The organism is Streptomyces sp. NPDC024555 (assembly GCF_055559335.1).
The window spans coordinates 56,496-431,819 of the sequence record NZ_JBVHKV010000006.1 but is presented as its reverse complement, the minus strand read 5'-3'; the positions used below and the strand labels follow the sequence as shown (position 1 = coordinate 431,819).

The following is a 375,324-nucleotide window of genomic DNA, read 5'->3' as shown; positions in this document are numbered from 1 at the left end:
GCAAGGCGGAGGGTCGCCCCGATACTGGATGTATCGGGGCGACCCGACAACGCGGCGAGCGTGCGTGCCAGGCGTCGCCGAGCAGGCGGGACTTTACGGACACGCCCTAGAGCAGGCCCGGACCGCGCAGCTCCTGCGTACAGCACTTCACGCTGCCGCCGCCCTTGAGCAGCTCGCCCAGATCCATCGGCACCGGCGCGAAACCGCGCTCCCGCAACGGGTCGAACAGGCCCGTCGCGGCCTGCGGCAGCAGCACGTGGAGCCCGTCGCTCACCGCGTTCAGCCCGAAGGCGGCCGCGTCCGCCCCGGTGGCGAGCAGCGCGTCCGGGAAGAGCCGGGCCAGCACGGACCGGCTGCCCGGCGAGAACGCGTCCGGGTAGTACATGATCTCGTCGCTCCCGTCGTCCAGCACGCACAGTGCCGTATCGAGGTGGTAGTAGCGCGGATCGACCAGATCGAGACCGATCACCGGCCGCCCGAAGAACTCCTGCGCCTCGTCGTGGGCCAGCGGACTCGACCGGAATCCGCGCCCCGCCAGGACGTACGAGGAGGTCACCGCGAAATCGCCCTCGCCCTCGTTGACGTGTTCCGGCTCATGGATCTCGGCGAAACCGTGCTCCCGGAACCAGTCCCGGTGGGCGGCGGCCTCGGGGAACCGCTCCTGGTAGGCGAAGCGCGCCCCGAGCACCCGGCCGTCGATCACGGTGGCCCCGTTGGCCGCGAAGACCATGTCGGGGAGGTCCGGGCGGGGTGTGAGCAGTTCCACGGTGTGGCCGAGCGCACGGTAGCGGTCGCGCAGGTCCTCCCACTGGGTCCGGGCCAGCGGCAGGTCGACGGGTTTACTGGGGTCCATCCACGGATTGATGGAATACGTCACCCGGAAGTGCGCCGGGGCGCACATCAGATAGCGGCGGGGTCGGGCTGAACGAGGCAACGGGGCCTCCTCACGGATCGTCGCGCGGCAATGGTGGCCGCTGCGGCCGGTGCGTCGCACGGGTGTGTGCGTGAGCCCATGGTGCGCCCGTTCCGGGGCCCCGCACAGTGAACCGATCGGGTGGTCCCTGACCGCCCATTCCCTGACAAATGTGAGGCCAACGGTCATGGCGGGGCAGGAGGCGGCGTACCCCGCTTCGGAACTCTGGCCACCCGAGGCGCAGGATGGTGGGACCATGGGCAGGGGCAACGTAGAGGTAAGGGGATAGATGGGCGCCGATTTCAGTCGCGGTCGCGGCTCGGAGAGCAGGTTTTCCCAGTGGCTGCGCCGACGGCCCAAACCGCCCGCGAGCGATGTCGACGGGACCGCACGGGTGGCACTGCTCCTGGCCGTCGCCGAGGCCGGGATGCCGATCGCGCCCGCCGCCCATCCGGTCGGCTACCGATGTTCGTGCGAACGCATCGGCTGCCCCACCCCCGCCCGGCATCCGGTCTCCTTCGCCTGGCAGACCCAGTCCACCACCGACCGGGCACAGATCGAGCGCTGGGCCCGCAATCAGCCGCAGGCCAACTTCATCACCGCGACCGGCATGATCCACGACGTCCTGGACGTCCCGCTGGACGCCGGCGCCCAGGCCCTGGAGAACCTGCTGGCCGCCGGCATCGAGGTCGGCCCCGTGGCCCGCTCCGGCGACGACCGGATGCTCTTCTTCACCGCGACCCGCGGCACGCCCGAGGACGAGGACGAGTGGTGGCCGTGCGAGCTGGACTGCCACCCCGAGACGATGGACGAGCACCCCGGACTGCGCTGGCACTGCCGCGGCAGCTACGTGCTCCTGCCGCCGGCCACGCTCCCCGGTGAGCTGGACGTCCAGTGGCTGCGCGGCCCCGAGCACCCGCTGCCGGACCCGCTGACCCTGCTGGAGACCCTGACGGAGGCCTGCGCCCGCTTCGTGGGATCCGCCGGGCAGAGCGACGTCGACCACGAATCGGTGGCCTGGCCGCTGAGCCGCTGACCCGCACACCGTGCGCGTGAGGGCCCGCCCGGACGGGCCCTCACGGCATTCAGGAACCCTTGGCCGCGATCAGGCCCGCCAGCCGGTTCAGCATGACGACCTTGCCGTCACCGGCGCCCTTCTTCGGTATGTAGACCAGCTGGCTGGAGACCCGCTCCTTGGTGAGCGTGCTCTTCACCTCGCCGGTCAGCAGCGCCGAGACGTCCGGGCTGACCTCCGGACGCAGGCCCTGCGCGGCGGTCTGCCGCTCGAAGTGCTTGCTGGTGAAGAAGACCAGCGCGCCGCCGTCCTTCGTCTTCAGGCCCAGCGGCGCGTACGTCCCGCTGTCCAGCGCCTGGTCGCGGAACTGGAAGGAGAACCCGGCCCGCCGGGTGTTCAGCCGTGCGGCGCGCCAGGCCGAGGTCGAGGTGCCCGGGGCGAAGACGTCCGGGGCGCCCTCCTGGAGGTACCCGGTGTACTTCGTGCCCAGGTCCCGCGGGGCGACGGCGAGACCGGCGCCGTCCGCCGCGACCGGCGTGGCCCTGCCGTCGCCGTCCTTCGCCGCCTCCGGGATCCGGGACGGGGCGACGACCGCCAGATAGGCGGCCTTCCACCCCTGGCGGGGGCCGGACTTGACGAAGGCGATCAGCCAGCGCGTGTCCTGGGCCCCCTCGTCCCGGTCCCGGTTGGAATCGGTGTCCGCGAGGAACCACCGGGGCCAGCCCGCCTTCTGCGGAATGACGTAGCGGGCGTCGGTCAGCTCCAGCGGACGGTGGTTCGCGTTGCCGTCCGGATTGTTCTTGTGCCGGGCCGTCAGCCCGGCCTGGTTGATCGCACCGAGGGCGCCGGTGACCTGTTTCTCGTCCCGTGCGGGGTCGTAGGCCTTGTCCGCCGCGTTGTACGCGGTGGTGAAGGCCTTCAGGGCCTGCGCGGCCTCAGACCGCGTCGCCGCCGGAACGACTTCCAGCTCGCCGTGCACCGTCACGCACCCGCTCGCCGTCATGCACAGCACTATCGCCGCCGCGAGCCCCGTTGCCGGCCGAACCGGCCTCAGGCTTCTCATCCGTTGACTTCCGCGCCTTCTGATCCGTCGCCCCCACAGCAGGGCTCCCTGACCGTCCGAACCCTACCGGGGCGAGGAACAGCGCGAGGGTGGGGACCAGATACAGCGCCCACACCGTGATCTGGAGAACGGTGGGATCCGGCTGGAAGTTGAACGTCCCCTTCAGCAGCGTGCCGTACCAGCTGTCCGGCGGGACCGCCCCGCTGATGTCGAACGCCCGGTTCTGCAGACCGCCCAGGAACTCGGCCTCCTGGAGGTCGTGCACGCCGTACGCCAGCACACCCGCGGCGACCACGACCAGCATGCCGCCGGTCCAGGTGAAGAACTTCGACAGATTGATCCGCAGCGCGCCCCGGTAGAACAGCCACCCCAGCACCACGGCCGCGAGAATGCCCAGCAGCGCCCCGATCATCGGATGCCAGCCGTCGTCCGCCGCGTGCACCGCGCGCCACACGAACAGCGAGGTCTCCAGCCCCTCGCGGCCCACCGCGAGCAGCGCCGTGGCGACCAGTGCCCCGGTCCCCATCGCGAGGGCCGCGTCCAGCTTGCCGTGCAGCTCCGTCTTCAGGTGCCGCGCGGTGCGCCGCATCCAGAAGACCATCCAGGTGACCAGGCCCACCGAGACGATGGACAGCGAACCGCCCAGCGCCTCCTGCGCCTTGAACGTCATCTCCTGCGAGCCGAACTCCAGCCCCGCGCCGAACGCCAGGCTGACCACGACCGCGATGGACACACCGATCCAGATGGGTGCCAGCTTGTCGCGGTGGCCCGTCTTCACCAGGTAGGCGATGAGGATGCAGACGACGAGGCTGGCCTCCAGCCCCTCGCGCAGTCCGATCAGGAAGTTACTGAACACGTCTCGGTTCCCTTTCCGCTTCGAGTCCCGTTACGAGAACAGCGCCCGGCCCCACCAGTCGTCCGTGTCGCGGACGCCCGGCGGGACGGCGAAGTGCGCCGAACCCACGTGCTGGATGTACTCGTTGAGCGCGTCGTGCGCGGCCAGCCGCCGTTGCAGCGGGACGAACGCCTTGCGGGTGTCGCGCTGGTAGGCGAGGAAGAACAGTCCGGCGTCGAGCCGGCCGAGGCCGTCCGTGCCGTCGGTGAAGGAGTAGCCGCGCCGCAGGATCTCGGCACCGCCGTTGCTGTCGGGGTGCGCCAGGCGTACGTGCGCGGTCGGCAGCATCGCCTTGAGGAACGGCTCGTCGCGCTCCTTCGCCTTCCCGACCGGGGCGCCCTCGCCCTTGTCGCGGCCGAACACGTCCTCCTGCTCCTGGAGTCCGGCCCGGTCCCAGGTCTCGATGTGCATCCGGATCCGGCGGGCCACCAGATAGGAACCGCCGGTCATCCAGTCGGCGCCGTCCTTCGCGCCGACCCACACATGGCGGTCCAGGGCGGCGGTGTCGGTGCCGGAGATGTTCCGGGTGCCGTCCTTGAAGCCCATCATGTTGCGCGGGGTCTGGGCGTCGGGCGTCGTGGACGAGGTCTTGCCGAAGCCCAGCTGCGACCAGCGGATCGCGGTGCGGCCCATGCCGATCCTGGCCAGGTTGCGGATCGCGTGCACCGCCACCTGCGGGTCGTCCGCACAGGCCTGGACACACAGATCGCCGCCGCTGCGCGCCGCGTCCAGATTGTCGCCCGGGAACTTCGGCAGGTCCACGAGCGCGTCCGGCCGCCGGTCCTCCAGCCCGAACCGGCCCCTGGCGAACAGCGAGGGGCCGAAGCCGATCGTCAGCGTCAGCCGGGACGGCTTGAGCCCCAGCGCCTCGCCCGTGTCGTCCGGCGGCGCCTCGGGCAGTCCGCCGAAGGCGCCGTCCCCGACCGCGTGGCCGGCCGTCATCCGCTCCGCCGCCCGCGTCCACTCCTTGAGCAGCGCGATCAGGTCGGCGCGGTCCTTCGTCGTCACGTCGAACGCGGCGAAGTGCAGCCGGTCCTGGACGGCCGTGGCGATGCCGGCCTGGTGCGGCCCGTGGAAGGGCACCGCCGCCCCGCTCTCCGCGGCGGCGACGGGAGTGTCGTCGGAGCGCACCGCGGCCACGGCGGTGCCCGCCACGGCGGCGCCGAGCGCCAGCCCCGCACCGCCCCAGCCGAGCACGGCCCGGCGTGACGGAGCGGTGGACGCGGCGGAGTTCTCCTCGGCCTGACCGGTCATCCCGGGCCCCCTCTTCCGGTCCGCTTTACTTCGTCACCGCGGCGGCGAGCCGGGACAGCGGCTCGGCCAGGGCGTTGACCGCGTCGGACAGCTTCTTGCGGTCGGCCTTGCCGACCTTGTCGTAGGAGGTGAACTCGTACGACGTCTTGTCCGCGCGGAAGGTGTCGAGCAGCGTGTTCAGCTCCGCGAACCGCTTGTCCAGGGTGGCGGTCAGCTCCGCGTCGTTCTTCGCGGCGATGGCCTTGAGCAGCTGGTAGGACTGCTCGGCGCCCTCGACGTTGGCCTTGAAGTCGGCCAGGTCGGTGTGGCTGTAGCGCTCCTCCTCACCGGTCACCTTGCCGGTGGCGACCTCGTCGAGGAGTTCCTTGGCGCCGTTGGCCATGGAGGTCGGGGTGATGTCCGCGGTGCCGACGCGCTTCTGCCAGTCGACCAGGTCCTTGTAGAGGGCGGGGGCGAGGGCCTTCTCCTCGGCGCCCAGCTTCTTGTCGTGCCACAGCGCCTTCTCCAGGCGGTGCCAGCCGGTCCACTTCTGGCCGTCCTCCAGGCCGTCCTCGCGGACGTCGACCTTCGGGTCGATGTCACCGAAGGACTCGGCGACCGGCTCGGTGCGCTCCCAGCCGATACGGGAGTCGGCGTACGCCTTCTTCGCGGCCTCGATGTCCCCGGCGGCGACGGCGTCCGTGAAGACCTTGGCCTTCGGCAGCGTCTGGTCGGCCTGGGCCTGGACATAGGTGCGGTACGCGGCCACCGCCCGGTCCATCTCGGGGCTGCGCTTGGCCGCCTTGCCGCCGCTGACCTCGATCTTCTGCCGGATGCCGTGGCCCTTCATCCCGGGCTTGCAGGCGATCTCGTACGAACCGGCCTTGATCTCGGCGGTGATGGTGGCCTTGGTGCCCGGACCGATGTTCTCGCGCTCGGCGACGATGCGGTCGTCCGGGAAGAGGACGTAGACCTCGGTGACCTTGGAACCCTTGTTCTCCACGGCCAGTTCGACATGGCCGGCCGGCAGCTTCGTCTTCGACACCTCGCAGGCGTCGTCCTTGGCGACGACCTGGACGGCCCCCTCGCCCTTGCCGTCGCTCTTCGCGGAGCAGCCCGTGACGGCGGTCAGGGCCGCCGCCGTGACGGCGGCGGTGGCGACGGAGAGACGAACGGCTCGCATGCGAACTCCACAGGGGGGACGAAGGGAGGAACGGCGGGTCGGACAAAGGCGGGTGAGGCGGACCTAACTTAACCGAGGCTTACCTGACTGATACCCCCCTCCGCAGTGATTCAGCTCTCACTGGAGACCCACAGGAACGGCGGGATCACGGTCGACCCATGAGCGAGCCCGCAAAAGGTCAAGCGATGGTCAAGAGGCCCGTTCCGGTACGACGAGCGGCACCCCGGTCCGGGGGTGCGGGAACACCTCCACCGGCTGCCGGTAGACCGCGCCGAGCAGCTCCCCGCTGAACACCTCGGCGGGCGGGCCCGCCACCGCGATCCGGCCGTCGTGCAGCACCGCGGCCCGGTCCGCGTACGCCGCCGCGAGACCCAGATCGTGCAGCACCACCACCACCGCGTCCCCGGCGGCGGCACGCTCCCGGCAGATCCGCAGCACCAGTTCCTGATGGCGCAGATCGAGCGCGGCGGTCGGCTCGTCGAGCAGCAGCAGCGGGGCGCGCTGCGCCAGCACCCGGGCCAGCGCCACCCGGGCCCGCTCACCGCCGGAGAGCGCGGAGAACGGGCGGTCCGCGAAGGCGGTCACCTCGGTGGCCGCCATCGCCGCGCGGACCGCCGGATCGTCCTCGTCGGCCCGGTCCGTCCCGGCCCAGGGCGCCCGCCCCATCCGGACGACGTCCTCCACCGGGAACGGGAAGGAGAGCGCGGCGGACTGCGGCAGCACCGCCCGGCGCAGGGCCAGTTCGGGTGCGGACCAGTCGGTGACGGGGCGGCCGTCGACGTGCACCGTGCCGGCCTCGGCGGGCAGATCGGCGGCGAGCGCGGCCAGCAGCGTCGACTTCCCGGCCCCGTTCGGACCGACCAGCGCCAGCACCTCGCCCGCACGGGCCGTCAGATCGATGGAGTCCAGCACCGGCCGGCCGCCGAGCCGGACCCGCAGCCCGCGCGCCTCGGCCACCGCCGCCCCGGGGGAGGCCGGGGCGGGCAGCCGCCGGGGGCGCGCCGTGAAGGGGTTCCGCAGCGTTCTCATGCCCAACCACCTTGTTTGCGACGGGTCCTGCGCAGCAGCCAGAAGAAGAACGGGCTGCCGAGGAGTGCGGTCAGTACGCCGAGCGGCAGCTCGGCCGGGTCGGCGACGGTCCGGGCCGCGAGGTCCCCGGCCACCAGCACCAGCGCGCCGCCCAGCGCGCTGCCCGGGACCAGGAAGCGGTGCCCCGGGCCGTTCGCCATCCGCAGCAGATGCGGCACCAGCAGCCCGACGAACGAGATGATCCCCGCGACCGCGACGGCGGCGGCGGTCAGCAGCGCCACCACCAGCACCAGCACCACGCGGAGCCGTTCGACGTCGACCCCGAGGTGCCGGGCGGGCCGTTCGCCGAGCGCCAGCAGATCCAGCCGGCGGGCGTGGAACGGCGCGACGGCGAGCCCCAGCACCGCGCACGGCAGCACCGCCAGGACCTTCGGCCAGGTGGCCTGGGCCAGCGAACCGAGCTGCCAGAACGTGATCTGGGAGATCTGCGCGTTGTCCGCGAAGAAGATGAACAGCCCGATCAGCGCCCCCGCGAAGGCGTTGACGGCGATGCCGGTGAGGATCAGCGTGACCACCTCGGTCCGGCCGCCGGACCGCGACAGCGCGTACACCAGCAGGACGGTGAACAGTCCGGCGACGAACGCGCAGACGGTCACGGTCCAGTTGCCGAAGAAGCTGAGCCCGAGCGCGATCGAGGCGACCGCGCCGACCGCCGCGCCCGAGGAGATCCCGATCACCCCCGGCTCGGCGAGCGGATTGCCGAACACGCCCTGCATCAGGGCCCCGGCGCAGCCGAGCGAGGCACCGACCAGCAGGGCGAGGACGACACGGGGCAGCCGTACGTTCCACAGGACGCTCTCGCCGACCCGGTCCAGGGCGTGGCCGCCGAGCCCGATCCGGTGCTGGACGGAGGCGAGGACGTCCCCGAGCGGAATGCTGTACGCGCCGAGCCCGGCGGAGAGCAGACAGCACACCAGCAGTGCGGCGACGAGGGCGGCGGTGAGCGGGACGGCCGTGGAGCGCCGGGCCCGGGGCGCTTCGCCGGCCGGTACGGGGTCCGGTGCGGCGTCCTTGGCGAGGGGGGCTTCGCAGGGGGCGGTCATCGGGCCGCTCCCTTCTCCGGGTAGAGCTGGGCGATCAGTTCGCGCAGTACGCGGTCGGTGCGCGGCCCGTAGTTAAGCAGCACCCCGTCGTCGACGGAGACGATCCGCCGGTCCATTCCGGCGGGGGTCTCCGCGACGCCCGGGATCTTCACCAGCCCGTCGGTCCCGCCGACGGATTCGAGCCCCTTGGTCATGACGAGGATCGCGTCGGGGGCGGCCTTGGCCAGCGCCTCGCTGGTGATCGCGGTGAAGTCCTTCTTCAGCCCGGAGGCCTTGCCCGCGTCGACGGCGCCGGCCGCCTCCAGCAGCGAACTCGCCCCGGACTCCCGGCCGCCCAGCAGATACACGGAGGCGGATCCGCGCAGATAGAGGAACGCGACCCGGGGCTTCGCCGCCCCGTCGGCCGGCGCGGGCACGGTGTCGCGCACGGCGTCGATGCGCTCCTCGGTGCGCCGCTCCAGCGCCGTGCCGGCGTCCGGGACGCCGAGGGCGGCGGCCACGGCGGTGATCCGGCTCCCCACGTCCGAGAGGTCCTTCGCGGGGTCGATCACGACGAGCGGGATCCCGGCGTCCCGGATCTGGCCGATGGCCTCGGCCGGTCCGGTCGTGGTCTCGGCGAGCACGACGGTGGGGCGCAGCGACAGCACGCTCTCCGCCGATACGTCATGGGCCCGTGTCACCACGGGGAGCTTCGCGGCCTGTTCGAAGGTGGCGGTGACGTCCCGGGCCACCACCCGCTCGCCGAGCCCGAGGGTGAACACGATCTCGCTCAGTCCGCCGGTCAGCGGCACGATCCGGTCGGCCGAGGCCACGGTGGTCCGCTTGCCGTCCGCGGAGTCGACGGTGACCGGGAGCCGGGGCTCGGGGGTGGCGTCCAGCGGTTCGACCCGGTCGGCCGCGGCGCTCGCGGAGGCCCCGGCGCCCGCCGTCCGCGCCGAGGAGGCCCCGGTGCCCCCGCACCCGGCCAGCACCAGCACGGCCGCCGCGGCGAGCGCGGCGGCGCGGGCGGCACCGCGTACGCGTCCCGGTGGGGCGAAGTCCTGCGAGAAGCGCACGGGGCACCGTCCTGTCGTTCCATGGCGTGCAGTTGGCAGTGGTTTGCGAGGAATGTGCTGGAAGGGGGTACCAGCACAGGATGTCCATACCTTAGGTTAGCCTTACCTGACTTTCTAGCCCTCGGAGGGGTCCCCATGCCGTCGTTCCGTGCTGTCCGCGCCCTGGTGGTCGCGCTCGTGGGGGTTGTCGCCGGGGCCCTGCTCCCGGCCACGACCGCGCAGGCCGCGGCCCGTACGGTGCAGGGCGGGCGGCTGGACTGGGGCATCAAGTCCTCGTTCCAGAGCTATGTCACGGGCCCCATCGCGCAGGGCAGTTGGAGCCTGACGGGCGGGGCCGCCACGGTCGGCGCCGGCCAGTTCCGCTTCCACTCGGCGACCGGTTCCTACGATCCGGCGAGCGGCGCGTTCCGCTCCGGCTTCTCGGGCGGCGTCCACTTCACGGGCCACCGCAAGCCGGACGGCTCGTACGAACTCGACCTCACGATCAGCCGCCCCACCGTCCGCATCCAGGGCGGCGGCGGCACGATCTACGCCGACATGACGAGCAGGGACCGGGGGAGCGGGCGGGTCACCTCCGCCGCCCAGGTCCCGCTCGCCACCCTCTCCCTGGGCGGCATCGACATGCGGGGCGGCTCCACTCCCGTCGCCCTCACCCACGTTCCGGCGACGCTGACCGCGCGGGGCGCCCAGGCCTTCGCCGGCTACTACACGGCCGGGACGCCGCTGGACCCGGTCAGCCTCTCGGTGGACACCACGGGCCCGGCCGCGAAGCCGTCCCCGTCCTCCTCACCGTCCGGGAAGGGCGCGAGCGCCGCGCCGAAGAAGACCGCCGCGGCCGGCCGTATCGAGGACGCCGCCGTCGACTGGGGCGTGCGCCGCACCTACCGCGAGTACGTCACCGGCTCGATCGGACAGGGGAAGTGGACGCTGTCCGGCGGTGCCCAGGACGGCGGCGCGCTCTTCCGCTTCCCGAAGGGCACCGGTACGTACGACCCCGCGAGGGGGACCCTGGCGGCGGACTTCGCGGGCAGCGTCCGCTTCACCGGGGCGGGCGGCCTCGATCTGACGCTGTCCCGGTTCACGGTCGCCGTGAAGGCGGGCCGGGGCACGCTGAGCGCGGACGTCCGCACCGACGACGCCACCAGCAGGGCCGTCCCGCTGGTCACCTTCACCGCCGAGGACTTCGTCCCGAAGAACGGGCTCGCCGTCCTCACCGAGGCCCCGGCCACCCTGACCTCCGGCGGGGCCAAGGCCTTCGGCTCGCTCTACACGGCGGGCACTGCCATGGACCCGGTCTCCCTGGCCGTGGCCGTCGAGGCCTCGGCGAAGCTGCCCGCCCTCCCCGACCTGGGCAGCGAGCCGGCCCCCTCGGCCGAGCCCGGCACCGCGGCCCCCGCGAGCACCGCCCCGGCCGCGGCCGCCGCGCCCGACGAGGGCTCCCGCACCGGGCTGTACGCGGTCCTCGGCGGCGCCGGAGTCCTGGCCGCCGTCGCGGCCGGGGTGCTCGTCCTGGTCCGCCGCAACCGCCCCACCACAGACCCCACGCCCCCCACACCCCCCGGTTCCTGACCCCCTCCGTATCCGTAACCCCGTCACATCCCCGTACACCGTCCCCACCCCCACCCCCATCCCCATCCCGATCCCCCTTCCCCCGATACCTGTTCCACCCCTGAGGAGACCCCCGACCATGGCAGCCACCCGCCGCCCCATCGCCCTTGCCGCAGCCGTCGCGACCGCCGCCACCCTCGGCGCCGTCTTCGCCCTGCCGGCGCTCGCCGCCCCGTCCACGCAGGAGGCCGCGGCCGCCTCCACGATGGAACTGAAGGACGGCACGCTGGACTGGGGCTTCAAGGAGTCCTTCCGCAAGTACATCGGCGCCGCCGGCACCATCACGGTCAAGGACGGCGCCACCCAGGCCGCCTCCAACGGCGTCTTCACCTTCGGCAACGGCAAGGGCACCTACGACCTCACCACCCACGGCACCGACACCGCCTTCGACGGCAGCGTCAACTTCTCGGCCCACGGCGGCGTCCTCGACATCACGCTCTCCGACCTCAAGCTCTCCACCAGCGGCACCGGCGGCGCGATCACCGCCGATGTGGCGACCCCGCAGGGCACCGCGAACGACGTGGCCGTCGCCGACCTCGACCTCTCGGCCGTCCGGCCGGGCCAGGGCACGGGCGGGGCGATGGTCTTCAAGGACATCCCCGCCACGCTCACCAAGGCGGGCTCCGAGGCCTTCAACGGCCAGTACAAGGAAGGGGAGGTGCTCGACCCCGCCACGCTCACCGTCACGGCGGTCAAGGCCCCGACCGAGCCGACGGAGAAGCCGACCACGAAGCCCACCGATCCGACCACGAAGCCCACCACGAAGCCGACGGAGAAGCCCACCACCGAGCCGACCGGGTCCACCCCGAAGCCCACCCCGACGAGCACCGCCACGGCCACCGGCCGCCCCGCCTCCCAGGGCGAGATCGTCGACGGTACCCTGGACTGGGGTGTGAAGTCCTCCTTCCGCTCGTACGTCACGGGCCCCATCGCGCACGGCCGCGTCGAGACGACCGCCGGAGCCACCGCGACCGGACAGGGCTACCGCTTCCCCGACGCCACCGGTCGGTTCGACGCCGGGAAGCAGACCCTCACGGCCTCCTTCGACGGAAAGGTCCGCTTCCTCGGCCACGAGGAGAACGGCAGCTACGCCCTCGACCTCGCGCTGACCGGACTGGAGATCCGGGCCGAGGGCACCAAGGGCCGCCTCGTCGCCGATGTCACGGCGAAGGACCGGGCCACCGGCAAGACGTCCACGTACACCGCGCTGACCGTCGCCGACCTCAGGCTGCCCGCCGGCGGACTCACCGCGAAGAACGGCGTGGTGACCCTCTCGGCCGTGCCCGCCACCCTCACCGCCGACGGCGCGGCCAAGGTGTTCGGCGGGATGTACAAGGCGGGCGAGCAGCTCGACGCGCTGACCGTCGCGGTCGCCCTCGACAAGGACGCGACCCTGCCGTCCACCGGCGGCTCCACGGGCGGGACGACCACGAACTCCGGTTCGTCCACCGGCGGCACCGTGGGCGGCACCGTGGGCGGCGCGGGCACGGTCGGCGGCTCCGGGGCCCTCGCCTCCACCGGCTCCGACCTCCCGGCCGGCGCCCTGTTCGCCGCCTCGGGCGTCATCGTGGCGGCCGGTGCCGGAGCGGTCGTCGTCGCGCGCCGCCGTCGCACCGTCTGACCCGTCCGGCCCGTCTCCCCACGCGGAGCGACCCGTCCGGGCACCGGTCCTCAGGAGGAACCGGTGCCCGGACGGGTGCTTGAATGCGGACGTGAACCACTACGACGTACCCGCCGGCACCGATGTGCTGCGCGTGTTCTGCGGCCCCGACGGACGGCACGGCAACGCCCTCGGCGTCGTGCGCGACGGGCGCGGCTACCCCGACCAGGCCTCCCGGCAGCAGCTCGCCCGGCAACTCGGCTTCAGCGAGACGGTGTTCGTGGACGACCCGGAACGCGGCGATCTGGACATCTACACCCCAGGTCTCCGGCTGCCGTTCGCCGGACATCCCGTGGTGGGAGCGGCCTGGCTGCTCGATCTGGAGATCCTGGAGCTGGGGGTGGGGGAGGTGTTCGCCCGCCACGACGGGGAGTTCACCTGGATCACCGCCCGCCCCGAGTGGGCACCCCCGCGCCGGCTGGAGCGGTACGCCTCGGCCGCCGAGGTCGACGCGCTGCCGGCCCCGCCGCCGGGCGAGGGCTGGCTGTACGCCTGGGCGTGGGAGGACGAGGCGGCGGGCCGGGTGCGGGCTCGGGCGTTCCCCCGTAGGGATGACGGAATCGCGGAGGACGAAGCGACGGGAGCCGCGGCCCTGTTGCTGAGCGCGGAACTCGGTCGCGCGCTCAACATCGCACAGGGCCGCGGCTCCCAGATCCTCACCGCACCGGCGCCGGACGGCACGGTGGAGATCGGCGGCAGGGTGGTACTGGCCCACCACGGCTGATCGATCGGGACCCGGTCCGGGCGGTCCGGACCGGGACCCGGCCTAGGCGGCGCGGAAGGCCTCGCCCAGCTCCCGGAACACGGCGGTGTTCAGCGCGAACGCGCGCTTGCACTCGTCCACGATCCGCTGCTTCTCCAGATCGTCCGCGTCGACCGCGTCCAGCAGTTCGCGGTAGTCGCGCTTGAAGGCGGCGGGGTTGGCTATCTCCTCGAACACGTAGAACCGCACCCCGTCGCCCTTGCGCGCGAAGCCCCAGGTCCGTTCCGCCTTGTCCCGGATGATCTGACCGCCCGACAGGTCGCCCAGGTAGCGGGTGTAGTGGTGGGCTATGTACCCGGCCGGCCAGGTGCGCGCGCACTCGGCGACCCGGGCGGCGTACGCGGCGGTGGCCGGCAGCGGCTCCAGGCCCTCGCGCCAGTCCGCGCCCCGCAGATGGGCGAGGTCGCGCTCCAGCTCGGCGGTGCGCATCAGCTCCGGCCGGACGAAGGGCCCGGCGACCGGGTCACCGGCCAGCTCCTGGGCCCCCTCCTCCAGCGCCCGGTACACGAACCACAGTTGCTCGGTGTAGCGGGTGTACGCGTCCACCCCGAGCCGCCCGCCGAGCAGATCGCCCATGAAGGTCGTGGTCTCCGCCTCGGTGTGCTGCTCGTGCGACGCGGTGCGGATCAGCGTCGAGAAGGGCGTGGCGGTAGCGGTTGCGTCCAAGGCGGGCCTCCGGGGCCGAAGGGGACGGGAAGTCCAGAAAGAGTGGGATATGTCGGCCCGTCGCGCGGGACTGCCGCGACGCCTGCCGGTGCGTCGATCTTCCTACTTAGGCTTACCTAAGTCAACCGCTTGCCGACGTGCTGTCGGGAAAAATGGACGTGCGGCTGCGCGGCCCTTCCGTCTGTTCCGCCTCGTTGGGTGGTGGAGTCGGGCGCTCGTGCCGGGTGGTGGTGGTGCGGGTTCTGCTGTCGGGTGGTCTCGACGGGCGTCGGCGTCTGTCGTGGGGCGTCAGGCGGTCTCGTCGGGGGTGGTCGAGATGCGGTCGAGCAGTTCGGTGAGCAGGGCGCGTTCGCCGGCGGTCAGTGCGCCGGTCCGGGGGAGGAGGGCGTGCAGGGCGACGGCCGCGGCGGCGGGTCCGGGGGGAGGGGAGGCGGGGGCCTCGGTGGTGATCGCGGCGATGACGGCCTCCCTGGCCAGATGGGACACGCTCAGGTCCCGGTCGTCCTCGGGGGTGGCGATGAGGGAGAGGGTGGTGCCGCCACCCACGGCGTGCACCAGGTGGGTGGCGCGCGCCTCGTCGATCCGCAGGCGTCCGGCCTCGGCGATCCGGTGGATGTGGGCGCCGAGGATCTCCAGCGCGGCCGTGGAGGCGGTGGAGGGGGTGCCGGGGCTGGGCTGGGCGTACATCAGGGTGTACAGGGCCGGATTGGCCAGCCCGAACTCGGTGTTGAAGTCCCACCCTCTGCGCAGGTCCTCCACCGGATCGCCGGTGGTTTCCATGGCGGCCTTCTCGTCGACATGGCTCGCGAAGCCGTGGGCGGCGACGGCGTCGAGCAGGCCCTGCTTGTCACCGAAGAGCCGGTAGATGGTGGGCGCCTGGACGCCCGCCGCGGCGCTGACGGCGCGCGTCGACACCGCCTCGCGTCCCTCCTCCGCCAGCAGTCGGGTGGCGGAGGCGATGATCCGTTGGCGGTTGCTCTCGGCGGGGGCGGGGCGCTCGGTCTCCATGGTTTCCGATGATAACGGAACGCTGTTAGCGCCTTGTGGTATCGGTGTTAGCGTGAAATCGTTAACGGTGGAAACGGCGGATCGTCGGCGACGACGGGCGGGCCGTTCCGCACCGCAGCCCTGCGCATTTCGGAGGCACCCGTGATCGTTCTTACCGCTCCCACCGGCCGGATCGGCCGCCAGGTGCTCGGCCTGCTGCTCGACGAGGGCCGGAAGGTGCGGGTGATCGTCCGTGATCCCGCCCGTCTCGACCCGGAGGCGCGTGAGCGCGTGGAGATCGTCCGGGGCTCCCACCGCGATCCGGCGGTGCTGGGGGAGGCGTTCGAGGGTGCCGGCAGTGTGCTCTGGCTGGTCCCGCCGGACCCGGGCGCCGGCGACATCCGGGAGCACTACCTCGGCTTCACCCGCCCGGCCTGCGCGGCTCTGACGGACCGGGGGGTCCGGCGCGTCGTCGGGGTCAGCAGCCTGGGCCGGGGATACGGGGCGCCCGCCGGGCAGTTGTCGGCCGCGTTCGCGATGGACGAGGCGATCGAGGCGACCGGGGTGGACTACCGGTCCCTGGCCATGCCGTTCTTCATGGAGAACCTGCTCCACCAGGCGGACGCGCTCAGGACGCGGGGCGTGCTCTCCCTGCCGGTCGCCGCCGACCGGGCGCTGCCGCTCGTCGCCACCCGCGACATCGCCGCGGCGGCCGCCCGCCTTCTCGCCGACGCTTCCTGGAGCGGGCAGGAGACGGTCCCGCTGATAGGCCCGGACTCCCTCACCCCCGACGGCATGGCGGAGGTGCTGTCGGAGGTCCTGGAGCGCCCGGTCCGCTTCGAGCGGCCGGACGCCGAGGAGTACCGCGCGACGCTGACGCGGTACGGGATGAACCCCGCCTGGGCCCAGGGGCTGCTCGACATGGCGGCCGCACAGGACGACGGCATCTACGCGCCCGAATGGCGGGCCCTGACCGTCCCGGCCCCCACCGGCTTCCGCCAGTGGTGCCGGGAGGTGCTGACAGCCGCGTCGGCGCCGCGGCCGTGATCGGGCGGTCGGGGTCCTACGGAAGCGTGAGGATGTCCGCGCCCGTCTCGGTCACCACGAGGGTGTGCTCGAACTGGGCGGTGCGCTTGCGGTCCTTCGTCACCACGGTCCAGCCGTCGTCCCACATGTCGTAGTCGTGCGTCCCGAGCGTCAGCATCGGCTCGATGGTGAACGTCATGCCGGGCCGCATCACGGTGGTGGCGTGCGGGCTGTCGTAGTGCGGGATGATCAGCCCGGAGTGGAACGAGGAGTTGATCCCGTGCCCGGTGAAGTCCCGCACCACGCCGTAGCCGAAGCGCTTCGCGTACGACTCGATGACACGGCCGATCACATTGACCTGCCGGCCCGGACGCACCGCCTTGATCGCCCGGTTCAGCGCCTCCTCGGTGCGCTCCACGAGCAGCCGCGACTCCTCGTCGACGTCGCCGCAGAGATAGGTGGCGTTGTTGTCGCCGTGCACCCCGTTCAGGTACGCGGTCACGTCGAGGTTCACGATGTCCCCGTCGCGCAGCACCGTGGAGTCCGGGATCCCGTGGCAGATCACCTCGTTGACCGAGGTGCACAGCGACTTGGGGAAGCCCCGGTAGCCCAGGGTCGACGGGTACGCCCCGTGGTCGCACATGAACTCGTGGGCGACGCGGTCGAGTTCGTCCGTCGTGACACCCGGGGCGATGTGCTTGGCCGCCTCGGCCATGGCCTGGGCGGCGATCCGCCCGGCGACGCGCATGCGCTCGACGGTGTCGGCGTCCTGGACCTCGGGGCCGGTGTACGGCGTCGGGGCCGGCTTGCCCACATACTCGGGGCGCCGGATGTTTCCGGGCACGGAACGGACGGGAGTGAGCTCCCCCGGCACAAGCAGCGACTGACCAGACATGCCAGCGAGTCTAACCAGCGCGCCTGGGGCAGCATGGCACAGAGGAAAGGAGCACGGGATGGCCCTGTTCAAGAAGCGCACGGTCGGCAAGCCGGGCGAGTGGTTCTACTGCCTGGAGCACAAGAAGGTCGAGGAGGGCCCGGAGTGCCCCGCCAAGGACCGCTTCGGCCCGTACGCCACCCGCGAGGAGGCCCAGCACGCCATGGACATCGCCCGGGAGCGGAACCTGGAGTGGGAGAACGACCCCAAGTGGCACGACCGCCAGGGCCCGGACGAGGACGCGGCCGGCTGAGCCCCCGCGCCGGGACCGCGGGCCCGGGGCCGGCGCCCCGGGCTCAGCCCGCCGCCGCACCCGCCCCGCCCGCTCAGGCCGTGCTCGCGCCCGCCCCGCCCGCTCAGGCCGTGCCTGCTCCGGCGCTCCTGCCGTGCCTGCTCCGGCAAGTTCAGGCCGCTCCGGCCGCGCCCGCTCCGGCCGTACCCAGGGCCTCCTGGCTCCGCGCCCGTCGGCGGAGCGCGTCCTCGTCCGTCTCCGCGTCGTAGGTCAGGAGCTTCGGCAGGGTGGCCGCCAGGAGGGCCACCGAGGCGACACAGGCCACGCCCCCGCTCCAGATCGCGGCCCGGGTCCCCGTCCAGCCCGCCATGGCCCCGGCCCGGACCTGGCCCAGCTGCGGGCCGACGCTGTACGACAGCACCTCGATGCCCGCGAGCCGCCCCCGCAGCTCCTCCGGGATCGTCTGGTTCCAGATCGTGGACCGGCCCAGCCCGCTGAGCATGTCCCCCGCCCCGGCCACGGCCAGGCAGACCAGCACCAGCCAGACGTTGCCGAACCAGCCCGCCGCCGCGATCGCCAGCCCCCAGACGGCCGCGCCGAACAGCACGAAGAGCCCGTGCCTGCGCACCCGGGCCGTCCAGCCGCTGGTCAGGCCCAGCAGCAGCGAGCCCACCGAGCCCGCCGCGTACATCAGTCCGAGCGACCAGTCCGCGTCCAGGTCGTCGGCGAGGAACGGGAAGATCGTGTTCGGGAACGCGAAGAACATCGCCGCCATGTCGATCGCGTACGTCCCCAGCAGCACCGGCCTGCTCCAGGCGTAGCGGGCCCCTTCGGCTATCCCGCGCAGGGAGGGCTTCGTGCCCTTCTCGGCGGGCGGCGCGGGCGCGAGCCGCCGGCACATCAGGACGGAGACGGCGAAGGTGGTCACGGTCACCGCGTACGCCGTGGCGTGCCCCGCGTAGGCCACCACCAGACCGGCCAGCGCCGGGCCCATGATCGCGCCGGCCTGCCAGCGCAGCGAGTTCAGCGCGGCGGCGGCGCCCAGCTGGTCGTGCGGCACGATGCGGGCCATCAGCGAGTCGAGCGCGGGCCGCTGGAGCCCGGCGAGGGCCGAGACGCCGCCGGCCACGACGTAGAGCGGCCACAGCAGCGGATCCGGCAGACAGGCGTTGACCAGCAGGATCAGCGCCAGCAGCCCCAGTCCCGCCTCGGTGGCCAGGATGACCTTGCGCCGGTCCACCGCGTCCGCGAGCGCCCCGCCGTACAGCCCGAAGACGACCAGCGGCACCAGTTCGACCGCGCCCATCGCCCCGACGGCCAGCGGGGAGCCGGTCAGCTCCTTGATCTGGAGCGGCAGTGCGATCAGCGCCATGAAGCTGCCGAAGTAGGTGACGAGCCCCTGTACCCACAGGAGGCGGAAGTCCGCCGACGAACGCCACGGCGAGAGATCGGGCAGCAGCGCGGTGAGCCGGGCCGCCAGGGACGGACGGGCGGCGGGGGAGGTACGGGAGGTCACGAGGAGACATGGTCCGTCCCGGTGCGTGTCCTGTGCAAACACATATCGGCCGGGGTGGTGGGAGCGGCCGGGGCAGACATCTATCGGCCGGGACGGCCGGGGGCGAACATGTATCGGCCGGGGTGGCCGGGGAAGGCTGCCGCCGCTCACCACCGGTCCGGCGGTGGTGCGGTCAGCTGGTCGGCCAGCCGGGACAGCCGGTCCCGGAAGCGGCGCCGGCCGCGCGGCACCGGCACCCCGTTCTCCCCGGCCGCCGCGCTCACCAGATGCTGCACCGTGTCCAGGTCCACGTCGTCGCCGTCCGCCACGGACAGCGCCTCGTGGGCGAGCCCGCGCACCTCCGGATCGCCGTTGTCCAGCGAGAGCACCGTCGCCCCGGCCCGGCGGGCGTCGTGCACCCGCTCCAGCAGCCCCGCCCCCGGCCGCTCCGGCACCACCACGAGCAGCGTCTCGCCGCGCCCGGCCGCCTCGATCCGGCCGAGCCCCACGGACAGATGCGCCGGGTCCCCGGGCTCCACCCGGTGGCGCACCAGCGTCGGCGTCAGCTCCGGCAGCCCGGACCAGGTCGACTCGTCGACCAGATGGGCGGCCAGATGCCAGGGCTCGTACTCCTCGGTCCCCACCAGCAGCAGCCCGCCGCCGTGCGGCACCACGCAGGACCGCAGCGTCCCCCCGAACCGCCGGGTGGCCGCCGGCCACTGGGTCCCCGCCAGCACCTCGCGCAGCAGCGCCACTCGTACGGCATCCATGGCCCGGCATCATGCAGTGCCGCCGCGCCCGGCACCGGCGAACGCCACCGGATCACCCGAACGGGTCCATGGGGCACCCCGTCCCACTGGACGGCCGGGGCCGCCGCCCGGTCCGGTACCTGGCAGTAGTGTCGGGGCCATGACTACGAATGACAGCGGCAGCGCCCCCAAGCCCCCCGCCAAGGACCCCTGGGACCTCCCCGACGTCTCCGGCCTGACGGTCGGCGTGCTCGGCGGCACCGGGCCGCAGGGCCGGGGGCTCGCCTACCGGTTCGCCCGCGCCGGACAGCGCGTGATCATCGGCTCCCGCGCCGCCGACCGGGCCGAGGCCGCCGCCGCCGAACTGGGCCACGGGGTGCGCGGCACCGACAACGCCTCCTGCGCCCGGGAGAGCGACATCGTGATCGTCGCCGTGCCCTGGGACGGCCACGCCAAGACGCTGGAGTCCCTGCGCGAGGAGCTGGCCGGCAAGCTCGTCGTCGACTGCGTCAACCCGCTCGGCTTCGACAAGAAGGGCGCCTACGCCCTCAAGCCCGAGGAGGGCAGCGCCGCCGAGCAGGCCGCCGCCCTGCTGCCCGACTCCCGCGTCACCGCCGCCTTCCACCATCTGTCCGCGGTGCTCCTGCAGGACGAGTCGATCGAGGAGATCGACACCGACGTCCTGGTCCTCGGCGAGGTCCGCGCCGACACCGACACCGTCCAGGCCCTGGCCGCCCGCATCCCCGGGATGCGCGGCATCTTCGCCGGCCGGCTGCGCAACGCCCACCAGGTCGAATCGCTGGTCGCCAACCTGATCTCGGTCAACCGCCGCTACAAGGCCCACGCCGGGCTGCGCACCACCGACGTCTGAGCCGGCCCCGCACCCCGCTCACGGCGTCCGGGGGCATGGGGGACACTGGACGGGACCGCGCAGCACCCCCGACAGGAGCCACCCCATGCCCCGCCTCGCCCTCTACGCACTCGCCGTCTGCGTCCTCGCCGTCGTCGCGGCCGTGATCGCCTTCGTCCAGGGCAGCTGGCTCCTCGGCGTCGTCTGGGTGCTCCTCGTCGGGCTCTCGTCCAACATGGCCTGGTACTACGTGCGCCGCCGGAACACCGCCCAGGACGCCTGACCGCCGTCCGGCGCGGGGCTCAGCCGCCCACCGCGCACCCCGGATCGCCCGTCTGCCAGAACCGGTAGGCGTCCAGACCGCAGTACGTCTCAGTGCCGCTGACGCCCAGCCCCCGCAGGATCGCGTCGACCGCGTCGAAGAAGGCCGCGTTGACCTCGGGGACCCACAGCAGGCCGAAGACCGCGATCAGCCCGTACGGGGCGAACGGCTCCACCGAGCGGCGCAGCCGGTGCGACAGCCACGGCTCGACCACCCCGTAGCCGTCCAGCCCCGGCACCGGGACCGAGTTCAGGATCGCCGCCGTCACCTGGAGCAGTGCCAGGAAGCCCAGCGCGTACCGGAACGGGCGCGGCACCCCGTCCAGCGCGTCCAGCCAGAACGGCGCCGTGCACACCACCGCGAACAGCGCATTGGTCAGCGGACCCGCCGCCGAGATCAGACTGTGCCGCCAGCGGCCCCGGATCCGGCCCCGCTCGATGAAGACCGCCCCGCCCGGCAGCCCGATCCCGCCCATGATCACGAAGAGCACCGGCAGGACGATGCTCAGCAGGGCGTGCGTGTACTTCAGCGGGTTCAGCGTCAGATAGCCCTTCGCCCCGATGGAGACGTCCCCGCTGTGCAGCGCCGTCCTGGCGTGCGCGTACTCGTGCAGACAGAGCGAGACCACCCATGCCCCGGTGACGAACAGGAAGGTCGCGAAGCCCGGCTGCTCGGCGAAGTCCGTCCACACCGCCCAGCCGGAGACCGCCGTCACGGCGGCGATACCGAGGAAGACCGGGCTGACGCGCCGGTCGCTGCGGGCTGTCGTGGAGGTCATCGGCAGGCTCCCGGGGGCGGTGGGACGGTCCGGCGGTCGGGCGGCGCGCCCCGACCGTACAGGCGACACGCGGAAAACGTCTCGCGCCGGGCGGGGAGTTCCATGAAGGGTGGGGGCATGACGGGCAGCACACGGGGCGGGGCGGGCGGGGTCGGCCGGGCGGCTGTGGATGACCCACCACCCGTCACGGACAATGGGCGGATGCGTTACGGCATTCTCGGCACCACCCAGGCCTTCCGCGACGACGGCACGCCCGTCGCCGTCGGCGGGGCGCGGCTGCGCGCCCTGCTGGCCGTGCTGGCGCTGCGCGCCGGGCGGACCGTCTCCACGGCCGTCCTCGTCGACGAGGTGTGGGACGGGGAGCCGCCCGCCGACGCGCCCGGCGCCCTCCAGGCACTCGTCGGCCGGCTCCGCCGCGCCGTGGGCCACGACGCCGTCGCCTCCGCCGCCAACGGCTACCGGCTCACCGCCGACCCCGACCGCGTCGACCTCCACCGCTTCGACCGGCTGACCGGCGAAGGGGCGCGGGCCCTCGCCGGGGGCGATCCGGCCAAGGCCCTCGGCCTCCTCGACGAGGCACTCGCCCTGTGGCGCGGACCGGTCCTCGCCGATCTGCCCGACCGCGCCTCCGACGCCGCGCGCTGGTCCCTGCGCCGGCTCGACGCCCGCCGCGCCCGGATCGCCGCCGCGCTCGCACTCGGCCGCGCCGACGAGGTGCTCCCGGAGCTGACCGCGCTCTGCGGCGAGCACCCCCTGGACGAACCGCTCCAGGCGCTGCGGCTGCGCGCCCTGCGCGACGCCGGCCGCACCGCCCAGGCGCTCGCCGCCTACGACGAGGTCCGCACCGTGCTCGCCGAACGGCTCGGCACCGACCCCGGACCCGAACTCACCGCGCTCCACACCGCACTGCTCCACCAGGAACCGGCGCCCGCACCCCCGCCCGCCGCCCCCGCGCCCGCCACCCCCGAGGCCGCACCGGCCGTGCCCGCCGTGCCCGCCGTCCGGCAGGGCAACCTCCGCGCCCGGCTCACCAGTTTCGTCGGCCGGGAACAGGACATGGAGGCGCTGCGCGGCGACCTCTCCCGCGCCCGGCTCGTCACGCTCCTCGGCCCCGGCGGGGCCGGCAAGACCCGGCTCTCCCAGGAGACCGCCGAATCCTTCGACCCCGGCCACTGGCCCGACGGCGTCTGGCTCGCCGAACTCGCCCCGGTCGACGACCCCGAGGCCGTCCCCGAGGCGGTGCTCGGCGCGCTCGGCGCCCGGGAGACCGTGCTGCGCGGGGCGGGCGCCGAGGAGCTCCGGGCCGCCGAACGCGGCGCCGGTGAGCCGCTCGCCCGCCTCACCGAGCACTGCGCGAGCCGCCGCATGCTGCTGCTCCTGGACAACTGCGAGCATCTGGTCGAGGCCGCCGCCGGTCTCGCCGACCATCTCCTGGCCCGCTGCCCCGGACTGACCGTCCTCGCCACCAGCCGCGAACCCCTCGGCGTCCCCGGCGAGTTCCTCCGCCCCGTGGAACCCCTGCCCGACCCGACGGCGATGCGCCTGCTGGCCGAGCGCGGGGCCGCCGCCCGGCCCGGCTTCCGGACCGACGCCGACCCCGCCACGGCCGAGGCCACCGCCGAGATCTGCCGCAGGCTGGACGGACTGCCGCTCGCCATCGAACTGGCCGCCGCCCGGCTGCGGATGCTCACCCCGCGCCAGATCGCCGACCGCCTCGACGACCGCTTCCGCCTGCTGACCAGCGGCAGCCGCACCGTCCTCCCGCGCCAGCAGACCCTGCGCGCCGTCGTCGACTGGTCCTGGGACCTGCTGGCCGAGGACGAACGGGCCGTGCTGCGCCGGCTCTCGGCCTTCGCCGGGGGCTGCACCCTGGAGGCCGCCGAGGCGGTCTGCGCCCACGACCCCGACCGGGCCCACGAGATCGCCGCGATCCTCGGCTCCCTCGTCGACAAGTCCCTCGTCGTGGCCGCGCCCGCCGCCGACGGCGCCATGCGCTACCGGCTCCTGGAGACCGTCGGCGAGTACGCGGCGCGGCGGCTCGCGGAATCCGGTGAGCGGGAAGCCGTCGAACGCCGCCATCTCGTGTACTTCCGGGAGCTGGCCCGTACCACCGATCCGCTGCTGCGCGGCTCCGGGCAGCACGCCGCCGTCGCCGTCCTCCAGCAGGAGTACGAGAACCTGCGCACCGCGCTGCGGCACGCCGTCGCCGCCCGCGACGAGCAGGAGGCGCTGTGCCTGGTGCTCTCGCTCTCCTGGTACTGGCAGATCCGCAATCTGCGCGGGGACGCGCTGCACTGGGCCGACGCGACCGCCGCGCTCGGACCCGATCCGTTCGCCGAGCCCGTGCGCCCGGCGCCCTCGATCCACGAGCGCTGCACGGACGCGCCCCCGCCGATGCGGCCCGAACTGCTCGAAGAGGCGCGCCGCGAGGTGATCCTGGTCCAGCTGGTCAGCATGGACCACGCGATGGACGAGTGGAAGAACGAGTCGAGCCTGCGGCGGCTGCGGGCCATCGCCGCCACCTACCGGGCCGGTCAGCCGCAGACCTGCCGCAGCCCCGGCTCGCTCTGGTTCTTCGCCGTGATGCTCACCGGAGGCGTCGGCGACCTGCGCCGTCTGCTGGACGAGACGGTGCGCGCCTCGCGGGAGTTCGGCTTCGAGTGGGAGCTGGCCGCCGCCCTCCAGATGCGGGCCAACGTCCTGGCCAACCGGCCCGAGTGGTCGGGCGCCGCCCATGAGGACGCCGACGAGAGCCTGGAGATCTTCCGCCGGCTCGGCGACGACTGGGGCATGGCCGAGGCGCTGTCCTCGCGCGGCGAGGCCAACGAGAAGACCGGCGCCTTCGCACAGGCCGCCGAGGACTATCTGGAGGCCGTCCGGTACGCGGAGAAGCTCGGCGCGCTGGCCCAGGTCTCGGTGCTCCGGACGCGGTACGCCTTCGCGCTGACCGAGCTGGACCGGGCCGGCGAGGGCGAGGCCATCCTCCGCGAGGTGCTGGCCGACGAGCGCCACACCGGCCACGAGGCGAAACCCGCCGCCCGGCTCTTCCTCGCCCTGCTGCTGGGCCGCTCGGGCCGTACCGACGAGGCCCGCGAGCAGTTCGAAGCGCTGCTGGAGCAGTTCAAGTCCCAGACGATGGCGATATTCGAGGGCTTCGTGGTGGGCGGCCTGGCCTGGCTGGACAACCAGGACGGGGCGTACGAACGAGGGCTGGAGCAGGCGCGCTACTCGCTGACGCGGCTGGGAGATCCGCTCACGCAGATGGTGGCGCCGCAGATGAGGATCATCAATCTGGTGGTGGTGGCCTGGGCGCTGGCCGGGCTCGGCGGGGAGGACAGGGGCGCCCTCGCCGCGCGGCTGCTGGCCTGCGCCCAGGTGCTGCTGCCCCCGGGGCATTTCAAGACCGCGATGGAACGCGACAGCTTCACCCGCGCGGAGGCGCTGGCCCGCGCCGCCGCGGGCGACGAGGCCTTCGAGACCGCGTACGCCGAGGGCGGCAGCCTCTCCCTGGAGGAGGCCACCGCCCTCGTCGACGCGTACGTGGACTGAACCCGCGGGAGGGGTCAGGCCTTCTTGCGGAACTTGGACACCGCGAGCGGTGCCATGACCGCGGTGATGACCACGGTCCAGCCGAGGGTCACCCAGACCGAGTGGGCGAGCGGGCCGCCCATCATCAGCCCGCGGGCGGAGTCGGCCAGGTTGGACAGCGGGTTGTAGTCGGTGAACGACTGGAGCCAGCCGGGCATCGTCTGGGTCGGGGCGAAGATCGAGGAACCGAACTGGAGCGGCATCATCACCAGCATCCCCATGCCCTGGACGGCCTGAGGGGTCTTCATGGACAGACCGAGCAGGATGAAGATCCACATGATGGCGGCGCCGAAGGCGGCCGACAGACCGACCGCCGCGATCAGACCGAGCACCGACTCCTGGAGCTCCATGCCGAGGGCGAAGCCCATGGCGAGCAGGATGACGGTCGCGACCAGCATCCGGCCGAGCTCGACCACGATCTTGGCGATCAGGACGGAGGAGCGGGCGATCGGCATGGTCCGGAACCGGTCCATGATGCCCTTGCGGAAGTCGTCGTTGACTCCGGAGCCGACGGCCATGGCGATGTTCATGCCCATCATCGCCATCAGACCGGGGATCAGGTAGTTCAGATACTCCTGCCGGCCGCCGCCCATGCTGCTGCCGACCGATCCGCCGAAGACGTAGACGAACAGCAGCGTGAAGATGACGGGCATCAGCAGCGCGTCGAACATGGACTCCGGATCCTTCTTGATCTGGAGCATGTTGCGCCGTACGAGCGCGCCGATGTGGCGCAGGTTGTTCCGCAGCCCGATCGAGCCCTCGTCGTGGAGCTTGCCGGCCGGGGCGGCGGAGGCGGTGTCGATGGGCGTGGGCGTCAGGGTCGTCGTGCTCATGCCGCGACCTCCTCGGGAGTCGTGTCGGTGACGGTGGCCTTGTCGCCGGTGATGGCGAGGAAGACCTCGTCCAGGCTGGGCAGCGCGGTGGCGACGTGCGCCAGCGGGAAGCCCCGGGTGCCGAGCAGGCCGATGACGGCGGTGAGCTGCTCGTCGCTGAGGATCGGTACGTACAGCAGGCCCTCGTCCGGGACCGCCTGGGCACCGGCCACCCCGTCGAGTCCGGCCTCCCGGACGGCCTGGGCCATCGCGGCCAGGTCCGCCGGGTCGGCGGGGCGGATCTGCAGGGTGCGGCCGCCGACCTTGGCCTTCAGCTCGTCGATCCCGCCGCGGGCGACGATCTTCCCGCGGTCGATGACCGTCAGCTCACTGGCCAGCTGCTCGGCCTCTTCCATGTACTGGGTGGTGAGCAGCACGGTCGCGCCCTCCGCGACCATCCGCTGCACCTCGTCCCAGACCTCGTTGCGGGTCCGGGGGTCGAGCCCCGTGGTGGGCTCGTCGAGATAGAGCACGGCCGGGTTGCCGATCATGGAGGCGGCCAGGTCGAGCCGGCGCCGCATGCCGCCGGAGTACTCCATCGCGGCCTTCTTCGCGGCCTCGGTGAGCGAGAAGCGCTCCAGCAGTTCGTCGGCGCGCGAGCGGGCCTTCTTGCGCGGGAGGTCGAGCAGCCGCCCGATCATGTAGAGGTTCTCCCAGCCGGAGAGCTTCTCGTCGACCGAGGCGTACTGCCCGGTCAGGCCGATGGTGCGGCGCAGCGCGCGGGGCTGGCGCACCACGTCGAAGCCCGCCACGACCGCGTGTCCGGCGTCGGGCCGGATCAGGGTGGAGAGGACTCGGACGAGCGTGGTCTTGCCGGCGCCGTTGGGGCCGAGCACTCCGAGGACGGTGCCCTCGCGCACATCGAGGTCCACGCCGTCCAGAGCCTTGGTCTCGCCGTAGTGCTTGACCAGTCCCCGCACCTCTACGGCGTTCGTGCCGCTCCTGCCGTTTCCGGGGTTCTTGTCGATTCGCGTCATGTCCACCATCAGACCAGCCGCCACCGACAGCGCGCCGACAGTCCGCCGACAGCAGCGCGACAGCCCGCCGATGGGGGAAGTCGGCGGGCTGTCGGTGGTGCGGCGGTGGTCGTTCGGGTCCTGCCTGCGGACCCTAGTGGAAGGTGTGCTCCGGCGCGGGGAAGGTGCCGCCGACGACCTCGTCCGCGTACGCCTTCGCGGCGTCGCCGAGGATCTGCCGCAGGTCGGCGTACTGCTTGGTGAAGCGCGGCACCTTGCCGCCGGTCAGACCCACCATGTCGGTGTAGACGAGGACCTGGGCGTCGGTCTCCGGGCCCGCGCCGATGCCGATGGTCGGGATGTGCAGGGTGCGGGTGACCTCGGCGGCCAGCTCGGCCGGTACGAGTTCCAGGACGACGGCGAACGCGCCCGCGTCCTGGACGGCCTTGGCGTCGCGCAGCATCTGCTGGGCGGCCTCCTCGCCGCGGCCCTGCACCCGGTAGCCCATGGCGTTGACGGACTGCGGGGTCAGGCCGATGTGGGCCATGACCGGGATGCCGGCGTCCACGAGCAGCTTGATCTGCTCGTGGCTGCGCTCGCCGCCCTCCAGCTTGACGGCGCCGACCCCGGACTCCTTGATCAGCCGGGTGGCGTTGCGCAGGGCCTGGACCGGGCTCTCCTGGTACGAGCCGAAGGGCAGGTCGGCGACGATCAGGGCGCGCCTGGTGCCCCGGACGACGGCGGCGGACAGGATGGCGATCTCGTCCATCGTGACGGGCACGGTGGTGTCGTAGCCGAGGTGACAGTTGCCCATGGAGTCGCCGACGAGCATGACCGGGATGCCGGCCTCGTCGAAGACGGACGCGGTCATGGCGTCGTAGGCGGTGAGCATGGGCCACTTCTCACCGCGCGCGGTGGCGGCGGCGATGTCGTGGACGGTGACCCGGCGGTTGCTCTTGCCGCCGTACAGCGCCTTGCTGCTGTCGGCGGGAGCACCCGAGGGGGGTGTGGGGGGCTGGTTCTGCGCAGCCTGAAGCGACATGGGAGACGGCTCCTTCGTCATCTCGAGGCGCCCTGACGGCGTCCCCGGATCCCTTCCATGGTGGCATCCCCGGGCGGTTCGCGGGAAGTGGGCCCGCGCACAGAACGGCACTCCGTGCCACGGGACCGGTAAAGACTTTCCAATACGAGACGGTCTCGTATCGAAATGAGGTTAGGCTCTCGTCCATGTCCATACCGTCCGGCGCACCCGCCGCCGTGCCCCACGTCCCCGAGGCGGTCCACCGCCGCCGGTGGGCGATTCTCGCCGTACTCATGTTCAGCCTGCTCATCGTGGTGCTGGACAACTCGATCCTGAACGTCGCGGTCAAGACGATCGCCTCGCCCGCGCCCACCGGTCTGGGAGCCACCCAGAGCGAGCTGGAGTGGGCCATCAACTCCTACACGCTCGTCTTCGCCGGACTGCTGTTCACCGCCGGACTGCTCGGCGACCGCATCGGCCGCAAGAAGGTCCTCCTCTTCGGCATCGTCCTGTTCGGCCTGGGCTCGGCCCTCGCCGCCATGTCCGGCTCGCCCGCCGAACTGATCACCTGGCGCGCGGTGATGGGCTTCGGCGCCGCCTTCGTGATGCCGGCCACCCTGGCCGTCCTGATGAACGTCTTCGAGCGCGACGAGCAGCCCAAGGCCATCGGCATCTGGGCCGGCAGCGTCGGCCTCGGCATCGCGATCGGCCCGATCACCGGCGGACTGCTCCTCGAACACTTCTGGTGGGGCTCGATCTTCCTGGTCAACGTGCCCGTCGTGGTGATCGCGGTGATCGCCATGGCGGTGCTGGTGCCGGAGTCCAAGGACCCCCGGCCCGGCCGGCTCGACCCGGTCGGCGTGGTGCTCTCCGTCATCGGCCTGGTGCTGCTGGTCTACGGCATCATCCGCGGCGGCGAACTCGCCGACTTCACCGATGTCTCCGTGCTCCTGCCGGTCCTCGGCGGCCTCGCCGTCCTCGTGGTCTTCGTCCTGCACGAGAAGCGCAGCAGCAGCCCCGCCATCGACATCACGTACTTCCGCAAGCCCGCCTTCTCCGCGGCCGTCGCCGCGATCGCGCTGGTCTTCTTCGCACTGATGGGCGTGACCTTCTTCTCCGCCTTCTACATGCAGAGCGTGCGCGGCTGGAGCGCCCTCCAGTCCGGGCTGCTGATCCTGCCCCTGGCCGTGGCGCAGATGGTCTTCGCCCCCCGGGCCCGGCACGTCGTCGCACGCTTCGGCGCCCGCGCCGTGTGCACCGTCGGCATGCTGGCGGTCGCCGCCGGCCTCGCGGCCTTCGCGCTGTTCGACGCCGACACGCCGGTCTGGGTGATGTGCGTGGTCTTCTTCGTCCAGGGCACCGGCATGGCCCACGTCATGCCGCCCGTCACCGTCGCCGTCATGCAGGCCCTGCCCCGGGAGAAGGCCGGCTCCGGCTCGGCCGTCAACAACACCTTCCGCCAGGTCGGCGGCGCCCTCGGCATCGCCGTCCTCGGCTCGGTGCTCTCCACCGTCTACCGGGGCGACATCGAGGACCACCTGGGCGCGGTTCCGGCCGCCGTACGGGACGTGGCGGGCGAGTCGATCGAGGCGACCCTCGGCGTCGCCGAGAAGATGGGACCCGCGGGCACCCCGCTGGTCGCCGCCGCGAACGACGCCTTCATGAGCGCCATGCACGTCACCGCCGTCTGCTCGGCGGGCGTCGCCGCGCTCGGCGCCCTCGTGGTCGCCCTCTTCCTGCCGGGCAAGCCCTCCGGCGGCGACCCGGCCGCCCGGGACGAGAAGGCGGTGCCCGCGGGCGCCGGACGGTGAGGGAGCGGCGGCACCCGTCCGGCCACGGGTGCCGCCCGCTTCGGCGAGAATCGGGGCGGCGAAAGGTGGTTTCACGTGCAGGCTCAGGCAGCGGACCCGGGCGGGGCCCCCGGCGGGCAGGACCGGCGGATCCCCGGCGACGACGGCCCACCGGCCCCCGGGCCGTGCCCGGACCAGCCACCGGGCGACGACCAGGAGCCCCGCCGGGGCCGGCCCCGCAGCGCCGCCGCCGAACGCTCCATCCTGGACGCGGTCGCCGCCCTCCTCGAAGCCGGTGAACCCCTCGCCGGACTCTCCATCGAGCGCATCGCCCGCACCGCCGGCGTCGGCAAGGCCACCATCTACCGCCGCTGGGCCGACAAGGAGGCCCTCTTCGTCGACGTCCTGCGCGATATCGAACCCCCCGAACCGGAGGTCTCCGGCACCGGCGGCCTGGCCGATCTGCGCATCCTCCTGGAATCCATGCGCACCCGGGGCCTCGCCCAGCGCTCCTCGGTCTTCCTGCACAACGTCTTCGCCCAGATGAAGTCCCACCCCAAGCTCTGGGCCGAGTACCAGGGCACCGTGATCGCACCCCGCCGGGCCGCGATGCTCGCCGCCGTCGGCCGGGCCGTCGAGGCCGGCGAACTGCGCGACGACACGGACGTGGAGCTGATGGACGACCTCTTCCTCGGCCCCATGATCGTCCGCACCATCCACCGCCTGGAGGCCCCGCTCCCCGAGGACCTCGCCGACCGGATCATCCGCCTGCTCCTCCAGGGCCTCGGCCCGGAAGCGGCGGACCGGGACGGAGCGGGCCGGGGCTGACCCGCCGAGTCCGGACGCGTATGCGCGTTCTGTCACAAGCCCGCCCCGGCGGCCGCCCGCCGGAACCCGCCGGCGGGCCCCGGTCGTCCTCGTCTCCGTACGGCCGTCGTCGACGGCGGCGAAAGCGCCGCGCAGCACCGAGGGCTCGGCGGCCGAGGCGCGCCGAGGCACTAGGGTCGTGGTCGCGGCGATGTTCAGGGCAAGGCAGTGAGGACGGCGCAATGGTGCAGGCGTACAGGACGGACACCGGGAGCGACGGCACGGAGCCGCACGGCTCCGGATCCCGCCTCCGGGACCTGCGCGACAGAATCACCCGGAATCCGGGCATCTGGCGCCGGGGCATCGTCCTCGCCTGCTGCTCGGTCCTGCTGACCCTGGTGATGCTGCTCCACGCCCAGATCCCCAACACCATCGGCAACCTGGGCAGCCTCACCGAGACCTTCCTGCCCTGGTGCGCGGTCTTCGTGCCGCTGCTGCTGATCCTCGGCCTGGTCCGCCGCTCCGCGACCGCGCTGATCGCCCTGCTGCTCCCCGTCGCCGTCTGGTTCAACCTCTTCGGCGGGCTGCTCACCGACAAGCAGAGCGGCGGCGGCGACCTCACCGTCGCCACCCACAACGTCAACGCGGACAACCCCGACCCGGCCGGCACCGCCCAGCAGGTCGCCGGCTCGGGCGCGGACGTCGTCGCCCTCCAGGAACTGCCCACCGGCAAGGTCGCCGCGTACGAGTCCGCGCTCCGCGCCCGCTTCCCGTACCACTCCGTCCAGGGCACCGTCGGACTGTGGAGCAAGTACCCCATCGGCGACACCCGCCCCGTGGACATCAAGATGGGCTGGGTCCGCGCCATGCGGACCACCGTCACCGCCCCCGAGGGCAAGGTCGCCGTCTACGTCGCGCACCTGCCCTCGGTCCGGGTCAAGCTGCACGCCGGATTCACCGCCGACCAGCGCGACCAGAGCGCCGACGCGCTCGGCGAGGCGATCTCCCACGAGCCGCTGGAACGCGTCGTCCTGCTCGGCGACCTCAACGGCACCATGAACGACCGCTCGCTCACCGCCGTGACCTCCCAGATGCGCTCCACCCAGGGCGCCGCCGGCAGCGGCTTCGGCTTCAGCTGGCCCGCCTCGTTCCCGATGGCGCGCATCGACCAGATCATGGTCAAGGGCATCGAGCCGGTCTCCTCCTGGACCCTCCCGGCCACCGACAGCGACCATCTGCCGATCGCCGCCCGCGTCAGCTTCTGACACGGACGGCGACCGGCGGAGGAGACGGAACGCCCGCTCTCAGCCGGACTCGCGCCACCGGTTGGTGATCGGCAGCCGGCGGTCCTTGCCGAAGCCCTTGGGCGAGATCTTCGTCCCCGGCGGGTACTGCCGCCGCTTGTACTCGGCGGTGTCCACCATCCGCAGCGTCCTCGCCACCAGCTCCGGATCGAAGCCGGCCGCCACGATCGCGTCCAGCCCCTGGTCCCGGTCGACGTACAGCTCCAGGATCCGGTCGAGGACGTCGTAGTCGGGCAGCGAGTCCGTGTCGACCTGGCCCGGACGCAGCTCCGCGCTCGGCGGCTTGGTGATCGAGGCCTCCGGGATCGGCGGGGTCTGCCCGCGCTCCTCGGCGGCCCGGTTGCGCCACTTCGCCAGCCGGAAGACCGACGTCTTGTAGACGTCCTTGATCGGCCCGTACGCGCCGACCGAGTCGCCGTACAGCGTCGAGTAGCCGACCGCCAGCTCCGACTTGTTGCCCGGCGCCAGGACGATCTGCCCCTCCTGGTTGGAGACGGCCATCAGCATCGTGCCGCGCAGCCGGGACTGGAGGTTCTCCTCCGCGAGACCGGTCAGGCCCAGCGCCCCCATATAGGCGTCGAACATCGGCTCGATCGGCACGGTCCGGAAGTTCAGCCCGGTCCGGCGCGCCAGCTCGGCCGCGTCGCCCTTGGAGTGGTCCGAGGAGTACTTCGACGGCATCGAGATGCCGTACACGTTCGCCGCGCCCAGCGCGTCGCACGCGATCGCGGCGACCAGCGCCGAGTCGATCCCGCCGGACAGCCCGATCAGCACACTGCCGAAGCCGTTCTTCGCGGCGTACGCCCGCAGGCCCACGACCAGCGCCGAGTACAGCTCCTCGTCGTCGTCGAGCCGCTCGGCGTACCCGCCGGTCAGCTCGGGCTCGTAGGCCGGCAGCGGCTCCTCGGAGAGGACCACGTGGTCGATCCGCAGCCCGTCGTTCACCACCCCCGACGGCGCCTCGGCCGCGGCGGCCGGCAGCTCCAGGTCCAGGATCACGCTGCCCTCGGCGAACTGCGGGGCACGGGCGATCACCTCGCCGTTCCGGTCGACGACGATCGAGTCGCCGTCGAAGACCAGCTCGTCCTGGCCGCCGATCATCGCGAGGTAGGCGGTGGTGCAGCCGGCCTCCTGGGCCCGCTTGCGGACCAGTTCCAGCCGGGTGTCGTCCTTGTCCCGCTCGTACGGCGAGGCGTTGACCGACAGCAGCAGCCCGGCCCCGGCGGCCCGCGCGGCCGGCACCCGGCCGCCGTCCTGCCAGAGGTCCTCGCAGATCGCGAGCGCCACATCGATGCCGTGCACCCGCACCACCGGCATCGAGTCGCCCGGCACGAAGTACCGGAACTCGTCGAAGACGCCGTAGTTGGGCAGATGGTGCTTGGCGAAGTTCAGCGCGACCCGGCCGCGGTGCAGCACCGCGGCGGCGTTGCGCGGGGAGCCCGCGGGCTGCCCGTAGCGGGGCGCCGCCGACTCCGAGCGGTCGAGATAGCCGACGACGACCGGCAGCTCCCCGAAGCCCTCCGCGTCCAGCCGCGCGGCCAGCGCGCGCAGCGCGCTCCGCGACGCCTCGACGAAGGACGACCGCAGGGCCAGGTCCTCGACGGGGTAGCCGGTCAGCGCCATCTCGGGGAACGCCACGAGGTGGGCGCCCTGCTCGGCGGCGTGCCGGGTCCAGTGGACGATCGACTCGCTGTTGCCGGCGAGGTCACCGACGGTCGAGTCGATCTGATTCAGTGCGAGGCGTAGTTGAGGCACGCCGCCCAGTGTAATCGTCTGACTGACGCGATGTCCCGGCGGGCCGTGCGAAAGACGCCGCGGCCCGCCGGGACCCCGGGGGCGGACCGGCCGTCAGCGGCGGTAGCCGAGGACCGTCATCATGCCCGCCTCCGCGTGGTACACGTTGTGGCAGTGGAGCATCCACAGCCCCGGATTGTCCGCGTCGAAGTCGACGGTCAGCGAGCGCCGGGGGAGCACGACCGCGGTGTCCTTGCGCGCCCCCTTCGCGCCTCCGGCCAGCGCGAAGGTGTGCCCGTGCAGATGCACCGGGTGCCACATCTCCGTGTCGTTGCGCACCACCAGCCGCACCCGCTCCCCGGCCCGCACCGGATGCCGCTGGTCCGCCCGGTACGGCTTCCCGTCGAAGGCCCAGTCGTACGCCGCCATCGAACCGGTCAGCCGCAGCCGCACCGTCCGGTCCGGCCGCCGGGGCGCGAGCACCGCCGACGCGTCCGGCACCAGCCGCTCCGCCGTCACCAGCTCCCCGTCCAGCTCCTTCGGCCGTACGGACGCGCCGGGCGCGGCGCCGCCCCCGGTCCGCAGCAGCGCCCGCGCCACGGCGTTCTTGCCCTCGGCCAGCGCGGTCAGCGGGAACACCCCGTCCTCGGCGGTGACCAGCACGTCGTACCGCTCGCCCATCCCGAGCAGCAGCGCGTCCGCCGCCGTGTGCCGGACCGGGAAGCCGTCGGTGTGCGTCACCGTCATCCGGTGGCCGCCGAGCGCGACCCGGAAGGCGGTGTCGCCGCCCGCGTTGATGATCCGCAGCCGGATCCGGTCGCCCGGCCGCGCGGTGAAGGCGGCCGGGTCCCCGGCGGTGCGCCCGTTGACCAGATAGGCCGGATAGCCGACGTCCCCGGCGTCGCCGCCCAGCAGCTCGCTGGTGGCCCCCATGAGCATGCGGGAGGGGCCGCTGCCCTGTCCGCCGCCCTTCCCGGCGCCCGGAGAGGCGGCCGTTCCGCCCCCGGACATCCCCTCCATCCCGTCCATTCCCTCCATGTCGTCCATGGAGTGCCCGCCGTGCCCGCCGTGCCCGCCGCCGGTCAGCTCGCGGAGCACCGCGTCCGGCGTGGACCCGTCCACCCCGTCGACCCAGTCGTCGAGCACGAGGACCCACTCCTTGTCGTACGCCAGGGGCTCCTTCGGGTCCTCGACGATCAGCGGCGCGTACAGCCCCCGGTCCTGCTGGACACCGGAGTGCGGATGGAACCAGTACGTCCCGGGGTGCGGCACCGCGAACCGGTACGTGAACCGCGCGCCCGGCGCGACGGCCCGCTGGGTCAGCCCCGGCACCCCGTCCATGTCGTTGCGCAGGGCGAGGCCGTGCCAGTGCAGGGAGGTGGGCTGCGGCAGATGGTTGGCGAGGGTCAGCGCGAGGGTGTCGCCCGCGGTGACCCGGACCTCCTTGCCCGGGAGCCGGTCCCCGTACGCCCAGGAGCGGACGGTGCGTCCGCTGCCCAGGTCGAGCCGGGCGGGGGTGGCGGTCAGCGAGACGGCGCGCTCGGGGCCGGCGCCCCGGCGCTTCTCGGCGGCGGCGGCCTCGGGGCCGTCGGGGGCGACATAGCCGTCCGGGGCGGCGCTCCCCGAGGGGGCGCCGTGGTTCATGGAGGAGTGGTCGGGGCCGGCGTCGGAGCCGGAGCAGGCGGTGAGGACGCCGGTACCGGCGACGGCGATCGCCGCGCCGAGCAGGGTGCGGCGGGTGGGCTGTGCGGACATGACGGAGTGCACCTCAAGGATGGTGTCGGGGCATGCGGAAGGGGCGGACGGGCGCGGGGCGCCGGGTCCGCCTATATCCGCAGGACCGACAGATCGGTGAGGAGTGCCGTGCCGGGCCGGCGCGGGGGAGGGGGCCGGGGCAGCCGGGAGGAACCGGCCCCGGCGGCCCGGGGCATCCGCCCGGCGGCGCGGCGGGTCACCAGCAGGGTGACGAGCAGGGCCAGCCCCCAGACCCCGAGCACCGCGAGACAGACGGACATCGGGTCCATACCGTGTGCAGGCGCGGGGTCGGGGGCCGGACGGTGGGCCCCGGGGCCGTGGACCGTATACGGAGCGGGGGCGGCCGGAAGGGCTTCCGGCGCGGCGGCGAGGGCGGCGGCCGGGGCCGTCGCGTGGGCGGCCGGCGCCATGGACGCCGCGCCGGTGTGCTCGGCCGGGTGCCCGACGGTGTGCATCGTGACGATGCCGAGGAGCAGCGCGGCGAACAGCAGCAGCCGTCCGTACGTCGCACGCCTCGTCACCGACATGGCGTCACCCTACCCCTCCCGGGTATCCGGGCCGCCGTGGGGCGGTCGAGGGGCGGTGAGGGGCACGGCGACGACCCTCCACCCGGGCGGTGCGGGCCGACGGGTCGGGTATCCGGGCCGTCGGGGGCCGCCGTGGGGCTCGGCGACGACCCGCCACCCGGGCGGTGCGGGCCGACGGGCCGCGGCGGAGGTGTGCGTACGTGAGCGGCGGGCGGCCCCGGTCAGCCCCGGGCGTAGACCTGTTCCGCCCAGGCGGCGATCTGCTCGTCCTCAAGGTGCTGGGCGAGGTCCGCCTCGCTGATCATGCCGATCAGCATCTTGTTCTCGACGACGGGAAGCCGGCGGATCCGGTGGGTCTGCATCTCCTCCAGCACGGCCTCGACCCCGGCCTCCGCGTCGATCCAGCGCGGGGTGCCCTGGGCGAGGTCGCCGGCGGTCATCTTCGACGGGTCGTGGCCGGCGGCGATGCACCCGACCACGATGTCGCGGTCCGTGAGGATGCCGACCATCCGGTCCTGGTGGCCGTTCTCCGAGATGGGCAGCGCACCCACGTGGTGGTCGCGCATGAGCTGGGCGGCGCGGTCGAGGGTCTCGTGCGCCGGGATCCAGGTGGCGCCGTTGTGCATGATGTCCTTGGCGGTGGTCATGGGGATTCCTCCTGGTGCCGTGAGGCACAGCCGTCACACCCCGAGCCCTTCCATCGTCGGGTGACCCGTTCGGAGTACGCGACCGCTATCACCCATTCGGGTGCATCCGGCGTGGAACGGGAACCGGGGCGGCGTGCGGATGTGCGGGCGCGCCGCCCCGTTCCTCAGCCGCGCGGAGCGGCCCCGCGCTCCTTGAGCATGGCGGCCATCGCGTCCAGTTCGGACTGCTGGGCGTCGACCATGCCCTGGGCGAGCCGCTTCTCCGCCTTCACGGCGCAGAGCCGGACGCAGCCCCGGGCCATGGCGATGCCGCCCTTGTGGTGGTCGGTCATGAGCTGGAGGTACAGCACCTCGGCCCGCTTGCCGCCCGCCCGTCGCAGGGCGTCGAGTTCGGTGCGGGTGGCCATGCCGGGCATGAGCGAGCCGTCGTGGGGCTCGTACCCGCCGTCCGGGGCGTCCCCGCTTCCGTCGCCCATGTCCATGCCGGGCATCGACGCCATGTCGTGACCGTCGTGGCCGTCGTGGCCGTCGGCGGAGGGCTCCCGCATCCAGGCCATCGGCTCCTGCCCCGCGGAGATCTTCGGCAGCTCCCACAGGTCGAGCCAGCCCAGGAGCATGCCGCGCTGGTTGGCCTGGGTGTTGGCGATGTCGTAGGCGAACCGGCGCACGTCCTCGTCCTGGGTGCGGTCGCGGACGATGAAGGACATCTCCACGGCCTGCTGGTGGTGGACGGCCATGTCCTGGGCGAACCCGGCGTCCGCGGAACCGGCGTCCGGGACCGCCGGGGCGGTGGCCGCCGGGTGGTCCCCGTCGTCCCCGCCCGCGGAGGCGACCGTCGCCGCCCCCGCGAACAGCACCGCCAGCGCGACGGCGGAACCGGCGACCCAGCGCACGCGCCGGGTGCCCTCGCTCACGGTCACGGAGCCCCCAGCCCGCCGGTGCACGCCGCACCCGGCTCGGGCGTCTGCGGGCCCTGCACGTACTTGGCGAAGAACGTCGCCACCCGGGGGTCGTCGGCACTGTCCACGGTGACCTGCTTGCCCCAGGCGCTGAGCATGAGCGCGCCCTCCTGGTCCGGATAGGGGCTCATCAGGGAGTACGGGGTCTTCCCGACCCGCTCCGCGAGCTTGTCCACATCGGCGGCCGGGGCCTTGTCGGTGTACGTCACCCAGACCGAACCGTGCTCCAGGGCGTGCACGGCGTTCATGTCGGGGATGGCCTTCTTGTACACCTCGCCGTCGCAGTTCATCCAGACCGGACTGTGGTCGCCGCCGACCGGGGGCTTCATCGGGTAGCTGACGGTCTTGGTGACGTGGTTGCGGGTCAGCTTCTTCGGGTCCCAGGACTGTTCGCCCTCGACGTCGCCCTTGGCCAGCTCCTTCTTCTCCGCCTCGGCCTGCTTCGACTCCTTCACGTCGGCGGCCTTCTGGTCGGCGTTCGCCTCCGACCGGTCGATCAGGGTGTACGCGCCGAAGGTGACGAGCCCCGCGACGACGACGGCGCTCACGCCGATGACCAGCACGCGGTTGCGGCGGTCGCGCGCCCGGTCGGCGTTGCGCATCTGCTCTATGCGGGTCCTGCGGTCGAAGCTCATGTCATGGTCCTTCGGCGAAGGGTCGATGAGGGGGCTGAACGGTCGCGCGAGCGGTGTGCGCGGGGCCGCTGCGAGGCCGTCGCGGCCCTCGTACACCACGGCGGACGATCGTAGTGGGTGGCCACGTGCTCCATCTCACGCCGGGTGCGTAATCTGGGGGAAATCCGGGGTCGTGATACTGGTGCCTCACCCCTTCCCCGGGCGGTGGTGCACAGACCGTCTGAACTGCAAGGATGTGGCTCATGGACAAGCAGCAGGAATTCGTCCTCAGGACACTTGAGGAGCGCGACATCCGGTTCGTACGGCTGTGGTTCACCGACGTGCTCGGTTACCTCAAGTCCGTGGCCGTGGCCCCTGCCGAGCTGGAACAGGCGTTTGACGAGGGCATCGGCTTCGACGGCTCGGCCATCGAGGGCTTCGCCCGTGTATACGAATCGGACATGATCGCCAAGCCGGACCCCGGCACCTTCCAGATCCTGCCCTGGCGGGCGGAGGCGCCCGGCACCGCGCGCATGTTCTGCGACATCCTGATGCCGGACGGCTCGCCGTCCTTCGCCGATCCGCGCTACGTCCTCAAGCGGATCCTGGCCAAGACGTCCGATCTGGGCTTCACGTTCTACACGCACCCCGAGATCGAGTTCTTCCTGCTGAAGGACAAGCCGGTCGACGGCAGCCGCCCGACCCCCGCCGACAGCTCCGGCTACTTCGACCACACCCCGCAGAACGTCGGCATGGACTTCCGCCGCCAGGCCATCACCATGCTCGAATCCATGGGCATCTCGGTCGAGTTCAGCCACCACGAGGGCGCCCCCGGCCAGCAGGAGATCGACCTGCGGTACGCGGACGCGCTCTCCACCGCCGACAACATCATGACCTTCCGCCTCGTCATGAAGCAGGTCGCGCTGGAGCAGGGCGTCCAGGCCACGTTCATGCCCAAGCCGTTCTCCGAGTACCCCGGCTCGGGCATGCACACCCACCTCTCCCTCTTCGAGGGCGACCGCAACGCGTTCTACGAGTCCGGCGCCGAGTACCAGCTGTCCAAGGTCGGCCGCTCCTTCATCGCCGGCCTCCTCCGCCACGCCGCGGAGATCTCCGCCGTCACCAACCAGTGGGTCAACTCCTACAAGCGCATCTGGGGCGGCTCCACCCGCGCCGCGGGCGCCGGCGGCGAGGCCCCCTCGTACATCTGCTGGGGCCACAACAACCGCTCCGCCCTCATCCGCGTCCCCATGTACAAGCCCGGCAAGACCGGCTCCGCCCGCGTCGAGGTCCGCTCCATCGACTCCGGCGCCAACCCCTACCTCACCTACGCCGTCCTCCTCGCCGCCGGCCTCAAGGGCATCGAGGAGGGCTACGAACTCCCCGCCGGCGCCGACGACGACGTCTGGGCCCTCTCCGACTCGGAACGCCGCGCGATGGGCATCGAGCCCCTCCCGCAGAACCTCGGCGAGGCCATCTCCCTCATGGAGAAGAGCGAACTCGTCGCCGAAACCCTCGGCGAGCACGTCTTCGACTTCTTCCTCCGCAACAAGAAGCAGGAGTGGGAGGAGTACCGCAGCGAGGTCACGGCCTTCGAGCTGAAGGCGCTGCTGCCGGTGCTGTAGGCGCGTCGCGCACGCGAGACCCGGGGCCGACGACGCAGCCCGTCGGCCCCGGGCGCACTGTGAGCGGGTGCTGTCAGGGACGGGTCAGTGAGGACCGCATGGCGGTCATGAGCTTCTGGCGAGCCTCCCGGAAGTCTCTCCGTGCCCGGGTGCACGCGGCATCCTCGCGCAGATGCCCGTCGGCCACCGCATCGCGGTAGAGCAGCAGCTGGTGGGCGGCCTCCCGGGCGAGCCGGGCCACCACCGGGTCGGCCAGCAGCTCCAATTGGTACTGCTTCGCGTGCACGTTGTGGGTCAGGATGCTGGAGCGGGCCCGCTCGGCCCGTTCCGCGGCGGGCGCGTCCGCCGATCCGCTGGCATCGCTTATGGCGTCACGGGCCCCGGTCAGGGCTTCCAGGAACTGCGCGGACACCGTGCGGACGGTTTCTCGGTCGCGTTCGCGTGCGTCCCGTCGCCAGCGCACCCGGTCTGTGGCGAGTGTGCTGCCCACGCCGATGACCGCGCCCACCAACGTGGCGATCAGTGCTGTCCAGTCCATGGCCCGGACCCTACGAGGCGGCGGAGTCCGGCACCAGAACCCCTCCGGGGGCATCGAAGGGCACCCCAGCCCTGTTCCGGTCGGGCGGCGGATGCCATCGGAGGAGCAGACCCCGACCGGCCCGCGTCGACAGGCGCTCGCGCGGCGGCGGATACTGACGGCCGTTCCGCTGTCGTGCCGGCCCCCGGGGGACCACGTGAACTCACCTGAAGCGCACGCCTCCTGGGAGCTGGGCTCGACCGTCGACGGCCGGTACCGGGTGCTCGGGGAGCTGGGGCGCGGGGGGATGGGGGTCGTGCACCGGGTGCGGCATCTGGTGTGGGGCACCGATATGGCGGTGAAGAGTCCGAGGCCGGAGGCGGTGCGGGACCCGGGGGACGAGGAGCTGTTCGTCCGGGAGGCGGAGACCTGGGTGTCGCTGGGGCTGCATCCGAACGTCTGCGCCTGCCACTACGTGCGCGTGATCGACGGATTGCCCCGGGTGTTCGCGGAGTACGTGGACGGGGGGAGCCTCGCCGCGTGGATACGGGACGGGCGCCTGTACGCGGGAGGCGCGGACGAGGCGTTGCGGCGGGTGCTGGACATCGCGGTGCAGATGGCGTGGGGGCTCGGACACGCCCACCGGACGGGGCTGGTGCACCAGGACGTGAAACCGGCGAACGTACTGCTGGACCGGGCGGGGACGGCGAAGATCACCGACTTCGGGCTGGCCCGGTCCAAGTACGGGATGCCCACGGCGGGGAACCGGGTGCTGGGCTGGGAGCCCGAGTCCAGTGTGCTGGTGCCGACGGGCGGGATGACGCTCGCGTACGCCTCGCCGGAGCAGCTGGCCGGACAGTCCGTGGGGCGCCGCAGCGATGTGCACAGTTTCGCGGTCTCGGTGCTGGAGATGGTGACGGGCGGGGTGCGCTGGCAGTTCGGGTCGGTCGCCGCGTTCGCCCTGGACGACTTCCTGGCCGCATCCGGCAACCCGGTCTCCGCGCCCCCGGAACTCGCCCATCTGCTGCGGCGCTGTCTGCGCCCGCAGGCCGCCGGGCGGCCGCCGTCGATGGCGGACATCGCCGATGTGCTCACCGACATCTACGAGGTGTGCGCCGGCTCCCCGTATCCCCGGCCCCTGCCCGTGGCGGCGGAACTGCGGGCCGACGAGCTCAACAACCGCGCGCTGTCGCTCCTCGACCTGGGCCGCGCCGACGATGCGGCGGAGGCGTTCGCGGCGGCCCTGGACGCCGACCCGCGCCACGTACCGGCCCTCTACAACGACGAGTTGCTGCGCTGGCGGCGCGGCCGGCGCACCGACGAGGAGGCGATCACGCGGATCGAACGCGTCCGCCGGGACACCGGCGACACGGTGGAGACGCGTCGGCTCCTCGCCCAGGTGCAGCTGGAGCGGGGCGAACTGGACGGTGCCCGCGCACTGCTGGAGGAGACGGCCCGCGCGCGGCCGGAGGACCGGGAGACCGAAGCGGCACTCGACGCCGCCCGGACCGGGACCGCCGCGCACGCCACGCTCACCGGACGATGGGAACTGCCGCTGCCGCGCGGCCCGCTGGACATCCTGCCCGGACTCGGAACGAAGCGGCCCTGGAAGCAGGAGTCGCTGCCGCTGGCGCTCGCCCGCGACGCCCGGATCGCGCTCACCGGCTGCCCGGACGGCGCGCTGCGCCTGTGGGACGTGCACCGGGAGCGGTGCGTGAAGACGCTCTGGGGGCACCGCCGCGAGGTGGAGGGGGTCGCCCTCACCCCGGACGGCCGGCACGCGCTGTCGCTGGCGGCCGACGGGGTGGTCCGCTTCTGGAACCTGTCCCGGGGCTTTCCGGCCCGGCCGGTCCTCGGCACCCCCCTGTTCCGGGGCGAGCCCAGGATCCTGGACACGGCCAGGCCGCCGCGCATTCCGCGTGATCCGGCCCGGCGCTCCGTCGCCCTCACCCCGGACGGGCGTACTGCCGTGGCCGTGGACGGGCGGGGCACGGTCCGGGTCTGGGACACGCGTGACGGGCGGCTTCGGGGCGTCTTCCCCGGCCATCTGGACGGCGGGGGAGTGGCGGTGACCGCCGACGGGAACCGGGTGATCGCCACGCACTGGGACAAGGAGAAGGGCCATGTCCCCGTGGAGGCGGGTGACTTCGCCGCCCATGTCTGGGACGTCCCCTCGGGCCGGTGCCTGCACGAGCTGGCCGGGCACGCGAACATGCCGGACGTCCTGCACCTCTCGGCGGACGGCCGCCGCGCCGCGACGAGTACGGTCCACACGCTGGTGATGTGGGACGCGGAGACCGGACGCCGTCTGCGGACCCTCACCGGCTTTTCGGGCGACCGGGCCGTCGCCTTCTCGCCGGACGGCCGGCTGCTGGCCTCGGCCGGGCGCGCGTACGACGGTGTCCGGCTCTGGGAGACGGAGACCGGGCGCTGTCTGCGGACCTATCGCGGGCACGAACGCGACGTCACCGCCCTGACGTTCACCGACGGCGGCCGGACCCTGGTCTCCGCCTCCGCCGACCGCACGGTCCGCGCCTGGTCGCTGCCGGGCGGCTACACCGCCCCGCCCCGGCTGAGCGAACCGCGCCGCCACGCGGAGGTGAGCCGGCTCGGGGACCGCGTGGACACGCTGCTCGGCGAGGCGGAGGAGGCGCGGACCTCGGGGCGGTACGACGTCGCCCTCGCCCGGCTCGAAGCCGTGCGGGCCACCACGGGGTACGAACGGGCCCCCCGGGTGATGGCCGCCTGGGGCGACCTCGCCCGGCACATCCGCCGAGGCCGCCTGCGGGGCGCCTGGCCCGTACGCGAGTTCACCCACCCCGGCTCCACGAGCGGGCCCGTGATCCTGTCCGCCGACGGGCGGCTGCTCGTCACCGGCAGCTGGGACGAGACGGTGCGGCTGTGGGACGTCGGCACCGGGGTGCTGATACGGGAGTTCGCCGGCCACACCCGACATGTGCTCGAAGTCGACCTGAGCGAGGAGCACGGCCGGCTGCTGACCGCCGACAGCGCCGGGACGGTGCGCCTGTGGCGGACCGACACGGGGAAGTGCCTGCGCACGCTGGCGTCCGGGATGCCCGACTACCTGGGCGAACACCAGCCCGTCGGAGCCTGTCTGCTCCCCGGCGGCCGCCACGCGGTCGTCGTCGCGCCGCACGCCGTGCGGTGGTGGAACCTGCGCGACGGACGGATCGACCGGACCGTGGAGACGCCGAGGGGCCAGCGGCAGAGGACCGTCGCGGCCGCCCCCGACGGCCGCACGATCGCCGTCGCCGACGAGCGCGGTGTCGACCTGCTCGACGCCGTCGACGGCACCGTCCTGCACACCCTGACCGATGCACGGGCCCACCGGAACCTCCAGCGCTGGAACCCGGCGCGGCTGCGCTTCGCGGACGGGGGCAGGCAGCTGTTCGTCGCGGGCGGCATGGGCGTGAACTACGACACCGTCCAGGTCTGGGACGTCGCCACCGGGACCGCGGTCCGCGCGTTCGGTGAGGACCGGTCCTGCGGAGAGCTCGCCGTCACGGCCGAGGGCGACTTCGCCCTCTCCGGCGACATCGGCACCCACGTGCTGGCCTGGGACGTGACCACCGGCCGCCGTCTGCGCGCCTTCGACTCCCACGCCGGTACCTCCGGCCTGTCCGACCTGACGATGACCCCGGACGCCCGGCTCGCGGTCGCGCGCACCATGGACGGCGTCCTGCGGGTGTGGCAGCTCGACTGGGAACTCGTGGTCCCGGACGCACCCGAGGACGCCCCGGCCGACACCCTCTAGGGTGACCGGATGCCGGAGACAGAGATACGCCCGACGCGGGTCGCGCTGCCCGCCCACACCATCGAGACCGGGGACGGACCGCTGGACGTCCCCGCCCGGAACTCCCTGGGCGGCCACCCCTTCCTCGACCCCGGGCAGGAATGGCCCGCCTGCTTCTGCGGCGAACGGCTGGCGCTCTTCTTCCAGCTCGACGTGCCCGAGGACATCGCCCACTTCGGCGGCGACCACCTCCTGGTCTTCCACTGCCGGGACCACAACGAGGCCACCGACGCCTCCTACGAGGGCCGACGCCTGGTGCCCCGCTACTGGGACGCCCCGCAGGACCCCTACCCCGGCCCGTTCTGGCGCGTCCTGCTCCAGCGCGACGCCTCCCACCCCACCGAGGAGCGTGAGCCCTCCGTGCGGGCCAGACGGCTCACGCTCCGCCCGTACACGGAGACCCCGAGCGCCCGGGGCCTCGGAGAGCAGACCTTCAAGGTCGGCGGCACCCCGTCCTGGGCACAGGACCCCGAGGAGCACACCTGCGCCTGCGGGGCCGGTCTGGTCTACCTGTGCCAGGTCCCCGAGGACATGGAGTTCGAGGTCCACCCCGGCCTTCCCGAGCAGCCGTACAGCGTCGGCGCCGACACGTACAACCTGTTCCTCGGCAACGAGGTCTATCTGCTGGCCTGTCCGGACCACTGCGATCCGGCGGCGGTGTGGCCGGTGAACCAGAACTGAGGCGTGCCGGATCCGTCACGCGGTGGCGCGCACGATCGCGTCCCCCTCGTCGCGGATCCGGCGCAGCGCGATGTCGTAGGCCCAGGCATGGGTGGAGACCTTCTTCTCGATGGAGAAGTGCCGCCCGGTCGCCGTGTCGAGCACCCGGTGGAACTCGTCCATCAGCTCCGACCAGTCCGCCGCCCGCAGGTCGTCCTCCTTCCAGCCGTAGAGCGACCTCAGCTCCTCCTTCACCGCGGAGAAGAACGACAGCGGCTCACGGGGCTCCCGGTCCACGCGGACGTGGTGCGTGCGCAGGAACTCCTTGAGCTCCTCGGGGGCGGCGCTCCACTTGGCCGGGCTGTCCCGCAGCTCCGCGTAGTCCACCCAGGCCCAGAAGCTCTCGGCGTCCGCCACATCGGGCGCCTCCGCGTGGTGGTCGGGGCAGAGCAGGGCGAAATTCCGGACGTCCATCGAGCCGCCCAGGGCCTTCGGCACCACATGCGCACGCTCCACGGTCCTGCTCCAGCAGACCAGACAGCACGCCTCCTCCATCCCGAGGTAGCGGGCGATGGCCCGCACCGTGGGCGGCGTCCTGCGCTCGGCCGGGCGCGTCTCGCGGGGTCTGATGCCGAGCGCGTTGCCGTCGTATCCGAACGGCGAGCCGTCGGTGGGGTGGTTGATCCCCAGGACGTGCGGGACGTCGTCGCGCTGCGGCTCCGGATTGCGCACGGAGAGCAGCGGGGTGTGCACCTCCGTGAGGTAGGGGAGCAGGAAACCCATCGCGTAGTCCCGCATCAGCTCGTGCGCGTCGTGATCGAAGCCGTCCGCCTCGTTGCGGTGGCCCTGGATGTCGATGTAGAGGAAGCGCGGGGCACCAGGCGACGTCTCCTGCGCCTGCCGGACGCACGCGAAGATCCGCTGGGCGGAGCGCTCGAAGTTCTCGTACACCTTCATGTCGTGGTAGATCGCGAGACCCTTGCCGCCCCCGGTCCGCTTCCGTCCACGCGCCTGCTGGCGTGTGCGCCTGGCCATGTGCCCCCCTCGGCCACGGTGGTGATGTGCACGGACGAGCCTGACAGACGGCACTGACAACCGGACCCCGGCGGCCCCGCGACAGCGTCCCCGACGGCCCGGCCACGACGCCCCCGGCGGTTCCGCGACGACGCCCCTCGACGGCCCCGCACGGTTGCTGACTATTCGTCAGATCCATGTCATGCTGCGCGCCATGGTGACCGGACCGGAAACGGCAGACGGGAACGACCGCGCGGTGCCGGACGTGCTCGCGCCCGCCCGGCTCGGGCCGCTGCGGCTGCGGAACCGGGTGCTGAAGGCGGCGACCTTCGAGGGGGCCACGCCGGACGCGCTGGTGACGCCGGAGCTGATCGACTACCACCTGCGGCCCGCGGCGGGCGGGGTCGCGATGACGACGGTGGCGTACTGCGCGGTGGCGCCCGAGGGACGGACCGAGCGGCGGCAGCTGTGGATGCGGCCCGAGGCGCTTCCGGGGCTCCGGCGGCTGACGGAGGCCGTGCACGGGACCGGGGCCGCCGTCTGCGCCCAGCTCGGGCACGCCGGACCCGTCGCCGACGGGCGGTCCAACGGCGCGCCCTCGCTCGCCCCCATGGCCGGGTTCAACGCGCTGAGCATGCGCCGCAACCGGGCCGCCACCGCCGAGGACATCGACCGGGTCGTGCGCGCCCACGCCGAGGCGGCGCTGCTCGCGGCCGAGGCCGGGTTCGACGCGGTGGAGATCCACCTCGGCCACAACTACCTCGCCGGTGCCTTCCTCAGCCCCCGGCTCAACCACCGCACCGACGCCTTCGGCGGTTCCCCGCGCGCCCGCGCCACCGTCGCGCTCCGGGTGACCAGGGCCGTGCGCGAGGCACTCGGCGACCGGCTGGCCATCACCGCCAAACTGAACATGAAGGACGGCGTACGCGGCGGACTCGCCCTGGAGGAGAGCCTTCAGGTGGCCCGCTGGCTGGAGGAGGACGGCAGCGTCGACGCCCTCGAACTGACCGCCGGAAGCTCCCTGCTCAACCCGATGTACCTCTTCCGGGGCGACGCCCCCGTCCGCGAGTTCGCCGCCAACTTCCCACTGCCCCAGCGGCTCGCCATCCGGGCCTCGGGGAACCGGTTCTTCCGCACCTACCCCTACCGGCCGCTGTATCTCCTCGACGACGCACGGCAGTTCCGGGCCGCCCTCGGACTCCCGCTGATCCTCCTCGGCGGCGTCACCGACCGCACCGGCATGGACCACGCCATGGCCGAGGGCTTCGAGTTCGTCGCGATGGCCCGCGCCCTGCTGCGCGAACCCGATCTGCTGCACCGGATCCGCCGCGACGCCGCCACCCGCTCGCAGTGCATCCACTGCAACCGCTGCATGCCCACCATCTACACCCGGACCCACTGCCCGGAGATCACGCGGAACCCCGGTCCCGCCGCCCCCTGACCCGTCACCCGAAGGCGCGGCCCATCTCCTCCAGGACCTCGTCGATCACCTCGGCCGGCTCCCGGGCCAGATCCTCCTCGATCCAGATCCGCATCGCGATCCGCAGCGCGGCCAGGAACGCCGCCGCGAGCACCAGCGGGCGCACCGGCGCGCCCGTACCGCTGCCCCGCCCCGCCACGGCGTCCGCGAGATCCCGCTCCATCGCGGCGTGATTGGCCAGCTGACGGGCGAGCAGCGAGGGATGCCCCATCGCCAGCCGGGTGCGCACCGCCCACTCCCGCTCCGGGGGCGGGACCCGCTCCGCGAAGAGGGCCACCGCCGCGCGCAGCGCCGGCCACGCGTCCTCCTCCCGCGGCCGCTCGCGCACCGCCCGCACCAGCTCCCGGATCTGCTGCTCCTCGCCGTGCAGCAGCGCGTCCTCCTTGCCGGCGAAGTAGTTGGAGAACGTCCGGCGGGAGATCCCGGCCGCGTCCGCGACGGCCTCCACCGTGACCTGGTCGAAGCCCAGTTCCACGGTCAGCCTCAGGGCCGCCTCGTGCACGGCTTGCCGGGTGGCTTGCTTCTTGCGTTCCCGCAGTCCCACAGCGCGCTCCATGGCCCCATTATCCGCTGGTCGGCCAGGGCCCCCCTCGCGTCCGAGCAGTGGACTCCTGGACCGCGATCAAGGAGAATGGCCGTACGGCCGCCGCGTCGGAGCGTGCCGTGAACGGGGGACGGCCGATGACTGACGTACTTGTCGTGCTCGGAATTCTGCTCGCCACGATCGTCTTCCTGATCGTGCGGGTGTCGCTCAAGCACCGCCGCCGTACGGAGAACTTCGACGGCCAGCAGATCGAGCGGCAGCACAGCGCCGACATCCGCGAGATCAAGGCGGCCAACAAGTCGATCGCCGTGCACAACCGCCTCATCGACGGCGGCAACGACTGGACACCCCGCAAACGTTGAACCCCGTATTACGGCGGCCCCGGCTGCGGTAGTGTTTCGCATCCCCGGAAACCGGGGGTGACGCCGTCCCCGCACGGGGCGTACCGAAGGAGGTGGGACCCATCACCGCTGTATCAGCGCGGGTGCTCCCCTCCCACGAGCGCGCGGCCGGCCCTCTCTAGGGCGTGTCCGGCCCGGAGCACCCCTCGGCGTTCTCCGAAAGGCACCGCTCCATGCCGGTCCCCCTGTCCCCGCACGACCTCTCCGCCCTCGTCACCACGCTGCGCTCGGCCGGCTGCGTGTTCGCCGAGGAGGAGGCCTCGCTCCTGGCCGCCACCGCCGCCGCCCCCGCCGAACTCGGCACCATGACCCGGCGCCGCGTCGCCGGACACCCCCTCGAACACGTCCTCGGCTGGGCCGAGTTCGGCGGACTCCGGATCGCCGTCGACCCCGGCGTCTTCGTACCCCGCCGCCGCACCGAATTCCTGGTCCGCCAAGCCGTCGACCTCGCCCCCGACGCCGCCGTCGTGGTCGACCTCTGCTGCGGTACGGGCGCCCTCGGCGCGGCCCTCGCCGCCCAGCGGAGCGACATCGAACTGCACGCCGCCGACGTCGAGCCCGCCGCCGTCCGCTGCGCCCGGCGCAACCTCGGCCCCCGCGGCCGGGTCTACGAGGGCGACCTCTTCGCCCCCCTGCCCCGCTCCCTGCGCGGACGCGTCGACGTGCTCCTCGCCAACGTGCCGTACGTCCCCACGGACGACGTCCCCCTCCTGCCCGCCGAGGCCCGCGACCACGAACCGCTCGTCGCCCTCGACGGCGGCGGCGACGGCCTCGACGTGCTGCGCCGCGTCGCCGCCGAGGCGCCCCGGTGGCTGGCCCCCGGCGGCAGCCTGCTCGTCGAGACCAGCGAACGCCAGGCCGCACGCGCCGAGGAGACCGTTGGCGCCGGCGGGCTCGTCCCGCGCGTGGTCACCTCCGAGGAGTGGTACGCGACTGTTGTTATCGGGACGCGGTAGCGGGGGCGTCCTGGGGTGCCTAAGTGGGTGCGCCTATGTCCGGTGGGTGGGGGCGGGGTCCCTCCGGGGTGACTCCTCAGAAATGGCGTGTTCACCCGGGTACGTAAAGGACTCGGGTCGTACGCCATTTCCTGCGGGGACACCCCTGCACGCCCCCACCCGGGCCGGTTTTGCGTCTTTCCGCCGGTGAATCACGCGGTCGCAGACGCGCGACGGCCGGGTTCGGGGGCGTGCAGGGGAGTCCCCGCAGAACGACGAACACAGACCGGGGTACGTATGCGTCGGGCCCGCACGTTCGTCGTTTGAGGAGTCTCCCCGGAGGGACCCCGGACCCCCACCCACCGAGCAGAGGCGCACCCCCGCGGGGAACCCGCACACACCAGCCCGTCCGGCGATTGAGGACGGAACCCCTCGCCCCGGACCGGGGCAAGGAAAACGGACCGCGCACCCCGCGAGAGCATCCGCACCCGGCTAGGCTCGGAAGGCTGGAAGGTGATCGGGCGGCGAGCAGGAGAGCACGGAATGACGACGTTGCCGGGGCGCAGGAGCAGCACGTTCACCCGATTGCTGCGGCACGGATTCACCGACCCGTCCGCCGCCGAGCGGCTGCTCGAACTGCCCGACCTCTCCTCCGTACGCTCCGACCCCGTCCTGCTCGAAGCGCTCGGCGCCACCGCCGACCCCGATCTGGCGCTGCGCGGCCTCGTCCGGCTCGTCGAGGCCGAGGAGCCCGCCGAACGGCAGGTCCTGCTGGACACGCTCGTCACGGCCAAACCCCTGCGGGACCGGCTGCTGGGTGTGCTCGGGGCGTCCGAGGCGCTCGGGGACCACTTGGCGCGCCACCCGCGCGACTGGCAGGCGCTCGTCACGTACGAGGCGGCCGATCTGCACCCCGGCGTCCTCGAGTTCGAACGGGAGCTGGCCGACGCCGCCGACCCCGACGCGCTGCGCGTCGCCTACCGCAGGTGCCTGCTGGCCATAGCGGCCCGCGATGTGTGCGGCACGACGGACGTCGCCCAGACCGCGGCCGAGCTGGCCGATCTGGCCACCGCCACACTCCGCGCCGCCCTCGCCATCGCCCGCACGGCGGAGCCCGCCGACGCCGCGCGCTGCCGGCTCGCGGTCATCGCGATGGGCAAGTGCGGCGGCCACGAGCTGAACTACGTCTCCGACGTGGACGTCATCTTCGTCGGCGAACCGGCCGGGGACGCCGACGAGAGCTCCGCGATGCAGGCAGCCACCCGCCTCGCCGCCCACATGATGCGGATCTGCTCCGACACCACGGTCGAGGGCACCATCTGGCCCGTGGACGCCAACCTCCGCCCCGAGGGCCGCAACGGGCCCCTGGTGCGCACGCTCTCCTCGCATCTGGCCTACTACCAGCGCTGGGCGAAGACCTGGGAGTTCCAGGCGCTCCTCAAGGCCCGGCCGGTGGCCGGGGACCCCGAGCTGGGCGCCGAGTACGTGGAGGCGGTCTCCCCGCTGGTCTGGCAGGCCGCCGAACGCGAGAACTTCGTCTCCGACGTGCAGAAGATGCGGCGCCGCGTCGTGGACACCATCCCCGCCGACCGGGTCGACCGCGAGCTCAAGCTCGGGCCCGGCGGACTGCGCGACGTCGAGTTCGCCGTCCAGCTCCTCCAGCTCGTGCACGGCCGCAGCGACGCCACCCTGCGCAGCGGATCGACGCTGGAGGCGCTGCGGGCGCTCGCGGCGGGCGGCTACGTGGGTCGGGTGGACGCCGCCCAGCTCGACGACGCCTACCGCTTCCTGCGCGCCCTGGAGCACCGCATCCAGCTCTACCGGCTGCGCCGCACCCACCTCGTCCCCGAGGACGAACCGGACCTGCGCCGGATCGGCCGTTCGCTGGGGCTGCGCACCGACCCCGTCACCGAGCTGAACCAGGCCTGGCGGCGGCACGCCTCCGCGGTCCGCCGGCTCCACGAGAAGCTCTTCTACCGTCCGCTGCTCGACGCCGTGGCCCAGCTGGCACCGGGGGAGTCCCGGCTCAGCACCGAGGCCGCCGCGCACCGTCTGGAAGCGCTCGGCTACGAGGACCCGGCGGCCGCCCTGCGCCATCTGGAGGCCCTGTCCTCCGGCGTCTCGCGCAAGGCCGCCATCCAGCGCACCCTGCTGCCGGTGCTGCTCGGCTGGTTCGCGGACTCCGCCGACCCGGACGCCGGGCTCCTCGGCTTCCGCCAGGTGTCCGACGCCCTCGGCAAGACCCCGTGGTACCTGCGGCTGCTGCGCGACGAGGGCGCGGCGGCGGAGAACCTGGCCCGGGTCCTGTCGGCCGGCCGGCTCGCCCCGGATCTGCTGATGCGGGCCCCCGAGGCCGTCGCGCTCCTCGGCGACCCGCAGGGGCTGACGCCCCGCAGCCGGGAGAACCTGGAACAGGAGGTGCTGGCCGCCGTCGGGCGCGCGGACGACGCCGAATCGGCGGTCGCCGTGGTCCGCGGGGTGCGCCGGCGCGAGCTGTTCCGCACCACCGCCGCCGACCTCATCGGCTCCTACGGCACCGAGGAGAACCCGGCCGAACCCGACCCGGGGGCGCTCGTCGACCGGGTCGGCGGCGCCGTCACCGATCTGAACGCGGTGACGATCGCCGGGGCGCTGCGCGCCGCCGTCCGCGCGGAGTGGGGCGACACCCTGCCGACCCGCTTCGCCGTGATCGGCATGGGCCGCTTCGGCGGCCAGGAGCTGGGCTACGGCTCCGACGCCGACGTGCTCTTCGTCCACGCGCCCCGGGAGGGCGTCGACGAGCAGGAGGCCGGCCGGGCCGCGAACCGGGTGGTCGCCGAGATGCGCCGGCTCCTCCAGCTGCCCACCGCGGACCCGCCGCTGCTCATCGACGCCGATCTGCGCCCCGAGGGCAAGAACGGGCCGCTGGTGCGGACCCTGAAGTCGTACGAGGCGTACTACCGGCGCTGGTCGCTGGTGTGGGAGAGCCAGGCGCTGCTGCGCGCCCAGCCGGTGGCGGGCGACGCGGACCTGGGCCGCGACTTCGTCGACCTGATCGATCCGCTGCGGTATCCGGCGGAGGGGCTGGGCGAGGATGCCGTCCGGGAGATCCGCCGGCTCAAGGCCCGCATGGAGTCCGAGCGGCTGCCGCGCGGCGCCGACCCGACCCTGCACACCAAGCTGGGGCGCGGCGGGCTGAGCGATGTGGAGTGGACGGTGCAGCTGCTCCAGATGCGGCACGGCTGGGCCGAGCCGGGGCTGCGCACCACCCGCACCCGCGAGGCGCTGGCCGCGGCCTGCGCGGCCGGGCTGATCTCCGGCGAGGACGCCCGGACGCTGGACGAGGCATGGGTGCTGGCGACCCGGGTGCGCAACGCCGTGATGCTGGTCCGGGGCCGGCCCGGCGACACCTTCCCGTCCGTGCCGAGGGAGCTGACCGCCGTGGGCCGCTACCTCGGCTACGAGGCCGGGCACGTCGGGGACATGCTCGACGACTACCGCCGGATCACGCGCCGGGCGCGCGCCGTGGTGGAGGAGATGTTCTACGGGGCGGCCTGAGCGCCCCGGCGCCGGGGCGCGTCCCGCAGGGGCCGGGGAGGCCTGCGCACCGCCGTCAGCCGTGGACGCCGGGCGGGTTTCGGCGCGATCCGCTTCGGCAGGTGGTGCGGCAGCGCCCCGTACCAGGCGTACGACACCGCGTAACCGAAGGCCAGGCAGGCCATGCCGCCCACGGCGTCCAGCCAGAAGTGGTTGGCCGTGGACACGATCACCATCAGGGTCACGGCCGGGTAGACCAGGGCCAGGATCCGCGCCCACGGGGCGGACGCCAGGGCGAACACCGTCAGCCCGCACCACAGCGACCACCCGATGTGCATGGACGGCATCGCGGCGTACTGGTTCGACATCTGCTTGAAGTTGCCCGAGGCCATCGATCCCCAGGTCTGGTGGATCATGACCGTGTCGATGAAGTGGCTGCCGTTCATCAGCCGGGGCGGGGCCAGCGGGTACAGGTAGTAGCCGAGCAGGGCCACCGCGGTCGTCGCGAACAGCGCCAGCCGGGCGGGGGCGTAGCGGCCGGGGTGGCGGCGGAACAGCCAGACGAGCACCCCGATGGTCACGACGAAGTGCAGCGTCGCGTAGTAGTAGTTCATCGACACGATCAGCCATGTCACCGAGTTGACCGCGTGGTTGACGGACTGCTCGACCGCGATGCCCAGGAAGCGCTCGGCCGACCAGATCCAGTCGGCGTTGGCGAGGGCCGCCGTCTTCTGCTCCGGGACGGCGTTGCGCACCAGCGAGTACAGCCAGTAACTGACCGCGATGAGCAGGATTTCGAACCAGAGCCGTGGCCGCCTGGGGGAGTGCGGGCCGCTCAGCCCGGACCTGAGCCGGGCGGGAAGTCTGCCGATCCGGGCCGCGTACGCGGTGCGCTCGGGTTTCGCCTCGTCAGCCGCCTCGTTCACGATGGGTGACGGGGTGGCCTTCGACCGGCCTTCCTGTGGTTTCACGCTCAATTCACCCATAGGCACAGAGTCTGCCAGATTTGCCCCCTTCGCCTGATGATCCTCCGGCGGGGGGCGGCCCGCACGTCCTGCGGGGGGTGAACGCGCGTGGGATCGACGCGCGTGGGATCAGCGCGCGTGGGATCCTGGAACGGCCGGGGCGCCGGAGCTGCCGGGTCCGGCACCGGGTCCCGCGGCGGTCGAGCCGCGCACCACCAGCTCGGGCATGAAGACGAATTCGCTGTGCGGGGCGGGCGTGCCGCCGATCTCCTCCAGGAGCGTGCGCACCGCGGCCTGGCCCATGGCCGTCACCGGCTGCCGGATCGTGGTCAGCGGCGGATCCGTGAACGCTATGAGCGGTGAGTCGTCGTATCCGACCACCGACAGTTCGCGCGGCACCTCGCGGGAGAGCCTGCGGGCGGCGCGGATCGCGCCCAGGGCCATCATGTCGCTCGCGCAGACGACCGCCGTGCAGCCCCGCTCCATCAGCGCCGAGGCGGCCGCCTGGCCGCCCTCCAGCGTGTACAGGGAGTGCTGGATCAGCTCCTCCACGTCGTCCGCCGCGAGGTTCAACTGCTCGCGCATCGTGGCGTGGAAGCCCTCGATCTTGCGGAGCACCGGGACGAAGCGCTTGGGGCCGACCGCCAGCCCGATCCGGGTGTGGCCGAGCGAGACGAGATGGGTCACCGCCAGCCGCATCGCGGCCCGGTCGTCCGGCGAGATGAACGGTGCCTGCACCTTGGGCGAGAAACCGTTGACCAGGACGAAGGGCACGCCCTGGGCGCGCAGTTGTTCGTAGCGCCCCATGTCGGCGGAGGTGTCGGCGTGCAGTCCGGAGACGAAGATGATGCCGGAGACGCCCCGGTCGACCAGCATCTCGGTCAGCTCGTCCTCGGTGGAGCCGCCGGGGGTCTGGGTGGCCAGCACGGGGGTGTAGCCCTGGCGCGTCAGTGCCTGGCCGATGACCTGGGCGAGCGCCGGGAAGATCGGGTTCTCCAGCTCGGGCGTGATCAGGCCGACGAGACCGGCGCTGCGCCGGCGCAGCCGCACGGGCCGCTCGTAGCCGAGGACGTCGAGCGCCGCGAGGACGGATTCACGGGTGGCAGCGGCGACACCGGGCTTGCCGTTCAACACGCGGCTGACCGTCGCTTCGCTGACCCCCGCCTGAGTGGCGATATCGGCAAGCCGTGCGGTCATGGCACTGGACTGTACCGGGAGCGGGTCGGATTGCCCACCATGCACGGGATTCGGGCGGCGGTGCCCGCGCCCTCGGCTCCGGGCGGCCGTCGCGGCGGCGCCGCTCGGGCCCCTTGCGGTGGACTCCGGCGGGCCGTCGGCAACGTCTTGCAAGCTCTTGCGGGCCCTCTCTGCTGTCTGCGGTCGGATCGTCGCACTGCGGAATCACCCGGGGTAGGGCGCTTCTGCCAGGGGGTAGCCGGTTCCGTCAAGAGGCTTGACGGCAACCGTGAGGACACGCGAATGTAACGATCACCGGAGCTTGCAGAAATCTTCCGCAAACTCTTTCGGTCGTCTTTCATCCTTGTTACGTTCACGTCGACCCGGCGCCGCGACGGAGCGGTACGGCAGTTGAAGGAGTTCAGATGCGACGTGGCATAACGGCCACCGCCCTGGTCGCGGCCCTGGCGCTCGCGGCGACCGCCTGCGGCAGCGATGACGACAGTTCGAACGGCACCTCGAAGAGCTCCGGCGAGCTCTCCGGCACCGTCACGTGGTGGGACACCTCCACGGCGGGCAGCGAGGACAAGGTCTTCAAGAAGATCGCCGAGGGTTTCGAGAAGCTGCACCCGAAGGTCGACGTCAAGTACGTCAACGTCCCCTTCGGTGACGCGCAGAACAAGTTCAAGAACGCCGCGCAGTCCGGTTCCGGCGCCCCCGACGTGATCCGCTCCGAGGTCGCCTGGACGCCCGAGTTCGCGGACCTCGGCTACCTGGCCCCGCTCGACGGCACCACCGCGCTCCAGAAGCCCGAGGACTTCCTGAAGCAGGCCGCCGCCTCCACCAAGTACAACGGCAAGACGTACGCGGTGCCGCAGGTCATCGACTCCATGGGCATCTTCTACAACAAGAAGATCTTCAAGGAGGCCGGCGTCGAGGTTCCGAAGTCGGTCGAGGAACTGAAGACCGTCTCGAAGAAGATCAAGGACAAGACCGGCAAGACCGGCCTCTACCTGCGCGGCGACGACGCGTACTGGTTCCTCTCCTTCCTGTACGGCGAGGGCGGCGACATGGTCAACGCCGCCGACAAGTCCGTCACCATCGACAACGCCGCCGGCGTCAAGGCGATGAAGGTCGTCAAGGACCTGGTCGACTCGGGTGCCGCCAAGACGGACGCCACGGACGGCTGGGAGAACATGCAGGCGTCGTTCAAGAACGGCGACGTCGCGATGATGATCAACGGCCCGTGGGCCGTCGCCGACACCTACGCCGGCAAGGAGTTCAAGGACAAGGCCAACCTGGGCGTCGCCCCGGTCCCGGCCGGCTCCGCCGCCCAGGGCGCCCCGCAGGGCGGCCACAACCTGGCCGTCTACGCCGGTTCCAAGAACCTCGACGCCTCCTACGCCTTCGTCGACTACATGACCTCCGTCAAGACGCAGGCCCAGGTCACCAAGGAGCTCAACCTCCTGCCGACCCGCACCTCCGCCTACGCCGAGGAGTCGGTCGTCGACAACGAGATCGTCGGCTTCTTCAAGCCCGTCGTCGAGAGCGCGGTCGAGCGCCCCTGGATCCCGGAGACCGGCAGCCTCTTCGCGCCGCTGGTGACCGAGTACACCAAGGTCCTCACCGGTCAGACGACCCCGGAGAAGGCGGTCAAGACGACCGGTGACTCCTACCGCAAGCTCCTCAAGGGCTGGAAGTAACTCAGGAAGGCAGGCCGACTGATGGCTGTCCACACCAGCCAGTCGGTGGTGAAGGCCGCGGGCGACGAGAGCGCCCGCGGCCGGAGCCGCGGTACTGGTAACCCCCCGCCGCCGGGACGGCTCCGGCGGGCCCTGTCGACGCACTGGTACGCCTGGGCGATGGTGGCCCCGGTCGTCCTCGTGATCGGCGTGATCATCGGGTACCCGCTGGTCCGCGGTATCTACCTGTCGCTGACCGACGCCAACGAGCGCAACGTCGCGCGGTCCATCGGTGTCAACCACATGCCCGCCACGTACAAGTTCGTGGGCCTGGACAACTACACCGACGCGCTCACCGGTCAGCAGTTCCTCGGCACGCTCTGGTGGACCCTGGTGTGGACGGTCTCCTGCGTCACCATCACCTTCGCCCTCGGCCTGGCACTCGCCAACATCCTGAACCGGAGGATCGCCGGGCGCTCCGCCTACCGGATGGCGCTGATCCTTCCCTGGGCCATCCCCGGCTTCGTCTCGGTCTTCGCCTGGCGCTTCCTCTACAACGAGGACCGCGGGCTGCTCAACAAGATTCTCTCCGGCGGCGGCATCGGCGGGATCGACTGGCTCGGTGACCCCACCCTGGCCAAGGTCTCCGTCATCATCGTCAACGTCTGGCTCGGTGTGCCGTTCATGATGGTCGCGCTCCTCGGTGGCCTCCAGTCGATCCCCAGCGAGCAGTACGAGGCCGCGGAGATGGACGGCGCCAGCCCGTGGCAGCGCTTCCGCCACGTCACCATGCCCGGACTGCGCCCGGTCTCCACGACCGTGGTCCTGCTCTCCACCATCTGGACCTTCAACATGTTCCCGGTGATCTTCCTGCTGACCGGCGGAGGGCCCGGCGAGGCCACGCAGATCCTGGTCACCCAGGCGTACAAGTTCTCCTTCGAGATCAGCCCGCGCGACTTCGCGCAGTCCTCCACCTGGGGCGTGCTGATCCTCGTCCTTCTGATGGTCTTCGCCGCGATCTACCGGCGAGTCCTCCGCACGCAGGGAGACGACTGGTGACCACCGCACCCACCTCCACCGCGCGGCATTCCGCCCCGCGCCCCGCCAAGGTCCGGCTGCGCGGCGAGCGTTCGCCGCTGGCCTCCACGGCACTGCACCTGACGCTGATCGTCGCGTCCGTGATCGCGGTGTTCCCCGTGCTGTGGGTCCTGCTCACCTCGCTGAAGCCCGCCGAGTTCGCCACCACCACGGACTTCTTCAAGGACACGACGTTCGAGAACTACACGAACCTCATCAAGAACACGAAGTTCCTGACCTGGTTCGGCAACTCGCTGATCGTCGCGGGCCTCACCACGCTGGCCGGCGTGATCATCTCGGCCTCCACCGGCTACGCCGTGAGCCGCTTCCGCTTCCCCGGGAAGCGCGGCCTGATGTGGACGCTGCTGATCACTCAGATGTTCCCGGTCGCCGTCCTCATCGTGCCGATCTACAACATCATGGCGAGCATGGGACTGCTCAACAAGCCGTCCGGTCTCGTCATCACCTACCTCACCATCTCGGTGCCGTTCTGCGCCTGGATGATGAAGGGCTTCTTCGACACCATCCCGCGCGAGATCGACGAGTCCGGACAGGTCGACGGCCTCACCCCGTTCGGCACCTTCTGGCGGCTCATCCTGCCGCTGGCCAAGCCCGGCATCGCCGTCACCGCGTTCTACTCCTTCATCACCGCCTGGGGCGAGGTCGCGTACGCCTCCGCCTTCCTGGTCGGCGAGGACAACCTGACCCTCGCGGGCGGCCTCCAGCTGTTCGTCAACCGGTACGGCGCCCAGTGGGGCCCGATGACCGCCGCGTCCGTGCTCATCGCGATACCCGCGGCCCTGGTCTTCCTGTTCGCGCAGAAGCACCTGGTCACCGGCATGTCCGCCGGTGCCGTCAAGGGCTGAGCCGCACAGCACGGCCGTACGACCCCACGCACCGTCACGGTGGCGCCGGCATCCCGACCCGGTCCCGGCGCCACCCCCACCCAGACACCCCAGGGACGACATGACCCAGCACCTCGCTGCCCCCTCCACCGGCACGTCCGACGACGCCCCGGGCCACCGCACCGGCTGGTGGCAGGACGCGGTGATCTACCAGGTCTATCCGCGCAGCTTCGCCGACGGCAACGGCGACGGCATGGGCGACCTCGCCGGCGTCACCGCCCGCCTCCCGTACCTCAAGGACCTCGGCGTCGACGCGGTGTGGCTCAGCCCCTTCTACGCCTCCCCGCAGGCCGACGCCGGCTACGACGTCGCCGACTACCGGGCCATCGACCCGATGTTCGGCAACCTGCTGGACGCCGACGCGCTGATCCGCGACGCCCACGACCTGGGCCTGCGGATCATCGTCGACCTGGTGCCCAACCACTCCTCCGACCAGCACGAGTGGTTCAAGCGCGCCCTCGCCGAGGGCCCCGGCTCCGCCCTGCGCGAGCGCTACCACTTCCGCCCCGGCAAGGGCGCGAACGGCGAACTCCCGCCCAACGACTGGGAGTCCATCTTCGGCGGCCCGGCCTGGACCCGCACCACCGACCCGGACGGCACCCCCGGCGAGTGGTACCTCCACCTCTTCGCCCCCGAGCAGCCCGACTTCAACTGGGAGCACCCGGCCGTCGCCGACGAGTTCCGCTCGATCCTGCGCTTCTGGCTCGACATGGGCGTCGACGGCTTCCGCGTCGACGTGGCGCACGGCCTGGTCAAGGCCGAGGGCCTGCCCGACCTCGGCACCCACGACCAGCTGAAGCTGCTCGGCAACGACGTCATGCCGTTCTTCGACCAGGACGGGGTGCACGAGATCTACCGCAGCTGGCGCACCATCCTGGACGAGTACCCCGGCGACAGGATCGCCGTCGCCGAGGCGTGGACGCCGACCGTCGAGCGCACCGCCAACTACGTGCGCCCCGACGAGATGCACCAGGCGTTCAACTTCCAGTACCTGGCCACCGCCTGGGACGCCGCCGCGCTGCGCGAGGTCATCGACACCTCGCTCGACGCGATGCGCCCGGTCGGCGCGCCCACCACCTGGGTGCTCTCCAACCACGACGTCACCCGGCACGCCACCCGCTTCGCCAACCCGGCGGGCCTCGGCACCCAGATCCGCACCGCAGGCGACCGCGAGCTGGGCCTGCGCCGGGCCCGCGCGGCCACCCTGCTGATGCTGGCGCTGCCCGGCTCCGCCTACGTCTACCAGGGCGAGGAGCTGGGCCTTCCCGACGTCACCGACCTGCCCGACGAGGCCCGCCAGGACCCCTCGTTCTTCCGCGCCGAGGGCCAGGACGGCTACCGCGACGGCTGCCGCGTCCCGATCCCGTGGACCCGCGAGGGCAGCAGCTACGGCTTCGGTGCGGGCGGCAGCTGGCTCCCGCAGCCGGCCGGCTGGGGCGAGCTGAGCGTCGAGGCCCAGACCGGCACGCCCGGCTCCACCCTGGAGCTGTACCGGGCCGCGATCGCCGCCCGCCGCGCCCACCCCGGCCTCGGCGCCGGAACGGACGTGGAGTGGCTGGACGCCCCCGAGGGCGTCCTCGTCCTCGCCCGCCCCGGTTTCGTCTGCACCGTCAACACGACCGGCGCCCCGGTCCGGATCCCCGCGTACGGCACCCCGCTGCTGTCCAGCGCCCCGGTCGAGGCCGACGGCCCCGAGGTCGAGCTGCCCGCCGACACCACGGTGTGGTGGACGGTGTGACCGTCCCCCCGCCCAGGGCCGGTTCCGCGCTCAGGCTCTCCGACATCGCCGGCCAGGCGGCCGTCAGCGAGGCGACGGTCAGCCGCGTCCTCAACGGCAAGCCGGGCGTCGCGGACACCACGCGTCAGCGGGTGCTCGCGGCGCTCGACATCCTGGGGTACGAACGGCCCGTACGGCTGCGGCAGCGCAGCGCCGGGCTGATCGGACTGGTGACGCCCGAGCTCACCAACCCGATCTTCCCGGCGTTCGCGCAGTCCGTGGAGCAGGTCCTGGCCGGGCACGGCTACACCCCGGTGCTCTGCACCCAGCTGCCCGGCGGCGCCACCGAGGACGAACTCGTCGAACAGCTCGTCGAACGCGGCGTCGGCGGCATCGTGTTCCTCTCCGGACTGCACGCCGACACCTCGGCCGACCCGGCGCGCTATGCCGCGCTGACCGAGCGCGGCGTGCCGTTCGTCCTGATCAACGGCTACAACGAGCGCATCAGCGCCCCGTTCGTCTCGCCCGACGACGCCGCGGCCGTGCGGATGGCCGTGAGCCATCTCGCCGAACTCGGCCACCGCAGGGTCGGCCTCGCCATAGGTCCGCAGCGCTACGTGCCCTCCCGCCGCAAGCGCGACGGTTTCGTGGACGCGGCGGTCTCGGTGCTGGGCCTGGACCGCTCGGAGGCCGAACTCCTCGTCTGCTCAACGCTGTTCAGCGTCGAGGGCGGCCAGGTGGCGGCCGGCGCCCTGCTGGACCGGGGCTGCACCGGCATCGTCTGCGGCAGCGACCTGATGGCCCTGGGCGTGGTCCGCGCGGCCCGCGACCGCGGTCTCGACGTCCCGCGCGACGTCTCCGTCGTCGGCTTCGACGACTCCCAGCTCATCGCCTTCACCGACCCGCCGCTGACCACGGTCCGCCAGCCCGTCCAGGCGATGGCGGCGGCCGCGGTGGGCGCGCTGCTGGAGGAGATAGGCGGCAGCCCCGTGCAGCGCACGGAGTACGTCTTCCAGCCCGAGCTGGTCGTACGGGGGTCGACCGCGGCGCTGCGGGGAGCGTGAGGCGGAAGGGAAGGAGGGCCGGGTCCGGTGGGGGCCCGGCCCTCTTGTCGTCACGCGGCCGGGGCGGCGGCCCTCCGCTGCCGGCGCAGCATCACCACGAGCCCGGTCGCGACCGCCACGCCCACGGCGGCGAGCGCCGCGCCCTTGACCACGGGGCCGTGCCAGCCGTAGTCGGCGGGGTAGGCGGCTCCGGCGTCCTCGGCGAGCCGGACGTCGTCGATGCGGGCGGGGGCGGGGTCGCTCCGGCGGACCCGGGCGGCGCCGCGGAGTTCGACGTCGTGTGCGAGGACGCTGCCGTCGGCGGCGGTGAAGGTGCCGGTCCAGGCGCAGGATTCCTTGCCGCAGTCGCGGTCGGTGGGGGTGAGGGCGCCGACGGGGCCCGAGCGCAGGGCGGTCCGGCCCTCCAGGCCCTCGGCGGCCAGGCCGAGTCCGCCGCCGAGCGAGACGAGCAGCACGAAGACGACGGCGACGCGGACGACGACGCGTCCGCGGGGGGTCAGGGGCCGGCCGGTGGACATGGCACATGAGCGTAGGCCGGAAGTGGCGTGGGGGCGACGGCGGGGTGTCGTACACGGGGAGAGGCACCGGAAGTCGGCCCGGACGGGCCGGCGGGGAGTGTGACCTCCGGTGCACCCCCTGTGTGACCGGCCCGGCCGGCCGGGCGCGTGGGGCCCGGGGTAACGGGACCCCCGGCCGGCCGGACCGGAGTCGGGAGCAACGTAACAGTGCTGCAATGTCTTGCGTAAGACCTTGCAGAAAGAAATCTGCACTATTTCGCGGATGTGAGCAGCTCATGTCCAAAGGGTTGACCGCGCACTGACGGGCTCGTACGGTCTGCTCGCGGCAAGGTTTGCATTCTTGCAGCAAGAACCTTCATGAGCCTTGAGGGCAGGGCGCGTTGCCGTATGAGGCTGCACCGTCACCCGCGTTTCCCCCACAGCAGGAGGAAAGACATGGCCCGCAGACCCCTGTCTGCCGCGCTCGCCCTCGTCGCGGGAGCCGCCGCCCTCGTGGCCCCCGCCACGACGGCCGAGGCATCCGCCCCGGGCACCAAGGACGTCACCGCCGTCCTCTTCGAGTGGAAGTTCGACTCCGTCGCCAAGGCGTGCACCGACACGCTCGGCCCGGCCGGTTACGGCTTCGTCCAGGTCTCGCCGCCGCAGGAGCACATCCAGGGCGGCCAGTGGTGGACCTCCTACCAGCCGGTCAGCTACAAGATCGCCGGCCGGCTCGGCGACCGCGCGTCCTTCGCGAACATGGTCAACACCTGCCACGGCGCCGGCGTGAAGGTCGTCGCCGACTCGGTCATCAACCACATGTCCTCGGGCTCGGGCACCGGCACCGGCGGCTCCTCGTACACGAAGTACGACTACCCCGGCCTGTACTCGGTCAACGACATGAACGACTGCCAGTCGCAGATCACCAACTACGGCGACCGGGCCAACGTCCAGAACTGCGAACTCGTCGGGCTGGCCGACCTGGACACCGGTGAGGACTACGTCCGGGGCAGGATCGCCGGCTACCTCAACGACCTGCTCTCGCTCGGCGTCGACGGCTTCCGCATCGACGCCGCCAAGCACATGCCCGCCGCCGACCTGGCCAACATCAAGTCGCGGCTGAGCAACCCGAACGCCTACTGGAAGCAGGAGGCGATCTACGGCGCCGGCGAGGCGGTCTCGCCCGACGAGTACGCCGGCACCGGTGACGTCCAGGAGTTCCGGTACGCCCGGAGCCTCAAGCAGGTCTTCAACGACCAGAACCTCGCCTACCTGAAGAACTTCGGCGAGGGCTGGGGCTTCATGCCGTCGTCGCGGGCCGCGGTCTTCGTCGACAACCACGACACCGAGCGCAACGGCGAGACGCTGAACTACAAGTACGGCGCGTCCTACACGCTCGCCAGCGTGTTCATGCTGGCCTGGCCCTACGGCTCGCCCGACGTCCACTCCGGCTACGAGTGGTCCGACAAGGACGCCGGCCCGCCGAGCGGCGGCACGGTGAACGCCTGCTACAGCGACGGCTGGAAGTGCCAGCACGCCTGGCGCGAGATCTCCTCCATGGTCGGCTTCCGCAACACCGCGCGCGGCGAGGCCGTCACCAACTGGTGGGACAACGGCGGCGACCAGATCGCCTTCGGCCGCGGCTCCAAGGCGTACGTGGCGATCAACCACGAGGGCTCCTCGCTGACCCGGACCTTCCAGACCTCGCTGCCCGCCGGCGACTACTGCGACGTCCAGTCCGGCAAGGGCGTCACCGTCAACGGCTCCGGACAGTTCACCGCCACCCTCGGCGCCGACACCGCCCTCGCGCTGCACACCGGCGCCCGCACCTGCGGCGGCGGCTCCACCGACCCCGGCACCGACCCCGGTACGGGCACGGGCACGTCCGGCGCCTCCTTCGGCGTCAACGCCACCACCCAGCTCGGCCAGAACATCTACGTCACCGGCAACCAGTCCGCCCTCGGCAACTGGAACACCGGCAGCGCCCTGAAGCTGGACCCGGCCACGTACCCGGTCTGGAAGCTCGACGTGGACATGCCCGCGGGCACCGCGTTCGAGTACAAGTACATCCGCAAGGACGCGAACGGCAACGTCACCTGGGAGAGCGGTGCCAACCGCACGGGCACGGTGCCCTCCTCCGGCAAGGTCACGCTGACCGCCGACGTCTGGCGGAGCTGACCTCCCCCCTCGCCGGACGGGCCGTCTCCCTGCGGCCCGTCCGGCCCCGCACATCCCGTACCCCTCCGAGGAGAACCCGAGTGATACGTCCGTCCCTGCGCGTGCCCGCGCGAAGAACGGCGCCCGCCGTCGTCGCGGCCGCCCTGTGCGCGGCCCTGGTGCCCGCACTGCCCGCCGCCGCGGCCAGGCCGCCCGCCGCGCCGTCGGACGCCAAGCTGGCCGCACAGCCCGCCCGGCACGATCTGACCCGTGAGCAGTTCTACTTCGTGATGCCCGACCGATTCGCCAACGGCGACACCGGCAACGACCGGGGCGGGCTGACCGGTTCGCGCCTGGAGACGGGCTACGACCCCACCGACAAGGGCTTCTACCAGGGCGGCGACCTCCAGGGGCTGACCAGCAGGCTCGACTACATCAAGGGGCTCGGCACCACCGCGATCTGGCTCGCCCCGATCTTCAAGAACCGGCCCGTCCAGGGCACCGGCAAGGACGCGTCGGCCGGCTACCACGGCTACTGGATCACGGACTTCACCCAGGTCGACCCGCACTTCGGCACCAACGCCGACCTCACGAAGCTGATCGACAAGGCCCACGCCAAGGGCATGAAGGTCTTCTTCGACGTCATCACCAACCACACCGCCGACACCGTCGACTACGCCGAGAAGACCTACGGCTACAAGTCCAAGGGCGCCTACCCCTACCTCGACCGCGACGGCCGCCCCTTCGACGACGCGGCGGGCATGGCGAAGGTGGACGCCGACTCCTTCCCGTACAAGCCGGTGAGCGGCGGGGGCAAGACGCCGTCCTGGCTCAACGACCCGACGATGTACCACAACCGGGGCGACTCGACGTACGCCGGCGAGTCCACCACCTACGGCGACTTCTCCGGGCTCGACGACCTGTGGACCGAGCGGCCCGAGGTCGTCTCCGGCATGGAGAAGATCTACGAGAAGTGGGTCCGCGACTTCGACATCGACGGGTTCCGGATCGACACCGTCAAACACGTCGACCTGGACTTCTGGACCCAGTGGGCCACCGCGCTCGACGCGTACGCGGCCAAGCACGGGCGCAAGGACTTCTTCATGTTCGGCGAGGTCTACTCGTCCGACACCGCGATCACCTCCCCGTACGTCACCCAGGGGCGGCTCGACGCCACGCTCGACTTCCCGTTCCAGGAGGCGGCCCGCCAGTACGCCTCGCAGGGCGCCCCGGCCTCGAAGCTCGCCGCCGTCTTCGGCGACGACTACCGGTACACCACCGACAAGGCCAACGCCTACGAGCAGGTCACCTTCCTCGGCAACCACGACATGGGCCGCATCGGGACGTTCCTCAAGCAGGACAACCCGGAGGCCGGTGACGCGGAGCTGGTCAAGCGCGCGGAGCTGGCCAACGAGCTGATGTTCCTCAGCCGCGGCAACCCCGTCGTCTACTACGGCGACGAACAGGGCTTCACCGGCGCCGGCGGCGACAAGGACGCCCGCCAGACGATGTTCGCCTCGAAGACCGCCGACTACCTCGACGACGACGAGCTGGGCACCGACCGCACCCACGCCTCCGACGCGTACGACACGGCCCACCCGCTCTACCGCTCCATCGCCGCCCTCTCGAAGCTGACCCGGGACAACCCGGCGCTGCGCGACGGTGTGCAGACCGAGCGGTACGCCGAGGGCTCCGTCTACGCCTTCTCCCGTACGGACGCGGCGCGCGGCACCGAGTACGTCGTCGCCACCAACAACGGCACCTCCGCGAAGACCGTCGAGCTGCCCACCGGATCCGCCCGGATGGACTTCCGCACCCTGTACGGCGGTTCCGGCACGGTCCGCAGCGGCGCCGACCAGAAGATCACGGTCACCGTCCCGGCCCTGTCGAGCCTGGTGCTCCGCGCCTCCGGACCGCTCGCGGCCCCGGCCGCCAAGCCCTCCGTCACCCTGAAGGCCCCGGCGGCCGGCGCCACCGGCACCGTCGAGATCACCGCCGACGTGGACGGCGGCTCCCTCAACCGGGTCGTCTTCGCCGCCCAGACCGGCAACGGGAAGTGGACCACCCTCGGCACCGCCGACCACGCCCCGTACAAGGTCACCCAGACCATCGACGCCACGACCGCCGCCGGAACGCCCCTGCGCTACAAGGCCGTCGTCGTCGACCGCACCGGCCGCACCGCGAGCGCCACCGCCTCCTCCGCCGCCGGCCAGGCACCCGCCCCCGCCAAGCCCGTCGCCGTCGAGCGCGACTTCGCCGTCGTCCACTACAAGCGTGCCGACGGTGACTACGACGGCTGGCAGCTGAGGTCCGGCGAGACGACCGCCGCCTTCACCGGGCGCGACGCGTACGGCGCGTTCGCCTGGGTCGAGGTGCCCGAGGGTGCCGCCACCGTCCCGTACACCGTCGAGAAGTCCGGAACCGCCGACGGGCCCGAGCGCACCGTGGACCTGGCGAAGACCGGCGAGGTCTGGATCGCGCAGGGCGAGGACGGCCAGGCCGGCACCGCGCCCGACGGCGCCTACCCGGCACAGGACACCACCAAGGCCGTCCTGCACTACTACCGCGCCGACGGCGACTACGACGGCTGGGGCCTGCACACCTGGACCGGCGCCAAGGAGCCCACCGACTGGGCCAAGCCGCTCCAGCCCGTGAAGAAGGACGCCTCCGGGCTCACCTTCGAGGTCCCGCTCGCCGACGGCGCCACCGCGCTCAGCTACATCCTGCACCGGGGCGACGAGAAGGACCTGCCCAGCGACCAGTCCCTCGACCTCGCCACGTACGGCCACGAGGTGTGGCTGCTCGGCGGCCGGGCCGGCTATCTGCTCCCGCAGGCCGGCGGCGTCCCGGCGCCCGACCTCACCAAGGCCGAGGCGCAGTGGATCGACGCGGACACCGTCGTCTGGAAGGTCAAGGCCACCGAGGCCACCAGCCAGCAGCTCGTCTACGCGAGGAACGGCGGCATCTCCGTCGTCGACGGCGCCCTGAGCGACGAGGGCCAGTGGCTGCGGCTCACCCCGTCCGCGCTCACCGACGCCCAGAAGGCGACGTACCCGCACCTCAAGGACTACCCCGCCTTCACCGTCGACGCCCGGGACCGCGACCGCGTCCGCGAGGCCCTGCGCGGCCAGATCGTCGCCACCCAGCGCGCCGCCAACGGCGCCCTGCTCGCCGCCACCGGGGTGCAGAGCGCCGGTGTGCTCGACGACCTCTACGGCGAGAGGGCGAGCGGCGCCGCCCTCGGCCCGGTCTTCCGTCACGGCACCCCCACCCTGTCGGTGTGGGCGCCCACCGCCCGTACCGTCGCCCTCGAACTCGACGGGAAGACCGTCCCCATGCGGCGCGACGACCGCACCGGCGTCTGGTCCGTCACCGGCAAGAAGAACTGGAAGGGCAAGCCCTACCGGTACGTCGTGGACGTCTGGGCGCCCACCGTCCAGAAGCGCGTCACCAACAAGGTCACCGACCCCTACTCCACCGCCCTGACCGCCGACTCCGCCCGCAGCCTCGTCGTCGACCTGGAGGACCGCTCCCTCGCCCCCAAGGGCTGGGACACCCTCCGCAAGCCCGCCGCCGCACCGCTGCGCGACGCCCAGATCCAGGAGCTGCAGATCCGCGACTTCTCCATCGCGGACCCCACCTCGAAGCACCCCGGTGAGTACCTGGCGTTCACCGACACCCGCTCCGACGGGATGAAGCACCTCAAGCGGCTCGCCGACTCCGGCACCGGCTACGTCCACCTGCTGCCCGCCTTCGACATCGGGACCATCCCCGAGAAGAGGAAGGACCAGCAGAAGCCGGCCTGCGAGCTGTCCGTCTACGCCCCCGACTCCGCCGAACAGCAGGCCTGCGTGGCGAAGGCCGCCGCGAAGGACGGCTTCAACTGGGGCTACGACCCGCTGCACTACACCGTCCCCGAGGGCAGCTACGCCTCCGACCCGGACGGCACGAAGCGCACCGTCGAGTTCCGGCAGATGGTCCAGGGCCTCAACGGCGCCGGACTGCGCACCGTCATGGACGTCGTCTACAACCACACCGTCGCCGCCGGCCAGGACGAGAAGTCCGTCCTCGACCGGATCGTGCCCGGCTACTACCAGCGGCTCCTGGAGGACGGCACCGTCGCCACCTCCACCTGCTGCGCCAACACCGCCCCCGAGAACACCATGATGGGCAAGCTCGTCGTGGACTCGGTCGTCACCTGGGCCAAGGAGTACAAGGTCGACGGCTTCCGCTTCGACCTGATGGGCCACCACCCCAAGGCCAACATCCTGGCCGTCCGCAAGGCCCTCGACGCGCTGACCGTTGCCAAGGACGGCGTCGACGGCAAGAAGATCATCCTGTACGGCGAGGGCTGGAACTTCGGCGAGATCGCCGACGACGCCCGCTTCGTCCAGGCCACCCAGAAGAACATGGCCGGCACCGGCATCGCCACCTTCTCCGACCGGGCCCGCGACGCCGTGCGCGGCGGCTCCCCGTTCGACGAGGACCCCGGCGTCCAGGGCTTCGCCACCGGCCTCTACACCGACCCCAACACCTCCACCGCCAACGGCACGAAGGCCGAACAGAAGGCCCGCCTCCTGCACTACCAGGACCTGATCAAGGTCGGCCTCACCGGCAACCTCGCCGGCTACACCTTCACCGACACCTCCGGGAACACCGTCAAGGGCTCCGACGTCGACTACAACGGCGCCCCGGCCGGCTACGCCGCCGTGCCCGGCGACGCCCTCGCCTACGCCGACGCCCACGACAACGAGTCCCTGTACGACGCGCTCGCGTTCAAGCTCCCGGCGGGCACCTCCGCCGCCGACCGGGCCAGGATGCAGGTCCTGGCCATGGCGACGGCGACCCTCTCGCAGGGCCCGGCGCTCTCCCAGGCCGGCACCGACCTGCTCCGCTCCAAGTCGCTGGACCGCAACTCCTTCGACAGCGGCGACTGGTTCAACGCCCTGCACTGGGACTGCCGGGACGGCAACGGCTTCGGGCGCGGACTGCCGCCGGCCGCCGACAACGAGGCCAAGTGGCCGTACGCCGAGCCGCTGCTGTCGAATCCGGCGCTCACCCCGGGCTGCGCGGAGATCAACGGCACCTCGGCCGCGTACCGGGACCTGCTCACCATCCGCGCCACGGAGAAGGACTTCGGTCTGGCCACCGCCGCGCAGGTGCAGGACCGGCTCTCGTTCCCGCTCTCCGGCGCCGGTGAGACCCCCGGCGTGATCACCATGCGGCTCGGCTCGCTCGTGGTCGTCTTCAACGCCGCGCCCGGCACCACCACCCAGAAGGTCACCGCCCTGGCCGGAAAGGACTACGCGCTCCACCCCGTCCAGGCGGCGGGCGCGGATCTTACCGTCAAGAAGGCCTCGTACGAGCGGAGTTCGGGAAGCTTCACCGTTCCGGGACGTACGGTGGCGGTCTTCGCCCTGCGCTGACCGCGACGGGACTACCGTAGGGGCAGCCCGTCGGGGAGAGCCCCACCAGCGCACTCCCCGACGCGCCCCTCCTACTCCACCGGCCGGTTCCGGCCCCGGCACCCGCACCCGCCTCCACGGGCGCGCGGGCCCCGGGGGCCGGGACCGGCCGATCCAGCTGTGCAGCGACGGTGACCATGGCGAGCAACATCCCCGAGGAGACCAACAGCTTCGTCGGACGGGAGGCGGAGCTCGAACTGATCGGCCACGCCCTCTCCGCCGGCCGGCTGACCACGCTCACCGGACCCGGCGGAGTCGGCAAGACCCGGCTCGCCGTCCGCGCGGCCACCCGCGTGGAATCCCTCTACCGCGACGGCGTCCACTGGGCCGGCCTCGCCCCCCTGCACGACGACGAACTCCTCCTGGCCACCGTCTCCGACGCCGTCGGCCTCAGCGACCACACCCTGCGCACCCCCATCGACGTGCTCTGCGAATGGCTCGCCGACAAACAGCTGCTGCTCGTCCTGGACTCCTGCGAACATCTGCGCCCCTCCTGCGCGCACCTCCTGGGCGAGATCCTCACCACCTCGCCCGGCCTCACCGTCCTCGCCACCAGCCGGCGCCCCCTGGACATCAGGGGCGAACAGCGCGTCGACGTGGAACCGCTGCCCGTGGACGGGGCCGGGGCCGCCGCCCTCGCCCTCTTCCGCGACCGCGCGGCCGCCGCAGCCCCCGACACCCCCCACGACCCCGGGGCCGCCGCCGAGATCTGCCGGCGGCTCGAAGGCATCCCCCTCGCCATCGAACTCGCCGCCGCGGCCGTCGGACGCCAGAGCCCCGGCGAGGTCGCCACCCGGCTCGGCTCCCGCCTCGACGTCTTCGCCGACACCACTCTGCTGCCCCGGCGCCACCGCACCCTGCGGACCACGATCGGCTGGTCCCACGAACTGTGCACCCCCGCCCAGCGCCTGCTCTGGGCCCGGCTCACCGTGCTGCGCGGAGACTTCGACGAGGACACCGCCGTCGCCGTCTGCGCCGGCGGGCCCCTCACCCCGGAAGCCGTCCGGGGCGCCCTGCGCGCCCTGGTCGCCCAGTCGGTCGTCGCCCGCGACCGCGACGGCGTACGCCACCGCATGCTCGACAGCATCCGCGAGTACGGCCGGATGTGGCTCACCGAACTCGGCGAGGAGCGCGCCGCCGCCGACCGGCACGCCGCCTGCTTCCTCCGGCTGGCCCGCAGCGCCCACGCCGGCTGGACCGGCGACGACCAGATCCACTGGTACCACCGCATCGCCGAATCCCACGCCGACCTCTGCGCCGCCCTCGACCACCTGCTCGACCACGATCCGGAGGCCGCCCAGGAGATGGCCGGCCGCATCGGCTTCTTCTGGTGCTGCTGCGGCCACCTCCCGCAGACCCGCGGCTACGCCCAGCGCGCCCTGGAACGCGGCCCCGCCGACGGCCCCCACCGCACCCGCGTCCTGTGGGTGCTCGGCATCTGCCAGATGCTCCAGGGCGACTACCAGGCCGCCGAACGCGTCGGCGAGCAGTGCCTGCGGGCGGCCGCCGAGGACGGCACCGACGAGGGCATCCTCGCCGCCGCCTATCTGCGCGGCCTCACCCATCTGATGACCGGCGAACCGCAGAAGGGGCTGCGCGAGGCGGACCGGGTCCTCAGCACCACCGGCGCCGGCACCCCCCTGGAGACCGCCTACCGGCTGCGCTGCCACATGATCACCGTCTTCGCCCTGATCGGCCTCGGCCGGCTCGACGAGGCCGCCGAGGCCGCCGTCGTGCTCCGCGCCGCCTGCGAGGCCAGGGACGAGGGATGGACCCTCAGCTACGTCGACTACCAACTCGCCCTGATCGCGCTCCTCCAGGACCGCGCCGACGCCGCCGCCGCCCACGCCCGCTCCATGATCGCGGGCAAGCACCGCCTCCGTGACCGCTTCGGCATCGCCCTCGGCCTGGACATCCTGGCCGCCGCCATCGCCGCCCAGGGCGAGGGCGCCGAGGCCGCCCGCGTCTACGGAACCGGACAGATCTACTGGGGCATGGTCGGCCACCCCCAGCGCGGCACCCCCGAACTGGGCCCCCTCCGCGAGGCCTGCGAACGCCGCGCCCGCGCCGCCATCGGCGACGCCGCGTACCGCCGCGCCTTCGAACGGGGCCGCTCCGACACCGCGGAGGCGGGACTGGCGCTGGCCCTCCAGGGGCAGTTGCTCTCGTAGCGGGCTTCCACGTGGTGGATCGCGCTTGTGCGGGCCGCCGTCCACGGGGAAGGGTGGGGCGGTCGCATTTCCGCGTCCCATGTTCCGACCAGGAGCCCGCCATGCCGCAGATCACCGTCGACTACTCCGCCGAGCTCGACGACACCTTCGACCGTTCCGGCTTCGCCGGCGCCCTGCACCCCCTGATCGCGGAGACCGTCACCACGAAGACCGCCGCCTGCAAGACCCGGTTCCGCCGGGTCGAGGAGACCGTCGTCGGAGACGCCCCCGAGGGCGACGCGATCGTGCACGTCGACATCGCCCTGCTGCCCGGCCGCACCCCGGAGGTCCTGGCCCGCCTCACCCAGGCCGTACTGGACCTGCTGACCGCCCACATCCGGCCCGCCGAGGGGCTCGCCCTCCACCTCTCGGCGGAGACCCGCGACCTGGACGCGTCGTACCGGAAGCTCTGAGCGGCGAAGGTCCCCGCACGCCGCAACCCGGCGGCGGGGCCGGGGCACTTACCGGGTGAGACCGTCTCCGGAAGGAACCACCCGTGCAGAAACCCAGCCGTCGCGCCGTCGTGGCCGCGGCCGCTCTGATCGCCGCCCTGTCCGCCCCGCTGCCCGCGACCGCGGCGGGCGGGAGGGGTACGCCCGCTCCCGCCTGGGCGAGCGAGGCGGTGCCGTTCACCGACACCACCCTCATGGACGTCGTGCCGATGGGAGGGGGGAGGACCTGGGCGGCCGGATTCACCGTGCGCCAGGAGGGCAAGGTGACCCGGTTCGGACCGGTGGTGGCCGAGCGCTCCGAGCCGGGCGCCGCCTGGACCCCGGTCGCTCAGGCAGCCACCGCCGCCGGGGAGATCAGCAGTCGCGTCAACGCCATGGACGCGAACGGCTCCCGCGATGTGTGGCTCGTCGGCGACGACACCTCGGTCCTCGACGGCCGGGTCTACACGCAGCACTTCGACGGCAAGGGGTGGCAGGTAGTCGCGGCGGACCTCCCGGAGAAGGCCGAGGCCGGCTCCCTGCTCGACGTGGACGCCCGGCCGGGCGGCGCCTGGGCCGTGGGCCTCGCGCAGATCGAGGTGTCGCGTACGTGGAACGAGGCGAAGGGCGGCTGGGTCATCGAGTCCCGGACCGCAGGGATCGCCCGGCACTTCGACGGGACGGCCTGGCGCGACGTCCCGCTCCCCGCACTGCCCGGCGACTACTGGTACCTGAACGCGGTACGGGCCGTCTCCGACCACGACGTCTGGGCGACCGGGTACGACGGCTCCGGCGGAACCCCGCTGCTGCTGCACTACGACGGGGTCTCCTGGGAGCGGGCCGGCGTTCCCGGCGTCACCGACCTTCCCGGCCAGGCCCAGAGCCTCGCGGTGACCGACGAGGGCGATGTGTGGCTGGTCGGCGAGGACTGGTCGCCGGAGGACGGCACGACCCGCGCCCTGGCCGCCCGTCACGACGGCACCGGCTGGCACCGGGTCGCCGTGCCGGACGTGTCCGCGCGGCTCTTCGGCCTGACCGCCCGTCCGGGAGGCGGGATCACCGTCGTGGGCCAGACCCTCGGGGACCGGCGCTCCGCGCTCGCCTGGTCCTGGACGCCGTTCGACCCGGACGCCACCGGCGCGGCCGGTGCCCGGGGACGGTGGAAGGACCTCGCGCCGGCCCAGCCCGCGGGGACGGATCCCTCGGCGCCCCCGGAGAACGCGGCGAACGGGGTGACCGGCGGTCCGGGCGGTCTGACGGTGGTCGGCACCTCGACCGAGGCGGGCGCGGAGCCCCAGCCGTTCGTCTCGGTGCGGCGCGCCGCGAGGTGAGGTCCGCCGGGCCCCGGGCGTTCTCGCGCCGGGGCCCGGCGCACCTCAGGAGCCCTGGCGCGGCACCCGTCGCGCCGGGACGGCCGGGACGGCCGGGACGGCGGGTGCCAGGGCGGAGAGGCGGGTCAGCAGTTCGCCGAAGGGGCCGTCGGCGGGTTCCTGGGAGAGGACGCGGAGCACGATGCCGGCCATCTCCTCGTTGTACGCGGCGCTCACGGCGGCCAGCGCGGCGAAGTCGTGCACGAGCTGGGTCTCCAGCTCCGCGCGCGGAACGCGCCGGCCGTCCAGCCAGATCAGCGCGGTGGACTCGGCGAGCGAGACCCAGGAGCGGACGACCAGCTCCAGCCGTGCGGGCGGGTTCTCGACGCCGAGGTGGGCGAGGATCTGCTCGCAGGCCGCCCGGCGCACCCCGTCGATCATGGCGTTCGCCGTGGAGGAGCCGGCGGCGGGGCCGCCCCGCATGAGTGCGGCGAAGCCGGGGCCGTGCTCGTCGACGAAGTCGAAGAACCGCCCCATCACCCGCAACAACCGGGCGCCCAGGGGGCCTTCGTGCGGTTCCAGGAAGCGGGCCGCCAGTTCGTCGGCGGCCCGCCGCAGCGCCGCCTCGTACAGGCTCTGCTTGCCGGGGAAGTAGTGGTAGACCAGCGGCCGGGAGATCCCGGCGGCGGCCGCGATCTCGTCGATCGACACCTCGTCCGGGGCCCGGCGGCTGAACAACTCCAGCGCCACGCCGATCAGCTGCTGCCGGCGCTCCTCGACGCCCATCCTGCGCTTCACCCGGGTCGTCGTCATGGTCACCAGCGTACGACCCGCTCCCGGCGCCCCCGCTACAGGTCCAGCACCAGCCGCTCGCCCCGGCACCGGGACACGCAGATCAGCATGGAGGCGCGCCGCTCCTCGTCGTTGAGCAGTTCGTCGCGGTGGTCTACCTCGCCCTCCAGGACGCGCTGTTGGCACGTTCCGCAGAAGCCCTGTTCGCAGGAGTACGCCACGTACGGCACTTCCGCGCGGACGGCGGCCAGCACCGACTGGCCGGCGGCGACCGGCACCGTGCGGCCGGTGCGGCGCAGTTCGACCTCGAAGGGCGACTGGTCCGCCGCGTCGCCGTCGCGTGCCGAGAAGCGCTCCAGGTGCAGGGTGCAGCCGGGCGGCAGCGCGGCGGCGACGGCCTCCATGAGCGGTTCCGGGCCGCAGCAGTGGACGGCGGTGCCCTCGGCCGCGTCCGCGAGGGCGGCCTTCAGGTCGGGGTGGCCGGACTCGTCCTGCGGGACGACGGTCACCCGGCCGCCGCCCGCGTCCAGCCGCTCCAGCTCGTCGAGGAAGGGCATCGTGGCCCGGCTGCGGCCCCCGTACACCAGTCGCCAGTCCGCTCCGGCGGCGGCCAGCGCGCGGACCATCGGCAGGACCGGGGTGATGCCGATGCCGCCCGCGACGAGGAGATGGGCCGGGGCCCCGGCCAGCGCGAAACGGTTGCGCGGGCCGTGCACCTCGATCTCCAGGCCCTCCCGGAGCGCGGTGTGCACCTCACGGGAGCCGCCGCGGCCGTCCTCGACCAGCCGGACCGCCACGGTGTACGCCCCGGTGTCGGCCGGGTCGCCGCAGAGGGAGTACTGACGGACCAGGCCGGAGGGCAGCACCAGGTCCAGATGCGCGCCCGGCTCCCAGGCGGGCAGGTCCGGTCCCTCCAGGCGCAGTTGGACGACGCCGTCGGCCGGAGCCGTCCGCGCGGTGATCAGCAGCCGCCGGCCGGCGGTGGAGCGGCGCCGCCGGGCGTGGCCGGATATCGGTTCGTCCAGCGCGGGGAGCGGCCAGAGCGGGGAGCGGGCGATGCGCCGCCGCAGGGCCCGCCGGGTGAGCAGCGCGGCACCGGCCACCGCGGCGACGGTCCGCAGCCGGGGGAGGGGCAGGGAGGTGCGGTTCATCGTCAGGGCGCTTCCGTCGTACGGGCCTCGGCCGCGACCGCGGCGGGCGAGCGGGCGAGGTAGGCGGCGGCCTGGGCCGTGCTTCCCTCCTGCGAGGGGTGGTACGAACGGCTCAGATAGCGGGGTATGGAGCGCAGCATCGCCGGGGTGCTGGGCAGGGTGCCCCGCCGGCCGCTGCGGTAGAACTGTCCGAAGGACGCCTTGCCGTCCAGCAGGCTCGGGTCGTTCTCCATGAAGAAGCGGGCACCGCGCTGCCAGAGGAAGAGCAGGGCGGAGAAGGCCGTCGCCCAGGTCCGCACCCGTCGCCGGTAGCCGCCGTCGACGTGCATGAAGACGTCGAAGGCGACCGAGCGGTGCTCGACCTCCTCGGCGCCGTGCCAGCGCAGCAGGTCCAGCATGGTGGGGTCGGCGCCCCGCCGGTCCAGTTCGTCGGCGTTGAGTATCCAGTCGCCGAGGAACGCGGTGTAGTGCTCGATCGCCGCGATGATCGCCACCCGCTCCATCAGCCACCACCGGCGGGAGCGGCCGGGCGGCAGCGTCCGGTCGCCGAGCAGCTTCTCGAAGAACCAGTCGATCTGCGCGGTGTACGGGGTGGGGTCCAGGCCGAGTTCGCGCAGGTGCGGCAGCACGTCGTCGTGGGCCTGGGAGTGCACCGCCTCCTGGCCGATGAAGCCGATGACGTCCTGTCGCAGCCGCTCGTCGTGGATGTACGGCAGCACCTGGCGGTAGACGTGGATGAACCAGCGCTCCCCGGCCGGGAGGAGCAGATGGAGCACATTGATGGTGTGCGTGGTGAACGGATCGCCGGGCACCCAGTGCAGGGGGGTCCGGTCCCAGGCGAAGGAGACCTGGCGGGCCTTGAGCGCGATCCGCTCCGACGCGACCGCCGCAGGCTGCGTGTTAGACATGTTGTCAATGTACTGAGGGGTAAGCCGGGAGGACAGAGGTCTGCGGCGACTTCCTCGGCCCGCGGGTCCGGCGGACCCGCCCGGCCGCCGGCCGGAGACCGGGGCAACCGCGTGGCGCATCGTTCCGGCCAGTGGCAAGATCACATGCGCACGGTACGGACGGCGGGGGAGGCCGGATGCGTTTCCGTATCCTCGGTGCCCTCGAAATATTCGACGGCACCCGCTGGCGGGGGATCTCCGCCGCGAAACCGCGCGCCCTGCTCGCCGCCCTGCTGGTGCGGCGCGACACCCCCGTACCGACGGACCGGCTGGGGACGGAGCTGTGGGGCGAGCGCGAACCCAGGGCCGCCGCCAACCTCATCCAGCAGTACGTGCTGCGGCTGCGCCGTGAACTCGGGGACCGGGAGGGCCGGTTACTCGTCACCCGGCCGCCGGGCTACCAGGTGGTGCCCGACGGCGAGGACGATCTGGACGCCGCCGTCTTCGCCCGGCTTGGCGCGTCCGGCCGCGCCGCGCTGGCCGCCGGCGAGCCGGAACGCGCGGCGGGCCTGCTCGCGGAGGCGCTCGCGCTCTGGCGCGGCCCCGCGCTCGCCGACGTACCGGCCGGACCGGTCGTGGCGGCGGAGGCGGCCCGGCTGGACGAGCAGCGGCTCGACGTCCTCCAGGCCCGCATCGAGGCCGACCTGGCCTGCGGGCGGCACCGCGCGCTCGTGCCGGAGCTGCGGCAGTCGGTGCGCGAACACCCGCTCCGCGAAGGGCTGTGGGAGCAGCTGATGCTCGCGCTGCACCGGTCGGGGCGGCAGGCGGAGGCGCTCGACGCCTACCGGGAGGTGCACCGGCTGCTCGCCGCCGAGCTGAGCGTCGAACCCTCCGCCCCGCTGCGCGCGCTGCAACAGCGCATGCTCCGCGGCGATCCGGGGCTCGCCGCCCCCGGGCCCGTCCCCCGGCCACCGGAGGGGGCCGCCCGCACCGGACGGGGCCCGGCGCCCCCGCGCCAGCTCCCCGCCGCGGTCAGCGGGTTCACCGGCCGCCGGGCCGAACTGCGGCTGCTGGACGGGGCGTCCGGCGGCGCGGAGCCGGGGGCGGGCCCCGCCGTACGCGTGATCACCGGCACGGCCGGTGCCGGGAAGACCGCGCTGGCCCTGCACTGGGCGCACCGCGCGGCGCGGGACTTCCCCGACGGGCAGCTCTACGTGAATCTGCGCGGCTTCGACTCCACCGCCGGTCCCGTGCCGTCCGGCGAGGCGGTCCGCGGCTTCCTGGAGGCCCTGTCGGTGCCGCCGGAGCGCATCCCCGATCCGCTGGAGGCGCGGGCGGCGCTGCTGCGCACCGAGACCGCGGGCCGCCGTCTGCTGTTCGTCCTCGACAACGCCACCGACGCCGCCCAGGTGCGCCCGCTGCTGCCGGGCGGGGCCGGCTGCGCCGTGGTCGTCACCGGACGCGGCCGGCTGGCCGGTCTCGCCGTCACCGACGGCGCCCGGCTGGTCCGCCTCGACGTGCTGCCGCGCGAGGAGGCGCACGAACTGCTGGTCGCCCGGCTCGGCGCGGACCGCATCGCCGCGGAACCGGAGGCGGCCGCCGAGCTGATCGACCTCTGCGCCCGGCTGCCGCTGGCGCTCGCCGTGACCGCCGCCCGCGCCGTCGGCCGGCCCGGCTTCGCCCTGAGCGCGGTCGCGGCGGAACTGCGCGACACCCGGGGCCGGCTGGACGTGCTGGACACCGGCGAGGGGGCGAGTAGCGTACGCACGGTCTTCTCGTGGTCGTACCTCCGGCTGGACGCCCGCACGGCCCGGGTCTTCCGGCTGCTCGGGCTGTACCCCGGCCGGGACGCCTCCGCGCCCGCGGTGGCCGCGCTGGCCGGGCTGACCGTCCAGGAGGCCGCGGCGGCGCTGACCGCGCTGGCCCACGTCCATCTGATCGACGAGCACCACCCCGGCCGGTACTCCTTCCACGATCTGCTGCGCGTCTACGCGGCGGGGCTGGCGGCGGCCGAGGAGTCCGCGGCGGAACGCACCGAGGCGCTGCACCGCCTCTTCGACCACTTCCTGCACACCGCGCACCTCGCGGGCCGGCGGCTCGCCCCGGTCCGCCGCGCACTGCCGCTGTCGCCCCCGGTGCCCGGCTCCGCGCCCCGCAGCCCCGAGGGGTACGACGAGGCGATGGAGTGGTTCGAGGCGGAGCACGCCGCCCTGCTCGCGGTCGTCGACGCGGCGGGCCCGGCGGGATTCGACGGCCATGCCTGGCAACTCCCGCTCGTCATGGGGGACTTCCTCCATCTCAGCGGCCGCTGGCACGACTGGGCGGCCACCCAGCGCACGGCCGTCGACGCGGCCCGGCGCCAGGAGGACCGGCCCGGGACGGCCCTGTGCCACTGCGAGTCGGGCCGGGCCGCGATCCGGCTGGGACGGCACGAGGAGGCCCGGGACGCGCTGTCACGGGCGCTGGAACTGCAGCGCGAGCTGAACGACCTGGCCGCGCAGGCCCACACCCTGCGCACGCTCGGCTGGTCCTACGAGCAGCAGGGCGACTACCGCGCCACGCTGCGCTGCGTCGAGCAGATCCTCGAACTGGAGCGCGCGGCCGGCAACCGGGCCGGGTGGGGCGGCGCGCTGAACAACATCGGCTGGTGCCACACCCATCTGGGCGACCACGAGAAGGCGCTGGCCTGCTGCGACGAGGCGCTGCGGCTGCACCGGGCGGAGGGCAACCGGCTCGGTGAGGCGTACACCTGGCAGACCCTCGGCGTCATCCGCCGCGCCATGGGCCAGTACACCGAGGCCCTCGACTGCTGCCGCCGGTGCCAGGAGGGCTTCCGCCGGCTCGGCAACCGCTACGGCGAGGCGGTCGCGCTGCGCGACCTCGGCGAGGTCCTGAACACCGTCGGCGACCTCGCGGGCGCGCGCGAGGCGTGGCGGACCTCCCTCGCGCTCTTCGACGAACTCGACCACCCGGACGCGGACGCCGTGCGCGCGCTGCTCAGGGCGGCGGACTGAGCCACCGGGCGCGCCCGGGGCCGTACCGGCCGGCCTGCGGCGGCGGCCCAAAGCGGCGTCAAAGCGGAAGTTCAGCCCGGGGTCGCAGAGTTGCGGCCGTGCCCCGGTGGGTCCGGGGCCCGCTGAGGCCGAAAGCGAGTGGGTTGATGCGTGTCGCGCTCAAGGAGTGCTCCTGGCGGACGGTGGGGGAGGAGCTGATCGTCGTCTTCGACCCCCGTGAGTCGATCACTCTGGAGGACCCCGACGGGAAGGTCGAGGCGCTCCTCTCCGTGCTCGGGGAAGGGCCCCGGAGCGCCCCGCAACTGCGTGACGCGCTCGCCGCCCGGGGCGTCGAGGTCACCGCCGGGGAACTCGACGGGGGACTGGCGGGACTGGCCGGCCTGGGGCTGGTCGAACGCGAGGAGGGCCGGTTCACCGGCGATCCGGCCGTGGACGAGCGGCACTTCTCCAACCTGGCGTTCTTCGGCACCTTCGCGGACCTCGACCGGCACCGCACCGACTTCCTGCGCCGGGTGCGCGACGCGCACGTCCTGGTGCTCGGTGTCGGAGGCGGCGGCTCCTCGCTGGTGCAGTGCCTGGCGGGACTGGGCGTCGGCCGGCTGACGCTGCTGGACCACGACCGCGTCGAGACCCGCAACTTCGCCCGGCAGTTCCTCTACCGGCACGAGGACGTCGGCCGCTCCAAGGTCGAGCGCGCCGCGGCCTGGGTGCGCGCCTACGACCCCGACATCGAGGTGCGCACCGTCGACCGCTGGGTCGCGGGCCCCGAGGACCTCGCCGACCTCACCGACGGGACCGATCTGATCGTGGGCGGCCTGGACGGCCACCCCGACGCGGGCCTGTGGGTGAACGAGGCCGCCGTCCGTGCCGGTGTGCCGCTGGTCGTCGGCGGCGCGACCCGCACGCTGCTCTCGTACATGTCCGTCGATCCGGGCCGGAGCGCCTGCCTGGCGTGCGAGTTCGCGCGGGGGCCGGAGGAGGGCACCGGCGCGGCGGCCGCGGAGGACCTCGTGCACGGGATGCGGACCACGAACCCGCTCATCGGCCCGGTGGCCATGCAGATCGGCTCACTGATCGCGCTGGAGGGCCTGCGCCATCTGACCGGGTTCCAGGAGCCGGTGGCCGCGGGGGCCAGGATCCGGCTCGATCTGCGCGAGGGACTGGCGGCCGAACGGGTGCCGTTCCCCGACGTGCCGGACTGCCCGGTCTGCGCGCTGGCTCCCGTACGGGTGGCCGCGGGATGAGCGGGGCGGACGGATCCCCGGGGACGACCGTGCGGCTGCGCCCGCTGAGCGTGGTGCCCGAGGGGGAGGACGAGGTCCTGGTCGGCGACCCGGAAACGGGGCGGTTCGTCGCCATTCCGAAGGTCGGGGGCGTGGTCGTCGAGGCGCTGACGCGCGGGGCGACGATCGCGGAGGCCGCCGCCGAGGCCGAGGAGTTCGCCGGACAGCCCGTGGACGTGCCGTCCTTCGTCGGGGTCCTGCGCGAGCTCGGATTCCTCGACGAGGGGCAGGAGAGCACACCGGTCCGCTCGGCGCCCGTCCAGGGCGGACGGTGGCTGGACGGGGTCCGGCAGGAGGTCGCGCGGCCCTTCTTCGGCCCGGTGGCCTGGAGCTGCTACGCCGCGTGCGCGGTGTTCGCGCTCGCCGTGTTCGTGTTCCGGCCCGGCCTCTTCCCCGATCCGGCCACCGACGCGTTCGTCGTCGACGACATCGGCCTCGGCAGCCTGATCCTCGTGCCGCTCGCCACGGCCGCCACGGCGGTGCACGAGCTGGGCCACTGGTTCGCGGCCCGCGCGCTCGGCCTGGGGGCCCGGTTCGGCATGGACCGGCGGATGGGCTTCCTGCTGGTCTTCGAGACCGATCTGACCCAGCTGTGGACCGTGCCGCGACGCAAGCGGTACGGGCCGCTGCTGGCCGGCCTCGCCCTCGACGCGGTGCTGCTCGCCGTACCGCTGGCGGCGCGGCTGCTGATCGACACCGGGACCTGGGCGGCTTCGGACGGACTCGACACGGTCCTCGCCACCTGGATCTACGTGAAGCTCACCGCGATGCTCTGGCAGTGCATGGTCTTCCTGCGGACGGACCTGTACGCGGTGCTGGTCAACGCGCTGGGCTGCCGCAATCTGTGGCAGGTCACCACCCTGATGCTCCGGCGCTCCGCCGGCCGGCTGGACGCCGCGGGCGCGGCCGAACTGGCCGACGCGCATCCGGTCGACGTCCGGGCCGGGCGCTGGTTCCGCTGGGTGCGGCTCTCCGGAGCCGTGCTGACCCTGGTCTGGGCGGCGCTCTTCCTGGCGCCCTTCGCCCGGGAGGTGCTGCGCTGGGCCGCCGGCCGGCTCGGCACGGGCCCGGCCACCGGACCGTTCTGGTGGGCGCTGCTGTGCACCGCGGTCTGTCTGACCCCCTTCGTTCTTCCCGCGGCCCTCGCGGTCCGTGAGCGCGTACGACGGCTCACGGCGAGGAGCTGAGACCCCCGCGGGTACCGGTCCACCCCGGCCCGGCGCACCGCCGGCCCGGGGGACGTCATCCAGTCACGAGGAGGTGAATCGCATGGAGATCAAGGTCCGCAAGGTCGAGGACGTGAAGGCCACGGGGCTCCAGGTCTGAACGGCCCGCGGCGGCCCTGCCGCCGCACGCTCCTGATCCGCCGGAGCGCGGTGCGGGAGCGGAACACCCGCCGGGGAAGGGGAGGAACGCCGGTTCCTCCCCTTCCCCCGTGCCCGCGCTAGCGCAGCACCCCGACCCGGCTGCCGTCCGCCAGTTCGCCGTCGAGCCGGGCCCGGTCGCCCGCGCGGGCCGGCACCGCGAGCAGCCGGCCGCGCGCCCGTGCGCTCACCCCGCCCGAGGCGGTCAGCGAGGCGAACTGCTCGCTGCCCGCGGCCAGGACGTACCACCGCCCGGTGCGCGATTTCCACAGCACACCGGCCAGCGCCCGGGGCGTACGCGTCCCGCAGGCGGGCGAGTCCTCGGCGCGGGCCGCGACCGCACCCGGCGGCGGGGCCGCGCCCGGACCGGTGGGCAGCGGCTGGAACAGGGCGAGGACCCGGCTCCCGGTGCCCCGCCAGGTCTCCGCCCGGGTGCACAGCCACTGGGCCGAACCGCTGCCCTCGGGGAGCCGCTGGCGGGCGTACACCCAGGAGTTGACCGCCCGGACCCCGTGCGAGCTCACCGCCGGAAGCAGACAGGCGGTCCGCGCCCAGCTCTCGTGCTCCGCGCGCCCGGAGACGTCGTGGGGGTGCGCGGGCGGGCCGGAGGTCAGCCGGGCCGGGGCGAGTTCGCCGAGATCCGTCACCAGCCGCACCGCCCCCGGCCCGGCCAGCTCCAGCGCGGACCAGGACGTGCAGCCGGAGGCGTTCACCGGGCTCGGCAGCGCGTCCGTGACCCCGTCGGCGGTGCGGTGCAGGCCCCGGGGCGCCCGGTCCGGGGCGAGCAGGTCCCGCACCCGCACCCCGCGCACCCAGGGCGCGGTCAGATACCGGACCCCGCCGCGCCCCCGGTCCACGACCAGCGCGCCCGAGGCCGCCGCGTCGGCCCCGTCGACCCGGGCGAAGTCGAGCGCGGCGCCCGCGGAGCCGGCCGCGCGCGGCTCCGCGTACCGCACCACCCGCAGCCCGTCGTGGAACAGCACCACACGGGAGGCGCCGACCTCGCCCGCGTAGAGCAGTTGCGGCGGTCCCATCGGCGGGCCCTCGGGGGTGCGCGGGGTCGCCGAGGTCCGCACCCCCTCGCCCGGACGCGCCCAGACCGCGAGCGCCCGCCGCAGGAGCGCGGTGTCGTCGGCGCGGTCGCCGCGCGTGGGCCAGGCGGTGAAGTCCGTACGGGCCGAACGCCGCCAGAAGTCCGCCGGGACCCGGAGCAGCGCCGCCGGGTCCAGGGCCTTCTCGGCGGCGGGGTTGCGCGCGTACGGCGGCGCGGCCGGGGCGCTGTGGCCCCAGCCGTCGCCGGGCAGCCCGAGCAGCGCCCCGCAGACCAGCAGCGCGGCGAGCGCCACCAGACCGGCGCGGGCGTACCGCCGGCGGCGCGGCAGATCGGGCGGGCGGGCCTGGAGCGAGCAGGCGTCGAAGCCCGGGGAGGCCAGCAGCGCCGCCGGCGAGGCCACCCCGTCCGCCTCGGTCAGCGCCGCGTGCGGGTCCGCCACGCCGGCGTCGGCCAGCTCCCGGCGGATCTCCCCGTCCGCGAGACCCTCCAGACCGCGCAGCGCGAACGCCGCGCGCGCGGCCCGGCTGACCTCCGACAGCTCCTGCTCCAGGGCCAGTTGGCCGGCCCCTCCGGCGTGGGGGAGGAGCCGCAGACCCCAGGCCAGGGGCAGGACGGGCGGCAGCGGGACGAGCCGGGGGCGGTGGCCCGGCCCCTCGCCGCGTCCGGCCGCAAGGGCGCCCCGCACCACCCGGCTCCGCACGTACGCGTACCCCGGATCGGCCGGTGCGGACCGGCCGGGGCGGCGCGGCGGCGGCAGCACCCCGCCGTGCGCCGGACCGGCGCGCAGCGCCGCCTGGAGGGACCGCTGGGCCAGGGCGTGGGCGGTGAGCACCCGCCGGTCGCGGTCGGGTGCCTGGGGCAGGATGAGATAGCCGAGCCGGACCAGGCGCGGATAGTGCTCGACGAGCGCGGCCCCCGGCCGCTCCGCGCCGGCTGAGGATGGCTCTGGCTGTGGGCGCACATTCAGCAGAACGAGCGAATCGTGCGATGGTCACCCCGGGCGGCGGGTCCGGGAGAGGACAATCCTCAGGCGAAGGCGGCGAGTTGGGGGTCGACGGGGGCGCCCGTCATCCGGTTGGCCAGGGTCGAGACGGTGTACGCGCCGATGCCGAGGGTCACCTCCAGGGCGTTGCGCGGGGTGTAGCCGTGGGACAGGAACGCCGCGAGCGCGGCGTCGTCCACGGCGCCGGTCGTCTCGATGACGGCCAGGGTGAACGTCCGTGCGGCTTCGAGCCGTTCGTCCGGGAGCGGGTGGCCCTCGCGCAGGGCGGCGACGAGTGCGGCGTCGGCCTCCAGCGCCGCGAGCCGGGCGGTGTGCATCGCCACGCAGAGGTGGCAGCCGTTGCGGGCGGCCACCGTCATGATCAGGACCTCGCGGGAGAGCGGGTCCAGGGTCGTCGACTCGAAGAGGGCGCTGAGCCTGAGGAAGCCGTTCAGCGTCTCGGGCGAGGTGGCGAGCCGGGCGACCCCGACGGGCAGGTAGCCCTGCTTCTCCGTCACGGAGGTCATGGTCGGACGGGCGGCGGGCGGGGCGGTTTCGGGCGTGTGGTCGGGAAAGCGGGTCGCGGACATGGGTGTCCCCTCTCGCGGTAAACTCGACAACGTGATTGACGAAAAAGTAAACCAGGTTGTCGAGTTTCGCAATGGCTGAGCCCGCCGGAGGGACGTCCGGCGCGGACCCGGCCGGCTTCGAGCTGCCCCTGCTGCTGTTCGCCGGCTTCCGGTCGGTCATCGACGCCCTCCACGCCGAACTGGCCGAGGAGGGGCACGCCGGCCTCAGCCCCGCGCACGGCTACGCGCTCCAGGCGGTGGGCCTCGCCGGATCGACCGCCGGGGAGATCGGCCGCCGGCTCGGCGTCTCCAAACAGGCCGCCGGCAAGACCGTCGAGAAGCTCGAAGCCCTCGGATACGTCGAACGCCTCGACGACCCCCACGACGGCCGCCGCAAACTGGTCCGGCTCTCCCCGCACGGCATCGACATGCTGACCCGGTCCGCCGAGGGCTTCGACCGGCTCCGCGCCGCCTGGGTGCGCACCCTCGGAGCCGACCGCGTCCGCGCCCTGGAGGACGATCTGCGCACCATGGCCGGCGCGGACGCCCACCGGCTCGACATGGCCGCCTGGTTCAACGGGTGACGCGGTGGCGCGGAGCGGGGCCTACGCCTTGCCCCGGTCCAGATAGGCGAGCACCGCGAGGACGCGGCGGTTGTCGTCGTCGGAGGGCGGCAGACCGAGCTTCCCGAAGATGTTCGAGGTGTGCTTGGCCACCGCCCGCTCCGTGATCACCATCTGCGAGGCGATCGCCGCGTTCGACCGGCCCTGCGCCATCAGCTCCATGACCTCCCGCTCGCGCGGCGTCAGCCCGCCCATCGGCTCGTCCTGCGCCCGCCGGCTCAGCAGCTGGGAGATGACCTGCGGATCCATCGCCGTGCCGCCCGCCGCGACCCGGCGGACCGCGTCGATGAACTGGTCCGCGTCGAAGACCCGGTCCTTGAGCAGATAGCCGATCGCCCCGTTGCCGTCCGCCAGCAGCTCGCGCGCGTACAACTGCTCCACGTGCTGGGACAGGACGAGCACCGGGAGCCCCGGCCGCGCCCGCCGGGCGGCCAGCGCGCACTGCAGCCCCTCGTCCGTGTGGGACGGCGGGAGCCGGACGTCGACCACGGCGACGTCCGGCTGCAACTCCGCGAGCGCCCGGGTCAGTTCGGGCCCGGTCTCGACGGCGGCCGCGATCTCGAAGTCGTACGCCTCCAGCAGGCGGACCAGGCCGTCGCGCAGCAGGAAGAGATCTTCGGCTAGGACAACTCGCAAGGGATCTCCATGGTCACCATGGTGGGACCGCCCGCGGGACTGCTGACGGCCATGACGCCGTCGAATGTACCGAGTCGCCGTTCGATTCCGCTCAGCCCGGAACCCGCCCCGGCCTCGGCCCCGCCCCTCCCGTTGTCGGTCACCGAGATCCGCAGCATCCCCTCCGCGTGGTGCATGTCCACCCAGACCCGGTCCGCGCCCGAATGCTTCGCCGCGTTGGTCAGCACCTCGCTCACCGCGAAGTAGGCCGCCGACTCCACCGGGGCCTCGGCCCGGCCCGCCAGCTCCACGTCCACCTCGGTCGTCAGCGGCAGCCTCAGCGCCAACGCCCGCACCGCGTCCCCGAGTCCGCGCTCGGCCAGCACCGGAGGGTGGATGCCCCGCACCAGATCGCGCAGCTCGGTGAGCGCCTCGGCCGAGGACTCCCGGGCCATCGCCAGCAGCTTCTTCGCCTGCGCCGGGTCCTTCTCGACCAACGCCTCGATGGCCCCGAGGTTCATGCCCATGGCGACCAGCCGGGCCTGCGCCCCGTCGTGCAGATCCCGCTCGATGCGCCGCAGCTCCGAGGCGGCCGTGTCCACGGCCTCGTGCCGCGTCTCGGTCAGCCGGTCGACGCGCAGAGCCAGTTCCTGCTCCTGGGTGGGGGCGAGCACCGAACGGGCGAGCACGAAGTGGGCCCGCAGCAGCGGTCGGCTCAGCGCCACCCCGACCGCGAACAGCACCACTCCGAGCCCGGCGGCCATCAGCCCCGTCGCCTGGCTGTCGACCGGCACGAACGCGTACCAGTACCGGTCGTCCGTGAACACCCGCCACAGACCGGCCGCCAGGACGAAACCCTCCACCGGGTAGGCCATCAGCACCGCCGCCAGCAGCGCCACCACCGCGCCCGCCGTCATGTCCACCAGCATCCAGCGCATGTCCCGCCAGGTCGCCGGGTCCTTCATCAGCAGCGTCGTGCGCTCCACGTACCCGGTGAACCCGCTCCGCAGATCCTTCGGGAACGGCCGGTACGGCACGGGGATCCGCACGTCCGACCAGGTGATCGCCAGCAGCCGCCGCTGATTGGCGTGCCTGCGCACCGCCGCGACCAGGTACGGAGTGGTCACCAGGCCGATGCCCAGCGGAATGAGCGAGATGGACACCAGCGTCACCGTGAACAGCGTGACGGAACCCGCGAGGGCGGTGAACGACAGCACCAGTCCGCGCCACGCGGCCAGCAGCGCCGCCCGTATCCGTCCTCCGATGGCGTTCATGAACCACTCGCTTCCCCTCGTCGGGCCGCCGTGCCGGCCCGGTGCGCACCCAGTCTGACCCGGGCCCCGCCCCCGGCGTCAGCCGGTCCGCCACCCGGGCGGGGTGTACCCAGCACCACCCCCCGGACCTCGCCCTACGGCACGGGCGGGTGGGGGCCCCGGCGGCTGGGGCGGCGGACCGGCGATTCCTAGATTCGAGGAGTCAGGTCCGACGTACTACTTCAGGGGGCGACACCGCCATGAGGCGAAACCTCGCGGCACGTATCGGTGTGTGGAGCGCACACCATCGCAAGACGGCCGTTCTCGGCTGGCTGCTCTTCGTGGTTCTGGCCGCGGGTCTCGGCGGCGCGTCCGGCATGGTCGAGATGACCGACGCCGAGAACGGGGCCGGGGACTCCGCCCGAGCCGAGAAGATCCTCGCCGACGCGGGCCTCGGCCACCGGGCCGGCGAACTGGTCATGGTGTCGTCCGACCGCCCCGACGGCTGGCGGAAGGCCGCCGCCGACCTGGCCACCGCCCTCGACCGCACCGGCGAGGTCACCGACCTCGCCCCGCCCGTCGCCTCCGGGAACGGCAAGGACGGGCTGATCACCTTCTCGATGAAGGGCGACCCGGACACCGCCGCCGACCGGGTCCAGCCGGTCCTGGACGCCGTCGCCGGCGTTGCGGAGGAGCGGAACGACGTCACCGTCCGCCAGTTCGGCGACGCCAGCGCCGGCAAGTGGCTCGGCGACCTGCTCTCCGACGACTTCAAGAAGGCCGAGTTCACCGCCGTGCCCCTCGCGCTCGGCATCCTGCTCGTCGCCTTCGGCGCCGTCGTCGCGGCCCTGCTCCCCGTCGGCCTCGCCCTCACCGCCTGCATGGCCGCCTTCGGCCTGCTCTCGCTCGCCAGCCACCAGCTGCACCTCTTCCAGACCACGTACTCCGTGATGTTCCTGATGGGCTTCGCCGTCGGCGTCGACTACTGCCTGTTCTACCTGCGCCGCGAACGCGACGAGCGGGCCGCCGGGCACGACGCCGAGACGGCGCTGCACATCGCCGCCGCGACCAGCGGCCGCGCCGTGCTCGTCTCCGGGCTGACCGTCATGGTCGCCATGGCCGGGATGTTCCTGTCCGGGCTGATGCTGTTCAAGGGCTTCGCACTCGCTACGATCCTCGTCGTCCTCATCGCGATGCTCGGCTCCGTGACCGTGCTGCCCGCCCTGATGTCCTGGCTCGGCGACCGCGTCGAGGCGGGCCGGATCCCGCTGCTCAACCGCCGTGCCCGGCGCGGCCGCAAGGAGAGCGGCCGGGTGGCCGGACGGCTGCTGCGCCCGGTGCTGAACCGGCCGAAGCTCTTCGCCGTGGCCTCCGTCGCCGTCCTGCTCGCCCTCGCCGCGCCCGCCGTCGGCATGAAGACCGAATCACTCGGCCTGGAGAAGCAGTTCGGCTCCGACTCCACGCTCTCCGTCGCCTACCGGGAGATCAGCGAGACCTTCCCCGGCGGCCCCGCCCCGGCCCAGGTGGTCGTCGAGGCCGACGACATCGCGGCACCCGCCGTCCGCACGGCACTGGCCGGATTCCACGGAGTGACCGTCCACCGCGCCGAGAACGTCGCCGAGTTCGAGGTCCCCCTGCCCGACGGCGAGGACGGACTGCGCGAACTGCGCGAGAAGCGGCTGCCGGCCGCCTTCGACGGCACCGGGGCGCACGCCTACGTCACCGGCGAGACGGCCGGGTCCGTGGACTTCAACGACCAGCTCGGACGCGGCATCGTGCCGGTGTTCCTCTTCATCGCCGCGGTGACCTTGCTGCTCATGCTGTTCTGCTTCCGCAGCTACGTCGTCGCGGTCACCTCGATCGTCCTCAACCTGCTCTCCGTGGCCGCCGCCTACGGGGTGATGACCGCGGTCTTCCAGCACGGCTGGGGCGCCTCGCTGATCGGCTCCGAGGGGGTCGGCGCGATCGAGTCCTGGATGCCGCTGTTCGTCCTCGTCGTCCTGTTCGGACTCTCCATGGACTACCACGTCTTCGTCGTCTCCCGGATCCGCGAGGCCCGACTGCGCGGCCTGTCCACCCGCGAGGCCATCGACGAGGGCATCCGGCGCACCGCGGGCGCCGTCACCGGCGCGGCCGTGATCATGGTGGCGGTGTTCTCCGTCTTCGGCACGCTCTCCATGCAGGACATGCAGCAGATGGGCGTCGGCCTGGCCGTCGCCGTCCTGCTCGACGCCACGGTCGTCCGCATGGTCCTGCTGCCCTCGGTGATGGCGCTCCTCGGCGAACGCAACTGGCGCACCCCGCGCGCCCTGACCCGCCTCCCCGCCCCCGACCACGGCGAACCGGCCGTCGCCGCGCCCGCCCCGTCGGTGCGCGTCTGACCCCTCCCGCCCCCCCGGACGGCGAAGGGGCCCGGTTCCGGACACTCCGGAACCGGGCCCCTCCTTCGTGCGTCAGGGCGCGTACTTGTATCCGACGCGCCGCACCGTCTGGATCGACCGGCGGTGCTCGGCCCCCAGCTTGCGGCGCAGCCGGGCGATGTGGACGTCGACGGTCCGCCCGTCGCCCACATGCCCGTAGCCCCACACGGTGGTCACCAACTGGTCGCGGGTGTGCACCCGGTGGGGGTGCGCCACCAGATGGGCGAGCAGCTCGAACTCCAGATACGTGAGATCGAGCACCGCTCCGTTCACGGAGGCGGAACGCTGGACGGAATCGATGGTCACCGGCCCCGCCGGCGCCGGAGCCGGCACCTCCGGCAGCACGTACTGCGCGGCGGCCGCCGCGAGCGCCGGCTGCTGGTCCGCCGGGACCAGCACCAGATAGCCGACCATCGGAGGCCGCCCCGGCAGCGCGGGCAGGGTGTGCTGGGGCGCCGGCAGCCAGGTCGCCCCCGGCGTCAGCAGCGCGGAGACATCGGCCGGCCGGACGGTCTCGTCCGGTGCCACGGCGCGCAGCCGGTGCCGGGCGGCGGACGGGGGAGGAGCGGTGGAGGCGGCAGCGGCGGAGAAGGTACGGGTGTTCGCCATGAGGGTCAGCTCTTTCGCGCGAGGAGTCGTCTGTGGAGGGACGTGCTTCGTGCGCGCGGGCCGAAGACCGGGGTGAGCGGCTTTAGAGGGCCGGCGCGTTCCACGCGCGGCAACACACCCGGTCGAAGTCGTGGTGCTGACGGGACGGCCAGAACGGTTCGAGGTCGCTGCGACCGGTCGAGACGTACGGGATGCTGGCCATGCCCCCATTGAACCAGAGAACGCCCGCCGGCAGCAGACCTCTCTCGGCCGTCGATACGGACCCTTGGCGTTACGTACCTCACGCCACGCCGAAGGGGCGCCCACCGGTCTCCGGTGAACGCCCCCTCGGCGTATGCGTGTGCGGTGCGGATCAGGCCTGGCCGGCCTTCTCCAGCGCGGTGCAGCAGGTGTCGACGATCAGCCGGGTGACGACGTAGGGGTCGACGTTGGCGTTCGGGCGGCGGTCCTCGATGTAGCCCTTGCGGTCCTGCTCGACCTGCCAGGGGATGCGGACGGAGGCGCCGCGGTCCGAGACGCCGTAGCTGTACTCGTTCCAGGGGGCGGTCTCGTGGAGGCCCGTCAGACGGTCGTCGATGCCGGCGCCGTAGTTCTTCACGTGGTCCATGGGCTTGGAGCCCTCGCCGAGGGACTCGCAGGCGGTGATGATCGCGTCGTAGCCCTCGCGCATCGCCCGGGTGGAGAAGTTGGTGTGCGCGCCCGCGCCGTTCCAGTCGCCCTTGACCGGCTTGGGGTCGAGGGTCGCGGAGACGTTGAAGTCCTCGGCGGTGCGGTAGAGCAGCCAACGGGCCACCCACAGCTGGTCGGAGACCTCCAGCGGGGAGAGCGGGCCCACCTGGAACTCCCACTGGCCGGGCATGACCTCGGCGTTGATGCCGGAGATGCCCAGGCCCGCCTTGAGACAGTTGTCGAGGTGCTTCTCGACGATCTCGCGGCCGAAGATCTCGTCCGCGCCGACGCCGCAGTAGTAGCCGCCCTGCGCGGCCGGGAAGCCGCCCTCGGGGAAGCCGAGCGGACGGTGGCCGTCGAAGAAGGTGTACTCCTGCTCGATGCCGAAGATCGCCTCCTGCCCGGCGAACTGCTCGGCGACCGGACGCAGCAGCGCCCGCGTGTTCGACGCGTGCGGGGTCATGTCGATGTCGAAGACCTCGCACAGGACCAGGACGTCGTCGCCGCCGCGGATCGGGTCCGGGCAGGTGAAGACCGGCTTCAGCACCCGGTCGGAGGCGTGGCCCTCGGCCTGGCCGGTGCTCGAACCGTCGAAGCCCCAGACGGGCAGCGCGGCCACGTCGGACGACGGGGCGCCCGGCATGATCTTGGTCTTGGAACGGAGCTTGGCGGTCGGCTCGGTGCCGTCGATCCAGATGTACTCAGCCTTGAACGTCACGGAAGCCATCCTTCGGGGGTGCTGCGGGTCTCTGCAGCGCAGCTTCGCAAGGCGCGATTTCCCGACCGTTGCCCTCGTGTGAACCCCGTGTTACCGGGGTTTCCGGCATGCGACGCACCCTCGGTGCGGGGGAGCGGACCCCGCGACCGGGGCCGCGCTCACCGCCCCCGGTCGCGCAGCAGCGACGCGAAACCGGCCGCCCGGATCCGCCGCACCAGCTCCTCGGGACTCGTCCCCAGCGCCCGCGCCGTGTTCCCGAGATGCCAGTCCTCGGCGGCCAGCCGCCGCAGCAGATACCCGCGCCGGATCTGCGCCTCGGAGAGCCGGAACGTCTTCAGGTACGCGACCCGGCCCTTGTGGTCGGTGATCGTCTCCCCGATGTGCTGCCCCGTCCCGTCGCGGACGAACGGCGGCAGGAACCGCCAGAGCGTGAACGCCCCCATCCGGTGCACCCGGTCGAAGGCGTACGAACCGTCCAGCAGCTCCCCGGCGAACAGCGTGTCGTGCCCCGTGCTCCACGCCCGCTCCTGGACCCGCGCCGCGGCCCGCAGGTCCGCGAGCGTCCGCAGATGCGGGCCGTCCGCGATCCGCGCCGCGAAATCGGCCACCGGGGCGCCGTACATCGCGTACTGGTGGACCAGCTCCCCGTACAGGTCCTGGACCAGCGTGGCGTGCAGCAGCCGGTAGTCCTCCGGGTGCGGCACCACGAACGCGGCGGCGAGCGCGTCCGAGGCGTACACCATCACCCCGCACTGGCCCGGATGGATCTCGAAGACCCGCAGCGCCTCGCCGAGCCCCCGCACCGACCACCCCAGGTACGTGTCCTCCGCGCGCGGCGACAGCCCGTTCCGCAGCGCCGAGCGCGACCACTCCTCCCAGGCCGTCGAGGGACCGCCGAAGTGCAGGGCCAGATAGCCCTCCAGCGCCAGATGCAGCGGCAGGAAGCGCAGCCGGTCGCCCGGCCGCCGCTTGGCGAGCCGGTGGTGGCGCAGCCGGGGCAGCCGCACGGCCTCGGGCCGCGTGCCGTCGCCGTTCCCACCGGACAGCTGGGTGCCGTACGCCGCCGACCCGGCCCCCTCGCCCGACCAGTCCGCGACGAACCCGTGCGGGATGTACGAGGTGTACGCCGCACGCGGGCCCAGTTCCACGACACCGGCCCCGTACCCCTCGTACACCTCCCGGTGCAGCCGCAGCCCCTCCACCGGGGCCTCGCGCAGCAGCGGCACCAGCCGGATGCCGCCCCACACCTGCGCCGGGCCCGTCGTGAGCCCGGCCGTCTCGATCCCGGTCACCGCTCCGCTCCTTCCGGACCGGCCCCGGTGAACCGGGCGACCTGCCGGTCCAGGTACGCGTACAGCTCGGCGGGCCCGGTACGCCCCTCGGAGAACTGCGCCAGCTCCACCAGCGCCGGCAGGTCCTCCGCGTCGCGGATCCCGGCCGTCGGCACGGCGGGCGACAGCCGTCGCACGTCGAAGCCCTCCGCGTCGTATACAGGGTTCACATGGACCGCCGAGGTGCGCCGCTCCGGGTCGATCCGCGCCCGCCACACCCGCAGCACCTCACCCGCCAGCTCCGGCGGGGCGTTGTCCCAGCCGTCCGAGACGACGACCAGCCGGTCCGGACCGTGCTCCAGCGCGTCCAGGACCCGCAGGCCCAGCGGCGTCGGCCCCCACGGCACGACCAGCAGCGGATCCCTCGCGCCGGAGGTCCACAGCCCGGTGTACGCGCCGGGCGCGGCGAGCGCCTCCAGCAGATGGTGGCAGGCCAGCGCCACGGCCAGCGGGCGGCGCCGCTTCACGCCCGAACCGGACGAGGAGTAGCTGTCGTCGAGCACCGCGGCGACCCGCCCCCAGCTCCCGGCGTGCGGCCCGGCGGCCCGGCGGCCGGCCGTGCGCAGCGCCCCGGTCAGCTCCGCGCGCCGCCGCCCGCGCTCCTCCCGGTCCAGCGCCAGCACGTACAGCGCGAGACGGGTCAGCGGCATCACCGCCAGATCGACGTCCGGGGGCGGTCCGGGGCGCCCGTCCGCCCGCTCCTGCCGCGTGCGCAGCCGCTCCAGCCGGGTCATCCGGGGCGCCATCCGCTCCAGGAACGCCTCGCGCTCCATGCCGCGCCGGGCGGCGAAGCCCTCCGCGACGGTGAACGGCAGCTCCCCGACGGCGCCCTGCTCGTAGTGGGCCCGGCGCCAGGCGTCCAGCAGGGGGTGCCGGTAGCGCGGCAGCGTGCCCGGCCGGAACAGGAACGCCCCCAGCTCGCCGTCCGTTGCGCGGCCCGTGGCAGCGGCCGGTGCGCCGTCGAGCCGGAGATGGGCGTGGCGGGCCGCGGCCTTCAGGCCCGCGCGGTACTTCACGGCGTCGTGCCCGAGGTCCGGCCGGGCGGCCAGCCAGTCGCGCACGATCGCACGGGTGCGCCGGTTGTTGACCCCGGCCGTGCGCAGCCCCCGGAACAGCCGGTAGACCCGCTGCGGCGCCATCCGCGCCAGCCGGGCCGCGATCAGCCGGCCCTCGGCGCGCCTCTGCTCGGCGGTGGCGTCGGCGGCGTGGACCAGCAGGCCGTGCACGATCTGCGCGGCGTTGTGGTCGTTGATGCCCAGGGCGAGCGCGGCGGCGTACACCCGGCGGTAGTTGACGCGTACGTACGCGTGCAGGAAGTCCAGCGAGAGCCGCTGCTCGTCCGCGTCCGAGCGGAATTCGCGCTGCCCGGTCGCGGTGATCGCCGCGTTGACGAAGAGCAGGACGTCCTCGGCCGCGACGAGGTCGGCCAGGGTCTCGGTCGTCTCGGTCGTCATGGTCGGTGCCCCCCCGTGGTGTTCCGCGAGGCGTGCGCGCACACGGAAGCCGGCCGGGGAATGGGGGCGCGAACAGCGAAATATTTGCTTCAAAGGCAAGTCCCGGAAGTCGCACCGGAGTCCCGCGGCCGGCCCGGCCAACGTATCCGTACGCCCGTCCGCCCCGCCACCCCATTCGGACGCGCACCGCGCCCCACCGGGCACACTGGACCCATGACGCCTCCCGAGAACCCCCTGCGTATCGGCCTGGTCGGTACGGGCCCGTGGGCCCGCGCCACCCAGGCACCCGCCCTCGCCGCCCACCCCGGTGCCGTGCTGAGCGGGGTGTGGGGCCGCCGCGAGGAGGCCGCCCGCGCGCTGGCCGGGGAGCACGGAACCGAGGCGTACAGCGGGGACGCGGGGCTCGACGAACTGTTCGCCGCCAGTGACGCCGTCGCCTTCGCGCTGCCGCCGGACGTCCAGGCCCCGCTGGCCGTGCGGGCCGCGGCGGCCGGATGCCATCTGCTCATGGACAAGCCGGTGGCCACCACCGTCGGGGCCGCCCGCGCGGTCGCCGAGGCGGCCGAGCAGGCCAGGGTCGCCTCGATCGTGTTCTGCACCCTGCGCTTCGCGCCGGAGACCGCCGCCTGGATCGAGGAACAGCGCGCGAGGGGCGACTGGTTCACCGCACGGGCCGAGTGGATCGGCGCGCTGTGGGCCCCGGGCACCGACAGCGCCTACGCCGCGTCCCCGTGGCGCCGGGAGAAGGGCGGCCTCTGGGACGTCGGCCCGCACGCCCTCTCCGTCCTGATCCCGGTCCTCGGCGACGTCACCGCCCTGACCGCCGCCCGGGGCCCGGCGGACCTCCACCACCTGGTGCTCCGTCACACCTCCGGCGCCTCCAGCACCGTGACCCTCGCCCTCGGCGCCCCGGTCGCCGCCGCCGGCGTCGGCGTCGAACTGCGGGGCGAGCACGGCATCGCCGCACTGCCCGGCTGGAACGGCGCCGTGGACGCCTTCCGCGCCGCCGTGGACGCCCTCACCGACTCCGTCCGTACGGGAGAACCGCACCCCTGCGACGTCCGCTTCGGCCTCCGGCTGACCGAACTGCTCGCGGAGGCCGAGGCGGTGGCGGGCTGAACGGCGGGGGCGGTCCGCTCACCGCCCCAGCGCGTCCCGGACCGCCTCGTCGGTGCGGGCCACCACGGCCGTGCCGTCGTCCGCCGTGATGATCGGCCGCTGGATCAGCTTCGGATGCTCGGCGAGGGCGGTGATCCAGCGGTCCCGGGCGTCCGCGTCGCGCGGCCAGTCCGCGAGGCCCAGCTCCCCGGCCGCGGCCTCCCCGGTGCGGGTGATGTCCCACGGCTCCAGTCCGAGACGGCCGAGCACGGTTCGGATCTCGTCGGGCGAGGGCACGTCCTCCAGATAGCGGCGGACGGTGTAGTCGGCCCCCTCCGCATCGAGCAGACTCACCGCGGAACGGCACTTGGAACAGGCGGGATTGATCCAGATCTCCATGGGGCCAAAGGTACGGGATGGATCCCCGAAAACCCCTCTGGCCAGGGGCGATTGTCAGTGGGGGGCAGTAAAATGGGGGTAGTTCGTGAGGGTTCCGCAGAGTCACGCCACCGCGCCAGGAGGTTGCCCATGACCGTTGCCGCAGTCACGACCCCGCCCGTCCACAAGCCCCTGAGGAAGAAGCGCCTTCCCGCCGGCCGTCCGCGCGAGTGGTACGTCGCGCACAACCGCCGGCTGAAGGCGATGCGCCTGGCGATCGCGCTGCTCGACACGGGCGTCCACCACCCGTCGACCGCGAGCAACGCCCGGATACGCACGACCGCCGAGCGCATCGGCATCCACCCGCCGTCCGACACCACCTGCCGCATGGTCCGCGCCCTCATCCGCTACGGCCGCTGACCCGCCCGCACACGCCCCGCCCCCGTCCGGACCTCTCCGGGCGGGGGCGGGGCGCGGTGGTCCGCCGCTCAGGATCAGAAGCCGTCGCACGAGGCCGTGGCGAAGGGCCCCGAGGCGGTGGCGGTCCGCCGGGTGCCGTCGTCCACGGTCACCGCGCAGGCCACACGGCCCCCGGACCTGCCGAGCGTGACGGTGAACGAACCGCCGTCCATGAACCCCTTCGTGTCCACCTCCCCGGCCCACGGCAGCCGGCGCAGCGTCAGCCGCCCGGTCGACAGTTCGTCGTCCCGCCAGGTGCTGTAGGTGAGGGTCACGTCCTCGGCCGCCCCGGTCACCTCGTAGCGGACGTGCAGGGTCCTGGCCCCCGCGCTGTGCGCCTCCCGCGCCAGTACGGCGGAGACCGCGCCGGCCCCCAGGGCCAGCAGCACCAGGATCATCACGAGCACCCACGGCCACAGCCGTCGCCGGGGCCCGGACCCGGGCGCGGGTTCCGGAGCGGGGCTCGGGGATGCGGCCGGCTCGTCCATCCCTCCACCCTCGGTGCTCCGGCCCGGTCCCGCGACCCCGCCGCCCGTCCGGCCCAACCACCGCCCGCCCCGGGTGCGCCCGCACCCGCCGCCCCGTTGACTGGCTCCGACACGGCGAGTGCTGGGAGGCACCATGGCGAGGCGAGGCGTACGGGGCGCGGGCGCGGTGCTGGTGGCGGCGGTGATCGCCGCGACGGCCACGGCCTGCTCCGACGACGGGGGCACCGCGTCGAGCACGGTCTCCAAGGCGGCCTCCGCGGCTTCGTCCGCCGCCTCCAAGGGGGCCGACGCCGTCGCCTCCGCCACGGCCGCCGCCGGGGACAAGCTCAATGACATCAAGGACGGCGTGAACGCGAGCGGCGACGTCAAGGCGGCCGCCGCCACCATCGACGGCCACGGCCGGGCCACCTCGAAGATCACCGTGACGAACAGCACCGACAGCACGCAGTCCTACGCCGTCCAGGTCGACTTCGAGGACGCGAGCGGCAATCTCCTCGACACCGTCGTGGTCACGGTCGACGACGTGGCGGCCAAGGCCACCGAGGACGCCACGGCCCGCAGCAACCGCACGCTCGAAGGAGACGTGAAGGCCGAGGTGGGCAAGGCCCTGCGCCACTGAGCCGCCCTCACCGCACCGACCCGGAGAACCCCATGCGCATCCATCTGACCAGCGTCTTCGTCGACGACCAGGACAAGGCCCTGCGCTTCTACACGGAGGTGCTGGGCTTCGTGAAGAAGCACGAGGTGCCCGTGGGCGCGGACCGCTGGCTGACCGTGGTGTCGCCCGAGGCTCCCGACGGGACCGAACTGCTGCTGGAGCCCGACGGCCACCCCGCCGTGAAGCCGTACAAGGCGGCCCTGGTCGAGGACGGCATCCCCGCCGCGGCCTTCGCCGTGGACGACGTGCCCGCCGAGTACGCCCGGCTGAGCGCGCTCGGGGTCCGGTTCACCCAGAAGCCCCTGGAGATGGGGCCGGTGACGGTGGCGGTCCTGGACGACACCTGCGGCAATCTCATCCAGATCGTGCACGACGCCGGCGCCTGAACGGGCGCGGCGACGGCGTTGTCGGTGCCGGATGACACCATCCGGCCATGAGTGAAGGTTCTTTCGACTGGCAGACATTCCTGGGGCGTTGGCAGGACGAGTGGGTCCCCTCCGAGGACGGGGCCGACGAGGAGGCGGACGAGGACCCGGGGGAGGGGCCGCACCGGCTCGGCGTGCCGGGGGCGTCCGAGTCCGCGATCGCCGCCGCCGAGGCCCGGCTCGGACGGCGGCTGCCGCCCTCGTACCGGGGCTTCCTGGCCGCGAGCAACGGATGGCAGGTCGACCAGACCGCCGGGATCTACCGGCTCGGCGGCGCCGAGGACATCGACTGGTTCGGGGACCCGTACGGCATGACCCCGATGTACGAGGAGAACCTGGGCGACGACCCGCACCCCGAGGCCGTCCGGATGGCCGGGATGTGGACCCGCGCGCTGCGCCTGGAGACCGACTCCGACATGTCGTACGCCCTCCTGGACCCGGGTGACACGGACGAGGACGGCGAATGGGCCCTGTACGTCTACAAGGGCTGGGGCGGTGAGTACCCGGAGCGCTACGCCTCGTTCCACGCGTACATGGAGGACATGTACCGCGGCTTCCACGGCGACCGCGCCGCACAGCCCGGCTTCGTCAACGCGACCACGCGCACCCAGGACGCCCGGGTCGAGGAGGCCCGGCGGCTGGCCCTGCGCGGACGGTACGAGGAGGCCGTGCCGCTGCTGGAGGACGCGCGGTCCTTCGGCCGGCCGCACAGCCATGTGCTGCTCCAGCAGATCCGGCAGTTCCTCGCGCCGAACGGCCGCCAGGACTACGGCATGCTCGTCGGCGACCCCCGCTATCTGTCCGAGTTCCTGCCCGTGCAGGCCCTGGATCCCGGCCGCGACACCTGGCGGCTGGGCGGGGACGACCACTGGCTCGGGATGATCACCGCACGGGGCGTCCCCCGGGAGACCGCCGAGGCCGTCCTCGGCGCGGTCCGGGACGGCACCCACCGCTACGCGCCCGAGGGTGCCTGGGGCCGGGCCGTCGCCCGCGCCCGGGACGAGGCCCGCTGGGGCGCGACGGACGCCGCCTGGCGCACGCTGCGCGCCGGCCTTCCGCACTGGGAGACGTCCGGCCCCGCGCTGATCGCCCCGGCCGGCCTGCTCGCCGACCCCTGCCTCGGCCCGCTGATCACCCCGGAGCGCGGCGCCGAACTCCTCGCCACCCCCCGCTCCGGCGAGCACGGCCCGGCCCCCGCCCCCGTGCCCGACCTCGACCCGCCCGGCCTCGTCTGGCTCACCGAGCCCGACGGCTACCAGCCGTCCTTCTCCGGCTACCGCTGCGTCTGGGTGGAGGACGCGTCCCCGGACCGGCTGCCCGCACTGCTGGGCGGGGAGGGTGCCACTCTGGGCGCCCCCGTGAACCTGCGCATGACCCCCCACCACCGGCGTGACCGACGCGGTCTCGACGACGCCGAGCCGTGGGAGGACCGGGCCACGGTGAGCGTCGGCCGCACCGCCGAGGGCTGGGCCTTCGCCTTCGACGGCGAGTCCCACCTGGTGGGCGACCGCCTCGCTCCCCCCGCCGCGGCGGCCTCCGCCACCGGCCGCGCGGTCGTGGTCTGGAACAACCCCCGACGCGACACCCCCGACCCCGATCCCGACCGCTCCGCCTTCCACCTCTCCGTCGCCGAACAGGGCCGCGAACTCTACGCGTTCACCGTCCGGGGCACCGAGATCCAGCGCTCCGGACCGATACCCGAGGCCCTGGACCCGGACCGGCTCTTCCGCCCCGACGACACCCCCCTCGCGGGCGAACGCCGCTTCCTGACCGCCCTCCACACCGAACTGAACCTCTCCCTCCCCCGCTTCGCCCTCGCCCGCGGCGCCCTCCCCACCTTCCCCACCCGCTCCTGGACCCGCGCCCCGCGCGCGGGGGAGAGCTACGCGTACATCGGCTTCCGCCGGCACCGGGGCTGAGCCGCCGGGCCCGCACGGAAACGGGCCGGGCCCGCCCCTCCGTCGAGGAGGAGCGGGCCCGGCCCGTGCGTGTACGCGATCCGCGATCTAGAGGTCGAAGTACAGCTCGAACTCGTGCGGGTGCGGGCGCAGCTGGATCGGGGCGATCTCGTGGGTGCGCTTGTAGTCGATCCACGTCTCGATCAGGTCGGACGTGAAGACGCCGCCGGCCTGGAGGTACTCGTTGTCCGCCTCCAGGGCGTCCAGGACGGCCGGGAGGGAGGTCGGGACCTGCTGAACGTTGGCGTGCTCCTCGGGAGCCAGCTCGTAGAGGTCCTTGTCGATCGGCTCGGCGGGCTCGATCTTGTTCTTGATGCCGTCGAGGCCGGCCATCAGGAGGGCGGAGAAGGCCAGGTACGGGTTGGACGACGGGTCCGGGGCGCGGAACTCGACGCGCTTGGCCTTCGGGTTGGAGCCGGTGATCGGGATGCGCATCGCGGCGGAGCGGTTGCGCTGCGAGTACACCATGTTGACCGGGGCCTCGAAGCCGGGCACCAGGCGGTGGTAGGAGTTCACCGTCGGGTTGGTGAAGGCCAGCAGCGACGGGGCGTGCTTGAGGATGCCGCCGATGTAGTAGCGGGCGGTGTCCGAGAGGCCCGCGTAGCCCTGCTCGTCGTAGAAGAGCGGGTCGCCGCCGGCCCACAGGGACTGGTGGACGTGCATGCCCGAGCCGTTGTCGCCGAAGATCGGCTTCGGCATGAAGGTCGCGGTCTTGCCGTTGCGCCAGGCGACGTTCTTCACGATGTACTTGAAGAGCATCAGGTCGTCGGCCGCGGCGAGCAGCGTGTTGAACTTGTAGTTGATCTCCGCCTGGCCGCCGGTGCCGACCTCGTGGTGCTGGCGCTCGATCTCCAGGCCGCTGTTCTGCAGCTCCAGGGACATCTCGGCGCGCAGGTCGGCGAAGTGGTCGACCGGCGAGACCGGGAAGTAACCGCCCTTGTAGCGGACCTTGTAGCCGCGGTTGTTCTCGACCGCACCGGTGTTCCAGGCGCCGGCCTCGGAGTCGATGTGGTAGAAGCTCTCGTTCGCCGACGTCTGGAAGCGGACGTTGTCGAAGACGTAGAACTCGGCCTCGGGGCCGAAGTACGCCGTGTCGGCGATGCCGGTGGAGGCGAGGTAGGCCTCCGCCTTCTTGGCCACGTTCCGCGGGTCACGGCTGTACTGCTCGCCGGTGATCGGGTCGTGGATGAAGAAGTTGATGTTGACGGTCTTGTCGCGGCGGAAGGGGTCGACCCGGGCGGTCGACAGGTCCGCGCGCAGCGACATGTCGGACTCGTGGATGGCCTGGAAGCCGCGGATCGACGAGCCGTCGAAGGCAAGCTCGTCGGCCGGGTTGAAGGTCGCCGCCGGGACCGTGACGTGCTGCATCACACCGGGCAGGTCGCAGAACCGGACATCGATGAACTTGACGTCGTTGTCGGCGATGAACTTCTTCGCGTCGTCGGCGTTCTGGAACATCCAACTCCTCCTACTCCCGTCCGGAGAGGAACGGGGTGGTAGCTCGTGGTGCGGCCAGTGCGGTGGCCCACGCTGGACCCGACCATAGGCAGACCGGATTTCTCAAGCATGACCCATTTGTTTCGCCGAAGTTAACCGGGGCGGGTGTGACCGGCGCCTCCCCGGTCTGCTCCGGAGCCGTTCCGGCGGCGTTCCGGCCCTGTTCCGGACGTGTGTCACGGCCCTGGCCCGCCCCCGCCGGGCGGGGCCGCGGCAGGGGCGCAGTACCGTGGTCGGGTGGACAACAGGCAAGCAATCGGATCGTGGCTCTCCGGGCCGCGTGCGGCCGCCGAGGAGATGGGCGCCGACTTCGGGTACCGGGGCAAGCGGCTCGGGCTTCCCGAGCAGGGACCCGGGGCCATGGCGCCCCTAGGGCGGCGCTTCGGCGCGCTCTTCATCGACTGGGCCCTGTGCATGCTGATCGCATACGGGCTGTTCGCTCGCGGTGACCAGCAGGCCGCGGGCAACTGGGCGCTCGGGATCTTCTTCGTCCTCAGCGTGCTCACCGTCGGTACCATCGGCTGCACTCCGGGCAAGCGTCTGACGGGCATCCGGGTCGTCTCGGAGAACGGCGGACCGCTGGGGTTCGGGCGGGCGCTGGTGCGCAGCCTGCTGCTCTGCCTGGTGATCCCGGCCCTGGTCTGGGACCGCGACGGGCGGGGCGTCCACGACCGGCTGGGCCGCGCCGTCCAGGTGCGCATCTGAGGGCTGCGGCGGGCCGGACCGCGGGAGACGGGAAGAGGGCGGGCGCGAACCGAACCGGTTCGCGCCCGCCCTCTTCGTCCGTCCGTGGCGGGTCAGCGCATCTTTCCGCCGCGCGGCATCCGCATGCCCTTCGGCATGGGGCCCTTCGGCAGCGGCATGTTGCTCATCAGGTCGCCCATGGCGCGCAGCCGGTCGTTGGCGGCCGTCACCTGCGGGCCGGTCAGCACGCGCGGCAGCTTCAGCATCTTGGTGCGCACCTTCTTGAGCGGCACCTGACCCTCGCCGTTGCCGACGATGATGTCGTGCACGGGCACGTCGACCACGATGCGGGCCATCTTCTTCTTCTCGGCGGCGAGCAGGCTCTTCACCCGGTTCGGGTTGCCCTCCGCCACCAGCACGATGCCCGCCTTGCCCACGGCCCGGTGGACGACGTCCTGGTTGCGGTTCATCGCGACCGCCGGCGTCGTGGTCCAGCCCCGGCCGACGCGGTCGAGCACCGCGGCCGCCGCACCCGGCTGGCCCTCCATCTGGCCGAAGGCCGCCCGCTCGGCGCGCCGTCCGAAGACGATCGCCATCGCGAGGAGAGCGAGCACGAAGCCCAGGATGCCCAGGTAGATCGGGTGATCGATCAAGAAACCGATCGCGAGGAGGACACCGAAGGTGACGATTCCCACACCCGCGACAACAAGACCGATCTTGGGGTCGGTCCGCCTGGTCATCTTGTAGGTCAGGGCGATCTGCTTGAGCCGCCCCGCGTTCTCGGCGCTGTCCGCGCCTTCAGTGGTGTTTGCCTTCCTCGCCATGCAATGAAGTTTACGTGGCCTTCGAACGGTGGTCCGCCACGGCCTCCAGTACGTGCGCGGACGCGACGCGGTCCTCGGCCCGGCGGCGGTCCTCCAGGACGGCCGTCCAGGCGTTGCGGCGGGCGGTGCGCTGGCCGCCGGCCAGGAGCAGCGACTCGACGGCGCGGAGGGCGCCCGTGACGGACGGGAGGGCGGTGGCGCGTACCGGCACGGCCTGCATCGTGGAAGTCCCCTCGGAACGGATGCGCGCACCGGGCGGGCCCGGCGGGCGGGATGTGCTGCGCGGACGGAGTGACGGGAACGAGCGTTGCACCCAGGGTCGCGGCTCGGTGTTACCAGCGCGTGGCCGGTCGGTCACACACCAATGAAACCCCGATGAGCGCGCCGCGCACGCCGAAGCGGCCCATACGCGCCCCCGGCCTGCGAGGAGCGTACGAGCCGCTTCGGTCCGGCGGTGACCGCCGGGGCGGTGCCTGTGCCGGGATTCACACGGGTGACGTCACGCGGTCGGCGCCCCGGCCGCGGCCGTCGCCCCGCGCCGGTCCATCGCCTGCTGGAAGAGCCGGCCGGCCCGGTACGAGGAGCGGACCAGCGGCCCGGACATCACACCGGAGTAGCCGATCGCGTCGGCCTCGTCCTTCAGCTCCACGAACTCGTGCGGCTTCACCCAGCGCTCCACCGGGTGGTGGCGCACCGACGGGCGCAGGTACTGGGTGATCGTGATCAGCTCGCAGCCCGCCTCGTACAGGTCGCGCAGCGCCTCGCTGACCTCCTCGCGGGTCTCGCCCATGCCCAGGATCAGATTGGACTTGGTCACCAGACCGGCCTCGCGGGCCCGGGTGATGACCTCCAGGGAGCGCTCGTAGCGGAAGCCGGGGCGGATGCGCTTGAAGATGCGCGGCACCGTCTCCACGTTGTGCGCCAGCACCTCGGGGCGCGAGGAGAAGACCTCGGCGAGCTGGGCGGGCTCCGCGTTGAAGTCGGGGATCAGCAGCTCGACCTTGGTGCGGCCGGCCTCCCGCTCCGCGGTCAGCGCGTGGATCTGGCGCACGGTCTCCGCGTACAGCCAGGCACCGCCGTCCTCCAGGTCGTCGCGGGCGACGCCGGTGATGGTGGCGTAGTTCAGGTCCATCGTGACGACCGACTCGCCGACGCGGCGGGGTTCGTCCCGGTCCAGCGCCTGCGGCTTGCCGGTGTCGATCTGACAGAAGTCACAGCGCCGGGTGCACTGGTCACCGCCGATGAGGAACGTGGCCTCGCGGTCCTCCCAGCACTCGAAGATGTTGGGGCAGCCGGCCTCCTGGCACACCGTGTGCAGACCCTCGCTCTTCACGAGCTTCTGCAGCTGGTTGTACTCGGGGCCCATCTTCGCCCGGGTCTTGATCCACTCGGGCTTGCGCTCGATGGGGGTCTGGCTGTTCCGGACCTCCAGGCGCAGCATCTTGCGCCCGTCGGGTGCGACAGACACTCCGGCACTCCCCTTTGCTTTCACTGCATTGGATTCTTCGGCGAACACCAGGGTACGCCCGTGGTTCGTTCGGCTTTACGTCTGCCCAACCTGGGGCCGACAGGTCCTATTCCCGGACCGGTGTTCCGTGGGTCACGCCGTGGCCATGGCGTCGTCGTCGCGCGCGATCGTGCGCGGGGCGAGTTCGGCGTTCTCCAGGACGTCCCGCAGATGCTTCTCGACGACCGGGAGCACCTCGGCGATGGTGATGTCGCGGCCCAGCTCGTAGGCGAGCGAGGTGACGCCCGCGTCCCGGATGCCGCACGGCACGATCCGGTCGAACCAGGTGTTGTCCGGGTTCACGTTGAACGAGAAGCCGTGCATGGTCACGCCCTTGGCCACCCGGATCCCGATGGCGGCCAGCTTGCGGTCCTCGCGGCGCTGGCCGGCGTTGGACGGGGCGTACTCCGGGCCGTTGAGCCGGGCGTCGAACTCCTCGTCCTGGAGCCGGGGGTCGAAGTCCAGCGAGAGGCCGCCGAGCGCCGGGCGCTGCTCGACCGGGTCGCCGAGGACCCAGACGCCGCTGCGGCCCTCGACCCGGGAGGTCTCCACCCCGAATTCGGCGGCCGTACGGATCAGCGCCTCCTCCAGCCGGCGCACGTGCGCCACGACGTCGACCGGGCGGGGCAGCTTCTGGATCGGGTAGCCGACCAGCTGGCCGGGGCCGTGCCAGGTGATCTTGCCGCCGCGGTCCACGTCGATGACCGGGGTGCCGTCGAGCGGGCGCTCGCTGTCGGCCGTGCGGCGGCCCGCGGTGTAGACGGGCGGGTGCTCCAGCAGCAGGCAGGTGTCGGGGACGGTGTCCTCGAACCGCGCCGCGTGCACCTCGCGCTGCTTCTGCCAGGCCTCCTGATAGTCGACCGCCTGCTCGCCGAATCCCAGACGGACGAACCGGAGCTCGGTCACGGCTGCTGCCTCTCTTCCTGCGGTGCCGTGGGTGCGGGGGGTGTCCCCGTACTGCCACGCCGCGTCGTATCGCGCCTCAGTCACTGTACGACCGGGGCCGGAACGGGGGCCCGGCAGGTGTTCCCGTCAGCGCCGCCCCCAATCCTCACACGATCGGATGAAAGTGAAGCGATGGCCGCTGAGGCCGTCCCGGAGGCCGTTAAATTCACGCCGTTCCCCAGGGCCCGTCCGGAGGCCTGTCCCTGACCCGAAGGCAGGAGACCGTACAGCTGATGTCGGAACGACCTCCGCAGCGCACCCCCAACCGCCGGCTCGCCTCGCTCATCACCGAGGCCGGGTTCTCCAACGCCGGGCTCGCCCGCCGGGTGGACCAGCTCGGCCTGGAGCACGGCCTCGATCTGCGGTACGACAAGACCTCCGTGACCCGCTGGCTCCGCGGCCAGCAGCCCCGGGGCACCACACCGGCGCTGATCGCCGAGGTCTTCACCCGCCGGCTCGGACGCCGGCTCTCCGCGCAGGACCTGGGGCTGGACGCCTGCGCACCGGTCTACGCCGGGCTGGAGTTCGCCGCCACCCCCGCCGAGGCCGTCGACATCGTCAGCGGACTCTGGCGCAAGGACTCCGGCAGCCACGCCGAACTGCGGAAGATCGCCTTCACCCCGGCGGGGCTGGTCGTGCCCAGCCGGGACTGGCTGATCGGGCGCGCCGACGAGTGGGTGGCGCGCGGCGGACCGGGCGAGGCCCCGGCGGGCCCCGGCCGGCCCCCTCAGGGCCCCCGCCCCGGGCCCGGCGCCCCCGGACCGCACGCAGGCTCCGTGCCCGAGCAGGGCGCCCGGCACGGACTGCGCGCTCCCGCCCCCGCCCGGCCCGGCGGCCCGCAGGCCCCGGCCGGAGCACCGCCCGGCGTCCCCCGGCAGCGGCAGACCGAACGCGGCTCCGGCCAGCGGGTCGGCAGCGGGGACGTGGCGGCGCTCCGCTCGGTCGCCGAACTCTTCCGCACCCTGGACAACGCCTACGGCGGCGGCCACGCCCGCCAGGCGCTCGTGCGCTATCTGGAGCACGAGACCGAGCCGATGCTGCGCGGCACCTACGGCGAGGCCACCGGCCGCCGGCTCTTCGCGGCCGCCGCCGACCTCACCCGGCTCGCCGGCTGGACCTCGTACGACATCGCCGCCCACGGCCTCGCCCAGCGCTACTTCGTCCAGGCGCTGCGGCTCGCCCAGGCCGCCGGCGACCGGGCCTACGGCAGCTTCGTGCTGATCACCATGAGCCGCCAGGCGGTCTACCTCGGACACGGCCGGGAGGCGGTGCAGCTGGCCCGGGTGGCCCAGCAGGGCGTCGGCTCGGCCGCGCCCCAGTCCGTCCTCGCCCTGCTCCACGCGGTCGAGGCGCGCGGTCACGGGGTGCTCGGCGACGCCAAGGCGTGCACGGCCTCGCTGACCCGGGCGGAACGCGCGCTGGAGACCTCCCGCCCCGGCGACGAGGTGCCGTACTGGGCGCGCTTCTTCGACGAGGCGCAGCTCGCCGACGAGTTCGGCCACTGCCACCGCGACCTCCAGCAGTACCGGATCGCCGCCCAGTACGCCGAGCGCTCCCTCCAGCTGCGCGCGCCCGCGTACGCGCGCAGCCGGCTCTTCTGCCGGGTGGTGCTGGCCTCCGCCCGGCTCGGGCTCGGCGAGCTGGACCAGGCCTGCCGGCTCGGCGCGGAGGCCGCCCAGCAGGCCGCCGAGATGCGCTCGGTCCGGGCCACCGAGTACGTACGCGACTTCGAACGGCGGCTGGAGCCCTTCCGGGACGCCGCCGCCGTCCGCGGCTACCGCGAGCGGGTCGCCGCCCTGGGCTGACTGACCCCGCCACCGCCCGCCCGTGTGGCTGCTACGCGGCCTCGGGGAGCGCTCCCGCGCCGCGGTCCGCGTGCCGTACGCCGAGGTCGTCCAGGATCGCAGCGGCGGCCCGGCGCGCGGAGGACAGGGCGCCCTGGACGGTGCCGGTGTCGCGGTGGTCGCCGCACACGTACAGCCCCGCGAGCACCCGCACCGGGCGCTGCGGGTCGTGCGGCGGCTCCATCGCGGGCACGGCCTCCGGATCGTGGTGGACGGCCAGCAGCTCCCAGTCGTCCGTGCGCACGCCGTACAGGGCCGCCAGATGCGCGCGTACGGTCCGGTCCAGATCGGCCGGACGGGTGCCGAGCACCGTCGAGCTGATCAGCGCCCGGCCCTCCGGCGCCCGCGAGGGGTCCACCTCGCTCATCACCGCGGTGTGCGCCACCGGGCCCGACCGGTCGGCGTCCAGCAGCAGCGAGGCCCCGGTCGGCGGGGCGGCGGGCGCGGTGTGGTGGACCACCGTGACCGGGCGGAAGGGCGGCACCCGCAGCCCCGGCAGCAGCTCGGCGGCGGCGCTCGCGTTGGTCGCCAGGAGCAGTGAACGGCAGCCCAGTTCGCCGTGCTCCTTGGTGCGCACCGAGGTGATGTCGGCCGCCGTGACGTGCACACCGGTGCGCACGGTGCCGGGCGGCAGCGCCGCCGCGAGCAGTTCGGGCAGCGCCGACGAACCGCCCTCCGGCACACAGAGCCGGCCGCTCGCGTAGCCGCGCAGGGCGAGATCGGCGCAGCGGCTCGACGTCGTGAGCCCGGGATCGCTGAGCAGCGCGGTCAGCAGCGGGCGGACGAAGCCGTTGAGCGTACGGGCGGACAGCCCGCGCCCCGACAGGGCGTCGAGCGCGGCCCGTTCGGGCCGGGCCAGGACGCGGGAGCGGGGCGTGGCCGCGAGCCGGGCCAGCGCCACCCCCAGCCGGGCCTGGTCGATCGCCCCGCCCATGGCCCCGGTGAGTGCCCCGCCCAGCGGCGCCCGGGGAGCGTGCGCGAGGGCGCGTGCGGCCCTGAGCGCGCCCCGTGCGCTGCGGGAGCCCCGGGGCCCCGGCACCTCGCCGGTCCGGTGGCGGTGACCCGAGCTGTGCACGAGGACGCCGGGGTCGAAGGTCCGCAGCACGAGATCTTCGAGCCCGGGTGTCCCGTACAGCTCCGGATACGAGGTGGTGAGCAGCGGTCCGATGTGGTCGAGCCGGAATCCGTCCACCTCGTCGGTGGCCATCCGGCCGCCGATCCGGGGGCCGGCCTCCAGGACGCTGACGCTGACTCCCGCACTGATCAGCCGGTGGGCCGCTGACAGGCCGGCGATCCCGGCCCCGATGATGACGACGTCCGCGTGGTGTGCCGTGCTGAGCACGTGCCCTCCCCGAGTCGGCGCAACAAGTGGGGGGCTCTTTCCCTCAACCGGCCACCGGAATGCGCGAGTTCGCCCACGAGGGTAGGGACATGGCGGAATCGTGCGCAGTCGCGCGCGGCCCGGGGCACCGGTGCACGGGGTCGCACACCCGTACGGGTCCGGTCGGGAGAGGCGTCAGCGCAGGGCCGCGCGGATCGCGGCGTCGATGCCCGGAAAGGCGAAGGCGAACCCGGAGTCCAGCAGCCGGCCCGGCAGCACCCGCTGGCTGCCGAGCACGTCCTCGGCGAAGTCGCCCAGCGCCAGCCGCAGCGCGGGGGCCGGCGCGGTGAACAGGGTGGGACGGCGCAGCACCCGCCCCATCGCCGCCGTCACCTCGCCGTTGGTCACCGGGGCGGGCCCGGTCAGATTGACCGGACCGGACAGCTCCGGGGTGTCCACGAGATGGCGCAGCGCCGCGACCTCGTCGTGCAGCGCGATGAAGCTCCAGTACTGCCGCCCGTTGCCCATCCGGCCGCCGAGCCCCGCCCGGAACAGCGGGAAGAGCCGGCCCCAGGCACCGCCCTCCCGGGCGACGACCAGCCCGGTGCGGGCGTGCACGGTCCGGATCCCGGCCTCCTCGGCGGCGGCCGTGGCCTCCTCCCACTCCACGCACACCGACGGCAGGAAACCGTCGCCGGGCGGCGCGCCCTCGTCGACCGCCCGGTCCCCGGTGTCGCCGTAGAAACCGATCGCGGACCCGGAGACCAGCACCTTCGGCGGAACGTCCAGCGAGGCGACGGCCTCGGCGATCGCGGCCGTGCCCAGCACCCGGCTGTCCCGGATCTCCCGCTTGTACGCCTCGCTCCAGCGGTGGTCGCCGACCCCGGCCCCGGCGAGATGGACGACCGCGTCGCACCCCACCAGACCGGCCGCGTCCACGAAACCGCGCTGCGGATCCCACTCCACCTCGTCACCGGCCCGCGCGGGGCGGCGGACCAGCCGGACCACCTCGTTCCCGTCGGCCCGCAGCGAGCGCACCAGCGCCGCTCCGATGAGTCCGGTCGATCCGGTGACGGCGATACGGGAGTGAGCCATGGGCCCATCCTGCCCCATCGCCCGCCCGCCGGACGCGACCCCGGCCCGCCGCACCGGGCCTGCCGTGCCCCGCCCGCCGCGTCCGTGCCACAGTGGCCGCCATGTCCGAAGCCCTGAACCACCCCGCCCCCTCGATCCGCCCCGCCGCCGCGGAGGACGGCCCCGCGCTCGGCGCACTCGACCGGGGCGCCTGGTCCACGCTGCACGAGGTGCAGCCCCGCCCGCAGCCGCCGTACGCGCCCTTCTTCGACGAACGCCACCGGCCGCAGGACATGCTGGTCGCGGAGGCCGTGACGGAGACGGGGGAGCGCGCCCTGGCCGGCTACATCCGGGCGGTGCCGCCCACCCCGCTGGCCTGCAACACGCACGTCCGGCAGATACAGGGCTTCGCCGTCGCCGGCTGGGCGCGCGGCCGGGGCATCGGCCGCGCCCTGATCCGGGCCTGCTGCGCGACGGCCCGCGAGGCCGGGGCCAGCCGTATGACCCTCCGGGTCCTCGGCCACAACACCCCCGCCCGCGCGCTCTACGCCTCCGAGGGCTTCGCCGTCGAGGGGGTGCTGCCCGGTGAGTTCTTCCTGAACGGGCGGTACGTGGACGACGTCCTGATGGGACGCGCGCTCACGCCGTGAGCGCGCCGAACCGCTCCCACAGCGCGGGCAGCCGCGCCGCCAGCACCGCGTCCTCGTCCAGGGCGAGCGGGGTGCCCTCCGGCTCGGCGGCCTGCGGCGGCAGCCCGAGGTCCGGGGCGACCACCCCGGTCAGCTGCTCGTACGCCTCGTCGGCGGCGTAGCCCAGCTCCTCCCCGTCGCCGTCCAGCTCCGGATCGAAGTCCCCCAGCAGACCGGCCAGGGCGTCCGGATCGTGCACCGCGCCCTCGAAGACGTCCCGGCCCCGGCCGATCAGCCAGCAGCGGAAGGCGTCGAAGGCCTCGTCGTCCGCCGCGCCGGTGAGCAGTACGGCGGCACCCCACAGGTCCCAGCGGTAGGCCCGGTTGAAACGGGCCTCGAAGTGCCGGGCGAAGTCCAGCACGGAGTCCGGATCGAGCCGCACCAGCCGCTCGACCATCAGATCGGCCTGCTCCTCGGGGTCGCCGCCGGCGGCCTCGCGGGCGCGGTCCACGATCTCCCAGAACTCCGTCTCGTCCATCACGCGTCCAGGATCCGTCCGGGCGGCGGCCCCCGCACGCGGAAGCACGCTCAGCCGCCGCCCCCGTACAGCCGGTGCAGGGCCCTCGCGGCCCCGGCGAACCGGGCGCGCAGCGCGGCCGGGGCCAGCACCTCCAACTCCGGGCCCAGCGCCAGCAGCTGACCGTACGCGACCTCGGGCGACTCGACCGCCAGAGTGACGGTCACCCACCCGTCGGCGTCCGGCGGTCCCGCCGCGGCCAGCGCCTCCCCGGCGGCGGCCCGGTCCGTGGCGTGCCCCAGCCGCTCCGCGGCGTCCGGGGAGAGCCGCAGCACCACCTCGGAGCGCAGGATCGACCGGGCGAAGTCGGCCGCGCGGGCCTCCCAGAACGCGGCGAGATCGAAGTCCTCGTCCCGCGCGAACCGCTCCTCGCAGACGTCGACGGCCGTGAAGCGGTCGATCCGGTACACCCGGAAACCCTCCTCCGCGCGGGCGCACAGGTACCAGACCCCGGCCTTGAGGACGAGCCCGTACGGGGCGAGCGCGCGCTCCGTGTCACCGTCCCGGCCGGGCCGCCGGTAGCGCGTGAGGATCCGCCGGTCGTCCCAGACGGCCCCGGCCACGGCGGGCAGCAGGGCGGGGGTGACCGGTTCCCGGTACCAGCCGGGCGCGTCCAGATGGAAGCGCCGCGCGGCACCGGCCGGCGCGTCCCGGAGCGAGGGCAGCAGCGCCGCCGACACCTTCAGCCGGGCGGTGGACGCGGCGTCGGCCAGCCCCATCGCGCGCAGCGCGGAGGGCAGCCCGGAGAGGAACAGCGCCTCCGCCTCGTCCCGGGCCAGACCGGTCAGCCCGGTCCGGTAGCCGCCGACGAGCCGGTAGCCGCCCGCCCGGCCGCGCTCCGCGTAGACCGGGACCCCGGCCTCGGACAGCGCCTGGGCGTCCCGGGTGACGGTCCGCTCCGAGACCCCCAGCTCCCGGGCGAGTTCGGCGGCCCCCATCCCGGGGCGGGACTGGAGGAGCAGCACCATTCTGATGAGCCGGGCAGCACGCATACGGCCATTGTGGCCGCGGGGCGGGGCCCCGAGCGTGCTGCCCGGCTCATCGGAGGGGGAGCGGCGGCCGTCAGAGGCCGTAGCGCTCGCGGGCCTCCTTGACCGTGGAGGCGTCGACCTCGCCGCGGCGGGCCAGCTGGGCCAGGGCCGCGACGACGACCGACTGCGCGTCGACGCCGAAGTGGCGGCGGGCCGCGTCCCGGGTGTCGGAGAGGCCGAAGCCGTCCGTGCCGAGCGAGGTCCAGTCCTGCTCCACCCACTGGCTGATCTGGTCCGGCACCTGGCGCATCCAGTCGCTGACCGCGACGACCGGGCCCGGTGCGCCCTCCAGCGCCTGGGTCACGTACGGCACCCGCAGCTCGCCGCGGAGCAGCGCCTCGTCGCACTCCAGCGCGTCCCGGCGCAGCTCGCCCCACGAGGTGGCGGACCAGACGTCGGCCGTGACGCCCCAGTCGGCGGCCAGCAGCTCCTGGGCCTCCAGGGCCCAGTGGATCGCCGTGCCCGAGGCCAGCAGCTGGGCGCGCGGCCCGTTCGCCTTGGCGGGCGTGCCCTCCTTGAAGCGGTACAGGCCCTTGAGGATGCCCTCCTCGACGCCCTCCGGCATCGCGGGCTGCTGCTTGGGCTCGTTGTAGACCGTCAGGTAGTAGAAGACGTTCTCGGCCTCGGGGCCGTACATCCGCCGCAGACCGTCCTTGACGATGACCGCGATCTCGTACGCGAACGCCGGGTCGTAGTTGAGCGACGCCGGGTTCGTGGCCGCGATCAGGTGCGAGTGGCCGTCCGCGTGCTGGAGGCCCTCGCCCGTCAGGGTCGTACGGCCGGCGGTGGCACCGACGATGAAGCCCTTGCCGAGCTGGTCGGCGAGCTGCCACATCTGGTCGCCGGTCCGCTGCCAGCCGAACATCGAGTAGAAGATGTAGAACGGGATCATCGTCTCGCCGTGCGTCGCGTACGACGTGGAGGCGGCGATGAAGTCGGCCATGGCCCCGGCCTCGGTGATCCCCTCGTTGAGGATCTGGCCGTCCGTGGCCTCCTTGTAGTACATCAGCTGGTCGCGGTCGACCGGCTCGTACGTCTGGCCCAGCGGCGAGTAGATGCCGGCGGACGGGAAGAGCGACTCCATGCCGAAGGTGCGGGCCTCGTCCGGGACGATCGGCACCCAGCGCTTACCGGTCTGCTTGTCCCGCATCAGGTCCTTGACCAGGCGGACGAAGGCCATCGTGGTGGCCATCTCCTGCTTGCCGGAGCCCTTCTTGAGGGCGGCGAACGCGCGCTCCTCGGGCTCGGGCAGCGCGACGGCGTGGACGCGGCGGGCCGGGGCGGGGCCGCCGAGCGCGGCGCGGCGCTCCTGGAGGTAGCGGACCTCGGGGGAGTCGGCGCCCGGGTGGCCGTAGGGCACCAGGCCGTCGGCGAAGGCGCTGTCCGGGATCGGGAGGCCGAGCAGCTCGCGCATGCTCTTGAACTCGTCGATCGACAGCTTCTTCATCTGGTGGTTGGCGTTCTTGGACTCGAAGCCCTTGCCGAGCGTGTAGCCCTTCACCGTCTGGGCGAGGATCACGGTCGGCGCGCCCTTGTGCTCGACGGCCGCGCGGTAGGCCGCGTACACCTTGCGGGCCTCGTGGCCGCCGCGGGAGGTGTAGAAACACTCGGCGATCTTCGCGTCGGTGAGCAGTTTCGCCAGCTCGGCCAGCGCGGGCTCGGCACCGAAGAAGTGCTCGCGGATGTACGCGACGTCACGGGTGGCGTACGTCTGGAACTGCGCGTCCGGGACCTCGCGCAGCCGGCGGACCAGCGCGCCCGTGGTGTCGAGCTGGAACAGCTCGTCCCAGGCGTTGCCCCAGAGCGTCTTGACGACGTTCCAGCCGGCGCCGCGGAAGGCGCCCTCCAGCTCCTGCACGACGCGGAAGTTGGCGCGGACCGGACCGTCGAGGCGCTGCAGGTTGCAGTTGATGACGAAGGTCAGGTTGTCGAGCTTCTCGCGGGCCGCCAGCGCGAGGGCCGCGGTCGACTCGGGCTCGTCCATCTCGCCGTCGCCCAGGAAGGCCCAGACGTGCGAGTTCGAGGTGTCCTTGATGCCCCGGCCGGACAGGTAGCGGTTGAAGCGCGCCTGGTAGATCGCCGAGAGCGGGCCGAGGCCCATGGAGACCGTGGGGAACTCCCACAGCCAGGGCAGCCGCCGCGGGTGCGGGTAGGAGGGCAGGCCGTCGCCGCCCGCCTCCTGGCGGAAGTTGTCGAGCTGCTGCTCGCTGAGCCGGCCGTCGAGGAAGGCGCGGGCGTAGATGCCGGGGGAGGCGTGGCCCTGCACGTACAGCTGGTCGCCGGAGCCGTCCCCCTCCTTGCCGCGGAAGAAGTGGTTGAAGCCGGTCTCGTACAGCCAGGCCGCCGAGGCGAAGGTGGCGATGTGGCCGCCGACGCCGTAGCGGGCGCCGCGGGTGACCATCGCGGCCGCGTTCCAGCGGTTCCAGGCGGTGATCCGGGACTCCATCTCCAGGTCGCCGTCGAACGCGGGCTCGGCGGCGGTGGGGATGGAGTTGACGTAGTCGGTCTCCAGCAGCTTGGGCAGCGCGAGACCGGCGCCCTCGGCGTGCTGGAGCGAGCGGCGCATCAGGTACGCGGCACGGTGCGGGCCCGCCGCCTTGGTGACGGCGTCCAGGGAGGCCGCCCATTCAGCGGTCTCCTCCGGGTCGCGGTCCGGGAGCTGGTCGAGCTCGCTCGGAAGCTTTCCTACGGGGTCGGTCATGATCGCCGCCTTCCGGTGAGGAGGGGGGTGGAGAAGTCCCTGACTGGCAGGACAGGGCGATGGGGCCGGTGGGCCCGCGGAGTGAACTGTAAGGCGCCGATCGATGATCGATCAAAGGATGAAAGGCAAAACTTCTCGATATGAAGAAATTGGCATGCGGTGCCGCGAAATGGGGCACGGAGTGACGGGATTTAACGGTCAAAAGGGGTGCTCGTCTGCACAGGAGAGCGCCCGTGGTGACACATGCGCATCACCCTTCGCGCCGGTCCCGGCGGCATCCGGAGCGCGGGCGGCGCTCAGGCGCGCGGCGCGCAGCCGAGCACATGGGCCTTCACGAGCACCCCGATGTCCGGGTCCTTGCGCAGGAACGCCTCGATGAGCGCCTCGTGCTCCTCGGCGTAGGACTTCTGCACCGTGCCCAGCCAGCGGATCGAGAGCGCCGTGAACACCTCGATGCCCAGCCCCTCCCAGGTGTGCAGCAGGACCGCGTTGCCGGCCGCCCGGACCATCTCCCGGTGGAAGCCGACCGTGTGGCGCACCTGGGCCTCCCCGTCGGCCAGCCGGTCCGCCTCGTACAGCGCCGCCACGTGCGGGGCCAGCAGCGAGCAGTCCTCGCCGAGCCCGGGGGCCGCCAGCTCGGCGGCGATCTGCTCCAGACCGGCCCGGACCGGATAGCTCTCCTCCAGATCGGCGGCGGTGAGGTTGCGGACCCGGACGCCCTTGTTGGGCGCCGACTCGATCAGCCGCAGCGTCTCCAGCTCGCGCAGCGCCTCGCGCACCGGCGTCTGGCTGACCTCCAGCTCGGTGGCGATCCGCCGCTCCACGATCCGCTCGCCCGGCTTCCAGCGCCCGCTGACGATCCCCTCCACGATGTGCTCGCGGATCTGTTCGCGCAGCGAGTGGACGACGGGCGGGGTCATGAGGGGCTCCTTCGGGGCAAACCGGTGCTGCCTGCACCAACTCGGCGGCCGGAGCGACCGGTGGTGTCTAGACAATACGGCGGCGCCCCCGCCCGGGAGTGTTCCGGACGGGGGCGCCGCTGGTGAGGCTGGTTACAGCCGGGGTGCTCAGAGGCCGAGCTCGACCTCGAACTCACCGGCCTCCAGGATCGCCTTGACCGCGGTCAGGTAGCGGGCGGCGTCCGCGCCGTCCACCAGACGGTGGTCGTAGGAGAGCGAGAGGTACGTCATGTCGCGGACGCCGATGACGGTGCCCTCGGCGGTCTCGATGACGGCCGGACGCTTCACGGTGGCGCCGATGCCCAGGATGGCGGCCTGGTTCGGCGGCACGATGACGGTGTCGAACAGCGCACCGCGCGAACCGGTGTTGCTGATGGTGAAGGTGGCACCGGACATGTCGTCCGGCGTCAGACCGCCACCGCGGGCCTTGCCGGCCAGCTCGGCGGTCTTCTTCGAGATACCGGCGATGTTGAGGTCGCCCGCGCCCTTGATGACCGGGGTCATCAGGCCCTTCTCGGCGTCCACGGCGATGCCGATGTTCTCCGAGTCGAAGTACGTGATGGTGCCTTCGTCCTCGTTGATCCGGGCGTTGATGACCGGGTGGGCCTTCAGCGCCTGGGCGGCGGCCTTCACGTAGAACGGCATCGGGGAGAGCTTGACGCCCTCACGGGCCGCGAAGCCGTCCTTCGCCTTGGCGCGCAGCTTCATCAGCTTGGTGACGTCGACCTCGACGACCGAGGTCAGCTGGGCCTGCGAGTGCAGCGCCTTCATCATGTTGTCGCCGATGACCTTGCGCATGCGGGTCATCTTGACCGTCTGACCGCGCAGCGGGCTGGCCTCCAGCTTCGGCGCCTTGGAGGCGGCGGCCGGAGCGGCGGCGGGTGCCGGGGCAGCGGCGGCGGCCTTGGCGGCCTCCGCGGCGGCGACGACATCCTGCTTGCGGATACGGCCACCGACGCCGGTGCCCTTGACCGCGCCCAGGTCGACGCCGTTCTCGGCGGCGAGCTTGCGGACCAGCGGCGTGACGTACGCGCCGTCGTCACCGGAGGTCGCGGCCGGGGCGGCCGGAGCCGGAGCGGCGACCGGAGCCGGGGCGGCGGGAGCGGGGGCCGGAGCGGCCGGAGCCGGGGCCGGAGCGGCCGGGGCCGCGGGTGCCACCGGAGCCGGCGCCGGGGCGGCCGGAGCGGGGGCGGGAGCGGCCGGAGCCGGAGCTGCGGCGGGGGCCGGGGCCGGGGCGGCGGGAGCGGGGGCCGCGGCCGGAGCGGCACCGGCCGCACCGATGACGGCCAGCTTGGCGCCGACCTCGGCGGTCTCGTCCTCGCCGACGACGATCTCCAGCAGCACGCCGGAGACCGGGGCCGGGATCTCGGTGTCGACCTTGTCCGTGGAGACCTCCAGCAGAGGCTCGTCCTCGGTGACCTCCTCGCCGACCTCCTTCAGCCAGCGGGTGACGGTGCCCTCGGTGACGCTCTCGCCGAGCGCCGGAAGGGTGACGTCGGTGCCGGAGGCACCACCGGCCGGCGCGGCGGCCGGAGCCTCGGCCGCGGGGGCCGGAGCGGCGGGGGCCTCGGCGGCGGGCGCCGGGGCCGGAGCGGCCGGGGCCTCGGCGGCCGGAGCCGCGGCGGGGGCCGGCGCGCCCGTGCCGTCGTCGATGACGGCCAGCTCGGCGCCGACCTCGACGGTCTCGTCCTCGGCGACCTTGATCGAGGCCAGGATGCCGGAGGCGGGGGCCGGGATCTCGGTGTCGACCTTGTCGGTCGACACTTCGAGAAGCGGCTCGTCGGCCTCGACGCGCTCGCCCTCGGCCTTCAGCCAGCGGGTGACAGTGCCCTCGGTGACGCTCTCGCCGAGCGCCGGAAGGGTTACGGAAACCGACATGGTTTCAGTTGCTCCTAACGAAAATGCGGAAGTGGTCGGTCGTCGCGCCCGGGTCGACCGTCAGTCGTGGGAGTGCAGGGGCTTGCCGGCCAGGGCCAGGTGGGCCTCGCCGAGCGCCTCGCTCTGGGTCGGGTGGGCGTGGATGAGCTGCGCGACCTCGGCCGGCAGCGCCTCCCAGTTGTAGATCAGCTGGGCTTCGCCGACCTGCTCGCCCATGCGGTCACCGACCATGTGGACGCCGACCACGGCACCGTCCTTGACCTGGACGAGCTTGATCTCGCCCGCGGTCTTGAGGATCTTGCTCTTTCCGTTGCCCGCGAGGTTGTACTTCAGCGCCACGACCTTGTCCGCGCCGTAGAGCTCCTTGGCCTTGGCCTCGGTGATGCCGACGGAGGCGACCTCGGGGTGGCAGTACGTGACCCGGGGGACACCGTCGTAGTCGACCGGGACGGTCTTCAGACCGGCCAGCCGCTCCGCCACGAGGATGCCCTCGGCGAAGCCGACGTGCGCCAGCTGGAGCGTCGGGACCAGGTCGCCGACGGCCGAGATCGTCTCGACGTTGGTCCGCATGTACTCGTCGACCAGGACGTAGCCGCGGTCCATGGCGACCCCGGCCTCCTCGTAGCCCAGGCCCTGCGAGACCGGGCCGCGGCCGATCGCGACCAGCAGCACCTCCGCCTCGAAGGTCTTGCCGTCGGCGAGGGTCACGCGGACGCCGTCCTGCGTGTACTCGGCGCTCTGGAAGAACGTGCCGAGGTTGAACTTGATGCCGCGCTTGCGGAAGGCGCGCTCAAGAAGCTTGGAGCTGTTCTCGTCCTCGACCGGCACGAGGTGCTTCAGACCCTCGATGATCGTGACGTCGGTGCCGAAGGACGTCCACGCCGAGGCGAACTCGACGCCGATGACGCCGCCGCCCAGCACGATCGCGGACTTCGGGACGCGGTCCAGCTTCAGCGCGTGGTCCGAGGAGATGATCCGGTTGCCGTCGATCTCCAGGCCCGGGAGCGACTTCGGCACGGAGCCGGTCGCCAGGAGCACGTGGCGGCCCTGGATGCGCTGGCCGTTCACATCCACCGAGGTGGGGGAGGAGAGCCGGCCCTCACCCTCGATGTAGTGCACCTTGCGGGAGGCGACGAGACCCTGCAGGCCCTTGTACAGGCCCGAGATCACGTCGTCCTTGTACTTGTGGACGGCCGCCATGTCGATGCCCTCGAAGGTGGCCTTGACGCCGAACTGGTCGGCCTCGCGCGCCTGGTCGGCGACCTCGCCGGCGTGCAGCAGCGCCTTCGTCGGGATGCAGCCGTTGTGCAGGCAGGTGCCGCCGACCTTGCCCTTCTCGATCAGAGCGACGTCCAGGCCCAGCTGCGCTCCGCGCAGGGCCGCGGCGTACCCGCCGCTACCACCGCCGAGGATCACTAGGTCGAAAACGGTGCTGGCGTCGTTCGCCACGTCACGTCCTCCATGCATGTGCGCCGTACGCCGGGCCCCGTCCTCGGGGTGTTACCGGCCGGTCGGCTGGTGTTCGGCCGCTTTGTCTTCGGCCCTGTGGTGGGGGCCCTGTCCTGCCGAGAACCCATCTTCGCACTTGTTGACGGTGAGCGGGACGCGGGGCCCGTGTCCGGGACGGATGATCGTCCGTCCCGGACGGTCGCCGCTGCGTGGGGGCGGGCCGCTCCGGCCGGGTTTCGTCGAGAGCGAAACCGCCCGCGCCCCGCAGGGGAGCCATGGGGGGAACACCAGCGGCCCCGGACCTATGCCCGGGGCCGCTGACGACGGGAGCCGGAACCTCAGCCGAGGTCGCCGTCGGCGGTGCGCTCGGCCAGCCGGACCAGGGTCCGGACGGAGGAGCCGGTGCCGCCCTTGGGCGTGTAGCCGTACGGCGCGCCCTCGTGGAAGGCCGGGCCGGCGATGTCCAGGTGCGCCCAGGCGATGCCCTCGCCCACGAACTCCTTGAGGAAGAGTCCGGCCACCAGGCCGCCGCCCATGCGCTCGCCCATGTTGGCGATGTCGGCGGTCGGCGAGTCCATGCCCTTGCGCAGGTCCGCCGGGAGCGGCATCGGCCAGGCGGCCTCGCCGGCCTCGTCGGCGATCTCGTGGATCGAGGTGCGGAAGGCGTCGTCGTTCGCCATGATCCCGAAGGTGCGGTTGCCCAGGGCCAGCACCATCGCGCCGGTCAGGGTCGCCACGTCGACGATCGCGTCCGGCTTCTCCTCGGAGGCGCGGGTCAGCGCGTCGGCCAGGACCAGCCGGCCCTCGGCGTCCGTGTTGAGGACCTCGACGGTCTTGCCGCTGTACATGCGCAGCACGTCGCCCGGACGGGTGGCGCTGCCCGACGGCATGTTCTCGGCGAGCGCCAGCCAGCCGGTGACATTGACCTTCAGGCCCAGGCGCGCGGCCGTGACGACGGTGGCGAACACGGCGGCGGCACCGGCCATGTCGCACTTCATCGTCTCGTTGTGACCGGCCGGCTTCAGCGAGATGCCGCCCGAGTCGTAGGTGATGCCCTTGCCGACCAGGGCCAGGGTCTTCTCCGCCTTCGGGTGCGTGTAGGCGAGCTTGACCAGGCGCGGGCCGTGCGTCGAGCCCTGGCCGACGCCGAGGATGCCGCCGAAGCCGCCCTTGACGAGCGCCTTCTCGTCGAGGACCTGCACCTTGACGCCGTGCTCCTTGCCCGCGGCGGTGGCCACGGCGGCGAAGGACTCGGGGTACAGGTCGTTCGGCGGGGTGTTCACCAGGTCGCGGGCGCGGTTGATCTCCTCGGCCAGCGCGATCGCGCGCTCGGCGGCGGCCTTGAACGCCTTGTCGCGGGGCTTGGCGCCCAGCAGGGCGATCTCGGCCAGGGGCAGCTTGGCGGCGGGCTTGTCGCCCTTGGGGGCGAGCTTGTTCTCGCCGGCCTGGTAGGCGGTGAAGGCGTACGCGCCCAGCAGCGCGCCCTCGGCGACGGCGGCGGCGTCCTCGACGGTCGCGGCGGGCAGCGCGAAGCCGGCCTTCTTGGCACCGGCGAGCGAGCGGGCGGCGGAGCCGGCGGCCCGGCGCAGCGCCTCGGCCTCGTAACCGGCGTCCTTCTCCGGGGCCCGGCCGAGACCGGCCGCGACGACGACCGGGGCCTTCAGCCCGTCGGGGGCGGGGAGCTTGGTCAGCTCGCCCTCCGCACCCGTGGCGCCCAGGGTCTGCAGGACGGTGGCGAGCTTCCCGCCGAACGCCTTGTCCACGGCCTCGGCGCCCGGTGCGAGGACCAGGTCTCCGGGCTTGGAGCCCTTGGCGACGCCGACGACGAGCGCGTCGGCGCGCAGCGTCGCCGCACCGGCAGTGCTGAGAGTGAGAGCAGTCACGGTGGTGAAATCTCGCTTCCGTTTGAGTTCTGTGTCGGTCAGTGCAGGTCGACGGGGTGGGCGACCGTGCCCGGCGCATCGTAGACGCCCCCGGATGTGCCGGGAATGAGCCTACGCGCGCCTTTGCTGCCCGATTACGGCGCGGTGGGTCCGTGCCCGGCGGGGGCCGTACGGTGGTCGTCCCCGGGCCGTCCGTCCCGGGCGGGACGACCGGCGGCCGGGCCTCGGCGGCGGTCGGACGACGAGGGGGAACGATGCACGACCGGGTGACCGCACCCCGGACCGGCGGGACCGTACGGTCCGCCACCGTACTGATTCTTCTGGCGATGCTGGCCGGTTGCACGGCGGCGCCCCGGACCGCCCCGCCGCCCGACCCGTCCGGAGGCCCCGCCTCCGCGCGCTGGAGGCCCGAGCCGGGCACCGACTGGCAGTGGCAGCTCTCCGGCCGGCTGGACGCCTCCGTGGACGTGCCGGTGTACGACGTCGACGGCTTCGACCGCGACGCCTCCGAGGTGGCGGCGCTGCACCGGGCGGGCCGCAAGGTCATCTGCTACCTGTCGACCGGCGCCTGGGAGGAGTTCCGCCCGGACGCGGCCCGGTTCCCCACCGCGCTCCTGGGCCGGGGCAACGGCTGGGAGGGCGAGCGCTGGCTCGACATCCGGCGGGTGGACGTCCTGGAGCCGCTGATGGAGAGCCGGATCGCCATGTGCGCGAAGAAGGGCTTCGACGCGGTCGAGCCGGACAACATGGACGGCTACCGCAATCCGACCGGCTTCCCGCTGACCGCCGCCGACCAGCTGCGCTACAACCGGCTGGTCGCCCGCATCGCCCACCGCCACGGCCTCGCCGTCGGCCTGAAGAACGATCTGCCGCAGATCCCCGAACTGGTCGGGGACTTCGACTTCGCGGTCAACGAGCAGTGCGCCCAGTACGACGAGTGCGAGAAGCTCACCCCGTTCGTGAAGGCGGGCAAACCGGTCTACCACGTCGAGTACGAACTGCCGGCGGCCCGGTTCTGCGAGCGCTCCCGGGAACTGGGGCTCAGCTCGCTGCGCAAACGGTACGAGCTGGACGCCTGGCGCGAGAGCTGCGCGGCCGGGGCCTGACGGGGGAGGGCTCAGCCCAGGGCCAGTCCCACCAGCGTCACCGTCGCCGCCGTCTCCGCCAGCGCGCCGAACACATCGCCGGTCACCCCGCCGAACCGCCGCACGCAGTGCCGCAGCAGCACCTGCGCCGCCACGAGGCCCGCCAGCGCGGCCAGGGCGTGGTGCGGTGCCCCGGACCCGCCGAGGAGGGCGCCCGTCCCGGCGCAGGCGGCCACGACGGCAAGGGCGCAGAGCGCGGCGGACCCGGGCGGGACGGTGCCGGCGACGGCGGCGCCCAGTCCCTCGGGGCGGGCCGCGGGCACCCCGCGCCGGGAGGCGAGGGTGAGGGCGAGCCGGGCGGCGACCGCCGCGACCACGGCAGCCGCCGCGCCCTCGGCCCAGCCCCGGGCGTACAGCTGCTGGAGGACCGCCACCTGGGCGAGCAGCACGAACAGCAGGGTGATCACGCCGAAGGGCCCGATGTCCGACTGCTTCATGATCCGCAGGGCGTCCTCGGCCGGCCGGCCGCTGCCCAGTCCGTCGGCGGTGTCGGCGAGTCCGTCGAGGTGGAGGCCCCGGGTGAGGGCCGCCGGGAGCGCGGCCGAGGCGACGGCGGCCAGGAGCGGGCCCGCACCGCAGAGCAGCAGCAGACAGCCGGGCAGCGCCGCGAGCACCCCGACGACGAGGCCGGCCAGCGGGGCGCAGAGCATGCCGGTGCGCGCGGTGTCCCGGTCCCAGCGGGTCACGCGGACGGGCAGCACGGTGAGGGTGCCGAAGGCGAAGCGCAGCCCGTGGCTGTTCAGGGAGGTCACGGCCCGCAGGCTAATCGGCGGCCCCGCCCGCTAGATTGGGGCGAAGCCGTGCGTATGCGGGCATATGTGGTTGATCGGGAGTGGGTGGGATGGGTCACTGGTTCGCCCGCAACATCGTCGAGCCGGGGAAGCTCCCGCTGCTCCTGGCCCTGGCCGCGTTCGTGCTGACCTTCGCGGTCACCCGGGTCATCACCCGGATGATCCGGGCCGGGAAGGGACCCTTCCGCAACATCACGCCCGGCGGGGTGCACATCCACCATGTGGTGCCGGGGGTGGTGCTCAGCGTGGTCGGCGGATTCGGCGCGGTCGCCAGCGGACAGCACGGCGTCGCGGCGGGGATCTGCGCGGTCCTGTTCGGGGTGGGCGCGGGGCTGGTGCTGGACGAGTTCGCCCTGATCCTGCACCTGGACGACGTGTACTGGACGGAGGAGGGCCGGCAGAGCGTGGAGATGGTGGTCCTCACCGCCGCGCTCGTCCTGCTGGTCCTCGGCGGCTTCTCGCCGCTCGGGGTGGACGATCTCAGCGACACCCAGCAGCAGAACCGGCTCGGCGCCGTCCTCACCCTCGTCGTCAACTTCGGCTTCGTGCTGATCACCCTGTTCAAGGGCAAGGCGCGGATGGCGGTGGTCGGCACCCTCGTCCCGTTCGTCGCCGTCGTCGGGGCGGTCCGGCTGGCCCGGCCCACCTCGCCGTGGGCCCGGCGCTTCTACCGCCACCGCCACCGCGCCCGCTCCCGCGCGGTGCTGCGCGCCTACCACCACGACGTCCGCTGGGCCGGCCCCCGCCGCCGCTTCCAGGACCTGATCGGCGGAGCCCCCGACCGCGTCCCCGCCCCCTCGTCCAAGCCCTGACGGCGCCGCGGAGGCCGCCGCACCCGCAGCGCCGGGACCGCGCAGAGGGCCAGCGCCGCCACGATGGCCGCCAGATGCTCCTTGCCCGCCAGGTTGTCCTTGACGACGACCTCCGCCACCATCGCGGCGATCACCAGGGCCCCGGTGAACCGGGCCCGGTAGGCGCAGCAGACACAGACCGCCAGGGCGACGACGGCGGCGGAGGGGCCGGTGTCGACGATCCGGGCGTCACTGCCGGGCAGGCCCAGGAAGGCGTCCGGGCCGAGGGCCACGCCGATCCGCGCGTACAGCGTTCCGGCCAGCGTGGCGACGTACGCGATCAGCAGCGTCCGCCAGCGGCCCAGGCAGATCTCGGCCGTCCCGAAGACCAGCAGGATCTGGACCAGCGCGCCCCACACCGGCAGGTCCAGGGCGGGCACGAAGAGCGACAGGGGCGTGCGCAGCAGGGCCGCCCAGAGCGGGTCCTCGGCGCGCACCGCCCCCAGGGTCTGCACCGGCCCGTAGCCCCAGGAGCGGTTCTGCACGATCTGGACCAGCCCGGTCAGACCGACCGCGCCCAGCGTCATCGGCACGGCCCGCAGCCGCCGCTCGGCCAGTGCCGCCCGTACGGTCGCCCACAGCGGCCCCCATTCGGCCCGCGCCGCCCGGCCGAGGACCGCCGGCACGGTCACTCGCGCGGTCCGAGCTGCGAGCGGTGCAGCCACTTGGGCAGTCCGGGCGCCTCCAGGAAGCCTTCCGCGCGGCCCGCGGAGACGCCGATGCGCAGCAGGTCGGCGCTCCGCTCGAAGAGCATGTAGCGCGGTTCCCAGATCGGCCGGTACTTGGCGTTGGCGCGGTACAGCGACTCGATCTGCCACCAGCGCGAGAAGAAGCTCAGCAGCGAGCGCCAGAGCCGCAGCACCGGTCCGGCGCCGAGCCGCGAGCCGCGTTCGAAGACCGAGCGGAACATCGCGAAGTTCAGCGACACCTGGGTGACCCCGATCGTCCCGGCCCGTTGCAGGAGTTCGATCACCATGAACTCCATCAGCCCGTTCTCGGCGTCCCGGTCACGGCGCATCAGATCCAGGGAGAGGCCGGCCGGGCCCCAGGGCACGAAGCTCAGCAGGGCGCGCAGTTCGCCGGGGCGCCCGTCCTCGCCCGCGTCCCGGCACTCCAGCATCACGCACTGTCCGTCGGCCGGGTCGCCGAGCCGTCCCAGCGCCATCGAGAAGCCGCGTTCGGTCGCGCCGTCGCGCCAGTCGTCGGCGCGGCGCACCAGTTCGGCCATCTCGGCCGCCGGAATGTCCGCGTGCCGGCGCACCGTCACCTCGTAACCGGCCCGTCCGACCCGGTTGTACGCCTGGCGGACCGTGCGCATCGCCCGCCCCTCCAGGGTGAAGTCGGCGGTCTCCACGATCGCCTCGTCACCCAGCTCCAGGGCGTCCATGCCGTGCCGGGCGTAGACCGTGCCGCCCTCCTCGCTCGCCCCCATCACCGCGGGGATCCAGCCGTGCTCGCGGGCCTCGGCCAGCCAGGGGGCGATCGCCCCGGGCCAGGCCTCCGGGTCCCCGAGGGGATCGCCGGAGGCCAGCGAGACCCCGCCGACCACCCGGTAGACGACCGCGGCCTTCCCGGTCGGCGACCAGATCGCGCTCTTCTCGCGGCGCAGCGCGAAGTAGCCGAGCGAGTCCCGGTCGCCGTGCCTGTCGAGCAGGGCGCGCAGCGCCGCCTCGTCCTCGGGGGTGAGCGGGTCGACCGCGCGCCGGGCGCGGAACGCCGCGTAGACGACGGCGATCAGCAGCAGCGTGGACAGGATGTTGATGGCGACGTTCACCCAGCCCGGGGCGGTGATGCCGGGGAAGCGGGAGTCGTCGGAGGCCACCGAGATCAGCCGCAGCGTGCCGTAGCGCCAGCGGTCCAGGAACGTCGAACGGTACTCGTCGTGCGCCCGGTTGGTGACGGTGACCAGAGCGGCCGCGATCAGCGAGGTGACCAGCAGTCCGCCGACCGCCACCAGCGCGGCCAGCTTCGGGTTGGAGCGGTCGCCCTTCGCGTAGAACTCCCGCCGCCCGAGCGCGAGGGCGAGGACGAAGGCGGCGGTCAGCGCCAGGGAGATCCAGTTCTGCGGATAGCGGCGGATCTCCGGGAAGCCGATCACCGCGGCGAAGAGCAGCAGGGTGAGGCCGCTCAGCACCATGTTGACGATCCACGCGGCGCGCTTGCGCCGCCGCATCGTCACGGCGAGGAACAGCGCGACGACCCCCGAGGAGAACCCGGCCGTCAGCAGATACGGCGTGAAGTAGTTCTCGGTGTTGTGGCGGCGCAGGTCCTGGCCGAAGGTGACCCAGACGGCGCTGAGGAAATTGAGGAACGACACGACGCGCAGATACCAGAGGGCGAACGCCGCGCCCCGGCGCGAGCGTTCGGTGCTCGGCGGCCGGGCCGCGGCGTGCGTGGATTCCTCGGTGGCCATACGGACCTCTCCCATGAAAAGCGATCATATGGGGCGTATCGCTTCGTCCGGGGGTACGCGTCACCGCTCGCCGTCGCCCTTCGTGCCGACGGCCCGGGTCCTGTCTCAGGCCTCCGGCTCTTCGTCGTCCCCGGATTCCTCGTCGCCCTCCGGCGCGCGCTCGGGCAGTTCCGCCGCCAGCGCGGCCGCGGCCTGCACCAGCGGCAGCGCGAGCAGCGCGCCGCTTCCCTCGCCGACGATGACGCCGTGGTCCAGCAGCGGGTTGAGCGCCATCCGGTCCAGCGCCTTGGCCTGGGCCGGCTCACCGCTCAGCTGGCCCGCCAGCCACCAGTCGGGCGCCCGGAACGCGGCCCTCTGACCGACCAGCGCACAGGCGGCGGAGACCACACCGTCCAGGATCACCGGGAGCCGGCGCACCGCGCACTGGAGCAGGAAGCCCGTCATCGCCGCGAGGTCCGCCCCGCCGACCGTCGCCAGCAGCTCCAGCTGGTCGCCCAGGACCGGCCGGGCCCGGCGCAGCGCGTCACGGATCGCCGCGCACTTGCGCATCCAGGCCAGATCGTCGATGCCCGCGCCGCCGCGTCCGGTGACGACCGAGGCGTCGGTGCCGCAGAGCGCCGCGACCAGGGTCGCCGCGGCCGTGGTGCCGCCGACGCTCAGATCGCCCAGCACCACCAGATCGGTGCCCGAGTCCGCCTCCTCGTCGGCGATCGCCATGCCGAGCCGGACCGCCGCCTCGGCCTCCTCGACCGTCAGCGCGTCCTCGATGTCGATCCGGCCGCTGCCCCGCCGCACCCGGGTCCGCACCACGGACTCCGGCAGCAGCTCCGGATCGCAGTCCAGACCCGCGTCGACGATCCGCACGGGCACGGAGAACCGGCGGGCCAGCACGGCGAGCGGCGTCGTGCCGTCCAGCGTGGCCCGCACCAGCTCGTGCGCCGTCCCGGCCGCACGCCCCGACACGTCCAGCTCCGCCACCCCGTGGTCGCCCGCGAACAGCACCACCCGGGCCTGCTCCACCGGCCGGACCGGCACGGCCTGCTGGGCGGCGGACAGCCACTCGCCCAGTTCGTCGAGACGGCCGAGCGCACCGGGCGGCACGAGGAACCGCTCCCGGCGTTCCTCGGCGTCACGCCGTACACCCCCGTCGGGGCGTTCGATCAGGTCGGAGAAGTCGTCCAGATTCACGGGGGTCTGCCTCGCGGGTCGATACGGGGTGGGGGCCGGGGCCCGCCGACGGGAACGGAGGCTCCCGGGCGATCCCGGACCGCGCGGCCACGCGAGAACCTCACTGCGGAACAGTACCCGCCGCGTTTTCCGCCCCTCCGCCGTGCGCCCGCCGCCGCCCGCACCGCAGTTGACGGGGACCTCCGCCCCCGCCCCTCAGCCGCGCAGCACCAGCGCCTGCCCGGCCACCACCAGCAGCACCTGCTCGCACTGCTCGGCCACGGCGGCGTTCAGCCGGCCCAGCTCGTCCCGGAAGCGCCGCCCGGCCGCCGTCGCCGGGACCACCCCGGACCCGGTCTCGTTGGTCACCAGCACGACGGTGCGCCGGGTGGCGCGGACGGCGGCGACCAGCTCGGCCGTCCGCTTCCGCAGCGCGCTCTCGCCGCCCCCCGCCCACGCCGTGTCGTCCCAGGCGTCCACCCGGTCCATCGCGTCCGTCAGCCACAGCGACAGGCAGTCGACGAGCAGCGGCGGCCCGTCGGACGTCAGCAGCTCCGCCAGCTCGCAGGTCTCCTCGGTGCGCCAGGCGGCGGGCCTGCGCTCCCGGTGCAGCCCGATCCGCGCCGCCCACTCCGCGTCGCCGTCCCGGCCGCCGCCGGTCGCCACGTACACGACCTCCGGATACGTCTCCAGCCGGCGCTCGGCCTCCAGCGACTTGCCGGAGCGGGCGCCCCCGGTGACCAGGGTGCGCCGGGGCGGCTCCGGCACCGCCCGGAAACCGCCGACGGGCAGCGTCGTCCCGTCCGGGACGGCCCGCGCGCCCGCCGCGGCCAGCCGGCGCTCCAGCTCGGGGCCGGGCGGGGCGTCGTGGTCGAGATGGACGGCGACGACCTCGGTGGCCGGGCCGACCGCCTCGACGGCCCGCAGCCGGGCCAGCGCGTCGGGCCGCCCCACGAGATCGCCGACGACCGTGTCGTACGGCTGGGCCGCCCGCTCGGTCAGCCCGGCGGGGGCGCCGCCCGGCGGCAGGTAGAGCAGCCGCTCCCCGTCCGGCGAGACGACCTCGTACCCGGTGCCCGGCGCGTCCATCGGCACGGCCCGCACCCGGTGACCGCTGATCAGCGTCAGCACCCGCCCGTCGGGGACCCGGCCCGCCGGGGGCAGCCCGGCCGGCAGCTCGACGGCCGGTCCGTCGTGCGGGTGGGTGAGCAGCACCTGCCGTACGCCGGTCAGGGAGCGTCCGGCGCGGGCGGCGGCGAACACGGCCCCGGGGGTCAGGTCGAGCAGCAGCGCGTCGTCGATCAGCAGGGCGGTCGCGGCGCGCGCACCCGTCCCCAGGGCGGCGGCGCAGGCGGCGCAGGGGCAGTCGGGCCGGGGCAGCCCGTCGGGGGCGCCGGTGCCGAGCAGTGTCAGTTCCACGCCCCGATCCTCCCGCGTCCCCGCACCGGCTGCGCGATGTGGGGGGTGAACGGAGTCGCGGGGGCCCGTCCGGGGCAGGACCCACGCACGGGGTCTGTCGGCGTGATCCGTACGGAAGGCCCTAGGCTGCGGACTTGAGCAGAGACGTGATCCAGGAGGCGGACATGGCGTGGACGTGGCGGTTCGAGAAGTCCGACGGAACGGAGACGGAGCCGGCCCTTCAGCCGGAGGAGTTCACGACGCAGGGCGACGCGGAGTCCTGGGTCGGTGAGTACTGGAAGGAACTCGCCGACGGCGGCGCGGACCAGGTGACCCTGTTCGACGACGGGACGAAGATCTACGGCCCGATGAGCCTCCACGCCGACCAGGGCTGACCCGTACGGCGCGGCGGGCGGACCCTCCCGGGCCCGCCCGCCGTGCTGTCGGCCCCACCCGGGGTCCGGGGTCTACACCTCGCCGAGTGTCACCTCGGCCGTCTTCTCCGCCCCGTTGCGCAGATAGGTCACGGTGACCTTCTCGCCGGGCCTGTCGGAGGCCAGCGCCTCCGACAGGGAGGTGATCGTGGTGATCGGGGTGTCACCGACCTTGGTGATGATGTCGCCGGACCGGAGCCCGGCCTTCTGCGCCGCGCCGCCGCTCGTGGCGCTGACGATCGCGACCCCGGCGGGCTGGTAGCTGCTGTTGACGACCGTGCGGCCGGTGATGTTCAGCGCCGCGCGGCCGGAGTCGGTGACCTTGCCGCTCTTGATGATCTGGTCCGCGACCGTCTTCACCATCGAGACCGGGATCGCGAAGCCGATCCCGGGTGCCGCGCTGTCACCCATCTGGGGGTCGGTGGCCGCCAGCGTGGGGATGCCGATGACCTCGCTGTCGAGGTTCACCAGCGCGCCGCCGCTGTTGCCCGGGTTGATCGCCGCCGAGGTCTGCACCATGTTGGCGATCGTCGCGCCCGTGCCGCCGCCCGCCCGGCTCTCGCTCACGGTCCGGCCCAGGGCCGAGACGATGCCCTGGGTGACGCTGCTGGAGAGCCCCAGCGGCGAGCCCATGGCCAGCACGATCTGGCCGACCTCGACCTTCTCCGAGTCGCCGAACCTCGCGGGCTTCAGCCCCTCCGGGACGCTGTCGAGCTTGATGACCGCCAGGTCCTGCTCGGGATAGGCGGCGACCAGCGAGGCCTTCAGCACCTTCTCGCCGGTGGCCACGGTGACCTTGAAGGTCTTCTCGCTGCCCACCACATGGGCGTTGGTGACGATATGGCCCTTGTCGTCGTAGACGATGCCGGAGCCCAGGCTCTCGGAGGCGTCGATCTGCACCACCGACGGCAGGACGTTCTCGATGACGGTCTGGTACTCGCTCTGCAGGTCACCGCTGGCCTTCGAGGCCGAGCCCTGCTGGGCCGCCCCGGACTTCGTCGGGGTGGTCCCGGAGGAGCTGGAGTCCGCGTCGGAACAACCGCTCACCAGCGCGATCGCGCAGACACCGGCGGACAGGGGCATCAGCAGCCGGCGCACACGGCTGCGGGCATGAATGGCATCCATGTCCGGATTATTACTATTAACCCCATTGGCGGCCCGTCGAGCGCACCCGCCCGGGGACCCGCCCCGGGCGTCGTCGCCTCAGCCGCGCACCCCGCACAGATGCAGCAGCGCCGCGACGCCCCGGTACGGATCGGTCCGCCCCGCCCGGTCCTCCGCCGCGAGCACCCGCTCCAGCTCGGCGGCCGGCGGCAGCTCGACGTCGTTGCTCACGTTGTCCGTGAAGATCCGCACCCCGTACCAGGCGTGCAGCGGCGCGGCGATCCCGGCCAGCGTCGCGGTCAGATCGGCGAGCCGGTCCGCGCGCACGGAGAGCCCGAGGCGGTTGGTGTAGCGGTCGGTGTCGAACGCGGCCAGCGCCGCGTCCCAGTCCCCGGCCATGCCGGGCCGCATCGCCAGCGCGTCCGCGTTCCGCACGAGCAGCGAGAGCAGCCCGCCCGGCGCCAGCATCCTGGCCAGCCCGGCCACCATGGCGTCGGACTCCTGGACGTACATCAGCACCCCGTGGCACAGCACCACGTCGAAGCTGCCCGGCAGGAAGTGCACACCGGTGTCCTGGCCGTTGCCCTCGATGAGCCGGACCCGCTCACGGATCCCGGCCGGTTCACCGGCCAGCGACTCGCGCGCCATCCGCAGCATCTCGGGATCGGACTCCAGCCCCGTGACGCTGTGACCGGCGCGGGCCAGCCGCAGGGCCTGGGTGCCCTGGCCCATGCCGACGTCCAGGATCCGCAGCCGCTGCCCGACCGGGAACCGGGCTCCGATCTGCTCGTCCAGCTGCCGGGCCACCAGCTCCTGGCGCACGGTGTTCCGCAGCCCGCCGAGCCCCTTCAGCCAGTCCGGAGCCGCCCCGGTGAACCCGGAGACCACGGCGTCCGTCCGCCCGCGGGGCGCCCCGCCGGCCGGTCCGGAGGGGTCCGCGCTCAGGGTCGCTCCCCGCGCTTGACCTGCGGCTTCGGCAGCCGCAGCCGACGCATCTGGAGCGTGCGCATCAGACCGTAGGCGACCGCGCCGCGCTTGGGCGTGTCCGGGAAGCGCTCGTTCAGCTGCTTGCGCAGCCGGAAGGCGAGCCCGATCGAGTCGACGACGATCAGCACGATCACACCGAGCCACAGGAGCAGCGAGATGTTCTGGATCCCGCGCACCTGGATCACGCTGAGGATCAGGATGACCACGGCCAGCGGCAGGAAGTACTCGGCGATGCAGAAACGGGAGTCCACGAAGTCGCGGACGAAGCGCCGCACCGGACCCTTGTCACGGGCCGGCAGATACCGCTCGTCCCCGTTGGCCAGGGCCTCGCGCTGCTTGGCCAGGTCGACCCGGCGTGCCTCTCGCTGGCGCTTCACCGCCTCCTTGCGGTCGAGCGGCGCGCTGCTGGAGGCGCGACGGCGCTGCGACTGGGCGTCGCTGCGCTTCGGGGTGGGGCGACCCTTGGGTGCCTCAGGGTCACGGGGCGTCTTGGAGAGGTCCGCCGTCACCTTGCCGGTGGGGGCCTTCTCTTCCTTGGAGCGGCTACCAAACACAAGGCCCAAGGGTACGGGGTCGAAGGCCACGACCCCAGGCCGGCCGGGAACGATCCGGCAACGGACGGCGTCCTTGCCGGTGTCCGGACCGCACGGTACGGGCTTCATCACCGGGTTTCCCCGGCCGTCGTCTACTCCCTGGGCCGGAGCCGTCACCGACGGCACTCGTCCTTGGGGAGGACCCCATCCGTGCTCGAACAGTGCGGTAATAGAGACAGGGCCCGTACTGTGGGTTCTGTCGGACTGCTGGAAGACCGGTTGAGTCAGAAGGGGGCGCGCGAAGCCCATGAGCGGTGTCATGAAGCGTATGGGGATGATCTTCCGCGCGAAGGCGAACAAGGCCCTTGACCGGGCCGAGGACCCGCGCGAAACCCTCGATTACTCGTACCAGAAGCAGCTGGAGCTGCTTCAGAAGGTGCGCCGCGGCGTCGCCGACGTGGCGACCTCCCGCAAGCGCCTGGAGCTGCAGCTGAACCAGCTGCAGGGCCAGACGTCCAAGCTGGAGGACCAGGGCCGCAAGGCGCTCGCGCTCGGCCGCGAGGACCTGGCCCGCGAGGCGCTCTCCCGCCGCGCCGCCCTCCAGCAGCAGGTGACCGACCTGGAGACGCAGCACACCACGCTCCAGGGCGAGGAGGAGAAGCTCACCCTGGCGGCCCAGCGCCTCCAGGCCAAGGTCGACGCCTTCCGTACGAAGAAGGAGACCATCAAGGCCACCTACACGGCGGCCCAGGCGCAGACCCGGATCGGCGAGGCCTTCTCGGGCATCTCCGAGGAGATGGGCGACGTCGGCCTGGCGATCCAGCGGGCCGAGGACAAGACCCAGCAGCTCCAGGCACGGGCCGGCGCCATCGACGAACTGCTCGCCTCGGGCGCCCTGGACGACCCGACCGGCACGGCGAAGGACGACATCGCCGCCGAGCTGGACCGCATCTCGGGTGGTACGGATGTGGAGCTGGAACTGCAGCGCATGAAGGCCGAGCTGGCCGGAGGCCCCTCCGCCCAGCAGCAGGCCATCGAGGGCGGCCCGCAGGACGCCGTCCCGCAGGACCGGACCACCCACAAGTTCGACAAGAATTAAGGCAGCGTCATGATCGTACGGATCATGGGGGAGGGCCAGGCAGTCCTGGCCGACAGTCATCTCGCCGAGCTCGACAAGCTCGACGACAACCTGCTCGCCGAGATGGAGCGGGGCGACGGACCGGGGTTCCGCGCCACGCTCCACGCGCTCCTGGCCCGGGTGCGCGAGCTCGGCACACCCTTGCCGGACGACTCCCTGGAGCCGTCCGAGCTGATCCTCCCGTCGCCCGACGCCACGCTCGAAGAGGTACGGGCGATGCTCCGCGACGACGGCCTGATCCCCGGCTGAGCACACCTGGGCGGACCCCCGTCCCCCGGCAGTCCCGACCGTGCCCCGTGAACCGGCAGCCCCGCCGGACACGGGGCACCGCCGTACGCACCGCAGGGTCCGGCTTTCCTCCGCGCCGGGACGATTCCGGTGCGACACGCCGTAACGTAGCTTGACGTGACCACCCTCGGAACCGGGCTCCTGCGCATCCGGAACTGGCTGCGCGACCATCCCCTCGCGCTGGACGGCGCCCTCGCCCTGGCCGTGTTCGTGGCCATGTTCATCGGGTCCTTCGCCGACCCGAACGCCCACAACGGACCCACCTTCGGCACCCGCACCCCCGCCGCCGGAAGCGTGTTCCTGATGGGACTCGGCGCCCTCGCGCTCGTCTGGCGCAGGCGCAGTCCCATGTGCGTGCTCGGCGCCACCGGGGTGCTCACCGTCGTGGAGCTGGTGACCGCCGACCCGCCGTCGCCCGTGGTGATGAGCGCCGTCATCGCCCTCTACACCGTCGCCGCCCGCACCGACCGGCCGACGACCTGGCGGGTCGGCCTGCTCACCATGGCGGCGCTCACCGCCGCCGCGATGTGCTTCGGCACGGCCCCCTGGTACAGCCAGGAGAACCTCGGCGTCTTCGCCTGGACCGGGATGGCGGGCGCGGCCGGGGACGCGGTCCGCTCCCGGCGCGCCTTCGTCGACGCGATCAGGGAACGCGCCGAACGGGCCGAGCGGACCCGGGAGGAGGAGGCCCGGCGCCGGGTCGCCGAGGAGCGGCTGCGCATCGCCCGCGACCTCCACGACGTCGTCGCCCACCACATCGCCCTGGTCAACGTGCAGGCCGGGGTCGCCGCCCACGTCATGGACCGCCGCCCCGACCAGGCCAAGGAGGCGCTGGCCCACGTCCGCGAGGCCAGCCGCTCCGCGCTCAACGAACTGCGCGCCACCGTGGGGCTGCTGCGCCAGTCCGGCGACCCGGCCGCCCCGACCGAACCGGCCCCCGGCCTCGCCGTCCTCGACGCACTGGTGGAGACCGTCCGCCGGGCCGGGCTGCCCGTCGAGGTGGCCTGCGCGGCGAAGGAGGGCCCGCCGCTGCCCGCCGCCGTGGACCTGGCCGCGTACCGGGTGATCCAGGAGGCGCTGACCAACGTCCGCAAGCACGCGGGCGCCGGGGCGAAGGCCGAGATCAGCGTCGTACGGGTCGGCGCGACGGCCGAGATCATGGTCCTGGACAACGGCGGCGGCACCCCCTTCGCCCCCGGCGCCGCCCCCACCGGCGGCGGCCACGGACTGCTCGGCATGCGCGAACGCGTCACCGCCCTGGGCGGCACCCTCACCGCCGGACCCCGTTACGGAGGCGGCTTCCGGGTCCATGCGATCCTGCCCCTCGAAGCCCGCGCACAGGAGCCGGAGCGGCCGGACGCGGCGGGCCGTACGGGGGGACACACATGACCGACGACGCCATCAGGGTGCTGCTCGTCGACGACCAGGCGCTGCTGCGCAGCGCGTTCCGGGTGCTGGTGGACTCGGAGCCGGACATGCGGGTGGTCGGCGAGGCGTCGGACGGGGCGCAGGCCGTGGAACTGGCCCGCACGACCGGCGCCGACGTGGTGCTGATGGACATCCGGATGCCCGGCACCGACGGACTGACCGCGACCCGGATGATCAGCGCCGACCCGGAGCTGTCCGAGGTGCGCGTGGTCATGCTGACCACCTTCGAGGTCGACGAGTACGTGGTGCAGTCGCTGCGCGCCGGTGCCTCGGGCTTCCTCGGCAAGGGCGCCGAACCGGAGGAACTGCTCAACGCCATCCGGATCGCCGCCGCCGGGGAAGCACTGCTCTCGCCCGCCGCGACCAAGGGGCTGATCGCCACCTTCCTGGCGCAGGGCGGCAGTCCGGACGAGGCGGGGCCGGGCGCCGCGGCGTACTCCGCGCGCCTGGAGGCCCTCACCACCCGGGAGCGCGAGGTGCTGGTCCTCGTCGCCGGCGGGCTCTCCAACGACGAGATCGCCGAACGGCTGGTCGTCAGCCCCCTCACCGTCAAGACCCATGTGAACCGCGCGATGGCGAAGCTCGGCGCCCGCGACCGGGCCCAATTGGTGGTCATAGCGTACGAATCGGGCCTGGTGCGCCCACGGGTGGAGTGAGGGGTGCACCCCGGCGTACTCCAGCTGCGGTATGCGCGGTGTGAGATATCGGCCTGGGGTCGCCCCTTCCGGCTCCGGGAGTGAGCGATCGTATAGAGGGGCCGGGCCTGTCCCCAGGTTGCCCGCCCGCCTGCCGCGTACGCCACAGAAAGAGACCCCACCCATGTCCTGGCTGTCCAGATTCAGCCTCGCGCAAAGGGCCCTGATCGGGCTGATGTCGGTCGTCGCGCTCGTCTTCGGCGCGATCGCGATCCCGCAGCTCAAGCAGCAGCTGCTGCCCACGATCGAGCTCCCGATGGTGTCGGTGCTCGCCCCCTACCAGGGCGCGTCCCCCGACGTGGTCGAGAAGCAGGTCGTCGAACCGCTCGAGAACTCGATCAAGGCCGTCGACGGGGTCACCGGCATCACCTCGACCGCCAGCGAGGGCAACGCCGTCATCATGGCGTCCTTCGACTTCGGCGACGAGGGCACCAAGCAGCTCGTCGCGGACATCCAGCAGGCGGTGAACCGCGCCCGCGTCCAGCTGCCCGACGACGTGGACCCGCAGGTCATCGCGGGCTCCACCGACGACATCCCGACCGTCGTCCTCGCGGTCACCTCCGACAAGGACCAGCAGGCGCTCGCCGACCAGCTGGACCGCACCGTCGTCCCCGCCCTGGAGGACATCGACGGGGTCGGCCAGGTCGCCGTCGACGGTGTCCGGGACCTCCAGGTCTCGATCACCCCCGACGACAAGAAGCTCGCGGCGGCCGGCCTCAACGCGGCCTCGCTCGCCCAGGCGCTCCAGGCCGGCGGCGCCACCGTCCCGGCCGGCTCCTTCTCCGAGTCCGGCAAGAGCCGCACCGTCCAGGTCGGCGGCGCCTTCACCTCGCTGAAGCAGATCGAGGACCTGCGGGTCACCGCCCAGGACCCGGCGACGGGCAAGGCCGGCAAGCCGGTCCGCGTCGGCGACATCGCCACGGTGAAGCAGGAGCCCGCCACCGCGGTCTCCCTCACCCGGACCAACGGCAAGCCGAGCCTCGCCGTGATGGCCACGATGGACAAGGACGGCAGCGCCGTCGCCATCTCGGACGCCGTCAAGGACAAGCTCCCGAAGCTCCGTCAGGACCTCGGTTCCGGCGCCGAGCTGACCATCGTCTCCGACCAGGGCCCGGCCGTCTCCAAGGCCATCTCCGGTCTGACCACCGAGGGCGCGCTCGGCCTCGTCTTCGCGGTCATCGTGATCCTGGTCTTCCTGGCCTCGATCCGCTCCACCCTGGTCACCGCGGTCTCCATCCCGCTCTCGGTCGTCCTCGCGCTGATCGTGCTCTGGACGCGCGACCTCTCGCTCAACATGCTCACCCTGGGCGCGCTGACCATCGCGATCGGCCGGGTCGTCGACGACTCGATCGTCGTCCTGGAGAACATCAAGCGGCACCTCGGCTACGGCGAGGAGCGCCAGTCCGCGATCATCACCGCGGTGAAGGAGGTGGCCGGAGCGGTCACCGCCTCGACCCTCACCACCGTCGCCGTCTTCCTGCCCATCGGCCTGGTCGGCGGCATGGTCGGCGAGCTGTTCGGCTCCTTCTCGCTCACCGTCACGGCCGCCCTGCTGGCCTCCCTGCTGGTCTCGCTGACCGTGGTCCCGGTGCTCTCGTTCTGGTTCCTGCGCGCCCCCAAGGGCAGCGCCGAGGACCCGGACAAGGCCCGCCGCGAGGCCGAGGAGAAGGAAGCCCGCAGCCGCCTCCAGCGGATCTACCTGCCGGTGCTGCGCTTCGCCACCCGGCGCCGCATCACCAGCGTCGTCATCGCCGTCGCCATCCTCATCGGCACCTTCGGCATGGCCCCGCTCCTGAAGACCAACTTCTTCGACCAGGGCGAGCAGGAGGTCCTCTCCATCAAGCAGGAGCTGGCCCCCGGCACCAGCCTGGCCGCCTCCGACGAGGCCGCGAAGAAGATCGAGAAGCTCCTCGCGGACGACAAGGACGTCAAGGACTACCAGGTCACCGTCGGCTCCTCGGGCTTCATGGCGGCCTTCGGCGGCGGTACGGGCTCCAACCAGGCCTCGTACCAGGTCACGCTGAAGGACTCCAAGCACTTCGAGGCCGCGCAGGACCGCATCGAGCAGGGCCTGGCCAAGCTCGACGGCATCGGCGAGACCACCATCTCCGCCGGTGACGGCTTCGGCTCCCAGGACCTCAGCGTCGTGGTCAAGGCCGCCGACGCGGACACCCTGAAGAAGGCCTCCGAGCAGGTCCGCGCCGAGGTCGCCAAGCTCAAGGACGTCACCGACGTCCAGAGCGACCTGGCCCAGAGCATCCCGCGGATCTCGGTCACGGCCAACGCCAAGGCCGCCGACGCCGGCTTCAACCAGGCCGCCCTGGGAGCGGTCGTCGCCGGAGCGGTGCGCGGCACCCCGGCCGGCAAGGCGATCATGGACGACACCGAGCGCGATGTGCTCATCACGTCCGCCCACCCGGCCACCACGATGCAGCAGCTGAAGGACCTCCCGCTCGGTCCGGTCAAGCTCGGTCAGATCGCCGATGTGAAGCTGGTCCCCGGACCGGTCTCCATGACCCGTATCGACGGCCAGCGCGCCGCCACGGTCACGGCCCGGCCCACCGGTGACAACACCGGCGCCGTGGGCACCGACCTCCAGGCCAAGCTCAAGGCCCTGGACCTGCCCGAGGGCGCCACCGCCACCATCGGCGGCGTCACCGAGGACCAGGACGACGCGTTCCTGAAGCTGGGCCTGGCCATGCTGGCGGCGATCGCGATCGTCTTCATGCTGCTGGTCGCCACGTTCCGCTCGCTGATCCAGCCGCTGATCCTGCTGGTCTCCATCCCGTTCGCGGCCACCGGAGCCATCGGCCTGCTCGTCATCACCGGCACCCCGATGGGCGTCGCCTCGATGATCGGCATGCTGATGCTCATCGGCATCGTGGTCACCAACGCGATCGTCCTGATCGACCTGATCAACCAGTACCGCGCCCAGGGCCTCGGCGTCGTCGAGGCGGTCGTCGAGGGCGGACGCCACCGTCTGCGCCCGATCCTCATGACCGCCCTGGCGACCATCTTCGCCCTGCTCCCGATGGCACTCGGCGTCACCGGCGAGGGCGGCTTCATCTCCCAGCCGCTCGCCGTCGTCGTCATCGGCGGCCTGGTCACCTCGACGCTGCTCACGCTGCTCCTGGTGCCCACGCTGTACACGATGGTGGAGCTCTTCAAGGAGCGCCGCCGCAAGAAGAAGGCCGCCAAGCGCGCCAGGAAGGCGGGCATCCCGGCCCCGGCCGAGTCCGAGGAGAGCACGTCGTCCTCCGCCTCCCCGGACTCCTCCGACGAGCCGGAGCCGGCGAAGGCCTGATCCGCCCGGCAGGACGGAAGGGGCCCGGCCCGCACGACATCGTGCGGGCCGGGCCCCTTCCCGTTCCGGTCTCAGGCCCCGCTGAGCGCCTGGACCATACGGAGCCACAGCTCCCCGTGCGGCTGCGCGTGCCGGACGCTGAGACCGGCGATCTCCCGCAGCAGCCGCACCCGGATCTCCTCGCGCGCACGGGGGATCAGCGTGGTCAGCTCGTCCGGTTCGACGCCCTCCACCGCACCGGCCAGCACCATGCCCGCCTGCGCATGGGTGAGGGAGGACAGCTTGTCGTCGAAGACCTGCCCCTCGATGGCCGCCGCGTGCATCAGCGCGGTGCCGTCCCCGGCGGCCATCGACCGCTCCACATAGGCATGAAGGGCCTCGCGGTCCTCCACGAGGCGATAGGCGGCGTCCAAGCCCTCCGCGCGGCCGATGTCGAGGAGCGCCACATGCGAGAGCGGGGTGTCCGGGGACGGCCGGACCTGGAGGAGACGCGGATGGTCCTGGAGGTACGCCCGCGACTCGGCCCAGGATCCGCACCCCACCCACGCGGCCAGCTGCTCCGACAGGATCAGCGGATCGTAGGCGGCGGTCACACCGTGGGCGAGCACCAGCTCGCGGAGCGCGGTGTGCCGGCGCGCGGTCACGGGATCCAGGAGCGCCAGCTCGTCGAGCGCCGTCGCCGCCTCCGCGCCGCCGAGCGCGTCGGCGTGCCGGGACCACAGATCGCGCGACGCGGGCCAGTCGGGCGCGAACATCCAGGTGCCGACCAGCTCCAGCGTTCCGGCCGACAGCGACAGCCAGTCGGGCGCCGGCCCCGAGGTCTCCGCCTCCCACGCGGCCCGTACCGCCTGCGGGTCGCCATGGGCGCGCAGCGCCCGCCGGGCCCGTACGGTCACCCGGTCCGGGCCGCCGTCCGGTTCGGTGCCGGCGTCCCGCGCCAGGAACGAGACGAGCGCGCGTACGCCCTCCGAGGGGAGGGGACCGGGACAGTCCAGCAGGAGGGCGCCCCGCTCGACGTCGAGGAGCCGCAGGGTCGCGGGGTCGGTGGCGGCGAAGTCCGCCGCGCACTCCTCGTACGCCTCGACCGCCGAGGCGTGGTCGCCGGTGCGGGCGAGCGCGCGGGCCAGGTCGCCGAGCGTGCGCGCCAGATCGTCCGCGAAGGCGCGCGGATTCTCCAGGGCCAGGGTGCGGTAGGCGGTGACGGCTTCCCGCGCCGTGCTGACGGCCCCTTCGAGGTCCTCGTTCATCCCGCGCAGTCTGCCGAGGTTCCGCAGGGCGAGCGCCAGATCGGGAAGGTGGGCGCCGGTGTGCTCCGCCACGAGCCGGTGCCAGAGGACGACGCCTTCCCGGGCCGCCGTCAGGGCTTCCTCCGGACTGCCGGTGTCGGCGAGGTTCTGGGCCAGGGTGCCGAGGGCCCCCGCGAACGAGGAGCGCAGGACGGGTGCGTCGGGGACGAGTTCACGCAGCAGCGTCACGGCCTCGGTCGCGGCGGCCAGCCCTTCGCCGGACTCGCCGGCCCGGTTCAGATGGGCGGCGAGGTTGGCGAGTGCCGTGGCCAGTTCGGGCCGGAAGACGGCGGGCCGCCGCACGGCGAGTTCCCGGCGGAGGGCGACCGCTTCCCGTCCCGCGGTGAGCGCCCCGGACAGATCGCCCAGGTTCGCGCGGTGGTTGCCGACGTTGTTGAGGGTCACCGCGTAGTCCGGGAGGAACGCCTCGCGGTCCTCGGCGGCGAGGCGCCCGTAGAGCGCGGCGGCCTCCTCGGCGTGGGGGAGGGCCTCCGCGAGCTCGCCGTCGGCGGCCAGGTGCGTGGCGAGGTTGTTGAGCATCCCCGCCAGTCCGGGGAGCGAGGCCGCCGGACGGCTGCGGAGCAGATCGCGCTGGAGCTGGAGGGCCTGGCGGGCGAACAGCACGGCCGTGGTGCGGTCCCCGGCGGCCGCGGTCTTGTTGGCCAGGGAGGTCAGGGACCGGGCGAGATCGGGCTGGAAGACGTCCGGATGGTCGTTGGCGAGCCGGGCGAAGGTGCGCGCGGCCTCACGGGCCGGGGCGAGCGCGCCCTCGTGGTCCCCGGTGGCGGAGAGCCGGTCCGCCAGATTGTGCAGGGACACGGCCAGGTCCTGCTGGAAGGCGGCCGGATGGCGCGCGACGAGGTCCCGGCAGATCTCCACGGCCTCCCGCGCGGGCGCCAGGGCCCCCGCGAGATCGCCCACGTCCTCCCGGTGTTCGGAGAGATTGGCCAGGGACCCGGCCAGTTCGGCCCGCAGCGCGGCGGGATGGCGCTCGGCCACCTTCCGGTTGGCCCGGACCGCCGCCTCCGCGTGCGGCAGGGCGTCCGCGTGCCGCCCGACGGACTTCAGGGCGTAGGCCAGATTGGTCAGGGAGGCGGCCAGGGGCCCCAGGAACTCGTCCGGGCGCGCGGCGGCGAGTTCGGTGGTGATCCGGACCGACTCCTGCGCGGGGGCGACGGCCGCCCGGCGCTCCCCGACGGCCGACAGGCTCACCACCAGGTTGTTCAGCGAGGCGGCGAGGCGCGGACGGTAGGCCGCCGGGTCCTTCTCGGACAGCTCCCGGAAGACATCGGCGGCGTCCCGGGTGAGTGTCAGCGCGCCTTCGCGGTCCCCGGTCTCGTGGAGCCGCCGGCCGAGCGTGGCGAGGGCCAGGGCGAGATCGCCCCCGGTCGCGTCGCCCCCCGCCTCGGTGACGCCGCGCTGGAGCGCGACCGCCTCCCGGGCCGGAACCAGCGCCCCCTCACGGTCCCCGGCCTCGGCGTACCGGTTGGCGACGTTGATGAGCGAGCGGACCAGCGCCGGCGTCCGGCGTCCGGCGGCGGGCCCCTCCAGATCCGTCAGGAGCCGGGCGGACTCCCGCGCCGCGTCCAGCGCCCCGTCCAGGTCGCCCTCCGTGCCGAGGTGTTCGGAGAAGCCGTGCAGCGCATGGGCCAGCAGCGGCACCGCGACCGGCCCGAGCCGCTCCGCCAGTCCCCGCAGCAGCCCGATCCCCGCCTCGCCCGCCCGTACCGCGTGGAAGGACAGCGCCCGGACCACGTACGGGTCCGCCGCCGCCCAGCCGCCGTCCGGTACCCGCCGCCCGGCGTGCGCGACGAGTGCGCGGGCCACCACCTCGGCGGGCTCCGCGCCGCGCGGCCCCGGGCGGGCGGCGAGATGGGAGACGAACTCCCGGTGGTACAGGCGGTACACCGCCTGCCCGTCCTCCGCGTCCTCGACGATGTAGCGCCCGTACGCGGAGAGCACCCAGTCCACATCGCTCTCGTCGTACGGCACGTCCCGGCCCCCGAGCGCCCCGGCGACCTCCTCCCAGACACCGCCGGCGGGCATGCCGCGCCCCGCCGTCCAGGCCAGCGCGGTCAGCAGATCCCGGGCGGCGGAGGGGAGTTCACGGCCGTCCGCCCGGACCCTGACCGGGCCCGCCCGCAGATCGTCCTCGAACGCGGCGCCGATGGACTCCGGCAGCCCGGCCCGCCACCGCTCCTCCTCCGCGAGCCGCCCCTCCGCCAGCAGCGATCCGGCCACCAGCCGGGCGAACAGGAACCCGCCGCCCACCGCCGAGGCCCGCGCCGCGACCGCGTCGCCCGCCTCCCGCGCCCGCTCCTCCGGGACCCCGGCCGCCGCGCACCGGCGGAACACGTACGCGGCGATGTCCTCCTGGGTACGGGGCTCCTGCTCCAGGTCGGCGGTGATGACGCCCGCCCCGATCAGCCGGGCCAGCGCGTCCGGCAGGGTCTCGTCCCGGTGCCCGCCGTCCGCCAGGCGGCTGCGGAACGCCCGCTCCCGCGAACCGAGCAGAACGGGGACGGCCCGGCTCAGCGGGAACACCAACTCCTCGATCATGGACCGCAGATGCTCGGCGGGCACCTCGTCCAGCCCGTCGAGCACCAGCACCGGACGCCGGTCCAGCTCGCGCAGCTCACCCCGGAAGTCGTCCGTGTTGCGGGGCTCGGGCAGCCCGAGCCGCGCCGCCAGTTCCGACGCCGCCTGGAGCGGACTCAGACCCCGCAGATGTACGGCGGCCAGGGAGCGCCCCGGACCCGGGTCGGGATCGCCCGCGCGCAGCCCGCCGTGCGTCTCGGTCTCCGCGCGCCGCACGGGGTCGGCGAGCGTCGCGATCCGGCCCAGTACCGCCGACTTGCCGCAGCCCGCCGGACCGGTCACCAGGAAGAGCCCGGCCTCGTCGGTCTCCAGCCAGGCGGTGATCCGGCCCAGCACCTGCTTCCGCCCCGTGAAGAACCAGCCCTCCTCCCGGAACCCGACCCCGCGCGCCGCGAGCACCAGATGCTCCACCAGCCGGGCCGGCGCCCCCGGCACATGGCGCGGATTCGGGAAGACCGGCCGCCCGGTCCCCAGCGCGGCCGGAACCGGCGTCTGACCCTCGCCCCGCCACCGCTCCCCGAGCGCCGCCAGCACGTCCGTACCGCTCACCCACGCGTTGTGCGCGCTCCACGCCGAGCGGTACTCCCGGGTGACCGGGCCCTCCCGCAGCACCTCGGCCAGCGCCTCCAGCAGCGGCCCACCGCCGTCCGACGTCTCACCGCGCCGGCAACTCGCCATGATCCCGAACCACTGCACCCGCCCCGGCGGCGCCGACGTGGTCTCCCAACGCCGCAACGCCTTCTCCAGGCCCCGGCCCACCGCGTCCCCCGCATGACAGGCGTCGATGATCACCAGGATCTGATCCGCCCCCGACGCCACCGCCTCGTTCACCAGCGTCTCGGCCGACACCCCGTGCCGCAGGGCGCGCGCGTCCCGGACCACCTGTTCGACGTCGAGATCCAAGTCGCACAGTGCCAGCCGGAGTTCGTCGTCCACCAGCACGCCGTGCCCGGACCACACGATGATCGCGGGCTTCCCCGCACCGGACGCGCTCCAGGCGGTGAGGTCCCGGTCGAAGGCCGTCCAGGACGGGTTGCCGCCCCCCGCCATACGGGTCGCGATCCCCAGCGTCTCAAGGCGGTTGACGATCCCCTCCATCTGGGCCGTCGCGCCGGTCAGCCGGGGAAAGGTCCGCTCGTCGGTGTACGTCTCACACACCACGCACAACGCGGTCCCCACGGCCTCGCCGCCCACCGCATCCGCCTCATCCGCCATCGGGCGCTCCGCCTTCCCGTACACACGCCGTCGAAATGGACAGCAGCGTATGCACGGATCGGACGCCGGGGTGCCGGTCCGGACAAACTCGACTCTTTCCGGTCCCCGGGTGATAAGGGAACGGCCTGTCCCACACCCGCGTGTGGGACAGGCCGTTGCGCTGCGCGCTACTTCAGCGACGAGACGAACTCGCTCCAGGCGGCGGCGTTGACGACGAGCGAGGGACCGGTCGGGTTCTTGCTGTCGCGTACGGGGACGAGGCCGGGGAAGCCGTCGGCGACCTCGACGCACTCGCCACCGTTGGAGTTGCTGTAACTGCTGCTGCGCCAGCGGGCGTTACTCAGCTCGGGGGTGCGGTTCATGGTCGGTACTCCTCCATCACGGTCCGGATCAGATCGGCCGACTCGGCCAAGGTGAGGGAGTTGGCACGTAGCACCTCGTACTGCCACCGCCACTTCTTCACCGCAGCCGGATCCTCGTAGAGGTGACCGGCCTGAATGCCTTCCTCGTACGCCACCGAAGTGCCGTCGGGCAGGGTCAGCAGAGTCAGCGCGCCCCCCAGCAGCGAGTGGAGTCCCGCACTGAACGGCATCACCTGAACTTTACTGTCCGGAGCATCCACCTGCTCCAACAGGGAAGCCAGTTGGTGGTGCATGCAGGACCGGCTGCCCATCTGCCGCCGGAGTACGCCTTCGTCGATGACCGCCCACCGTAAGGGCGGGTTCTCCGAATGCTGCCGCTCCTGCCGCGACATACGCGCGGCAACACGTTCCTCCACCTGCTCGGCGTCCAGGTCCGTCTGGCAGCGAAGGAACGTGCGCGCGTACTCCTCGGTCTGAAGCAGACCGGGAAGGGCCTGCGCGCCGTACTGCTCTATCCGGTCGGCCCGCGCCTCGAAGTCCATGTACCGCTGGTACTGGTCGGGATGGATCTCCCGCTTCGCCAGCTCGTACAGCCCGTGGAAGTGCCGGTCCGTTCCGAAGGCGACGTCGAGCGCTCCCGGGATGTCCGGCGGCGGCATCAGCTCCGCCGTCTCGATCCGGGCGAGGGTGCTCTTGCTGGAGTTCAGGATGTCGGCCAGCTGGACGAGGGAGAGCTTGGCGCGCTCGCGGTGGCGGCGCTGCTCGGAGCCGAAGTAGTGGCGGGCGGAGAGGTAGGGCGTGAGCGGCTGGGGCCTGAACGTCATGGAGCGGGCCTTCCGTATGTCCCGTGCTGAACGTCGGGACGGGGCGGTCCTGTTGGAAGGGTCCGCCGCAGCGCGACGATTGCGGCACACACCGTAACCAGGCGGTGTGACCGGAGGCCAGAGCGCTTCCCGAACGAAGGCAGGGGCGACATGATGTTCGACGCGGAGGGCCGTCCGATGAGGCTGCTCCCCTGGACCGGCGAGAGCGGGAATCCGTGCTACCTGAGCACGGACAACCCCGACAGCCGGATGTCGCGGCTGGCCGACGAGGTGGAGACGGACCTGCTCGACTCGGCCGAGTACGTGCTGACGGAGGCCCGGACGCTGCTCGCGGAAGCGGGGGTGGGGACACGCGAGTTGAGGTTCGCCGGGGTCTGGCTCGCGGAGTCCTTGCAGACCGCCCTGAGGATCGCGGAGAGCCGGGGACACCGTCTGGCCCCCGCCCTCACGGCTCCGGAGGGCGAAGTGACCACGGCGGAGGCGAACGACTGCCGATGAAGACGGGGACGCGTCGCCGTCACCCCCGTTCCAGCACCAGCACCAGCGCGGTCATCACGACATGGGACGGAACCCGCGTACCGATCCGCACCCGGTGACCGCCCGGCGGAAGGTTCCCGACCCGGGCCGTGTACAGCCCACCGCCCCGATTGGTCATCGTCCGCATCGGACCGCCCTCCACCCCCGCGAACACGGCGACCCGGTCATGGCCCGCCGTGCCCGGGGGAACCGTGGCCCGGATCTCGTACGCGTCCCCCTCGACCAGCAGCTCCGGCGCGTCCACGCACAGAGGCACCTCGCCGTCGCCCGGCCCCCGGTGGACGGGCGGCTCGGGGGACAGCCATGCGTCGAGGCCCTGGCGGACGGCCTTGTTGTTCTGGAGGGAGCCGTGCTTCTCCCACGCGGTGTACGTGTGCCGGCCCGCGCCCACCGCCCGGCTGGAGAGGTCCGGCACCCGCCCGTCGCCTCCCTCGTCCGCCCCGTCGATGGTGAGCAGCGCGCGCAGACCGTCGCCCTCCGTCTCGGCGGTCGTCGGCGTCGGCTGGCGCGCCCCGCCGACGGGGACGTACTCCACGCCGTACCGCGCACCCGCGTCCGATGCCCGCAGCTCCGCGTGGAACCGGGCGGCGGCCGACAGCAGTTCCCCGTCCACCCCGGGGAGGCCCGGCACCTCACGGGCGTACCGCAGCGGCGCACCGCCCGCCGTCGCCAGGCAGGCGTAGTCCGGGGTGAGCTGGTGCAGCGACGGGAGGCTCCGGGCGAACGGTGTGAGGTCGAGACCCACCGGGCCGATCCCGTACCGCATGCCGTTGACCAGATACATCAGCGCGTCGAGCGAACCCCGGTACGGAGTCCCCAGCGTGACCACCCGGCGCGTGACCTCCGCGCCCCCGCACTGCTCGACATAGCTGCGGGTGACGAGGCCGCCCATGGAGTGGCAGAGGAAGACCGCCTTCGCGTCCCGCCGGTCGGCGCGGGACGCCCGCCAGCGGCCCAGCTCCTCGTCCACCCGCTCGGCCAGCCGTTCCGCGTTGTAGCGGCAGGAGAGCCGCCAGTCGTACGCGAAGCCGACCAGGTTGGCCGGGACGTCGGCCGCCTCGCCCGGCAGGCGGCGCCGGAGGGTGAAGTTCCGCTCCAGCCAGTCCAGCAGACCGCTGTAGCCGTCCACCGGGTTCCACACCCCGGGCAGCGCGTGCACATCGGACATCAGGCCGGTGGGCCGTACGCCGTCGCCGGGGTGCTCGTCGCCCAGACCGGCCGGGAGCGTCAGGTTCTTGACCGAGTTCCCGAAGGTGCGGATGCCCCGCAGCAGGGCCTTCCCGGAGGCCGCCCAGACCTCGTGCCCGTCCGCGTCCGCGAGCGTGCTGCCGAGGATTCCCGGGACGACGACCACTAGATCGTCGACCCCGCCTCGTCGCGCCATATGACTGTCCCCCGTATCCACACCAACCGCCGGATGAGGACAGCAGCGTAGATACGGGGGACGGGCTTCCGAGCCGGTCCGGACGAAATCGGCCGCGTCCGGACCTTTCCGTGCGAAGGAGAGGCGTTACGGCAGCGCCAGCATCCGCTCCAGCGCGAGCTTCGCGTACTTCTCCGTCTCCGGGTCGACCTCGATCCGGTTGACCAGGTTCCCCTCGGCCAGGGACTCCAGGGTCCACACCAGGTGCGGCAGGTCGATGCGGTTCATGGTCGAGCAGAAGCAGACGGTCTTGTCGAGGAAGACGATCTCCTTGCCCTCGGGGGCGAAACGGTTCGCCAGGCGGCGGACCAGGTTCAGCTCCGTGCCGATGGCCCACTTCGAACCGGCCGGGGCGGCCTCCAGGGCCTTGATGATGTACTCCGTCGAACCGACGTAGTCCGCGGCGGCGACGACCTCGTGCTTGCACTCGGGGTGCACCAGGACGTTGACGCCGGGTATGCGGGCGCGGACGTCGTTGACGGACTCGACCGAGAAGCGGCCGTGGACCGAGCAGTGGCCGCGCCAGAGGATCATCTTCGCGTTCCGCAGCTCCTCGGCGGTGAGGCCGCCGTTCGGCTTGTGCGGGTTGTAGAGGACGCAGTCCTCCAGGGACATGCCCATGTCCCGCACGGCGGTGTTGCGGCCCAGGTGCTGGTCCGGCAGGAAGAGCACCTTCTCGCCCTGCTCGAAGGCCCACTCCAGGGCGCGCTTCGCGTTGGACGAGGTGCAGATGGTGCCGCCGTGGCGGCCGGTGAAGGCCTTGATGTCGGCGGAGGAGTTCATGTACGAGACGGGGACGACCTGCTCGGCGACCCCCGCCTCGGTCAGCACGTCCCAGCACTCCGCGACCTGCTCGGCGGTGGCCATGTCGGCCATCGAACAGCCGGCGGCCAGGTCCGGCAGCACGACCTTCTGCTCGTCGGAGGTGAGGATGTCCGCGGACTCGGCCATGAAGTGCACACCGCAGAAGACGATGTACTCCGCCTCCGGGCGCGCCGCCGCGTCCCGGGCGAGCTTGAACGAGTCACCGGTCACGTCGGCGAACTGGATGACCTCGTCGCGCTGGTAGTGGTGCCCGAGGACGAAGACCTTCTCGCCCAGCTTCTCCTTGGCCGCGCGGGCGCGCTCCACCAGGTCCGGGTCGGACGGGGAGGGCAGGTCGCCGGGGCATTCGACACCGCGCTCGCTCCTGGGGTCGGCGTCGCGGCCGAGCAGGAGCAGGGCGAGGGGCGTCGGCTGGACATCGAGATCCTGGACGGGGTGGGCCGTGGTCACGTCACGCACCCTTTCTTCTCTGCGGGAGGAGCTTTTCGTCTAATTGACGCTATCTATCATATCCGCTTCACGTCAGTTTGACGATGCCGATAGCGTCGATGTGACGCATCCGCCTGGCGGGGCGGTGTGCGAGCATGAAGGGAACAGGCGAACGGCCCGGCGGGGAATGAATCAGCGGCCCCGGCGGTTGCACCGTCGACAAGCAGTCTCCGTACAACCCGGGAGAGAAGCAGATGTCCGTATCGGACGAGACCACCACCGTGAGCGACGGCATCCTCCTGTCCGACGCCGCCGCAGCCAAGGTCAAGGCCCTGCTGGAGCAGGAAGGCCGCGACGACCTCGCGCTGCGCGTCGCCGTTCAGCCCGGAGGCTGCTCGGGCCTGCGCTACCAGCTCTTCTTCGACGAGCGTTCGCTCGACGGTGACGTCGTCAAGGACTTCGGCGGCGTCAAGGTCGTCACCGACCGGATGAGCGCCCCCTACCTGGGCGGCGCCTCCGTCGACTTCGTCGACACCATCGAGAAGCAGGGCTTCACGATCGACAACCCGAACGCGACGGGTTCCTGCGCCTGCGGCGACTCCTTCAGCTGAGCCGCCGAAAGGCCCCGCGCACACGACGGCGGCCCCGGGATTCCGATCCCGGGGCCGCCGTCGTGTGCGCGGAGGGGTTCAGGCGCGCGGCACCCGGTGGCCCGACGAGGTGTCGGTGACCGTGCGGTCGCCGAGCGGCCGGTCCAGCGTCACCGTGCGCGTCAGCTGCTTGGCGATCATGATGCAGGCCTTCCCCGGATCGTCCTTCTTCTCCGTCACGGTGACCCGCACCGTCGCGTCGTCCTCGCTCGCGCTCGCCGTGTAGGTGCTGCACGCACCGCCCCAGAACGTCACCGAGAGCGTCCGCCCGTCGGTGCCGTAGGACAGGATCACCGGCCCGGACGTGGTGCCCGTGGAGTCGCCGGGCGGCTGCGTCGCGGGGGCGTCCTTCTTCAGGAACGCCGGGTCCACCGCGACCTGCGCCACCGTCTCGCCCCGGCCGCCGTCCGCCCGCGCGGTGAAGAGCCACGACGGTACGAGGATCTGCCTGCCGTCCACGTACTGCGCGGCCAGTCCGAAGACCGCCTTGTCGACGGTCACCGTGCGCAGCGGCGGCTCCGCCCCGGTCGTCTTCCCGCAGCGGTAGTGGGGCGCCGCCTCGCCCTCCCCGGCCGGCGGCGGATCGATGCAGCCGCCGATGTTCCCGCCGCTCCTCGGCTGCGCGGCGTTCAGCTCCTTCAGCGCCGCGTCCGCGCCGATCACCGGATACTCGGCACCCTTCTCCAGCCCCTTCAGCTGCCCGCTCCCGCCGGTCACGTCACCGTCGGGGCCGATCTGGAGACCTGTGGCCCAGCCGTACGTGGGCAGCCCGTCGACCACCGGGTCGGCGTTCACCACCCGGACCGGGCCCATCAGCTGCCGCGCGTCGAGGGCGGCACCGTCCTGGCCGACCGCCTTGAGGACCGGCGCGGCGGCGGCCCGCGCCGCCTGCTCGCTCACCGGGGAGCCCGAACCGCCGCCCGGTGCCACCGGCTTGTCCGCACAGACCGTCGCGCTCTTGCAGTTGTCCGTGCCTCCGGTGCCGTACCGGGCGAACGTCCAGGTGCCCGGGGCCTCCTTGGCCACCCGCAGCACCGGACCCGAACCGTCCCCGGTGGAGCCCACCGTCCAGGTGGTGCCCTCCGTCCTCGGCGTACCGGACACGCCCAGCGCCTTCGCCAGCCGGCTCACCTCCGCCGCGGTGACCGCCCCGGCCGGACGCTGGACGGCGGCCCGGTCCGGGCCCTTCGGCAGGGTGCCGGACGCGCGGTAGACGACCCGGCCGCCGTTCGGGTCGGGTTCGCCCGGGGCGATGCCCTCCGGCGGGGCCGAGGGACGTGGCCCGGGTGTCTCCGCACCGGCCGCCGGTCCGTCCAGGGCCAGCGTCGGGGGAGCGGCGCCCGCCGCGCCGGACGAGGGCGTGCTCTTCCCCTCGCTCGCCTCGGCCGCGACCAGATACGCGCCGCCGCCGGCCAGGAGGACGGCAGCCGCCACCGAGGCCACGGCGAGCGGCCGCCGCCGCCGGGGTCCCGTCACATCGTTGTCGGGTCGCTCGGTGCTCACCGGATCGCTCCTTCGCCGTATCGCCGTCATACGCCGCCGTGCGGCGTATCGTCCGGCCCATGGGGTTGCGGACACCTGTGGGACGGGGCGGGCGCGCGGCCGGTTCCCTCCGGGGCCGGCCGGGGCGCGGAGGCGGGCCGGATCAGTCCCCGTACTCGGACATCGCGTCGATCAGCCGGGCGGAGGCGGGCGGCACCGTCACCCCGTGGATCAGGGCGGGCGGCACCGGGGCGGCGGCGGTGCGCGCGGGTGCCACCCAGTGCGGGGCCATCCGCGCGCAGTCCCCGCGCAGCTCGGCCAGACCGGATTCGGACGTCTCGTGCGGGGCGATGTGGTTCGACATATCCGCACCGTAGGCATCACCACACTCGGGAGGAAAGCCCTACTATCGGGTAGTTTCTCCCGTTCGCCCGACTGCCCGAGCGGGTAGCGTGAACTGTCACGCCGCCCCGGGGGACGCCGACGCCGTTCCCCTCGACCTCCGCAGGAGCAGTCTCCCCGTGCGTATCGCAGTCACCGGCTCCATCGCCACCGACCACCTCATGACCTTCCCGGGCCGCTTCGCCGACCAGCTGGTGGCCGACCAGCTGCACACGGTCTCGCTCTCCTTCCTCGTCGACAACCTGGACGTACGCAGGGGAGGGGTCGCCGCCAACATCAGCTTCGGCATGGGGCTCCTCGGCACCCGCCCGATCCTCGTCGGTGCCGCCGGCTCCGACTTCGACGAGTACCGCGCCTGGCTCGACCGGCACGGCGTCGACACCGGCTCCGTGCGCATCTCCGAGGTGCTGCACACGGCCCGCTTCGTCTGCACCACCGACGCCGACCACAACCAGATCGGCTCCTTCTACACGGGCGCCATGAGCGAGGCCCGGCTCATCGAGCTCAAGGCCGTCGCCGACCGGGTGGGCGGACTCGACCTCGTCTCCATCGGCGCCGACGACCCGGAGGGCATGCTCCGCCACACCGAGGAGTGTCGTACGCGCGGCATCCCGTTCGCCGCGGACTTCTCGCAGCAGATCGCCCGCATGGACGGGGACGAGATCCGCATCCTCCTCGACGGTGCCACCTACCTCTTCTCCAACGAGTACGAGAAGGGGCTCATCGAGTCGAAGACCGGCTGGACCGACGAGGAGATCCTGTCCAGGGTCGGCCACCGGGTCACCACCCTCGGCGCCCAGGGCGTGCGCATCGAGCGCGCCGGCGAGGAGCCGATCGTCGTCGGCTGCCCCGAGGAGAACGTCAAGGCCGACCCGACCGGCGTCGGCGACGCCTTCCGCGCCGGATTCCTCTCCGGGCTCGCCTGGGGCGTCGGCCTGGAGCGCGCGGCCCAGGTCGGCTGCATGCTCGCCACCCTCGTCATCGAGACGGTCGGCACCCAGGAGTACACCCTGCACCGCACCCACTTCATGGACCGCTTCACCAAGGCGTACGGCCACGAGGCCGCCGCCGAGGTCCGCGCGCACCTCGCGTAGGACGGTCCGCCGGCCGGGACCCGCCCGAGCGGCGGGTCCCGGTCAGACCAGCCGGCGGACCGTGTAGGCCGAGCCCCGTTCCGCCGGCTCCTCTCCCACGTACTCCTGCTCCCGCATCGCGCACCAGGCCGGAATGTCCAGGCGCGCCGCCTCGTCGTCGGCGAGCACCGTCACCGTCCCGCCCACCGGTACCTCCCCGATCACCTTTGCGAGTTCGATCACCGGGACCGGGCAGCGCCGGCCGAGCGCGTCGACCACCAGGGAGTCCGCCGGGGCGGGGGAGGGGGCCGCCGCGGGCACTCCGGCGGTCGCGCCCAGCTTCTCCCGTACGCCCGCCACCACCGGCGGCAGCACGGCGAGGAAGCGGTCCACGTCCTCCCGCGTGGTGCCCGCGGGCAGCGACACCCGCACATTGCCCTCCGAGAGCACCCCCATCGCCCTGAGCACATGGCTCGGCGTCAGCGTGCTGCTCGTACAGGACGAACCGGAGGAAACGGAGAATCCGGAGCGGTCCAGCTCCTGGAGCAGTGTCTCCCCGTCGACATAGAGACAGGAGAAGGTGACCAGATGCGGCAGCCGCCGCACCGGATCGCCGACCACCTCCACGTCCGGGACCAGCTCCGGCACCCGCGCCCGGATCAGGTCGACCAGGGCCCGCAGCCGGGCCGCCTCACCGGCCGCCTCCGCCCGCACCGCGCGCAGGGAGGCCGCGGCGGCCACGATCGCCGGCAGGTTCTCGAAACCGGGCGCCCGCCCCGACTCCCGTTCGTCGGCGGGTCCCTGGGGCGCGAACCGCACGCCCTTGCGGACCGCCAGCAGCCCCGTCCCGGCCGGCCCGCCCCACTTGTGCGCGCTCGCCGTCAGCAGCGACCAGCCCTCCGGCACCGGCCCCCAGCCCAGCGACTGCGCCGCGTCCACCAGCAGCGGCACCCCCGCCTCCCGGCAGGCCGCGGCGGCCTCGGCCACCGGCTGCTCGGTGCCGACCTCGTGATTGGCGGACTGGAGACACGCCAGCGCGGTGTCGGGCCGCAGCGCCCGCGCGTACACCGAGGCGTCCACCGCGCCCGAGCGCTCCACCGGCACCTCCGTGACCGAACCGCCCCCCTGCTCATGGGCGGCGGCCGAATGGAGCACCGACGAGTGTTCGACCGCCGACACCACCAGATGGCGGCCGACACGCCGACGGCCCGCGAGCGCGCCGGAAATTCCGGAGTGCACCGCCCGGGTCCCCGACGAGGTGAAGACCAGCTCGTCCGCGCGGCAGCCGACGGCCTCGGCCGCGGCCTCCCGGGCCGCGTCCAGCAGGAGCCGGGCCCGCCGCCCCTCCCGGTACAGCCGGGCCGGATCGGCCCAGCCCTCGTCCAGGGCGGCAAGCAGCGCCTGGCGGGCGACGGGGTGGAGGGGAGCGGCGGACGCGGCGTCGAAGTAGGGCACCCGGCCACGCTAGCCCGGCACCGGCCGGAGCCCGGGACCGGCCGCCCCCGGGGGCGGGAGAGAGGGCGTCAGATGACGGCCGGAGCGCCGGATTCCACCCCTTCGGGGAGTCGGGCGGCGCGTTGGGCACCCTCCCCGCGCGACCCCAAATAGCGTCCAGTAGGGTTTGGTCCGCATAAACATCCAAACCCCTGCCCGCAACAGGGCCGGCGACCGACCAGCGAGACCGGCCGCGCCGACCGTGCGGGCGAGACTCTCGGGAAGGCGCTACGTGAGTCCCAACGGCTCCGACCGCTCGTCGCGGCGCCCGATGCGGCGGAAGCTGCCGCAGGTGCTGACTGCGGGCCTGATCCTTGCGACCGCAACCGGTTGCACATACAAGGACTTCCCCCGCCTTGGTATGCCTACGCCGGTAACGGAAGAGGCGCCACGGATCCTCTCCCTCTGGCAGGGCTCGTGGGCGGCAGCGCTCGCCACGGGCGTGCTGGTCTGGGGTCTGATCCTGTGGAGCGTCATCTTCCACCGGCGCAGCCGCACCAAGGTGGAGGTGCCTCCGCAGACCCGGTACAACATGCCCATCGAGGCGCTGTACACCGTGGTCCCCCTGATCATCGTCTCGGTGTTGTTCTACTTCACCGCGCGCGACGAATCGAAGCTCCTCGAACTCTCCCCGAAGCCGGCCCACACCATCAACGTGGTCGGCTACCAGTGGAGCTGGGGCTTCAACTACATCGAGGACGTGGACGGCTCCGCCGCCACGGGCAACGAAGTTCCCAAGGAGCTCGACGCCATCCCGGACCGGTTCCGCACGGACTTCCCCAAGGGTGCGGACGGCGTCTACGACGTCGGCGTCCCGGGAACCCGGAACCCCCAGAACGGCCACCCGGGTCCGACCCTGTGGCTGCCCAAGGGTGAGAAGGTCCGCTTCATCCTGACTTCGCGCGACGTCATCCACTCCTTCTGGGTGGTGCCGTTCCTCATGAAGCAGGACGTCATCCCGGGCCACACCAACGCCTTCGAGGTCACTCCCAACCAGGAGGGCACCTTCATGGGCAAGTGCGCCGAGCTCTGCGGCGTCGACCACTCCCGGATGCTCTTCAACGTCAAGGTCGTCTCCCCGGAGCGCTACCAGGCGCACCTGAAGGAGCTGGCGAAGAAGGGCCAGACGGGCTACGTGCCGGCCGGTATCGAGCAGACTGACCCGGCCAGGAATGCGGAGACCAACAAACTGTGAGCATCCTCAACGAACCTCAGGGTGCCGCGGCAGCAGACGACTCCTACGAGGACGAGCTGCCGGTCCGGCGGAAGCAGCCGGGCAACGTCGTCGTCAAGTGGCTGACCACCACTGACCACAAGACGATCGGCACGATGTACCTGGTCACGTCGTTCGCGTTCTTCTGCATCGGCGGACTCATGGCGCTCTTCATGCGCGCCGAGCTGGCCCGTCCCGGCACGCAGATCATGTCGAACGAGCAGTTCAACCAGGCGTTCACGATGCACGGCACGATCATGCTGCTGATGTTCGCGACGCCGCTGTTCGCCGGATTCGCGAACTGGATCATGCCGCTGCAGATCGGCGCGCCCGACGTGGCGTTCCCGCGGCTGAACATGTTCGCGTACTGGCTGTACCTCTTCGGCTCGCTGCTCGCGGTGGCCGGCTTCCTCACCCCGCAGGGTGCGGCCGACTTCGGCTGGTTCGCCTACTCCCCGCTGTCGGACGCCGTCCGCTCGCCGGGTGTCGGCGCCGACATGTGGATCATGGGTCTGGCCTTCTCCGGCTTCGGCACGATCCTCGGTTCGGTCAACTTCATCACCACGATCATCTGCATGCGCGCTCCCGGCATGACGATGTTCCGCATGCCGATCTTCGTCTGGAACGTCCTGCTGACCGGTGTGCTGGTCCTGCTGGCCTTCCCGGTGCTGGCCGCCGCGCTCTTCGCGCTGGAAGTGGACCGTAAATTCGGTGCGCATATCTTCGACGCGTCCAACGGCGGGGCATTGCTCTGGCAACACCTCTTCTGGTTCTTCGGCCATCCAGAGGTGTACATCATCGCGCTGCCATTCTTCGGAATCATTTCCGAAGTCATCCCGGTCTTCAGCCGGAAGCCGATGTTCGGTTACATCGGCCTGGTCGCCGCGACGATTTCCATCGCCGGTCTCTCCGTGACCGTGTGGGCCCACCACATGTACGTCACCGGCGGTGTGCTCCTGCCGTTCTTCTCCTTCATGACGTTCCTCATCGCGGTACCCACCGGGGTGAAGTTCTTCAACTGGATCGGAACGATGTGGAAGGGATCGTTGTCCTTCGAGACACCGATGCTCTGGGCCATCGGCTTCCTGATCACCTTCACCTTCGGTGGTCTGACCGGTGTCATCCTGGCCTCGCCGCCGATGGACTTCCACGTCTCGGACTCGTACTTCGTGGTCGCGCACTTCCACTACGTCGTCTTCGGCACCGTGGTGTTCGCGATGTTCTCCGGATTCCACTTCTGGTGGCCGAAGTTCACCGGCAAGATGCTCGACGAGCGGCTCGGCAAGATCACCTTCTGGACGCTGTTCATCGGCTTCCACGGCACGTTCCTCGTCCAGCACTGGCTGGGTGCCGAGGGCATGCCGCGCCGTTACGCGGACTACCTGGCCGCCGACGGATTCACCGCGCTGAACACGATCTCGACGATCTCCTCGTTCCTGCTCGGCCTGTCGATCCTGCCGTTCTTCTACAACGTCTGGAAGACCGCCAAGTACGGCAAGAAGATCGAGGTCGACGACCCGTGGGGCTACGGCCGTTCGCTGGAGTGGGCGACCTCCTGCCCGCCGCCGCGGCACAACTTCCTCACGCTGCCCCGGATCCGTTCCGAATCCCCGGCCTTCGACCTCCACCACCCGGAGATCGCGGCGCTCGAACAGCTTGAGCACCACTCCGCGGACGACAAGGCCCTCGCCGGCGGCAAGGAGGCGGGCAAGTGAAGATCCAGGGCAAGATGTTCCTCGGTCTGGCGCTGTTCATCCTCATCATGGCCATCACCTACGGGGTGTGGTCGAAGGAGCCCGTCGGCACCACCGCGCTCGTCCTCGGCTTCGGCCTGAGCCTCATGATCGGCTTCTACCTGGCCTTCACGGCCCGGCGGGTCGACGACATGGCGCAGGACAACAAGGAAGCCGACGTGGCCGACGAGGCCGGCGAGGTGGGGTTCTTCTCCCCGCACAGCTGGCAGCCGCTCTCGCTCGCGGTCGGCGGCCTGCTCGCCTTCATGGGCGTCGTCTTCGGCTGGTGGCTGCTCTACTTCTCGGCCCCGATCATCCTGATCGGTCTCTTCGGCTGGGTCTTCGAGTACTACCACGGTGAGAACCGCACCCAGTAGCACACCGGTCCACCCAGACGGGGGGCCCGCGCTCCGACACGGAGTGCGGGCCCCCCGTTTGCAGTCACCCCGCGCGCTGAAACGGATGAATCTTCTTAGCGTGGGTGCATGAACCACACGCCGCGCATCCGCCCCGTAGTGAGCTGCACTCTGCTGGTCGTGACCCTGGTCGCCGGGGCGACGGCCTGCGGGGACTCCGACGGCCACCCGCTCTCGGCACAGCCGTTCGACGCGGCGGACGAGATCGCCTCCAGCATTCCCGACGGGGGCGAGAAGATCGATCCCGACAAGCCGCTGGAAGTCACCGTCGACGGTGACGACGGCCGGATCACCGATGTGACGGCCGTGGACGGCGAGGGCCGCCACCTCGCGGGCGAACTCGACGCGGAGGGCCACCGCTGGCGCTCCACCGCCCCGCTCGCCGCCGGCACCCGCTACACCGTCAAGGTCGGCATGGAGGACGACGACGGCGCCCCCGGCAGCCGTACGCTCTCCTTCGAGACCGCCGCGGCCAAGAAGCTGCTGAAGGTCACCTTCGGCCCGCAGGCGGGCACCTACGGCGTCGGACAGCCCGTCACCGCCCAGCTCAGCGCCCCGGTCGCCGACCGGGCCTCCCGCGCCACCGTGGAACGCGCCCTGAAGGTGCGCTCCACCCCCGCGGTGACCGGTTCCTGGTACTGGGTCGACGACAAGACGCTGCACTACCGCCCGAAGGACTACTGGCCCGCCAAGGCCACCATCGAGGTCAGCAGCGCCCTGACGGGCATCAAGGTGACCAACGCGCTGTACGGGGCGCCCACCAAGGCCCTCAAGCTCAGGACCGGCGACCGCATCGAGGCCATCACGGACGCCTCGGCGCACTCCATGACGGTCCTGCGCAACGGCGAAGTGATCAACACCATTCCGGTCACCACCGGCAAGCCGGGCTTCTCCACCCGCAACGGCGTCAAGGTCGTGCTGGGCAAGGAGTACTACGTACGTATGCGCGGGGAGTCCATCGGCATCTCCGCCGACTCCGCCGACGCCTACGACCTCGACGTCTACTACGCCACCCGGGTCACCTGGAGCGGCGAGTACGTGCACGCGGCGCCCTGGTCCACCGGATCACAGGGGTACGCCAACGTGAGCCACGGCTGCACCGGCATGAGCACCAGCGAGGCCGAGTGGTTCTTCAACACCGTGCGCGAGGGCGACATCGTCAAGGTCGTCGGCAGCGAGGGCGAGACCATGACGCCCTTCGACAACGGCTACGGCGACTGGAACCTGTCCTGGGCCAAGTGGCAGAAGGGCAGCGCCCTCACCAACAGCACCACGCCGGACCGCGTCGACACGGTCCGGGCGGCGCGGCTGCGCCCCCAGGTCTGACGCCCGGGGGTGCGCCGCCCCTCGCGGCAGCCGCGCCGCGCCGGGGCCTCAGGCCCCCACGGAGAGCCGGGCGCGCAGCTGGGCGGCCAGTGCGTCGGCGAACTCGACCGGCTCCACCGGAAGGGTCACCGCGGCGTCCGCGCGGCTCCAGGTGGCCAGCCAGGCGTCCTGCGGACGGCCGATGAGGAGCAGGACCGGCGGGCAGCGGAAGATCTCGTCCTTGATCTGCCGGCAGACGCCCATACCGCCCGCCGGAGCCGTCTCGCCGTCCAGCACGCAGACGTCCACGCCGCCGTGGTCCAGGGCGTCCAGGACGGCGGGCAGGGTGGCGCACTCCAGGAACTCCACCTCGGGCAGGTCCGCGGCGGGCCTGCGTCCGGCCGCCAGCCTCACCTGCTCACGGGTGTGCGCGTTGTCGCTGTAGACCAGGACCGTGGCGGTCGGCTGCATTGTTCCTCCGTGACGTCTGTGTCTTCGGGGCGCTCTGGGCGTGCCGGGCATGAACCGATGCGCGGATCGTACTCCGCCCGACAGCCTGTCAGCACCGCTCCGGAGCACGGATCCCTGGGCCGTTCGGGGAGGACACACCCCCCTGACACACCGAACGGCACCCCCCGGAGTGAGGGCGGGATAAGCGACCGACATAATGTCGGTCGTGGCGACAGCAACGACAGTAGAAACCGGGCACGCGCACCCGTCGGTCAATCGACCGAACCTCACCAGCGTCGGAACCATCATCTGGTTGAGTTCCGAGCTGATGTTCTTCGCGGCCCTCTTCGCGATGTACTTCACCCTGCGATCGGTGACCGGACCGGAGCACTGGAAGGAAATGGCGTCCGCCCTGAACTTCCCGTTCTCGGCGACCAACACCACGATCCTGGTGCTCTCCTCACTCACCTGCCAGCTCGGCGTCTTCGCCGCGGAGCGGGGCGACGTGAAGAAGCTCCGCACGTGGTTCGTGATCACGTTCGTGATGGGTGCGATCTTCATCGGAGGCCAGGTCTTCGAGTACACGGAGCTGGTGAAGAAGGACGGCCTCTCGCTGTCCTCGGACCCGTACGGCTCGGTGTTCTACCTGACCACCGGCTTCCACGGACTGCACGTGACAGGCGGGCTCATCGCCTTCCTGTTCGTCCTGGGCAGGACGTACGCAGCCAAGAGGTTCACCCACGAGCAGGCGACCGCAGCCATCGTCGTGTCCTATTACTGGCACTTCGTCGATGTCGTGTGGATCGGCCTGTTCGCCACGATCTACATGATCAAGTAACCGGGCCCGCACCCGACCCATCATCGACGCAGAAGATCCTGACACCGGGGTAATCCGTGAAAAAGCTCTCCGCACGACGACGCCATCCGTTGGCGGCGGTCGTCGTACTACTCCTCGCGCTGGCGGCTACTGGGGGGCTGTACGCCGCGTTTGCGCCCGCGAGTAAGGCGCAGGCCGACGAAACCGCCCAGTCCCTCGCGATCGACGAGGGCAAGAAGCTGTACTCCGTCGGTTGCGCCAGCTGCCACGGAACCGGTGGTCAGGGCACCACCGACGGGCCGAGCCTGGTCGGCGTGGGCTCCGCCGCCGTGGACTTCCAGGTCGGCACGGGCCGTATGCCGGCGCAGCAGCCCGGCGCGCAGGTGCCGAAGAAGAAGGTCATCTACTCGCAGGCCGAGATCGACCAGCTGGCGGCGTACGTCGCGTCGCTCGGCGCCGGTCCGATCGTCCCGACCAAGAGCCAGGTCGACCCCTCGGGCGCTGACGTCGCCAAGGGCGGCGAGCTGTTCCGTACCAACTGCGCGCAGTGCCACAACTTCACCGGTGCGGGTGGTGCCCTGACGAAGGGCAAGTCCGCGCCCAACCTGGAGGGCGTGAGCCCCAAGCACCTCTACGAGGCCATGCAGACCGGCCCGCAGAGCATGCCGTCCTTCCCCGACTCGACGATGCCCGAGCAGCAGAAGAAGGACATCATCGCGTACGTCCAGACCGTCAACAGCTCCGAGTCGGAGAGCCCCGGCGGGCTGTCGCTCGGCGGCCTCGGTCCGGTCAGCGAGGGCCTCTTCGCCTGGATCTTCGGGCTCGGCGCACTGATCGCCGTCGCCGTCTGGGTCGCGGCCCACACCGCTAAGGCCAAGAAGTCATGAGTAGCCAAGAGATTCCAGAAGAGAACCTGCCCGCAGAGCAGGACGCCGCGCACGGCGCGGTCGAGGGTGCCGGCGACCCGTTCGCCGACCCGGGGCTGCCGGCCCACCGGCCGCGCATCCAGGACATCGACGAGCGGGCCGCCAAGCGGTCGGAGCGCGCGGTCGCGTTCCTGTTCCTGCTGTCGATGCTGGCGACGGTCGGCTTCATCGCCTCCTACGTCATCTTCCCGGTCGACAAGATCGTCTACATCTTCCCGTTCGGTCATGTGAGCGCGCTGAACTTCTCCCTGGGTCTGACCCTGGGTGTGGCGCTCTTCGCGATCGGCGCGGGCGCCGTCCACTGGGCGCGCACCCTGATGTCGGACGTGGAGGTCGCCGACGAGCGCCACGCGATCTCGGCCGAGCCCGAGGTCAAGGCGAAGGTGCTCGCCGACTTCGCGGCCGGTGCCGAGGAGTCCGCGTTCGGCCGGCGCAAGCTGATCCGCAACACGATGTTCGGTGCGCTGGCCCTGGTGCCGCTCGCCGGTGTGGTGCTGCTGCGCGACCTCGGTCCGCTGCCGGAGAAGAAGCTCCGCTCGACCCTGTGGGCCAAGGGCAAGCAGCTCATCAACATGAACACGATGGAGCCGCTGCGTCCCGAGGACGTCGCCGTCGGTTCGCTCACCTTCGCCATGCCCGAGGGGCTGAAGGAGGAGGACCACGACTTCCAGACGCAGATCGCCAAGGCCGCGCTGATGATCATCCGCATCGAGCCGGACAACATCAAGGACAAGCGCGAGCGCGAGTGGGCCCACGAGGGCATCGTGGCCTTCTCGAAGATCTGCACCCACGTCGGCTGCCCGATCAGCCTGTACGAGCAGCAGACGCACCACGTGCTCTGCCCGTGCCACCAGTCCACCTTCGACCTCTCCGACGGCGCCCGCGTCATCTTCGGTCCGGCCGGTCACGCCCTTCCGCAGCTGCGGATCGGTGTGAACAGCGAGGGCAACCTCGAAGCCCTCGGTGACTTCGAAGAGCCCGTCGGTCCTGCATTCTGGGAGCGCGGATGAGTACTGCGACCGATACGAAGCGCAAGGCGCCCGCCGGTGAGCGGGTGGCCGACTGGGCGGACGGCCGGCTCGGGATCTACTCCCTGGCCAAGGCCAACATGCGCAAGATCTTCCCGGACCACTGGTCCTTCATGCTCGGTGAGGTCTGCCTCTACAGCTTCATCATCATCATCCTCACGGGTGTGTATCTGACGCTGTTCTTCCACCCGAGCATGAACGAGGTCGTCTACCACGGCCCGTACGAGCCCATGCAGGGCATCCAGATGTCCGAGGCCTACGCCTCGACGCTGGACATCAGCTTCGACGTCCGCGGTGGTCTGCTGGTCCGCCAGATCCACCACTGGGCCGCGCTGATCTTCCTGGCCGGCATGTTCGTGCACATGATGCGCGTGTTCTTCACGGGTGCGTTCCGCAAGCCCCGTGAGATCAACTGGCTGTTCGGCTTCCTGCTGTTCGCGCTGGGCATGTTCACCGGGTTCACCGGCTACTCGCTCCCGGACGACCTGCTCTCGGGCACGGGTGTCCGCTTCACCCAGGGCGCGATCCTGTCGGTGCCGATCGTCGGCACCTACATCTCGATGTTCCTGTTCGGCGGGGAGTTCCCGGGCGGCGACTTCGTCGCGCGGTTCTACTCGATCCACATCCTGCTGCTGCCGGGCATCATGCTCGGGTTGTTGGTGGGCCACCTGATCCTGGTCTTCTACCACAAGCACACGCAGTTCGCGGGTCCCGGCCGGACCAACAAGAACGTCGTCGGCATGCCGCTGCTGCCGGTGTACATGGCGAAGGCCGGAGGCTTCTTCTTCCTGGTCTTCGGCGTCATCGCCATCATCGCGGGCATCGCCACGATCAACCCGATCTGGGCCATCGGCCCGTACCGCCCGGACCAGGTGTCCACCGGCGCCCAGCCCGACTGGTACATGGGCTTCGCCGAGGGTCTGATCCGAGTGATGCCGGGCTGGGAGATCAACCTGTGGGGTCATACGCTCGTCCTGGGCGTGTTCATCCCGCTGACCCTCTTCGGTCTGATCCTCGGCGCGATCGCGGTCTACCCGTTCATCGAGTCCTGGGTCACCGGGGACAAGCGCGAGCACCACATCCTGGACCGCCCGCGCAACGCCCCGACCCGTACGGCCTTCGGTGTCGCCTGGATCACGCTGTACTTCATCGGTCTCGTGGGCGGCGGCAACGACCTCTGGGCGACGCACTTCCACCTGTCGCTGAACGCGATCTCCTGGTTCGTCCGGATCTTCTTCTTCGTCGGACCGGTCCTCGCGTTCGTCGTCACCAAGCGGATCTGCCTCGGCCTCCAGCGCCGGGACAAGGAGAAGGTGCTGCACGGGCGCGAGTCCGGGCTCATCAAGCGCCTGCCGCACGGTGAGTTCGTCGAGGTCCACGAGCCGCTCTCGCCGGCCCAGCTGCACACGCTCACCGCGCACGAGCAGTACAAGCCGGTCGAGATCGGCCCCCTGGTCGACGAGAACGGTGTCGCGCGCAAGGTGTCCGCGGTGCAGAAGCTGCGGGCCAAGCTCAGCAAGGGCTACTACGGCGAGGACAACCAGATCGCCAAGCCCACCGCCGAGGAGTACAAGGAGATCACCAGCGGCCACGGCCACCACTGATCACCTGACCTGATCGCCACAGCAGGAGCCCCGTCCATTCGCTGGACGGGGCTCTTCGCTGTCCGCGGCTCTCGATAGGGTGACCCCATCCCTTTTTTCGGCAATGGACCCCAGGAGCGGACCATGAACGTTGTGACCCCGGACGGCGGCGACAGCGTGGCGGCCCGTTCCTGGCCGGGCGTGCTGACCCCCCTGCTGCGCGGACAGGACCTGAGCGCGGACGACACCGCCTGGGCGATGAACCGCATCATGAGCGGCGAGGCGACCGATGTGCAGATCGCCGGATTCGCGGTCGCGCTGCGGGCCAAGGGCGAGACCGTCTCGGAGGTCTCCGGCCTGGTGCGCGCGATGTACGAGCACGCCGTCACCATCGAGGTGCCCGGACCCACCGTCGACATCGTCGGCACCGGCGGGGACATGGCCAAGACGGTCAACATCTCCACCATGTCCGCGATCGTGGTGGCCGGCACCGGGGCCAAGGTCGTCAAGCACGGCAACCGGGCCGCCTCCTCCGCGAGCGGTTCCTCCGACGTCCTGGGCAAGCTGGGCGTCAATCTGGAGCTGTCCGCGCAGCGGGTCGCCGAGGTGGCCGAGGAGGCGGGCATCACCTTCTGCTTCGCGGTGAAGTTCCACCCCTCGCTGCGGCACGCGGCCAAGGCGCGCGGCGAGCTGGGCGCCCCGACCACGTTCAACATCCTGGGCCCGCTCACCAACCCGGCCAAGGTGCGCTCCCAGGCCATCGGCGTCGCCGATCTGCGGATGGCGCCGATCGTCGCGGGCGTCCTCGCCGAGCGGGGCAACTCCTCGCTGGTCTTCCGCGGCGACGACGGCCTGGACGAGCTGACCACCACCGCGACCTCCCGCGTCTGGATCGCCCGGAACGGAGAGGTGCGCGAGGAGGTCTTCGACCCGCGCGACGTCGGCCTCGACCTGGTGCCGGTGGAGGCGCTGCGCGGCGCTGACGCCTCGTACAACGCGGATGTCGCCCGCCGGCTGCTGGCCGGCGAGACGGGTCCGGTGCGCGACGCCGTCCTGCTGAACTCCGCGGCGGCGCTGGCCGCCCTGGAGCCCTCGGACGCCCCGCTCGCCGCGCGGCTGGCCGAGGGGATGGCCAAGGCCGCCGAGTCCATCGACTCGGGCGCCGCAGGCCGGGCGCTGGAGCGCTGGGTCGTGGCCAGCAACGCCTGATCCCGGCGGGGAGACGCCACGGGGCGCGGTCCGGATCCTGGACCGCGCCTTGCGCGTTCCCCGGCGTATGGCAAGATGCTGGTCAGGTCATGAGTGACAGCGACTACGGCCCCGGCCCGCTGTCCGGCAACCCTCCGTCCGTGGCGGGGTGCCCCGGGTGAAGACCAGGCCGTGGGCAGCGAGGCTTACGGCAAGCGCGGACCCCTCGACATCGTGAGATGTCCACCCGTGGGGTCCTGGTCCTCAGGGAGCCTCTTGTGAGCACGCGAATGCGCTAGGGCTTTTCGGTCCGTACGGCCCGAGCCCTTCTCCGCACACCCTTTTCTCTCTTCTCCCCGTGCTGCCGCGTATCCGCCGGCACGTGGATCTCGCCTGCCTCTTACGGGAGTTCGCCATGTCTGTCGTCACCGCCGCCTCCGACCGTTCGGTTTGTGCCCCGCTGCCCGTTCTGGGCAAGGACGTCACCGTCCCGCTGGTCACCGGCGGTGAGGTCACGTACGCCGCGCTGGACTACGCCGCCAGCGCGCCGGCCCTCCAGCGGGTCTGGGACGACGTGGCCGCCTACGCCCCGTACTACGGCAGCGTCCACCGCGGCGCCGGCTACCTCTCGCAGCTCTCCACGGACCTCTTCGAGTCCAGCCGCGCCACCGTCGCGGAGTTCCTCGGCTGCCGCGCCGAGGACCAGGTGATCTTCACCCGCTCCACCACCGACTCGCTCAACCTGCTGGCCGCGGTCCTGCCCGCCGACTGCCAGGTCTTCGTCTTCGAGACCGAGCACCACGCCTCGCTGCTGCCCTGGCGCGACGCCCGGGTGACCTACCTCAACGCCCCGCGCACCCCCGCCCAGGCCGTCGCCACGCTGGAGCGGGCGCTCGCCGACCGCGACCCGTACGGTCCGGCGCTGGTCTGCGTCACCGGAGCCTCCAACGTCACCGGCGAACTGTGGCCCGTCAGGGAACTGGCCGCCGCCGCCCACGCCCACGGCGCCCGGATCGTGCTCGACGCCGCCCAGCTGGCCCCGCACCACCCGGTCGACATCGGCGAACTGGACGTCGACTGGGTCGCCTTCTCCGGACACAAGCTCTACGCGCCCTTCGGCTCCGGCGTCCTCGCCGGCCGCGCCGACTGGCTGCGCGACGCCGAGCCCTATCTGGCAGGCGGCGGTGCCTCCCGCACGGTCGCCCGGCGCGCCGACGGGGGAGTGGACGTCGAGTGGCACACCACGGCCGCCCGCCACGAGGCCGGTTCGCCCAATGTCATCGGCGTGTACTCCATCGCCTCCGCCTGCAAGGCGCTCACCGAGGCCGGCTTCGACGAGCTGGTCGCCCGCGAGCAGCACCTGGTCGCCGCCGTCCGCGCCGGACTCGCCCAGGTCCCCGAGGTCAAGGTCCTCTCGCTCTTCGGCGACGACGCCCCCCGCGTCGGTGTCATCTCCTTCGTCGTGGAGGGCTGGAACAGCTCCCACTTCGCCGCCGCGCTCTCCGCCGAGTACGGCATCGGGGTGCGCGACGGCCTCTTCTGCGCCCACCCGCTGGTGCGCACCCTGCTCGGCAGCGACCCGCGCGAGGTCGGCGAGTGCGGCGCGCCGGAGGCCGCCCCCGGCGAGAGGTCCCTCAACGCCATCCGGGTGAGCTTCGGTGCCGGTACGCCCGACGAGCACATCGAGCGCTTCCTCGGCGCGGTCAGGGAGCTCGTCGGCAAGGGCGCCCGGTGGAAGTACCGCACCGAGGACGGCCGTTGCGTCCCGGACCGGGGCGCCGCCCAGATCTGAGCCCGACAGCACGGCGGCCGGGTACGGGATCGTCCCGTACCCGGCCGCCGTGCTGCGGTGGTCCGTCCGGCTCAGCCGTCCAGGCCGATGGCGAACGCCGCCTCCAGATCGTGCTGGGAGTACGTACGGAACGCCACATGGGTGTCCGTGGCCTCGACGCCGGGGATCTTGCTGATCCGGCCGGGGATGATGTCGGCGAGGTCGTCGTGCTGGGGGACCCGGACCATGGCGATCAGATCGTAGGTACCGGTGACCGAGAAGACCTCGCTGACGCTGTCCAGCGCGGCGATGGCCTCGGCGATCTCGGGAATCCGGTCCACGCTGGTTTTGATGAGCACGATCGCGGTGATCACGGCTGGCTTTCTCCCTCGGTGGCCGTGGCTGGAGACTTCACTCTAGAGCCTTGTGCCGGGAACGCGCCGGGCCGGGATCGCGCCGGTAGCGTCCCCAGGTGTAGAGGAAGCCGGTGGCGAAGCCCACCACATGGGCGAGATAGGCCACGCCCGGTCCGCTGCCCGCCCCCTCGGCCGCCAGCCACTGGAGCGCGAACCAGAAGATCAGCACGATCCAGGCGGGGAAGCGCAGCGGCAGGAAGAGCAGGAACGGGAACAGGCTGGTGACCCGGGCCCGGGGGAAGAGATAGAGGAAGGCCCCGAGCACCGCCGAGATCGCCCCCGACGCGCCGACGAGCGTCTGGTCGGAGGTGGCGTGCGCGGCGGCGTAGGCCAGCAGGGCGAGATAGCCGCAGCCGAGGTAGAAGAGCGCGAACTCGGTGTGGCCCATCCGCTCCTCGGCCATCGCGCCGAACACGTACAGGAAGAGCATGTTGCCCAGCAGGTGCAGCCAGCTGCCGTGGACGAAGAGCGCGGTGAGCGGGGTGAGCACGGCGTGTGCCGAGCCGTCCCACAGCTCGCTCGGGATCACGCCCCAGCGTTCGAAGTAGCCGGCCTGGGCCGCGAGCAGGGCGTCCCCGGTGCCGTAGACCGGGTTGAACCCGGACAGCGGGCTGATCAGGAAGATCACACAGCACAGCGCGATGAGGGTGTACGTCACCGGGGGCCCGCCCGAGGTGGCCGCCCGCAGGATTCTGCCGGCCGCAGCCCGCCGATCGATCATGAACAGAGCATGACGCAAGCGGAGGGAACCGGACAGACCGCCTCGCCGTGCCGGTGGGAAGCGACAAGGCCGTAGGGTAACGGCAGGACATCCGCAGTTCGACGGCGCACCGCGAGATCCTTGGTCCGGCAGCTCACGGCTCTAGATAAGAGGACACACCGATGACGACGGTTCCCCAGCCGACCGACACCACTCGCTGGCGCTGCACGCTCTGCGGAAATCTGACCCGGTTCGACGTGACGCGTACGTCCAAGGTCGTCGAGTACGTCCATCTCGACCTGGCCGGGGAGTCCAGCGTCGAGGAACGCGAGGTGGTCAGTGAGACCATCGAGTCGGTGCGGTGCCGCTGGTGCAACGCGGTGGACCAGATCGAGCTGGTCGACAGGCCGGGCGCCGACTCCTGACGGGGCCGAGCCCAGACGGAACGAGGTGACGGATCGTGGAGCAGCCCGCCGGCAGCGCCGCGTCGGCAGAGGCGGCAGGCGACGCCGCGGAGGCGCTCGACCGTCCGCTGCCCGAACGGGTGCGGCGGCGGGTCGTCGCCCTGGTCGCAGACGCGTTCGGCGGTCTCACGGTCACCGAACTCCCGGCCCAGCTGAGGCAGTACGCCCGTTTCACGCCGACCCGCCGGGCCAAGTTCGCCGGGAACGCGATGGCGGCCGCCCTGGAGAGCGATCCGTCCTTCCGCCGGCGCATCGGTGAGCGGCTGGGCGACTCCCAGCCGGAGCTGACCGCCGCGCTGACGGCGGGCGCCCCGCCCGCCGCCGCCGATCCGGTCGACGTGGCGGCCGTGGCCTATGTGCTGCGGCCGGCCGGCTGGGTCAAGCTGGTCGCCGCCGCCGGCGAGGAGGCCCAGCGGGCCGACGCCGAGCGCGCCGACGAGGAGAGCCGGCTCGAACTGGACCGGCTGCGCGAGGAGCTGGAGCGGGCCCGCGCCCAGACGAAGAGCGAGACGGACCGGCTCCGCACCGAACTGGAGGCGTCCCGCAAGGAGGCCGAGGCCCTCCAGCGCAAGCTGCGCAGCGCCCTCAACGAGGTGAAGCGCGGCGAGGCCGCGCTGCGCCGGGCCGGGGCCGAGGCCGACGCCGCGCGCGCCGAGTCGGCCGCCCAGCTCTCCGCGGCCGAGAGCGAGGCCCGGCGGCTGCGGGCCAGGCTCGGCGAGGCCGAGGCGTCCGTCGAGGCGGGCCGCAGGGCCGCCCGGGAGGGGCGCTCGGTGGAGGACATGCGGCTGCGGCTGCTGCTGGACACGGTGCTGGAGGCGGCCTCGGGGCTGCGCCGCGAACTGGCCCTGCCGCCCTCGTCGATGCGCCCCGCGGACGGGGTGGACGCGGTGGAGCCCGGCCGGATGTCGCCCAAGGACATCGCCGCCCGCGCCCTGTCGGAGACCGATCCCGCGCTGCTCGACCAGCTGCTCGCGCTGCCGCAGGCCCATCTGATCGTGGACGGCTACAACGTCACCAAAACGGGTTATCCGCAGATGCCGTTGGAGAAGCAGCGGCTGCGGCTGCTGGGCGGGCTCTCGATGCTCGCGGCGCAGACGGGCGCGGAGATGACCTGTGTCTTCGACGGGGCGGAGCTGGCCGCTCCGGTGCTGCTGGCGCCGCCGCGCGGGGTGCGGGTGCTGTTCAGCAAGCCCGGTGTCACGGCGGACGAGCTGATCCGTCAACTGGCCCGCGCCGAACCGCCCGGACGCCCGGTCGTGGTCGTCTCCACCGACCGCGAGGTGGCCGACGGAGTGGCGAAGGCGGGTGCTCGCCCCGTAGCGTCCCTCTTGCTCCTCAAGCGGCTTTCGCGTGTCTGACGCCGGTTGTCCGTTCTCGCCGGATATCGCGGAACGGACCGTCAAGTCGCCGCTACACCCCGTGCGATGTGAGTAAAGAAGTGCCGTCCGAGGTCAGTTTTTTCCCGTGAGGATTTGAACTGATCACAAGATGGTTACTAAGGTCGGGCCTCGAACCTTCGCGCGGTTGATCACCCATCCGGGGTGGCAGTGAAGGAACCGCCGAGTCCGTGAACATACGGAGCCGGGGATCTACCTCCCCCACTGCCCGGTAGGCGGCTCGAGGAAGAAGGAGCTCGCCTTCGTGGCGTCCCACCGTCGTCCCAAGCAGCCGAGCCGCACCCGTGTGACCGTGCTCACCGCCACCGCCGCCGCAGCCGTGGCCCTCACCTCCCAGGCCGCCCACGCCGACCCCAAGCCGACCAAGAGCGAGGTCAAGGCGAAGGTCGACAAGCTCTACCACGAGGCCGAGGAGGCCACCGAGCAGTACAGCGGGGCCAAGGAGAAGCAGACCAAGCTCCAGAAGCAGATCGACGCCATCCAGGACAAGGTGGCGCGCGGTCAGCAGGAGCTCAACACGCTCCGCTCGGGCCTCGGTTCCCTCGCCGCCGCGCAGTACCGCTCCGGAGGGCTCGACCCCTCCGTGCAGCTCTTCCTCTCCTCGGACCCGGACAGCTTCCTCGACCAGGCCTCCGCGCTGGACCAGCTGACGGCCAAGCAGGCCCAGTCGCTGACGAAGATCCAGGAGAAGCAGCGGGGCCTCGCGCAGGAGCGCAAGGAGGCCCAGGACAAGCTCAGCGACCTCGCCGACGTCCGCAAGACCCTCGGCGAGAAGAAGAAGAAGCAGCAGACCAAGCTCGCCGAGGCGCAGAAGCTCCTCAACACCCTCACCGAGGCCGAGCGCGCCAAGATGCGCCAGGACGACCTCCGCGCCAGCCGCGCCGCCGGTGAGCGCATCGAACTGGGCAACGAGGCCCCCGCCTCCGCTCTCGGCGCCGCCGCCCTCAAGGCCGCCAGCACCCGCGTCGGACTGCCCTACGTCTACGGCGCCACCGGCCCCGGCTCCTTCGACTGCTCGGGCCTGACCCAGTGGGCGTACGCCCAGGCCGGTGCCAACATCACCCGCACCACGTACAGCCAGATCGCCCAGGGCACCCAGATCGCCCGCAGCCAGCTCAAGCCCGGCGACCTGGTCTTCTTCAGCGGCACCTCGCACGTCGGCCTGTACGCCGGCAACAACACCGTGCTGCACGCCCCGAAGCCGGGCACCTACGTGCGCTACGAATCGATGAACACCGTCGGCAGCTACCAGACCGCCGTGCGCATCTGATCACGCCCGAACGGGCGAAATTCACGCGCCCCGAACTGACCGCCGCCCCGCCGGAGACCACAGGTCACCGGCGGGGCGTCACTGTGTGTACCGCCGCCGGGCCCGGCGTGGTCTTTGTCCGCCGTGTGATCACGCGACTACTCTCTGGCTGCCGCGCAGCTCCGCTCCGGTCCGCCCGCCCCGGGCGGCGGGGGCCGCGCGCGCCTGCGCACAGCGGAAGGGAGTACGGCGTCCTGTGGTGTCCCATCGCCGTTCCACACAGCCCGGCACGAGCCGGAGCGTCCGGGTGACCGTCGTCTCGGCCGCGGCGGCGACCGCCGCCGCGGCGCTCGGCGCGAGCGCGGCGCACGCCGAACCGCAGGACACACCGCAGACCGCGGGGGCCCGGGTCGACCGCCTCTTCACCGAGGCCGAACGCGCCACCGAGCAGTACAACCGGGCCGCGGAGGACACCGTCCGGCTGCGCGGCCAGATCGGCCGGGCCCAGGACCGGGCCGCCCGGGTCCAGGAACGCGTCAACCGACTGCGCGAGGAGCTGGGCTCGGCGGCCCGCGAGCAGTACCGCTCCGGCGGCATCGACCCCTCCCTCGCCCTGCTGCTCTCCTCCGATCCGGACACCTATCTGGACCGGGCCGCCACGCTCGGCCGGGTGCACGACAGCCGGGCCCTCACCCTGGCCCGGCTCCGCAAGGCCCAGCGCGCGCTCGCCCAGACCCGGGCCGAGGCCGCCGGGGCCCTGGCCGAACTGGAGCGCGGCCGGGCGGCCGTCAGCAGCCACAAGCGCACCGTCGAACGCAAGCTCCGCGAGGCCCGCCGGCTCCTCAAGGCGCTCCCCGCGAGCGACCGCGACAGCTACGGCCGCGCCTCGCGCGGCGCCCGTACCGACGCCTCCTGGGTCCTGGGCGGACTCCCGGCGGGCTCCTCGCACGCGGCCGCCGCCGTCGCCGCCGCCACCGGCGCGCTCGGCCGGCCGTACGTCTGGGGAGCCAACGGCCCCTCCGGATTCGACTGCTCCGGACTGATGCAGTGGGCGTACGCCCAGGCCGGGGTGAGCCTGCCCCGCACCTCGCAGGCCCAGCGGTACGCGGGCCGCCAGGTGCCGCTCTCCGAGGCCCGCCCCGGCGACCTCGTCGTCTACCGGGCGGACGCCAGCCACGTCGGCATGTACGTCGGCGGCGGACGCGTCATCCACGCCCCGTACCCCGGCGCCGCCGTCCGCTACGACCCGGTCGGCATGATGCCCGTCTCCTCGGTCACCCGGGTCTGACCGTACCCTCGGTCATGTGGCTGGTCAGGGGCGTACCGCGGTGCGGGCGCGCGAGGGACGACGGCGGGCGGCGGGTGCCGTGCTCGCCGTCCTGCTGGGCGCGGCCGGCTGCGGGGCCCCCGCCGACCGGGCCCCCGACACCACCGCCCGCGACGTCCGCGCCACCCTGGACCGGCGGGCCGACGCCGTGCTCCACCACGACCCCGGGGGCTATCTCGCGGTCGTCGCCCCGGACGCCACCGCCCTGCGCACCGCCCAGCGCCGGGAGATCGCCCGCCTCGCGGACGTGCCGATCGGCTCCTGGAGCTACCGGGTGACCGATCTGGACCCGCACGGCGCCGACCGGGTCACCGCCGAGGTCCGGCTCGGCTACCGGATCAAGGACTACGACGCCGCTCCCGTCTCCGTGGACCGGGTCCTGGAGCTGGAACGGGACGCGGAGGACGGCCGCTGGTACCTCACGGCCGACCGGGCGGCCTCCGGCGGCGGGCGCCAGCTGTGGGAGCAGGGCGACATCGAGGTGGTGCGCGGCAGCCACAGCCTGGTGCTGGGCGTCGGCCGCTCCCGCGCGGAACTGGACGGGATCGCGGCCACCGCGGACGCGGCCGTCCCGGCCGTCTCGGCGGCCTGGCCGGAGCGCTGGGCCGGACGCGTGGTGGTGCTGGTGCCCGGCACGGTGACCGGCATGGCGGAGCTGCTGGGCTCGCCCGCCGCGAACTACCGGGGCATAGCGGCCGTCACCACCGGGGAGACCGGCGGTTCGGGGAAGGCGCCCGCCGACCGGGTGATCGTCAACCCGGAGGCGTACACGATGCTCGGCTCCTTCGGGCAGCACGTCGTCCTCACCCACGAGACCACCCATGTCGCGACCCGCGCCCGGACCTCCTCGGCCACCCCCTCCTGGCTCTCCGAGGGCTTCGCGGACTGGGCCGCCTACCGCGACGAGGAGCGCACCGCCGCCGAGGTCGCGCCCGAGCTGGCCGACGCCGTCCGGGCGGGCGAGGTGCCCGCCGCGCTCCCCACCGACGAGGACTTCGGCTTCGCCGGGGACGCCGGCCGGCTGGCGCGGGCGTACGAGGGGGGCTGGCTGGCCTGCGCGCTGATCGCCGACGAGTGGGGCGAGGCGAAGCTGTTCGCGTTCTACCGGGCCGTCGGGGGGCACTCCGGACGGGACGGGGCGGTGGAGCAGGCCCTGCACGAGGTGCTGGGGACCACCCCGCAGGACTTCACCGCGCGCTGGCGGGAGTATCTGGAGAGCCGGCTCGGCTGACCTCGGCCGGCTCCGCGTCCACGGGGGCCGGCGCCGCGGCCCGAGGCGCCGGCCGCACCGTGTCCCGCCACAGCGTCGCGCCCGCCGTCAGGCACGCCGCGACCAGCAGACCGTTGCGCAGGAACATCAGGGTCACCCCGGTGGCGTCACTGGTCACCACATGGATGAAGCCCAGCGGGAACTCCAGCTGGGTGACGAACGTCGCCACCAGGACCAGCCCGGCCGGCCACGCCATCCGGCTCTCCCGCAGCACCAGGCAGACCGCGGCGAGCCCCACCAGCCACAGCATGTACTGGGGGCTGATCACCCGGCTGGTGGTGGTGAACAGCAGCACCGCCGTGAACGCCGCGTCCGCCGGCGTGCTCACCCCGAACGTCCGCGCCCGCAGCCGCCACACCAGCAGCCAGCCGAACGCCACCGCGCTCAGCCCCAGCGCCAGCGTGCTGACCAGCGGCACGTGCGGGCCCAGGAACTCCAGCGAGCCGTAGTGCAGCTCCACCCGGCCCTCCCAGCCGAACTGCCGCGCCACATGGAAGACCAGCGCCCCCAGCGACTCCACCTCGGTGCCCCGGTCGCGCTGGAAGCCCAGGAACGCCAGCGCGCCCGGCGCCGCCGCCGCGCACAGCACCAGCAGACCGGCCGCCGCCCCGGCCGCCGTCGTCCACGCCAGCCGGGTCGCCCGGCCGCGCGCCGTCCCGGCCAGCACCAGCACCGGCCACACCTTCAGCAGCGCCCCGAACGCGGCCAGCGCGCCCAGCACCCGGGGATGCCGCAGCCCCGCCAGCAGCGCCGCCACCGCGACGGCCGTCACCATCACGTCGTAACGGGCGTACGCCGTCGTGCCCAGCAGCGGCACCCCGGCCACCCAGACCCAGACCCCGGCCGTGCGCCGCCCCGGCCCGTCGCTCGCGCGCAGCAGCAGCGCCAGCACCAGCCCGTCGCAGAGGAACGCCAGCACGAAGAAGGCCGAGGCGTAGTCCAGGAAGGGCAGCAGCCCCGGGGAGAGGATCGCCAGGGCCGCCGCGGGCGGGTACTGCCAGGTGACGTCCGACTGCGGATAACTGCCCGACCTCAGCACATCGGCCCAGCCGTGGTAGATCACCGACACGTCGCTCGTCACGTCCGGACCCGGCAGCGTGATCACCTTGACCACGCAGAGCAGCAGCAGGGACCTGGTCAGCGCCCACACCGCGAAGGCCGCCGACCGCGTGCCGCTCGTACCCCTCATGACCCGCCCTCACCCGTTGTCCGCGTGTACGAGGAGCCATGATGCCCGGTCGCCCGGTGCGAAACCCATCGGACGGGGCCGCCCGGTACTGTCGGCGGCGATGGACAAGACCTTGATCGTGACCAATGACTTCCCGCCGCGCCCCGGCGGCATCCAGGCGTTCCTGCACAACATGGCGCTGCGGCTCGACCCGGACCGGGTCGTCGTCTACGCCTCGACCTGGAAGCACGGCGCCGAGGGAGCGGCGGCCACCGCCGCCTTCGACGCGGAGCAGCCCTTCCCGGTGGTCCGCGACCGTACGACGATGCTGCTGCCGACCCCCGGGGCGACCCGGCGGGCCACGGCGCTGCTGCGCGAGCACGGCTGCACCTCCGTCTGGTTCGGCGCCGCCGCCCCGCTCGGTCTGATGGCCCCGGCCCTGCGCCGCGCGGGCGCCCGCCGGCTGGTCGCCACCACGCACGGCCACGAGGCCGGCTGGGCCCAGCTGCCCGCCGCCCGGCAGCTGCTGCGGCGGATCGGGGAGTCCACGGACACGATCACCCATCTGGGCGAGTACACCCGTACGCGGATCGCCTCCGCGCTCACCCCGGCGGCCGCCGCCCGGATGGTCCAGCTGCCGCCCGGCGTCGACGAGAAGACCTTCCACCCGGACTCGGGCGGGGACCGGGTGCGGGCCCGGCTCGGGCTCACCGACCGGCCGGTCGTCGTCTGCGTCTCCCGGCTGGTGCCGCGCAAGGGCCAGGACACCCTGATCCTCGCCATGCCCGCGATCCTGGCCCGGCGCCCCGACGCGGTGCTGCTGATCGTCGGCGGCGGGCCCTACGAGGCGGAGCTGCGGAAGCTGGCCCGGGAGACCGGGGTGGCCGGCTCGGTGCGGTTCACCGGGGCGGTGCCCTGGGAGGAGCTGCCCGCGCACTACGGGGCCGGTGACGTCTTCGCGATGCCGTGCCGGACCCGGCGCGGCGGCCTCGACGTGGAGGGCCTGGGCATCGTCTATCTGGAGGCCTCCGCGACCGGGCTGCCGGTGGTCGCGGGCGACTCGGGCGGCGCGCCGGACGCGGTGCTCGACGGGGAGACCGGCTGGGTGGTGCGCGGCGGCTCGGCCGAGGAGGCGGCGGAGCGGATCCTCGCGCTGCTGGACGATCCGGAGCTGGCCCGGCGGATGGGGGAGCGGGGCCGGGCCTGGGTCGAGGAGAAATGGCGCTGGGACCTGCTGGCCGAACGGCTGAGGGAACTGCTCTGAGCCGGTACGCGCGAGGGGGCCCGCACCGGTCCGGTGCGGGCCCCCTCGCGTACGGCTCACGCGGTCACGAGCGGTAGATCGACTCCACCTCGTCCGCGAAGTCCTTCGCCACCACGTTCCGCTTGAGCTTCAGCGACGGGGTGATGTGGCCCGCCTCCTCGGTGAACTGGGCGCCCAGGATGCGGAACTTGCGGACGGACTCGGCCTTGGACACCGCCGCGTTGCCGTCGTCGATCGCGCGCTGCACCTCGGCCAGCAGCTCCGGGTCCTCGCGCAGCGAGAGCGCGGTGGAACCGGCGGGCTTGCCGTGCTCCTCGGCCCAGCGGCCCAGGAACTCCTCGTCCAGGGTCACCAGTGCGCCCACGAACGGACGGCCGTCGCCGACCACCATGCACTCCGCCACCAGGGCGTGGCCGCGGATGCGGTCCTCGATGACGGCGGGGGCGACGTTCTTGCCGCCGGCCGTCACGATGATCTCCTTCTTGCGGCCGGTGATCGCGAGGTAGCCGTCCTCGTCGAGGGTGCCGATGTCCCCGGTGTGGAACCAGCCGTCGGCCAGCGCCTCGGCCGTGGCCGCCTCGTTGTTCCAGTAGCCGGAGAACAGGTGCTCGCCGTGGAGCAGCACCTCGCCGTCGTCCGCGATGCGGACCACGGAGCCGGGCAGCGGCTGGCCGACCGTGCCGATCTTCTGCCGGTCCCAGGGGTTGAAGGCGGTGGCCGCGCAGGTCTCGGTCAGCCCGTAGCCCTCCAGGACGGTGAAGCCGATGCCCCGGTAGAAGTGGCCGAGCCGCTCGCCGAGCGGGGCGCCGCCGGAGATCGCGTACTCGCCCCGGCCGCCGAGGACCGCGCGCAGCTTGCTGTAGACGAGCCGGTCGAAGACCCGGTGCCGGAACCTCAGGCCCAGCGAGGGGCCCTGCGGGGTGGAGAGCGCGCGGCTGTAGGCGATGGCCGTGTTCGCGGCCCGGTCGAAGATCTTTCCCTTGCCGTCGGCCTGCGCCTTGGCCCGCGCCGAGTTGTAGACCTTCTCGAAGACCCGGGGCACGCCGAGGATCAGCGTGGGCCGGAACGAGGCGAGTTCGTCGGTGAGGTTCTTGATGTCCGGTACGCAGCCGAGCTTGATCGGCGCCATCACGGAGGCGACCTCGACCAGCCGGCCGAAGACGTGCGCGGTGGGCAGGAAGAGCAGGACCGAGCACTCGCCGGTGCGGAACAGCGGCTTCAGCCGCTCGACCACGTTGCCGCACTCCGCGAAGAAGCTGCGGTGGGTGAGCACACAGCCCTTGGGGCGGCCCGTGGTGCCCGAGGTGTAGACGATGGTGGCCGGGTCGTCGGCCTTGGCGCTCGCGGCGCGCAGCTCCACGGTCTCCTCGGAGACGCCGGCGCCCTCGGCGGTCAGCGTGTCGATCGCGCCCCGGTCGATCTGCCACACATGGCGCAGCTCGGGCAGCCGGTCGCGCACGGAGGCCACGGTCGCGGCGTGCGCGTCGCTCTCCACCAGCACCGCGACCGCGCCCGAGTCGCCGAGGATCCACTGCACCTGCTCGGCGGAGCTGGTCTCGTACACCGGCACGGTGACGGCGCCCGCGCTCCAGATCGCGAAGTCCAGCTGCACCCACTCGTAGCGGGTGCGCGACATCAGCGCGACCCGGTCGCCGGGCTCCACGCCCGCGGCGATCAGGCCCTTCGCGGCGGCCCTGACCTCGGCCAGGAAGGCCGTGGCGGTGACGTCCGTCCAGACGCCCGCCACCTTGCGGCTCATCACCGCGACATCGGGATGCTGAGCGGCATTGCGGCGGATGAGATCCGTCAGGTTGCCGTCCGAGGGGACCTCGTACAGGGCCGGAAGGCTGAACTCGCGCAAGACTGCTGCTCCTCATCGGGCTCCGGTGCCACGGCTCTGTGTGATGCACCGGCGCGGTCCAAGATGGCGGGTGCTCAGTGGGGTGAGCACGACTGGACTGCCCGGACGTTACCCACCAGTACTCGGTTCCGGATAGGGGGTTCGGGCCAGATGTCTTATGCGTCACACAGATTGGTGGTCCTCTCCCGCACAGTAGTGCACCGGGACCGCCCGGCGGAGGTAACCGCAGGTAGGACCGCCTCTGTCCAGACGCGGGCCGGAGTCCTAGGGTGAGCGCCATGCGAGCAGCAGCGAACGCCGGGACAGCGGTCCGGAAGGGGCGCACCCGCGTCCACGTGGTCAGCGACGTGCACGGCAACACCGAGGCGCTGGCCCGCGCCGGGGACGGCGCCGACGCCCTCGTCTGCCTCGGTGACCTGGTGCTCTTCCTCGACTACGCGGACCACTCGCGCGGCATCTTCCCCGACCTCTTCGGCGTGGAGAACGCCGACCGGATCGTCGCCCTGCGCACCGCGCGCCGCTTCGACGAGGCCCGGGACTTCGGCCGGGCGCTCTGGGCGGGCCGGGACCGCGACGCCGCGATCGCCTCCGCCGTGCGCAAGCAGTACGCCGAGATGTTCGCCGCGATGCCCTCGCCGACGTACGCCACCTACGGAAACGTCGACATCCCCGCCCTGTGGCCGGAGTACGCCGGCCCCGGCACCACCGTCCTGGACGGCCAGCGCGCCGAGATCGGCGGACTGGTCTTCGGCTTCGTCGGCGGCGGCCTGCGCACCCCCATGCGCACCCCGTACGAGATCGACGACGAGGAGTACGCAGCCAAGATCGAGGCGGTCGGCGACGTCGACGTGCTCTGCACCCACATCCCGCCCGACGTCCCCGAGCTGACCTACGACACCGTGGCCCGCCGCTTCGAACGCGGCAGCCGGGCCCTCCTCGACGCCGTCCGCCGCACCCGCCCCCGCTACGCGCTTTTCGGCCATGTCCACCAGCCGCTGGTCCGCCGGATGCGGATCGGCGCCACCGAGTGCGTGAACGTCGGCCACTTCGCCTCGACCGGGCTGCCCTGGGCGCTGGAGTGGTGACCGCGCCCCGGGCCCGGAGCGCCGGACGCACGCGATAGCCTTCTGGCGGCAGGCCTCTGCCGACGGACCGGTACACCGCACTGGAGGGCCACAGCGATGGCTGAACACACCAGCTCGACGATCACGATCGAGGCGGCACCGGCCGACGTCATGCGGGTGATCGCCGACTTCGACCGCTATCCGGAATGGACCGGCGAGGTCAAGGAGGCCGAGGTCCTGGCCACCGACGACCGGGGCCGCGCGGAGAAGGTCCGGCTGGTCCTGGACGCCGGAGCGATCAAGGACGACCACACCCTCGCGTACACCTGGATCGGCGACTACGAGGTCGGCTGGACCCTGGTCAAGTCCCAGATGCTGCGCTCCCTGGACGGTTCGTACGCGCTCGCGCCGCTCGGCGACGGCGACCGCACCGAGGTCACCTACCGGCTGACCGTCGACGTCAAGATCCCCATGCTCGGCATGATCAAGCGCAAGGCCGAGAAGGTCATCATCGACCGGGCCCTGGCCGGTCTCAAGAAGCGCGTCGAGTCCGTCCCGAAGGGCTGAACCCCGTGCGTACGGTCCTGGTCACCGGCCCCGGCGGCGCCGGCCGTACCACCGCGGCGGCGGCGACCGCCCTGGCCGGATCCCGACGGGGCGACCGCACCCTGCTGATCACGGCCGGCCCCGTCCCCGGACTCCCCGCCCAGGCCGTTCCCACCGCCGTCACCGACACGCTGGACTGCGTCACGGTCGACTCCGGCACGCACTTCCGCGCCGAACTCCTCGCCCTCCAGGAGAAGCTGTCCGGTCTCCTCGGACTGCTCGGCGGCAACCCGCTGGACGGCGAGGAACTCACCGAACTGCCCGGCAGCACCGAACTGGCCCTGCTCCACACCCTGCGCCGCGCCGCCCGGGGCGACTGGTCGCGGCCCGGCTACGACCTCCTCGTCGTCGACCTGCCCCCGCTGCGCGAGGCCCTCGCCCTGCTCGCCCTGCCCGAACGGCTCCGCCGCTATCTGCGCCGGCTGCTCCCGCAGGAGCGCCAGGCCGCCCGCGCCCTGCGCCCGATGCTCGCCCAGCTGGCCGGGGTGCCGGCCCCCGCCCAGTGGCTGTACGAGGCCGCCGCCCGCCGCGACGCCGAACTGGCCGAGGTCCAGGCCCTGATCGAGGACCGCGCCACCACCCTGCGGCTCGTCGCCGAACCGGGCCCCGCCGCCGAGGACGCCCTGCGCGCCGCCCGCACCGGCCTCGCCCTGCACGGACTGCGCGTCGACGCCCTGCTCGCCAACCGGGTGCTGCCCCGGCACTCCGCCGACCCCTGGTTCGCCGCGCTCGCCGCCCAGCAGGACAAGACCCTCGACCGCTGGGACGCCGAGCCGCCCGCCGGGGCCGCCGCCGTCCGCCTGCCGCACCTGGGCCGCGACCCCCGGGGCCCCGAGGACCTGGCCGCCCTGGACGCCCCGGCGCCGGACCGCCGCGAGGAGGGACGCGCCGAGGACCCCTGGTGGATCGAGGAGGCCGCCGGTGCCGAGGGCGCCGAAGGGGGTGCGGGGGCCGACGGGATACTCGTCTGGTGCCTGCGGCTGCCCGGCGCCGTCAAGAAGGACCTCCAACTGGTCCGCAGGGGCGGTGAACTGCTGCTGACCGTCGGCGCGTTCCACCGCATCGTCCCCCTGGAGTCCGCGCTGCGCCGCTGCACCGTCGCGGGCGCCGCCCTCACCGACGGGGTGCTGCGCGTGCGGTTCGTCCCCGACCCGGAGCTGTGGCCCAGGACGGGCTGAACGCCGTACCACCGTTCGGGTAACGTCGGTGGTACGCGACCGGTATCCGTCCGGTGCGCGGGGCCGCAGGCCCGCCACGTCGCAGGAGTCCGCCATGAGCGATGCCACCGATCGTCCCGTCGACGACGACGCCTGGGCCCAGGCCTGCGCCGAGGACCTCGCCGCCGAGAAGGCCCGCCGCCGCGCCGAGCACGGCGCGCCGCCCGGCTCCGCCGCCGAGGAGCTGCGCAAGCTGGTCGACGCCGTGGCCGACAAGCTCGGCTCCTTCCAGGCGCCGCTGCTCGGCGCCGCCGCCCAGGGCGCCGTCCAGCAGGCCATCCGCCAGGCGAAGGCCGCCGTCGAGCCCGTCATCGAGCGCAATCCAGACGTTTTCGACCACATCGCCGCAGCCGGCAGCGAACTGCTCGCCGCCTACCGCTCGGCGGTCGAGGGGCAGGAACGCCGCTGGACCCAGGGCGCGGGCGACCCCGCGGGCACCGAATCGAAGGCGGACGACGCCTCCGGCCCCCGGGACGAAGGTCCCGGCGGGGGCGAACACATCGACCTGGACTGACCGCAGCGTCAGGACAGGCCCCGGCCTCGGGTACGGTTGCCTCAGCGGGGCTCGACCGGAACTGAGGGATTCATGGGACTCACCATCGGCGTCGATATCGGCGGCACGAAGATCGCGGCTGGAGTGGTCGACGAGGAGGGCCACATCCTCTCGACGTTCAAGGTGCCGACCCCGCCGACCGCCGAAGGCATCGTGGACGCGATCGCCGCGGCGGTGTCCGGCGCGAGCGAGGGACATCCCGTCGAGGCGGTCGGCATCGGCGCCGCCGGCTACGTCGACGACAAGCGGGCCACGGTGCTGTTCGCACCGAACATCAACTGGCGGCACGAGCCGCTGAAGGACAAGGTCGAGCAGCGCGTCGGCCTTCCCGTCGTCGTCGAGAACGACGCCAACGCGGCCGCCTGGGGCGAGTACCGCTTCGGCGCGGGCCAGGGCCACGACGACGTCATCTGCATCACGCTCGGCACCGGCCTCGGCGGCGGCATCATCATCGGCAACAAGCTGCGCCGCGGACGCTTCGGCGTGGCCGCCGAGTTCGGCCACATCCGGGTCGTCCCGGACGGGCTGCTCTGCGGCTGCGGCAGCCAGGGCTGCTGGGAGCAGTACGCCTCCGGCCGCGCCCTCGTGCGGTACGCGAAGCAGCGCGCCAACGCCACCCCCGAGAACGCCACGATCCTCCTGGCGCTCGGTGACGGCACGGTCGAGGGCATCGAGGGCAAGCACATCAGCGAGGCCGCCCGGCAGGGCTGCCCCGTGGCCGTCGACTCCTTCCGCGAGCTGGCCCGCTGGGCCGGCGCCGGACTGGCCGACCTCGCCTCGCTCTTCGACCCCTCCGCGTTCATCGTCGGCGGCGGCGTCTCGGACGAGGGCGAGCTGGTCCTCGACCCGATCCGCAAGTCCTTCCGCCGCTGGCTGATCGGCGGCGAATGGCGCCCGCACGCCCAGGTCCTCGCGGCCCAACTCGGCGGCAAGGCCGGACTGGTGGGCGCGGCGGACCTGGCCCGCCAGGGCTGATCCACCGTCACGGACGAATCGACCGGACGCCCGTCGCGCCCTCTGGGGAGCGACGGGCGTCCGGTCGTATCGTGAGGCGCATGGCCACGATGACGTCGCTGCCCGAGTCCCGTACCGAACAGGACGGTTCGGCCGTCGTCCGGGTGCTCGGCTACAACATCCGGTCGATGCGCGACGACTGCGAGGCGCTGGCCCGCGTCGTCCGCGCCTGCGACCCGGACCTGGTGCTGATCCAGGAGGCACCGCGCTTCTTCCGGTGGCGCAAGCGGGTCGCCTGGCTGGCCGCCCGCACGGATCTGGTGGTCCTGGGCGGCGGTGCCACCGCGGCCGGTCCGCTGCTGCTGTGCTCGCTGCGGGCGACGGTGGAGCGCACCGAGGACATCCTGCTGCCGCTCACCCCGGGGCTGCACCGCCGGGGGTTCGCCACCGCCGTGGTCCGGATCGCCGGGACCCGGATCGGGGTGCTGAGCTGCCATCTGAGCCTTCAGCGCAGGGAGCGTCTGGCACAGGCGCGGCTGCTGCTGGAGACGGTGGACGCGATGGGCGTGGACCATGTGGTCGTCGCCGGTGACCTCAACGACGTACCGAGCGGGCGGGCCTTCCGGTTGCTCGCCGGGCGGCTCCAGGACTGCTGGGAGGCGCATCCCCTCGGCGGGGAGTACACCTTCCCGCAGCACGACCCGCTGCGGCGGCTGGACGCGGTCTTCGTCACCCGGGGCATCGAGGTGCTGGGCTGCGGGGTGCCGGAGGACCTGCCGGGGATCCGGCGCTCCGATCTGCTCGCCGCGACCGATCATCTGCCGGTGCTGGCGGCGCTGAGGGTGCCGGCCGGCGGCTGAGCCGGCCGGCCCGCGTGCCGCACGGACCGGCCGGCGGCGTGCCCGGTCTCAGACCACCGCGCCGCGGCCCGGGTCGTCCCCGTCCTCGTCGTCCGGGTCCATCCGCGCGACCAGCGTGACGAATCCCCCCAGGAAGCCGCCGACGCCCACGGTCGTCAGCCACCAGGTCATCTCCCAGCGCAGGAGCACCGCGAGCAGCAGCAGGACCGGCCCGCCCACCACCGCGAGCCAGGCGAACTTCGAGGTGACGTCCGCCTCCGGCAGCGGCGGCGGCTCCGGCGGCACGAAGTGCCCCTCGTCCTCGCCGTCGAGGTCGTTCTCCCCGGGCTCGGCCGGCTCGTAGTCGCGCGGGCCGACGCCGGGGGCGAAGACGACGGAGCTGCCGAGCGGCTTCTCCGGGGGCCGGGGCGCGCTCTTGCCGAGGCCCTTGTCCGGGGCCGGGTCGACGGGGTCCTCCGGCAGGGCGAGGTCCTCCACCGAGCGGAAGGGCCGGGCGCCCGGCGGGTCCGGCGGCTCCTCGCCGTATCCCGCGACGATCGCCTTCCAGGCGGCCTCCTCGTCGATTCCGCGCTCCGGCCCGTCGGCCGGGGCCGGGTCGGCGGGCGCCGTCGGCGCGCCGCCCTCCTCGTCGGGCGCGGCCGCTCCCGCGGCGTGGAGCGGCTCGCGCTCCTCCTCGCTGCCTGTGCGCTCCGCGTCGTGCTCAGCCACCGGACGTGCTCCCCTTCTTCCCGAGGCTCGGCGCGAGGCGGCCGATGAACGAGACGCTCTCGTCGAAGATCCGCTCCGCATCATGGTCCAACGTCGCGACGTGGTAGCTCTGTTCCAGCAGGATCTCCTCGACGTCCGTGGAGGAGATCCGGCTCAGGATGCGGACCGTGTCGGCGGGCGGCACCACATGGTCCTGGCGGCTGTGGAGCAGCAGCACGGGCTGGGTGACCTGGGGCAGCTCCGTGTCGACCAGCCGGAAGAAAGTGCGCACCGAATGCGCGGCGTGCAGCGGCACCCGGTCGTAGCCCGTCTCCTGGACGCCCTCCTTCGCGATGTCGCTCGCCAGCCCCTTCGTCGTCCGCACCAGATGGCGGGCGACCGGCAGCGCGTACGCCGAGAGGCCGTGCACCTTGTTGGCAGGATTGACCAGCACCAGACCCGCCACCGCGTCCCCGTACCGCGCGGCGAGGCGCAGGGCGAGCGCGCCGCCCATGGACAGACCGAAGACGAAGACCTGCTCGCACCGCTCCAGCAGTGCCCGCAGCGCCCGGTCCACCTCCGCGTACCAGTCCTGCCAGCCGGTGATCTGCATGTCCTCCCAGCGCGTGCCGTGCCCCGGCAGCAGCGGCAGCGAGACCGTGAACCCGCGCGCGGCCAGATGGTCGGCCCAGGGGCGCAGCGACTGCGGGGAGCCGGTGAAGCCGTGGCAGAGAAGGACGCCGACCTCTCCGCCCTCGTGGCGGAACGGCTCGGCTCCAGGAAGGACCGGCACCGGGGTCTCCTGTTCGTGAGGCTCGGAGGGGAGCGGAAGGGGGGAGCGCGGAAGGATTACTTCACCGTACGCGACCGGGCCGACACCGACCAGGGCCGTCACCGGGCGGGGTGCGGGGCGCCGTGCTCGGGCCCCGGCCGCGCCACGGGTTAGGGTCTGTCGGACAGCACACAGGAGGCACCCGAGTTGATCTACGGCGCTATGAAGTTCTCCATCGGCGGGTCCCTGAAGCTCGCCTTCCGGCCGTGGGTGGAGGGCCTGGAGAACATTCCCGCGCAGGGCCCGGCGATCCTCGCCTCCAACCATCTGTCGTTCTCCGACTCGTTCTTCCTGCCGGCCGTGCTGGACCGCAAGGTCACCTTCATCGCCAAGGCCGAGTACTTCACCTCGCCCGGGGTGAAGGGCCGGCTGACCGCCGCCTTCTTCAAGGGCGTCGGCCAGCTCCCGGTGGACCGCTCCGGTGTGCGCGGGGCCGGGGAGGCGGCGATCAGGGCCGGGATCGAGGTCATCGAGAGCGGCGGGCTCTTCGGCATCTACCCGGAGGGGACGCGCTCGCCCGACGGGCGGCTCTACCGGGGCAAGCCCGGCGGACTGGCCCGGGTGGCGCTCGCGACCGGGGCGCCCGTCGTCCCCGTCGCGATGATCGACACCGAGAAGATCCAGCCGCCCGGCCAGGTCGTGCCCCGGCTGATGCGCCCCGGGATCAGGATCGGCGCGCCCCTCGACTTCAGCCGCTACCACGGCATGGAGGGCGACCGCTTCATCCTGCGCTCGCTCACCGACGAGGTGATGTACGAGATCATGAAGCTCTCGGGCCAGGAGTACGTCGACATCTACGCGACCGCGGCCAAGCGGCGGATCGCGGACGAGGCGAAGCGACGGGCCGAGGCCGCGAAGAAGGGGCCCTCGGGTCCGGGGGGCACGGAGACGGACCGCGACGACGCCTGAGGGCGCGCGGGTCCGCCGGGGGGCGGGGGAGAACACCAGCATGGTCAAACGCGTACGCGTGGTGCGGATGTCGGTCGAGCAGCCGTTGTGGCGCGCCCTGACGGCGTACCGCGTCCTGACGATGCTCTACGCGGTCCTGCTCTCCGTCTTCGGACGCGAGAAGTACGACCGCCCCTGGGTCGCCGTCGCCTTCCTCGCCGCGATGGCGGTGTGGACGCTGGCCACCCTGCCGCGGGTGGCGAGCGCCGCGGCCTGCACCAAACGCTTCCTCGGCGCCGACCTCGCGGTGGCGCTCGTGGGCATCCTGATCACCCCGCTCGCCGACTTCGAGGCCCAGCACGTGGACGGCACCACGCTGCCGTCCATCTGGACCGCGGGCTCCGTCCTGGCCTTCGCGATCAAGGGCGGCTGGCGGTGGGCGGCCTTCGCCTCCAGCCTCGTCGCCGTCGCCAACCTCATCGAGCGGGCCGAGCCCAGCCGCGACACCCTCCACAACGTCCTGCTGGTCTGGGTCGCCTCCATCGCCATCGGCTACGTCGTCGAGGTGGCCCGCGCCAGTGAGCGCACCCTCGCCCGCGCCCTGGAGATCGAGGCCGCCACCCGCGAACGGGAGCGCCTGGCCCGGGACATCCACGACAGCGTGCTCCAGGTCCTGGCCATGGTGCAGCGGCGCGGCGCGGCCCTCGGCGGCGAGGCGGCCGAGCTGGGCCGGATGGCCGGGGAGCAGGAGATCGCCCTGCGCTCCCTGGTCTCCAGCGGTCTGGTCCCTCCCACCCGGCTCTCCGAGGACGCGGCCGAGGGCGCCGTCGTCCGGACCGTCGAGACGGACGACGAGGAGGACGGCCCCGGCGCGTCCGGGGAGACCGATCTGCGGTCGCTGCTCGCCCCGCACGCCGGATCCCGGGTGACGTTCTCCGAGCCGGGTGCCCCGGTGCCGCTGCCCGCGGCGGCCGCCGCGGAGCTGGCGGCGGCGGTGGGCGCGGCCCTGGACAATGTGCGGGTGCACGCGGGGGAGGACGCCCGTGCGTGGATCCTGGTCGAGGACTGGCCGGACGAGGTGATCGTCACGGTCCGGGACGACGGGCCCGGCATCCCGGAGGGGCGGCTCGCCCAGGCCGAGGGCGAGGGCCGGATGGGCGTCGCCCTGTCGATCCGGGGCCGGCTGCGCGATCTGGGCGGCACGGCAGAACTGATCTCGGTGCCCGGCCAGGGCACCGAGGTCGAACTGAAGGTTCCGAGAACGGCACGGGGGAAGGCGGAGAAGACCCGATGAACGCGGTGAACGACGAGGGCGCCGAGGCGCGGCGGCCGATCAGGGTGATGGTGGTCGACGACCATCCGATGTGGCGGGACGCCGTCGCCCGCGATCTGACGGAGTCGGGCTTCGACGTGGTCGCGACGGCCGGCGACGGCCCGCAGGCGGTGCGCAGGGCCGGGGCCGTCACGCCCGACGTCCTGGTCCTGGACCTCAATCTGCCCGGGATGCCCGGCGTCCAGGTCTGCAAGGAACTGGTCGGCTCGCAGCCGGGGCTGCGGGTCCTGGTGCTCTCCGCCAGCGGTGAGCACGCCGACGTGCTGGAGGCGGTGAAGTCCGGAGCCACCGGCTATCTGCTGAAGTCTGCCAGTACCCGGGAGCTGACCGAGGCGGTCCGCTCCACCGCCGCGGGCGATCCGGTCTTCACCCCCGGCCTCGCCGGTCTCGTCCTCGGCGAGTACCGCAGGCTGGCCTCCGAACCCGCGCCGGCCGCCCCGGACGAGCCCAAGGCCCCGCAGCTCACCGACCGGGAGACCGAGGTCCTGCGGCTGGTCGCCAAGGGGCTCTCGTACAAGCAGATCGCCGAACGGCTCGTCATCTCGCACCGCACCGTGCAGAACCACGTCCAGAACACCCTGGGCAAGCTCCAGCTGCACAACCGGGTGGAACTGGTGCGGTACGCGATCGAACGCGGCCTGGACGACGCCTAAGGTCTGTGATCGCCGGTCGACAGCCGTACCGGGGAAGGGAATTGACCGTCGCGACCGTCCCGGAGTGAGCTGCGTCACCTTAGCGTGGTGAGGAACGGGCTCACTTCGACGAAGGGACGCTCCATGAGGGTCGGAGTACTGACCGGGGGCGGCGACTGCCCCGGGCTCAACGCGGTGATGCGCGCCCTCGTCCGCAAGGGCGTGCAGGAGTACGGCTACGAGTTCATCGGATTCCGGGACGGCTGGCGCGGGGTGCTGGACGACGAGACGGTCCCGCTCTCCATCCCCGCGGTGCGCGGCATCCTGCCGCGCGGCGGCACCATCATCGGCTCCTCGCGCACCAACCCCCTCAAGGCCGGGGACGGGGTGGCCCGGGTCCGCGCCACCCTGGCCGCGCACGGGGTCGGCGCGCTCGTCACCATCGGCGGCGAGGACACCCTCGGGGTGGCCGCCACCCTCTCGGACACGTACGGCATCCCCTGCGTCGGCGTGCCCAAGACCATCGACAACGACCTGTCCGCCACCGACTACACCTTCGGCTTCGACACGGCCGTCGGCATCGCCACCGAGGCCATCGACCGGCTCCACACCACCGCCGAATCCCATATGCGGGTCCTCGTCGTCGAGGTGATGGGCCGGCACGCCGGCTGGATCGCCCTGCACTCGGGGCTGGCAGGCGGGGCCAACGTCATCCTCATCCCGGAACAGCGCTTCGACGTCGACCAGGTCTGCGCCTGGGTCACCTCCCGCTTCCGCGCCACGTACGCGCCCATCGTCGTGGTCGCCGAGGGCGCCGCCCCCGCCGAGGGGGAGGTCGTCCTCAAGGACGGCTCGCAGGACTCCTTCGGCCATGTCCGCCTCTCCGGCGTCGGCGAGTGGCTGGCCAAGGAGATCGAGAACCGCACCGGCAAGGAGGCCAGGACCACCGTGCTCGGCCACGTCCAGCGCGGCGGCACCCCCAGCGCGTTCGACCGCTGGCTGGCCACCCGCTTCGGACTCCACGCCGCCGACGCCGTGCACGACGGCGACTTCGGCACCATGGTCGCCCTGCGCGGCACCCACATCGTGCGGGTGCCGATCGCGGAGGCCACCGCCCGGCTCAAGACCGTCGACCCGGCGCTCTACGCGGAGGCCGGGGTCTTCTTCGGCTGAGCGGCGGACGGAGCGGCCCGGCCGTATATTCGCGAGGAACGGACCGGCCGGGACCGCTCGCGCACCCCGCTGCGCGACCGGCCCGGCACCCCGCCCGCAGCCGTCACGGGAGACATCGTGGAGATCCTGGCCTTCGGAGTGCAGTCCGACGAGAAGCCGCTGATCGAGAAGGCCTTCGCCGGGAAGCACGAGGTGCACTGCCTGGACGTCTTCCTGAACCAGGACACCGCACCCATCGCGGCCGGCCACGAGATCATCTCCACCAGCGTCAACGCCGATCTGGGCGCCCGGGTCCTGCAGACCCTCGCCGCCGGCGGCACCCAGATGATCGCCCAGCGCTCCACCGGCTTCAACAACATCGACCTGGACGTCGCCGAACGGCTCGCGCTGCGCGTCGCCCGGGTCTCGTACTACTCCCCGTACTCGGTCGCCGAGTTCGCCTGGACCCTCGCCATGGCGGTCAACCGCCGCGTGGTCCGCGCCACCACCCGCACCCGGGACTTCGACTTCCGCCTCGACGGCCTCCTCGGCCGGGACATGCGCGGCCGCACCGTCGGCGTCGTCGGCACCGGCAAGATCGGCGAGGCCTTCACCCGGATCGCCCACGGCTTCGGCATGAATCTGCTCGGCTGGGACGTCGCCGAGAACCCCGCCTGCGTCGAGCTGGGCATGCGCTACGTCGGCAAGGACGAACTGTTCGCGGCGTCCGACCTGATCAGCCTGCACGTCCCGCTGCTGCCCTCCACCCACCACATCATCGGCCGGGAGGCGCTGGCCCGGATGAAGGACGACGCGATCCTCGTCAACTCCAGCCGCGGCGGCCTCGTCGACTCCAAGGCCCTCGTCGAGGAGCTGCGGGCCGGACGCTTCCTCGGCGTGGGACTCGACGTGTACGAGGCCGAGGCCGGGCTCTTCTTCGTCGACCGCTCCCTCCAGGGCGTCGACGACGACACCCTGGCCCGGCTCGTCACCTTCCCGAACGTCCTGGTCACCTCGCACCAGGCGTACTACACCGAGGACGCCGTCGGCCAGATCGTCGACGCCACCGTCCGCAACGTCGACGACTACCTGGCCGGCCGCCGCAGCGAGAACGTCCTGGTCCCCGCCGCGCCCTGAGCCGGGCGCGGCGGGCACCGCTCAGCCGCGCACCGGCAGCCCGGCCAGCAGTTCGGCCACGATCACCGAACCCCGCAGCGTCAGCACCGACTCCGGGTGGAACTGCACCGAGGCGAAGCCCCCGCCGCGCAGCGCGTGCAGTTCCCCGCTCGCCGCGTCCCGGCTGACCTCCACCCCGCGCGCCGCCAGCCCGGCGGCCTCCGCGTCGTCGCACCGCGCCGTGAAGCTGTTGTAGAACCCCACGGTCTCCGGCCGGCCGAACAGGTCGATCCGGGTCTGCGCGCCCTGGTACGGCACCGCCTTGCGCACGATGTCCAGGCCCAGCTCCGCCGCGATCAGCTCATGGCCCAGGCACACCCCGAGCAGTCCGTGGCGGTGCTCCCGGACCAGCTCCGCGGCCAGCTCCCGCAGCAGCGCCATCTTCGGGTCCGTCCGGTCACCGGGATCGCCCGGACCCGGGCCCAGCACGACCGGCCCCTCGTGCGCCCGTACCGCCGCGCGCAGCCCCGGCGCGTCGTAGCGGACCACCGTCACCTCCAGGCCCGAGGCCCGCAGCACATGGCCGAGCATCGAGGTGAAGGTGTCCTCGCCGTCGACCACCAGCGCGTGTCCGCTCAGCGTGTCCGCCCGCTCCTGCATCCGCAGCCAGAACGGGGCCAGCCCCTCGCGCCGGGCGTCCAGCGCGGCCCGCACCCGCGGATCGTCGGCCAGCAGCGGACGCGCCTCCTCGTCGCGCGGCCGGCCCGGCCGCACCCCGAGCGCGGTGAGCACCCCGGCCGCCTTGGCATGGGTCTCGGCGACCTCGCTCTCCGGGTCGGAGTGGCGCACCAGCGTCGCCCCGACCGGCACCCGCAGCTCGCCCCGGGCCGAGATGTCCGCCGTCCGGATCAGGATCGGCGAGTCCAGCGTCTGCGCCCCGTCGGGACCCTGGCGCAGCAGCGCGAGGGCGCCCGCGTAGTAGCCCCGCCCGCCGTCCTCGTACCGCTCGATGACCCGGCAGGCGTTCTGCACCGGCGAGCCCGTGACGGTCGCCGCGAACATCGTCTCCTTCAGCACCTCGCGCATGTCCAGCGAGCTGCGTCCGCGCAACTCGTACTCCGTGTGCGCGAGATGGGCCATCTCCTTGAGCCGGGGGCCGATCACCACCCCGCCCATGTCGCCGACGGTGCACATCATCTTGAGCTCCTCGTCGACCACCATGGAGAGTTCCTCGGTCTCCTTGCGGTCGCCCAGGAAGGCCAGCAGGTTCTCGGCGGTCGGGCCCTCGGCCGGGTAGCGGTAGGTGCCGCTGATCGGATTCATCACGACCGTCCCGCCCGACATCCGCACATGCACCTCGGGGCTGGCTCCCACCAGCGTCCTCTCCCCGGTGTGCACGACGAACGTCCAGTACGCCCCCCGCTCACCGGCCAGCAGCCGCCGGAACAGCGCCAGTGCGTCCGCCCGGCCGAAGTCCGGGATCTCGCCCCGGAAGGTGCGCCGGATGACGAAGTTGGCGCCCTCGCCCCGCCCGATCTCGTCCTCGATGACCCGCCGCACGGTCCGCGCGTACTCCGCGTCCGGCACGTCGAACGCACCGCCCTCCACCCGCACCTCGTGGCGGGGGAGCAGCGCCAGCACCTCGCCGAGCGGCAGGACGTGGCTCTCGTCGGCGACCAGCACGGAGAGCGGGGTGCCGTCGTCGCGGACGTCGAAACCGCGCTCGGCGATCTGCCGGAAGGGCACCAGGGCGAGCGAGGGCCGCTCGCCCACCGGGATGTCGGCCAGCCGGCCGGCCTCGTGCACCCGGCCGATCAGCACCTCGACGGTGTCGTGGTCGTGGCCGGGGGTGCGCCTGCGCAGCAGGGCGAAGGGCGGGCAGTCGTCGCCCAGCAGCCGGTCGATGAGCGTCCGGGGCGTCGTGTGCGGTGCCATGAGGAGTGTTCCTTCCACGGGGATCGGGTGATCTGCTGGGAGGAACGGCCCCGTGGACACGGAAAAGGCCGCCCCTCGGGCGGCCTGTGCGTCGGTGTACGCGCGATCAGTGGGCCGCCGGATGAGCGGTCCACCACCAGTTACGGGTCGAGTGCGCGAACATGGCGGAACCATAACCCATGAAGCACGCGGGAGGGGCCCCGTTCCACCCCATGGGCGGAACGGGGCCCCTCCGTGGCCGGTCCGAGGCGGGTCAGACCAGCGAGTTGTAGATGTTCCAGCCGCCGCCGACGCGCGCCATGGGCGCGAACGGCTTGGCCGCGTCACCGGTCGAGCGGTAGTACCAGAGCACTCCGTCCTTGTCCCGGGCGATCAGGTCCGGGATGCCGTCGCGGTTCAGGTCGCTCGGGCCCAGCAGGTCCTTGAAGACCCCCCAGCCCTTGCCGATCTGGGCGCGCGTGGCGTACGGGGCGGTGGCGCTGCCGGTGCCCTTGTAGAGCCACAGCACCCCGGACTTGTCCCGGGCCACCAGGTCCGCCTTGCCGTCACCGGTCAGATCGCCGGTGGAGACCAGGGTGTTGTAGACGCCCCAGCCGCCGCCGATCTTCGCCTTGGCGGCGAAGGGCTTCGCCGGGTCGCCGGTGCCCTGGTAGTACCAGAGCACGTTGGAGCCGTCGCGGGCGATCAGATCGGCCTTCCCGTCACCGTTCAGGTCCCGGGCGCCCCAGATGCCGTTGTAGACGCCCCAGCCGCCGCCGACCTTCAGCCGGGTCTGGAAGGGCTTGCTCGGGTTGTTGCCGGCCCGGTAGTACCAGAGGTACCCGCTCGTGTCGCGGGCCACGATGTCACCCGTGCCGTCGGCCCGCAGCGCCGTCATGGCGGTCATCGCGTTGTAGGCCTGCCAGCCCGGACCCACCCGGAAGCGGGTGAAGAACGGCGCGGTGGCGCCGCCGGTGCCCTGGTACTGCCAGAGGACACCGGACGCGTCGCGGCCCAGGATGTTGTACCGGTTGGTCCCGGCGTCCGGCCCGACGCTCGTGGCGGTCTGGACGTCGCTCGCCTTCACCCACGCCATGCGGTGGTTGTAGCGGATCGGCAGATAGCCGGTGGAGCCGATCACGTTCTGCTGGACGGAGCCGAACCAGTCGTCGCCCTTCACCTCGGTGCCGCCCAGCGCGTACGCCTGGCCCGCGGGCAGGGTGTACTTCGTCAGGTAGTCCGGGTTGTCCGTCGGGGCCTCCAGCTTGGCGGCCGTGTAGGCGGCCGTCTCCGGGTAGGACCGGCCGTAGATCCGGACCGTCACCCCGGCCTTGGCCTTCACCATGCGCGGGCCCGCCGGGAGCGGCGCGGTGTACTGGCCGCCCGGGTTGTAGAACCAGCCCTTCTTGCCGCCGTACCAGATGGCCGTCCAGTTCGTCCGCGCCTCGGCGACGACGTAGGTGTCGCCCGCGCGGACCTTGTTGCCCCAGTTCGAGCCCTCGCTCCACAGGGACGTGAAGTACGGGTCGGTCAGCGTGGCCGCGGTGGTCGACGGCGAGGTGTAGAGGTAGCCGAAGTTCGCCGGCCGCGAGCCGACCGCCTTGGTGCCGTACGTCAGCTTCGGCTGGTTGGCCGTGGTGAACGGCGGCACCACCCGGACCACCTGGCCCGCCTTGACGGGGCCGCCGGCGCCCTCCGCGCCGGTCGGGGCGCCCATCAGGCCCATGAAGTGGTTCCAGTCCCAGTACGGGCCCGGGTCCCAGTGCGTGCCCGAGATGTTCCGGTCCAGCTGAACGGGCACCTCGTCGTGGCCGATGATGTGCTCACGGTCGAGCGGGATGCCGTACTTCTGCGCCAGGAACTTCACCAGGGCCGAGGTCGACTCGTACTGCGACTCGCTGTACCAGCTGCCCTCCTTGATGGCGTAGCCCTCGTGCTCCACGCCGATGGAGTGCATGTTCAGGGTCCAGTTGCCCGCGTGCCACGCCAGGTCCTTGTTCTCGACCATCTGCGTGACCAGGCCGTCCGAGGCGCGCACCAGGTAGTTCGCGCTCGCGGCGGTCTCGGGGTTCGTGAGCGTGGACAGCGAGCTGGCGTAGTCGCCCTCGGTGTCGTGGATCACGATCTGCCGGATGTCGACGCCCTGGGCGGGCCGGACCGCGGGGGTGTAGCCCCGCTTGCCCGTGCTCGACGTCTTGGCCTGGACGAAGTTGCAGTTCAGACCGGACGGGCACTCCGGTGCGGGCGCCGCGGCGGTGCTCGCGAAGGTCGCGGCCAGCGGCACGTTCGCCGGCTTGACCGGCTGGACGGCGGGGGCGGCCGGCAGCGAGACCTGCTGGCCGTCCTGGGTGAGCGCGCTCTCACCGGTGCGGATCGACTCGAAGACGCGCTTCGCGAAGAGGTCGGCGCCCTTCTTGTCCGGCGACTGGCTGAACCGCGCGACCGCCGGGTACCACTGGGACGGGTCGTCCGACAGGGAGCCCTTCGCGTCGCGCTGGTACTCGGCGAGCAGCGCCGCGCCCGCGCGGATGCTGTCCTCGGAGTCGTTGCGCACGGACTCCGTGTCCGTGTCGATCAGATCGGCGGCCTCGTCCAGCGTGTGCAGCCGGGGGTCGGAGGTGTCGACCGTCTTCTTCGGCAGCGAGGCCAGCGCCTTGGCCGCGTCGAAGGTCTTCTCGATCTCCGGCCGGCCGGACATGTTCATGTGCGCCAGACGTTCCTTGTCGTCCGGCTGCTCCACGTCCCCGGGCGACACACTGGTCAGCCCCATCACGTTGTACGCGCCGCTGGTGCTCGGCTCGCCGTCGTGGCTCTCCCAGCGCGTCTGCCGGTACGAGACCGCCATGAGCACGCTCTGCGGCACGTCGAACTCGGACGCCGCGTCCGCGAACTGCTTCTGCAGTTCCGCGCTCGCCGGGACGGCCTTGCCGTCCTTGTCCGTGGAGTCCTGCGAAGCCATGGCGAGCGTGCCGATGGTCGCTGTCGCGACGATCGCGGCCCCCGCCCCGTACAGCAGACGTCTCTTTTTGAGGTCCCTGCGGTGATTGCGCTTCAAAGCCCCACCCCTGTGGTCCACTTGTTCAATTCTGAAAGGTGTGAGGCTAGCAGGGCCGGATGTGGTCCCCGTCACCGGTCGGTCCGGGCCTCCGTCTCAGCCGTTGAGCATCCGGAAAAACATTGGACGCGACCCCGTAATGTGGGAGCCGTGACCGTGAACGCCAATACCTCCGTCGCCGGTGGCAACACCTGGCGAGACCTTCCCGCGGCGCAGCAGCCCGAGTACCCCGATGCCGAGGCTCTGCGCGATGTACTCGCGGAGCTCGCGTCGTATCCGCCGCTCGTCTTCGCGGGCGAGTGCGACCAGCTGCGTGCCCGTATGGGAGCCGTCGCCAAGGGCGAGGCGTTCCTGTTGCAGGGCGGCGACTGCGCCGAGGCCTTCGACGCCGTGTCGGCCGACCACATCAAGGCCAAGCTGAAGACGCTGCTCCAGATGAGCGCCGTGCTGACGTACGCGGCGGCCGTGCCCGTCGTCAAGGTGGGCCGCATCGCCGGCCAGTACTCCAAGCCGCGCTCCAAGCCCACCGAGACCCGCGACGGCGTGACCCTGCCGACCTACCGCGGCGACTCCGTCAACGGCTTCGCCTTCACCGAGGCGGACCGGGTCCCGGACCCGGAGCGCCTGAAGCGGATGTACCACGCCTCCGCCTCCACGCTGAACCTGGTGCGCGCCTTCACCACCGGCGGCTACGCCGACCTGCGCCAGGTGCACGCCTGGAACCAGGACTTCGTGCGGTCGTCCCCGTCCGGCCAGCGCTACGAGGCCCTGGCCCGCGAGATCGACAACGCGCTGAACTTCATGAAGGCCTGCGGCACCGACCCGGCCGAGTTCAAGGCCGTCGAGTTCTACGCCTCGCACGAGGCGCTGCTGCTCGACTACGAGTCCTCGCTGACCCGCACCGACTCGCGCACCGGCCGGCTCTACGACACCTCGGCCCACATGGTGTGGATCGGTGAGCGCACCCGCCAGATGGACGGCGCGCACATCGAGTTCGCCGCGCAGATCCGCAACCCGATCGGCATCAAGCTCGGCCCGACGAGCACCGTCGAGGAGGCCCTCGGCTACATCGAGCGGCTCGACCCCGACCGCGAGCCCGGCCGGCTGACCTTCGTCGTCCGCATGGGCGCCGACAAGGTCCGCGACCGGCTGCCCGAGCTGGTCGAGAAGGTCACCGCCTCCGGCGCCACCGTCGCCTGGGTGACCGACCCGATGCACGGCAACACCTTCGAGGCCGCCTCCGGCCACAAGACGCGCCGTTTCGACGACGTCCTGGACGAGGTCAAGGGCTTCTTCGAGGTCCACAAGGCCCTCGGCACGCACCCGGGCGGCATCCATGTCGAGCTGACCGGCGACGACGTCACCGAGTGCGTCGGCGGCGGCCACGAGATCTTCGTGGACGACCTCCACCAGCGCTACGAGACGGCCTGCGACCCCCGGCTCAACCGGAGCCAGTCGCTGGACCTGGCCTTCCTCGTCGCCGAGATGTACCGGGACCAGTAGACGGTCACCGAGCGCGGCGCGCGTACGACTGTGGGGCACGGATCGATGTGATCCGTGCCCCACAGGGCATTCCGGGGCTTTTACGGCTCCCCGCCGCCGGGTAAGGTTAGGTTAGCCTCACCGAGTACGGGGTGGCCGTTACGATCCGTCCCGCCGGGAGGTGAACCGCGTGTACGTCTGCTCATGCTTCGGCGTTACGGAGCAGCAGGTCAGGGAGCATGCGGACGCCGGCGCCTGCACGCCGCGCCAGATAGCCTCCGCCTGCAAGGCGGGCACCGACTGCGGCGGCTGCGTCCGCACCATCCAGGCGATGCTCGGCCGGGGCGGCTGCCCGCGCCGCGAGCTCCTGGACGGCAAGCGGGCACCGGGCGGTGCCGCCCCCGCCCCGCAGACGGAGTCCGTGCCTTCCCTGCGGCCGCTCCCCGACGCCGCCTGACCCTCCCGGGATCAGCTGTCCGGCTGCTCGATCAGCTGCGCGATGTACAGCGGCTCACCGAGCTTCTCGATCAGCTCCAGCTGGGTGTCGAGATAGTCGATGTGGTGCTCCTCGTCCTCCAGGATCGACTCGAAGATATTGGCGGACGTGATGTCGCCCTTGCCGCGCATCAGCTCGATCCCGCGCTTGAGGCGGTCGATCGCCTCCACCTCGACCTGCCGGTCCGCCTGGAACATCTCGGTGACCGTCTGGCCCACCCGGACGTGGAAGAGCCGCTGGTAGTTCGGCAGGCCGTCGAGGAAGAGGATGCGGTCGGTCAGGATCTCCGCGTGCTTCATCTCGTCGAAGGACTCCGAGCGCGTGTACTTCGCGAGCTTGGTCCAGCCGAAGTTCTCCTGCATCTTCGCGTGCAGGAAGTACTGGTTGATGGCCGTCAGCTCGGCGGTCAGCTGTTCGTTCAGGAACTCAAGGACCTCGGGGTCGCCCTGCATCGCAGCGGCTCCTTCCAGCGGTGTACGGGCAAGTGGGGCGAATCTTTGCACCGCACCCGGAAGGCGTCCAGTAAGTGCACGCTTACTGCGAGTTGTCCGGAATCGACTCTGCCCTGGTCATGACCACCCCCGCCTGTCTGTCACCATGGAGTCATGGGTCAGCCGGAAAGCCGGGAACACCGCGCATCAGAGCAGTCCGGGCTTCCGCCGGGCCAGCGACTGCAGCGCGGCTGGCCGGTGACCCACTACGGACCGGTGCCCAAGTTCAAACCGGAGCGCTGGGAGTTCCGGGTCTTCGGCGCCACGGCCGACGGCGAGAAGCACTGCTGGAACCACGAGGAGTTCTCGGCCCTGCCGTTCTCCTCGGTGGTCGCCGATCTGCACTGCGTCACCAAGTTCAGCATGATCGGCGCCGAATGGGGCGGGGTCCTCGCCCGCGAGATCCTGGCCCTCGCGCCGCCCGCGCCGCACGTCACCCATGTGATGGTCTGGGCCGAGTACGGCTTCAGCTCCAACCTCAGGCTCGACGACTTCACCTCGGAGCGGACCCTGTTCGCCACCCACAAGGGCGGTGAACTGCTGACCGCCGAGCACGGCTTCCCGCTCCGGCTGGTCGTTCCGCACCTGTACGCCTGGAAGGGCCCGAAGTGGGTGCGCGGCATCGAGTACATGACCGCCGACCGCCGAGGCTTCTGGGAGGAGCGCGGCTACCACAACATCGGCGATCCCTGGAAGGAACAGCGCTACTCCTACCAGGAGGGGCCGGGGGACGGCCCCGAACTCTGACCGGTCCGGTCAGACCCGTGCGCGCAGATCCTTGAGGCGGGCCACGTCCGCCGCGTGCCCCTCCTTGCCGCCCGGGGTCTCGATGATCAGCGGCACGTTCTCGGTGGCGGGGTGGGAGAACAGCTCCCGGAAGGGCTCCTCGCCGATCCTCCCCGCGCCGATGTTCTCGTGACGGTCCTTGTGGGCGCCGGACACGTCCTTGGAGTCATTGGCGTGGATCAGTTTCAGCCGTCCCTCGCCGACCGTCTCCACCAGCAGATCCAGCGTCTCCTTCATGCCGCCCGGGGCGGACAGGTCGTGTCCGGCCGCGAAGACGTGGCAGGTGTCCAGGCAGACTCCCAGTTTCGGGTGGGCGTCCAGCGCCTCGAAGTACGGGCCGAAGTCCCAGGTCCGCGAGCAGAGCGAGAAGCCCTGGCCGGCCGTGGACTCCAGCAGCAGGAACGGGTCGTCGTCGTGCGTCAGCTCGTCCAGCAGCGGCCGCATGTGCGTGCGCACCTGGGCCAGCGCCTCCTCGCGGGGGCGGCCGTTGGTCGCCGAGCCGGTGTGCACCACGACGCCCAGCGCACCGATCGCGCGCGCCCGGCGCAGTGAGTGGCGCAGCGACTCCACGGACCGTTCCACCGTCTCCGGGGTGTGCGAACCGAAGTTGATCAGGTACGGGGCGTGCACGTACGCCGGCATCCCGGCCTCGGCGCACTCCGCCCGGAACGCCTCGTCCTGGGCCGGGGTGCCGGTCGGGGTGGCCCAGCCCCGGGGATTGGCGACGAAGACCTGGACGGCCTCCGCGCCCATCTCCCGGGCATAGGGGAGGCCGACCCTGGCGAGGCCGCCGGCCACCGGGACGTGGCCGCCGACGGGGTTGCGCATACGGATCTACAGTCCCTTGGTCTTGATGGTGATGGTGCTGCCCTCGGGGGCCTGGTCGCCCCCGTCGACGGACTGGCCGGCGATGGTGTCGCTGAAGGACAGGAAGGGCCGGTCGACCTTGACCTCGAAGCCCGCGTCCTCCAGCAGGCTCCGCGCCTCGTCGATCTTCTTGCCGGTGACGTCCGGTACGTCGATCATGCGGGGGCCCTTGGAGACCGTCAGGGTGACGGTGTCGCCCTCGGCGGCCTGGGTGCCCTCGGCGAGCGACTGGCGGGCGACCGTGCCCGCGTCCTCCGGGGAGCTGACCCGGCCGGGCGCGACCTCGACCCGGAGGCCGGCGTCCTCCAGCTCCGCGCGGGCGTCCTCCACGTCCTCGCCCGTGACGTCCGGGACGTCGACCGGGCTGCCCTTGGAGACCACGATCGCGACCGCGGAGTCGGGATGGCGCTCGGCGCCGCCCGCCGGATCGGTGCGCAGCACCTCGCCGGCCGCGGCGTCCTCGCTGAACTCCTTGGTGACCATGCCGGGGACCAGTCCCCGCTTCTTCAGCTGCCGCCGGGCCTCGGCCAGCTCCACGCCCGTGACGTCCGGGACCGTGACGATCTCGGGGCCGCGCGAGACGACCAGCGTCACCGAGTTGTTCCGCCGGATCTTGGCGCCCGGCTTCGGGTCGCTGCTGATCACCGTGCCCCGGTCGACCGTGTCGCTGTAGGCCCGCCGGACCTCCTTGACGTCGAGCCCGGCGTCCGACAGCCGGCCCTCGGCGGCCTTCTGGGTCTGGCCCAGCAGCGCGGGGACCCGGGTGAACTGGCCGGAGTTGATGTACCAGACGCCGCCGCCGATCCCGAGGACCAGCAGCACGGCGAGGAGCGCGGTGACGATGCCGCGCCGGGGCGCGCGGGAGCGGCCGGATCCGCCGGGGCGTCCGGTGGGCGGCTGCGGCGGCGGGGGCGGTGTCTCCAGCCTGCTGGTGTGGTGGGCGGTGCCCTGGCCCACCGGCAGGACGCGCGGGATCACGCTCGTGCGGTCGTCGGCCTCGTCCGGGGCGTCGCCGGTGGCCTGCGGCGGCACCGCGTCCAGCTCGGCGTCGGTGAGCGCGGCCCGCGCCCGCTGGGACTCGGCGAGCAGCGCCACCGCGTCGAAGGGGCGGACCTCCGGGTCGCGCGCGGTGGCGCTCGCCACCAGCGCGTCCAGCGCCGGGGCCAGACCCGGCACCGCGGCCGACGGGGGCGGGACGTCCTCGTGGAGGTGCTGGTAGATGACCTGGGCGGGGGACTCCCCGGTGTGCGGCTTGGCGCCCGTCAGCATCTCGTACAGCACCACGCCCGAGGCGTACACATCGGCGCGGGTGTCCGCCGTGCCGTGCTCGATCTGCTCGGGGGCGAGGTAGGAGACCGTCCCCAGGATCGTCCCGGTGGTGTTGGTGACCGAGCCGACCGCGCGGACCAGTCCGAAGTCGGCGACCTTGACCCGGCCGTCGTCGCCGATCAGCACGTTCTCCGGCTTCATGTCCCGGTGGACGAAACCCGCCCGGTGCGCGGCGCCCAGCGCGGCGAGCACCGGGTCCAGGATGTCCAGGGCGGCGCGGGGCCGCAGCGCCCCCCGCTCGCGCAGCACGTCGCGCAGCGTGCACCCCGCGACGTACTCCATCGCCAGGTACACGTACTGCCCCTGGGCGCCCTGGTCGAAGACCGCGACCACATTGGGGTGCGCGAGGTGCGCCACCGACTTGGCCTCGCGGATGAAGCGCTCGACGAACGTGGCGTCGGTCGCGAGGGCCGGATGCATCACCTTGAGGGCGAGCACCCGGTCGAGCCGGGTGTCCATCGCCCGGTAGACCGTGGCCATGCCGCCCACGGCGATGCGCGCATCGACGCGGTAGCGGCCGTCGAGCAGCTGCCCGACGAGCGGGTCCTGAAGGGTCGTGTCCACGCGGTCGAGTCTACGAGCCGCCACGGACAGCGCCGACGGGCCGGTGCGGTCCCGGGGCCGTACTGCAGCCGAGCCGTGACAGGGACCCGGGACCGGCCGCGCGCGGGGCCGGTCCCGGGGGCCTCCCGGTCAGAACGCCGGGCGCTCCGGGTCCAGCACCGCGCGCCCCTCGGCCGGCGAGGAGGCCTCGGCGAAGTGCCGGCGGGGGATCCGGCCGGCCCGGTACGCCAGCCGCCCGCCCTCCACCGCGTGGCGCATCGCGGCGGCCATCAGCTCGGGCTCCTGCGCCCGGGTCACCGCCGAGGCCAGCATCACCGCCGAGCACCCCAGCTCCATGGCGAGCGCCGCGTCCGAGGCGGTGCCCGCCCCGGCGTCCAGGATCACCGGGACCCGGGCCTGCTCGACGATCAGCCGGAAGTTGTGCGGATTGCGGATGCCGAGGCCGGAGCCGATGGGGGAGCCGAGCGGCATGACCGCCGCGCAGCCCACCTCCTCCAGCCGCCGGGCCAGCACCGGATCGTCGTTGGTGTAGGGCAGCACGGTGAAGCCGTCGTCGACCAGCGTCTCCGCCGCGTCCAGCAACTCGATCGGTTCGGGCAGCAGGGTGCGCTCGTCGGCCACCACCTCCAGCTTGACCCAGTCGGTGCCCAGCGCCTCGCGGGCCAGCCGGGCGGTCAGCACCGCCTCGCCCGCCGTGAAGCAGCCGGCCGTGTTCGGCAGCACCCGGACGGACAGCTTCTCCAGGACGGACAGGACCGAACCGCGCACGGTGGGGTCGATGCGCCGCATGGCGACGGTGGTCAGCTCGGTGCCGGACGCGGCCAGTGAACGCTCCAGCACGTCCAGACTGGGCGCCCCGCCCGTTCCCATGATCAGCCGGGAGCCGAAGGCGGTGTCGCCGAGGGTGAAGAGGTCGTCGGACACGGTCAGCCCCCCTGCACCGCGGTCAGCACCTCGACCCGGTCGCCCTCGCTGAGCGGGGCCGAGGCCCACTGGCCGCGCGGCACGACCGTCTCGTTGAGCGCGGCGGCGATGCCCGAGCGGGCCTCGGTGAGCGTGGCGACGAGGGCGTCCAGGGTGGTCCCGGGCGCGACGGCGAGGCGCTCGCCGTTCACGGAGACGTGCACCGAGGGGGCGGATGACTCGGTCATGCGGGCTGCTCCTGACGTACGGGGGCGGCGGCGGGCGCGAACCGGCCGGGGGAGAAGGGGCGGGCCGCCTCGGGCAGTTCGCCGTCGGCCAGCAGCGCGGCCATCGCGTCCCCGGTGACGGGGGTGAGGAGCACCCCGTTGCGGTGGTGGCCGGTGGCGAGGTGCAGTCCGGGCAGCGCGGTGCGGCCGAGCAGCGGGGCGTTGTCGGGGGAGGCGGGGCGCAGCCCGGCCAGGGTCTCGGTGAGCGGCAGTTCGGTGAGGCCGGGGACCAGCTCGTGGGCGTCCCGCAGCAGTTCGTACACCCCGCCGGCCGTGACCGTGGTGTCCCAGCCCATCTCCTCGCTGGTGGCGCCGACGACCAGTTCGCCGTTCTCGCGCGGGACGAGGTAGACGTGGCTGCCCCGGACGACGGCGCGCACGGTGCGCGAGAGGAAGGGGGCGTACGTGGGCGGCACCGTCAGCCGCAGCACCTGGCCCTTCACCGGGCGGACCGGCGGCAGGACGTGCTCGGGCACGCCCGCGAGCCGCCCGCTCAGGCTGCCGGCCGCCAGCACGACCTGACCGGCGTCGAGCCGGCCGCCGTCGGCCAGGACGGCCCCGGTGGCCCGGTCGCCCGTCACCGCGAGGCGTTCGGCCGTGGCGCGGACCAGGACGACCCCGGCCCGTTCGCAGGCGGTCAGCAGCGCGGCGGCCAGCCGGCGCGGATCGACCTGGTGGTCGCCGTCGACCCGCAGCCCGCCGCGCACCCCCGGCGCGAGCATCGGCTCCAGACGGCGGCACTCGCGTCCGGAGAGCCATTCCGACGTCAGCCCCGAACGCCGTTGCAGGGCGTGCAGTTCGCGCAGATGGGCCCGGTCGTCGGCGTCCAGTGCGACGGCCAGGGTGCCGCAGGCGCGGAAGCCGATGTCCTGTCCGCTCGCCTCCTCCAGTTCGGCCGCGAAGGCCGGATAGCGGGCCGCCGAGGCCAGGTTGAGGCCGAGGAGCATCTCCTCGCCGTAGTGGAGTTCGGTGACCGCGGCCAGCATCCCGGCCGCGACCCGGGCGGCCCCGCCGCCGGGATCGGGGTCGGCGACCACGACGGACAGACCGCGCTGCGCGGCCCGCCAGGCCGTCACCAGTCCGATGACGCCGCCGCCGATGACGAGGACGTCGGACCCTGCTCTTCGGTGGATGGGCATGGGCGTCCAGCCCCTCCCTTCGCCGGCATGACCCGGATCAGGTTCGTACGGTCGGAGGCCGTCCAGCCTCCCTCTCAGCCCGGTGCGTCCGGGCTCCCGCGAGTGCGTTGCACGGCCACCCTAAACCCGGCCGGGGAACGCCGATCCGGGAACCCGCTTCCTGACGATTCGTCAGGTGTTTAAGGTGGGCGGGTGGACGAGCAGACCGGACAGCAGCAGCAGACGGCGCGGAACGGGCGCCGCGTCGTGATCGCCGGAGCGGGCATGGCGGGGGTGCAGACCGCCGTCGCCCTGCGCGAACAGGGCTTCACCGGCCCCGTCACGCTGATCGGCGCCGAGCCCCATCAGCCCTACGACCGGCCGCCGCTGTCGAAGGCGGTCCTCCTCGGCACGGCGGAGAGCTCCGCCTTCGACATCGACTTCGACGCACTGGACGTCACCCTGCGGCTCGGCCTCGACGTGACCGGGCTGCGCCCGGACGCCCGCGAACTGGACACCCCGCAGGGGCCCGTCCCCTACGACGTCCTGGTCCTCGCCACCGGTGCCGAACCCCTGACCCTCCCCGGCGCCGAGGGCGTGCCCGGGGTCCATCTGCTGCGCACCCTGGACGACGCCGCGCGGCTGCGCCCGGTCCTGGAGCGGCGGCACCGGGTCGTGGTCGTCGGCGCGGGCTGGATCGGCGCCGAGTTCGCCACCGCCGCCCGCGCGGCCGGCTGCGAGGTCACCGTCGTCGAGGCCGCCGCCCGCCCGCTGGCCGGGGCCCTGCCCGCCGAGGCCGCCGCCCCGATGGCCCGCTGGTACGGGGAGAGCGGCGCCGTCCTCCTCACCGGTGCCCGGGTCGCCGCCGTCGAGCCCGGCCGGGTGGAGCTGGCCGACGGCCGCGTCCTGCCCGCGGACGCCGTCGTCGTCGGCATCGGCGCCCGTCCCGCGACCCGCTGGCTCACCGGGTCCGGGATCGCGCTCGGCCCCGACGGATCGGTCACCGCCGACGCCTCGCTGCGCACCTCGCTCCCGGACGTCTACGCGGTCGGCGACTGCGCCTCCTTCCCCTCCGCCCGGTACGGGGAGCGGCTGCTGGTCCACCACTGGGACAACGCCCTCCAGGGGCCCAGGACCGTGGCCGCCGCCGTCACCGCCGGTCCGGAGGACGGCGGCGCGGACCCGGTCTACGACCCCGTGCCCTACTTCTGGTCCGAGCAGTTCGGCCGCTTCGTCCAGTACGCCGGGCACCATGCGAAGGCGGACGCCCTGGTCCGGCGGGGCGACCCGGACGGCCCGGCGTGGTCGGTGTGCTGGCTGCGCTCCGGCGCGCTCGTCGCCGTACTGGCGGTCGGCCGTCCGCGCGATCTCGCCCAGGGCCGCAGGCTCATCGAATCGGGCGCGGAACTGGACCCGGACCGGGTCGCGGACCCCTCCGTACCGCTGAAGGCGGCCACCCGCTGACCACCGCACCGGCCCCACGGACGGGCCGCCCGGGTACCGGCTGTCGGTCCGGGATGGCACGCTTGTCCCCGTGACCGAGATTGACGCAAAGACCGATGCTCTCGTCCCCGCCTGGCTCCACCTGCCCGACATCGCCGAAATGATCGACGTCGAGGTGACGCGTGTGCGGCAGCTGGTCAAGGAGGGCCAGCTCATCGCCGTACGCCGCGGGGAGAACCGGGCCCTCCAGGTGCCCGCCGCCTTCATCGACGGCGACCGGGTGGTCAAGGGCCTTTCGGGGACCCTGACGCTCCTGAGGGACGACGGCTTCTCCGACGAGGAGATGCTGGAGTGGCTCTTCACACCCGACCCGAGCCTGCCGGGCACGCCCGCCCAGGCGCTGAGTGAGAACCGCGGCACGGAGGTGAAGCGCCGCGCCCAGGCGCTCGCCGTCTGATCCGTGACCCGTCGGCCGGACCGGGGCGACACCCCGGCCGGACCGCGGGACACGTTCCGGCCGCGCCGGGGTGCGGTGTCGCACCCCGGCGCGGTGCCGCACCCGTACCACCGCCGTCACCGTCCCCGGGGGGAACCGCACCATGTCCACGCCTCGCGCGCAGCTGTCCGACGCCCGGCTCTACCTGTGCACGGACGCCCGCCGCCGCCAGGGCGACCTGCCCGCCTTCCTCGACGCGGTCCTCACGAGCGGGGTGGACATCGTCCAGCTCCGCGACAAGGGCATGGAGGCGGCCGAGGAGCTGGACCACCTCCAGGTCTTCGCCGACGCCTGCAAGCGCCACGGCGCGCTCCTCGCGGTCAACGACCGGGCCGACGTCGCCCACGCCATCGGTTCCGACGTGCTGCACCTGGGCCAGGGCGACCTGCCGGTCCCGGCAGCCCGCGCGATCCTCGGCCCCGACGTCCTGGTCGGCCGCTCCACGCACACCGAGGCGGAGGTCGACGCGGCCCTCGCCCAGCCCGGAGTGGACTACTTCTGCACGGGCCCCTGCTGGCCCACCCCCACCAAGCCCGGCCGCACCGCCCCCGGACTCGGCCTCGTCCGCCACGCCGCCTCGCTCGCCCCGGACCGCCCCTGGTTCGCCATCGGCGGCATCGACGCGGACAACCTCGACGAGGTGCTGGACGCCGGGGCGCGCCGGATCGTCGTCGTGCGCGCCGTCACGGAGGCCTCCGACCCGGGGGCCGCGGCGGCGGAGCTGGCCCGCCGGATCAGGGAGCGCGCCGAGGCGTGACGGGGGAGTGACCCGGGAGGCGGGGGATCCGGGGGAGGCCGGGGAGCCGTTCCGGGACGGAAGTGTCCGAGGCGTGGACAAAGAACCGGGCATTCAAGCCAAATCACCCCAGTTCGGTTGGGTGCCGGGCCGGGCCTGGTTAACCTGCCCGTATGGCCCTTGGCACCCCCTCCACCAGGACAGATCACGCGCCCACCGTGCGTGAGATGCTCGCGACCGGCAAGACCTTGTACTCGTTCGAGTTCTGGGCCCCCAGGACCGAGAAGGGCGAGCGCAATCTGTGGAACGCGCTCCGCCGGGTCGAGGCGATGCGTCCGAACTTCGTCTCCGTGACGTACGGCGCCGGCGGATCCACCCGGTCCGGGACGGTGAAGGCCACCCAGGACATCGCCGCCGAGTCCACCCTCACCCCGGTCGCCCACCTCACGGCGGTCAACCACTCCGTCGCCGAGCTGCGCAACATGATCGGGCAGTACGCCGACGCCGGGATCCGGAACATCCTCGCGGTGCGCGGCGACCCGCCGGGCGACCCCATGGGCCCCTGGGTGGAGCACCCCCAGGGCGTGCGGTACGCGGCCGATCTGGTGCGGCTGATCAAGGAGTCCGGCGATTTCTGCGTCGGCGTCGCGGCCTTTCCCGAACGGCACCCGCGCTCGCCCGACTGGGACAGCGACGTCCGGCACTTCGTGGACAAGTGCCGGGCCGGCGCCGACTACGCGATCACGCAGATGTTCTTCGATCCGGAGAACTACCTCCGGATGCGTGACCGGGTGGTCGCCGCGGGTGGCGAGACGCCGATCATCCCCGAGGTGATGCCGGTGACGAGCGTCCGCCAGTTGGAGCGATTCCCCCAGCTCAGCAACGCGTCCCTGCCCGAGGAGCTGAAAGAGCGCATCCTCGCCGCCAAGGACGACCCCGCCGCTGTACGCTCCATTGGCATCGACTTCGCGACGCGGTTCTGCGCGAGGCTGCTTTCCGAGGGTGTCCCCGGGCTGCACTTCATCACGCTGAACAACTCGACGGCGACGCTCGAAATCTACGAGAATCTCGGACTGCACAAGCAGTTGTGACCGGCCGTACCCGCCACCACCCCGGGGCGGTGGCCGTGGAAGGGGGCGGGCATGGGCTGGACGGTCCTCTACATCGCGTTCGGCATCGTTGCGCTGTGGCTGCTCGGCGAGGTGCTGCTCCAGTACAAGGCACGGCTGCGCTGGCGGCTGCTCGCCTTCACCGGCTTCGCGGGTGTGGTCGTCGGCGTGCTGATGCCGTCCGTGTTCGTCATCGCCCTGGGCGCCGTCGCCTTCGCGATCGGCCAGACCTATGTGACGCTCTCCTTCCGCCGCGGCTTCTCGACCGGCTGGGCCATAGGGGGCAGCCCCGGGGAGAGCCGGCGCAGGCGCGGCGCCGCCGACCGCGAGCCCACGCTCCAGGTCTCCGACCTGGAGATGGAGTACGAGCCGGAGGCGCCGGCCCGGCAGGAGCCCGCGCCCCGGCCGGCCGCCGCGGTCTACGAGCCCGAGCCCATGCCCGACGACACCGGCCGCTACGGGATCTACAACGACCCGGCCCCCGCCACCCAGGACCCCGGACAGCACCAGGCCCCCCAGGCGCAGCCGCAGTACGGCGGCTACGACGGATACGGCGACTACTCCGGCTACCCGGCCCAGGGCGGCCAGGACACCTACGCGGCCACCGGCTCCTACGACTACGGCACCGACCACCAGCAGTACGCCGCGTACTCCGACCCGTACATCGGCACCACCGCGGGCACCCCCGACTACGGCACGTACCAGGACTACGGGACCCCGCAGCAGTACGACGGCTACGGCACCGGCCAGCAGTTCGCCGACCCGTACGCCGCACAGGGCTACGCCCCCGACACCCCGCCCGGGGGCGTCTGGGTCCCCCAGCAGCGCGAGGGCGAGCAGCACCCCCCGCAGCAGCCCGCCCAGCAGACGCCGTACCCGAACGGCTACGACAACGGCTACGGCAACGGCAACGAGCCGTACCGCTACTAGGGCGTGTCCGGAAAGTCCCGCCTGCTCGGCGACGCCTGGCACGCACTCCCCCACGGCCTCGGCTTCGCTCGACCACGGGGGGACCCCCTCCGGCGTTGTCGGGATCGCCCCGATACATCCAGTATCGGGGCGACCCTCCGCCTTGCGATCGCACGCACCAGACGCCGCCGAGCCCGCCCTGCGGGCGGACGGCGCTACTTTCCGGACACGCCCTAGGGCCTGTCTGACCCCAGGCCTCTCCGGGGCCTCGTCCGCACGGGACCCGGACCCCGTTCCCCCGGGACCCCGGGGCCCTCCGGCTCACCTCACTGCGAGCCGCGGAAGCCCTCGCCCTCCACGATCAGACCCGCCACCAGCGCCCCGGACATGCCGGCGTGGGCGAGTCCGCCGCCGGGATGCGACCAGCCGCCCGCCAGGAGCAGACCGGGCAGGCGGGTGGGATTGCCCGGGTGGAGGAAGCCGCCCGCGGCGCCCGCCAGCGAGGGCGCGGGCACGGCGCCGCCCTCGGCCCCGGTCGCGGCGGCGGTCTCCGCCGGGGTCCGCACCTCCCGGTGCAGCACCCGCTCCCGCAGACCGGGCACCGCGGCGGCCGCCGCGTCGATCAGGGTGTCCGCGTACCGCGCCCGCAGCGCCTCGTCCGTCCAGTCCACCGGACCGTGCGGGGCGACCGTCGCCGTCAGCGTCACCGCCTCGTGGGCCTCGTCGGGGCGGGTCGAGGGATCATCGGGGCGCAGCACCGTCACCGTGGGACGCGCGGCGAGCCGGCCGTCGAAGACCGCCTCGCGCTCGGCCGCCCCGTCCGCCGGGTGCACCACCGTCCGGTGGGCGGCGTCCGAGGGACGGGCACCGCGCAGCGACAGCAGCACCAGGAACCGGCCGGTGGGCGCGGCGCCCCCGGACCGGGGCTGCACCGTCACCTCACCGTCCCGCCACAGCTCCTGAGGGGGCGTCAGCCCCGGATGCGGACGGGCGCCCAGCACCACGTGATCCGCCTCCGCCACCGTCCCGTCCGCCAGCTCCACGCCGGCCGCCCGGCCGTCCTTCCCGACGATCCGGGCCGCCTCCGCCCCGAAGACGAACGCCACCTTCCGGGCCAGGCACCGCTCGTACACGGCCCGCGCCAGGGCGCGCAGCCCGCCCGCCACGTACCAGCTGCCGAAGGTCTCCTCCATGTACGGCAGGAGTGCCGCGCCCGCCGGGGCGTGCGCGGGGTCCAGTCCGTACGACAGCGCGTACCCGTCGAGCAGGGCGGCCAGCCGGGGGTCGGACAGCTCCCAGGAGCCGACCTCCGCCAGGGTGCCCGCCCGCAGGGCCGGGCGCAGCAGCCGGCGCCGCACCGGCGCGGGGTAGGGATCGCGGCCCAGCACCTGCCAGTCGCTCCGCAGCGGCTCCTCCAGCAGCGGACGCCGCGAGCGGTCCCAGGCGTCCCGGGCCCGGTCGAGGAAGTCCCCCCAGCTCCGCCCGGCACCCGTGCCGAGCGCCGCGTCCAGCGCGGCGACGGTACCGGCCCGCGAGGCGTTGGGCAGGGACACGTCCGTGCCGTCCGCGAAGACATGACGGCTCGCCGGATCGACCTGGGTCAGCGTGACGCAGTCCTCCAGCGGCTCCTTGCCCGTCTTCACGAACAGATCGCGGTAGACCGCCGGCAGATGGAGCAGTCCGGGCCCGGTGTCGAAGGCGAAGCCCTCGTGGGCATGGCTGCCCAGCGCGCCGCCGTACGTCTCCGCGCGCTCGTACACCGTCACCCGGTGCCCGGCCACGGCCAGCCGCGCCGCCGCCGACATCGCGCCCATCCCGGCGCCGATCACCGCAATACGTGCCATGCCAGCGACCTTAACGGCCGCCACCGACAGCTCAGCCGCCAGGCTGCTGCAAGGGGGCCCGCCCCAGCCGTTTCTCCGCGCGCCGCTCGGCCCGGCGCCGCAGGAACCGGCGGATCCGGGAGACCAGGAAGAGCGTGATCACCACACCGGTGAGCAGGATCGCCAGGGCGAACCCGGCCGCGATCCACGGATGGAAGATCGCGAAGGTGATGACGGCGGCGACACCGAGGTCCTCCACCAGGCTCAGCGCGATGTTGCTGAAGGGCTCCGGGGAGGTGTTGACGGCCATGCGCGTGCCCGCCTTCACCAGATGGCTCACCAGCGCGGTGGAACCGCCGATCGCCCCGGCCGCCAGCTCCGGCAGCGAACCGCTCTCGCCCGCCAGCAGCGCCGCCACGACCGCCCCGGAGAGCGGCCTGACGACCGTGTGCACCGAGTCCCACACGGTGTCGACGTACGGGATCTTGTCCGCCACCACCTCGCACAGGAAGAGCACACCGACGACGACGAGCACGTCGGTGCGCTGGAGCGCCGCGGGCACCTCGTCGGAGACACCGGTCGCGCCGAAGAGGCCGAGCAGAAGGACCACGGCGTAGGCGTTGATCCCGCTCGCCCAGCCACTCGTGAACACCAGAGGGAGTACGGACACGGACGCGATCGTAACCAGGCGGCGTACCCGTACGGGAGGGAACGGGTGCACAGCGCTGAGTATCCGTACCTAGACGCCGAGATGAGTAGACGCGCGGATGGGTTCCCACCTGCGCGGACGGCAGAGTGGGGACCACGGACGGGGCGTCGCGCCACCACCGCCGGCACGGGGCGGCGGAGCGGGGTGCGGCGGCCCTTCCGAACGGGGGTGCGCGACGGAGGACTTCGGGACCACGGGGGACACGGGGTCACGGGGGAGGGTTCTCCGGCAGCACACGAAGCGCCGGTCGTACGGGGCCCGGGGGGATCGGGCTCCGCGCGGCCGGCGCTCTCGTACGTCCGGGGCGTCAGCGCCCGCTGACCCGCCCGCGCAGCAGCAGGGACAGGGCGGAGTGCACATCGTCGATGGAGCGCTCCGGCTGGAACGCCTGCCAGTCCAGCGCCGCCACCAGCACCATGCCCACCAGCGCGGCCGCCGTCAGCGGGATGTCGATCTCCTCGCTCAGCTCACCGCCCGCCACGCCCTCCCGGAGCACGTCCTCCACGACGGCGACGGCCTCCTGACGCACCACCAGCAGCGTCGACTGCCAGGCGCGGTTGGTGCGCCACAGCTCGGCCACGTACAGCTGGGTGAAGGCCGGATAGCGGTCGATGAAGACCAGACCCGCCCGGATCATGGCGTCCAGGGCCTCGACCCGGCTGCCGCCGCGTGCGGCGGTCTCCTCGGCCGCCGTGCGCAGCGACGCGGTGAGCAGGCCGACGCCGTGGCGCAGCAGCTCCTCGAAGAGCTCCGTCTTGCTCTTGAAGTTGTAGTAGACCGTCCCCTTGGCGACCCCGGCCCGCTCGGCGATCTCGTCCACCGTGGTGGCCGAGAAGCCCTTCTCGGCGATCAGGGTCACGGCCGCCTCGTAGAGCTTCTGCCGGGTGGCGCGGCGGCGCGTGGTGCTGCTGCTTTCCATGGTCCCGATTCTCACAGGTCCCGGGGGCCTCACAGGGTCAGTTCGGGCCGGAGCCGGTCCAGGGTCCACATCTGCCGGCGCCGGGCGGACAGGGCCGTCAGTGCGAGCGCCCCGGCGGTGAAGGCCACCAGGACCGCGCACCCCTGCCAGACCGGGCCGAGCCCGCCGCCCGTGATCAGCCGGCGCAGCCCCTCGACGATGTAGCTCATCGGCAGATACGGGTGGATCGCGTTGAAGAAGCCCGGACTGGTCTGGACGGGATAGGTCCCGCCGGCCGAGGTGAGCTGGAGCATCAGCACAGCCAGGACGAGGATCCGCCCGGCCGCCCCGAAGCGGGCGTTCAGCCACTGCACGAGCGCGGCGAAGCAGCAGGTGACCAGCGAGAGGAAGCCGACCGTCCCGGCGGCACGGGCCATCTGCAGACCGAGCCCCCAGTGCAGGACGGACATCAGCGCGGCCACCTGGAGCACCCCGAGCGCCGCCACCGGCAGCCAGCCCGCCAGCGCGATCCGCCAGGCCGGGGCCCCGGCCGCCAGGGCCCGCCGGCTGAGCGGCTGGATCAGCATGTACGCCACCATCGCGCCGACCCAGAGGGAGAGCGGGATGAAGTAGGGGGCGAATCCGGTGCCGTAGTTGGGTGCCCGGTGCAGCGACTGCGAGGCCAGCTGTACGGGGTCGGCCATGACCTCCGTACGGGCGTCGCGGTCCTTCTTGTCGTAGTCGGGGATCCGGCCGACGCCGTCGCCGAGCCCCTGCGCGAGGGTCGCCGAGCCGTCGCCCAGCCGGATCAGACCGCTGTCCAGGCTCGTCGCGCCCTTCCTGAGGTCGCCGACGCCGGTGTTCAGATCGGCGGAACCGGTCTTCGCCGTGCCGAGGCCGGTGTGCAGGCTGCCCGCGCCCTTCGCGACCTTGTGGGCCCCGGTGTTCAGCGCGTTGACCTTCTTGACCGCTCCCTCCAGGTCCTCGTCCAGGTGCGGTGCCCGTTCCGCGAGGGCGGCGGCCTGGTTCCGGAGCGTGGTGAGCTGGGTGCGCAGCTTCTTGAGGTCGCCGTCCTGGTCCTCGACCAGCACGGCGACGTCGTCCGCGACGGCGGCGACATCGGCCGCGGCCGTCACGGCGCGCCCCAGCGGGGCGCAGACCTCCGCGTCGGGCAGCGGCTGCTCCTCGCAGCGGGTGCGGTGGACGGCGGTGAGGTCGTCGGCGGCGGTGTGCGCGGCCGTGGCGGCGGCGGGCGCCGCCTCCACCAGCAGGCCGAGGTTGTCCCGGACGGTCTTGGCGGAGTCCGCGACCAGCCGGGCCGTGTCCCCGATGGCCTTGCCGTTGTCCTTCAGGAAGGGGCGTACGTCGGCGGCCACCCCGTTGACCTTGTCGGCGAGCAACTGGGTGCCGGCGGCGACCTCGCGGGAGCCGGTCTCCAGATCGGCGGCGCCCTTGTCGAGCGTGACGATCCCGGTGGCCAGCCGGCCGCTGCCCGCCTTGGCGTCCTTGAGGCCGTCCGCGAGGTCCTTCGACCCCTTCTTGGCCCGGCCGATACCGCCTTCGAGGTCGGCCGCGCCCCTGGCCGCCTTCGCCGTCGCGTCGTGCAGGTCGGAGAAGTTGATGAAGATCCGGTCCAGGAAGTTCCGGGAGGCGTTCGTGGAGGCGGCGGTGCGCACCTCGGAGAACACGGTCCGGGAGATCTGGCCGACGATGTAGTTGTTCGCGTCGTTCGTACGGACCTGGAGCGCGCCCGTCTCGGGGGAGTCGCCCGCGCTGGAGGCGATGCGCCGGCTGAAGTCGGCCGGCATGGTCAGCGAGAGGTAGTACGTCCCGTCCTCGACGCCCCGGGCCGCCTCGGCCCCGCTCACCTCGTGCCAGTCGAAGACCTCGGAGCCGAGCAGCTTCGCGGTGATCTCGTCACCCGCCGCGAGGCGCCTGCCGTCGGCGGTGGCGCCCCGGTCGTCGTTGACCAGGGCGACGGGGATCCGGTCCAGGCGCCCGTAGGGGTCCCAGAACGACCAGAGGTACAGGGCCCCGTAGAGCAGCGGCAGCAGCAGGAGGGCGGCGAGCGCGGCGCGCGGCAGCCTGCCGCGGCCGAAGCGCCTCAGCTCAAGAGCGGCCAGTCGCGGCGCACGCATCGGCCGTCCCTTCGTCGTCGTGGTGGTGAGCGGGGTGCTCGGTGTGTCCGGCGCGGTCGGCCGGGGCCTGAGGGGGTGCGGTCCGGACGAGGACGGCGTCCTCGGGGGCCTGGCTGCACACGGCCAGGACGGTCGTGCCGTCGGCGGCGAGCCCGCGCAGCAGGTCCCAGGCCTCGGCGCGCTCGGCGTCGGAGAGCTTGAGGTCGGTGTCGTCCACCGCGAGCAGCCGGGGCCGGCCGATCAGCGCCAGGGCGACGGAGAGCCGTAGCGCCTCCAGGCGTTCCAGGTCCCGCACCGCGGTCCGTTCCGCCTTCGGCAGCGCGGCGAGGTCGAGCCCGGCCGCCTCCAGCGCCGCGTCCAGCCGGGCCCGGCGGCCGGCGGCCCGTTCGGCGCGCGGACGCAGCAGCGCGCGCGGGGAGGCGCCGTAGCGGTGCTGGAGGAGGGCCCGCTCGCGCAGGTGCTCGCCGACCGTGAAGGCCGGATCGAGTTCGCTGACGCCGGGCACCGGGCCGAGCGCGGCGATCCGGCGTACGGCGGCGGCGCGGCGGGGCAGCGGGAGCCCGGCGGTCGTCGCCCCGCCCGCGGAGGGGCGCATCCGGCCGGTGACGGTGAGCAGCAGACAGGTGCGCCCCGAGCCGGACGGGCCCTCGACCGCCACGAGCGAGCCGGGCGCGGCGTCGAACGCCACGTCCCGGAACGCCCAGCCGCGCGCTCCCCTGACGCCGAGACCGTCGGCGGTGACGGCCGCCCCGTGCGGGCTGTCCACGGACCCTCCCCCGTGTGCGGGCGGCTGTTCCGGGCCGCCCGCACCTTTTTGAACTGACTGGTCAGTTTAAAAAGGTAGCCCGAACTCGCGAGCGAAGCAAAAGCACAGGTCACAGGGGGATTCGGGTCGATTGTCAGTGGGGGCCGTCACGATGGATACAGACGGCCACCGAGCCGTTACGAGACAGGAGGTATCGTCATGGCCCATTCGTCCGCAGCAGCCGCTCCGCGACGCCGCGCAGACGGCCCTGCCCCCTCACCGACCGGCCCGGCGCACGACGTCCATCCCGTACTGCGGCGCACCACCGCACCGCCCGCCGCCCTCGATCTCCTCGCCCAGGCCCGCGCCGGCCTGGAGGAGGCAGCTGTTCTCGACGTGCCGAACGAGCGCTACGCCACCGCCCACCTCGCCGCCCTGCGCACGGCCGCCGCCGTGCTCGCCGTCCGGGGCCGCCCCGAGACCCGCCCGCGCCGCCGCGAACGGATCCGCAGCGCCTGGGAGGTCCTGCCGGAGGTGGCGCCCGAGCTGACCGAATGGAGCGCGCTCTTCGCGTCCGGCGCCGCGCGCCGGGCCCGCGCGGAGGCCGGCATACCGGGGGCGGCCGGCCGGCGGGACGCGGACGACCTCCTGCGCGACGCGGCGATGTTCCTGCGCCTGGTGGAGCGGCTGCTGGTGCTCCAGCCGGTGCTGCCGCAGCCCCGCACGGAGCGGTACGACGCGGGATGACGGCTCCGGCGGCGCGAGGCAATAGGGTGGCAGGGACCTGTTACCTGCGCTGTTCACGCCCCGCCCCCGGCGGCGGCGCCGTGCCGAGGAGACAAAAGCCGTGTCGGACCAGCTGCGCCCCCGCGCCTCCCTTCGTACCGCTGTGGTGTGGGACGTCCTCAAGGACGCCCTCGACCGCCGGGCCGAGGCGACCGGCAGGGACGTCCTGGACGTGCTGGACACCGGCGGCGGCACGGGCAACTTCGCCGTGCCCGTCGCCCGCCTGGGCCACCGGGTCACCGTCGTCGACCCCAGCCCCAACGCGCTCTTCGCGCTGGAGCGCCGGGCCGCCGAGGCGGGGGTCGCCGAGCGCGTCCACGGCGTGCAGGGCGACATCCTCGGCCTCTTCGACGTGGTCGAGCGCGGGGGCTACGACGCGGTGCTCTGCCACGGCGTCCTGGAGTTCGTGGACGATCCCGCCGAGGGCGTACGGCACGCGGTGGAGGCGCTCCGCCCGTCCGGCGCGCTCAGCCTGCTCGCCGCCGGGCTCGGCGGGGCGGTGCTCGCCCGCGCGCTCGCCGGCCACTTCACCGAGGCCCGGCAGGCGCTCGGCGACCCCGACGGTCGCTGGGGCGAGGGCGACCCCATGCCCCGGCGCTACACGGCCGAGCAGCTCACCGAGCTGGTCGAGGCCGCGAAGATCGAGGTCGGCGCGGTGCACGGCGTCCGCGTCTTCGCCGACCTCGTCCCCGGGGTCCTCGTGGACACCGAGCCCGGGGCGATGGAAGCCCTGCTCAAGCTGGAGGCGGCGGCGGCCGAGCTGCCCGCCTTCCACTCGGTGGCCACCCAGCTCCACGTCCTGGGCACCCGCCGACCCTGAGCACGGACCGTCCGGAACCCGGTGCGGACTCCGCGGCAGCGTGGCTGATCAGCGACGCAGCCGCAGACGGAGTACGCCCCAGCAGCCCCGATCGGAGCCCTGGCCCCGTATGATCGAGGGACACCATCCGGCATGACGGATCGGAGGTTGGGGAATCAACGCCTCAGCAGCTGAGCCGTCGTGGCGGCCCGGACTGGCTGATTGGCAATGAGGGCGGGTTTCACGGGGGCGATTCCCTGCCTATCCTGGAAGGGCCGCATACCGGCCGTCCCCGCGGCCGACGACGAGGAGGACTCCGTGCCGCTCTCGGAGCACGAGCAGCGAATGCTCGAGCAAATGGAGCGAGCGCTGTACGCCGAAGATCCCAAGTTCGCGACAGCGCTCGAGGGAAGTGGGCTGCGTACATACACCCGGCGACGGGTCTACCAGGCAATTGCTGGCTTCCTGGTGGGAATCGCGCTCCTCATGGCCGGAATGGTCGCTGAGAAGATGTGGATCACGGTGGCGCTCGGCGTGGTCGGGTTCCTCGTCATGCTGGGCTGCGCCGTGCTGGCCGTCACCGGCTGGCGCAAGGCGCCGAAGCCGGGCGAGCAACAGGCGGTGCGGGCCGGCGGTGCCGGTGAACGCCGTCAGAGCCGACAGCGCCGCTCCGTCATGAACCGGATCGAGCAGCGGTGGCAGCGCCGCCGCGACGAGCAGGGCCAGTAAGCGTTCTTACACGTTCGGGTGAGGGGCGGTCGCGTTGTCGCGGCCGCCCCTCACCCATGACCGGGACGGGTCGCGGCGGGGCGGGACAGCGTTCCGTGTCGTGTGCCGTGCGTGGCGTCCCTCGGCCGCGGTCCCGGGTCCTGGGGCCCTGGGTCACGGGATTCCGGGGCTCCGAGGCCCGCGTCTCCGCCGTACGGCGCTCCGGGTTCCGTGGCGCCTCGCGCCGGGGCCGGTCCCTCGCACAGCCCCGACGGCCCCGGGCCACCCCCCCCGCAGGGAGGCCGCCCGGGACCGGGGGTCAGCCCTGCTGGCGGGACGGGCGGCGGGACCAGACCGGCCGGCGCGGCAGCCGCCACCGTCCGGCCAGAGCAGCCCGGCGTTCGGACAGGGCCCACACCACCCGTACGGCCGAGCGCGGAGCGACGGTCGCACGGAGCCGGGTGAGGCGGTCGGCCGAGAGTCGCAGTCCGGCCCGGACCGTCCGGGCGTCCTGGGCCAGACCCGGCATCGGACGCGGCTCCGGCGCGTAGAGCACCTGCTCCACCGAGCCCGCCACCCGGTGCACCGCGGCGGCCGCCTCGGTGTCCAGCCGCCCCTCCCGCGCCACCCGTTCGGCGGCCCTGCGCGGGGTCAGCGAATCGTCCGGTGCGATGCCGTGGTCCCAGGCGGTGTCGGTGATCTCCTGCCAGGCCGCCAGCGTCCTCGCGGCCGTGTCCGCCGGGGTCCGGCCGGTGGAGGAGCCGAGCCTGCGGGCCCGGACGCGGGTGCGCCAGAGCATCGGCAGCGCCGGGAGCAGCAGCACGACCAGCACCAGCAGGACCACACCGAGCACGGTGCCGACCGGGGTCCCCGGGTCCTTCGGCGTCACGAGCCCCGGCAGCGCCGAGCTGCCGCACTCGCCCTGGCGGCGCATCTGCGCCGGGCAGCTCTCGGAGGCGGACGGCGTGGCCGCCGCTGCCGCCGAGGGGTCCTTCTCCGGCCGCGCCGGATCCGCCGTGTCCCCGGCCGGGGCGTCCGGCAGGGTGTACGACGGGGTGGAGCCACGGGTCGGGGTCGGCTCGAAGCGGGTCCAGCCCACGCCCTCGAAGTACAGCTCGGGCCAGGCGTGCGCGTCGCGCAGCCCGACCGACATCGACCCGTCGGACTTGGGCGCGCCGGGGGTGAAGCCCACGGCGACCCGGGCCGGGATGCCCAGCGTCCGCGCCATGGCGGCCATCGTGAACGAGAAGTGGACGCAGAAGCCCCGGCGGTCCCGCAGGAACCGGCCGATCGCCGCGCTGCCCGTCCCCGAGGTCACCGAGGTGTCGTAGGTGAAACCGCCGTCCGAGGCGAAGTAGTTCTGGATCTTCACCGCCTGCTCGTAGGCGTTGGACGCCCCCTTCGTCACCTCCTCGGCCGTCTGCTTGACCACCAGGGGCAGGGTGTCCGGCACATGGGTGTACTCACGCAGCAGGGCCTCCGGCGCCGGGCCCGCGTTGGCGAGCTGCTGGGCCGTCGGCTGCACCAGCAGGCTGGAGATCTCGTACCGGGCGCCACCGGTCGTCTCCCCGTCGTCCCCGACGAGGGTGCGGCCCTCCGGCTCGTACCGCCACTTGCCGCCGACCCGCACCTCGGTCGCCGGATAGGGGAGCGGCAGATAGGTCTGCCGGTAGGAGTCCGCGGCGGAGATGTTGGTGCGGACCTCCGTGACGGCGACGTCCGACGCCAGGCCGGCCGGCTGCGGAAGCCGCTTCGGCACGTCCCGCAGCCGTCGTGTGGAGGCCCGCCACTCGTTCCCGTTGAACTGGTCCAGAGCCAGGATACGGAGGTAGAAGTCCTGCACTCCGGTCGCGTTGGTGCGGTACGTCATCACCTCCCGGTTCTCCGGCTGGTTCAGGTTGTTCTGCAGCGAGACCAGCGGGTTGACCGCCGAGATGGTGCCGCCCCCGCCGCCCTTGCCGTTCCCGGCGCCCGAGCCCAGCAGCAGCCCGTTGTCGAGCGCGGGCAGGGCGGCCGGCACGACCAGGGCGATGCCCAGGGCCAGCGCGCCGATGCGCCGGCCGGTGCGCACCGGGGCGAGCGCCCGCCCGCTCTCCAGACCGGCCGACGAGGGGCCCCGGGACCGGGCCGCCCCCGCGAAGACCCGCCCCCACTGGGAGAGCCGGTCGCGGCCCTCGGCCAGCAGCAGGAGCAGATAGCCGGAGGCGGCCAGCAGGAACCACAGCCAGTCCGCGCCGCCGTCGGAGAGCCCGGCCGCCACCGAGTACAGCGCGAGCAGCGGCAGCCCGGCGGGCGCCGCGCTGCGGAAGGTGACCGCCAGCGCGTCCACCAGCAGCCCGACCAGCAGCACCCCGCCCACCAGCATCAGCCGGATGCCCTCGGTGGCCGGTGCCGGGATCGCGTACCGCCCGACGTCGTCCGCACCCGCGTTGAGCAGATCCGCCAGCCGCTGCACCGACAGCGGGCCGGGCAGGAAACCCGCCAGCGCCTGCTCCCGGGCGAACGCGGCGGTCAGCAGCAGCACCGTCACCACCGCCTGACCGGCCACGATCAGCAGCCTGGGCAGGGGCACCCGCCGTCCCAGCACCCCCACACCGACCTGAACGGCCAGCAGGAACCCGGCCTGCAGGATCCAGGCGACCGGGTCGACCAGCGGCAGCATCGAACACGCCGCCATCAGCGTCGCCGCGAAGGCGCCGAGCGCCAGCCGACCACGACCGCTCATGAACGTCCCCTCATGACCAACCATCCGTGAAACCCGTCGTCCCGCCCGCCGCGCCGGAGCGGGTGAGGGCGTCGTGCCGGCTCGCCTGCTGCCACAGCGCGGCCAGCTCCGCGCCCGGCGGGACCGGCACCACCGTCCACCCCGCCTCGCGCAGCCGCCGCAGCCGCTCCCCGGCCGCCGTGTCCGTCGTGGGCCCGTCCCCGTGGACCCAGGTGCCGCTGTCCAGGACGAAGGCGACCGCCCCGCCGCTGCGCTGGCGCATCCGGGCCGCCACCGCCGCCTGCTCCTCGTCCAGGTCCCCGAAGAAGGCGATCAGCAGGCCCTCGTTGCCCCCGCGCAGCACGTCGTACGCCCGGGAGAGGCCGCCCCCCTCCGAGTGGTCGACCACCGCCAGGGTGTCCATCATCAGACCGGCCGACTCCGCGGAGTCCTGGGTGGAACCGGCGAAACCGCTCTCGCCCTCGCCCGGCACCGAGGTGCCGTCGTCCGTCAGCAGCCGGACCGCGAAACCCCGCTCCAGCATGTGCACCAGCGCGGACGCCGCACCGGAGACCGCCCACTCGAAGGCCGAGTCGGGGCCCGTGCCCCGGAAGGCGATCCGCCGGGTGTCCAGCAGCACCGTGCACCGGGCCCGCTGCGGCTGCTCCTCGCGGCGCACCATCAGCTCGCCGTAGCGCGCGGTGGAACGCCAGTGGACGCGGCGCAGATCGTCGCCGTGCCGGTAGCCGCGCGGGATGACGTCGTCCTCACCGGCCAGCGCCAGCGTGCGCTGCCGCCCCTCGCCGTAGCCCGACGACTCGCCGGACAGCCGCACCGGCGGCAGCGGCTCGGTGCGCGGGACGACCACCAGCGTGTCGTACGCGCTGAAGGACCGGGTCAGCTCGCACATCCCGAACGGATCGCTCAGCCGCAGCTGGAGCGGCCCGAGCGGATAGCGCCCGCGCAGATCCGACCGCACCCGGTACGAGACCTCGCGGCGCCCGCCCGCCTCCACCCGGTCCAGCACGAACCGGGGCCGGGGCCCGAGCACGTACGGCACCCGGTCCTGGAGCATCAGCAGTCCGGTGGGCAGCCGCGAGACGTTGTCCATCCGCAGATGGACCCGGGCCTCGGAGCCCGCGGGGACCCGGGACGGGGAGAGCTTGCGGGTACCGGCCACCCGGTAGCGGGTGCGGTAGAGCACCGTGGCGCAGACCAGCGGCAGCACCGCGAGCAGCAGGCCGACCCGCAGCAGATCGGCCTGGCCCAGCACATACGCGCAGACCGCGGCGGCCACACCGGCCGCGAGGAAGGACCGGCCCCGGGTGGTCAGACCGCCCAGGGCGGCCCGCAGACCGCCCTTGTCCTCGCTCTCGTCCATCCCGGTGGGCCCCCCGGCGGACATCAGAGCCGCCGCGCGCCGGGCTGCGGCCGGCCGCCGTACCCCACGCCCTGCTGGTGCGGGGGAACGGCCGCGCCGCCCGAGCCCGTGGGCACCGGGGTCTGCTGGAGGATCTCCCGCACCACCTGCTCGGCCGTGCGGCGGTTCAGCTGCGCCTGGGCGGTGGGCAGCAGCCGGTGCGAGAGCACCGCGACGGCCAGCGCCTGCACATCGTCCGGCAGGCAGTAGTCGCGGCCGTTCAGTGCCGCGGAGGCCTTGGCGGCGCGCAGCAGATGCAGGGTGGCGCGCGGCGAGGCACCCAGCCGCAGATCGGCGTGGCCGCGGGTGGCCCCGACCAGCTGCACCGCGTACCGCCGGACGGCCTCGGCCACATGGACCGTGCGCACCGCCTCGATCAGCTTGGCGATGTCGTGCGCGTGCGCCACCGGCTGGAGGTCGTCGAGCGGCGAGACGCCGCCGTGCACGTCGAGCATCCGCAGTTCGGCCTCCGCGCTGGGATAGCCGATCGACACCCGCGCCATGAACCGGTCGCGCTGGGCCTCGGGCAGCGGGTAGGTGCCCTCCATCTCCACCGGGTTCTGCGTGGCGACCACCATGAAGGGGTCGGGCAGCTCGTAGGAGTGGCCGTCGATGGTGACCTGGCGCTCCTCCATCGACTCCAGCAGCGCGGACTGGGTCTTCGGCGAGGCGCGGTTGATCTCGTCGCCGATCACGATCTGGGCGAAGATCGCGCCCGGTTTGAACTCGAACTCGCGGCGCTGCTGGTCGAAGACGGACACCCCGGTGATGTCCGACGGCAGCAGGTCCGGTGTGAACTGGATGCGCCGCACCGAACAGTCGATGGACCGGGCCAGCGCCTTGGCGAGCATGGTCTTGCCGACGCCCGGGACATCCTCTATCAGCAGATGCCCCTCGGCGAGCAGCACGGTCAGCGCCAGGCTCACGACCTCGGGCTTGCCCTCGATCACGCCCTCCACCGACCTGCGCACCCGCTCCGCTGTGGTGGTCAGATCTGTGAGGCTCGCTCGATCGTCATAGGTCGTCACCCGGCCCTCCTCGGCCCTGCCCCGCGCTCGCACGGAGCACGGGTTCCCCAGTCACGGGCCGGCGCCCTCGTACGGCCCGGCCCACCCCGAAATGCGGACACCGCGCCGGACGGGTCCGGCGGGGTGTCTCTCCGCATTCTTGTTGCCGTTACCGCTTCGTGTCACTCGCCTGTGGACAACCGGGGTCGATATGTCGGATCGGGAGGGATTTTCCCCGCCGGACGGAGGCGCGGCGGAGGGGTCGCGTCAAGAAACCGGAAGGATCTCGCGCAGCAGCCCCGTCGTCACGTCGAAGACGAAACCGCGCACGTCGTCCGCGTGCAGCAGGAACGGCGAGGTGCGGACCCGCTGCATCGACTGGCGGACGTCCTGGTCCGCGTCGCTGTAGGCCTCCACCGCCCAGGCCGGCCGCTGGCCGACCTCCATCTCCAGCTCGTGGCGGAACTCCTCGGTGATGGACTCCATGCCGCAGTTGGTGTGGTGGATCAGGATCACGCTGCGGGTGCCGAGCGCGCGCTGGCTGATCGACAGCGAGCGGATCACGTCGTCGGTCACCACACCGCCGGCGTTGCGGATGGTGTGACAGTCGCCGAGCGCCAGGCCGAGCGCCTTGTGGAGGTCGAGACGGGCGTCCATGCACGCCACCACGGCGACGCGGAGCACGGGCTTGGCGTCCATGCCGGGGTCGGTGAACTCGGCGGCGTACTGGACGTTCGCCTCGACCAGCTGGTCGGTGACGGTACCGCCGGTGCGGGCCTGGCCCGCGGCAGGGGAGTGCGCAGAAGTCGACATGCTCTAGACGTTAGTGCCCGAGGGGCCCGTCGGCGTGGTGGGGAAGGGGACAAAGAACGTCAACGACACTTGTTGTGAGGTAACCCACAAGCCTCACACCCGCCCACCCGGCCGGGTGAACGACGCGGGGGCCGACGCGCTGCCGGGTTGATTGATCGGGAATCGATCGAATGGCAGGGTGGACTAAAGTGACGGGAAGTTACCGACACCCTGCACATTCCGATGTTTTCCCCGTGTGCGCGGCGTACGTACGGCCCGGCCCTCTCCCGCTCGCCGGTCGGCTGACGCCCCTTCCCCGGCGCCGGCGGACCTCCCCTTCGCGAGCGGGCGGGGACCAGGCCGTACGTGCAGCGCCCCCGGGACCTGAGCCTGAGAGGGCGCATGAGCCAGACCCGACACGTCCCGGTGATGCTCCAGCGGTGCCTGGACCTGTTGGCCCCGGCTCTGGAGGCCCCCGCCGCGCAGCCGCCCGTCGTCGTCGACTGCACCCTCGGACTCGGCGGCCACAGCGAGGCCCTGCTCTCCGCCTTCCCCACCGCCCGGCTGATCGCGCTCGACCGGGACAAGGAGGCGCTGCGCCTCTCCGGTGAACGGCTCGCCCCCTACGGGGACCGCGCCACCCTGGTGCACGCCGTCTACGACGAACTGCCCGAGGTGCTGGAGCGGCTCGGCGTCCCCCGCGTCCAGGGCGTCCTCTTCGACCTCGGCGTCTCCTCCATGCAGCTCGACGAGGCCGACCGCGGCTTCGCGTACGCCCAGGACGCGCCCCTCGACATGCGCATGGACCAGACGACCGGCATCGGCGCGGCCGAGGTGCTCAACACCTACCCGCCGGGCGAACTGGTCCGGATCCTGCGCGCGTACGGCGAGGAGAAGCAGGCGAAACGGATCGTCTCCGCGGTCGTCCGCGCACGCGAGAAGGAGCCGTTCACCAACAGCGCCCGGCTCGTCGAGCTGATCCGCGACTCCCTGCCGCAGGCCGCCAAGCGCACCGGCGGCAACCCCGCCAAGCGCACCTTCCAGGCCCTGCGCATCGAGGTCAACGGCGAACTGACCGTCCTGGAACGGGCGATCCCGGCCGCCGTGCGCAGCCTCGCCGTCGGCGGACGCATCGCCGTCCTCTCGTACCACTCGCTGGAGGACCGGCTGGTCAAGCAGGTCTTCGCGGCGGGCGCCGCGAACACGGCCCCGCCCGGTCTGCCCGTCGTCCCCGAGCGCTACCAGCCCCGGCTCAAGCTGCTCACCCGGGGCGCGGAACTGCCCACCGAGGAAGAGGTCGCCGAGAACCGGCGCGCCGCCCCCGCCCGGCTGCGCGGCGCCCAGCGCATCCGTGAGGACGAGCGATGAGCGGCCCCCGCGCGCGGACCGGGTCCGGTCCGGGAGCGGCGCGGTGAGCACCCCGGCGGGCCGGCTGAAGGGGCGGGCGGCACGGCTCGGCAGGCTGATGCCGGCCGGGCCCAGCAAGGCGGCCCGGACCCCGTTCGTGCTGCTGGTCGTGGTGCTCCTCGGCGGCGGCCTGATCAGCCTGCTCCTGCTGAACTCCGCGCTCAACGAGGGCTCCTTCCGGCTCAGCGAACTGCGCAAGCGGACCACCGATCTGACCGACGACCAGCAGGCCCTCCAGCGCGACGTCGACCGCGCCTCCGAGCCCGACGCCCTCGCCCGGCGCGCCCGGGAGCTGGGCATGGTCCCCGGCGGCAGCCCCGTCTTCCTCGGCCCGGACGGCAAGGTCCGCGGCGTGCCCTCCACCGCCACCGCCGAACCCACCCCGGCCCCGCCGAAGCCGTCCTCCTCCGGACCGGTGTCCCAGGCCGCCCCGCAGGCCTCCGGACAGCCCCGGCCGACCCCCGCCCCGCCGGCCTCCGCGAGCGGCGCCCCGGTGACGCCCGGCGCCTCCACGAGCCCGCGTACCACGGCGGTACCGCCCTCCCCGAGCCCCGGCAGGTGACGCAGTGCCCTCCAAGGAACCACCGCGCCGCAGGGTCCCCGGCCCGGCCCGCCCGCGCGGCGCCGCGCCCCGCTCCGGACGGCCCGAACCGCGCCGGCGGCCCGCGCCCGCCCCGCGCGGCCGCGCCGGGCAGGCACCCCGCTCCTCCCGCCCGCTGCGCCTCGGCAGCCCGCGGCCCCGGCTGCGGCTGGTCAGCCTCGCCCTGACGCTCGTCATGATCGCGTTCGTCGTCCGGCTCCTGCAGGTCCAGGCCGTGGACGCCGGGGCGTACGCCGCGAAGGCCGAGAAGAACCGCTATCTGAGCTACACGGTGGCCGCCGAGCGCGGCGAGATCACCGACCGCAGCGGCATCGCGCTGGCCACCAGCGTCGACGCGTACGACATCACCGCCGACCCCAAGATGTTCACGCCCGAGGACAGCAAGGCCCCCGACGCGCCCCAGCAGGCCGCGTCGCTGCTCGCGCCGATCCTCGGGACCGACGCGGCCGGGCTGGCCGCGAAGCTCTCCAAGCCGAAGAGCCGGTACGCCGTGCTCGCCCGCCGGCAGACCCCGCAGGTCTGGAAGCAGATCAAGGACCTCAAGTCCGTCTTCGCCGAGAAGGCGCAGAAGGACAAGGCGGCCGGCGGCCCCGGCGCCAATGTGCTGGCCGGGGTCTTCCAGGAGCCCACCACCAGGCGCGTCTACCCCAACGGGGGACTCGCCGCCGGGATACTGGGCTACGTCAACGCCGAGGGCAAGGGCGCCGGCGGCCTGGAATCGCAGCTGGACAAGGAGCTCGCGGGCCAGGACGGCACGATCAAGTACGCCCAGTCCGGCGGCCGCCGGGTGCCCACCGCGGGCACCAAGGAGGTTCCGGCCGTGGCCGGTTCCGACATCGAGCTGACCATCGACCGCGACATCCAGTGGGCCGCCCAGAAGGCCATCGCCGACCAGGTGAAGAAGTCGAAGGCCGACCGGGGCTACGTCGTCGTCCAGAACACCCGCACCGGCGAGGTCCTCGCCATGGCCAACGCGCCCGGCTTCGACCCCAACGACCTCTCCGGCGCCGACAGCGCCTCCCTGGGCAACGCGGCCCTCCAGGACGCCTACGAACCCGGCTCCACCAGCAAGGTCATGTCCATGGCCGCCGTCCTGGAGGAGGGGGCCGCCACCCCCCTCACCCATGTCACCGTGCCCAACCGGCTGCACCGCGGCGACCGGCTCTTCAAGGACGACATCGACCACATCACCTGGTACCTCACGCTCAACGGCGTCCTGGCCAAGTCCAGCAACATCGGCACCATCCTCGCCACCGGACAGCTCGGGAAGACCCAGCCCGAGGCCAACAAGGTGCTCTACTCCTACCTGCGCAAGTTCGGCATCGGCTCACCGACCGGACTCGACTACCCCGGCGAGACCCCCGGCATCCTCGCCAAACCGCAGGACTGGTCGGTCTCGCAGCAGTACACGATCCCCTTCGGCCAGGGACTCTCCCTCAACGCCATGCAGGCCGCCTCGATCTACTCGACCATCGCCAACGGCGGGGTCCGGATCGAACCGACCCTCGTCCGCGGCACCAAGGGCCCCGACGGCCGCTTCACCGCCGCCGACGCGCCCGAGCAGACCCGCGTCGTCAGCGAGAAGACCGCCAAGACCCTCGCCACCATGCTGGAGTCCGTGGTCGGCGACGAGGAGGGCACCGGCACCAAGGCGAAGATCCCCGGCTACCGGGTCGCCGGAAAGACCGGTACGGCCAACCGGGTCGACCCGGTGCGCGGCGGCTACCACGGCTACACCGCCTCGTTCGCCGGATTCGCCCCCGCCGACGACCCCCAGATCACCGTGTACTGCGCCATCCAGAACCCCACCAGCGGCGGCCACTTCGGCGGCCAGATCTGCGGACCCATCTACAAGCAGGTCATGGAGTTCGCGCTGAAAACGCTCCAGACAGCCCCCTCGGGCAGCGAACCGGCCCGGCTGCCGGTGTCCTTCAAACCCGGCGAGTAACGCGCGGAGACCACCAGTGACAACCATCACCCCCGACCCCGGGAACCGGAACGGGAACCCCCGCCCCCCTGCCCCCTCACTTCGCGAGAGGCCGGGTGCGCCCGGTACGCTCACCGCCGTGCCCCACGCTGAACAGTCCCGAACCACCCCGAAGGACGCCCCTGTGAACTACCCGGGAGCGCCCCGCCCGGAACGACTGCGGCCGACCTCCCTGGTCACCCTGGCAGAGCTGCTGGGAGTAGAACCACCGGGCACCGGCGACGTCACCGGCATCACCCACGACTCCCGTGCGGTACGCCCCGGGGACGTCTACGCGGCCCTGCCCGGCGCCCGGCTGCACGGCGCCGACTTCGCCGGCCAGGCCGCCGGTCTCGGTGCCGCCGCGATCCTCACCGACCCGGCCGGCGCCGAGCGCGCCGCCGCCACCGGACTCCCGGCGCTCGTCGTCGAGGACCCGCGCGGCCGGATGGGCGAACTCGCCGCCGAGATCTACGGCCACCCCGGCGCGGACCTGCTCCGCGTCGGCATCACCGGCACCTCCGGCAAGACCACCACCGCCTATCTGATCGAGGGCGGCTTCCGCGGCGCCGGCCGCGCCACCGGCCTCATCGGCACGGTGGAGACCCGCATCGGCGACGAGCGCATCAAGTCCGAGCGCACCACGCCCGAAGCCACCGACCTCCAGGCCCTGTTCGCGGTGATGCGCGAACGCGGCGTGGACGCGGTGACGATGGAGGTCTCCAGCCACGCCCTGATGCTCGGCCGGGTCGACGGCTGCGTCTTCGACGTCGCGGTCTTCAACAACCTCAGCCCGGAGCACATGGAGTTCCACTCCGGCATGGAGGACTACTTCCAGGCCAAGGCGCGGCTGTTCACCCCGCAGCGCAGCCGGCGGGCCGTCGTCAACCACGACGACGCGTACGGCCGCCGGCTGATCACCGAGGCGACCGTCCCGGTCACCACCTTCTCCGCCGAGGGCCACCCGGACGCCGACTGGCGCGCCGACGACGTCCGGGTCGGACAGCTCGGCTCCACCTTCACCGCGGTCGGGCCCGGGGGCGAGCGGATCGCCGCCGCCTCCCCACTGCCCGGCCCCTTCAACGTCGCCAACACCCTCGCGGCGATCGTCGCGCTGGCCGTCGCGGGCGTCGACCCGCAGACCGCCGCCGACGGCATCGCCGCCGTCCCCGGGGTGCCCGGCCGGCTGGAGCGCGTCGACGCCGGACAGCCCTACCTGGCCCTCGTCGACTACGCGCACAAGACGGACGCCGTCGAATCGGTGCTGCGCTCACTGCGCAAGGTCACCAAGGGCCGGCTGCACATCGTCCTCGGCTGCGGCGGCGACCGCGACACCACCAAACGCGGCCCGATGGGCGCGGCGGCGGCCCGGCTCGCCGACACCGCCGTGCTCACCTCCGACAACCCGCGCTCCGAGGACCCGCTGGGCATCCTCGCCGCCATGCTCGCCGGCGCCGCCGACGTCCCCGTGCACGAACGCGGCGACGTCCTGGTCGACGCCGACCGGGCCGCCGCCATCGCCGCCGCCGTCCGCCGCGCCGGACCCGGTGACACCGTGCTGATCGCCGGCAAGGGCCACGAGCAGGGCCAGGACATCCACGGAGTGGTCCGCCCCTTCGACGACCGGCTGGTCCTGCGCGAGGCCATCGAGCGGTCCCGGGGCCACGAGAACGCCACCCACGAGAACAACAGTCAGGGATGACCAAGTGATCGCCCTTTCCCTCGCCGAGATCGCGGACATCGTCGGCGGGCAGCCGCACGACATACCGGATCCGGCCGTCACCGTCAGCGGACCCGTCGTCATCGACTCCCGGGAGGTGAAGCAAGGCAGCCTCTTCGCCGCGTTCGCCGGCGAACGCGTCGACGGCCACGAATACGCGGCGCGCGCCGTCGAGGCGGGCGCGGCCGCCGTCCTGGCCACCCGCCCGGTCGGCGTCCCCGCGATCGTCGTCGACGACGTGGTGGCGGCGCTCGGCGCGCTCGCCCGGTCCGTCGTCGAGCGCCTCGGCAGCACCGTCGTCGCGCTCACCGGCTCCGCCGGCAAGACCTCCACCAAGGACCTCATCGCCCAGCTCCTGGAGCGCAAGGGCCCCACCGTCTACCCGGCGGGCAACCTCAACAACGAGATCGGCCTGCCGCTCACCGCGCTGCGCGCGACCGCCGAGACCCAGCACCTGGTCCTGGAGATGGGCGCCCGCTACATCGGGGACATCCGCTACCTCACCGGCCTCGTCCCCCCGCGCGTCGGCCTCGTCCTCAACGTCGGCAGCGCGCACATCGGCGAGTTCGGCGGCAAGGAGCAGATCGCCCAGGCCAAGGGGGAGATGGTCGAGTCCCTCCCCGAGGACGGCGTCGCCGTCCTCAACGCCGACGACCCCCTCGTCCGCGCCATGTCCTCCCGCACCAAGGCCCGGGTGGTCCTCTTCGGCGAAGCCGCGGATGCGGACGTACGGGGCGAAGACGTGCGCCTCACCGCGGACGGACGCCCCGCCTTCCGCCTCCACACACCCACCGGGTGCAGCGATGTGACCATGCGCCTGTACGGTGAGCACCACGTGTCGAACGCGCTCGCCGCGGCCGCCGTCGCCCATGAGTTGGGCCTGTCCGCAGACGAGATCGCCGTTGCGCTCTCCGAGGCGGGCACCCTCTCCCGCTGGCGCATGGAGGTCACCGAGCGTCCGGACGGCGTGACGTTCGTCAATGACGCCTACAACGCCAACCCCGAATCCATGAAGGCCGCACTGCGTGCGCTGGTCGCCATGGGGAAGGGGCGTCGTACGTGGGCGGTGCTCGGCCAGATGGCCGAGCTCGGCGACGCCTCGCTCGCCGAGCACGACGCGGTCGGACGGCTCGCCGTCCGGCTCAACGTCAGCAAGCTCGTCGCGGTCGGGGGCCGAGAGGCCTCCTGGCTGCAACTGGGCGCATACAACGAGGGTTCGTGGGGTGAGGAGTCGGTGCTTGTGTCCGACGCACAGGCTGCCGTCGACCTGTTGCGCAGGGAACTGCGCCCGGGAGACGTCGTGCTGGTGAAGGCGTCCCGGTCGGTCGGCCTGGAGCAGGTGGTAACGGCACTGCTGGAGAGCGCGACCGAGGGCGAGGTCGCGGGCCGATGAGGCAGATCCTCTTCGCGGGGGCCATCGGGCTCTTCCTGACCCTGGTCGGCACCCCGCTGCTGATCAAGCTCCTGGCCCGCAAGGGATACGGGCAGTTCATCCGGGACGACGGCCCGCGCACCCACGGATCGAAGAAGGGCACGCCCACCATGGGCGGCATCGCCTTCATCCTGGCGACGATCATGGCGTACGTCCTGGCCAAGGTGATCACCGGCGAGGACATGCGCTTCTCCGGTGTGCTGGTCCTCTTCCTGATGACCGGCATGGGCCTGGTCGGCTTCCTCGACGACTACATCAAGATCGTCAAGCAGCGGTCGCTGGGTCTGCGCGCCAAGGCCAAGATGGCCGGCCAGCTGATCGTGGGCATCGCCTTCGCGGTGCTCTCGCTCCAGTTCGCCGACGCCCGCGGCAACACCCCGGCCTCCGACAAGCTCTCCTTCGTCGAGGACTTCGGCTGGTCGATCGGCCCGGTGCTCTTCGTCGTCTGGGCGCTGTTCATGATCCTCGCCATGTCCAACGGCGTGAACCTGACGGACGGTCTGGACGGCCTGGCCACCGGTGCCTCGGTGATGGTCTTCGGCGCGTACACCTTCATCGGCCTCTGGCAGTTCCAGGAGTCCTGCGCCAACGCCGCCACCCTCACCAACCCGAGCGCCTGCTTCGAGGTGAGAGACCCGCTCGACCTGGCGGTCGTGGCCTCCGCGCTGATGGGCGCCTGCTTCGGCTTCCTCTGGTGGAACACCTCGCCCGCCAAGATCTTCATGGGGGACACCGGTTCGCTGGCCCTCGGCGGCGCCCTGGCCGGCCTCGCGATCTGCTCCCGCACCGAATTCCTGATGGCGGTCCTCGGCGGCCTCTTCGTGATGATCACGATGTCCGTCGTCATCCAGGTCGGTTCGTTCAAGATGACCGGCAAGCGGGTCTTCCGGATGGCCCCGCTCCAGCACCACTTCGAACTCAAGGGGTGGTCCGAGGTCCTTGTGGTGGTCCGCTTCTGGATCATCCAGGGCATGTGCGTCATCGTCGGCCTCGGCCTCTTCTACGCAGGATGGGCAGCCAAGAAGTGAGCAACGTGGACTGGCGGGGCAAGCGCGTCACGGTCGCCGGACTCGGGGTCTCCGGGATCCCGGCGGCCCGGGTGCTGCACGGCCTCGGCGCCGTCGTGACCGTGGTCAACGACGGCGACGACGAACGTTCCCGCGCCCAGGCGGCGGAGCTGGAGGCGCAGGGCATCGCCGTGCGCCTCGGCGACGGCGCCACCCTGCCGGAGTCCACCGAACTCGTCGTCACCGCCCCCGGCTGGCGGCCCGACAAGCCGCTGTTCGCCGCGGCCGCCGAGGCGGGCGTCCCGGTCTGGGGCGACGTCGAACTCGCCTGGCGGCTGCGCGGACAGGACGGGAGGAAGCCCGCACCCTGGCTCGCGGTCACCGGCACCAACGGCAAGACCACGACCGTCCGGATGCTCGCCTCCATCCTGGAGGCCGCCGGGCTGCGCACCGCCGCCGTCGGCAACATCGGCGTCTCGCTGCTGGACGCCGTGCTCGGCGAGGAGACGTACGACGTCCTGGCCGTCGAACTCTCCAGCTACCAGCTGCACTGGGCGCCCTCGCTGCGCGCCCACTCCGGGGCCGTCCTCAACCTGGCCCCCGACCACCTCGACTGGCACGGTTCCATGGAGGCGTACGCCGCCGACAAGGGCCGGATCTACGAGGGCAACACGGTCGCCTGCGTGTACAACGCGGCGGACCGGGCCACCGAGGACCTGGTGCGGGAGGCGGACGTCGAGGAGGGCTGCCGGGCGATCGGCTTCACCCTCGCCACCCCAGGCCCCTCCCAGCTCGGCGTGGTCGACGGCATCCTCGTCGACCGGGCCTTCGTGGCCAACCGCCAGAAGCAGGCCCAGGAGCTGGCCGAGGTCGCGGACGTGAACCCGCCGGCCCCGCACAACATCGCCAACGCGCTGGCCGCCGCCGCGCTGGCCCGCGCCTTCGGCGTGCCGCCGACCGCCGTGCGCGACGGGCTGCGGGCCTTCCGCCCCGACCCGCACCGCATCGAGCACGTCGCGGACGTCGCCGGGGTCGCGTACGTCGACGACTCCAAGGCCACCAACACCCACGCCGCCGAGGCGTCCCTCGCGGCCTACGAGCCGATCGTCTGGATCGCCGGCGGCCTCGCCAAGGGCGCCACCTTCGACGAGCTGGTCAAGGGGTGCGCCGGGCGGCTGAGGGGCGTCGTCCTGATGGGCGCCGACCGCGCCCTGATCCGCGAAGCCCTCGCGCGACACGCGCCCGAGGTCCCGGTGACCGACCTCGACCGGACCGACACTGGGGCGATGTCCGAGGCGGTCCGCGAGGCGGCACGGCTCGCCCGGCCGGGAGACACCGTACTGATGGCCCCGGCCTGCGCCTCGATGGACATGTTCGTCAACTACAACAAGCGGGGCGAGGCCTTCGCGGACGCCGTCCGCGCGCTGGCCGCCGAGAACGCCTGACGGGCCCGGCCTCCACGCCGCACCGTCCCGGGACCACCGGGACGGTGCGGCTGCGCGGGGCCCGGCCCCGGCGCCGGAGCCCCGGGCACGAGCAGTGGAGGGGACAGGGACCATGCCGGCCGACGAGAGCTCCGCCGCACCCGGCGCAGACCGCTCACGAGCGCATCCGGCGTTCGGCCGGGCGCCGCGACCGCCCCTCCTCGCGACCGGGGGAGCCCCGCTCCGGGCCGGTGAAGCGCTGCGCGTGCGTCCCGCCGCGGCCGGACCCCGGCGTCCCTCCGCGGTCCGCTCCAGGGCCTCCGGCGGCTCCCGCTCGCCCCGGGGCGGCGGGGTGCGGCGGTTCCACGAGCGGCTGCGGCGGGCCTGGGACCGCCCGCTGACGGCGTACTACCTCATCCTGGGCGCCGGGCTGCTGATCACCGTGCTCGGGCTCGTGATGGTCTACTCCGCCTCGATGATCAAGGCGCTGGAACTCGACAAACCGGGCACGTACTTCTTCCGCAAGCAGTTCCTCGCCGCGGTGATCGGCGCCGGACTGATGGCGGTGGCCGCCCGGATGCCGGTCAAGCTGCACCGGGCCCTGTCGTATCCGCTGCTGATGGGCGCGGTCTTCCTGATGGTGCTGGTCCAGGTGCCGGGGATAGGGATGTCGGTCAACGGCAACCGGAACTGGCTCTACCTGGGCGGGCCCTTCCAGCTCCAGCCCAGCGAGTTCGGCAAGCTCGCCCTGGTGCTGTGGGGGGCCGATCTGCTGGCCCGCAAACAGGACAAGAGGCTGCTGACCCAGTGGAAGCACCTGCTGGTCCCGCTGGTCCCGGTCGCCTTCATGCTGCTCGGGCTGATCATGCTCGGCGGTGACATGGGCACTGCGATCATTCTCACGGCCGTGCTGTTCGGCCTGCTCTGGCTGGCCGGGGCGCCCACCCGGCTGTTCGCGGGGGTGCTCGCCGTCGCCGGAGCGGTCGCGTTCCTGCTGATCAAGACCAGTCCGAACCGGATGTCCCGGCTGGACTGCATGGGAGCCAGCGAGCCCGGTCCGGGGGGCTCCTGCTGGCAGGCCGTGCACGGCATCTACGCTCTGGCATCGGGCGGATGGTTCGGTTCCGGACTCGGTGCAAGTGTGGAAAAATGGGGCCAACTTCCCGAACCGCACACCGACTTCATCTTCGCCATCACCGGGGAGGAACTGGGGTTGGCGGGGACGCTGTCGGTACTCGCCCTCTTCGCGGCTCTAGGCTATGCGGGTATCCGCGTGGCCGGACGCACGGAGGACCCCTTCGTGAGGTACGCGGCGGGAGGTGTGACCACCTGGATCACGGCCCAGGCCGTGATCAACATCGGTGCGGTGCTCGGTCTGCTGCCGATCGCCGGTGTCCCGCTCCCGCTGTTCTCGTACGGGGGGTCGGCCCTGCTGCCGACCATGTTCGCAGTCGGGCTGCTGATCGCGTTCGCGCGAGCGGATCCCGCCGCCAAGGCGGCCCTGGCCACGCGGAGGCCCGGGGTGAGATGGAAGACGATGAGACGGCGCGTCAAGAAGCGTCCGTCCGGAGAGCGGTGAATTTCGGTGCATGTCGTACTCGCCGGTGGGGGGACCGCCGGCCACATCGAGCCCGCGCTGGCCCTCGCGGACGCCCTGCGCAGGCAGGACCCGAGCGTGGGCATCACCGCCCTCGGCACGGAGCGCGGACTGGAGACCAGGCTCGTACCCGAGCGGGGGTACGAACTCGCCCTGATCCCGGCCGTGCCGCTGCCCCGCAAGCCCACGCCCGAGCTGATCACCGTCCCGGGCCGGCTGCGCGGCACGATCAAGGCCGCCGAGCAGATCCTGGAGCGCACCAAGGCGGACTGCGTGGTCGGCTTCGGCGGCTACGTGGCCCTGCCCGGCTATCTCGCCGCCAAGCGCGCCGGAGTGCCGATCGTGGTCCACGAGGCCAACGCCCGGCCCGGCCTGGCCAACAAGATCGGCTCGCGGTACGCGCACGGCGTCGCCGTGTCCACCCCGGACAGCAAGCTTCGCGGTGCCCGCTACATCGGCATTCCGCTGCGCCGCACCATCGCCACCCTGGACCGGGCCCGGGTCCGCCCGGAGGCGCGCGCCGCCTTCGGCCTCGACCCCAACCTGCCCACGCTGCTGGTCTCCGGCGGCTCGCAGGGCGCCCGCCACCTCAACGAGGTGGTCCAGCGGGTCGCTCCGCTGCTCCAGCGCTCGGGCATCCAGATCCTGCACGTGGTCGGCCCGAAGAACGAACTGCCGCGCGCCGACAACATGCCCGGGATGCCGCCCTACATCCCGGTACCGTACGTGGACCGGATGGACCTCGCGTACGCCGCGGCCGACATGATGCTCTGCCGCGCGGGCGCGATGACCGTCGCCGAACTCTCCGCCGTCGGGCTGCCCGCCGCCTACGTCCCGCTGCCCATCGGCAACGGCGAACAGCGGCTCAACGCCCAGCCGGTGGTCAACGCCGGCGGTGGCCTGCTGGTGGACGACGCGGCGCTCACTCCCGAGTGGGTGCAGGGCAACGTCCTCCCGGTCCTGGCCGATCCGCACCGGTTGTACGAAATGTCCCGCGCCGCCGCCGAGTTCGGCCGCAGGGACGCCGACGACCTTCTGGTCGGCATGGTGTACGAGGCGATTGCCTCGCGCCGAGGCGCGTGAGGCGGACGGGTCCGGGGGTGCCGACACCCCCGGGCCCCGCGTAAGGAGCGAGCGTGGCCGGACCGACGACCGCCCAGCGCGGTGCAGGGCAGCAGCAGGAGACCCCGGACGGCCCGCCGGGCGCGGGACCCCGGGTGCGCCGGATGTCCCGGCGCACCCTGCTGATCGTGAGCGCGGCCGCCGTGCTGCTGCTCGGCGCGGGCACGGTCTGGGCGCTCTACGGTTCCTCCTGGTTCCGCACCGAACAGGTCAGGATCACCGGGCTCGACGTGCTCGCGCCGGACGAGGTGGAGGCCGCGGCCGCGGTGCCGATGGGGGCCCCGCTCCTCTCCGTGGACACCGGTGCCGTCGCCGACCGGTTGCGCCAGAAGTTGCCTCGTATCGATTCGGTGGATGTCGTTCGGTCATGGCCGCACGGCATCGGACTTAAAGTGACCGAACGACAGCCGGTCCTGTTGGTGAAAAAGGGGACGAAGTTCGTCGAAGTGGACGCCGAAGGTGTGCGTTTCGCGACGGTGGACAAGGCCCCCGGGCGCGTGCCCCTGCTGGAACTGACCCCCGATCAGTCCGCGAGCCTGCGCCGCTTCGGCAGTGACCGGCTGGTGCGGGAGGCGGTCCGGGTCGCCGGCGATCTCCCCGACGGGGTCGCCGAGGACACCCGGGTCGTGCGGGTCGCCTCGTACGACGCGGTCTCCCTGGAACTCTCCGGGGACCGCACGGTGTTCTGGGGGAGCGGTGAAGAAGGTGTGGTGAAGGCGAAGGTCCTCACCGCGCTCATGAAAGCTTCTCCCAAAGCGGGACACTTCGACGTGAGTGCGCCCACCGCCCCCGCGGTGTCAAGCAGTTGACGTGTATTCGTCCTGGCCAGCACCCTGGTTGGTCAGCGCTACGGGTGATCACATAGGGTGAAAAGAAAAACGGGAGGTTCGGCGTGTTCGTTGAACGGGCGCCACTTGTCGACTTAGTGTCCTGTTCGGAAGAGTCCATGAAGCAGACACACTGGTAACCCTAAACTTCAAGGTTAGGGTTCGGGTCGGCATTCGGACCGTCCCAATCGGCATCCGTCGTCGCGGCGGGACCACCGCGAAGCGACGACACGTAACTCGAGGCGAGAGGCCTTCGACGTGGCAGCACCGCAGAACTACCTCGCAGTCATCAAGGTCATCGGTGTCGGCGGCGGTGGTGTCAATGCCATCAACCGAATGATCGAGGTCGGCCTCAAGGGCGTCGAGTTCATCGCGATCAACACGGACGCACAGGCGCTGTTGATGAGCGACGCCGACGTCAAGCTCGACGTCGGCCGTGAACTCACCCGGGGCCTGGGCGCCGGGGCGAACCCGGCCGTCGGTCGCAAGGCGGCAGAGGACCACCGTGAGGAGATCGAGGAGGTCCTCAAGGGGGCCGACATGGTCTTCGTCACCGCGGGCGAGGGCGGCGGCACCGGCACCGGTGGCGCACCCGTCGTCGCCAACATCGCGCGCTCGCTCGGCGCCCTGACGATCGGTGTGGTCACCCGCCCGTTCACCTTCGAGGGCCGGCGCCGCGCCAACCAGGCGGAGGACGGCATCGCCGAGCTCCGCGAAGAGGTCGACACCCTCATCGTCATCCCGAACGACCGGCTGCTGTCCATCTCGGACCGCCAGGTGAGCGTGCTCGACGCGTTCAAGTCGGCCGACCAGGTCCTGCTCTCGGGTGTCCAGGGCATCACCGACCTCATCACCACCCCGGGTCTGATCAACCTCGACTTCGCCGACGTCAAGTCGGTCATGTCCGAGGCCGGATCGGCGCTCATGGGCATCGGCTCGGCCCGCGGCGACGACCGCGCGGTGGCCGCCGCGGAGATGGCGATCTCCTCGCCGCTCCTGGAGGCGTCCATCGACGGCGCCCGCGGTGTCCTGCTCTCCATCTCCGGCGGCAGCGACCTCGGTCTCTTCGAGATCAACGAGGCCGCCCAGCTGGTGAGCGAGGCGGCGCACCCGGAGGCCAACATCATCTTCGGCGCGGTCATCGACGACGCGCTCGGCGACGAGGTCCGGGTCACCGTGATCGCGGCCGGATTCGACGGCGGACAGCCGCCGGCCCGCCGGGACAACGTCCTGGGCTCGGCCTCCGCCAAGCGCGAGGAGCCGGCCCCGCCGGTCCGGGCCGCCGAGCCCGTGCGCCAGAGCGGCGGACTGGGTTCGGTCCCGCCGCGCGAGGAGCCGCCGGTCCAGCCCGAGCCGGTTCCGGTGGCGCACGAGACGCACATCCCGCCGGTCGTCCCGCCGGCCCGGCCCTACCAGGACTCCCAGGCCGAAGAGCTGGACGTCCCGGACTTCTTGAAGTGATAGGTCCGCACCACGCTGTGAACGCGAAGGATTCTGTTTCTTCGGAAGGCGGCGCTCACTTCTCCTTCACCGACAGGTGGGGCGGGGTGAGCGCCGCTCCGTACGCGGAGCTCAATCTCGGCGGCGCGGTCGGTGACGACCCCGCCGCCGTTCTCGCCAACCGGGAGCGGGCCGCGCGGGCGCGCGGACTCGACCCGGTCCGGGTCGTCTGGATGAACCAGGTGCACGGCCGGGACGTCGCCGTCGTCGACGGCCCCTGGGGCGAGGACCGCGAGATCCCCGCGGTCGACGCGCTGGTGACCACCCGGCGCGGACTCGCGCTCGCGGTGCTCACCGCCGACTGCACTCCCGTTCTGCTCGCCGATCCGGTCGCCGGAGTCGTCGCAGCCGCACACGCGGGCCGTCCGGGACTGCTCGCCGGGGTCGTGCCGGCGGCGGTCGGGGCCATGACCGGACTCGGCGCCGATCCCGCCCGGATCATCGCCCGCACCGGGCCCGCCGTCTGCGGCCGGTGCTACGAGGTGCCGGCCGTGATGCGCGACGCGGTCGCCGCCGAGGTCCCCGCCGCATGGTCCGAGACCAGCTGGGGCACCCCGGCCGTGGACGTGACCGGCGGAGTCCTCGCCCAGCTCGCGGAACTCGGCGTCACCGACCGGCGGTCCTCGCCGGTGTGCACGCTCGAATCCGCTGACCACTTCTCGTACCGACGCGACCGCACCACCGGGCGGCTCGCCGGATATGTCTGGTTGGACTGATAGGGCATGACGGAACGCAAGCAGCAACTCGCCGCGAACCTGGCACAGGTGGAGGAACGCATCGCTTCCGCCTGCGCCGCCGCCGGTCGCAAACGGGAAGAGGTGACGCTCATCGTGGTCACCAAGACCTACCCGGCGAGCGATGTGCGAATCCTGCATGAACTCGGTGTGCGTCATGTCGCGGAGAATCGTGACCAGGACGCCGCGCCCAAGGCCGGTGCATGTGCGGATCTGTCCCTCAGATGGCACTTTGTCGGTCAATTGCAGACCAACAAGGTTCGTTCGGTGGTCGGTTATGCCGATGTCGTGCAATCCGTCGACCGTACGAAGCTGGTGACCGCGCTCTCGGCCGCCGCCGTGCGCGCCGGGCGCGAACTCGGCTGTCTCGTCCAGGTCGCGCTCGACGCCGAGAGCGGACAGCGCGGTGAGCGCGGCGGGGTCGGGCCCGACGGGATCGGCGAGTTGGCCGACGCGATCGCCGACGCGCCCGGGTTGCGGCTCGACGGGCTGATGACGGTCGCGCCGCTCGCCGGTCCGTTCGCCGGACGGCAACGGGCCGCCTTCGACCGGCTGATGGAATTCTCATCCCGGCTGCGCGGGAACCATCCGGCTGCGAACATGGTCTCTGCAGGAATGAGTGCGGACCTCGAGGAAGCGGTGGCGGCCGGAGCGACACATCTACGCGTCGGTACTGCGGTACTCGGAGTACGCCCCGGGCTCGGGTAACGTCGCCAAGCAGGTCGGACCACAGCAGAAAATATGGTCATTACCGCCCATGGCGGGCAGGCCGAAGTGGATCGCGGGCACTTGGTGACAGAAGCCGATCCACCACAGAGCGGAGGACTCAGAGCATGGCCGGCGCGATGCGCAAGATGGCGGTCTACCTCGGCCTCGTGGAGGACGATGGGTACGACGGTCCGGGGTTCGACCCCGACGACGAATTCGAACCCGAGCCGGAGCCCGAGCGCGACCGGCGCCGGCATCAGCCCGCGCACCAGGTGGAGCGGGACCGGGATCGGGAGGAGCCGGTCCGCGCGGTCCAGCCGCCGGCCCAGCGGGAGCCGGTCCAGATCCCCGCGGAGAGAGAGCGACCCGCCCGGATCGCACCCGTGGCATCCATCACACCTGAACGCCCGAACCTGGAGAAGAACGCACCGGTGATCATGCCCAAGGTCGTGTCCGAGCGGGAGCCGTACCGCATCACCACGCTGCACCCCCGGACGTACAACGAGGCCCGTACCATCGGGGAACACTTCCGTGAGGGCACTCCGGTGATCATGAATCTCACGGAGATGGACGATACGGATGCAAAGCGACTTGTCGACTTTGCCGCGGGACTCGTCTTCGGTCTCCATGGCAGCATTGAACGTGTGACGCAGAAGGTGTTCCTGTTGTCGCCTGCTAACGTCGATGTCACGGCGGAGGACAAGGCCCGCATCGCAGAGGGCGGATTCTTCAACCAGAGCTGAGAACACGACACCGGGAACGAACCGGCCGGGAGGCCGGAGCTACGAGTCAGGGGAGAGGGAAGCGCGAGGATGGGCGTCGCACAAAGTGTTGTCTACATCGCGTTGATGTGTTTCCTCATCGTGCTGATCTTCCGGCTGGTCATGGACTACGTCTTCCAGTTCGCACGTTCATGGCAGCCGGGCAAGCCGATGGTGGTCGTGCTGGAGGCCACGTACACGGTCACCGATCCACCGCTCAAGCTCCTGCGGCGGTTCATCCCGCCGCTGCGTCTAGGGGGCGTGGCACTCGACCTGTCCTTCTTCGTTCTGATGATCATCGTTTCCATTCTGATCAGCATCGTGACCAGCGTGTGAGCGATACGGTCCTGCCGACTGCCGACGACTACGTAGAGGTGAAGAAGAGATGCCGCTGACCCCCGAGGACGTGCGGAACAAGCAGTTCACGACGGTCCGCCTACGGGAGGGTTACGACGAGGACGAGGTCGACGCCTTTCTCGACGAGGTCGAGTCCGAGCTGACCCGCCTGCTCCGTGAGAACGAGGACCTGCGCGCCAAGCTGGCCGCCGCCACGCGTGCCGCCGCGCAGAACCAGCAGCAGCAGGGCATGCGGAAGCCGGAGCCGCAGGACCGTCCCGGTGCCCCGGTGCCCGCCGCCATATCGGGTCCGCCGGTCCAGCAGCAGCCCCCGCAGATGGGTCCCCCCCAGCTGCCCGGTGGTGCTCCGCAGCTGCCCGCCGGTCCCAGCGGTCACGGTCCCCAGGGCCCGCACGGCCCCGGTCCGCAGGGCCCGCACGGCCCCGGCCCGATGCAGGGTGGACCCATGGGCGGCCCGATGGGCGGTCCCATGGGCGGTCACAACCCGCAGCAGCAGATGCAGCAGATGCAGCAGCCGCCGCAGATGCAGCAGCAGGGTCCCGGTGGCGACAGCGCCGCCCGTGTCCTCTCGCTGGCCCAGCAGACCGCCGACCAGGCGATCGCGGAGGCCCGTTCCGAGGCCAACAAGATCGTCGGCGAGGCGCGCAGCCGCGCCGAGGGCCTGGAGCGGGACGCCCGCGCCAAGGCCGACGCGCTGGAGCGGGACGCGCAGGAGAAGCACCGCGTGGCGATGGGCTCGCTGGAGTCGGCCCGTGCGACGCTGGAGCGCAAGGTCGAGGACCTGCGCGGCTTCGAGCGCGAGTACCGCACGCGTCTGAAGTCCTACCTGGAGAGCCAGCTGCGTCAGCTGGAGACCCAGGCGGACGACTCGCTGGCCCCGCCGCGCACCCCGGCCGCCGCGTCGCTGCCGCCGTCGCCCTCGCTGGCTCCGGCCGGTGCGGGCGCCATGGGTCACACCATGGGCGGCAACCACGGCAACCAGCCGATGGGCGGCAACCCGTCCATGGGCGGCGGTCCGTCCTACGGCGGTCAGCAGCAGATGACGCCCGCGATGACGCAGCCGATGGCACCGGTGCGGCCGCAGGCGCCGCAGCCGATGCAGCAGGCTCCGTCGCCGATGCGCGGGTTCCTCATCGACGAGGACGACAACTGACCGGCTTGCGCGCGGTGAGCGCGTAGCCGTCGGCAGGCTGAGGGCCGGGCCCCGGGGTTTTCCCCGGGGCCCGGCCCTTTTGCGTGCCGCCGGGCGCGCTGCCCCCGCTGGTCGAGGAGACGGGGCGGGGAACGGGGAGGGGCCCGGCCGGAACGTGTCCGGCCGGGCCCCTCGGGGTGCGGGTTACGCCTCGGTCCTGCGGAGGCGGAACGTCAGGGACAGACCCTCGTCCTCGAACGGGGTGCCGTACGTGTCGTCGGCCTCGCCCTCGGCGTAGTCCAGGGCCAGCACCTCATCGGCGATGAGGGGCGCGTGCTCGGTCAGGGCCTCCGTCGTCGCGGGCGACGTGGACGCCCAGCGGACGGCGATGCGGTCCGCCACGTCCAGGCCGCTGTTCTTGCGGGCCTCCTGGATCAGCCGGATCGCGTCACGGGCCAGTCCGGCGCGACGCAGCTCCGGGGTGATCTCCAGGTCCAGGGCGACGGTGGCACCGGAGTCGGAGGCGACGGACCAGCCCTCGCGCGGGGTCTCCGTGATGATGACCTCGTCCGGGGCGAGGGTGACCCGCTCCCCGTCGACCTCGACCGCCGCCGTGCCCTCGCGCAGGGCGAGCGACAGCGCCGCCGCGTCGGCCTCCGCCACGGCCTTGGCCACGGCCTGGACGCCCTTGCCGAAGCGCTTGCCGAGCGCCCGGAAGTTCGCCTTGGCGGTGGTGTCGACCAGCGAACCGCCGACCTCGGAGAGCGAGGCCAGCGAGGAGACGTTCAGCTCCTCCGTGATCTGGGCGTGCAGCTCGGGGGAGAGGGTCTCGAAGCCCGAGACGGCGACCAGGGCGCGGGAGAGCGGCTGGCGGGTCTTGACGCCCGACTCGGCGCGCGTGGCCCGTCCCAGCTCGACCAGGCGGCGCACCAGGGCCATCTGCGTGGACAGGGCCGGATCGACGGCCGCCGGGTCGGCCTTCGGCCAGGAGGAGAGGTGGACGGAGGCCGGCGCGTCCGGGACGACCGGCACCACCAGGTCCTGCCAGACCCGCTCGGTGAGGAACGGGGTCAGCGGGGCCATCAGCCGGGTCACCGTCTCGACGACCTCGTGCAGCGTGCGCAGCGCCGCCTTGTCGCCCTGCCAGAAGCGGCGGCGCGAACGGCGGACGTACCAGTTGGACAGGTCGTCGACGAACGCGGACAGCAGCTTGCCGGCGCGCTGGGTGTCGTAGCCCTCCAGCGCCTCGGTGACCTGGTCGACCAGGGCGTTCAGCTCGCTGAGCAGCCAGCGGTCCAGGACCGTGCGGTCGGCCGGGGCCGGGTCGGCCGCCGAGGGCGCCCAGTTCGACGTACGGGCGTACAGCGCCTGGAAGGCGACCGTGTTCCAGTACGTGAGGAGCGTCTTGCGGACGACCTCCTGGATCGTGCCGTGGCCGACGCGGCGTGCCGCCCAGGGGGAGCCGCCGGCCGCCATGAACCAGCGGACCGCGTCGGCGCCGTGCTGGTCCATGAGCGGGATCGGCTGGAGGATGTTGCCCAGGTGCTTGGACATCTTCCGGCCGTCCTCGGCGAGGATGTGGCCCAGGCAGACCACGTTCTCGTAGGACGACTTGTCGAAGACCAGGGTGCCGACCGCCATCAGCGTGTAGAACCAGCCGCGGGTCTGGTCGATGGCCTCCGAGATGAACTGCGCCGGGTAGCGGCTCTCGAAGATCTCCTTGTTCTTGTACGGGTAGCCCCACTGCGCGAACGGCATCGAGCCCGAGTCGTACCAGGCGTCGATGACCTCCGGGACGCGGTACGCCTCCAGCTGGCAGTTCTCGTGCGAGCAGGTGAACGTGATCTCGTCGATGAACGGGCGGTGCGGGTCGAGCGCGGAGAGGTCGGTGCCGGTCAGCTCCGACAGCTCGGCGCGCGAGCCCACGCAGGTGAGGTGGTCGTCCTCGCAGCGCCAGATGGGCAGCGGGGTGCCCCAGTAGCGGTTGCGGGACAGCGCCCAGTCGATGTTGTTGTTCAGCCAGTCGCCGTAGCGGCCGTTCTTGACCGAGTCCGGGAACCAGTTGGTCTTCTCGTTCTCCTGGAGGAGACGGTCCTTGATCGCGGTCGTACGGATGTACCAGGACGGCTGCGCGTAGTAGAGCAGCGCGGTGTGGCAGCGCCAGCAGTGCGGGTAGCTGTGCTCGTACGGGACGTGGCGGAAGAGCAGTCCGCGGGCGTCGAGGTCCTCGGTGAGCGTTTCGTCGGCCTTCTTGAAGAAGACCCCGCCGACCAGCGGCACGTCCTCCTCGAAGGTGCCGTCGGGGCGGACCGGGTTGACGACGGGCAGGCCGTACGCCTTGCAGACCACGAGGTCGTCGGCGCCGAAGGCGGGGGACTGGTGGACCAGACCCGTACCGTCCTCGGTCGTCACGTACTCGGCGTTGACGATGTAGTGCGCGGGCGCCGGGAAGTCGAGCAGGGCGAACGGGCGCTGGTACGTCCAGCGCTCCATCTCGCGGCCGGTGAAGGTCTGCCCGGTCGGCTCCCAGCCCTCGCCGAGCGCCTTCTCGACCAGCGGGCGGGCGACGACGAGCTTCTCCTCGCCGTTCGTCGCGACGACGTACTCGACCTCGGGGTGCACGGCGACGGCCGTGTTGGAGACCAGGGTCCACGGGGTCGTCGTCCAGACCAGCAGCGCGGCCTCGCCGGCCAGCGGGCCGGAGGTCAGGGGGAAGCGGACGAAGACCGAGGGGTCGACGACCGTCTCGTAGCCCTGGGCCAGCTCGTGGTCGGACAGGCCGGTGCCGCAGCGGGGGCACCAGGGGGCGACCCGGTGGTCCTGGACCAGCAGGCCCTTGGTGAAGATCTCCTTCAGCGACCACCACACGGACTCGACGTACTCGGGGTCCATCGTGCGGTAGGCGTCGTCCAGGTCGACCCAGTAGCCCATACGGGTCGTCAGCTCGGCGAAGGCGTCGGTGTGCCGGGTCACGGACTCGCGGCACTTGGCGTTGAACTCGGCGATGCCGTACGCCTCGATGTCCTTCTTGCCGTTGAAGCCCAGCTCCTTCTCGACCGCCAGCTCGACCGGCAGCCCGTGGCAGTCCCAGCCGGCCTTCCGGCCCACGTGGTAGCCCTGCATGGTGCGGAAGCGGGGGAAGACGTCCTTGAAGACGCGGGCCTCGATGTGGTGGGCGCCCGGCATGCCGTTGGCCGTGGGCGGACCCTCGTAGAAGACCCATTCGGGGCGGCCCTCGGACTGTTCGAGGCTCCGCGCGAAGATCTTGTTCTCGCGCCAGAAGTCGAGCACGGCGTGTTCGAGCGCGGGCAGGTCTACCTGGGCGGGTACCTGGTGGTACTGCGGCGATGTCATGGGCGGGCTTCCTCCGGCGGACGTCTTCACCTTCCGTCGGAGGGACGAGAACCGTCGCCGGAACCCGCGGTACCACCCTCCTTGGCCGCGGGCTGTGCGCCCGAGACCCCCTCATTGGGGTGCGAAGCCGGTTCTACTGGCTCCGGGGCCGGTGGGGGAGTCCCACGGTCCCGGGCGTTCTTCCGGCGGCTCCGGGGTGATCTTCACGACGCGCTCGCCCCCGGGCTTCCACCGTCCCCGGGTCGCTCCTGGCTGCGTACGACGCTACTCGTCCCATCCACGCCTCTCGCTGAGCCCAGTGTAAGGGCCCGCGGGACACCGGGCCGACCGGATTTCCCCGCCGCCGCGTGACCCGAATGGCCAGGGGCGGCCCGGCCGGGTCCGGACGGGGTCCGGCGGGAGGGCGGAAGGCGGATTACCGGGCGGGGAGCTGGGCACAACGCTTTCAGGCGCGCGGAGGTCCACGGACGGGGAGGGGCGATGCGGCGGCGTGCCCCGTTGCCGCGGGGCTGGGGTCGACTTATCGTCCCAGCACGACTCGCGAGCAAGATCACACTGCGTGAAGGGGCCGCGGCCATGGTGGCGAAGAAGACGTCCGACGCGAAGGCGGGGACCGAGCCGCGGGACGTGGCCGGAGCGCCCGGGGAGGCCGCGGACCCGACCCCGGGAGAGACCGCCGCGGCCACCGGCACCACGAAGAGGACCGCGAAGAGGACGGCCGCGAAGAAGACGGCCGCGAAGAAGACGACGAAGAAGACCGCGAAGACCGCGAAGAAGACCGCGGACTCCGCGAAGAAGGCCGCGGGGAGCACCGCGGCCGGGAAGAGGACCGCGGCGGGCCGGAGCACAGCCCGGACCGCCTCGAAGGAGGCCGCCGAGGCGGCCACGGGGGCGGCCGAGGCCGCCGAGCAGACGGGAGCCCACACGGTGGTAGCCAAGAAGAGCCCGGCCAGGACCCGCACGGCCGACCGGAGCACGGCGCCCGTGCCCCCGGCCAGGGCCGCGACGGCCCCGGAGGAGCTGGCCGTACGGCCGGGCGAGGATCCCTGGACGCCCGAGGAGGTCGCGGAGGCCCGCACCGGGCTGACCGGCGAGATCACCCGCCTGCGCAGTGAGCTGGAGGCCTCGGGCCAGGCCCTGGCCGGGCTGATGCGGGACTCCGGGGACGGCGCGGGCGACGACGAGGCGGACACCGGCACCAAGAACATCACCCGCGAGCACGAGATGCAGCTCGCCGCCAACGCCCAGGAGATGCTGGAGCAGACCGAGCGGGCGCTGGCCCGGCTCGACGCGGGCACCTACGGCCTGTGCGAGATCTGCGGCAAGCCGATCGGCAAGGCGCGGATGCAGGCGTTCCCCCGCGCCACGCTCTGTGTCGAGGACAAACAGAAACAGGAGCGACGCGGCTGATCCGCGCGGCCGTGCCGTACCCTCGTCCTCAGTCGGAACGAGGTTGAGGGATTCACGTGGCAGAGGCGGAGCGCATCATCGATACGCCGGACACCCCCGAGGCCGAGGGACGCGAAGGGGCCGGGCCCGAACAGGCCGGCCCGCACGCGTCCCCGGAGGCCGCCGCACCGGAGGGACAGGACGGCGGGGAGGCGGTCGACCGCTCGCCCGCCACGCGTCGGCGGCGGATCATCCTGCTCTTCTGCGTCGCCGTGCTCGCCTATCTGATCGACCTCGGCAGCAAGCTCGTCGTCGTGGCGAAGCTGGAGCACCACGAGCCGGTCGAACTGCTCGGCGACTGGCTCAAGCTGGACGCGCTCCGTAACTCCGGGGCCGCCTTCGGCATGGGCGAGGCGTACACCATCGTCTTCACGGTCATCGCGGCGACCGTCATCGTGGTGATCGCCCGGCTGGCCCGCAAGCTCTACAGCCTGCCCTGGGCGATCGCCCTAGGACTGCTGCTCGGCGGTGCGCTCGGCAATCTCACCGACCGCATCTTCCGGGCGCCCGGCGTCTTCCGGGGCGCGGTCGTGGACTTCATCGCCCCCGCGCACTTCGCCGTCTTCAACCTGGCCGACTCCGCGATCGTCTGCGGCGGCATCCTGATCGTTCTCCTCTCGTTCAGGGGCCTGGACCCCGACGGGACCGTCCACAAGGACTGACGACCTCCGGGAACGGGGAGGGGCGGGGGCAAGGCATACTCGACTGGTGAGTACGCAACCCGAGGTCCGCACCCTGCCCGTCCCCGATGGTCTGGAGGGCGAGCGCGTCGACGCCGCCATCTCCCGGATGTTCGGCTTCTCCCGCACCAAGGCCGCCGAGCTGGCCGCCGCCGGGAAGGTGCAGGTGGACGGGTCCGTGGTCGGCAAGTCCGAGCGCGTGCGCGGCGGTGCCTGGCTGGAGGTGGAGATGCCGCAGGCGCCCGCCCCGGTGCAGATCGTCGCCGAGCCCGTCGAGGGCATGGAGATCGTCCACGACGACGACGACATCGTCGTGATCGTGAAGCCGGTCGGCGTCGCCGCCCACCCGAGCCCCGGCTGGACCGGCACCACCGTCATCGGCGGCCTCGCCGCGGCCGGCTACCGGATCTCGACCTCGGGCGCCGCCGAGCGCCAGGGCATCGTCCACCGGCTCGACGTCGGCACCTCAGGGCTGATGGTCGTGGCCAAGTCCGAGCGCGCCTACACCCTGCTGAAGGCCCAGTTCCGCGACCGGGTCGTCGAGAAGAAGTACCACGCGCTGGTCCAGGGCCACCCGGACCCGATGAGCGGCACCATCGACGCCCCCATCGGCCGCCACCCCCAGCACGACTACAAGTGGGCGGTCGTCGCCGACGGCAAGCCCTCGGTGACCCACTACGACCTCATCGAGGCGTACCGCGCGGCCAGCCTGCTGGACATCAAGCTGGAGACCGGCCGCACCCACCAGATCCGGGTGCACATGTCCGCCCACCGCCACCCCTGCGTCGGCGACCTCACCTACGGCGCCGACCCCACGATGGCCAAGCGCCTCGGGCTGACCCGGCAGTGGCTGCACGCGGTCCGGCTCGGCTTCGAGCATCCGTCCGACGGCCGGTGGGTGGAGTTCTCCAGCCAGTACCCGGAGGACCTCCAGCAGGCGCTGGACCGGATCGCGGCGGAGAGCGCGTGACCGCTGCGCCCCTCGCGTACACCACCCGCACGGTCACCGACGAGCGGGACCGCGCCGCGTGCTTCCAGGTCCGCAAGGACGTCTTCGTGGGTGAGCAGAACGTGCCCGAGGAGATCGAGTACGACGCCTACGACGCCGGCGCGGTGCACGTCCTGGCCGTCGCGGCCGACGGCACGGCGCTCGGCACCGGCCGGCTGCTGCACGGCCCCGGCACCGAGTCCAGGACCGGCGGCGACCTCGCGGTCGGTTCGCTGGGCCGGCTCGCGGTGACCCGGGAGGCGCGCGGCCTCGGGGTCGGCGCGGCGCTGGTGCGGGCCATCGAGGACGCCGCCCGCGGCCTCGGCCTCGCCGCCGTCGACCTGCACGCCCAGACGCACGCGCTCGGCTTCTACGAACGGCTCGGCTACGTCGCGTACGGCCCGGAGTTCCCGGACGCGGGCATCGCGCACCGGGCGATGCGCCGCGTCCTCGACGCGTAGTGCCGCGGCAGCCAAGGTTCGCCCCGGGCAGACCTTGACTGCCGCGGCACTAGCGACCGGCGCGTCCCGGGGCGCGAGGGGGTGTGACCGGGATCCGGAGCCCCGCGTGGCAGGGTGATGCCAGTCCGGCCGGTCACCGCGGCCGGGTTCGGCGTGCTCCGGAGGCCTCCCGTGGAACAGATGACCCTGTTGCTCCTGCTGTTGCTCGGAGCCCTGGTCACGGTGCCGCTCGGGGACCGGCTCGGGCTGCCCGCGCCGGTCCTGATGACGCTGGTGGGCGTCGTGATGGCCTTCCTCAGCTTCGTGCCCAATGTGGACGTGCCGCCCGAGATCATCCTGCCCGCGCTGCTGCCGCCGCTGCTCTACGCCTCCGTGCAGCGCACCTCCTGGCGGCAGTTCGCCTCCAACAAACGGCCGATCTTCCTGCTGGCCGTGGCGCTGGTCTTCCTCACCACGGCGGCGGTGGCCGCGGTGGCCGACAGCATCGTCCCCGGACTGCCGCTGGCCGGTGCCGTGGCGCTCGGCGCGCTGGTCGCCCCGCCCGACCCGGTCGCCGCCACCGCCGTCGCCGGTTCGGTCGGACTGCCCCGCAGGCTCGTCTCGATCCTGGAGGGCGAGGGGCTCTTCAACGACGTCACCGCGATCGTGCTCTACCACGTGGCGATCGCCGCGGCCGTGAGCGGGACCTTCTCGCTGCCCCAGGCCTTCGGGCTGCTGGTGCTCTCCGCCGTGGTCGCCGTGGCCGTCGGGCTCGCCCTGGCCTGGCTCACCCTCAAACTCATGGGCCTGCTCGGCGACGCCACCCTCCAGGTGGGGCTGACCCTGCTCGTGCCGTTCGTCAGCTATGTGCTCGCCGAGGAGCTGATGGGCTCCGGCGTGCTGGCCGTCCTGACCACCGCGCTGTTCCTCGCCGAGCACACCGCCGACGCCGACGACGTCCTCGGCCGGCTCACCGGCCGCTCCTTCTGGGAGATCGTCGACACCCTCGTCACCGGGGTCGCCTTCGGCCTCATCGGCCTCGAACTGCACAACGTCTTCGGCACGGCCGCCGGACGCCGCTGGGAGATGGTGGGCTGGGGCCTGGCCGTCTGCGCGGTCGTCGTCGGCGTACGGCTGCTCTATCTGCTCCCGGCGACCTGGCTGGCCAAACGGCTGCACCGGCGCCGCGACGTCAGCGAGGACATCCCCACCGGCTGGCGGGAGACCGTCGTCATGTGGTGGGCCGGGATGCGCGGGGTGGCCTCGGTCGCCCTGGCCCTGGCGATCCCGCTGCACACGGACGACGGGAAGCCCTTCCCCGGCCGCGAGGAGATCATCTTCATCGCCTTCGTCGTGATCATGGTGACCCTGGTCTTCCAGGGCCTCACCCTGCCCTGGCTGGTGCGCCGGCTCCATGTGCGCGCGGACACCGAGGCCGAGGCCGCGCTGGAGCGGGACCTCGCGATCCGCGCCGCCAAGGCGGCCCGGCAGCGGTTCAAGGAGATCCAGGAGGTCGAGGACTTCCCCGAGGACATGGTGGAGCGGATCCAGCGGCTGGCCTACGACGTCGGGGCGCGGATCAGCCCGGACATGGTCGACGAGGAACGGCGCGAGGCGTACGCCCAGCGCGCGGAGCGCTTCAAGGCGGTCGGCCGGGTCCAGCGCGAGATGATGTCGGCCGCCCGGCACGCGGTCCTCTCCGCCCGCAACGAGGCCGGCGCCGACCCCGAGGTCGTCGACCGGGTGCTGCGCCAGCTGGACGTCCGCAGCCTGCACTGACCCCGGACCCGCCCGCCGGGCCCCTTCAACCGCGGCCGGTGCGCGGGGCGCGGCCCCAGCCCGCGGGCTTCTCGGACGGTCCCCGGTCGCCCGGCCGGGCGTCGGTGTCCGGCAGCGCCGCCGGGGCCGTGGCGATCCTCGGCAGGGCGTACGGATGGTGGTCGCGCAGCCAGCCGATCAGCTGCTCCCGGACCACGCAGCGCACCGTCCAGATGTCGTTCGCGTCCTTGGCCGTCACGACCGCGCGCACCTGGATCGTGGAGGGCGTGGTGTCGGTGACCGCCAGCGACCAGTCGCGGCCGTCCCAGGCCGCGCACTCGCCCAGGATGTCGCGCAACTGCTCGCGCATGGCGGCCACCGGCGCCGCGTGGTCGAGGTGGAAGAAGACCGAACCGGTCATCTGGACCCCGCCGCGCGACCAGTTCTCGAAGGGCTTGCTGGTGAAGTAGGACACCGGCATCGTGATCCGCCGCTCGTCCCAGGTCCGCACCGCGAGGAAGGTCAGCGTGATCTCCTCGATGGTGCCCCACTCGCCGTCCACCACCACGGTGTCGCCGATCCGCACCATGTCGCCGAAGGCGATCTGCAGGCCCGCGAAGAGATTGCCCAGGGTGGACTGGGCGGCCACACCGGCGACGATGCCCAGCAGTCCGGCCGAGGCCAGCATCGAGGTGCCGACCGTCTGCATCGCGGGGAAGGTGAGCAGCATCGCGGCGACGGCGACGGTCGTCACGATCGCGATGACCACCCGCTGGATCAGCGTCACCTGCGTCCGGACCCGCCGCACGCGCGCCGGGTCCCGGGTGTTCGCCGCGTAGCGCGCGTACACCGAGTCCACGATCGCCACGGCGATCCGCACCACCAGCCAGGCCGACGCCCCGATCAGCACCAGGGTGAGGAGCTGGCCGATGCCGGTGCGGTGGTCGAGGACCAGGTCGAGCCGGGTGTGGGTGTACGTCGCCCGCAGCAGGGCCGTGGCCAGCGTCAGCTGGAACGGGATCCGGCAGCGCCGCAGGAGTCCCCAGAGCGGGGTCTCGTGGTGCCGGCCGTCGGCCCGTCTGAGCAGGAGGTCCAGCAGCCAGCCCGCGACCAGGGTCACCACGGCGGTTCCGCCGAGGACGATCACCGGGCGCAGTACGTTCTCCATGCCGTCGCTCTCTCCTCCCGGCCGTGGGGCCTGTCCGGCGGACGGGGCCCCGGCTGGCACCATGGCCCCATGAACATCATGCTTTTCCACTCGACGTACGGCCTGCGCCCCGCGGTGCACGCGGCGGCCGACCGGCTGCGTGCCGTCGGGCATGAGGTGCACGTGCCCGATCTCTTCGCGGGACACACCTTCGAATCCGTCGAGGAGGGGCTGGCCTTCAAGGAGGAGACCGGCAAGGAGGAGCTGCTGAAGCGGGCCGTGCTGGCCGCCGCGCCCTACTCCGACCGGGGACTGGTCTACGCGGGGTTCTCGCTCGGCGCGTCCGTCGCCCAGACGCTGGCGCTCGGGGACGCGAAGGCCCGCGGGCTGCTGCTGTTCCACGGCACCTCGGACATCGCGGAGAACGCCTCGGTGGACGAGCTGCCGGTGCAGCTGCACGTCGCGGACCCCGATGTGTTCGAGACGGCCGACTGGCTGAACTCCTGGTACCTGCAGATGCAGCGGACCGGGGCCGACGTCGAGATCTACCGCTACCCCGGCGCGGGCCATCTGTTCACCGACCCCGAGCTGCCGGACTTCGACCGGGAGGCGGCGGAGCTGGCGTGGAAGGTCGCGATCGGCTTCCTCGCCACGCTCTGACGCCCGGCCGACCCGGCCGGAACACCGAGAGGCCCCGCGCCGCCGCGCGGGGCCTCCTGCGTACCCGGTGGTCAGCCGCGGTACGCGGTCCAGCTGTCGCTCATCCGCTGCACCTGGCCCGCCGTGAACTGGTACATGCAGGAGTCGTAGGTGTAGTCCATGAAGTTGTGGATCGGGTCCACGCCCGTCTTGTTGGTGCAGGAGTCGCGCCCGGTCGGGCACTCGTACGCGGGGCTCGACTCCGCGGGGGTGTCGGAGACGTAGTCGCCGTTGCCGTTGCAGCCGCCCTGGAACGTGTGGTAGAGCCCCATCCAGTGGCCGACCTCGTGCGTCGCGGTGTCGCCCTGGTTGTAGTTGGTGGCGGAGCCGCCGGGCAGCGAGGAGTTCAGGATCACCACGCCGTCCATGGAGGGGCTGGAGCTGTAGGAGCTGGGGAAGGTCGCCCAGCCGAGCAGCCCGCCGCCGAGGTTGGCGGTGTAGACGTTGAGGGCGTTCTTGCCGCCCTTGCGCAGGGCCGTCTTCATGGCCCGCTCGGCGGAGGTGCCGTCCGAGACGTTGTACCAGGTGGAGTTGTCCGTGTAGTCGGTCCCGGCCAGAGTGAACTGGAAGCCGGTGGGGGTGTTGCCGGTGCCCTGGCCGGCGTAGGCGGCGTTGAGCACGCTCATCTGGGAGCTGATGGCGGAGGCGCTGAGCTTGCCCGCAGTGCCGGAGTGGATGACGTGGAAGTACACCGGGATGGTCGCGCCGGCGGCCAGCGAGGGGCCGCTGACCCGCCGCTCGGCGAGTCTCTGCCGCATCTGCCGGTCCATGGCGGCGGCCTGGGCGGTGGACACCTCATTGGGGTCCGAGGCGTGCTTCGTGCCCGAGGGGCGGGCCTCGCGGGCGGCGGCCGGGGCGGTCGTGCCGGCACAGTCGTCGGCCGAGGCGGCGGTCGTGGTGCCGGAGGCCGCCGAGGCGCCCGAGGAGACGGTGAGGGGGGCCAGGGCCAGGGTTCCGGCCAGCAGGGCGGTGCCGAACGCACGGTGACGCAGGAGCGGGGATACACGGGCGAGAGTGCGCACGAGGACTCCTAGCAGAGGGTGTGGGGGGAGGGATTTCCTCACCTGCCGCCGGGAGATTACGTGGGCATGTCATGTGTGGGGGAGAATCGATTCGGCCCAATCATTCATGGGGCGAATCGGGCAACGGGAAGAAAATCTTCTGCCCGCCCGGGAGTTTGAGAGACGGACGTCATCTCATGGGCCGATCCCGGAGGGCGGTGTGTCCGCATTGGATCCGTACCGAAAAACGCCCGACGCGGGACCGTCATCCCCCGTCAACACGCGTCGCCCTGGCCGGAATCCGACGGTCCGCACGGATCGGGACGCGCGACGGGCGGCGCGCACCCCCGAGGGGGTCCGCGCCGCCCGGCGTGCCGCGGAGAGGGTCAGCCCTTCAGCGCGGCGGTGATCGCGGTGGTGAAGTCCGCCACGGTCATCGGGGCGTTCTTCCCGTCCGAACCGGTCAGCGCCTTGCCGTCCATCTTCAGGGTCGGGGTGCCCTGGACACCGCTCTTGTCGAAGGCGGCGGACATCTTCATCGCCCAGGCGTCGTACGTGCCGTCCTTGACGTTCTTCTGGAAGGCGGCGTTGCCCTTCAGCGCGTCCACCGTGTCGGCGACCTTGATCAGGTACGAGTCGTCCTTGAACTTGTCGTCGGTCTCCTGCGGGTGGTACTTCGCCGAGTAGAGCGCGAACTTGTAGTCGAGGAAGGCCTGCGGGCTCACGTCGAGCGCCGCACCCAGGGCGCTCAGCGCGTTCTTCGAGCCCTCGCCGTTGTCGCTGTTGTCGATGAACGTGGCACCGATGTACTTGACCTTGTACTTGCCGGCGTCCACGTCCTTGTGGACGGTGTCGCCGACGGTCTGCTCGAAGGAGGCGCAGATCGGGCAGCGGGAGTCCTCGTACAGCTCCAGGGTCTTCTTGGCGGAGTCCTTGCCGATCACGACGGTCGTGCCGTTCTCGCCCGTGGTGTTCTTCGGGGCGGTGACGCTGCCGGACTTGGCCGCGTCCTCCCAGTGGCCCGGCTTGTTCATCTGCATGACGCCGTACGCCACGCCGCCGGCGACGGCGAGGGCCGCGACGACCGAGACGCCGACGACGACCTGGCGGCGGGCCTTGTCCTTCTTGGCCTGGCGCTCGCGCTCGACGCGCATCCGCTCGCGGGCGGCGGACTTGTTGGCCTGGCTGTTGCGCTTGCTCATGGTGAGGTCTCCGTGGGTGCGGGTGGTGCGTGATCAGGGACGTACGTGCTCAGGCGGTGACGCCGGCCGAGTACGGCGGTCCCCTCCGTCCCACGGAGTGCACGAGGAGCCGGGTGCGGAGCGACGGGTGCGGGCCGCGGCCGAGGGCCCGGACCCGCGGGCGCACGGAGCGGCCGGCCGTCCCGGCGACGGCCACCGCGATCAGCAGCGGCCGGAACGCCATCAGGGCGAACGCGCCCAGCGCACCGGCCAGGGCCCGCTCGCCGCGGTGCAGCCAGGCGGCCGCGAGCAGCCCGACCGCCACATGCGCGGCCAGCAGCAGCCACGGCACCAGGGGGCCCGGCGAGGCCAGCAGCGCGGCGGCGCCGTGGCCGCCCGCGGTCACCGAGGCCAGCGGGGTGCTCATGTCACCGACGCCGCCGAGGCCCGTCGCGGCCGGTCCGACGTCGCCGCCGCCGCAGAGCACGTCGACGCCCACCGAACGCAGCGGCCCCGCTATCGGGCCGCCGGCCGCCCCGTAACAGACGTGCTGGCCGGTGGTGAAGACGGTGTCGGCGGCCAGCTCCAGCGGGACCAGCAGCCCGGCGATGGCCCCGAAGCCGCGCTCCCGGCCCGCCAGCGCGAACGCCGTCACGAAGACCGCGCCGGCCAGCACCGCGACCAGGGTCAGCGGCAGCGGGACCCGGGAGAGCAGCACATGGGAGGCAGCCGAGAGCGTCACGACGAGCGCTGTGAAGAGCGCCGCGCGCACGAGTCTGAGCTGCGTCCCGGATATGTCCATCGCCCTGGAGTGTCGCATGCGAACCTGTAAGCGAACGCTAAAGGGGGCCCCGGCCCGTGGGAAGGCCCACGGGGCCGGGTGCCGGAGGAGGCGTCCGGGGGCTCAGAGCCCGGGGATGCGCCCGTTGCGGAAGAGGTCCACGAAGATCTGGTGGTCCGCCCGCGCCCGCGCCCCGTAGGAGTGGGCGAAATCGACCAGCAGCTCGCCGAAGCCCTCCTCGTCGGCCGCGACGGCCGCGTCGATCGCCCGCTCCGTCGAGTACGGCACGAGCGAGTGGCCGCTCTCGTCGTCCGCCGCCGCGTGCATCGTCGCCGTCGCCCGGCCGAGGTCGGCGACGACCGCCGCGATCTCGTCGGGCTCGTCGATGTCGGACCAGTCCAGGTCCACCGCGTACGGCGAGACCTCGGCGACCAGCTGGCCGGCCCCGTCCAGCTCGGTCCAGCCCAGCCACGGGTCGGCGTGGGCCTGGAGGGCGCGCTGCGAGATCACCGTGCGGTGCCCCTCGTGCTGGAAGTACCCCCGCACCGCCGGGTCCGTGACGTGCCGCGAGACGGCCGGGGTCTGCGCCTGCTTGAGGTAGATCACCACATCGTTCTCCAGGGCGTCGCTGTTGCCCTCCAGAAGGATGTTGTACGAGGGCAGGCCGGCCGAGCCGATGCCGATCCCGCGCCGCCCCACGACGTCCTTGACCCGGTAGGAGTCCGGGCGGGTCAGGCTGGACTCCGGCAGCGTCTCCAGATAGCCGTCGAAGGCGGCGAGCACTTTGTAGCGCGTGGCCGCGTCCAGGTCGATCGCGCCGCCGCCCTCCGTGAACCGGCGCTCGTACTCCCGGATCTCGGTCATCGAGTCCAGCAGCGAGAACCGGGTCAGCGAACGGGCGGCGCGCAGGGCGCCCAGCAGCGGGCCCTCGGCGGTGTCCAGCGTGAACGGCGGCACCTCGGTGCTCTTCGCGCCCGTCGCCAGCGCGTGGATCCGCTCCCGGTAGGCCGCCGCGTACACCCGGACCAGGCCGCTGATCTGCTCGTCGCCCAGCGCCTTCGCGTACCCGATCAGGGCGACCGAGGCGGCGAACCGCTTGAGGTCCCAGGTGAAGGGGCCGACGTAGGCCTCGTCGAAGTCGTTCACATTGAAGATCAGCCGGCCGTTGGCGTCCATGTAGGTGCCGAAGTTCTCCGCGTGCAGATCGCCGTGGATCCACACCCGGCCGGTGCGCTCGTCCAGATACGGGCCGCCGTGCCGCTCGCGCGCCAGGTCGTGGTAGAAGAGGCAGGCCGTGCCCCGGTAGAACGCGAAGGCGGAGCCGGCCATCTTGCGGAACTTCACCCGGAACGCGGCCGGGTCGGCCGCCAGCAGCTCCCCGAACGCCGTGTCGAAGACCTCAAGGATCTGCTCCCCGCGCGACGCTGCGCCGGTCTGCGTGTCCGACATCTCTGGGTGCCTCCTGGTACCGGGCCTGCATGACGAAGTACATGACAAAAGGGACGGGTGTCCCCGCCCTTCCAACGCGCGACCGTATCGCGGAGTGCCCGTCACTCGTGACCCGGGAGACGTAGACTTCCACGCTGTCCCCCCAGCCCGTGATCCCGTGTTCCCCCGGAGGCACAGCGCCGTGACCAAGCCGCCTTTCACGCACCTTCACGTCCACACCCAGTACTCGCTGCTGGACGGTGCCGCGCGGCTCAAGGACATGTTCGAGGCGTGCAACGAGATGGGCATGTCCCATATCGCCATGACCGACCACGGCAACCTGCACGGGGCGTACGACTTCTTCCACTCCGCGCAGAAGGCGGGTGTGACGCCGATCATCGGCATCGAGGCGTACGTCGCGCCCGAGTCGCGCAAGCACAAGCGCAAGATCCTCTGGGGCCAGCCGCACCAGAAGCGCGACGACATCTCCGGTTCCGGCGGTTACACCCACAAGACGATCTGGGCGGCGAACAACACCGGGCTGCACAACCTCTTCAAGCTGTCCTCCGACGCCTACGCCGAGGGCTGGCTCCAGAAGTGGCCGCGCATGGACAAGGAGACCATCGCGCAGTGGTCCGAGGGCCTGATCGCCTCCACCGGCTGCCCCTCCGGCGAGGTGCAGACCCGGCTGCGGCTCGGGCAGTTCGACGAGGCCGTCCAGGCCGCCTCCGACTACAAGGACATCTTCGGCCAGGACCGGTACTTCCTGGAGCTGATGGACCACGGCATCGAGATCGAGCGCCGGGTCCGCGACGGGCTGCTGGAGATCGGCAAGAAGCTGAACATCCCGCCGCTGGTGACGAACGACTCGCACTACACCTACGCCAGCGAGGCGACCGCGCACGACGCGCTGCTCTGCATCCAGACCGGCAAGAACCTCTCCGACCCCGACCGCTTCCGCTTCGACGGCACCGGCTACTACCTCAAGACGACGGACGAGATGTACGCCGTCGACTCCTCGGACGCCTGGCAGCAGGGGTGCGCCAACACCCTGCTGGTCGCGCAGCAGATCGACACCACCGGGATGTTCGAGAAGCGCGACCTGATGCCGAAGTTCGAGATCCCGGAGGGCTTCACCGAGGTCACCTGGTTCCAGGAGGAGGTCCGGGTGGGCATGGCCCGCCGCTACCCGGGCGGAGTCCCCGAGGACCGGCAGAAGCAGGTCGAGTACGAGATGGACATCATCATCCAGATGGGGTTCCCGGGGTACTTCCTCGTCGTCGCCGACTTCATCATGTGGGCCAAGAACAACGGCATCGCGGTCGGCCCCGGCCGAGGCTCCGCGGCCGGTTCGATCGTGGCGTACGCCATGGGCATCACCGACCTCGACCCGATCCAGCACGGGCTGATCTTCGAGCGCTTCCTCAACCCGGAGCGCGTCTCCATGCCCGACGTCGACATCGACTTCGACGAACGCCGGCGCGTGGAGGTCATCCGGTACGTCACCGAGAAGTACGGCGCCGACAAGGTCGCCATGATCGGCACCTACGGCAAGATCAAGGCCAAGAACGCCATCAAGGACTCCGCCCGCGTCCTCGGCTACCCCTACGCGATGGGCGACCGGCTCACCAAGGCCATGCCCGCCGACGTCCTCGGCAAGGGCATCGACCTCAGCGGCATCACCGACCCCAAGCACCCGCGCTACAGCGAGGCGGGCGAGATCCGGGGGATGTACGAGAACGAGCCGGACGTCCAGAAGGTCATCGACACCGCGAAGGGCGTCGAGGGTCTGGTCCGGCAGATGGGCGTGCACGCCGCCGGCGTGATCATGTCCAGCGAACCGATCGTCGACCACGCCCCGGTCTGGGTGCGGCACACCGACGGCGTCACCATCACGCAGTGGGACTACCCGCAGTGCGAGTCGCTCGGCCTGCTGAAGATGGACTTCCTCGGGCTGCGCAACCTGACGATCATGGACGACGCCATCAAGATGGTGAAGGCCAACAAGGGCATCGACCTGGAGATGCTCGCCCTGCCGCTGGACGACCCCAAGACCTACGAACTGCTCTGCCGCGGCGACACGCTCGGGGTGTTCCAGTTCGACGGCGGGCCGATGCGCTCCCTGCTCCGCCAGATGCAGCCCGACAACTTCGAGGACATCTCCGCCGTCTCGGCCCTCTACCGGCCGGGCCCGATGGGCATGAACTCGCACACGAACTACGCCGAGCGCAAGAACGGCCGCCAGGAGATCACCCCGATCCACCCGGAGCTGGAGGAGCCCCTCAAGGAGGTCCTCGGCCTCACCTACGGCCTGATCGTGTACCAGGAGCAGGTGCAGAAGGCCGCCCAGATCGTCGCCGGCTACTCGCTCGGCGAGGCCGACATCCTGCGCCGCGTGATGGGCAAGAAGAAGCCCGAGGAGCTGGCGAAGAACTTCGTCCTCTTCGAGGCGGGCGCCAAGAAGAACGGCTTCTCGGACGAGGCGATCAAGGCGCTCTGGGACGTGCTGGTGCCGTTCGCCGGCTACGCCTTCAACAAGGCGCACTCCTCCGCGTACGGGCTGGTCACCTACTGGACCGCGTACCTCAAGGCGAACTACCCCGCCGAGTACATGGCGGCGCTGCTCACCTCGGTCAAGGACGACAAGGACAAGTCCGCGGTCTACCTCAACGAGTGCCGGCGCATGGGCATCAAGGTGCTCCCGCCGAACGTCAACGAGTCGGAGTCCAACTTCGCCGCCCAGGGCGACGACGTCATCCTCTTCGGTCTGACGGCCGTCCGGAACGTCGGCCAGAACGTCGTGGACTCGATCATCCGGTGCCGCAAGGCGAAGGGGAAGTACAGCACCTTCCCGGACTTCCTGGACAAGGTCGAGGCGGTCGTCTGCAACAAGCGGACCGTGGAATCGCTCATCAAGGCCGGTGCCTTCGACGAGATGGGCCACACCCGCAAGGGCCTCGTCGCCCACCACGAGTCCATGATCGACAACGTGGTGCAGGTCAAGCGCAAGGAGGCCGAGGGACAGTTCGACCTCTTCGGCGGCGGCGACGAGGGCAGCGACGAGCCGGCCTTCGGGCTCGACGTGGAGTTCTCCGACATCGAGTGGGATAAGTCCTATCTGCTGGCCCAGGAGCGCGAGATGCTCGGGCTCTACGTCTCCGACCACCCGCTCTTCGGCATCGAGCACGTGCTGAGCGACAAGGCCGACGCCGCGATCGCCCAGCTCATGGGCGGCGAGCACAGCGACGGCGCGATCGTCACCGTGGGCGGCATCATCTCCGGCCTCCAGCGCAAGATGACCAAGCAGGGCAACGCCTGGGCCATCGCCACCGTCGAGGACCTGGCCGGCTCGATCGAGTGCATGTTCTTCCCCGCCACCTACCAGCTGGTCTCCACCCAGCTCGTCGAGGACACCGTCGTCTTCGTCAAGGGCCGGCTCGACAAGCGCGAGGACGTCCCCCGGCTCGTCGCCATGGAGATGCAGGTCCCGGACCTGTCCTCGGCGGGGACCAACGCCCCGGTCGTCCTGACCATCCCCACGGTCAAGATCACCCCGCCCATGGTCAGCCGGCTCGGCGAGGTGCTCAGCAACCACCGGGGCAACACCGAGGTCCGGATCAAGCTCCAGGGCCCCCGCAAGACCACCGTGCTCCGGCTCGACCGCCACCGGGTGCAGCCCGACCCGGCGCTCTTCGGCGACCTGAAGGTGCTCCTCGGCCCGTCCTGCCTGGCCGGCTGAGCCGCCGCCCGCACCCGCACGCACGGGAGGGGCGCCCCGCGACAGCGGGTGCGCCCCTCCCGGCTACCGGCCTGTGGCCGTACCGGAGAAGTCCGGTCAGTTGTGGCCGAAGCGCCGCTGATGCTTACGCGCAACATCGGCAGGGCTGCCCTGGGCCTGCGCCTGGGCCTGGTTCTGCGACTCGAAGGAGCTGGAACGCGCGTCCTGCGCGCCCTGCTCCGACTCGGACGCGCGAACCTGCTGTCCGCCCTGCTTGCGGTTCTTGTTCTTGGCCATGGTGTTCCTCCTGTGGGGACTCTCGGGGCCAGGACCGCTGTCAGATTCACATAATCGGATATACATCGCATGTTGGATCATTACCGTGCGTAGCGAGGGGGTATCATGCGCCCTTTTCACGATCCGCCACGCCGATGATCCAGTTCCGGCCGTTAACCTCCGCGTGGTCGGGCAGACTCGAAGGAAACCCTGAGTGAGCGGCCCGCCCCTTCCCCCACGAGGCGGATCCGCCGGGTCCGTTCCCGAATTCCTGGAAGAGGGTGGAACGCGTGGACCGTTGCGTCGTCCTGGTGGACGCCGGCTACCTGCTGGGCGCGGCCGCGAGCCTGCTGGCCGGGGAGCCCGCCCGTTCCCGCATCACGGTCGACCACGCCGCCCTGATCCAGGGGCTGCGCGAGCGGGCCGAGGCCGACACCGCCCAGCCGCTCCTGCGGATCTACTGGTTCGACGGCGCCCCCGACCGCGTACCCCAGCCCGAGCACCGCAGACTGCGCGTCATGCCGCGCGTGACCGTGCGGCTGGGCGCCCTCACCCGCAGCGACGGGCGGTGGGCGCAGAAGGGCGTCGACGCGGCCATGCACGCCGAGCTGACCGAACTGGCCCGGAACCGGGCCTGCTCCGACGTCGTCCTGGTCACCGGCGACGGCGACCTGCTGCCCGGACTGATGTCCGCCAAGGAGCACGGCGTCGCCGTCCACCTCTGGGCCGTCCAGGCCGCCGACGGCGACTACAACCAGTCCGAGGACCTGGTCGCCGAGGCCGACGAACGCCGCGTCCTGGACCGTGCCTGGATCACCCGGGCCGTCCGCGCCAAGGAGACCGGCGGCGGCTGCGCGCCCCCGCCCGTGCCGCGCCCCGAGATCGCCGCGATCCTCTCCGCCCCGCTGCCCGAGGCCGCCCTCGCCGCCTCCGCCGAACGGGCCTCCGAGGCACGGGCGGAGGCCGCCGCCCCCGGCGGGCGCACCACCCCGGCCGGCCCGGCCCCCGCCCCCGCCCCGCAGACCCACGGCGGCCGGGGCGTCCCCACCCCCAAGGACCTGGCCGGCACCCTGCGCGGCCCGGCCCCCCAGCCCGCCGCCCCGCACCCCGTCGCCGCCCCGTCCGGAGCCACCCTGCGGTGGTCCTCCGACCGGGGCTGGGTGGAGCGCGGCGGCCCGGTCGGCGAGCCGCCCGAGACCGCGTCCCTGCCCACGCTCGCGCAGCTCACCAGCGCCGAGCAGCGCTGGGCGGACCGCGAGGAGGACATCACCACGGTCGGCGGCGACCCCTTCGAGGTGGGGCAGGTCTTCGCCCGCCGCTGGATGGAACGGCTGCCCGAAGCCGTCCACATCGCGAAGCTGTCGGCGCTCTACCCGCGCATCCCGCACCGCATCGACGGCGAACTGCTCCGGTACGCGGCCCGCTTCGGACTCCTCGCCCACAAGGACGACCAGATCGACGAGCACGACCGCTACGCGATCCGGGCCGGATTCTGGCGCGAGATCGACATCACCACCGAACCGGAGCACGCCCCCGCAGGCGAGCGGCAGGCCCCGGCCGCCGCCCAGCCCGAGCGTGCGGTGTCCTCCGGCGACTGAGCGTGCCGGCGAGCCCCGTGCCCGGGTCCGGCGGGGGCTCGCCCGGACGCTCCGAGACCGCATCGGTATCCGCACCGCTCAACCCCGTCGGCGTCCCGTGCGTCGATGTCCGATTGGTGCGGCCCCGGGCGTCATGCGGCGCTCCCGACCCCGTACCCTCGTACCTCGTGAGTACGGGCACAGCACAGGCGCAGACGGCGGACGGCACCGTGTGCGCGGTGCGGGATCTGGTCAAGACCTACCCCGCGGCCCGGGGCCGGCGCGGGACGCCCGCCACCCCCGAGGTACGGGCGACCGACGGCATCAGCCTGGACGTCCGGCGCGGTGAGATCTTCGGACTGCTCGGCCCCAACGGCGCCGGAAAGTCCACCCTCGTGCGCCAGCTCACCGGACTCATGCGGCCCGACGCGGGCTCCATCCACATTCTCGGCCACGATCTGGTGCGCCACCCCGACCGGGCCTCCCGGCTCATCGGCTACCTCGGCCAGGAGTCGACCGCGCTCGACGAGCTGACGGTCGGGCTCGCCGCCGAGACCACCGGCCGGCTCCGCGGACTGCCCGTGCGAGAGGCCCGCGCCGAACGCGACGCCGTCCTCGCCGAACTCGGCCTCACCGACCTCGCCGCCCGCCCGCTGAAGAAGCTCTCCGGCGGGCAGCGCAGGCTCGCGTGCGTGGCCGCCGCGCTGGTCGGGGAGCGGCCGGTGCTGATCCTCGACGAGCCGACGACCGGGATGGACCCCGTCGCCCGGCGCGCCGTCTGGGCCGCCGTCGACCGGCGGCGCGCGGAGCGCGGAGCGACGGTGGTGCTGGTCACCCACAACGTCATCGAGGCGGAGACCGTGCTCGACCGGGTCGCCGTGGTCGAACGCGGCCGGGTCATCGCCTGCGACACCCCGGCCGGACTCAAGGAACGCGTCGCCGGGGAGGTGCGGGTGGAGCTGGTGTGGCGGGAACGGGCGCCGCTGGACGTGCCCGAGGTCGCCGCCCTGCGGGCCTCGGCCCAGGAGTCCGGGCGGCGCTGGGTGCTGCGGCTCGGACCCGACGAGGCACGGGCCGCGGTCGCCGCGGTGACCGGCGGCGCGGCCTTCGCCGCCCTCGACGACTTCACCCTGGCGACCCCCAGCCTGGAGGATGTCTATCTCGCGCTCGGCGGGGGAGCGACGCAGGGACTGGTGAAGGCGTGAACGCGATCAGTGCGGTGGCCGGGGCCACCGGGACCTCCGGGACGGACGGGGCGGACGGGACGGGCCCCGTGCCCGGAGCCGGGCCCGCGCCGCTGGCGCCCCGGGCCCGGCTGTTCCCCTCCCTCGCCGCGGTCTACCGCGCGCAGCTCAGCCGGGCCCGGGTGGCCCGGATCCCGCTGCTCTTCGTGGCGACCTTCCAGTCCGTCGGGATCATGGTCCTGATGCGCGGAGTCGTGGACGGCGGGGCCGAGGCGCGCGCGGTGGTGGCCGGATCCAGCGTCCTGGTCGTCGCCTTCGTCGCGCTGAACCTGCTCGCCCAGTACTTCGGGCAGCTGCGGGCGGCCGGCGGGCTCGACCACTACGCGACGCTGCCGGTGCCGCCCGCGGCCGTGGTGCTCGGAGCGGCCGGCGCGTACGCCTCCTTCACCGTGCCCGGCACGGTGGTGACGGCCGTGGCCGGAAGTGTGCTGTTCGGGCTGCCGATGGCCCATCTCTGGGTGCTCGTCGCCGTCGTCCCGCTCTCCGGGGCGGCGCTCTCCGGGCTCGGGGCCGCGCTCGGGCTGCTCGCCCCGCGCCAGGAACTGGCCACGCTGCTCGGCCAGCTCGGCATGTCCGCGGCGCTGCTGCTGGGCGTCCTGCCGGCCGACCGGCTGCCGGGGCCGGTGGGCTGGGCCCGGGACCTGCTGCCCTCCACGTACGGGGTCGAGGCGCTCTCCCGCTCGTTCGACGCCCGGCCCGACTGGGCGGTCGTCGCCCTCGACCTCGGGGTCTGCGCGGCCGTGGGCGTCCTCTCGCTGGCCGTGGCGGCCTGGGCGTACCGCAGGGCGTCGGTCCGGTGAGGCGGCGGACAGGGGCGCCTGGCACGATGGCACGGTGACCGCACCTCTGACGCCGCCGCACCAGCCCTCGCCCCACGACCCGTGGCAGAAGCCGCCGGAAGGGGACGGCCGTACGGGGTCCCATCCCTGGGTCCCGGACACGGACGACGACGGGGCGCTCCGTACCGATCTGCGGCGCGCGGCGGTCGTCGCGGGCATCGTGACCGTCGCCGGGATCCTCCTCGGACTGCTCTGGCTCGGGCTGGCGCCGCGCGTTCCGCTGGTCTCCGACGACAGCGCGGTCTTCCTCAGCGACAGCGAGGGCGAGGAGGCGATCGGGGCCGACGGCACGTTCGCGCTGCTGGGCCTGGCCTTCGGGGCGGTCTCCGCGGGGCTCGTCTTCTGGTTCCACCGGCGCGGCGGGATCCCGCTCGTCGCCGGGCTCGCCGTGGGCGGGGTGCTCGGGTCGCTGCTGGCCTGGCAGCTCGGTACGCGGCTCGGGCCGACGGACGACGTGGTCGCGCACGCGCGCGAGGTCGGCAAGGGCGTGATCTTCGACGCGCCGCTGGAGCTGCATGCGAAGGGGGCGCTGCTGGCGTGGTCGCTGGCGGCGATGGCGGTGCATCTGGGGCTGACGGCGTTGTTCGGGCCCCGGGATCCGGAGCCGTGGGGGGTGTACGGGGTGCCGGGGGCGCCGGAGGCGCCGGTCGGGGGGCCGGGGGCGGTTGGTGGGCCCGGGGCGTCCGGTTCGCCCGGTGCGCCTGTGCCGCCCGCGGCGTCCGATGGTGACGGGCCGTCCGGGGCCGCTGGACCGGCTGCCGCGGGGTGAGCGTGGGGCGGGGTGCGGGGGGTGCCGCTGCGCGGGGCCTTTCCCCTCCCCGCCCCTTCCCGTAACCGGGGGCGCTGCCCCCGGGCCCCCGGTCCTCAAACGCCGGACGGGCTGGATTGTGCCGGGGTGGGAGCGAGGGTGGGGTTCCGGGCCGGAGTCGCGCGCGCTCCGAGAGCGCGTGGGTTCCCGGTCGGGGTCGTGTGCGTTCTAGGCGCGGCCGATCGGGGCGAACGTTGCCGAGGTCAGGGTGGCCAGGTCGGCGGGGGAGAGTTCGACCTCCAGGCCGCGGCGGCCGGCGGAGACGCAGATGGTGGAGTGGGCTCGGGCGGAGGCGTCGAGGACGGTGGGGAGGCGTTTGCGCTGGCCCAGGGGGGAGATGCCGCCGCGGACGTAGCCGGTGGTGCGTTCGGCGGCGGCGGGGTCGGCCATGGTGGCGCGCTTGCCGCCGACGGCGGAGGCGAGGGCCTTCAGGTCGAGGGAGCCGGCCACGGGGACGACGGCGACGGTCAGCCGGCCGTCGACGTCGGCGACGAGGGTCTTGAAGACGCGGTCGGGGGAGACCCCGAGGGCCTCGGCGGCCTCCTCGCCGTAGGAGGCGGACGCCGGGTCGTGCTCGTACGCGTGCACGGTGAAGGCGGTGCCCGCGGCGGTCAGCGCCACCGTGGCGGGGGTGCCGCCGGACTGGGTCTGCTTCTTCGGCTTCTTCGCCACGGGACGGAGGCTCCGGTCGCTCAGTTGGGGTGGGTCGGGGCGCGGGTCAGGTCCACCGCGGGCAGCGAGGGAAGGTGCCGGATGACGGCGGTCTCGGAGCGCAGCAGGGACAGCTCCTCGCGGAGCCGGGTCGCGGTGTCCGGGGCCTGGAGGAGCCGCTGCTTCGCGGGGATGTCCAGGACCGCGGCGGCGGCGACCAGGTACGAGACGACGGACGGCTCGTCGGGGAGGTCCGCCCCCGTGGTCAGGGAACGCTCGTTCGCGCCCGCCAGCCGCTTCTGGTAGCCCCGGAAGGCCCGCAGGACCCCGTCGGCGAGCGCGTCCGCGCCCTCGCCCGGGTCCTCCTCCAGCTCTTCGAGCTCCGCCGTGAGGTACGGGCCGCTCGCGTCCACGGAGAGCAGCCGCACCCGGCTGGTGCCGGTCGCCAGCACCTCGAAGCTGCCGTCCGAGCGCTCCCGGATCTTCGCCGCGTCGGCGACGCAGCCGACCCGGTGGAAGCTCTGGACCGGATCGGGGCCGAAACCGTCGGCCGGGCCGCGTTCGGCCGGGAGCGTCACGGCGTCCGGCATGCCGGCCCCCGTCGGGGCGGTCTCGCGGCCGTCGCGGATGGCGACCACGGCGAAACGGCGCGGTTCGTCCTCGTCGGTCTTCAGCAGCTCGCGCATCATGGCGCGATAGCGCTCCTCGAAGACGTTCAGCGGCAGCACGAGGCCCGGGAACAGCACCGCGTTCAGCGGGAACAGGGGCAGGCGAGCGGTGGTCACAGCGGTCAAGCGTAATGGCCGCGCGGCCGGCCCCGGTCGCCGGACGGCCTCCTGGCGGCCGCCCGCCGCCGCGCCGTGTCCCGCGCGTCGAGGAACACCCCCAGCGGATCGGCCGAGACCGTCGCCCACGGGAACGACGACGCATGCGGCCCGATCCGCTCGAACTGCTCCCGCGCCTCGGCCCAGCGACCCCGCGCGACCAGCACGTACGCCAGCAGATTGCGGACCTCGGCGGGCCACGGGTCGCCCGGCGCGAAGGACGCGGACAGCGCGATCGCCAGATCGCAGGCCGCGTCGGTCCGGTCCAGTTGCACCGAGGTGGTCGAGGCGCCCGGGGCGTCGGCCAGCAGGGCGAAGGCGGCCCGCAGCGGCAGCGCCTGCACCAGGGAACTGGGCAGCGCGTCCTCGGCCGCCCGCTCCGCGAAGTCGAAGCACTCGCGGTGCGAGCCGTACCAGGCGGCGGAGAGGTACTGAAGGGCCGCGACATGGCAGCCGTAGTGGTGGGTGGAGCGCTGGACGGCCTGTTCCCACAGCGCCTCGAACGTGGTGTGCGTGGCCTGGGTCCCCCGGGCGTGGTCCAGCGCCAGCCGCCAGGGCACCGGATCGCGCGGATCGCCCTGCGCCGCCGCCGTGATCACCGGCCCGACCGCGCGCAGCTGCTCGGCGCGGGCCGGCGAGTCCCAGGCCCGCTCCACGGCGAGCTGCGCCTTGACCAGGGTGGCGTCGGGATCGTGCGGGGCCGCGGCCAGCCAGGACCGCAGCCAGCCGTCCCGGTTCCTGGCGAAGGCCACCAGCCGGTTGAGATAGCGGTCCCGCAGCTCCCACTCCGCCGCGTCCCGGGTGGTCGCCAGCAGTTTGGCCGCCGGTTCGTACTCCCCGAGGGCGGCGGCCACCAGGGCGGGCGACAGCCGCTCGTCGGGGGCGTCGAGCATCACCGCATGGTCCGCCGGCCAGCCGGCGGGCAGCTCCGGCACGGGCCGGATCATGCGCGCGGTGCGGAGCAGAGCACGGAGGAAAGACATGGTGCAGACCATTGAAAAGCGCTGGTCGGGACGGCGCCAGAGGGGTGCTGTGAAGCTTTGGTGCCGAGTGGGAGGGTTGCCCCGCCCATGGCCAAGAAAGAGTAAAGGAATGGGGTCGATTTTGGCTTGATCCGGCCGCTCCGGGGGTGCGGCGCCGCCCGCCGGGCCGCGGCCGCGGCCCGGAGCGCGTACGGAAACGGGCCCGGCGGAGTCAGCCGCGCCGCAGCAGACGGGTGGCCCCGGCCGCGACCGTGGTGGCCAGTATCCAGCCCAGCAGGACGAGCACGGCCGCCAGCCACTGCCAGCCGCCCTCCATCCGCCAGTAGCCGTCCTGGCCGAGATTGATCACCGGCACCAGCAGGTCCAGCGCGTACAGCGACGCGTTCCACTCCGGATGCTCGTCCTGTTTGATCGCGGCCGGTTCGTACCGCGAGAAGACCAGCGCGCCCGCCGCCCACAGCACCGCCATCCACAGCGCGGCCCGCCCCGGCCGGTAGCCGTACGCCACCGTCCAGTCCTGGAGGAAGCCCCAGAGCTTCGCGGCGGGCGGCAGCGTCTCCCGGCGCCGCCGCTGCTTGGCCAGCAGCACCTCGCGGGCGTCCGAGTCCTCCCCGCTCGACCGCAGCACCGTCGCCAGCCGCTCGTACGGCTCCGGCGCGTACTCCGGGGTCGCCGCCGCCACCCACTCCAGACGCCGGGCGAGCGGGAAATGGCCGTACGGCACCAGGTTCTCGTAGACGAAGCCGCCCATCGCCAGCCCGCCGGGCCCCGGCCAGCTGCTCGACACGTCGATCAGCGTGACGACCTTCGCCCCGTTGAGCACCACCCGGCCGCGCGCGGGCCGCTCCGGGTTGAAGCGCAGCTCGGGGACGGCGATCCGGCGCAGCGACAGCTCCTCGCGGTCCGCCAGCCGGAACACCGCCTTGTGCAGGTCGACCGCGTCGCCGAACCGCCCGTCGTCCAGCCGCACCCCGCCCCGGCAGCGGAAGACCTGCGGCCGGGTGCCGTGCGCCGGGGTGGGGGACGAGGAGATGCCGAACGGCGGGGTGGTGCCCAGGTTCCCCGTGTCCACGCTCACCCAGGCCTCGCTCATGTACAGCGTCCGCTCCACGCTCAGCTGCGGGGCGTTGAGCGCGCGCCGGCCCTGCGCCGCCCGCAGCCGGCTGCCCCGCAGGCTCAGCGAGCCGCCCACCTTCGCCCCGCGCAGGCTCAGCTCCCCGAGCGTCTCGACCATCTCCGCCTGGAGGTCCTGGCCCACCGAGAGCCCGTCGCCCAGCAGCGCCCGCCCCTGCCGGTCCGGGCCGATGTCGATCTGGTTGAGCAGCAGATCCGTGCCGATCTGCGCGTCCGTGAGCCGGATCCCGCGCTCCACCCGGCACCGGGGCAGATGCAGATCGCCCTCGGTGCGCAGCCGCGCCGCCTCCAGCCGGGGCATCGCGCACCCCACGATCCGCAGGGTCGTGAAATGGCATTCGGGCAGCAGGACCTCCTCGTCGAACCGGCAGCCCGTCATCTCCACATACGGATCGACCCGGCCGCCGGCCAGATCCAGCCGCCCCGTGATCCGCAGCCCCCGCAGCTTCAGCGCAGCGACCCGGCCGGGCCGCGGACGCGGCCCGCTCAGCAGCAGCCGCGCCACGACCCGGGCCTCCACGCTGCGCTCGACGCCCCAGCCCTGCGGGGCGAACGGATCGTCGCGCACCGTGTCGCGGGCGCGCAGGTCGTAGGTGGTCCCGGTCCGGAAGGACTGCCACATGCCCAGCTCGGCAGCGCTGAGGTCGTCCGGGAAATCCCCGTCGTGCGGTTCGGTCACCGACGCCCCTCTCGTTCGGAGCCGCCGGCCGGCGGGGGACGGGGTCCCTCCGGTTCCGGTCGGCCGTAATCCCGTTATTCCCTCTGAGTGACTGTGTGAACGCTCATAGTCAGCCGTGACGGCCGGGGCATGTATCAGCCAGTGATACGGGCGTCCGGCCGTCGGAGCCGGTCTGCGAGAATTGCGGTGTGATCTCTCGAATCGATCTGCGCGGCGATGCCCTCCCCGAGGGCGGCGCCCTGCGCGACCTGCTGCCCCGTGCCGAGTTCGACGTGGAAGCCGCCCTGGAGACGGTGCGGCCGATCTGTGACGACGTACGCCATCGAGGCTCCGCGGCAGTGATCGACTGGGGGGAGAAGTTCGACGGCGTGCGGCTGGAAGCGATCCGGGTCCCCGCGGACGCGATCGCCGCCGCCCTGGACGGGCTGGACCCCGCCGTCCGCGCCGCCCTGGAGGAGTCGATCCGCCGCGCCCGCCTCGTCCACCGCGAGCAGCGCCGCACCACGCACACCACCCAGGTCGTCCCCGGCGGCACCGTCACCGAGAAGTGGGTCCCGGTCGAGCGCGTCGGGCTGTACGTGCCGGGCGGCCGCTCGGTCTACCCGTCCTCCGTGGTGATGAACGTGGTGCCCGCCCAGGAGGCCGGCGTCGAGGGCGTCGCCATCGCCTCCCCGCCGCAGAAGGAGTTCGGCGGACTGCCGCACCCCACGATCCTGGCCGCCTGCGCCCTGCTCGGGGTGGACGAGGTCCACGCCGCCGGCGGTGCCCAGGCCGTCGCGATGTTCGCGTACGGCACCGAGGACTGCCTGCCCGTCAACCTCGTCACCGGCCCCGGCAACATCTACGTCGCCGCCGCCAAGCGCCTCCTCAAGGGCCGCATCGGCATCGACGCCGAGGCCGGGCCGACCGAGATCGCGATCCTCGCGGACTCCACCGCCGATCCGGTGCACGTCGCCGCCGACCTGATCAGCCAGGCCGAGCACGACCCGATGGCCGCCGCCGTCCTGGTCACCGACTCCGAGGAGCTGGCCGCCGCCACCGAGGCCGAGCTGGTCCCGCAGGTCGCCGCGACCAAGCACGTCACCGACCGCATCGAGCCCGCCCTGGCCGGCCGCCAGTCGGCGATCGTCCTCGTCAACGACCTGGAGGACGGCCTCAAGGTCGTCGACGCGTACGCCGCCGAGCACCTGGAGATCCAGACGGAGAACGCCGCGGCCGTCGCCGACCGCGTCCGCAACGCCGGAGCGGTCTTCGTCGGCCCCTGGTCGCCCGTCTCGCTCGGCGACTACTGCGCCGGCTCCAACCACGTCCTGCCCACCGGCGGCTGCGCCTGCCACTCCTCGGGCCTGTCCGTGCAGTCCTTCCTGCGCGGCATCCACATCGTCGACTACACGCGCGACGCCCTGGCCGAGGTCACCCACCATGTGGTGACCCTCGCCGAGGCGGAGGACCTCCCCGCCCACGGCGCCGCGCTCAAGGCCAGGTTCGGGTGGAAGGTTCCCCAGCAGTGACGAACAGCAACGCCGGCGGTCCCACGGCCAACCCGTGGGACGCCCTGCCGATCCGCGACGAACTGCGCGGCCAGTCCCCGTACGGGGCGCCCCAGCTCGACGTCCCCGTACGGCTGAACACCAACGAGAACCCGTACCCGCTCCCCGACGCCCTCGTCGACCGGATCGCCGAACGGGTCCGCGAGGCCGCCCGCGACCTCAACCGCTACCCCGACCGCAACGCCGTCGAGCTCCGCACCGAGCTGGCCCGCTACCTCACCCGCACCGCCGGGCACCGGGTCGGCGCCGCCAACGTCTGGGCGGCCAACGGCTCCAACGAGGTCCTCCAGCAACTGCTGCAGACCTTCGGCGGCCCCGGACGCACCGCGATCGGCTTCGAGCCCTCGTACTCCATGCACGCCCTCATCGCCCGCGGCACCGGCACCGGCTGGATCTCCGGACCGCGCAACGCGGACTTCACCATCGACGTGGACGCCGCCCGCGCGGTCATCGCCGAGCGCCGCCCCGACGTCGTCTTCATCACCTCCCCCAACAACCCCACCGGCACCGCCGTCGACGCGGACACCGTCCTCGCGCTGTACGAGGCCGCGCAGGCCGCCAAGCCGTCGATGGTCGTCGTGGACGAGGCGTACGGCGAGTTCAGCCACCACCCCTCGCTGCTGCCGCTGATCGAGGGCCGCCCCCACCTGGTGCTCTCGCGCACCATGTCGAAGGCGTTCGGCGCCGCCGGGCTCCGTCTCGGCTACCTCGCCGCCGACCCCGCCGTGGTCGACGCGGTGCAGCTGGTCCGGCTGCCGTACCACCTGTCCTCCGTCACCCAGGCCACCGCGCTCGCCGCCCTGGAGCACACCGATACGCTCCTCGGGTACGTCGCGCAGCTCAAGAGCGAGCGCGACCGGATCGTCACCGCACTGCGGGCCCTCGGCTTCGACGTCACCGATTCGGACGCCAACTTCGTCCAGTTCGGCCGCTTCGCCGACAGCCACACCGCGTGGCGGCAGATCCTCGACCGGGGCGTCCTGGTCCGGGACAACGGCGTACCGGGATGGCTGCGGGTCTCCGCGGGGACCCCGGAGGAGAACGACGCGTTCCTCGACGCGGTTCGCACGCTAGACACTGAGAACGCCAAGAAGGAGCACGACGCATGAGCGCCCGCGTAGGCCGCGTGGAACGCACCACGAAGGAAACGTCGGTGCTGGTCGAGATCAACCTCGACGGCACCGGAAAGGTCGATGTCGCGACCGGGGTCGGCTTCTACGACCACATGCTCGACCAGCTCGGCCGGCACGGTCTGTTCGACCTCACGGTCAAGACCGACGGCGATCTGCACATCGACTCGCACCACACCATCGAGGACACCGCGCTCGCCCTGGGCGCCGCCTTCAAGCAGGCCCTCGGCGACAAGGTCGGCATCTACCGCTTCGGCAACTGCACCGTCCCGCTGGACGAGTCGCTCGCCCAGGTCACCGTCGACCTCTCCGGCCGCCCCTACCTGGTGCACACCGAGCCGGAGAACATGGCGCCGATGATCGGCGCCTACGACACGACGATGACCCGGCACATCCTGGAGTCCTTCGTCGCCCAGGCGCAGATCGCCCTGCACGTCCACGTCCCGTACGGGCGCAACGCGCACCACATCGTCGAGTGCCAGTTCAAGGCGCTCGCCCGCGCCCTGCGGTACGCCAGCGAGCACGACCCGCGCGCCGCCGGCATCCTCCCCTCCACGAAGGGCGCGCTGTGACCGGCCTCAACACCGTCCTGATCGTGGTCGGTCTCTTCCTGGCCGGGGGCGTCTACTCCTTCGCCAAGCAGGGCATGCCCAAGGGCGTCGTCGTGCTGCTCGGGCTGGCCTCCGTGATGTGCCTGGTCGCGGGCGTCATGCGGATCCAGGGACTCTGGGACTGAGGGGCGCGCACATGGACACCAAGAAGAAGGTCGTCGTCTTCGACTACGGCTTCGGCAACGTACGCTCCGCCGAACGCGCCCTGGCGCACGTCGGCGCCGACGTCGAGATCACCCGCGACTTCGACACCGCGATGAACGCCGACGGGCTGCTCGTGCCCGGCGTCGGCGCGTTCTCCGCGTGCATGGAGGGGCTGAAGAAGGCCCGCGGCGAATGGATCATCGGCCGCAGGCTGGCCGGCGGGCGCCCCGTCATGGGCATCTGCGTGGGCATGCAGATCCTCTTCGAGCGCGGCATCGAGCACGGGGTGGAGACCGAGGGCCTGGACGAGTGGCCCGGCACCGTCGGCCCGCTCAAGGCCGACGTCGTCCCGCACATGGGGTGGAACACCGTCGAGGCCCCGGAGGACTCCCAGCTGTTCGCCGGGCTCGACGCCGGCACGCGCTACTACTTCGTGCACTCCTACGCGGCGCACGACTGGACCCTCGAAGTCACCAACCCGCAGATCCGTGCCCCCCGGGTCACCTGGGCCACCCACGGCGAACGGTTCGTGGCGGCCGTGGAGAACGGCGCGCTGTGGGCCACCCAGTTCCACCCCGAGAAGTCCGGCGACGCCGGCGCCCAGCTGCTGACCAACTGGATCGAGACGCTGTAATGCCCAAGCTTGAACTGCTCCCCGCCGTAGACGTCCGCGACGGCCAGGCGGTCCGCCTGGTGCACGGCGAGTCCGGCTCCGAGACCTCCTACGGCTCGCCGCTGGAGGCCGCCCTGGCCTGGCAGCGCTCCGGCGCCGAGTGGCTGCACCTGGTCGACCTGGACGCCGCCTTCGGCACCGGCGACAACCGGGCGCTGATCGCCGAGGTGGCCGGCGCCATGGACATCAAGGTGGAGCTCTCCGGCGGCATCCGCGACGACGCCACGCTCGCCGCCGCCCTCGCCACCGGCTGCCGACGCGTCAACCTCGGCACCGCCGCCCTGGAGACCCCGGAATGGGTCGCCAAGGTCATCGCGGAGCACGGCGACCAGATCGCCGTCGGCCTGGACGTGCGCGGCACCACCCTGCGCGGCCGGGGCTGGACCCGCGACGGCGGCGACCTCTACGAGACGCTGGCCCGCCTGGACTCCGAGGGCTGCGCCCGCTACGTCGTCACCGACATCGCCAAGGACGGCACGCTCCAGGGCCCCAACCTGGAGCTCCTGAAGAACGTCTGCGCCGCCACCGACAAGCCCGTCGTCGCCTCCGGCGGCGTCTCCTCCCTGGACGACCTGCGGGCCATCGCCTCGCTCGTCCCCGAGGGCGTCGAGGGCGCGATCGTCGGCAAGGCGCTGTACGCGAAGGCGTTCACCCTGGAAGAGGCGCTGGAGGCGGTCTCCGCATGACCGCGTCCGCACCCGCGCGCCGGGGAGGTGCCCGATGACCCTGGCCGTACGCGTCATCCCCTGCCTCGACGTGGACAACGGCCGCGTCGTCAAGGGAGTCAACTTCCAGAACCTGCGCGACGCCGGCGACCCCGTCGAGATGGCCAAGCTGTACGACGCCGAGGGCGCCGACGAGCTGACCTTCCTCGACATCACCGCCTCCAGCGGCGACCGGGAGACGACCTACGACGTGGTGCGCCGCACCGCCGAGCAGGTCTTCATCCCGCTCACCGTCGGCGGCGGCGTCCGCACCGCCGACGACGTCGACAAGCTGCTGCGGGCCGGCGCGGACAAGGTCGGCGTCAACACGGCGGCCATCGCCCGCCCGGAGCTGATCCGGGAGATCGCCGAGCGCTTCGGCCGCCAGGTCCTGGTGCTCTCCGTGGACGCCCGGCGCACCCCCGCCGGCACCTTCGAGGTCACCACCCACGGCGGGCGCAGGGGCACCGGCATCGACGCCGTCGAGTGGGCGCACCGGGCCGCCGAACTGGGCGCGGGCGAGATCCTGCTCAACTCCATGGACGCCGACGGCACCAAGGACGGCTACGACACCGAGATGATCGCCGCCGTCCGCGCGCACGTGACCGTGCCCGTCATCGCCTCCGGCGGCGCGGGCCGGCTCGCGGACTTCGCGCCGGCCGTCGACGCCGGGGCCGACGCGGTGCTCGCCGCGTCCGTCTTCCACTTCGGTGATCTGCGGATCTCCGAGGTGAAGGGCGCCCTCGGAGAGGCCGGACACCCGGTCCGCTGAACCACCGCCCGGCCGGCTGCCGGGTGACGGGGCCGCACCGCTCAAGGGCGGTGCGGCCCCGTCGTCGTGCTCCGGGACCGGACGGCGTCCCGCTGTGCACGCGCACAGCCGGACGCCGTCCTTCCTGGGAGCGCGCACCGCAAGCCGGGACGCGGGGAGCGGCGGCGGACGCATGTCTTCCGGCCCTGTTTACGCGGAAGTAACGTGCCGGACGTGACTTCCTCGACGACCGTGCACAGTCCGCTCCGGCTGTACGGCCGCAGCGGTGAACTCGCCATCATCGACACCCTGTTGACCCGCCTTCGGTACGGCGACGGAGGCGCCCTGGTCCTCACGGCGCTCCCCGGGACCGGCCGCACCGCCCTGCTGGAGAGGGCCGCGGCCCTCCACCGCGACCGGCACACCGGCCCCGTGCTGTACGCCACCGCCGACCCCGCCGAGCGGCGGCTGCCGTTCAGCGGACTGCACGCCCTGCTCTGCTCGGCACCGGGCCCCCTCCCGGTGCCGCCGGACCGGCTGCTGCGCGAGGGCATCGCCCCCGCCGCGCTGCTCGCCCTGCTGCGCGAACTCGGCGCGGACCGGCCGCTCCTGGTCTGCGTGGACGACGCCGACGCCTGGGACGCCCGGTCGCTGGCCGCGCTCGTCTTCGCGGCCCGCAGACTCGGCGCGGGCAGCCGGGTCGCCGTGCTGGCCGCCGCCGGGGAGGGGACGGGGCTCGCCGGGCTGCCCGCGCTCCGGCTCGGCCCGCTCGACGACGACGCGGCGGCGGCCCTCCTGGACCGGATCACCGGCGCCGGGGGAGCGGCGGACCCGGTGGACCCCGTGGACCCGGTGGTCCGGGGCGAACTCCTGCGCGAGGCGGCCGGCAACCCCCGGCTGCTCACCGGCCTCACCGCCCGGCTCACCCCCGGCCAGCTCGCCGGCCGCACCGCGCTGCCCTGGCCGCTGCCGGGCGCCGAGGACGTCCTGGAGGCGCACGCCGCCCGCCTCGACGCCCTGCCCCCGCCCACCCGCGCCCTGCTGCTGCTCGCCGCCGCAGCCCACGCGCACGAACCCGAGGGGACCGGGGCCGACACCGCCCTGCTGCTGCGCGCCGCCGCCGCGGCCGGGCTCGGCACCACCGCCCCGGACCTCGCCCTGCGCACCCCCGCCCGCACCGCGGGCCTCCTCCAACGGGCGGGCGACCGCGTCCACTTCGGTCACCCCCTGCTGCTCCGCGCCGTCCTGCACCGCGCCCCGCCCCGGCAGCTCCGCGCGGCACACGGCCTCCTCGCCGCCCTGCTGACACCCCCGGCCCGGACGGACCGGCGGACCACGGACCGCGCGCAGCCCCTCGCCGCCCCGGCGCCCGGAGCCCCTGCCCCGTCCGCCGCCGGGCGCCCCGCCCCCGGGGCCGCGGCGCTGCCCGCGCTCGTGCAGTGGGCCTGTGCCGCCGACGGGCCCGACGACCGGCTGGCCGACGCGCTGGAGGCCTCGGCCACGGCGCCGCGCCCCCCGGGCGAACGGGCGGCGGCGCTGGCGCGCGCCGCGCGGCTGACCACCGACGAGACGGTACGGGCCGGGCGGTTCGCCGCCGCCGCCGAACAGACCCGGCTCGCCGGGGACGCCGGACGGGCCCGCGCGCTGCTGGCCCGGGTGGGCGCGCGGACCCCGCACGGCGGCGCCCATCTCGTACGGGGGCTGCTCGCCCTGGGCGACGGGCCCGCCGCCGACGCCCATCAGGTGCTGCTCACCGCGGCGGACCTCCTCGCCCCGGCCGATCCGGGACGCGCCCTGGAGGCCCGGCTGGCCGCCGCGGAGGCCGCCTGGGCGATGGGGGACGCGCTCGCGTACCTGGACGCGCTGAGCCGGGCCCCGGTCGCCGCCGATCCCGCGCTCGTGCCCTACCGCGACGGTGTCCGCGCCCTGCTGCGGGGCCATCTCGCGGAGGGGCGCGGCCTGTTGCGGCGCTGTCTGGAGGACTCCGGCGGGACGGGGGACCCGGTGGCGCTGCTGAGGGGCGCGGTCTCGGCCCTGGTGCTGGGCGATCTGGAGGCCGCCTGCCGCTGCGGGACCAGGGCGCTCGCCGCCGTACGGGCCACCGGCACGGAGGCGCTGCTGCCGCAGGCGCTGGAGCATCTGGCCTACGCGGAGCTGCGGGCCGGCCGGCACGCCCGCGCCCGTGCCCACGCGCGGGAGGGCCTGCGCGCCGCCTCCCGCACCGGGCAGCCGAACGCCGCCTCCCATCTGCACGCCGTCCTCGCCCTCGCCGCCTCCGTGGAGAGCGGCCCCGAGGACTGCGCCGGCCACGCCGAGGCGGCGCTCGCGGGTGCCGGGCCGCACGGTCTCGCCCAAGCTGCCACCCTCGCCACCTGGGCGCTGGCCCGCGCCGAACTGGCGGCCGGACGCTGCGGCGAGGCCGCGGCCCGGCTGGACCCCCTCGTCCGCCCCGGCCCCCGGCGCGGCCACTTCGCGACCCGGATGCTGGCCGTGCCCTGCTATGTGGAGGCGTCCGTGCTGGCCGGCCGGGCGGACCGGGGGAGGGGCGGCGGCCCGGTCGCCGAGGCCGTGGCGGAGTTCGCCGTCTGGGCGACCCGGACCACCGACCCCCAGGTCCCCGCCCAACTGGCCCGCTGCCGCGCCCTGCTGGCCGCGCCGGGGGACGCGGCCGGGCGGTACGGGGAGGCGCTGGCCCATCACGACCGGGCGGGCGGCGACTTCGAACGCGCCCGGACGCAGCTGCTGTTCGGGGCGTGGCTGCGCCGGCGGCGCCGTACCCGGGAGGCCAGGGAGCCGCTGCGGGACGCCCTGGTCGGGTTCGAACGGTGCGGCGCGCGGGCCTGGACCGACCGGACCCGCGGCGAACTGCGGGCGGCCGGTGAGGCGGCCCCGGCCCCGGCCGCGCACGGCGGCCCCGATCCGCTGACCGCGCTCACCCCGCAGCAGGCGCGGATCGCCCGCTGCGTGGCCGAGGGGGCGACCAATCGCGAGGTGGCGCTCCGGCTCTCGGTGAGCACCCGGACCGTCGACCACCACCTGCGCAATGTCTTCGCCGCCCTCGGGGTGCGCTCGCGGACCGAACTCGCCCGGGTGCTGGACCACTGAGGGCCGCACCGGCCCCGGGGAGCGGCCGTGTGGCGCGGAGGTTGCAGGACCGTGATGAGAAGGAGGCCGCAGACCCCTAGGTACCGACCGGCCGGTATGCCATATTGCGGACGTCAGGATGATTCGGTGTGCTCATGCCCAACGCCGGGCTGGGCGAACCGGAGCCGGCCGATTCCGAGCCGGCCGATCCCGGTGGAGGCCGCCATGCCGCAGGTCGTACATTCACGGGTCAGGGCGCTGCACGGACCGCCCCCCGTCGCGCCGATGCCGCGCCGCTTCCGTTCGCTGGCCGATCGCGAGGCCGTCGCCGTACTGCACCGGGCCGCCCGGGTGCTGGTGGAGGCGCTGCCGGAGCTGACGGACCGGCTCGTCGAGGCGCTGCGCGAGCGGGAACCGGCCTACCGGTCGGCGATCGAGGCCGACGCGGCGGAGATCTGGCAGGAGGTGCACCACTCGCTGCGCCACAACGTCGCCTCGCTCATCCAGCCCCGCGAGTTCCGGGAGGCCGCCCACCGCACCTCCCGGCGGATCGGGGAGGTCCGGGCCGAGCAGGGCCTGCCGCTCGACGCCGTCCTGCACGCCTTCCGGCTGGGCGGGGCGATGGTCTGGCAGGACCTCGTCGACGAGACCGGGCGCCGGCACCCCGAGGACGTCCGGCTCCTGGTCCATGTCGCCGCCGATGTCTGGAACTTCGTGGACGAGCACTGCGCGGTCGTCGCGGACGCCTACCGCCGCACCGAACGCCGGCTCGTCTGGCGGCGCGAGAACCGGCAGCGCCTGATGACGGCCGCGCTGCTGGACGGCACCGCCCAGATCGCCGAACTCCCCGACGCCGCCGCGATGCTGGGCCTCCCGGAACGCGGCCGGTACGCCGTGCTCGCGGTCGCCGCCGCCCGCCGCGCCCCGCACGGCACCGCGCGTCCGCCGCTCGCCCTGCCCGCCGGGACCGACGCGCTCTGGCACCCCGGCCCCGAGGCCGAGTTCGCGATCCTGCCGCTGGCCCGCGCCGAGGACCCGGAGCCCGCCGCGGCCGGGACGGAGAACGCGGCGCCCGGCTCCCCCCTCGACGCCGCCGACGCCGAACTCGCCGCGCTGGCGGCCGGTCTGTCGGTGCCGGCCGGGGCCCGGGTCGGCGTCGGTTCCGTCGTCGAGGGGCTGGCGGCGCTCGGGGAGGCCCGGCGGCTCGCCGAGACCGCGCTGCGGGCCTGCCCGGCCGGCGGCGGGGTCGTCCTCCTCGACGAGCATCTGCCCGCCGCGCTCGTCGTCTCCTCGCCGGACCTCGGCTCGGCGCTCGCCGCCCGGGTCCTGGGGCCGCTGGACCGGCTGGACCCGGCCGACCGCGAGGTGCTCATCGAGACGCTGACCGCCTGGCTCGACTCGGACGGTTCGGCCCAGCGGGCGGGCGCCCGGCTCTACTGCCACCGCAACACCGTCCTCAACCGCCTCCGCCGCTTCGAACAGCTCACCGGCCGCTGCCTCACCCGCCCCTCGGACGCCGTGGAGGTCTCCCTCGCCCTGGCCGCCCGCCGCCTGCTGACCGCGTAACGGCACCCGCCGACCCGGCCGAGGGGGCGCGGTGCGGGGCCGCGGGCGGCCCGGCACCGCCCGGCGCCCTGTGTCCGCGCACAGTCCCGCCCGGCACCGGCTGTACGCGCGCAGCGCACCCGTGCCCTTCGCTGTACGCGGGTCCCGGCGGCTGATGCCGTGTCCGGCATGCCCCTCGTGCCCCCGGCGTCGCCGCCGCCTCCGGTGTTCCGTGCCCGTTCCGTGTTCCGCGTCGTCCCCGGCCCGGGGGTGCGCCGGTGAGCGGCGGGTTCGACGCGCGGTCGCTGGCCGTGGTCGTCTTCCTCGGGTTCGTCGCCGTGTCCCTGCTGCTGTGCGGGCTGGCGGCGGCCGACCAGGACGATCCGGAGCACTTCTACGCGGGCGGCGGCGCGGCGCTGGGGCCGGCCGGGAGCGGGCTGGCCATCGCCGGTGACTACCTCTCGGCAGCCACCCTGCTCTCGACCACCGGGTCCGTCGCGCTGGCCGGCTTCGACGGGGTCCTCTTCGCCGTCGCCACGGTCGCCTCCCTGGTGCTCGTGATGCGGGTCCTGGCCGAACCGCTGCGCCGCGCGGGCGTGTTCACCCTGGGCGACTTCCTCGCGGAACGGCTGGGCGATCCGGCCGTGCGCCGGGCCCTGGGCGTCACCGTGCTGGTCGTGCTGGCACCGCTGCTGCTGGTGCAGCTCACCACGGCGGGGCGGGTGATGGCCGCCGTGTTCGGACTGCCCGAGGGCGCGGTCACCGCGTGCACGGTGGCGGGCGGCGCGCTGATGGTCTGCTACTCCGCCGTCGGCGGGATGCGCGGCACCGGGCACATCCAGATCCTCAAGGTCGTCGTGGTGCTGCCCGCGGTGGCCCTGCTCGCCGGGCTGGTGCTCGCCCGCTACGGAGGGAACCCGTTCGCCCTGGCCGCGGCGGCACGCGACGGCAGCGGGGCGGGCGCCGGCTATCTGCGGCCCGGTCTCCAGTTCGGCCACGGCCCGGCCGGGGTCCTGGACCTGATCGGCTTCCAGCTCACCCTGGTCCTCGGCGCCGCCTGCATGCCGCACCTCATGATGCGGCTCCACCCCCTGCGCGACCGCCGGACCGCGCGCCGCGCCACGGTCTGGGCGGCCGTCCCGGTGGCCCTGCTGTGCGCCGGGGTCGTGGTGGTCGGCCTCGGCGCCTCCGCGCTGCTCGGCCACAAGGCCGTCCGGGCCGCCGACCCGGCGGGCGGCACCGCGCTGCTGCTGGTGACCGGAGCCCTGGACCCGGGCGCCGCCGGCCCGCGCGACTCGCCGCTCTTCGCGTTCGTGGCCTGCGCCGTGTTCGCCACCACGCTCGCCGCCGTCGCCGGGATCACGCTGGCCGTCGCCTCGTCCCTGGCCCGCGACCTCGCCCCGCGGACCGGCTCCGGCGGCTCCGCCCGGCGGGAGATCCTGCGGGCCCGGCTCGCCGTCGTCGCGACCGGGGCGCTCGCCGTCTGGGCCTCCACCTACACCCACGACCGCAATCCGCAGGTCCTGCTCTCCCTCTCCTTCGCGGCCGCCGCCTCCGTCCTGCCGCCGGTCCTGCTGTACGCGCTGTTCCGGCCCGGGTTCGGCGCGCGCGGGGTGCGCTGGACCGTGTACGGGACGCTGCCGCTGATCGCGGTCCTCATGGTGTTCTCGCCGGCCTTCTCCGGTACGCCGGTCGCGCTCCTGCCGTCCCGCGACTTCCACTGGTTCCCGCTCCAGACCCCCGGCCTGGTGGCGATCCCGGCCGGCTTCCTCCTCGCCCACCTCGGCTCGCGCACCGGCCGGCGGACGCGGCGGCGCGCGGCGCACGCCACGGCGGGGGAGGCCCCTCGGAGTCGTACAACTTTTCTTGCGCAATAGATATTGCGCAACTTTTCTTTCCTATCTACCGTGGAGGCATGACCAGCAAGGAATCACGGCGGATCTCCGACCTCGGCACGCTCAAGGCGCTCGCGCACCCCCTGCGGATGAAGCTCTACCGGGCCCTGTACGTCGCCCGGCAGGCCACCGCCTCCCAGCTCGCCGAGCAGGTCGACGAGGCGGTCTCGCTCGTCAGCTACCACCTGCGCAAGCTCGCCGACCACGGACTGATCGAGGAGGCCGAGCGCGAGGGCGCGGACGGCCGCGAGCGCTGGTGGCAGCCCGCCTCCGAGGGGCTGAGCTTCCACGACGAGGACTTCAGCGACGCGCCCGAGAAGGTCGCCACCCACAGCGCCGCCAGCCGGCTCTCCTTCGACCAGCACGTCGAGATGTACCGCCGCCACCTCGACAGCCGCCGCGCATGGAGCCCCGACTGGCGCGCGGCCTCCTTCGCCTCGGAGTACCTGGCCCGGCTCACCGCCGAAGAGCTCGCCTCCCTCGAACGCGAGCTGAACAGCACCATCAAGCGCTACGAGGCCGAGGGCCGCGCCCGCGAGGAGGCCGGGGACACGGAAGGCCGCGAGAACGTCGCGGTGCACCTGTACGGCTTCCCGTTCCGCACCTGATCCGGCCCCCGCCGATCCGGCCACCCCGAGAGGACCGCGCCCCGTGACCGCCACCCTGCCCGCCGTCGAGGCGGCCGCCCGCCCCGCCCACCGCGACCGCAACGTGCTGCGCTGGCTCGGCGCCTACACCGCGTCCACCGTCGGCGACAGCGTCTACTACATGGCCCTCGCCTGGGCGGCCGCCCGGACCGGCAGCGCCTCCCAGACCGGACTGGTGCTCGCCGCCGGCTCGATACCCCGGGCCGTGCTGCTGCTCGGCGGGGGAGTCCTCGCCGACCGGCTCGGCCCGCGCCGCGTCGTCGTCGCCAGCGACACCGCCCGCTGCCTGGTCGTCCTCGGACTGGCCGGGGCGCTCCTGCTCACCTCGCCCACCGTGTGGCTGCTGGTCGCCGTCGCCCTCGTCTTCGGCGCGGTCGACGCCCTGTTCCTGCCCGCCGTCGGCGCGCTGCCGCCCCGGATCACCGCCGCCTCCCAGCTCGCCCGGGTCCAGGGCATGCGCGGACTCGCCACCCGCACCGCCAACGTCGTCGGCGCCCCGCTCGGCGGACTCGCCGTGGCCCTCGGCGGCCCCGTCCTCGCCTTCGCCGCCGCCGGCGTCCTCTTCGCCGTCTCGCTCCCGCTGCTCCTCGCCGTACGGATCGCCCCGCTCCCCGCCCACGAGGCCGAGGGACCGGAGACCGGGGCCGGTCCGGCCCGCACCGCCCTGCGGGACCTGACCGACGGACTGCGCTACATCCGCCGCCACCGCGTGCTCGGCCCCCTGATGCTCGTCGTCGCCGTCAGCGAACTGGGCTTCGTCGGCCCCCTCAACCTCGGCCTGATCCTGCTCAGCGAGGAACGCGGCTGGGGCGCCTCCGGCATGGGCTGGGTCGTCGCCGCCTTCGGCACCGGCGCGGGCCTCTCCGCCCTGCTGCTCACCGTCCGGGGCCGGATCCCGCGCGCCGGGCTCGTCATGTGCGCCACCGTTCTGATCGGCGCCGGCGCGATAGCCGCCGTGGCGTATCTGCCTTCCGTCCCCCTCGCCGCGGGCGCCGCCGTCCTCGTCGGACTCCTCGCCGGGCTCGGCGGCTCCCTGTGCGGCGCGCTGATGCAGAGCACCGCCGACCCGGTCTACCTGGGCCGCGTCACCTCGGTCTCGACGCTCTTCACCCACGCCCTGGCACCGCTCAGCTACCCGGTCACCGGCGCCGCCGTCGCGCTCTGGGGCACCGGCCCGGTCTTCGTCGCCAGTGCCGCGCTCTGCGCGGCCGGCGCCCTCATCGGCCTCGCCCTCGCCCCGCTGCGCCGCGCGGAACTCCCGGACTGAAGCCCGTACGGCCCGCGGCCCCGCGCTACATCCCCAGCTGAGCCGTCGTCACCCGGCCGATCGCGTCCTGGTCGCCCTCCAGCTCCACCCGCGCCGCCGCCTGCCGGCCGAACGCGAACAGCAGCAGCTCACCCGGGTCGCCCGTCACCGTCACCACCGGGGTCCCCTTGTGCGCCACCGCCGTCTGCCCGTTCGGCCGCCGCAGCACCAGCCCCACCGGGGCCTTGCGCCCCAGCATCCGCGCCGCCTTCTCCGTACGCGACCACAGCACGTCGGAGAAGACCGGATCCAGCTCGCGCGGCGTCCACTCCGGCTGCGCCCGGCGCACGTCCTCGGTGTGCACATAGAACTCGACCGTGTTGGCCACCTCGTCCAGCTGCTTCAGCCCGAACGGGGACATCTTCGGCGGACCCGTACGGATGAGCTGGATCAGCTCCTCGTACGGCTTCCCGGTGAACTCGGCCAGGACCCGCTCGCTCCGGCTCTTCAGCGGGCCGATGACGATCCCCGCCGCCGCGTCCGGGCGGCGCTCCCGCACCACCACATGGGCGGCCAGATCGCGGGCGGTCCAGCCGTGGCAGAGCGTCGGGGCCTCCGGGCCCACGGCCTCCAACAGGTCGGCGAGCAGAAGTCGTTCGCGCTTCGCATGGGTCGACATGCCCGCCAGCGTACGACCGCCGTCCCCCGTCCGCCCAGTGGACGCGGCACCGGCCGCGCCCCGCCACCACGCACAATGGAGCCATGACCAGCACGCCCGGCACCCCCCGGCCCGCCAGCGACCTCGACCCCGCCATCGCCGCCCGCCTCAAGCGCGGCGCGGACGGACTGGTCCCGGCCATCGCCCAGCAGTACGACACCGGCGAGGTGCTGATGCTCGGCTGGATGGACGACGAGGCACTGCACCGCACCCTCACCACCGGCCGCTGCACCTACTGGTCGCGCAGTCGCCGGGAGTACTGGGTCAAGGGCGACACCTCCGGCCACATCCAGGTCGTCAAGTCCGTCGCCCTGGACTGCGACGCCGACACCGTCCTCGTCAAGGTCGACCAGACGGGCGCCGCCTGCCACACCGGCGACCGCACCTGCTTCGACGCCGACCGCCTGCTCGGCCAGTAGGGTCTGCGGCCATGGACCTCGACACCTTCCGCAAGCTGGCCATCGACCGGCGCGTCATCCCCGTCACCCGCCGGCTCCTCGCGGACGGCGACACCCCCGTCGGCCTGTACCGCAAGCTCGCGGGCGAACGCACCGGCACGTTCCTGCTGGAGTCCGCGGAGAACGGCCGCACCTGGTCGCGCTACTCCTTCATCGGGGTCCGCAGCGCCGCCACCCTCACCGTCCGCGACGGCGAGGCCCACTGGCTCGGCGCCCCGCCCGTCGGCGTCCCCGTCGACGGCGACCCGCTGGACGCCCTGCGCGCCACCATCGAGGCCCTGCACACCCCGCACGACCGGGAGGCCGGACTCCCGCCCTTCACCGGCGGCATGGTCGGCTACCTCGGCTACGACATCGTCCGCCGGCTGGAGAGGATCGGCGACAGCGGCGGCGACGACCTGAAGCTCCCCGAGCTGACCATGCTCCTCACCTCCGACCTCGCCGTCCTCGACCACTGGGACGGCAGCGTCCTGCTGATCGCCAACGCGATCAACCACAACGACCTGACGAGCGGGGTCGACGAGGCGCACGCCGACGCCGTCGCCCGGCTCGACGCGATGGAGCGCGATCTGCGCCGCCCCGTCGAGAACGCCCCCGCCGCCCTGCCCGCCTCCGAGCTGCCGCCGTACACGGCGCTGTGGGGCGGCCCCGCCTACCAGGAGGCGGTCGAGGACGTGAAGGAGCGCATCCGGGCCGGCGAGGCCTTCCAGGTCGTGCCCTCCCAGCGCTTCGAGACCCCGTGCACGGCCGGCGCCCTGGACGTCTACCGGGTGCTGCGCGCCACCAACCCCTCGCCCTACATGTACCTCTTCCGGTTCGACGGCTTCGACGTCGCCGGATCCAGCCCCGAGGCGCTCGTCAAGGTCGAGGACGGCCGCGCCATGCTCCACCCCATCGCCGGCACCCGCCACCGCGGCGCCACCCCGCAGGAGGACCAGGCCCTCGCCGACGAACTCCTCGCCGACCCCAAGGAGCGCGCCGAGCACCTGATGCTCGTCGACCTCGGCCGCAACGACCTGGGACGCGTCTGCGAACCCGGCAGCGTCGAGGTCGTCGACTTCATGTCGATCGAGCGCTACTCCCATGTGATGCACATCGTCTCCACCGTCACCGGCACGGTCGCCGAGGGCCGCACCGCCTTCGACGTCCTCACCGCCTGCTTCCCCGCCGGCACCCTCTCCGGCGCCCCCAAGCCCCGGGCCATGCAGATCATCGAGGAACTCGAACCCACCCGCCGCGGGCTGTACGGCGGCTGCGTCGGCTACCTCGACTTCGCCGGGGACTCCGACACCGCCATCGCCATCCGCACCGCCCTGCTGCGCGACGGCACCGCCTACGTCCAGGCCGGCGCCGGTGTGGTCGCCGACTCCGACCCGGTCGCCGAGGACACCGAATGCCGCAACAAGGCCGCCGCGGTGCTCCGCGCCGTCCACACCGCCAACCGGCTCCACGCCCGCTGAGCACCGCTCCGGGCCAGGGGCGCGGTGGGGCCGTGCGGGCCGGTAGGGGATAGTGGGACATGTGAGTGCTGTCCCCGTACCCCAGCCCCGTGCCGAAGCCGCCACCGCGCCCGACGGCCCGGGAAACCGCCGCAGTCTGGCGTCCGGCCTGCTCCTCGGCGCGGCCGGCGCCACCGTCGTGCTGCTCTCCTCCGGGCAGACCTGGGCCGACGGCAAGGCCGAGGTCGGCGGCGGAAGCCTGGCGCTCAGCGCCGAGGGGCAGGACGTCACCGGCCTGCCCGCGGCCCTCGCCATCGTCGGCCTGGCCGCCCTCGTCGCCGTCTTCGCCGTCCGGGGCACCGCCCGGCTCGCCGTCTCCGGACTGCTGGCCCTCAGCGGACTCGGCGCCGCGCTCAGCGCCTACCTCGGCGCCTCCGACAGCACGGCCCTCGACGAGCAGGCCGCCCGGACCACCGGCGACACCGCCGCGACCATCCACGCCCTCGGCCACACCGCGTGGCCCTTCGTCACCGCGGCCGGCGGTCTGCTCATCCTGGCCGCAGGGCTGATCGCCCTGCGCTGCGGCAGCCGCTGGCCCACGATGTCCGGCCGCTACGAGCGCGACGGCACCCCCCGCCCCCGCAAGGCCACCCGCGCCCCCGACCCGGACCGCCCCGAGGACCTGTGGAAGGCCCTCGACCGCGGCGAGGACCCGACGCGCGAGGCATGACCCCCAGCTCACGTCCTACCCGCACGTACGGGACAATGTCCCTGAGCTGACCGCAGCGGCACCGCCCGCGCGCACAGCGACCCGAGCGAACCCATCAGCGCAACACCAACGAGGAGCAACTCATGGCGGGCAGCAGCCACGGACACACCCCGGCCGCCTGGACCGGTGTCATCATCTCCTTCATCGGCTTCTGCATCGCGGGCGTCTTCATGGTCGCGGCCAACCCGCTCGGCTTCTGGGCCGGAATCGTGGTCGTCTTCCTCGGCGGTGTCGTCGGCCTCGCGATGAAGGCCGCCGGCCTCGGCATGCCGAAGGAGTCGGCGGAGCTGGCGGCGGCCCGTGCCCGTGCCGGACAGGCGCAGACCTCCTGAAGCCCTTTCCCGTACGCGCGAGGCGCAGCCCGGTCCGGGCTGCGCCTCGCCGTGCTTCCGGCGACAATCACCGGGTGGACGCATCGCCTTCCCCCGCAACCGCCCCGGTCCCCGGCCCGCCGCCCGGCACCGGCCGCCCCGGTCACCCGCCCGCCCCGGCCCCCGTCCCGCGGATCCGGCGGCTCGCCGTCCCGGCCGGGGTGCTGGCCGCCGTCGTCGGGGCCTTCGGCTACGTCGCCACGGTCGACCCCAACGAACCGGGCCACTACCCCGTCTGCCCGCTGCTCCGGCTCACCGGCGTCCTCTGCCCCGGCTGCGGCGGCCTGCGCAGCGCCCACGCCTTCGCCCACGGCGATCTGGCGGCCGCGCTCGGCGCCAACGCCCTCGCCGTCGTCGGCTACGTCGCCTTCGCCGCCCTGTGGGTCCTGTGGGCGCGGCGCGCCTGGTCCGGGCGCCGGCTGCGGATCGAACCCCGGCCCGTCCACTGGTGGGCGTTCGGCGCCGTCCTGCTGGTCTTCTCCGTGGTCCGCAACCTGCCGATCGGCTCGGCGCTCGCCCCCTGAATGCCCAGGTAGTGGGACATCCACCAGTCGGATGCGGGTCCTGCGCCCCGCTGCGGATACCATCGGGACGTCCGACCCGTTCCCTTGTCACCGTCCCGGAAGGGGGCCTCTCGCGTGAGTGTGCTCGACGAGATCATCGACGGCGTCCGCGCCGACCTCGCGGAGCGGCAGGCGCGCGTCAGCCTCGACGAGCTCAAGGAACGCGCGGCCCGCGCTCCCCAGGCCAAGGACGGAGTCGCCGCCCTGCGCGGCGAGGGCGTGACCGTCATCTGCGAGGTCAAGCGTTCCAGCCCGTCCAAGGGGGCCCTCGCGGCCATCGCCGACCCGGCCGCGCTCGCCGCGGACTACGAGGCCGGCGGCGCGTCCGTCATCTCGGTCCTCACCGAGGAGCGGCGCTTCGGCGGTTCCCTGGCCGACCTGGAGGCCGTCCGCGCCAAGGTCGACATCCCGGTCCTGCGCAAGGACTTCATCGTCACCTCGTACCAGCTGTGGGAGGCCCGCGCCTACGGTGCCGACCTCGCCCTGCTGATCGTCGCCGCCCTCGAACAGGAGGCGCTGGTCTCCCTGATCGAGCGCGCCGAGTCCATCGGGCTGACCCCGCTGGTCGAGGCGCACGACGAGGAGGAGGCGGAGCGCGCGGTCGACGCGGGCGCCCGCATCATCGGCGTCAACGCGCGCAATCTGAAGGACCTCAAGGTCGACCGCTCCACCTTCGAGCGCGTCGCCCCCGAGATCCCCGACCACATCGTCAAGGTCGCCGAGTCCGGTGTCCGCGGCCCGCACGACCTGATCGCCTACGCCAACGCCGGCGCGGACGCCGTGCTGGTCGGCGAGTCCCTGGTCACCGGCCGCGACCCGAAGGCCGCCGTCGCCGACCTGGTCGCCGCCGGCGCCCACCCGGCCCTGCGGCACGGACGGGGCTGACCCGGCCGTGTCCCTCCTCCCGCACCCCGAGCCCGTGCGCTGCGCGCTGCCCTCGTGGCACCGCGGCTGCCGGGCCCCGGCCCGCCGTGTGCGCGGCCGGCGGGTGCGGTACGTGATCGGCGCCGAGCCCGGACAGGTCAACGGCATGCGATGGCGCACGGGGCCCGCGCTGTAGAGCGAGCCCCGGCCTCCGCACCGGCCCCGCCCGCGAGGGCGGCGGCCTCGCGCGGCCGCAACCGCCCCGGTCCCCGGGGCGGCGCTCCGCCCACGGCGCAGACGGTGACATCACCCCTGCCAGGACGAGGAGCACGTTCCGCATGTCTTCCGACTTCTTCATTCCGGACCCCGAGGGTCTGATCCCCAGCGCCGAGGGGTACTTCGGCGCCTACGGCGGCAAGTTCATCCCGGAGGCGCTCGTCGCCGCCGTGGACGAGGTCGCCGTCGAGTACGACAAGGCCAAGTCCGACCCCGCGTTCGCCGCCGAGCTGAACGCGCTCATGGTCGACTACACCGGCCGCCCCAGCGCCCTCACCGAGGTCCGGCGCTTCGCCGAGCACGCCGGCGGCGCCCGCGTCTTCCTCAAGCGCGAGGACCTCAACCACACCGGCTCGCACAAGATCAACAACGTGCTGGGCCAGGCGCTCCTGACTCGGCGCATGGGCAAGACCCGGGTCATCGCCGAGACCGGGGCCGGCCAGCACGGCGTCGCCACCGCGACCGCCTGCGCCCTCTTCGGCCTCGAATGCACCATCTACATGGGCGAGATCGACACCGAGCGGCAGGCGCTGAACGTGGCGCGCATGCGGATGCTCGGCGCCGAGGTCGTCGCCGTGAAGTCCGGCTCCCGCACGCTCAAGGACGCCATCAACGAGGCGTTCCGCGACTGGGTCGCCAATGTGGACCGCACCCACTACCTCTTCGGCACGGTCGCGGGCCCGCACCCCTTCCCGGCGATGGTCCGCGACTTCCACCGGGTCATCGGCGTCGAGGCCCGGCGGCAGATCCTGGAGAAGGCGGGCCGGCTGCCGGACGCGGCGGTCGCCTGCGTCGGCGGCGGTTCCAACGCCATCGGCCTCTTCCACGCCTTCGTCCCGGACGAGGGCGTCCGCCTGGTCGGCTGCGAGCCGGCCGGACACGGGGTGGAGACCGGCGAGCACGCCGCGACCCTCACCGAGGGCGAGCCCGGCATCCTGCACGGCTCGCGCAGCTACGTCCTCCAGGACGACGAGGGCCAGATCACCGAGCCGTACTCCATCTCGGCGGGCCTGGACTACCCGGGCATCGGCCCCGAGCACGCGTATCTGAAGGACATCGGCCGCGGCGAGTACCGCGCCGTGACCGACGACGCGGCCATGCAGGCCCTGCGGCTGCTCTCCCGCACCGAGGGCATCATCCCGGCGATCGAGAGCGCCCACGCGCTGGCCGGCGCGCTGGAGATCGGCAGGGAGCTGGGCCCGGACGGCCTGATCCTCGTCAACCTCTCCGGACGCGGCGACAAGGACATGGACACGGCGGCCCGCTACTTCGGGCTGTACGACACCGACGCGGCCGTCGAGGCCGACGCGGCCGGCACCGGCGCGGAGATCGAGGGGGACGCCAAGTGAGCGGCAACATCGAGCTGCTGAGCTCCACCCTGGCGGCGGCCAGGGCCGAGGACCGCGCCGCGCTGATCGCGTACCTGCCGGCCGGCTTCCCGACCGTCGACGGCGGCATCGCGGCCGTCAAGGCCGTCGCCGAGGGCGGTGCCGACGTCGTCGAGGTGGGGCTGCCGCACAGCGACCCGGTCCTCGACGGCCCGGTCATCCAGACCGCCGACGACATCGCGCTGCGCGGCGGCGTCCGCATCGCCGACGTGATGCGCACGGTCCGCGAGGCGTACGAGGCGACCGGCATCCCGATCCTGGTGATGACGTACTGGAACCCGATCGACCGGTACGGCGTGGAGCGCTTCACCGCCGAGCTGGCCGAGGCGGGCGGTGCCGGGTGCATCCTGCCCGACCTGCCGGTCCAGGAGTCCGCGCTGTGGCGCGAGCACGCCGCGAAGCACGGTCTGGCGACCGTGTTCGTCGTGGCGCCCAGCAGCCGGGACGAGCGGCTCGCCACCATCACCGAGGCCGGTTCCGGCTTCGTCTACGCCGCGTCCCTGATGGGTGTCACCGGCACCCGGGCCTCGGTCGGCGAGCAGGCCCAGGACCTGGTCCGCCGCACCCGCGCGACCACGGACCTGCCGGTCTGCGTCGGCCTCGGCGTCTCCAACGCCGAGCAGGCCACGGAGGTCGCGGGCTTCGCCGACGGCGTCATCGTCGGTTCGGCCTTCGTCAAGCGGATGCTCGACGCGCCCGACGAGGCGGCCGGCCTCGACGGCGTCCGGGCGCTGGCGGCCGACCTGGCCGAGGGTGTTCGAAAGCGCTGACACCGCACCTCACCCGAACGGGTGGATCTGGGACCGGGGAGGCACGCGAGTGCCTCCCCGGTTCGTTGCTGCGGGTGTGAGCGAGAAGAACCAAGAGGGAAAAAGGGCCGCGCGAGACCGGCTGGCCCAGCAGCGCGAGCAGGCGAGGGCGCGCGACCGCCGGCGGCGCACGCTGATCGTCTCCGCCGCCGTGGTGGGCGTTCTGGGCCTGGCCGCCGTCATCGGCGTGATCGCGGCGAACAGCGGCGGCAAGGGCGACAAGGCCAAGGCCTCCGGGCCCACGGTCGCCCCGTCCGGGGCCACCGGCAAGGACAGCCTGACCATTCCGGTGGGAGCGGACGACGCCCCGTCCACGCTCACCGTCTGGGAGGACTTCCGCTGCCCGGTCTGCGCCCAGTTCGAGAACGCCTTCCGTGACACCATCCACGAGATGGAGCAGAGCGGCGCGCTCCGGGTCGACTACCACTTCGCGACCCTGATCGACGGCAATCTCGGCGGCAGCGGCTCGCTCCGCGCGGCCAACGCGGCGGCCTGCGCCCAGGACGCCGGGAAGTTCCCCGCGTACCACGACGTGCTCTACCGCAATCAGCCGCAGGAGTCCGACGACGCCTTCGGCGACAACGACAAGCTGATCGAGCTGTCCAAGAAGGTCGACGGGCTCGACACGCCCGCCTTCCGCGGCTGCGTCGAGGACGGCACGCACGACGCCTGGGTGCAGAAGTCCAACACGGCCTTCCAGAACGGCGGCTTCCAGGGCACCCCGACGGCCCTGCTCAACGGCGAGTCGATCTTCCCCAAGAAGGGGAACGAGCCGATCACCGTGGCCAACCTGAAGAAGTGGGTCGCCGAGGCCAACAAGGGCAAGAAGCCGGGCACCGTCACGGCCAGCCCGTCCGGCTCCTGAATCCAGGGCCGACCGGGGGAACCGATGACCGGCTCGTTACCCAGAAGTTGCCGGACGGGTTGCCGTACAGCCCGTCCGGCAGGGTAGCGTCGACGCTGTCATGAACCTTGCCTACATTCCCAGCCCGTCGACCGGCGTGATCGATCTCGGACCGATCCCGCTCCGCGGCTACGCGTTCTGCATCATCATCGGTGTCTTCGTCGCCGTCTGGATCGGCAACCGGCGCTGGATCGCCCGGGGCGGCAGAGCCGGCACCGTGGCCGACATCGCGGTCTGGGCCGTGCCCTTCGGCCTCGTCGGCGGCAGGCTCTACCACGTCGTCACCGACTACCAGCTGTACTTCAGCGACGGTGAGGACTGGGTCGACGCCTTCAAGATCTGGCAGGGCGGCCTCGGTATCTGGGGGGCCATCGCGCTCGGCGCGGTCGGTGCCTGGATCGGCTGCCGCCGCCGGGGCATCCCGCTGCCCGCCTGGGCCGACGCGCTCGCCCCCGGTATCGCCGTGGCCCAGGCCTGCGGCCGCTGGGGCAACTGGTTCAACCAGGAGCTGTACGGCAAGCAGACCGACCTTCCCTGGGCGCTGAAGATCAGCGAGGGCCCCAACCGGGTCGCCGGCACCTACCACCCGACCTTCCTCTACGAGTCGCTGTGGTGCATCGGCGTGGCCCTCCTGGTCATCTGGGCCGACCGCCGCTTCAAGCTCGGACACGGCCGGGCGTTCGCGCTCTACGTCGCCGCGTACTGCGCGGGCCGCGGCTGGATCGAGTACATGCGCGTCGACGAGGCCCACCACATCCTGGGTCTGCGCCTGAACGTGTGGACCGCCCTCATCGTCTTCGTGCTCGCCGTGGTCTACATCATCGTCTCGGCGAAGCTGCGGCCCGGCCGCGAGGAGATCGTGGAGCCGGGTGCGGTGGAGGCCACGGACACCGACGCGGACGCCGAGGCCGACGCCGGGGACGACAAGGCCGTCACGATGGAGAAGACCGGTACGGAGACCGAGGCGTCCGACGCGAAGCCCGCCGAGGCCGACGGGGACGACCCCGGCACGGACACCGACGCGGACACCGACGCCGACGCGGAAGCCTCCAAGGCGAACGACGAGGCATCGGCGGCCAAGGGCTGACCGGACCGCACCCACGCGAGCGAGGGGCCGCCGGAGATCCGGCGGCCCCTCGCTCCGTTCCCGGCGGCCCTCAGCGCGGCCGGCCGGCCAGGGCCAGGGTGCGATGGGCCTGGGCCACCACCGCCGCGTCCACGAAACGGCCGTCCGGCAGCGCCAGCGCACCCGCCTCCGCCCCGGCCGCCGCCACGATCTCCTCGGCCGCCGCCACCTCCTGAGAGGTCGGCCGGAACGCCCGCTCGATCACCGGGAGCTGCCGGGGATGGATCGCCGCCCGGCCCAGGAAACCCAGGGCCCGGCCGTGCGCGCAGGAGGCCCACAGCCCCTCCAGGTCCCGCACGTCAGGGAAGACCGACTGGGCGGGCGGGGCCAGCCCGGCCGCGCGGGCCGCCACCACGACCCGGCTGCGCGCCCAGTCCAGCCCGGTGTCGTCCCGTACCCCGAGATCCGCCCGCAGATCCGCCTCGCCCACGCCCAGGGAGCGGACCTGGGCATGGGCCGTCGCCACCGAGTACGCGTGCTCGATGCCGAGCGCCGACTCCAGCAGCGGACAGAGCGGGACCCCGGGGGCCAGCGCCGCGAGATGGTGGACGGACGCCGCGTGCGTGATCTTCGGCAGCCGCAGCTCGCCGAGGCCCGGCAGCCCGGCCAGGGCCACCACGTCCGCCTCCGCGTGGACCCGGACGTGCACCGGCACCGCCCCGGCCGGAGGCGGATCGGCGAGCAGTTCGGCGGTGGCCGCGCGGGCGTACTCCTTGCGGTCGGGGGCGACCGCGTCCTCCAGGTCCACGATCACCACATCCGCCCCCGCCCGCTGCGCCTTGCGGACCACGTCCGGCCGGTCCCCGGGGACGTAGAGCCAGGTCAGATGCGTTCCGCCGGTCACAGGACGCGCTCCTCGCGCAGCGCGGCGATCTCCGTGCCGCTCAGCCCGAGCCCGGTCAGGATCTCCTCGGTGTCCGCCCCGTGCGGACGCCCCGCCCAGCGGATCGACCCCGGCGTCGCGGAGAGCCGGAACAGCACGTTCTGCATCCTGAGCGGCCCCAGCTCCGGATCGTCGACCTCCGTGACGGAGTCCAGGGCCCGGTACTGCGGGTCCTCCATCACGTCCCGGATGTCGTGGACGGGCGCGATGGCGGCCTCGGCCTTCTCGAACGCGTCGACCGCCTCGTCCCGGGTGTGCCGGGCGATCCAGTGGCCCACCGCCTCGTCCAGCTCCTCGCTGTGCTCGGCCCGGGTGGCCCCGGACGCGAACCACGGCTCCTCGATCAGCTCGGCCCGCCCCACCAGCCGCATCACCCGCTCCGCCACGGACTGCGCCGAGGTGGAGACGGCGACCCACTGGCCGTCCGCGGTGCGGTAGGTGTTGCGCGGGGCGTTGTTGCGCGAACGGTTGCCGGTGCGCGGCTGGACGTAGCCCAGCTGGTCGTACCAGAGCGGCTGCGGGCCCAGCACCGTCAGGATCGGCTCGATGATCGCCATGTCCACGATCTGGCCCTCGCCGGTGCGGTCCCGGCCGGCCAGCGCCGCCATCACGGCGAAGGCGGTGGCGAGCGCCGCGATCGAGTCGGCCAGGCCGAACGGCGGCAGCGTCGGCGGACCGTCCGGCTCCCCGGTGATCGCGGCGAAGCCGCTCATCGCCTCGGCGAGCGTGCCGAAGCCCGGCCGGTGCGCGTACGGGCCGAACTGGCCGAAGCCCGTGACCCGGACCAGGACCAGCCGGGGGTTGACGGCGTGCAGCTCCGCGGGTCCGAGCCCCCAGCGCTCCAGGGTGCCCGGCCGGAAGTTCTCGATGACCACATCGGTCTCCCGGGCCAGCCGCAGCAGCAGATCGCGGCCGTCCGGACAGGACAGGTCCAGGGTCAGATTGCGCTTGTTGCGGCCCAGCAGCTTCCACCACAGGCCGACCCCGTCCTTCGCCGGCCCGTGCCCGCGCGAGGGATCGGGCCGCACCGGATGCTCGACCTTGATCACATCGGCGCCGAAATCGCCCAGCATGGTCGCGCAGAGCGGTCCGGCGAACAGGGTGGCGAGGTCGACGACCCGCAGCCCGCTCAGCGGCGCCGTTCCCGGGGCGGTCACGCGGCACCGATCTCGCTGCGGTACGGCATGGAGACCGAGGCACCCGGTTTCTGTACGCAGAGCGCGGCGGCCGAGGCGGCCCAGGCGATGGCCTGAGGCACCGGGCGCCCCTCGCCGAGCGCCACGGCGAGCGTCCCGACGAAGGTGTCCCCGGCCCCGGTGGTGTCCACGGCGGTCACCTCGGGCGCCGGGAAGAGCACGGCCCGGCTGCCCCGGGCCGCGTACAGGCAGCCCTTGGAGCCGAGCGTGATGACCACCGCGGGCACCTGGCTGAGCAGCACCTCGGCCGCGGCGTGCGGTTCCGACTGCCCGGACAGCTCGGCCGCCTCGTGCTCGTTGGGCACCAGCAGGTCCACGCAGTCCAGGAGTTCGGCCGGCAGCGGCTGGACGGGGGAGGGGGTGAGCACGGTCCGCACCCCCTGGGCGTGGGCGGCCCGCGCGCCCTCGATCACGGCCGGCAGCGGCAGCTCCAGCTGGAGCAGCAGCAGATCGGCCTCGGCGATGGCGGCGATCTCGCCGGGGCCGAGCGAGGTGACCGTGCCGTTGGCGCCCGGGATCACCACGATCGCGTTGGACCCCTCGGCGTCGACGACGATGTGCGCGGTGCCGCTCGGCCCCTCGGCGGTGTGCAGGAGATCGGTGTCCACACCCGAGTGCTCCAGGTTCTCCCGCATCATCGGCCCGTACGCGTCGTCGCCGACCGCGCCGATCATCATCACGTCACCGCCCGCACGGGCGGCGGCGACCGCCTGGTTGGCCCCCTTGCCGCCGGGAACGGTGCGGAACTCCCGCCCGGTGACGGTCTCCCCGCGCTCCGGGGCCCGGTCGACGTAGGCCACGAGATCCATGTTGGTGCTGCCGAGCACCGCGACTTTGGTCATGGGCGGAGTGCCTCCTCCTGGGTGAGCCGGTGGGTCAGGTCGGCGAGGGTGTCGAAGCCGACCGTGTCGAAGCCGGGGACGGACGTGGCGAGCCGGTTCTTGAGCGGGGCGGTCCAGCGTTCGGGCAGCGCATCGGGGTGCCCGGCCAGCAGACCGGCGAGCGAACCGGCGGTCGCCCCGTTGGAGTCGGTGTCCCAGCCGCCGGAGACCGCCCGGCAGATCGAACCGGTGAAGTCGCCGTCGGCGTGGGTGAGGGCGGCGGCCAGCAGGGCCGCGTTGGGCAGGACATGCACCCAGTGATACCGGCCGTAGGCCGCGTGCAGCCGGTCGACGACCGTATCGAAGGCGGATTCCTCGCGGGCGGTGGCGATGCCGTCCCGTACGGCCCGCGCGAAGCGGGAGCGCGGCGGGACCACGCGCAGTCCGGCGGCCAGGCAGCCGTGCACGTCCGTTCCGCCGCCGGCCGCCTCGGCGAGGGCCGCCGCGGTGAACATCGCGCCGTACACCCCGTTGCCGGTATGGCTCAGACAGGCGTCGCGGTGGGCCTGTTCGGCCGCCGCGACCGGGTCGCCCGGACGGGTCCAGCCGTGGACGTCGGCCCGGATCTGCGCCCCGATCCACTCCCGGAACGGGTTGCGGTGCCGGGCGGTCTCCGGCGGCTCGATGCCGTCCAGCAGATTGCGGTACGCGATCCGCTCGGCGGTGAACGTGCGGCCGGCCGGCAGCTCCTCCAGCCAGAGCCGGGCCAGATCCGCCGTGCCGAAGTCCCGGCCGTACCGCTGGAGGAGCCGCAGGGCCAGCAGCGGGTGGTTGAGGTCGTCGTCCTCGGGCATCCCGTCGATATTTTCGGCCAGGGAGGTGGGCGCGGAACGCCGGTTCCACGGATAGGTGGCGGCCAGCGCGGGCGGCAGGCCCTTCCCGGTGAACCAGGTGGACAGCGGCCAGTTGCCGGTGGCGCGGGCGAGCGCCCGGATGCCCTCCAGCGGCAGTTTCTCGACCGGTTTGCCCAGCAGGCAGCCGGCGGCGCGGCCCAGCCAGGCGGCGTGCAGCCGGTCGCGGTCCACGGTGCGCGGCCCGGCCGGCGGGCCCGGCCGGTCCGGGCAGGCGGCCCGGATCGCGTCCAGCTCCGTCGGTTCGTCGTCGGCCAGCGGCGCGTCCAGCAGTGCCAGTTCGTCCAGCAGCCGCAGGGCGACGGCGCGCAGCGCGGGCGGGGCCGGGGGCGCGGAGGCGCCCGCGCGCTCCGGGGCGGGCGAACCGCCGGCCTCGTACCAGCGGTGGGCGAGCGCGCGGGCGTCGCGGCCGTCCTCGGCGGCCTGCCGCAGTTCGTGTCCGACCAGGTCCTCCGGCTGCACCCAGGTGGCCCGCACCGGCGCGGTCACGGGCGGGCCGCCAGCGCGATGAAGGCCGCCTCGTGGGTGCGCCGGCGCGCGGTGTCCCGGGCGAACACCTCGCGGGCGACCTCGGCCACCGTGCGCGCCGGGGCGTGCAGATCGAGCCGGCTGGCCTCGCCGACCGCGCGCGCCCACTCCGCGGGGACGGCGCCCTCGCCGTGCAGGGCGCCCGCGAGCGCGCCGCTCATCGTGGCGATCGAGTCGCAGTCCCGCCCGTAGTTGACCGAGCCGAGGACCGCCCGGCGGTAGTCCCCGTCCGCGGCCAGCAGCATGCCGAGGGCGACGGGAAGCTCCTCGATGGAGTGCAGCCGGGAGGGCCGGCGGGCGCCGAGCGAGGGGGCGCGGTAGTCGGGGCCGACCGTGTCGAACGGGGCGACGGCCTCCCGCAGCGGGCGGAGGGCCCCTTCGACGTCCCGGTGGCGGGCGGCCGTCTCGCAGACCGCCTCGATCGCGGCCCGGGTGCCGTCCTTGGCCAGCGCCAGACAGGTCTCGACGACGCTCGCGGGGGTGGCGCCGGGGGTGCACGCCGCGGCCACCGCCGCCGCGAAGACCCCGGCCGCCTCCCTGCCGTAGCTGGACTGATGGGCGCCCGCCACGTCCAGCGCCTCGGCGTACGCGGTCCGGGGGTCGCCCGCGTTCACCAGGCCGACCGGCGCCATGTACATCGCCGCGCCGCAGTTGACGATGTTCCCGGCGCCCGCCTCGCGCGGGTCGACGTGGCCGTAGTGCAGCCGGGCGACGATCCACTTCTCGGCGAGGAAGATCCGCTGGAGCGGCAGCGCCTCGGCCTCCAGCTCCGGGATCCAGCGCAGATTCGCGATCAGTTCCGGGACGAGGTGGTCGGCGACGGCGTACGCGTCGAGGTGGTCGCGGACCTTGCCGTAGACCCGGACCAGCGCATGGGTCATCAGGGTGTCGTCGGTGACGTGTCCGTCGCCCTTGTGGTACGGGGCGATGGGGCGGGCGGTGCGCCAGGCGTCGCCGTCCCAGGGGCCGACGATCCCGGTGATCCGGCCGCCGTGGCGGGCCACGATGTCCTCGGGCGGCCGCCCCTCGACCGGGCCGCCGAGCGCGTCGCCGACGGCGGCGCCGATCAGCGCGCCCGCGATCCGGTCATCGAGGGTGGACGTCGTGGGGGGTGCGGACCGGGTGGGCGCCAGGGGCGCGGTGGATGTCATGCCCGAATTGTCCCCCTATGGGGGCCGGTTCCGTGTCTGCCAGCAGCCCGGCGAGTTCGATGAGGTCCGTGCCCGCGAACCGCGGCAGCGCGCAGCCGGCCAGGGTGCGGCAGGCCTCGCGCCAGCCGTCGGGCACGGCGGCGCCCGAACCGAGCGCCCCGGTCAGCGCGCCCGCCAGCGCGGGCGCCGAGTCCGCCACCCGGGAGAGGCAGGCGGCCGCCGGAACCGCCTGGGTGATCTCGCCGCGCGCCGCGGTGGCCAGGGCGAGGGCGACCGGCACGGTCTCGGCCGCGGCGATGCCGTAGCTGTAGACGTGGTCGACGATCTGGTGCTCCAGCACCGGGACGAGGGCGAAGGCGCCGGCCCGTTCACCGGCGAAGTCGCGGGCGATCCGGACCGCGTGGGCGGCGTTGCGGGCGATCTCGGTGCCGTCGGGGAGCTGGGCGAGCGCGGCGTTCACCGCCGTGTCCACGTCCGCCCCGCCGAGCGCCTCGGCGACGGCCGCGGCCATGGCCCGTGCCCCGTGCACCCCGTCGCCGTCCTGGGTGTAGCGCGCGTCGAACTCCGCGAGCGCGGCGGCCGGTCCGGGCGCGCCCGGGTGCGCCACGGCCAGCACGACGGCGCGCACGCACGCGGCGTCGTCGAAGTAGTGCGGATTGTCGTGGCCGGTGGCGGGCGGGCGCAGCCCCGCGGCGAGGTTCCCGAGCCCGGCCCGTACCGAGATCCGGGCCCGCAGCGGCAGTACCGCGGACTCCACCTCGGGCGCGCGGGCGGCGGCCGCGGCGACCTCGGCGGCGAGCGCGTTCCACGCGGCGTCCACGGCGGCCCGCATCCGGCGCTCCGGGGCCAGCCCCTGCAACGCGCCCGCGGCCGAGGTCAGCACGGTCCCGGCGGCGAACGCCGCCCATTCGGCGTCGTCGGAGGGGCCGAGCCGCAACGGTTCGGGCGGCTGGTTGAGGGCGATGGGGACCGGCAGGGTGGTGGTCGCGTTCTGCTCGGCGAAGGTGTCGAGCTCCCGGGTGAGGCGGCGGGTCCACTCCGGCATCCGGGCCGCCCGGTGGCGGGCGGCCGGCCAGCCGGCGGCGTCCCCGGAGGCGAGGCCCAGCAGCAGCCCCTCGATGCGGGCACGCCGCCCGCCGCTCATCGCCGCACCGCCGTCGCACCCGCGCCGGCCCCGGGGGCGTGCGCGGCGGCGGCCCCACCGGGCCGTGTGCGCGGTGCCTCGCGCGGCGCGGCCGCGACGGGGAGGCCGACGGGGCCGGGGGAGCGGTGCTCCTCCGTGTCGTCCGGGGTCAGCAGCTCCGCGATGTCGCGTACGTGGTAGCCGCGCATCGAGGGCAGGCAGCTGCCCCGGACCGGGCCGATCGCGTCGGCCCAGCCGCGCGGGATCGCCTCCTCCCCGTGCAGCGCCCCGGCCAGGGCCCCCGCCACCGCCGCCGTCGTATCGGCGTCGCGTCCCATGTTGACCGCCGTCAGCACCGCCGTACGGAAGTCGCCGCGGGCCGCCGCGAACGCGCCGAAGGCCAGCCCCACCGCCTCCGGCGCCAGGTCCGTCCACGGATAGCCGCCGATGACGACGGCCGAGCGCACCGCCCGCTCCATGGTCAGCCGGTCGGGGTAGGCGCGCTGGGCGGCCGTCACCGCGCGGCGCAGCGAGCGGGCGGTCCAGGAGTCCATCGGGACGACGGAGAGCGCGGCGGCGATCACCGCGGTGACCCCGGCGCCGGTCATCGCGGCGGCCACCCCGGCGGCCACCGCCTGGCCGCCGTAGATGCCCTCGCCCTCGTGGCTGACCCGGCCGTCCACCGCGACCAGCCGGGCCGCCTCGGCGGGCCGGCCCGCCGCGAAGACGCCGAAGGGGGCCGCCCGCATCGCCAGTCCGTCGCTCCAGGCGTGCCGGTGCTGGGCGGAGATCGGGGCGGCCAGGCCCCTGCGGAGGTTCTCCAGGGTGCCGCGTTCGCTGAAACCGGCGCCCCGGAACGGACCCTCGTCCAGGTCCGCGATCCACCGGTGCCAGGCCCGCTCGACGTGGGTGACGGTCAGCGCCGAGCCGTGCCGGGCCAGCAGCAGTCCGGAGAAGATCGCGTACTCGGTGTCGTCGGTGCCCGCCGGGTCCTCGCTCACGAACCCCTCGATCCGGCCCCAGCGGCGGCGGATCTCGGAGGGGCGCATGTTCTCCGCCGGGGCGCCCAGCGCGTCGCCGACGGCGAGGCCGACGAGCGCGCCCCTGGCCCGGCCGGCGGCCGGGCCCTCCGCGGCCCGCGTCCCGCCCGTCCCCGGCCCCGCCGGATTTCCCGCGGTCAGCTCCATCGCCTCGACCCTCCGCTCGTACCGAGCCCGATCCGTCTCTGTGGGATCTGTGCCACGCGAAGCCCCGGCGAAGGCCGATTATCACCACAAAACGTCCACTCGGATGACGGTCTTCCGACAGGAAGGAAGGCCGTACTCAGTTGGTTGCACAGGGTGGTAAGTACGGCCTGCCTTGCTGGCGGGAGCGATTTTTCGTGCGTACTTTCGAAGCGTCGAGCGGGGGCGGGGCGCGGTTGTCCCGCCACCGGAAGAAGGGGAGAGACGTGGCCATCATCGAGACCGAAGCGGTCCTGCACGAGGCGCACCGCGACAACCACACTCACCGTGACGTCAACGGCGGCTGGCTGCGTCCGGCGGTCTTCGGCGCCATGGACGGTCTGGTCTCCAACCTCGCCCTGATGACCGGAGTGGCCGGCGGCGACGTGTCGCACCGCACGATCGTGATCACCGGGCTGGCCGGACTGGCGGCCGGGGCCTTCTCCATGGCGGCCGGCGAGTACACCTCCGTCGCCTCGCAGCGCGAGCTGGTCGAGGCCGAGCTGGACGTCGAACGCCGCGAGCTGCGCAAGCACCCCGCGGACGAGGAGCGCGAGCTGGCCGCGCTCTACGAGTCGCGCGGCGTCGACGCCCCGCTGGCCCGCGAGGTCGCCCGGCAGCTGTCCCGCGACCCCGAGCAGGCGCTGGAGATCCACGCCCGCGAGGAACTGGGCATCGACCCCGGCGACCTGCCCTCGCCGCTCGTCGCCGCCGGATCCTCCTTCGGCGCCTTCGCGCTGGGCGCGCTGCTGCCCGTCCTGCCCTATCTGCTCGGCGCGACCGCGCTCTGGCCGGCCGTGCTGCTGGCCCTCGTCGGGCTCTTCGGCTGCGGGGCGGTGGTGGCCCGGGTCACGGCCCGCACCTGGTGGTTCAGCGGACTGCGCCAGCTCGGGCTCGGCGGTGCGGCCGCCGCGGTCACCTACGTCCTGGGCGGGCTCTTCGGCGTCGCCGTCGGCGGCTGACCCCCCGTACGGCCCCGTCCCTTCGGCCACGCGCACCCCGGTGCGCGTGGCCGAAGCCGTGTCCGCCGCTCGTGTGACACACGCCCGTAACATGTGTGTGATGTACGTCCTGATCGCCGCCTCTGGGCGGATCGGCAGGACGCCCCGTAAAATGAGTCTCTATGCAGGGCTACACATAAGTAGCCATTACCCGGCGGTTTCGTTTTCTTTTCCGCCGGGCATGAGCCGTAGACACCGCAGGCAACGACGCCTGCTCTCTGTGGCATCCCAGGGCGCCGATCCTCCGACTGCGACCCACCCCCCACCGTTCGCGCGGTGTCCGCATGTTGGAACAAGCTATCCGCTTCTTGAGAAGCGACCCATCATGTAATCTGCATCAACTTTCGCAGAGGGCCAACGTCGTCCCTCGGCACGCATATGCCACGACGACGACGGGAGAGCCGATGCGCACCGACGCCTGGTCGCCCATGGACGGTCGCCCCGCCCCTCAGGGGATGTACGACCCCCGCAACGAGCACGACGCCTGCGGCGTCGGATTCGTCGCCACGCTGACCGGTGTGGCCGACCACGAACTGGTCGAGCAGGCGCTGACCGTACTGCGCAACCTCGAACACCGCGGCGCCACCGGATCCGAGCCCGACTCCGGTGACGGAGCCGGGATCCTGCTCCAGGTGCCGGACGCCTTCCTCCGCGAAGAGGTCTCCTTCGAGCTCCCCGAGGCCGGCGGCTACGCCGTGGGCATCGCCTTCCTCCCCGCGGACGACTCCACCGGCGCCGTCCGCGCCATCGAGAAGATCGCCGTCCAGGAGGGCCTGAAGGTCCTCGGCTGGCGCGAGGTCCCGGTCACCCCCGACATCCTCGGCAACGGCGCCCGCTCGACCATGCCCGAGTTCCGCCAGCTCTTCGTCGCCGACGGCACCAGCACCGGCATCGCCCTGGACCGCAAGGCCTTCGTCCTGCGCAAGCGTGCCGAGCGCGAGGCCGGGGTGTACTTCCCCTCGCTCTCCGCCCGCACCGTCGTCTACAAGGGGATGCTCACCACCGGGCAGCTGGAGCCGTTCTTCCCCGACCTGTCCGACCGCCGCTTCGCCACCGCGGTCGCCCTGGTCCACTCCCGCTTCTCCACCAACACCTTCCCCAGCTGGCCGCTCGCCCACCCGTACCGCTTCGTCGCCCACAACGGCGAGATCAACACGGTCAAGGGCAACCGCAACTGGATGAAGGCCCGCGAGTCCCAGCTCGCCTCCGACCTCTTCGGCGCGGAGAACCTGGACCGGATCTTCCCCGTCTGCACCCCGGACGCCTCCGACTCCGCCTCCTTCGACGAGGTCCTGGAACTGCTCCACCTCGGTGGCCGCTCGCTGCCCCACTCGGTGCTGATGATGGTCCCCGAGGCGTGGGAGAACCACGACTCCATGGACCCGGCCCGGCGCGCCTTCTACCAGTACCACTCCACCCTGATGGAGCCCTGGGACGGCCCGGCCTGCGTCACCTTCACCGACGGCGTCCAGGTCGGCGCGGTCCTCGACCGCAACGGTCTGCGCCCCGGCCGCTACTGGGTCACCGACGACGGACTCGTCGTCCTCTCCTCCGAGGTCGGCGTCCTGGACATCGACCCCGCCAAGGTCGTCCGCAAGGGCCGCCTCCAGCCCGGCAAGATGTTCCTCGTCGACACCGCCGAGCACCGCATCATCGAGGACGACGAGATCAAGGCCGCCCTCGCCGCCGAGCAGCCCTACGAGGAGTGGCTGGAGACCGGCGAGATCGAGCTGGAGGACCTCCCCGAGCGGGAGCACATCGTGCACACGCACGCCTCCGTCACCCGCCGCCAGCAGACCTTCGGCTACACCGAGGAAGAGCTGCGCGTCATCCTCGCCCCGATGGCCCGCACCGCCGGCGAGCCGCTCGGCTCCATGGGCACCGACTCGCCGATCGCCGCGCTCTCCGCCCGGCCCCGGCTGCTCTTCGACTACTTCACCCAGCTGTTCGCCCAGGTCACCAACCCGCCGCTGGACGCCATCCGCGAGGAGCTCGTCACCTCGCTGCGCTCCTCGCTGGGCCCCGCGGGCAACCTCCTGGAGCCGACCGCCGCGTCCTGCCGCAGCGTCACGCTGCCCTTCCCGGTGATCGACAACGACGAGCTGGCCAAGCTCATACACATCAACGCCGACGGCGACATGCCGGGCATGAAGGCCGCCACCCTCTCCGGTCTCTACCGGGTGAGCGGCGGCGGCGAGGCACTGGCCGCCCGGATCGACGCCATCTGCTCCGAGGTCGACACCGCCATCGAGGACGGCGCCCGCCTGATCGTCCTCTCCGACCGGCACTCCGACGCCGAGCACGCGCCGATCCCCTCGCTGCTGCTCACCTCCGCCGTCCACCACCACCTCATCCGCACCAAGCAGCGCACCCAGGTCGGGCTGCTGGTCGAGGCCGGGGACGTCCGCGAGGTCCACCACGTCGCCCTGCTCATCGGCTACGGCGCCGCCGCGGTCAACCCGTACCTCGCCATGGAGTCCGTCGAGGACCTGGTCCGCGCCGGTACGTTCATCGAGGGCATCGAGCCCGAGCAGGCCATCCGCAACCTGATCTACGCCCTCGGCAAGGGCGTCCTCAAGGTCATGTCCAAGATGGGCATCTCCACGGTCGCCTCCTACCGCGGCGCCCAGGTCTTCGAGGCCGTCGGTCTCGACGAGGAGTTCGTCGCCACGTACTTCAACGGCACCGCCACCAAGATCGGCGGCGCCGGCCTGGACGTCATCGCCAAGGAGGTCGCGGCCCGGCACGCCAAGGGCTACCCCGCCTCCGGCATCTCCGCCTCGCACCGCGCGCTGGAGATCGGCGGCGAGTACCAGTGGCGCCGCGAGGGCGAACCGCACCTGTTCGACCCGGAGACGGTCTTCCGCCTCCAGCACGCCACGCGCAACCGCCGGTACGACATCTTCAAGAAGTACACGGACCGGGTGAACGAGCAGTCCGAGCGGCTGATGACGCTCCGCGGCCTGTTCGGCTTCACCTCGGACCGCCCGTCGATCGACGTCGACGAGGTCGAGCCCGTCTCGGAGATCGTCAAGCGCTTCTCCACCGGCGCCATGTCCTACGGCTCCATCTCCCGCGAGGCCCACGAGACCCTCGCCATCGCCATGAACCAGCTGGGCGGCAAGTCCAACACCGGTGAGGGCGGCGAGGACGCGGACCGGCTCTACGACCCGGCCCGCCGCTCGTCGATCAAGCAGGTCGCCTCCGGCCGCTTCGGCGTCACCAGCGAGTACCTGGTCAACGCGGACGACATCCAGATCAAGATGGCGCAGGGCGCCAAGCCCGGCGAGGGCGGCCAGCTGCCCGGCCACAAGGTCTACCCGTGGGTCGCCAAGACCCGGCACTCCACCCCGGGCGTCGGCCTGATCTCCCCGCCGCCGCACCACGACATCTACTCCATCGAGGACCTGGCTCAGCTGATCCACGACCTCAAGAACGCCAACCCGGTCGCCCGCATCCATGTGAAGCTGGTCTCCGAGGTCGGCGTCGGCACGGTCGCCGCCGGTGTCTCCAAGGCCCACGCGGACGTCGTCCTCATCTCCGGCCACGACGGCGGAACGGGCGCCTCCCCGCTCACCTCGCTGAAGCACGCGGGCGGCCCCTGGGAGCTGGGCCTCGCCGAGACCCAGCAGACCCTGCTGCTCAACGGCCTGCGCGACCGCATCGTCGTGCAGACCGACGGCCAGCTCAAGACCGGCCGCGACGTCGTCATCGCCGCGCTGCTCGGCGCCGAGGAGTTCGGTTTCGCGACCGCGCCGCTCGTCGTCTCCGGCTGCGTCATGATGCGCGTCTGCCACCTGGACACCTGCCCGGTCGGCATCGCCACCCAGAACCCGGTCCTGCGGGACCGCTTCTCGGGCAAGGCCGAGTACGTCGTCAACTTCTTCGAGTTCATCGCCCAGGAGGTCCGCGAGCTCCTCGCCGAGCTGGGCTTCCGCTCGATCGAGGAGGCCGTCGGACACGCCGAACTCCTCGACACCGACCGCGCGGTCAGCCACTGGAAGGCCCAGGGCCTGGACCTGGCCCCGCTGTTCCACGTGCCGGAGCTGCCCGAGGGCGCCGTCCGCCACCGGAACACCGAGCAGGACCACGGCCTGGCCAAGGCCCTCGACAACGAGCTGATCCGGCTCGCCGCCGACGCGCTCGGCGCCGACAGCGCCGAGGCCGCCCAGCCGGTCCGCGCCCAGGTCGCCATCCGCAACATCAACCGGACCGTGGGCACCATGCTCGGTCACGAGGTGACGAAGAAGTTCGGCGGTGCGGGCCTGCCCGACGACACCGTCGACATCACCTTCACCGGCTCCGCCGGCCAGTCCTTCGGCGCCTTCCTCCCCAGCGGCGTCACGCTGCGCCTGGAGGGCGACGCCAACGACTACGTCGGCAAGGGCCTGTCCGGCGGCCGCGTCGTCGTCCGCCCGGACCGGGGCGCCGACCACCTCGCCGAGTACTCCACCATCGCGGGCAACACCATCGCGTACGGTGCCACCGGCGGCGAACTGTTCCTGCGCGGCCGCACCGGTGAGCGCTTCTGCGTCCGCAACTCCGGCGCCACCGTCGTCTCGGAGGGCGTGGGCGACCACGGCTGCGAGTACATGACCGGCGGCCACGCCGTCGTCCTCGGCGAGACCGGGCGCAACTTCGCGGCCGGCATGTCGGGCGGCGTCGCCTACGTCATCGACCTGAACCGCGACCACGTCAACGCCGGCAACCTCGGCGCGGTCGAGGAGCTGACCGGCACCGACGAGCAGTGGCTGCACGATGTCGTGCGCCGCCACCAGGAGGAGACCGGCTCCACGGTCGCCGAGAAGCTCCTCGCCGAGTGGGACACCGCCGTGACCCGCTTCAGCAAGATCATCCCGTCCACCTACAAGGCCGTGCTCGCCGCCAAGGAAGCCGCTGAGCTCGCCGGTCTCTCCGAGCAGGAGACCACCGAGAAGATGATGGAGGCGGCGACCCATGGCTGACCCCAAGGGCTTCCTGACCACCGGGCGCGAGGTCGCCGAGACCCGCCCCGTGGGCGAGCGCGTCAAGGACTGGAACGAGGTCTACGTTCCGGGCTCCCTGCTCCCGATCATCAGCAAGCAGGCCGGCCGCTGCATGGACTGCGGCATCCCGTTCTGCCACAACGGCTGCCCGCTCGGAAACCTCATCCCCGAGTGGAACGACTACGCCTACCGCGAGGACTGGACCGCCGCGTCCGAGCGGCTGCACGCCACGAACAACTTCCCGGAGTTCACCGGGCGGCTCTGCCCGGCCCCGTGCGAGTCGGCGTGCGTCCTCGGCATCAACCAGCCGGCCGTCACCATCAAGAACGTCGAAGTCTCCATCATCGACAAGGCGTGGGACAGCGGAGACGTCACCCCGCAGCCGCCCGAGCGCCTCTCCGGCAAGACCGTGGCCGTCATCGGCTCCGGCCCGGCCGGTCTCGCCGCCGCCCAGCAGCTGACCCGGGCCGGCCACACCGTGGCCGTCTACGAGCGCGCGGACCGCATCGGGGGACTCCTCCGCTACGGCATCCCCGAGTTCAAGATGGAGAAGTCGCACATCAACCGCCGCATCCAGCAGATGCGCGCGGAGGGCACCAAGTTCCGCACCGAGATCGAGATCGGCAAGGACATCGACGCCGCGAAGCTGCGGCGCCGCTACGACGCCGTCGTCGTCGCGGCCGGTGCCACCGTCTCCCGCGACCTGCCCGTCCCGGGCCGCGAGCTGAACGGCGTGCACTTCGCGATGGAGTACCTGCCGCTCGCCAACAAGGTGCAGGAGGGCGACCTGACGGTCTCCCCGATCACCGCCGAGGGCAAGCACGTCGTCGTGATCGGCGGCGGCGACACCGGCGCCGACTGCGTCGGCACCGCCCACCGCCAGGGCGCGCTCTCCGTCACCCAGCTGGAGATCATGCCCAGGCCGGGCGAGGAGCGGAACGCCAACCAGCCCTGGCCGACCTTCCCCATGCTCTACAAGGTCACCTCCGCGCACGAGGAGGGCGGCGAGCGGGTCTACTCCGTCTCGACGACCCGCTTCGAGGGCGACGAGGACGGCAACGTCCAGGCCCTCCACCTCATCGAGGTGGAGTTCAAGGACGGTAAGCTTGAGCAGAAGCCCGGCACCGAGCGGACGATCCCCGCACAGCTGGTCACCCTCGCGATGGGCTTCACCGGCACCGACCAGGCCAACGGCCTGGTCCAGCAGTTCGGTCTGGAGCTCGACGCACGGGGCAACATCGCCCGTGACGAGGACTACGCGACCAACGTCGAGGGCGTGTTCGTCGCCGGAGACGCCGGCCGCGGCCAGTCCCTCATCGTCTGGGCCATCGCCGAGGGCCGCTCCGCGGCACGCGGCGTGGACCGTTTCCTGACCGGAGCCAGCGCCCTGCCGGCCCCGATCCGCCCGACGGACCGTTCCCTGACGGTCTGATCCGGCCCACCGACGTCCCGCACAACGGCGTGCGGAACTGAACACGGCGCCTGCCCGTCCCCGACCGGACCCCGGCAGGCGCCGTGGCGCGTCCCGCGCCGGTCCTGACCGTCCTCAGACGGTCAGGACCAGCGCGCACGTGGCCGCGGCCGTCGCCGCCACGGCCACCACCAGCCCGGTCAGCACGAACCGGCGCACCTCGATCACCGTGCCCTGCCAGCGGCACCGCTCGAACCACAGCAGCGTCGCCAGCGACCCCCACGGGGTGACGACGGAACCCGCGTTCACCCCGATCAGCAGCGCGAGCAACTGGTCGTGGTTGCCCGCGGGCACGACCGCCTCGCCCGCCACGTACGCCGGCAGATTGTTCAGTACGTTCGCCAGGGCCGCCCCCACCCCGGCCGTGCGCAGCATCCCGGCGAGACCGCCGTCCGTGCCCAGCGCCCGCACCAGCAGCTCGTGCATCCCGTGCGCGTTCACCGTCTCCACCACCAGGAACATCCCGGGCACCAGCACCAGCAGCCGCCACGGCACCAGGGACGGACGCAGCTCCCCGGGGCTCCTGACCGCGTACGCCGCGACGACCACGGCCATCGCCACCAGCGAGGCCGCCCACAGAGGCACGTCCACCACCAGGATCGCCAGCAGGAAACCGGCACAGGCCGCCGCGCAGATCCGCAGCAGCACCGGATCCTCCACCTCCGGCGGGGCGGGCGGGGTGTAGCGGTCCGCGCCGCGCCGGCCCCGGCGCCAGTAGAAGACCCACAGGCACAGGGCGGTCACCGCGATCGCGGCCAGCTGCGGCAGCCACATCACCGCGGCCAGACCCGTGGGGGAGAGCGCCACCCGGTCCGCCGCCAGCAGATTCGTCAGATTCGACACCGGCAGCAGCAGACTCGCCGTATTGGCCAGCCACACCGTCGTCATCGCCAGCGGCAGGGCCGCGATGCCCACCCGGGTGCCGAGCGCCAGCATCACCGGGGTGAGCAGCACCGCCGTGGTGTCCAGGTTCAGGGTGATCGTGGTGAGCGAGGCGAACCCCACGCACAGCGCGAACAGCAGCGGATAGCGGCCGCGACCGGCCCGCGCCACCCGGGCCGCGACCAGATCGAAGACCCTGGCCCGCCCCGCCAGTTCCGCCAGCACGATCACCGTGGCCAGGAAGACCAGCAGCGGCCCCAGCCGGCCCAGCTGCTCGCCCGCCCGGTCCCGGGGCAGGAGCCCCGTCACCACCGCCAGGACGCCCAGGGCCAGCAGCCCGCCGGCCAGCCGGTCCAGCGGGTGCAGCAGCCGGATCCGGGACACCAGGACGCGCATGCCCTCAGCCTGTCAGCGCGGAGGTCTTCAGCACGACCAGCAGCACCAGCACCGCGCCCAGCACCACACATCCGGCGGCCTGGAAGGGGGTCCGGCGCGGACCGGGGGCGTACGCGTACACCACGGTGACCACCGCACCCGTCAGCAGCCCGCCCAGATGCCCCTGCCAGGAGGTGAAGCCCGCCGAGACCACCATCCACACCAGGAAGCCGGCCAGGAACCGGTTGACCGCGGCCATGTCCCGGCCCAGCCGCCGGTTGATCACGTAGAACGACGCCGCCAGACCGAACACCGCACCGGAGGCGCCCACCGCCGCGTCGTACGGCGCGATCAGATAGACCAGCACCGAGCCGCCCAGCGCCGACAGCAGATACAGCGCGAGATACCGCGCCCGCCCCAGCTGCTCCTCGACGACCCGGCCCAGGTTCCACAGCGCGTACATGTTGAACAGGATGTGCAGCACCCCGAACGGCAGCCCGCCGAGCGCGGAGCCGTCCGGCGGCAGATGCAGGAAGGAGCCCGTCAGCAGCCGGTACCACTCACCCGCCACCAGCCCCGTCTCGTGGAAACCGGGCGGGTAGTCCGTGTGCACATGGACGTACGCGGTGCCGTCAGGGCCGGTCAGCCCGGCCCCCAGCATCCCGAACCGGTCGACGAGCCCCGGCCGGACCAGCTCGGCCAGGTACGCCAGGACGTTCAGCCCGATCAGCGCGTACGTGACCACGGGCACCGCGGACCGCGCCACCGAGCCGCCGAACACCGTCCGGGCCTGCCGCACCGAGCGCCGCCCCTCCTTCACGCACTCCACGCAGTGGTGGCCGACGGCCGCCTCACGCATGCAGTCCGGGCAGATGAAACGCTCGCAGCGGGTGCAGCTCACATACGTCTCGTACGACGGATGGCGGTAGCACGTGGTGACGGCGGCCTCCATGGCCGGCTCCTTCAGCAAATGGGACGAGAGGCCGGTGGGGGCGGCGGCGATCAAGATAGCGAACCGGCGGAGTGCGGGCACATCCGGGTTTCGGACTCCGCCCGGGTGGTTCCCCGGACCGCGCGGACACCTTCCGCGGTCATCCGGACAGAAGATGTCGGGATTCCGGGGTTCGATGCACCCATGACCTCACCACGCTCCGTGTCCCCCGCCTCCTGGGCGGACTTCCGGGCGGCCGAGCCCGCGTTCGCCGAGACCGTCGAGCGCCGCTTCGGCCAGTACAAGCACCACGTCCTCGGGACCCTCCGCGCGGACGGCTCGCCCCGGCTCACCGGCCTCGAAGTCGAGTTCCGGCTCGGCGAGGCGCTGCTCGGCATGATGCCGCAGTCCCGCAAGGCCCTGGACCTGCGCCGCGACCCCCGCTTCTCCCTCCACGCCAACCCCGGACCCGACGCCGAGATGGCCGACGGCGACGTCCGAGTCTCCGGGTGCGCCGTCGAGGTGACCGACCCGGACCTGCTCGCCCGCTACATCGGCGAGGTGCATCCGCCCGAGCCCTTCCACCTCTTCCGGGCGGAGCTGACCGAGGTGGTCCGCATCGGGCTGGACGGCGGCGACACCCTGGTCATCCGGACCTGGCGGCCCGGCCGGCCGGTGCGCGAGATCCGCCGGGGCAACGACGACCTCCCGGCCTGACGGAGACCGCCGCGGCGCCGGGCGGACAATGGGCGGGTGCCTACCAAGAAGAAGCCCCAGGGGGCCCCGTCGCCCGAGCGCCGCGGCGAACTGTTGGCCACCGCCGCCGAGGTGTTCGCCGCCCAGGGATACAACGCCACGACCGTCCGCCGCATCGCGGACGAGGCCGGCATGCTCGCGGGCAGCCTCTACTACCACTTCGATTCCAAGGAATCGATGCTCGACGAGATCCTCTCCACCTTCCTGAACGAACTCTGGGAGGGGTACGACGCCGTCCTGGCCGCCGGACTCGGCCCCAGGGAGACCATCGAGGCGCTCGTCACGGAGTCCTTCCGCGAGATCGACCGGCACCGCGCGGCCGTCGCCATCTACCAGAAGGAGTCCGCGCACCTGGTCGACCAGCCCCGGTTCCACTACCTCGCCGACTCCCAGCGCAGGTTCGAGAAGGCCTGGCTCGGCACCCTGGAGCGCGGGGTCGCCGACCGGACCTTCCGGGCCGACCTCGACATCCGCCTCACCTACCGCTTCGTCCGCGACACCGTCTGGGTCGCCGCGTCCTGGTACCGGCCCGGTGGCCGGCACAGCCCCGAGGAGATCGCCCGCCAGTACCTCTCGATGGTCCTGGACGGCATCGCCCTGCGCCCCTGAACAGGGCCGCGCACCCCGTCCACGGCCCGGCGGCACGGGTGCTTCCCTCCGCCGGGCGACGGTTCGTGCTACGGTGGGGGCGTTGCAGTTTTGGTACCCATGAACTTTATGCGCGCCTGACGGGAATGCTTCGTCAGGCGCTTTATTGTTTTCCGGCTTTCTCCGGGTGGGGCTCAATGCGGCGACTTGGAATTCGTAAAGTGCGGATTTCCGGCACTGCACCTATGAGGAGATTGACATGGCTACTGGAACCGTGAAGTGGTTCAACTCGGAAAAGGGCTTCGGCTTCATCGAGCAGGACGGCGGCGGCGCCGACGTCTTCGCCCACTACTCGAACATCAACGCCTCGGGCTTCCGTGAGCTGCAGGAGGGCCAGAAGGTCTCCTTCGACGTCACGCAGGGCCAGAAGGGCCCCCAGGCGGAGAACATCGTCCCGGCCTGATCGCCTGACGCATATCTCACAGCCGGGACCCGCACCGCGAACGGTGCGGGTCCCGGTTTGTGCTGTCCCCAGGAGGGCAATCCCGTATGACCCGCTCCGAACGCCAGGACCGTCCCGCCCGCACCCGCCCGTCGAGGGGGCGCGGCACGGCCCAGGCCAAGGCAACCGCACAGGGTTCCGGCAAGGGATCCGGCAAGGCGTCGTCCCGTCGCAGGGCCACGCCGCCGCAGGGTGAGTTCGCCCTGCCCGAAACGACAACCCCCGCACTGCCCGCCGTCGAGGCGTTCGCCGAGCTGGACATGCCCGCCGCCCTGCTGAAAACCCTTGCCGCGCAGGGCGTCACCGAGCCCTTCCCGATCCAGGGCGCTACCCTGCCGAACTCGCTGGCCGGCCGGGACATCCTCGGCCGGGGCCGCACCGGCTCCGGCAAGACCCTCGCCTTCGGTCTCGCGCTGCTGGCCCGCACCGCCGGGCGCCGCGCCGAGCCCAAGGCCCCGCTGGCCCTCGTCCTCGTCCCGACGCGCGAGCTCGCCCAGCAGGTCACCGACGCGCTGACCCCGTACGCCACCTCGGTCCAGCTGCGGCTGGCCACCGTCGTCGGCGGCATGTCGATCACCAAGCAGTCCACGGCCCTGCGCCGGGGCGCCGAGGTGCTCGTCGCCACGCCCGGCCGGCTCAAGGACCTCATCGAACGCGGCGACTGCCGGCTGGACGAGGTCGCGATCACCGTCCTCGACGAGGCCGACCAGATGGCCGACATGGGCTTCATGCCGCAGGTCACCGCCCTGCTCAAGCAGGTCGAGCCGGACGGGCAGCGGATGCTGTTCTCGGCGACCCTGGACAAGAACATCGACCGGCTGGTCCGGATGTTCCTGACCGACCCCGTGGTGCACTCCGTGGACCCGTCCGCCGGTGCCGTCACGACCATGGAGCACCACGTCCTCCACGTCCTGGACGAGACCGACAAGAAGGCCGTCGCCACCCGGATCGCGGCCCGTGACGGCCGGGTCATCATGTTCGTCGACACCAAGCGCGCCGCCGACCGCTTCGCCAAGCGGCTGCTGGCCAGCGGGGTGCGGGCCGCGGCCCTGCACGGCGGACGCTCGCAGCCGCAGCGCAACCGGACCCTGGACCAGTTCAAGACCGGCCAGGTCACCGCGCTCGTCGCGACGAACGTGGCGGCCCGCGGCATCCACATCGACGACCTCGACCTCGTCGTCAACGTGGACCCGCCCACCGACCACAAGGACTACCTCCACCGGGGCGGCCGCACCGCCCGCGCGGGGGAGTCCGGCAGCGTGGTCACCCTGGTGCTGCCCGACGAGAAGCACGAGATGAACCGGCTGATGCGGGACGCGGGCATCGCCCCCCGCACCACCCGGGTCAAGTCCGGCGACGAGGAGCTCACCCGGATCACCGGGGCCCGCGAGCCCTCCGGCGTCGCCGTCGTGATCGAGGTCCCGCAGCCCACCCCGCCCAAGCAGCGCACCGGATCCGGGACGTCCCGCTCCGGCAGCCGGGGCCGGGGCAGGCGCTCCGGCGGGGCCGCGGCCGCCACCGGTGACGGCGGCACCCGTACCACGACCGGCACCGGCCGGTCCGCGGGCGGCCGGTCCGCCGGCGGCCGTGCCGACGGCTCGGGCCGCTCCGGCGGCGCCGGTCGTACGGGCGGCGCCGGCCGGGCCACCGGATCCGGCCGCTCCGGCGGTGCCGCCGGCCGCGGCGGAGCCCCGGCACGAGGCCGCCGCGCGGCCTGACGCCCCCGGGCGGTGAGCGACCGGCGACGGGCACGGTGCGCGGGCTTCGGCCCGCGCCACCGTGCCCGTCGGCCGTTCCGCGCGGGGTCCGCGCCCCGGGGCCCCGCCGTCGTCCTCAGACGGCGGGCCGCCCCGCCAGCACCGCCGCCCCCAGGGCCCGCCGCACCGGGTCCGGGGCCGCGCACCAGTCCCGCGCCGCCCGGCGGGTCTCCTCGTCGCCGCGCTCGCGCAGGGCCTCGACGCACACCCGCCAGTCGTCCAGCTCCGGATCGCCCCAGCGCAGGGCGCGCCGGGCCAGTTCCTCGTACGGGGCCCGCCGGCCCAGCTCCCGCTCCAGCACCGTGGCGATCGCGCCGTGCCCGGTCTGCTGGTCCCGGCCGGCCGACGGGCGTCCGTCCCGGAGGAGTTCGGCGGTCAGCGTGAGCCCGCCGTCCACGACGGTCCGGCGCACCACGATCGCGTACCCCTCGGCGTCCCCGTACAGCTCCCGCAGTCCCGCCCGCAGTTCCTGCTCCAGGTCCGTGCGCAGCATGCGCAGGGCCTCGGCGAGCGCCGCCGCGACGGCGCCGGGCGGGTCCCCGGCGCCGTGGCGCAGCAGGGCGCGGACCGTGGGCAGGGAACCCCGGCGTGCGGCGAGGAGCAGCGGCGGCTCGCCCTCGGGGCCGGGCAGGCGGGGATCGGCGCCGTACGCGAGCAGGGCCTCGGCGGTGCGGGCATGGCCCAGACCGACCGCCCAGCGCAGCGCGGTGAAGCCGAACTGCTCCGGCAGATCGGGCCGGGCCCCGGCCGACAGCAGCGCCTCCACGACCTCGGTGTGCCCTCCGCACGCCGCCCCGCACAGCGGCAGATCACCGCGCTCGGGGCCGCACGCCCGGTCCGGGTCCGCGCCCGCGGCGAGCAGCAGCCGCACCGCGCCCGGACGGTCCGAGACGGCCGCCAGATAGAGCGCGCTCGCCCCCTCACCGTCCACCGACTCGGCGGACACCCCGGCGCGCAGCAGACGGACGACGGCGTCGTCGTCCTCGTACAGGGCGTCGAACAGCGCCGGTCCGTCCGCCGGGACCGGAAGCCGCCCCTTCGGGTCTTCCTTCACATTTCGACTCTAGGGCCTGTCTGACCATTCCCGTCGTCCGCCCGGAGGGCGGGCCGGGCGACGGGAATGGTCAGACAGGCCCTAAGCCGTACGGCCGCGGACCCCGGACGCGGTGTCAGGTCGTGCAGTCCAGCACCGTGCGGCACAGCGCGCACCGGGCCCGCACCCGGCCCCGGACCGGAACCCGGTTGCGCTGGTGGCAGGTCGGGCAGGCGAACGCCACCCGCAGCCCGTCCGCGCCCGCCTCGAAGGCGTACGGCACGTCGGGGGAGGCGGCGGCCCCGGGATGGTCCTGGGCATATCTGCGGTCCTTCGCGTACCGGCGGCGGCCCGCCCAGCCCGCCGCGGTCAGCGGCGGCCGGGCACGCTCCCGCAGCGCCAGCGCCCGGCCCTCGGTGTACGCCGTGTACGCCTGGGGGCTGGTGAACCACGGCGAGGGGTCCTCGTCGAAGGCCTCCGCCCGCTTGGCCAGCACGTACCCGAACTCCTCGGGGGTCAGATAGCCCAGCTTCTGGCTGGACACCGCGTCCTCCCGGAACGCGTCCAGCAGCAGCCAGCCCGCCCCCAGATAGGCCGCCGCCGTGTCCGTCAGGATCTCGTTGTCCCGGGTGCCCGGGAACTCCAGCCCGAGCCGGTGCAGCAGCACATGCGTCACCTCGTGCGACAGCGCGGCGCCGATGTCCCGGCGATGCGTGCGGAACCGGTCGTTCAGCTCCACGAAGTACTCCGGACCCGCGGCGAGTTCGACACTGCCCGCGTGCTCCATCGACCGGAACGCCACGATCATCCGCGCGTCCGGCAGCCGGAAGTGCCGCACCATCGCCCGCGCCACCCGCTGCGCGCCCAGATGCAGATCGTCCGTGTCCGCGAACGCGGCCTCGGCCGGCGCCAGACTCGGCGCGAACTGCTGCACCCCGTCGGCGGACAGCCGCCGGTACAGCGCCGTGATCGCCGATCGGACCGTGTCCAGATGGGGGAAACCGTGCACCACCGGGCTGCCGTTCGGCGCGTCCGCCATGTCCGTACCCCCGCTCGCAGGCGCCGAGATTCCCCCCACTGTAGCCCCGGGGTCCGCTCCCTCAGCCGTCCGCGCCCGCCCTCGGCGGCAGACCCGGACCCAGCCGTACGTACGGCGCCGCCGCCCCCTCCAGCTCCAGCACCCACACCTCGTTGGCACCGTCCCGCAGCACCGGACCCGGCACGTACAGCGTCCGCTGCGGGCCCGCCGCCCAGTACCGCCCGAGACAGAAGCCGTTCACCCAGACGAACCCCCGGGTCCAGCCCGGCAGTTCCAGCCCCGCGTGGTCCGCCGCCGACGCGTCGGCGACCTCGAACACCCCCCGGTACAGACCGGTCCCGCCCGACCCGTCGACCGGGGCGAACGCGAGGCCCGCCACCGCCCCCGGCACGTCGAACGCGTCGAGCCGCAGCGCCCGCGCCCGCACCCCGTGGAGGTACTGCCGCTCGTGCAGCACACCCCCGGTGATCCCCTTCGGCTCGCCCAGTCGGGGCCCGTAGTTGACCCGCCCCAGCGACTCCACCCACAGCTCCACCTCGGCCGGACCCGCCACCGGCTCCGGCAGCACGGCGTCCGCCTCGTCCAGCACGCCCCGGCGCACCCCGTCCACGAACACCACCGCCCGGTCCCGCAGCCCCGTCACCGACAGCGGATACGGGCGGCGCGGACCCGGCACCGCCACCCGGTAGCGCACCAGCCCCCGGTCCACCCCCAGCTCCTCGAAGGTCGGCGGCACCCCCGACGCCCCGCGCTCCGGATCGCCCAGCGCCTCCATGACCCCCGCCAGCGGCACCCACTCGGTCAGCCCCGCCCGGACCGGCGCAAGCCCGGCCGGTGCGGGCGGCAGCGGCGGCAGCGGCCCGTCCGCGTACTCGGCCAGCACCTCGCGCATCAGCCGGAACTTCTCCGTGGCCCGCCCGTACTCGTCCACCGGCGCGTCGTAGTCGTACGAGGTCACCGTCGGCAGGAACCCCTGGTCCTGGAACGGACCGGACCGGTTCGCCCCCGCCCAGCCGGCGAAGTTCGTCCCGCCGTGCGCCATGTACAGGTTCACCGAGGCCCCGCACTCCAGGATCTCCCGCAGCGCCGCGGCGGCCTCCCGCGGCTCCCGCACGACCGGCGGGGCACCCCAGTGCTCGAACCAGCCGCACCAGAACTCCATGCACATCAGCGGACCCGACGCCCGGTGACGGCGCAGCACCCGGAACGCCTCCCGCGCACCCGAACCGAAGTTCGCCGTCGCGAGCAGACCGGGCACCGAACCGCCGGTGAGCATATGGTCCTCCGGACCGTCCGAGGTGAACAGCGGCACGCTCACCCCCAGCGCCACCAGCAGGTCCGCCACCCGGCGCAGATACACCGCGTCGGTGCCGAAGCTCCCGTACTCGTTCTCCGCCTGCACCATCACCACCGGACCGCCCCGGTCGGCCTGCCGCGCCACGACCTGCGGCAGCAGCTCCGTGAACCAGGCCCGCACCGCGTCGAGATACCCCTCGTCACGGCTCCGCACCCGCCGCCCGAACCGCCCCGTCACCCAGACCGGCAGCCCCCCGTTCTCCCACTCGGCGCAGATGTACGGCCCCGGCCGCACGATCGCCCACAGCCCGGCCCGCCGCGCCGCGTCCAGGAACCGCCCCAGCGCCCCGACGTCCCGGAAGCACCCCGGACGCGGCTCGTGCAGATTCCACGGGACGTACGTCTCCACACAGTTCAGGCCCATCGCCCGCAGCATCGCCAGCCGGTGGTCCCACTGCCCCTCGTGCACCCGGAAGTAGTGCAGGGCCCCCGACAGCAGGCGCACCGGCCTCCCGTCGATCCGGAAGTCGTCGTCCCCGACGGTGAAGTCAGCCATGGTGCCCGTTCTCTCCCGATGCGGAATCCCTCGGTCCAGCCTCACCCCTGGCGTGCGGCCGGTCCATGGACAAAGATCGTGGCTGTTTGGACAACCGCCTGCTCACAGGGCATGCCGCACAGGAACAGGACCACCGGGGAGCGCAGAGGCCGATGTACCACACCTGGATGCGCTTCTTCACGCCCAGCCCGCTCCACCACCGCCTCGGACTGGTCTGCCTCGGCGTCGGCCTCCAGCACGGCACCCTCCCGCCCGTCGGCCCCCGCACCCTCGACCACCACGTCGCCGTCGTCGTCCACTCCGGCAGCGGCTGGTTCGCCGGCCCCGACGGGCGGCGGCTGCCCGTCACCGCGCCCAGCCTGATCTGGCTGACCCCGGGCACCCCGCACCACTACGGCGCCGACCCCGTCACCGGCTGGGACGAGAGCTTCGTCGACTTCACCGGCCCCGCCACCGCCACCTACACCGAACTCGGCTGCATCGAACCCGACCGCCCCCTGGTCCCGCTCTCCGACACCGCCGCCCCGCGCGCCGCCGTCGGCCGCATGGTCCGCGCGGCCCGGCGCGGCAACCCGCTCCTGGAGGTCGAGACCGCGGCGGCCGTCCACGAACTCCTCGTCGCCCTGCGCCGGGCCCGCGCCGACCTCGGCCCCGACGGCGACCCCGTGCTCCAGGCCCTCGCCCGCGACGCCTTCCAGCCGCTGTCCGTCGCCGAACACGCCGCACGCCACGGCATGACCGCCGCCGAACTGCGCACCGCCGTCCGCCGCGGCGCCGGATGCAGCCCCAAGGACTACCTCCTCGGCATCCGGCTCGGCCGCGCCAAGGAACTCCTCGCCACCGGCGACCTGCCCGTCGCCGCCGTCGCCCGCCGCGTCGGCTACGACGACCCCGCCTACTTCTCCCGCCTGTTCGCCCGCCGCGTCGGCATGGCCCCCGTCCGCTTCCGCGCCCAGCAGGGCCGCGCCGTCCCCGGCGGCTGGAGCGACCGCGTCCCGGACCCCGATCACCCGCCGACGGTCACCCCGTAAGCTCGCTGCCCATGACCACGAACGACATCGACGACTCCGTACGCGCCGAACTCACCCGGCTGCGCCAGAGCATCGACAACATCGACGCGGCCGTCGTCCACATGCTGGCCGAACGCTTCAAGTGCACCCAGCAGGTCGGCCACCTCAAGGCCGCCCACCACCTGCCCCCGGCCGACCCCGACCGCGAGGCCCGCCAGATCGCCCGGCTCCGCCAGCTCGCCGAGAGCGCCCACCTCGACCCCGCCTTCGCGGAGAAGCTGCTCAACTTCGTCGTCGCCGAGGTCATCCGCCACCACGAGCGCATCGCGGAGGAGTCCGCCGCCCAGGGCTGACCGCCCCCGGGCGCACACCCCGCGCCACCGGCGCTCACTCCACGTCACCGGCGCACCCCGCCGCAGGGCCCGTCCGCCAAGAACCCGGCACCATCGCGTCAGCCCACCGTGAACCCGCCTGCACACCGGCCACCCCATACGGCAGCATGGCACCCATGTCCGTACTGATGCGCGATGAAGCGCAGGCCCGAGCCCAGTTCCTCGACGTACAGCGGTACACGATCGACCTCGATCTCACCGCGGGGGAGGAGACCTTCGACTCCCGTACCGTCATCACGTTCACCGCCCTCGCCGACGGTGACACGTTCGTCGAGATCAAGCCCGCGGACCTGCGCTCCATCAGTCTCGACGGACGGCCGCTGGACCCCGCGGACCTCACCGGGAACCGCTTCCCCCTCACCGGCCTCGCCGCCGGCCCCCACGAACTGCGCGTCGACGCCGCCATGCGCTACTCCCGCACCGGCGAGGGCATGCACCGCTTCACCGACCCCAGCGACGGCGAGACCTACGTCTACACCCAGCTCTTCATGGAGGACGTCCAGCGCGTCTTCGCCGCGTTCGACCAGCCCGACCTGAAGTCCGTCTTCGCGCTCACCGTCACCGCCCCCGAGGGCTGGACCGTCCTCGGCAACGGCATCGCCCACCACGACGGCGACGGCCGCTGGACCCTGGCGCCCACCCCGCCCCTCTCCACCTACCTCGTCGCCGTCGCCGCCGGCCCCTGGCACTCCGTGACCACCGAACACGCCGGACTGCCCTTCGGCATCCACTGCCGCCGCTCGCTCGCGCCCCACCTCGACGCCGACGCCGACGAGATCCTCGACATCACCCGCGCCTGCTTCGACCGGTTCCAGGAGAAGTTCGACGAGCCCTACCCGTTCGACTCCTACGACCAGGCGTTCGTCCCCGAGTTCAACGCCGGCGCCATGGAGAACCCCGGACTCGTCACCTTCCGCGACGAATTCGTCTACCGCTCGGCCGTCACCGACACCGAACGCCAGACCCGCGGCATGGTCATCGCCCACGAGATGGCCCACATGTGGTTCGGCGACCTCGTCACCCTCGCCTGGTGGGACGACATCTGGCTCAACGAGTCCTTCGCCGAGTACATGGGCTACCAGACCCTCGCCGAGGCCACCCACTACACCGACACCTGGGTCGACTTCGGCGTCGCCCGCAAGGGCTGGGGATACGACGCCGACCAGCGCCCCTCCACCCACGCCGTCGCCCCCGACCCCGCCGCCGTCCCCGACACCGCCTCCGCGATGCTCAACTTCGACGGCATCTCCTACGCCAAGGGCGCCTCCGCCCTGCGCCAGCTCGTCGCCTGGCTCGGCGAGAAGGACTTCCTGGCCGGCATCAACACCCACTTCGCCCGCCACCGGTTCGGCAACGCCACCCTCGCCGACTTCATCGACAACCTCGCCTCCGCCACCGAACTCGACGTCCACGCCTGGGCCGACCAGTGGCTGCGCACCACCGGCGTCGACACCCTCGTCCCCGAGGTCACCGAGGCCGGCACCGGCTGGTCCCTCGGCGTCGACCACCGGGGCACCCGCCCCCACCGCGTCGCCGTCGGCACCTACGACCACGCCCTCGGCACCGAACCCGGCCCCGAACAGCTGGTCCTGCGCGACCGCTTCGAGATCACGGTCCCGCAGAACGGCCCCGTCACCCGCCCCGGCCGCCGCCCCGCCCTCGTCGTCCTCAACGACCAGGACCTCACCTACGCCAAGATCCGCGTCGACCCGGACTCCTGGAACACCGTCCTCACCCACCTCTCCGGCATCCCCGACGCCCTCACCCGCGCCGTCGTGTGGAACGCCGCCCGCGACATGGTCCGCGACGGCGAACTCGCCCCCACCACCTACCTCGACGCCGCCCGCACGCATCTGCCGCACGAGACCGACCTCGCGCTCCTCCAGGGCGTCCTCGCCTTCGCCGACACCCAGGTCGCCGCCCGCTACGTCACCCCCGATCAGCGGCCCGCCGCCCTCGCCACCCTCACCGCCCTCAGCCGCGACCTCATCCGCCGCACCGAGGACGGCACCCACCCCGGACTCCGCCTCGTCGCCGTCCGCCACTTCATCGACGCCGCCACCCAGCCCGACACCCTCCAGGCCTGGCTCGCCGACGGCACCGTCCCCGGCGGACCCGAACTCGACCCCGAACTGCGCTGGCGCATCCTCACCCGGCTCGCCGTCCTCGGCGCCGTCGACGAGACCGCCATCGACGCCGCACTCGACGCCGACCCCAGTGCCACCGGACGGGAAGGCGCCGCCCGCTGCCGCGCCGCCCTCCCCGCCGCCGAGGCCAAGGCCGCCGCCTGGGACGCCATGTTCGGCGACGACAGCCTCTCCAACTACCTGTTCACCGCCACCGCCCAGGGCTTCTGGCAGCCCGAGCAGACCGAACTCCTCGCCCCGTACGTGGCCCGCTTCTACCCCGACGCCACCGCGCTCGCCGTCCGCCGGGGCCCGGTCATCGCCGAGGCCGCCGGACGGTACGCCTTCCCCGCGTACGCCGTCGACGCCGACAGCCTCCGCCTCGGCGAACAGGCCCTCACCGACCAAGGGCTCATCCCCGCCCTCCGCCGCAAGCTCGCCGACCAGATCGACGACCTGCGCCGCGCCCTCGCCGTACGCGAAGCGCACTGACCGCCCGAGACACCCCGCACCACCCGTGCCCGGCCCGCCCTCACCCCGAGGGCCGGCCGGGCACACGCGTACGGGCCCGGAGACCGCCGCCGGGGGACGGGGCGCGCGTGCCCCGCCGCGCGTGCAGGGGGCGAGCCGCTCGAACGCGTACCGGACGTACCGCGTACGCGTGCCACCCCGGAGACCGCCCCGCGCCCCATAGCATTCCGCCGCGCGACACCCCGCTCCCACCAGCCCGTCGTCCTCCTTTCGGGTTCAGATCACCGGGCACCCCGGCAACGGCACGCGAAACCCGGACAAGCTGACACGTCCACTCGCGCGCACCCGAAGGGTCAGCTCTCCATGCCCACCCCCGCACTCGCCGGCTCCACCACCGGACCCACCGCCCTGCGCCCCCTCATCGACACCGTCCTCACCGCCCTCCAGGAGGGCGCCCGACGCCGCGACGGCCCCCTGCCCACCGGCGGACCCGACACCGTCGCCGCCCACACCCGCACCGCACTCGACCCCGTCATCCCCGAACACGGCACCGGCGCCCACCACGCCCTCGCCACCCTCGTCGGCGCCCTCACCGAAGGCGCGGCCGACCCGGCGGACCCCCTCTGCGCCGCCCACCTCCACACCCCGCCCCTCGCCCTGGCCACCGCCGCCGACCTCGCGGCCTCCGCCCTCAACCCCTCCATGGACTCCTGGGACCAGGCCCCCGCCGCCTCCACCATCGAGGCCGACACCGCCGCCGCCCTCGCCGCCGAGATCTACCCCCGCCGCCCCCGCCCCGACGCCCTCGTCACCACCGGCGGCACCGAGTCCAACCAACTCGCCCTGCTCCTCGCCCGCGAGCGCCACGGCACCGTCCAGACCGTCTGCGGCACCAACGTCCACCACAGCATCCCCCGCGCCGCCTGGCTCCTCGGCCTCCCCGAACCCCTCACCGTCCCCGCCCCCACCGGCACCATCGACCCCGGCGCCCTCGACAACCTCCTCACCCACCACCGAGGACCCCACCCCCTCCTCGTCACCGCCACCGCCGGCACCACCGACACCGGCAGAATCGATCCCCTCGTCGAGATCGCCGACGTCTGCGAAGCCCACGGCGCCGAACTCCACATCGACGCCGCCTACGGCGGACCCCTCGTCCTCAGCCCCACCCACCGCGCCAAGATCACCGGCATCGACCGCGCCCACAGCGTCGCCCTCGACCTCCACAAACTCGGCTGGCAGCCCGCGTCCGCCGGCATCCTCGCCGTCCCCGACCACCGCCTCCTCCACTCCCTCCACCACCACGCCCCCTACCTCAACGCGGACGACGACACCGAAGCCGGCCTCCCCGACCTCCTCGGCCGCTCCCTGCGCACCACCCGCCGCCCCGACGCCCTCAAGATCGCCGTCACCCTCCAGGCCCTCGGCCGCAGCGGACTCGCCGACCTCATCGACCGCACCTGCGCCGCCGCCGAACACCTCGCCGACCTCATCACCAAACACCCCGGACTCGACCTCTACGAACGCCCCACCCTCACCACCGTCCTCTTCCGCCCCACCCACGCCGACGACCACACCGTCGCCACCCTCCGCCGCACCCTCCTCGCCCGCGGCCACGCCGTCCTCGGCCGCACCCGCACCCACGACCGCCTCTGGCTCAAGGCCACCCTCCTCAACCCCCACGCCACCCCCGAGGACCTGCACACCCTCCTCGCCCTCGTCACCGACCTCGCCACCGAACTCACCGAAAGCGGCACCCCCCGATGACCACCCGGCCCACCCCCGAGAACGACCGGCCCCACGACCTCGTCGGCATCGGCATCGGCCCCTTCAACCTCTCGCTCGCGGCCCTCGCCCACGGTCTGACCACCCCCCTCACCACCGCCTTCTACGACCAGCGCCCCGCCTTCCACTGGCACCCCGGACTCCTCATCGACGGCGCCACCCTCCAAGTCCCCTTCCTCGCCGACCTCGTCACCCTCGCCGACCCCACCAGCCCCTGGACCCTCCTCAACTACCTCCGCACCCGCGACCGGCTCTTCCCCTTCTACTTCGCCGAGCGCTTCCACATCCCACGCACCGAATACGACGCCTACTGCCGCTGGGTCAGCCGGGAACTCCCCGGCCTCCACTTCGGCCACCAGGTCGACGCCGTCCGCTGGAACGCCGAACGCGCCCACTTCGAAGTCGACTTCACCCAGCTCGACGCCGACGGCGAGGCCGAAGCCCTCGGCCGCGCCCACACCCGCAACCTCGCCCTCGGCGTCGGCACCGAACCCCACATCCCCGAACCCCTCAAACCCCTCGCCGACGCCGGCTCCGTCCCCGTCATCCACTCCGCCGACTACCTCCACCACCGCAGCCGGCTCCTCGACGCCGGACACATCACCGTCATCGGCTCAGGACAGTCCGGCGCCGAGATCTTCCTCGACCTGCTGCGCGCCCGCCCCGAAGGACGCGAACGACTCCACTGGCTCGCCCGCACCCCCGCCTTCGCCCCCATGGAGTACTCCAAACTCGGCCTCGAACACTTCACCCCCGACTACACCCGCTACTTCCACGGCCTCCCCGAAACCGTCCGCGACCAGCTCGTCCCCCAGCAGTGGCAGCTCCACAAGGGCATCGACCACGACACCATCAGCGCCATCCACGAGGAGCTCTACCGCCGCACCCTCCACGGCGGCTGGCCCGACACCACCCTCACCCCCGGCGTCTGCGTCCGCACCGCGGGCCGCGTCGCCACCACCCGCGTCGAACTCCACCTCGAACACGCCCAGCAGGGCACCCGCAGCCGCCTCGTCACCGACGCCGTCGTCCTCGCCACCGGCTACCGCGAACGCCCCCTCGACACCCTCCTCGAACCCCTCGGCACCCGGCTGCGCCGCGACCGCGCCGGACGCCCCCGCGTCGACGAGCGGTACCGCCTCGACCTCGACCCCGCGGTCACCGGCGCCATCTACGTACAGAACGCCGAACGCCACACCCACGGCGTCGGCGCCCCCGACCTCGGCCTCGCCGCCTGGCGCAGCGCCACCATCCTCAACGACCTCACCGGCACCACCCCCTACCCCCTCCCGGAGCGCACCGCCTTCACCACCTTCGGCCTCACCCCGCAGACCCCCGCCGTCCCCGCCCAGGGCCCCCACCTCGTCCCGCTCGTCCAGAACAACTGACCGCCCCCGCACGGAGATCTGTCACAGAGACGGCCCAGCACCCCCACAATGTCGGGGTCACGTCACCACCTCATGCGTCTTGCGCACAGCGCTGGGCGCCGGCCCCCGCCCTTGCCATCGTGGTCCCCCGTCAGCAACCACTGGCGGCACACCCGTCACGACCGCACCCGCGCTCCCGGGTGCCCTCGGACCGTGTGCCGCACCACGGACGCATCGGGGGACTACCGCCATGGCCCTGCACCACCGCCTCACCCGCCGCACCCAGCTCGCCCTCGTCGGCCTCACCGCCGCCGGAGTCGCCGCGGCCGTCGTCGTCGTACCGCACCTCACCGGCCACGACACCCCGGCCACCGTCGCCGCCGACACCGCCTACGGACCCGAACCCGAGGCCGACAGCGGACTCGTCACCCGGGCCGACCGGATAACCAGCCTCGCCTCGGCCACCATGTCCCCCGACACCATGATCAACCGCGCCCGCACCTGGCTCACCGCCAACGGCGGCCACCAAGTGCCGTACAGCATGCAGCGCACCTGGAAGGACGGATACCGCCAGGACTGCTCGGGCTACGTCTCCATGGCACTCGCCCTCGGCAAGCCCGGCCTCAACACCGTCGGCCTCGCCGACAGCCGCAACGGCGTCACCCAGCACCTCAGCAGCACCAGCGGGCTCAGAAAGGGCGATCTGCTCATCGACGCCAGCACCACCGACGGCGACTTCCGCCACGTCGTCATCTTCGAGAAGTGGGCCAACACCTCCCACACCTCCTACTGGGCCTACGAACAGCGCGGCTCCCACGGCACCACCCACCGCATCCTCGGCTACGGCATCGGCAAGGACCACTACGACCCCTACCGCCCCGTCAAGCTCGGCGGCGGCAGCAGCGGAGGCGGAGGCGGCGGACAGCTCCCCACCCCCAGCGCCTCCTGGCCCGTCCTCAAGAGCGGATCCAAGGGCACCGACGTCCGCACCGCCCAGTACCTCCTGACCGCCCGCGGCTACGGCATCGCCGTCGACAGCAGCTTCGGCCCCAGGACCCGCACCGCCACCCTCCGCTTCCAGAAGACCCGCTCCCTGGCCGCCGACGGTGTCATCGGCCCCAAGACCTGGTCCCAGCTCATCACCACCGTCCGCCACGGATCCACCGGCCAGGCCGTCAAGGCCGCCCAGACCCAGCTCAGGGTCTACGGCTACTCCCTCACCGTCGACGGCTCGTTCGGCGCCAGGACCAAGGCAGCCACCCTCGCCTTCCAGAAGAGCCACCACCTCGCCGCCGACGGCGTCATCGGCCCGAACACCTGGCGCGCCCTCCTCGGCACCCGCTGACCCCACCCGGACACGACAACGGCCCCTCTCCCTCGTACGAGCGAGGAAGAGGGGCCGCCGCCACAGCCCGATCCCGGCCGACAGCCGACCGGGGAACCCGGCTAGAACACCGGCACACCGTCCCGCGTCAGACGCCAGTCCACCGAAGCGAACTCCGCCGCGTCCACCGAACCCTTCGCCTGCACCCAGGCGATGATCGTGTTCCGGATCTCCTCGGAATTCGCCCACAACTGCTTCGCCGCCGGAACGTGCGGGAAGTTCCCCCCGCCGCTCGCCCGGTAGTTGTTCACCGCCAGCACGAACTGCGCCGCCGGATCCACCGGCTTCCCCTCGAACAGCAGACCCGAGATCCGCGACCCCACCGGCTTCGCGATGTCGACGTCGTACGTCAGCCCCGACACCGCGTCGTAGTTGTAGTCCGGCGTGTTGTCCGCGTTCGTCAACGCCTCCGGATCCACCGGCGCACCCGCCGCAGTCCGCACGTAGTACTTCGCCGAGAACTCCAGATAGTCCAGGATCTGCGCACCCGTCACCAGCCGCGCCTCCAGCGTGTTCTCGAACGGATACAGCCCCGCCGCGTCCTTGATCGTCACATCACCCGCCGGAATCCGCGCCGTGCGCGAGAAGCACGACGCCTGCGACAGCACCGGCAGCGCCGCGTACTCGCCCCCCGCCAGCGCCTCCTTCACCGTCTCCGTCTGCACCACGTTGATCAGATCGATGATCGGCTCGTCCTTCCACGCCGCCTCGGCCGTGGACATCGCCGCCGTCGACGTACCGATCACCTGGTTGACGTACGCCACGACCTTCGCGTGCTCGTCCGCGAGCAGCCGGGTGATCCTCGGGTCCTCCGCCACCGTATTGGAGTTCAGCACCTGGGAACCGGCCCGCTCCACCACCCAGCGACCCTTCTGCCACACCAGGTCGAAGTCGAACAGCGTCAGCCGCTGCCCCCACTTCAACGGCTCCGACAGCACGACCTTCTTCCCGGTCTCCTTGTTCTCCACGAAGTACTCGGGAATCTCCAGATGCGCGTGACCCACCAGAATCGCGTCGATCCCCGGCACCTGCTCCGCCACCAGACCCGCCGCGTTCTCCACGTACGGGATCTGGTCCCCGTACGACGACGTCCCGCTGTTCCCCGAGTGCGCCGACACGATCACCACGTCCGCACCCATCGAACGCAGCCGCGGCACGTACTTCGCCGCCTGCTCCTCCAGACCCGGGAACACCATCTTCCCGCTCACGTTCGCCTTGTCCCAGATCGCGATGCCCGGATTCGTCAGACCCAGGATCCCCACCCGCACATCCCGGCCGTGCGGCGTCCGCAGCTTCTTGATCACATACGGCGCGAACGCCGGCCGCAACGACTTCGCGTCCAGCGCGTTCGCCCCCAGCAGCGGGAAGTCACACTGCTCCTCGAACTTCCGCAGCACCGGAATCCCGTAATTGAACTCGTGGTTCCCCAGCGCCGCCGCGTCGTAGCCGATCGCGTTCATCGCCTGCGCCATCGGATGCACCGGACCGCGCTTCGCCGTGATCGGATCGATCTTCGCGTAGTAGTACGACAACTGCGTACCCTGAATCGTGTCACCCGCGTCGATCATCAGGGTGTTGTGACGGCCCTTCTCCCGGCGCACCTGATCCACCAGCGTCGAGATCTTCGCCAGACCCACATCGTTGTGCGCCTTGTCGTCGAACTCGGCGTCCGTGAAGTAGTCCCAGTTGAAGACGTTCCCGTGCAGGTCCGTCGTCCCCATCACCGTGAACGAATACCGCTTCGGCTCCGGCCCGTGACCATGGCCCCGGCCGTGCGCACCGGCCGGCACCGCGGCACCCCCCACCAGCGCCGCACCCGCACCGGCAGCCGCCGATGTCCCCAGAAACGTCCTTCGGTTCAGCGGCATCTCGTCTTCTCCCACATCTCAGTTCACCCCGCGCACGACGCGCGTAGACCACGCGCCCACACGGACAACGCGCGTAGATAATCACCCACGCACCACCCCCGGCAACACCCCCGGCAGGTTTCCGTTCCATGACCACACAACGACCACCCGACCACACCCCCGACCGCCGCACGCCGAGCGCCACACGTCGACCGCCGCACGTCGACCGTCACAACCCGGCCACGACCACCCGACTGTCACACCCCGCTGCCACAGTGGACCCATGACCGACACCGCCCAGCCCTACGGCACCCCGGACCAGCCCCGCCTCGCCGTCCGGGGCGAAGCCCGCCTCGAAGTCGACCCGGAGATCGCCCGCCTCTCCATCACCGTCACCGCCCGGGGCAGGGACCGCCGCGCCGCCCTCGAAGACCTCACCCACCGCAACACCACCGTCCTCGCACTCGCCCGCACCTACGGCGACGCCGTCGAGAAACTCGAAACCGGCGCCCTCTCCATCAGCCCCGAACTCGTCCACCGCGGCCGCGACGAGAAGATCCGCGCCTACCACGGCCGCGTCTACATCACCGCCGTCCTCAACGACTTCACCGCGCTCGGCGAATTCGTCACCCGCGTCGGCGACCTCGACATGACCCACGTCAACGGCCCCTGGTGGGCCCTGCGCCCCACCTCTCCCGCCCACGGCGAGGCCCGCCGCCAAGCCGTCCGCGAAGCGGTCCAGCGCGCCCGCGAATACGCCGGAGCACTCGGCGCCGAGCTCGCCGCCCTCGTCGAACTCGCCGACATAGGCGCGGAGAACCCCGCCCCCGCCGCCTACGCCCGCAGCGCCGGCTACGGCGGCGCACTCCCCGCTCCCGCCGGAGCCGGCGCCCCGCCGCCCCCCGCCATCGACCTCGAACCCCAGCGGCAGACCGTCTACGCCCAGGTCAACGCCCGCTTCACCATGACCCCGCCGAAACTCTGAAACCCACCCGAATCCATACCGGCGTGCGCTCATCGGAGCGCGCCGCCGCACAATTCAACACTTGTCAATAACCCTTCATTCAAAGGTGGTTGGACAGTCATCCGGAGCCAATGGCCTACCCATAGGTAAGGTTTAGGCTCGAACCATGCGCCGAGCCAAAATCGTTTGCACCCTGGGACCCGCCACCGACACATACGACCAGATCAAAGCCCTGGTCGAAGCCGGAATGGACATCGCCCGCCTCAACCTCAGCCACGGCAGCTACGCCGAACACGAAGAGCGCTACCACCGCGTCCGCAAAGCCTCCGACGAAGCCGGCCGCAGCGTCGGCATCCTCGCCGACCTTCAAGGCCCGAAGATCCGCCTCGGCCGCTTCAAGGAAGGCCCCGTACTACTCGAACGCGGCGACGACTTCACCATCACCGTCGAACCGATGGAGGGAAACCGCCACACCTGCGGCACCACCTACACCGGCCTCGCCGCCGACGTCACCACCGGCGAACGCATCCTCATCGACGACGGCCGCGTCACCCTCGAAGTCACCGAGGTCGACGGCCCCCGGGTCCACACCACCGTCATCGAGGGCGGCATGGTCTCCGACCACAAGGGGCTCAACCTCCCCGGCGTCGCCGTCTCCGTCCCCGCCCTCTCCGAGAAGGACATCGACGACCTGCGCTGGGCCCTGCGCACCGGCGCCGACATCATCGCCCTCTCCTTCGTCCGCAGCGGACGCGACATCGAGGACGTCCACCGCGTCATGGACGAGGAGGGCCGCCGCCTCCCCGTCATCGCCAAGGTGGAGAAGCCCCAGGCCGTCGAGAACATCGACGACATCGTCGCCGCCTTCGACGGCATCATGGTCGCCCGCGGCGACCTCGGCGTCGAAATGCCCCTGGAGCAGGTCCCGATCGTCCAGAAGCGCGCCATCAAGCTCGCCAAGCGCAACGCCAAGCCGGTCATCGTCGCCACCCAGATGCTCGACTCGATGATCGACAACTCCCGCCCCACCCGCGCCGAGGCCTCCGACGTCGCCAACGCCGTCATCGACGGCACGGACGCCGTGATGCTCTCCGGCGAGACCAGCGTCGGGAAGTACGCCATCGAGACCGTCCGCACGATGTCCCGCATCGTCGAGGCCGCCGAGGAGGACATCCTCGCCAAGGGCCTCCCGCCCCTCACCGAACGCAACAAGCCCCGCACCCAGGGCGGCGCGGTCGCCCGCGCGGCGGCCGAGATGGGCGACTTCCTCGGCGCGAAGTTCCTCGTCGCCTTCACCCAGAGCGGCGACACCGTCAAACGCCTCTCCCGCTACCGCTCACCCATCCCGCTCCTCGCCTTCACCCCCGACCCCGCCACCCGCTCCCAGCTCAACCTGACCTGGGGCGTCGAAACGTTCCTCGGCCCCCACGTCGACTCCACCGACGCGATGGTCGCCCAGGTCGACGAGGAACTCCTGAAGATCGGCCGCTGCCGGAAGGGCGACGTCGTCGTCATCACCGCAGGCTCCCCGCCGGGCGTCGCCGGCTCGACGAACCTGGTCCGGGTGCACCACATCGGCGAGGACGACAGCCCGAAGTAGCGCGGGTCCTCGTTCCATGGAACTACGATGGGTGATCGAGGCCACTCTGTGTGACAAAAAAGCGGATGTTCACGAGAACGTGAACATCCGCTTCAGGAAACAGTGCCGGGTATGGGATTCGAACCCACATGTCCTTTCGGACAGAGGTGTTTGAGACCTCCGCGTCAGCCAGTTGCGCCAACCCGGCGAGTCGACCGGACAGCAGTGTACCTGGTGAGAGAAGCACACAGCAGGTAGGTAGGCTGCTTCGCAGCAGCACTGCCCTGAATCAAGGAGCCCCGTGACCACCCCCGAGTCGCCCCAGCCCGTAGACGCCGCCGACGACGACAAGTCGCACGTCCCGCCGCTGACGACCCGCGTCGTCATCGCGGAGGACGAGGCGCTGATCCGTCTCGACCTCAAGGAGATGCTCGAAGAAGAGGGCTACTCCGTCGTCGGGGAGGCCGGGGACGGGCAGCAGGCCGTCGAGCTGGCTCGGGAGCACAAGCCGGATCTGGTGATCCTGGATGTGAAGATGCCGGTGCTCGACGGGATCTCGGCGGCCGAGAAGATCGCCGAGGAGTCCATCGCGCCGGTGCTCATGCTCACCGCGTTCTCGCAGCGCGACCTGGTGGAGCGGGCCCGGGACGCCGGGGCGATGGCGTATCTCGTGAAGCCGTTCAGCAAGAGCGACGTGGTGCCGGCCATCGAGATGGCGGTGTCGCGGTTCGCGGAGCTGAAGGCGCTGGAGAACGAGGTCGCGGACCTGGCGCAGCGGCTGGAGACGCGGAAGCTGGTGGACCGGGCGAAGAGCATTCTGCAGACGGACTACGGGCTGTCGGAGCCGGCGGCGTTCCGGTGGATCCAGAAGACGTCGATGGACCGCCGGCTGTCGATGCAGCAGCTGGCGGAGGCGTTGATCGAGGACGCCGAGGAGAAGAAGCGGGCCGCCGAGTAGGTCCCGTGGTGAAGACGGCGAAGGCCCGCGCCTCCAGGCGCGGGCCTTCGCCGTTCCGGTGCGGTCAGTCCTCGCCGAGGTAGGCCTTGCGGACGGACTCGTCGTGGAGGAGGTCCGCTCCGGTGCCGGAGAGGACGATCTTGCCGATCTCCATGACGTGGCCCTGGTCGGCCAGGGAGAGGGCGGCCTGGGCGTTCTGTTCGACGAGGAGGATCGTCGTGCCGGAGGCCTTGAGCTCGACGATGGTCTCCATGATCTTCTGCATCATGATCGGGGAGAGGCCCATGGAGGGTTCGTCGAGCATGAGGAGCTTGGGCTGGGACATGAGGGCGCGGCCCATGGCGAGCATCTGCTGTTCGCCGCCCGAGAGGGTGCCGGCGGCCTGCTTCCTGCGCTCCCCGAGGATGGGGAAGAGGTCGTAGGCGCGCTGGACGTCCTTCTCGATGCCTGCCTTGTCGTTGCGGAGGTAGGCGCCGAGGAGGAGGTTCTCGGTGATCGTCAGCCGGGGGAAGATGTGGCGTCCCTCGGGGGAGTGGGCGAGGCCCAGGGAGACGATCTTGTGGGCGGGGACGTTGGTGAGGGGTTTGCCCTCGAAGAGGACGCGGCCGCTCAGGGGCTTGAGGAGCCCGGAGAGGGTGCGCAGGGTGGTCGTCTTGCCGGCGCCGTTGGTGCCGATGAGGGTGACGACCTGGCCGGCGTCGACGGTGAAGGAGATGCCCTTGACGGCTTCGATCTTGCCGTAGGCGACGCGGAGGTCCTCGACCTCCAGGAGCGCGGTCATCGGTTGTCCTCCTCTTCGGTGCTCGTGCTGTCGCTCGTGCCCGACGTGTGCGTGCTTGCTTCCGCTTCGGCCGCTTCGACCTCGGCGACTTCTTCGGCGCCGGGGGCGCCTTCGAAGGGGGTGCCGAGGTAGGCGGCGATGACGCGTTCGTCGCTCTGGACCTCGGACGCGGTGCCTTCGACGAGTTTCTCGCCCTGTACGAGGCAGGCGACGCGGTCGCAGAGGTTGAAGATGAAGCGCATGTCGTGCTCGATGACGAGGACGGCGATGCCCTGGTCCCGGATGGCGAAGATGAGTTCTTCGGTGACGCGGGTTTCCTGGGGGTTCATGCCGGCGGTGGGCTCGTCCAGGAGGAGGAGTCCGGGGTCGCTGGCGAGGGCGCGGGCGATCTCCAGCTTGCGCTGGTCCCCGTAGGGGAGGTTGCGCGCGAGGTGGTCGGCCTTGTCCTGGAGGCCGATGAACTCCAGGAGTTCCATGGCGCGTTCGCGGCTGCTGTTCTCGGCTCTGCTGTAGCCGGGGAGGCGCAGGAGGGCGGACCAGAGGCCTTCCTTGGTCCGGGTGTGGCGTCCGACGAGGACGTTCTCCAGGACGGTCATGTTGGCGAAGAGCCGGATGTTCTGGAAGGTGCGGGCGATGCCGGCGTCGGTGACGAGGTGGGGCTTGGGCGGCAGGACGGTGCCCTTGTACCGGACGGTTCCCTCGGTGGGGACGTAGAGGCCGGTGAGGCAGTTGAAGAAGGTGGTCTTGCCGGCGCCGTTGGGGCCGATGAGTCCGACGATCTCGCCCGCGTTGACGGTGAGGTCGACCCCGCGCACGGCGGTGAGGCCGCCGAAGCGCATGGTGACGCCGCTGGCGTCGAGGACGGTGGTCGCGGTCGTGGTGGTGGTCATGGTGGTCACGCCCCCGCCTTGGCGATGCCGGCGCCGCTGTCTTCGGACTGCCGTGGTTCGGGTACGTCGATGGGTTCGTCGTTCTCGTGGAATTCGAGCTGCTTGCGGCGGTCGGCGACCAGGCCTTCGGGGCGGAAGCGCATCAGGAGGATGAGCGCGATGCCGAAGAGGAAGAGCTGGTAGTCCTGCATGAACTGCAGCTTCGCCGGGATGAGGTAGAGCAGTGCGGCGCCGACGAAGGGGCCGCTGAGGGTTCCCATGCCGCCGAGGATGACGGCGGCGAGGAGGAACGCGGAGTTCGGGGGCACGGAGCCGGCGAACTGGTACTGCTCGGGCGTCACGGTGTAGTTGACGTGGGCCTGTACGGTGCCGGCGAGGCCGGCGAGGGTGGCGCCGAGGGCGAAGGCCAGGAGCTTGAGCCGGAAGGCGTTGATGCCCATGGCGGTGGCGGCGGTCTCGTCCTCGCGGATGGCGACCCAGGCGCGGCCGATGCGGGAGTCCCCGGAGCGGCGGAAGACGAGGACGACGACGGCGGTGACGACGAGCATCAGCAGGTAGTAGTTGGCGGGCCTGCTGAGGGTGAAGGGGCCGACGTCATGGGTGAGTCCGAAGTCGATCCCGAAGAGGTTGAGGTCCGGGATGCTGGGGATGCCCTGGGAGCCGTTGGTGAGGTCGGGGCCGCTGTTGCCGTTGAGGTTGTTGACGGTGACGCGGAAGATCTCTCCGAAGCCGAGGGTGACGATGGCGAGGTAGTCGCCGCGCAGCCGGAGGGTCGGGGCGCCGATGAGGACGCCGAAGACCAGGGAGACGACGGCTCCGGTGAGGACGGCGGCCCAGAAGGGGAAGTGGACGCCGATGGCGGAGAGGGGTGCGCCGGAGACGAGGGCGGCGGTGTAGGCGCCGACTCCGAGGAAGGCGACGTAGCCGAGGTCGAGGAGGCCGGCGAGGCCGACGACGACGTTCAGGCCGAGGGCGACCGTGGCGAAGATGAGGATGTTCGCGCCGATGAGGGCGTATTCCGCGGTGTCCTGGGTGAAGGGGAAGCAGAGGGCCGCGACGAGGGCGGCGGCCAGGGTGACGTTGCGGTGCTTGGCGGTCAGCGCGGTGATGCGGGCGATGAGGCCGGCCCGGGTGAGCGCGGTGAAGGCGAAGGCCGCGGTGATGAGGAAGCCGATGAACTGCTCGGAGTCCTCGGTGGGGATGTCGATGCCGTACGTGAAGAGGTAGAGGGCCACCCCGAAGGCGACGGCGATGACGAGGATCTCGGCCCAGGAGGGCAGGGCCTTGGCGCGGGGCGCCGAGGGGGCGGCGAGGCTGTTGCGGAAGCGCCGCCGGACGGTGGCCTCGCGGCCGTCGTCGGGGAGGGGCTGGTCGTCGGGGAGGCCGAGGGCGGCGAGGACGGCGACGAGGGCGCCGATGCCGCTGACCCAGGCTCCGGGTTCGAGGTTGACGACGCCGCCGAGCTCGTAGGAGATGGCGCCCATGGCGTAGCCGGTGGTGCCGAGGGTGGCGAGGGCCAGGAGGCGGACGGGGCTGTTGGTGCCGCCGGGGGTGAGCCAGCGCAGTCCGCGGATGCCGTATCCGGTGAGGGTGAACAGCAGGGTGAGGACTGCGGCGGTGAGGGTGAGGACCTGGAGGCCGCCGGGGTAGCCGGTGACGGTGAGGTCGCCGGGGAATTCGGAGGTCCAGGTCCAGGGGAGGAAGGTGCCGGCGAGTGCGGCCGCGGCGCCCGCGAGGGTGGCGATGCGGGCGACGGGGGCGGGGAGCGGGACGAGTGCGGTCCGGGTGGTGGTCATCGGTATCACGCCCTGTCCGCTACGCGTTCGCCGAGCAGGCCCTGGGGCCTGAGCAGCAGGACGACGATGAGGAGGACGAAGGCCCACACGTCCTTCCAGGCGCCGCCGCCGAAGAGGTCCATGCCGGGGACGTCGCTCATGTAGCCGGTGGCGAGGGATTCGGCGATGCCGAGGACGACGCCGCCGAGCATGGCGCCGTAGATGTTGCCGATGCCGCCGAGCACGGCCGCGGTGAAGGCCTTGAGGCCCATGAGGAAGCCCATTTTGAAGCCGATCTGGCCGTTCTTGAGCCCGTAGGCGACGGCGGCGACGGCGGCGAACGCGGCACCGATGGCGAAGGCCATGACGATGATGCGGTCGGTGTTGATGCCCATGAGCTTGGCGGTGTCGGGGTCCTGGCTGGTGGCCTGCATGCCGCGGCCGGTGCGGGTCTTGGAGACGAAGAGCCCGAGGGCGATCATGCAGACGGGGGCGGCGATGAGGACGAAGAGGTCGCCGCGCTGGATGTGGGCGCCGAAGAGGTCGAGGGAGTCGCCCTTGAACTGCGGGAAGGGGCGGTCCTTGGTGGCGTTGGGGTACCACTTCCAGATGGCCTGCTGAAGGGCGAGGGAGAGTCCGATCGCGGTGATCAGCGGGGCGAGCCGGGGTGCGTTGCGCAGGGGGCGGTAGGCGAACCGTTCCGCCGCGGCGCTGACGGCGACGGAGCATATGACGCCGCCGACGATCATGAGGGGGACGATCGCGAGGAGGTTGGAACCGGCCGGCATCCAGAGGTACACGGTGAGAGCCCCGAAGCCTCCGATCATGAAGATCTCGCCGTGGGCGAAGTTGATGAGCTGGATGATTCCGTAGACCATCGTGTAGCCGATCGCGATGAGTCCGTACATCGCGCCGAGGATGAGTCCATTGGCCAGCTGTTGCGGCAGTTCGTGCACCGCAGGGCCTCCGTGGAGTGGTTCGGATATGGCACCGCGCGGGAGTGCTCGTAGCGCTCCCGCGCGGTCTGGGGTCAGTCGGTGAGCGACCGGGAGCGGGTTACGGCTTGTAGGCCTCGCTGAGCTTGGAGACCCACTTGCCGCCGTCGACCTGGTAGGCGGTCATCATGGTGTTCGTGGTGTCGCCGTACTGGTCGAAGGAGACGGGGCCGGTGACGCCGTCGAACTTGACCTTGGACATGGCTTCGAGCACCTTGGCGCGGGCGTCGTCGGGGAGCTTGCCGTCGTTCTCGGCGACGGCGATCTTGACGGCCTCGATGATCGACCAGGTGGCGTCGTAGGTGCCGCCGCCGTAGGCCTCGTAGGCGTCCTTGTAGCCGGCCGTCTTGTAGTCCTCGATGAACTTCTTGGCGGAGTCGAGCTCCTCGACGGGCTTGCCGACGGAGGTGGCGATGTCGCCCTGGGCCTTCTTGTTGAGCTTGATGAAGTCGGCGCTGTACATGCCGTCGCCGCCCATGAGCGGGATCTGCACGCTGTCCTTGAGCTGCTGGCTCAGGGGGGCGCCGGCGGGGTACTCACCGCCGTAGTAGACGGCCTTGGCGCCGGACTTCTTGACCTTGGTGACGACGGCGTTGAAGTCGCGGTCGTCGGGGTTGACGTGGTCGGAGCCCACGATCTTCCCGCCGAGGCCGGTGAAGGTGGTCTTGAAGGAGGCCGCGAGACCGGCGCCGTAGGGCTTCTGGTCGTCGATGAGGTAGACCTGCGTGATCTTCGCGTTGTTGTAGAGGTACTTCGCGGCGAAGGCGCCCTGGATCTGGTCCGTGGTGGCGGTGCGGAAGTAGGTCTTGAAGGGGCGCTTCTTGTCGCCGGTCTTCCAGTTGTCGCCCTGGGTCAGCTCGGTGCCCGTGTTGGCGGGGGAGACCTGGGTGAGGCCGGCGTCGTTGAGCGGCTTCTGCATCGACTGGGAGACGCCGGAGTTCAGGGGGCCGACGACGCCGAGGACCTGCTTGTCGTCGATGAACTTGGTGGCGTTCTGCTGGCCGACGGAGGGCTGGGCCTGGTCGTCGAGCGGCTTGACCTCGAAGGTGATGCCCGGGACGGTCTTCAGCTTGTTGGCCGTCTTGGCGGCGAGGTCGGCGGAGTTCTTGATGCCGAGGCCGAGGGCGGAGAGGTCACCGGTGATCGGGGCGTCGACGCCGATGACGACGGTCTGGTTGCCGCCGCCGTCACCGCTGCCCTTTTTGTCGTCGTCGCGCGACCCGCAGGCGGTGAGTGTCAGTGCCCCTGTCGTGAGCACTGTGGTGAGGATGAGCAAAGAACGGTGTCGCACGAAAAGTCCTTTCCCTGGCGCGGCCTCCTCTGCTTGAGGTGCCGTGTCGTTCGCCGGGCCGTACTGGTTGGTACAGGGCCGTGCTGCAGACGCGCCCGGCGGCGCGGTGACTGGCCGTGACTCTAAGGGCAGGGGTGGGGGTCGGGGGTGGGGGTGGCGCAGGATGTGACTGTCTTGTTATGCCCTTGAGCAAGGCTTGAGGTGGCTGTGCTGACATGTACGGTTTTTTACCGGACGGCGAAGTGACCGCATGGTGAGAACGCGCAGCTCTGCTAAGGGGCTTGGGGTGATCTTGGTGCTGTCGCCCGTCGGGGGGTGTGCGGAGCCCTCCGAGGGCGCGCGGAATCGCCCGGTGGCCGCGGGCCGGGTCGCGTGGAGCGCGCTGAGGTGTCGTGGACCTTGCGCGTTTGTTACGCAGTGTGACGTCTGGGGCGGGGCGGTCGACGCGGTGTGCCGGGGTGCGGGCAGGGAGCGGGAGGGGGTGTGGCTGTCGAGTGGGCCATGGAACGCGCCCGCGGGTCAAGGGTGTTGTGCTGTGTGTCGCGCAAGTTCGGTGTATACGGCGGTGGTTGTGCCCGGATATGGCACTGCCCGGCCGGAATGGGTTCCGGCCGGGCAGGGGGGTGGCAGGGGTCAGGCGGCGTCGGGTGCGGGGACGTCGCGGAGCAGACAGGTGAGGCGGGCGGTGCAGACGCGCTTGTCCTGTTCGTCGGTGATGACGATTTCGTACGTGGCGGTGGTGCGGCCGCGGTGGACGGGGGTGGCCACGCCGGTGACGAGGCCGCTGCGGACGCCCCGGTGGTGGGTGCAGTTCAGGTCGACGCCGACGGCGAGCCGGCCGGGTCCGCCGTGGAGCATGGAGCCGACGGAGCCGAGGGTCTCGGCGAGGACGGCGGAGGCGCCGCCGTGCAGCAGGCCGTACGGCTGGGTGTTGCCCTCGACGGGCATGGTGCCGACGACGCGGTCCGCGGAGGCCTCGACGACCGTGACGCCCATGCGTTCGCCGAGGTGGCCGGCGGAGAAGAGGGCGGGCAGGTCGACGCCGAGGGCGGCGTACTCGTCGATGATCTCCTGGGGGAACGTGGGTGCGGTGTGCTCGCCCATGGGCCGGCTCCGATCGTCTGCGGCGGAGCATCGCCCTGCGGCCCGCTCCGGGTGGTGTGCACTGTTCCTATCAGACGGCTGAGCGGATGCTTAGCGCGCGTCCCCCGGGTGGGCCCGGCCGGTGTTCTCGAAGCGCACCACGACGGACTTGCTGGCCGGGGTGTTGCTGGTGTCGGCGGTGGAGTCGAGCGGGACCAGGACGTTCGTCTCGGGGTAGTACGCGGCGGCGCAGCCGCGGGCCGTGGGGTAGTGGACGACGCGGAAGCCGGGGGCGCGCCGTTCGCTGCCGTCCTTCCACTCGCTGACGAGGTCGGTGTACGCGCCGTCGGCGAGGCCGAGGGCGGTGGCGTCGTCGGGGTGGACGAGGACGACGCGGCGGCCGCCCTTGATGCCGCGGTAGCGGTCGTCGAGGCCGTAGACGGTGGTGTTGTACTGGTCGTGGGAGCGCAGGGTCTGCAACAGCAGGCGCCCTTCGGGGAGTTCGGGGAACTCGACGGGGGCGGCGGTGAAGTTGGCCTTCCCGGTGGCGGTGGGGAAGCGGCGGGAGTCGCGCGGTGCGTGCGGGAGGGTGAATCCGCCGGGGTGCGCGACGCGCGCGTTGAAGTTCTCGAAGCCGGGGACGACGCGGGAGATCCGGTCGCGGATCGTGGCGTAGTCCCGTTCGAACTCCTCCCAGGGGGTGGCCGATCCGGGTCCGAGGACGGCGCGGGCGAGCCGGGCGACGATGGCGGGCTCGGAGAGCAGATGGGGGCTCGCGGGGGTCAGGTTGCCCCGGGAGGCGTGCACCATGCTCATGGAGTCCTCGACGGTGACGAACTGCCGCCCGGTGGCCTGGACGTCCTTGTCGGTGCGGCCGAGGGTGGGCAGGATCAGCGCCCGGGTGCCGGTGACGGCGTGGGAGCGGTTGAGCTTGGTGGAGACGTGGACGGTGAGGCGCGCGGTGCGCATCGCCGCCTCGGTGACCTCGGTGTCGGGGGTCGCGGCCACGAAGTTGCCGCCCATGGCGAAGAAGACCTTGGCGTCGCCGTCGCGCAGGGCGCGGATGGAGCGGACCACGTCGTAGCCGTGGTGGCGCGGCGAGGTGATGCCGAACTCCCGGTCGAGCGCGTCGAGGAAGGCGGGCGCGGGCCGTTCGAAGATGCCCATGGTCCGGTCGCCCTGGACGTTGGAGTGGCCGCGCACCGGGCAGACCCCGGCGCCGGGCCGGCCGATGTTGCCGCGCAGCAGCAGGAAGTTGACGATCTCGCGGATGGTCGGCACGGAGTGCTTGTGCTGGGTGAGGCCCATGGCCCAGCACACGACGGTGCGTTCCGAGGCGAGGACCATCTCCAGGGCCTGTTCGATGGCGGCCCGGTCGAGTCCGGTGGCGGTGAGGGTGGCGTCCCAGTCGGCCTCGGCGGCCGCGGCGGCGAACTCCTCGAAGCCGTGCGTGTGGGCCTCGACGAACGCCTCGTCCACGGCGCCCCCGGTGGCCAGGATCAGCTTGTTGAGGAGCCGGAAGAGCGCCTGGTCGCCGCCGATGCGGATCTGGAGGAACAGATCGTTGAGCGGGGTGCCCTTGAGCATGCCGTGCGGGGTCTGCGGGTTCTTGAAGCGCTCCATCCCCGCCTCCGGCAGCGGGTTCACCGAGATGATCCTCGCCCCGGCCGATTTCGCCTTCTCCAGGGCGGAGAGCATCCGGGGGTGGTTGGTGCCCGGGTTCTGCCCGGCGACGATGATCAGGTCGGCGTGGTGCAGGTCCTCCAGGGAGACGGACCCCTTGCCGACGCCGATCGTCTCGGTGAGGGCCGAGCCGGACGACTCGTGGCACATGTTGGAGCAGTCGGGCAGGTTGTTGGTGCCGAACTCGCGGGCGAAGAGCTGGAGCAGGAACGCGGCCTCGTTGCTGGTGCGCCCCGAGGTGTAGAACAGCGCCTCGTCGGGCGAGTCGAGCGCGCGCAGCTCCTCGGCGACGATCTCGAAGGCGCGTTCCCAGGTGACGGCCTCGTACCGGTCGGCGCCCTCGGGGAGGTACACGGGCTGGGTGATGCGGCCCTGCTGGCCGAGCCAGTAGCCGCTGCGCTCCGCGAGGTCGGCGACGGGGTGGGCGGCGAAGAAGTCCGGGGTGACGCGGCGCAGCGTCGCCTCCTCGGCGACGGCCTTGGCGCCGTTCTCGCAGAACTCGGCGGTGTGCCGCTTGTCGCCCTCGGGCCAGGCGCAGCCGGGGCAGTCGAAGCCGTCCTTCTGGTTGACCTTGAGGAGGGTCCGGGCGGCCCGTGCCACCCCCATCTGCCGCTGGGCGATGCGCAGGCTGTGCGCGACGGCGGGGAGACCCGCGGCGGCGTGCTGGGCCGGTTCGACCCGGGGGGCGTCCTGGACCGGGTCTCCGGTGGGCGGCTTGGTGGCCATCGTGCTCCCCTTCGGGCCTGCTGCGGTCCGCGTGCGGTCGGTGCGTGGTCCGCGCGTGGTCCGCTCCTGGTGGTCTCTTGCCTTCGATCCTGGCACGCGAGGGGGGTACGGCGCCCGGCGAGGGCCCCACGACGGGCCGGGGCCGGTCCCCGGCGGTGGCCGGTCCGGATTGTCAGTGGTACGTGGCAGGATCGGGGTGTGGCTGAGACGGCATCGAAGAAGACGGCAGACAACCGACCGCGCCTGCTCCTGATGGACGGGCACTCCTTGGCGTACCGGGCGTTCTTCGCTCTGCCCGCGGAGAACTTCACGACCGGGGCGGGTCAGACGACGAACGCGGTGTACGGCTTCGCGTCGATGCTGGCGAACACGCTGCGTGACGAGGCGCCGACGCATTTCGCGGTGGCGTTCGACGTGTCCCGCAAGACCTGGCGCTCCCAGGAGTTCCCGGAGTACAAGGCGAACAGGTCGAAGACCCCCGACGAGTTCAAGGGCCAGGTCGAGCTGATCGGCGAGCTGCTGGACGCGATGCGCGCGGACCGGTTCGCGGTGGACGGCTTCGAGGCCGACGACATCATCGCCACGCTGGCCACCCAGGCCGAGGCGGCCGGCTTCGAGGTCCTGATCGTCACCGGCGACCGGGACTCCTTCCAGCTGATCACGGACAACGTGACCGTGCTGTACCCGACCAAGGGCGTCTCCGAGCTGACCCGGTTCACCCCGGAGAAGGTCGTCGAGAAGTACGGTCTCACCCCCCGGCAGTATCCGGACTTCGCGGCGCTGCGCGGAGACCCGTCGGACAACCTCCCGGGCATCCCCGGGGTCGGCGAGAAGACGGCCGCCAAGTGGATCAACCAGTTCGGTTCGTTCGACGAGCTGGTGGAGCGCGCCGACGAGGTGAAGGGCAAGGCGGGCCAGAATTTCCGCGACCACCTGGACGCGGTGAAGATGAACCGGGTGCTGACCGAGATGGTCCGGGACGTGGCCCTGCCCAAGACCCCGGCCGAGCTGGAGCGCGCCCCCTACGACCGCACGGCGGTCACCGGCGTCCTGGACGTGCTGGAGATCCGCAATCCGAGCCTGCGCGAGCGGCTGCTCGCGGTCGACCCCGGCAAGGCGGAGGACGAGGCCCCGGCCCCGGCCGCGGGCGTCGAGCTGGACGGCGCGGTGCTGGGCGCGGGCGAGCTGGCCCCCTGGCTGGAGGAGCACGGCGGGCAGCCCCTCGGCGTCGCCACGGTCGACACCTGGGCCCTGGGCAGCGGCACCGTCACGGAGATCGCCCTGGCCGCGGCCGGCGGGGCCGCCGCCTGGTTCGACCCGGCGCAGCTGGACGCCCCCGACGAGCAGGCGTTCGCGGCCTGGATCGCGGACCCGGCCCGGCCGAAGGTCATGCACAACGCGAAGAGCGCAATGCGCGTCTTCCCCGAGCACGGCTGGCGGGTCGACGGCGTCTCCATGGACACCGCGCTCGCCGCGTATCTGGTGAAGCCGGGCCGGCGCTCCTTCGCCCTGGACGCCCTGGCCGTGGAGTACCTGGGACGCGAGCTGGCCCCGGCGGCCGCGGCGGACGGCCAGCTGGCCTTCGGCGCGGACGACCGCGCGGAGGCCGACGCGCTGATGGCGCAGGCCCGCGCGATCCTGGATCTCGGCGACGCGTTCGCGACCCGGCTGGAGGAGGTCGGCGCCGCCCGGCTGCTCCACGAGATGGAGCTGCCCACCTCGGCCCTGCTGGCCCGGCTGGAGCGGCACGGCATCGCGGCCGACCGGGCCCATCTCGAAGGCATGGAGCAGCAGTTCGCCGGTGCGGTGCAGCAGGCGGTGAAGGAGGCGCACGCCGCGGTGGGCCGGGAGTTCAACCTCGGTTCGCCCAAGCAGCTCCAAGAGGTCCTCTTCGGCGAGCTGGGCCTGCCCAAGACCAAGAAGACCAAGACCGGGTACACGACGGACGCCGACGCGCTGGCCTGGCTGGCCGCGCAGACCGAGCACGAGCTGCCGGTGATCATGCTGCGCCACCGCGAGCAGGCCAAGCTGCGGGTGACGGTCGAGGGCCTGGTCAAGACGATCGCCGCGGACGGCCGCATCCACACCACGTTCAACCAGACGGTGGCGGCGACCGGCCGGCTCTCCTCCACCGACCCCAATCTGCAGAACATCCCGGTGCGCACGGACGAGGGCCGGGCGATCCGACGCGGCTTCGTCGTCGGTGAGGGCTTCGAGACCCTGATGACCGCGGACTACAGCCAGATCGAGCTGCGCGTGATGGCGCACCTCTCCGAGGACGCGGGTCTGATCGAGGCGTTCATGTCCGGCGAGGACCTGCACACCACGGTCGCCTCGCAGGTCTTCGGCGTCGAGAAGACGGCCGTCGACCCGGAGATGCGCCGCAAGATCAAGGCCATGAGCTACGGCCTGGCGTACGGGCTCTCCGCGTTCGGCCTCTCCCAGCAGCTGAACATCGAGGCGGGCGAGGCCCGGGTCCTGATGGACACGTACTTCGAGCGGTTCGGCGGGGTGCGCGACTATCTCCACCGGGTGGTGGAGGAGGCCAGGGCCACCGGATACACGGAGACGGTGTTCGGCCGCCGCCGCTATCTGCCCGACCTCAACAGCGACAACCGCCAGCGCCGCGAGACGGCCGAGCGGATGGCGCTCAACGCCCCGATCCAGGGCACCGCCGCGGACATCGTCAAGGTCGCGATGCTCCAGGTCGACCGGGCGCTGACCGAGGCGGGGCTGACCTCCCGGATGCTGCTCCAGGTCCACGACGAAATCGTCCTGGAGATCGCCGCGGGCGAGCGGGAGCGGGTGGAGGACATCCTGCGCCACGAGATGTCCACCGCCGTGCAGTTGAGGGCGCCGCTGGACGTGTCGGTCGGCGTGGGGACCGACTGGGAGTCCGCCGCGCACTGACGCGGCGCGCGGGGCGCCGCTCAGCCGTCGGCCCGGCCCGAGGACCGGACCGTGCGGGCGTCGGGCGGTGCGGCGGCCGGGCCGCGGCGGTGGCGCAGCCGCACCCCGGCCGCGTACAGCACCAGACCGGCCGCCAGCCCGGCGCCCGCGCCGAAGCAGGCGGTCGGGACGATGTCCAGCAGTGTGTCCAGACGCCCGTAGTACGCGTACCAGCGCACGCAGCGGTGGACCAGGCCGAGCAGCGCGCACAGGGCGAGCAGGGCGACCGACCACCACCGGGCCCGGCGGTCCAGGACCGGCAGCGTCCGCGGGGCGGGCCGGTCCGGGGTGCTCCGCAGCCCGGTCACCACGAACCGGGCGAGGACCAGCAGGGCCAGCGCCGAGGTGCCGTACTGCGCGAGCTGGAACACCGGATGTCCCGCCACGCTCCGGCCGAGCACCGGGACCAGCCGCACCCCCCACCGGTCGTGGTGGGTGAAGGCGTCCCAGACGACGTGCGTCCCGGCCCCGACGACGGCCGCGATCGCGAACCACATCCCGGCGCGCACGGCTCCGGGGCCCCGGCGGGGCATGCGGCGGTCCCCGCCCAGCCAGTGGTGCACCCGCCCCTGACGGCCCGTGGGCAGCAGCGCCACGAGGGGGTCGCGGAGCAGCAGCCAGAGCGCCGCGGCCGCCGCCGTGATCAGGACGTCGACGGTGAGCACGCCCCACCAGGCATGGGTGACCTGTCCGAACTCCATGGCGCCCGGAATCACCGTGTCCGCGTAGAACGTCAGGTCGGGGGCGAAGGATCCGGCGACGAGCGCGGAGGCGAGGAGGGGGCCGCGCCCCGTCCCGTCACGGCGGATTCCGGGCAGGACGGCGGCAGCATGGCTGAGCGTGAACGGCATGCCGGGAAGTATGCGTGAGCGGCCGTCACGGTCCGGCTGCGGCCCGGGGCCCGCCGCCCCGGACCGGACCGGGAGGCGCGCGGGCGGCGCGTTCCGCCGGACGGTTTGCGGACCGGAACGTGAAAAAGCGGTAAGAAGCCTCCGGGGCGCTGTGTGCGGGCGGCGGAAGTTGCCGTAGGGTCGCGTGAGTCCGGGCCCAGGGGAGGGGCCGGCCGACGAAGGGGAGGGGCCACACGTTATGGCAGCGCAATTCGGTCGCCGGCTGCGCAGAGGGGCGGCGACCACGGCCGTGGCCGCTGCCGCCGTGGCGGCGCTCTCCGCGTCCCAGGCCCCCGGTTCGCCGCTGGTGGCCTCCGACGGCGGCGAACAGCCGACCGCCGGTGCGACCCCTTCGGGCGACGGGGCCGCGTCGGGCAACTCGCCCTACTACACCGACCTTCCGCCGCTGGCGACGCCGGACAAGCCCGGCACCTCCGTCAACCTTCCGGTGACCGGAAGCGTCGAATCGGGCATACCGGCCTCGATCCTCGCGGCGTACAAGAAGGCGGAGCAGACCGTCGCCGGCACGGACCCCGCCTGCCGGCTGCCGTGGCAGCTCCTCGCCGCGATCGGCAAGGTCGAGTCCGGCCAGGCGCGCGGCGGCCGGGTCGACGCGCAGGGCACCACGCTCTCCCCGATCCTCGGCCCCGCCCTCAACGGCCAGGGCTTCGCGCTCATCAAGGACACCGACAACGGCGCCTACGACGGCGACCGGACGCACGACCGCGCCGTCGGCCCGATGCAGTTCATCCCGTCCACCTGGGCGGTCTGGGGCGTGGACGGCAACGGGGACGGCCGCAAGGACCCCAACAACATCTACGACGCCGCGCTCGCCGCGGGCCGCTATCTGTGCGCCGGATCGCGCGATCTGGCGGTCGCCGCGGACCTGGACCGGGCGGTCCTGAGCTACAACCACTCGGACGAGTACCTGCGCACCGTCCGCTCCTGGTACGAGTACTACCGGCGCGGCGCCCACGAGGTGCCCGACGGGACCGGCATCCTGCCCGTCGGCAGCAGCGACGGGAAGCGCCCCGGCAGCCGTAGCCCGGACCGCACCCCGACCCCGTCGGCGTCCACGAGCCCCTCGGCCTCGCCGTCCGGATCGGCCTCTCCGAAGCCCCCGGCGAAGCCGACCCCCTCGCCCTCGGACCCGGGCCGCCCCGGCACCTCGACGTCCCCGACGCCGAAGCCCGAGCCCACGCCGACCCCGTCGCTCGCCTCCGTGCAGAACGCGGGCACCGGCGATCTGACCGCCACCGCCGGCGGCGCCTTCGCCGAGCGGATCAAGGTCCGCGCCCGCAGCAACCTCGGCACCCCGCTCGCCAAGGTGCCCGTCACCTTCACCGTCACCGGCGACACCGACGCCTCCTTCGGCGGCAAGGCCTCGGTCACGGTGCTCACCGGCGCCGACGGCACGGCCACCGCCCCGGTGCTCACGGCCGGCGAGAAGACCGGTGACTTCACCGTGCGCGCCACGGCCACCGGCACCACGCTGCCCGCCGTCTCCTATGCCGCGACCGTCACCGCCCGGCAGGCCGACGCCATCGCCAGGACCGGCACGGAGAAGCTGACCGCCGTCGCCGGGCAGGAGTTCGCCGACATCACCGCGCGGGCCACGTACAAGGACGCGGCCGCCGCCCGGGTCGCCGTCACCGCGACGATGATCACCGACGACGAGCAGCCGGCCGAGAACGACAAGGGCCCGTACTTCACGAACGACGACGGCGACCCGGTCCGCACCCTGGAGCTGACCACGGACGCCGACGGCAAGCTGGCCCTGCCGAAGATCTACGCCGACGGCGCCGCGGGCGCGTACAAGCTGCGCCTGACCACCGCGGGCGGCGCGACGGTCGTCATCGAGCTGACCGTGGAGGCACCTCCCGCCTGACCCCGGGCCCGCACCGGCCCGCCACCGACAGCCCCCGACCGGGACACCGGCCGGGGGCTGTCGTCATGTGCGGCCAAGTCGGATCGATGTGTTCTCATCTCGGGCCCCGGTTGCTACGGTGCCCCAGCCCTGACGACCCATCAGTTCCGTGCTTCCGGGAGGCCGACCATGCGTGCCCTCGTCGCCGCCGCCATCGGACTGGCCGCCGCCCTCGCCCTCGTCCTCACCATCAGCGCGATCGGCGCCCCGCCCGGCGAGACCTCGCCCAAACCCCTGCTGACCACCGTCCCGGGCCCCAAGCAGTAAGCCGTACGCACCGAGCACACCACCGCCCGCACCCGCGAGCAGAGGGAGGCACCCATGCGCCGCCGAGCCGGCCTCGTACTCCTGGCCTTCGCCGTGTTCTTCGCCGCGCTGTCACCACTGCTGCGCTGGTACGCCTTCCCCCGGCTCGCGAAGATCCCGCCGAACCAGTACCAGGAGACGGTGCTGGAGGCCAGGCCCGCCACCCTGCTCGACTACACCACCCTCAAGGCGAAGAAGGTCGACCGGATCACCATCGTGCAGACCCTCAAGGGCAACGTGGAGGCCTCCGAGAAGATCGAACGCAGCGCGGGACGCGACGTCGTCGTCTGGGACGCCCTCTCCTACGTGCAGGGCCCCGACGGCAAGATGGTCTCCAAGATCCCCGAGCGCTACATCTTCGACGCCCACAGCCAGGCCCCCGTCCACGCCACCGGCGAGATGGTCGACGGCGACCCGGTCCGCCGCGAGGGCATCGAGTACAAGTGGCCCTTCCTCACCGAGAAGCGCGACTACGAGTACTTCGACGCCCAGACCCGCACCAGCTCGCCCATCCACTACAAGGGCACCCGGAACTTCCGCGGGATGGAGGTCTACTACTTCGAGCAGACCATCCCCTGGACCAAGGTCCCCATGCCCAAGGCCATGCCCATCAAGGGCATCACCGCCGAACAGATCGCCAAGACCGGCGTCACCCGCTGGTACACCACCACACGCATGTTCTGGGTCGACCCGGTCACCGGCGCACCCGTCAACGGCGAGGAGGTGCACCGCGAGGAACTGCGCAACGCCAAGGCCATGGGCATGTCCGAGGACACCGTCACCGTCTTCGCCGGACACGTGAAGATGCGCGAGGACTACGTCGTCTCCATCGGCGACATGGTCAAGTCCCAGCGGGTCCTGGTCCTGCTGCTCACCTCGTACCTGCCCTGGGGCTTCCTCGCCCTCGGCGCCGTGCTGCTCACCCTCGCGCTGTGGCTGGAGGCCCGCTCCCGCAGGCCCGGCGCGACGGCACCGGACCCCGCGCCCGGACCCGGCACCGACCCCGCCCCTACCCCCGCCTGAGCCGCGCCGTGGTGAACCGGGTGGCCTCCACCGTCGTGGGGTCCTCCGGCCACGGATGCTTCGGATAACGGCCGCGCAGCTCCGCCCGCACCGCCCGGTAGCCCTCGCGCCAGAACGACGCCAGATCCGCCGTCACCGCCGCCGGGCGGCCGGCGGGGGAGAGCAGGTGCACCAGGACCGGGACGCCCGCGACCCGGGGCGTCTCCCGGAGCCCGAACAGCTCCTGGAGCTTCACCGCGAGCACCGGCTGCGCCCCGCCGTACTCCACCCGGATCCGCGAACCGCTGGGCACCTCGATCCGCTCCGGGGCCAGCTCGTCCAGCCGCGCCGCCTCGCCCGTCGCCCACGGCAGCAGCCGGCGCAGCGCCTGGCCGGCGTCGATCCGGGCCAGGTCCGCCCGCCGCCGGGCCCGGGACAGCTCCGGCTCCAGCCAGCTCCCGGGGTCCGCCAGCAGCGCCTCGTCCGAGACGTCCGGCCAGGGGCCGCCCCGTTCCCGGTGGAGGAAGGCCAGCCGCTCCCGCAGCCGCTCCGCGTCCCCGGTCCAGCGCAGCAGCCCCGGCCCCTCCCGGCGCACCCCCTCGACCAGGGCCTCGCGCACCAGGGCCGGATCCGGGTCCTTCAGCGGGCGCGCCGACAGCTCCACGGCTCCCAGCCGCTCCACCCGGCGGGCCACCACGTCCCGGCCGTCCCAGCGGACCTCCTCGCCCGCGAACCGCAGATGACCGGCGGCCAGCCGCGCCGTGTCCTCGTCCACGACGGCGGCCAGGGAGACCCGCGCCGACGCCGCGTGCGCGGGCCGGTCCGCGACCGCCACCGCCAGCCAGGGCGCGCTGCGCAGCGCCGAGCCGTCCCGCAGCTGCGCGCCGGTGCCCGAGGCCATCAGGAACGTCCCCTCGCCCCGGGCCCGCGCCACCCGCTCGGGGAACGCCAGGGCCGCCACCAGCCCGACCGCGGCGTCGTCCGGACCGGACCCGCCGCTCCGCCCGCCGTCCGCGCTCTCCGACGCGGACGACAGCCGCCGCACCTCCTGGCGCCAGCGCGCCGCGTAGCCGTCCCGGCCCCGGCGCGCGGTGCGCAGCGCCGCCGCCAGATCGTCGCCGTACTCCCGCGGCGGCTCCTCGCTCAGCAGCGCCACCACCTCGGCGGCCCGCCGCCCGCCGACCTCGGCCGCCCCGTCCAGGAGGGCCCTGGCCAGCCGGGGATGCAGGCCGAGGCGGGACATCCGCACGCCCCTGGAGGTGACCCGTCCGTCCGCCCCCACCGCGCCGACCGCCGCCAGCACCTCGCGGGCGGCGGCCAGCGCACCGGCCGGCGGCGCGTCCAGCAGCGCCAGCCCAGAGGCGTCCGGATCGCCCCAGCAGGCCGCCTGGAGGGCGAACGAGGCCAGATCGGCCACCTTGATCTCGGGGGAGGGGAACGCGGCCAGCCGCCCGTTCTCGGCCTGCTCCCAGCAGCGGTACACCGTCCCCGGCGCCTCGCGGCCCGCCCGGCCCGCCCGCTGGCGGCCCGCCGCCTGCGAGGCCCGTACGGTCGTCAGCGCGCTCAGCCCGCGCGCGTGGTCCGTGCGCGGCTCCCGGGCGAGCCCCGAGTCCACCACGGTCCGCACCCCGGGCACGGTCAGCGAGGACTCCGCCACCGAGGTCGCCAGCACCACCCGGCGGCCCGTCGCCGAGCCCGCGAGGACGGCGTCCTGCACGGCGGCCGGGGCCCGTCCGTGCACCTGGAGCACATCGGCCGCCACCCCGGACAGCAGCCCCGCCACCCGGCCGATCTCACCGACCCCGGGCAGGAAGCAGAGGACATCGCCGTCCCGCTCGGCCAGGGCCCGCCGCACCACGGACGCGACATGGCCCAGCAGCGCCGGATCGACCCGCATGCCGTGCGGCGGCCGCACCGGCCGCGCGGGCGGCGCCCACACCACCTCCACCGGATGCGAGACGCCCTCCGCCTCGACCACCGGGACCTCGCCGAGCAGCCGCGCCCAGCCCTCGGCGTCGGTCGTCGCGGAGGCCGCCACCAGCCGCAGCTCGGGGCGGAGCGCCGCGCGCACGTCCAGCAGGAAGGCGGCCACGGTGTCCGCGTCGAGATGGCGCTCGTGGCACTCGTCGATGATCACCGTGTCGACGCCGGAGAGTTCCTGGTCGCGCTGGAGCCGTTGGAGGAGCACCCCGGTGGTGACCACCTCCACCACCGTCTCCGGGCCCACCGACCGTTCGCCGCGCACGGTGAAACCGACCCGCCGCCCGGTCGGCTCGCCGAGCAGCCACGCCATCCGCCGGGCCGCCGCGCGGGCGGCGATCCGGCGCGGTTCGGCCACCACGACCCGGCGCACCGGGCCCTCGCCGGTCAGCCCGGCCAGGACCAGCGGGACGAGGGTCGTCTTGCCGGTGCCCGGCGGGGCGCACAGCACCGCGGCACCGCGGTCGTCGAGCGCCCGCCGCAGCGCGGGCACGGCGGTACGGACGGGCAGCCGGTCCAGGGCGTCGGTACGGATCACGCCCCCAGTCTCGTACGGCGGGGGCGCGAACCGTCCACCGCGGTCCGGCCGCTCAGTCGCGGACGCAGACGAAGATCGCGGTCCCCGGGATCAGATGGCCGCGCAGCGGGGACCAGCCGCCCCACTCCTGGCCGTTCCAGTCCGGCCACTCCGGCTCCACCAGGTCGGTCAGCCGGAAGCCGCCCGCCACCACGTCGCGCACCCGGTCGCCGAGGGTGCGGTGGTGCTCCACGTAGACCGCCTCGCCCCGCTCGTCCTGCTCGACGTACGGCGTGCGGTCGAAGTACGAGGCGGCCACCGACAGGCCCTCGGGCCCCGGCTCGTCCGGGAAGGCCCAGCGGATCGGGTGGGTGACGGAGAAGACCCAGCGTCCGCCGGGGCGCAGCACCCGGTGCACCTCGCGGAACACCCGGACCGGATCGGCGACGAAGGGCACCGCGCCGTAGGCCGAGCAGGCCAGGTCGAAGGAGCCGTCGCGGAAGGGCAGCGCCCCGGCGTCCGCCTCGACCAGCGGCACGTCCCCGCCGATGCGCAGGGCGTGCTGGAGCTGGCGGTGGGAGAGGTCCAGGGCGACGGGCCGGGCGCCCTGCGCGGCCAGCCAGCGCGCGCACTGGGCGGCGCCCGCGCCGATCTCCAGGACGTCCAGACCGCGCAGCGAGGCGGCCGGCCCGAGCAGGGCGGCGTCGGCCTCGTCGAGCCCTTCCGGACCCCAGACGAAGCGGTCGTCGCCGAGGAAGGCGCCGTGGTCGGTCTGGTACTCGTCCGCGTTCCGGTCCCACCAGCCGCGACTGGCCCGGCTGCTCTCGGCGGCCCCGGCGGTGCGGCGCGTCGCCTCGGGTTCGGCGGCGTAGATCTCTTGGCTCATCGTGTCCGTCGTTGTAGTTTGCCTTCACCCCGTCGTACGCGGTCCGTACCAGGGGGCCGTGAAGTGCGGAACCCGTGTGTCCGGACCTCGCCGGAGCCGATCTGGCCTCGGTGAACCCGAGTTGTGCCGGATATGGGGCCTTCCGTCGGTGGTGTCCGCCTTCGCGCATTGACCGTGCCCTGCTGCCCCCGTATGCTACAAGTTGCGCTGCGAGCCTGCGCTCCTCAGACCTAGCAGGCCGCGCTCGCGTCTGTTGTATGTCCCCTCGGTTCACGAGAGGCGCCTCCCGGGTCCGCGGGATCGGCGCTTCGCGGGCTGTCCGGCTTCTGCAGAGGCGATACGGGTTCTCGGCGTAGCAGTACCTACGACTCACTGTCCGTACCGGAGCCCTTTCCCACATGACGAGCAGCACCGAGACCACCGCCACCACTCCGCAGGTTGCGGTCAACGACATCGGCGACGCGGACGCGTTCCTCGCGGCGATCGACGAGACGATCAAGTACTTCAACGACGGCGACATCGTTGACGGTGTCATCGTCAAGGTTGACCGGGACGAGGTTCTCCTCGACATCGGTTACAAGACCGAAGGTGTCATCCCGAGCCGCGAGCTCTCGATCAAGCACGACGTCGACCCGAACGAGGTCGTCAAGGTCGGCGACGAGATCGAGGCCCTGGTTCTCCAGAAGGAGGACAAGGAAGGCCGCCTGATCCTCTCGAAGAAGCGTGCTCAGTACGAGCGTGCCTGGGGCACCATCGAGAAGATCAAGGAAGAGGACGGCATCGTCACCGGTACCGTCATCGAGGTCGTCAAGGGTGGTCTCATCCTCGACATCGGCCTCCGTGGCTTCCTGCCGGCGTCGCTGGTCGAGATGCGCCGCGTCCGCGACCTCCAGCCGTACGTGGGCAAGGAGCTCGAGGCCAAGATCATCGAGCTGGACAAGAACCGCAACAACGTGGTCCTGTCCCGCCGTGCCTGGCTCGAGCAGACCCAGTCCGAGGTGCGCCAGACGTTCCTCACGACCCTGCAGAAGGGCCAGGTCCGCTCCGGCGTCGTCTCCTCGATCGTCAACTTCGGTGCGTTCGTGGACCTCGGCGGCGTCGACGGTCTCGTGCACGTCTCCGAGCTGTCCTGGAAGCACATCGACCACCCCTCCGAGGTTGTCGAGGTCGGCCAGGAAGTCACCGTCGAGGTCCTCGACGTGGACATGGACCGCGAGCGCGTGTCCCTGTCGCTCAAGGCGACGCAGGAAGACCCGTGGCAGCAGTTCGCCCGTACGCACCAGATCGGGCAGGTCGTTCCCGGTAAGGTCACCAAGCTCGTTCCGTTCGGTGCGTTCGTCCGCGTCGACGAGGGCATCGAGGGCCTGGTCCACATCTCCGAGCTGGCCGAGCGCCACGTGGAGATCCCGGAGCAGGTCGTCCAGGTCAACGACGAGATCTTCGTCAAGGTCATCGACATCGACCTGGAGCGCCGTCGCATCAGCCTCTCGCTGAAGCAGGCCAACGAGTCCTTCGGTGGCGACCCGGCCTCGGTCGAGTTCGACCCGACCCTGTACGGCATGGCCGCGTCCTACGACGACCAGGGCAACTACATCTACCCCGAGGGCTTCGACCCCGAGACCAACGACTGGCTCGAGGGCTTCGAGGCTCAGCGCGAGGTCTGGGAGACCCAGTACGCCGAGGCGCAGCAGCGCTTCGAGCAGCACCAGGCCCAGGTCATCAAGTCCCGCGAGGCCGACGAGGCCGCTGCCGCCGAGGGCGCTGCCGCCCCGGCCGGCGGTGGCACGCAGGCCGCCTCGGGTGGCAGCGGCGGCGGTTCGTACTCCTCGGAGTCGGCGGACAACTCCGGCGCCCTGGCGTCGGACGAGGCGCTCGCCGCCCTGCGCGAGAAGCTGGCGGGCGGCCAGAGCTGACGCTCTGACCCTCCGGCCGGTCTCCGGTCGCGGTAGGTAGTCGACGGGTGAGGCCCGCTCCCTCCGGGGAGCGGGCCTCACGCGCGTCCGGGCCGGGGATCAGGGGGTGACGGCGATGTTGGTCAGTCCGTTGCCGCCGGTCACGGTGTTGCTCGCGTAGACCGTCGTGGGGCAGTTCGCGCCGTAGTTCGTGATGTTGAACGCGATCCGCTTGTCGCCCGTCGCACCGGACAGGTCCGAGGTGTTGTTCCGGAAGACGGTCCCGCAGCCCCAGCCGCTCTGCTGGGTGTGGGTCTCGTAGCCGTTGTTGGTCGTACGGGTGCCGTGGTTGCCCTCGACGAGGACGCCGTTGCCCTTCACATCGACCCAGGAGTCGTCGTAGTTGGCGCCGGTGAGGCCGCTGCCGTCAAAGGTGTTGCCGATGACCCGGGCCCCGGTGGTGCCCTCCTTGATGTCGACGTTCTCGCCGCCGACCCCGGGCCCGATGACGTTGTCCAGGATCTGGACCCGGTCGCTGCGGTCGGAGAGGTCCCCGGCCGTGCCGACGTAGACGCCCTCGCCCATGCCGCGTCCGTTGTGCCCGGTGTCGTAGATCCGGGAGCCGCGGATGACGCCGTCGCTGCTGGAGGAGCGGAAGTGCACGCCCTCCATGTCGAGGTCGTGCACGGTGACGGAGTCGATGACCACGCCGTCGGCGCCGTCGGTCACGATGCCCTTCTGGCCGCCGGTGACCGTGACGCCCTCCACCGTCCAGTAGGAGGCGCCGTTGAGGTGCAGTCCGTAGCCGCCGCCGGCGGTGAGGACGGCCCCGGCCGAGCCGGTGAGGGTGATGCGGGCGGAGGCGGTGCCGGGGGTGTACGCCTTGAAGTTGCCGGTGTAGGTGCCGTCCGCGAGATGGATCGTGCCGCCCGGGGCGACCGAGGCGAGGGCCGCCTTGAGCTGGGAGGCGGTCGTCACCTCGATGACCGGGGCCGCGTTCGCCGGCGCGGCGGAGGCGGGACCGGGGGCGGTGGTGGCGAGCGCGGCGGCGGCCAGGGCGGGGAGCAGCGTGCGGGTGCGCATGGGGGTGCCTTCCCGTGGGTGAGAGGGGCGTCCAGCAGGTTCTCGTACATGAATGTGGGGCGAGACTCTGAACTTCGCTGCCCAGTGACGGTAGGGATGGGGGATGTTCATGTCAAGGTCTGGACCATTGCCCGGAACGCGCTGTGCGTGTCCTGGGCGCGAGGGCGGCCGCCGGACGAACGCCCTTCGGTACGCCGGGAGCTGACGCACACTTCGCATACGGGGCACTGCGCGCCCGGATGCGTGGGTACACGTGAGGGGAAGGGGCACGGAAGGGAATGCCCGCGCCCCTCGGGACGTTCTTCTTCAGGAACACAAGGAGGAGCGGTAACCGTGCCTGATCCGCAGAGTTTGTACGAATGGGAGCCGAAGGGCCTGGCTGTCGTCGACATGGCGCTCGCCCAGGAGTCGGCCGGCCTGGTCATGCTCTACCACTTCGAGGGGTACATCGACGCGGGCGAGACCGGTGAGCAGATCGTCGACGGGCTGATCGACTCGCTGCCCCACCAGGTCGTGGCCCGGTTCGACCACGACCGTCTCGTGGACTACCGCGCACGGCGCCCGCTGCTGACGTTCAAGCGCGACCGCTGGTCGGCGTACGAGACCCCGGTGCTGGAGGTCCGCGTGGTGCAGGACGCCACCGGCGCCCCCTTCCTGCTGCTGTCCGGTCCCGAGCCGGACGTCGAGTGGGAGCGGTTCGCCGCCGCCGTGGAGGAGATCGTGGAGCGGCTCGGCGTCCGGCTCTCGGTCACCGCGCACGGCATCCCGATGGGCGTCCCGCACACCCGCCCGGTCGGCATCACCCCGCACGGCAACCGCACCGATCTGATGCCCGGCCACCGCAGCCCCTTCGACGAGGCGCAGGTGCCCGGCTCCGCCGCCGCCCTCGTGGAGTACCGGCTGATGCAGGCCGGACACGATGTGCTCGGCGTCGCCGCCCATGTGCCGCACTACGTGGCCCGCTCGCCCTACCCCGACGCCGCGCTCACCGCGCTGGAGTCGATCACGGCGGCGACCGGCCTCGTCCTGCCGACCGTCGCCCACGCGCTGCGCACCGAGGCGCACCGCACCCAGACGGAGATCGCCCGCCAGGTCGACCAGGGCGACGAGGAACTGGTCGCGCTCGTCGAGGGCCTTGAGCACCAGTACGACGCGGTCGCCGGTTCCGAGACGCGCGGCAATCTGGTCGCCGAGCCCGTGGACCTGCCCTCCGCCGACGAGATCGGCCTCGAATTCGAGCGCTTCCTCGCCGAGCGCGAGGGGGACGGCTGACGGCCACCGGTCCGGTGCGACCGGCCCGTACGGGGAACTCCCCGCAGGCCCTAAGCTGCCGCTCATGCTGAAAGTGGGCCTGACCGGTGGTATCGGCGCCGGCAAGAGTGAAGTGTCCCGGCTGCTGGCCGGTTACGGGGCCGTGCTGATCGACGCGGACCGGATCGCCCGCGAGGTCGTGGAGCCCGGGACCCCCGGGCTCGCCGCCGTCGTCGAGGAGTTCGGCACCGGGGTCCTCGCCCCCGACGGGACCCTGGACCGGCCCGGACTCGGGGCGATCGTCTTCGCCGACCCCGCGCGCCTGGCCGCGCTCAACGCGATCGTCCACCCGCTGGTGGGCGCCCGCTCGGCCGAGCTGGAGGCGGCCGCCGATCCCGGCGCGGTCGTCGTCCACGACGTGCCCCTGCTCACCGAGAACGGCCTCGCCCCGCTGTACGACCTGGTCGTGGTGGTCGACGCCTCGCCGGAGACCCAGCTCGACCGGCTGGTCCGGCTGCGCGGCATGACGGAGCAGGAGGCGCGGGCCCGGATGGCCGCCCAGGCCACCCGGGAGCAGCGCCGGGCCGTCGCCGATCTGATCATCGACAACGACGGGCCCATCGAGGCGCTGGAGCCCCGGGTCCGCGAGGTCTGGACGGAGCTGACCCGCCGGTCCGGGGCCGGCGGCTGAGCGGTCCGGGCCGCTCCCGTCCGCGGAATACCGGCCGCCGGGGCGGCGTTCACCGGTCGGCGGGGGCGTGCGCCCCGCGGTGGCCGAGGAAGGAAGCGACTGTGCCCGAACGGAACCCGGAAACCCATGTCATCGACTTCCGCGCGGCCGAGCACCTGCTGGCCGCGCGCGACCCCCGGGGCGCGGTGCGGCTGCTCGACTCGGTGATCGCCCACCATCCGGAGAACACCGCCGCCCGGCTGCTGCGCGCCCGCGCCTTCTTCGCGGCCGCGCAACTGCGCCCGGCGGAGCTGGAGTTCGAGCTGGTGCTGGAGCGGGAGCCGGACAACGCGTTCGCGCACTTCGCGCTGGCCCGCACCTTCGAGCGCTCCGGGCAGTCCGAGCGGGCCAGGCGCCATTTCCGGCTCGCGGCGGCGCTGGACCCGAACCCGGAGTATCTGCGGGCGGCCCGTTTCGACCCGGAGGGCTGATGCCGGGCGCTCAGGGCCCGTACGGCTGCCGCCGCCCCGCCTCCCGCGTCCGTCCGTCGCCGTGGTCGGGCTCGTACGGCGGGACCCTACGGCCCGGCTGGTAGTGCGCGCCCTGGTGCAGACGGTGGACGACCACGGCCAGATCCACCAGGACCAGGGCGAGCAGGACCCCGCAGGCCGCGGCCCAGCCGGGACGGCCGGTCACGGCGAACGCCGTCACGCCGAAGACCGCCCAGGCCAGGCCCCATAGACTCAGCCAGAGCCGCATCCGCAGAGGGCTGCGGGCGGTCGTCGGTTCATTACCGGTACGCATGGCTCCCTCGCCTCTCCTACCAGCATGGACCCGCGACGCCATCGATGCGGCGTTCCGACGGGAGAGAGTGGGGCGGGGCCGTGAACGGCACAGCGTGGGGGAACACCGAAGGCCGCCGGGCGAGGATCCGCGGCTGTCTGCTGGGCGGGGCGATCGGGGACGCGCTGGGCAATCCGGTGGAGTTCCTGTCCCTGGCCGGCATCCGCCGGGCGCACGGCGAGGAGGGCGTACGGGGACTCACCCCCGACGAGGACGGCGTCACCGGCCGGGTCACGGACGACACCCAGATGACCCTCTTCACCGCGGAGGGCCTGATCCGGGCGCACGTCCGCGCGCGGACCAAGGGCATCGGCGGTGCCGAGACCACGGTCCTCAGGAACGCCTACCTGCGCTGGCTGGACACCCAGAACCACCCCGCGCCGCCCGTCCGGGGCGGCGACGACGAGATCCGCACCGGCCGGCTGCGCCACGAGCCCTGGCTGTACGCGCGCCGCGCCCCGGGGAACGCCTGCCTCACCGGTCTCGCCTCCGGGCACGTCCCCGATCCCGGCGCCCCCGTCGGCGCGCGCGGACCGGTCAACAGCGAATCCAAGGGCTGCGGCACCGTGATGCGCTCCGCGCCCTTCGGACTGACCGGGCAGGACGCGGCGGAGGCCTTCGCCCTGGCCGCCCGCTGCGCGCAGCTCACCCACGGCCACCCCACCGGGGCCCACGCCGCCGGGGCGCTGGCGGCGGTCACCGCCCACCTGCTGGAGGGCGACTCGCTGCCCGGAGCCGTGCTGCGGGCGATGGACCTGCTGGCCCGCCACCCCGGGCACGAGGAGACGACGGCGGCGCTGCGGGCCGCCGTGGACCTGGCCGGGCGCGGAGGACCGAGCGCCGAGAAGGTCGAGACCCTGGGGGCCGGCTGGGTCGCCGAGGAGGCCCTGGCCATCGCCGTCTACTGCGCGCTCGTCCTGCCCCGCCCCGACCAGACGGGGGAGGCGCTGCTGCTGTCGGTGAACCACTCGGGCGACAGCGACTCCACCGGCGCGGTCTGCGGCAACCTCCTCGGCGCCCGGCACGGCGAGGAGCATCTGCCGCCCTCCTGGCTGGTGCGGACCGAAGGGCGGGCGGTGATCGCCGAGGTGGCCGACGATCTGGCGCTGGAGTTCGGCCGGCCCGTCGACTGGCCGGACGGGCGCTACCCGGGCTGCTGAGACGGCGGGGCCGGGGCCCTCCCGGCCCCGGCCCCGCCGCCCGGCCCGCTCAGGCGGTCAGCATCTTGTCCCGCAGCTTCTGCACGGTCGCCGCGTCGAGCTTCAGCCCGTCGCGCACATAGGTGTCGAAGTCGCCGTAGATGTGGTCGACCTCGTCGAACGCCGCGCGCAGCCAGCTGAGTTCGACGGCCTTCGGATCACCCGTGTACTGGTTGCTGGCCAGGAAGTCCGCCTCGACGGTGGCGCGCGGAACGCCGAGCAGGGTGAGCAGGACGGCGGTGCCCCAGCCGGTGCGGTCCTTGCCGGCGCTGCAGTGGAAGACCGTGGACCCCGAGGAGTTGTTCGCGACGGCGGTCACCAGATCCCGGAAGGCGTAGTCCGCGCCCACGAAGTTGACCATGAACGGGTAGCCGATGGACTGGCCCAGATCCGAGGAGCCGGAGAAGAGACCGGCGGCGAGGGCCTGGGCCAGCGTCATCAGCGCCGAGTCGTGGAAGCGGATGCCGTGGCTCAGCGAGACGACGTCGGCGACCTGGTACGTCACACCGGCCGGCAGCCGGTCCGGGTCGTCCTTGCGCTCCTGGACGTTGCGCAGGTCGATGTCGAGCGTGAGGCGCTGGGAGACGAGCCGCTGCTGCTCGGCGTCGGTGAGCTTGTTCAGCTTGTTGGAGCGGTAGACCAGCCCGGGGCGCACCCAGCGCCCGTCCGTGGTGCGGTAGCCGCCGATGTCGCGGAAGTTGCGGGCGGACTCCAGGCCGAGCGAGCGGTCGGCGACGACCAGCGGAGTGCCGCCGTCCGGGACCAGCCGGAAGTACCAGCGGCCCGCCTCGGGCAGCGTTCCGGCCGGAACGGTCAGCGAGCCGGTGCCCGGCGCCGTGCCGAGGGCGACACCCGTGGTGGCGTCCGGCGCGGTGACGGCGGTGACGGTCACCGAGGCGGCCGGGGAGGCCCAGGACAGCGTGTGACCGCCGTCGGCCGCGCGCACGGCGGTGGCCGAGGTGAACGGGACGGCGGCCTGGGCGGTGGCGGCGGCCGCGGGCGGCGCGGCGAACGCCGAGGGGGCCAGGGCCGTGCCGGCGAGAAGGGCGGCCGCGAGGGCGGCTCCGGCGATGCGGTGCGTACGCATGGTGCTCCTTGTCAGTTCCCTGTGGGGCAGGGGAGGCGTCAGGAGGTCGGTGTGGCGGTGCACGGGGTGGTGCCGCAGACATTGATGACACGGCCGGTGGTCAGGAAGGTGGCCTTCTGCTGTCGTGCGGCGGACGAGTTGCGGGGGTCCTCGTGCGGGTCGTGCCCGTACGCGGGCCCGGTGGGCGGGGTGTTGGTGAGCGGGGGCGTCGGGGTGCCGCTGTCCCAGACCGTCATGGCCGAGCCCCGGTGGGGCAGCCGGTCCGCGTCGATCCGGGGGATGCCCCAGTACGGGACGGTGTCCGGACTCCGCCCCGGGGCGAGCGCGGGGGACACCAGCCGGGCGCCGATGGTGCGCGCCTCCACGTCCGCCGCGGCGTTCGCGACCTGGTGGTCCCCGTACGCGATGTGCATGAGCACCTGGTGGCGGTCGGTGAGATGGTTCGCGTACGCGTTCGTCTCACCGCGGTCCCACACCATCTGGAACAGCTGGAGGACGAGCTGCTGGCGCAGCTTGTCCGGGTAGGCCACGTCCAGGACCTGCTGGAACGGCGCGAAGTCGGCGCTGCGGTTGAGCAGCAGCCCGTAGTTCATCGCCGTGACGCCCAGCACCCCGCGCCGGATGTCCGGCGAGGCGGCCACCAGGGCGCCTCCCAGGATGCCGCCCTGGCTGTTCCCGTCGTACGCGAGACCGTGCCGGACGTCCAGGAGCGGGCGGCCGTCGGCCGTGCGGAACGCCGGGTCGCCGGTCAGGCCCCGGGGATGGATCAGGGCGCGGCCGAGGAACAGCGCGTTGAGCATGCCCTGTTCGCTGCGTTCGGGGACCGCCGGGAAGAGGCCCGGATCGGCGAGCGCGGCGAGGACGACGGGGATGTCGTCCTTGGCCATGCCGATCCAGTCGGTCGCGCAGAAGGTGAAGCCGTGCTCGGCGGCCATGTCCTTGACGTTGCCCGCGCCCACCTCGTTGCGGGAGCCCAGCAGCCCGTGCCCGTAGAGCGAGGGACGGGACGGGGTGCGGAAGGCCGAGCGCGGGATCTCGCAGCGGAACTCGGCGGTCTGGGTGGAGAGCGGCAGCCGGCGCGGTACGCCGGATCCGTCGCGGTTCAGCACCGAGCCGGGCGGGCCGCCGGGCAGCGAGAGATAGCCGGGCACGGTGATCCGCCCGGTGACCTCGCGCCCGATCCTGGCGTCCTGGGCCTCGGTGAAGTCGGTGACGCCGGTGACGGCGAAACCGGGGGAGCGGCCGCCGAGGCGGCGGAACGCGTCGTCGCGGATCGTGAACAGGTCACCGGTCAGACTCCGGGTGGAGGCGACGGTGAAGTCCCAGGCCAGCTGGAGCCCTTCGCCGCGCACCCCCGCCCCGCGCAGCGCCTTGAGGGCCGGGGCGAGCGCGTCCTGCCGGGCGCGCAGCGGATGGTGCGCGGGCAGCCGCTTCCCGGCCACCGACGCGAACGCCCCGGGTACGGGCAGGAGCCGGCCCGCGCCGTCCTTGAGCCCGCGCAGTGCCACGGCGTAGTGGTGTCCGTCGAGGAAGTTGCGCGCCGGGTGGATCAGCAGCGCGCGCCGCGCCGGATCGGTGGCGTTGGAGTCGGGCTCCGCCCAGTACGGCCACCGTGTGCCGGTGGTGGTGTCCAGCAGGACGACCGGGGCGTCCCGGTCGAGGGAGCGCCCGATGTCGGTGAGGGGCGCCGCGCCGGTCGTCTCCGTGTCGAGGCCCGGCATCCGGGCGATGAGCGTGGAGCCCGGCGAGAAGCCGTCGCTCCGGTTCCATGCCGTGGGGTCGACGGGGAGCCCGGTCACCGGGCGGGGCAGCACGGCGGTGTCGAAGGCCACCCGGCGGCCCGTGTCGGTGCGCGGGTCCGGCCGGGTGTACCAGTCGTTGGGGAACGGCAGCAGACACTCCTCGGGTGCCAGCGGGTCGCAGCCCCGCGCCGGAGAGGGGGCCGCCGGGGCCGCGTGGGCGGGCGGGGCGAGGAGCGCGGCGGCGCCGAGCGCCGCCGCGAGCAGTCCGTGGAGCATCCGCTGCCGCACGGGTCAGCTCCCCTGGAGGTGCGCGCCGATGATCCGCGCGTAGGCGGCCTCACCCTGCTTGTTCGGGTGCAGCGGCGCGGCGAGCGCGGTCGGCACATAGCCCTCGACCCACCGGTCGGCGGGCACCTGGCAGGCGTCGTGGCCCTTGCTCGGCGTGGCCACGTCGATGTACTCGGCGCCGTGCGCGGCGCTCTGCTCGGCGATCACCGCGTTCATCCGGTCGACGCTGCCCTGGAGGTAGTCGGCGTCCACCGGGAGCACCGGCTGCAACGGCCAGCAGCCGCCCGGCTTGATGTAGAGGCCGTAGCCCGTGACGAGGACCCGGGCCTGCGGCGAACGCTGGTGGATCCCGTCCAGTACGGCTCCGAGGCGCGGCCCGAACTCGGCGATGCGCTGGGCGACCTGGTCGACGCCGCCCTCGGTCAGCTTGTCCTTGCAGGGGGTGGCGGTGGGGTCGAGCTGCATGCAGTCCTGGGCGATGCCGACCAGCCCGGCGTCGTTCCCGCCGATCGTCAGGGTCACCAGACCGGTGTCCGCGCGCAGCGCGTCGAACTGCGGCGGCGCCGAACCCATCGGGATGTCCAGCAGGGAGAGCGACTGCTTCTCCGTCATGTGCTTGGACTTGGCCCCGCTGCAGGTGACGTCGCGCAGCGACGCCCCGATGCTCGCGGCCAGTTCGTGCGCGTAGTTGTGCGTGGAGCGTCCGCAGGCGACCGGTCCGGTGATGTCGGGGATCAGCGGGCCCGAGGCCATCGAGTCGCCGAGCGCGACGTACGAAACGGCGTCGTCGGTGGCCGCCGAGGCCCCCGGCGCCCCGGTGCCGACCGCCAGTCCGGCCAGGGCCGCCGCCGCCACCGAGAGCCGTGCGCCACGGCTTCTGACGATCCGGCAGAGTGCTTTGCTGTACGACTGGTTCACGGCGTCCTCCGGTGTGGGGCGGGCGGGGCATGGCGTGTGTCGCCGGTCATCATGCAGACTCGAACGCCGTCGTTTAACTGGTGGGTAACGCAGACTTCCACGGGGGCTTTTGTGACGCGTGACAAAGAGCGGTCCTCCTGTGCGGACGGGGCCGGGGCCCGGCGGGGCGCCGACCCGCGGCCGTTGCGCATCGGCGGACACCCGGTGGCCGGCCGGCTGCGGGCCCGGGTCCCCGCCCTGACCGCGCGGGTCGTCGCCCGGCTCCTGAGCGATCTGCCGGTCTACGCGGAACTGCCCCACGAGGAGATCGCGGGCGACATCGCGGACATCGTCCAGCACAATCTGCGGCTCTTCGCGGACGTCGTCGAGCAGCGCAGACCGGCCACCGACGCCGAACTGGCCCAGCAGCGCGACTCCTCCGCCCAGCGTGCCGAGGAGGGCGTGCCGCTGGACGCCATCCTCACCGCGTACCAGGTGGGGATCGCCATGTGCTGGGAGGAGACCGCGCGGGACGCGGGCCCCGGCGACCTCCCCGCCGTGCTGGAGATCATGGACCGCATCATGGTCCTCCAGCAGCAGCTGACCTCCGCCGTGAGCGGCGCGTACCTGGAGGCCCGGCAGATCCTGGACAGCCAGGAGCACGGCGGACGGCACGCCCTGATGGCGGCCCTCCTGGCGGGTGAGGACCTGGACCGCTTCACCCGGCGCACCGGACTGCGGCCCGCCGCCCGCTATCTGACGATGACGCTGGACCTGGGCCCGCACGACGACGAGCGCGGGCAGCCGCCCGGGTCCGGGGCCGATGTGGCGGCCCGGCGCAAGATCCGGCGCATCCGCACCGCCCTGGACCGGTTCTGCGGCGTTCCGGCGCTGACCGCGCTCGACGCGGGCGGCGGCACCGTGCTGCTGCCGGTGGCCGAGCCGCCGCCCTGGAACGGGCCGGGCGGGCTGTGCGGACTGGTCGAGGAGGCCGCCCTCGCGGCCGGGGTGCCCGTCACCGCGGCGGCGGAGACCGTCGAGCCCGGGGCGGTGCCGGCGGCCGTGGCCCGCAACGCGGAGATCGTCGGACTCGTCGCCCGCACCGGACGGCCGGCGGGCCTCTACCGGCTCGACGACGTCCTGCTGGAGTACCAGCTGAGCCGGCCCAGCGAGGCGCTCGACGGACTGGCCCGACTGCTCTCCCCGCTGGAGGCCAAACCCGAGCTGCTGCACACCCTGGAGACGTATCTCGCCCACGGCCTGGACCGCAGGGCCGCCGCTGCCGCCCTGCACGTCCACCCCAACACGGTCGACTACCGGATCCGCCGCATCAACGGACTGACCGGCCTCTCCCCGGCCCGCCCCGCCGACCTCCAGCACCTCAACGCGGCCCTCGTCGCCCGCCGTTCCGTGTAGCCCGCGGCGGAACTCCTCCTTCGGGGGAAGCAGCCCGGGGGAGGGAACGCCCTCGTTCGACCGTTCGTTCGGCCGGGTATGAGCGGACAACTGGTACGTGAGGGATATTCAGGGACGGGCCCCGGCGACATCACCCCGGACGGCTGCGCCGTCGAGCTGTACACCCGCCTGGCCGTCGGCGACGAACCCGACGTCATCGCCGCGGCGGTCCCGCCCGGCGCGCGCATGCTCGAACTGGGCTGCGGAGCGGGCCGGGTCACCCATCCCCTCCTCGCCCGGGGCTTCGACGTCACCGCGGTGGACGAGTCGGCGGGAATGCTGGAGCGGGTGCGCGGGGCGCGGACGGTGTGCGCTCCCATCGAATCCCTCGACCTCGGCGACGAGACCTTCGACGTGGTGATGCTGGCCTCGTTCCTCGTCCACGCGGGCGACCCCCGTGTCCGGGACGGGCTGCTGCGCACCTGCCGCAGATATGTGCGCGAGGGCGGAGTGGTCCTGTTCCAGCGCGAGGGCGAGGACTACCACGCGGACCTGCCGCGCGAGCGGGTCCACCCCGCCGGGTACACCACCCGGATCGTCTCCTCGGAGCCGGTCGGCGACGGCGTGCGCTCGGTGCGCGCGGAGTACGACTTCGACGACGCCCGGTGGACCCAGACCTTCCTCGCGCGCCCTCTGACGCGGGAGGAGTTCGAGGGCCATCTGGAGGCGGCCGGCCTGCGGGTGGACCGCTATCTCACGGACGACGGGGTGTGGGTGCGCGCCCTGCCCGTGTGACGCCGGACCGGGACCCGTTCCGCGGCGGGCCCCGGGGGCGTCTGCCGTTCCCCGGTCAGTGGACGGTGCTGAAGCTGCGCCAGGGCAGCGCGCTGGGCGCCTTCACGTCGGAGAAGGTGGTCGCGAGATAGGTCGTGCCCGGCCCGGTGCAGTCCCGTGTGCGGTACAGGATGATGTCGATCAGCGTGCCGTTGGAGACCTCCCTGGCACCCGGCAGGAGCCGGTGGCAGCCCTTCACGGACGGGCTGTTCACCTGGATCACGGCATCCCGTTCCGTCGTGTAGGTGACCGGGCCGACCGCGGTCCGGCCGAGGCCTGAGCAGCCCGCGACGGTGAGGGTGAGGAGCACGGCCTGGGCGGCGACGCCGAGACGGCGGCGGCGGTGGTCGATCACGGGCATGGGCGGGTCCTCGTCTGTCTCGTCCGGCTCATCCGTACGCACTCCGTCACGCCTCCCCGTGCGCCACGGCGGGACGTGCTGACGCTGGTCACCCTGCCCGCTGCCGGCGGGCCCGGCATCCGGGAGGCCGCCGGGCGGGGGACGGCGGAACGGACAGCCGTTCGCCCGGTGTCCGCATGGGGCATACCGTGGTAGTAGGCCCGAGAGGGCATGAGGCGTACGTTCCGGTACCTCCGGTGTGCCGGTTCCTCCGGCTGGCAGGGGGCCGTCATGGTCCAGGTGCTCCTGATCGCGGTGATCGCGGTCATCGCGGCGGTCGCCGTGTACACGGCTGCGGCGGCCCGCGTCGTCAAGCAGTACGAACGAGGCGTGGTGCTCCGGCTGGGGCGGCTCCGCGACGATGTGCGCGGCCCCGGGTTCACCATGCTGGTCCCCGGCATCGACCGGCTCCGCAAGGTCAACATGCAGATCGTCACCATGCCGGTGCCGGCCCAGGACGGCATCACCCGGGACAACGTCACCGTGCGCGTGGACGCGGTCATCTACTTCAAGGTGGTCGACCCGGCGAGCGCCGTCGTCGCGGTGGAGGACTACCGGTTCGCCGTCTCGCAGATGGCCCAGACCTCGCTGCGTTCCATCATCGGCAAGAGCGATCTGGACGATCTGCTCTCCAACCGCGAGAAGCTCAACCAGGGCCTGGAGCTGATGATCGACTCCCCGGCCGTCGGCTGGGGCGTGCAGATCGACCGGGTCGAGATCAAGGACGTCTCGCTGCCGGAGACCATGAAGCGCTCCATGGCGCGGCAGGCCGAGGCCGACCGTGAGCGGCGGGCCCGGGTCATCAACGCCGACGCGGAGCTCCAGGCGTCCAAGAAGCTGGCCGAGGCGGCGGCCCAGATGTCCGAGCAGCCGGCGGCCCTCCAGCTGAGGCTGCTGCAGACCGTGGTGGCGGTGGCGGCGGAGAAGAACTCCACGCTGGTGCTGCCGTTCCCGGTGGAGCTGCTGCGCTTCCTGGAACGGGCCCAGCAGGCGCAGCCCGCGCAGCCGGACGCCCTGCCCGAGAAGCCGCCCGCGCCCCGTCCGGGTCCCCGCGCCTCCGCGGGGTCCCCGAACCCCAGGGTGCACCTGAAGCCCCGCGGGACCGCGGGGAGGGCGAACCGCGCGGGGACCGTGGCGCCGAAGCCCTCGCCCCCGCTCGTCCGCCACTGACGCGGTCCGAGCCCTGCCCCGAGAACCCGGCCGCCGCCGGCCCCGTACGAGCTGCGGGTCCGGCGGCGGCCGGACCGTTGTCGGACCCCCCGCCTAGACTCGCGAGTCGGAGTGTTTCCGAGGACGTCCGCGCTGACCAGGCACGGAGAACAGGACGCACGGGCCCGGCGGGCCCGGCCGGAACCGGAGGGAGACAGGGTGGACACCGCACCGTCGTCGCGGGACGCGGCCGTCGGCCGGCTGCTGCGCCGCGCCGCCGTCTTCCTGCCCGACCCGCTCCCGCGCCGGGGCGTGATCGCGTTCTGGGACCCCGAGGGGGACGCGCCGGTGGACCCGGACAGCATCTGGGGAGCGCGCGCCGACGGGACGGCCGAGCGGGCCGAGGCCGACGGGTCGGGCGTCCGGGTCGCCGGGATCACGGTCGTCCGCCGCCCGGACGGCGGAGGCGGCCCGCGCACGGACAGCGTCCCCGCCGTGCTCGTGCCCGTCGCCGAGGCCCTGCCCCTGCTGGTCCGGGCCCGCCGTCTGCGCTCCGCCCACCCGGCCGCCCGCTGCTGGGGCGCCGCCGCGCTCCACGCGCTCCATCTGGTCGCCCGGGGCCGGCTGCTCCCCGGACTGACGGCCGACGACCACGACGCCTGGCGGGCCGGACCGCGCGACGCCGAGGACGTCGCCCATCTGCGCGCCGTCGCGGCGGCCCTGCCCCCCGAGGGCCACGCCGTGCCCGTCCCCGGCCGCTCCCCGCTCCGCCTCCCCGACCCCGAGGCCCTGGTCTCCGCCTTCCTCGACGCGGTCGCCGACACCCTGCCCCGCACCCCCGCCGCCGCGTTCGCCATGGGTGCCCCCTTTGCCGCCCGCGATGCCCGGCAGCTGCCCGGCGCCCGGGAATGGGCCGTGGAGGTCGCCTCCGGGCTCGACGCGGGCGTGCGGGTGTCCCTGCGCCTGGACCTCTCGGCGCACGAACTCTTCGACACCACCCGGGCCCACGGGGACGACGCCCCGGAGGCCACCGGAGCCGGGACCGCTCCCGCCCGGCACGCCGGGGCGGCCGTCACCCAGGTGCACAGCCTCGCCGACCCCACCTATGTCGTCGACGCCGCGGCCCTGTGGAGCGGCACCGCGGGCGAGCCCTTCGGCCCCCGCTCCCGGATCGACGCCGTTCTCGCGCTGCGCCGCGCCGCCCGCGTCTGGCCCCCGCTGGAACGACTGCTGGAGCAGCCCGTCCCCGATGTGCTGGCCCTCGCCGAGGACGAGCTCCAGGACCTGCTGGGCGCGGCCGGCGCGCGGCTCGCGGCGGCCGGGGTCAGCGTGCACTGGCCCAGGGAGCTGGCCCGTTCCCTCACCGCGGCGGCGGTCGTGCGCCCCGCACCCGGATCCGCCACCGACGGCACCGCCTTCTTCGACGCCGAACAGCTCTTCTCCTTCGACTGGCAGCTCTCCCTCGGGGACCAGAAGCTCACCGAGGCGGAGATGGACGTGCTCGCCGAGGCCCACCGCCCCGTCGTGCGGCTGCGGGACCAGTGGGTCGTCGTCGACCCCGCGCTCGTCCGCAAGGCGCGCAAACGGGAGCTGGGCCTGCTCGACCCGGTGGACGCCCTCGCCGTCGCCCTGACCGGCACCGCCGAGGTGGACGGCGAGCAGGTCGAGGCCGTCCCCGTCGGCGCCCTCGCCGAGCTGCGCGCCCGGATCACCGACGACACCGCCACGATCGCGCCCCCGCCCGGCCTCGACGCCACCCTCCGCGACTACCAGCTGCGCGGACTGGCCTGGCTGGACCGGATGACCTCGCTCGGCCTCGGCGGCTGCCTCGCCGACGACATGGGCCTCGGCAAGACGATCACCCTCATCGCCCTCCACCTCCACCGCGCCCACCCCGCCCCCACCCTGGTCGTCTGCCCCGCCTCCCTGCTGGGCAACTGGCACCGGGAGATCAACCGCTTCGCCCCCGGCGTCCCCGTCCGCCGCTTCCACGGCACCGGCCGCACCCTCGCCGAACCGGACGGCGGCTTCGTCCTCACCACCTACGGCACGATGCGTTCCAGCGCCGCCGAGCTGGCCGCCCACCGCTGGGGGCTGATCGTCGCCGACGAGGCCCAGCACGTGAAGAACCCGCACTCCTCCACCGCCAAGGCGCTGCGCACCATCCCCTCCCCGGCCCGCGTCGCCCTCACCGGCACCCCCGTCGAGAACAACCTCTCCGAGCTGTGGGCCCTCCTCGACTGGACCACCCCCGGGCTCCTCGGCCCCCTCAAGGCCTTCCGGGCCCGCCACGCCCGCGCCGCGGAGAACACCGGCACCGCCGCCGGCCTCGCCAACGACGAAGCGGTCGAACGGCTCTCCCGGCTGGTCCGCCCCTTCCTGCTGCGCCGCCGGAAGTCCGACCCCGGCATCGCCCCGGAGCTGCCGCCCAAGACGGAGACCGACCACCCGGTCTTCCTCACCCGGGAACAGGCCACGCTCTACGAGGCCACGGTCCGCGAGACCATGGCGTACATCGAGGCGTCCGAGGGCATCGCCCGGCGCGGCCTGATCATGAAGCTGCTCGCCTCGCTCAAGCAGATCTGCAACCACCCCGCGCAGTATCTGAAGGAGGAGCCGGCCCGCCTCCACGGGCGCTCCGGAAAGCTCGCCCTCCTCGACGAACTCCTCGACACGATCCTCGCCGAGGACGGCTCGGTGCTCGTCTTCACCCAGTACGTGACGATGGCCCGGCTGCTCTCCGCCCATCTCACCGCCCGCGCGATCCCCTCCCAGCTGCTGCACGGGGGGACACCGGTGGCCGAGCGGGAGCGGATGGTGGACCGCTTCCAGGCGGGCGAGGTCCCCGTCTTCCTGCTCTCCCTCAAGGCCGCCGGCACCGGCCTCAACCTCACCCGCGCCTCCCATGTCGTCCACTACGACCGCTGGTGGAACCCGGCCGTGGAGGAGCAGGCCACCGACCGGGCCTACCGCATCGGCCAGACCCAGCCCGTCCAGGTGCACCGGCTGATCGCCGAGGGCACCGTCGAGGACCGCATCGGCGAGATGCTGCTCGCCAAACGGGCCCTCGCCGATGCCGTGCTCGGCCACGGGGAGGCCGCCCTGACCGAGCTGAGCGACCGCGACCTGGCCGACCTCGTCTCCCTCCGGAGGCCGTCATGAGTCCCCGCCCGCCCGCCGTCCGCCCCCGGCCGGGCCCGGACGACCTGCGGCGCACCTTCGAGGCCGTGCCCGCCCGCACCACCGGGGACGACGAGCCGTTCGCGGACAGCTGGTGGGGCCGGGCCTGGGTGACGGCCCTGGAATCCCGCTCGACGGACGGCCCGAGGCTGGCCCGCGGGCGGGCGTACGCGGACAGCGGGAACGTCGCCGCGATCACCGTCACCCCGGGCCGCGTCGTGGCGTACGTGCACGGCAGCCGCCCCCGTCCCTACCGCGCCGAGCTGCGGCTGCGCACCCTCGGCGACCCCGACTGGGAGACCTTCCTCGGCGCGGTGGCCGAGCGCCCCGGGCACCTGGCCGCCCTGCTCGCCAAGGAGATGCCGCACTCCCTGGCCGACACGGCCGCCGCCCAGGGCATCGCGCTGCTCCCCGCGGCCGACGATCTGGACCCCACCTGCACCTGCCCCGACCACGGCCGGCCCTGCAAGCACGTGGCGGCCCTCTGCTACCAGATGGCCCGGCTCCTGGACGCCGACCCGTTCGTCCTGCTGCTGCTCCGCGGCCGGGGCGAGCGCGAGCTGCTGGCGGACCTGGGCCACCGCAACGCGGCACACTCCGCGCGGGAGCGGCCCGCCGCGCCCGCCGCCCCCTCCGTATCCGCGGACGAGGCCTACGCCGACCGCTTCCTGCCGCCGCTGCCCGCGCCCTTTCCGGTGGACCCGCATCCGGGCCGCCCGCCCGCCTATCCGGAGCTGCCGGGCGCGCGGGATCCCCTCGGACTCGACCAGCTGGCCACCGACGCCGCCGAGCGGGCCCACGCCCTGCTCACCACCGGCACCGACCCGGTGGCCGGGCTCACCGCCTGGCAGGACGCGGTCCGGCAGGCGGCGGCCCGTCCCACGGCCGGACTCACCGCCACCACCCGCGCCCTCTACCGGGAGCTGGCCTCCGCGACCGGCCGCACCACCACCGATCTGGCCCGCGCCGTCGCCGCCTGGCGCCAGGGCGGACCCGCGGGGCTGGCCGTCCTGGAAACGCCCTGGGACCCCCCGGCCGGTCCCTTCGACCGGGCCCGCCCCGCCCTCGCGGCGGCCGGCTGGCCCCGCTTCCAGCCGTGGCACAACCACCTCACCCACCCCGGCGGCACCCTCCAGCTCCGCTTCGGCCACGACGGCCGGTGGTACGGCTACGAGTCCGAACCGGGCGCGGACGCGTGGTGGCCCCGGGCCGCCCCGGCGGCCGATCCGGTGGGCGCGCTCCTGGAGCTGACCGGCGCCGGCTGACCCGGGCCGGCCGCGCGCCGTCAGCCGCTCGCGACGACCAGCAGCACGATCAACAGCACGGCGACGAGGGGCAGCACGATCAGTCTCGCCCTGCGGAAGGACGCGTCCTCCTGCTGCACGAGGGCCCCGCCCGCGCCGTGGGCGCTCGACAGATGCTCCCCGGCCATGGCGTCGATGCGCCGCGTCGTCAGGAGCGAGGGCGACCAGTCGCAGTGGGTGCAGACGAGGAAATCGCGGTAGGGGTCGTACCGGAAGTCGCGTTCCAGATTGACCGTGAAGGCTTCCCCCCGCTCGTTCGTCGCGGTGAACTGTCGTACGGGCGCGCCCATGCGGTCTGCTCCTTGCCGGTCGGCGTCCGGTGCCCCCCGGCACCGGAGCCGGCACAGTACCCGATGGCTCAGCCGGTGCGCCGGGCGGGCAGGACCGCGTCCACGACGGCCGCCGCGAAATCCGGGGGAACGGGCAGGTTCCGCAGCAGGGCCCGCATCCACACGGCTCCGGCGATCAGGTCGAGCAGCAGCATCGGGTCGGCGTCCGGCGGGAGTTCACCGCGTGCGACGGCCCGTGCGAACACCGGCTGCTCCCGGGAGAAGCGGTCGGCGAAGAAATCCTGGGTCAGTGCGGCGAGTTCGTCGTCGGGCAGTCCCGTTCCCGCCGTCATGGCCCGGACGAGCGACTGGGTGCGCGCCCCCGTCACCAGCGCCACGATCTGCCCGGTGAGTGCGATCAGGTCCCCGCGCAGCGAGCCGGTGTCGGGCACCGAGACGTCCAGGGCCCGGGAGCGCAGCAGCGCGGCCCGCAGCAGGGGGGCCTTCGACGGCCACCACCGGTAGATCGTCGTCTTGTTGACCCCGGCCTCCTGGGCGACGGCCTCGATCGTCAGCCCGGCGTACCCGCGCTCGGCCAGCAGGCGCAGCGTGGCCTCGTGGATCGCCTCGGCGGCCCGGGGGCCCTTGCCGGGGCGGTGGGGCGCGGTCGGGTCCGGCATGGTGCCTCCAGAGAAATGCAACGCGACGTTGCGTTGCATTATATGCTCGCGGAGATGCCGCCCGACACCGTGGCCGGGCGGGACCACCGAGCGACCGAGGGGGTACTCATGGCCGGGCGTACGAACGCGCGGGTGTCCGGGGCGGTGACCTGGGGGCTGCTGGCCGCCTGGGCGGCCAACGACCTGGAGGAGATCGTCACGACGACGGGCTGGCTGCGCACCGCGCGGCCGAGGCTCAGGAAGCGCCTGCCCGCCGTGCCGGAGCGGGTCTGGCGCCGTACCGACCTCACCCGGCGCGAGGTCGGCACGGCCATCGGCCTGATGGGCTGCCTGATCGCCGCCGCGGCCGCGGACGGCGCGCGCACCGGCGGACGCAGCCCGTTCTTCCGCAGTGTCCTGATCGGCTTCGGCGTGCACGGGGCGGTCCATGTGGCGCAGTCGGCGGCGTACGGCGGCTACACCCCGGGGGTCGTCACCGCGCCGACCGTCGTCGTCCCGTACTCGCTGTGGGCGCTGCGCCGGCTCCGGGCGGCCGGCATCGAGACCGGCGGGGGCCGGAGCACGGCCGCCGGTCTCGTGCTCCTGCCCGTCGCGGTGCTGGGCGCGCACGCCGCGGCCCGTGTGCTGGGCGGACCGCGGAACGGGGACGCCTGACGCGGGCGGGTGCGGCGTCCGCCGGTCCGGCCGGGGCTCAGAAGTCCACCGTCGTGCGCTCCTCCACCCGGGCCACCGAGTCCTGCGCGTACGCCCGCTCGTAGGCGGTGCGGATCCGCTCGATCTGCGGATCGCGCTGCCGCGCCTCGGAGGCCGGGTAGAGCAGCGTCAGCTCGTAGCTGCGCTCGCGCTCGACGACCCCGTGCGAGTCCCGCCACTGGCCCCGGCCGTCCTGGACGGTCAGCCCGTCGGGGAAGCGCGGGGTGACCTCTTCGTCGACGAAGTCCATGAACTGGCGGTCCGTCACGGCGGGCCCGCCGTCCGGGCGTTCGGTGCCGAACAGCAGCCGCGTCTCGATGTAGGCCTTGCCGCGCGAGGCGGTCGACGTCGCGGGGCGGGGGTCGGCGGGGGAGTCGGCGCCCAGGGTGGCGTACGCGACGGGCGTGCCGGCGGCCAGGACCGCGAGTCCGGCCGTGGCGGCGGCGAGCGCCGCGCGGCGGCGCGTACGCGGACGGGCTTCGGTACGGGGGAGGAGGTGGGGACGGGGCATGGGGGAACCCTTCGTTCCGGGTGCGGGGCGGGGCGCGCAGGCGCGCGGCCCACTGTGGCAAGCCGCACCGGCCCGGAGGCGCCACGGCGGGGACGGCACACCGAATCCACCCGATCGGGCGGGCAAAAACCGTTGGTGGCCCCAGGGTTGACCTTGCTAGCGTCCCTGACGTGGCGAAACTCAATCAGATCATCGCAGTGGAGAAGGGCGTCAAGTCCAAGGCTCACCAGGACCTGACGGCGGCGCATCACGGCCTCCAGAAGGCCGGTCTGCTGGCCGGGATCTCCCGGACGTACCAGCCGAAGGACGAGGAGGGCGAGCAGTTGCCGCCCGAGTCGACCCTGGTGCAGATCAAGGCCGAGGACGTGCTGCGGGACACCGCGGCGACCCTGACCCGGCTCTTCGACGTCACCGCCACGAAGGACTGGGCGAACTGCGAGGCCCGCGCCGACATCACCGTCGAGGGACGCGTGCTGGTGAGCGCGGTGCCCGTCTCGTACCTCCTCTTCCTGGAGAAGCAGCTCACGGACCTCAACACCTTCGTGCGCAAGCTGCCGGTGCTCGACGCCTCCGAGGCGTGGAGCCAGGACCCGTCCACGGACGCCTGGAAGACCGAGCCGGTGCGGACCCTGCGGACGAAGAAGGTGCCCCGCAACCACGTGAAGGCGGAGGCCACCGAGAAGCACCCGGCCCAGGTCGAGGTCTACTACGAGGACGTCCCGATCGGGTACTGGACGACGGTGAAGTTCTCCGGAGCCCTGCCCGCGCGGCGGATCAACGAGCTGCTGGACCGGGTGGAGAAGCTCCAGCAGGCGGTCAAGTTCGCCCGCGAGGAGGCCAACGGCGTGGAGGTGACGGACCGACGGGTGGGTGACGCGGTCTTCGGTTACCTGTTCGGGTGACCGACCATGGATTCCCCGGTGGCTGTCGAAGCCGCCGGGGTGCGCGAGGAGCGCAAAGCTGACACTGAAGTTTGTCGTGACGACGCGGTGCATATGGAGGTTCGAGTCCTCCCCCCGGCACTTCCGTACCTCTCGTACGGATACGGGCCGGGGTGGCCCAAATGGCAGAGGCGGCCGCGATCAATCTCAGACTCTTGCTCCAGATTCAGCATGCGCCGCCTATCGCCGGATCAACCGGGCCCGTGCCCGTGGGCGTCGAGATGCCGGTTCGACTCCGGCCCGTGGAGCTTCGGTCCGCGGTCGTCTAAAGGCAGGACGCGACGACATCAAACTGACACGGGACCTTTAAAAGTGCCGGCGTGCGAGACAGGCGGCAATCACAGGGCCCGGGGGCCGGCTACGCCCCCGGGTCCGCTCCCGTTCCCGCCGCCCGGCCCCTACTGCCGGTACCCGGCCAGGAAGCGCCCGATACGGCTGATCGCCGCGTCGAGGTCGTCGGCGTGCGGCAGGGTCAGGATCCGGAAGTGGTCGGGCCGTGACCAGTTGAAACCGGTGCCCTGGACGACCTGGATCTTCTCGCGCAGCAGCAGGTCCAGGACGAACTTCTCGTCGTCGACGATCGGATGCACCTTCGGGTCGATGCGCGGGAAGGCGTACAGCGCGCCCTTCGGCTTCACGCACGACACCCCGGGGATCTCGTTCAGCTTCTCCCAGGCCCGGTTGCGCTGCTCGTAGAGCCTGCCCCCGGGCACCACCAGCTCCCGGATCGACTGCCGGCCGCCGAGCGCCGCCTGGATCGCGTACTGCGCGGGCGCGTTGGGGCACAGCCGCATCGACGCCAGCATCGTCAGCCCCTCCAGATAGCTGCGCGCGTGCTGCTGGGGGCCGGACACCACCATCCAGCCGGAGCGGAACCCGGCCACGCGGTACGTCTTGGAGAGCCCGCTGAAGGTGAGGCAGACCAGATCGGGGGCGAGGACCGCCACGCTGTGGTGCTCGGCGTCGTCGTACAGGATCTGGTCGTAGATCTCGTCGGCGAACACCATCAGACCGTGCCTGCGGGCCAGATCGAGGATGCCCTCCAGGATCTCGCGCGGATAGACGGCACCGGTCGGGTTGTTCGGGTTGATGATCACGACGGCCCGGGTGCGGTCGGTGATCTTCGCGGCCATATCGGCCAGATCGGGGTTCCAGTCCGCCGACTCGTCGCACGTGTAGTGCACGGCCTTCCCGCCGGCCAGCGTCGTCACCGCGGTCCACAGCGGATAGTCGGGGGACGGGATCAGCACCTCGTCGCCGTCCTCCAGCAGCCCCTGGACCGCCATCGAGATCAGCTCGGACACCCCGTTGCCGAGGAAGACGTCGTCGACGCCGACATCGGTCAGCCCCATCGCCTGGTAGCGCTGCGCCACGGCCCGGCGGGCCGAGAGGATGCCGCGCGAGTCTGTGTAGCCGTGCGCCTGCGGGAGCATCCGGATCATGTCTTGGACGATCTCCTCCGGCGCCTCGAAGCCGAAGAGCGCCGGATTGCCGGTGTTCAGGCGCAGCACGCTGTGACCCGCCTCCTCCAGCGCGTTGGCGTGCTCGATGACCGGGCCCCGGATCTCGTAACAGACCTCGTTGAGCTTGCTGGACTGGCGGAACTCCATGCCGTGCCTCCCGACCCGATTGCGATACTTGGTTTTACCAAGCTCGGGCTTGGAAAGTCCAACAACATGTCTAGACTGCGTCGCATGCCACGTCAGCCACAGCCCCCCGCCCGCCCGGCCCGCCGCCGGAGTTACGACCAGTTCTGCGCCGGGGCGCGGGCCCTGGACGCGGTCGGCGACCGGTGGACGCTGCTGATCGTCCGTGAACTGCTGGCGGGCCCGCGCCGCTACACCGATCTGCACGCCGATCTGCCGGGCGTCAGCACGGACGTCCTGGCCTCGCGGCTGAAGGACATGGAGCAGAGCGCTCTCGTCGTCCGCCGCAGACTGCCCCCGCCCGCCGCCGCCACCGTCTACGCGCTCACCGAACGCGGCCACGGACTGCTGCCCGTCCTCGCCGCGCTCGCCGAGTGGGGGGCCCCCGCGCTCGCGGAGCGCCGGCCCACGGACGCGGTCCGGGCGCACTGGTTCGCCCTGCCGCTGCTCCGGGTCCTGGACGGGGCGGCGGTCGCCGGCGGGGTGGTCGACGTGCGCCTCGACGAGGGCGAGTTCCACGTCCGTACGGGGCGGCCGGCGGCCGGTGAGCCGGTGTACGGGGACGGCCCGGCCGACCGCGCCGACGCCCGCATCACGCTGGACGCGGAGCTGTGCCTGGCGCTGGGCCGGGGTGAACTGACCTTCGCGGAGGCCGTGGAGGACGGCCGGATCGAGGTGTCCGGCGACGGACCGCTGGCGGTGGGGCTGCGCGGCGACTGAGGCGAACGGGTGTCCGGGCGCGGCGGAAAAGCTGCGTCCGTGATGGCGTGATTCGCGCGGTCGGCCTCGGGGTAGTGTCCGGTCATTTGGGATGTCCGGGACAACGAACCAGAGGAGTGGCCATGGGCAGGGGCAGCGGAACGAGGAGCCGGCCGGGGCGGCTGGGCACGGCACTGCTCGTCGGGGGCTGTGTGGCGGCGCTCGGCCTGGTGCCGGCGTCGGCCGTCGCGACACCCGGCAGCGGCGTCAGCGGCACCGTGGTGGCACAAGGCACCTCGGCGGGGAAGCTCAAGGTGAAGACCCCGAAGGGCCGGACCGACGTCACCTTCCGAACCATCACCATCGAGCCGGGCGGCTCCACCGGCTGGCACACCCACCGGGGCCAGCTGATCGCGGTGGTCAAGTCCGGGACGCTGACCCGCACCCTCGACGACTGCGCGGTCGAGGTGAGCCCCGCCGGCACCTCGTTCATCGAACCGTCCGGCGTGAAGCACCGTCACGTCGGACAGAACCTGGGCAGCGAGCCCGTCGTCCTGTGGGTGACCTATCTGCTGCCCGAGGGCAGCGAACTCTCCGACGACGCCGACGCGGCGGACTGCGGCAGCGGGAAGTGACGCCGGGCGCCGGGGCGTACGAGGCGCCGGCGGCGTCCCGCGCCCGTCAGCGGGCGAGCGTCTCCCCGTACGCGCCGAGACCCGCGCCGACGAGGCCGTCGCGGAAGGTCAGCACCTCGTAGACCCGGCCGCCGATCTGGTTGCGGTAGTCGATGACGACGGTGTCGACGCCCACCCGTACGTCCATCACCTCGAACTTCAGGTCGGGGATCAGCTCCAGCCCCCGCGCCCAGTACGCGCGCAGCGCGGCCTTGCCCCGCACGGTGCCCGAGGCGTCCCCGGTGAACTGCGCGATCATCGGGGAGCTGAAGGTCACATCCTCGTGATAGTGCGCCAGGATGCGTTCCAGATCGTGGGAGTTCCAGTCGTCCTGCCAGGTCGCGGCGAACGTACGGGCGAAGGCGAGATCCATGACGACGACCGTAGACGGACGCACGGCGCGCGGCCAGGTCTTTCGGTGGCAGGAGTGTCCCGTGGGACGGACGGGACGTCCCAGGGGCGCGGGGTGCGCGTGGCTCCGCCGCCGGGCCGCCGTCGCGGGCAGGCCATGATGGGCGGGTGCGATTCGAAGCGATCACCCGGGAACGGCTGGCGGACGCGCTGGCCGCGCACGCCGACGCGCTGGCACCGGCCGACGGCGGACCCTGGCTCAAGGTGGCCGTCGACGGCGCCCCCGCCGCCCGCACCGGAGAACTGGCCGAGGCGGTCGCCGCGGCGCTGCGGCTGCGCGGCCGCTCCGTGCTCACGGTGTCCGCGGAGGGGTTCCTGCGCCCGGCCAGTCTCCGGTACGAGTACGGCAGAAGGGACCCGGACTCGTACTACGGCAGCTGGTTCGACACCGGGGCGCTGTGGCGCGAGGTGTTCGGGCCGCTGGAGCCGGACGGCGACGGACGCGTCCTGCCCGACCTCTGGGACCCGGTGACCGACCGCGCCACCCGCAGCGCCTACCGCGAACTGCCCCGGGGCGGCGTGCTGGTGCTGCACGGGCCGTTCCTGCTGGGGCACTGGTTCCCGTTCGACCTCGGCGTCCACGTCCGGCTCTCCGAGGGGGCGCTGCGCCGGCGCACGGAGGAGGACGAGCGCTGGACGCTGCCCGCCTTCGCCCGCTACGAGGAGGAGGTGGCGCCCGCCGAACACGCGGACGCCGTCGTCCGCGCCGACGATCCGCACCACCCGGCGTGGACCGGGGTGCGGAAACGGGAGGACGGGTAGGGGCGGTCCCGTCGCTCCTTCCGGGCGTGCGCCCGCGCGCTCAGTCCGGCGGAAGCGGCGGCCGCCCGCCCAC

Annotated in this window: 320 protein-coding genes, 2 tRNA genes and 2 riboswitches (1 of these 324 cut by a window edge); of the genes, 177 read left to right on the top strand and 145 right to left on the bottom strand. The window is 72.8% G+C overall.

Translation table 11 applies throughout. The annotated features are described in order from the left end of the window. Positions 1-106: 106 nt before the first annotated feature. Positions 107-934, bottom strand: a complete 828-nt coding sequence (gene ddaH / locus ACZ4FH_RS13410) for a dimethylargininase (protein ID WP_383632471.1) — start codon at positions 932-934, stop codon at positions 107-109. Between the two features lie 268 nt (positions 935-1,202). Here ddaH and ACZ4FH_RS13405 point away from each other — a divergent pair, with 268 nt between their 5' ends. After that, entirely contained in the window at positions 1,203-1,949 is a 747-nt protein-coding gene (locus tag ACZ4FH_RS13405) for a bifunctional DNA primase/polymerase (RefSeq protein ID WP_467304441.1), read from the top strand. A 49-nt stretch (positions 1,950-1,998) separates the two neighbouring features. On the opposite strand, the gene ACZ4FH_RS13400 is transcribed toward ACZ4FH_RS13405, so the two are convergent. From ACZ4FH_RS13400 to ACZ4FH_RS13370, 7 genes are all read right to left on the bottom strand, one after another. Continuing rightward, positions 1,999-2,931, bottom strand: coding sequence for an SCO2278 family lipoprotein (locus ACZ4FH_RS13400; RefSeq protein WP_467304439.1), 933 nt, complete (start codon positions 2,929-2,931; stop codon positions 1,999-2,001). Beyond that, a complete protein-coding gene (efeU, locus tag ACZ4FH_RS13395) occupies positions 2,864-3,847 on the bottom strand; it encodes an iron uptake transporter permease EfeU (protein ID WP_467304437.1) in 984 nt (327 codons plus the stop codon). The genes ACZ4FH_RS13400 and efeU overlap by 68 nt, the downstream gene beginning before the upstream one ends. A gap of 30 nt (positions 3,848-3,877) precedes the next feature. After that, entirely contained in the window at positions 3,878-5,140 is a 1,263-nt protein-coding gene (gene efeB / locus ACZ4FH_RS13390) for an iron uptake transporter deferrochelatase/peroxidase subunit (RefSeq protein WP_467304435.1), read from the bottom strand. A gap of 25 nt (positions 5,141-5,165) precedes the next feature. Further along, entirely contained in the window at positions 5,166-6,302 is a 1,137-nt protein-coding gene (gene efeO, locus ACZ4FH_RS13385; RefSeq protein WP_467304434.1) for an iron uptake system protein EfeO, read from the bottom strand. A 189-nt stretch (positions 6,303-6,491) separates the two neighbouring features. After that, positions 6,492-7,331 carry a heme ABC transporter ATP-binding protein gene (locus ACZ4FH_RS13380; RefSeq protein ID WP_467304433.1) on the bottom strand — a complete coding sequence of 280 codons (840 nt, stop codon included), beginning with the start codon at positions 7,329-7,331 and terminating at the stop codon, positions 6,492-6,494. After that, positions 7,328-8,434, bottom strand: a complete 1,107-nt coding sequence (locus ACZ4FH_RS13375; RefSeq protein WP_467304432.1) for a FecCD family ABC transporter permease — start codon at positions 8,432-8,434, stop codon at positions 7,328-7,330. Before ACZ4FH_RS13375 ends, ACZ4FH_RS13380 begins: the two co-directional genes overlap by 4 nt. Continuing rightward, complete coding sequence (locus ACZ4FH_RS13370) at positions 8,431-9,489, bottom strand: heme/hemin ABC transporter substrate-binding protein (protein WP_467304430.1); 1,059 nt, start codon at positions 9,487-9,489, stop codon at positions 8,431-8,433. Before ACZ4FH_RS13370 ends, ACZ4FH_RS13375 begins: the two co-directional genes overlap by 4 nt. Positions 9,490-9,624: 135 nt before the next feature. Here ACZ4FH_RS13370 and ACZ4FH_RS13365 point away from each other — a divergent pair, with 135 nt between their 5' ends. The 3 genes from ACZ4FH_RS13365 to ACZ4FH_RS13355 all read left to right on the top strand — a co-directional run bounded on the left by ACZ4FH_RS13365 (position 9,625) and on the right by ACZ4FH_RS13355 (position 13,481). After that, on the top strand, positions 9,625-11,058 hold the full coding sequence (locus ACZ4FH_RS13365; protein ID WP_467304429.1) for an HtaA domain-containing protein: 1,434 nt from the start codon (positions 9,625-9,627) through the stop codon (positions 11,056-11,058). A gap of 118 nt (positions 11,059-11,176) precedes the next feature. Continuing rightward, complete coding sequence (locus ACZ4FH_RS13360) at positions 11,177-12,718, top strand: HtaA domain-containing protein (RefSeq protein ID WP_467304428.1); 1,542 nt, start codon at positions 11,177-11,179, stop codon at positions 12,716-12,718. Between the two features lie 91 nt (positions 12,719-12,809). Further along, on the top strand, positions 12,810-13,481 hold the full coding sequence (locus tag ACZ4FH_RS13355; RefSeq protein WP_383632441.1) for a PhzF family phenazine biosynthesis protein: 672 nt from the start codon (positions 12,810-12,812) through the stop codon (positions 13,479-13,481). Between the two features lie 42 nt (positions 13,482-13,523). On the opposite strand, the gene ACZ4FH_RS13350 is transcribed toward ACZ4FH_RS13355, so the two are convergent. After that, positions 13,524-14,186, bottom strand: coding sequence for a biliverdin-producing heme oxygenase (locus tag ACZ4FH_RS13350; RefSeq protein ID WP_467304427.1), 663 nt, complete (start codon positions 14,184-14,186; stop codon positions 13,524-13,526). A gap of 288 nt (positions 14,187-14,474) precedes the next feature. Beyond that, positions 14,475-15,194, bottom strand: a complete 720-nt coding sequence (locus ACZ4FH_RS13345; protein WP_467304426.1) for a TetR/AcrR family transcriptional regulator — start codon at positions 15,192-15,194, stop codon at positions 14,475-14,477. Between the two features lie 141 nt (positions 15,195-15,335). Here ACZ4FH_RS13345 and ACZ4FH_RS13340 point away from each other — a divergent pair, with 141 nt between their 5' ends. Continuing rightward, the gene (locus ACZ4FH_RS13340) at positions 15,336-16,220 is read left to right on the top strand and encodes an NAD(P)H-binding protein (protein WP_467304424.1); all 885 of its coding nucleotides are present in this window, start codon (positions 15,336-15,338) and stop codon (positions 16,218-16,220) included. Between the two features lie 16 nt (positions 16,221-16,236). Here the strand turns inward: ACZ4FH_RS13340 and map are convergent, their stop codons facing one another. Continuing rightward, positions 16,237-17,094, bottom strand: a complete 858-nt coding sequence (map, locus tag ACZ4FH_RS13335) for a type I methionyl aminopeptidase (protein WP_467304423.1) — start codon at positions 17,092-17,094, stop codon at positions 16,237-16,239. A gap of 58 nt (positions 17,095-17,152) precedes the next feature. Between map and ACZ4FH_RS13330 the strand changes: the two genes are divergently transcribed. Beyond that, a complete protein-coding gene (locus ACZ4FH_RS13330) occupies positions 17,153-17,386 on the top strand; it encodes a hypothetical protein (RefSeq protein WP_383632426.1) in 234 nt (77 codons plus the stop codon). Positions 17,387-17,537: 151 nt separating this feature from the next. Here ACZ4FH_RS13330 and ACZ4FH_RS13325 read toward each other — a convergent pair whose 3' ends face one another. Further along, entirely contained in the window at positions 17,538-18,881 is a 1,344-nt protein-coding gene (locus ACZ4FH_RS13325) for an MFS transporter (protein WP_467304421.1), read from the bottom strand. 146 nt (positions 18,882-19,027) lie between these two features. After that, positions 19,028-19,630: a hypothetical protein gene (locus ACZ4FH_RS13320; protein ID WP_467304420.1), complete on the bottom strand. Its 603-nt coding sequence runs from the start codon at positions 19,628-19,630 to the stop codon at positions 19,028-19,030. Between the two features lie 139 nt (positions 19,631-19,769). Here ACZ4FH_RS13320 and npdG point away from each other — a divergent pair, with 139 nt between their 5' ends. Continuing rightward, entirely contained in the window at positions 19,770-20,480 is a 711-nt protein-coding gene (npdG, locus tag ACZ4FH_RS13315; RefSeq protein WP_383632420.1) for an NADPH-dependent F420 reductase, read from the top strand. Between the two features lie 85 nt (positions 20,481-20,565). Then, the gene (locus ACZ4FH_RS13310; protein WP_383632417.1) at positions 20,566-20,742 is read left to right on the top strand and encodes a hypothetical protein; all 177 of its coding nucleotides are present in this window, start codon (positions 20,566-20,568) and stop codon (positions 20,740-20,742) included. Between the two features lie 19 nt (positions 20,743-20,761). Here the strand turns inward: ACZ4FH_RS13310 and ACZ4FH_RS13305 are convergent, their stop codons facing one another. Beyond that, positions 20,762-21,559 (bottom strand): site-2 protease family protein, encoded by a 798-nt coding sequence (locus ACZ4FH_RS13305; protein WP_467304417.1) that lies wholly within the window; start codon positions 21,557-21,559, stop codon positions 20,762-20,764. A gap of 201 nt (positions 21,560-21,760) precedes the next feature. Between ACZ4FH_RS13305 and ACZ4FH_RS13300 the strand changes: the two genes are divergently transcribed. Next, complete coding sequence (locus ACZ4FH_RS13300; protein ID WP_467304416.1) at positions 21,761-25,108, top strand: AfsR/SARP family transcriptional regulator; 3,348 nt, start codon at positions 21,761-21,763, stop codon at positions 25,106-25,108. A 14-nt stretch (positions 25,109-25,122) separates the two neighbouring features. Here the strand turns inward: ACZ4FH_RS13300 and ACZ4FH_RS13295 are convergent, their stop codons facing one another. From ACZ4FH_RS13295 to panB, 3 genes are all read right to left on the bottom strand, one after another. Beyond that, positions 25,123-25,980, bottom strand: a complete 858-nt coding sequence (locus tag ACZ4FH_RS13295; protein ID WP_467304415.1) for an ABC transporter permease — start codon at positions 25,978-25,980, stop codon at positions 25,123-25,125. Beyond that, entirely contained in the window at positions 25,977-27,005 is a 1,029-nt protein-coding gene (locus ACZ4FH_RS13290; RefSeq protein WP_383632405.1) for an ATP-binding cassette domain-containing protein, read from the bottom strand. The genes ACZ4FH_RS13295 and ACZ4FH_RS13290 overlap by 4 nt, the downstream gene beginning before the upstream one ends. Before the next feature lie 124 nt (positions 27,006-27,129). Then, positions 27,130-28,017 (bottom strand): 3-methyl-2-oxobutanoate hydroxymethyltransferase, encoded by an 888-nt coding sequence (gene panB, locus ACZ4FH_RS13285; RefSeq protein WP_467304413.1) that lies wholly within the window; start codon positions 28,015-28,017, stop codon positions 27,130-27,132. Between the two features lie 185 nt (positions 28,018-28,202). On the opposite strand from panB, the gene ACZ4FH_RS13280 reads away from it, so the two are divergent. The 3 genes from ACZ4FH_RS13280 to ACZ4FH_RS13270 all read left to right on the top strand — a co-directional run bounded on the left by ACZ4FH_RS13280 (position 28,203) and on the right by ACZ4FH_RS13270 (position 31,858). Further along, positions 28,203-29,807 carry an MFS transporter gene (locus tag ACZ4FH_RS13280; RefSeq protein WP_467304411.1) on the top strand — a complete coding sequence of 535 codons (1,605 nt, stop codon included), beginning with the start codon at positions 28,203-28,205 and terminating at the stop codon, positions 29,805-29,807. Between the two features lie 129 nt (positions 29,808-29,936). Continuing rightward, positions 29,937-30,614 carry a TetR/AcrR family transcriptional regulator gene (locus tag ACZ4FH_RS13275; RefSeq protein ID WP_467304461.1) on the top strand — a complete coding sequence of 226 codons (678 nt, stop codon included), beginning with the start codon at positions 29,937-29,939 and terminating at the stop codon, positions 30,612-30,614. Between the two features lie 221 nt (positions 30,615-30,835). Next, positions 30,836-31,858, top strand: a complete 1,023-nt coding sequence (locus tag ACZ4FH_RS13270) for an endonuclease/exonuclease/phosphatase family protein (RefSeq protein WP_467304409.1) — start codon at positions 30,836-30,838, stop codon at positions 31,856-31,858. 39 nt (positions 31,859-31,897) lie between these two features. On the opposite strand, the gene ACZ4FH_RS13265 is transcribed toward ACZ4FH_RS13270, so the two are convergent. The 6 genes from ACZ4FH_RS13265 to ACZ4FH_RS13240 all read right to left on the bottom strand — a co-directional run bounded on the left by ACZ4FH_RS13265 (position 31,898) and on the right by ACZ4FH_RS13240 (position 38,154). Then, positions 31,898-33,652: an NAD+ synthase gene (locus ACZ4FH_RS13265; RefSeq protein WP_467304407.1), complete on the bottom strand. Its 1,755-nt coding sequence runs from the start codon at positions 33,650-33,652 to the stop codon at positions 31,898-31,900. A 93-nt stretch (positions 33,653-33,745) separates the two neighbouring features. Then, positions 33,746-35,386 carry a multicopper oxidase family protein gene (locus ACZ4FH_RS13260; protein WP_467304406.1) on the bottom strand — a complete coding sequence of 547 codons (1,641 nt, stop codon included), beginning with the start codon at positions 35,384-35,386 and terminating at the stop codon, positions 33,746-33,748. 71 nt (positions 35,387-35,457) lie between these two features. Then, complete coding sequence (locus ACZ4FH_RS13255; RefSeq protein WP_467304405.1) at positions 35,458-35,913, bottom strand: hypothetical protein; 456 nt, start codon at positions 35,911-35,913, stop codon at positions 35,458-35,460. A gap of 221 nt (positions 35,914-36,134) precedes the next feature. Then, entirely contained in the window at positions 36,135-36,560 is a 426-nt protein-coding gene (locus ACZ4FH_RS13250) for a CBS domain-containing protein (RefSeq protein ID WP_467304404.1), read from the bottom strand. 164 nt (positions 36,561-36,724) lie between these two features. Then, positions 36,725-37,474, bottom strand: a complete 750-nt coding sequence (locus ACZ4FH_RS13245) for a DUF305 domain-containing protein (protein WP_467304460.1) — start codon at positions 37,472-37,474, stop codon at positions 36,725-36,727. Positions 37,475-37,476: 2 nt separating this feature from the next. Then, entirely contained in the window at positions 37,477-38,154 is a 678-nt protein-coding gene (locus ACZ4FH_RS13240; protein WP_467304403.1) for a DUF3105 domain-containing protein, read from the bottom strand. 242 nt (positions 38,155-38,396) lie between these two features. Between ACZ4FH_RS13240 and glnA (ACZ4FH_RS13235) the strand changes: the two genes are divergently transcribed. Further along, on the top strand, positions 38,397-39,758 hold the full coding sequence (gene glnA / locus ACZ4FH_RS13235) for a type I glutamate--ammonia ligase (RefSeq protein ID WP_467304401.1): 1,362 nt from the start codon (positions 38,397-38,399) through the stop codon (positions 39,756-39,758). A 73-nt stretch (positions 39,759-39,831) separates the two neighbouring features. On the opposite strand, the gene ACZ4FH_RS13230 is transcribed toward glnA (ACZ4FH_RS13235), so the two are convergent. Continuing rightward, complete coding sequence (locus ACZ4FH_RS13230; RefSeq protein ID WP_467304400.1) at positions 39,832-40,296, bottom strand: hypothetical protein; 465 nt, start codon at positions 40,294-40,296, stop codon at positions 39,832-39,834. Between the two features lie 196 nt (positions 40,297-40,492). On the opposite strand from ACZ4FH_RS13230, the gene ACZ4FH_RS13225 reads away from it, so the two are divergent. Together ACZ4FH_RS13225 and ACZ4FH_RS13220 are read left to right on the top strand one after the other, a co-directional pair. Beyond that, positions 40,493-44,050: a protein kinase domain-containing protein gene (locus tag ACZ4FH_RS13225; protein ID WP_467304399.1), complete on the top strand. Its 3,558-nt coding sequence runs from the start codon at positions 40,493-40,495 to the stop codon at positions 44,048-44,050. 9 nt (positions 44,051-44,059) lie between these two features. Further along, positions 44,060-44,770, top strand: a complete 711-nt coding sequence (locus ACZ4FH_RS13220) for a hypothetical protein (RefSeq protein ID WP_467304398.1) — start codon at positions 44,060-44,062, stop codon at positions 44,768-44,770. 15 nt (positions 44,771-44,785) lie between these two features. Here ACZ4FH_RS13220 and ACZ4FH_RS13215 read toward each other — a convergent pair whose 3' ends face one another. Next, the gene (locus ACZ4FH_RS13215; RefSeq protein ID WP_467304397.1) at positions 44,786-45,784 is read right to left on the bottom strand and encodes an HNH endonuclease signature motif containing protein; all 999 of its coding nucleotides are present in this window, start codon (positions 45,782-45,784) and stop codon (positions 44,786-44,788) included. A 193-nt stretch (positions 45,785-45,977) separates the two neighbouring features. Between ACZ4FH_RS13215 and ACZ4FH_RS13210 the strand changes: the two genes are divergently transcribed. Further along, positions 45,978-47,204 (top strand): NADH:flavin oxidoreductase, encoded by a 1,227-nt coding sequence (locus ACZ4FH_RS13210; RefSeq protein ID WP_467304396.1) that lies wholly within the window; start codon positions 45,978-45,980, stop codon positions 47,202-47,204. 4 nt (positions 47,205-47,208) lie between these two features. On the opposite strand, the gene ACZ4FH_RS13205 is transcribed toward ACZ4FH_RS13210, so the two are convergent. Next, positions 47,209-47,799 carry an acyl-CoA-like ligand-binding transcription factor gene (locus ACZ4FH_RS13205; RefSeq protein WP_467304394.1) on the bottom strand — a complete coding sequence of 197 codons (591 nt, stop codon included), beginning with the start codon at positions 47,797-47,799 and terminating at the stop codon, positions 47,209-47,211. A gap of 125 nt (positions 47,800-47,924) precedes the next feature. On the opposite strand from ACZ4FH_RS13205, the gene ACZ4FH_RS13200 reads away from it, so the two are divergent. From ACZ4FH_RS13200 to ACZ4FH_RS13190, 3 genes are all read left to right on the top strand, one after another. After that, on the top strand, positions 47,925-48,149 hold the full coding sequence (locus ACZ4FH_RS13200; RefSeq protein WP_467304392.1) for a hypothetical protein: 225 nt from the start codon (positions 47,925-47,927) through the stop codon (positions 48,147-48,149). A gap of 212 nt (positions 48,150-48,361) precedes the next feature. After that, positions 48,362-49,144 carry a putative protein N(5)-glutamine methyltransferase gene (locus ACZ4FH_RS13195; protein WP_467304391.1) on the top strand — a complete coding sequence of 261 codons (783 nt, stop codon included), beginning with the start codon at positions 48,362-48,364 and terminating at the stop codon, positions 49,142-49,144. Between the two features lie 522 nt (positions 49,145-49,666). Continuing rightward, positions 49,667-52,660, top strand: a complete 2,994-nt coding sequence (locus tag ACZ4FH_RS13190) for a bifunctional [glutamine synthetase] adenylyltransferase/[glutamine synthetase]-adenylyl-L-tyrosine phosphorylase (protein WP_467304390.1) — start codon at positions 49,667-49,669, stop codon at positions 52,658-52,660. Here ACZ4FH_RS13190 and ACZ4FH_RS13185 read toward each other — a convergent pair. Both ACZ4FH_RS13185 and ACZ4FH_RS13180 read right to left on the bottom strand, forming a co-directional pair. Beyond that, the gene (locus ACZ4FH_RS13185; RefSeq protein ID WP_467304389.1) at positions 52,645-53,625 is read right to left on the bottom strand and encodes a phosphatase PAP2 family protein; all 981 of its coding nucleotides are present in this window, start codon (positions 53,623-53,625) and stop codon (positions 52,645-52,647) included. The genes ACZ4FH_RS13190 and ACZ4FH_RS13185 overlap by 16 nt on opposite strands. A gap of 108 nt (positions 53,626-53,733) precedes the next feature. Further along, positions 53,734-54,801 (bottom strand): LacI family DNA-binding transcriptional regulator, encoded by a 1,068-nt coding sequence (locus ACZ4FH_RS13180; RefSeq protein WP_467304388.1) that lies wholly within the window; start codon positions 54,799-54,801, stop codon positions 53,734-53,736. A 404-nt stretch (positions 54,802-55,205) separates the two neighbouring features. On the opposite strand from ACZ4FH_RS13180, the gene ACZ4FH_RS13175 reads away from it, so the two are divergent. From ACZ4FH_RS13175 to ACZ4FH_RS13155, 5 genes are all read left to right on the top strand, one after another. Further along, positions 55,206-56,483 carry an extracellular solute-binding protein gene (locus ACZ4FH_RS13175; RefSeq protein WP_467304387.1) on the top strand — a complete coding sequence of 426 codons (1,278 nt, stop codon included), beginning with the start codon at positions 55,206-55,208 and terminating at the stop codon, positions 56,481-56,483. 21 nt (positions 56,484-56,504) lie between these two features. Beyond that, entirely contained in the window at positions 56,505-57,521 is a 1,017-nt protein-coding gene (locus ACZ4FH_RS13170; RefSeq protein ID WP_383632335.1) for a carbohydrate ABC transporter permease, read from the top strand. Beyond that, a complete protein-coding gene (locus ACZ4FH_RS13165; RefSeq protein WP_467304385.1) occupies positions 57,518-58,405 on the top strand; it encodes a sugar ABC transporter permease in 888 nt (295 codons plus the stop codon). The genes ACZ4FH_RS13170 and ACZ4FH_RS13165 overlap by 4 nt, the downstream gene beginning before the upstream one ends. Before the next feature lie 100 nt (positions 58,406-58,505). Then, the gene (locus ACZ4FH_RS13160) at positions 58,506-60,182 is read left to right on the top strand and encodes a glycoside hydrolase family 13 protein (RefSeq protein WP_467304384.1); all 1,677 of its coding nucleotides are present in this window, start codon (positions 58,506-58,508) and stop codon (positions 60,180-60,182) included. Further along, entirely contained in the window at positions 60,167-61,225 is a 1,059-nt protein-coding gene (locus ACZ4FH_RS13155; RefSeq protein ID WP_467304383.1) for a LacI family DNA-binding transcriptional regulator, read from the top strand. The genes ACZ4FH_RS13160 and ACZ4FH_RS13155 overlap by 16 nt, the downstream gene beginning before the upstream one ends. 50 nt (positions 61,226-61,275) lie before the next feature. Here ACZ4FH_RS13155 and ACZ4FH_RS13150 read toward each other — a convergent pair whose 3' ends face one another. Then, positions 61,276-61,743: a hypothetical protein gene (locus ACZ4FH_RS13150; protein ID WP_467304382.1), complete on the bottom strand. Its 468-nt coding sequence runs from the start codon at positions 61,741-61,743 to the stop codon at positions 61,276-61,278. A gap of 435 nt (positions 61,744-62,178) precedes the next feature. Between ACZ4FH_RS13150 and ACZ4FH_RS13145 the strand changes: the two genes are divergently transcribed. From ACZ4FH_RS13145 to ACZ4FH_RS13125, 5 genes are all read left to right on the top strand, one after another. Continuing rightward, positions 62,179-63,900 carry a carbohydrate-binding module family 20 domain-containing protein gene (locus ACZ4FH_RS13145; RefSeq protein ID WP_467304380.1) on the top strand — a complete coding sequence of 574 codons (1,722 nt, stop codon included), beginning with the start codon at positions 62,179-62,181 and terminating at the stop codon, positions 63,898-63,900. Between the two features lie 80 nt (positions 63,901-63,980). Continuing rightward, positions 63,981-69,305: a pullulanase-type alpha-1,6-glucosidase gene (gene pulA, locus ACZ4FH_RS13140; protein WP_467304379.1), complete on the top strand. Its 5,325-nt coding sequence runs from the start codon at positions 63,981-63,983 to the stop codon at positions 69,303-69,305. A gap of 176 nt (positions 69,306-69,481) precedes the next feature. After that, on the top strand, positions 69,482-71,515 hold the full coding sequence (locus ACZ4FH_RS13135; protein ID WP_467304378.1) for an ATP-binding protein: 2,034 nt from the start codon (positions 69,482-69,484) through the stop codon (positions 71,513-71,515). A gap of 101 nt (positions 71,516-71,616) precedes the next feature. Further along, a complete protein-coding gene (locus ACZ4FH_RS13130; protein ID WP_467304377.1) occupies positions 71,617-71,967 on the top strand; it encodes a 5-carboxymethyl-2-hydroxymuconate Delta-isomerase in 351 nt (116 codons plus the stop codon). An 83-nt stretch (positions 71,968-72,050) separates the two neighbouring features. Continuing rightward, positions 72,051-73,316 (top strand): hypothetical protein, encoded by a 1,266-nt coding sequence (locus ACZ4FH_RS13125; protein ID WP_467304376.1) that lies wholly within the window; start codon positions 72,051-72,053, stop codon positions 73,314-73,316. Between the two features lie 45 nt (positions 73,317-73,361). Here the strand turns inward: ACZ4FH_RS13125 and ACZ4FH_RS13120 are convergent, their stop codons facing one another. From ACZ4FH_RS13120 to ACZ4FH_RS13110, 3 genes are all read right to left on the bottom strand, one after another. Beyond that, a complete protein-coding gene (locus ACZ4FH_RS13120; RefSeq protein WP_467304459.1) occupies positions 73,362-74,081 on the bottom strand; it encodes a TetR/AcrR family transcriptional regulator in 720 nt (239 codons plus the stop codon). A 62-nt stretch (positions 74,082-74,143) separates the two neighbouring features. Next, positions 74,144-75,223: a PDR/VanB family oxidoreductase gene (locus tag ACZ4FH_RS13115; protein WP_467304458.1), complete on the bottom strand. Its 1,080-nt coding sequence runs from the start codon at positions 75,221-75,223 to the stop codon at positions 74,144-74,146. Positions 75,224-75,240: 17 nt separating this feature from the next. After that, a complete protein-coding gene (locus ACZ4FH_RS13110) occupies positions 75,241-76,146 on the bottom strand; it encodes a metal-dependent hydrolase (protein WP_467304374.1) in 906 nt (301 codons plus the stop codon). Positions 76,147-76,322: 176 nt separating this feature from the next. Here ACZ4FH_RS13110 and ACZ4FH_RS13105 point away from each other — a divergent pair, with 176 nt between their 5' ends. From ACZ4FH_RS13105 to ACZ4FH_RS13095, 3 genes are all read left to right on the top strand, one after another. Further along, on the top strand, positions 76,323-79,139 hold the full coding sequence (locus tag ACZ4FH_RS13105) for an AfsR/SARP family transcriptional regulator (RefSeq protein ID WP_467304373.1): 2,817 nt from the start codon (positions 76,323-76,325) through the stop codon (positions 79,137-79,139). A gap of 146 nt (positions 79,140-79,285) precedes the next feature. Then, a complete protein-coding gene (locus tag ACZ4FH_RS13100) occupies positions 79,286-80,383 on the top strand; it encodes a HesA/MoeB/ThiF family protein (protein ID WP_467304371.1) in 1,098 nt (365 codons plus the stop codon). Continuing rightward, positions 80,380-81,609, top strand: a complete 1,230-nt coding sequence (locus tag ACZ4FH_RS13095; protein WP_467304369.1) for a hypothetical protein — start codon at positions 80,380-80,382, stop codon at positions 81,607-81,609. The genes ACZ4FH_RS13100 and ACZ4FH_RS13095 overlap by 4 nt, the downstream gene beginning before the upstream one ends. A 257-nt stretch (positions 81,610-81,866) precedes the next feature. Here the strand turns inward: ACZ4FH_RS13095 and ACZ4FH_RS13090 are convergent, their stop codons facing one another. Further along, complete coding sequence (locus ACZ4FH_RS13090; RefSeq protein WP_467304368.1) at positions 81,867-83,801, bottom strand: hypothetical protein; 1,935 nt, start codon at positions 83,799-83,801, stop codon at positions 81,867-81,869. Between the two features lie 65 nt (positions 83,802-83,866). After that, the gene (locus tag ACZ4FH_RS13085) at positions 83,867-84,412 is read right to left on the bottom strand and encodes a carboxymuconolactone decarboxylase family protein (RefSeq protein ID WP_467304367.1); all 546 of its coding nucleotides are present in this window, start codon (positions 84,410-84,412) and stop codon (positions 83,867-83,869) included. Between the two features lie 71 nt (positions 84,413-84,483). Here ACZ4FH_RS13085 and ACZ4FH_RS13080 point away from each other — a divergent pair, with 71 nt between their 5' ends. Then, positions 84,484-84,975: a MarR family winged helix-turn-helix transcriptional regulator gene (locus tag ACZ4FH_RS13080; RefSeq protein WP_467304366.1), complete on the top strand. Its 492-nt coding sequence runs from the start codon at positions 84,484-84,486 to the stop codon at positions 84,973-84,975. A 21-nt stretch (positions 84,976-84,996) separates the two neighbouring features. Here ACZ4FH_RS13080 and ACZ4FH_RS13075 read toward each other — a convergent pair whose 3' ends face one another. After that, positions 84,997-85,650, bottom strand: a complete 654-nt coding sequence (locus ACZ4FH_RS13075) for a LuxR C-terminal-related transcriptional regulator (protein ID WP_383632287.1) — start codon at positions 85,648-85,650, stop codon at positions 84,997-84,999. Next, positions 85,635-86,903 carry a sensor histidine kinase gene (locus ACZ4FH_RS13070; protein ID WP_467304365.1) on the bottom strand — a complete coding sequence of 423 codons (1,269 nt, stop codon included), beginning with the start codon at positions 86,901-86,903 and terminating at the stop codon, positions 85,635-85,637. Before ACZ4FH_RS13070 ends, ACZ4FH_RS13075 begins: the two co-directional genes overlap by 16 nt. Positions 86,904-87,142: 239 nt before the next feature. On the opposite strand from ACZ4FH_RS13070, the gene ACZ4FH_RS13065 reads away from it, so the two are divergent. Beyond that, entirely contained in the window at positions 87,143-89,263 is a 2,121-nt protein-coding gene (locus ACZ4FH_RS13065) for an MMPL family transporter (protein ID WP_467304364.1), read from the top strand. 72 nt (positions 89,264-89,335) lie between these two features. Here ACZ4FH_RS13065 and ACZ4FH_RS13060 read toward each other — a convergent pair whose 3' ends face one another. The 4 genes from ACZ4FH_RS13060 to ACZ4FH_RS13045 all read right to left on the bottom strand — a co-directional run bounded on the left by ACZ4FH_RS13060 (position 89,336) and on the right by ACZ4FH_RS13045 (position 94,224). Then, positions 89,336-89,911 (bottom strand): winged helix-turn-helix domain-containing protein, encoded by a 576-nt coding sequence (locus ACZ4FH_RS13060; RefSeq protein WP_467304363.1) that lies wholly within the window; start codon positions 89,909-89,911, stop codon positions 89,336-89,338. A 352-nt stretch (positions 89,912-90,263) separates the two neighbouring features. Beyond that, positions 90,264-91,298 carry a glutamine synthetase gene (gene glnII / locus ACZ4FH_RS13055; RefSeq protein WP_467304362.1) on the bottom strand — a complete coding sequence of 345 codons (1,035 nt, stop codon included), beginning with the start codon at positions 91,296-91,298 and terminating at the stop codon, positions 90,264-90,266. A 158-nt stretch (positions 91,299-91,456) separates the two neighbouring features. Then, complete coding sequence (locus ACZ4FH_RS13050; protein ID WP_467304361.1) at positions 91,457-92,590, bottom strand: ARPP-2 domain-containing protein; 1,134 nt, start codon at positions 92,588-92,590, stop codon at positions 91,457-91,459. Next, a complete protein-coding gene (locus ACZ4FH_RS13045; RefSeq protein ID WP_467304360.1) occupies positions 92,587-94,224 on the bottom strand; it encodes a hypothetical protein in 1,638 nt (545 codons plus the stop codon). Before ACZ4FH_RS13045 ends, ACZ4FH_RS13050 begins: the two co-directional genes overlap by 4 nt. 72 nt (positions 94,225-94,296) lie before the next feature. Here ACZ4FH_RS13045 and ACZ4FH_RS13040 point away from each other — a divergent pair, with 72 nt between their 5' ends. After that, entirely contained in the window at positions 94,297-95,202 is a 906-nt protein-coding gene (locus ACZ4FH_RS13040) for a Gfo/Idh/MocA family protein (protein WP_467304359.1), read from the top strand. A gap of 18 nt (positions 95,203-95,220) precedes the next feature. Here the strand turns inward: ACZ4FH_RS13040 and ACZ4FH_RS13035 are convergent, their stop codons facing one another. Beyond that, positions 95,221-95,580 (bottom strand): arsenate reductase family protein, encoded by a 360-nt coding sequence (locus tag ACZ4FH_RS13035; protein ID WP_467304358.1) that lies wholly within the window; start codon positions 95,578-95,580, stop codon positions 95,221-95,223. Positions 95,581-95,709: 129 nt separating this feature from the next. Between ACZ4FH_RS13035 and ACZ4FH_RS13030 the strand changes: the two genes are divergently transcribed. Beyond that, on the top strand, positions 95,710-95,979 hold the full coding sequence (locus ACZ4FH_RS13030) for a hypothetical protein (protein ID WP_467304357.1): 270 nt from the start codon (positions 95,710-95,712) through the stop codon (positions 95,977-95,979). Positions 95,980-96,053: 74 nt separating this feature from the next. On the opposite strand, the gene ACZ4FH_RS13025 is transcribed toward ACZ4FH_RS13030, so the two are convergent. Next, entirely contained in the window at positions 96,054-96,416 is a 363-nt protein-coding gene (locus ACZ4FH_RS13025) for a hypothetical protein (protein WP_467304457.1), read from the bottom strand. A 223-nt stretch (positions 96,417-96,639) separates the two neighbouring features. On the opposite strand from ACZ4FH_RS13025, the gene ACZ4FH_RS13020 reads away from it, so the two are divergent. The 3 genes from ACZ4FH_RS13020 to ACZ4FH_RS13010 are packed head-to-tail and all read left to right on the top strand — an operon-like array spanning position 96,640 to position 99,508. Beyond that, the gene (locus tag ACZ4FH_RS13020; RefSeq protein ID WP_467304356.1) at positions 96,640-97,125 is read left to right on the top strand and encodes a hypothetical protein; all 486 of its coding nucleotides are present in this window, start codon (positions 96,640-96,642) and stop codon (positions 97,123-97,125) included. A gap of 32 nt (positions 97,126-97,157) precedes the next feature. Further along, positions 97,158-97,550, top strand: a complete 393-nt coding sequence (locus ACZ4FH_RS13015; RefSeq protein ID WP_467304354.1) for a VOC family protein — start codon at positions 97,158-97,160, stop codon at positions 97,548-97,550. Positions 97,551-97,597: 47 nt separating this feature from the next. Next, positions 97,598-99,508: an SMI1/KNR4 family protein gene (locus ACZ4FH_RS13010; RefSeq protein WP_467304353.1), complete on the top strand. Its 1,911-nt coding sequence runs from the start codon at positions 97,598-97,600 to the stop codon at positions 99,506-99,508. Positions 99,509-99,595: 87 nt separating this feature from the next. Here the strand turns inward: ACZ4FH_RS13010 and glnA (ACZ4FH_RS13005) are convergent, their stop codons facing one another. Next, positions 99,596-101,005 carry a type I glutamate--ammonia ligase gene (glnA, locus tag ACZ4FH_RS13005; RefSeq protein WP_383632251.1) on the bottom strand — a complete coding sequence of 470 codons (1,410 nt, stop codon included), beginning with the start codon at positions 101,003-101,005 and terminating at the stop codon, positions 99,596-99,598. A gap of 276 nt (positions 101,006-101,281) precedes the next feature. Here glnA (ACZ4FH_RS13005) and ACZ4FH_RS13000 point away from each other — a divergent pair, with 276 nt between their 5' ends. Then, on the top strand, positions 101,282-101,749 hold the full coding sequence (locus tag ACZ4FH_RS13000; protein ID WP_467304352.1) for an RDD family protein: 468 nt from the start codon (positions 101,282-101,284) through the stop codon (positions 101,747-101,749). A gap of 92 nt (positions 101,750-101,841) precedes the next feature. Here ACZ4FH_RS13000 and ACZ4FH_RS12995 read toward each other — a convergent pair whose 3' ends face one another. From ACZ4FH_RS12995 to lipB, 4 genes are all read right to left on the bottom strand, one after another. After that, entirely contained in the window at positions 101,842-102,552 is a 711-nt protein-coding gene (locus ACZ4FH_RS12995; protein WP_467304351.1) for a DUF4191 domain-containing protein, read from the bottom strand. A 10-nt stretch (positions 102,553-102,562) separates the two neighbouring features. Further along, positions 102,563-102,772 carry an SCO2195 family GlnR-regulated protein gene (locus tag ACZ4FH_RS12990; protein ID WP_383632242.1) on the bottom strand — a complete coding sequence of 70 codons (210 nt, stop codon included), beginning with the start codon at positions 102,770-102,772 and terminating at the stop codon, positions 102,563-102,565. Positions 102,773-103,051: 279 nt separating this feature from the next. Further along, the gene (gene lipA / locus ACZ4FH_RS12985; RefSeq protein WP_383633483.1) at positions 103,052-103,993 is read right to left on the bottom strand and encodes a lipoyl synthase; all 942 of its coding nucleotides are present in this window, start codon (positions 103,991-103,993) and stop codon (positions 103,052-103,054) included. A 159-nt stretch (positions 103,994-104,152) separates the two neighbouring features. After that, complete coding sequence (gene lipB / locus ACZ4FH_RS12980) at positions 104,153-104,965, bottom strand: lipoyl(octanoyl) transferase LipB (protein ID WP_467304349.1); 813 nt, start codon at positions 104,963-104,965, stop codon at positions 104,153-104,155. Between the two features lie 272 nt (positions 104,966-105,237). On the opposite strand from lipB, the gene ACZ4FH_RS12975 reads away from it, so the two are divergent. Further along, entirely contained in the window at positions 105,238-106,809 is a 1,572-nt protein-coding gene (locus ACZ4FH_RS12975) for a regulator (RefSeq protein ID WP_467304347.1), read from the top strand. A 31-nt stretch (positions 106,810-106,840) separates the two neighbouring features. Here ACZ4FH_RS12975 and ACZ4FH_RS12970 read toward each other — a convergent pair whose 3' ends face one another. Together ACZ4FH_RS12970 and ACZ4FH_RS12965 are read right to left on the bottom strand one after the other, a co-directional pair. Beyond that, positions 106,841-108,190 carry an FAD-dependent oxidoreductase gene (locus ACZ4FH_RS12970; RefSeq protein WP_467304346.1) on the bottom strand — a complete coding sequence of 450 codons (1,350 nt, stop codon included), beginning with the start codon at positions 108,188-108,190 and terminating at the stop codon, positions 106,841-106,843. A 174-nt stretch (positions 108,191-108,364) separates the two neighbouring features. Continuing rightward, on the bottom strand, positions 108,365-109,264 hold the full coding sequence (locus ACZ4FH_RS12965; RefSeq protein WP_467304344.1) for a TIGR01777 family oxidoreductase: 900 nt from the start codon (positions 109,262-109,264) through the stop codon (positions 108,365-108,367). A 101-nt stretch (positions 109,265-109,365) separates the two neighbouring features. Between ACZ4FH_RS12965 and ACZ4FH_RS12960 the strand changes: the two genes are divergently transcribed. Further along, positions 109,366-109,893 (top strand): GNAT family N-acetyltransferase, encoded by a 528-nt coding sequence (locus tag ACZ4FH_RS12960; RefSeq protein WP_467304343.1) that lies wholly within the window; start codon positions 109,366-109,368, stop codon positions 109,891-109,893. On the opposite strand, the gene ACZ4FH_RS12955 is transcribed toward ACZ4FH_RS12960, so the two are convergent. From ACZ4FH_RS12955 to ACZ4FH_RS12925, 7 genes are all read right to left on the bottom strand, one after another. Beyond that, complete coding sequence (locus ACZ4FH_RS12955) at positions 109,883-110,410, bottom strand: DUF4240 domain-containing protein (protein ID WP_467304456.1); 528 nt, start codon at positions 110,408-110,410, stop codon at positions 109,883-109,885. The two genes, ACZ4FH_RS12960 and ACZ4FH_RS12955, sit on opposite strands and share 11 nt — an antisense overlap. 50 nt (positions 110,411-110,460) lie before the next feature. After that, a complete protein-coding gene (locus ACZ4FH_RS12950; RefSeq protein WP_467304342.1) occupies positions 110,461-111,441 on the bottom strand; it encodes a helix-turn-helix transcriptional regulator in 981 nt (326 codons plus the stop codon). 70 nt (positions 111,442-111,511) lie between these two features. Next, the gene (gene aceE / locus ACZ4FH_RS12945; RefSeq protein WP_467304341.1) at positions 111,512-114,181 is read right to left on the bottom strand and encodes a pyruvate dehydrogenase (acetyl-transferring), homodimeric type; all 2,670 of its coding nucleotides are present in this window, start codon (positions 114,179-114,181) and stop codon (positions 111,512-111,514) included. Between the two features lie 296 nt (positions 114,182-114,477). Then, positions 114,478-115,101: a GntR family transcriptional regulator gene (locus ACZ4FH_RS12940; protein WP_383632219.1), complete on the bottom strand. Its 624-nt coding sequence runs from the start codon at positions 115,099-115,101 to the stop codon at positions 114,478-114,480. A 147-nt stretch (positions 115,102-115,248) separates the two neighbouring features. Beyond that, entirely contained in the window at positions 115,249-117,018 is a 1,770-nt protein-coding gene (gene sucB, locus ACZ4FH_RS12935) for a 2-oxoglutarate dehydrogenase, E2 component, dihydrolipoamide succinyltransferase (protein WP_467304339.1), read from the bottom strand. A 60-nt stretch (positions 117,019-117,078) separates the two neighbouring features. Next, a complete protein-coding gene (lpdA, locus tag ACZ4FH_RS12930; protein WP_383632213.1) occupies positions 117,079-118,467 on the bottom strand; it encodes a dihydrolipoyl dehydrogenase in 1,389 nt (462 codons plus the stop codon). Positions 118,468-118,805: 338 nt separating this feature from the next. Beyond that, positions 118,806-120,350, bottom strand: coding sequence for a leucyl aminopeptidase (locus tag ACZ4FH_RS12925; RefSeq protein ID WP_467304338.1), 1,545 nt, complete (start codon positions 120,348-120,350; stop codon positions 118,806-118,808). Between the two features lie 254 nt (positions 120,351-120,604). On the opposite strand from ACZ4FH_RS12925, the gene ACZ4FH_RS12920 reads away from it, so the two are divergent. Further along, complete coding sequence (locus ACZ4FH_RS12920) at positions 120,605-121,456, top strand: endo alpha-1,4 polygalactosaminidase (protein WP_467304336.1); 852 nt, start codon at positions 120,605-120,607, stop codon at positions 121,454-121,456. Positions 121,457-121,467: 11 nt separating this feature from the next. Here ACZ4FH_RS12920 and cobS read toward each other — a convergent pair whose 3' ends face one another. Beyond that, positions 121,468-122,247 (bottom strand): adenosylcobinamide-GDP ribazoletransferase, encoded by a 780-nt coding sequence (gene cobS / locus ACZ4FH_RS12915; RefSeq protein ID WP_467304335.1) that lies wholly within the window; start codon positions 122,245-122,247, stop codon positions 121,468-121,470. An 89-nt stretch (positions 122,248-122,336) separates the two neighbouring features. Between cobS and ACZ4FH_RS12910 the strand changes: the two genes are divergently transcribed. After that, entirely contained in the window at positions 122,337-123,098 is a 762-nt protein-coding gene (locus ACZ4FH_RS12910; protein WP_467304334.1) for a hypothetical protein, read from the top strand. Here ACZ4FH_RS12910 and ACZ4FH_RS12905 read toward each other — a convergent pair. The 4 genes from ACZ4FH_RS12905 to ACZ4FH_RS12890 form a co-directional block, all read right to left on the bottom strand. Further along, positions 122,999-123,769: a hypothetical protein gene (locus ACZ4FH_RS12905; protein WP_467304333.1), complete on the bottom strand. Its 771-nt coding sequence runs from the start codon at positions 123,767-123,769 to the stop codon at positions 122,999-123,001. The two genes, ACZ4FH_RS12910 and ACZ4FH_RS12905, sit on opposite strands and share 100 nt — an antisense overlap. Next, on the bottom strand, positions 123,766-125,565 hold the full coding sequence (locus tag ACZ4FH_RS12900) for a phosphatidylglycerol lysyltransferase domain-containing protein (protein ID WP_467304332.1): 1,800 nt from the start codon (positions 125,563-125,565) through the stop codon (positions 123,766-123,768). Before ACZ4FH_RS12900 ends, ACZ4FH_RS12905 begins: the two co-directional genes overlap by 4 nt. A gap of 90 nt (positions 125,566-125,655) precedes the next feature. Beyond that, positions 125,656-126,738, bottom strand: a complete 1,083-nt coding sequence (gene cobT, locus ACZ4FH_RS12895) for a nicotinate-nucleotide--dimethylbenzimidazole phosphoribosyltransferase (protein WP_467304330.1) — start codon at positions 126,736-126,738, stop codon at positions 125,656-125,658. A 195-nt stretch (positions 126,739-126,933) separates the two neighbouring features. Further along, complete coding sequence (locus tag ACZ4FH_RS12890; RefSeq protein ID WP_467304329.1) at positions 126,934-128,136, bottom strand: bifunctional adenosylcobinamide kinase/adenosylcobinamide-phosphate guanylyltransferase; 1,203 nt, start codon at positions 128,134-128,136, stop codon at positions 126,934-126,936. A gap of 164 nt (positions 128,137-128,300) precedes the next feature. On the opposite strand from ACZ4FH_RS12890, the gene ACZ4FH_RS12885 reads away from it, so the two are divergent. After that, on the top strand, positions 128,301-128,510 hold the full coding sequence (locus ACZ4FH_RS12885) for a hypothetical protein (RefSeq protein ID WP_383633477.1): 210 nt from the start codon (positions 128,301-128,303) through the stop codon (positions 128,508-128,510). 72 nt (positions 128,511-128,582) lie between these two features. Here the strand turns inward: ACZ4FH_RS12885 and ACZ4FH_RS12880 are convergent, their stop codons facing one another. The 3 genes from ACZ4FH_RS12880 to ACZ4FH_RS12870 all read right to left on the bottom strand — a co-directional run bounded on the left by ACZ4FH_RS12880 (position 128,583) and on the right by ACZ4FH_RS12870 (position 131,194). Next, the gene (locus ACZ4FH_RS12880) at positions 128,583-129,674 is read right to left on the bottom strand and encodes a S1C family serine protease (RefSeq protein ID WP_467304328.1); all 1,092 of its coding nucleotides are present in this window, start codon (positions 129,672-129,674) and stop codon (positions 128,583-128,585) included. Between the two features lie 78 nt (positions 129,675-129,752). After that, positions 129,753-130,460: a class I SAM-dependent methyltransferase gene (locus ACZ4FH_RS12875; protein WP_467304455.1), complete on the bottom strand. Its 708-nt coding sequence runs from the start codon at positions 130,458-130,460 to the stop codon at positions 129,753-129,755. A 134-nt stretch (positions 130,461-130,594) separates the two neighbouring features. Next, a complete protein-coding gene (locus ACZ4FH_RS12870) occupies positions 130,595-131,194 on the bottom strand; it encodes a DUF3043 domain-containing protein (RefSeq protein ID WP_385113647.1) in 600 nt (199 codons plus the stop codon). Between the two features lie 298 nt (positions 131,195-131,492). Between ACZ4FH_RS12870 and ACZ4FH_RS12865 the strand changes: the two genes are divergently transcribed. The 5 genes from ACZ4FH_RS12865 to ACZ4FH_RS12845 all read left to right on the top strand — a co-directional run bounded on the left by ACZ4FH_RS12865 (position 131,493) and on the right by ACZ4FH_RS12845 (position 138,026). Next, positions 131,493-132,272, top strand: coding sequence for a PspA/IM30 family protein (locus ACZ4FH_RS12865; RefSeq protein ID WP_383632181.1), 780 nt, complete (start codon positions 131,493-131,495; stop codon positions 132,270-132,272). A gap of 9 nt (positions 132,273-132,281) precedes the next feature. Then, positions 132,282-132,560 carry a PspA-associated protein PspAA gene (gene pspAA, locus ACZ4FH_RS12860; RefSeq protein WP_467304327.1) on the top strand — a complete coding sequence of 93 codons (279 nt, stop codon included), beginning with the start codon at positions 132,282-132,284 and terminating at the stop codon, positions 132,558-132,560. A 156-nt stretch (positions 132,561-132,716) separates the two neighbouring features. Next, a complete protein-coding gene (locus tag ACZ4FH_RS12855; protein WP_467304325.1) occupies positions 132,717-133,988 on the top strand; it encodes a sensor histidine kinase in 1,272 nt (423 codons plus the stop codon). Beyond that, positions 133,985-134,683: a response regulator gene (locus tag ACZ4FH_RS12850; RefSeq protein ID WP_467304324.1), complete on the top strand. Its 699-nt coding sequence runs from the start codon at positions 133,985-133,987 to the stop codon at positions 134,681-134,683. The genes ACZ4FH_RS12855 and ACZ4FH_RS12850 overlap by 4 nt, the downstream gene beginning before the upstream one ends. Positions 134,684-134,846: 163 nt before the next feature. Then, positions 134,847-138,026: an efflux RND transporter permease subunit gene (locus ACZ4FH_RS12845; protein WP_467304322.1), complete on the top strand. Its 3,180-nt coding sequence runs from the start codon at positions 134,847-134,849 to the stop codon at positions 138,024-138,026. Positions 138,027-138,097: 71 nt separating this feature from the next. On the opposite strand, the gene ACZ4FH_RS12840 is transcribed toward ACZ4FH_RS12845, so the two are convergent. The 3 genes from ACZ4FH_RS12840 to ACZ4FH_RS12830 all read right to left on the bottom strand — a co-directional run bounded on the left by ACZ4FH_RS12840 (position 138,098) and on the right by ACZ4FH_RS12830 (position 144,311). Beyond that, positions 138,098-143,125, bottom strand: a complete 5,028-nt coding sequence (locus ACZ4FH_RS12840; RefSeq protein ID WP_467304320.1) for a tetratricopeptide repeat protein — start codon at positions 143,123-143,125, stop codon at positions 138,098-138,100. Positions 143,126-143,292: 167 nt separating this feature from the next. Then, the gene (locus ACZ4FH_RS12835; RefSeq protein WP_467304318.1) at positions 143,293-143,487 is read right to left on the bottom strand and encodes a DUF397 domain-containing protein; all 195 of its coding nucleotides are present in this window, start codon (positions 143,485-143,487) and stop codon (positions 143,293-143,295) included. Beyond that, entirely contained in the window at positions 143,484-144,311 is an 828-nt protein-coding gene (locus ACZ4FH_RS12830; RefSeq protein WP_383643280.1) for a helix-turn-helix domain-containing protein, read from the bottom strand. The genes ACZ4FH_RS12835 and ACZ4FH_RS12830 overlap by 4 nt, the downstream gene beginning before the upstream one ends. Before the next feature lie 150 nt (positions 144,312-144,461). On the opposite strand from ACZ4FH_RS12830, the gene ACZ4FH_RS12825 reads away from it, so the two are divergent. After that, complete coding sequence (locus ACZ4FH_RS12825; protein ID WP_467304316.1) at positions 144,462-144,809, top strand: hypothetical protein; 348 nt, start codon at positions 144,462-144,464, stop codon at positions 144,807-144,809. A 19-nt stretch (positions 144,810-144,828) separates the two neighbouring features. On the opposite strand, the gene ACZ4FH_RS12820 is transcribed toward ACZ4FH_RS12825, so the two are convergent. Together ACZ4FH_RS12820 and nadA are read right to left on the bottom strand one after the other, a co-directional pair. Then, positions 144,829-146,232: an esterase/lipase family protein gene (locus tag ACZ4FH_RS12820; RefSeq protein ID WP_467304314.1), complete on the bottom strand. Its 1,404-nt coding sequence runs from the start codon at positions 146,230-146,232 to the stop codon at positions 144,829-144,831. A gap of 126 nt (positions 146,233-146,358) precedes the next feature. Beyond that, positions 146,359-147,555: a quinolinate synthase NadA gene (gene nadA, locus ACZ4FH_RS12815; protein WP_383643289.1), complete on the bottom strand. Its 1,197-nt coding sequence runs from the start codon at positions 147,553-147,555 to the stop codon at positions 146,359-146,361. 224 nt (positions 147,556-147,779) lie between these two features. Between nadA and ACZ4FH_RS12810 the strand changes: the two genes are divergently transcribed. Further along, positions 147,780-148,136, top strand: coding sequence for an iron-sulfur cluster assembly accessory protein (locus ACZ4FH_RS12810; RefSeq protein WP_014045490.1), 357 nt, complete (start codon positions 147,780-147,782; stop codon positions 148,134-148,136). A 78-nt stretch (positions 148,137-148,214) separates the two neighbouring features. On the opposite strand, the gene ACZ4FH_RS12805 is transcribed toward ACZ4FH_RS12810, so the two are convergent. Continuing rightward, the gene (locus tag ACZ4FH_RS12805) at positions 148,215-149,678 is read right to left on the bottom strand and encodes a hypothetical protein (RefSeq protein ID WP_467304312.1); all 1,464 of its coding nucleotides are present in this window, start codon (positions 149,676-149,678) and stop codon (positions 148,215-148,217) included. A 142-nt stretch (positions 149,679-149,820) separates the two neighbouring features. Further along, a complete protein-coding gene (locus tag ACZ4FH_RS12800; RefSeq protein WP_383643296.1) occupies positions 149,821-150,021 on the bottom strand; it encodes a hypothetical protein in 201 nt (66 codons plus the stop codon). Positions 150,022-150,178: 157 nt separating this feature from the next. Here ACZ4FH_RS12800 and ACZ4FH_RS12795 point away from each other — a divergent pair, with 157 nt between their 5' ends. Further along, on the top strand, positions 150,179-151,153 hold the full coding sequence (locus ACZ4FH_RS12795; protein ID WP_383643299.1) for a carbohydrate kinase family protein: 975 nt from the start codon (positions 150,179-150,181) through the stop codon (positions 151,151-151,153). 42 nt (positions 151,154-151,195) lie between these two features. On the opposite strand, the gene ACZ4FH_RS12790 is transcribed toward ACZ4FH_RS12795, so the two are convergent. Then, positions 151,196-152,587 (bottom strand): aminotransferase class V-fold PLP-dependent enzyme, encoded by a 1,392-nt coding sequence (locus ACZ4FH_RS12790; protein ID WP_467304311.1) that lies wholly within the window; start codon positions 152,585-152,587, stop codon positions 151,196-151,198. A gap of 271 nt (positions 152,588-152,858) precedes the next feature. Here ACZ4FH_RS12790 and ctaC point away from each other — a divergent pair, with 271 nt between their 5' ends. The 4 genes from ctaC to ACZ4FH_RS12770 all read left to right on the top strand — a co-directional run bounded on the left by ctaC (position 152,859) and on the right by ACZ4FH_RS12770 (position 157,314). After that, on the top strand, positions 152,859-153,821 hold the full coding sequence (ctaC, locus tag ACZ4FH_RS12785) for an aa3-type cytochrome oxidase subunit II (RefSeq protein WP_467304310.1): 963 nt from the start codon (positions 152,859-152,861) through the stop codon (positions 153,819-153,821). Further along, positions 153,818-155,554: an aa3-type cytochrome oxidase subunit I gene (gene ctaD, locus ACZ4FH_RS12780; RefSeq protein ID WP_383643308.1), complete on the top strand. Its 1,737-nt coding sequence runs from the start codon at positions 153,818-153,820 to the stop codon at positions 155,552-155,554. Before ctaC ends, ctaD begins: the two co-directional genes overlap by 4 nt. Then, positions 155,551-155,949 carry a cytochrome c oxidase subunit 4 gene (locus ACZ4FH_RS12775; RefSeq protein ID WP_467304308.1) on the top strand — a complete coding sequence of 133 codons (399 nt, stop codon included), beginning with the start codon at positions 155,551-155,553 and terminating at the stop codon, positions 155,947-155,949. Before ctaD ends, ACZ4FH_RS12775 begins: the two co-directional genes overlap by 4 nt. A gap of 108 nt (positions 155,950-156,057) precedes the next feature. Continuing rightward, positions 156,058-157,314 carry a L,D-transpeptidase gene (locus ACZ4FH_RS12770; protein WP_467304306.1) on the top strand — a complete coding sequence of 419 codons (1,257 nt, stop codon included), beginning with the start codon at positions 156,058-156,060 and terminating at the stop codon, positions 157,312-157,314. Between the two features lie 48 nt (positions 157,315-157,362). Here ACZ4FH_RS12770 and ACZ4FH_RS12765 read toward each other — a convergent pair whose 3' ends face one another. Then, on the bottom strand, positions 157,363-157,764 hold the full coding sequence (locus ACZ4FH_RS12765) for a hypothetical protein (RefSeq protein WP_467304304.1): 402 nt from the start codon (positions 157,762-157,764) through the stop codon (positions 157,363-157,365). Between the two features lie 196 nt (positions 157,765-157,960). Here ACZ4FH_RS12765 and ctaE point away from each other — a divergent pair, with 196 nt between their 5' ends. From ctaE to ACZ4FH_RS12735, 6 genes are all read left to right on the top strand, one after another. Then, positions 157,961-158,581, top strand: coding sequence for an aa3-type cytochrome oxidase subunit III (gene ctaE / locus ACZ4FH_RS12760; protein WP_383643320.1), 621 nt, complete (start codon positions 157,961-157,963; stop codon positions 158,579-158,581). Between the two features lie 56 nt (positions 158,582-158,637). After that, entirely contained in the window at positions 158,638-159,447 is an 810-nt protein-coding gene (gene qcrC / locus ACZ4FH_RS12755) for a cytochrome bc1 complex diheme cytochrome c subunit (RefSeq protein WP_383643323.1), read from the top strand. Beyond that, positions 159,444-160,496: a cytochrome bc1 complex Rieske iron-sulfur subunit gene (gene qcrA / locus ACZ4FH_RS12750; protein WP_467304301.1), complete on the top strand. Its 1,053-nt coding sequence runs from the start codon at positions 159,444-159,446 to the stop codon at positions 160,494-160,496. Before qcrC ends, qcrA begins: the two co-directional genes overlap by 4 nt. Further along, entirely contained in the window at positions 160,493-162,118 is a 1,626-nt protein-coding gene (gene qcrB, locus ACZ4FH_RS12745) for a cytochrome bc1 complex cytochrome b subunit (RefSeq protein ID WP_467304299.1), read from the top strand. The genes qcrA and qcrB overlap by 4 nt, the downstream gene beginning before the upstream one ends. Before the next feature lie 123 nt (positions 162,119-162,241). Further along, positions 162,242-163,306, top strand: coding sequence for an anthranilate phosphoribosyltransferase (trpD, locus tag ACZ4FH_RS12740; RefSeq protein ID WP_467304298.1), 1,065 nt, complete (start codon positions 162,242-162,244; stop codon positions 163,304-163,306). 85 nt (positions 163,307-163,391) lie between these two features. Beyond that, a riboswitch (SAM riboswitch) is annotated at positions 163,392-163,509 on the top strand. A gap of 191 nt (positions 163,510-163,700) precedes the next feature. Further along, positions 163,701-165,077, top strand: coding sequence for an aminotransferase class V-fold PLP-dependent enzyme (locus ACZ4FH_RS12735; RefSeq protein ID WP_467304297.1), 1,377 nt, complete (start codon positions 163,701-163,703; stop codon positions 165,075-165,077). Between the two features lie 71 nt (positions 165,078-165,148). Here the strand turns inward: ACZ4FH_RS12735 and ACZ4FH_RS12730 are convergent, their stop codons facing one another. Both ACZ4FH_RS12730 and ACZ4FH_RS12725 read right to left on the bottom strand, forming a co-directional pair. Then, the gene (locus tag ACZ4FH_RS12730; RefSeq protein WP_383643338.1) at positions 165,149-165,430 is read right to left on the bottom strand and encodes an Lrp/AsnC family transcriptional regulator; all 282 of its coding nucleotides are present in this window, start codon (positions 165,428-165,430) and stop codon (positions 165,149-165,151) included. A gap of 37 nt (positions 165,431-165,467) precedes the next feature. Beyond that, positions 165,468-166,193 (bottom strand): rhomboid family intramembrane serine protease, encoded by a 726-nt coding sequence (locus tag ACZ4FH_RS12725; protein WP_467304296.1) that lies wholly within the window; start codon positions 166,191-166,193, stop codon positions 165,468-165,470. 161 nt (positions 166,194-166,354) lie between these two features. Here ACZ4FH_RS12725 and ACZ4FH_RS12720 point away from each other — a divergent pair, with 161 nt between their 5' ends. The 5 genes from ACZ4FH_RS12720 (at position 166,355) to ACZ4FH_RS12700 (ending at position 171,840) form a co-directional block, all read left to right on the top strand. Beyond that, complete coding sequence (locus ACZ4FH_RS12720; protein ID WP_383643341.1) at positions 166,355-166,597, top strand: hypothetical protein; 243 nt, start codon at positions 166,355-166,357, stop codon at positions 166,595-166,597. A gap of 32 nt (positions 166,598-166,629) precedes the next feature. Beyond that, positions 166,630-167,994 carry an NYN domain-containing protein gene (locus ACZ4FH_RS12715; RefSeq protein ID WP_467304453.1) on the top strand — a complete coding sequence of 455 codons (1,365 nt, stop codon included), beginning with the start codon at positions 166,630-166,632 and terminating at the stop codon, positions 167,992-167,994. 283 nt (positions 167,995-168,277) lie between these two features. Further along, positions 168,278-169,303, top strand: a complete 1,026-nt coding sequence (locus ACZ4FH_RS12710) for a C40 family peptidase (RefSeq protein ID WP_383643343.1) — start codon at positions 168,278-168,280, stop codon at positions 169,301-169,303. 235 nt (positions 169,304-169,538) lie between these two features. Then, positions 169,539-170,570 carry a C40 family peptidase gene (locus ACZ4FH_RS12705; RefSeq protein ID WP_467304294.1) on the top strand — a complete coding sequence of 344 codons (1,032 nt, stop codon included), beginning with the start codon at positions 169,539-169,541 and terminating at the stop codon, positions 170,568-170,570. A gap of 16 nt (positions 170,571-170,586) precedes the next feature. Next, a complete protein-coding gene (locus ACZ4FH_RS12700) occupies positions 170,587-171,840 on the top strand; it encodes a hypothetical protein (protein WP_467304293.1) in 1,254 nt (417 codons plus the stop codon). Here the strand turns inward: ACZ4FH_RS12700 and ACZ4FH_RS12695 are convergent. Next, a complete protein-coding gene (locus tag ACZ4FH_RS12695; RefSeq protein WP_467304291.1) occupies positions 171,797-173,068 on the bottom strand; it encodes a glycosyltransferase 87 family protein in 1,272 nt (423 codons plus the stop codon). The genes ACZ4FH_RS12700 and ACZ4FH_RS12695 overlap by 44 nt on opposite strands. 100 nt (positions 173,069-173,168) lie before the next feature. On the opposite strand from ACZ4FH_RS12695, the gene ACZ4FH_RS12690 reads away from it, so the two are divergent. Beyond that, positions 173,169-174,311, top strand: coding sequence for a glycosyltransferase family 4 protein (locus ACZ4FH_RS12690; RefSeq protein ID WP_467304290.1), 1,143 nt, complete (start codon positions 173,169-173,171; stop codon positions 174,309-174,311). 64 nt (positions 174,312-174,375) lie between these two features. Here the strand turns inward: ACZ4FH_RS12690 and ACZ4FH_RS12685 are convergent, their stop codons facing one another. Beyond that, complete coding sequence (locus ACZ4FH_RS12685) at positions 174,376-176,172, bottom strand: AMP-dependent synthetase/ligase (protein ID WP_467304288.1); 1,797 nt, start codon at positions 176,170-176,172, stop codon at positions 174,376-174,378. Between the two features lie 278 nt (positions 176,173-176,450). Here ACZ4FH_RS12685 and ACZ4FH_RS12680 point away from each other — a divergent pair, with 278 nt between their 5' ends. From ACZ4FH_RS12680 to ACZ4FH_RS12655, 6 genes are all read left to right on the top strand, one after another. Further along, positions 176,451-177,257 (top strand): metallophosphoesterase family protein, encoded by an 807-nt coding sequence (locus tag ACZ4FH_RS12680; RefSeq protein ID WP_467304286.1) that lies wholly within the window; start codon positions 176,451-176,453, stop codon positions 177,255-177,257. Positions 177,258-177,353: 96 nt separating this feature from the next. Then, entirely contained in the window at positions 177,354-177,803 is a 450-nt protein-coding gene (locus ACZ4FH_RS12675; protein WP_467304284.1) for an SRPBCC family protein, read from the top strand. Between the two features lie 5 nt (positions 177,804-177,808). Then, entirely contained in the window at positions 177,809-179,020 is a 1,212-nt protein-coding gene (locus tag ACZ4FH_RS12670; protein WP_467304283.1) for an ArsA family ATPase, read from the top strand. Between the two features lie 94 nt (positions 179,021-179,114). Beyond that, the gene (locus ACZ4FH_RS12665; RefSeq protein WP_383643369.1) at positions 179,115-179,573 is read left to right on the top strand and encodes a DUF5304 domain-containing protein; all 459 of its coding nucleotides are present in this window, start codon (positions 179,115-179,117) and stop codon (positions 179,571-179,573) included. A gap of 72 nt (positions 179,574-179,645) precedes the next feature. After that, positions 179,646-180,587: an ROK family glucokinase gene (locus ACZ4FH_RS12660; RefSeq protein ID WP_073735568.1), complete on the top strand. Its 942-nt coding sequence runs from the start codon at positions 179,646-179,648 to the stop codon at positions 180,585-180,587. 80 nt (positions 180,588-180,667) lie between these two features. After that, positions 180,668-181,426 (top strand): endonuclease/exonuclease/phosphatase family protein, encoded by a 759-nt coding sequence (locus ACZ4FH_RS12655; RefSeq protein ID WP_467304279.1) that lies wholly within the window; start codon positions 180,668-180,670, stop codon positions 181,424-181,426. Between the two features lie 48 nt (positions 181,427-181,474). Here the strand turns inward: ACZ4FH_RS12655 and ACZ4FH_RS12650 are convergent, their stop codons facing one another. Together ACZ4FH_RS12650 and ACZ4FH_RS12645 are read right to left on the bottom strand one after the other, a co-directional pair. Beyond that, complete coding sequence (locus ACZ4FH_RS12650) at positions 181,475-182,134, bottom strand: hypothetical protein (RefSeq protein ID WP_467304278.1); 660 nt, start codon at positions 182,132-182,134, stop codon at positions 181,475-181,477. Continuing rightward, positions 182,127-182,906 (bottom strand): alpha/beta hydrolase, encoded by a 780-nt coding sequence (locus ACZ4FH_RS12645; protein WP_467304276.1) that lies wholly within the window; start codon positions 182,904-182,906, stop codon positions 182,127-182,129. The genes ACZ4FH_RS12650 and ACZ4FH_RS12645 overlap by 8 nt, the downstream gene beginning before the upstream one ends. Positions 182,907-183,092: 186 nt before the next feature. Between ACZ4FH_RS12645 and ACZ4FH_RS12640 the strand changes: the two genes are divergently transcribed. From ACZ4FH_RS12640 to ACZ4FH_RS12620, 5 genes are all read left to right on the top strand, one after another. Next, on the top strand, positions 183,093-183,854 hold the full coding sequence (locus ACZ4FH_RS12640) for a lysophospholipid acyltransferase family protein (RefSeq protein WP_467304274.1): 762 nt from the start codon (positions 183,093-183,095) through the stop codon (positions 183,852-183,854). A 40-nt stretch (positions 183,855-183,894) separates the two neighbouring features. Continuing rightward, the gene (gene macS, locus ACZ4FH_RS12635) at positions 183,895-185,127 is read left to right on the top strand and encodes a MacS family sensor histidine kinase (protein WP_467304273.1); all 1,233 of its coding nucleotides are present in this window, start codon (positions 183,895-183,897) and stop codon (positions 185,125-185,127) included. Beyond that, positions 185,124-185,819, top strand: coding sequence for a response regulator (locus ACZ4FH_RS12630; RefSeq protein ID WP_467304271.1), 696 nt, complete (start codon positions 185,124-185,126; stop codon positions 185,817-185,819). The genes macS and ACZ4FH_RS12630 overlap by 4 nt, the downstream gene beginning before the upstream one ends. 123 nt (positions 185,820-185,942) lie before the next feature. Further along, a complete protein-coding gene (locus ACZ4FH_RS12625) occupies positions 185,943-186,971 on the top strand; it encodes a 6-phosphofructokinase (protein WP_467304270.1) in 1,029 nt (342 codons plus the stop codon). Between the two features lie 117 nt (positions 186,972-187,088). Then, a complete protein-coding gene (locus ACZ4FH_RS12620; RefSeq protein WP_467304268.1) occupies positions 187,089-188,087 on the top strand; it encodes a 2-hydroxyacid dehydrogenase in 999 nt (332 codons plus the stop codon). A gap of 21 nt (positions 188,088-188,108) precedes the next feature. Here the strand turns inward: ACZ4FH_RS12620 and ACZ4FH_RS12615 are convergent, their stop codons facing one another. The 3 genes from ACZ4FH_RS12615 to ACZ4FH_RS12605 all read right to left on the bottom strand — a co-directional run bounded on the left by ACZ4FH_RS12615 (position 188,109) and on the right by ACZ4FH_RS12605 (position 193,035). Beyond that, a complete protein-coding gene (locus tag ACZ4FH_RS12615) occupies positions 188,109-190,001 on the bottom strand; it encodes an anthranilate synthase family protein (protein WP_467304267.1) in 1,893 nt (630 codons plus the stop codon). Between the two features lie 106 nt (positions 190,002-190,107). Further along, positions 190,108-190,164, bottom strand: coding sequence for a trp operon leader peptide (locus tag ACZ4FH_RS12610; RefSeq protein ID WP_073735655.1), 57 nt, complete (start codon positions 190,162-190,164; stop codon positions 190,108-190,110). Between the two features lie 90 nt (positions 190,165-190,254). Further along, positions 190,255-193,035, bottom strand: a complete 2,781-nt coding sequence (locus tag ACZ4FH_RS12605) for an N-acetylmuramoyl-L-alanine amidase (RefSeq protein WP_467304265.1) — start codon at positions 193,033-193,035, stop codon at positions 190,255-190,257. A 150-nt stretch (positions 193,036-193,185) separates the two neighbouring features. On the opposite strand from ACZ4FH_RS12605, the gene ACZ4FH_RS12600 reads away from it, so the two are divergent. Then, a complete protein-coding gene (locus ACZ4FH_RS12600) occupies positions 193,186-194,538 on the top strand; it encodes a class II 3-deoxy-7-phosphoheptulonate synthase (RefSeq protein ID WP_467304264.1) in 1,353 nt (450 codons plus the stop codon). A gap of 169 nt (positions 194,539-194,707) precedes the next feature. Continuing rightward, complete coding sequence (locus ACZ4FH_RS12595) at positions 194,708-194,974, top strand: (2Fe-2S)-binding protein (protein WP_467304263.1); 267 nt, start codon at positions 194,708-194,710, stop codon at positions 194,972-194,974. An 11-nt stretch (positions 194,975-194,985) separates the two neighbouring features. On the opposite strand, the gene bfr is transcribed toward ACZ4FH_RS12595, so the two are convergent. Further along, a complete protein-coding gene (gene bfr, locus ACZ4FH_RS12590; protein WP_383643411.1) occupies positions 194,986-195,465 on the bottom strand; it encodes a bacterioferritin in 480 nt (159 codons plus the stop codon). A gap of 153 nt (positions 195,466-195,618) precedes the next feature. Between bfr and ACZ4FH_RS12585 the strand changes: the two genes are divergently transcribed. Next, positions 195,619-196,251: a sulfite oxidase-like oxidoreductase gene (locus ACZ4FH_RS12585; RefSeq protein ID WP_467304262.1), complete on the top strand. Its 633-nt coding sequence runs from the start codon at positions 195,619-195,621 to the stop codon at positions 196,249-196,251. Between the two features lie 9 nt (positions 196,252-196,260). Here ACZ4FH_RS12585 and ACZ4FH_RS12580 read toward each other — a convergent pair whose 3' ends face one another. The 5 genes from ACZ4FH_RS12580 to thiO all read right to left on the bottom strand — a co-directional run bounded on the left by ACZ4FH_RS12580 (position 196,261) and on the right by thiO (position 201,379). Further along, positions 196,261-197,118, bottom strand: a complete 858-nt coding sequence (locus ACZ4FH_RS12580; RefSeq protein WP_467304261.1) for a deoxyribonuclease IV — start codon at positions 197,116-197,118, stop codon at positions 196,261-196,263. A 6-nt stretch (positions 197,119-197,124) separates the two neighbouring features. Then, positions 197,125-199,050: a Stk1 family PASTA domain-containing Ser/Thr kinase gene (gene pknB, locus ACZ4FH_RS12575; RefSeq protein ID WP_467304260.1), complete on the bottom strand. Its 1,926-nt coding sequence runs from the start codon at positions 199,048-199,050 to the stop codon at positions 197,125-197,127. Between the two features lie 129 nt (positions 199,051-199,179). Further along, a complete protein-coding gene (locus ACZ4FH_RS12570) occupies positions 199,180-199,974 on the bottom strand; it encodes a thiazole synthase (RefSeq protein WP_467304259.1) in 795 nt (264 codons plus the stop codon). A 2-nt stretch (positions 199,975-199,976) separates the two neighbouring features. Further along, positions 199,977-200,201 (bottom strand): sulfur carrier protein ThiS, encoded by a 225-nt coding sequence (gene thiS / locus ACZ4FH_RS12565; RefSeq protein ID WP_467304258.1) that lies wholly within the window; start codon positions 200,199-200,201, stop codon positions 199,977-199,979. Then, a complete protein-coding gene (thiO, locus tag ACZ4FH_RS12560; protein ID WP_467304257.1) occupies positions 200,198-201,379 on the bottom strand; it encodes a glycine oxidase ThiO in 1,182 nt (393 codons plus the stop codon). The genes thiS and thiO overlap by 4 nt, the downstream gene beginning before the upstream one ends. Further along, positions 201,377-201,489, bottom strand: a riboswitch (TPP riboswitch). It overlaps the preceding gene by 3 nt. Before the next feature lie 154 nt (positions 201,490-201,643). On the opposite strand from thiO, the gene ACZ4FH_RS12555 reads away from it, so the two are divergent. From ACZ4FH_RS12555 to ACZ4FH_RS12535, 5 genes are all read left to right on the top strand, one after another. Further along, entirely contained in the window at positions 201,644-202,822 is a 1,179-nt protein-coding gene (locus tag ACZ4FH_RS12555) for an NAD(P)/FAD-dependent oxidoreductase (RefSeq protein ID WP_467304452.1), read from the top strand. A 70-nt stretch (positions 202,823-202,892) separates the two neighbouring features. After that, positions 202,893-203,258, top strand: coding sequence for an Rv2175c family DNA-binding protein (locus tag ACZ4FH_RS12550; RefSeq protein ID WP_383643434.1), 366 nt, complete (start codon positions 202,893-202,895; stop codon positions 203,256-203,258). Between the two features lie 142 nt (positions 203,259-203,400). Continuing rightward, positions 203,401-204,054 carry a thiamine phosphate synthase gene (gene thiE / locus ACZ4FH_RS12545; RefSeq protein WP_467304255.1) on the top strand — a complete coding sequence of 218 codons (654 nt, stop codon included), beginning with the start codon at positions 203,401-203,403 and terminating at the stop codon, positions 204,052-204,054. A gap of 152 nt (positions 204,055-204,206) precedes the next feature. Then, positions 204,207-205,124, top strand: a complete 918-nt coding sequence (gene metF, locus ACZ4FH_RS12540; RefSeq protein WP_467304254.1) for a methylenetetrahydrofolate reductase [NAD(P)H] — start codon at positions 204,207-204,209, stop codon at positions 205,122-205,124. Positions 205,125-205,175: 51 nt separating this feature from the next. Continuing rightward, on the top strand, positions 205,176-206,072 hold the full coding sequence (locus tag ACZ4FH_RS12535; RefSeq protein ID WP_467304253.1) for a hypothetical protein: 897 nt from the start codon (positions 205,176-205,178) through the stop codon (positions 206,070-206,072). A 305-nt stretch (positions 206,073-206,377) separates the two neighbouring features. On the opposite strand, the gene ACZ4FH_RS12530 is transcribed toward ACZ4FH_RS12535, so the two are convergent. The 5 genes from ACZ4FH_RS12530 to ACZ4FH_RS12510 all read right to left on the bottom strand — a co-directional run bounded on the left by ACZ4FH_RS12530 (position 206,378) and on the right by ACZ4FH_RS12510 (position 212,385). Continuing rightward, on the bottom strand, positions 206,378-207,895 hold the full coding sequence (locus ACZ4FH_RS12530; RefSeq protein WP_467304251.1) for a phytoene desaturase family protein: 1,518 nt from the start codon (positions 207,893-207,895) through the stop codon (positions 206,378-206,380). 31 nt (positions 207,896-207,926) lie between these two features. Then, the gene (locus ACZ4FH_RS12525) at positions 207,927-208,544 is read right to left on the bottom strand and encodes a DUF4126 domain-containing protein (protein WP_467304249.1); all 618 of its coding nucleotides are present in this window, start codon (positions 208,542-208,544) and stop codon (positions 207,927-207,929) included. A 346-nt stretch (positions 208,545-208,890) separates the two neighbouring features. Continuing rightward, on the bottom strand, positions 208,891-209,502 hold the full coding sequence (locus ACZ4FH_RS12520; protein WP_383643452.1) for a TetR/AcrR family transcriptional regulator: 612 nt from the start codon (positions 209,500-209,502) through the stop codon (positions 208,891-208,893). A gap of 29 nt (positions 209,503-209,531) precedes the next feature. Continuing rightward, positions 209,532-211,619: a YhgE/Pip family protein gene (locus ACZ4FH_RS12515; protein ID WP_467304247.1), complete on the bottom strand. Its 2,088-nt coding sequence runs from the start codon at positions 211,617-211,619 to the stop codon at positions 209,532-209,534. Next, positions 211,591-212,385, bottom strand: a complete 795-nt coding sequence (locus ACZ4FH_RS12510) for an ATP-binding cassette domain-containing protein (protein WP_467304246.1) — start codon at positions 212,383-212,385, stop codon at positions 211,591-211,593. Before ACZ4FH_RS12510 ends, ACZ4FH_RS12515 begins: the two co-directional genes overlap by 29 nt. 198 nt (positions 212,386-212,583) lie before the next feature. Between ACZ4FH_RS12510 and ACZ4FH_RS12505 the strand changes: the two genes are divergently transcribed. The 3 genes from ACZ4FH_RS12505 (at position 212,584) to ACZ4FH_RS12495 (ending at position 214,678) form a co-directional block, all read left to right on the top strand. Continuing rightward, complete coding sequence (locus tag ACZ4FH_RS12505) at positions 212,584-213,111, top strand: SAV_6107 family HEPN domain-containing protein (RefSeq protein ID WP_467304244.1); 528 nt, start codon at positions 212,584-212,586, stop codon at positions 213,109-213,111. Between the two features lie 100 nt (positions 213,112-213,211). Further along, positions 213,212-213,970, top strand: a complete 759-nt coding sequence (locus ACZ4FH_RS12500) for a class I SAM-dependent methyltransferase (protein WP_383643465.1) — start codon at positions 213,212-213,214, stop codon at positions 213,968-213,970. Positions 213,971-214,267: 297 nt separating this feature from the next. Beyond that, complete coding sequence (locus tag ACZ4FH_RS12495) at positions 214,268-214,678, top strand: DUF3040 domain-containing protein (protein WP_383643468.1); 411 nt, start codon at positions 214,268-214,270, stop codon at positions 214,676-214,678. 298 nt (positions 214,679-214,976) lie between these two features. On the opposite strand, the gene ACZ4FH_RS12490 is transcribed toward ACZ4FH_RS12495, so the two are convergent. The 4 genes from ACZ4FH_RS12490 to ACZ4FH_RS12475 all read right to left on the bottom strand — a co-directional run bounded on the left by ACZ4FH_RS12490 (position 214,977) and on the right by ACZ4FH_RS12475 (position 220,601). Then, entirely contained in the window at positions 214,977-217,382 is a 2,406-nt protein-coding gene (locus ACZ4FH_RS12490) for a transglutaminase TgpA family protein (protein ID WP_467304241.1), read from the bottom strand. A 10-nt stretch (positions 217,383-217,392) separates the two neighbouring features. Beyond that, a complete protein-coding gene (locus tag ACZ4FH_RS12485; protein ID WP_467304240.1) occupies positions 217,393-218,742 on the bottom strand; it encodes a DUF58 domain-containing protein in 1,350 nt (449 codons plus the stop codon). Between the two features lie 23 nt (positions 218,743-218,765). Beyond that, entirely contained in the window at positions 218,766-219,809 is a 1,044-nt protein-coding gene (locus ACZ4FH_RS12480; protein WP_467304239.1) for an AAA family ATPase, read from the bottom strand. 246 nt (positions 219,810-220,055) lie between these two features. Continuing rightward, positions 220,056-220,601, bottom strand: coding sequence for a beta-class carbonic anhydrase (locus ACZ4FH_RS12475; RefSeq protein WP_467304238.1), 546 nt, complete (start codon positions 220,599-220,601; stop codon positions 220,056-220,058). A 381-nt stretch (positions 220,602-220,982) separates the two neighbouring features. On the opposite strand from ACZ4FH_RS12475, the gene rsmH reads away from it, so the two are divergent. From rsmH to ACZ4FH_RS12395, 16 genes are all read left to right on the top strand, one after another. Then, positions 220,983-221,948 carry a 16S rRNA (cytosine(1402)-N(4))-methyltransferase RsmH gene (gene rsmH / locus ACZ4FH_RS12470; protein WP_467304237.1) on the top strand — a complete coding sequence of 322 codons (966 nt, stop codon included), beginning with the start codon at positions 220,983-220,985 and terminating at the stop codon, positions 221,946-221,948. A 43-nt stretch (positions 221,949-221,991) separates the two neighbouring features. Then, positions 221,992-222,549: a cell division protein FtsL gene (ftsL, locus tag ACZ4FH_RS12465; RefSeq protein WP_467304236.1), complete on the top strand. Its 558-nt coding sequence runs from the start codon at positions 221,992-221,994 to the stop codon at positions 222,547-222,549. A gap of 4 nt (positions 222,550-222,553) precedes the next feature. After that, entirely contained in the window at positions 222,554-224,536 is a 1,983-nt protein-coding gene (locus ACZ4FH_RS12460; protein ID WP_467304235.1) for a peptidoglycan D,D-transpeptidase FtsI family protein, read from the top strand. Between the two features lie 16 nt (positions 224,537-224,552). After that, a complete protein-coding gene (locus ACZ4FH_RS12455) occupies positions 224,553-226,256 on the top strand; it encodes a UDP-N-acetylmuramoyl-L-alanyl-D-glutamate--2,6-diaminopimelate ligase (RefSeq protein ID WP_467304234.1) in 1,704 nt (567 codons plus the stop codon). 4 nt (positions 226,257-226,260) lie between these two features. Then, positions 226,261-227,667 carry a UDP-N-acetylmuramoyl-tripeptide--D-alanyl-D-alanine ligase gene (locus tag ACZ4FH_RS12450; RefSeq protein ID WP_467304233.1) on the top strand — a complete coding sequence of 469 codons (1,407 nt, stop codon included), beginning with the start codon at positions 226,261-226,263 and terminating at the stop codon, positions 227,665-227,667. Next, the gene (gene mraY, locus ACZ4FH_RS12445; RefSeq protein ID WP_383643497.1) at positions 227,664-228,734 is read left to right on the top strand and encodes a phospho-N-acetylmuramoyl-pentapeptide-transferase; all 1,071 of its coding nucleotides are present in this window, start codon (positions 227,664-227,666) and stop codon (positions 228,732-228,734) included. The genes ACZ4FH_RS12450 and mraY overlap by 4 nt, the downstream gene beginning before the upstream one ends. Next, positions 228,731-230,158: a UDP-N-acetylmuramoyl-L-alanine--D-glutamate ligase gene (gene murD / locus ACZ4FH_RS12440; protein ID WP_467304451.1), complete on the top strand. Its 1,428-nt coding sequence runs from the start codon at positions 228,731-228,733 to the stop codon at positions 230,156-230,158. The genes mraY and murD overlap by 4 nt, the downstream gene beginning before the upstream one ends. Before the next feature lie 112 nt (positions 230,159-230,270). Continuing rightward, positions 230,271-231,716: a putative lipid II flippase FtsW gene (gene ftsW, locus ACZ4FH_RS12435; RefSeq protein WP_467304231.1), complete on the top strand. Its 1,446-nt coding sequence runs from the start codon at positions 230,271-230,273 to the stop codon at positions 231,714-231,716. A gap of 6 nt (positions 231,717-231,722) precedes the next feature. Beyond that, on the top strand, positions 231,723-232,817 hold the full coding sequence (gene murG, locus ACZ4FH_RS12430) for an undecaprenyldiphospho-muramoylpentapeptide beta-N-acetylglucosaminyltransferase (protein WP_383643504.1): 1,095 nt from the start codon (positions 231,723-231,725) through the stop codon (positions 232,815-232,817). 53 nt (positions 232,818-232,870) lie between these two features. Continuing rightward, on the top strand, positions 232,871-233,665 hold the full coding sequence (locus ACZ4FH_RS12425) for a cell division protein FtsQ/DivIB (protein WP_467304230.1): 795 nt from the start codon (positions 232,871-232,873) through the stop codon (positions 233,663-233,665). 276 nt (positions 233,666-233,941) lie between these two features. After that, positions 233,942-235,144 carry a cell division protein FtsZ gene (ftsZ, locus tag ACZ4FH_RS12420; RefSeq protein WP_467304229.1) on the top strand — a complete coding sequence of 401 codons (1,203 nt, stop codon included), beginning with the start codon at positions 233,942-233,944 and terminating at the stop codon, positions 235,142-235,144. After that, positions 235,141-235,899, top strand: coding sequence for a peptidoglycan editing factor PgeF (pgeF, locus tag ACZ4FH_RS12415; protein WP_467304227.1), 759 nt, complete (start codon positions 235,141-235,143; stop codon positions 235,897-235,899). Before ftsZ ends, pgeF begins: the two co-directional genes overlap by 4 nt. 6 nt (positions 235,900-235,905) lie before the next feature. Continuing rightward, positions 235,906-236,625 carry a YggS family pyridoxal phosphate-dependent enzyme gene (locus tag ACZ4FH_RS12410; protein ID WP_383643515.1) on the top strand — a complete coding sequence of 240 codons (720 nt, stop codon included), beginning with the start codon at positions 235,906-235,908 and terminating at the stop codon, positions 236,623-236,625. A 125-nt stretch (positions 236,626-236,750) separates the two neighbouring features. Continuing rightward, the gene (locus ACZ4FH_RS12405) at positions 236,751-237,368 is read left to right on the top strand and encodes a cell division protein SepF (protein ID WP_467304225.1); all 618 of its coding nucleotides are present in this window, start codon (positions 236,751-236,753) and stop codon (positions 237,366-237,368) included. A 69-nt stretch (positions 237,369-237,437) separates the two neighbouring features. After that, the gene (locus ACZ4FH_RS12400) at positions 237,438-237,722 is read left to right on the top strand and encodes a YggT family protein (protein ID WP_450680953.1); all 285 of its coding nucleotides are present in this window, start codon (positions 237,438-237,440) and stop codon (positions 237,720-237,722) included. A gap of 49 nt (positions 237,723-237,771) precedes the next feature. Further along, positions 237,772-238,896, top strand: a complete 1,125-nt coding sequence (locus tag ACZ4FH_RS12395) for a DivIVA domain-containing protein (protein ID WP_383643524.1) — start codon at positions 237,772-237,774, stop codon at positions 238,894-238,896. A gap of 183 nt (positions 238,897-239,079) precedes the next feature. Here ACZ4FH_RS12395 and ileS read toward each other — a convergent pair whose 3' ends face one another. Continuing rightward, positions 239,080-242,229 carry an isoleucine--tRNA ligase gene (gene ileS / locus ACZ4FH_RS12390; protein ID WP_467304222.1) on the bottom strand — a complete coding sequence of 1,050 codons (3,150 nt, stop codon included), beginning with the start codon at positions 242,227-242,229 and terminating at the stop codon, positions 239,080-239,082. Positions 242,230-242,805: 576 nt separating this feature from the next. On the opposite strand from ileS, the gene ACZ4FH_RS12385 reads away from it, so the two are divergent. The 5 genes from ACZ4FH_RS12385 to ACZ4FH_RS12365 all read left to right on the top strand — a co-directional run bounded on the left by ACZ4FH_RS12385 (position 242,806) and on the right by ACZ4FH_RS12365 (position 247,565). Continuing rightward, a complete protein-coding gene (locus ACZ4FH_RS12385) occupies positions 242,806-243,639 on the top strand; it encodes a TraR/DksA family transcriptional regulator (protein WP_467304221.1) in 834 nt (277 codons plus the stop codon). Between the two features lie 56 nt (positions 243,640-243,695). Continuing rightward, entirely contained in the window at positions 243,696-244,340 is a 645-nt protein-coding gene (lspA, locus tag ACZ4FH_RS12380; RefSeq protein ID WP_467304220.1) for a signal peptidase II, read from the top strand. A gap of 46 nt (positions 244,341-244,386) precedes the next feature. Beyond that, positions 244,387-245,328 (top strand): RluA family pseudouridine synthase, encoded by a 942-nt coding sequence (locus tag ACZ4FH_RS12375; protein ID WP_467304219.1) that lies wholly within the window; start codon positions 244,387-244,389, stop codon positions 245,326-245,328. Beyond that, a complete protein-coding gene (locus tag ACZ4FH_RS12370) occupies positions 245,325-245,807 on the top strand; it encodes a GNAT family N-acetyltransferase (RefSeq protein WP_467304218.1) in 483 nt (160 codons plus the stop codon). Before ACZ4FH_RS12375 ends, ACZ4FH_RS12370 begins: the two co-directional genes overlap by 4 nt. Positions 245,808-245,978: 171 nt before the next feature. Then, a complete protein-coding gene (locus ACZ4FH_RS12365) occupies positions 245,979-247,565 on the top strand; it encodes a Na+/H+ antiporter (protein WP_383643542.1) in 1,587 nt (528 codons plus the stop codon). A gap of 25 nt (positions 247,566-247,590) precedes the next feature. Here the strand turns inward: ACZ4FH_RS12365 and ACZ4FH_RS12360 are convergent, their stop codons facing one another. Continuing rightward, entirely contained in the window at positions 247,591-248,712 is a 1,122-nt protein-coding gene (locus ACZ4FH_RS12360) for a mechanosensitive ion channel family protein (RefSeq protein ID WP_467304217.1), read from the bottom strand. A gap of 69 nt (positions 248,713-248,781) precedes the next feature. On the opposite strand from ACZ4FH_RS12360, the gene ACZ4FH_RS12355 reads away from it, so the two are divergent. Continuing rightward, entirely contained in the window at positions 248,782-249,351 is a 570-nt protein-coding gene (locus ACZ4FH_RS12355) for a dienelactone hydrolase family protein (RefSeq protein ID WP_467304216.1), read from the top strand. 71 nt (positions 249,352-249,422) lie between these two features. Here ACZ4FH_RS12355 and ACZ4FH_RS12350 read toward each other — a convergent pair whose 3' ends face one another. From ACZ4FH_RS12350 to ACZ4FH_RS12335, 4 genes are all read right to left on the bottom strand, one after another. Continuing rightward, entirely contained in the window at positions 249,423-250,412 is a 990-nt protein-coding gene (locus tag ACZ4FH_RS12350; protein ID WP_467304215.1) for a zinc metalloprotease, read from the bottom strand. 365 nt (positions 250,413-250,777) lie between these two features. After that, positions 250,778-251,593, bottom strand: a complete 816-nt coding sequence (locus tag ACZ4FH_RS12345) for a DsbA family protein (protein ID WP_467304214.1) — start codon at positions 251,591-251,593, stop codon at positions 250,778-250,780. A 49-nt stretch (positions 251,594-251,642) separates the two neighbouring features. Then, positions 251,643-252,374: a hypothetical protein gene (locus ACZ4FH_RS12340; protein WP_467304213.1), complete on the bottom strand. Its 732-nt coding sequence runs from the start codon at positions 252,372-252,374 to the stop codon at positions 251,643-251,645. A 102-nt stretch (positions 252,375-252,476) separates the two neighbouring features. After that, the gene (locus tag ACZ4FH_RS12335) at positions 252,477-253,802 is read right to left on the bottom strand and encodes a DUF2252 domain-containing protein (RefSeq protein ID WP_467304212.1); all 1,326 of its coding nucleotides are present in this window, start codon (positions 253,800-253,802) and stop codon (positions 252,477-252,479) included. A 181-nt stretch (positions 253,803-253,983) separates the two neighbouring features. Between ACZ4FH_RS12335 and dnaE the strand changes: the two genes are divergently transcribed. Continuing rightward, complete coding sequence (dnaE, locus tag ACZ4FH_RS12330; RefSeq protein ID WP_467304211.1) at positions 253,984-257,520, top strand: DNA polymerase III subunit alpha; 3,537 nt, start codon at positions 253,984-253,986, stop codon at positions 257,518-257,520. Between the two features lie 96 nt (positions 257,521-257,616). On the opposite strand, the gene ACZ4FH_RS12325 is transcribed toward dnaE, so the two are convergent. Then, positions 257,617-257,796: a hypothetical protein gene (locus tag ACZ4FH_RS12325; RefSeq protein WP_467304210.1), complete on the bottom strand. Its 180-nt coding sequence runs from the start codon at positions 257,794-257,796 to the stop codon at positions 257,617-257,619. Positions 257,797-258,056: 260 nt separating this feature from the next. Here ACZ4FH_RS12325 and ACZ4FH_RS12320 point away from each other — a divergent pair, with 260 nt between their 5' ends. The 4 genes from ACZ4FH_RS12320 (at position 258,057) to ACZ4FH_RS12305 (ending at position 262,204) form a co-directional block, all read left to right on the top strand. After that, positions 258,057-259,373 carry an NYN domain-containing protein gene (locus ACZ4FH_RS12320; RefSeq protein WP_467304209.1) on the top strand — a complete coding sequence of 439 codons (1,317 nt, stop codon included), beginning with the start codon at positions 258,057-258,059 and terminating at the stop codon, positions 259,371-259,373. A 209-nt stretch (positions 259,374-259,582) separates the two neighbouring features. After that, positions 259,583-260,557, top strand: a complete 975-nt coding sequence (locus tag ACZ4FH_RS12315) for an ABC transporter ATP-binding protein (RefSeq protein ID WP_467304449.1) — start codon at positions 259,583-259,585, stop codon at positions 260,555-260,557. 68 nt (positions 260,558-260,625) lie between these two features. Next, complete coding sequence (locus tag ACZ4FH_RS12310; protein ID WP_385111555.1) at positions 260,626-261,396, top strand: ABC transporter permease; 771 nt, start codon at positions 260,626-260,628, stop codon at positions 261,394-261,396. A 34-nt stretch (positions 261,397-261,430) separates the two neighbouring features. Further along, positions 261,431-262,204 (top strand): ABC transporter permease, encoded by a 774-nt coding sequence (locus ACZ4FH_RS12305; RefSeq protein ID WP_467304208.1) that lies wholly within the window; start codon positions 261,431-261,433, stop codon positions 262,202-262,204. A gap of 207 nt (positions 262,205-262,411) precedes the next feature. Here the strand turns inward: ACZ4FH_RS12305 and ybaK are convergent, their stop codons facing one another. From ybaK to ACZ4FH_RS12285, 4 genes are all read right to left on the bottom strand, one after another. Next, positions 262,412-262,915, bottom strand: coding sequence for a Cys-tRNA(Pro) deacylase (gene ybaK, locus ACZ4FH_RS12300; protein ID WP_467304207.1), 504 nt, complete (start codon positions 262,913-262,915; stop codon positions 262,412-262,414). A gap of 20 nt (positions 262,916-262,935) precedes the next feature. Next, on the bottom strand, positions 262,936-263,679 hold the full coding sequence (locus ACZ4FH_RS12295) for an LON peptidase substrate-binding domain-containing protein (protein WP_383643577.1): 744 nt from the start codon (positions 263,677-263,679) through the stop codon (positions 262,936-262,938). A 5-nt stretch (positions 263,680-263,684) separates the two neighbouring features. Continuing rightward, the gene (locus ACZ4FH_RS12290) at positions 263,685-264,713 is read right to left on the bottom strand and encodes a hypothetical protein (RefSeq protein ID WP_467304206.1); all 1,029 of its coding nucleotides are present in this window, start codon (positions 264,711-264,713) and stop codon (positions 263,685-263,687) included. 199 nt (positions 264,714-264,912) lie between these two features. Next, entirely contained in the window at positions 264,913-266,514 is a 1,602-nt protein-coding gene (locus tag ACZ4FH_RS12285; protein WP_467304205.1) for an oxidoreductase, read from the bottom strand. 188 nt (positions 266,515-266,702) lie between these two features. Here ACZ4FH_RS12285 and hisD point away from each other — a divergent pair, with 188 nt between their 5' ends. The 12 genes from hisD (at position 266,703) to ACZ4FH_RS12225 (ending at position 280,515) form a co-directional block, all read left to right on the top strand. Continuing rightward, the gene (gene hisD / locus ACZ4FH_RS12280) at positions 266,703-268,025 is read left to right on the top strand and encodes a histidinol dehydrogenase (protein WP_467304203.1); all 1,323 of its coding nucleotides are present in this window, start codon (positions 266,703-266,705) and stop codon (positions 268,023-268,025) included. Further along, positions 268,022-269,173: a histidinol-phosphate transaminase gene (locus tag ACZ4FH_RS12275; RefSeq protein WP_467304201.1), complete on the top strand. Its 1,152-nt coding sequence runs from the start codon at positions 268,022-268,024 to the stop codon at positions 269,171-269,173. The genes hisD and ACZ4FH_RS12275 overlap by 4 nt, the downstream gene beginning before the upstream one ends. Next, positions 269,170-269,766 carry an imidazoleglycerol-phosphate dehydratase HisB gene (gene hisB, locus ACZ4FH_RS12270; protein ID WP_467304200.1) on the top strand — a complete coding sequence of 199 codons (597 nt, stop codon included), beginning with the start codon at positions 269,170-269,172 and terminating at the stop codon, positions 269,764-269,766. The genes ACZ4FH_RS12275 and hisB overlap by 4 nt, the downstream gene beginning before the upstream one ends. After that, positions 269,763-269,930: a hypothetical protein gene (locus tag ACZ4FH_RS12265; protein WP_383643595.1), complete on the top strand. Its 168-nt coding sequence runs from the start codon at positions 269,763-269,765 to the stop codon at positions 269,928-269,930. Before hisB ends, ACZ4FH_RS12265 begins: the two co-directional genes overlap by 4 nt. Before the next feature lie 11 nt (positions 269,931-269,941). After that, on the top strand, positions 269,942-270,583 hold the full coding sequence (hisH, locus tag ACZ4FH_RS12260) for an imidazole glycerol phosphate synthase subunit HisH (protein WP_467304199.1): 642 nt from the start codon (positions 269,942-269,944) through the stop codon (positions 270,581-270,583). Continuing rightward, a complete protein-coding gene (priA, locus tag ACZ4FH_RS12255; protein WP_467304198.1) occupies positions 270,583-271,308 on the top strand; it encodes a bifunctional 1-(5-phosphoribosyl)-5-((5-phosphoribosylamino)methylideneamino)imidazole-4-carboxamide isomerase/phosphoribosylanthranilate isomerase PriA in 726 nt (241 codons plus the stop codon). The genes hisH and priA overlap by 1 nt, the downstream gene beginning before the upstream one ends. A gap of 34 nt (positions 271,309-271,342) precedes the next feature. Then, entirely contained in the window at positions 271,343-272,098 is a 756-nt protein-coding gene (gene hisF, locus ACZ4FH_RS12250; protein WP_383643603.1) for an imidazole glycerol phosphate synthase subunit HisF, read from the top strand. A gap of 213 nt (positions 272,099-272,311) precedes the next feature. Next, positions 272,312-275,182: a helix-turn-helix transcriptional regulator gene (locus ACZ4FH_RS12245; protein WP_467304196.1), complete on the top strand. Its 2,871-nt coding sequence runs from the start codon at positions 272,312-272,314 to the stop codon at positions 275,180-275,182. 204 nt (positions 275,183-275,386) lie between these two features. Then, positions 275,387-276,727 (top strand): PucR family transcriptional regulator, encoded by a 1,341-nt coding sequence (locus tag ACZ4FH_RS12240; protein ID WP_467304195.1) that lies wholly within the window; start codon positions 275,387-275,389, stop codon positions 276,725-276,727. 257 nt (positions 276,728-276,984) lie between these two features. Next, a complete protein-coding gene (locus ACZ4FH_RS12235) occupies positions 276,985-278,583 on the top strand; it encodes a sodium/solute symporter (protein ID WP_467304194.1) in 1,599 nt (532 codons plus the stop codon). A 38-nt stretch (positions 278,584-278,621) separates the two neighbouring features. Continuing rightward, the gene (locus tag ACZ4FH_RS12230) at positions 278,622-279,209 is read left to right on the top strand and encodes an ArsR/SmtB family transcription factor (protein ID WP_467304192.1); all 588 of its coding nucleotides are present in this window, start codon (positions 278,622-278,624) and stop codon (positions 279,207-279,209) included. A 43-nt stretch (positions 279,210-279,252) separates the two neighbouring features. Continuing rightward, positions 279,253-280,515 (top strand): MFS transporter, encoded by a 1,263-nt coding sequence (locus ACZ4FH_RS12225; protein ID WP_467304191.1) that lies wholly within the window; start codon positions 279,253-279,255, stop codon positions 280,513-280,515. A gap of 25 nt (positions 280,516-280,540) precedes the next feature. Here ACZ4FH_RS12225 and ACZ4FH_RS12220 read toward each other — a convergent pair whose 3' ends face one another. Continuing rightward, positions 280,541-281,173, bottom strand: coding sequence for a TIGR03085 family metal-binding protein (locus tag ACZ4FH_RS12220; RefSeq protein WP_467304190.1), 633 nt, complete (start codon positions 281,171-281,173; stop codon positions 280,541-280,543). An 83-nt stretch (positions 281,174-281,256) separates the two neighbouring features. Between ACZ4FH_RS12220 and hisI the strand changes: the two genes are divergently transcribed. The 11 genes from hisI to lgt all read left to right on the top strand — a co-directional run bounded on the left by hisI (position 281,257) and on the right by lgt (position 290,140). After that, entirely contained in the window at positions 281,257-281,631 is a 375-nt protein-coding gene (hisI, locus tag ACZ4FH_RS12215; RefSeq protein ID WP_467304188.1) for a phosphoribosyl-AMP cyclohydrolase, read from the top strand. Positions 281,632-281,642: 11 nt separating this feature from the next. Beyond that, a complete protein-coding gene (locus ACZ4FH_RS12210) occupies positions 281,643-283,130 on the top strand; it encodes an anthranilate synthase component I (RefSeq protein WP_467304187.1) in 1,488 nt (495 codons plus the stop codon). A gap of 52 nt (positions 283,131-283,182) precedes the next feature. Further along, complete coding sequence (locus ACZ4FH_RS12205) at positions 283,183-283,839, top strand: TIGR02234 family membrane protein (RefSeq protein WP_383643630.1); 657 nt, start codon at positions 283,183-283,185, stop codon at positions 283,837-283,839. Between the two features lie 122 nt (positions 283,840-283,961). Further along, the gene (locus tag ACZ4FH_RS12200; protein WP_467304185.1) at positions 283,962-284,210 is read left to right on the top strand and encodes an HGxxPAAW family protein; all 249 of its coding nucleotides are present in this window, start codon (positions 283,962-283,964) and stop codon (positions 284,208-284,210) included. Positions 284,211-284,284: 74 nt separating this feature from the next. Next, positions 284,285-284,773 carry a DUF2752 domain-containing protein gene (locus ACZ4FH_RS12195; protein WP_383643635.1) on the top strand — a complete coding sequence of 163 codons (489 nt, stop codon included), beginning with the start codon at positions 284,285-284,287 and terminating at the stop codon, positions 284,771-284,773. 114 nt (positions 284,774-284,887) lie between these two features. Next, complete coding sequence (trpC, locus tag ACZ4FH_RS12190; protein WP_383643638.1) at positions 284,888-285,697, top strand: indole-3-glycerol phosphate synthase TrpC; 810 nt, start codon at positions 284,888-284,890, stop codon at positions 285,695-285,697. A gap of 7 nt (positions 285,698-285,704) precedes the next feature. After that, positions 285,705-285,872: a tryptophan biosynthesis modulator TrpM gene (trpM, locus tag ACZ4FH_RS12185; RefSeq protein WP_383643641.1), complete on the top strand. Its 168-nt coding sequence runs from the start codon at positions 285,705-285,707 to the stop codon at positions 285,870-285,872. Between the two features lie 142 nt (positions 285,873-286,014). Continuing rightward, entirely contained in the window at positions 286,015-287,301 is a 1,287-nt protein-coding gene (trpB, locus tag ACZ4FH_RS12180; RefSeq protein WP_467304183.1) for a tryptophan synthase subunit beta, read from the top strand. Next, the gene (gene trpA / locus ACZ4FH_RS12175) at positions 287,298-288,110 is read left to right on the top strand and encodes a tryptophan synthase subunit alpha (RefSeq protein WP_383643647.1); all 813 of its coding nucleotides are present in this window, start codon (positions 287,298-287,300) and stop codon (positions 288,108-288,110) included. Before trpB ends, trpA begins: the two co-directional genes overlap by 4 nt. A gap of 76 nt (positions 288,111-288,186) precedes the next feature. Continuing rightward, entirely contained in the window at positions 288,187-289,014 is an 828-nt protein-coding gene (locus ACZ4FH_RS12170) for a DsbA family protein (RefSeq protein ID WP_467304181.1), read from the top strand. Between the two features lie 100 nt (positions 289,015-289,114). After that, positions 289,115-290,140, top strand: coding sequence for a prolipoprotein diacylglyceryl transferase (gene lgt / locus ACZ4FH_RS12165; protein WP_467304179.1), 1,026 nt, complete (start codon positions 289,115-289,117; stop codon positions 290,138-290,140). Positions 290,141-290,210: 70 nt separating this feature from the next. On the opposite strand, the gene ACZ4FH_RS12160 is transcribed toward lgt, so the two are convergent. Genes ACZ4FH_RS12160 through ACZ4FH_RS12130 form a run of 7 tightly spaced genes read right to left on the bottom strand, consistent with a single transcriptional unit; the run spans position 290,211 to position 297,979 of the window. Further along, positions 290,211-291,023, bottom strand: coding sequence for an HpcH/HpaI aldolase/citrate lyase family protein (locus ACZ4FH_RS12160; RefSeq protein ID WP_383643656.1), 813 nt, complete (start codon positions 291,021-291,023; stop codon positions 290,211-290,213). Then, positions 291,020-292,219 (bottom strand): CaiB/BaiF CoA transferase family protein, encoded by a 1,200-nt coding sequence (locus ACZ4FH_RS12155; protein WP_467304178.1) that lies wholly within the window; start codon positions 292,217-292,219, stop codon positions 291,020-291,022. The genes ACZ4FH_RS12160 and ACZ4FH_RS12155 overlap by 4 nt, the downstream gene beginning before the upstream one ends. Continuing rightward, positions 292,216-293,100, bottom strand: a complete 885-nt coding sequence (gene rbsK / locus ACZ4FH_RS12150; protein WP_383643662.1) for a ribokinase — start codon at positions 293,098-293,100, stop codon at positions 292,216-292,218. The genes ACZ4FH_RS12155 and rbsK overlap by 4 nt, the downstream gene beginning before the upstream one ends. Next, positions 293,097-294,479: an ADP-ribosylglycohydrolase family protein gene (locus ACZ4FH_RS12145; RefSeq protein WP_467304177.1), complete on the bottom strand. Its 1,383-nt coding sequence runs from the start codon at positions 294,477-294,479 to the stop codon at positions 293,097-293,099. The genes rbsK and ACZ4FH_RS12145 overlap by 4 nt, the downstream gene beginning before the upstream one ends. Continuing rightward, a complete protein-coding gene (locus ACZ4FH_RS12140; RefSeq protein ID WP_467304176.1) occupies positions 294,476-295,669 on the bottom strand; it encodes an ADP-ribosylglycohydrolase family protein in 1,194 nt (397 codons plus the stop codon). Before ACZ4FH_RS12140 ends, ACZ4FH_RS12145 begins: the two co-directional genes overlap by 4 nt. Next, the gene (locus ACZ4FH_RS12135; protein ID WP_467304174.1) at positions 295,605-296,813 is read right to left on the bottom strand and encodes an ADP-ribosylglycohydrolase family protein; all 1,209 of its coding nucleotides are present in this window, start codon (positions 296,811-296,813) and stop codon (positions 295,605-295,607) included. Before ACZ4FH_RS12135 ends, ACZ4FH_RS12140 begins: the two co-directional genes overlap by 65 nt. Continuing rightward, on the bottom strand, positions 296,810-297,979 hold the full coding sequence (locus tag ACZ4FH_RS12130) for an ADP-ribosylglycohydrolase family protein (protein WP_467304173.1): 1,170 nt from the start codon (positions 297,977-297,979) through the stop codon (positions 296,810-296,812). Before ACZ4FH_RS12130 ends, ACZ4FH_RS12135 begins: the two co-directional genes overlap by 4 nt. Before the next feature lie 263 nt (positions 297,980-298,242). Here ACZ4FH_RS12130 and ACZ4FH_RS12125 point away from each other — a divergent pair, with 263 nt between their 5' ends. The 3 genes from ACZ4FH_RS12125 to ACZ4FH_RS12115 all read left to right on the top strand — a co-directional run bounded on the left by ACZ4FH_RS12125 (position 298,243) and on the right by ACZ4FH_RS12115 (position 305,433). Continuing rightward, the gene (locus tag ACZ4FH_RS12125; protein WP_467304172.1) at positions 298,243-298,977 is read left to right on the top strand and encodes a VIT1/CCC1 transporter family protein; all 735 of its coding nucleotides are present in this window, start codon (positions 298,243-298,245) and stop codon (positions 298,975-298,977) included. A 443-nt stretch (positions 298,978-299,420) separates the two neighbouring features. Continuing rightward, on the top strand, positions 299,421-303,980 hold the full coding sequence (gltB, locus tag ACZ4FH_RS12120; protein WP_467304171.1) for a glutamate synthase large subunit: 4,560 nt from the start codon (positions 299,421-299,423) through the stop codon (positions 303,978-303,980). After that, on the top strand, positions 303,973-305,433 hold the full coding sequence (locus ACZ4FH_RS12115; protein ID WP_467304169.1) for a glutamate synthase subunit beta: 1,461 nt from the start codon (positions 303,973-303,975) through the stop codon (positions 305,431-305,433). Before gltB ends, ACZ4FH_RS12115 begins: the two co-directional genes overlap by 8 nt. Before the next feature lie 114 nt (positions 305,434-305,547). Here the strand turns inward: ACZ4FH_RS12115 and ACZ4FH_RS12110 are convergent, their stop codons facing one another. Together ACZ4FH_RS12110 and ACZ4FH_RS12105 are read right to left on the bottom strand one after the other, a co-directional pair. Further along, on the bottom strand, positions 305,548-306,750 hold the full coding sequence (locus ACZ4FH_RS12110) for an SLC13 family permease (RefSeq protein WP_467304167.1): 1,203 nt from the start codon (positions 306,748-306,750) through the stop codon (positions 305,548-305,550). 4 nt (positions 306,751-306,754) lie between these two features. Beyond that, positions 306,755-307,681 (bottom strand): rhomboid family intramembrane serine protease, encoded by a 927-nt coding sequence (locus ACZ4FH_RS12105; RefSeq protein WP_467304165.1) that lies wholly within the window; start codon positions 307,679-307,681, stop codon positions 306,755-306,757. A gap of 183 nt (positions 307,682-307,864) precedes the next feature. Between ACZ4FH_RS12105 and ACZ4FH_RS12100 the strand changes: the two genes are divergently transcribed. The 4 genes from ACZ4FH_RS12100 to ACZ4FH_RS12085 all read left to right on the top strand — a co-directional run bounded on the left by ACZ4FH_RS12100 (position 307,865) and on the right by ACZ4FH_RS12085 (position 311,224). Next, a complete protein-coding gene (locus ACZ4FH_RS12100; RefSeq protein ID WP_467304164.1) occupies positions 307,865-308,377 on the top strand; it encodes a pyridoxamine 5'-phosphate oxidase family protein in 513 nt (170 codons plus the stop codon). 36 nt (positions 308,378-308,413) lie between these two features. Further along, on the top strand, positions 308,414-309,025 hold the full coding sequence (locus tag ACZ4FH_RS12095) for a TetR/AcrR family transcriptional regulator (protein WP_383643693.1): 612 nt from the start codon (positions 308,414-308,416) through the stop codon (positions 309,023-309,025). A 238-nt stretch (positions 309,026-309,263) separates the two neighbouring features. Then, the gene (locus ACZ4FH_RS12090; protein ID WP_006123767.1) at positions 309,264-309,467 is read left to right on the top strand and encodes a cold-shock protein; all 204 of its coding nucleotides are present in this window, start codon (positions 309,264-309,266) and stop codon (positions 309,465-309,467) included. An 86-nt stretch (positions 309,468-309,553) separates the two neighbouring features. Next, positions 309,554-311,224: a DEAD/DEAH box helicase gene (locus ACZ4FH_RS12085; protein ID WP_467304161.1), complete on the top strand. Its 1,671-nt coding sequence runs from the start codon at positions 309,554-309,556 to the stop codon at positions 311,222-311,224. A 115-nt stretch (positions 311,225-311,339) separates the two neighbouring features. Here the strand turns inward: ACZ4FH_RS12085 and ACZ4FH_RS12080 are convergent, their stop codons facing one another. The 3 genes from ACZ4FH_RS12080 to ACZ4FH_RS12070 all read right to left on the bottom strand — a co-directional run bounded on the left by ACZ4FH_RS12080 (position 311,340) and on the right by ACZ4FH_RS12070 (position 315,187). Then, entirely contained in the window at positions 311,340-312,317 is a 978-nt protein-coding gene (locus tag ACZ4FH_RS12080; RefSeq protein ID WP_467304159.1) for an ankyrin repeat domain-containing protein, read from the bottom strand. A gap of 115 nt (positions 312,318-312,432) precedes the next feature. Then, the gene (locus ACZ4FH_RS12075; RefSeq protein WP_467304157.1) at positions 312,433-313,335 is read right to left on the bottom strand and encodes a hypothetical protein; all 903 of its coding nucleotides are present in this window, start codon (positions 313,333-313,335) and stop codon (positions 312,433-312,435) included. Positions 313,336-313,396: 61 nt separating this feature from the next. Continuing rightward, positions 313,397-315,187 (bottom strand): glycoside hydrolase family 35 protein, encoded by a 1,791-nt coding sequence (locus ACZ4FH_RS12070; protein WP_467304156.1) that lies wholly within the window; start codon positions 315,185-315,187, stop codon positions 313,397-313,399. A gap of 152 nt (positions 315,188-315,339) precedes the next feature. Here ACZ4FH_RS12070 and ACZ4FH_RS12065 point away from each other — a divergent pair, with 152 nt between their 5' ends. From ACZ4FH_RS12065 to ACZ4FH_RS12040, 6 genes are all read left to right on the top strand, one after another. Further along, positions 315,340-316,218 carry a helix-turn-helix domain-containing protein gene (locus ACZ4FH_RS12065; protein WP_383643708.1) on the top strand — a complete coding sequence of 293 codons (879 nt, stop codon included), beginning with the start codon at positions 315,340-315,342 and terminating at the stop codon, positions 316,216-316,218. An 11-nt stretch (positions 316,219-316,229) separates the two neighbouring features. Continuing rightward, positions 316,230-316,550 (top strand): chorismate mutase, encoded by a 321-nt coding sequence (locus ACZ4FH_RS12060; protein WP_383643711.1) that lies wholly within the window; start codon positions 316,230-316,232, stop codon positions 316,548-316,550. 155 nt (positions 316,551-316,705) lie between these two features. Beyond that, positions 316,706-319,207 (top strand): aminopeptidase N, encoded by a 2,502-nt coding sequence (gene pepN / locus ACZ4FH_RS12055; protein ID WP_467304153.1) that lies wholly within the window; start codon positions 316,706-316,708, stop codon positions 319,205-319,207. A gap of 342 nt (positions 319,208-319,549) precedes the next feature. Continuing rightward, positions 319,550-320,953 carry a pyridoxal phosphate-dependent decarboxylase family protein gene (locus ACZ4FH_RS12050; protein WP_467304152.1) on the top strand — a complete coding sequence of 468 codons (1,404 nt, stop codon included), beginning with the start codon at positions 319,550-319,552 and terminating at the stop codon, positions 320,951-320,953. Next, positions 320,950-322,359, top strand: coding sequence for a lysine N(6)-hydroxylase/L-ornithine N(5)-oxygenase family protein (locus ACZ4FH_RS12045; protein ID WP_467304150.1), 1,410 nt, complete (start codon positions 320,950-320,952; stop codon positions 322,357-322,359). The genes ACZ4FH_RS12050 and ACZ4FH_RS12045 overlap by 4 nt, the downstream gene beginning before the upstream one ends. A 229-nt stretch (positions 322,360-322,588) precedes the next feature. After that, complete coding sequence (locus ACZ4FH_RS12040) at positions 322,589-323,683, top strand: peptidoglycan-binding domain-containing protein (RefSeq protein WP_467304149.1); 1,095 nt, start codon at positions 322,589-322,591, stop codon at positions 323,681-323,683. A 101-nt stretch (positions 323,684-323,784) separates the two neighbouring features. On the opposite strand, the gene ACZ4FH_RS12035 is transcribed toward ACZ4FH_RS12040, so the two are convergent. After that, positions 323,785-325,590, bottom strand: coding sequence for a bifunctional metallophosphatase/5'-nucleotidase (locus tag ACZ4FH_RS12035; protein ID WP_467304148.1), 1,806 nt, complete (start codon positions 325,588-325,590; stop codon positions 323,785-323,787). Between the two features lie 262 nt (positions 325,591-325,852). On the opposite strand from ACZ4FH_RS12035, the gene ACZ4FH_RS12030 reads away from it, so the two are divergent. Together ACZ4FH_RS12030 and pyk are read left to right on the top strand one after the other, a co-directional pair. Beyond that, a complete protein-coding gene (locus tag ACZ4FH_RS12030; protein ID WP_467304146.1) occupies positions 325,853-326,554 on the top strand; it encodes an SIMPL domain-containing protein in 702 nt (233 codons plus the stop codon). A gap of 145 nt (positions 326,555-326,699) precedes the next feature. Next, a complete protein-coding gene (gene pyk, locus ACZ4FH_RS12025; protein ID WP_467304144.1) occupies positions 326,700-328,133 on the top strand; it encodes a pyruvate kinase in 1,434 nt (477 codons plus the stop codon). A gap of 103 nt (positions 328,134-328,236) precedes the next feature. Here pyk and ACZ4FH_RS12020 read toward each other — a convergent pair. Beyond that, positions 328,237-328,320 (bottom strand) — tRNA-Leu (locus tag ACZ4FH_RS12020). A gap of 93 nt (positions 328,321-328,413) precedes the next feature. On the opposite strand from ACZ4FH_RS12020, the gene ACZ4FH_RS12015 reads away from it, so the two are divergent. Next, positions 328,414-329,070 (top strand): ANTAR domain-containing response regulator, encoded by a 657-nt coding sequence (locus ACZ4FH_RS12015; protein ID WP_383643735.1) that lies wholly within the window; start codon positions 328,414-328,416, stop codon positions 329,068-329,070. 64 nt (positions 329,071-329,134) lie between these two features. On the opposite strand, the gene ACZ4FH_RS12010 is transcribed toward ACZ4FH_RS12015, so the two are convergent. The 7 genes from ACZ4FH_RS12010 to ACZ4FH_RS11980 all read right to left on the bottom strand — a co-directional run bounded on the left by ACZ4FH_RS12010 (position 329,135) and on the right by ACZ4FH_RS11980 (position 338,294). After that, positions 329,135-329,851: an ABC transporter ATP-binding protein gene (locus tag ACZ4FH_RS12010; protein ID WP_383643738.1), complete on the bottom strand. Its 717-nt coding sequence runs from the start codon at positions 329,849-329,851 to the stop codon at positions 329,135-329,137. Continuing rightward, on the bottom strand, positions 329,848-330,750 hold the full coding sequence (locus ACZ4FH_RS12005; RefSeq protein ID WP_467304142.1) for an ABC transporter ATP-binding protein: 903 nt from the start codon (positions 330,748-330,750) through the stop codon (positions 329,848-329,850). The genes ACZ4FH_RS12010 and ACZ4FH_RS12005 overlap by 4 nt, the downstream gene beginning before the upstream one ends. Next, positions 330,747-332,537: a branched-chain amino acid ABC transporter permease gene (locus tag ACZ4FH_RS12000; protein ID WP_467304140.1), complete on the bottom strand. Its 1,791-nt coding sequence runs from the start codon at positions 332,535-332,537 to the stop codon at positions 330,747-330,749. The genes ACZ4FH_RS12005 and ACZ4FH_RS12000 overlap by 4 nt, the downstream gene beginning before the upstream one ends. A gap of 5 nt (positions 332,538-332,542) precedes the next feature. Continuing rightward, positions 332,543-333,472: a branched-chain amino acid ABC transporter permease gene (locus ACZ4FH_RS11995; RefSeq protein ID WP_383643746.1), complete on the bottom strand. Its 930-nt coding sequence runs from the start codon at positions 333,470-333,472 to the stop codon at positions 332,543-332,545. 100 nt (positions 333,473-333,572) lie between these two features. Further along, positions 333,573-334,787: a branched-chain amino acid ABC transporter substrate-binding protein gene (locus tag ACZ4FH_RS11990; protein ID WP_383643968.1), complete on the bottom strand. Its 1,215-nt coding sequence runs from the start codon at positions 334,785-334,787 to the stop codon at positions 333,573-333,575. A 648-nt stretch (positions 334,788-335,435) separates the two neighbouring features. Further along, complete coding sequence (locus ACZ4FH_RS11985) at positions 335,436-335,906, bottom strand: PaaI family thioesterase (protein ID WP_467304138.1); 471 nt, start codon at positions 335,904-335,906, stop codon at positions 335,436-335,438. 90 nt (positions 335,907-335,996) lie between these two features. Further along, on the bottom strand, positions 335,997-338,294 hold the full coding sequence (locus ACZ4FH_RS11980) for an FdhF/YdeP family oxidoreductase (RefSeq protein ID WP_467304137.1): 2,298 nt from the start codon (positions 338,292-338,294) through the stop codon (positions 335,997-335,999). Positions 338,295-338,492: 198 nt separating this feature from the next. Between ACZ4FH_RS11980 and polA the strand changes: the two genes are divergently transcribed. Next, positions 338,493-341,204: a DNA polymerase I gene (gene polA / locus ACZ4FH_RS11975; RefSeq protein ID WP_467304135.1), complete on the top strand. Its 2,712-nt coding sequence runs from the start codon at positions 338,493-338,495 to the stop codon at positions 341,202-341,204. 20 nt (positions 341,205-341,224) lie between these two features. Here polA and ACZ4FH_RS11970 read toward each other — a convergent pair whose 3' ends face one another. Beyond that, positions 341,225-342,094 (bottom strand): DUF4184 family protein, encoded by an 870-nt coding sequence (locus ACZ4FH_RS11970; RefSeq protein WP_467304134.1) that lies wholly within the window; start codon positions 342,092-342,094, stop codon positions 341,225-341,227. A 238-nt stretch (positions 342,095-342,332) separates the two neighbouring features. On the opposite strand from ACZ4FH_RS11970, the gene ACZ4FH_RS11965 reads away from it, so the two are divergent. The 3 genes from ACZ4FH_RS11965 (at position 342,333) to pgfA (ending at position 345,389) form a co-directional block, all read left to right on the top strand. After that, positions 342,333-344,021: a lytic transglycosylase domain-containing protein gene (locus ACZ4FH_RS11965; protein WP_467304132.1), complete on the top strand. Its 1,689-nt coding sequence runs from the start codon at positions 342,333-342,335 to the stop codon at positions 344,019-344,021. Between the two features lie 168 nt (positions 344,022-344,189). Next, positions 344,190-344,327: an SPW_0924 family protein gene (locus ACZ4FH_RS11960; RefSeq protein ID WP_383643764.1), complete on the top strand. Its 138-nt coding sequence runs from the start codon at positions 344,190-344,192 to the stop codon at positions 344,325-344,327. Between the two features lie 54 nt (positions 344,328-344,381). Continuing rightward, positions 344,382-345,389 (top strand): cell envelope lipid trafficking protein PgfA, encoded by a 1,008-nt coding sequence (pgfA, locus tag ACZ4FH_RS11955; protein ID WP_467304131.1) that lies wholly within the window; start codon positions 344,382-344,384, stop codon positions 345,387-345,389. Here the strand turns inward: pgfA and hrpB are convergent. Next, the gene (gene hrpB, locus ACZ4FH_RS11950) at positions 345,376-347,886 is read right to left on the bottom strand and encodes an ATP-dependent helicase HrpB (RefSeq protein WP_467304129.1); all 2,511 of its coding nucleotides are present in this window, start codon (positions 347,884-347,886) and stop codon (positions 345,376-345,378) included. The two genes, pgfA and hrpB, sit on opposite strands and share 14 nt — an antisense overlap. 52 nt (positions 347,887-347,938) lie before the next feature. After that, positions 347,939-348,751, bottom strand: coding sequence for a class I SAM-dependent methyltransferase (locus tag ACZ4FH_RS11945; RefSeq protein WP_467304128.1), 813 nt, complete (start codon positions 348,749-348,751; stop codon positions 347,939-347,941). A 398-nt stretch (positions 348,752-349,149) separates the two neighbouring features. On the opposite strand from ACZ4FH_RS11945, the gene rpsA reads away from it, so the two are divergent. Then, positions 349,150-350,664 (top strand): 30S ribosomal protein S1, encoded by a 1,515-nt coding sequence (gene rpsA, locus ACZ4FH_RS11940; RefSeq protein ID WP_383643775.1) that lies wholly within the window; start codon positions 349,150-349,152, stop codon positions 350,662-350,664. A gap of 99 nt (positions 350,665-350,763) precedes the next feature. On the opposite strand, the gene ACZ4FH_RS11935 is transcribed toward rpsA, so the two are convergent. Then, a complete protein-coding gene (locus tag ACZ4FH_RS11935) occupies positions 350,764-351,726 on the bottom strand; it encodes a right-handed parallel beta-helix repeat-containing protein (protein WP_467304127.1) in 963 nt (320 codons plus the stop codon). Positions 351,727-352,059: 333 nt separating this feature from the next. Here ACZ4FH_RS11935 and ACZ4FH_RS11930 point away from each other — a divergent pair, with 333 nt between their 5' ends. The 3 genes from ACZ4FH_RS11930 to ACZ4FH_RS11920 all read left to right on the top strand — a co-directional run bounded on the left by ACZ4FH_RS11930 (position 352,060) and on the right by ACZ4FH_RS11920 (position 354,138). Then, positions 352,060-352,998 (top strand): PAC2 family protein, encoded by a 939-nt coding sequence (locus ACZ4FH_RS11930; protein ID WP_467304126.1) that lies wholly within the window; start codon positions 352,060-352,062, stop codon positions 352,996-352,998. 64 nt (positions 352,999-353,062) lie between these two features. Continuing rightward, positions 353,063-353,668: a dephospho-CoA kinase gene (gene coaE / locus ACZ4FH_RS11925; RefSeq protein ID WP_467304125.1), complete on the top strand. Its 606-nt coding sequence runs from the start codon at positions 353,063-353,065 to the stop codon at positions 353,666-353,668. 101 nt (positions 353,669-353,769) lie between these two features. Further along, a complete protein-coding gene (locus ACZ4FH_RS11920; protein WP_467304124.1) occupies positions 353,770-354,138 on the top strand; it encodes a tetratricopeptide repeat protein in 369 nt (122 codons plus the stop codon). 10 nt (positions 354,139-354,148) lie between these two features. Here ACZ4FH_RS11920 and ACZ4FH_RS11915 read toward each other — a convergent pair whose 3' ends face one another. Beyond that, positions 354,149-354,451, bottom strand: a complete 303-nt coding sequence (locus ACZ4FH_RS11915; RefSeq protein ID WP_467304122.1) for a DUF6343 family protein — start codon at positions 354,449-354,451, stop codon at positions 354,149-354,151. 44 nt (positions 354,452-354,495) lie between these two features. Here ACZ4FH_RS11915 and ACZ4FH_RS11910 point away from each other — a divergent pair, with 44 nt between their 5' ends. After that, entirely contained in the window at positions 354,496-355,650 is a 1,155-nt protein-coding gene (locus tag ACZ4FH_RS11910; RefSeq protein WP_467304120.1) for an ADP-ribosylglycohydrolase family protein, read from the top strand. Positions 355,651-355,699: 49 nt separating this feature from the next. Here ACZ4FH_RS11910 and ACZ4FH_RS11905 read toward each other — a convergent pair whose 3' ends face one another. Genes ACZ4FH_RS11905 through ACZ4FH_RS11895 form a run of 3 tightly spaced genes read right to left on the bottom strand, consistent with a single transcriptional unit; the run spans position 355,700 to position 359,724 of the window. Next, complete coding sequence (locus tag ACZ4FH_RS11905) at positions 355,700-356,776, bottom strand: tyrosine-protein phosphatase (protein ID WP_467304119.1); 1,077 nt, start codon at positions 356,774-356,776, stop codon at positions 355,700-355,702. Between the two features lie 38 nt (positions 356,777-356,814). Beyond that, a complete protein-coding gene (locus ACZ4FH_RS11900) occupies positions 356,815-358,806 on the bottom strand; it encodes a hypothetical protein (protein WP_467304118.1) in 1,992 nt (663 codons plus the stop codon). Between the two features lie 3 nt (positions 358,807-358,809). Continuing rightward, the gene (locus ACZ4FH_RS11895; RefSeq protein WP_467304116.1) at positions 358,810-359,724 is read right to left on the bottom strand and encodes an SGNH/GDSL hydrolase family protein; all 915 of its coding nucleotides are present in this window, start codon (positions 359,722-359,724) and stop codon (positions 358,810-358,812) included. Positions 359,725-359,907: 183 nt separating this feature from the next. On the opposite strand from ACZ4FH_RS11895, the gene ACZ4FH_RS11890 reads away from it, so the two are divergent. Both ACZ4FH_RS11890 and ACZ4FH_RS11885 read left to right on the top strand, forming a co-directional pair. Then, positions 359,908-361,119, top strand: a complete 1,212-nt coding sequence (locus ACZ4FH_RS11890) for a PucR family transcriptional regulator (RefSeq protein ID WP_467304446.1) — start codon at positions 359,908-359,910, stop codon at positions 361,117-361,119. 78 nt (positions 361,120-361,197) lie between these two features. Beyond that, complete coding sequence (locus ACZ4FH_RS11885; RefSeq protein WP_467304115.1) at positions 361,198-361,893, top strand: class I SAM-dependent methyltransferase; 696 nt, start codon at positions 361,198-361,200, stop codon at positions 361,891-361,893. A 55-nt stretch (positions 361,894-361,948) separates the two neighbouring features. On the opposite strand, the gene ACZ4FH_RS11880 is transcribed toward ACZ4FH_RS11885, so the two are convergent. After that, positions 361,949-362,293: a hypothetical protein gene (locus ACZ4FH_RS11880; RefSeq protein WP_467304113.1), complete on the bottom strand. Its 345-nt coding sequence runs from the start codon at positions 362,291-362,293 to the stop codon at positions 361,949-361,951. Between the two features lie 270 nt (positions 362,294-362,563). Between ACZ4FH_RS11880 and ACZ4FH_RS11875 the strand changes: the two genes are divergently transcribed. The 3 genes from ACZ4FH_RS11875 to ACZ4FH_RS11865 all read left to right on the top strand — a co-directional run bounded on the left by ACZ4FH_RS11875 (position 362,564) and on the right by ACZ4FH_RS11865 (position 367,926). After that, positions 362,564-363,502: a slipin family protein gene (locus tag ACZ4FH_RS11875; protein WP_467304112.1), complete on the top strand. Its 939-nt coding sequence runs from the start codon at positions 362,564-362,566 to the stop codon at positions 363,500-363,502. A gap of 198 nt (positions 363,503-363,700) precedes the next feature. Next, entirely contained in the window at positions 363,701-366,643 is a 2,943-nt protein-coding gene (locus ACZ4FH_RS11870; RefSeq protein WP_467304110.1) for an SNF2-related protein, read from the top strand. Continuing rightward, positions 366,640-367,926: an SWIM zinc finger family protein gene (locus tag ACZ4FH_RS11865; protein ID WP_467304109.1), complete on the top strand. Its 1,287-nt coding sequence runs from the start codon at positions 366,640-366,642 to the stop codon at positions 367,924-367,926. The genes ACZ4FH_RS11870 and ACZ4FH_RS11865 overlap by 4 nt, the downstream gene beginning before the upstream one ends. 20 nt (positions 367,927-367,946) lie before the next feature. Here the strand turns inward: ACZ4FH_RS11865 and ACZ4FH_RS11860 are convergent, their stop codons facing one another. Then, positions 367,947-368,255: a hypothetical protein gene (locus ACZ4FH_RS11860; protein WP_467304107.1), complete on the bottom strand. Its 309-nt coding sequence runs from the start codon at positions 368,253-368,255 to the stop codon at positions 367,947-367,949. A 68-nt stretch (positions 368,256-368,323) separates the two neighbouring features. Next, positions 368,324-368,914: a TetR/AcrR family transcriptional regulator gene (locus ACZ4FH_RS11855; RefSeq protein ID WP_467304106.1), complete on the bottom strand. Its 591-nt coding sequence runs from the start codon at positions 368,912-368,914 to the stop codon at positions 368,324-368,326. Between the two features lie 144 nt (positions 368,915-369,058). Between ACZ4FH_RS11855 and ACZ4FH_RS11850 the strand changes: the two genes are divergently transcribed. Further along, positions 369,059-369,568, top strand: coding sequence for an HXXEE domain-containing protein (locus ACZ4FH_RS11850; protein ID WP_467304444.1), 510 nt, complete (start codon positions 369,059-369,061; stop codon positions 369,566-369,568). Positions 369,569-369,605: 37 nt separating this feature from the next. Here the strand turns inward: ACZ4FH_RS11850 and ACZ4FH_RS11845 are convergent, their stop codons facing one another. Continuing rightward, positions 369,606-370,118 carry a DUF3574 domain-containing protein gene (locus ACZ4FH_RS11845; protein ID WP_467304105.1) on the bottom strand — a complete coding sequence of 171 codons (513 nt, stop codon included), beginning with the start codon at positions 370,116-370,118 and terminating at the stop codon, positions 369,606-369,608. 170 nt (positions 370,119-370,288) lie between these two features. On the opposite strand from ACZ4FH_RS11845, the gene ACZ4FH_RS11840 reads away from it, so the two are divergent. Both ACZ4FH_RS11840 and ACZ4FH_RS11835 read left to right on the top strand, forming a co-directional pair. Then, a complete protein-coding gene (locus tag ACZ4FH_RS11840) occupies positions 370,289-371,020 on the top strand; it encodes a DUF7873 family protein (RefSeq protein WP_467304103.1) in 732 nt (243 codons plus the stop codon). Positions 371,021-371,053: 33 nt separating this feature from the next. Continuing rightward, positions 371,054-371,140, top strand: a tRNA-OTHER gene (locus tag ACZ4FH_RS11835). Between the two features lie 317 nt (positions 371,141-371,457). Here ACZ4FH_RS11835 and ACZ4FH_RS11830 read toward each other — a convergent pair. Continuing rightward, a complete protein-coding gene (locus tag ACZ4FH_RS11830; RefSeq protein ID WP_383643835.1) occupies positions 371,458-372,669 on the bottom strand; it encodes a pyridoxal phosphate-dependent aminotransferase in 1,212 nt (403 codons plus the stop codon). An 84-nt stretch (positions 372,670-372,753) separates the two neighbouring features. Here ACZ4FH_RS11830 and ACZ4FH_RS11825 point away from each other — a divergent pair, with 84 nt between their 5' ends. Both ACZ4FH_RS11825 and ACZ4FH_RS11820 read left to right on the top strand, forming a co-directional pair. Continuing rightward, a complete protein-coding gene (locus ACZ4FH_RS11825; RefSeq protein WP_467304102.1) occupies positions 372,754-373,425 on the top strand; it encodes a winged helix-turn-helix transcriptional regulator in 672 nt (223 codons plus the stop codon). A 122-nt stretch (positions 373,426-373,547) separates the two neighbouring features. Next, entirely contained in the window at positions 373,548-374,039 is a 492-nt protein-coding gene (locus ACZ4FH_RS11820) for a cupin domain-containing protein (protein WP_467304101.1), read from the top strand. Positions 374,040-374,085: 46 nt separating this feature from the next. Here ACZ4FH_RS11820 and ACZ4FH_RS11815 read toward each other — a convergent pair whose 3' ends face one another. Further along, entirely contained in the window at positions 374,086-374,451 is a 366-nt protein-coding gene (locus ACZ4FH_RS11815) for a nuclear transport factor 2 family protein (RefSeq protein ID WP_467304099.1), read from the bottom strand. Between the two features lie 146 nt (positions 374,452-374,597). On the opposite strand from ACZ4FH_RS11815, the gene ACZ4FH_RS11810 reads away from it, so the two are divergent. Further along, positions 374,598-375,251 (top strand): nucleoside/nucleotide kinase family protein, encoded by a 654-nt coding sequence (locus ACZ4FH_RS11810; RefSeq protein WP_467304098.1) that lies wholly within the window; start codon positions 374,598-374,600, stop codon positions 375,249-375,251. A 40-nt stretch (positions 375,252-375,291) separates the two neighbouring features. Here ACZ4FH_RS11810 and ACZ4FH_RS11805 read toward each other — a convergent pair whose 3' ends face one another. Beyond that, positions 375,292-375,324 carry the end of a carbohydrate kinase family protein gene (locus ACZ4FH_RS11805; RefSeq protein ID WP_467304096.1) on the bottom strand. Its footprint extends 876 nt past the window's final position, so 33 of the gene's 909 nt are visible here — the last part of the coding sequence; its start codon lies beyond the right edge, outside the window — the gene reads right to left on this strand; it ends in the stop codon at positions 375,292-375,294.

What these genes read in the sequence shown, in the direction of transcription:
- ACZ4FH_RS13405 (WP_467304441.1), top strand. Translation starts at nt 1,203, where the DNA reads ATGGGCGCCGATTTCAGTCGCGGTCGCGGCTCGGAGAGCAGGTTTTCC.
- ACZ4FH_RS13400 (WP_467304439.1), bottom strand. Translation starts at nt 2,931, where the DNA reads ATGACGGCGAGCGGGTGCGTGACGGTGCACGGCGAGCTGGAAGTCGTT.
- efeB (WP_467304435.1), bottom strand. Translation starts at nt 5,140, where the DNA reads ATGACCGGTCAGGCCGAGGAGAACTCCGCCGCGTCCACCGCTCCGTCA.
- efeO (WP_467304434.1), bottom strand. Translation starts at nt 6,302, where the DNA reads ATGCGAGCCGTTCGTCTCTCCGTCGCCACCGCCGCCGTCACGGCGGCG.
- ACZ4FH_RS13380 (WP_467304433.1), bottom strand. Translation starts at nt 7,331, where the DNA reads ATGAGAACGCTGCGGAACCCCTTCACGGCGCGCCCCCGGCGGCTGCCC.
- ACZ4FH_RS13375 (WP_467304432.1), bottom strand. Translation starts at nt 8,434, where the DNA reads ATGACCGCCCCCTGCGAAGCCCCCCTCGCCAAGGACGCCGCACCGGAC.
- ACZ4FH_RS13365 (WP_467304429.1), top strand. Translation starts at nt 9,625, where the DNA reads ATGCCGTCGTTCCGTGCTGTCCGCGCCCTGGTGGTCGCGCTCGTGGGG.
- ACZ4FH_RS13360 (WP_467304428.1), top strand. Translation starts at nt 11,177, where the DNA reads ATGGCAGCCACCCGCCGCCCCATCGCCCTTGCCGCAGCCGTCGCGACC.
- ACZ4FH_RS13345 (WP_467304426.1), bottom strand. Translation starts at nt 15,194, where the DNA reads ATGGAGACCGAGCGCCCCGCCCCCGCCGAGAGCAACCGCCAACGGATC.
- map (WP_467304423.1), bottom strand. Translation starts at nt 17,094, where the DNA reads ATGTCTGGTCAGTCGCTGCTTGTGCCGGGGGAGCTCACTCCCGTCCGT.
- ACZ4FH_RS13330 (WP_383632426.1), top strand. Translation starts at nt 17,153, where the DNA reads ATGGCCCTGTTCAAGAAGCGCACGGTCGGCAAGCCGGGCGAGTGGTTC.
- ACZ4FH_RS13320 (WP_467304420.1), bottom strand. Translation starts at nt 19,630, where the DNA reads ATGGATGCCGTACGAGTGGCGCTGCTGCGCGAGGTGCTGGCGGGGACC.
- npdG (WP_383632420.1), top strand. Translation starts at nt 19,770, where the DNA reads ATGACTACGAATGACAGCGGCAGCGCCCCCAAGCCCCCCGCCAAGGAC.
- ACZ4FH_RS13310 (WP_383632417.1), top strand. Translation starts at nt 20,566, where the DNA reads ATGCCCCGCCTCGCCCTCTACGCACTCGCCGTCTGCGTCCTCGCCGTC.
- ACZ4FH_RS13305 (WP_467304417.1), bottom strand. Translation starts at nt 21,559, where the DNA reads ATGACCTCCACGACAGCCCGCAGCGACCGGCGCGTCAGCCCGGTCTTC.
- ACZ4FH_RS13300 (WP_467304416.1), top strand. Translation starts at nt 21,761, where the DNA reads ATGCGTTACGGCATTCTCGGCACCACCCAGGCCTTCCGCGACGACGGC.
- ACZ4FH_RS13295 (WP_467304415.1), bottom strand. Translation starts at nt 25,980, where the DNA reads ATGAGCACGACGACCCTGACGCCCACGCCCATCGACACCGCCTCCGCC.
- ACZ4FH_RS13290 (WP_383632405.1), bottom strand. Translation starts at nt 27,005, where the DNA reads ATGGTGGACATGACGCGAATCGACAAGAACCCCGGAAACGGCAGGAGC.
- panB (WP_467304413.1), bottom strand. Translation starts at nt 28,017, where the DNA reads ATGTCGCTTCAGGCTGCGCAGAACCAGCCCCCCACACCCCCCTCGGGT.
- ACZ4FH_RS13280 (WP_467304411.1), top strand. Translation starts at nt 28,203, where the DNA reads ATGTCCATACCGTCCGGCGCACCCGCCGCCGTGCCCCACGTCCCCGAG.
- ACZ4FH_RS13270 (WP_467304409.1), top strand. Translation starts at nt 30,836, where the DNA reads ATGGTGCAGGCGTACAGGACGGACACCGGGAGCGACGGCACGGAGCCG.
- ACZ4FH_RS13260 (WP_467304406.1), bottom strand. Translation starts at nt 35,386, where the DNA reads ATGTCCGCACAGCCCACCCGCCGCACCCTGCTCGGCGCGGCGATCGCC.
- ACZ4FH_RS13255 (WP_467304405.1), bottom strand. Translation starts at nt 35,913, where the DNA reads ATGTCGGTGACGAGGCGTGCGACGTACGGACGGCTGCTGCTGTTCGCC.
- ACZ4FH_RS13250 (WP_467304404.1), bottom strand. Translation starts at nt 36,560, where the DNA reads ATGACCACCGCCAAGGACATCATGCACAACGGCGCCACCTGGATCCCG.
- ACZ4FH_RS13240 (WP_467304403.1), bottom strand. Translation starts at nt 38,154, where the DNA reads ATGAGCTTCGACCGCAGGACCCGCATAGAGCAGATGCGCAACGCCGAC.
- glnA (WP_467304401.1), top strand. Translation starts at nt 38,397, where the DNA reads ATGGACAAGCAGCAGGAATTCGTCCTCAGGACACTTGAGGAGCGCGAC.
- ACZ4FH_RS13230 (WP_467304400.1), bottom strand. Translation starts at nt 40,296, where the DNA reads ATGGACTGGACAGCACTGATCGCCACGTTGGTGGGCGCGGTCATCGGC.
- ACZ4FH_RS13220 (WP_467304398.1), top strand. Translation starts at nt 44,060, where the DNA reads ATGCCGGAGACAGAGATACGCCCGACGCGGGTCGCGCTGCCCGCCCAC.
- ACZ4FH_RS13215 (WP_467304397.1), bottom strand. Translation starts at nt 45,784, where the DNA reads ATGGCCAGGCGCACACGCCAGCAGGCGCGTGGACGGAAGCGGACCGGG.
- ACZ4FH_RS13210 (WP_467304396.1), top strand. Translation starts at nt 45,978, where the DNA reads ATGGTGACCGGACCGGAAACGGCAGACGGGAACGACCGCGCGGTGCCG.
- ACZ4FH_RS13205 (WP_467304394.1), bottom strand. Translation starts at nt 47,799, where the DNA reads ATGGAGCGCGCTGTGGGACTGCGGGAACGCAAGAAGCAAGCCACCCGG.
- ACZ4FH_RS13200 (WP_467304392.1), top strand. Translation starts at nt 47,925, where the DNA reads ATGACTGACGTACTTGTCGTGCTCGGAATTCTGCTCGCCACGATCGTC.
- ACZ4FH_RS13195 (WP_467304391.1), top strand. Translation starts at nt 48,362, where the DNA reads ATGCCGGTCCCCCTGTCCCCGCACGACCTCTCCGCCCTCGTCACCACG.
- ACZ4FH_RS13190 (WP_467304390.1), top strand. Translation starts at nt 49,667, where the DNA reads ATGACGACGTTGCCGGGGCGCAGGAGCAGCACGTTCACCCGATTGCTG.
- ACZ4FH_RS13185 (WP_467304389.1), bottom strand. Translation starts at nt 53,625, where the DNA reads ATGGGTGAATTGAGCGTGAAACCACAGGAAGGCCGGTCGAAGGCCACC.
- ACZ4FH_RS13180 (WP_467304388.1), bottom strand. Translation starts at nt 54,801, where the DNA reads ATGACCGCACGGCTTGCCGATATCGCCACTCAGGCGGGGGTCAGCGAA.
- ACZ4FH_RS13175 (WP_467304387.1), top strand. Translation starts at nt 55,206, where the DNA reads ATGCGACGTGGCATAACGGCCACCGCCCTGGTCGCGGCCCTGGCGCTC.
- ACZ4FH_RS13170 (WP_383632335.1), top strand. Translation starts at nt 56,505, where the DNA reads ATGGCTGTCCACACCAGCCAGTCGGTGGTGAAGGCCGCGGGCGACGAG.
- ACZ4FH_RS13160 (WP_467304384.1), top strand. Translation starts at nt 58,506, where the DNA reads ATGACCCAGCACCTCGCTGCCCCCTCCACCGGCACGTCCGACGACGCC.
- ACZ4FH_RS13150 (WP_467304382.1), bottom strand. Translation starts at nt 61,743, where the DNA reads ATGTCCACCGGCCGGCCCCTGACCCCCCGCGGACGCGTCGTCGTCCGC.
- ACZ4FH_RS13145 (WP_467304380.1), top strand. Translation starts at nt 62,179, where the DNA reads ATGGCCCGCAGACCCCTGTCTGCCGCGCTCGCCCTCGTCGCGGGAGCC.
- ACZ4FH_RS13135 (WP_467304378.1), top strand. Translation starts at nt 69,482, where the DNA reads ATGGCGAGCAACATCCCCGAGGAGACCAACAGCTTCGTCGGACGGGAG.
- ACZ4FH_RS13130 (WP_467304377.1), top strand. Translation starts at nt 71,617, where the DNA reads ATGCCGCAGATCACCGTCGACTACTCCGCCGAGCTCGACGACACCTTC.
- ACZ4FH_RS13120 (WP_467304459.1), bottom strand. Translation starts at nt 74,081, where the DNA reads ATGGGCGTCGAGGAGCGCCGGCAGCAGCTGATCGGCGTGGCGCTGGAG.
- ACZ4FH_RS13110 (WP_467304374.1), bottom strand. Translation starts at nt 76,146, where the DNA reads ATGTCTAACACGCAGCCTGCGGCGGTCGCGTCGGAGCGGATCGCGCTC.
- ACZ4FH_RS13105 (WP_467304373.1), top strand. Translation starts at nt 76,323, where the DNA reads ATGCGTTTCCGTATCCTCGGTGCCCTCGAAATATTCGACGGCACCCGC.
- ACZ4FH_RS13100 (WP_467304371.1), top strand. Translation starts at nt 79,286, where the DNA reads ATGCGTGTCGCGCTCAAGGAGTGCTCCTGGCGGACGGTGGGGGAGGAG.
- ACZ4FH_RS13095 (WP_467304369.1), top strand. Translation starts at nt 80,380, where the DNA reads ATGAGCGGGGCGGACGGATCCCCGGGGACGACCGTGCGGCTGCGCCCG.
- ACZ4FH_RS13085 (WP_467304367.1), bottom strand. Translation starts at nt 84,412, where the DNA reads ATGTCCGCGACCCGCTTTCCCGACCACACGCCCGAAACCGCCCCGCCC.
- ACZ4FH_RS13080 (WP_467304366.1), top strand. Translation starts at nt 84,484, where the DNA reads ATGGCTGAGCCCGCCGGAGGGACGTCCGGCGCGGACCCGGCCGGCTTC.
- ACZ4FH_RS13070 (WP_467304365.1), bottom strand. Translation starts at nt 86,903, where the DNA reads ATGAACGCCATCGGAGGACGGATACGGGCGGCGCTGCTGGCCGCGTGG.
- ACZ4FH_RS13065 (WP_467304364.1), top strand. Translation starts at nt 87,143, where the DNA reads ATGAGGCGAAACCTCGCGGCACGTATCGGTGTGTGGAGCGCACACCAT.
- ACZ4FH_RS13060 (WP_467304363.1), bottom strand. Translation starts at nt 89,911, where the DNA reads ATGGCGAACACCCGTACCTTCTCCGCCGCTGCCGCCTCCACCGCTCCT.
- ACZ4FH_RS13040 (WP_467304359.1), top strand. Translation starts at nt 94,297, where the DNA reads ATGACGCCTCCCGAGAACCCCCTGCGTATCGGCCTGGTCGGTACGGGC.
- ACZ4FH_RS13035 (WP_467304358.1), bottom strand. Translation starts at nt 95,580, where the DNA reads ATGGAGATCTGGATCAATCCCGCCTGTTCCAAGTGCCGTTCCGCGGTG.
- ACZ4FH_RS13030 (WP_467304357.1), top strand. Translation starts at nt 95,710, where the DNA reads ATGACCGTTGCCGCAGTCACGACCCCGCCCGTCCACAAGCCCCTGAGG.
- ACZ4FH_RS13025 (WP_467304457.1), bottom strand. Translation starts at nt 96,416, where the DNA reads ATGATCCTGGTGCTGCTGGCCCTGGGGGCCGGCGCGGTCTCCGCCGTA.
- ACZ4FH_RS13020 (WP_467304356.1), top strand. Translation starts at nt 96,640, where the DNA reads ATGGCGAGGCGAGGCGTACGGGGCGCGGGCGCGGTGCTGGTGGCGGCG.
- ACZ4FH_RS13015 (WP_467304354.1), top strand. Translation starts at nt 97,158, where the DNA reads ATGCGCATCCATCTGACCAGCGTCTTCGTCGACGACCAGGACAAGGCC.
- ACZ4FH_RS13010 (WP_467304353.1), top strand. Translation starts at nt 97,598, where the DNA reads ATGAGTGAAGGTTCTTTCGACTGGCAGACATTCCTGGGGCGTTGGCAG.
- glnA (WP_383632251.1), bottom strand. Translation starts at nt 101,005, where the DNA reads ATGTTCCAGAACGCCGACGACGCGAAGAAGTTCATCGCCGACAACGAC.
- ACZ4FH_RS12995 (WP_467304351.1), bottom strand. Translation starts at nt 102,552, where the DNA reads ATGGCGAGGAAGGCAAACACCACTGAAGGCGCGGACAGCGCCGAGAAC.
- ACZ4FH_RS12990 (WP_383632242.1), bottom strand. Translation starts at nt 102,772, where the DNA reads ATGCAGGCCGTGCCGGTACGCGCCACCGCCCTCCCGTCCGTCACGGGC.
- lipA (WP_383633483.1), bottom strand. Translation starts at nt 103,993, where the DNA reads ATGCTGCGCCTGGAGGTCCGGAACAGCCAGACCCCCATCGAGCGCAAG.
- ACZ4FH_RS12975 (WP_467304347.1), top strand. Translation starts at nt 105,238, where the DNA reads ATGTCGGAACGACCTCCGCAGCGCACCCCCAACCGCCGGCTCGCCTCG.
- ACZ4FH_RS12965 (WP_467304344.1), bottom strand. Translation starts at nt 109,264, where the DNA reads ATGGCTCACTCCCGTATCGCCGTCACCGGATCGACCGGACTCATCGGA.
- ACZ4FH_RS12960 (WP_467304343.1), top strand. Translation starts at nt 109,366, where the DNA reads ATGTCCGAAGCCCTGAACCACCCCGCCCCCTCGATCCGCCCCGCCGCC.
- ACZ4FH_RS12955 (WP_467304456.1), bottom strand. Translation starts at nt 110,410, where the DNA reads ATGGACGAGACGGAGTTCTGGGAGATCGTGGACCGCGCCCGCGAGGCC.
- ACZ4FH_RS12950 (WP_467304342.1), bottom strand. Translation starts at nt 111,441, where the DNA reads ATGCGTGCTGCCCGGCTCATCAGAATGGTGCTGCTCCTCCAGTCCCGC.
- aceE (WP_467304341.1), bottom strand. Translation starts at nt 114,181, where the DNA reads ATGACCGACCCCGTAGGAAAGCTTCCGAGCGAGCTCGACCAGCTCCCG.
- ACZ4FH_RS12940 (WP_383632219.1), bottom strand. Translation starts at nt 115,101, where the DNA reads ATGACCCCGCCCGTCGTCCACTCGCTGCGCGAACAGATCCGCGAGCAC.
- sucB (WP_467304339.1), bottom strand. Translation starts at nt 117,018, where the DNA reads ATGTCGGTTTCCGTAACCCTTCCGGCGCTCGGCGAGAGCGTCACCGAG.
- ACZ4FH_RS12920 (WP_467304336.1), top strand. Translation starts at nt 120,605, where the DNA reads ATGCACGACCGGGTGACCGCACCCCGGACCGGCGGGACCGTACGGTCC.
- ACZ4FH_RS12910 (WP_467304334.1), top strand. Translation starts at nt 122,337, where the DNA reads ATGGGTCACTGGTTCGCCCGCAACATCGTCGAGCCGGGGAAGCTCCCG.
- ACZ4FH_RS12900 (WP_467304332.1), bottom strand. Translation starts at nt 125,565, where the DNA reads ATGGGAGAGGTCCGTATGGCCACCGAGGAATCCACGCACGCCGCGGCC.
- ACZ4FH_RS12885 (WP_383633477.1), top strand. Translation starts at nt 128,301, where the DNA reads ATGGCGTGGACGTGGCGGTTCGAGAAGTCCGACGGAACGGAGACGGAG.
- ACZ4FH_RS12880 (WP_467304328.1), bottom strand. Translation starts at nt 129,674, where the DNA reads ATGGATGCCATTCATGCCCGCAGCCGTGTGCGCCGGCTGCTGATGCCC.
- ACZ4FH_RS12865 (WP_383632181.1), top strand. Translation starts at nt 131,493, where the DNA reads ATGAAGCGTATGGGGATGATCTTCCGCGCGAAGGCGAACAAGGCCCTT.
- pspAA (WP_467304327.1), top strand. Translation starts at nt 132,282, where the DNA reads ATGATCGTACGGATCATGGGGGAGGGCCAGGCAGTCCTGGCCGACAGT.
- ACZ4FH_RS12850 (WP_467304324.1), top strand. Translation starts at nt 133,985, where the DNA reads ATGACCGACGACGCCATCAGGGTGCTGCTCGTCGACGACCAGGCGCTG.
- ACZ4FH_RS12845 (WP_467304322.1), top strand. Translation starts at nt 134,847, where the DNA reads ATGTCCTGGCTGTCCAGATTCAGCCTCGCGCAAAGGGCCCTGATCGGG.
- ACZ4FH_RS12840 (WP_467304320.1), bottom strand. Translation starts at nt 143,125, where the DNA reads ATGGCGGATGAGGCGGATGCGGTGGGCGGCGAGGCCGTGGGGACCGCG.
- ACZ4FH_RS12835 (WP_467304318.1), bottom strand. Translation starts at nt 143,487, where the DNA reads ATGAACCGCACCCCCGAGCTGAGTAACGCCCGCTGGCGCAGCAGCAGT.
- ACZ4FH_RS12830 (WP_383643280.1), bottom strand. Translation starts at nt 144,311, where the DNA reads ATGACGTTCAGGCCCCAGCCGCTCACGCCCTACCTCTCCGCCCGCCAC.
- ACZ4FH_RS12825 (WP_467304316.1), top strand. Translation starts at nt 144,462, where the DNA reads ATGATGTTCGACGCGGAGGGCCGTCCGATGAGGCTGCTCCCCTGGACC.
- ACZ4FH_RS12820 (WP_467304314.1), bottom strand. Translation starts at nt 146,232, where the DNA reads ATGGCGCGACGAGGCGGGGTCGACGATCTAGTGGTCGTCGTCCCGGGA.
- ACZ4FH_RS12810 (WP_014045490.1), top strand. Translation starts at nt 147,780, where the DNA reads ATGTCCGTATCGGACGAGACCACCACCGTGAGCGACGGCATCCTCCTG.
- ACZ4FH_RS12800 (WP_383643296.1), bottom strand. Translation starts at nt 150,021, where the DNA reads ATGTCGAACCACATCGCCCCGCACGAGACGTCCGAATCCGGTCTGGCC.
- ACZ4FH_RS12770 (WP_467304306.1), top strand. Translation starts at nt 156,058, where the DNA reads ATGAACCACACGCCGCGCATCCGCCCCGTAGTGAGCTGCACTCTGCTG.
- ACZ4FH_RS12765 (WP_467304304.1), bottom strand. Translation starts at nt 157,764, where the DNA reads ATGCAGCCGACCGCCACGGTCCTGGTCTACAGCGACAACGCGCACACC.
- ctaE (WP_383643320.1), top strand. Translation starts at nt 157,961, where the DNA reads ATGTCGGTCGTGGCGACAGCAACGACAGTAGAAACCGGGCACGCGCAC.
- qcrA (WP_467304301.1), top strand. Translation starts at nt 159,444, where the DNA reads ATGAGTAGCCAAGAGATTCCAGAAGAGAACCTGCCCGCAGAGCAGGAC.
- qcrB (WP_467304299.1), top strand. Translation starts at nt 160,493, where the DNA reads ATGAGTACTGCGACCGATACGAAGCGCAAGGCGCCCGCCGGTGAGCGG.
- trpD (WP_467304298.1), top strand. Translation starts at nt 162,242, where the DNA reads ATGAACGTTGTGACCCCGGACGGCGGCGACAGCGTGGCGGCCCGTTCC.
- ACZ4FH_RS12735 (WP_467304297.1), top strand. Translation starts at nt 163,701, where the DNA reads ATGTCTGTCGTCACCGCCGCCTCCGACCGTTCGGTTTGTGCCCCGCTG.
- ACZ4FH_RS12725 (WP_467304296.1), bottom strand. Translation starts at nt 166,193, where the DNA reads ATGATCGATCGGCGGGCTGCGGCCGGCAGAATCCTGCGGGCGGCCACC.
- ACZ4FH_RS12720 (WP_383643341.1), top strand. Translation starts at nt 166,355, where the DNA reads ATGACGACGGTTCCCCAGCCGACCGACACCACTCGCTGGCGCTGCACG.
- ACZ4FH_RS12695 (WP_467304291.1), bottom strand. Translation starts at nt 173,068, where the DNA reads ATGAGGGGTACGAGCGGCACGCGGTCGGCGGCCTTCGCGGTGTGGGCG.
- ACZ4FH_RS12690 (WP_467304290.1), top strand. Translation starts at nt 173,169, where the DNA reads ATGGACAAGACCTTGATCGTGACCAATGACTTCCCGCCGCGCCCCGGC.
- ACZ4FH_RS12680 (WP_467304286.1), top strand. Translation starts at nt 176,451, where the DNA reads ATGCGAGCAGCAGCGAACGCCGGGACAGCGGTCCGGAAGGGGCGCACC.
- ACZ4FH_RS12675 (WP_467304284.1), top strand. Translation starts at nt 177,354, where the DNA reads ATGGCTGAACACACCAGCTCGACGATCACGATCGAGGCGGCACCGGCC.
- ACZ4FH_RS12665 (WP_383643369.1), top strand. Translation starts at nt 179,115, where the DNA reads ATGAGCGATGCCACCGATCGTCCCGTCGACGACGACGCCTGGGCCCAG.
- ACZ4FH_RS12660 (WP_073735568.1), top strand. Translation starts at nt 179,646, where the DNA reads ATGGGACTCACCATCGGCGTCGATATCGGCGGCACGAAGATCGCGGCT.
- ACZ4FH_RS12655 (WP_467304279.1), top strand. Translation starts at nt 180,668, where the DNA reads ATGGCCACGATGACGTCGCTGCCCGAGTCCCGTACCGAACAGGACGGT.
- macS (WP_467304273.1), top strand. Translation starts at nt 183,895, where the DNA reads ATGGTCAAACGCGTACGCGTGGTGCGGATGTCGGTCGAGCAGCCGTTG.
- ACZ4FH_RS12630 (WP_467304271.1), top strand. Translation starts at nt 185,124, where the DNA reads ATGAACGCGGTGAACGACGAGGGCGCCGAGGCGCGGCGGCCGATCAGG.
- ACZ4FH_RS12625 (WP_467304270.1), top strand. Translation starts at nt 185,943, where the DNA reads ATGAGGGTCGGAGTACTGACCGGGGGCGGCGACTGCCCCGGGCTCAAC.
- ACZ4FH_RS12615 (WP_467304267.1), bottom strand. Translation starts at nt 190,001, where the DNA reads ATGGCACCGCACACGACGCCCCGGACGCTCATCGACCGGCTGCTGGGC.
- bfr (WP_383643411.1), bottom strand. Translation starts at nt 195,465, where the DNA reads ATGCAGGGCGACCCCGAGGTCCTTGAGTTCCTGAACGAACAGCTGACC.
- ACZ4FH_RS12585 (WP_467304262.1), top strand. Translation starts at nt 195,619, where the DNA reads ATGGGTCAGCCGGAAAGCCGGGAACACCGCGCATCAGAGCAGTCCGGG.
- ACZ4FH_RS12580 (WP_467304261.1), bottom strand. Translation starts at nt 197,118, where the DNA reads ATGCGCAACCCCGTCGGCGGCCACGTCCCGGTGGCCGGCGGCCTCGCC.
- thiS (WP_467304258.1), bottom strand. Translation starts at nt 200,201, where the DNA reads ATGACCGAGTCATCCGCCCCCTCGGTGCACGTCTCCGTGAACGGCGAG.
- thiO (WP_467304257.1), bottom strand. Translation starts at nt 201,379, where the DNA reads ATGCCCATCCACCGAAGAGCAGGGTCCGACGTCCTCGTCATCGGCGGC.
- ACZ4FH_RS12555 (WP_467304452.1), top strand. Translation starts at nt 201,644, where the DNA reads ATGGCGGGGGTGCAGACCGCCGTCGCCCTGCGCGAACAGGGCTTCACC.
- thiE (WP_467304255.1), top strand. Translation starts at nt 203,401, where the DNA reads ATGTCCACGCCTCGCGCGCAGCTGTCCGACGCCCGGCTCTACCTGTGC.
- metF (WP_467304254.1), top strand. Translation starts at nt 204,207, where the DNA reads ATGGCCCTTGGCACCCCCTCCACCAGGACAGATCACGCGCCCACCGTG.
- ACZ4FH_RS12535 (WP_467304253.1), top strand. Translation starts at nt 205,176, where the DNA reads ATGGGCTGGACGGTCCTCTACATCGCGTTCGGCATCGTTGCGCTGTGG.
- ACZ4FH_RS12530 (WP_467304251.1), bottom strand. Translation starts at nt 207,895, where the DNA reads ATGGCACGTATTGCGGTGATCGGCGCCGGGATGGGCGCGATGTCGGCG.
- ACZ4FH_RS12520 (WP_383643452.1), bottom strand. Translation starts at nt 209,502, where the DNA reads ATGGAAAGCAGCAGCACCACGCGCCGCCGCGCCACCCGGCAGAAGCTC.
- ACZ4FH_RS12515 (WP_467304247.1), bottom strand. Translation starts at nt 211,619, where the DNA reads ATGCGTGCGCCGCGACTGGCCGCTCTTGAGCTGAGGCGCTTCGGCCGC.
- ACZ4FH_RS12505 (WP_467304244.1), top strand. Translation starts at nt 212,584, where the DNA reads ATGGCCCATTCGTCCGCAGCAGCCGCTCCGCGACGCCGCGCAGACGGC.
- ACZ4FH_RS12490 (WP_467304241.1), bottom strand. Translation starts at nt 217,382, where the DNA reads ATGAGCGGTCGTGGTCGGCTGGCGCTCGGCGCCTTCGCGGCGACGCTG.
- ACZ4FH_RS12485 (WP_467304240.1), bottom strand. Translation starts at nt 218,742, where the DNA reads ATGGACGAGAGCGAGGACAAGGGCGGTCTGCGGGCCGCCCTGGGCGGT.
- ACZ4FH_RS12475 (WP_467304238.1), bottom strand. Translation starts at nt 220,601, where the DNA reads ATGTCGACTTCTGCGCACTCCCCTGCCGCGGGCCAGGCCCGCACCGGC.
- rsmH (WP_467304237.1), top strand. Translation starts at nt 220,983, where the DNA reads ATGAGCCAGACCCGACACGTCCCGGTGATGCTCCAGCGGTGCCTGGAC.
- mraY (WP_383643497.1), top strand. Translation starts at nt 227,664, where the DNA reads ATGAGGCAGATCCTCTTCGCGGGGGCCATCGGGCTCTTCCTGACCCTG.
- ftsW (WP_467304231.1), top strand. Translation starts at nt 230,271, where the DNA reads ATGCCGGCCGACGAGAGCTCCGCCGCACCCGGCGCAGACCGCTCACGA.
- ACZ4FH_RS12410 (WP_383643515.1), top strand. Translation starts at nt 235,906, where the DNA reads ATGACGGAACGCAAGCAGCAACTCGCCGCGAACCTGGCACAGGTGGAG.
- ACZ4FH_RS12405 (WP_467304225.1), top strand. Translation starts at nt 236,751, where the DNA reads ATGGCCGGCGCGATGCGCAAGATGGCGGTCTACCTCGGCCTCGTGGAG.
- ACZ4FH_RS12400 (WP_450680953.1), top strand. Translation starts at nt 237,438, where the DNA reads ATGGGCGTCGCACAAAGTGTTGTCTACATCGCGTTGATGTGTTTCCTC.
- ACZ4FH_RS12395 (WP_383643524.1), top strand. Translation starts at nt 237,772, where the DNA reads ATGCCGCTGACCCCCGAGGACGTGCGGAACAAGCAGTTCACGACGGTC.
- ileS (WP_467304222.1), bottom strand. Translation starts at nt 242,229, where the DNA reads ATGACATCGCCGCAGTACCACCAGGTACCCGCCCAGGTAGACCTGCCC.
- ACZ4FH_RS12385 (WP_467304221.1), top strand. Translation starts at nt 242,806, where the DNA reads ATGGTGGCGAAGAAGACGTCCGACGCGAAGGCGGGGACCGAGCCGCGG.
- ACZ4FH_RS12360 (WP_467304217.1), bottom strand. Translation starts at nt 248,712, where the DNA reads ATGGAGAACGTACTGCGCCCGGTGATCGTCCTCGGCGGAACCGCCGTG.
- ACZ4FH_RS12355 (WP_467304216.1), top strand. Translation starts at nt 248,782, where the DNA reads ATGAACATCATGCTTTTCCACTCGACGTACGGCCTGCGCCCCGCGGTG.
- ACZ4FH_RS12345 (WP_467304214.1), bottom strand. Translation starts at nt 251,593, where the DNA reads ATGAGCAAGCGCAACAGCCAGGCCAACAAGTCCGCCGCCCGCGAGCGG.
- ACZ4FH_RS12340 (WP_467304213.1), bottom strand. Translation starts at nt 252,374, where the DNA reads ATGGACATATCCGGGACGCAGCTCAGACTCGTGCGCGCGGCGCTCTTC.
- ACZ4FH_RS12335 (WP_467304212.1), bottom strand. Translation starts at nt 253,802, where the DNA reads ATGTCGGACACGCAGACCGGCGCAGCGTCGCGCGGGGAGCAGATCCTT.
- ACZ4FH_RS12325 (WP_467304210.1), bottom strand. Translation starts at nt 257,796, where the DNA reads ATGGCCAAGAACAAGAACCGCAAGCAGGGCGGACAGCAGGTTCGCGCG.
- ACZ4FH_RS12290 (WP_467304206.1), bottom strand. Translation starts at nt 264,713, where the DNA reads ATGGTCTGCACCATGTCTTTCCTCCGTGCTCTGCTCCGCACCGCGCGC.
- hisB (WP_467304200.1), top strand. Translation starts at nt 269,170, where the DNA reads ATGAGCGCCCGCGTAGGCCGCGTGGAACGCACCACGAAGGAAACGTCG.
- hisH (WP_467304199.1), top strand. Translation starts at nt 269,942, where the DNA reads ATGGACACCAAGAAGAAGGTCGTCGTCTTCGACTACGGCTTCGGCAAC.
- priA (WP_467304198.1), top strand. Translation starts at nt 270,583, where the DNA reads ATGCCCAAGCTTGAACTGCTCCCCGCCGTAGACGTCCGCGACGGCCAG.
- hisF (WP_383643603.1), top strand. Translation starts at nt 271,343, where the DNA reads ATGACCCTGGCCGTACGCGTCATCCCCTGCCTCGACGTGGACAACGGC.
- ACZ4FH_RS12240 (WP_467304195.1), top strand. Translation starts at nt 275,387, where the DNA reads ATGCCGCAGGTCGTACATTCACGGGTCAGGGCGCTGCACGGACCGCCC.
- ACZ4FH_RS12230 (WP_467304192.1), top strand. Translation starts at nt 278,622, where the DNA reads ATGACCAGCAAGGAATCACGGCGGATCTCCGACCTCGGCACGCTCAAG.
- ACZ4FH_RS12220 (WP_467304190.1), bottom strand. Translation starts at nt 281,173, where the DNA reads ATGTCGACCCATGCGAAGCGCGAACGACTTCTGCTCGCCGACCTGTTG.
- hisI (WP_467304188.1), top strand. Translation starts at nt 281,257, where the DNA reads ATGACCAGCACGCCCGGCACCCCCCGGCCCGCCAGCGACCTCGACCCC.
- ACZ4FH_RS12210 (WP_467304187.1), top strand. Translation starts at nt 281,643, where the DNA reads ATGGACCTCGACACCTTCCGCAAGCTGGCCATCGACCGGCGCGTCATC.
- ACZ4FH_RS12200 (WP_467304185.1), top strand. Translation starts at nt 283,962, where the DNA reads ATGGCGGGCAGCAGCCACGGACACACCCCGGCCGCCTGGACCGGTGTC.
- trpB (WP_467304183.1), top strand. Translation starts at nt 286,015, where the DNA reads ATGTCTTCCGACTTCTTCATTCCGGACCCCGAGGGTCTGATCCCCAGC.
- lgt (WP_467304179.1), top strand. Translation starts at nt 289,115, where the DNA reads ATGAACCTTGCCTACATTCCCAGCCCGTCGACCGGCGTGATCGATCTC.
- rbsK (WP_383643662.1), bottom strand. Translation starts at nt 293,100, where the DNA reads ATGACCAAAGTCGCGGTGCTCGGCAGCACCAACATGGATCTCGTGGCC.
- ACZ4FH_RS12140 (WP_467304176.1), bottom strand. Translation starts at nt 295,669, where the DNA reads ATGACATCCACCGCGCCCCTGGCGCCCACCCGGTCCGCACCCCCCACG.
- ACZ4FH_RS12135 (WP_467304174.1), bottom strand. Translation starts at nt 296,813, where the DNA reads ATGAGCGGCGGGCGGCGTGCCCGCATCGAGGGGCTGCTGCTGGGCCTC.
- ACZ4FH_RS12130 (WP_467304173.1), bottom strand. Translation starts at nt 297,979, where the DNA reads ATGGAGCTGACCGCGGGAAATCCGGCGGGGCCGGGGACGGGCGGGACG.
- gltB (WP_467304171.1), top strand. Translation starts at nt 299,421, where the DNA reads ATGCGCACCGACGCCTGGTCGCCCATGGACGGTCGCCCCGCCCCTCAG.
- ACZ4FH_RS12115 (WP_467304169.1), top strand. Translation starts at nt 303,973, where the DNA reads ATGGCTGACCCCAAGGGCTTCCTGACCACCGGGCGCGAGGTCGCCGAG.
- ACZ4FH_RS12110 (WP_467304167.1), bottom strand. Translation starts at nt 306,750, where the DNA reads ATGCGCGTCCTGGTGTCCCGGATCCGGCTGCTGCACCCGCTGGACCGG.
- ACZ4FH_RS12105 (WP_467304165.1), bottom strand. Translation starts at nt 307,681, where the DNA reads ATGGAGGCCGCCGTCACCACGTGCTACCGCCATCCGTCGTACGAGACG.
- ACZ4FH_RS12100 (WP_467304164.1), top strand. Translation starts at nt 307,865, where the DNA reads ATGACCTCACCACGCTCCGTGTCCCCCGCCTCCTGGGCGGACTTCCGG.
- ACZ4FH_RS12090 (WP_006123767.1), top strand. Translation starts at nt 309,264, where the DNA reads ATGGCTACTGGAACCGTGAAGTGGTTCAACTCGGAAAAGGGCTTCGGC.
- ACZ4FH_RS12085 (WP_467304161.1), top strand. Translation starts at nt 309,554, where the DNA reads ATGACCCGCTCCGAACGCCAGGACCGTCCCGCCCGCACCCGCCCGTCG.
- ACZ4FH_RS12075 (WP_467304157.1), bottom strand. Translation starts at nt 313,335, where the DNA reads ATGGCGGACGCGCCGAACGGCAGCCCGGTGGTGCACGGTTTCCCCCAT.
- ACZ4FH_RS12070 (WP_467304156.1), bottom strand. Translation starts at nt 315,187, where the DNA reads ATGGCTGACTTCACCGTCGGGGACGACGACTTCCGGATCGACGGGAGG.
- ACZ4FH_RS12065 (WP_383643708.1), top strand. Translation starts at nt 315,340, where the DNA reads ATGTACCACACCTGGATGCGCTTCTTCACGCCCAGCCCGCTCCACCAC.
- ACZ4FH_RS12060 (WP_383643711.1), top strand. Translation starts at nt 316,230, where the DNA reads ATGACCACGAACGACATCGACGACTCCGTACGCGCCGAACTCACCCGG.
- pepN (WP_467304153.1), top strand. Translation starts at nt 316,706, where the DNA reads ATGTCCGTACTGATGCGCGATGAAGCGCAGGCCCGAGCCCAGTTCCTC.
- ACZ4FH_RS12050 (WP_467304152.1), top strand. Translation starts at nt 319,550, where the DNA reads ATGCCCACCCCCGCACTCGCCGGCTCCACCACCGGACCCACCGCCCTG.
- ACZ4FH_RS12045 (WP_467304150.1), top strand. Translation starts at nt 320,950, where the DNA reads ATGACCACCCGGCCCACCCCCGAGAACGACCGGCCCCACGACCTCGTC.
- ACZ4FH_RS12040 (WP_467304149.1), top strand. Translation starts at nt 322,589, where the DNA reads ATGGCCCTGCACCACCGCCTCACCCGCCGCACCCAGCTCGCCCTCGTC.
- ACZ4FH_RS12035 (WP_467304148.1), bottom strand. Translation starts at nt 325,590, where the DNA reads ATGCCGCTGAACCGAAGGACGTTTCTGGGGACATCGGCGGCTGCCGGT.
- ACZ4FH_RS12030 (WP_467304146.1), top strand. Translation starts at nt 325,853, where the DNA reads ATGACCGACACCGCCCAGCCCTACGGCACCCCGGACCAGCCCCGCCTC.
- pyk (WP_467304144.1), top strand. Translation starts at nt 326,700, where the DNA reads ATGCGCCGAGCCAAAATCGTTTGCACCCTGGGACCCGCCACCGACACA.
- ACZ4FH_RS12010 (WP_383643738.1), bottom strand. Translation starts at nt 329,851, where the DNA reads ATGACCGCGCTCCTGGAGGTCGAGGACCTCCGCGTCGCCTACGGCAAG.
- ACZ4FH_RS12000 (WP_467304140.1), bottom strand. Translation starts at nt 332,537, where the DNA reads ATGACCACCACCCGGACCGCACTCGTCCCGCTCCCCGCCCCCGTCGCC.
- ACZ4FH_RS11985 (WP_467304138.1), bottom strand. Translation starts at nt 335,906, where the DNA reads ATGGGCGAGCACACCGCACCCACGTTCCCCCAGGAGATCATCGACGAG.
- ACZ4FH_RS11980 (WP_467304137.1), bottom strand. Translation starts at nt 338,294, where the DNA reads ATGGCCACCAAGCCGCCCACCGGAGACCCGGTCCAGGACGCCCCCCGG.
- ACZ4FH_RS11970 (WP_467304134.1), bottom strand. Translation starts at nt 342,094, where the DNA reads ATGCCGTTCACGCTCAGCCATGCTGCCGCCGTCCTGCCCGGAATCCGC.
- ACZ4FH_RS11965 (WP_467304132.1), top strand. Translation starts at nt 342,333, where the DNA reads ATGGCAGCGCAATTCGGTCGCCGGCTGCGCAGAGGGGCGGCGACCACG.
- ACZ4FH_RS11960 (WP_383643764.1), top strand. Translation starts at nt 344,190, where the DNA reads ATGCGTGCCCTCGTCGCCGCCGCCATCGGACTGGCCGCCGCCCTCGCC.
- pgfA (WP_467304131.1), top strand. Translation starts at nt 344,382, where the DNA reads ATGCGCCGCCGAGCCGGCCTCGTACTCCTGGCCTTCGCCGTGTTCTTC.
- ACZ4FH_RS11945 (WP_467304128.1), bottom strand. Translation starts at nt 348,751, where the DNA reads ATGAGCCAAGAGATCTACGCCGCCGAACCCGAGGCGACGCGCCGCACC.
- rpsA (WP_383643775.1), top strand. Translation starts at nt 349,150, where the DNA reads ATGACGAGCAGCACCGAGACCACCGCCACCACTCCGCAGGTTGCGGTC.
- ACZ4FH_RS11935 (WP_467304127.1), bottom strand. Translation starts at nt 351,726, where the DNA reads ATGCGCACCCGCACGCTGCTCCCCGCCCTGGCCGCCGCCGCGCTCGCC.
- coaE (WP_467304125.1), top strand. Translation starts at nt 353,063, where the DNA reads ATGCTGAAAGTGGGCCTGACCGGTGGTATCGGCGCCGGCAAGAGTGAA.
- ACZ4FH_RS11915 (WP_467304122.1), bottom strand. Translation starts at nt 354,451, where the DNA reads ATGCGTACCGGTAATGAACCGACGACCGCCCGCAGCCCTCTGCGGATG.
- ACZ4FH_RS11910 (WP_467304120.1), top strand. Translation starts at nt 354,496, where the DNA reads ATGCGGCGTTCCGACGGGAGAGAGTGGGGCGGGGCCGTGAACGGCACA.
- ACZ4FH_RS11905 (WP_467304119.1), bottom strand. Translation starts at nt 356,776, where the DNA reads ATGCGTACGCACCGCATCGCCGGAGCCGCCCTCGCGGCCGCCCTTCTC.
- ACZ4FH_RS11885 (WP_467304115.1), top strand. Translation starts at nt 361,198, where the DNA reads ATGAGCGGACAACTGGTACGTGAGGGATATTCAGGGACGGGCCCCGGC.
- ACZ4FH_RS11880 (WP_467304113.1), bottom strand. Translation starts at nt 362,293, where the DNA reads ATGCCCGTGATCGACCACCGCCGCCGCCGTCTCGGCGTCGCCGCCCAG.
- ACZ4FH_RS11875 (WP_467304112.1), top strand. Translation starts at nt 362,564, where the DNA reads ATGGTCCAGGTGCTCCTGATCGCGGTGATCGCGGTCATCGCGGCGGTC.
- ACZ4FH_RS11865 (WP_467304109.1), top strand. Translation starts at nt 366,640, where the DNA reads ATGAGTCCCCGCCCGCCCGCCGTCCGCCCCCGGCCGGGCCCGGACGAC.
- ACZ4FH_RS11860 (WP_467304107.1), bottom strand. Translation starts at nt 368,255, where the DNA reads ATGGGCGCGCCCGTACGACAGTTCACCGCGACGAACGAGCGGGGGGAA.
- ACZ4FH_RS11855 (WP_467304106.1), bottom strand. Translation starts at nt 368,914, where the DNA reads ATGCCGGACCCGACCGCGCCCCACCGCCCCGGCAAGGGCCCCCGGGCC.
- ACZ4FH_RS11845 (WP_467304105.1), bottom strand. Translation starts at nt 370,118, where the DNA reads ATGCCCCGTCCCCACCTCCTCCCCCGTACCGAAGCCCGTCCGCGTACG.
- ACZ4FH_RS11830 (WP_383643835.1), bottom strand. Translation starts at nt 372,669, where the DNA reads ATGGAGTTCCGCCAGTCCAGCAAGCTCAACGAGGTCTGTTACGAGATC.
- ACZ4FH_RS11825 (WP_467304102.1), top strand. Translation starts at nt 372,754, where the DNA reads ATGCCACGTCAGCCACAGCCCCCCGCCCGCCCGGCCCGCCGCCGGAGT.
- ACZ4FH_RS11820 (WP_467304101.1), top strand. Translation starts at nt 373,548, where the DNA reads ATGGGCAGGGGCAGCGGAACGAGGAGCCGGCCGGGGCGGCTGGGCACG.
- ACZ4FH_RS11815 (WP_467304099.1), bottom strand. Translation starts at nt 374,451, where the DNA reads ATGGATCTCGCCTTCGCCCGTACGTTCGCCGCGACCTGGCAGGACGAC.